Annotated in this window: 450 protein-coding genes, 2 tRNA genes and 4 pseudogenes (2 of these 456 only partly in view); 236 read left to right on the top strand and 220 right to left on the bottom strand. The window is 64.1% G+C overall.

Annotation, left to right across the window (positions count from 1 at the left end):
• The 3 genes from AABD04_RS20575 to AABD04_RS20585 form a co-directional block, all read right to left on the bottom strand.
• On the bottom strand, positions 1-643 hold the 5' end (the start) of the coding sequence (locus AABD04_RS20575) for a heavy metal translocating P-type ATPase (protein WP_341442301.1). 1,526 nt of this gene lie to the left of the window's left edge; 643 of the gene's 2,169 nt are visible here — the first part of the coding sequence; the start codon lies at positions 641-643; its stop codon lies off the left edge, out of view.
• Positions 640-882: a heavy-metal-associated domain-containing protein gene (locus AABD04_RS20580; RefSeq protein ID WP_341442302.1), complete on the bottom strand. Its 243-nt coding sequence runs from the start codon at positions 880-882 to the stop codon at positions 640-642. Before AABD04_RS20580 ends, AABD04_RS20575 begins: the two co-directional genes overlap by 4 nt.
• A 635-nt stretch (positions 883-1,517) precedes the next feature.
• The gene (locus tag AABD04_RS20585) at positions 1,518-1,769 is read right to left on the bottom strand and encodes an SHOCT domain-containing protein (protein WP_314145664.1); all 252 of its coding nucleotides are present in this window, start codon (positions 1,767-1,769) and stop codon (positions 1,518-1,520) included.
• Between the two features lie 600 nt (positions 1,770-2,369).
• Here AABD04_RS20585 and AABD04_RS20590 point away from each other — a divergent pair.
• The 3 genes from AABD04_RS20590 to AABD04_RS20600 all read left to right on the top strand — a co-directional run bounded on the left by AABD04_RS20590 (position 2,370) and on the right by AABD04_RS20600 (position 4,470).
• On the top strand, positions 2,370-3,362 hold the full coding sequence (locus AABD04_RS20590; protein ID WP_314145657.1) for a prolipoprotein diacylglyceryl transferase family protein: 993 nt from the start codon (positions 2,370-2,372) through the stop codon (positions 3,360-3,362).
• Between the two features lie 170 nt (positions 3,363-3,532).
• The gene (locus AABD04_RS20595; protein ID WP_314145658.1) at positions 3,533-3,859 is read left to right on the top strand and encodes a rhodanese-like domain-containing protein; all 327 of its coding nucleotides are present in this window, start codon (positions 3,533-3,535) and stop codon (positions 3,857-3,859) included.
• Between the two features lie 347 nt (positions 3,860-4,206).
• Positions 4,207-4,470 carry a hypothetical protein gene (locus AABD04_RS20600; RefSeq protein WP_314145659.1) on the top strand — a complete coding sequence of 88 codons (264 nt, stop codon included), beginning with the start codon at positions 4,207-4,209 and terminating at the stop codon, positions 4,468-4,470.
• Positions 4,471-4,524: 54 nt separating this feature from the next.
• Here the strand turns inward: AABD04_RS20600 and AABD04_RS20605 are convergent, their stop codons facing one another.
• The 4 genes from AABD04_RS20605 to AABD04_RS20620 form a co-directional block, all read right to left on the bottom strand.
• A complete protein-coding gene (locus AABD04_RS20605) occupies positions 4,525-5,487 on the bottom strand; it encodes a M56 family metallopeptidase (protein ID WP_243597147.1) in 963 nt (320 codons plus the stop codon).
• The gene (locus tag AABD04_RS20610) at positions 5,484-5,840 is read right to left on the bottom strand and encodes a BlaI/MecI/CopY family transcriptional regulator (protein ID WP_032375711.1); all 357 of its coding nucleotides are present in this window, start codon (positions 5,838-5,840) and stop codon (positions 5,484-5,486) included. Before AABD04_RS20610 ends, AABD04_RS20605 begins: the two co-directional genes overlap by 4 nt.
• Before the next feature lie 121 nt (positions 5,841-5,961).
• Positions 5,962-7,461, bottom strand: coding sequence for a multicopper oxidase family protein (locus AABD04_RS20615; protein WP_094662170.1), 1,500 nt, complete (start codon positions 7,459-7,461; stop codon positions 5,962-5,964).
• 97 nt (positions 7,462-7,558) lie between these two features.
• Positions 7,559-8,185 (bottom strand): TlpA family protein disulfide reductase, encoded by a 627-nt coding sequence (locus AABD04_RS20620; RefSeq protein ID WP_032375710.1) that lies wholly within the window; start codon positions 8,183-8,185, stop codon positions 7,559-7,561.
• Positions 8,186-8,643: 458 nt separating this feature from the next.
• On the opposite strand from AABD04_RS20620, the gene AABD04_RS20625 reads away from it, so the two are divergent.
• Positions 8,644-8,967, top strand: a complete 324-nt coding sequence (locus AABD04_RS20625) for a hypothetical protein (RefSeq protein WP_149408140.1) — start codon at positions 8,644-8,646, stop codon at positions 8,965-8,967.
• Between the two features lie 91 nt (positions 8,968-9,058).
• Positions 9,059-9,823: a M23 family metallopeptidase gene (locus tag AABD04_RS20630; protein ID WP_094648452.1), complete on the top strand. Its 765-nt coding sequence runs from the start codon at positions 9,059-9,061 to the stop codon at positions 9,821-9,823.
• A 201-nt stretch (positions 9,824-10,024) separates the two neighbouring features.
• Here AABD04_RS20630 and AABD04_RS20635 read toward each other — a convergent pair whose 3' ends face one another.
• A complete protein-coding gene (locus AABD04_RS20635; protein ID WP_243597146.1) occupies positions 10,025-10,810 on the bottom strand; it encodes a M23 family metallopeptidase in 786 nt (261 codons plus the stop codon).
• Positions 10,811-10,973: 163 nt separating this feature from the next.
• Positions 10,974-12,569 (bottom strand): apolipoprotein N-acyltransferase, encoded by a 1,596-nt coding sequence (gene lnt, locus AABD04_RS20640; protein WP_373454000.1) that lies wholly within the window; start codon positions 12,567-12,569, stop codon positions 10,974-10,976.
• Between the two features lie 242 nt (positions 12,570-12,811).
• On the opposite strand from lnt (AABD04_RS20640), the gene AABD04_RS20645 reads away from it, so the two are divergent.
• The 4 genes from AABD04_RS20645 to AABD04_RS20660 all read left to right on the top strand — a co-directional run bounded on the left by AABD04_RS20645 (position 12,812) and on the right by AABD04_RS20660 (position 15,999).
• On the top strand, positions 12,812-13,012 hold the full coding sequence (locus tag AABD04_RS20645; protein ID WP_141215005.1) for a hypothetical protein: 201 nt from the start codon (positions 12,812-12,814) through the stop codon (positions 13,010-13,012).
• 46 nt (positions 13,013-13,058) lie between these two features.
• Positions 13,059-13,478: a putative copper homeostasis (lipo)protein LpqS gene (gene lpqS / locus AABD04_RS20650; RefSeq protein WP_255182256.1), complete on the top strand. Its 420-nt coding sequence runs from the start codon at positions 13,059-13,061 to the stop codon at positions 13,476-13,478.
• A 104-nt stretch (positions 13,479-13,582) separates the two neighbouring features.
• Complete coding sequence (locus tag AABD04_RS20655; protein ID WP_094642698.1) at positions 13,583-14,713, top strand: PLP-dependent cysteine synthase family protein; 1,131 nt, start codon at positions 13,583-13,585, stop codon at positions 14,711-14,713.
• On the top strand, positions 14,710-15,999 hold the full coding sequence (locus AABD04_RS20660; protein WP_032375707.1) for an MFS transporter: 1,290 nt from the start codon (positions 14,710-14,712) through the stop codon (positions 15,997-15,999). The genes AABD04_RS20655 and AABD04_RS20660 overlap by 4 nt, the downstream gene beginning before the upstream one ends.
• 145 nt (positions 16,000-16,144) lie before the next feature.
• Here AABD04_RS20660 and AABD04_RS20665 read toward each other — a convergent pair whose 3' ends face one another.
• Positions 16,145-16,369 carry a DUF4396 domain-containing protein gene (locus tag AABD04_RS20665; protein ID WP_094648397.1) on the bottom strand — a complete coding sequence of 75 codons (225 nt, stop codon included), beginning with the start codon at positions 16,367-16,369 and terminating at the stop codon, positions 16,145-16,147.
• A 418-nt stretch (positions 16,370-16,787) separates the two neighbouring features.
• Between AABD04_RS20665 and AABD04_RS20670 the strand changes: the two genes are divergently transcribed.
• The 6 genes from AABD04_RS20670 (at position 16,788) to AABD04_RS20695 (ending at position 21,034) form a co-directional block, all read left to right on the top strand.
• Positions 16,788-16,991: a heavy-metal-associated domain-containing protein gene (locus tag AABD04_RS20670; protein WP_032375705.1), complete on the top strand. Its 204-nt coding sequence runs from the start codon at positions 16,788-16,790 to the stop codon at positions 16,989-16,991.
• A 32-nt stretch (positions 16,992-17,023) separates the two neighbouring features.
• Positions 17,024-17,287, top strand: coding sequence for a hypothetical protein (locus tag AABD04_RS20675; protein ID WP_032375704.1), 264 nt, complete (start codon positions 17,024-17,026; stop codon positions 17,285-17,287).
• Between the two features lie 29 nt (positions 17,288-17,316).
• Complete coding sequence (locus AABD04_RS20680) at positions 17,317-19,581, top strand: heavy metal translocating P-type ATPase (RefSeq protein ID WP_341442305.1); 2,265 nt, start codon at positions 17,317-17,319, stop codon at positions 19,579-19,581.
• A 108-nt stretch (positions 19,582-19,689) separates the two neighbouring features.
• On the top strand, positions 19,690-19,857 hold the full coding sequence (locus AABD04_RS20685) for a hypothetical protein (protein ID WP_155288777.1): 168 nt from the start codon (positions 19,690-19,692) through the stop codon (positions 19,855-19,857).
• A gap of 23 nt (positions 19,858-19,880) precedes the next feature.
• Positions 19,881-20,219 (top strand): metal-sensitive transcriptional regulator, encoded by a 339-nt coding sequence (locus AABD04_RS20690; protein WP_032375786.1) that lies wholly within the window; start codon positions 19,881-19,883, stop codon positions 20,217-20,219.
• Between the two features lie 86 nt (positions 20,220-20,305).
• Positions 20,306-21,034, top strand: a complete 729-nt coding sequence (locus AABD04_RS20695; protein ID WP_045841173.1) for a TVP38/TMEM64 family protein — start codon at positions 20,306-20,308, stop codon at positions 21,032-21,034.
• A 16-nt stretch (positions 21,035-21,050) separates the two neighbouring features.
• On the opposite strand, the gene AABD04_RS20700 is transcribed toward AABD04_RS20695, so the two are convergent.
• A complete protein-coding gene (locus tag AABD04_RS20700) occupies positions 21,051-21,554 on the bottom strand; it encodes a hypothetical protein (RefSeq protein ID WP_176457804.1) in 504 nt (167 codons plus the stop codon).
• Between the two features lie 401 nt (positions 21,555-21,955).
• Here AABD04_RS20700 and AABD04_RS20705 point away from each other — a divergent pair, with 401 nt between their 5' ends.
• From AABD04_RS20705 to AABD04_RS20710, 3 genes are all read left to right on the top strand, one after another.
• On the top strand, positions 21,956-22,903 hold the full coding sequence (locus tag AABD04_RS20705) for an NlpC/P60 family protein (RefSeq protein ID WP_032375702.1): 948 nt from the start codon (positions 21,956-21,958) through the stop codon (positions 22,901-22,903).
• A 100-nt stretch (positions 22,904-23,003) separates the two neighbouring features.
• On the top strand, positions 23,004-23,426 hold the full coding sequence (locus tag AABD04_RS25180; RefSeq protein ID WP_353806439.1) for a DUF6153 family protein: 423 nt from the start codon (positions 23,004-23,006) through the stop codon (positions 23,424-23,426).
• Positions 23,427-23,616: 190 nt separating this feature from the next.
• Positions 23,617-24,189, top strand: coding sequence for a DUF305 domain-containing protein (locus tag AABD04_RS20710; RefSeq protein ID WP_306303528.1), 573 nt, complete (start codon positions 23,617-23,619; stop codon positions 24,187-24,189).
• A gap of 316 nt (positions 24,190-24,505) precedes the next feature.
• Here AABD04_RS20710 and AABD04_RS20715 read toward each other — a convergent pair whose 3' ends face one another.
• Complete coding sequence (locus tag AABD04_RS20715; protein ID WP_032375700.1) at positions 24,506-25,327, bottom strand: cytochrome c biogenesis CcdA family protein; 822 nt, start codon at positions 25,325-25,327, stop codon at positions 24,506-24,508.
• Positions 25,324-25,956: a TlpA disulfide reductase family protein gene (locus AABD04_RS20720; RefSeq protein ID WP_080736598.1), complete on the bottom strand. Its 633-nt coding sequence runs from the start codon at positions 25,954-25,956 to the stop codon at positions 25,324-25,326. Before AABD04_RS20720 ends, AABD04_RS20715 begins: the two co-directional genes overlap by 4 nt.
• Before the next feature lie 154 nt (positions 25,957-26,110).
• Between AABD04_RS20720 and AABD04_RS20725 the strand changes: the two genes are divergently transcribed.
• Positions 26,111-26,242: a DUF3703 domain-containing protein gene (locus tag AABD04_RS20725; protein ID WP_080733457.1), complete on the top strand. Its 132-nt coding sequence runs from the start codon at positions 26,111-26,113 to the stop codon at positions 26,240-26,242.
• A gap of 9 nt (positions 26,243-26,251) precedes the next feature.
• On the opposite strand, the gene ccsB (AABD04_RS20730) is transcribed toward AABD04_RS20725, so the two are convergent.
• From ccsB (AABD04_RS20730) to AABD04_RS20745, 3 genes are all read right to left on the bottom strand, one after another.
• The gene (ccsB, locus tag AABD04_RS20730; protein ID WP_032375699.1) at positions 26,252-27,223 is read right to left on the bottom strand and encodes a c-type cytochrome biogenesis protein CcsB; all 972 of its coding nucleotides are present in this window, start codon (positions 27,221-27,223) and stop codon (positions 26,252-26,254) included.
• Between the two features lie 4 nt (positions 27,224-27,227).
• Positions 27,228-28,880, bottom strand: a complete 1,653-nt coding sequence (gene resB, locus AABD04_RS20735; protein WP_052061714.1) for a cytochrome c biogenesis protein ResB — start codon at positions 28,878-28,880, stop codon at positions 27,228-27,230.
• 342 nt (positions 28,881-29,222) lie between these two features.
• On the bottom strand, positions 29,223-29,390 hold the full coding sequence (locus AABD04_RS20745; RefSeq protein WP_155288775.1) for a hypothetical protein: 168 nt from the start codon (positions 29,388-29,390) through the stop codon (positions 29,223-29,225).
• 76 nt (positions 29,391-29,466) lie between these two features.
• Here AABD04_RS20745 and AABD04_RS20750 point away from each other — a divergent pair, with 76 nt between their 5' ends.
• The 6 genes and pseudogenes from AABD04_RS20750 (at position 29,467) to AABD04_RS20775 (ending at position 36,048) form a co-directional block, all read left to right on the top strand.
• A complete protein-coding gene (locus AABD04_RS20750) occupies positions 29,467-29,883 on the top strand; it encodes a hypothetical protein (protein ID WP_341443142.1) in 417 nt (138 codons plus the stop codon).
• Between the two features lie 91 nt (positions 29,884-29,974).
• A complete protein-coding gene (locus AABD04_RS20755) occupies positions 29,975-30,805 on the top strand; it encodes a GNAT family N-acetyltransferase (RefSeq protein ID WP_128645572.1) in 831 nt (276 codons plus the stop codon).
• A pseudogene (locus AABD04_RS20760) lies at positions 30,805-33,147 on the top strand (transglycosylase domain-containing protein). The gene AABD04_RS20755 and the pseudogene AABD04_RS20760 overlap by 1 nt, the downstream one beginning before the upstream one ends.
• 238 nt (positions 33,148-33,385) lie before the next feature.
• Positions 33,386-34,225: a hypothetical protein gene (locus AABD04_RS20765; protein WP_032401331.1), complete on the top strand. Its 840-nt coding sequence runs from the start codon at positions 33,386-33,388 to the stop codon at positions 34,223-34,225.
• Between the two features lie 383 nt (positions 34,226-34,608).
• Positions 34,609-35,418, top strand: a complete 810-nt coding sequence (locus tag AABD04_RS20770; protein WP_032401329.1) for a F510_1955 family glycosylhydrolase — start codon at positions 34,609-34,611, stop codon at positions 35,416-35,418.
• 402 nt (positions 35,419-35,820) lie between these two features.
• Positions 35,821-36,048: a heavy-metal-associated domain-containing protein gene (locus AABD04_RS20775; RefSeq protein ID WP_094686187.1), complete on the top strand. Its 228-nt coding sequence runs from the start codon at positions 35,821-35,823 to the stop codon at positions 36,046-36,048.
• 129 nt (positions 36,049-36,177) lie between these two features.
• Here the strand turns inward: AABD04_RS20775 and AABD04_RS25185 are convergent.
• The 8 genes and pseudogenes from AABD04_RS25185 to istA all read right to left on the bottom strand — a co-directional run.
• Positions 36,178-36,392, bottom strand: a pseudogene (locus AABD04_RS25185) (transposase); the annotation flags it as partial.
• Positions 36,393-36,540: 148 nt separating this feature from the next.
• Entirely contained in the window at positions 36,541-37,659 is a 1,119-nt protein-coding gene (locus tag AABD04_RS20780) for a hypothetical protein (protein WP_237669161.1), read from the bottom strand.
• Positions 37,656-38,822, bottom strand: coding sequence for a site-specific integrase (locus AABD04_RS20785; protein WP_256980603.1), 1,167 nt, complete (start codon positions 38,820-38,822; stop codon positions 37,656-37,658). The genes AABD04_RS20780 and AABD04_RS20785 overlap by 4 nt, the downstream gene beginning before the upstream one ends.
• 189 nt (positions 38,823-39,011) lie before the next feature.
• Positions 39,012-40,250 (bottom strand): TniQ family protein, encoded by a 1,239-nt coding sequence (locus AABD04_RS20790; protein ID WP_241260065.1) that lies wholly within the window; start codon positions 40,248-40,250, stop codon positions 39,012-39,014.
• Positions 40,247-41,212, bottom strand: a complete 966-nt coding sequence (locus AABD04_RS20795; RefSeq protein WP_300398792.1) for a TniB family NTP-binding protein — start codon at positions 41,210-41,212, stop codon at positions 40,247-40,249. The genes AABD04_RS20790 and AABD04_RS20795 overlap by 4 nt, the downstream gene beginning before the upstream one ends.
• A 4-nt stretch (positions 41,213-41,216) precedes the next feature.
• Complete coding sequence (locus AABD04_RS20800; protein WP_314145805.1) at positions 41,217-42,899, bottom strand: Mu transposase C-terminal domain-containing protein; 1,683 nt, start codon at positions 42,897-42,899, stop codon at positions 41,217-41,219.
• 286 nt (positions 42,900-43,185) lie between these two features.
• On the bottom strand, positions 43,186-43,956 hold the full coding sequence (gene istB, locus AABD04_RS20805) for an IS21-like element helper ATPase IstB (protein ID WP_094665458.1): 771 nt from the start codon (positions 43,954-43,956) through the stop codon (positions 43,186-43,188).
• Complete coding sequence (istA, locus tag AABD04_RS20810; protein WP_094665460.1) at positions 43,953-45,485, bottom strand: IS21 family transposase; 1,533 nt, start codon at positions 45,483-45,485, stop codon at positions 43,953-43,955. Before istA ends, istB begins: the two co-directional genes overlap by 4 nt.
• 204 nt (positions 45,486-45,689) lie before the next feature.
• Here istA and AABD04_RS20815 point away from each other — a divergent pair, with 204 nt between their 5' ends.
• Positions 45,690-46,256 (top strand): bleomycin resistance protein, encoded by a 567-nt coding sequence (locus AABD04_RS20815; protein ID WP_341442306.1) that lies wholly within the window; start codon positions 45,690-45,692, stop codon positions 46,254-46,256.
• A gap of 95 nt (positions 46,257-46,351) precedes the next feature.
• Here AABD04_RS20815 and AABD04_RS20820 read toward each other — a convergent pair whose 3' ends face one another.
• The 6 genes from AABD04_RS20820 to AABD04_RS20845 form a co-directional block, all read right to left on the bottom strand.
• The gene (locus AABD04_RS20820; protein ID WP_094651183.1) at positions 46,352-47,593 is read right to left on the bottom strand and encodes an Nramp family divalent metal transporter; all 1,242 of its coding nucleotides are present in this window, start codon (positions 47,591-47,593) and stop codon (positions 46,352-46,354) included.
• 99 nt (positions 47,594-47,692) lie between these two features.
• Entirely contained in the window at positions 47,693-48,526 is an 834-nt protein-coding gene (locus tag AABD04_RS20825) for a cytochrome c biogenesis CcdA family protein (RefSeq protein WP_094650920.1), read from the bottom strand.
• A complete protein-coding gene (locus tag AABD04_RS20830) occupies positions 48,523-49,155 on the bottom strand; it encodes a TlpA disulfide reductase family protein (protein ID WP_128645990.1) in 633 nt (210 codons plus the stop codon). Before AABD04_RS20830 ends, AABD04_RS20825 begins: the two co-directional genes overlap by 4 nt.
• Positions 49,152-49,787, bottom strand: a complete 636-nt coding sequence (locus tag AABD04_RS20835) for a TlpA family protein disulfide reductase (protein WP_341442307.1) — start codon at positions 49,785-49,787, stop codon at positions 49,152-49,154. Before AABD04_RS20835 ends, AABD04_RS20830 begins: the two co-directional genes overlap by 4 nt.
• Positions 49,788-49,842: 55 nt before the next feature.
• Complete coding sequence (locus AABD04_RS20840) at positions 49,843-50,478, bottom strand: vitamin K epoxide reductase family protein (RefSeq protein ID WP_094650922.1); 636 nt, start codon at positions 50,476-50,478, stop codon at positions 49,843-49,845.
• Positions 50,453-51,112 carry a DsbA family protein gene (locus AABD04_RS20845; protein ID WP_094650923.1) on the bottom strand — a complete coding sequence of 220 codons (660 nt, stop codon included), beginning with the start codon at positions 51,110-51,112 and terminating at the stop codon, positions 50,453-50,455. The genes AABD04_RS20840 and AABD04_RS20845 overlap by 26 nt, the downstream gene beginning before the upstream one ends.
• Positions 51,113-51,247: 135 nt before the next feature.
• Between AABD04_RS20845 and AABD04_RS20850 the strand changes: the two genes are divergently transcribed.
• From AABD04_RS20850 to AABD04_RS20860, 3 genes are read left to right on the top strand one after another with little or no spacing between them, the layout of a single operon-like run.
• Positions 51,248-51,646: an ArsR/SmtB family transcription factor gene (locus tag AABD04_RS20850; RefSeq protein ID WP_094650924.1), complete on the top strand. Its 399-nt coding sequence runs from the start codon at positions 51,248-51,250 to the stop codon at positions 51,644-51,646.
• A complete protein-coding gene (locus tag AABD04_RS20855; RefSeq protein WP_094650925.1) occupies positions 51,639-53,846 on the top strand; it encodes a heavy metal translocating P-type ATPase in 2,208 nt (735 codons plus the stop codon). The genes AABD04_RS20850 and AABD04_RS20855 overlap by 8 nt, the downstream gene beginning before the upstream one ends.
• A 6-nt stretch (positions 53,847-53,852) precedes the next feature.
• Positions 53,853-54,194, top strand: coding sequence for a DUF3703 domain-containing protein (locus tag AABD04_RS20860; protein WP_256987778.1), 342 nt, complete (start codon positions 53,853-53,855; stop codon positions 54,192-54,194).
• A gap of 9 nt (positions 54,195-54,203) precedes the next feature.
• Here AABD04_RS20860 and ccsB (AABD04_RS20865) read toward each other — a convergent pair whose 3' ends face one another.
• The 3 genes from ccsB (AABD04_RS20865) to lnt (AABD04_RS20875) are packed head-to-tail and all read right to left on the bottom strand — an operon-like array spanning position 54,204 to position 58,302.
• Positions 54,204-55,166: a c-type cytochrome biogenesis protein CcsB gene (ccsB, locus tag AABD04_RS20865; RefSeq protein ID WP_094650926.1), complete on the bottom strand. Its 963-nt coding sequence runs from the start codon at positions 55,164-55,166 to the stop codon at positions 54,204-54,206.
• Positions 55,167-55,170: 4 nt separating this feature from the next.
• Complete coding sequence (resB, locus tag AABD04_RS20870) at positions 55,171-56,796, bottom strand: cytochrome c biogenesis protein ResB (protein WP_230074466.1); 1,626 nt, start codon at positions 56,794-56,796, stop codon at positions 55,171-55,173.
• Positions 56,797-56,823: 27 nt separating this feature from the next.
• On the bottom strand, positions 56,824-58,302 hold the full coding sequence (gene lnt, locus AABD04_RS20875) for an apolipoprotein N-acyltransferase (RefSeq protein ID WP_241260673.1): 1,479 nt from the start codon (positions 58,300-58,302) through the stop codon (positions 56,824-56,826).
• Positions 58,303-58,621: 319 nt separating this feature from the next.
• On the opposite strand from lnt (AABD04_RS20875), the gene lspA reads away from it, so the two are divergent.
• Positions 58,622-59,137, top strand: a complete 516-nt coding sequence (gene lspA, locus AABD04_RS20880; protein WP_052053813.1) for a signal peptidase II — start codon at positions 58,622-58,624, stop codon at positions 59,135-59,137.
• A 205-nt stretch (positions 59,138-59,342) separates the two neighbouring features.
• Positions 59,343-59,756 (top strand): Rieske (2Fe-2S) protein, encoded by a 414-nt coding sequence (locus AABD04_RS20885; protein ID WP_057479439.1) that lies wholly within the window; start codon positions 59,343-59,345, stop codon positions 59,754-59,756.
• 182 nt (positions 59,757-59,938) lie between these two features.
• Here AABD04_RS20885 and AABD04_RS20890 read toward each other — a convergent pair whose 3' ends face one another.
• The gene (locus AABD04_RS20890; RefSeq protein WP_032370892.1) at positions 59,939-60,862 is read right to left on the bottom strand and encodes a cation diffusion facilitator family transporter; all 924 of its coding nucleotides are present in this window, start codon (positions 60,860-60,862) and stop codon (positions 59,939-59,941) included.
• Between the two features lie 238 nt (positions 60,863-61,100).
• Between AABD04_RS20890 and AABD04_RS20895 the strand changes: the two genes are divergently transcribed.
• The 8 genes from AABD04_RS20895 to AABD04_RS20930 all read left to right on the top strand — a co-directional run bounded on the left by AABD04_RS20895 (position 61,101) and on the right by AABD04_RS20930 (position 69,663).
• A complete protein-coding gene (locus AABD04_RS20895) occupies positions 61,101-63,140 on the top strand; it encodes a cytochrome c oxidase assembly protein (protein WP_094650928.1) in 2,040 nt (679 codons plus the stop codon).
• 495 nt (positions 63,141-63,635) lie between these two features.
• Positions 63,636-64,433, top strand: coding sequence for a M23 family metallopeptidase (locus tag AABD04_RS20900; RefSeq protein WP_094651186.1), 798 nt, complete (start codon positions 63,636-63,638; stop codon positions 64,431-64,433).
• Positions 64,434-64,458: 25 nt separating this feature from the next.
• A complete protein-coding gene (locus tag AABD04_RS20905) occupies positions 64,459-64,812 on the top strand; it encodes a BlaI/MecI/CopY family transcriptional regulator (protein ID WP_032382574.1) in 354 nt (117 codons plus the stop codon).
• On the top strand, positions 64,809-65,765 hold the full coding sequence (locus AABD04_RS20910; protein WP_094650929.1) for a M56 family metallopeptidase: 957 nt from the start codon (positions 64,809-64,811) through the stop codon (positions 65,763-65,765). The genes AABD04_RS20905 and AABD04_RS20910 overlap by 4 nt, the downstream gene beginning before the upstream one ends.
• 84 nt (positions 65,766-65,849) lie before the next feature.
• Entirely contained in the window at positions 65,850-67,622 is a 1,773-nt protein-coding gene (gene ctaD, locus AABD04_RS20915; protein ID WP_094650930.1) for an aa3-type cytochrome oxidase subunit I, read from the top strand.
• A 94-nt stretch (positions 67,623-67,716) separates the two neighbouring features.
• On the top strand, positions 67,717-68,316 hold the full coding sequence (locus AABD04_RS20920) for a copper resistance CopC family protein (protein WP_037107040.1): 600 nt from the start codon (positions 67,717-67,719) through the stop codon (positions 68,314-68,316).
• Between the two features lie 10 nt (positions 68,317-68,326).
• Positions 68,327-69,289, top strand: a complete 963-nt coding sequence (locus AABD04_RS20925; RefSeq protein WP_094650931.1) for a cytochrome c oxidase assembly protein — start codon at positions 68,327-68,329, stop codon at positions 69,287-69,289.
• 65 nt (positions 69,290-69,354) lie between these two features.
• Positions 69,355-69,663 carry a DUF4229 domain-containing protein gene (locus tag AABD04_RS20930; protein WP_170945175.1) on the top strand — a complete coding sequence of 103 codons (309 nt, stop codon included), beginning with the start codon at positions 69,355-69,357 and terminating at the stop codon, positions 69,661-69,663.
• A 206-nt stretch (positions 69,664-69,869) separates the two neighbouring features.
• Here the strand turns inward: AABD04_RS20930 and AABD04_RS20935 are convergent, their stop codons facing one another.
• From AABD04_RS20935 to AABD04_RS20970, 8 genes are all read right to left on the bottom strand, one after another.
• Positions 69,870-70,205, bottom strand: coding sequence for a hypothetical protein (locus AABD04_RS20935; RefSeq protein ID WP_094650933.1), 336 nt, complete (start codon positions 70,203-70,205; stop codon positions 69,870-69,872).
• A 329-nt stretch (positions 70,206-70,534) separates the two neighbouring features.
• A complete protein-coding gene (locus AABD04_RS20940) occupies positions 70,535-71,068 on the bottom strand; it encodes a DnaB-like helicase N-terminal domain-containing protein (protein ID WP_037107051.1) in 534 nt (177 codons plus the stop codon).
• Between the two features lie 109 nt (positions 71,069-71,177).
• A complete protein-coding gene (locus tag AABD04_RS20945) occupies positions 71,178-71,483 on the bottom strand; it encodes a hypothetical protein (RefSeq protein ID WP_094650935.1) in 306 nt (101 codons plus the stop codon).
• 175 nt (positions 71,484-71,658) lie between these two features.
• The gene (locus AABD04_RS20950) at positions 71,659-72,225 is read right to left on the bottom strand and encodes a hypothetical protein (RefSeq protein ID WP_094650936.1); all 567 of its coding nucleotides are present in this window, start codon (positions 72,223-72,225) and stop codon (positions 71,659-71,661) included.
• A gap of 439 nt (positions 72,226-72,664) precedes the next feature.
• Entirely contained in the window at positions 72,665-73,540 is an 876-nt protein-coding gene (locus AABD04_RS20955) for a DUF2637 domain-containing protein (protein WP_094650937.1), read from the bottom strand.
• Positions 73,537-73,887: a hypothetical protein gene (locus AABD04_RS20960; protein WP_094650938.1), complete on the bottom strand. Its 351-nt coding sequence runs from the start codon at positions 73,885-73,887 to the stop codon at positions 73,537-73,539. The genes AABD04_RS20955 and AABD04_RS20960 overlap by 4 nt, the downstream gene beginning before the upstream one ends.
• Positions 73,887-74,675 (bottom strand): ParA family protein, encoded by a 789-nt coding sequence (locus AABD04_RS20965; RefSeq protein WP_094650939.1) that lies wholly within the window; start codon positions 74,673-74,675, stop codon positions 73,887-73,889. The genes AABD04_RS20960 and AABD04_RS20965 overlap by 1 nt, the downstream gene beginning before the upstream one ends.
• 1,131 nt (positions 74,676-75,806) lie before the next feature.
• Positions 75,807-76,019 (bottom strand): helix-turn-helix transcriptional regulator, encoded by a 213-nt coding sequence (locus AABD04_RS20970; protein ID WP_230074464.1) that lies wholly within the window; start codon positions 76,017-76,019, stop codon positions 75,807-75,809.
• Positions 76,020-76,143: 124 nt separating this feature from the next.
• On the opposite strand from AABD04_RS20970, the gene AABD04_RS20975 reads away from it, so the two are divergent.
• Positions 76,144-76,776 carry a helix-turn-helix domain-containing protein gene (locus tag AABD04_RS20975; protein ID WP_094650940.1) on the top strand — a complete coding sequence of 211 codons (633 nt, stop codon included), beginning with the start codon at positions 76,144-76,146 and terminating at the stop codon, positions 76,774-76,776.
• The gene (locus tag AABD04_RS20980; protein ID WP_094650941.1) at positions 76,769-77,983 is read left to right on the top strand and encodes a tyrosine-type recombinase/integrase; all 1,215 of its coding nucleotides are present in this window, start codon (positions 76,769-76,771) and stop codon (positions 77,981-77,983) included. Before AABD04_RS20975 ends, AABD04_RS20980 begins: the two co-directional genes overlap by 8 nt.
• A gap of 164 nt (positions 77,984-78,147) precedes the next feature.
• Here the strand turns inward: AABD04_RS20980 and AABD04_RS20985 are convergent.
• Positions 78,148-78,222: transfer RNA gene (locus tag AABD04_RS20985), tRNA-Thr, on the bottom strand.
• Positions 78,223-78,314: 92 nt separating this feature from the next.
• Here AABD04_RS20985 and AABD04_RS20990 point away from each other — a divergent pair.
• Positions 78,315-79,778, top strand: coding sequence for a threonine/serine exporter family protein (locus AABD04_RS20990; RefSeq protein WP_341442308.1), 1,464 nt, complete (start codon positions 78,315-78,317; stop codon positions 79,776-79,778).
• 10 nt (positions 79,779-79,788) lie between these two features.
• Here AABD04_RS20990 and AABD04_RS20995 read toward each other — a convergent pair whose 3' ends face one another.
• Together AABD04_RS20995 and AABD04_RS21000 are read right to left on the bottom strand one after the other, a co-directional pair.
• Positions 79,789-80,049 carry an MbtH family protein gene (locus tag AABD04_RS20995; RefSeq protein WP_341442309.1) on the bottom strand — a complete coding sequence of 87 codons (261 nt, stop codon included), beginning with the start codon at positions 80,047-80,049 and terminating at the stop codon, positions 79,789-79,791.
• Between the two features lie 90 nt (positions 80,050-80,139).
• A complete protein-coding gene (locus AABD04_RS21000) occupies positions 80,140-80,949 on the bottom strand; it encodes an alpha/beta fold hydrolase (protein ID WP_341442310.1) in 810 nt (269 codons plus the stop codon).
• A gap of 91 nt (positions 80,950-81,040) precedes the next feature.
• Here AABD04_RS21000 and AABD04_RS21005 point away from each other — a divergent pair, with 91 nt between their 5' ends.
• A complete protein-coding gene (locus AABD04_RS21005; RefSeq protein WP_341442311.1) occupies positions 81,041-81,568 on the top strand; it encodes a general stress protein CsbD in 528 nt (175 codons plus the stop codon).
• Positions 81,569-81,598: 30 nt separating this feature from the next.
• On the top strand, positions 81,599-82,252 hold the full coding sequence (locus tag AABD04_RS21010; protein WP_341442312.1) for a hypothetical protein: 654 nt from the start codon (positions 81,599-81,601) through the stop codon (positions 82,250-82,252).
• Between the two features lie 144 nt (positions 82,253-82,396).
• On the opposite strand, the gene AABD04_RS21015 is transcribed toward AABD04_RS21010, so the two are convergent.
• The 4 genes from AABD04_RS21015 to AABD04_RS21030 form a co-directional block, all read right to left on the bottom strand.
• Entirely contained in the window at positions 82,397-82,885 is a 489-nt protein-coding gene (locus AABD04_RS21015; protein WP_341442313.1) for an FBP domain-containing protein, read from the bottom strand.
• 1 nt (position 82,886) lies between these two features.
• A complete protein-coding gene (locus AABD04_RS21020) occupies positions 82,887-83,453 on the bottom strand; it encodes a TetR/AcrR family transcriptional regulator (protein ID WP_335740640.1) in 567 nt (188 codons plus the stop codon).
• Between the two features lie 66 nt (positions 83,454-83,519).
• On the bottom strand, positions 83,520-85,268 hold the full coding sequence (locus AABD04_RS21025) for an ABC transporter ATP-binding protein (RefSeq protein WP_341442314.1): 1,749 nt from the start codon (positions 85,266-85,268) through the stop codon (positions 83,520-83,522).
• Positions 85,265-87,013: an ABC transporter ATP-binding protein gene (locus tag AABD04_RS21030; RefSeq protein WP_341442315.1), complete on the bottom strand. Its 1,749-nt coding sequence runs from the start codon at positions 87,011-87,013 to the stop codon at positions 85,265-85,267. Before AABD04_RS21030 ends, AABD04_RS21025 begins: the two co-directional genes overlap by 4 nt.
• A gap of 105 nt (positions 87,014-87,118) precedes the next feature.
• Here AABD04_RS21030 and AABD04_RS21035 point away from each other — a divergent pair, with 105 nt between their 5' ends.
• From AABD04_RS21035 to rsgA, 3 genes are all read left to right on the top strand, one after another.
• On the top strand, positions 87,119-87,292 hold the full coding sequence (locus AABD04_RS21035; protein ID WP_008710019.1) for a hypothetical protein: 174 nt from the start codon (positions 87,119-87,121) through the stop codon (positions 87,290-87,292).
• A gap of 52 nt (positions 87,293-87,344) precedes the next feature.
• Positions 87,345-88,796, top strand: a complete 1,452-nt coding sequence (locus tag AABD04_RS21040) for an alpha,alpha-trehalose-phosphate synthase (UDP-forming) (RefSeq protein ID WP_341442316.1) — start codon at positions 87,345-87,347, stop codon at positions 88,794-88,796.
• Between the two features lie 144 nt (positions 88,797-88,940).
• On the top strand, positions 88,941-89,951 hold the full coding sequence (rsgA, locus tag AABD04_RS21045) for a ribosome small subunit-dependent GTPase A (protein ID WP_341442317.1): 1,011 nt from the start codon (positions 88,941-88,943) through the stop codon (positions 89,949-89,951).
• A gap of 1 nt (position 89,952) precedes the next feature.
• On the opposite strand, the gene AABD04_RS21050 is transcribed toward rsgA, so the two are convergent.
• Complete coding sequence (locus AABD04_RS21050; RefSeq protein ID WP_243596694.1) at positions 89,953-90,183, bottom strand: hypothetical protein; 231 nt, start codon at positions 90,181-90,183, stop codon at positions 89,953-89,955.
• A 159-nt stretch (positions 90,184-90,342) separates the two neighbouring features.
• On the opposite strand from AABD04_RS21050, the gene AABD04_RS21055 reads away from it, so the two are divergent.
• Together AABD04_RS21055 and AABD04_RS21060 are read left to right on the top strand one after the other, a co-directional pair.
• Positions 90,343-91,758, top strand: a complete 1,416-nt coding sequence (locus AABD04_RS21055; RefSeq protein ID WP_341442318.1) for an MFS transporter — start codon at positions 90,343-90,345, stop codon at positions 91,756-91,758.
• On the top strand, positions 91,755-92,159 hold the full coding sequence (locus AABD04_RS21060) for a MarR family winged helix-turn-helix transcriptional regulator (protein ID WP_341442319.1): 405 nt from the start codon (positions 91,755-91,757) through the stop codon (positions 92,157-92,159). The genes AABD04_RS21055 and AABD04_RS21060 overlap by 4 nt, the downstream gene beginning before the upstream one ends.
• Positions 92,160-92,177: 18 nt before the next feature.
• On the opposite strand, the gene AABD04_RS21065 is transcribed toward AABD04_RS21060, so the two are convergent.
• The 8 genes from AABD04_RS21065 to AABD04_RS21100 all read right to left on the bottom strand — a co-directional run bounded on the left by AABD04_RS21065 (position 92,178) and on the right by AABD04_RS21100 (position 99,972).
• The gene (locus AABD04_RS21065; RefSeq protein ID WP_341442320.1) at positions 92,178-92,924 is read right to left on the bottom strand and encodes an FAD-binding oxidoreductase; all 747 of its coding nucleotides are present in this window, start codon (positions 92,922-92,924) and stop codon (positions 92,178-92,180) included.
• Positions 92,925-93,286: 362 nt separating this feature from the next.
• Positions 93,287-93,703 (bottom strand): heat shock protein transcriptional repressor HspR, encoded by a 417-nt coding sequence (locus AABD04_RS21070; RefSeq protein WP_243596697.1) that lies wholly within the window; start codon positions 93,701-93,703, stop codon positions 93,287-93,289.
• On the bottom strand, positions 93,703-94,878 hold the full coding sequence (gene dnaJ, locus AABD04_RS21075) for a molecular chaperone DnaJ (RefSeq protein WP_341442321.1): 1,176 nt from the start codon (positions 94,876-94,878) through the stop codon (positions 93,703-93,705). Before dnaJ ends, AABD04_RS21070 begins: the two co-directional genes overlap by 1 nt.
• 31 nt (positions 94,879-94,909) lie before the next feature.
• Positions 94,910-95,542: a nucleotide exchange factor GrpE gene (gene grpE / locus AABD04_RS21080; RefSeq protein ID WP_341442322.1), complete on the bottom strand. Its 633-nt coding sequence runs from the start codon at positions 95,540-95,542 to the stop codon at positions 94,910-94,912.
• Positions 95,539-97,383 (bottom strand): molecular chaperone DnaK, encoded by a 1,845-nt coding sequence (gene dnaK, locus AABD04_RS21085; RefSeq protein ID WP_341442323.1) that lies wholly within the window; start codon positions 97,381-97,383, stop codon positions 95,539-95,541. Before dnaK ends, grpE begins: the two co-directional genes overlap by 4 nt.
• A gap of 347 nt (positions 97,384-97,730) precedes the next feature.
• Positions 97,731-98,345, bottom strand: coding sequence for a TetR/AcrR family transcriptional regulator (locus tag AABD04_RS21090; protein ID WP_341442324.1), 615 nt, complete (start codon positions 98,343-98,345; stop codon positions 97,731-97,733).
• Between the two features lie 24 nt (positions 98,346-98,369).
• Complete coding sequence (locus tag AABD04_RS21095) at positions 98,370-99,221, bottom strand: oxidoreductase (RefSeq protein WP_341442325.1); 852 nt, start codon at positions 99,219-99,221, stop codon at positions 98,370-98,372.
• A gap of 250 nt (positions 99,222-99,471) precedes the next feature.
• Complete coding sequence (locus AABD04_RS21100; protein ID WP_341442326.1) at positions 99,472-99,972, bottom strand: Pro-kumamolisin, activation domain family protein; 501 nt, start codon at positions 99,970-99,972, stop codon at positions 99,472-99,474.
• 297 nt (positions 99,973-100,269) lie between these two features.
• On the opposite strand from AABD04_RS21100, the gene treS reads away from it, so the two are divergent.
• Both treS and AABD04_RS21110 read left to right on the top strand, forming a co-directional pair.
• A complete protein-coding gene (treS, locus tag AABD04_RS21105) occupies positions 100,270-102,450 on the top strand; it encodes a maltose alpha-D-glucosyltransferase (protein WP_341442327.1) in 2,181 nt (726 codons plus the stop codon).
• A 40-nt stretch (positions 102,451-102,490) separates the two neighbouring features.
• Positions 102,491-103,051, top strand: coding sequence for a hypothetical protein (locus tag AABD04_RS21110; RefSeq protein ID WP_341442328.1), 561 nt, complete (start codon positions 102,491-102,493; stop codon positions 103,049-103,051).
• Here the strand turns inward: AABD04_RS21110 and AABD04_RS21115 are convergent.
• The 3 genes from AABD04_RS21115 to AABD04_RS21125 form a co-directional block, all read right to left on the bottom strand.
• On the bottom strand, positions 103,040-104,500 hold the full coding sequence (locus AABD04_RS21115; RefSeq protein WP_341442329.1) for a dynamin family protein: 1,461 nt from the start codon (positions 104,498-104,500) through the stop codon (positions 103,040-103,042). The two genes, AABD04_RS21110 and AABD04_RS21115, sit on opposite strands and share 12 nt — an antisense overlap.
• A complete protein-coding gene (locus AABD04_RS21120; protein WP_243596704.1) occupies positions 104,497-106,305 on the bottom strand; it encodes a dynamin family protein in 1,809 nt (602 codons plus the stop codon). Before AABD04_RS21120 ends, AABD04_RS21115 begins: the two co-directional genes overlap by 4 nt.
• A 149-nt stretch (positions 106,306-106,454) precedes the next feature.
• Positions 106,455-109,064 carry an IniB N-terminal domain-containing protein gene (locus tag AABD04_RS21125; RefSeq protein WP_341442330.1) on the bottom strand — a complete coding sequence of 870 codons (2,610 nt, stop codon included), beginning with the start codon at positions 109,062-109,064 and terminating at the stop codon, positions 106,455-106,457.
• A gap of 210 nt (positions 109,065-109,274) precedes the next feature.
• On the opposite strand from AABD04_RS21125, the gene AABD04_RS21130 reads away from it, so the two are divergent.
• The 6 genes from AABD04_RS21130 (at position 109,275) to AABD04_RS21155 (ending at position 119,078) form a co-directional block, all read left to right on the top strand.
• The gene (locus AABD04_RS21130; RefSeq protein WP_341442331.1) at positions 109,275-111,101 is read left to right on the top strand and encodes an Hsp70 family protein; all 1,827 of its coding nucleotides are present in this window, start codon (positions 109,275-109,277) and stop codon (positions 111,099-111,101) included.
• A gap of 7 nt (positions 111,102-111,108) precedes the next feature.
• Complete coding sequence (locus tag AABD04_RS21135) at positions 111,109-113,619, top strand: helix-turn-helix transcriptional regulator (protein WP_341442332.1); 2,511 nt, start codon at positions 111,109-111,111, stop codon at positions 113,617-113,619.
• 41 nt (positions 113,620-113,660) lie between these two features.
• Positions 113,661-114,842: a hypothetical protein gene (locus AABD04_RS21140; RefSeq protein WP_341442333.1), complete on the top strand. Its 1,182-nt coding sequence runs from the start codon at positions 113,661-113,663 to the stop codon at positions 114,840-114,842.
• Entirely contained in the window at positions 114,839-116,494 is a 1,656-nt protein-coding gene (locus AABD04_RS21145) for an Hsp70 family protein (RefSeq protein ID WP_341442334.1), read from the top strand. The genes AABD04_RS21140 and AABD04_RS21145 overlap by 4 nt, the downstream gene beginning before the upstream one ends.
• A gap of 75 nt (positions 116,495-116,569) precedes the next feature.
• Positions 116,570-117,868, top strand: coding sequence for a S1 family peptidase (locus AABD04_RS21150; protein ID WP_341442335.1), 1,299 nt, complete (start codon positions 116,570-116,572; stop codon positions 117,866-117,868).
• A gap of 88 nt (positions 117,869-117,956) precedes the next feature.
• Positions 117,957-119,078: a S1 family peptidase gene (locus AABD04_RS21155; RefSeq protein WP_341442336.1), complete on the top strand. Its 1,122-nt coding sequence runs from the start codon at positions 117,957-117,959 to the stop codon at positions 119,076-119,078.
• Here the strand turns inward: AABD04_RS21155 and AABD04_RS21160 are convergent.
• The gene (locus AABD04_RS21160; protein WP_341442337.1) at positions 119,075-120,193 is read right to left on the bottom strand and encodes a GNAT family N-acetyltransferase; all 1,119 of its coding nucleotides are present in this window, start codon (positions 120,191-120,193) and stop codon (positions 119,075-119,077) included. The genes AABD04_RS21155 and AABD04_RS21160 overlap by 4 nt on opposite strands.
• Before the next feature lie 168 nt (positions 120,194-120,361).
• A complete protein-coding gene (locus AABD04_RS21165; RefSeq protein ID WP_341442338.1) occupies positions 120,362-121,021 on the bottom strand; it encodes an ammonium transporter in 660 nt (219 codons plus the stop codon).
• Positions 121,022-121,588: 567 nt separating this feature from the next.
• Between AABD04_RS21165 and AABD04_RS21170 the strand changes: the two genes are divergently transcribed.
• The 3 genes from AABD04_RS21170 (at position 121,589) to AABD04_RS21180 (ending at position 126,387) form a co-directional block, all read left to right on the top strand.
• The gene (locus tag AABD04_RS21170; RefSeq protein WP_341442339.1) at positions 121,589-124,867 is read left to right on the top strand and encodes a (Fe-S)-binding protein; all 3,279 of its coding nucleotides are present in this window, start codon (positions 121,589-121,591) and stop codon (positions 124,865-124,867) included.
• A gap of 168 nt (positions 124,868-125,035) precedes the next feature.
• A complete protein-coding gene (locus AABD04_RS21175) occupies positions 125,036-126,028 on the top strand; it encodes a type IV toxin-antitoxin system AbiEi family antitoxin domain-containing protein (protein WP_341442340.1) in 993 nt (330 codons plus the stop codon).
• An 89-nt stretch (positions 126,029-126,117) separates the two neighbouring features.
• Positions 126,118-126,387 (top strand): hypothetical protein, encoded by a 270-nt coding sequence (locus AABD04_RS21180; RefSeq protein WP_341442341.1) that lies wholly within the window; start codon positions 126,118-126,120, stop codon positions 126,385-126,387.
• Here the strand turns inward: AABD04_RS21180 and AABD04_RS21185 are convergent.
• Positions 126,380-128,293 carry a dipeptidyl-peptidase 5 gene (locus tag AABD04_RS21185; RefSeq protein ID WP_341442342.1) on the bottom strand — a complete coding sequence of 638 codons (1,914 nt, stop codon included), beginning with the start codon at positions 128,291-128,293 and terminating at the stop codon, positions 126,380-126,382. The two genes, AABD04_RS21180 and AABD04_RS21185, sit on opposite strands and share 8 nt — an antisense overlap.
• Before the next feature lie 100 nt (positions 128,294-128,393).
• On the opposite strand from AABD04_RS21185, the gene AABD04_RS21190 reads away from it, so the two are divergent.
• On the top strand, positions 128,394-128,621 hold the full coding sequence (locus AABD04_RS21190) for a DUF3263 domain-containing protein (RefSeq protein ID WP_341442343.1): 228 nt from the start codon (positions 128,394-128,396) through the stop codon (positions 128,619-128,621).
• A 7-nt stretch (positions 128,622-128,628) separates the two neighbouring features.
• Here AABD04_RS21190 and AABD04_RS21195 read toward each other — a convergent pair whose 3' ends face one another.
• On the bottom strand, positions 128,629-129,336 hold the full coding sequence (locus AABD04_RS21195; RefSeq protein WP_341442344.1) for an SOS response-associated peptidase: 708 nt from the start codon (positions 129,334-129,336) through the stop codon (positions 128,629-128,631).
• An 87-nt stretch (positions 129,337-129,423) separates the two neighbouring features.
• Here AABD04_RS21195 and AABD04_RS21200 point away from each other — a divergent pair, with 87 nt between their 5' ends.
• Together AABD04_RS21200 and AABD04_RS21205 are read left to right on the top strand one after the other, a co-directional pair.
• Positions 129,424-130,674, top strand: coding sequence for a pyridoxal phosphate-dependent aminotransferase (locus AABD04_RS21200; protein ID WP_032396087.1), 1,251 nt, complete (start codon positions 129,424-129,426; stop codon positions 130,672-130,674).
• A gap of 229 nt (positions 130,675-130,903) precedes the next feature.
• Positions 130,904-132,262: a YibE/F family protein gene (locus AABD04_RS21205; protein WP_341442345.1), complete on the top strand. Its 1,359-nt coding sequence runs from the start codon at positions 130,904-130,906 to the stop codon at positions 132,260-132,262.
• 71 nt (positions 132,263-132,333) lie between these two features.
• On the opposite strand, the gene ald is transcribed toward AABD04_RS21205, so the two are convergent.
• On the bottom strand, positions 132,334-133,416 hold the full coding sequence (gene ald / locus AABD04_RS21210; protein ID WP_341442346.1) for an alanine dehydrogenase: 1,083 nt from the start codon (positions 133,414-133,416) through the stop codon (positions 132,334-132,336).
• 116 nt (positions 133,417-133,532) lie between these two features.
• Here ald and AABD04_RS21215 point away from each other — a divergent pair, with 116 nt between their 5' ends.
• Complete coding sequence (locus AABD04_RS21215) at positions 133,533-134,057, top strand: Lrp/AsnC family transcriptional regulator (protein ID WP_243608978.1); 525 nt, start codon at positions 133,533-133,535, stop codon at positions 134,055-134,057.
• A 6-nt stretch (positions 134,058-134,063) separates the two neighbouring features.
• Here AABD04_RS21215 and AABD04_RS21220 read toward each other — a convergent pair whose 3' ends face one another.
• Positions 134,064-135,974, bottom strand: a complete 1,911-nt coding sequence (locus AABD04_RS21220) for an Hsp70 family protein (protein ID WP_341442347.1) — start codon at positions 135,972-135,974, stop codon at positions 134,064-134,066.
• Positions 135,975-136,149: 175 nt separating this feature from the next.
• The gene (locus AABD04_RS21225; protein WP_341442348.1) at positions 136,150-137,601 is read right to left on the bottom strand and encodes a hypothetical protein; all 1,452 of its coding nucleotides are present in this window, start codon (positions 137,599-137,601) and stop codon (positions 136,150-136,152) included.
• 252 nt (positions 137,602-137,853) lie between these two features.
• Between AABD04_RS21225 and AABD04_RS21230 the strand changes: the two genes are divergently transcribed.
• The 12 genes from AABD04_RS21230 to AABD04_RS21285 all read left to right on the top strand — a co-directional run bounded on the left by AABD04_RS21230 (position 137,854) and on the right by AABD04_RS21285 (position 152,255).
• Positions 137,854-138,111, top strand: coding sequence for an acyl carrier protein (locus AABD04_RS21230; protein WP_243608981.1), 258 nt, complete (start codon positions 137,854-137,856; stop codon positions 138,109-138,111).
• 4 nt (positions 138,112-138,115) lie between these two features.
• A complete protein-coding gene (locus tag AABD04_RS21235) occupies positions 138,116-139,270 on the top strand; it encodes an acyl-CoA dehydrogenase family protein (RefSeq protein WP_243596725.1) in 1,155 nt (384 codons plus the stop codon).
• Positions 139,270-140,217, top strand: coding sequence for an amino acid--[acyl-carrier-protein] ligase (locus AABD04_RS21240; RefSeq protein ID WP_243596726.1), 948 nt, complete (start codon positions 139,270-139,272; stop codon positions 140,215-140,217). The genes AABD04_RS21235 and AABD04_RS21240 overlap by 1 nt, the downstream gene beginning before the upstream one ends.
• A 43-nt stretch (positions 140,218-140,260) precedes the next feature.
• Positions 140,261-142,033 (top strand): alpha/beta fold hydrolase, encoded by a 1,773-nt coding sequence (locus AABD04_RS21245; RefSeq protein WP_341442349.1) that lies wholly within the window; start codon positions 140,261-140,263, stop codon positions 142,031-142,033.
• A gap of 95 nt (positions 142,034-142,128) precedes the next feature.
• Positions 142,129-143,682 carry a lipopolysaccharide biosynthesis protein gene (locus tag AABD04_RS21250; RefSeq protein WP_341442350.1) on the top strand — a complete coding sequence of 518 codons (1,554 nt, stop codon included), beginning with the start codon at positions 142,129-142,131 and terminating at the stop codon, positions 143,680-143,682.
• The gene (locus tag AABD04_RS21255; protein WP_341442351.1) at positions 143,679-144,959 is read left to right on the top strand and encodes a hypothetical protein; all 1,281 of its coding nucleotides are present in this window, start codon (positions 143,679-143,681) and stop codon (positions 144,957-144,959) included. Before AABD04_RS21250 ends, AABD04_RS21255 begins: the two co-directional genes overlap by 4 nt.
• Positions 144,956-145,669 carry a DUF998 domain-containing protein gene (locus tag AABD04_RS21260; protein ID WP_243596730.1) on the top strand — a complete coding sequence of 238 codons (714 nt, stop codon included), beginning with the start codon at positions 144,956-144,958 and terminating at the stop codon, positions 145,667-145,669. The genes AABD04_RS21255 and AABD04_RS21260 overlap by 4 nt, the downstream gene beginning before the upstream one ends.
• Positions 145,666-146,643, top strand: a complete 978-nt coding sequence (locus AABD04_RS21265; protein ID WP_341442352.1) for a glycoside hydrolase family 16 protein — start codon at positions 145,666-145,668, stop codon at positions 146,641-146,643. The genes AABD04_RS21260 and AABD04_RS21265 overlap by 4 nt, the downstream gene beginning before the upstream one ends.
• A 62-nt stretch (positions 146,644-146,705) precedes the next feature.
• Positions 146,706-147,992, top strand: a complete 1,287-nt coding sequence (locus AABD04_RS21270; RefSeq protein WP_243608988.1) for a glycosyltransferase family 2 protein — start codon at positions 146,706-146,708, stop codon at positions 147,990-147,992.
• Between the two features lie 16 nt (positions 147,993-148,008).
• The gene (locus tag AABD04_RS21275) at positions 148,009-150,225 is read left to right on the top strand and encodes a hypothetical protein (RefSeq protein ID WP_243596733.1); all 2,217 of its coding nucleotides are present in this window, start codon (positions 148,009-148,011) and stop codon (positions 150,223-150,225) included.
• A gap of 213 nt (positions 150,226-150,438) precedes the next feature.
• Positions 150,439-151,296, top strand: coding sequence for a glycosyltransferase family 2 protein (locus tag AABD04_RS21280; RefSeq protein WP_243596734.1), 858 nt, complete (start codon positions 150,439-150,441; stop codon positions 151,294-151,296).
• Positions 151,293-152,255 carry a glycosyltransferase family 2 protein gene (locus tag AABD04_RS21285; RefSeq protein ID WP_243596735.1) on the top strand — a complete coding sequence of 321 codons (963 nt, stop codon included), beginning with the start codon at positions 151,293-151,295 and terminating at the stop codon, positions 152,253-152,255. Before AABD04_RS21280 ends, AABD04_RS21285 begins: the two co-directional genes overlap by 4 nt.
• A gap of 28 nt (positions 152,256-152,283) precedes the next feature.
• On the opposite strand, the gene AABD04_RS21290 is transcribed toward AABD04_RS21285, so the two are convergent.
• Complete coding sequence (locus AABD04_RS21290; RefSeq protein ID WP_341442353.1) at positions 152,284-154,704, bottom strand: glycosyl hydrolase 2 galactose-binding domain-containing protein; 2,421 nt, start codon at positions 154,702-154,704, stop codon at positions 152,284-152,286.
• Positions 154,701-155,705 (bottom strand): DUF1839 family protein, encoded by a 1,005-nt coding sequence (locus AABD04_RS21295; RefSeq protein WP_243596737.1) that lies wholly within the window; start codon positions 155,703-155,705, stop codon positions 154,701-154,703. Before AABD04_RS21295 ends, AABD04_RS21290 begins: the two co-directional genes overlap by 4 nt.
• 359 nt (positions 155,706-156,064) lie before the next feature.
• On the opposite strand from AABD04_RS21295, the gene AABD04_RS21300 reads away from it, so the two are divergent.
• Positions 156,065-157,003, top strand: coding sequence for an endonuclease/exonuclease/phosphatase family protein (locus AABD04_RS21300; protein WP_341442354.1), 939 nt, complete (start codon positions 156,065-156,067; stop codon positions 157,001-157,003).
• 12 nt (positions 157,004-157,015) lie between these two features.
• Here the strand turns inward: AABD04_RS21300 and AABD04_RS21305 are convergent, their stop codons facing one another.
• On the bottom strand, positions 157,016-158,371 hold the full coding sequence (locus tag AABD04_RS21305) for an Hsp70 family protein (RefSeq protein ID WP_341442355.1): 1,356 nt from the start codon (positions 158,369-158,371) through the stop codon (positions 157,016-157,018).
• A 144-nt stretch (positions 158,372-158,515) separates the two neighbouring features.
• On the opposite strand from AABD04_RS21305, the gene AABD04_RS21310 reads away from it, so the two are divergent.
• Complete coding sequence (locus AABD04_RS21310; protein WP_341442356.1) at positions 158,516-159,025, top strand: arsenate reductase/protein-tyrosine-phosphatase family protein; 510 nt, start codon at positions 158,516-158,518, stop codon at positions 159,023-159,025.
• 90 nt (positions 159,026-159,115) lie between these two features.
• On the top strand, positions 159,116-159,499 hold the full coding sequence (locus tag AABD04_RS21315; protein WP_243596741.1) for a hypothetical protein: 384 nt from the start codon (positions 159,116-159,118) through the stop codon (positions 159,497-159,499).
• Between the two features lie 13 nt (positions 159,500-159,512).
• Here AABD04_RS21315 and AABD04_RS21320 read toward each other — a convergent pair whose 3' ends face one another.
• The 3 genes from AABD04_RS21320 to AABD04_RS21330 are packed head-to-tail and all read right to left on the bottom strand — an operon-like array spanning position 159,513 to position 162,197.
• Positions 159,513-161,300 (bottom strand): ABC transporter ATP-binding protein, encoded by a 1,788-nt coding sequence (locus AABD04_RS21320; RefSeq protein WP_341442357.1) that lies wholly within the window; start codon positions 161,298-161,300, stop codon positions 159,513-159,515.
• A gap of 39 nt (positions 161,301-161,339) precedes the next feature.
• Complete coding sequence (locus AABD04_RS21325) at positions 161,340-161,795, bottom strand: ATP-binding protein (protein ID WP_243596743.1); 456 nt, start codon at positions 161,793-161,795, stop codon at positions 161,340-161,342.
• A 21-nt stretch (positions 161,796-161,816) separates the two neighbouring features.
• A complete protein-coding gene (locus AABD04_RS21330; protein WP_374230340.1) occupies positions 161,817-162,197 on the bottom strand; it encodes an STAS domain-containing protein in 381 nt (126 codons plus the stop codon).
• Between the two features lie 80 nt (positions 162,198-162,277).
• Here AABD04_RS21330 and AABD04_RS21335 point away from each other — a divergent pair, with 80 nt between their 5' ends.
• Both AABD04_RS21335 and AABD04_RS21340 read left to right on the top strand, forming a co-directional pair.
• Positions 162,278-162,682, top strand: a complete 405-nt coding sequence (locus tag AABD04_RS21335) for a fluoride efflux transporter FluC (protein WP_243596744.1) — start codon at positions 162,278-162,280, stop codon at positions 162,680-162,682.
• The gene (locus AABD04_RS21340) at positions 162,679-163,044 is read left to right on the top strand and encodes a CrcB family protein (protein ID WP_243596745.1); all 366 of its coding nucleotides are present in this window, start codon (positions 162,679-162,681) and stop codon (positions 163,042-163,044) included. Before AABD04_RS21335 ends, AABD04_RS21340 begins: the two co-directional genes overlap by 4 nt.
• A 10-nt stretch (positions 163,045-163,054) precedes the next feature.
• On the opposite strand, the gene AABD04_RS21345 is transcribed toward AABD04_RS21340, so the two are convergent.
• The 8 genes from AABD04_RS21345 to AABD04_RS21380 form a co-directional block, all read right to left on the bottom strand.
• Entirely contained in the window at positions 163,055-163,630 is a 576-nt protein-coding gene (locus AABD04_RS21345) for a YdcF family protein (RefSeq protein ID WP_341442358.1), read from the bottom strand.
• A gap of 50 nt (positions 163,631-163,680) precedes the next feature.
• Complete coding sequence (locus AABD04_RS21350) at positions 163,681-163,887, bottom strand: hypothetical protein (RefSeq protein WP_243596747.1); 207 nt, start codon at positions 163,885-163,887, stop codon at positions 163,681-163,683.
• 79 nt (positions 163,888-163,966) lie between these two features.
• The gene (locus AABD04_RS21355) at positions 163,967-164,701 is read right to left on the bottom strand and encodes a MerR family transcriptional regulator (protein ID WP_341442359.1); all 735 of its coding nucleotides are present in this window, start codon (positions 164,699-164,701) and stop codon (positions 163,967-163,969) included.
• 80 nt (positions 164,702-164,781) lie between these two features.
• Positions 164,782-165,018 (bottom strand): hypothetical protein, encoded by a 237-nt coding sequence (locus AABD04_RS21360; protein ID WP_335740602.1) that lies wholly within the window; start codon positions 165,016-165,018, stop codon positions 164,782-164,784.
• A 20-nt stretch (positions 165,019-165,038) separates the two neighbouring features.
• Positions 165,039-166,562, bottom strand: coding sequence for a flavin-containing monooxygenase (locus AABD04_RS21365; RefSeq protein ID WP_341442360.1), 1,524 nt, complete (start codon positions 166,560-166,562; stop codon positions 165,039-165,041).
• Positions 166,559-167,479 carry a ferritin-like domain-containing protein gene (locus AABD04_RS21370; protein ID WP_341442361.1) on the bottom strand — a complete coding sequence of 307 codons (921 nt, stop codon included), beginning with the start codon at positions 167,477-167,479 and terminating at the stop codon, positions 166,559-166,561. The genes AABD04_RS21365 and AABD04_RS21370 overlap by 4 nt, the downstream gene beginning before the upstream one ends.
• A gap of 1 nt (position 167,480) precedes the next feature.
• Entirely contained in the window at positions 167,481-168,359 is an 879-nt protein-coding gene (locus AABD04_RS21375; protein ID WP_341442362.1) for an SDR family NAD(P)-dependent oxidoreductase, read from the bottom strand.
• The gene (locus tag AABD04_RS21380) at positions 168,356-169,363 is read right to left on the bottom strand and encodes an alpha/beta hydrolase (protein ID WP_341442364.1); all 1,008 of its coding nucleotides are present in this window, start codon (positions 169,361-169,363) and stop codon (positions 168,356-168,358) included. The genes AABD04_RS21375 and AABD04_RS21380 overlap by 4 nt, the downstream gene beginning before the upstream one ends.
• A gap of 115 nt (positions 169,364-169,478) precedes the next feature.
• On the opposite strand from AABD04_RS21380, the gene AABD04_RS21385 reads away from it, so the two are divergent.
• From AABD04_RS21385 to AABD04_RS21435, 11 genes are all read left to right on the top strand, one after another.
• Complete coding sequence (locus AABD04_RS21385) at positions 169,479-170,567, top strand: ferredoxin--NADP reductase (RefSeq protein ID WP_341443106.1); 1,089 nt, start codon at positions 169,479-169,481, stop codon at positions 170,565-170,567.
• Complete coding sequence (locus AABD04_RS21390; protein WP_423228172.1) at positions 170,567-171,388, top strand: MlaE family ABC transporter permease; 822 nt, start codon at positions 170,567-170,569, stop codon at positions 171,386-171,388. Before AABD04_RS21385 ends, AABD04_RS21390 begins: the two co-directional genes overlap by 1 nt.
• Position 171,389: 1 nt before the next feature.
• On the top strand, positions 171,390-172,256 hold the full coding sequence (locus AABD04_RS21395) for an MlaE family ABC transporter permease (protein ID WP_341442365.1): 867 nt from the start codon (positions 171,390-171,392) through the stop codon (positions 172,254-172,256).
• Between the two features lie 37 nt (positions 172,257-172,293).
• Positions 172,294-173,541 (top strand): MCE family protein, encoded by a 1,248-nt coding sequence (locus tag AABD04_RS21400; RefSeq protein WP_341442366.1) that lies wholly within the window; start codon positions 172,294-172,296, stop codon positions 173,539-173,541.
• Positions 173,538-174,563, top strand: coding sequence for an MlaD family protein (locus tag AABD04_RS21405; RefSeq protein ID WP_341442367.1), 1,026 nt, complete (start codon positions 173,538-173,540; stop codon positions 174,561-174,563). The genes AABD04_RS21400 and AABD04_RS21405 overlap by 4 nt, the downstream gene beginning before the upstream one ends.
• Positions 174,560-175,570 (top strand): MCE family protein, encoded by a 1,011-nt coding sequence (locus AABD04_RS21410; RefSeq protein WP_341442368.1) that lies wholly within the window; start codon positions 174,560-174,562, stop codon positions 175,568-175,570. The genes AABD04_RS21405 and AABD04_RS21410 overlap by 4 nt, the downstream gene beginning before the upstream one ends.
• The gene (locus AABD04_RS21415) at positions 175,567-176,664 is read left to right on the top strand and encodes an MCE family protein (RefSeq protein ID WP_341442369.1); all 1,098 of its coding nucleotides are present in this window, start codon (positions 175,567-175,569) and stop codon (positions 176,662-176,664) included. The genes AABD04_RS21410 and AABD04_RS21415 overlap by 4 nt, the downstream gene beginning before the upstream one ends.
• A gap of 11 nt (positions 176,665-176,675) precedes the next feature.
• Positions 176,676-177,803 carry an MCE family protein gene (locus tag AABD04_RS21420; RefSeq protein ID WP_341442370.1) on the top strand — a complete coding sequence of 376 codons (1,128 nt, stop codon included), beginning with the start codon at positions 176,676-176,678 and terminating at the stop codon, positions 177,801-177,803.
• A gap of 14 nt (positions 177,804-177,817) precedes the next feature.
• The gene (locus tag AABD04_RS21425; RefSeq protein WP_341442371.1) at positions 177,818-178,957 is read left to right on the top strand and encodes an MCE family protein; all 1,140 of its coding nucleotides are present in this window, start codon (positions 177,818-177,820) and stop codon (positions 178,955-178,957) included.
• A 44-nt stretch (positions 178,958-179,001) separates the two neighbouring features.
• Positions 179,002-179,580 (top strand): hypothetical protein, encoded by a 579-nt coding sequence (locus AABD04_RS21430; RefSeq protein ID WP_341442372.1) that lies wholly within the window; start codon positions 179,002-179,004, stop codon positions 179,578-179,580.
• A 61-nt stretch (positions 179,581-179,641) separates the two neighbouring features.
• Positions 179,642-180,991 carry an ABC1 kinase family protein gene (locus AABD04_RS21435; RefSeq protein WP_423228243.1) on the top strand — a complete coding sequence of 450 codons (1,350 nt, stop codon included), beginning with the start codon at positions 179,642-179,644 and terminating at the stop codon, positions 180,989-180,991.
• On the opposite strand, the gene AABD04_RS21440 is transcribed toward AABD04_RS21435, so the two are convergent.
• From AABD04_RS21440 to AABD04_RS21450, 3 genes are read right to left on the bottom strand one after another with little or no spacing between them, the layout of a single operon-like run.
• Positions 180,975-181,673, bottom strand: a complete 699-nt coding sequence (locus AABD04_RS21440; protein ID WP_341442374.1) for a TetR/AcrR family transcriptional regulator — start codon at positions 181,671-181,673, stop codon at positions 180,975-180,977. The two genes, AABD04_RS21435 and AABD04_RS21440, sit on opposite strands and share 17 nt — an antisense overlap.
• Positions 181,670-182,491, bottom strand: coding sequence for an alpha/beta fold hydrolase (locus AABD04_RS21445; protein ID WP_423228173.1), 822 nt, complete (start codon positions 182,489-182,491; stop codon positions 181,670-181,672). The genes AABD04_RS21440 and AABD04_RS21445 overlap by 4 nt, the downstream gene beginning before the upstream one ends.
• Complete coding sequence (locus tag AABD04_RS21450) at positions 182,488-184,119, bottom strand: flavin-containing monooxygenase (RefSeq protein WP_341442375.1); 1,632 nt, start codon at positions 184,117-184,119, stop codon at positions 182,488-182,490. The genes AABD04_RS21445 and AABD04_RS21450 overlap by 4 nt, the downstream gene beginning before the upstream one ends.
• A gap of 188 nt (positions 184,120-184,307) precedes the next feature.
• Here AABD04_RS21450 and AABD04_RS21455 point away from each other — a divergent pair, with 188 nt between their 5' ends.
• Positions 184,308-184,607 (top strand): hypothetical protein, encoded by a 300-nt coding sequence (locus AABD04_RS21455; RefSeq protein WP_341442376.1) that lies wholly within the window; start codon positions 184,308-184,310, stop codon positions 184,605-184,607.
• A 155-nt stretch (positions 184,608-184,762) separates the two neighbouring features.
• Positions 184,763-186,112, top strand: coding sequence for a lipase family protein (locus AABD04_RS21460; protein ID WP_341442377.1), 1,350 nt, complete (start codon positions 184,763-184,765; stop codon positions 186,110-186,112).
• A gap of 437 nt (positions 186,113-186,549) precedes the next feature.
• On the opposite strand, the gene AABD04_RS21465 is transcribed toward AABD04_RS21460, so the two are convergent.
• A complete protein-coding gene (locus tag AABD04_RS21465) occupies positions 186,550-187,431 on the bottom strand; it encodes a helix-turn-helix transcriptional regulator (protein ID WP_341442378.1) in 882 nt (293 codons plus the stop codon).
• Positions 187,432-187,763: 332 nt separating this feature from the next.
• Between AABD04_RS21465 and AABD04_RS21470 the strand changes: the two genes are divergently transcribed.
• Together AABD04_RS21470 and AABD04_RS21475 are read left to right on the top strand one after the other, a co-directional pair.
• Complete coding sequence (locus AABD04_RS21470) at positions 187,764-188,606, top strand: oxidoreductase (protein ID WP_341442379.1); 843 nt, start codon at positions 187,764-187,766, stop codon at positions 188,604-188,606.
• 128 nt (positions 188,607-188,734) lie between these two features.
• Positions 188,735-189,583: an SDR family oxidoreductase gene (locus AABD04_RS21475; protein ID WP_341442380.1), complete on the top strand. Its 849-nt coding sequence runs from the start codon at positions 188,735-188,737 to the stop codon at positions 189,581-189,583.
• A gap of 138 nt (positions 189,584-189,721) precedes the next feature.
• Here AABD04_RS21475 and AABD04_RS21480 read toward each other — a convergent pair whose 3' ends face one another.
• The gene (locus AABD04_RS21480; protein WP_341442381.1) at positions 189,722-191,707 is read right to left on the bottom strand and encodes an SDR family oxidoreductase; all 1,986 of its coding nucleotides are present in this window, start codon (positions 191,705-191,707) and stop codon (positions 189,722-189,724) included.
• Between the two features lie 260 nt (positions 191,708-191,967).
• Between AABD04_RS21480 and AABD04_RS21485 the strand changes: the two genes are divergently transcribed.
• The 10 genes from AABD04_RS21485 (at position 191,968) to AABD04_RS21530 (ending at position 201,306) form a co-directional block, all read left to right on the top strand.
• Positions 191,968-192,768, top strand: coding sequence for an MlaE family ABC transporter permease (locus AABD04_RS21485; RefSeq protein ID WP_341442382.1), 801 nt, complete (start codon positions 191,968-191,970; stop codon positions 192,766-192,768).
• The gene (locus tag AABD04_RS21490) at positions 192,768-193,613 is read left to right on the top strand and encodes an ABC transporter permease (protein WP_341442383.1); all 846 of its coding nucleotides are present in this window, start codon (positions 192,768-192,770) and stop codon (positions 193,611-193,613) included. Before AABD04_RS21485 ends, AABD04_RS21490 begins: the two co-directional genes overlap by 1 nt.
• Positions 193,610-194,734, top strand: coding sequence for an MCE family protein (locus AABD04_RS21495; RefSeq protein ID WP_341442384.1), 1,125 nt, complete (start codon positions 193,610-193,612; stop codon positions 194,732-194,734). The genes AABD04_RS21490 and AABD04_RS21495 overlap by 4 nt, the downstream gene beginning before the upstream one ends.
• The gene (locus AABD04_RS21500; RefSeq protein WP_341442385.1) at positions 194,731-195,735 is read left to right on the top strand and encodes an MlaD family protein; all 1,005 of its coding nucleotides are present in this window, start codon (positions 194,731-194,733) and stop codon (positions 195,733-195,735) included. The genes AABD04_RS21495 and AABD04_RS21500 overlap by 4 nt, the downstream gene beginning before the upstream one ends.
• Positions 195,732-196,721, top strand: coding sequence for an MCE family protein (locus AABD04_RS21505; RefSeq protein ID WP_341442386.1), 990 nt, complete (start codon positions 195,732-195,734; stop codon positions 196,719-196,721). The genes AABD04_RS21500 and AABD04_RS21505 overlap by 4 nt, the downstream gene beginning before the upstream one ends.
• An 8-nt stretch (positions 196,722-196,729) precedes the next feature.
• A complete protein-coding gene (locus AABD04_RS21510) occupies positions 196,730-197,794 on the top strand; it encodes an MCE family protein (RefSeq protein WP_341442387.1) in 1,065 nt (354 codons plus the stop codon).
• Positions 197,791-198,819 carry an MCE family protein gene (locus AABD04_RS21515; RefSeq protein ID WP_341442388.1) on the top strand — a complete coding sequence of 343 codons (1,029 nt, stop codon included), beginning with the start codon at positions 197,791-197,793 and terminating at the stop codon, positions 198,817-198,819. Before AABD04_RS21510 ends, AABD04_RS21515 begins: the two co-directional genes overlap by 4 nt.
• A complete protein-coding gene (locus AABD04_RS21520) occupies positions 198,816-199,937 on the top strand; it encodes an MlaD family protein (protein ID WP_341442389.1) in 1,122 nt (373 codons plus the stop codon). Before AABD04_RS21515 ends, AABD04_RS21520 begins: the two co-directional genes overlap by 4 nt.
• Before the next feature lie 38 nt (positions 199,938-199,975).
• Positions 199,976-200,569, top strand: a complete 594-nt coding sequence (locus AABD04_RS21525) for a hypothetical protein (RefSeq protein ID WP_341442390.1) — start codon at positions 199,976-199,978, stop codon at positions 200,567-200,569.
• A 92-nt stretch (positions 200,570-200,661) separates the two neighbouring features.
• Positions 200,662-201,306: a TetR/AcrR family transcriptional regulator gene (locus tag AABD04_RS21530; protein ID WP_341442391.1), complete on the top strand. Its 645-nt coding sequence runs from the start codon at positions 200,662-200,664 to the stop codon at positions 201,304-201,306.
• Between the two features lie 54 nt (positions 201,307-201,360).
• Here the strand turns inward: AABD04_RS21530 and AABD04_RS21535 are convergent, their stop codons facing one another.
• From AABD04_RS21535 to AABD04_RS21560, 6 genes are all read right to left on the bottom strand, one after another.
• Complete coding sequence (locus tag AABD04_RS21535) at positions 201,361-201,834, bottom strand: hypothetical protein (RefSeq protein WP_341442392.1); 474 nt, start codon at positions 201,832-201,834, stop codon at positions 201,361-201,363.
• A gap of 14 nt (positions 201,835-201,848) precedes the next feature.
• Positions 201,849-202,514, bottom strand: a complete 666-nt coding sequence (locus AABD04_RS21540; RefSeq protein ID WP_341442393.1) for a TetR/AcrR family transcriptional regulator — start codon at positions 202,512-202,514, stop codon at positions 201,849-201,851.
• A gap of 157 nt (positions 202,515-202,671) precedes the next feature.
• Positions 202,672-204,468 carry an N-acyl-D-amino-acid deacylase family protein gene (locus AABD04_RS21545; RefSeq protein WP_341442394.1) on the bottom strand — a complete coding sequence of 599 codons (1,797 nt, stop codon included), beginning with the start codon at positions 204,466-204,468 and terminating at the stop codon, positions 202,672-202,674.
• A 51-nt stretch (positions 204,469-204,519) separates the two neighbouring features.
• Positions 204,520-205,626 carry a PDR/VanB family oxidoreductase gene (locus tag AABD04_RS21550; protein ID WP_341442395.1) on the bottom strand — a complete coding sequence of 369 codons (1,107 nt, stop codon included), beginning with the start codon at positions 205,624-205,626 and terminating at the stop codon, positions 204,520-204,522.
• The gene (locus AABD04_RS21555; protein ID WP_341442396.1) at positions 205,623-206,501 is read right to left on the bottom strand and encodes a metal-dependent hydrolase; all 879 of its coding nucleotides are present in this window, start codon (positions 206,499-206,501) and stop codon (positions 205,623-205,625) included. Before AABD04_RS21555 ends, AABD04_RS21550 begins: the two co-directional genes overlap by 4 nt.
• A gap of 2 nt (positions 206,502-206,503) precedes the next feature.
• Complete coding sequence (locus AABD04_RS21560; protein ID WP_341442397.1) at positions 206,504-207,427, bottom strand: alpha/beta fold hydrolase; 924 nt, start codon at positions 207,425-207,427, stop codon at positions 206,504-206,506.
• 68 nt (positions 207,428-207,495) lie between these two features.
• On the opposite strand from AABD04_RS21560, the gene AABD04_RS21565 reads away from it, so the two are divergent.
• Entirely contained in the window at positions 207,496-208,245 is a 750-nt protein-coding gene (locus AABD04_RS21565) for a TetR/AcrR family transcriptional regulator (RefSeq protein WP_341442398.1), read from the top strand.
• Between the two features lie 59 nt (positions 208,246-208,304).
• On the opposite strand, the gene AABD04_RS21570 is transcribed toward AABD04_RS21565, so the two are convergent.
• The 5 genes from AABD04_RS21570 to AABD04_RS21590 form a co-directional block, all read right to left on the bottom strand.
• On the bottom strand, positions 208,305-209,144 hold the full coding sequence (locus tag AABD04_RS21570; RefSeq protein ID WP_341442399.1) for a GAF and ANTAR domain-containing protein: 840 nt from the start codon (positions 209,142-209,144) through the stop codon (positions 208,305-208,307).
• 5 nt (positions 209,145-209,149) lie between these two features.
• The gene (locus tag AABD04_RS21575) at positions 209,150-209,335 is read right to left on the bottom strand and encodes a hypothetical protein (RefSeq protein WP_341442400.1); all 186 of its coding nucleotides are present in this window, start codon (positions 209,333-209,335) and stop codon (positions 209,150-209,152) included.
• Positions 209,336-210,033: 698 nt separating this feature from the next.
• The gene (locus AABD04_RS21580; protein WP_341442401.1) at positions 210,034-210,798 is read right to left on the bottom strand and encodes an SDR family NAD(P)-dependent oxidoreductase; all 765 of its coding nucleotides are present in this window, start codon (positions 210,796-210,798) and stop codon (positions 210,034-210,036) included.
• Positions 210,799-210,835: 37 nt separating this feature from the next.
• Positions 210,836-212,596 carry a hypothetical protein gene (locus tag AABD04_RS21585; protein WP_341442402.1) on the bottom strand — a complete coding sequence of 587 codons (1,761 nt, stop codon included), beginning with the start codon at positions 212,594-212,596 and terminating at the stop codon, positions 210,836-210,838.
• A 183-nt stretch (positions 212,597-212,779) separates the two neighbouring features.
• Positions 212,780-213,931: a PucR family transcriptional regulator gene (locus AABD04_RS21590; RefSeq protein ID WP_341442403.1), complete on the bottom strand. Its 1,152-nt coding sequence runs from the start codon at positions 213,929-213,931 to the stop codon at positions 212,780-212,782.
• A 155-nt stretch (positions 213,932-214,086) separates the two neighbouring features.
• On the opposite strand from AABD04_RS21590, the gene AABD04_RS21595 reads away from it, so the two are divergent.
• The 4 genes from AABD04_RS21595 to AABD04_RS21610 all read left to right on the top strand — a co-directional run bounded on the left by AABD04_RS21595 (position 214,087) and on the right by AABD04_RS21610 (position 218,171).
• Complete coding sequence (locus AABD04_RS21595) at positions 214,087-215,682, top strand: AMP-binding protein (RefSeq protein ID WP_341442404.1); 1,596 nt, start codon at positions 214,087-214,089, stop codon at positions 215,680-215,682.
• 23 nt (positions 215,683-215,705) lie between these two features.
• On the top strand, positions 215,706-217,520 hold the full coding sequence (locus AABD04_RS21600; RefSeq protein ID WP_341442405.1) for a hypothetical protein: 1,815 nt from the start codon (positions 215,706-215,708) through the stop codon (positions 217,518-217,520).
• A 31-nt stretch (positions 217,521-217,551) separates the two neighbouring features.
• On the top strand, positions 217,552-217,827 hold the full coding sequence (locus AABD04_RS21605) for a hypothetical protein (protein WP_341442406.1): 276 nt from the start codon (positions 217,552-217,554) through the stop codon (positions 217,825-217,827).
• A gap of 182 nt (positions 217,828-218,009) precedes the next feature.
• Entirely contained in the window at positions 218,010-218,171 is a 162-nt protein-coding gene (locus tag AABD04_RS21610; protein WP_341442407.1) for a hypothetical protein, read from the top strand.
• 10 nt (positions 218,172-218,181) lie between these two features.
• Here the strand turns inward: AABD04_RS21610 and AABD04_RS25190 are convergent, their stop codons facing one another.
• The gene (locus AABD04_RS25190) at positions 218,182-218,475 is read right to left on the bottom strand and encodes a hypothetical protein (RefSeq protein WP_423228174.1); all 294 of its coding nucleotides are present in this window, start codon (positions 218,473-218,475) and stop codon (positions 218,182-218,184) included.
• A gap of 304 nt (positions 218,476-218,779) precedes the next feature.
• Here AABD04_RS25190 and AABD04_RS25195 point away from each other — a divergent pair, with 304 nt between their 5' ends.
• On the top strand, positions 218,780-219,370 hold the full coding sequence (locus AABD04_RS25195) for a CsbD family protein (RefSeq protein ID WP_423228175.1): 591 nt from the start codon (positions 218,780-218,782) through the stop codon (positions 219,368-219,370).
• Positions 219,371-219,421: 51 nt separating this feature from the next.
• Here AABD04_RS25195 and AABD04_RS21625 read toward each other — a convergent pair whose 3' ends face one another.
• The 6 genes from AABD04_RS21625 to AABD04_RS21650 form a co-directional block, all read right to left on the bottom strand.
• Positions 219,422-219,718, bottom strand: coding sequence for a hypothetical protein (locus tag AABD04_RS21625; RefSeq protein WP_032376174.1), 297 nt, complete (start codon positions 219,716-219,718; stop codon positions 219,422-219,424).
• Between the two features lie 105 nt (positions 219,719-219,823).
• Complete coding sequence (locus tag AABD04_RS21630) at positions 219,824-220,789, bottom strand: alpha/beta hydrolase (RefSeq protein ID WP_423228244.1); 966 nt, start codon at positions 220,787-220,789, stop codon at positions 219,824-219,826.
• Between the two features lie 177 nt (positions 220,790-220,966).
• Positions 220,967-222,244, bottom strand: coding sequence for a hypothetical protein (locus AABD04_RS21635; RefSeq protein ID WP_341442409.1), 1,278 nt, complete (start codon positions 222,242-222,244; stop codon positions 220,967-220,969).
• Between the two features lie 150 nt (positions 222,245-222,394).
• Positions 222,395-223,717, bottom strand: a complete 1,323-nt coding sequence (locus AABD04_RS21640; RefSeq protein ID WP_341442410.1) for an NAD(P)/FAD-dependent oxidoreductase — start codon at positions 223,715-223,717, stop codon at positions 222,395-222,397.
• Between the two features lie 108 nt (positions 223,718-223,825).
• Positions 223,826-224,449, bottom strand: coding sequence for a DUF305 domain-containing protein (locus AABD04_RS21645; RefSeq protein ID WP_341442411.1), 624 nt, complete (start codon positions 224,447-224,449; stop codon positions 223,826-223,828).
• 82 nt (positions 224,450-224,531) lie between these two features.
• A complete protein-coding gene (locus AABD04_RS21650; RefSeq protein ID WP_341442412.1) occupies positions 224,532-224,930 on the bottom strand; it encodes a DUF6153 family protein in 399 nt (132 codons plus the stop codon).
• 150 nt (positions 224,931-225,080) lie between these two features.
• Between AABD04_RS21650 and AABD04_RS21655 the strand changes: the two genes are divergently transcribed.
• Together AABD04_RS21655 and AABD04_RS21660 are read left to right on the top strand one after the other, a co-directional pair.
• Entirely contained in the window at positions 225,081-225,959 is an 879-nt protein-coding gene (locus AABD04_RS21655; protein ID WP_243596760.1) for a universal stress protein, read from the top strand.
• Positions 225,956-228,346 (top strand): phosphoketolase family protein, encoded by a 2,391-nt coding sequence (locus AABD04_RS21660; protein WP_341442413.1) that lies wholly within the window; start codon positions 225,956-225,958, stop codon positions 228,344-228,346. The genes AABD04_RS21655 and AABD04_RS21660 overlap by 4 nt, the downstream gene beginning before the upstream one ends.
• Positions 228,347-228,365: 19 nt before the next feature.
• Here the strand turns inward: AABD04_RS21660 and AABD04_RS21665 are convergent, their stop codons facing one another.
• The 4 genes from AABD04_RS21665 to AABD04_RS21680 form a co-directional block, all read right to left on the bottom strand.
• Positions 228,366-229,250: a universal stress protein gene (locus AABD04_RS21665; protein WP_341442414.1), complete on the bottom strand. Its 885-nt coding sequence runs from the start codon at positions 229,248-229,250 to the stop codon at positions 228,366-228,368.
• On the bottom strand, positions 229,247-230,089 hold the full coding sequence (locus AABD04_RS21670) for a universal stress protein (RefSeq protein ID WP_341442415.1): 843 nt from the start codon (positions 230,087-230,089) through the stop codon (positions 229,247-229,249). The genes AABD04_RS21665 and AABD04_RS21670 overlap by 4 nt, the downstream gene beginning before the upstream one ends.
• Positions 230,090-230,196: 107 nt before the next feature.
• Positions 230,197-231,903, bottom strand: a complete 1,707-nt coding sequence (locus AABD04_RS21675; protein WP_341442416.1) for a sensor histidine kinase — start codon at positions 231,901-231,903, stop codon at positions 230,197-230,199.
• On the bottom strand, positions 231,896-232,567 hold the full coding sequence (locus AABD04_RS21680) for a response regulator transcription factor (protein ID WP_341442417.1): 672 nt from the start codon (positions 232,565-232,567) through the stop codon (positions 231,896-231,898). The genes AABD04_RS21675 and AABD04_RS21680 overlap by 8 nt, the downstream gene beginning before the upstream one ends.
• A gap of 196 nt (positions 232,568-232,763) precedes the next feature.
• Here AABD04_RS21680 and AABD04_RS21685 point away from each other — a divergent pair, with 196 nt between their 5' ends.
• The 5 genes from AABD04_RS21685 to AABD04_RS21705 all read left to right on the top strand — a co-directional run bounded on the left by AABD04_RS21685 (position 232,764) and on the right by AABD04_RS21705 (position 236,341).
• Positions 232,764-233,675 (top strand): universal stress protein, encoded by a 912-nt coding sequence (locus AABD04_RS21685; RefSeq protein ID WP_341442418.1) that lies wholly within the window; start codon positions 232,764-232,766, stop codon positions 233,673-233,675.
• 87 nt (positions 233,676-233,762) lie between these two features.
• Positions 233,763-233,930 (top strand): hypothetical protein, encoded by a 168-nt coding sequence (locus tag AABD04_RS21690; protein WP_341442419.1) that lies wholly within the window; start codon positions 233,763-233,765, stop codon positions 233,928-233,930.
• Positions 233,927-234,874, top strand: a complete 948-nt coding sequence (locus AABD04_RS21695) for an ABC transporter ATP-binding protein (protein WP_341442420.1) — start codon at positions 233,927-233,929, stop codon at positions 234,872-234,874. Before AABD04_RS21690 ends, AABD04_RS21695 begins: the two co-directional genes overlap by 4 nt.
• Positions 234,871-235,698, top strand: a complete 828-nt coding sequence (locus tag AABD04_RS21700) for a hypothetical protein (protein WP_341442421.1) — start codon at positions 234,871-234,873, stop codon at positions 235,696-235,698. Before AABD04_RS21695 ends, AABD04_RS21700 begins: the two co-directional genes overlap by 4 nt.
• Complete coding sequence (locus AABD04_RS21705) at positions 235,664-236,341, top strand: SRPBCC family protein (protein ID WP_341442422.1); 678 nt, start codon at positions 235,664-235,666, stop codon at positions 236,339-236,341. Before AABD04_RS21700 ends, AABD04_RS21705 begins: the two co-directional genes overlap by 35 nt.
• On the opposite strand, the gene AABD04_RS21710 is transcribed toward AABD04_RS21705, so the two are convergent.
• Positions 236,338-237,234 carry an alpha/beta fold hydrolase gene (locus tag AABD04_RS21710; RefSeq protein ID WP_341442423.1) on the bottom strand — a complete coding sequence of 299 codons (897 nt, stop codon included), beginning with the start codon at positions 237,232-237,234 and terminating at the stop codon, positions 236,338-236,340. The genes AABD04_RS21705 and AABD04_RS21710 overlap by 4 nt on opposite strands.
• 17 nt (positions 237,235-237,251) lie before the next feature.
• Positions 237,252-238,196, bottom strand: coding sequence for an amino acid kinase family protein (locus AABD04_RS21715; RefSeq protein ID WP_341442424.1), 945 nt, complete (start codon positions 238,194-238,196; stop codon positions 237,252-237,254).
• A gap of 338 nt (positions 238,197-238,534) precedes the next feature.
• Between AABD04_RS21715 and AABD04_RS21720 the strand changes: the two genes are divergently transcribed.
• The 3 genes from AABD04_RS21720 to AABD04_RS21730 are packed head-to-tail and all read left to right on the top strand — an operon-like array spanning position 238,535 to position 239,750.
• Positions 238,535-238,714 carry a hypothetical protein gene (locus AABD04_RS21720; RefSeq protein ID WP_341442425.1) on the top strand — a complete coding sequence of 60 codons (180 nt, stop codon included), beginning with the start codon at positions 238,535-238,537 and terminating at the stop codon, positions 238,712-238,714.
• Entirely contained in the window at positions 238,702-239,259 is a 558-nt protein-coding gene (locus AABD04_RS21725; protein WP_341442426.1) for a flavodoxin domain-containing protein, read from the top strand. Before AABD04_RS21720 ends, AABD04_RS21725 begins: the two co-directional genes overlap by 13 nt.
• A complete protein-coding gene (locus tag AABD04_RS21730) occupies positions 239,256-239,750 on the top strand; it encodes a universal stress protein (protein WP_341442427.1) in 495 nt (164 codons plus the stop codon). Before AABD04_RS21725 ends, AABD04_RS21730 begins: the two co-directional genes overlap by 4 nt.
• Before the next feature lie 15 nt (positions 239,751-239,765).
• On the opposite strand, the gene AABD04_RS21735 is transcribed toward AABD04_RS21730, so the two are convergent.
• The 5 genes and pseudogenes from AABD04_RS21735 to AABD04_RS21755 all read right to left on the bottom strand — a co-directional run bounded on the left by AABD04_RS21735 (position 239,766) and on the right by AABD04_RS21755 (position 241,871).
• On the bottom strand, positions 239,766-240,005 hold the full coding sequence (locus AABD04_RS21735) for a hypothetical protein (protein WP_341442428.1): 240 nt from the start codon (positions 240,003-240,005) through the stop codon (positions 239,766-239,768).
• A 173-nt stretch (positions 240,006-240,178) separates the two neighbouring features.
• Positions 240,179-240,364: a hypothetical protein gene (locus tag AABD04_RS21740; protein WP_341442429.1), complete on the bottom strand. Its 186-nt coding sequence runs from the start codon at positions 240,362-240,364 to the stop codon at positions 240,179-240,181.
• 137 nt (positions 240,365-240,501) lie between these two features.
• Positions 240,502-240,831 (bottom strand): ANTAR domain-containing protein, encoded by a 330-nt coding sequence (locus AABD04_RS21745; RefSeq protein ID WP_341442430.1) that lies wholly within the window; start codon positions 240,829-240,831, stop codon positions 240,502-240,504.
• Positions 240,803-241,261, bottom strand: a pseudogene (locus tag AABD04_RS21750) (GAF domain-containing protein); the annotation flags it as partial. The pseudogene AABD04_RS21750 and the gene AABD04_RS21745, both read right to left, overlap by 29 nt.
• 109 nt (positions 241,262-241,370) lie before the next feature.
• The gene (locus AABD04_RS21755; protein ID WP_341442431.1) at positions 241,371-241,871 is read right to left on the bottom strand and encodes a zinc-binding dehydrogenase; all 501 of its coding nucleotides are present in this window, start codon (positions 241,869-241,871) and stop codon (positions 241,371-241,373) included.
• A 44-nt stretch (positions 241,872-241,915) separates the two neighbouring features.
• On the opposite strand from AABD04_RS21755, the gene AABD04_RS21760 reads away from it, so the two are divergent.
• Positions 241,916-242,053: a hypothetical protein gene (locus tag AABD04_RS21760; protein ID WP_341442432.1), complete on the top strand. Its 138-nt coding sequence runs from the start codon at positions 241,916-241,918 to the stop codon at positions 242,051-242,053.
• 56 nt (positions 242,054-242,109) lie between these two features.
• Here AABD04_RS21760 and AABD04_RS21765 read toward each other — a convergent pair whose 3' ends face one another.
• From AABD04_RS21765 to adhP, 3 genes are all read right to left on the bottom strand, one after another.
• Positions 242,110-242,691, bottom strand: coding sequence for a hypothetical protein (locus AABD04_RS21765; RefSeq protein ID WP_341442433.1), 582 nt, complete (start codon positions 242,689-242,691; stop codon positions 242,110-242,112).
• A gap of 147 nt (positions 242,692-242,838) precedes the next feature.
• Positions 242,839-243,135: an ANTAR domain-containing protein gene (locus AABD04_RS25200; RefSeq protein ID WP_423228176.1), complete on the bottom strand. Its 297-nt coding sequence runs from the start codon at positions 243,133-243,135 to the stop codon at positions 242,839-242,841.
• A 128-nt stretch (positions 243,136-243,263) separates the two neighbouring features.
• Positions 243,264-244,274, bottom strand: coding sequence for an alcohol dehydrogenase AdhP (gene adhP, locus AABD04_RS21770; protein WP_341442434.1), 1,011 nt, complete (start codon positions 244,272-244,274; stop codon positions 243,264-243,266).
• 256 nt (positions 244,275-244,530) lie between these two features.
• On the opposite strand from adhP, the gene AABD04_RS21775 reads away from it, so the two are divergent.
• Positions 244,531-244,983: a DUF1003 domain-containing protein gene (locus tag AABD04_RS21775; RefSeq protein WP_341442435.1), complete on the top strand. Its 453-nt coding sequence runs from the start codon at positions 244,531-244,533 to the stop codon at positions 244,981-244,983.
• On the opposite strand, the gene AABD04_RS21780 is transcribed toward AABD04_RS21775, so the two are convergent.
• The 3 genes from AABD04_RS21780 to AABD04_RS21790 form a co-directional block, all read right to left on the bottom strand.
• Entirely contained in the window at positions 244,958-245,458 is a 501-nt protein-coding gene (locus AABD04_RS21780) for a flavodoxin domain-containing protein (RefSeq protein WP_341442436.1), read from the bottom strand. The genes AABD04_RS21775 and AABD04_RS21780 overlap by 26 nt on opposite strands.
• Complete coding sequence (locus tag AABD04_RS21785; RefSeq protein ID WP_341442437.1) at positions 245,455-245,874, bottom strand: hypothetical protein; 420 nt, start codon at positions 245,872-245,874, stop codon at positions 245,455-245,457. Before AABD04_RS21785 ends, AABD04_RS21780 begins: the two co-directional genes overlap by 4 nt.
• A 284-nt stretch (positions 245,875-246,158) precedes the next feature.
• Positions 246,159-247,538, bottom strand: coding sequence for an MBL fold metallo-hydrolase (locus AABD04_RS21790; protein WP_341443109.1), 1,380 nt, complete (start codon positions 247,536-247,538; stop codon positions 246,159-246,161).
• Positions 247,539-247,664: 126 nt separating this feature from the next.
• Between AABD04_RS21790 and AABD04_RS21795 the strand changes: the two genes are divergently transcribed.
• Positions 247,665-248,438, top strand: a complete 774-nt coding sequence (locus AABD04_RS21795; RefSeq protein ID WP_341442438.1) for a sulfite exporter TauE/SafE family protein — start codon at positions 247,665-247,667, stop codon at positions 248,436-248,438.
• Here AABD04_RS21795 and AABD04_RS21800 read toward each other — a convergent pair.
• Positions 248,364-249,833 (bottom strand): DUF4389 domain-containing protein, encoded by a 1,470-nt coding sequence (locus AABD04_RS21800; protein WP_341442439.1) that lies wholly within the window; start codon positions 249,831-249,833, stop codon positions 248,364-248,366. The genes AABD04_RS21795 and AABD04_RS21800 overlap by 75 nt on opposite strands.
• A 192-nt stretch (positions 249,834-250,025) precedes the next feature.
• On the opposite strand from AABD04_RS21800, the gene AABD04_RS21805 reads away from it, so the two are divergent.
• From AABD04_RS21805 to AABD04_RS21850, 10 genes are all read left to right on the top strand, one after another.
• Positions 250,026-250,664 (top strand): hypothetical protein, encoded by a 639-nt coding sequence (locus tag AABD04_RS21805; protein ID WP_341442440.1) that lies wholly within the window; start codon positions 250,026-250,028, stop codon positions 250,662-250,664.
• Positions 250,661-250,966, top strand: coding sequence for a three-helix bundle dimerization domain-containing protein (locus tag AABD04_RS21810; protein ID WP_335740573.1), 306 nt, complete (start codon positions 250,661-250,663; stop codon positions 250,964-250,966). Before AABD04_RS21805 ends, AABD04_RS21810 begins: the two co-directional genes overlap by 4 nt.
• Positions 250,960-251,862: a universal stress protein gene (locus tag AABD04_RS21815; RefSeq protein WP_341442441.1), complete on the top strand. Its 903-nt coding sequence runs from the start codon at positions 250,960-250,962 to the stop codon at positions 251,860-251,862. Before AABD04_RS21810 ends, AABD04_RS21815 begins: the two co-directional genes overlap by 7 nt.
• 131 nt (positions 251,863-251,993) lie before the next feature.
• The gene (locus AABD04_RS21820) at positions 251,994-252,590 is read left to right on the top strand and encodes an Rv1733c family protein (protein ID WP_459112819.1); all 597 of its coding nucleotides are present in this window, start codon (positions 251,994-251,996) and stop codon (positions 252,588-252,590) included.
• A 75-nt stretch (positions 252,591-252,665) separates the two neighbouring features.
• A complete protein-coding gene (locus tag AABD04_RS21825) occupies positions 252,666-254,129 on the top strand; it encodes a bifunctional aminoglycoside phosphotransferase/ATP-binding protein (protein ID WP_341442443.1) in 1,464 nt (487 codons plus the stop codon).
• Complete coding sequence (locus AABD04_RS21830; protein ID WP_341442444.1) at positions 254,126-255,160, top strand: zinc-binding alcohol dehydrogenase family protein; 1,035 nt, start codon at positions 254,126-254,128, stop codon at positions 255,158-255,160. The genes AABD04_RS21825 and AABD04_RS21830 overlap by 4 nt, the downstream gene beginning before the upstream one ends.
• A 155-nt stretch (positions 255,161-255,315) precedes the next feature.
• A complete protein-coding gene (locus tag AABD04_RS21835) occupies positions 255,316-255,516 on the top strand; it encodes a hypothetical protein (protein WP_243596791.1) in 201 nt (66 codons plus the stop codon).
• Between the two features lie 15 nt (positions 255,517-255,531).
• Positions 255,532-256,659, top strand: a complete 1,128-nt coding sequence (locus AABD04_RS21840; RefSeq protein WP_341442445.1) for a cation:proton antiporter — start codon at positions 255,532-255,534, stop codon at positions 256,657-256,659.
• A gap of 106 nt (positions 256,660-256,765) precedes the next feature.
• Positions 256,766-257,074, top strand: a complete 309-nt coding sequence (locus AABD04_RS21845; RefSeq protein ID WP_243596793.1) for a WhiB family transcriptional regulator — start codon at positions 256,766-256,768, stop codon at positions 257,072-257,074.
• 120 nt (positions 257,075-257,194) lie between these two features.
• Positions 257,195-257,416, top strand: a complete 222-nt coding sequence (locus AABD04_RS21850) for an ANTAR domain-containing protein (protein ID WP_341442446.1) — start codon at positions 257,195-257,197, stop codon at positions 257,414-257,416.
• A gap of 141 nt (positions 257,417-257,557) precedes the next feature.
• On the opposite strand, the gene AABD04_RS21855 is transcribed toward AABD04_RS21850, so the two are convergent.
• On the bottom strand, positions 257,558-258,772 hold the full coding sequence (locus AABD04_RS21855; RefSeq protein ID WP_341442447.1) for an EAL domain-containing protein: 1,215 nt from the start codon (positions 258,770-258,772) through the stop codon (positions 257,558-257,560).
• Positions 258,773-259,216: 444 nt separating this feature from the next.
• Between AABD04_RS21855 and praA the strand changes: the two genes are divergently transcribed.
• Both praA and AABD04_RS21865 read left to right on the top strand, forming a co-directional pair.
• A complete protein-coding gene (praA, locus tag AABD04_RS21860) occupies positions 259,217-259,726 on the top strand; it encodes an alkane oxidation protein activator PraA (protein ID WP_243609016.1) in 510 nt (169 codons plus the stop codon).
• 40 nt (positions 259,727-259,766) lie between these two features.
• Positions 259,767-260,483, top strand: a complete 717-nt coding sequence (locus tag AABD04_RS21865) for a hypothetical protein (protein WP_243596797.1) — start codon at positions 259,767-259,769, stop codon at positions 260,481-260,483.
• Between the two features lie 67 nt (positions 260,484-260,550).
• Here the strand turns inward: AABD04_RS21865 and AABD04_RS21870 are convergent, their stop codons facing one another.
• The 3 genes from AABD04_RS21870 to AABD04_RS21880 all read right to left on the bottom strand — a co-directional run bounded on the left by AABD04_RS21870 (position 260,551) and on the right by AABD04_RS21880 (position 263,214).
• Complete coding sequence (locus AABD04_RS21870; RefSeq protein WP_341442448.1) at positions 260,551-261,654, bottom strand: GGDEF domain-containing protein; 1,104 nt, start codon at positions 261,652-261,654, stop codon at positions 260,551-260,553.
• A 91-nt stretch (positions 261,655-261,745) separates the two neighbouring features.
• Complete coding sequence (locus tag AABD04_RS21875) at positions 261,746-261,964, bottom strand: hypothetical protein (protein ID WP_243609018.1); 219 nt, start codon at positions 261,962-261,964, stop codon at positions 261,746-261,748.
• Between the two features lie 386 nt (positions 261,965-262,350).
• Positions 262,351-263,214: a DUF559 domain-containing protein gene (locus tag AABD04_RS21880; RefSeq protein ID WP_341442449.1), complete on the bottom strand. Its 864-nt coding sequence runs from the start codon at positions 263,212-263,214 to the stop codon at positions 262,351-262,353.
• A 565-nt stretch (positions 263,215-263,779) separates the two neighbouring features.
• On the opposite strand from AABD04_RS21880, the gene AABD04_RS21885 reads away from it, so the two are divergent.
• Genes AABD04_RS21885 through AABD04_RS21905 form a run of 5 tightly spaced genes read left to right on the top strand, consistent with a single transcriptional unit; the run spans position 263,780 to position 267,176 of the window.
• Positions 263,780-265,003, top strand: a complete 1,224-nt coding sequence (locus tag AABD04_RS21885) for an alkane 1-monooxygenase (protein WP_243609020.1) — start codon at positions 263,780-263,782, stop codon at positions 265,001-265,003.
• Entirely contained in the window at positions 265,003-265,167 is a 165-nt protein-coding gene (locus AABD04_RS21890; RefSeq protein WP_243596800.1) for a rubredoxin, read from the top strand. Before AABD04_RS21885 ends, AABD04_RS21890 begins: the two co-directional genes overlap by 1 nt.
• The gene (locus AABD04_RS21895) at positions 265,164-265,337 is read left to right on the top strand and encodes a rubredoxin (RefSeq protein WP_027495558.1); all 174 of its coding nucleotides are present in this window, start codon (positions 265,164-265,166) and stop codon (positions 265,335-265,337) included. The genes AABD04_RS21890 and AABD04_RS21895 overlap by 4 nt, the downstream gene beginning before the upstream one ends.
• On the top strand, positions 265,334-266,542 hold the full coding sequence (locus tag AABD04_RS21900; protein ID WP_341442450.1) for an NAD(P)/FAD-dependent oxidoreductase: 1,209 nt from the start codon (positions 265,334-265,336) through the stop codon (positions 266,540-266,542). Before AABD04_RS21895 ends, AABD04_RS21900 begins: the two co-directional genes overlap by 4 nt.
• A gap of 10 nt (positions 266,543-266,552) precedes the next feature.
• The gene (locus tag AABD04_RS21905; protein ID WP_341442451.1) at positions 266,553-267,176 is read left to right on the top strand and encodes a TetR/AcrR family transcriptional regulator; all 624 of its coding nucleotides are present in this window, start codon (positions 266,553-266,555) and stop codon (positions 267,174-267,176) included.
• 175 nt (positions 267,177-267,351) lie between these two features.
• Here the strand turns inward: AABD04_RS21905 and AABD04_RS21910 are convergent, their stop codons facing one another.
• The 4 genes from AABD04_RS21910 to AABD04_RS21925 are packed head-to-tail and all read right to left on the bottom strand — an operon-like array spanning position 267,352 to position 270,511.
• Positions 267,352-267,732 carry a VOC family protein gene (locus AABD04_RS21910; protein ID WP_341442452.1) on the bottom strand — a complete coding sequence of 127 codons (381 nt, stop codon included), beginning with the start codon at positions 267,730-267,732 and terminating at the stop codon, positions 267,352-267,354.
• 27 nt (positions 267,733-267,759) lie between these two features.
• Positions 267,760-269,094 (bottom strand): acetyl-CoA hydrolase/transferase family protein, encoded by a 1,335-nt coding sequence (locus AABD04_RS21915; RefSeq protein ID WP_341442453.1) that lies wholly within the window; start codon positions 269,092-269,094, stop codon positions 267,760-267,762.
• Positions 269,094-269,621, bottom strand: a complete 528-nt coding sequence (locus AABD04_RS21920; RefSeq protein WP_341442454.1) for a MaoC/PaaZ C-terminal domain-containing protein — start codon at positions 269,619-269,621, stop codon at positions 269,094-269,096. Before AABD04_RS21920 ends, AABD04_RS21915 begins: the two co-directional genes overlap by 1 nt.
• Positions 269,622-269,659: 38 nt before the next feature.
• A complete protein-coding gene (locus tag AABD04_RS21925) occupies positions 269,660-270,511 on the bottom strand; it encodes an HpcH/HpaI aldolase/citrate lyase family protein (protein ID WP_341442455.1) in 852 nt (283 codons plus the stop codon).
• Between the two features lie 89 nt (positions 270,512-270,600).
• On the opposite strand from AABD04_RS21925, the gene AABD04_RS21930 reads away from it, so the two are divergent.
• Both AABD04_RS21930 and AABD04_RS21935 read left to right on the top strand, forming a co-directional pair.
• Positions 270,601-271,485: a LysR family transcriptional regulator gene (locus AABD04_RS21930; RefSeq protein WP_341442456.1), complete on the top strand. Its 885-nt coding sequence runs from the start codon at positions 270,601-270,603 to the stop codon at positions 271,483-271,485.
• A gap of 197 nt (positions 271,486-271,682) precedes the next feature.
• The gene (locus AABD04_RS21935) at positions 271,683-273,146 is read left to right on the top strand and encodes an aminotransferase-like domain-containing protein (protein WP_341442457.1); all 1,464 of its coding nucleotides are present in this window, start codon (positions 271,683-271,685) and stop codon (positions 273,144-273,146) included.
• Positions 273,147-273,261: 115 nt separating this feature from the next.
• Here AABD04_RS21935 and AABD04_RS21940 read toward each other — a convergent pair whose 3' ends face one another.
• Positions 273,262-273,711 (bottom strand): YdeI/OmpD-associated family protein, encoded by a 450-nt coding sequence (locus tag AABD04_RS21940; protein WP_341442458.1) that lies wholly within the window; start codon positions 273,709-273,711, stop codon positions 273,262-273,264.
• A gap of 112 nt (positions 273,712-273,823) precedes the next feature.
• Positions 273,824-274,291, bottom strand: a complete 468-nt coding sequence (locus tag AABD04_RS21945; RefSeq protein ID WP_341442459.1) for an SRPBCC family protein — start codon at positions 274,289-274,291, stop codon at positions 273,824-273,826.
• A 99-nt stretch (positions 274,292-274,390) separates the two neighbouring features.
• Here AABD04_RS21945 and AABD04_RS21950 point away from each other — a divergent pair, with 99 nt between their 5' ends.
• Positions 274,391-274,999, top strand: a complete 609-nt coding sequence (locus AABD04_RS21950; RefSeq protein WP_341442460.1) for a ClpP family protease — start codon at positions 274,391-274,393, stop codon at positions 274,997-274,999.
• A complete protein-coding gene (locus tag AABD04_RS21955) occupies positions 274,996-275,622 on the top strand; it encodes a ClpP family protease (protein ID WP_341442461.1) in 627 nt (208 codons plus the stop codon). The genes AABD04_RS21950 and AABD04_RS21955 overlap by 4 nt, the downstream gene beginning before the upstream one ends.
• Here the strand turns inward: AABD04_RS21955 and AABD04_RS21960 are convergent.
• The 4 genes from AABD04_RS21960 to AABD04_RS21975 all read right to left on the bottom strand — a co-directional run bounded on the left by AABD04_RS21960 (position 275,580) and on the right by AABD04_RS21975 (position 277,985).
• Positions 275,580-275,882 carry a helix-turn-helix domain-containing protein gene (locus AABD04_RS21960; RefSeq protein ID WP_341442463.1) on the bottom strand — a complete coding sequence of 101 codons (303 nt, stop codon included), beginning with the start codon at positions 275,880-275,882 and terminating at the stop codon, positions 275,580-275,582. The genes AABD04_RS21955 and AABD04_RS21960 overlap by 43 nt on opposite strands.
• A gap of 45 nt (positions 275,883-275,927) precedes the next feature.
• Positions 275,928-276,365: a protein-tyrosine phosphatase family protein gene (locus AABD04_RS21965; protein WP_341442464.1), complete on the bottom strand. Its 438-nt coding sequence runs from the start codon at positions 276,363-276,365 to the stop codon at positions 275,928-275,930.
• A gap of 506 nt (positions 276,366-276,871) precedes the next feature.
• Positions 276,872-277,534 (bottom strand): class I SAM-dependent methyltransferase, encoded by a 663-nt coding sequence (locus AABD04_RS21970; protein WP_341442465.1) that lies wholly within the window; start codon positions 277,532-277,534, stop codon positions 276,872-276,874.
• 40 nt (positions 277,535-277,574) lie between these two features.
• Positions 277,575-277,985, bottom strand: a complete 411-nt coding sequence (locus AABD04_RS21975) for an SRPBCC family protein (RefSeq protein WP_423228177.1) — start codon at positions 277,983-277,985, stop codon at positions 277,575-277,577.
• 124 nt (positions 277,986-278,109) lie between these two features.
• On the opposite strand from AABD04_RS21975, the gene AABD04_RS21980 reads away from it, so the two are divergent.
• Complete coding sequence (locus tag AABD04_RS21980) at positions 278,110-278,781, top strand: TetR/AcrR family transcriptional regulator (RefSeq protein ID WP_341442466.1); 672 nt, start codon at positions 278,110-278,112, stop codon at positions 278,779-278,781.
• Complete coding sequence (locus tag AABD04_RS21985; protein WP_341442467.1) at positions 278,778-279,710, top strand: TIGR01777 family oxidoreductase; 933 nt, start codon at positions 278,778-278,780, stop codon at positions 279,708-279,710. The genes AABD04_RS21980 and AABD04_RS21985 overlap by 4 nt, the downstream gene beginning before the upstream one ends.
• Positions 279,711-279,728: 18 nt before the next feature.
• On the opposite strand, the gene AABD04_RS21990 is transcribed toward AABD04_RS21985, so the two are convergent.
• From AABD04_RS21990 to AABD04_RS22000, 3 genes are read right to left on the bottom strand one after another with little or no spacing between them, the layout of a single operon-like run.
• Positions 279,729-280,484, bottom strand: coding sequence for an SDR family NAD(P)-dependent oxidoreductase (locus tag AABD04_RS21990; RefSeq protein WP_341442468.1), 756 nt, complete (start codon positions 280,482-280,484; stop codon positions 279,729-279,731).
• On the bottom strand, positions 280,481-282,037 hold the full coding sequence (locus tag AABD04_RS21995; protein ID WP_341442469.1) for an AMP-binding protein: 1,557 nt from the start codon (positions 282,035-282,037) through the stop codon (positions 280,481-280,483). Before AABD04_RS21995 ends, AABD04_RS21990 begins: the two co-directional genes overlap by 4 nt.
• Positions 282,038-282,048: 11 nt before the next feature.
• On the bottom strand, positions 282,049-283,173 hold the full coding sequence (locus AABD04_RS22000) for a DUF5938 domain-containing protein (RefSeq protein WP_341442470.1): 1,125 nt from the start codon (positions 283,171-283,173) through the stop codon (positions 282,049-282,051).
• Positions 283,174-283,417: 244 nt separating this feature from the next.
• On the opposite strand from AABD04_RS22000, the gene AABD04_RS22005 reads away from it, so the two are divergent.
• The gene (locus AABD04_RS22005) at positions 283,418-284,056 is read left to right on the top strand and encodes a TetR/AcrR family transcriptional regulator (protein ID WP_243596812.1); all 639 of its coding nucleotides are present in this window, start codon (positions 283,418-283,420) and stop codon (positions 284,054-284,056) included.
• On the opposite strand, the gene AABD04_RS22010 is transcribed toward AABD04_RS22005, so the two are convergent.
• Positions 284,050-285,258 (bottom strand): citrate/2-methylcitrate synthase, encoded by a 1,209-nt coding sequence (locus tag AABD04_RS22010; protein WP_341442471.1) that lies wholly within the window; start codon positions 285,256-285,258, stop codon positions 284,050-284,052. The genes AABD04_RS22005 and AABD04_RS22010 overlap by 7 nt on opposite strands.
• A gap of 89 nt (positions 285,259-285,347) precedes the next feature.
• Here AABD04_RS22010 and AABD04_RS22015 point away from each other — a divergent pair, with 89 nt between their 5' ends.
• Positions 285,348-286,493, top strand: coding sequence for a citrate/2-methylcitrate synthase (locus tag AABD04_RS22015; protein ID WP_341442472.1), 1,146 nt, complete (start codon positions 285,348-285,350; stop codon positions 286,491-286,493).
• 138 nt (positions 286,494-286,631) lie between these two features.
• On the opposite strand, the pseudogene AABD04_RS25205 reads toward AABD04_RS22015, so the two are convergent.
• Positions 286,632-286,727, bottom strand: a pseudogene (locus tag AABD04_RS25205) (hypothetical protein); the annotation flags it as partial.
• Between AABD04_RS25205 and AABD04_RS22020 the strand changes: the two are divergent.
• Both AABD04_RS22020 and crcB read left to right on the top strand, forming a co-directional pair.
• Entirely contained in the window at positions 286,705-287,154 is a 450-nt protein-coding gene (locus tag AABD04_RS22020; RefSeq protein ID WP_423228245.1) for a fluoride efflux transporter FluC, read from the top strand. The pseudogene AABD04_RS25205 and the gene AABD04_RS22020 sit on opposite strands and share 23 nt — an antisense overlap.
• Positions 287,151-287,519, top strand: a complete 369-nt coding sequence (gene crcB, locus AABD04_RS22025) for a fluoride efflux transporter CrcB (RefSeq protein WP_341442474.1) — start codon at positions 287,151-287,153, stop codon at positions 287,517-287,519. Before AABD04_RS22020 ends, crcB begins: the two co-directional genes overlap by 4 nt.
• A 3-nt stretch (positions 287,520-287,522) precedes the next feature.
• Here the strand turns inward: crcB and AABD04_RS22030 are convergent, their stop codons facing one another.
• The 4 genes from AABD04_RS22030 to AABD04_RS22045 all read right to left on the bottom strand — a co-directional run bounded on the left by AABD04_RS22030 (position 287,523) and on the right by AABD04_RS22045 (position 290,048).
• A complete protein-coding gene (locus AABD04_RS22030) occupies positions 287,523-287,990 on the bottom strand; it encodes a GNAT family N-acetyltransferase (protein ID WP_341442475.1) in 468 nt (155 codons plus the stop codon).
• 214 nt (positions 287,991-288,204) lie between these two features.
• Entirely contained in the window at positions 288,205-288,540 is a 336-nt protein-coding gene (locus AABD04_RS22035; protein ID WP_341442476.1) for a hypothetical protein, read from the bottom strand.
• Between the two features lie 408 nt (positions 288,541-288,948).
• Entirely contained in the window at positions 288,949-289,425 is a 477-nt protein-coding gene (locus AABD04_RS22040; RefSeq protein WP_341442477.1) for a DIP1984 family protein, read from the bottom strand.
• A 149-nt stretch (positions 289,426-289,574) separates the two neighbouring features.
• The gene (locus tag AABD04_RS22045) at positions 289,575-290,048 is read right to left on the bottom strand and encodes a MarR family winged helix-turn-helix transcriptional regulator (RefSeq protein ID WP_341442478.1); all 474 of its coding nucleotides are present in this window, start codon (positions 290,046-290,048) and stop codon (positions 289,575-289,577) included.
• Between the two features lie 128 nt (positions 290,049-290,176).
• Here AABD04_RS22045 and AABD04_RS22050 point away from each other — a divergent pair, with 128 nt between their 5' ends.
• The 5 genes from AABD04_RS22050 (at position 290,177) to AABD04_RS22070 (ending at position 295,485) form a co-directional block, all read left to right on the top strand.
• On the top strand, positions 290,177-291,103 hold the full coding sequence (locus tag AABD04_RS22050) for an EamA family transporter (protein WP_341442479.1): 927 nt from the start codon (positions 290,177-290,179) through the stop codon (positions 291,101-291,103).
• Positions 291,104-291,488: 385 nt separating this feature from the next.
• Positions 291,489-291,860 (top strand): PLD nuclease N-terminal domain-containing protein, encoded by a 372-nt coding sequence (locus AABD04_RS22055; RefSeq protein ID WP_243597371.1) that lies wholly within the window; start codon positions 291,489-291,491, stop codon positions 291,858-291,860.
• A 303-nt stretch (positions 291,861-292,163) separates the two neighbouring features.
• The gene (locus AABD04_RS22060) at positions 292,164-293,423 is read left to right on the top strand and encodes an IS256 family transposase (RefSeq protein ID WP_068052702.1); all 1,260 of its coding nucleotides are present in this window, start codon (positions 292,164-292,166) and stop codon (positions 293,421-293,423) included.
• A 571-nt stretch (positions 293,424-293,994) separates the two neighbouring features.
• Complete coding sequence (locus AABD04_RS22065; protein WP_341442480.1) at positions 293,995-294,474, top strand: hypothetical protein; 480 nt, start codon at positions 293,995-293,997, stop codon at positions 294,472-294,474.
• Between the two features lie 141 nt (positions 294,475-294,615).
• A complete protein-coding gene (locus AABD04_RS22070; protein WP_341442481.1) occupies positions 294,616-295,485 on the top strand; it encodes a type IV toxin-antitoxin system AbiEi family antitoxin domain-containing protein in 870 nt (289 codons plus the stop codon).
• Between the two features lie 6 nt (positions 295,486-295,491).
• Here the strand turns inward: AABD04_RS22070 and AABD04_RS22075 are convergent, their stop codons facing one another.
• Positions 295,492-295,695, bottom strand: a complete 204-nt coding sequence (locus AABD04_RS22075) for a hypothetical protein (RefSeq protein WP_341442482.1) — start codon at positions 295,693-295,695, stop codon at positions 295,492-295,494.
• Positions 295,696-295,788: 93 nt separating this feature from the next.
• Here AABD04_RS22075 and AABD04_RS22080 point away from each other — a divergent pair, with 93 nt between their 5' ends.
• On the top strand, positions 295,789-296,082 hold the full coding sequence (locus tag AABD04_RS22080; protein ID WP_243597332.1) for a hypothetical protein: 294 nt from the start codon (positions 295,789-295,791) through the stop codon (positions 296,080-296,082).
• Here AABD04_RS22080 and AABD04_RS22085 read toward each other — a convergent pair.
• From AABD04_RS22085 to AABD04_RS22110, 6 genes are read right to left on the bottom strand one after another with little or no spacing between them, the layout of a single operon-like run.
• Complete coding sequence (locus tag AABD04_RS22085) at positions 296,039-296,800, bottom strand: HpcH/HpaI aldolase family protein (protein ID WP_243609045.1); 762 nt, start codon at positions 296,798-296,800, stop codon at positions 296,039-296,041. The genes AABD04_RS22080 and AABD04_RS22085 overlap by 44 nt on opposite strands.
• An 11-nt stretch (positions 296,801-296,811) precedes the next feature.
• On the bottom strand, positions 296,812-297,768 hold the full coding sequence (locus AABD04_RS22090) for an aldo/keto reductase (protein WP_243597334.1): 957 nt from the start codon (positions 297,766-297,768) through the stop codon (positions 296,812-296,814).
• Positions 297,765-298,604 (bottom strand): ATP-binding cassette domain-containing protein, encoded by an 840-nt coding sequence (locus AABD04_RS22095; protein WP_341442483.1) that lies wholly within the window; start codon positions 298,602-298,604, stop codon positions 297,765-297,767. Before AABD04_RS22095 ends, AABD04_RS22090 begins: the two co-directional genes overlap by 4 nt.
• A complete protein-coding gene (locus AABD04_RS22100; protein ID WP_341442484.1) occupies positions 298,601-299,425 on the bottom strand; it encodes an ABC transporter ATP-binding protein in 825 nt (274 codons plus the stop codon). Before AABD04_RS22100 ends, AABD04_RS22095 begins: the two co-directional genes overlap by 4 nt.
• 3 nt (positions 299,426-299,428) lie before the next feature.
• The gene (locus AABD04_RS22105; RefSeq protein ID WP_243597337.1) at positions 299,429-300,367 is read right to left on the bottom strand and encodes an ABC transporter permease; all 939 of its coding nucleotides are present in this window, start codon (positions 300,365-300,367) and stop codon (positions 299,429-299,431) included.
• Entirely contained in the window at positions 300,367-301,299 is a 933-nt protein-coding gene (locus tag AABD04_RS22110; RefSeq protein WP_341443111.1) for an ABC transporter permease, read from the bottom strand. Before AABD04_RS22110 ends, AABD04_RS22105 begins: the two co-directional genes overlap by 1 nt.
• Before the next feature lie 328 nt (positions 301,300-301,627).
• Here AABD04_RS22110 and AABD04_RS22115 point away from each other — a divergent pair, with 328 nt between their 5' ends.
• From AABD04_RS22115 to AABD04_RS22140, 6 genes are all read left to right on the top strand, one after another.
• A complete protein-coding gene (locus AABD04_RS22115; protein WP_341442485.1) occupies positions 301,628-303,205 on the top strand; it encodes an ABC transporter substrate-binding protein in 1,578 nt (525 codons plus the stop codon).
• Between the two features lie 19 nt (positions 303,206-303,224).
• Positions 303,225-304,436: a sialidase family protein gene (locus tag AABD04_RS22120; protein ID WP_341442486.1), complete on the top strand. Its 1,212-nt coding sequence runs from the start codon at positions 303,225-303,227 to the stop codon at positions 304,434-304,436.
• Positions 304,433-305,125 (top strand): SDR family NAD(P)-dependent oxidoreductase, encoded by a 693-nt coding sequence (locus tag AABD04_RS22125; protein ID WP_341442487.1) that lies wholly within the window; start codon positions 304,433-304,435, stop codon positions 305,123-305,125. Before AABD04_RS22120 ends, AABD04_RS22125 begins: the two co-directional genes overlap by 4 nt.
• 74 nt (positions 305,126-305,199) lie before the next feature.
• A complete protein-coding gene (locus tag AABD04_RS22130; protein ID WP_341442488.1) occupies positions 305,200-306,381 on the top strand; it encodes a four-carbon acid sugar kinase family protein in 1,182 nt (393 codons plus the stop codon).
• The gene (pdxA, locus tag AABD04_RS22135; RefSeq protein ID WP_341442489.1) at positions 306,378-307,391 is read left to right on the top strand and encodes a 4-hydroxythreonine-4-phosphate dehydrogenase PdxA; all 1,014 of its coding nucleotides are present in this window, start codon (positions 306,378-306,380) and stop codon (positions 307,389-307,391) included. The genes AABD04_RS22130 and pdxA overlap by 4 nt, the downstream gene beginning before the upstream one ends.
• Positions 307,392-307,404: 13 nt before the next feature.
• Positions 307,405-308,166 (top strand): DeoR/GlpR family DNA-binding transcription regulator, encoded by a 762-nt coding sequence (locus AABD04_RS22140; protein ID WP_341442490.1) that lies wholly within the window; start codon positions 307,405-307,407, stop codon positions 308,164-308,166.
• Between the two features lie 89 nt (positions 308,167-308,255).
• On the opposite strand, the gene AABD04_RS22145 is transcribed toward AABD04_RS22140, so the two are convergent.
• The gene (locus tag AABD04_RS22145) at positions 308,256-309,482 is read right to left on the bottom strand and encodes a PAS domain S-box protein (protein ID WP_341442491.1); all 1,227 of its coding nucleotides are present in this window, start codon (positions 309,480-309,482) and stop codon (positions 308,256-308,258) included.
• 125 nt (positions 309,483-309,607) lie between these two features.
• Here AABD04_RS22145 and AABD04_RS22150 point away from each other — a divergent pair, with 125 nt between their 5' ends.
• The 3 genes from AABD04_RS22150 to AABD04_RS22160 are packed head-to-tail and all read left to right on the top strand — an operon-like array spanning position 309,608 to position 311,732.
• On the top strand, positions 309,608-310,813 hold the full coding sequence (locus tag AABD04_RS22150) for an MFS transporter (protein WP_341442492.1): 1,206 nt from the start codon (positions 309,608-309,610) through the stop codon (positions 310,811-310,813).
• A 14-nt stretch (positions 310,814-310,827) separates the two neighbouring features.
• On the top strand, positions 310,828-311,184 hold the full coding sequence (locus tag AABD04_RS22155; protein ID WP_032396178.1) for an ArsR/SmtB family transcription factor: 357 nt from the start codon (positions 310,828-310,830) through the stop codon (positions 311,182-311,184).
• A 20-nt stretch (positions 311,185-311,204) separates the two neighbouring features.
• Entirely contained in the window at positions 311,205-311,732 is a 528-nt protein-coding gene (locus AABD04_RS22160; RefSeq protein WP_341442493.1) for a copper resistance CopC family protein, read from the top strand.
• 6 nt (positions 311,733-311,738) lie between these two features.
• Here AABD04_RS22160 and AABD04_RS22165 read toward each other — a convergent pair whose 3' ends face one another.
• Complete coding sequence (locus AABD04_RS22165) at positions 311,739-312,626, bottom strand: SDR family NAD(P)-dependent oxidoreductase (RefSeq protein WP_341442494.1); 888 nt, start codon at positions 312,624-312,626, stop codon at positions 311,739-311,741.
• Between the two features lie 49 nt (positions 312,627-312,675).
• Between AABD04_RS22165 and AABD04_RS22170 the strand changes: the two genes are divergently transcribed.
• The 3 genes from AABD04_RS22170 to AABD04_RS22180 all read left to right on the top strand — a co-directional run bounded on the left by AABD04_RS22170 (position 312,676) and on the right by AABD04_RS22180 (position 315,339).
• Positions 312,676-313,251, top strand: a complete 576-nt coding sequence (locus AABD04_RS22170; RefSeq protein ID WP_341442495.1) for a TetR/AcrR family transcriptional regulator — start codon at positions 312,676-312,678, stop codon at positions 313,249-313,251.
• Between the two features lie 25 nt (positions 313,252-313,276).
• Positions 313,277-314,008 carry a TetR/AcrR family transcriptional regulator gene (locus AABD04_RS22175; RefSeq protein WP_335740528.1) on the top strand — a complete coding sequence of 244 codons (732 nt, stop codon included), beginning with the start codon at positions 313,277-313,279 and terminating at the stop codon, positions 314,006-314,008.
• A 110-nt stretch (positions 314,009-314,118) separates the two neighbouring features.
• Positions 314,119-315,339 carry a Fic family protein gene (locus tag AABD04_RS22180; protein ID WP_341442496.1) on the top strand — a complete coding sequence of 407 codons (1,221 nt, stop codon included), beginning with the start codon at positions 314,119-314,121 and terminating at the stop codon, positions 315,337-315,339.
• Here AABD04_RS22180 and AABD04_RS22185 read toward each other — a convergent pair.
• The 3 genes from AABD04_RS22185 to AABD04_RS22195 all read right to left on the bottom strand — a co-directional run bounded on the left by AABD04_RS22185 (position 315,312) and on the right by AABD04_RS22195 (position 317,323).
• A complete protein-coding gene (locus AABD04_RS22185) occupies positions 315,312-316,280 on the bottom strand; it encodes an AurF N-oxygenase family protein (RefSeq protein ID WP_243597350.1) in 969 nt (322 codons plus the stop codon). The two genes, AABD04_RS22180 and AABD04_RS22185, sit on opposite strands and share 28 nt — an antisense overlap.
• Before the next feature lie 241 nt (positions 316,281-316,521).
• Positions 316,522-316,839, bottom strand: coding sequence for a hypothetical protein (locus AABD04_RS22190; RefSeq protein WP_341442497.1), 318 nt, complete (start codon positions 316,837-316,839; stop codon positions 316,522-316,524).
• Between the two features lie 100 nt (positions 316,840-316,939).
• On the bottom strand, positions 316,940-317,323 hold the full coding sequence (locus tag AABD04_RS22195; RefSeq protein ID WP_341442498.1) for a hypothetical protein: 384 nt from the start codon (positions 317,321-317,323) through the stop codon (positions 316,940-316,942).
• A gap of 42 nt (positions 317,324-317,365) precedes the next feature.
• Here AABD04_RS22195 and AABD04_RS22200 point away from each other — a divergent pair, with 42 nt between their 5' ends.
• Entirely contained in the window at positions 317,366-318,247 is an 882-nt protein-coding gene (locus tag AABD04_RS22200) for a GGDEF domain-containing protein (protein WP_341442499.1), read from the top strand.
• A 95-nt stretch (positions 318,248-318,342) separates the two neighbouring features.
• On the top strand, positions 318,343-318,990 hold the full coding sequence (locus tag AABD04_RS22205) for a class I SAM-dependent methyltransferase (RefSeq protein ID WP_341442500.1): 648 nt from the start codon (positions 318,343-318,345) through the stop codon (positions 318,988-318,990).
• A gap of 3 nt (positions 318,991-318,993) precedes the next feature.
• Here the strand turns inward: AABD04_RS22205 and AABD04_RS22210 are convergent, their stop codons facing one another.
• A complete protein-coding gene (locus AABD04_RS22210; RefSeq protein ID WP_341442501.1) occupies positions 318,994-320,022 on the bottom strand; it encodes an ABC transporter substrate-binding protein in 1,029 nt (342 codons plus the stop codon).
• 177 nt (positions 320,023-320,199) lie between these two features.
• On the opposite strand from AABD04_RS22210, the gene AABD04_RS22215 reads away from it, so the two are divergent.
• The 5 genes from AABD04_RS22215 (at position 320,200) to AABD04_RS22235 (ending at position 323,963) form a co-directional block, all read left to right on the top strand.
• Positions 320,200-321,162, top strand: a complete 963-nt coding sequence (locus AABD04_RS22215) for an intradiol ring-cleavage dioxygenase (RefSeq protein ID WP_341442502.1) — start codon at positions 320,200-320,202, stop codon at positions 321,160-321,162.
• 32 nt (positions 321,163-321,194) lie between these two features.
• Positions 321,195-321,389 (top strand): twin-arginine translocase TatA/TatE family subunit, encoded by a 195-nt coding sequence (locus tag AABD04_RS22220; protein WP_341442503.1) that lies wholly within the window; start codon positions 321,195-321,197, stop codon positions 321,387-321,389.
• Positions 321,386-322,162 carry a twin-arginine translocase subunit TatC gene (gene tatC / locus AABD04_RS22225; RefSeq protein WP_335740519.1) on the top strand — a complete coding sequence of 259 codons (777 nt, stop codon included), beginning with the start codon at positions 321,386-321,388 and terminating at the stop codon, positions 322,160-322,162. Before AABD04_RS22220 ends, tatC begins: the two co-directional genes overlap by 4 nt.
• Complete coding sequence (locus AABD04_RS22230; protein ID WP_341442504.1) at positions 322,150-322,566, top strand: Sec-independent protein translocase subunit TatA/TatB; 417 nt, start codon at positions 322,150-322,152, stop codon at positions 322,564-322,566. Before tatC ends, AABD04_RS22230 begins: the two co-directional genes overlap by 13 nt.
• A 104-nt stretch (positions 322,567-322,670) precedes the next feature.
• A complete protein-coding gene (locus tag AABD04_RS22235; RefSeq protein ID WP_341442505.1) occupies positions 322,671-323,963 on the top strand; it encodes an SMI1/KNR4 family protein in 1,293 nt (430 codons plus the stop codon).
• A 59-nt stretch (positions 323,964-324,022) separates the two neighbouring features.
• Here the strand turns inward: AABD04_RS22235 and AABD04_RS22240 are convergent, their stop codons facing one another.
• Positions 324,023-324,526 (bottom strand): LppA family lipoprotein, encoded by a 504-nt coding sequence (locus AABD04_RS22240; RefSeq protein ID WP_341442506.1) that lies wholly within the window; start codon positions 324,524-324,526, stop codon positions 324,023-324,025.
• 56 nt (positions 324,527-324,582) lie between these two features.
• Positions 324,583-326,307 carry an alpha/beta hydrolase gene (locus AABD04_RS22245; RefSeq protein ID WP_341442507.1) on the bottom strand — a complete coding sequence of 575 codons (1,725 nt, stop codon included), beginning with the start codon at positions 326,305-326,307 and terminating at the stop codon, positions 324,583-324,585.
• An 88-nt stretch (positions 326,308-326,395) separates the two neighbouring features.
• Here AABD04_RS22245 and AABD04_RS22250 point away from each other — a divergent pair, with 88 nt between their 5' ends.
• On the top strand, positions 326,396-326,695 hold the full coding sequence (locus tag AABD04_RS22250; protein ID WP_341442508.1) for a WXG100 family type VII secretion target: 300 nt from the start codon (positions 326,396-326,398) through the stop codon (positions 326,693-326,695).
• On the opposite strand, the gene AABD04_RS22255 is transcribed toward AABD04_RS22250, so the two are convergent.
• Genes AABD04_RS22255 through AABD04_RS22265 form a run of 3 tightly spaced genes read right to left on the bottom strand, consistent with a single transcriptional unit; the run spans position 326,696 to position 338,061 of the window.
• Entirely contained in the window at positions 326,696-327,364 is a 669-nt protein-coding gene (locus AABD04_RS22255) for a chymotrypsin family serine protease (RefSeq protein ID WP_341442509.1), read from the bottom strand.
• Between the two features lie 15 nt (positions 327,365-327,379).
• On the bottom strand, positions 327,380-328,258 hold the full coding sequence (locus AABD04_RS22260; protein WP_341442510.1) for a cyclopropane mycolic acid synthase family methyltransferase: 879 nt from the start codon (positions 328,256-328,258) through the stop codon (positions 327,380-327,382).
• Positions 328,258-338,061, bottom strand: a complete 9,804-nt coding sequence (locus AABD04_RS22265) for an amino acid adenylation domain-containing protein (protein WP_341442511.1) — start codon at positions 338,059-338,061, stop codon at positions 328,258-328,260. Before AABD04_RS22265 ends, AABD04_RS22260 begins: the two co-directional genes overlap by 1 nt.
• Positions 338,062-338,325: 264 nt before the next feature.
• On the opposite strand from AABD04_RS22265, the gene AABD04_RS22270 reads away from it, so the two are divergent.
• Positions 338,326-340,101 carry a DUF4012 domain-containing protein gene (locus tag AABD04_RS22270; RefSeq protein ID WP_423228178.1) on the top strand — a complete coding sequence of 592 codons (1,776 nt, stop codon included), beginning with the start codon at positions 338,326-338,328 and terminating at the stop codon, positions 340,099-340,101.
• 403 nt (positions 340,102-340,504) lie between these two features.
• On the opposite strand, the gene AABD04_RS22275 is transcribed toward AABD04_RS22270, so the two are convergent.
• The 3 genes from AABD04_RS22275 to rfbA form a co-directional block, all read right to left on the bottom strand.
• On the bottom strand, positions 340,505-342,127 hold the full coding sequence (locus AABD04_RS22275) for a tyrosine-protein kinase domain-containing protein (RefSeq protein WP_341442513.1): 1,623 nt from the start codon (positions 342,125-342,127) through the stop codon (positions 340,505-340,507).
• Between the two features lie 339 nt (positions 342,128-342,466).
• Complete coding sequence (locus AABD04_RS22280) at positions 342,467-343,051, bottom strand: dTDP-4-dehydrorhamnose 3,5-epimerase family protein (RefSeq protein WP_341442514.1); 585 nt, start codon at positions 343,049-343,051, stop codon at positions 342,467-342,469.
• Complete coding sequence (rfbA, locus tag AABD04_RS22285) at positions 343,048-343,920, bottom strand: glucose-1-phosphate thymidylyltransferase RfbA (protein ID WP_341442515.1); 873 nt, start codon at positions 343,918-343,920, stop codon at positions 343,048-343,050. The genes AABD04_RS22280 and rfbA overlap by 4 nt, the downstream gene beginning before the upstream one ends.
• 501 nt (positions 343,921-344,421) lie before the next feature.
• Between rfbA and AABD04_RS22290 the strand changes: the two genes are divergently transcribed.
• The gene (locus AABD04_RS22290) at positions 344,422-345,453 is read left to right on the top strand and encodes a Coenzyme F420 hydrogenase/dehydrogenase, beta subunit C-terminal domain (RefSeq protein ID WP_341442516.1); all 1,032 of its coding nucleotides are present in this window, start codon (positions 344,422-344,424) and stop codon (positions 345,451-345,453) included.
• Positions 345,454-345,461: 8 nt separating this feature from the next.
• Here AABD04_RS22290 and AABD04_RS22295 read toward each other — a convergent pair whose 3' ends face one another.
• The 17 genes from AABD04_RS22295 to AABD04_RS22375 all read right to left on the bottom strand — a co-directional run bounded on the left by AABD04_RS22295 (position 345,462) and on the right by AABD04_RS22375 (position 367,662).
• Positions 345,462-346,757 carry a lipopolysaccharide biosynthesis protein gene (locus tag AABD04_RS22295; RefSeq protein WP_341442517.1) on the bottom strand — a complete coding sequence of 432 codons (1,296 nt, stop codon included), beginning with the start codon at positions 346,755-346,757 and terminating at the stop codon, positions 345,462-345,464.
• A gap of 660 nt (positions 346,758-347,417) precedes the next feature.
• A complete protein-coding gene (locus tag AABD04_RS22300; protein WP_341443112.1) occupies positions 347,418-348,515 on the bottom strand; it encodes a polysaccharide pyruvyl transferase family protein in 1,098 nt (365 codons plus the stop codon).
• A 22-nt stretch (positions 348,516-348,537) separates the two neighbouring features.
• Positions 348,538-349,947: a hypothetical protein gene (locus AABD04_RS22305; protein WP_341442518.1), complete on the bottom strand. Its 1,410-nt coding sequence runs from the start codon at positions 349,945-349,947 to the stop codon at positions 348,538-348,540.
• Positions 349,944-350,939, bottom strand: a complete 996-nt coding sequence (locus tag AABD04_RS22310) for a glycosyltransferase family 2 protein (RefSeq protein WP_341442519.1) — start codon at positions 350,937-350,939, stop codon at positions 349,944-349,946. Before AABD04_RS22310 ends, AABD04_RS22305 begins: the two co-directional genes overlap by 4 nt.
• Positions 350,936-352,135 (bottom strand): glycosyltransferase family 4 protein, encoded by a 1,200-nt coding sequence (locus tag AABD04_RS22315; protein WP_341442520.1) that lies wholly within the window; start codon positions 352,133-352,135, stop codon positions 350,936-350,938. Before AABD04_RS22315 ends, AABD04_RS22310 begins: the two co-directional genes overlap by 4 nt.
• Positions 352,132-352,830, bottom strand: a complete 699-nt coding sequence (locus AABD04_RS22320) for an acyltransferase (protein ID WP_341442521.1) — start codon at positions 352,828-352,830, stop codon at positions 352,132-352,134. Before AABD04_RS22320 ends, AABD04_RS22315 begins: the two co-directional genes overlap by 4 nt.
• Entirely contained in the window at positions 352,827-353,951 is a 1,125-nt protein-coding gene (locus AABD04_RS22325; RefSeq protein ID WP_341442522.1) for a glycosyltransferase, read from the bottom strand. The genes AABD04_RS22320 and AABD04_RS22325 overlap by 4 nt, the downstream gene beginning before the upstream one ends.
• Before the next feature lie 57 nt (positions 353,952-354,008).
• Positions 354,009-355,490, bottom strand: coding sequence for a sugar transferase (locus AABD04_RS22330; RefSeq protein WP_423228246.1), 1,482 nt, complete (start codon positions 355,488-355,490; stop codon positions 354,009-354,011).
• A 521-nt stretch (positions 355,491-356,011) separates the two neighbouring features.
• Positions 356,012-357,331 carry a UDP-glucose dehydrogenase family protein gene (locus AABD04_RS22335; RefSeq protein WP_341442523.1) on the bottom strand — a complete coding sequence of 440 codons (1,320 nt, stop codon included), beginning with the start codon at positions 357,329-357,331 and terminating at the stop codon, positions 356,012-356,014.
• Positions 357,332-357,881: 550 nt separating this feature from the next.
• Complete coding sequence (locus AABD04_RS22340) at positions 357,882-359,327, bottom strand: sugar transferase (protein WP_341442524.1); 1,446 nt, start codon at positions 359,325-359,327, stop codon at positions 357,882-357,884.
• Between the two features lie 312 nt (positions 359,328-359,639).
• Positions 359,640-360,491: a sialate O-acetylesterase gene (locus AABD04_RS22345; protein WP_341442525.1), complete on the bottom strand. Its 852-nt coding sequence runs from the start codon at positions 360,489-360,491 to the stop codon at positions 359,640-359,642.
• Positions 360,492-360,505: 14 nt separating this feature from the next.
• Complete coding sequence (locus tag AABD04_RS22350; RefSeq protein WP_341442526.1) at positions 360,506-361,723, bottom strand: lipase family protein; 1,218 nt, start codon at positions 361,721-361,723, stop codon at positions 360,506-360,508.
• Positions 361,724-361,727: 4 nt separating this feature from the next.
• Complete coding sequence (locus tag AABD04_RS22355) at positions 361,728-362,990, bottom strand: acyltransferase family protein (RefSeq protein ID WP_341442527.1); 1,263 nt, start codon at positions 362,988-362,990, stop codon at positions 361,728-361,730.
• A gap of 16 nt (positions 362,991-363,006) precedes the next feature.
• Positions 363,007-364,251, bottom strand: coding sequence for a lipase family protein (locus tag AABD04_RS22360; RefSeq protein WP_341442528.1), 1,245 nt, complete (start codon positions 364,249-364,251; stop codon positions 363,007-363,009).
• Complete coding sequence (locus AABD04_RS22365; protein ID WP_341442529.1) at positions 364,248-364,949, bottom strand: YveK family protein; 702 nt, start codon at positions 364,947-364,949, stop codon at positions 364,248-364,250. Before AABD04_RS22365 ends, AABD04_RS22360 begins: the two co-directional genes overlap by 4 nt.
• Complete coding sequence (locus tag AABD04_RS22370) at positions 364,946-366,190, bottom strand: lipase family protein (RefSeq protein ID WP_341442530.1); 1,245 nt, start codon at positions 366,188-366,190, stop codon at positions 364,946-364,948. The genes AABD04_RS22365 and AABD04_RS22370 overlap by 4 nt, the downstream gene beginning before the upstream one ends.
• A 5-nt stretch (positions 366,191-366,195) precedes the next feature.
• Positions 366,196-367,662: a tyrosine-protein kinase domain-containing protein gene (locus AABD04_RS22375; protein ID WP_341442531.1), complete on the bottom strand. Its 1,467-nt coding sequence runs from the start codon at positions 367,660-367,662 to the stop codon at positions 366,196-366,198.
• Between the two features lie 92 nt (positions 367,663-367,754).
• Here AABD04_RS22375 and AABD04_RS22380 point away from each other — a divergent pair, with 92 nt between their 5' ends.
• The 12 genes from AABD04_RS22380 (at position 367,755) to AABD04_RS22435 (ending at position 381,609) form a co-directional block, all read left to right on the top strand.
• Positions 367,755-369,194, top strand: a complete 1,440-nt coding sequence (locus tag AABD04_RS22380; protein WP_341442532.1) for an O-antigen ligase family protein — start codon at positions 367,755-367,757, stop codon at positions 369,192-369,194.
• 142 nt (positions 369,195-369,336) lie between these two features.
• Positions 369,337-370,827: a cellulase family glycosylhydrolase gene (locus AABD04_RS22385; protein WP_341442533.1), complete on the top strand. Its 1,491-nt coding sequence runs from the start codon at positions 369,337-369,339 to the stop codon at positions 370,825-370,827.
• Positions 370,828-371,263: 436 nt separating this feature from the next.
• Positions 371,264-372,394: a glycosyltransferase gene (locus tag AABD04_RS22390; protein ID WP_341442534.1), complete on the top strand. Its 1,131-nt coding sequence runs from the start codon at positions 371,264-371,266 to the stop codon at positions 372,392-372,394.
• Complete coding sequence (locus AABD04_RS22395; RefSeq protein WP_341443114.1) at positions 372,394-373,389, top strand: GDP-mannose 4,6-dehydratase; 996 nt, start codon at positions 372,394-372,396, stop codon at positions 373,387-373,389. The genes AABD04_RS22390 and AABD04_RS22395 overlap by 1 nt, the downstream gene beginning before the upstream one ends.
• Positions 373,386-374,360, top strand: a complete 975-nt coding sequence (locus AABD04_RS22400; protein ID WP_341442535.1) for a GDP-mannose 4,6-dehydratase — start codon at positions 373,386-373,388, stop codon at positions 374,358-374,360. Before AABD04_RS22395 ends, AABD04_RS22400 begins: the two co-directional genes overlap by 4 nt.
• The gene (locus AABD04_RS22405; protein WP_341442536.1) at positions 374,357-374,974 is read left to right on the top strand and encodes an acyltransferase; all 618 of its coding nucleotides are present in this window, start codon (positions 374,357-374,359) and stop codon (positions 374,972-374,974) included. The genes AABD04_RS22400 and AABD04_RS22405 overlap by 4 nt, the downstream gene beginning before the upstream one ends.
• 102 nt (positions 374,975-375,076) lie before the next feature.
• Positions 375,077-376,147, top strand: coding sequence for a glycosyltransferase (locus tag AABD04_RS22410; protein ID WP_341442537.1), 1,071 nt, complete (start codon positions 375,077-375,079; stop codon positions 376,145-376,147).
• Positions 376,144-377,289 carry a polysaccharide biosynthesis protein gene (locus AABD04_RS22415; RefSeq protein WP_341442538.1) on the top strand — a complete coding sequence of 382 codons (1,146 nt, stop codon included), beginning with the start codon at positions 376,144-376,146 and terminating at the stop codon, positions 377,287-377,289. Before AABD04_RS22410 ends, AABD04_RS22415 begins: the two co-directional genes overlap by 4 nt.
• On the top strand, positions 377,286-378,401 hold the full coding sequence (locus AABD04_RS22420; RefSeq protein ID WP_341442539.1) for a glycosyltransferase: 1,116 nt from the start codon (positions 377,286-377,288) through the stop codon (positions 378,399-378,401). Before AABD04_RS22415 ends, AABD04_RS22420 begins: the two co-directional genes overlap by 4 nt.
• Positions 378,402-378,406: 5 nt before the next feature.
• Positions 378,407-379,432 carry a hypothetical protein gene (locus AABD04_RS22425; RefSeq protein ID WP_341442540.1) on the top strand — a complete coding sequence of 342 codons (1,026 nt, stop codon included), beginning with the start codon at positions 378,407-378,409 and terminating at the stop codon, positions 379,430-379,432.
• Between the two features lie 277 nt (positions 379,433-379,709).
• Positions 379,710-380,372, top strand: a complete 663-nt coding sequence (locus AABD04_RS22430; protein WP_341442541.1) for a TetR/AcrR family transcriptional regulator — start codon at positions 379,710-379,712, stop codon at positions 380,370-380,372.
• Between the two features lie 91 nt (positions 380,373-380,463).
• Positions 380,464-381,609, top strand: coding sequence for an FAD-dependent oxidoreductase (locus tag AABD04_RS22435; RefSeq protein ID WP_341442542.1), 1,146 nt, complete (start codon positions 380,464-380,466; stop codon positions 381,607-381,609).
• Here AABD04_RS22435 and AABD04_RS22440 read toward each other — a convergent pair.
• Positions 381,581-382,435 carry a helix-turn-helix transcriptional regulator gene (locus AABD04_RS22440; protein WP_341442543.1) on the bottom strand — a complete coding sequence of 285 codons (855 nt, stop codon included), beginning with the start codon at positions 382,433-382,435 and terminating at the stop codon, positions 381,581-381,583. The two genes, AABD04_RS22435 and AABD04_RS22440, sit on opposite strands and share 29 nt — an antisense overlap.
• A gap of 137 nt (positions 382,436-382,572) precedes the next feature.
• On the opposite strand from AABD04_RS22440, the gene AABD04_RS22445 reads away from it, so the two are divergent.
• Positions 382,573-383,382, top strand: a complete 810-nt coding sequence (locus AABD04_RS22445) for an NAD(P)H-dependent oxidoreductase (RefSeq protein ID WP_341442544.1) — start codon at positions 382,573-382,575, stop codon at positions 383,380-383,382.
• On the opposite strand, the gene AABD04_RS22450 is transcribed toward AABD04_RS22445, so the two are convergent.
• Positions 383,354-383,830: a mycothiol transferase gene (locus tag AABD04_RS22450; protein ID WP_341442545.1), complete on the bottom strand. Its 477-nt coding sequence runs from the start codon at positions 383,828-383,830 to the stop codon at positions 383,354-383,356. The two genes, AABD04_RS22445 and AABD04_RS22450, sit on opposite strands and share 29 nt — an antisense overlap.
• A gap of 133 nt (positions 383,831-383,963) precedes the next feature.
• Here AABD04_RS22450 and AABD04_RS22455 point away from each other — a divergent pair, with 133 nt between their 5' ends.
• From AABD04_RS22455 to AABD04_RS22465, 3 genes are read left to right on the top strand one after another with little or no spacing between them, the layout of a single operon-like run.
• Entirely contained in the window at positions 383,964-384,386 is a 423-nt protein-coding gene (locus AABD04_RS22455) for a hypothetical protein (protein WP_341442546.1), read from the top strand.
• Between the two features lie 36 nt (positions 384,387-384,422).
• Positions 384,423-385,685 carry a transposase gene (locus tag AABD04_RS22460; RefSeq protein ID WP_341442547.1) on the top strand — a complete coding sequence of 421 codons (1,263 nt, stop codon included), beginning with the start codon at positions 384,423-384,425 and terminating at the stop codon, positions 385,683-385,685.
• 27 nt (positions 385,686-385,712) lie between these two features.
• Positions 385,713-385,997, top strand: coding sequence for a hypothetical protein (locus tag AABD04_RS22465; RefSeq protein WP_341442548.1), 285 nt, complete (start codon positions 385,713-385,715; stop codon positions 385,995-385,997).
• Between the two features lie 107 nt (positions 385,998-386,104).
• Here AABD04_RS22465 and AABD04_RS22470 read toward each other — a convergent pair whose 3' ends face one another.
• From AABD04_RS22470 to AABD04_RS22480, 3 genes are read right to left on the bottom strand one after another with little or no spacing between them, the layout of a single operon-like run.
• Entirely contained in the window at positions 386,105-386,725 is a 621-nt protein-coding gene (locus tag AABD04_RS22470; RefSeq protein WP_243609099.1) for a GntR family transcriptional regulator, read from the bottom strand.
• 21 nt (positions 386,726-386,746) lie between these two features.
• Entirely contained in the window at positions 386,747-387,691 is a 945-nt protein-coding gene (locus AABD04_RS22475) for a beta/alpha barrel domain-containing protein (protein WP_341442549.1), read from the bottom strand.
• Positions 387,691-388,896 (bottom strand): CaiB/BaiF CoA transferase family protein, encoded by a 1,206-nt coding sequence (locus tag AABD04_RS22480; RefSeq protein WP_243609101.1) that lies wholly within the window; start codon positions 388,894-388,896, stop codon positions 387,691-387,693. Before AABD04_RS22480 ends, AABD04_RS22475 begins: the two co-directional genes overlap by 1 nt.
• A gap of 208 nt (positions 388,897-389,104) precedes the next feature.
• Between AABD04_RS22480 and AABD04_RS22485 the strand changes: the two genes are divergently transcribed.
• The gene (locus AABD04_RS22485) at positions 389,105-390,451 is read left to right on the top strand and encodes a 2-hydroxycarboxylate transporter family protein (RefSeq protein ID WP_341442550.1); all 1,347 of its coding nucleotides are present in this window, start codon (positions 389,105-389,107) and stop codon (positions 390,449-390,451) included.
• Between the two features lie 102 nt (positions 390,452-390,553).
• On the opposite strand, the gene AABD04_RS22490 is transcribed toward AABD04_RS22485, so the two are convergent.
• A complete protein-coding gene (locus tag AABD04_RS22490) occupies positions 390,554-390,961 on the bottom strand; it encodes a hypothetical protein (RefSeq protein WP_341442551.1) in 408 nt (135 codons plus the stop codon).
• 192 nt (positions 390,962-391,153) lie between these two features.
• Between AABD04_RS22490 and AABD04_RS22495 the strand changes: the two genes are divergently transcribed.
• From AABD04_RS22495 to AABD04_RS22510, 4 genes are all read left to right on the top strand, one after another.
• The gene (locus AABD04_RS22495) at positions 391,154-392,125 is read left to right on the top strand and encodes a bile acid:sodium symporter family protein (protein ID WP_341442552.1); all 972 of its coding nucleotides are present in this window, start codon (positions 391,154-391,156) and stop codon (positions 392,123-392,125) included.
• 262 nt (positions 392,126-392,387) lie between these two features.
• Complete coding sequence (locus AABD04_RS22500; RefSeq protein ID WP_341442553.1) at positions 392,388-393,440, top strand: YihY/virulence factor BrkB family protein; 1,053 nt, start codon at positions 392,388-392,390, stop codon at positions 393,438-393,440.
• 130 nt (positions 393,441-393,570) lie between these two features.
• Positions 393,571-393,960 (top strand): DUF4234 domain-containing protein, encoded by a 390-nt coding sequence (locus tag AABD04_RS22505; protein ID WP_335740478.1) that lies wholly within the window; start codon positions 393,571-393,573, stop codon positions 393,958-393,960.
• Positions 393,961-393,990: 30 nt separating this feature from the next.
• Complete coding sequence (locus AABD04_RS22510; RefSeq protein WP_341442554.1) at positions 393,991-394,425, top strand: GNAT family N-acetyltransferase; 435 nt, start codon at positions 393,991-393,993, stop codon at positions 394,423-394,425.
• 97 nt (positions 394,426-394,522) lie between these two features.
• On the opposite strand, the gene AABD04_RS22515 is transcribed toward AABD04_RS22510, so the two are convergent.
• The 10 genes from AABD04_RS22515 to AABD04_RS22560 form a co-directional block, all read right to left on the bottom strand.
• A complete protein-coding gene (locus AABD04_RS22515; protein WP_341442555.1) occupies positions 394,523-395,692 on the bottom strand; it encodes an MFS transporter in 1,170 nt (389 codons plus the stop codon).
• 9 nt (positions 395,693-395,701) lie between these two features.
• Positions 395,702-396,382: an EAL domain-containing protein gene (locus tag AABD04_RS22520; protein ID WP_341442556.1), complete on the bottom strand. Its 681-nt coding sequence runs from the start codon at positions 396,380-396,382 to the stop codon at positions 395,702-395,704.
• Positions 396,383-396,469: 87 nt separating this feature from the next.
• Positions 396,470-397,762 (bottom strand): lipase family protein, encoded by a 1,293-nt coding sequence (locus AABD04_RS22525; RefSeq protein WP_341442557.1) that lies wholly within the window; start codon positions 397,760-397,762, stop codon positions 396,470-396,472.
• A gap of 22 nt (positions 397,763-397,784) precedes the next feature.
• Positions 397,785-399,374 carry a GMC oxidoreductase gene (locus AABD04_RS22530; protein WP_341442558.1) on the bottom strand — a complete coding sequence of 530 codons (1,590 nt, stop codon included), beginning with the start codon at positions 399,372-399,374 and terminating at the stop codon, positions 397,785-397,787.
• A 103-nt stretch (positions 399,375-399,477) separates the two neighbouring features.
• The gene (locus tag AABD04_RS22535; RefSeq protein ID WP_243609113.1) at positions 399,478-400,029 is read right to left on the bottom strand and encodes a TetR/AcrR family transcriptional regulator; all 552 of its coding nucleotides are present in this window, start codon (positions 400,027-400,029) and stop codon (positions 399,478-399,480) included.
• 35 nt (positions 400,030-400,064) lie between these two features.
• Positions 400,065-400,823: a lysophospholipid acyltransferase family protein gene (locus tag AABD04_RS22540; protein ID WP_341442559.1), complete on the bottom strand. Its 759-nt coding sequence runs from the start codon at positions 400,821-400,823 to the stop codon at positions 400,065-400,067.
• Positions 400,823-401,215 (bottom strand): hypothetical protein, encoded by a 393-nt coding sequence (locus AABD04_RS22545; RefSeq protein ID WP_335740468.1) that lies wholly within the window; start codon positions 401,213-401,215, stop codon positions 400,823-400,825. The genes AABD04_RS22540 and AABD04_RS22545 overlap by 1 nt, the downstream gene beginning before the upstream one ends.
• Positions 401,216-401,223: 8 nt before the next feature.
• Positions 401,224-402,366, bottom strand: coding sequence for an NAD(P)/FAD-dependent oxidoreductase (locus AABD04_RS22550; RefSeq protein WP_341442560.1), 1,143 nt, complete (start codon positions 402,364-402,366; stop codon positions 401,224-401,226).
• Positions 402,363-402,560 carry a ferredoxin gene (locus AABD04_RS22555; RefSeq protein WP_037147192.1) on the bottom strand — a complete coding sequence of 66 codons (198 nt, stop codon included), beginning with the start codon at positions 402,558-402,560 and terminating at the stop codon, positions 402,363-402,365. The genes AABD04_RS22550 and AABD04_RS22555 overlap by 4 nt, the downstream gene beginning before the upstream one ends.
• Positions 402,557-403,759, bottom strand: coding sequence for a cytochrome P450 (locus AABD04_RS22560; protein ID WP_341442561.1), 1,203 nt, complete (start codon positions 403,757-403,759; stop codon positions 402,557-402,559). The genes AABD04_RS22555 and AABD04_RS22560 overlap by 4 nt, the downstream gene beginning before the upstream one ends.
• Positions 403,760-403,923: 164 nt before the next feature.
• On the opposite strand from AABD04_RS22560, the gene AABD04_RS22565 reads away from it, so the two are divergent.
• Positions 403,924-404,592, top strand: coding sequence for a TetR/AcrR family transcriptional regulator (locus AABD04_RS22565; protein ID WP_341442562.1), 669 nt, complete (start codon positions 403,924-403,926; stop codon positions 404,590-404,592).
• A gap of 28 nt (positions 404,593-404,620) precedes the next feature.
• Here the strand turns inward: AABD04_RS22565 and AABD04_RS22570 are convergent, their stop codons facing one another.
• Both AABD04_RS22570 and AABD04_RS22575 read right to left on the bottom strand, forming a co-directional pair.
• The gene (locus AABD04_RS22570) at positions 404,621-404,833 is read right to left on the bottom strand and encodes a hypothetical protein (protein WP_335740463.1); all 213 of its coding nucleotides are present in this window, start codon (positions 404,831-404,833) and stop codon (positions 404,621-404,623) included.
• 225 nt (positions 404,834-405,058) lie between these two features.
• The gene (locus AABD04_RS22575) at positions 405,059-405,652 is read right to left on the bottom strand and encodes an ANTAR domain-containing response regulator (protein WP_374230289.1); all 594 of its coding nucleotides are present in this window, start codon (positions 405,650-405,652) and stop codon (positions 405,059-405,061) included.
• Here AABD04_RS22575 and AABD04_RS22580 point away from each other — a divergent pair.
• Positions 405,626-405,970: a hypothetical protein gene (locus tag AABD04_RS22580; RefSeq protein ID WP_341443143.1), complete on the top strand. Its 345-nt coding sequence runs from the start codon at positions 405,626-405,628 to the stop codon at positions 405,968-405,970. The two genes, AABD04_RS22575 and AABD04_RS22580, sit on opposite strands and share 27 nt — an antisense overlap.
• Before the next feature lie 67 nt (positions 405,971-406,037).
• Here AABD04_RS22580 and AABD04_RS22585 read toward each other — a convergent pair whose 3' ends face one another.
• Together AABD04_RS22585 and AABD04_RS22590 are read right to left on the bottom strand one after the other, a co-directional pair.
• On the bottom strand, positions 406,038-408,380 hold the full coding sequence (locus AABD04_RS22585; protein ID WP_335740461.1) for a transketolase-like TK C-terminal-containing protein: 2,343 nt from the start codon (positions 408,378-408,380) through the stop codon (positions 406,038-406,040).
• A gap of 240 nt (positions 408,381-408,620) precedes the next feature.
• Positions 408,621-409,241, bottom strand: a complete 621-nt coding sequence (locus AABD04_RS22590; RefSeq protein ID WP_335740460.1) for a TetR/AcrR family transcriptional regulator — start codon at positions 409,239-409,241, stop codon at positions 408,621-408,623.
• A 121-nt stretch (positions 409,242-409,362) separates the two neighbouring features.
• Here AABD04_RS22590 and AABD04_RS22595 point away from each other — a divergent pair, with 121 nt between their 5' ends.
• The 6 genes from AABD04_RS22595 (at position 409,363) to AABD04_RS22620 (ending at position 415,348) form a co-directional block, all read left to right on the top strand.
• A complete protein-coding gene (locus AABD04_RS22595) occupies positions 409,363-410,343 on the top strand; it encodes an SDR family oxidoreductase (RefSeq protein ID WP_341442563.1) in 981 nt (326 codons plus the stop codon).
• Positions 410,340-411,125 (top strand): SDR family NAD(P)-dependent oxidoreductase, encoded by a 786-nt coding sequence (locus AABD04_RS22600; RefSeq protein WP_341442564.1) that lies wholly within the window; start codon positions 410,340-410,342, stop codon positions 411,123-411,125. Before AABD04_RS22595 ends, AABD04_RS22600 begins: the two co-directional genes overlap by 4 nt.
• 12 nt (positions 411,126-411,137) lie before the next feature.
• Complete coding sequence (locus tag AABD04_RS22605) at positions 411,138-411,854, top strand: TetR family transcriptional regulator (RefSeq protein ID WP_341442565.1); 717 nt, start codon at positions 411,138-411,140, stop codon at positions 411,852-411,854.
• 130 nt (positions 411,855-411,984) lie between these two features.
• The gene (locus AABD04_RS22610; protein ID WP_341442566.1) at positions 411,985-412,620 is read left to right on the top strand and encodes a VOC family protein; all 636 of its coding nucleotides are present in this window, start codon (positions 411,985-411,987) and stop codon (positions 412,618-412,620) included.
• Between the two features lie 29 nt (positions 412,621-412,649).
• Positions 412,650-413,576, top strand: coding sequence for a fumarylacetoacetate hydrolase family protein (locus AABD04_RS22615; RefSeq protein WP_341442567.1), 927 nt, complete (start codon positions 412,650-412,652; stop codon positions 413,574-413,576).
• Positions 413,573-415,348, top strand: a complete 1,776-nt coding sequence (locus AABD04_RS22620; protein WP_341442568.1) for an FAD-dependent monooxygenase — start codon at positions 413,573-413,575, stop codon at positions 415,346-415,348. The genes AABD04_RS22615 and AABD04_RS22620 overlap by 4 nt, the downstream gene beginning before the upstream one ends.
• Here AABD04_RS22620 and AABD04_RS22625 read toward each other — a convergent pair.
• Positions 415,330-416,097 carry a tryptophan-rich sensory protein gene (locus tag AABD04_RS22625; protein ID WP_341442569.1) on the bottom strand — a complete coding sequence of 256 codons (768 nt, stop codon included), beginning with the start codon at positions 416,095-416,097 and terminating at the stop codon, positions 415,330-415,332. The two genes, AABD04_RS22620 and AABD04_RS22625, sit on opposite strands and share 19 nt — an antisense overlap.
• Positions 416,098-416,210: 113 nt before the next feature.
• On the opposite strand from AABD04_RS22625, the gene AABD04_RS22630 reads away from it, so the two are divergent.
• From AABD04_RS22630 to AABD04_RS25210, 3 genes are read left to right on the top strand one after another with little or no spacing between them, the layout of a single operon-like run.
• Positions 416,211-417,419 (top strand): alpha/beta hydrolase family protein, encoded by a 1,209-nt coding sequence (locus AABD04_RS22630; protein ID WP_341442570.1) that lies wholly within the window; start codon positions 416,211-416,213, stop codon positions 417,417-417,419.
• The gene (locus AABD04_RS22635) at positions 417,413-418,303 is read left to right on the top strand and encodes an alpha/beta fold hydrolase (protein WP_341442571.1); all 891 of its coding nucleotides are present in this window, start codon (positions 417,413-417,415) and stop codon (positions 418,301-418,303) included. Before AABD04_RS22630 ends, AABD04_RS22635 begins: the two co-directional genes overlap by 7 nt.
• Entirely contained in the window at positions 418,304-418,492 is a 189-nt protein-coding gene (locus AABD04_RS25210) for a VOC family protein (protein ID WP_423228247.1), read from the top strand.
• A 194-nt stretch (positions 418,493-418,686) separates the two neighbouring features.
• On the opposite strand, the gene AABD04_RS22640 is transcribed toward AABD04_RS25210, so the two are convergent.
• The 7 genes from AABD04_RS22640 to dcd form a co-directional block, all read right to left on the bottom strand.
• The gene (locus AABD04_RS22640; RefSeq protein WP_341442572.1) at positions 418,687-419,802 is read right to left on the bottom strand and encodes a fused (3R)-hydroxyacyl-ACP dehydratase subunits HadA/HadB; all 1,116 of its coding nucleotides are present in this window, start codon (positions 419,800-419,802) and stop codon (positions 418,687-418,689) included.
• A gap of 50 nt (positions 419,803-419,852) precedes the next feature.
• Positions 419,853-420,821: an Hsp70 family protein gene (locus AABD04_RS22645; RefSeq protein ID WP_341442573.1), complete on the bottom strand. Its 969-nt coding sequence runs from the start codon at positions 420,819-420,821 to the stop codon at positions 419,853-419,855.
• Between the two features lie 136 nt (positions 420,822-420,957).
• The gene (locus AABD04_RS22650) at positions 420,958-421,245 is read right to left on the bottom strand and encodes an ANTAR domain-containing protein (protein WP_243595174.1); all 288 of its coding nucleotides are present in this window, start codon (positions 421,243-421,245) and stop codon (positions 420,958-420,960) included.
• Positions 421,246-421,395: 150 nt separating this feature from the next.
• Positions 421,396-422,505 carry a hypothetical protein gene (locus AABD04_RS22655; RefSeq protein ID WP_341442574.1) on the bottom strand — a complete coding sequence of 370 codons (1,110 nt, stop codon included), beginning with the start codon at positions 422,503-422,505 and terminating at the stop codon, positions 421,396-421,398.
• A gap of 81 nt (positions 422,506-422,586) precedes the next feature.
• The gene (locus AABD04_RS22660; RefSeq protein WP_341442575.1) at positions 422,587-424,029 is read right to left on the bottom strand and encodes a CYTH and CHAD domain-containing protein; all 1,443 of its coding nucleotides are present in this window, start codon (positions 424,027-424,029) and stop codon (positions 422,587-422,589) included.
• A gap of 55 nt (positions 424,030-424,084) precedes the next feature.
• The gene (locus tag AABD04_RS22665) at positions 424,085-425,620 is read right to left on the bottom strand and encodes an Hsp70 family protein (protein ID WP_341442576.1); all 1,536 of its coding nucleotides are present in this window, start codon (positions 425,618-425,620) and stop codon (positions 424,085-424,087) included.
• Positions 425,621-425,774: 154 nt separating this feature from the next.
• Positions 425,775-426,353 (bottom strand): dCTP deaminase, encoded by a 579-nt coding sequence (gene dcd, locus AABD04_RS22670; protein ID WP_243595178.1) that lies wholly within the window; start codon positions 426,351-426,353, stop codon positions 425,775-425,777.
• Positions 426,354-426,493: 140 nt separating this feature from the next.
• On the opposite strand from dcd, the gene AABD04_RS22675 reads away from it, so the two are divergent.
• The 6 genes from AABD04_RS22675 (at position 426,494) to AABD04_RS22700 (ending at position 433,585) form a co-directional block, all read left to right on the top strand.
• A complete protein-coding gene (locus AABD04_RS22675; RefSeq protein ID WP_243609137.1) occupies positions 426,494-427,207 on the top strand; it encodes a hypothetical protein in 714 nt (237 codons plus the stop codon).
• Positions 427,204-429,318, top strand: coding sequence for an Rv1355c family protein (locus tag AABD04_RS22680; protein ID WP_341442577.1), 2,115 nt, complete (start codon positions 427,204-427,206; stop codon positions 429,316-429,318). Before AABD04_RS22675 ends, AABD04_RS22680 begins: the two co-directional genes overlap by 4 nt.
• A gap of 118 nt (positions 429,319-429,436) precedes the next feature.
• Entirely contained in the window at positions 429,437-431,218 is a 1,782-nt protein-coding gene (locus tag AABD04_RS22685; protein WP_341442578.1) for a putative bifunctional diguanylate cyclase/phosphodiesterase, read from the top strand.
• A 32-nt stretch (positions 431,219-431,250) separates the two neighbouring features.
• Positions 431,251-431,324: transfer RNA gene (locus AABD04_RS22690), tRNA-Gly, on the top strand.
• Positions 431,325-431,608: 284 nt separating this feature from the next.
• Positions 431,609-432,460 (top strand): glycoside hydrolase family 16 protein, encoded by an 852-nt coding sequence (locus tag AABD04_RS22695; RefSeq protein ID WP_341442579.1) that lies wholly within the window; start codon positions 431,609-431,611, stop codon positions 432,458-432,460.
• 168 nt (positions 432,461-432,628) lie between these two features.
• Positions 432,629-433,585, top strand: a complete 957-nt coding sequence (locus tag AABD04_RS22700) for an esterase/lipase family protein (protein ID WP_335740433.1) — start codon at positions 432,629-432,631, stop codon at positions 433,583-433,585.
• 5 nt (positions 433,586-433,590) lie between these two features.
• Here AABD04_RS22700 and AABD04_RS22705 read toward each other — a convergent pair whose 3' ends face one another.
• Positions 433,591-434,778: a PucR family transcriptional regulator gene (locus AABD04_RS22705; protein ID WP_243609142.1), complete on the bottom strand. Its 1,188-nt coding sequence runs from the start codon at positions 434,776-434,778 to the stop codon at positions 433,591-433,593.
• 189 nt (positions 434,779-434,967) lie between these two features.
• Between AABD04_RS22705 and AABD04_RS22710 the strand changes: the two genes are divergently transcribed.
• The 5 genes from AABD04_RS22710 (at position 434,968) to AABD04_RS22730 (ending at position 440,395) form a co-directional block, all read left to right on the top strand.
• A complete protein-coding gene (locus tag AABD04_RS22710) occupies positions 434,968-436,692 on the top strand; it encodes an aldehyde dehydrogenase family protein (protein ID WP_341443115.1) in 1,725 nt (574 codons plus the stop codon).
• 33 nt (positions 436,693-436,725) lie between these two features.
• Positions 436,726-438,312, top strand: a complete 1,587-nt coding sequence (locus tag AABD04_RS22715) for a GMC family oxidoreductase (RefSeq protein WP_335740431.1) — start codon at positions 436,726-436,728, stop codon at positions 438,310-438,312.
• Positions 438,313-438,474: 162 nt separating this feature from the next.
• Positions 438,475-439,170 (top strand): ABC transporter substrate-binding protein, encoded by a 696-nt coding sequence (locus tag AABD04_RS22720; RefSeq protein WP_341442580.1) that lies wholly within the window; start codon positions 438,475-438,477, stop codon positions 439,168-439,170.
• Positions 439,171-439,262: 92 nt separating this feature from the next.
• The gene (locus AABD04_RS22725; RefSeq protein ID WP_341442581.1) at positions 439,263-439,733 is read left to right on the top strand and encodes a hypothetical protein; all 471 of its coding nucleotides are present in this window, start codon (positions 439,263-439,265) and stop codon (positions 439,731-439,733) included.
• Positions 439,730-440,395 carry a methyltransferase domain-containing protein gene (locus tag AABD04_RS22730; RefSeq protein ID WP_243595188.1) on the top strand — a complete coding sequence of 222 codons (666 nt, stop codon included), beginning with the start codon at positions 439,730-439,732 and terminating at the stop codon, positions 440,393-440,395. The genes AABD04_RS22725 and AABD04_RS22730 overlap by 4 nt, the downstream gene beginning before the upstream one ends.
• Here AABD04_RS22730 and AABD04_RS22735 read toward each other — a convergent pair.
• Positions 440,382-441,665, bottom strand: a complete 1,284-nt coding sequence (locus AABD04_RS22735; RefSeq protein WP_243595189.1) for a hypothetical protein — start codon at positions 441,663-441,665, stop codon at positions 440,382-440,384. The two genes, AABD04_RS22730 and AABD04_RS22735, sit on opposite strands and share 14 nt — an antisense overlap.
• 112 nt (positions 441,666-441,777) lie before the next feature.
• On the opposite strand from AABD04_RS22735, the gene AABD04_RS22740 reads away from it, so the two are divergent.
• The 5 genes from AABD04_RS22740 to AABD04_RS22760 all read left to right on the top strand — a co-directional run bounded on the left by AABD04_RS22740 (position 441,778) and on the right by AABD04_RS22760 (position 445,281).
• Entirely contained in the window at positions 441,778-442,575 is a 798-nt protein-coding gene (locus tag AABD04_RS22740) for an S-methyl-5'-thioadenosine phosphorylase (RefSeq protein WP_341442582.1), read from the top strand.
• Complete coding sequence (locus AABD04_RS22745; RefSeq protein ID WP_341442583.1) at positions 442,572-443,630, top strand: NAD-dependent epimerase/dehydratase family protein; 1,059 nt, start codon at positions 442,572-442,574, stop codon at positions 443,628-443,630. Before AABD04_RS22740 ends, AABD04_RS22745 begins: the two co-directional genes overlap by 4 nt.
• Complete coding sequence (locus tag AABD04_RS22750) at positions 443,623-444,276, top strand: glycosyltransferase family 2 protein (protein WP_341442584.1); 654 nt, start codon at positions 443,623-443,625, stop codon at positions 444,274-444,276. The genes AABD04_RS22745 and AABD04_RS22750 overlap by 8 nt, the downstream gene beginning before the upstream one ends.
• Positions 444,273-444,926 carry a TIGR04282 family arsenosugar biosynthesis glycosyltransferase gene (locus tag AABD04_RS22755; RefSeq protein WP_341442585.1) on the top strand — a complete coding sequence of 218 codons (654 nt, stop codon included), beginning with the start codon at positions 444,273-444,275 and terminating at the stop codon, positions 444,924-444,926. The genes AABD04_RS22750 and AABD04_RS22755 overlap by 4 nt, the downstream gene beginning before the upstream one ends.
• Before the next feature lie 193 nt (positions 444,927-445,119).
• On the top strand, positions 445,120-445,281 hold the full coding sequence (locus AABD04_RS22760) for a hypothetical protein (protein WP_243595193.1): 162 nt from the start codon (positions 445,120-445,122) through the stop codon (positions 445,279-445,281).
• A 6-nt stretch (positions 445,282-445,287) separates the two neighbouring features.
• On the opposite strand, the gene AABD04_RS22765 is transcribed toward AABD04_RS22760, so the two are convergent.
• A complete protein-coding gene (locus AABD04_RS22765; RefSeq protein WP_335740423.1) occupies positions 445,288-445,722 on the bottom strand; it encodes a MarR family winged helix-turn-helix transcriptional regulator in 435 nt (144 codons plus the stop codon).
• A 148-nt stretch (positions 445,723-445,870) separates the two neighbouring features.
• On the opposite strand from AABD04_RS22765, the gene AABD04_RS22770 reads away from it, so the two are divergent.
• The 3 genes from AABD04_RS22770 (at position 445,871) to AABD04_RS22780 (ending at position 449,533) form a co-directional block, all read left to right on the top strand.
• On the top strand, positions 445,871-446,971 hold the full coding sequence (locus AABD04_RS22770; RefSeq protein WP_423228248.1) for a DUF4185 domain-containing protein: 1,101 nt from the start codon (positions 445,871-445,873) through the stop codon (positions 446,969-446,971).
• A 23-nt stretch (positions 446,972-446,994) separates the two neighbouring features.
• Complete coding sequence (locus AABD04_RS22775) at positions 446,995-447,618, top strand: class I SAM-dependent methyltransferase (protein ID WP_341442587.1); 624 nt, start codon at positions 446,995-446,997, stop codon at positions 447,616-447,618.
• 79 nt (positions 447,619-447,697) lie between these two features.
• Complete coding sequence (locus tag AABD04_RS22780; RefSeq protein WP_243595197.1) at positions 447,698-449,533, top strand: acyl-CoA dehydrogenase; 1,836 nt, start codon at positions 447,698-447,700, stop codon at positions 449,531-449,533.
• Between the two features lie 282 nt (positions 449,534-449,815).
• Here the strand turns inward: AABD04_RS22780 and AABD04_RS22785 are convergent, their stop codons facing one another.
• The 4 genes from AABD04_RS22785 to AABD04_RS22800 all read right to left on the bottom strand — a co-directional run bounded on the left by AABD04_RS22785 (position 449,816) and on the right by AABD04_RS22800 (position 455,635).
• Positions 449,816-450,802 (bottom strand): hypothetical protein, encoded by a 987-nt coding sequence (locus AABD04_RS22785; protein WP_341442589.1) that lies wholly within the window; start codon positions 450,800-450,802, stop codon positions 449,816-449,818.
• A 366-nt stretch (positions 450,803-451,168) separates the two neighbouring features.
• Complete coding sequence (locus AABD04_RS22790; RefSeq protein WP_341442590.1) at positions 451,169-451,660, bottom strand: flavin reductase family protein; 492 nt, start codon at positions 451,658-451,660, stop codon at positions 451,169-451,171.
• A gap of 146 nt (positions 451,661-451,806) precedes the next feature.
• Positions 451,807-454,101, bottom strand: a complete 2,295-nt coding sequence (locus tag AABD04_RS22795) for a VanW family protein (RefSeq protein WP_341442591.1) — start codon at positions 454,099-454,101, stop codon at positions 451,807-451,809.
• 229 nt (positions 454,102-454,330) lie between these two features.
• Positions 454,331-455,635, bottom strand: coding sequence for a PucR family transcriptional regulator (locus tag AABD04_RS22800; RefSeq protein ID WP_341442592.1), 1,305 nt, complete (start codon positions 455,633-455,635; stop codon positions 454,331-454,333).
• Positions 455,636-455,783: 148 nt separating this feature from the next.
• Here AABD04_RS22800 and AABD04_RS22805 point away from each other — a divergent pair, with 148 nt between their 5' ends.
• From AABD04_RS22805 to AABD04_RS22825, 5 genes are read left to right on the top strand one after another with little or no spacing between them, the layout of a single operon-like run.
• Positions 455,784-456,605, top strand: coding sequence for an ABC transporter ATP-binding protein (locus tag AABD04_RS22805; RefSeq protein ID WP_341442593.1), 822 nt, complete (start codon positions 455,784-455,786; stop codon positions 456,603-456,605).
• Complete coding sequence (locus AABD04_RS22810) at positions 456,595-457,317, top strand: ABC transporter ATP-binding protein (RefSeq protein WP_341442594.1); 723 nt, start codon at positions 456,595-456,597, stop codon at positions 457,315-457,317. Before AABD04_RS22805 ends, AABD04_RS22810 begins: the two co-directional genes overlap by 11 nt.
• 26 nt (positions 457,318-457,343) lie before the next feature.
• Entirely contained in the window at positions 457,344-458,222 is an 879-nt protein-coding gene (locus AABD04_RS22815; RefSeq protein ID WP_243595204.1) for a branched-chain amino acid ABC transporter permease, read from the top strand.
• 1 nt (position 458,223) lies between these two features.
• The gene (locus AABD04_RS22820) at positions 458,224-459,267 is read left to right on the top strand and encodes a branched-chain amino acid ABC transporter permease (RefSeq protein WP_341442595.1); all 1,044 of its coding nucleotides are present in this window, start codon (positions 458,224-458,226) and stop codon (positions 459,265-459,267) included.
• Positions 459,264-460,583, top strand: a complete 1,320-nt coding sequence (locus tag AABD04_RS22825; protein ID WP_243595206.1) for an ABC transporter substrate-binding protein — start codon at positions 459,264-459,266, stop codon at positions 460,581-460,583. The genes AABD04_RS22820 and AABD04_RS22825 overlap by 4 nt, the downstream gene beginning before the upstream one ends.
• Positions 460,584-460,733: 150 nt before the next feature.
• Here AABD04_RS22825 and AABD04_RS22830 read toward each other — a convergent pair whose 3' ends face one another.
• On the bottom strand, positions 460,734-461,373 hold the 3' end of the coding sequence (locus AABD04_RS22830; protein WP_423228179.1) for an acetyl-CoA C-acetyltransferase. The gene runs 704 nt beyond the window's last position; only the last 640 of its 1,344 coding nucleotides appear in the window; its start codon lies off the right edge, out of view; the stop codon is at positions 460,734-460,736.

Below are 461,373 nucleotides of genomic sequence, written 5' to 3' on the forward strand. Positions count from 1 at the left end.
CGAGCTGCAGCTCGGCCGGGGACACCTGCACCACATCGTCGCCGTCGACGCGTTCGGCGGTGTCCGGGAGCAGCGCCGCCAACGAGTCCAGAGCGGAGGTGGTCTGCGCGAGGGACCGCATTTCGATCCAGTGCCCGAGCAACATGATCACGATCAGCAGCGCCAGTTCCCACCAGAAGTCGAGCTGATGATCGAGCAGACCGAGGCTCGCTCCCATCGACGCGACGAATGCGACGGTGATCGCCAGGGCGATGAGCAGCATCATTCCCGGTGCACGTGAACGGATTTCGCCGATTGCGCCGGTGAGGAACGGGGAACCGCCCCAGGCATACATCACGGTGCCCAGCACCGGGGAGACCCAGGCGATCCACGACGAGTCGGGCAGTGAGTATCCGAGAAGCATCGCGAACATGTTCGAGGCAACGATCACCGGAACGGCGAGGACCAGCATGATCCAGAACAGGCGACGGAACATGCCGACGTGATCCCCATGACCGGCATGACCACCGTGCCCGGCATGACCTCCGTGTTCAGTGTGCTCGCCGCGGCCGGAGCGGGCTGCGCCGTGGTCGGACATATCGTGGCCCGGCAGCGTGCCCGCTGTCTCGACTCCGCCAGCGTCGGCATGTGTGTGGTTGTTCATCGTGTGATCCTTCTCTTTACCGAGTTCGATGGGTTACCCAGTGCGCGGGTCTGAGGGTTGCGGTTCGGCGGTGATGATCCGGCCTGGTCGAGGTGGGCTGCGCGTGTCACTGTCAGCGCTCCCGCCGACGCCGATACGTCGACTGTGTCGACCCCGGCGACAGCGTCGACTTCGTCGCGGACCGATGCCGTGCAGTGCCTACGGGTCGTGCCTGTGACGCGATAATCGGTGGTGCTCATGCGGCGCTCCCTTCGTACCCGATTCACCATACCCCATAGGGGTATGTCTGCCAGTGGGTTCGCAACCTCGCCTGAACCTCTCGGTAAAGAAGTCGATGCTGTTCGCGGCCCTGGACGGTGCGAGGCGGCTGACATTGGGGTGCGTCGACGCGCAGGCCACTGTCATGTGAGACGGGCAGAGCGGGAGTGCTATCGACCCCGGGTGTAGGCAATCGGTCGGCCCAGCTGGGCTCGCAGCGGTGGACGCGCCCAGCTGGGCACGACATCGTCACATCCGCGGTGACGATTCCGATTCAGGTGTGCTCACCGTCCGCAGGCGGAGTGGGCATCTACGCCGGGTAGCGGCGCGCGTGGCGGGCCCATGTGCCGATACCCGATGGGGGGACACCTGCTTGTTCGGCCGCCCGGAGACGTCGAAGACCAGACGGCGGAGAGCTCAGCTCTCGCCCATCATGGGGCGGCTCGAACATAGCGCTGAGCGTGTCGTAGATGGGCGTGTCGCTCACTTTCGGCTTCCTGTCCCAATTCTATTCATGGTCGGCTGCGTCGACGTTCTTACAGTCGGCGCACCTAGGCGGCGGGCCCGGTCTGCGGGTTGAGTCAATTACTGTCCAACACTGCGCAACTACATCTGCTCACTGTCGGTTGGCGGCACGCTTACGCAGCTCGGCGGTCGCCAACTCCGTGACTGCGGCACGATATAGGTCTCGATCTATTTCCCCGGCGGCGAATCGACGATCGAGGATTTCCTGCGCATCCTCCCCCGATTGTGGACGAGCGCCGACAAGCCGAATCACACCCCAGGCCAGCAGGGCGATCACGAACAGCCAGAACACGGCCATCCCCGTCATCATCGCCCATCCTCCACCCATGTCGCCCATATTCATCACTGTCGGCTCCTTCTCTTTCGGCGGCTACTCGCTGACCTGCGAAATACGACCATCCGCGCACCTACTATACCGCTTAGTAGTTCAGCTACTATCGGTGATAGTAGTTGGATGCTGTCGAAACGCCATCGCGCCGACCGGCGATAATGGAGGTCACCTGTGGGAAACAAGTCCAACAAGTCACGATCGAAAGCGCCGAAGCGCCGAAGCGCGGTCGAACGATCCGAGCGGTTTGCGTCGAATTCTCGCTCCGATAGCACGTCGGCCGAGCCTCGGTCCGGGCATCCCCTCTTCACGGTGACCCCACCCTCTGCGGTCAGCGTTGCCGTCGCCGACCACCTTCGGAGCAGGGGCCTATCGCCCCAGACCAGCACTGTGCACCCCACTGTCTCCCACCGATTCGTGTCGCCCTCCACCGCCGCAGCGCGACCGACGGCCCCGACAGTAGGACCGGCGATCGATTCCGCAGCGCCACCGGAACGCCCACGTGAAAGCATATCCGAGGATGCTGCGCCCGCACCGCGGAGATATGCACCCAAGCGCTCACCAGCCAACAGTTGTGCCGATGAGCTTTCGCAGGTCGAGCCACTGGGGCTCGCGGTGACCTACTGGGGTGTCGGCGATGCCGATTCCGAGCCCCACCAGGACGTGGCGATTCGCTTCACCGGATCGCGGGTGAAGGCCGAGGGCCACCCGCCGACCGACAAGGACAGTTTCGATCGAACACTGGTTCTGAAATCACGTCCAGCTGTCGAGGGCCGGTTCGCCGCCACCACCCGCATTCAGGGCATTGCCAGCGGAGAGTGGGAGGTGAGCGCGCGACGTATCGACGGGGGCGCAGACAGTGCCGAACGGCAGCAGAACTCCGTGCTCACCGCTCGCACTGCGCTACTGACGTACGGACCCGCTGTGCGGGTGTGGAGTTGGCCGGCGTTGGTAGCGGCGGGCGCGGTGGTTGCACTGATACTTCAGGGACTCCTCCTCTCGCGTACGGACACCAATGTTGCTGCCGCTGTTGCAATGTCAGCTCTGAGCTGCGTTCTGGGATATATCGGAGCCAAGGTGTGGTACTTGGTCTTGCACCGTCGACCCGTTGCTACCTTCATCCGCGCTGGAGCGTGCATACAGGGCTTTCTCCTCGTGTCGCTCGGCACCTTGGTCATCGGCGGAGCACTCGGGGGTATGGACGTCGGCGCAGTCCTGGATGCAACCACCCCGGGATTGTTTCTCGGCATGGCGATCGGTCGCCCCGGATGTTTCTTGGCGGGCTGCTGTTCGGGACGCCCGACCGGATCTCGATGGGGCCTGGTCTCCTCCGATCGCACCCTGGCGACGAGGAGGATCCCCGTTCAGCTCTACGAGGCCGCCGCAGCCCTGCTGATCGCAGGCGTGACGCTCGCCGTTGTACTTTCGGTCGACCTTCCCGTCGCAGGGCTGGTCTTCCTCGGCAGTATCGCCGCATACACCTTGATCCGGCAAGGCCTGTTTCTGTTCCGGGTGGACGCGCACACTCGCCGAGGCCGACTCGCTGTCTCCATCATCTGCGTCGCGATCCTCGCCGGCGTAGTTGCAGGGTCGCAGGTGCTCTCGTGATTACTGAACGTGCCCTGATACGGGCGCCTTTCGATGATCATCTCGAAGCGATAGCACCGCATTCGGTGGCCCGGTCGACGCGCCGGAGGAGTCCGGCATCGGCACTGGCTGTCCTCGTCCTTGCACTCGCTGGATGTACCGGCAGCGAGGCAACTGAGCCCAGTGCGTCAATGCCCGTCGCTACGCGGGCAGAACTGCTCAATCCCGCTGACTTCGCCGCCGCGATCGCCGACCCCAGCCGAGTCACGATCAACGTCCATACCCCCAACGAGGGCCAGCTCCCTGGAACCGACTCAAGTCTTCCCTTCGACCAGATCCAACAACAGGCCGCGACGTTGCCGCCCGACCGGACCACACCGCTGGCGATCTACTGCCGTACCGGGACAATGAGCGCCACCGCGGCGAAAGACCTGGCCGCTCTCGGCTACACCGATGTCATCGAACTACAAGGCGGCATGCTCGCGTGGCGACACACCGGACGAACCATCGAAGAATGATCAATCACCTTCCGCAGCGCCGACCCCAGAGGTTGATCACCAGAACGTGTCCAACGAAATCGGATGCCGAGATCGTCTTGTTCGGGGTTCACCAGGTCGGGACCGGACAATTCGCCGATGGTTCCCGCTGCTGCCGGGAAGTAGACGATATCGGTTTGCCACCGGGCGCAACGAAGTCGAACGAGCCCCCGCCCTGTGCCGCCGAATCAGAACCTCTCGCGCATGCTGTCCCGCTCAGCGCTACCGGCGCAGGGATGCTGCCGCTCGCGGGAAGCCCTTCTCGGCGGTGCTTTGGCTCCGCCAGCCAACGTGCACACGAGCAGTAGCGTGTGGACGCGCACGGTGCGATGACAGGCGAGCAACGAGACGGCGGGCGGCGGAGATCGCGGGCGCTCTACACCGAGGCGTACAAGCGTGAACGCCGCCGTCAAGGTCGGGGCTGGGTGGTACTGACAGCGGGTGTAGTGATCGGGTCGACCCACGTCATCACCCATCTCGGGCAGCTTCGATTTCTTCCGAGCACCGGATGGCAGGATCTCGCGGTCGGCTATCCGATGGCGATGATCCTCGCACTCATCGGTTTCATGATGATCGCTACCCGCACCGGATAGCAGAGGGCGAGTACGGCGGGCAAGCGAACGTGATCGCCAGTGCCGCAGTTCGTCTCATCCCACCGCGCAGGACGCCAACGTCATGGCCGCCAGCAGGGCCACTACTGGTAACGCAGGCAGGGCGACGGCGGTGCACGCGGCGAACGCACGCGCCCACCGGAAGGAAGCACGTGGGGTCGTTCGCTCGACCGCGAGACGCTCGAGCCGTACAGCGGTCGCGTCCGACACCATACCGAGGGCGGGCAGGGGAACAGGGTGCGGGCGAAGAGAAGTCAGAGCGCGCCGCACCGGGTCTCGCCCGTGCGAGCGTGCTGCCCGAGCGTCCGCGTCGAGTTCGACGAGAGCTCGCACGAGTGCAGGGGACTGCCGCATGATCGGCAGCCACGGAAACGCATAGGCCACCGACTCGGCAATGCCTACGAGCAGATGATGCCGGCCATCGATGTGTGCACGTTCGTGTGCGAGGACCGCCTCGACTTCAGCAGGCGTCAACTGCGTACGCAGCCCCTCGCTGGCCACGACCATCGCCGGTCGTCCCGCGACGCTGTACGCGAGAGGACTGTCCAACGGAAGCCACAAGGTCGACGCGGGTTGATTCGAACCGGAAAACCCGACGCCTCCAGCGATGATGCGCAGCAGATCGATGTGCCGCTCGTACACTCGCCGTCGCTCACACACTGCGCGCCTCAGGTGGACGATCCAGCGGACTGCGCCGCAGCCCAACATCGCAATCCCGACAACCCCGACGATGGCCTCGACGCGGGCAGGTATGTCGCCCTGAAGGGCGAGCCAGCATTGGTGTGCGATGTCGACCAGGGTCGTCACGCCCCCATGACTGGGGATCGCACTGAGCACGACCGGTACCGCAATGCTGACCAAGGTGCCCACAACGAGCGCCGACCACGTCAAGAGCGTGACGTGCGCATCGATACCTCTGTCGATCATCGACCTCATCAGCAATGGCGCGGCAGCCGCAACCAACAGCCCACCGAGGGCCCACAGGAGTACGGCAGTCACCTCTGACGCTCTTTCAGACCGCGGGTGAGCACCTTCGATTCGTCATCGGAAGCGCCGCGGGCGAAGTGCAGCAGCACGCTCGTCGGGTCGCCGGTCGATTCGAGAAGTATTCGCAAGGCGTCGGAGGCGGCTTCTTCCCTGCTTCGGGTGGCTTCGTACCAATATGCCCGTCCGTTGCGTTGTCGGTGTACCCAGCCTTTACGGTGCAAATTGTCGAGCACCGTCTGAATCGTGGTGTACGCCGGTTCTCGACCGTCCTCGAGTTGATCGATGACATCACGAACCCGGACTGCGGCGCTGGTATTCCACACCACGTCCATCACCAGAGCTTCGAGCTCTCCCAAACCCTGCATGAGTGCCTCCTAGGCGCGTGTTCACTCTATCCCGTCGAACGAGCCAGCTACGTGATCCTTCGGTAGCGAGCACCCTGGTCCGAGAGGTTTGCATGCCTCGAATACGAATGCGGCCGTAGGCTCACGCCAGGTAGGACACCGATGTCATCATTCCCGCTTCCCCGTGATAGAGGTTGTGGCAGTGCAGAAGCCACTGGCCGGGATTGTCGGTGTCGAAGTCGACTTCGACAGTTTGGTTCGGCAAGACCAGCGAGGTGTCCTTCCGGGGGCCTGATCCGGCACCGTTGACAACCTCGAAGGTGTGTCCGTGCAGATGCATGGGATGAAACATCGTGGTGGCGTTGACGAAGCGAAGTCGTACTCTTTCGCCTTCGCGAACGTCGAGGGGGGTGTGCTGCTCGTACGTCTCACCGTTGAGCGTCCAGGTGTACCCGCCCATCTCCATCCCGAGAGCGATGTCGTACGTGCGATCCGGCTCGCGTGCGGACAAGCGGACCGTATCGAGCGACCTCAGTCGATCAGCCATCACCGGGGCTGCAGAGAGTTCGGCAGGCCGGACTGAGGACTGCGGCGCGGCGCCTGGCCCGGTACGCAACACAGCGAACCCGCTCCCGTCCTTACCTTCCGCGGCGGCGACAATCGGAAACGCCCCGTCCTGCAAGGTGATGATTGCGTCGTAACGCTCTCCCATCCCTATCAACAAGCATTGCGCCTGCTCGGGCTGAACCGGAAATCCGTCGCTGTGAGTAACAGTGAGAGGATGCCCCCCCACTGCGAAACGGAAGGCCGTGTCGGCAGCTGCGTTGATGATGCGCAGGCGCAGCCGCTGGCCCGGCCGTCCGCCGAGCACGATGGGATCGGCCCCGATCTTGCCGTTGATCAGGTAGTACGGGTAGCTCACGTCGCCGGTGTCGCCACCGAGAGGCGACTGGGCGGTGGGCGCGCTCATCGACATGCCGCCCATCGACATGCCCTCGCTGCGCAGCCGTTCGAGTTCTCGATCGGGGTCGCCGGCTACCCCGTCGAGCCAGTCGTCGAGGACCAGGACGGCTTCGAGGTCGTAGTCCGAGCCGTCGGCGGGGTCCTCGACGATCAGCGGTGCATACAGTCCTCTGTCGAGTTGGGTACCGACGTGAGGGTGAAAGAAGTACGTGCCCGCGTCGGGCACGGTGAAGTCGTAGCCGAACGAGTCACCGGAAGCCACAGCCGGCTGAGTCAGGCCCGGCACTCCGTCCATGTCGTTGCGCAAGGCGATTCCGTGCCAATGGATCGTCGTCTCCTGCTCGAGGCGGTTGTCGAGCTGTGCGCGCAACACATCACCTCGGCTCAGGCGAATCTCGGCACCGGGGAGTCTGTCGCCGAAAGTCCAGGTCTGTACCTGCACTCCGCCGAGGTCGATCGTGCTGGGCTGAGCACTCAAGGAAATATCGACTTGTCTGCCGGTAGCCGAGCGGCGCGCGTCCTCGGCCTGTCCCACCACATCGGAGTCCGGTCCGACGACTGCTGTTGCGGACGAGCCATTGCCGCATGCCCCCAACACGACGGCACTCGTTCCGGCCGCGCTCAGCGCGAGAAAGTTGCGGCGCGTGAGCGAGAACGCACCTGCCCGCTGCCCGGTCATACACATCTCCCAATTCTGTAGAAGTCCGTCCGCCGGCGGGCGTTCGATCCTCGCCGCGTTGCTGGTGCTGGTGCTCGTGCTCGTGCTCGTGCTGAGATCAGCGCACAAGCGCTGTTACCGCCTCCCGCACCTGACTCGGGTCGTAGAACACCGGCGTCGAGGTGATGCGCTCGATCGTTCCATCGCTCTGGACCAAGAAACTCAGGGGCAGGACAGGGGGCGCGTCAAGTGTCTGCAACGCCGCGTCGGCCTGATCGAACGAGGGATAGTGCACTCCCAGCTCGGTGAGCAGGCTCAATGCCGCATCGGCATCGTCTTGGACGTTGAGACCGACGACCCGAACCGCATCCGGTTCTGCGGCGTACTGGGCCAGAACCGGAATCTCCTGTCTACACGGACCGCACCACGACGCCCAGACATTGAGCAATGTGGGTTGCCCAGCCAGGGAGGTCCCCAGATCGGATAAGTCCGACGTTCCCAAGCATCGTGCGGACGTACCGACGAGCTCGCCAGTTACGGGGGACGGAACCGGCGACGAGGTCGGGCACGGCTCGAGGGCAGCACGGGTAGCGATCACTGCCGACGGGAGATCCTCGTCCTCGACGTGAGGTGCCGATCCTGCGGACCCCACCGACTGGGTCGAGGGATCTCGAGACCACAATGCCAGCGCTCCAACAACTGTCACGATGACGATGATCGCAAGTAGGGACCAGCGTGTCGTCACCCGCTGCACCCTGCACCTCTGTCTCGTTCACCTCGACGATGTCTTCCGGTCTGTCAGCGTCATACTACACGATCTACTATCTTCGATAGTAGCAACGTGGATCCTGCACGCCGTCAACGCTTTCGCGGCCCCCTTCACCCTCGGGCCTCACAGTGCCAGCACACAGCTCTCCGGCCGTTCGCCGAAGACGACCGCCCCCATCGAGGCGCACGATGAAGGCCGTCCAGCGACGCCGAGTCCTTCTGGCGCAGAAGATATTACGTACATGAACCCCGGCTCCCGAGAAACAACCCGACGATCGAAATGGGTCGCAGGGTGCGAATGTTACCGATGTAATTCACTGTGACTGATGGTGCTTGTGCGGAAAGAGTGTAATAGTGATGCGGCGTGTCGCCTTGACTCGAAGGCGACCTGAATTACTGCCAGGTATGCAGTTGCCGTCCAGGAGGACCACCGACATGAGACCTCTACCCTCGTCCTCGTACATGGCGCACCGAACTCGGTGGGGTACTCGCATCCTCGTCGGTACCGCGTTCGTGGGAGGCATCCTCGCGCTGGCACCCACGGCGTCTGCAGCCCCGGACGCCGATCCGGCTGCGCCGCCGCCTGCCTTCCCCGCGCAGGCCCAATCGGACCCGCACGTCCAACAGGAGGTCCTCGATCTCGTCGTCGGCGCACTACGCGAGATTCGCGCCAACGGTGCTCTCGACGACCTGGCCGGCCCACAGAGCCGCATCGTCTCCTGCCTCGTGGGCACGATCGGAGCCAACCGATACAGCTGACGGACCAACGGGAGCCCTTTCGCGACTGATCCCCTGTCTCGCGCCGATCGACGACATCGACCCCACAGTTCTCCCCCGACTGGTGTCGTCGATGGACGTCGCCACACTTGCATCCACACTCGCGGCCGCCGAGACTCCCCACGATCCGGCCACCCCGCACACCTCGTCGCGCGCACATGCGGCGGTCCCACCCGGCAGGTCGAACGCCGAGCCCTCGACCGAACAACCGACCGCCCAAGGCACCCAGGACACTCAGGACCCCGAGTCGGCCGCCGAGTCGGCCGACTCGGCGACGCCCGAACTGCCCGCGCTCGAACCCGACGCCACTGTGCCTGAAACGTCGGCACCCGGCACGTCATCTGAAACAACGACACCCGAAACCACGACACCCGAGGCGGGCGATCATTCGTCGGCCGCCCCGCAATCCCCTACCGGCACAACAGGGTCGAGCAACGGAAAGTATCGTGCGCCGACAACAGGAACGTTGACCTCGACCTTCGGCGACGGCCGCGCCCATCAAGGAATCGACATCGCCAACTCCACCGGTACACCGATCGTCGCCGTTGCGGACGGCGAGGTGATCAGCGCGGGACCGGCCCAGGGCTTCGGACTCTGGGTGCGTATACGCCACGATGACGGCACCGTAACGACCTACGGGCACAACAACGACAACCTCGTGACCGTAGGTCAACGCGTCACTGCTGGTGAAGAAATTGCGACGGTAGGAAACCGGGGTATCTCCACCGGTCCACATCTGCACTTCGAGGTCGACACACCCGCCGGCAACAAGGTCGACCCCAGACCCTGGCTCGCGGAACGCGGAGCCACCATCACCGGTTCGGATCGTGACTCGTAGCCGAGCCTCGACCGCACGGCCCGCCGATGGGAACGAATTCCGCACTGTTGCACTGACTTCGGATGCGTCTCTGCGGTCTCGTTTTCACCATCAGACCTGAACCCTCGGTGCCTCGACATGTTCAGCGGGAGCGCAGTACGATCGCCCGCATTCCGGTAAGTTCGCCGTACCTACTGCGAGCCCGAGAGGTGAAACGGGGGCCTACGACCGAACAGCCGCGTCGGACAGCGCGACACCCCGAGAGGCGAGCCACTCCTGAGGATCGACCTTGCTCCCCGCCGCGTCGACGACCTCGAAATGCAGGTGAGGCCCGGTCGATTGGCCACGATTGCCGACGGTGGCGATCTGCTCACCGGCTTGTACTCGTTGCCCCACTGTCACCAAGGTTTGATCGATGTGCCCGTAGACCGTTGTCGTTCCATCGTCATGTTGAAGACGTACCCAGAGGCCGAATCCGTCTGCAGGACCGGAGTCGAGCACGGTAGCGTCGGCTGCCGCGTAGACGGGAGTTCCGATAGCGTTGGCGATGTCGAGCCCGGTGTGCGTAGTCCCCCATCGTGGACCGAAATCCGAGGTCAGGGTCCCGGCGACCGGACGAACGACGAGTGGTCGCAGCGCCGCTGCATCACGCGCAGCGCTCTCCTCTGCCCTTCGTTGCCCCTTCGCCAACTGCTCGATCGCATCGTTGATATTGGAGATCTCCGGTATGGCGAGGATCTGAGGCAAGTATTCGGCCACCGGGTCCTGCATCGGTGTCGCTTCGTGCACGGGGACTGCCTGCGCCTGTGCGGGACTCGCATATTGGGCACCCGCCGTGACCAGAGCGCCCGCTGCCACCGCAATACCGACAGCGACACTGCCGCGGCGCTCGGTGGCGCGCGCCCGAGCGCGATGCCGCCCTCTCGGCGTCACCGCCACTCCCTGCACGTCACAGTCCATCAACTGTCGACGTCGGTCGGTCATGCGGGTCATACGGTGTTGTGCCACAGCAGAGTCCTCGGAAATCGAATGGAGCGAGGCGTAATCATCGACGTGCGCACCTCACTGATGTATCGAACGGATCACGACGCGATAACGAAAAGATACACGACGAGTGGGGTAATTACTATCATGGTTAGTAGTTCGATGTCCCCCGCAGTGGTTTCGTGCCTCACAGCGCGGTAGCACCGGACGTCGACGGTCGGAGACCATCGGCCGGCGAACGCTGCCTTCTCCATGCGAGAGCACACCCCACGACAGCAAGAACGACCGCGGCGTACTCCGGAAGCGGTCCCAGCTTTGTCGCCCACGTCGATCTCGTTTCCAGGGCAACATCAGCGACCAACGTCTGCGCAGTGAACAAGCCCGAACGATCTGCGACCTTCCCCTGTGGGTCGATGACGGCACTGACCCCACTGGTCGCCGCAACGAGAACAGTCCTGTTGTGCTCGACCGCCCGCAGCCGCGACATCGCCAACTGCTGGTAGGTCATGTCGGTGCGCCCGAACGTCGCATTGTTGGTGGGGACCGTGATCAGCTGCGCCCCCGCACGCACGGACTCAGTGACCAGGTCATCGAACGCGACCTCGTAACACGTGGCGACGGCCGTCGGAATTCCGGCGATATCGACGACACCGTCGCCCGACCCGGGAACGAAGTTACCGGCCTGCGAGGCGTACGAGGACAACGCCGTCATCACAGATCGCATCGGGAGATACTCTCCGAAAGGAACAAGTTTGCGTTTGTCGTGTCGCTCCCCCGGTCCGAGTACCGGATCCCACACGATCGAGGTATTCGTCGAGGTGCCGTCGTCGTTGCCAAGGACCGCACCGACCAGAATCGGCACCCCGACCGACCGCGCTGCAGCGTCGATCCCGGCAGTGGCGTCGGCATTGCGCAGCGGATCGATATCGGATGCATTCTCCGGCCAGATCACCAGGTCGGGAGCGGGCACACTGCCGACGGTGATGTCGTCCCCGAGTTGCCTTGTTCGCTCGATGTGATTGTCGAGAACTGCTCGACGTTGCGAGTTGAAGTCCAGACCCAACCGCGGAACGTTGCCTTGCACAACGGCGACCGTCGCACGCGCTGCGCCTGCGTCGCCAGCGGGAGTGAGCGCGAAAGCCAGAGCTGGCACGATCACTACAGTGGCCACCGATCCGACTGCGAATCGCGACGTCGGCGAGCGTACCTGGCGGACCACACTTGCCAGTGCCGCGCCGATCACTGCGACTGCGAAAGATACACCGGGCGCACCGGCGAACGCGGCAAGCGAGAGCAGAGGGCCGTCTGCTTGGGCGAAAGCTAATCTCCCCCACGGAAATCCCCCGAACGGAATCCGTGCGCGCAGACCTTCGGTGGCGGTCCAGATCGCGGCGATCCACAGCGCTTCGAAGCGCAACCCGGACACTGCGGCCGCTGCAGCGCAGAACAGTGCCACTGCTATCGCTTGGATCGCCGCGAGCGCCAGCCACGGCGGGGCGCCGACGTAGACGCCCACCCAGGGCAGAAGGGGCAGAAAGAACGCAAGCCCCGACAGATACCCATAGAAGAATGCCGCCCGGATAGAACGGCCGCGGATGACGAGAACAAGAACCCCGATACCCAGCGGCGCGAGGAACCACAGCGACCGAGGTGGAAAGCCCGCGTACAACAGCACACCAGCAGATACCGCGGACGATGACCTGCCTGCTATCGCGGTGAACGCACGACGTCGGGTTCGTCGGTGACGGTTCATTGTTGTTGCGCTGGACTCGATATCGAGCATGCCTGCATGGCTCTTTTCTCATGTACGGCATAGCGCCACCTGACCACCCTCGGTTACTACTATGCACGATAGTAGTAACAGCGGTGAGCCCGGACCGGCTCCCCCGCCGACACCGCGCCTCTGCGACGTCGATGCATACCCCGGGATATCGACCGCGCACCTTCGCTGTGCCCTTTCTTCTTCGCGGTGCCCTTCGTGGCCGGGCATCGACCGGTGCACGGACCACCCTCGGCTCGCACAAGATGCGTGCTGGACCCCGGGATGGAGACTGGCTTCTACCGCGCCGCAGCACGCCGACATATGCGGGTGCATCTGCTCTGGCGGCCATCATGATCACCGCCCCGATCGTCCTGGCCGTGTTCGACGTGACCAGAAACATGTGGTGCCTGCGGGCGGGCGGTGTGACCGCCCGATTCGGCGGCGGCACATCAGGGGCACCCTGAATGGGTTTGGGCCAACCCAGTTTCCGGCTGCTACCGTCGAGGCGTTGTGAGAATCTCTGTGCTGGGCCCGCCGCGCCTGCGGACGGTTATCGCAGTCGCCGCTGTCCTGTATTTGTTGGCTCACACCATCGCTCAATGCGGCATCGCCTGGGAACAGGACCATCACAGCGACGGCGTACACATCGTTTCGTCCTCGTCTCAGGCCGCCGCGGAACTCTCCCCGAACCACGCGCACATCGACGTCGGATCGCCCCACATGGCGCACGATACGAACACCGTCATCGCAATGCCCCGATCCGACAACCCGCCCCGCCCATCGACCATCGCCGCGGTCGCCGCGATGGCCTTCGATGTGGTGTTGGTGGCGATGTCTGCCCCGCGCATTTCGCGAGCCCCACCGGATCTACCCATTCCGATCCGGCACGGCCGAACCGTCTTGAACGAACTCTGTATCAACAGGTGCTGATCAGCAGCCCGCGGGCCATCCGAGGACTCCTCTTCTCATGGCCCAGTTCGTGCTGCCCATCACTCACTTACTGCGCCCTCGCAGGTCACATACAGGGATTACTCATGAACAGTGCTGTTCGCTCCACACTCGTGCCACCGTCCTCCGCCGGCCACATGTTGGCGACCGCCAAGAACTGCCCGGAACCGAGCACGATGGTCGGCAACACTCCTGTTCTGTGGATCGGTGAACCGTTCGCGGACTCCGGCCGCGGTTTCTGGGCGAAACTCGAAGGCAGCAATCCCGGCGGGATGAAAGACCGCCCCGCGCTGCACATGGTCGAGAAAGCAAAGGCCCGCGGCGACCTCGCTCCCGGTTCGATGATCATCGAATCCACCAGCGGCACCCTCGGCCTGGGTTTGGCCCTGGCCGGGATCACCCATCACCACCCCGTCACCCTCGTCACCGACCCGGGACTGGAACCGATCGTGCACCGGATGCTCGCCGCGTACGGTGCCCGCGTCGAACTGGTCACCACACCGCACCCCGACGGCGGCTGGCAGCAGGCCCGGCGTGAGAAGGTCCGTGAGCTCCTCGATACACATCCAGGGTCGTGGTGCCCGGATCAGTACACCAACCCGGACAATGTCGAGGCGTACGAGTCGCTCGCTCACGAACTCATCGCCCAGCTCGGACGCGTCGACACCTTGGTTTGCTCGGTGGGCACCGGAGGGCACTCCGCCGGGGTGGCCCGGGTGCTCCGGCAGTTCTGCCCCGACCTGAAACTGGTCGGTGTCGACACCATCGGATCGACGATCTTCGGGCAACCCGCCAGCACTCGGCTCATGCGCGGGTTGGGTTCGAGCATCTATCCCGACAACATCGACTATCCCGCCTTCGACGAGGTGCACTGGGTGGCCCCGCACGAAGCGGTGTGGTCGTGCCGCACCCTGGCGGCGACGCACCACGCCAGCGGCGGCTGGAGCGTCGGGGCCGTCGCCCTCGCGGCCGGCTGGATCGCTCGCACCAGCCCGCCGGAGACCCGGGTCGCGGCCGTCTTCCCCGACGGACCGCAGCGCTACTTCGACACCATCTACAACGACGACTACTGCACCGAGCACGGCCTGCTCGACGTTGACCCGCCGACCGAGCCGACGACCATCGCCCACCCCACCGATGAGACTGTGACGTCGTGGACGCGGTGCGCCACCGTCGTCGATCCCACCGTCGTCGATCCCACCGAGAGCGTTCGATGAAAACTTTTCTGACCAAGTTCCGTAGCTTCGACCGGCCCAGCCAGGTGTTGATGGTCAACCAGTTCTCCATCAACGTCGGTTTCTACATGCTGATGCCGTACCTGGCCGGGTATCTGGCCGGTTCCCTGGGCCTGGCGGCGTGGGCGGTCGGGCTGGTGCTGGGGATGCGGAACTTCTCCCAGCAAGGGATGTTCCTGCTCGGCGGCACCCTCGCCGACCGCCTCGGATACAAACCCCTGATCGTCGCCGGCTGCCTGCTGCGAGTTGCCGGTTTCGTACTGCTCGCGGCCGTGGAATCGCTGCCGGCGATCCTGCTCGCCTCGGCCGCGACCGGGTTCGCCGGTGCGCTGTTCAACCCGGCCGTGCGGGCGTATCTGGCCGCCGACGCAGGGCCACGGCGGGTCGAGGCGTTCGCGGTGTTCAACGTGTTCTATCAGGCCGGGATTCTGCTGGGCCCGTTGATCGGTCTCGCTCTGACCACCCTCGACTTCCGAGTCACCTCACTGGCAGCGGCCGCGATTTTTGCTGTTCTGACGATCGTGCAGATTTGGACGCTCCCCGCGCACCGGGCCGAGACGACCGGGGCCACGACATCGGTACTCGAGGACTGGCGGGTGGTGATGGCCAACCGACCCTTCGTGCTGTTCGCGCTGGCGATGATCGGATCCTACGTGCTTTCGTTCCAGATCTATCTTGCGCTGCCGCTGCAGGCTGCGGTGGTAGTCGGTAACGGCAGGTCCGACACCGCTCTGGTGACCTCGTTGTTCGTGGTCTCCGGCGTGGTCGCGATCGCCGGGCAGTTCCGGATCACGTCCTGGTTGTCCCGCAGGTGGGGTTCGGGGCGAAGCGTGGTGGTCGGTATGGCAATCATGGCGCTGGCGTTCCTCCCGCTGATCGTGCTGCCGAGCCCGGCCGCGCTGGGCGGGTGGGCCGCCGCCGGTGCCCTGGTGTTCACCGCTGCACTGTTGGCGGTCGGCACCGCCGCGGTGTTTCCGTTCGAGATGGACACGGTGGTGACCCTGTCGGGCGGGAAGCTGGTGGCCACCCATTACGGGTTCTACAACACCATCGTCGGGGTCGGCATCCTGCTCGGCAACCTGGGTACAGGAGCCGTCTTCGGGCTTCTCAGCGACGCGCATCTGGGTGCACTGATCTGGGCGATACTGACCCTGGTCGGGGCGGCATCTGTGGCCGCTCTCTATGCGCTCGATCGATCCGACCGGCTCACCCCACCCCCCACCGAGACCACGGTGACCGAAAGCGGCGAGGTACCGGCCACCGGCTAGCGGCAGTGCACGCCGAGAAGTGGCCTGCATTGCCCACACCCGAGACCTCGACGATGGTTGCCGAACAGAGGGTGTGACGCGGCACCGTTCACGACTATCCACCGACCGGTGGCCCGCATTCACACGAATGCGGGCCACCCACGCCTCAGGCGGGGGTGTTGCGGTGACGTTGGAGGCGACGGACGACGGGGTAACCCGTGACCACCCCGAGGACGATACCGATTTGCATGAGCATCCAGAACGCAGCGTCGGTGGCCGGTGGCATGGTCTCGGTGTAGTACAGCAGCAGCATCCAGCCACCCATCCCGAGGTCGAACGCCAGTACGGTCAGTGCAGCGACGCCGAGCGCAGCCACGACAGAACGCCGAATGGATTGCCTGCGTACCGACTACCGGTGTGATGGCCGAACGCTCGTATACGAAGAGCATGATCGTGGCCAGTATGGCGATGACGATGATCATCACCCAAAGAACACTCTGTCCGCACGAGATTCGACGTCGGCAAGGACGGAAGCGACATCATCGAGAAGATTGTGGGCATCTCTGCGCGCGCGTAATCCGCGTTCGTAGTAGCCGGAGTCGAGGACGCCCGCCGATGCAGGCTCTGGTGCGACGTTCGATTCTGGGTGCCGCTCCCGCATCCGAGGGCGGTGTTCCGGTCAGTGCCCAGGGTCATGCCGTAGCACCGGTGCGGCACATCTCGTTGCATACCGTAGGGGGGTATGGTAAATCTGTAAGTGGGTCGCGACGACCTCGATCACATTCCGAATCGAAGAAAGAAGGGCATCGATGAACACCACCGTCACCGTCACCGGAATGACCTGCGGGCACTGCGTCTCCTCGGTCCGAGAGGAGATCAGCGGCATCCCCGGTGTGACCGCCGTGAATGTCGACCTCGCGAGCGGCCGAGTCGATATCGACTCGGACACCCCGATCGAGCAGACGGCCATCGCCCACGCAGTCGACGAGGCCGGCTACCAGCTCGCCTCCTGATCGACACCAGACCCGGACAGGAGATTCGCACGATGAACGCATCATCGAAGTTCGTCGGATTCACCATCGCCCTAGCCGCGGTCTTCGGGCTCGCCTTCGGAGCCGGGGACGCCTTCGGCCCCGAAGGTGCCGCACCACCCGACACACACGACACCTCGACTCACGACGCCGCCGCGGTGTCCACTGCGGGCGGGCCCGTCGCCAATCAGAGACCTGGAGGATTGATGGTCACCGACAGCAGATACGCCGCGGTGCCCGCCGCCTCGGAGCCGATGCCCGCCGGGCACGGACACTGACACACCACCACACCCCGAGAGGAGCGACGATGAATCCCGTCACGCACCACCCCACCGCCGACGGCCGGGTCGAACTCGACATCAGTGGTATGACCTGCGCCTCCTGCGCGAACCGGATCGAGAAAAAGCTCAACAAGCTCGACGGTGTCACCGCGACGGTGAACTACGCCACCGAAAAAGCACGCGTCGACTACGTCGGTGATGTCTCGACCGAGGATCTCGTGGGCACCGTCGAGCAGGCCGGCTACACCGCCACGGTCCCCGCGCCCGCCGCCTCCTCCACCGACCCCGACGCGGCCGGGCCAGCCGAGATCGACCCCACCGCCTCGCTGCGCCAACGCCTGCTCATATCGCTGGTGCTCAGCGTGCCGGTGATCGCGATGGCCATGGTTCCGGTACTGCAGTTCACCAACTGGCAGTGGCTTTCCCTGACCCTCGCCGCACCCGTGGTGGTGTGGGGGGCATGGCCGTTCCACAAGGCCGCCTTCACCAATCTGCGGCACGCCACCTCAACGATGGACACCCTGATCTCGATGGGCACCATCGCAGCACTGGGGTGGTCGTTGTATGCCCTGTTCTGGGGCACCGCCGGAACGGCCGGCATGACACACCCGTTCGAGCTGACCATCTCCCGCTCCGACGGGGCCGGCAACATCTACCTCGAGGCCGCAGCCGGAGTCACCACCTTCATCCTCGCCGGCCGCTACTTCGAAGCACGCTCCAAGCGACGCGCCGGTGCCGCCCTGCGTGCCCTGCTCGAGCTCGGTGCCAAGGAAGTCTCCGTCCTGCGCGAGGGTGTCGAACAGCGCATCCCCACCGATCAACTCATCGTCGGTGACGAGTTCGTCGTCCGCCCCGGGGAGAAGATCGCCACCGACGGCGTGGTCGCCGACGGCTCTTCCGCGGTCGACAATTCGATGTTGACCGGCGAATCCGTGCCCGTCGAGGTAGGACCCGATGATCTGGTCGTCGGCGCGACGGTCAATGTCGGTGGCCGAATCGTGGTCCGGGCGACCCGCATCGGCTCGGACACCCAGCTCGCACAGATGGCGAAACTCGTCGAAGACGCTCAGACCGGTAAAGCCCAAGCTCAGCGTCTGGCCGACAAGATCTCCGGAGTCTTCGTCCCGATCGTGATCGCCCTTGCCGCGGCGACACTCGGCTTCTGGATCGGCACCGGCGGTGGGATCGCGGCCGCGTTCACCGCAGCCGTCGCCGTCCTGATCATCGCCTGCCCGTGTGCCCTCGGCCTGGCCACCCCGACCGCGCTGATGGTCGGCACCGGCCGCGGCGCTCAGCTCGGCATCCTGATCAAGGGTTCCGAAGTGCTCGAATCGACCCGCCGTGTCGACACCGTGGTACTCGACAAGACCGGCACCGTCACCACCGGCAAGATGACTCTGCTCGACGTGATCACCGCCGACGGCGAGGACACCGCGCAGGTGCTGCGCCTGGCCGGTGCACTCGAAGATTCGTCCGAGCACCCCATCGCCCAGGCCATCGCCAAAGGTGCCCGCGAGAAGGTCGGAGCCCTGCCACCGGTGGAGCAGTTTATAAATATCGAAGGCCTCGGGGTGCAGGGCATAGTCGACGACCACGCAATGATCGTCGGACGGGCCCGCCTCCTCGCCGACCGGGCGCAGCAGCTGCCGGACGAACTCGAAAGTGCGATGCGTGCAGCCGAATCCGAGGGCAAGACCGCCGTCGCAGTCGGTTGGGACGGTCGGGCTCGCGGAGTACTGGTCGTCGCCGACGCGGTCAAACCCACCTCCGCCGAGGCGATCGAGCAGCTGCGGGGCCTGGGTTTGACGCCGATCATGCTCACCGGCGACAACGCAGCCGCCGCGCGTGCCATCGCCGACCAGGTCGGCATCCACGAAGTGATCGCGGAGGTGCTGCCCGCAGACAAGGTGGACGTCGTCAAAAGGCTGCAGGAGCAGGGCAAGGTAGTGGCGATGGTCGGCGACGGCGTGAACGACGCCGCCGCGTTGGCGCAGGCCGACCTCGGTCTGGCGATGGGCACCGGTACCGACGTTGCGATCGAAGCCAGCGATCTGACGTTGGTGCGCGGTGATCTGCGCGCAGCAGCGGATGCTATCCGCCTGTCCCGCCGAACGTTGGGCACCATCAAGGGCAACTTGTTCTGGGCGTTCGCCTACAACGTGGCCGCCCTCCCCTTGGCTGCGGCCGGGCTGCTCAATCCGATGCTGGCCGGTGCAGCGATGGCGTTCTCGTCGGTGTTCGTGGTCAGCAACAGCTTGCGGTTGCGCCGGTTCAAGTCCCTCACCGGATAACCGCGCGGGTAGAACAAGCACCCAAAAGGCTGGGGTGGGCGTGGCATGCAGGCGCGCCACCCCACCCCACCGCTACAACCCCGATGCAGCCTACGAAAGGAGAGGGCCATGTCCTTCGTGACAACGACCTTGGTGCAGATCACCCGGCACCCGGCGACCCGAGCGGTGGCCCGCTGCGCGGTGATGTGCGCTGCGGCGGCGGCCCAGCGACGACTCGACGGACCGACCCTCTCGCGCCATACCCCGGGCGGGCATAATCGAGGATGCTCGGCATGACACTCGGATTCCAGGAGGACACCATGGCCACTCCCGCGGCCGCGCAGGCACCCGCCGAGACCGACGGCCATGATCACGCCGCGCACGGCTACATCACCGAAAAGGACGCCTACCTCAAACGCCTCAAGCGCATCGAAGGCCAGGCCCGAGGACTGCAGCGCATGGTCGAGGAAGACAAGTACTGCATCGACATCCTCACCCAGGTCTCGGCGATGACCAAAGCCTTGCAGGCGGTGGCCATGGGCCTGCTCGAAGCTCACATCAGCCACTGCGTGGTCGACGCCGCCATCGCCGGCGGTCCCCAAGCCGACGCGAAGATCAAAGAGGCCACCGACGCGATCTCACGGCTCGTCCGCTCCTGAGCACCGGCAGTGCGAAGCCATTCCTCGCCGTCCACTCCCGCGTGCTTGTCGGAAACCTCGGCGAGGCGGCGCAGGCAGAGACCGTCATGACCGAAACCGTATCGGCGATTCTGCGCGATCGCCGAGTCCTCGCCACCGTGGCAGCGCTGGCAATACTGGCAGTGGCTGCCGCCCTCGTACCCCGCCCGTCGATCATTGTGGTGCGCGAGTGGGCGGAGTCGATGGGCCCGTCGTTCGTGGTGGTGTTCTTTCTGACCCAGGCGGTGTTGACGATTGCCCCGGTACCGCGCACGGTGTTCACCCTCAGCGCCGGACTGTTGTTCGGTCCCGCCACCGGGGTCGCCGTCACGATCGCCGCCACAACTGTCAGCGCTGTGCTGGCGTTGCTGCTGGTGCGCGCGCTCGGGCGCACCGCGGTGCAGGAGCGGCTGACGAATCCTGCGGTCAAGTCCATCGATGCCCGGTTGGCTCGGCGGGGGTGGCTGGCCGTCGGGTCCTTGCGGCTCATTGCCCCGGCACCGTTCGCCCTGGTCAACTACTGCTCCGGACTCTCCGCGGTGCGCCTGCTGCCCTACACGACGGCCACTGTCGTGGGGATTCTGCCCGGTACGATCGCCGCGGTGCTGTTCGGGGACGCTTTGACCGGGCGAACGAATCCGGCATTGATAGTGGTGACGTCGGCCTGCGTGGCCGCCGGGGTGGCAGGATTGCTGGCCGACGCCCGCCTGCCGGTGTCGCAGGCACAGCCCAACACCGCAGATGGCGCATCGAGAAGCGGTCGCCTTCGTCGTCTGTTGCTGCCGGACCGCGGATAGGACGTGGCGAGAAATCCTACAATTTTGCTGCGCCTGCACCGCCAAAGCCAGCGGAGTTGCCGAACTCCTGACCTACGCGAGAAGTAGGGCACGCGCGTTCCCCGCGGATTCGCAGTCGAAGAGCCCACACCATCACCCCCACCGACATCACTCCGATTACGGGCTGCACGGGTGCCCATAGATCCAGAGCACCGCTCACCCCGACCGCCACCACTACCAGTTTGTTGCATATCGGACATCCGACTGCCAACAACGACAACGCATTCGCACTGACCCCTACACGGGAAGAAACCGACGACGCCAGCCCAGTGCTCACGTATGTCGCAAGAATGAGGCCACTGAGAACTGCGGTGGCAATCCACACCGGATAGTTCCACCACAACACCGGGGTCATTCGAACGTAGAACGCAGTGTGGATGATCCCGGTGGGGATCGCCACGACCAGCGCGGCCACCGTCGCGCCCAGTAACGCGGCCACCCAACGCCGCGCCGGCCAGTCACGCATCGTCACAGTCGTCATCCCTCTCCCGGTCAGCGGATACCACCCCACCATCTACTATGAATGATAGTAGTTTGCAGGTGCGGTGAGTCGGCGTCAATCGACGCCGACTCGCCGCCCATACGGCACAGGCGTCGAGCGTCGACGCGAGCCTCAGCCGACCGTGAGGAACCGTCTACGACTGCCGATACCCGACAATGGTGACCGGCGAGGCCGGACACAGTCCCATGCGGCTCTCGCCGCGCTCCGTTTCCTTCGCTGGTGACGCAGGGAACCCACACCGACCCCAGAGGATTTCTTCTGTGCATTCTTTTTCAGGCCCGACGCGGCGTGTCCGCGCTACCCTGATCGCCTCGATCATCGTTGTTGCCGCGGCATTTTCGGTAAATGCTCCAGCTTCGGCGGACCCTGCTGCACCCCCGGTGAACGCATCCGAAGCCGTACGACAACTCGCTGAACTCAATGCGACCGCCTTCACTCTCACCGAGAGCATGTACGCCGCGCAGGACACCCTCGATCGTCGCCGCGGCGAACTGAGTACCGCAGTTCAATTCGCCCACGAGACCTCGGCGGCGGCTCGGGAAGCCGAAGTGGCCGCATCTGCCAACCGTCGAGCACTGGCCACAGCTGTCGACGCCGCGTACAAAGGTGTACCGCAATCCCCTCTCGGGGCCGTTCTGGTCGCGGACAGCCCACAGCAACTACTCGATCAGATGGTGTTGTTGGACCGGATCCTCGCCGATCGAGCCGCTGCACTCGCCGACTCGACACAGATCGACGACGAAGCGCGAGACCAGCTCGAACAAGCCCGGCAAGCACAGGCGTCCGCTGCGGTAGCCGAGGCGGACGCCGCACGTACACAACGCGACCTCGAGCAACGCCAGACCGACCTGGCCGATCAGATCGCCAAAATCACCGACCAATTCGCCGCCCTCACCGATGCGGATCGAGCTGCCATCGTCAGCCCCGGCACCACGAATCCTTCCGAGCTACCCGCCGCCGTCTCGGCTGCGAGTGGAACATCAGCGGAGGCGATGCGCATCGCCCTCGACCAACTCGGCAAACCCTATTCCTGGGGAGCTACCGGGCCGGGGTCCTTCGATTGCTCCGGACTGATCTACTTCGCCTACAAACAACTGGGACTGACCGTTCCACGCGTGGCCGCAGACCAAGCACGAGCGGGCACACCTGTCTCCCGCGAATCAGTGCAACCGGGTGACTTCATCTCTCTCTACTCACCGATCGGACACATCGGGATCTACATCGGCGACGGGAAATACGTCAACGCCCCCACCGGCGGCGACGTCGTCAAAGTCGCGCCCGTTCCCTGGGATGAAGTGACCGCAATCAACCGGCCCATCGCCACCTGATTCGATGTCCACGGTCCGGACGCCGCGACTGCGAGGAGACCGGATGCCCGTGTGGCAGACCGGTAAGATCGAACCGGTGAGGACTTCAGCCACGGAACCTATGAACCAGAAGTGGCTCCTAGGTGCTGTTTGCGCTTCGATAGTGCTGTTCGGAGTCCTTCTCATGCATTCTGCGCCGATGTCGTTCGCAACGGCGACGAGTATCGGCGAACACTCGATGACCTCGACGGTGAGCGCTCCACCTGCCGTCGACGAGCATTCGGGAGCATCATCTGCGACAGCATCGGAGAGTGGTTCCGCAGCACACTGCGGGAACGGCTGTGGCGATCACAGCTCGGTCATGCATCTGTGTCTGGCTATCATCGGTGCTGTCGCGGCGTTGGCCGTCTTACGGGCAATCGTTGTGGGCTTCGCCGGTTCTCTCGTCCACGCTGCGCGGCTGTCGGCAGTTCGTCGTCGAACCGGGCACCCGCCGCCCTGGACCATTTTCACTCTCTCCGAATTGTCTGTGCTTCGGATCTGACAGGTGACTCACCGTTGTGTGAGACACAGATGTCGACGGGTCAGTGTGCCTGTCGATCCGAACCACCCCACCATAATTTCAGGAGTTTGTTATGCGTTCGAATCGATCTACCCGTTTCACGATCGCGATAACGGCGGCTTCCGCTGTCGCCGCCGCAGTTCTCGCTGGCTGCAGCAGTAACGACGGCGAAATGAACATGCCCGGCATGTCGAGCAGCGATACACCGGCCTCGTCGTCCTCCGAGAATTCCGCCGAAGCATCGGCCGAATTCAACGATGCCGATGTCACGTTCGTCGAAGGGATGTACCCCCACCATGCACAAGCGGTGGAGATGGCTTCACTTGTCGACGGCCGAACCGAGAATGCTCAGGTCATCGAGCTGGCCCAGGCCATCGAAGCAGCTCAAGCACCGGAGATGGAGCAGATGAATGCCCTGCTCACCGCATGGGGACAGCCCGCAGCGTCCGCCGACATGGGCGGAATGGACATGGGCGGAATGGACATGGGCGGTATGGACATGGGGAGCGGTGGCATGACCGGCATGATGAGCCAGGAAGACATGGACATGTTGTCGGCCGCTAACGGAGCGGAGTTCGACTCCATGTGGCTCACCATGATGATCGAGCACCACAAGGGGGCAATCGAGATGGCTCAGATCGAGTTGGCCGACGGCTCCAATGCTGATGCCAAGGAGCTTGCCTCCACAATCATCGATGCGCAGCAGAGCGAAATCTCCACAATGGAAAGTTTGCTCGCCCAGTAACTCTCAATTCTGGGAACTATCAACCGTAGGGCGGGGCTCGGCTAATACCGAGCCCCGCCCTTCGGTTTCGAAGGACCTGGCCCTTTTAGCTGCCACACCGATCAACACGGCCCCGGAAACATGCCCTCCCCTGCTGATGCACCCGCCTGCGGGGTCCTTGGGACACGCAGATCCGCGGTAGGGACAGGGGGCGGCTCTCGGATCGGGTCATCGCGGCCCGGCGGGGGCGCGCCGTCGACAGAGAGTGGGTTCGATACCACCGGCACTGGCAGTTGGGGAGGCGTGGTCTTGCACGTGCGGCTGCTCGGTTTCCTTCTCAGATGGGTAATACAACCGAACTGACGAATTCATTGCGTATCCAGGCAATGAACAGACCCCACACCCCCGTCAGCAGGGCGACACCGACGGCGATCATGATCACTCCGCCTGCCACTTTGATTCTCTGCGAGTTCCGCCGTAGCCAGCCGACACCGCGCATCGCCGAACTCGAGCCGAACGCGAGGACCACGAACGGTAGACCGAGTCCCAGACAGTAGGCGACGATGAGAGTGACGCCGCGCGCTGCGGTTGCGCCTTCAGTGCCAGCGGCAACGGACAACACCCCGGCGAGCGTGGGGCCAAGGCACGGCGTCCAGCCGAGCGCGAACACGCCACCGAGCAGCGGCGCTCCAGCAAGAGACGAGATGGTTTGCGGCGCGAATCGAGTGTCGCGTTGGAATGCGGGAATGAACCCGATGAACGTCAAGCCCATGATGATCGTGATGGCACCGCCGACCTGCTGAAGCACCTGTTCGTTGATGCGCAGGGTGCCGATGACCCCGAAAATCGAGGCGGTGGCGAGGACGAAGACGATGGTGAAGCCGGCGACGAACAACCCCGCTGCACCTGCCACGCGCCAGCGGCTTGCCAGCTTCGGCGGTGCTTCACCAGTCGAGGCGGCGGCGAGCGACGGCACGTCGGCACCTGCGATGCCCGCCAGGTACGACAGGTAGCCCGGCACCAGGGGCACCACGCACGGTGACGCGAACGAGACCAGCCCGGCGAGCATACATGCGGCGATCGCCAGTACCAGAGGTCCGCTCGATGCCAGATTTTGGAACGTCGAGCCAACGCCGCCTTGGGCAAGAAGAACAGTCATTCGTCTGCTATCCGTTCGACGACAGGGAGCAGGTCTTCGGCGAGGAGGGCACGCATGAACACTGCCGCCACCCGGTGCTCTCGATCGAGTACCAGCGTCGAGGGAATCACGCTGGTCGGGTAGTTCCCGCCGAGGGCGATCAGCGTCCGCATCGAGGGGTCGTAGATCGAGGCGTAGGAGACATTGTTGTCGACAACGAAGTCCTGCGCTTTGTCCTTCTGCGGATCTCGAACATTGATACCGAGGAACTGCACACCGCGCTCGCGGGTTGCTTCGTAGACCTCTTCGAGGTCGTCGGCTTCGCCGCGGCAGGGGCCGCACCACTGACCCCAGAGATTGATCACGACCACCTCGCCGTCATAGTCCGACAGAGCGGTGTTCTTACCTTCCTCCATCAGATCGGGTCCGGCGAGTTCACCGATGGTTCCGCGCGTTTCGGGGGGATCGTAGACGATGTCGGTTTGACCACCGGGTGCAACGAAATCGAAGCTACCTCCGGAGGGCACGGCGTCGGCGCCTGCGGAACATCCGGAGACCAGGAGTACAACGGCAAGGATGGATGCCGTTGCCGTGGCGGGCAGACTGCTCTGTTCGCGTGTGCGAGCCCCCGTAGGGCGGCCGAGTCTCATGAAGTCGACGCCTTTGCTGCAGTACGGATCTGCGCCGATGTCTCGAACATCGTGGGATCGGTGACGCGGTCGATGCCCCAGTCTTGGCCGGTGACGAAGCTCGGGGCACTGTGACTTCCCTCTCCGGAATGCACTACGGACACGAGGCAGTCAGTTGATTCGGATCGTGGTCGTGGCTCCTGGATCCTGGTCCGGTCGATACCCGGTCGGCAACACCGGCCGGGTCGACGCGGGATTGACGCGACCGGTGCCGCATGACCTCGCCGAAGCACAGGGCGGCGGCTAGCAGGCGACATCAGTTCAAACCCGCGTACGAATGCAGTCCGGAGACCACCATGTTGATGATGAACAGGTTGAACAGCATGGCCACGAATCCGGCGATGTTGATCCACGCGGCCCGGGTGTCACGCCACCCGCTGGTGGCCCGGGCGTGCAGGTACGCGGCGTAGATGATCCACGCGATGAATGAGACCGTCTCTTTCGGGTCCCAGCCCCAGAACCGACCCCACGCGGCCTCGGCCCAGATCGCGCCGAGGATGACACCGATTCCGAACAGGGGAAACGCGAAGATGGTGGTCTTGTACGCCAGCACGTCGAGCGAGTGCGCCGAGGGGAGACGAGCGACGATCCGGCCCACTCTGCTGTCGGGGACGGCGTTGTTGTTGGGATATCGGATCCGGATCAGGAACAATGTGCTGGCTGCACCGGAGATCAGGAACACCCCGCTGCCGAGCGAGACGACGGAGACGTGCACGGGGAGCCAATACGACTGCAAGGCTGGTACGACGGGCGCCGCGTTGGCATAGAGCACAGTTCCGGCAATGAAGAGCAGGATCAAGGTCGGCACGAGGACGAACAACCATAGTGTGCGCAGTTGCTCCGAGCGCAGCACGATCAGTCCGGCAAGTATGCCGGCCGCGCATGTGACGGAGACGAATTCGTACATGTTTCCCCACGGCGGGCGGCCAGTGGCGATCCCGCGCAGGACGATCGACCCGATATGCAAAGTGAGTGCGAGCATTACCAGGGCGAGTCCCGTGCGGCCCAGGCGTTCGGACGGGGCTCTTCGCTCGGGGACCGGCACGTATCCCGGTGTCGATGATGTCGCTGCGATCAGTTGCGGATGCAGACTCGAGGCCCGGCTCAGAGTCGCTGTTCGTGTCGTTGCGAGTTGTGCGATGAACAGGATCGCGGCGAGAAGGTAGACCACGAAGGCGGTCTCGAAACTGATGTCGCTCCAGCGGGCGAGGTTGTCGTCGATCGGCATGGCGCTACACCGTTTCTGTATCGAGGGTCTCGGAGTGGTTCTTTGTCCGCGGCGTCCAGATTTCGGTGCGGAGGGTCTCGAATTCGGGTCCCCATCCGGCGTGATCGGTACGGGCGAGCCCGCCCATCTCCACGCTCGATCGGCCTGTTTCGGCCGGGAGTACACGGAACCAGACTCGACGTCGCTTGATCACCAGCGAGACCAACAGTCCGGTCATCATCGTGATCGCGAACACGAGCACCCACAACTGTGCGGGGTCGTATCCGACCTGCAGGTTGGCGAACTCCTTGGCGCCGTTGAATCGAATGTTGGTGCCGTCGGTGAGGGTCGTCGATTCACCGGGACGCAGGTTCACCCGATCCTGCTTGACAAGTCGGCCCTGGTTGATCATCTCCTGGTCCAGGGAGAAGATCGACTGGGGTATGCCGGTGTCGAGGCCGGTATCTCCTTTGTAGATATCCACTGCCACAGCAGGATCGACCAAGTCCGGGAAGCGGGAGGAGAGCAGGGTTCCGTTGAATTGCGCAGTGGGAGCGAAGAGGCCTTCGATGGCGATCTGGCCGCGGCGTCGCTCATCGGCGGTGGCATAGGTCCCGCCGGGTGGATCGAAACGCAACGCCCCGCTACTCAGGAACGTGGTGGCGTCGTCGGGCCGGAACTGCAGGGCCTCGGTTCGACTCTGACCGTCGGGGAAGGTCACGGTGAATTCCGGGGCGTATCCGTGGCCGGTGAGGTAGATGCGTTCATCTCCGAGCCGGAGGGGTTCGTTGACTTTGAGTTGATAGTCGCGCCAGGTGTCTGCGGCGATGTCGTCGGCGGACTGGTAGGAGATGTTCGAGGTGAACATCTCTGCCTGGCCGTTCTCAAGGTAGTCGGCGTTGAAGTCCTTGACTCTGATGCAGAACGGCTCCAGCCCGGTTCCGTCGGTGCTGTTGCCGGCCCGGAAGGAGTCGTAGATGGCGGGCGAGGTGTTGCAGAAACCGGGCCCGTTGTCGGCGATGACGATGACCGATCCTTCGTAACCGAAGAGCTTGCCGATGGCGATGGCCGCGAGCAGACCGATCAGCGAGAAATGAAAAAGTAGGTTTCCCGCTTCGCGGGTATAGCCCTTCTCGGCGGAGAGGGTGAGCGCCCCATCGGGCTCGGGCCTAACGGCAGTACGCCACCCTCTCAAGTGGGGCGCGATGTCGTCGATGACGGTTTTCGGGCTACCGGCGAGAGCGCCCGAATGATGAAGCGGTAGTCGCGAAAGGTTTCGGGGTACGCGAACTGGCTGTGCGCGAAGGGCTTTACCGTGTTCGATCATTCGGGGAGTCAGGCAGCCGATCAACGACACAAACAGTAGGACGTAGATGGCGGTGAACCAGAAGCTTCCGAATACGTCGAACAATTCCAGCGTGTCCATGACGGCCCCGAGAGCCGGGCGCGCTGCGATGTAGGAATCAACCGCCTGGGTGTTGAGATTGCGCTGTGGCAGCAGGGCGCCTGGGATTGCTGCGATAGCGAGCAAAAACAGCAGCACCAGTGCCGTTCGCATCGAGGTCAGTTGCCGCCACCTGTTGCGCACCGCAGCGATTGCTCTGCGTAACCGTCCCTGCGATGTGAGCGCCGGGGTTTGATCAGCTGTCACACCGCCACACCCTTTCGACGATTGCATCTCAATTACTATGCAACATAGTAGTTGATGGGCCGTGTGCAGTTGTGCGCGGTAGTCGCCTGGGCGAGAGGGTAAGTGCTGCAACCACAAACGTGGTACTTGGTCCATCCGGAACGCTGCCGGGCTGCGGTTCGGTTTAGGCCGCTTTCGGCCCCACGGTAGGCGCGGATCGGTTCTTCTACTCATGCCGTCCAAACGCGTTTCATCCCGCGGAGTAATACCTGTGCGGTGAGATCAGGCACACTTGCACTAGCTGTTTTGCGTGCCGAGTACGAAGCGGCGCGGTTCCCTCTGCAGTTGATCGAGGATGTCGCGATGTCCCAACTCGATGAGCGAGCGCCACTACGACTGGCCTACGAGGATGTACTGGTCACCGTGGATCGCGCCGCCGCGCACCTGCTCGATGACGGGCCCGCCGCCCTCTGGGTCACCACGGCCCTGCGCCAACGTCGAACCCAACAATGCCTGGCAGTTGAGGGTGCGGCCCGCATGGAACGCTGGAGGCGTCACCGCACACGGTATTCGTCGCTAGCGCGGGTAGACGGCGACATGGATCTGCTATTTTCGTCGTGTGTGTCCGATTCGGTTGAGCGAGTGTATTCGCCGAATTCTGCTCTGGTCCATCATGGCGGCCACGGCAGTGGCGGTGCTGATGATGTCGCAGGTCGCACACACCACCGCAGAGCCCGGCCACGCTCCGCTGGCTGCGGTCATCGAGAGCGTCCCGGAAATCGAGCACACGTCGGCGCCGGAGCAGGACGAGGGGATCGGCGGTAGCGCGTCCAGTCATCACGACAATCACGGATCCCTGATCGGGTCCGTCCACATAGCGGTGGCGATCCTTGCGCTAGGGCTGGCAATGTTGCTGCGCCGGACCGGATGGACAGTGCTACTGCACCAGCTTCGAGGTCTACAGGCATCGAGATCGTCGCCAACTGAGAGGTCGGTCTCTCCCCCTGCGCCGATGTCCGTGCTCGACGCGGCATGCCTTCTGAGGGTGTGAGAGGTCTGCGTTTGCGCAGATCGGTCCACCTTTCTTCTCGCGCGCCGCCTCCGCGGTGAGGGCGCGAGCCTGCCTCGTCGAGGACAACGCCATGCATATCTTCTTCAACGTTTCATCGTCTACGCCGCACCTTTGTTTCCCTCATCCCAACCCCGCCGCGCCTCCTCCCGGAGTCGCGATCGTCCTTCGCGAGGCCGGGCCGCACGATCTACCGCAGAGCGCGCAGTTGCACCTCGACGAGCTACCGATTGGCCTGTTCCCCGAGCTGGGAGCACGGTTCCTGCGCCGGTGGCACCGCAGCTTCGTCAACCGACGACACGCCATCGCTCTTGTCGCAACCGATAGCGAAGGCGCCGTCGTCGGATTCCTCCTCGGCACCCTCGATCACCATGCCCATATCGGTGATCTACTGCGCGAGAAGATGACCGTGCTGCCGTTGGCTGCACACGCCGGTGCGGCGATGGCAGTCCGCCCGCGCACCGCCATGCGGTTCGTTCGTACGCGTCTTCGCCCCTGGTGCAGAGCGGTGGCGCGCGCTCGGCCCATCCCACTGCCGAACGGCGAACCCGAGACTCCCCCGGCCGACAGTGTCGCCGTCGTCGTTGCGATAGCGGTGAGCCCACGGGTGCGAGGGATCGGAGTGGGTGCACAGTTGCTCGACTGGTTCGAATCCGACTCTGCGCGGGCAGGTGCACGTTGCGCCGAGCTGTCCACCGATCTCGGGGTGGCCGACAATGCAGGCGGCTTCTACGAGCGCCTCGGATGGCAGAAAAGCGGAAACCGTCTCGATCGAGATGGCCGGACCATGCAGACCTACCGGCGAGAGCTAGACGGCCGCTGCGGCCGTGCTCCGCTCCCCTTGTCGGTCCCACCAACCCGGACGACCGCGAGCACTGCCCCGTCGACAGAAACGAGACGATGATGTCAAGCACCCGACGAACGGTGTTCGAACTCGTGGGATGCACTGCGCTCGCAGGCGTGCTGCTTGCAGGAGTGTTGTTCCCCATCGTCGGTGGCCTGGGATACGTCTCGAACCGCGCCGCTGACACCGACGACAACGTTTCCGGCGAACTCGCCGAGGGCGTAGTTCCTGCCATCTCGACGATGACGGACGTGGCAGGCAACCCGATCGCGTGGCTATACGAGCAACGCCGTTCCGAAGTGCCGAGCGCGAAGATCTCCAACGAGATGAAGCTTGCGATCGTCTCCGTCGAGGACCGGCGCTTCGCAGAACACCAGGGCGTGGACTGGCAGGGAACGTTGCGAGCGTTCTTGACCAACACCACCAGCGGGCAGGTCGAGCAGGGCGCATCGACACTCGATCAGCAGTACGTGAAGAACTATCAATTACTGGTCGTCGCTGACACCGACGCCGAGCGGCGTGCCGCGATCGAGACCACGCCGGCTCGCAAGATCCGCGAGATCCGAATGGCGTTGTCCTTGGACAGAGAATTGACCAAAGACGAGACATTGACCCGCTATCTGAACCTGGTTCCGTTCGGCAATGCCTCGTTCGGCATCCAAGACGCCGCGCAAACCTACTTCGGTGTCGATGCCAGCGAGTTAACGGCGACGCAATCAGCGATGCTGGCAGGGATGGTTCAGTCCAGTTCGGCACTGAACCCGTACACCAACGTCGAGGGAGTCACAAGCCGCCGAAACCTTGTCTTGGACAACATGATCGAAACCATCCCGAACCGAGCCGCAGAATTCGAGGCCGCCAAATCCGAGCCATTGGGGGTGCTGGCCGAGCCCAACACCCTCCCACGTGGATGCATCGCCGCCGGTGATCGAGGGTTCTTCTGCGACTACGCACTCCAATATCTTGAGGACGCCGGTATCAGCCGCGAGCAGATCGACGAGGGCGGTTATCTGATCAAAACGACTCTCGACCCGGCGGTGCAGAACTCGACCCAGGCCGCACTGACCGCGAACACAGATCCCGACCTCGACGGTGTCGCCACCGTGATGAATGTCGTCGCACCCGGACAGGACGAACACCGCATCCTCGCCATGGGCAGTAGTCGCACCTACGGACTCGATGCCGACGCCGACGAAACGGTTCAGCCGCAACCGTATTCACTCGTAGGCAACGGCGCCGGGTCGATCTTCAAGATATTCACCACTGCCGCCGCGATGGAACGCGGACTCGGCACCAACGCCACACTGCAGGTTCCCCGGCGCGTCGAGGTCAGGGGGTTGGGCGACGGCGGCGCGCGTAACTGCCCGGCGGGCGCTTACTGCGTGGAGAACGTCGGAAACTACCCACCGGCGCTGACGGTCACCGACGCACTGGCGCAATCACCGAACACGGCGTTCGTGAAGTTGCTCGAGTCCGTCGGTGTCACACCGACAGTCGACATGGCAGTGCGGCTAGGGCTTCGCTCCTACACCCTCCCCGGCTCGTCTGGATTCGACGAGCAGAGCATGGCCGACCTCCAGAAAGAGCAAAGCCTCGGCTCGTTCACACTCGGACCTACCTGGGTCAACCCGCTCGAGCTGTCCAACGTCGCAGCTACCCTCGCCTCGGGAGGTACTTGGTGCCCGCCGAACCCGATCGACTCCATCTCCGACCGCGAGGGTGTAGCTGTACCGGTCACACAACAAGCGTGCGAGCAGGTCGTCGAACCCGGCCTGGCCAACACACTCGCCAACGCGATGAGCAAGGACGACCAACCCGGAGGAACCTCGGCATCGGCGGCCGGGTCCGTGGGCTGGACGCTGCCGATGTCCGGGAAAACCGGCACTACCGAATCCAACCGATCCTCGGGCTTCCTCGGCTTCACCAACCGCTACGCCGCCGCCGTCTACACCTACGGTGACTCACCGACACCGGGCCAGATCTGCTCCTTCCCACTGCGGCCCTGCAGCTCCGGGAACCTCTACGGCGGTAACGAACCCGCACGAACCTGGTACGACGCGATGGACCCAATCGCCACGAACTTCGGCCCCATCGAGCTGCCACCGGTCGACGACAAATACGTCCGCGGCTCCGCCAACGGCCAAGTACCTGAGGTCAGCGGCATGAGCCAGTCGTCGGCCACATCGAGATTGGAAGCAGCAGGATTCTAGGTGACCGTCGTCACCACCACCGGTCAGGGCGCTCGCGGTACCGCTACCGGCACATCCCCATCCGGCGCGGCGATCCCGGGATCGCTGATCACGCTGTACATCAGTGACGGCTCCCCCGCCCCCGACCGCACGCCCACGCCAGCGCCGCCCAGTATCGACATTCCCGGCCTGCCGCTACCGCCGCCGCGGTGATCACCCACGACACTCACCCTTGAGACCCCCGCGCACGAAAGGAAACGCCATCACAGTCAGCCGTCGACAACTGCTCACAGCCGCAGCGGTTTTGCCGCTCACAGTCAGCTGCACCATCAACACCGCCGACAGACAATCCCCCAGCCTCGCACCGAGCAGTAACGCATCTCCTGCACGGTCCCCGGCCGTGAGCGCACCGAGCAGTCGATCATCGGCCCCGGTGAATCCGGGGCGGTGGATGCCGACAGCTGGCGAAGTGATGCCCGAGATCAAACGCGCAGCGACGAGCTTCCTCGAAGCAGGTGGCAGCTGGAGCGAGGGAGGAGGAGTACTCGACAGCTTGCGCACCGCAGGGGTATCGCTCGAAGTCGCGGCGACGGCAGCACTGCTTCAACCCGACGAGGCCCTCGCCAGCACCCTGCGAGTGGTGTATCCGCAGTACGCCGGAATCGGTCCAGAGAGTGCTGCAGTGATCGTGCTGTTCGACCAACTCCTACAACGCCCCACGCTCGCGCAGCCGGCTGAGACGACCCGGCAGATGGCACTCGATATCCGGCTCAAGCGCGACATCGCCGCTGGCGCGGCCTGGACGGTGGAAAAGATCAACCCTTTGACCTCTCTTGGGTCCCCAGTACCACTGACCGCCGCTGCGTCGTCGGTGCTGAGCAACCCTCGCATCACGCTCTCCGAGCCTGCACGACTCGACATCGGAACCGGACGCATCAACAACAATGTGCTCCAGATCATGCTCGGACTTGCCGATCGATTCACCTACGCAGTGCAGGTGATGCACACCGGTCACATCCAGACCGTCTTCCCGCACCCGCGCTTGTCCAACCACGCAGTGGGACGAGCGGTGGACATCCGAGAAATCAACGGTCGGCGCGTTGTCGACGATCCCTTCAACAACCCAACGATCTCCGAATTCGTCACTGCGGCAGCCCTACTGGGCGCAACCGAGGTCGGAGGTCCGACCGACCTCAACGGTGACCGTCCAGGATTCTTCACCGACGACGTGCACAGCGACCACGTCCACGTCGGCATCACCCCGGGCGACGCACCGGCGCATCTGCGATGACACCGAACCGGATGGGCACTTCGGCCTGACCTGCCCGAAATACTATGCTGGTTAGTAGTTGAGTGCTCGCCACGGCGAGGCGGGTGAAGGTGTCGGAATTGTTCGCACTCAGCCGATACCGATCGTCGGTGCGATGTCGCTGCCACGGCTGTTCGCCGCCGAACGATCCGCGCTCGTACATCGCCTCAGTGATTGGAGATTAAGTGAATGGAGATGAAGGTCGATGCGTCTACGTCGTCCCGCACATACCGCCCGAGCAGTCACGTCCACCTCAGCCGCCGTATCCGGTCATGTTCACCGCGCCTGACCGGGAGATCACTTGGCGTTGACGCTCAAGCGATTACATCACCGAGCCCTCATCGACAGAACGAGAACCGCACTTTATGTCCATCTCGCTTTCCCGCATCCTGCTGCCGTCTCTGATCGCAGCTCTGTCCCTCGTTGGATGTTCCGCTCCGGCAGCGACTGACGGCGCGGCCGATCCGGCAGTGGTCGACTTCACCTCCTCACTGGCTCATGTGCACGGATTGCACGTCAACGCCGATGGCACCGTCCTCGCTGGTAGCCACACAGGACTCTTCGCCATCGGTTCGTCCGGAAACCTGACCAGGGTCGGCTCTTCCGACGATGACTTCATGGGTTTGTCGGGTGTACCGGCCACCGATACCCTCTTCACCTCCGGTCATCCCGGCGAATCCAGCACGGCGGCGAACCCACTGGGACTGCGTAGCAGCAATGACGGCGGAATGTCGTGGTCGGATCGGTCACTGGAGGGACAAGTCGACTTCCACGCGCTGGCTGCCGATGGACGCATCCTCGTCGGATTCGATGGCAGTACCGGTCTACTCGTCTCCGCCGACAGCGGCTCCACCTGGACTCCCGGCGCCGCTGCGCCCGCGGCGTCGTTGGCGATTACGAGCTCCGGAGTATGGGCGGTGACACCTGATGGACTTCAGCACAGCACCGACACGGCCCGAACATTCTCTCCTGTCCTCGACGCACCGAACTTGGTATTGCTCGCCGGTGCCGGCGATGCACTGTGGGGGATCGACACCGACGGATACGCCTGGCGTAGTCGCAACGGCGCCGATTGGCAGAAGCGTTCCGCAACCGGGTCCGTCGAGGCATTGACCGCGGTCGACTACGACACCGCCTACGCAGCCAGCCCCCAGGCGTTGTACACACTGACGTAACTCGGCCCGGTCGAGACCAGCCCGACAACAGATAGCGACATTTCGACGCGACCGCAGGCGGTCACCCGCGCGGCTGATGCGGGCGCTTGCCGCTGTTGAGCGGCTTACTCCCTCTTCCTCCCCTGGGGTTCGGCCCGCCACGAGATCCCGCGATGACACCGGGGTCCGACTCCGAGATATCCAGGAATGAGGACAACCGAAATACTTGGCGTAGACATACCCATAGGGGGTATAGTTTGCCTTGTCTAGATACCCCCTTAGGGTACTACAGAGCCCATGAACAATGAACGGAACCCGATGAACAACGTGTCAGATTTGTCGTTGACCGACCTTTCACCGAGCAGTGGCTGCGGCTGCAGTTCACCGCAGTCCACGACGACCACAGAATCGAAGGAGGCTCCCATGAGTACGACCAGCACGCAATACACCGTTACCGGCCTCACCTGCGGTCACTGCGCCGACGCAGTCACCACCGAACTCGAAGCGATCGACGGTGTCCACCACGTCAGGGTCGATCTCGTCGCAGGCGGTGAGTCGACGGTATCGGTCGACTCCGAGACGACACTCACTCGAGAACAAGTCACGGCCGCGCTCGACGAAGCGGGCGACTATCACTTGATTGCCGACTGATTCACTCGGTCAGTCCGGACACCGGAAACAGAGAGGTTCTTGGAGCTGTCGGCATCCTCGGCAATTCGGGAGCTCCGAGAAGGAAGGAGCGCGGCCGCATCGTGGTCGTTGACAAGTCGGCGTGGTCCTCTACGACAGAGGGAACGCCTGCCGCCGATTATGCCAGTCGAGAGTCTTCGGGTCGGTTGTTCAGGAGGTCGGCGACCTCGTCGAGCCGCTCGACGCTGCATTGGAAAAAGTCGGTGCCCTGGGGAAAATACTGACGTAGCAATCCATTGGTGTTCTCGCTGGCGCGCCCCGCAGCCACGGGAGTGCGGGTCGCAGAAGTAGGCCTGCACTCCCGTGCCAACGGTGAACTTGCCGTGTCCGGCCACCTTACAACTTTGATCCCGCGCATCGAACGACGCACCGCTGCAGTCAGTTCCAATATCTTGCGCGTCATCGTCCTCCGACACCGTCGACGCCGTAGATCGAGGAAAAGGTGCAGCAACGTCACCAACCTGAACGATCGCCGACCTCGAGCAGCTCCGCGGTGCGTTGCAGCAGATGCTCGATCCGGTCCTCGAGATCGTCGGTGATGCCGGGCACATCGGCCAAAGCGAAATGCGCGCGACGCCGGGCGTCGAGACCGATGCGATAGTAATCCGAATTCAGTACTGCTGAAACGGGTTCCGATACTGGGACAGTCACCTTCGAGTCCATCTCGCCGCGCCCCCGCGGGTGCGGAAGTGCACACCGTAGAACGTGTCGGGGCGGCTCCCCGGAGCGGTGGGCATCGATCACCGTCCCGACCGCAGCTGGCGTCATCGGATCGGCCGGTAACGGCATGTGGCCCCACCGGTCGATCGGTACAGCGACCGGACCCACACTCCGCGGCCACCCAGACATATCGGGAAAAGCGTTCGCCTGCAGATGCTCTGCGAGCAATGTAGTCGAGGGGTATCGATCCGAAAATCGCAGTACGGTGCGCCACCGTTCCCAGATCTCGGCCGGGCGAAACTGTGTCGACTGATTTGCTGCAATCCGGATACCGTGCCGGCCACCGATGCGCACGTCGGGGCCCGCGCTGGTGACGTCCGACCGATCGAGCGCCGATATTGCTCGGTGCGAGAGCCCGGCTCCCGACAACACAAGCAGAACCGCGTCCCTACGACCGAACAACGCCTGCATCGATCCCGCCGAGGGTAGCGCCGAGGCCAGTCCCCAGTAGTGTTCGGCGCGGCGTGCCGTTCGTGCGGACCGCCCGGAATCGAGCGCCATTCGCAGTGCTGTCGTACGCCCGGGCGGAGTATGTCCAGAATCGAGATGTCGGCGGTTGATCGCGGCGACCCTGCGGAGCTGCACAGCGTCACTCGCGGGGTTCGCAGCCAGAAAGTTCACCAGTGTGATCGGCGAGGCAGGCAGTGGCTCGACCTCGGTTGCAATGCACCAGTCCTCGAACAGCGCCCACTCGTAGCGGTAACCGCTCGGCGAAGCAGCTATGGGTCGGGTCGCTCCGGCACCGACTCCGCCCTTCTGCACCGACGAAGCACCGGAGTCATCGCGTCGAGCGCCTTCGCCGCGTTCCGCGCGGCCGCTGTGACTCGGATCGACGCCGAATGGACTGGTCACAGCCCGAGGTCGTTCACGGCGTTACCGATCAACGGCGCGTTCTCGCGGGCGTAGATTTCGACCATCCCCGGCGTGCTGTGTCCGGTCTGACGCATGATCGCGTGCGCGTCGGACCCATTACGGAACGCTTGGGTGACGAAGCCGGACCGCAACGAGTGCCCGCCCAACTGAGTAACGAGATCCGCGGCGTATCCAGCCTGACCGGCCCTGCGGCGAATCGCGGCGTGCACCGCAGCACCGGACAGTGCCGTCTCGGACAGGTTGCCGTTCTTCCGGATCGCCCGAAACAACGGCATCCGATGTGCCGCAACTGGAACCGGTCCGCGGCAGACGTGCTGATCGAACGGCACGGAACGGGCAAGTGTACGGATCACGGCGACCCGGCCTCCGCTGTCGAACGCAGCGACCACCTGGATCCATCGGATCCACGCGCAGACTGGGCATGAATCGTGATTGGCGGTGTACGGCAACGCTTTCACTGCCCCGGTACCGTCCTGGTCGGTCTTGGATTGTCGCAGGTGCACGTGCGCACCGTCGAGCCGGTCGCGGCGCACGTCCCGACATTCGAGCCCCACGAGCTCGCTGCGCCGAAACGCCCCGGCGTACCCCATCAGCAGCAACGCGGTGTCGCGGCGTTCGAGTACTTCGCTGGCCCACCCGGCTACACCGGCGCGAGCGAGAGCGACGATCGTGGTAATATCGGACGTCAGCAGCGGGGCACGGGGATTGCGTGGCCGATCCCCCGCCGCGGCATAGTCGCGACGAATACCGGCTAGCGTGGCGCGCACCATCTCGTGACCGCAGGGGTTGTCGTGGCCGACCTGGCGATGCCGGTCGGCGATCGCCGCAATCCACTTGCCGAACGTCGCGGCCGCGTACGCCCGCGTCCCGTCGACGGTGAGCGTGTCCGCCGCAGCGACGAGGTAGGCCGCCACTGTCGCGGGATGCGCCGGCAACGCGTGGTGCCCGGCGACGGTGCACCAGGTCTCGAAGCGTCGCCACGCCGAGGAGTAAGCCCTACGGGTACCGGTCGAGCGCGATGCCGCCACCGACCGCTCGATCCGAGCAGCAACCTCAGGCGACAGGTCTGGAAACACCGCCGCGGCACCCGGCAAAACGACCGGAACAATGTTCGAGCCGTCTACGAGCTGGCGTTTCATCATGGGCAGGACTGTATCGGGCACCTCCGACACGGTTCTCGGACTGGAAACACGCTCACCAGGTGTTTCGTTCGAGACGGTGCGGGAAGGAAAATTCTCGTCGGTCACCGCACACAAACCGTGGGTGACTACAGGAGGCGATTGATTTCCGCGTAAGTCGGCGTAGAGAAACGTGTGGTGATCTAGCGCGCTTCAGTCCCAGTCCAATCGAATGCCGAGCTCGACGAAGGCATAGGCCAGCTCGTCGACGTCTTCTTCGGTGCGGCACCCCGTTCGAGCGAATCCGAACAGAGATCGGGCGGCGTCGCTGTCGACGCGGGCGGCGGCGACAGCGGCATCGATCGCCGCAATCACACCGTCCCAAGCGCTGCGGGTGGGTACCGGACTGCGAGACCCCGTCGGAGGGGTCCCCGGATCGACCGGCTCGTACCGTCGCGGGCGCAGCAGGCAGGCGTCAGCTCCGCTCGCGGTTATCTCATCGTTCTCCACCGCGATGATCGCGGTCGCGGCAGCAAACAAAACGTTCGCTTGCTCGTCCCACGGCAGTTGCTCGAACGGAACCCACGATGTCCGCAGCGGGCGGGAACAACCGGTGGACTTCCAGATCGCGCTCAGTGGCTTCGCCCACCATCCGGTGCGAACCAGCGGTGTCGATACCTCATCGACGACGGTGCGCAGCAGCCTGAACCACACTGCTGCCTGAACACGGCCCGCGACGAGCTCGACCGACCCGCTCGTCATGGCGGCGGCTGTGCGCCGGTCGATTTCTGCGACGACTGCTGGTACCGGTATCGGTGGTGCGTGTTCGTCCGAGCCTGCTGGTGTTCTGTCCCAGAACACCAGTCTCCCGGGTATCACAGCGCAGAATTCGAGCCGGCAGAGATGCTTGGTGCAGCTGGTCAGCATCGGGTACTGATGAGCCATCATGACCGCGATATCGGCGTCGGTGTCGAGGGCGTCGATGCACAAGGGGCATGCCCGCGTATCGAGCTTGCTCACCCAGGGAAGCCATGTGCCGGCTGCCGGTGTGCGTCGACGCCGATCTGCCATTGCCAGACCCGGTGGCAGTAGGACAGAGAACTGATGGACGTAGGTGTCGAAGTCGCATTCACTGGGGTCGGTGCTGTCGAGCAGCCAGGGCGTATAGCCCGCCAACGTCATCTCCCGCAGCCGTTCCGCGGTACTGCCGCCTCTCTGGGCAAGTGCGGTCAACACCGGCTCGCGTGTGTAGCGGTCCAGGTCCACGCCCGAGGTGTCGACACCGAGCCCGTCGAGAAGGTCCGCTGTATTGATCAACGAATACAGTGCGGTGGTCCGGGCCAGCCACGACATCAGAGTCTCGCCAGGTAGTGGTTGCGGGTGCAGCGGCCACGGCGGATGCGCACTGTGGTCGAGCGCTGTGCGTGCTGCGGGGGCATCGGCTGGTGTCATGCCAGGTGCCGTTCGAAGTGGCGGCGGCGTTCGGTGGGCCCGGAGTAGGCGGTTTGGGTCAACACCTGTGAGGTGATCGATTCCTTCCCGGCTTCTATTGCGGTCACTGCGGCCGCGGTCAACAGCGTGGCCAGTTCGCCGATGGTGCCCTCACACCGGGTGAGGAGGTAGTCGGTCATCTCCGCCGATGTCAGGTGCGAGGGCGCACGCAACGGGAAGCTGGCGGTGAAGCTCGCCAGCAGGGAGCGGGTGTCGGTGTCGTTGGTCCAGATCGGCAGCGTCATGGGGTGAAAACGGTTCTCCAGCTGTGCATCGCTGCGGATCGCGAGGTACGCCTCTCGGGTGCCGACTCCGACGAGAGGGATCCGCAGTTCGTTGCCCAGAAACCGCAACAGGTTCAGGAATTCTCGGCGTACGTTGTCGCGGCCGGCGAGGACGTTGTGGAGCTCGTCGATGATCAGCATCCGAACTCCTGTCGCTCGCAGCAGCGTGATCGCTTGCTGTTCGAGTTCGTGGACTCGGTTCCGTGGGCGGATCGGCGTTCCGAGTGCGGCGAGCATCGCCAGGTAGAACCGTGCGGGTGCTGAGTCCGGAGGCATCTGCATACACAACACCGGTATCTGTTCGCGATCGGGCAAGCTGACAGTGGGGTGTGCACGGCGGAACTTCTCAACGATCATCGACTTGCCGTTGTTCGTCGGTCCGATCAGAAGCAGGTTCGGCATGCGTTGTCGATCCGGCCACCCCAGCAGCGTCTCGAGGTGCTCGATCACCGACCGTGCACGCGGATACCCGATCCACCTCTCGGTGCGAATGTGCCTGATGCGTTGCGCTGCAGGCAGAACCGCGATCGATCTGACCGAACTTCGCAGGTGGGTGAGGTCTGCACTACCGGGGTCGATGTCTTTGCCGATACGGTCGGTGCCGTGGCCTGCGGGAGCGCTTCGGGGGTCGTTGTTCACCGTTTCACCACTCTTCGATGTCGTCGAATAGTGGAACCGACACGTCGTCGGTGCCTTGGCAGGGCTCGGGCGGGCTCTGCGCGGCCGGTGGTGTGGTGACGCTGCTCAGATGAGCACGGCGAGTGCGATTACGGCGGGCTCGCTTGGTGTCCCTCTGTGCAGAGGTGGCTATCTGACGCATCTTCTCGATCATCGCGAACAGAGCGTGTTCGTCGATAGTTGCTCGGCCGTGCTCTCGAAGACGCACCACCGCTGCCCGGTGTTCCCACGATGTCACCGCCGGATGTGACATCGTCCGGTACGGCACCTCGACATACCCGCCGCCGCTGTCGGGGTCCAGGACCCACACCCTGCTCAGATCTCGTGGATCACGGCGGATCACAAACTGGCCCAACTTCTCTCGCCTAGCGATCCACGGTTTCAGAGCGTTCGAGAAGTACTGGATGTGGTCGATGACGAACCCTGTCCGGGTCAGGCGACGCCGGATGACGGGAAGGAAGTCCACCAGGAATGCGGTCTCGCCCACCACTGTCGACGTCGATCGAGCAGTGTCGGCGTCGGTGCTGCTGGCCCACTGCGCAGCCGGGCTCCGGCTCAGGCCGGTGTGCACGTCCGCGTGATAGGCCGCGACCGCGAGGATCAGCCAGCGTTCCAATTCTCGTAAGGTCAGTGCTGCTGTGCCCTCTGAGTCGTAGCTGCCCCGCTGCGTTGGGTTCGAGAACGTGGTGCCGGGGAGTTCGTGGACCTGGGTCATGACGGTGCCGATGATGCGTTCGACGATCCCGCCGTAATGCGGCCGGCCGGGTGGTCGGTAGCCGAGGTCGATGCCGTGTTGCGCGCAACCACGCTGGAGCGCTTCACTTTTGAACTCGGCGGCGTTGTCGACATACAAGGCGCGCGGCTTTCCGGCCATCGGCCACCGCACATCCGCGCCGAGGCCCAGTGCGTCGATCCATACGCTCTTGTCCGAGCACACCCTGCCCAGACACAATCCGACCGACACTGCGGACGGCGGATCGAGTGTGACGACGAAGCCCGGCACGCAGCGGCTGAAGACATCGATAGCAATCGTGAGATATGGACGTCCGATCGGCACCCGGTCGTATTCATCGACGATCATCAGATCGACCACGGTGTGATCAATCTGGACTTGCTGGAGAACCGCCGTCACCGGCGGCGGGACATCGCCCGCGGACTGCCGCGATCGGGCGGCGTCCGGTCCGCCACGTGACCGTGCGACGCGGCCCGGGTGCATCGCTGCGATCCGCGCGGTGACTGTGTTGCGGGCTGGGATAGGGAATCCCGCACGGTGACAGGCGAGCGCGATACGTCGATGCAGTGCTGCGACACTGAGCTTCTGGCGAGCCAGAAACTCGCGGTTGATGTGCTCGGCGATCACTTCTTCCACCTCGGTCGGCATCCGAGAGCGGCCGCGCCCGCCTACAGGAGCGGAGACCAACAGATCTGTGACCGACCCTCCCCCATTCCGGAGCCTGGACAGCAGCACGTACACACGCCGCGGCGAGACCCCCAACTGCTGCGCTGCATCCTCCACCACTGCGGTACCGATCGAGGATCGATCCACTAGTTCGCTGAGCACTGCGAACCGTGACCGTGCCTGCTCCCACTGCTCCGCCGACGCGGTCAGCACACCAGTCTCGGCGACATCGAACTTGTCCGCGTCCATCGCAGCCTCCGAACGCCCGGCCTGCGTGACCGACCGATTGTGCAGTCCACTTCTGCACTCAGAATGTCAGAAGACGACTGCAATCGGAGGTAAAACCCCAGGAATTTATGACGCCCACTTCTGAAACTGACATGGGTAATCCTGTCAGTTTCAGGAGTGTCAATGGACATCGGGAAGTGACCACAGGCGGTCACGAGAACTGCCCATGGGTGGCCAACAAGAACTGACCGGTGGCGGACACGAATCTGCCCATGTCGGGTTTGTCCGCCACCGGTCGAGCATCATGTCAGGTCAAGGGTTTGACCCCCTGACCGTGCAGGGCTTGGGCGAGGCGGACCGAATCGCCGCTGGTTTGGCATAGGTGCGCGTGGTGCAGCAGCCGATCGACCGTTGCAGTGGCGAGGGTCTTGGGCATCAGTTCGTCGAACCCGCTCGGGTGAAGGTTCGAGGAGATCGCGACGGACTTGCGTTCGTAGGCTGCTTCGACGATTCGGTACAGCCCTTCGGCGGCATCGGTCCCGACGGGCAACAGCCCGACATCGTCGATCACGACGAGTTCGGCGCGCACGATCTTCGCGATCGCTTTGCCGAGTGAGTCGTCGGATCGGTGCGCGCGTACGAGGACCCCGATCTGCTCGAGGGTGAACCACGCGACCGGCATCCCCGCTTGGATCACGTTCTGTCCCAACGCTTCGAGGAAGAATGTCTTGCCTGTCCCGGCCGGCCCGCAGACCACCAGATTCTCGCGGCGATGCACCCATTCGAGGGTCTGCAGGGCATGCTGGGTGGGAAGCGGGATCGATGATGCGTTCTCGTCCCAGACCTCGAAGGTCTTCCCGGTGGGGAATCCCGCTGCTTTGCGGCGGGCGGTCAGCATCGATCGTGCCCGGCCGGCGGATTCCTCTGAGAGAAGCGCTTTGACGACCTCGGCGGGGTCCCAGCGTTGTGCTCGTGCGGTGGCGAGGACTTCGGCGGCGATGGACCTGGCATGCGGCAGGCGGAGTTGCCGCAGCAGCGTTTCGAGGTCGGTGGGGAGTTCCGCTGTGACGGTGTTCATCGCTGACCTTCGTTCGTCTCGTCGGCGGTTTTGTGTTCGATAGCGTTGCTGCCCAACAAGTTCCATCCTGATGTGCCTTGCGTGAGGGAGGTGGATTCGGATGCGCCGCGGCGGGTGAGGTCCATTCCCTTCGATGCGAGGATCGAGTCGAGGTCGCCGGTGGCGAAGCGGCCGTGCACCGCTGCGTGCCCGAGTGCCCAATCGACATCGCCCCGAACTCCGAGTCGCGCGAGATCGACCGCGTGCGACATTTTCAGGTATATCCGTTCGGTGCCGACCGCGGCGGCTTCCTTGAGCCATGTCGCGGCACCTTCCCCGATCGCGAGGAATTGCTGTTCGGATACTGTTCGCGCGCGGACGCTGTAGTCGCCGGGGATCCTCGGGTGATGTCCGGGGAAGTGGGCGTCGTCGATGGCGGGGCTGCCGGGTGTGGTGCGGGCGTGCCGGGCCACTTCGATCGGGCCACCGTCATCGAGAGCGCAGATGACGACCTCATCTGTCCCGTCGTGCAGTCTGACCCACACGCTCTGACCCAATAGTGTTGCTGGTGTCGAGTATTGGCAGTGATCAAAGGTGACCATCGGTGTGTTGTCGGGGACTCGGCGAGCGACTCCGAGGACTGCGGTGTGCGGCATGTCGGGGATACCGTGCAACTCGGGTCGTTCCTCGGCGAGCATCTCGTTCGGGACGCGGCGGGTGGCCCGATGTACTCGGGCGTTGATCTCGGTCATGAACGCCGTGCACGCGATTTCGACGTCGGCGAAGGTGGCGTACTGCTCGAGCAGGTTCGTCTCGGTGGGCACGATGTCGGCTTTGGCGAGTTTGACAGCGTTCTCCACTCCGCCTTTCGATGCAGGGTCCGCCGGTTGGCAGGTCAGCACGGTGATTCCGTAGTACCGACCGAAGGTGACCGCGGTGCGATTGCGGATCGGGACGCCGGCGACGTGGCCGGCGGTAACGGTCTTTTCGTTGTCGGTGAGCAGGTAGGTCGGTGCGCCGCCGATGATGCGGAAGACCCGGTCCAGGCCAGCGAAGACGCTCGCTGCGGTGCGGTCGCGTAGTGGGACCACGATGCGGTAGCGGCACCAGGCCAGCCAGGCGACGAGGAGCACGATCTTGCGGCCGTCGACGACCGGGCCGTCTCCGAAGTCGTACTGCAGCCACAGTCCTGGTTCGGTGATCCATGGCCGGTGCACTCTCGTATTGCCCAGTCTCCATTGGGTTTTGATTTCGGCGAGGGCGCGTCGAGTGGTGCGGTCGGCACCGGTGTAGCCGAGTGCGAGAAGTTTCTCGTGGGCTTTGTCGCCGCGGATCTTGCCCTTGGATTTGGAGACCCACTCTTCGAGGTATTCGAGCCAGTCGTCGGTGATTTTGGTTCGGTGGGTGGCCGGTGGCAGGCCGGCGTCTCGGTCTTCGACGGCCTTTTTCACGGTGTTGTGGGAGCAGCCGCACAAGTCTGCGGCGGCCCGCAATGATCCGGTCAGGTCGTATGCATTGAGTATGTCCATCAGTTCTCCGTCAGACTTCACGTGGTCTCTCCTGCGGTGGATTCGATACGGACTAGGCATCGGTATCGAAACCGCAGGAGAGGCCTCCTCGGCGCTGACGCGCCGAGAGGATGGGTGTGGTCTGGGCAGATTCGTGGCCACAGGCGGTCACATTCGTGGCCGCGAGTGGTCAGTTCTTATCGGCCGTCAGTGGGCATATTCATGGCCGCCTGTGGTCAGTTTTTCATGGCCGCCGACACAGGAGTCGCGTTCACTGTGTCAGAAGTCGAATGCACTGAGCGCCAGCAATTGAGGTGGGTTCGGCTCCTCTCCTCCGGCCCGTCGGCGTTAGTGTTGCCTATGAGCATGTCGAAAGTGGTACCTGCGCTGCCGGTACGAGACATCGACACCGCTGTAGAGATATACGTCCGCGCGTTCGGCTTCACGACCCGGTACACCGACCCGACTTTCGCGAGGCTTACCCGCGACGACGTCGAGATCCACTTGTGGGCCGCCGACGACGACAGCTGGAATACCCGTTCAGACCCTGCGGCATGGCCGGTATGCAGCGGAGCCGAGACGTTCCTTGCCGGCACAGCCAGCTGCCGCATCGCCGTGGACGAGATCAACGACCTTTACGCCGAGATGTCCCGCGCGGGAGTTCTCCATCCCGCAGACGCGGGTCGTCCCGTCTCGACGGACTGGGGAACGACGGAGTTCGCAACTGTCGACACCGACGGCAATCTGATCACTTTCCATACCAATGAAAAAAGCCAACACGAGCCCGCCACGGCAAGCAACGGCGCACCCTGACCCCACCCTCGAGCAGAAACTCGATGACCCGGACGCCCGTCGATGCGCTACGCGTGTGAAATAAGCGCATGCTCGACACGTCCACCCGCGCGCAGTCAGGCCACGGTCAGATAGATCAGTGCAATGTTGAGTGCGACGACGATTCCCGCGATGAGCCATGCCGCGTATGCCGTGATCCGGTGATTGACATCGCCGCCCATCAGGATGCGGTCCGAGGTGAACCGCACCAAGGGAATCAACGCAAACGGAATACCGAACGACAGCACGACCTGCGAGACGACCAGTGCCCGACTGGGGTCGACTCCTGCTGCCAGAATTGCCAGTGCGGGAACAAGTGTCACCAGTCGTCGCACCAGAATCGGAATGCGCTTACGTAGTAGCCCATCCATGATCATCGCGCCGGCGTACGCCCCGACCGATGTCGATGCAAGGCCCGAGGCCAGCAGGCCCACCGCGAACAGCAGTGCTACCACCGGCCCCAGAGTGTCCCCTACTGCTGCGTGGGCTCCTTCGATGGAATCGACGCCCTCGCGGCCCCCCAATGTCGATGCCGCCAACAGCAGCATCGACATGTTCACTGCACCGGCCAGCAGCATCGCCAACCCGACATCGATCCGGGTGATCCGCAACAACCGCTGACGGACAGGCCCTGCCTCGGGGTGTCCGTGCCGGTCACGTGCTAAACCGGAGTGCAGGTACACCGCGTGCGGCATGATCGTCGCACCGAGCATCGCGGCGGCGATCAACACGCTTTCCGCGCCGTCGAACCGCGGAATCAGACCGGCCGCGGCCTCGGTGAACGATGGCGGTTCCACGACGACGCTGGCAAGAAATCCGACGGCGATGACACCGAGTAGCCCGAGAATCACGAACTCGAAGGGCCGTTGGCCCCGGCGATCCTGGACCATCAGCAAGATCATCGATACGGCCCCGGTGATGAGGCCGCCGATCAGGAGCGGCAGGTCGAAGAGCAGGTAGAGGGCGATCGCACCGCCGACGATTTCGGCGAGGTCGGTCGCCATGGCGACCACTTCTGCTTGCCCCCAATATGCCAGTCGCACAGTCCTGCTCGACTTCTCGCGAACGACTTCGGGCAGTGTCATTCCGGTGACGATGCCGAGTTTGGCGGAGAGGAACTGGACGAGACCGGCCATCACGTTCGCGGCAACGATCACCCAGACCAGCAGGTATCCGAACTGCGCCCCGGCGCTGACGTTGGAGGCGACATTGCCGGGGTCGACGTAGGCGATCGCTGCGACGAAAGCGGGTCCGAGCAGAACGAGGCCCGACCGAAACCTCGAGGGCGGCCGAGACGATCGGCGCTGCAGCACAGACATGACCACACCCTCCGGCACCAACAGTATGTCAGGACCCTGAAAATATAGTTCGGCTACCCGAACAATGCAATGCGGCGTGGTGGTTCGGCGACATCTCGATCAGATGGGCAGGATCACTGCACTGACGAATTCGTTGCGGATCCAGGCGATGAACAATCCCCATACTCCGGTCAGCAGAGCGATGCCGACGGCGATCATGATGACACCGCCCGCGACCTTGATCTTCTGTGAGTTCCTCCGAAGCCACCCCACCCCGCGCATCGCCGAACTCGAACCGAACGCGAGGACGACGAACGGTAGGCCGAGCCCCATGCAGTACGCGACGATGAGAGTGACCCCGCGAGCTGCGGTTGCACCTTCGGTTCCTGCCGCAACAGACAGAACGCCGGCGAGGGTGGGACCCAGACACGGTGTCCAGCCGAGCGCGAACACACCGCCGAGCAGCGGCGCTCCAGCGAGGGACGAGATCTGCTGAGGTGCGAATCGGGTGTCGCGTTGCAGAACGGGTATCAATCCGATGAACGCCGCACCCATGATGATCGTGATGACGCCGCCGACTCGTTGGAGTACTTGCTCGTTGATGCGCAAGGTGCCGATGACTCCGAAGATCGAGGCTGTGGCGAGGACGAAGACGATCGTGAACCCGGCAACGAACAACGACGCTGCGCCGGCCACACGCCAGCGATTCGCCAGCTCCGTCGACGAGGTGCCGATGGTCGAGGTGCCGGGCGATCGGGTATCGGCTGATTGGGCGTCGGCACCGGCGATTCCTGCCAGGTAGGACAGGTATCCCGGCACCAGCGGCACCACGCAGGGTGAGGCGAACGAGACCAACCCGGCGAGCGTGCATGCCGCGATCGCGAGCAGCAGTGGCCCGCTCGATGCCGCGTTCTGGAAGGCCGACCCGATGTCCTGGGCGAGAAGAGTCGTCATTCCGCGGCTATCCGTTCGACGACGGGAAGGAGATCGTCGGTGAGCAGGGCGCGCATGAAGACCGCGGCCACGCGGTGCTGACGGTCGAGTACCAGCGTCGAGGGGATCACGCTGGTCGGGTAGTTCCCGCCGAGGGCGACCAGTGTCCGCATCGAAGGGTCGTAGATCGAGGGGTAGGAGACGTCGTTGTCGACGACGAAGTCCTGCGCTTTGTCCTTCTGTGGATCTCTGACGTTGAGACCGAGGAACTGCACGCCGCGCTCGCGGGTGGTCTCGTAGACCTCTTCGAGGTCGTCGGCTTCGCCGCGGCAGGGGCCACACCACTGACCCCAGAGATTGATCACCACCACCTTGCCGTCGTAGTCCGACAGAGCGGTCGTCTTGCCTTCCTCCATCAGATCGGGGCCGGCGAGTTCGCCTATGGTACCGCGTGTTTCGGGGGGATCGTAGACGATGTCGGTTCGACCGCCGGGGGCGACGAAGTCGAAGCTACCTCCCGTGGATGCAGCCTGTGCGCCGTCGGAGCATCCGGAGATCAGTAGTACGACGGCAAGAATCGATCCGATTGCCGCGGTGGGCGTGGTGCCTTGACGGCGCGCACCGACCCACACTGGTGGGAGACGTGTCATGAGGTGAAATCCTTTACTGCAGTGCGGATCTGGTCTGTCATCTCGAACACCGTCGGGTCGGTGACGCGCTCGATCGTTCCGTCCGGGCGGAGGAGAAAGCTCAAGGGAAGGACCGGCGGTGCCGAGAGCGCGTCCAGGACGCTGCCGCCGTCGATGTAGTTCGGATAGCGGACGCCCAGTTGCGTGACCAGCGCGGCCGCGTCCGCGGGCCGGTCCTCGACGTCGATTCCGATGACTGGGATCGCGTCGGGTTCTGCGGCGTAGGCATCGACTACCGGCATCTCGGTGCGGCACGGGCCGCACCAGGATGCCCACAGGTTGATCAACGTCACCTCACTGCCGAGAACGTCGGCGAGATCGGCATCGCTGTCGCTGTCGCTGCCGATGCAGCGCGCTATCACTCCCGCCAGCGGACCGCCTTCGCGCGGTACCGGCGGCGGACACAGCGGTAGCGCTGTTGCTCGTGCCGCGTCACCTGGTGGGCGGGACCGTGCGGGTTCGGATACGACCGGCGCGGCATTGTCGGCGATGGCCTCTGACGGGCCGCGCTCGATGCCACCGGATCGTGGCCACAGTGCCGCGATCATTGCGACCATAAGCACGAGCATCACCACCGTTCCGCTGCCTCTCATCGCTTCGACTGTCCGCACCGCGGGCACCGCGCACGAGGCGAACACATGTCGCCGGTCATAGCAGTGTCGACCAATACGACCAGAAGCGCTGTGCGATAAGAGCAATCACCGTCAGGTACCACACGGTCAGTGGAATCGAGTGATTGCGCATCAACACTCCCACCCACTGCCGCCGGCCCGCACTCGGAGCCCCGCGGTCGAGGTTGCGCAGCGTGACGTACCAGAAGATCGGTACGGTGACCGCCCACACCGCCATGCAGTACGGGCACAGGGCGCCGATGTCGTACAGGCTCTGCGCGATCAGCCAGTGCACGAAGACTGCGGCAGCAGTGACACCGACCTGCATCGCACCCCAGAACCACTGTGCGAACACCGCACCGGCGAGAAGGCCGGCACCCACTGCCGCCACGACGGCGAAGCCTGCGATCCCGAGAAGGGAATTGGGAAATCCGAACGCAGACGCCTGCGGGGTGTCCATCACCGATCCGCAGTTGAGCACCGGGTTGATGCTGCAGGTCGGGGCGTAGGCGGGATCGAGCGCCAGAGCGAACTTCTCCACTGTGAGCACGAACGCGGCGGTCAGTCCGATCAGGCCGCCCACCAACAGCAGCCAGGGCAGGCTTCGAGCGAACGGTCCGCTGCGTCGGGTGAGAGCGGCTGCGGGGTCAGCCGAGTGCAGCGTCGAGGGCATCGGCGAGGTCTCCGTACGTGGTGGGTTCGATCTTGGTGCCGTTGAGGAAGAACGTCGGTGTGCCCTGCACGCCGAGCGCGATCCCGTCCGCGACGTCGGCCTCGATGCGCGCGAGCGTCGCAGGGTCGGTGTAGGCGGCATCGAAGGCGCTCATGTCGAGCCCTTGCTCGACGGCGAAGCTGCGGAACAACTCGTCCTGCGGAACCTGCTGTTCGCCCCACTGCGCCTGCGTTTCGTACATGCGTTGATACATGGCCTCGAATCCGCCCTGCTGGGCCGCGGCTTCGACTGCGCGTGCGGCTCGTTCGGCATTGAAGTGGGAGGCGATGGGAAAGTAGCGGGCCACGAAGCTCACCCGGTCGCCGTACTCTTCACGCAATTGCTCGATCGCCGGGTAGGCCGATCGGCAGGCCTCGCACTCGAAGTCGAGGAACTCCACGAACGTGACCCGGCCGTCGGGCACCGAGTTCAACCGATGACTGTTCTCGCGCACCGCAATCGAGGCAGGGTCGGTCGCGGCCTGCTCGGCGGCGGCAGCATCGGGGGACCCCGATCGATCCACCATCAGAAATACAGCCAACGCGGCGGCGAACACGATCACCAGGGACAAGGAAATCTTCAACGCTCGGCTCATACAACTACCTTCTCGATTCGTTCGGACTGATCAATGGGCCCGATATGGGCGTTTCGACTCGTTATGACACTAACAATCGTACGAACGTTGACCAAAGCCCTTCCCTAACGATCGCATGATTGTTAGATTGTGACCATGGCCTTGGAACCTCTGGACTCGTGCGATCTGTTGTGTATGGACCTCCCTCACGCCGAGAGGGTTCGCGCTACTCTGCCCGCGCTCGGCGATATCGAACCCGTCGCCGACGCTGCCCGAGCATTCGGCGACCCCACCCGACTGACCATCGCGCTCGCGTTGAACGCCGGCGGGCAGATGTGCGGCTGCGACATCGCGTGGATCGTGGGACAGAGCCAGAAGCTGGTCTCCCACCATCTCCGCAAACTCAAAGCCGCGGACGCCGTCACATCGAACAGAGAGGGAAAGTTGGTCATGTATGCGCTCACCGACCGCGGCACCCGACTGCTCGCGACACTGACCGAGGTACTGCCCACCGCCTCGACCGCCACTGATCTCACCGGGGTAGATCATGGTTGACGCGTGCTGCGGACCTACCCCGGCAGCGCCGACCACCGAATCCACTGCTGACGGTGCGGGCACGGGAGGTCCGGCTCCGACCGATGCACTCCCGAGGTTGTGGCAGGTCCGCGAGCTGCAACTCGCGTCGGCCGCCGCGATCATCCTGGGCGCATCGTGGTTGCTCGGTCGAACGGGTGCCGATGCGGTTGCGACCGTCGGCGCTCTGATCGCTGCCGCGATCGCCGCCGTCACCTTCGTTCCCGCGACGGTGAGAAATCTGCGACACGGACGCATCGGTGTCGGCACGCTGATGACGATCGCGCTCCTCGGTGCCATCGCATTGGGCCAGATCCCCGAGGCCGCGATGCTCGGTATCTTGTTCTCCGTCGCCGAGGGACTCGAGGAATACGCGGTCACCAAGACCCGCCGCGGACTGCGCGCACTCCTGTCGTTGGTGCCGCCGACGGTATCTGTCCTGCGCGGTGGAACCGAGCAGGCCCTGTCCCCCGACGAGGTCGTGATCGGGGACATCATGGTGCTGCGGCCGGGTGAGCGAGCTGCCACGGACGGCACCATCGCTCGCGGTTCGACGAATCTGGACGTGTCTGCGATCACCGGCGAGTCCGTGCCCATCGAAGCCGGTGTCGGTGACGAGGTGCATGCCGGTGCCATCAACGGCGGCGGGGCCATCGAGGTCACCGTCACCGCGCCGGCATCGGAGAGTTCGCTTGCTCGCATCGTCCGCATCGTCGAACAGGCCCAGGACCGCAAAGGGGCCGGCCAACGGCTGGCGGACCGTATCGCACGTCCGCTCGTGCCCTCGATCATGATTCTCGCCGTACTCGTCGCTGGCGTCGGTGCGGTGCTCGGTGACCCCATGTTGTGGCTCGAACGCGCACTGGTGGTCCTGGTCGCGGCATCACCGTGCGCGTTGGCCATCTCGGTGCCGCTGTCGGTGGTGGCGGCGATCGGGGCTGCGAGCCGCAACGGGGCATTGATCAAAGGCGGTGCAGCAGTGGAAGAGCTGGGCCGCATTCGCGTCGTCGCCTTGGACAAGACCGGCACCCTCACCGCAGGACGACCGGAGGTCGTCGACGTCGTCACCGCTGCGGGAATCAGCCGCGACGACGCGCTGGCCGTTGCTGCTGCGCTCGAAGCGCGCAGCGAGCATCCACTCGCCCGCGCCGTACTGGCCTCCGTATCAACCGTCGCGGCAGCCGATGATGTCACTGCCATCGCCGGGCACGGCCTGACCGGCACCCTCGACGGAGCCCCGATCAGGCTCGGGAAACCGAGCTGGTTCGACACACACCCCAGCTCCGAGGAGTTCCACGCCGACGTCGCTCGTCTCCAAAGCAGCGGTGCCACAGTCGTTCTCGTCGAACGCGCCGGAGTTCTGATCGCTGCGATCGCCGTCCGCGACGAACTGCGGCCCGAGGCCGCCGAGGCTGTCCGCCAACTCACCGCGCTCGGTATCGACACTGCGATGCTCACCGGCGACAACGCGCTCACTGCGCAGGCCCTGGCGACCCAGGCGGGCATCACCGCCGTCCACGCCGAACTACTGCCCGAGGACAAAGCGGCCCTGCTGACCGACATCGCGGCCGGACGCAAGATTGCCATGGTCGGCGACGGCATCAACGACGCTCCTGCCTTGGCGACCGCAGATGTCGGGATCGCCATGGGCGCGATGGGAACCGACGTTGCCATCGAGACCGCCGATGTTGCCCTCATGGGTGAGGACCTCCGGCATCTACCGCAGGTGCTGGCCCACGCTCGACGCGCCCGGCGCATCATGATCGAGAACATCGCCTTGTCGATTGCCATCATCGGCGTGCTCGTCCCACTGGCTGCTACCGGTGTCCTGGGCTTGGCCACCGTGGTGCTCGTCCACGAACTCGCCGAAGTCCTGGTCATAGCCAATGCGATTCGCGCCGCCCGCACCACCCCCTTGGACGGTTTCGTGCCCCCGCCCGCGGCGTCCGGTGCCCTCAACGTCACGATCGCACCCGCAGCGGCCTTCGAGGATGCCTGCTGCGCTCCGGCTCCGACGCCGAGGAACACCGCACCTCTCGCATCTGGGAACCCACTGGCCTCCACCACCACAACGTCACCATCGGCGATCGGAGCAGACGATGGCAGCTCCGGGTGCTCGGATGGATGTACCTGCTGCACATCGACCCCCGCGCACGGCGAACTCTTCCGCGGACAGCGGTAGAGACCTGTGAGAGGTGATCGAACTGCACGCAGGCTCTACGAGATCGAAATGACCGCAGCAGCAGGGGCATCGACAACAGAGGTGCGCTGGTACCACCTCGAACGAGCACACATCCTCTCGCAGCCCTATCCGTGGTTGCATACTCGCAACCACGCCGCGATGTTGAAAGCTGCGGTGACAGAACATGATCGGCGCGAATCCTGGGGCCAGTTGATTCGGATCGTGGTCGCTGCTCCAGGATCGTGGTCGGGGCGATACCCGGCCGGTAACACCGGCCGGGTCGAGGCGGGACTGATGTCGCCGATGCCCATTCCGCAGGACCTTGCGGACGCGCTGGGGGGCACGTAGCGGGAGTCATCAGTTCAGGCCTGCGTAGGAGTGCAGGCCGGAGACGACCATGTTGATGATGAACAGGTTGAACAGCATCGCCACGAATCCGGCGATGTTGATCCATGCTGCGCGGGTGTTGCGCCATCCGCTGGTGGCGCGGGCGTGCAGGTAGGAGGCGTAGACGATCCAGGTGATGAAGGAGACCGTTTCTTTCGGGTCCCAGCCCCAGAATCGGCCCCATGCGGCTTCGGCCCAAATGGCACCGAGGATGACGCCGACGCCGAAGAGTGGAAATGCGAAGATCGTGGTCTTGTACGCCAGGATGTCCAGTGTCTGCGCGGAAGGCAGACGGGCGACGATTCGGCTCATTCTGCTCCCCGAGGCCTCGGGATGCTTCATGCGGATCAGGAACAGCGCGCTCGCAACCCCGGAGATCAAGAACACCCCGCTGCCGAGCGAGACGATCGAGACGTGCACCGGCAGCCAGTACGACTGCAGTGCCGGTACCACCGGTGCTGCGTCGGCGTACAGCACGGTGCCGGCGACGAACAGGAGGATCAACGTCGGCACCAGGACGAACAACCACAGGGTGCGCAGTTGCTTGGAGCGCAGCACCACCAGTGCAGCCAGTACACCGGCCGCGCAGGTGACCGAGACGAATTCGTACATGTTGCCCCACGGCGGCCTGCTGGCGGCGATCCCGCGAAGAACGATCGACCCGACATGCAACGTCAGCGCCACCATCACCAGCCCGAGTCCGGTACGGCCCATGCGTTCGGACGGAACCCGCCGGGGTGCGTCGGGAATGCGTCCGGGCGTCGTCGATGTCACTGCGATCACCCGCGTGCGCAGTCGCTCCATATTGTGCAGCTCCGCGCTACGGGTCGACGCGAGCTGGCCGAGGAATGCGATTGCTGCGAGGAGATAGACCACGAAGGCGGTCTCGAAGCTGATGTCGCTCCAACGAGCGAGGGTGTCGTCGATCGGCATGGTGCTACACCGTTTCTCTGTCGTGGGTCTCGGAGTCGCTCGGGGTTGTCTGCGGCCAGATCTGTGACCGGAGGGTCTGGAATTCGGGTCCCCAGCCGGCGTGATCGGTGCGAGCCAGGCCGCCCATGTCCACTCGCGAGAGTCCGTGTTCGCCAAGGTGGGCCCGGAACCAGACGCGCCGGCGTGTGATGACCAGGGACACCAGCAGTCCGGTCATCATCGTGACCGCGAACACGAGGACCCACCGCTGCGCGGGGTCGTATCCGACCTGGAGATTCGCGAATTCCTTGGCACCGTCGAACCGGACGAGGGTGCCGTCGGAGAGGGTTGTCGATTCTCCGGGCCGCAGGTTGACCCGGTCCTGCTTGACCAGCCGGCCCTGGTTGATCATCTCCTGGTCCAGGGAGAAGATCGACTGCGGGATGCCGGTGTCGAGACCGGTGTCGCCCTTGTAGATGTCCACTGCCACAGCGGGATCGACCAATTCCGGGAAGCGGGAGGAGAGCAGATTTCCGTTGAATTGCGCGGTGGGCGCGAAGAGTCCTTCGATGGCGATCTGGCCTCGGCGGCGTTCGTCGGCGGTGGCGTAGGTCCCCCCGGGTGGGTCGAATCGCAGCGCGCCGCTGCTGAGGAACGTGGTGGCGTCGTCGGGGCGGAACTGCAGGGCTTCGGTGCGGGTCTGGCCGTCGGGGAAGGTGACGGTGAATTCGGGGGCGTAGCCGTGTCCGGTGAGGTATATGCGTTCGTCGCCGAGCCGGAGGGGTTCGTTGACTTTGAGTTGATAGTCGCGCCAGGTGTCGGCGGCGATGTCGTCGGCGCTCTGGTAGGAGATGTTCGAGGTGAACATCTCGGCCTGACCGTTCTCGAGGTAGTCGGCGGTGAAGTCCTTGACCCGGATACAGAACGGCTCGAGTCCGGTGCCGTCGGTGCTGTTGCCGGCGCGGAAGGAGTCGTAGACGGCGGGAGAGGTGTTGCAGAAACCGGGTCCGTTGTCGGCGATGACGATGACCGAGCCTTCGTAGCCGAACAGTTTGCCGATGGCGATAGCGGCGAGCAGGCCGATCAGCGAGAAGTGGAAGAGCAAGTTCCCGGCTTCGCGGGTGTAGCCCTTCTCGGCCGAGAGAGTCAGTGCGCCATCGGGCTCGGGTCGAACGACGGTGCGCCACCCTTTCAAGTGCGGCGCGATGTCGGCGATCACCTTCTCGGGGTCGCCGGCGAGGGTGCCCGAATGATGCAACGGTAGTCGGGTGAGGTTTCGAGGCACTCGAACAGGTTGTGCGCGAAGAGCTTTGCCGTGCTCGATCAACCGGGGAGTCAGACAGCCGATCAGGGACACGAACAGCAGGACGTAGATCGCGGTGAACCAGGAACTTGCGAACACGTCGAACAGTTCCAGCGTGTCCATCACCGGCCCGAGAGCCGGGCGCGCGGCGATGTAGGCATCGACGGCCTGGGTATTGAGATTGCGCTGCGGCAGCAAAGCGCCGGGGATTGCTGCGGCGGCGAGGAGGAACAGCAGCACCAGCGCTGTACGCATCGACGTCAGTTGTCGCCACCGGTTGCGCAGCATCGCCACTGTTCTGCGCACCAGTCCCGGCGAGTGGGCACGGGGGTGTTCGTCGATCGTCATCTCCGCACGCCCTTCACCGACCACCATCTAAATACTACGCGACATAGTAGTTTGGGGGTTCGGTGTGGTGGAGCGTGGTCGGCGCAGCAGCGAGAACGCCAGTGCCGCAACAACGCCGGTGGCGGCAATCCATTCCGGAACGCTGCCGGTGATCGTCGCCGGGGTGAGCGTGGTACTCAGCGAGACCTCGGTGACGACAGCTGCGGGGGTGAACAGCTCCGTGCGCTCGACGACCTCCCCGCGTGCATCGATGACGGCGCTGACTCCGCTGGTGGCCGAAACGACGACGCTGCGCCCGTGTTCGACCGCTCGTACCCGCGACATGGCGAGTTGTTGATAGGTCATGTTCGTCCGACCGAAGGTGGCGTTGTTGGTGGGCACTGCGATCAGCTGGGCACCGGCGCGAACGGAGTCGGTGAGCAACGAGTCGAAGGCGACCTCGTAGCAGGTGGCCACCGCCACGGGCACTCCGGCGACGTCGACGACACCGTCACCCTGACCCGGAACGAAGCGTCCTGCTTGGGCGGCGTAGGGAGAGAGTGCGGTGACGATCGTGCGGAGCGGCAGGTACTCCCCGAACGGCACCAGTTGCCGCTTGTCGTGCATCTGTCCGGGCCCGGTGGCGGGATCCCACACGATCGAGGTGTTGCTCGTGGTGCCGTCGCCCTGGCGTAGTACTGTGCCGACGAGAATGGGCACACCGACGGCGCGGGCTGCGGCGTCGATTCGTGCGGCGGCATCGGGGTTGCGCAGGGGATCGATGTCGGAGGAGTTCTCCGGCCAGATGACCAGATCGGGTGCGCGTACGCGGCCGGAGTCGATGTCGTCGGCGAGCTCGATGGTGCGCTGAACGTGGTTGTCGAGCACTGCTCGTCGTTGGGCGTTGAAGTCGAGACCGAGCCGCGGCACGTTGCCTTGCACCAAGGCGACGGTGACCCTGTCCTGCGGCGGCGGAGCGAACAGTGGGGCCACCACCGTGAGCGCCCCTACAGCAGTGGCCGCACCGATGCACGACGCTGCTGCAGTTCTGCGGGTGATGCGATCGGAAGCGATGGCACCGGCCAGAGCGGACCCGATCAGCACCACGACGAACGACAACCCCGGCGCGCCGATCAACGCAGCCAGAGGCAGCAGCGGACCGTCGGATTGACCGAATGCGATGCGGCCCCAGGGGAATCCGCCGAACGGGATCCGAGATCGTGCCGCTTCAATCGCCACCCAGGCGCTCGCCACCCAGACCGGCCCCCACGGCAGTCGCGACATCCGATCCGCCACTGCGCCGAACATCGCCACGAAGAGGGCTTGAACGACAGCCAGCGCCAGCCACGGCACCGATCCGACATACTCCCCCACCCACGGCAGCAGAGGCACGAAGAACGCCGAGCCGGCAACGAAGCCGTAGCCGGCCCCCGCACGCGCCCCTCGCCCGCACACAGCCAACAGCAGCATTGCAATTGCTACCGGAGCGAGAAACCACAGATCTAGGGGCGGGAACGTGGCGTACATCGCCAGCCCCGAAGTTGCCGCTGCGGTCAGACGTGCCCAGGTTCGGGGCCCTTCACCTCGACTTGTCCGATACAGCCGCCACACTCGACCTCGGTCGACGCAGGACGGTCCGGGCCCGGGTTCGGCATCGGGCATCGCCCTCATGACGAGGGTGCCGCCGCCCTCACGGCGACACGACGCATCGGGTGGCGGAGAAATCGACGGTATTCATCAACTACTATGGTGCATAGTATTTCAAGTGTTGGCAAATCCGGGGTCACCTGCACCGTCTGCGGTGCACCCGGACGCACGCACGGTGTACACCCGAGAACGAGGACCAGTGACCCGCTCCCCCATCGCCACCGCTCGGCTCCGCGCCGCCGCAACCGCCCTTGTCCTGGCTCTGGTCGCTGCCGCTCTACTGGTCGACTACTGGGCGCAGGCGGCGTTGCCCGGCTCGACGATTCCGCTGCGGATACTCGAGCTGCGACTGGCCTTCAATCGCGGAATGGCGTTCAGCCTGGGTGATTCTCTGCCCGTGTGGGTCGTCGTCGCCGTGACGGCGTCGATCACCACCGGGTTGGCGATCTACGGGTGGCGTACCGCGCCTCACGCGGGTCCGGTCACCACGGCAGCGCTGTCGTTGGTCCTCGCCGGTGCACTCTCGAATGTCCTCGACCGGCTCCTCGACGGCGCGGTCACCGATTACTTTCACACCGGTTGGTGGCCGACATTCAACCTCGCCGACATCTACATCACCTGCGGGGTGGTGCTGATGATCGGGGCGGCACTGTTCACGCGAGAGGCCACAAAGATTACCCCTCGGCCCGCAGTGCCCGACAGCGCCGAATCGTGAACTTGCATGAGATACCTCGGTGCTCGAATCGAATGCCCTGCAGTGCAGACACATTCGCGACAGGACAATCATGCTGATTCGCTCGAACAGTGAGAGTGATCGACACCGGAACGGCTCGAAACATATTCGACCACAACCACCGACAAGCGATCGTCGCCTCTCGCTCACCGAGGCGCACCGAGGCGCACCGAGGGGAACCTGCTGCATGAGCGACAACATCCCGGCGCTACCGCGCCGTATTTTTCTCGCTACGAGCTGCGCTACAGCGTGCCTGGCTGCCGCCGGATGCAGCGTCGGCGAAGCCCCGTCCGGTGAGGACACCGCTTCCGACGGTCCCATCACCTTGTCGGTGAACGATGTTCCTGTCGGCGGTGGAATCGTGCTCGCCGACCGGCAGGTCGTCGTCACCCAACCGGAACCCGGTACCTTCCGGGCCTTCTCGGCTATCTGTTCTCACCAAGGGTGCACAGTGAACCGAGTCCGCAACGGCACGATCGAGTGCCCCTGCCACAACAGTGCCTTCTCGATCACCGACGGGGTGGTCGTGCGCAGCCCCGCTACCGAGCCACTGCCGAACCGCGCCGTGACCAGAACCGTAGATACCCTCACAGTCGACTGATCCATCACCGGGCGGCCGAACATGCGAGGTGGACGGGTTCGGGGTGAACGGTGTCGACCGGGCCGATGTGCGGCAATCGAGGACCCACTCTGTGCCCCCACCCGACTGGTGCCGGTTCCGGTACATCGCTGCCGTGTCGACGACAGCACGGCGTGCCGATCTCGCACCGGGTCGAGACCTGCCTACCAATTGACCTCTCGGCAACGGCCTTCGCCTTCCTGGGGTTCGACCTGCACAGTGGCGTGCTCGAGACCGAACTCGTCGCGGAGAACCTGCTGCGCTGCAGCGAGCACCCGGGGTGTCTCGGCCTCCGGGGCGACCGTCAGATGCGCCGAAGCGACCTCCATCCCCGACGTCAGTGTCCAGATGTGCAGATCGTGTACCTCTTCGACATCGTCGACACCGGTCAGGGCCTTTTCCACGGCGGCGACATCGATGCCCGACGGAGCGTGTTGCAGCAGAATTCGTACGGCATGACGCCCCAGAGTGAATGCACGCGGCAAAACGAACAACCCGATGGCGACCGCGATGACCGGGTCGGCGTACCGCCACCCGAACACGACGGTGACCAGTCCGCTGACGAGCACTCCGATCGAGCCGAGCATGTCCGCCATCACCTCCAGATACGCACCCCGAACATTGAGGCTCTCTTTCGCACCACTACGCAGAAGGAGGAACGCGATGAGGTTCATGGCCAGACCGAGCAGTGCCACCAACATGACCGGAATCCCGGGCACCTCCGGTGGGTTCGTGATGCGTTGCGCGGCTTCGTAGAGAATCCACCCAGCGACACCGAAGAGCAGCACTGCATTGAACAGAGCCGCGAACACTTCGGCTCGATACAGTCCGAACGTGCGGCCGGTCTTGCGAGACTGCCGCTGTGCGAGTGTGATTGCCACGATCGCCATCAAGACCCCGAACACGTCGGTGAACACGTGCGCGGAATCGGACAACAACGCCAGCGACGAGGTGGACAGACCCACTACCACCTGCGTCACCAACGTAACCGCCCCGAGACCGACAGCGATCCACAGTCGCCCGAGGTGCTTACCGGATGCGCTCGCCGGCGATCCCGGCTCTATCCCGTGGCCATGTCCGTGTCCCATCGTGGGTACCCCTTCTCGGCGTGGTTCGATAGCAGGAACACAACATATTGCGATATGCGCATATATGCAAGTGTCGTGTTCGCTGGAAGCTGCTGCCCGCGCGGCCGCACTGCGTCGGCGCAGAACTATGATTCGTAGTAGTTCGATCTCGGTTGCGCGACTTGGTGGCGCAGCCGTGCCGATATTGCCGGCCGACAGTTTTCCCGCCACACATCATCCACGTAAGGGGTGCCGCGTCATGGCCACCGACGACATGGCCACCGAAGCCGCACTCTCGACCCGCGGTCCGGTGAATCGACGCTCCGGTTCGCAGGTGATGCTGCTGTGGGCCGCGATCGCGGCAGTGGTGGCCGCTGTGCTCGCGGCGTTGTCGACGTCGCAGGCGCTGATTCTGCTCGGGCTTCCCGATCCGGGACCGATCACGACCTACGGTATTCCGGCGCTGACCGCGCTCGGAGAGGTAGCCGCGGTCGTGGCGGTGGGGTCGTTGCTTCTCGCAGCGTTCCTCGTTCCTCCCCAAATGTCGGGTGTGCTCGCCATCGACGGGTACATCGCCGTCCGCACCGCGGCGAAGGCCTCCGCAGTGTGGGCGGTGTGCGCGGCGGCGTTGGTGCCGCTGACGCTCTCGGACGCGTCGGGTCAACCTGTCGGATCCGTTGCGGCGCAACCGGTGCAGTTCCTCGGTGCGATCGGCGATGTCGAGGCCTCCACTGCATGGGCCATCACCTCTGCGGTCGCGGCGATCACCGCCGCAGCATGCGCGGCGGTGTTGCGGCATCGGTGGACCCCCGCCTTGTTCGCCCTGTCGATGCTCGCGTTGATCCCGCGCGCGGTCACCGGCCACTCCTCGACCGGCGGCAATCACGACATCGCGACGAACTCGTTGATTCTGCACATCCTCGCTGCCGCTCTGTGGGTGGGCGGACTCCTCGCACTTCTCGCTCATGCGCTGCGCGGGGGTGGACACCTTGCCGTCGCGACCCGCCGCTATTCGACGCTCGCTCTGGTTGCGTTCGTGATCATGGCGGTCTCCGGAGTGGTCAACGCTGCCGTGCGTGTACCCGTGACGTCGCTGTGGGATTCGACGTACGGCGCTCTGATACTGGCGAAGATCGCAGCCCTGGCGATCGTGGGGACCCTCGGGTGGATACAGCGACGACGAACGGTCGGCGCTCTGGCTCACAATCCCGAGAACCGCAGATCCCTGATCACGTTGTCGATGATCGAGACCCTCGTTCTCGTCACCACAGTGGGCCTGGCGGTTGCACTCGGTCGCACTCCCCCGCCCCCGCCGCAGGACGCCTCGCTACCTCAGGCGCACGAAGAGGCCTTGGGCTACGTGTTGGACGGCCCGCCCACCGCTGCGCGGTTGGCGTTCGAGTGGCGTTTCGACCTGGTGTTCGGCTCCGCTGCGGTGATCGCGGCCGTCCTGTACCTGGTGGCCGTGCGGCGCCGCCGGCGGGTAGGCCTGCCATGGCAGAGGCGGTGGACAGCGAGCTGGTTGATGGGCACTGCGGTGCTGCTCGTGGCGACCTCGTCCGGGGTCGGGCTCTACAGCCCGGCGATGTTCAGCGTGCACATGGCGGGACTGACCGCGGTCGCCATCGCCGTGCCGTTGCTGTTGGTCCTCGGCCGACCGGCCACCTTGTTCGCCTCGGTCCTGCCGACCGCGCCGGCAGCCGACGCACCGGGCTCGCGCGAATGGCTCCGGGCTGCATGGCACAGCCGAGCAGCCCGGATCGCGATCCACCCGTGGGTCAGCACCACGGTGTTCCTGAGCAGCTTCTACCTGATCTACCCCGGCGGAGTGTTCGACACCGTCGCCGACTCGCATGTGGCACACATGGTGATGAAGGGCTGGTTCCTGACCGTCGGGATGGTGATGTTCTGGGGCACGGTCGGCGAAGACCCGGTACCGAGACCGATCGCGGGACTGACGAAGTTGCTCGCGAGTATCACCGCGTTGGCCGGGTTCGCATTCTTCCTCGTCGTGACGATCGATCTCGAGACCGCGCTCGGAGCGAGCTTCTACAGCGGACTGCGTCTGGATTGGAACGCAGACCTGCTGGCCGACCAGCGGCGCGGCGGCACTCTTGCGTGGGGCATCGGCGAGTTGCCGTTGCTCGCTGCCGCGGTTCTCGCCGCGGTCCGGTGGTCGGCGGCCGACGAGAGCGCGGCACGGCAACGAGATCGCCGAATCGACGATCAAGGTGATACCGAACTCGAGGCGTACAACACCATGCTCGGTGGCCTGTCCTCTCGGCGCGATCACCCCTGATACCCGAAGAATCCGTTCTCGGTCAGGGACGCCGTAGCCCGCGGGATGTCCTCCGAGGACCGTGACCAGCGGTATGGGCGAATCCGGGTCGAGTGGGATGGAAAAACTATGCTCGATAGTAGTAACCTGTGGCCTGACCGTCACCATTTCGTTATCTCGAGCGAGGCCTCGGCCTCGTAGCCACCAAGGATTGTGATCTTGGCCCGACACCGCACACCCGATCCGATCGACGACGACTGCGCAGCGCCGGCGCGCGGCGGCGTGATCTCGATGCCCGTCGGCACCAGGCCGACGGCGCTCACCGATCGCCCCCGTCATCGACGGGCCGAGTTCGCACCCTCACGTTTTGTGACCGAGTCGCCCGCCGATGCCGGGTACTCCGACACTCTGCCGGAGGACGAGCACACGCCCTCGGCGCTGACGCCCGCACCGGATGGAACCGTTCACGCGGTCAGCGACGCCTGGGACACCGCGGCCGCGGACACTACCGCGTCGATGTGGGCGGCGCACGTGGCCGGTCCGGACGAGACGACACACGGCGAGGTCGACCGCGGCGTAGTCCAGCCCGTGTCGCGAAGTGCTCGCCGCGGACTTCATCGCCGCCGGGTGCCGAAGCCGGGTGGCCGCGCCATCGCTGCGTCGGTCGCGGTCGGTGCCTTTCTTTCCGCGGCAGCGACGGCTCCGAACACCGGGTCGCAGGACAGTGTGGCGCTCAGCGCCGCGAGTATCGATCGACCTCCCGCCGGCGTCCTGCCGCCGAGCCCGGTCGTTGCCTCACCCCCGCAGGTGTTGCAGTTGCCCGATCTCGATGTCGGCCGACTCGCGCAGCGCATGACCGAGCAACTCGCCGAGGGGGGAGTTCGGGCGGCGGAGCGCGCTGCACGCGATGCCGAGGCGCGCCGCCCGCTCTCGGTGGTGCCGGTGTCTGGCACATTGACCTCCGGTTCTGGGCCACGTTGGGGGACAACGCATTACGGACTCGACATCGCCAACACGATCGGGACGCCGATCGTATCGGTGACCGACGGCGAGGTCATCGAATCAGGGCCGGCGCAAGGGTTCGGCCTGTGGGTGCGAATTCGTCAGGACGACGGCACGATCGGGGTGTACGGGCACATAGACCAGGCGCTCGTCACCGCCGGTCAACGTGTGAAAGCCGGCGAGCTCATTGCTACGGTAGGCAACCGAGGCCAATCCACCGGACCCCACCTGCATTACGAAGTGTGGCAACCCGACGGTGCCAAGTCCGACCCGACGGCGTGGCTGTCGGCACGCGGAGTCGATATCAGCTGACACGACAAGGAAAGAAGAACTGGCGATGAAAAGGCTCGGTGATCTCGAAGCGGAGGTGATGAACGTGCTCTGGGAATGCGATCGACCGCAGTCGGTCCACGACCTGCGTGAACTCATGGCCGACAGAAACCCCGCCTACACCACGATCCTGACCGTCGTGACCCATCTCCACGAGAAGGGGTGGGTCGAGCGGACCAAGCAGTCACGCGCGTACCTGTACTCCCCGGTGCAGTCGCGCGCGGAGGCCACCTCGCAAGCTCTGCGCGAAATCCTCGACACCAGCACCGACTCGGCCGCCGTCCTGATGCATTTCGCGAAAACCGTCACCGACGACGAGCTCGACGCTCTGCGGGGGAACCTGCCGGACGTGAACCGGTGATCGTCGCGCTGGTGTTGCTCCTCGCGGCGATCATCGCGGCCGTCGCCCTGCCGCGGCCGCTGACCTCTCTCACCCGCACCGTGAGCCCCACTCTCGCCTTGACCGCATGGATCGGCAGCATCGCCGGGGTGCTGTTTCTCGTGGGATCCGCGGTGACCGTGTTGCTCTGGCCCGGCCATGCGCCCGCCGAGGGCATGGTCGAACTCGCCGTCCGCTGTCTGGGCTCACTGCAACACGCGGCCCAGCCGTGGATCGGCGAAGCGGTCGCCGGAGCATCGGTCGTCCTCGCGGCGTCGGCGTCGGCGCGCGTCCTGCGCTCGACTCGCCGTCAACTTCGAGCCCGGTCCAAAGTCCGCGACTATCACCGCGATGTCATCGCCGTCGTCGCTCGCACGGACCCCGGACCAGAACCGATCATGTGGCTCGACCACCCGCTCCCGCTGGCCTACAGCATCGACGGTCGCCCCGGCTACGTCGTGGCCACCGAAGGCCTGCTCGCCCATCTCGATCCCGATCAACAGCGAGCTGTGATCGCACACGAACGAGCCCACCTGCGCGGGCGCCACCACCGCATCGTCAACATCTGCGAGATCCTGGCAGCGGCGTTCCCTCGCGTTCCCCTGTTCGCCGCAGCACCTGCAGCGGTGCGGGTTCTGGTCGAGGTCGCCGCGGACCGGTCCGCGGCCGCGGTCACCAGCGCCGACACTGTACGTTCGGCACTGTCGACGGTCTCGCAGGCGCATTCTGCACGTCCACTGTGGGCACTGGGCCTGATCGGCGAATCGACCACCGAACGACTCCGCCACCTCGATACGAGCGCGCAGATGCCGACCCGGACAGTGCCCGGCGCATACGCTGCCGCCGCCGTACTGCCGCTCGTGGTGCCGGCCGCCATGGCAATCCTCACCCTCAGTGCGATCTCCGCCGCAGCGTGTGCGGCCGTACTGACCTGACCCACCCAAATACTATGCAGCATAGTATTTGAGTTAGGCTGTCGGACGCGTCCTGTAATTCGCGTGCGATTCGAAGGTGGTTCCATGACAGCGCTGACATCTCCTCCGGCTGCGCCGGCGGTTCGCCCCTATCCACCCCGCGGGGCCCGCAAGGGGTCGTTCCTGCACACGATGGTCACCACCACCGATCCGAAGGTCATCGGACTGATGTACCTGGTGACCTCGTTCGGATTCTTCCTCGTCGGCGGCCTCATGGCCTTGATCATGCGCTCCGAACTTGCCGTTCCGGGAATGCAGTTCCTCTCCAACGAGCAGTACAACCAGCTCTTCACCATGCACGGCACGATCATGCTGCTGCTCTACGCCACCCCGATCGTCTTCGGCTTCGGCAACTACATCCTGCCGCTGCAGATCGGCGCACCCGATGTCGCCTTCCCCCGGCTCAATGCCTTCTCCTACTGGCTCTATCTGTTCGGCGCACTGGTCACCACCGCCGGGTTCATCAGCCCCGGCGGTGCCGCCGACTTCGGCTGGACCGCATACACCCCGTTGAGCAGCGCCGTCTACTCCCCCGGTATCGGATCCGACCTGTGGATCGTGGGCCTGCTCATCGCAGGCCTGGGCACCATCCTGGGCGGGGTCAACATGGTCACCACCGTGGTGTGCCTGCGCGCACCGGGAATGACGATGTTCCGCATGCCGATCTTCACCTGGAACATCCTGGTGACCTCGATCCTGATCTTGCTGGCGTTCCCACTGCTGACCGCAGCGCTGATGGGCCTGCTCGCCGACCGGAAACTCGGCACCCACATCTTCGATCCCGCCAACGGCGGGGCGTTGCTCTGGCAGCACCTGTTCTGGTTCTTCGGTCACCCCGAGGTCTACATCATCGCGCTACCGTTCTTCGGAATCGTCTCGGAGATCTTCCCGGTCTTCTCCCGCAAACCCATCTTCGGGTACAAAGGTCTGATCTACGCCACCGTCGGCATCGCAGCCCTGTCCATCGCGGTGTGGGCGCACCACATGTATGCCACCGGCGCCGTGCTGCTGCCGTTCTTCTCGTTCATGACCTTCCTCATCGCTGTGCCGACCGGGGTGAAGATCTTCAACTGGATCGGCACCATGTGGCGCGGCCAGGTCACCCTCGAATCCCCCATGCTCTTCTCCATCGGATTCCTCGTCACGTTCGTCTTCGGCGGGCTGTCCGGAGTGCTCCTGGCGAGCCCGCCCATCGATTTCAACGTCACCGACACCTACTTCGTCGTCGCGCACTTCCACTACGTCGTGTTCGGAACGGTCGTCTTCGCGACCTATGCGGGGATCTACTTCTGGTTTCCGAAGATGACCGGCCGCATGCTCGACGAACGACTGGGCAAGTGGCACTTCTGGATGACGTTCCTCGGATTCCACGCCACCTTCCTCGTCCAGCACTGGCTCGGAGCGCAAGGAATGCCGCGCCGGTACGCCGACTATCTTCCGTCCGACGGGTTCACCACCCTCAACCAGGTCTCGACCGTGGGATCGTTCGTTCTCGGAGCCTCGACGCTGCCGTTCATCTGGAACGTCTTCAAGAGCTACCGCTACGGCGAAGTGGTCACTGTCGACGACCCGTGGGGGTTCGGTAACTCCCTCGAGTGGGCGACCAGTTGCCCACCGCCGCGGCACAACTTCACCGAGATGCCCCGAATCCGCTCCGAGCGGCCGGCGTTCGAGCTTCACTATCCGCACATGGTCGAACGCATCCGCGCCGAGCAGCACGTCGGTGGCCCGCACTCGGATTCGATCGCGCCCTCGGAAGTGATCACCGAAGCCATCGCCGGCCATGAACGATCCGATCCTCCGGACCCGGTGAAATAACCATCGCCGCAGAAGTGACCCACCGCTAAACCGCCCTCCCTACTACTATGACCCGTAGTTGTTGGGTCGGGCTCGATACAGAGGAGTACCCCACGTGAAACGTCTGATGCTGATTGCCGTGATGATCTGCGGGACAGCATTGTTCGCTGCGGCGCCGGCGTCGGCGCACAGCGAACTGGTCAGCTCCGACCCGCCCGCCGATGCCACACTCGACTTCGCGCCGATCGGTGTCGGTCTGGTGTTCAACCAGGACATCAACGAATCGTTCGCGACCATCAGCGTCGTGGGTCCTGGCGACACTCAGTGGGCACAGGGAACGGCCACGGTCGAGGGCCCCGACGTATCGGTCCTGCTCGAGGACGGACTCCCCAACGGGGAGTACACCGTCGGCTACCGGGTCACCTCCGCGGACGGGCACCCGATCACCGGATCGTACGGTTTCTCCGTCGACGTTGCGGCGACCGCCACCCCTCAGGACGCCGCTGCACAGCAGTCGCAGAGCGGTGCGACCTCGACCTCGCCGACTCCTGCTACCACGGCAACGCAGCCCTACGATCCCAATAATCCGTCCGCCAGCGAAGACCGGCCACCGAAACAGAACACCATGATGCTGCTCTCGATCGTGGGCCTGGCTGTGCTCGGTCTCGGTGCCATCGCCCTGACCCTGGTGATCCGAGGCAAGAACAAGCAATGACAGGGTGCCGATGATCATCGCTGCCGTTGCTCCCCCGGAAGGGCCGCCGACGCTGGCAGCGTTGTTGAGCTGGGATCTTCCTCCCCTACCGATCCTGCCGATCGCCGGTGTCGTCATGGCCGGGCTGTACTGCTGGGGGCTCTACCGGGTCCGCGGTCGAGGTATCGCATGGTCGCGGTGGCGGAGTGCGAGTTTTCTGCTCGGTTGCGCGGCGCTGGTCCTGGTGACCGGACTGCAGATCGAACGCTACGGCTACAGCCTGTTCAGCGTCTTCATGTTCCAGCATCTGACGTTGTCGATGACCATCCCACCGTTGTTGGTGGTGGGTTCGCCCGGACGACTTCTCCTGCGAGCCACCGCGCATCACGGAGCCGGTAGGTGGGTACTGATCGCGGCGCTGACGGGGTTGCGTAGCCGCGCCGGACGCATCGCTCTCCATCCCGGGCTGACGATCCCGTTGTTCCTTTTCAGCTATTACGGGCTGTATCTGTCGTCGATCTTCGATGTTCTCGCCATCACAGTCATCGGGCACGTATCGATGGAGATCTTCTTCTTCGCCAGCGGGCTGCTGTTCATCATCCCTGTGCTCGCCGTCGGCCCCCTCCCCGTTCGGCAGAGCAATCTGGGCCGGTTGTTCGACCTGTTCGTCGAGATGCCGCTGCACGTGTTCTTCGGTGTCATCTTGATGATGTCGAGCACCCCAATGCTGGCGACCTTCGCCTTCCCACCCCCGGAATGGGGCATCGATCCGGTATCCGATCAGAAGCTCGCCGGAGCGTTGGCGTGGTCCTACGGCGAACCGGTCGCCCTACTGGTCGTGCTCATCTTCTGCATTCAATGGAACCGGGACGAAAAAGAGGAATCGGCCGTCGCGGATCGCCAAGCCGAAGAGGACGGATACAGCGAACTGAACGCTTACAACGACTTCCTCAAACAGATCGGCACCGAAACCCGGTCCCGCACCGGACGATGACGCCAGACACTCTTACCGGCCTGAATGGAAAGCACGATGAGCCACGACGCACGACAGGACAGCAGATGCCACTGATCCGCACACCCTCAACTGCTCGAGGACGGCTTGCCCTACATGTGCTGGCTTACAACGTCGTGCGCCTGCTCCTCGTGTGCGTGGCCGCAGGAGTGCTTTTGGCCGTCGACGCGCTGACCAGTCTCGACATCCCCTTCGTGTTGGTTCTTCTCATCGCACTCGCAGCAAGCCTGCCGCTGTCGGCACTGACCCTCAGGAAACTTCGCCGAACCATCAACGAAGACATCGATGCAGTGGATCGGAAGCGCACCACGAGACGAGGACCAGCGACACGACCACCCCGTACCAAGAGACCGTGAAGCCGCGTGCGAACTTTCGACACAAACCCGGTCGTCGTTCGGTGCGATGTTCGCTGACTCATTCACAATGGGAAGTCGCTTCTGCGGGGTGACCCTCTTGGGATCGTCGCGCGCTGAAAACTATTGGTCGCACTCCGGCATTTCTGCATCTACGAACTCGAGAAGTTCTTCGCTTTCGATCTGTACCAGTCGACCTATACCGTGAATTAGACCAGCAGGTCATACGCCCACTCGTACACCCAGCGAGGTAACGCAGGTGCGTCGAACGGTGCGGCGGCGAAATTCGATTCGACGCGAACTACGCAGTCGGGGATCGCGTCGACGGTGCGGGAGCCGAAGGATCGAGCAGCGACGATCCACTGTCCGCGGTGATGCACTCGGATCGCGGTCGACACGGTGCACCGCCCATCAGAGTATCCGGCGGTGAGCTGGTGGAATTCCCACTCGACGTGCTGGTTCTGTCCGAAGAAGTGTGTCAGCGTCTCGGCGAAGGATGGCCCGTAGAGGGTCCCTCGGTCGGTGTCGATGCGGATGAAATTCATGGCTTCGGCCTCTTCGAGTCATAGCGGCAATGCGAGGTGTGCGTGGAAAGTTGCTCAGAACAGGGGAATTTGGCTGCGCGCCGCGAGACTGTCGCGGAACTCTTGGAACTTGCTTAGAAGGTCTGAGGCGACTGCCTCGGTGTAACAGATGGACCGCGCAACTTCGTTCAGTGTGTTGCCGGCGGCCAGGGCTTCATCTATCTCATGCCCGGCAGCGAGGTTTTCAACTTCGTCCGTATCTCGATGTGCGACGTCTGCGGCGGCCAACCGGACAGAAGCGAGGGCAGCTCGACGCCGCTCACGGCCCGGCTCTGTCTCTTCCCGCGCCGTCACAGTGTGCTACCGCTGCGGAAGGCGTTCAGGCGGTTTGTCGCTTCACGTTGCGCCCTTCCGATTTCGACGAGCTGGTCGAAGAGGAATTCTTCCGGCGCTTCCTCGGCGATCTGCTGAATTCTGATCCCTGCCTCGAAGAAGCTGCGTCGGTAACTTTCCGACAGGACCATGCCGGCGTAGTCGGTTGCCGATGCTCCGCATGCGTTCGCTGCGGTGACGTCGGTCAGTGTTCGACGCAGCCGTGCACCGCGGTGTCCACTGGCACCTGACCGGACAAGAACGCCCAGAACACTCGCGGGGTCGTGTGGGAGGTTGTCGATGATCAGCCCCTGCACGATGCCATACAGCTCGCGATAAACGGGATCGTGGAAATCGTTGGCCTGCAATGACGCTGCAATGCGGGCGGCCTCGTCGGTGTCCTGCAACCACATCAGTGCGCAGATGACCAGTGCTTCCGATGCCGTCTCCGGATGGTCCGTCAGATCAGCGTGATCGTCGTCGGTGGGTTCGACTGCTCTCAACGGGGTCATCTGTTCGCCTCGTTTCTCTTTGCGGGTCTGTTGCGGGAGAACTGGATTCGGTACTCCGGTGGCGCTGTGCTTGGTTATGCCGCGTTGGTCGTCATTGCGGAGGTGTGGGTCAGATGTAGAGAAGGTTCGGTGGTGCGGTGCCGTCGAACTGCTCGAGGCTGTCGAGGACGGCGTTGTAGTTCTCGGGCCTGCAGCTTCCGAGTCCGATGATGAGGGCACAGGTTCCGTCGAGTGTGACGAGGTAGGACGGCGGCGTTCCGTTGTCGGACGATGCGTGCTCGCGTGCGTCGAGGAGGGCGACACGGACGGCATCGGCGGCGGCGCGTTTCGCACCTTGGAGATTGGGTTCTGCTCCGGTTGCGGTAAGAATTTCGGGGTTGTCCTCGGGGTGTGTGGTGACGGTCCAGGTGATCATCGTTTGGTTCCTCGTCGCTCGTGCCGGCCAGCTGCTTCTAATCGAGCGTCACACGAGGTCCGTAACAAAGCGTTCGCTGCGGAGGCGGTCAGGCGAGGGTGTGGATAACTGTGGTGTCGAGTCAGCCTGTGGATAAACGACGTTCGGCCCCGGGGTTGGGGCCGAACGTGTGGTACTAGACGTCGTCGAAGACATCGAGGAGTTTGGCGGGGTCGCGACGGTAGCGGCTGCCGTCGAGAAATACTCCGACGGCAGCACGGTGAACGCGTCGGAGTTCGGCCATCAGGGTGTCGTACCCGATGCGGTCGGTGATGCGCCACGTGACAGGTCCCATGTGCAGGTCTACCCAGTGGATGGTGCGACGTTGTTCGGAGCTGTAGCGGTGGTGCGGCACTGCTGTGTGTTCGGGGCTGTCGAGCCACAAGACGGAGATCGCAGCGGCCCCGAATTCTGCGCCTGGTTGGGCGGGGTGGGGGGCTTGTCCATCGGCTCCGGCAAGTGCGGCCCGGACGGTGGCAAATCCGGTGATGACTGCGGATACTGTTTCGGCGCTGCGGAAGGTCATCATGACGTGACCTAGTGCGACGATCATCTGCGCTTCGTCGGTTGCTGCGGAGGTGGCGGTGATAGTGGCCTGTTGGGGTCCTGTGACCAGGACGGTTGTGTGGGTGACAATTCCGGTGGTTCGGGCGTTGTGTGCGGCGGTGGTCCGTCGTCCTGTGCTGGAAGTACTCTGCGGCATGTCGGGCTCTCTTTCTGTTGCGGGACCGGCTCCCCCGGCCCTTTCGCTCTGCCAATTTCTTTTGCCGTCATCTGGCTCGAAGAAGAGAAGGCGGCGCACTGGACCGGCGTCCTGGCCCTGATCCGGAAAGTTTTCAGCCGCAGGCGCTTTGAAAAGTTTTCGGAGCCCATCGGGCCGGAGCAAGGCGGAGTCAGGATTAGGTAAGACGGGTCAGGGTGTTGCATGCTCGACCGGAGCCAGATGTGCGAAGGAAATTGTTCTTTCGCAGTGCGAAGCGCAGCGGAGCTCTATCCGGAGACCGCCGGAGGTGGTCCCGGGGCAGCACACGTTTCGACGCAGACTGAGCCACCCGAGGCGACCACCTCCCAGCCATCGACAGCCTGGGGCGATTGCGCGGGAGCGACGGAGAGCAACAAAGCTCGATATCGCGGCAGCCCTTCTATTCTGCGGACATGCGGTCACGCTCGCTGGCTGGCGTGTCATCGAATTCGGCTTGCCCATCCGGGTGGCCCTCGCGGATCCCCGCGGTGACTTCTTCCCACTTCCGATATCGGCGCATCGCGGTCGATGCAACGGAGCCGTCCGTTTCTTTACCGATTCGTGCCCACGACCATTCGCGGTGTGCGTGTCGGAGCCGCGCTGTTTCCGCAACTTCCGGTGTGAGGTCGTCTACTTGCAGTCGAGGCGAGTCCGCCGTGTCGACGTGTTCTCCCCACGTGCCGTCTTCGCCCTCTGAGTGATCCCGGCTTGGGCTGGGGCCTTCGTGGCTGAAGTCGGTGTCTGTCCAGTCCCGCTCCGCTGTGGCAGCACTTGGAGCGAATTCCACTCTGACGGCTCCGCGAGGCGCACGAAGTATGACGGCCAGCACTTCGGTCATCGCAAGGAGCGCAATAGGTGCGATGGTGGCAATACCCGCCGAGACGACGGCCGGAAGCAAGGTCGCACTCAACACTGCGTGGTACGGGTTACCCGCAATCGACGCCGATGCGGCAACACGCAAGATCGTGACGACGAAGCGACGGCCCTTGATCGTGCGGTTGTCCGTGTGGTTGGACAGCGCTATGGCTGTCACGGTTGTCGAGACGATCGCCCCGTCCAACACGACTGGAATCACCCACGCTTCGCCGGGACCTATCCCAGCCCTCACCGCGAGATCCCGCAACACAGCGAAACTGAGCCAGAAGGACGCCCCGGCGATGCCAACTGTCAACGCAATGGCTGTTGCCAGGGCCCACTGCAAAATCGCTGGATGCAGCGCAACGACATCCGACGGCTTCGTTGTCAACGGGATTGCCGCTGAATGTGATCGGCTCATCGGATTCTCGGTCCTCGTGCGAGAGGGCCGGTTCGTTGCGGGAAGGGCGCACCGTCGTTGAATCTGTGGCGCAACAACTCCAAATACTCTTCGATCGCCGCATTGACGAGATCCGACGGGCCCCGCGGCGCGCCGGGTGTTGCGGACAGTGCTTCGGCTGCGTTGAGAAGATCGTCGACGGTGGACTGGTAGAGGTAGTACGAACGCTTCTGTTTTGCGTTGTCCGGTGACGGTTGCGCACCGGTCTCGGCCGCCGAAACGGTGTCGGGTGCGTGCTGCGTGTGCTCCGGCGGGTCGACCGGGCTCGACCCGGCGAGTGCGCTCTTCATACGTTCGGGGCGGCCCATCACAGGTGTCCCCTCGTGAGCAGCGAAAGTGTGTCGCGGTAGATCGTCGACAGGCTGCGAGATTGTGTTGTCCCCCAGTCGATCAGGCTGGTTTGGGCCTCCATCGAGTCCTTGATGACAACACGTTTGGGTACGGCATCGCCGAGAACGTTGATGCTCGCGGCGATCTCGATCAGTTGTTCTCGACCGCTGATTGTCGCGATCTCGTGAAGGTTGACGATCGCCCCGAGCATGTCGAGGTCCGGGTTGTAGCTGCGCTTGACTGCGTCGATGGTGCGCAGTAGCCGCGCGAGTCCATTCGCTGAGAACAGCGCGGACTGAGTCACGACGACGGCGGCGCGCGCTGCCACAAGGGCGTTGATGGTCAGCAGATCGAGGCTAGGTGGGCAGTCGATCAGGACCACGTCGTAGACGCCTCGCACGACGTCGATTGCGTCGCGAAGCCGCCGCTCTCGGCCGGCACCGGCGACGACCAATTGATCGCGGACATAGGCCAGGGACTCGTTTCCCGGCGACGTGGGTACCAGGTCTACGCCAGGCCAGATGGTGGGGACAACAGCATCGGCGATGGTCGCGTTCGACGACTCGGCGAGTACGTCGGCAACACCGACATCGTCGCTCTCGAGCTCGGTCCTGGTCAGGACTGTGCTGGCGTTGCCTTGCGGATCCACGTCGATAACGAGTGCTCGCTTCCCCGCTTGGGCAACGGCGTAGGCGAGGTGAAAGACGGTGGTGGTCTTACCCACGCCGCCCTTCTGGTTGCAGAACGCAAAGATGTCAGCGGGCATGGTGGGTCTCACTTTCCATGGATGAATGGGACGAACTGGCGGTATTGCGGGTATGGGACGTCATGCACGCCTTGGAACCGAGGGATGAGTCGCACCCTGTAAAAGGGTCGGGTGAATTACAGGTGAGGGGCGCGATGCGTGAGTCGCGTGCCATAGGCGAAAGACGCGCCATAGTGGCATGAGAAGCATTTACCAACAACACATCCCGAGCTTGACTCTCTACCTTTGCAGGCATTGGAGGTATGGCCACTGCGGGATGTATGACGCCCGTCGCCAGCGAGTCATCTGAGGCACTCTTTGCGGGTAATTCAGGTACGTCAGTTTTGCGGAACGCCGCCGCACCGCTAGCGGGAGCGGCCTGCACCGGCGAACTGCCGCGCTCGAGCTGAAGCAGCCAAATATGTTGCTCTGCTTGGATCTTCACGGAATCGACGTTCACAACGGATATGAGTAAGCGAGCGGCGTGGACTGAAAGATCGAGGCCTGCATGACGGTTCGTCATGCAGGATAACTTGGTCATGTCAGCATTGCAGATGGGTCGAGAACTCAATTGGTACCTCCATAGTGGTGACGTATGAAAGACAAGGGACTTCGTTCGTTCCCTCCGGACCCCCCATGGCCCCTGAGCCAATTTCCGCACCCACGTTGTCCGCTCCACGCCCGATAGCCCCGCGCCTCAGTGGGCGCGCGGCTAATCGGTATCGCCACCGGTTCGATGATCAGTCGAGCTGGTGGTGCCTCGGGGCCGGTCTCCGAGGATTTACAAAGGGTGCACAGGCCGGCGGCAGGCTGGTGTTACGTCGGGCTCTGCCAGAAAACGACGCTGCTGCGGCACATCAGGCCTTGCTAGGAAGTCCCGTAGCCAAGGCTTGTGCGGCACGAGCAGAAGAACTCGACCGCGCTGTCGCGGGTCAAAACATGCGTCATCGCCCGCTCGGCCCCTGACCTAAATCGAGGGCGGAGAACGGTGACTCGGCGAAATGTCTTGAATGACTTATCAAGACGCTCTATGATCGGTGGCGAAGCTCCTTCCTCACGGGTTGTGGTTTCGACGCCCTCGGCCTCGGTGCTGGTAACACTGAGATTTTCCGGGGGCGTTTCAGTTTCCTGAGGGACAGTTGGCTCTCGGCCTCACGCGACGCCTGAGCTGGCGTCGGATTGCGCCTCGAGACCTTCGATGTACTCATCGATGGCCGTATCCGGGATCAGCCGGCGCTTGCCGACCTTCACGCTCCGGATTTCTCCGGACGCGATCTTGTTGAAGAAGTTGGAACGTCCAAGTCCCGTGCAAGCCATAGCCTCCGGGACAGACAACAACCGTCTGGGCATCTTCAGCACCTCCACTGAATTGTGTAGTAGAGCCACATTCTGCAGGACATTTCTGGTCAGTCCACGTGGTTCCACCACAGAGTACCAAGTACGTAGCCATCCCACAACGGGGAGACATTCTCCGCTAGACTGCGTAACCATGACGCAGTCGTGGGCGGAATCGATCGTTGCCCGGGTCGCCTCGGAAGTGCGCCGACTTCGAGGTAAAGACCACTCCGCTCTGTCCGCAGCAAAGCTTGCCGACAGGACGGTTGACTTCGGGTGGGGGATCTCGCGATCTGTAGTCGCGGACTTGGAGACCGGACGAAAGAAGAGCTTGGACGTCTCGGAACTCTTGATTTTGGCTGCGGCACTGGGAGTCTCACCAGCACAACTGGTCTATCCGGACCTCCCCAAGGGAAGAGTCGAAGTACTCCCAGGGCTCCAGCAGGAGTCTCACGATGCCCTCCGCTGGTTCAGCGGGGAGGCTGGGCTGATGCGGCCGAGCTCCGAGTGGACCGAGGAGGAATCCGACGCTCCTTTCGAAATGTGGGTACGTGACACCTTCGACCCGAAGAACGATCGCGTTGGGATCACTCGTGAATGGCTTGATGCGTTGAAGGCGATGCGGCGTGCTCGGGTGCAGCTCCGAAGCGGCCTTTCCAAGAATGAATCAGCTGAGCACATCGAGTCGATGCAATATCTGTACGAGGATGCTCGACGGCGTTCGGAAGAGCTCTTTAGACGGATGACCGAACTGGGCATGAACACGCAGGACGAAGAGGATGGCTAGGCAGCAACTGCCGCCACAGATCAAGAAGATCTACGTCACCAATCGGTCTACAGGCAGTACCGAGTTGCGGTATCAAATGACCGTCGACGCTGGTGGTGCCGACGCCACCGGCACCCGGGCGTCGAAGCGAACGCAGTTGCGTCGTCGATTTCTTACGGAGAAGGACGCTCGCGCAGCCCTATCCAAGGTGCTCGAGGAAGTCTCGAAGGGGACATTCGTTCCCTCCTCGACCACCACGGTCGAGGAGGCTTGCGCTGAGTGGCTTGCCGGACGACGCGTACGAGAGTCCACTAAAGCCGCGTACACCCATGCCATTCAACCGCTGCGCGATACTTACGGCGCGCTAGCGGTGCAGAAGTTGACCAAAGGTCACTTGGACGCTCTGGTGAACGATCTGTTGGCCGGCCGCTCGGTCAAGCCCGATGGCCAACTGCGACGTCCGTGGAAGGCCACTTCGATCAATCCGATGCTCAACCTTGTAAGCGCAGTCCTCACCGGGCTGATGCGAGAAGGGCGATTGGTACGAGACGTTGCCGCGCTCGTCGACCGCGCGCCCCGTGTGCACGTCGAGATGCAGACATTCACGGAGGACGAAGTGCAACGCCTCCTGGAAGCATCGACGTGCGATCGGAACGGCCACGCTTGGCTGCTTGCTCTGAGCGGCCTCCGACGCGGTGAGCTGTGCGGGCTTCGATGGAACGATGTCGATCTTCACGCCGGCAGCCTGACAATCAACAACACGCGAGTCTCGGTCAATGGACGTGTCGTAGAGGGCCCTCCGAAGACAGAAAAGTCCAAGCGCACGCTTCCCCTCACACCAGCCCTAAAATCCGCACTCGAAACTGCACACCGCTTGCAGGGTGTGGAACGAAAGAGCTCGACCTACGTCGGCCCTGGCACCTACGTCGTGTCCGACGCTGTTGGGCGACCTTTCCATCCCGATACGGTCAGCGACTATTGGCGCAGGCTATGCACCAACAGCAAGGTGTCCGACATCCGCCTCCACGACGCCCGCCACACGTGTGGGACTCTGCTGCACCTTCAGGGTGTGCCGATTGCCGTCATCTCGGCATGGCTTGGGCACTCGGACAACGCATTCACAATGCGCACCTACGTCCATTCCCAGAACCATGCGCTACTGGGCGCAGCCGACACTTTGCAGTCACTCGTCCAGCGTCGCGACGAGCCATCCGACGATGCGCGTTGACCGGCGTTTGTCCGCAACCGTCCACATAGGAGCAGGCGGTCTCACCAGGCGCTGTTCCGGCGAGTTCTGCGGCACTTGTGACATTCTGTGACACTGAGCTCGCCTAATCGGCAATGAATCTCATTACTAGTAGCTCAAAAAGCCAGTTCAGAACCCTTTTTCAGTGGAGCCTCCTAACGGGATTGAACCGTTGACCGCTCGCTTACAAGGCGAGTGCTCTACCGCTGAGCTAAGGAGGCAGTGAAGCCAAGCCAGCATATCCGTTCATCGGACGCTCAGTGTCAACAGGTACCTTGTCGGTGGATCACCCCAGCTACGTGTAAAGACGGTCATGACTTTCCTGCAAGACCTGACGGCTTCGCTGAGCCGTCTCACCGGTGAGCGTCGGGCCACCATCGATACGCCGACCGCAGCGCCGTCGCCCCTTCGTCCGATCGATCTGACCGACGATGCGACGGTCGCGGAGGTCCTGGACCTCGCGGTTCGCGTCGGCGAGGTTCTGTTGGCCTCGGGGACGTCCGCGGTGGACACGGCGACACAGGTGCAATACATCGCCGCTACCTACGGCCTCGCGCGCTGTGATGTCGACGTCACGTACAACTCGATCACCCTCAGCGCGCACCGCGGCCCGACGCGTCCTCCGGCGTCGACGATGCGCATAGTCAATTACCGATCGATGGACTTCACACGTCTGGCCGAGGTAGACCGTCTCATCCGCGCAGTACGCGTCAAGATGTTGCAGCCGAGCGCTGCACTCGACCGGCTCGAGGAGATCACCAAAGCTTCGCACCCCTACAACCGGTGGATCGCGACCCTCGCCTGGGCCGGTATGGCCGCAGCCATCAGTGTCCTGCTCGGTGGTGGCCCGCTGGTGGCCATCATCAGCTTCCTGACCACGATGGTGATCGATCGCATCGGGCGCGTGCTCAACCGCGCGGGTCTGCCGTTCTTCTTCCAGCAGGTCGTCGGTGGCTTCGTGGCGGCAACACCGGCGATCACCCTCTACAACTTTCAGGACCAGCTGAACATCAACATCTCGCCGTCGCAGATCATCGCGGCCGGAGTTGTCGTGTTGCTGTCGGGCCTTTCGCTCGTCGGTACGTTTCAAGACGCGATCACCGGTGCGCCCATCACCGCGTCGGCCAGGTTCTTCGAGGTGTTGATGATGACGGCTGGAATCATCGCCGGCGTCGCGACATCGCTGCGATTGGCCGCCCTCATCGGCAGCGACCTTCCGCAGATCAGCAACCTGGCCCCTCCGGACATCTTGGAGGTACCGACGAAGGTGCTGGCGGGTGCGGCGGCGTCGTTGTTCTACGCACTGGCCAGCTACGCCGAGCGGCGTGCGTTGCCGGCAGCGTTCATGGGCGGTTTCGCGGGCTCACTCGTGTACTTGCTGTCTCAAACCTTGACCGTCGGACCGATCATCGCCTCGGCTATCGCGGCGACCGTCGTCGGGCTTGCCGGCGGCCTGTTGGCCCGTCGCGCACTGATTCCGCCGTTGATCGTCGCCGTGGCGGGCATTACGCCACTGCTACCCGGCCTGTCGCTGTACCGCGGTCTGTACGCGATCCTCAACGACCAACTGTTGCTCGGAATCAGCTCGCTGTTCGCGGCGTTGGGTGTCAGCTGTGGGCTGGCCGCGGGCGTGACCCTGGGCGAATGGGGTGCCCGCACACTGCGTCGACCACGCATCCTCGCGCGCACCGAGGAACTACTGCGCCCGACGCTTCGCCGCACAGAAGAACCGCGCCGACCGACAGTTCGTCGGCGGCGCGGTACGAGTCCTTCGTAGGAGGCGGAACTCAAGCCTCTGTGCTGGGTGATCCCTCAGCGGATGCGCGTGCAGCCGCGTCGGCCTCCATGGCCTCACGCAGGCTGCGCGGACGCATGTCGGTCCAGTTCTTCTCGACATACTCCAAGCACGCGGCGCGGGTGTCTTCACCGAAGACGACACGCCATCCCTTGGGGACCTCGGAGAACGTCGGCCACAGCGAATGCTGGTCTTCGTCGTTGACCAGCACGAAGAAGCGTCCGTCTTCGTCATCGAACGGGTTGGTACTCATCTCGCCTCACTCGTCGCGAACGTTTGGTTGGTAAGTCTGCACCGTGAAGTGCACCACGACCCTAGCAACGCAGGTCGGGCCGTGGTGCCGTCAGGCCTTCAAGAAGCCGAGCAGTTCCGCGTTGACGGCCTCGGGGCGCTCGAGATATCCGTAGTGTCCCGCGTCGGCTATCTCCACGTACCGGGCACCGGGAATGGCGTCGGCCAGCTCCTTGCCCAGGTAGGGCGGGATCATCCGATCGTCGGCGAACCCGACCGACAGGCATGGCACCGACACACCACGGTAGGCCGCAGTTCGATCGAAATCGTCCTCCATCCCCAGCTGAGCACGCACGCCCGCGGACGGCGAGGAAGCCGAGAACTCGAACAGGTCCAGCCAGTCGCGTGCCCCGCGAGCATCACGCAATGTTGCGGGCGACAGATTCATCACCGCCGTGACCGCCGCCGAGTAGGTGCCGGGGAGCTCGACGCGCTTGTCGTACAGTGCTCGCTCGCCGTGGGCGAGAGTCTTCTGGAATTCGTCGACGCGAGCATGACCGGCGAGGAACACGGCCTTGCGCACCAAGTCGGGCCTACTCAGAGCCAATTCCTGCGCGACGCGTGAGCCCATCGACGTTCCGACCACGTAGGCCTTCTCGTCGCCGTTGCGGACGAGCTCGATCAGGCCGGCTGTGTCGGCAACCATGTCCTCCATGGTGATGCCGTGCGAGCTCTCCGACGAGGGAGCAATGCCGCGGTTGTCGAACGTGCACACCCGGAAACCCGCTGCTGTGAGCGCGGGCACCTGATGCAGTTCCCACACGCGGCCCGGGCTGCCGGTGCCCATGATCAGAATTACCAGGTCGCCACTGCCCTTGACCTGGTAATTCACGTCGATGCCGTTGATCTTGGCGATAGGCATACCTCTCCTCACTGCTGATGCGTTCGTCGGCGATCGTATCGTTCGGCACCGACGCGGGGTTACTCGAACAGCCAGTGGGTACCTGGGTTACATGACTGACGAGAACGTAGCGGGCGAAGCACGCAAGGGATTGCTCGACGGAATCAAGGGCAAAGCCAAAGAGGTCGTGGGCGCGGTCACCGGCAACGACTCGTTGACAGCCGAGGGCCAGTTACAGGCCGCCCAAGCGCGCGAGCACAAAGAGGCGCACGCCACCGACCGGGTAGCGGAGGCGCAGGCCACCGAAGCCGGCGAGGAGCTGGCCGACGTGCGCACGGCTGCGGAAAGTCGACGTGAGGCCGCGGAAGAAAACGCCGCGGTGACCGAGGCGCAGGCAGACCGGGTGCGCGAGACGCAGGTAGCTGCGGCCGAGCAGAACAAGCGTGAGGCCGTGGCGCAGGAACGAGAGGCCGCCGAGGTCGACGCAACGGCCGAGCAGATCGAAGCCGCGGAGGAGCGACGCATCGAGCAGGCCGCCGCGGACTCGGACGAAATGGTCGCCGCGCAGAAGCACCAGGAAGCTCTTCTACAGGCCGAAGCCGATCGCAAGAAGGCCGAAGAGCTCCGCAACCAAGCCTGAACCACTACTGCATTACAGGAGTTTCGCTTCATGAGCGTTCTAGCCATACCACTGACCATTCTTCGTATTCAGTACAAGATTGCTCGAATTCCGTTGCAGCTCATCGAGACCAACGTCGTCGAGAAGATGAACGCGGAAGCACCCGCGCGCCTGGTGTACGAGCACACCCTCGGCTCGCTCGACCGCGCCGTCGGAAACCTGTTGGGAGACAGAAGCCTCGCAGACCGCGGTGAGACCCTCGTCGACAGCACCGAGAACCGTGCCGAGGCCGCGCGCCTCGACGCCGAGGCTCGGGCCAAGAAGGCCGCTGCGAACGACGACCTGAAGGCGGCTCGCGAGACTGCCGAGAAGGATCGTCGTGCAGCCGACGCTGCCGCCCAGGAAGCCGCACGTGACGCGCGCCAGGAGGCCGAGCAGCGCAAGCGGGAGGCCGCTGAGGAAGCCGAGCGGGAAGCGGCTGCCAAGAAGAAGAAGGCCGACGAGCAGGCCGCTGCCACCGCAAAGGCCGCCGAGGATCGCAAGAAGGCTCAGCAGGCTCAGGTCGACAAGCAGGAGAAGCTGGCCGCAGCGCCGTCCGAGGCCGAATTGGCCGAGGCTGCAGAGCGTTCCGACGAAGCCGCCGCCAAGAAGGACGAGGCGGAGCGCATCGAGAAGCTGTTCATCGCGGAGAAGAACAAGGACTGACTTCAGACTTATCGGCGAGTGACCTCGACTGGTCTGATCTCCGGGCAGGACCTCACACCATCTTTACCGACTGCGCGCCCCTACTCGCATCAGAGTATGGGCGCGCAGTCGTCGATCGGGGCGCGCGGTCCCCGCCCATGGTGATCAGCCCTCGATGCGCGCGAGGAACGCGGCAATGTTGTCTTCGACTGCCGCGGTTCGGGTCTCGACATCGAAGTCTTCCTTGAATTGCCGACCCAGCGCCGGGGTCTTCTTCTTTCGTGCGTAGAGCGAGCACGCGAGGTCCGAGCAGATGTAGGTGCCCACCGTGTTGCCACGCCTGCCGGATTCGCCGGCCTTCGCGGCAGCCATCAGCGACACTCCGCCGTTGGCGTGCGTGGTGAGGCAGATACTGCACATCTGAGCCTTGCGTGGCCCACCCGGTGTGTAGCGCAACGAGATTCCGCACAGGCGATCTCCCGAAGGGACGACGATGTAGCAGCGCCCTGCCATCTTGGGGTCGACCCAACCGAGAAAGTCGAGATCGTCCCACGGCACGGCGTCGAACATCTCGGGAAGGGAGAGCCTGCCGGCGTCGCCCTTGGACGAGTTGACGAACGACGACCTGATGTCGCGTTCGGAGATCGGTTCCATGTCACTGCCTCCAGTGCTGTAGGAGTGTGTCGATTCCGTCGAGGATGCGAGCCCAGGACTGCTGCGAGTCGGGTGCACTGTGAGCGAACGAGCCCGACGCATCGAGGCTGGCGTAGCCGTGAAAGACACTGCCGAGCAATCGAACTGCGTGTACCTGATCCTCTTCGCCGAGCTCGTACCCGCGGAGAATCGCCTTCATCATCGCCGAGTGACGCACTCCCGCACTCGCAAGAGCGGTCTCGTGATCGAGCGGAAACTGCGTCGCCGCATAGCGACCGGGGTGTTCGCGCGAATAGTCGAGATACGCGTTGGCGACGGCAACCAAGGCATCCTTGCCTGCTCGGCCCGCCAGGGCCTCGGACACCCGATCGGCCAGTTCCTCCAACGCCAACAGTGCGATCCCGACGTTCAACTCGTGCGCGTTCTTCAGGTGCGAATACAGGCTCGCCACCTTGACGTCGAAGCGCCTGGCTATCTCACTGGCCGTGACGCGATCGAAGCCGACCTCATCGGCCAGATCCGCTCCTGCTGCCACGATGCGCTGCGCGGTCAATCCTGCGCGTGCCATGTCGACCTCCTCTGTACGAGAAGACGGTAGCCGAAACTAACACCTATAGGCAAATAGCTAAACCGATCAGCGGCCCTGCCACGCCTCCCACAGCTGTGCGTATCGGCCACCGGCAGCGACCAGCTCGTCGTGCGGACCCTGCTCCAGAATTCTGCCGTGTTCGAGCACCACCACGCGGTCGGCAGCAGCAGCCTGAGTGAGACGATGCGCGACGATCAACGTGCTGCGCCCCCTGGTCGCTGCCTCGGCCGCCGCTTCGAGGTCTCGCGCGCCGGAACTGCCCGCTTCCGCGGTGGCCTCGTCCAGCACGGCGACGGCCGGATCGGCGAGAACCAGTCGCGCCAAGGCCAATTGCTGCGACTGAGCAGCTGTCAATTGGTGCCCGCCCTCGCCGACGACAGTGTCGAGGCCGCTCTCGAGCGCCTCGGCCCACCCCCACGCTCCCACGGTGCGCAGTGCGGCCTCGACGTCGCCACGACCGGCGTCCGGGGCGGCGAGTAGCACGTCGTCGATCAATCGGCCGGCGAACACGTGCACTTCCTGGCTGACGATCGCCACGTGCCGACGTAGTCCGTCGCTGCCCAGTGCATCCAGCGGTGCGCCACCGACTCGAACCGTTCCCGACGTCGACGCCATCGAGCCGGCCGCGATCGCCGCGATCGTGGATTTGCCTGCGCCGGTGGATCCGACGAGTGCGACGGTCTCACCGGCGTCGACCCGCAGGTTCACTCCGTGCAGCACCTCGTGGCCGGACTCGTACTCGTGCCGCAGATCGGTGACGTCCAAGGTGGCGTCGGCAGGCACGGAACCGTCACCCACGGGTCGCTCGTCGGGGATGTCGATGACACCGACCAGCCGGGCCAGAGAAGCTCCGGCGGACTGGATGTCGTCGAATGTGAACAGCAGCGTGCCGATCGGATTGAACAGCCGGTGGAACAGCAGTGCAGCGGCCGTCGTCTCGCCGACGGTGACGTAATCGCCGCGCACGAGCAGGAATCCGGCCAACAGGATCACCGACAGCCCGACGCATTCGGCACGATTGTTCCGAGATGCGAATCGGGTGAGCAGGCGGAACACGTCGACACCGATGTCGCGGGCCTTTGCCGACGCCCGATCGATCTCTTTCAGATGCGCCGACTCGAGTCCGTACGCGCGAACGGTTTTCGCGCCCTGCATGCTGCTGACGAACGACTGCGCCCGCTCGCCCATCGCCACTCGTTCGGCCGCGTACTTCGGGGCCGAGCGCGGCAGATACCAGCGCAGCGCGAGGACATACATCGGCAACGCGACCAGCCCGGCCAGGCCGAGCCGCCAGTCGATGCCGAGCATCGTGATCATGCTCAGGCACACGAGCAGGAAGGCCCCGACGAGCTGTGGGATCACCTCACCGATCGATTTCGCCATCACCGCGACGTCGTCGCCCACCCGGGAAAGCAAGTCGCCCTTGCCGACTCGCTCGAGCGTGGCCACGGGCAGATGGAGTGCGCGCCGCACGACGGCCTCGCGCAGCGACGCCAGAATGCCCTCACCGAGAGAGCTGATGAGATAGCCGCTGAACCCGGTGACGATGCCGCCGATCACCGCAGCCACCGAGATCACCACCACGACACCGATGATCGCCGACGGGTCTGCACCGTCGCGGACGCGGTCGACCAAGACCCCGAAGACATAGACCGGCACCAGCGACATCGCCGCCGCAATTGCGCCGAGCAGCAGCGTCACCGCCGTGCGCGCCCGTCGTAGTTTCAGCTGTTCCAGTAGCCACTTCCCGGAGCGCGCGCCGGTGGCGATGGGAAGCAGTTCGGGGGCGGTCATCGCAGCACCGTGTCCTTGTAGTGCGCGTCCGAGGATGCGAGATCGTGGTGCGTTCCCTCGGCGACGACGCGGCCGCCGTCGACGACGAGAACACGATGGGTCACCGACAGCAGTGCAGGGCTCGTGGTGATGAGGATGGTTGTCTGCGAGGCGTTTCCGGTGTGCCTGAGTTCGGCGATACCGCGCGCGATGGCGTGCTCGGTGACGGCGTCGACGGCGGTGGTGGGGTCGTGCAGCACCAGGACCGGGGCGTCGACCGACAATGCTCGCGCCAGTGCGACTCGCTGGCGTTGCCCACCGGACAGGCTGGCTCCACGGTCGGTGACGGCATGATCGAGACCGGCATCGTGCAGTTCGACGACGTCGGTGGCCGCGGAGGCCTGCAGCACGACATCGAGTTCGGCGTCGGGCCGCTCGCGGCCGGCGGTGACGTTGCTGCGGACGGTGCCCGCGAACAGATCAGTGATGTGGGGCTCGACGAGAACGGTCTCGCGGGCGCATCGAAGATCGATCTCTTCTGCCGGAATCCCGCCGATACGAACCGATCCGGTGTAGTCGGCGTCGGAGATCTGACCGGACAGCAGCGTAGCGAGCGCTTCCCCGTCCTGCGGCCGGTAGGCCACCACACCGAGCATCTCACCCGGTTCTGCGCGGAAGCTCAGGCCATCGAGCGATCGGAACCGAACGCCGTCGACACCGAGATCGGAGCCTGCGGGCACCACGGACTCCGACTGCGGCAGAACGTGTTCTGCACCGAGCACCAGGGCCAACCGGTCGGCCGATCCGCGCACCATTGCCACGACGCCGGGGATCCTCGCCAATCCGGTCAGGGGTTCGATGACGAACTGCGCAAGGCCGATGACGGTGATCAACTCACCGACCGAAATGCGGCCCTGCAGCGCGAACCACCCTGCGGTACCGGCGATCCCGACGGCAAGCAACGCGTTGACCGTCGCCGACAGGCCCTGATAGACGTTGTTCGCGCGAGCCAGCTTCAGAGTCGCCGCCAATGCGGTTCGACTCGACGTCACGAATCGCTGCGTCGCGGCATTCTCGGCACCGATTCCGCGCAGCGGCCGTACCCCGCTCACCAGGTCGGTGGCCATACCCGACACACCGGCCACCTCGGCCTGCTGCGCGGTTGCGGCGCGGGTGAGCAACGGAGCGAGACGTTGCAGCGCGATCAGGATGACCGGGGTCCCGATGATGACGGCGAGGCCGAGCGGAACGTCGATGACGATCAGCGCCACCGCGGACGCGACGACCGCCACCGCCGACGCGAAGACCCGGGCGATCAAATCGAGGATCCAGGATTCCTTCTCGGCGTCGGACGTCGAGACCGTCAGCAGCTCCCCCGCCGACAGGGCGGTACGCACACCCCGCGGATCGAGGACGCGACCAGCGACCTCCACGCGCACCAGATGCGCCTCCCGCTCGATGGCGACGACGATGATGCGGGCACCGATGCGCCACGCGTACGACAGAGTGACGAACAAGGCCGCCAGACCGACCAGCGAGACGATCATCGCGGTCACGTCGCCGGTGTCGATGGCCCGCGAGACGATCAGTCCGATGGCCACCGGGACCATCGTTTCGCACAGTTGATGCACCCCGAACAGCAGTGACGAGACGATCAGGCGGGTGCGATGCCGTCGCACGGTGCGGCGCAGAATCGCGGAGCCGGTGGCCGGAGGAGGCACTTCCACCACTGTCCGAGCATGGCGGAGCGGCACAGAATCGGTCATTTGCTGCAGCCTATGGCATCGGGAACTGGCGAGGGGACGCCACATTTACATAGAGTCGGGTCCAACGAACACCGTGTAAGCCCAGCAGAGAGTACGGAGAACACCATGCCTGCCAAGACCTCCACCGACAACGACATCGCCGACGAAGACATCGTCCCACTCGAGTACGAGACGGCCAGCCAGGCTCAGCGCGTCGTCGCCGCCTACGCAACCGATGCCGACGAATGCCGCATGTTGCTGTCGATGTTGGGTATAGATCCAGTAGCGAAGACCGACTGACAGGTTTTCGCAGGGCTGTTTCCCCAGGGATCTACAAGCGGATTGGACAGTTGTGGCTGACGCCTCGCAGGGTTCGGATTTTGTCGTCGTAGCCAACCGGTTGCCGGTCGATATGGAAACGCTTCCCGATGGAAGCACCCGATGGAAGCGAAGCCCTGGCGGGTTGGTCACCGCTCTCGAACCGATTCTGCGTGCCAACAAGGGTGCGTGGGTGGGGTGGGTCGGCGTTTCCGACGTCGACGTCGAGCCCTTCGTCGAGGACGGCCTACAGCTGCGCCCGGTGACGATCAGCGAGAAGGAATACACCCAGTACTACGAGGGCTTCTCCAACGCGACGCTGTGGCCGCTCTACCACGACGTCATCGTCAAGCCGGAGTACGACCGCGACTGGTGGAACGCCTACGTCGAGGTCAACCGCCGCTTCGCCGAGAAGACCTCCGAGGCCGCAGCACAGGGCGCGACGGTCTGGATCCAGGACTACCAGCTCCAGCTCGTCCCGAAGATGCTGCGGATGCTGCGCCCCGACCTGACCATCGGGTTCTTCCTGCACATCCCGTTCCCGCCGATCGAGCTGTTCATGCAGATGCCGTGGCGCACCGAGATCGTCGAGGGACTGCTCGGTGCCGACCTCATCGGTTTCCACCTGTCCGGCGGTGCGCAGAACTTCCTCTACCTTGCCCGACGCCTCGCCGGGGGAACCACGTCCCGCGGAACCGTCGGCGTGCGGTCCAAGTTGGGCGTCGTGCAGGTCGGCTTCAGGACCGTGCGAGTGGGCGCGTTCCCGATCTCCATCGACTCCGGTGACCTCGACACCAAGTCGCGCTCCAAGGCCGTCCGCGATCGCGCGAAGCAACTGCGCAAGGACCTGGGCAACCCCAAGCGCATCATGCTCGGCGTCGATCGCCTCGACTACACCAAGGGAATCGACGTTCGACTCAACGCGTTTCGCGAACTGCTCGAAGAGGGTCGCGTCGATCCAGCCGAGAACGTCATCGTGCAATTGGCGACGCCCAGCCGTGAACGCGTCGAGAGCTACGTCGCAATGCGCGGCGAGATCGAGCAACAGGTGGGCCGCATCAACGGTGAATACGGCCAGGTGGGCCACCCCGTGGTGCACTACCTGCATCGGCCGATCCCCCGCGACGACCTGCTGGCCTATTTCGTCGCCGCCGACGTCATGCTGGTCACGCCGCTGCGCGACGGCATGAACCTCGTCGCCAAGGAGTACGTGGCCTGCCGCAGCGATCTCGGCGGCTCTCTGGTGCTCAGCGAATTCACCGGTGCCGCAGCCGAACTGCGCCAGGCATACCTGTGTAATCCACACGACCTGGACAGCGTGAAGGACGCGATCATCGGAGCCTTGGAGCAGGAACCCGAGGCAGGAAAGCGCCACATGCGTGCCATGCGTCGGCAGGTGCTCGCGCACGACGTCGACCGCTGGGCCCGCTCCTTCCTGACCGCACTCGCAGCGCCGGCGGAGGGCACGAACCTCACGCAGCGATAAATCGCTTTCCTTCCCACCGTCGACGGCTGTAACTTTGCCGTCGACGGTTTCTTTTCATGCGTTTTCACGTGAGGAGGTGGGCATCGTGGCCACCTGGACGATTGCACCCCCGAGCCCTCGTTCCTCCTCCCCCAAGGATCTCGCATGTCTCCACTCGACCATTACGGTCTCGATCAGCATTGGCTGACCGAATTCGAAAAGCTCTCTCGGAAAACAATTCTCGCCCGAGTCGTTCGCGTCGACCGCGGTGAGTTCGACGCCATCACCGATAGCGGCATCGTCCGCGCCACTGGTACCGGCATCTGCACCGGCGATTGGGTGACACTGGACTCGTTCAGGCTCGTTGCCACACTTCCCCGCCAGACGGCCATCGAACGCGCCTCCGCCGGAACCACCTCCGACACACAGGTTCTCGGAGCCAACGTCGACACCGTCGTCGTCACGGTCGCGTCGGACACCGCCCTCGACCTCGGTCGCGTCGAGCGCTACATCACCCTCGCCTGGGGCAGCGGCGCAGTTCCGGTTGTCGCGATCACCAAGGCCGACAGCGGCAGCGTTAACGAAGAACTGGTGCTAGAAGCTGCACCGGGCGTCACCGTATGCAGCACGAGCGCGCTGTCGGACGGCGGAATCGACTCACTGACAGCACATCTGCACGGAACGATCGCATTGATCGGGCCGTCGGGATCCGGAAAGTCGACACTCGGGAACGCCCTGTTGGGCGGTTCGGTGTTCGCCACCGGTGCCACCCGGTCGGCTGACAGCAAGGGCAGGCACACGACGGCGCATCGGGAATTGGTACCGACCCCTTCCTCGGGCCTGGTGCTGTTGGACACCCCGGGTTTGCGTTCCGTTGGCGTCCAGGGATCGGAAGATGCTGTGGCGAGCGCCTTTTCCGACATCGACGAACTGGCCGCGACGTGTCGATTCGGTGACTGCGCGCACGAACGCGAACCGGGGTGCGCAGTGCTCGCCGCCGTCGATGCGGGCGAGCTCACCGAGAGACGCTTGGGCAACTACCGAAAACTGTTGCGGGAGAATGCCTGGGCAACTTCGAGGCACGACGCGAGAGCGCGAAGAGAGAAGTTGCGGGAGTACAAGCAGATCTCGAAGTCGCTACGTCAGAAATACGCCGCCGACGGCAGAACTCGGTAGGTCAACTCTCGTCGAATAGTGAGGGGCTGTCGACATCCGCCTCGGTCTGCCGGGCCGCACTCTCACTGCTCGACGCCTTCCGCACCACCTGGACCGTGGTGGTGCGTACCGACAAGCGGTGCCCGTCGTGATGCTCGAGCAACGCCAGACCCTGACGAATCTCGAGCACCTTCCACGGGCCGGCATGCCCGGACGCCTGAACCAGGTCGCCTGGGGCGATCTCGGAAGCCACTGTTGTTCTCCATTCACCGAGCGAGCATTTCGGGGTCGAGCAAGTCTGTGACACACACCCTATCGGGCGCGCCCTGCCTGCAGCTCACTTGCTCGTCGAACAATTTAGGAGTACTCATGTAATAGTTATAGAAATACAAGCATTAACGCGGAGGCGAACGTGGCCGAGCTGACTCGACGACACCGGTATCTCGTGCTCGGCATCTGCTGCCTGAGCCTGTTTCTCGTCAGCACCGACAACACGATCGTCAACGTCGCACTGCCGTCGATGCGCGCAGATCTGAATGCATCGGTCTCTGGCCTGCAGTGGATCATCGATGCATACACACTGGTCGTGGCGTCACTGCTGATGCTCGGCGGCTCGATGGCCGACAAGTACGGCCGCAAGCGCTTCTTCCTCATCGGCACCGGAACGTTCGTCCTCGGCTCCCTGCTGTGCAGCGTCGCGCCGTCGCTCGGCTGGCTCGTCGCCTTCCGCATGCTCCAGGCGGTCGGTGGCTCGATGATGAATCCCGTCGCGATGTCGATCATCACCAACACCTTCACCGATCCGAAAGAACGCGCCGGAGCCATCGGCATGTGGGGTGCCGTCGTCGGCATCTCGATGTCGGCGGGCCCTGCCCTCGGCGGCGTGCTCGTCACCGGTGCCGGCTGGCAGTCGATCTTCTGGATCAACGTTCCCGTCGGTATCTTCGCGCTGGCGATGACCCTCAAATTCGTCCCGGAATCCAAGGCCGAGCACGCGCGGAAGTTCGATCCGGTCGGCCAATTCCTCATCTTCGCGTTCCTCGCGTCTCTGGTGTTCACCATCATCGAGGGGCCTGCGAAGGGCTGGGGATCACCGCTGATCGTGCTCACCGGTGCCGTCGCCGTCGGCTCTCTCGTCGGGCTACTGGTGGTCGAGTCGCGGATCGAGGAACCACTGATCCAACTGAAGTTCTTCCGGAGCGCGCCGTTCAGCGGAGCCACCGTGATCGCGGTGTGCGCATTCGCGTCCCTCGGCGGATTCCTCTTCCTCAACACCCTCTACCTGCAGGACGTGCGTGGTTACTCGCCGCTGCATGCCGGTCTCTACACTCTGCCGATGGCCTTGATGACGCTGATCTTCGCGCCGATCTCGGGCCGCATCGTCGGCACCATGGGCGCGCGCGTACCACTGCTCGTCGCGGGAATCGGCTTCGTGACCTCCGCGCTGATGCTCACCCGACTGACACCGACGACGTCGTTCGCGTGGCTTGCCGTCGCGTACGTGATCTTCGGAATATCCTTCGGCATGGTCAACGCCCCGATCACCAACACCGCCGTGTCCGGGATGCCGCGCAGCCAGGCCGGGGTGGCATCCGCCATCGCGTCGACCAGCAGGCAGGTGGGCCAGTCGCTGGGCGTGGCCGTCGTCGGTGCCATCGTCACCGCCGGCATCGTCGGTGAGATCTCCGACGGCTTCACCGCTGCCGCAGTTCCTGCGTGGTTCGTCATCGCGGGCGCAGGCGTGGTGGTCACCGTTCTTGCCGTGGTCACCACCGGACGGTGGGCTAGGGCGACCGCCGATCGAATCGACCAGCCGGTGCTCGTATGACCGCCTCGGAGGCGGCCCTCGTCTGGCGCGAGATGCGCACGCTGATGCTCGAGAAGCACGACACCCGACGAGCCGTCGCCGACGCCACCGGCATGAGCTTTCTGCGCGCCAAATTGCTCACCAAATTGCTGGCGGGTGATCGGACGGTCACCGAGCTGGCCGAGATTCTTGCGTCCGATGCGCCGTACGTTTCCCTCAACGTTCGCGAGCTCGAGAAGCGCGAATTGGTAGTGCGCACCGAAGATCCCACCGATCGCCGACGCCGCATCATCGGACTCACCGACACCGGCCGCCGCCTTGCCGAGAAGGCAAGAACGATCGCCGACGCCCCTCCGCCGGAATTCACGACGGTATCTGCGGCGGATCTGGCGCATCTGCGACGAATTCTGCAGCTGCCCTGATTTCTCGATTGGGGTGCGTCAGCGGCGGATGGCGTCGAGCGGTGTGCCGATCTCGACGAGCGCGCGCACGGTCGCCGCTTCCATTCCCGGTGAGCCACAGACCAGAATCTGGCGATCCGTAAACGGCCCCTGCGTGGCGACGACGTCTGCCACACTGCCTTCCCAGCAATGCTCGGGCTCGAAGAACGATGCGCTGGAACCGATCTCGGCATGAATGCGGTCGTTCCATCGATCCGACGCCCATGGCTCGTGCAATTGGTCCACGACGGGTACGACGGTCAACCACGGCAGTTCGGACGCCATCAACCACAGCATGTCCCCGGCATACAGGTCGCGAGGCGACTTGCCGCCGACGAACAGCGTCACGTTCGGTGGCCGCTCCCATCGCGTGAGGTCCAGCAGAATCGCGCGCAACGGAGCGAGGCCGGTGCCGCCCGCGATCATGACGACGTCGCGCCCCGAGTCGTCGACATGCAGTCCGCCCTGCGGATCGCTGATCTGCCACACATGACCGGGCCGCGTCTCGTTGACGATCGATCCGCTCACCCATCCGGCCGGAACGGCTCGGACATGGAACTCCAGTTTGCCGTCTCGCGAAGGCGGCAGCGCGGGTGAGTATCGCCGGGTCAGAGCAGCATTCTGCGGAACCGTGACCGACACCGACTGACCGGCGGTGAACGGCACCGCGTCGCCTTCGAGTCTGATGACGGCGAGATCGTTCCGAAGGCGATGATATTGAACGACCGTCGAACTCCACGCCTGCATGCCGACCAGGATAGGGGTCGGGGGCGGGTGTCTCGCAAACTCAGCGCTGGTGGCCACCGCTGTGCCCGCTCGACTCCGCAAACGCGAGCGCGTTTGCCAAATTTCACCCGAACAGCGAACGAGAATGCGCGCACCTGACAAATGCGCGCGCGTTTGCGGGGATGTGCGCGGCAGAGACCCGCCGCCAGCTCCCGCGGACCCGCTCGACTCCGGTGGGCCCACCCTGCCCGAGGTTCGCCGTCGCCGACCCGCTCGACTCCGCAAACGCGAGCGCGTTTGCCAAATTTCACCCGAATAGCGAACGAGAATGCGCGCACCTGACAAATGCGCGCGCGTTTGCGAGAACTCTGCGCGAGGCGAACCTAGCGCTGGTGTTTCGGCTTCCAGACCACCAGGGCATTGCGTTGGATCGGCACCAGGTCGCGGCGATAGCTGGCGTGCACGTTGGCCAACTCCTGAGCCAACTCGGACACTCGAGACTGCAGTGCCTCGACCTGGTTGGTGAGTTCGATGATGCGCTTGATGCCGGCGAGGTTGACGCCCTCGTCCTGCGAGAGTCGCTGCACTTCGCGAAGCAGCGCGACGTCACGTGGCGAGTAGCGTCGACCGCCACCCGTGGTGCGAAGCGGAGTGACCAATCCGAGTCGATCGTAGGTCCGCAGTGTCTGGGCGTGCATGCCTGCCAACTGCGCCGCGACGGAAATCACGAAGACCTGCGCGTCGGGGTCAGCTTGTCCACCACGGGATTTCGCAGATCCGCCCTCGGGAGGGACCGACATCACACACCTGCCCACCCGGCCCGCGGGTCGAATCCGCTGGCCTTCTCGGCTTCCAGATAGTTCTTCAGAGCGTCGGTAGCAGCATCGTCCAGTTTCTGCGGGACGGCAACTTTGACGGTCACCATCAGATCACCGGTGCCGGATTTCTTCGGGATGCCGCGTCCGCGCACTCGCAGCACCCGGCCGTCGACGGTCCCCGGAGGAACCTTCACGCCGACGCGCCCCTCGAGGGTGGGCACCGACAACGTGGTACCGAGCACCAGTTCGCCGTAACTCACCGGGACGGTGACCGTGAGGTCGTCGCCGGTGCGGCCGAACACCTTGTCGGGCTTGACCCGAACGGTGACGAACAGGTCGCCGGACGGTGCTCCGCGAAGCCCCGCCTCGCCTTGACCGGCGAGCCGAACCTTCTGCCCGTCACTGATGCCTGCCGGGACGCGCACGGTGATGGTGCGGGTGCGGTTCTGCACTCCGGTTCCACGGCAGTCGGCGCATGGGTCGTCGATGATGGACCCGCTGCCACGGCAGTCGTCACACGGCTCACTGAAGCCGAATGCGCCTTGGTTCCTGTTGACGACGCCTTGGCCGTTGCATCTGGGGCACACCCGCGGGCTGGTGCCGGGCTTCGCACCGCTGCCGTGGCAGGTGGTGCACGAGGACGGGCTCGTCAACTTCAGTGGGACCGTAACGCCCTGTGCCGCTTCACGAAACTGCAACGAGGTCTCGGTCTCGACGTCGCTGCCGCGTCGGGGCCGGTTGCTCTGGGTGCGCTGCTGCGCGCCACCGCGGTTGAACAAGCCACCGAACAGGTCGCCGATTCCGCCGTCGCCGCCGCCTTGACCGAAGATGTCTCCAACGTCGAAGGTCTGGCCACCGCCGCCGAATCCGCCTGCGCCGGGCGAGAATCCACCGCTACCGCGGCTACCGAAACCGCCCGAGGCGAACAGTCGTCGCGCTTCGTCGTATTCCTTGCGCTTGGCCGGGTCGGCGAGAACGGCATGCGCCTCGCTGACCGCCTTGAACTTGTTCTCGGCCGAGGTGTTGCCAGGATTGGCGTCGGGATGGTTGTCCCGAGCCAACTTTCGGTACGCCTTCTTGATTTCTTCTGCAGACGCGCTGGAGGAAACGCCCAGCTCCTTGTAGAAGTCCTTCTCGATCCACTCCCGCTGGCTCACCGGGCGTTTCCTCCTCTCGCGCTATGTCTGTTTACTGCTCGTCGGACGCAGGTGCATCCGATTCTTCTGTTGCACTGTCGACCACGCCGACCATTGCGGTCCGCAGCACGCGTTCGCCGAGCTTGTAGCCCGGACGCATCAGCGTTCCGACGACCGGACTGCTGCCGTCGCCCTCATGGGAGACGGCCTCGTGAATGGCCGGGTCGAAGGCGTCGCCCTCGGCTCCGAAGGTGGACAGGCCGATGTTCGAGAACACCCCTGCCAGCTTGTCTGCCACCGACTTGAGTGGTCCGGTTTCGAGGTCGCCGTGCTGGCGAGCTCGCTCGAGGTCGTCGAGAACCGGAAGAAGCTGCGAGACGACGGACGCCTTCGCGTTCTCCGCTCCGGTCTGCTTCTCACGGTCGGTACGACGCCGGTAGTTGGCGTACTCCGCCGACACGCGCTGCAGATCTGCGGTGAGCTCGGCGACCTGCGTGTCACGCGGGTCCTCGACCACCTCTGCTTCGATTCCCTCTTCGTCCACCGAGCCGGGCTGGGGCGCAGTACCGGCACCCACGAGGGTCTCCGGCACTGCGTCACCTTCCCGTACTTCACCGGTCTCGGGATCGATCTTCCGCTTGTCCACGAAAGTGACCGGTTCTTGCTCGGTGTTACCCGACGTCACTTCTTGTCCGTGTCGTCGGCGGGCTCGTCGACAACCTCTGCGTCGACGACACCGTCGTCAGCGGCCTGAGCGCCACCCTCTGCGCCGCCCTGCTCCTTGGCCTGAGCCTCGTAGATGGCGGTGCCGAGAGCCTGCGACTCGGTCGAGAGCTTCTCCACGGCGGCCTTGACTGCCGAGATGTCGCTGCCCGCGAGAGCCGTCTTGGCGTCGGCGATAGCGGTTTCGACGCGTCCCTTGAGCTCGGCGTCAACCTTGTCCTCGTTGTCCTTGACGAACTTCTCCGTCTGGTGGACCAACGACTCTGCCTGGTTGCGAACCTCGGCCTCTTCGCGACGAGCCTTGTCTTCGTCTGCGTGAGCTTCCGCGTCGGCGACCATGCGGTCGATCTCTTCCTTGGACAAGCCGGAGCCGTCCTGGATCTTGATCGTGTTTTCCTTGCCGGTGCCCTTGTCCTTGGCCGTGACGTGCACGATGCCGTTCGCGTCGATGTCGAAGGTGACCTCGATCTGCGGGACGCCGCGAGGAGCCGGGGGCAGCTCGGTCAGCTCGAAGGAGCCGAGGAGCTTGTTGTGCGAGGCGATCTCGCGCTCACCCTGGAAGACCTGGATCTGCACCGAGGGCTGATTGTCGTCAGCGGTGGTGAAGGTCTCGGAACGCTTCGTCGGGATGGTGGTGTTGCGCTCGATGAGCTTGGTCATCACGCCACCCTTGGTCTCGATGCCGAGGGACAGCGGCGTGACGTCGAGGAGCAGAACGTCCTTGACCTCACCCTTGAGGACACCGGCCTGCAGTGCAGCGCCGACGGCCACGACCTCGTCCGGGTTGACGCCCTTGTTGGGCTCGCGTCCACCGGAGAGTTCCTTGACCAGCTCGGACACTGCCGGCATACGCGTCGAACCACCGACGAGCACGACGTGGTCGATGTCCTTGACGGCGATGCCGGAGTCCTTGACCACTGCCTGGAACGGCGCACGGGTGCGGTCGAGCAGGTCGGAGGTGATCTTCTGGAACTCGGAGCGGCTGAGCTGCTCGTCGAGGAACAGCGGGTTCTTGTCGCCGTCGACCGTGATGTACGGGAGGTTGATCGAGGTGCTCTGCCCGGAGGACAGTTCGATCTTCGCCTTCTCGGCAGCCTCACGCAGACGCTGCAGCGCCATCTTGTCCTTGGTCAGATCGATGCCGTTCTGAGCCTTGAACTTGTCGACGAGCCAGGTCACGATGCGCTCGTCCCAGTCGTCGCCACCGAGGTGGTTGTCGCCGGACGTCGCGCGGACCTCGACGACGCCGTCGCCGATTTCCAGCAGCGAGACGTCGAACGTGCCGCCGCCGAGGTCGAACACGAGAATGGTCTGCTCGCTGTCGCCCTTGTCCAGGCCGTATGCGAGAGCTGCCGCGGTGGGCTCGTTGACGATGCGCAGGACGTTGAGTCCGGCGATCTGGCCGGCTTCCTTCGTGGCCTGGCGCTGTGCGTCCTCGAAGTAGGCGGGAACGGTGATGACCGCGTCGGTGATTTCCTCACCCAGGTAGGCCTCGGCATCGCGCTTGAGCTTCTGCAGCGTGCGCGCGGAGATCTCCTGAGGGGTGTACTTCTTGTCGTCGATCTCCACGGTCCAGTCCGTGCCGACGTGGCGCTTCACGGAACGAATCGTGCGATCGACGTTGGTGACCGCCTGGTTCTTCGCGGACTGGCCGACCAGCACTTCACCGTTCTTGGCGAAAGCGACGATCGACGGGGTGGTGCGTGATCCCTCGGAGTTGGCGACGACAACCGGTTCGCCGCCCTCGAGGACGGACACGACCGAGTTGGTGGTCCCGAGGTCGATACCGACCGCACGAGCCATAATGTTTCCTCCTGTTATTGCTGGGGTTCAGTCCCTGGGTGAGCGAACTCCGCTCAAGTTTGCACAACGCGGTCTATCGCGTCAACTTCCAACTTGAGCCTCATCCACTCAAGGCTGCTGACCTGCACAACGGAGGGTGTGGCGAATTTGTTCCCCAGCGCCGACGCGTCGAAGTTCTTCCTCGCCGCGCGGCGGCTACGTAGACGGCACCCGAGGGATCACAACCATCTCGCGTGGAAGTCGTGTCCAGGAATGTGGTGCACGAAGCCGTCGTGTGATTCTTCTTCGATAAACGCTCGGCGAAGAGCCGGCCGAATCGAGCCTCTGGGACCGAGTAGCGCTGCGGCTCAACGGGATTCCACCATACGCAGCCACACTGCCTGGCACGTCTTGGCGGCATCGTCCAAACCGTCGACCGAATTCCTGGACGCCTGATAGAAGCTGCGCTCGATCATCCAGCACAGGGCGCGCCCCAGCGCTGGAGCATCATCGGGTCGATCCCCGGACGGGACGCCGCCTCGGCTGAGGACTGCAGTGATGGCTGCGGCGAAGACATCGGCGGTGCCCGTCCAGAGCTCATCGATCTCGGGCACGGTGGAACCGAGATCGACCGCCGCGCGCATCACCAGGCCGTGCTCCCTCCACAGCTGCGCAGTGCGCTCGAGCGCTGTGGTGATCACCTCGTGCACGGGCGCGGTGTCGGTCAATGCCGCACCCGACTTCTCCTGCAGGGCTTGCACGGTCCGCGCCACCAAGGCGATCAGTACGTCCTGCTTGGAGGCGAAATAGAAGTACAGCGCTCCCCGGGTGATCCCTGCCGCCGCGGCGATGTCGCCGACCGTCATCTCCACATAGCCGCGCGTCGCCAACAGTTCCTCGGCCGCATCGAGGATCTGCCGTTCTCGGAGGTCGCCCTTGCGCACGGCAGGTGTTGTTCGACGTGAGGGCCAAGTCTTGGTCACCGTCGCCACCCTAACTCAGTGCCATCACTTCGCTGCCAATTGTGCGCCGTCGGCGAAATCGGTACTGCGCGAGAGGCTTTCCCACCGCTTGATGTCGTCGTCAACCGCCGTCCTGGCGGCGGCGATCAGTCTCAGCGCATCCGAGCCCAGGACGAGGTGCGCCGGCGGATCGGCTTCGTCCAGTATTGCCAGGACTGCCTCGGCTGCCTTGACCGGGTTGCCCAGCTGATTGCCGCTGGCCTCGACTCGTGCGGCACGAATCGGGTCGAACAACTCGTCGTAATCGGAGATGGAGCGCTCGGCGCGCGTCATCGAGCGCCCGGCCCAATCGGTGCGGAACGAGCCCGGCTCGATAGCGGTGACGTGAACGCCGAACGCGGCGACCTCCTTGCGAATGCTCTCCAACAGACCCTCCACGGCGAACTTGCTCGCGCAATACGCCGACATTCCGGGAACCGCCATCAGCCCTCCCATCGACGTCACCGCCATCAGATGACCGGCGCGGCGCTTCCGCATGTAGGGCAGCGCGGCCTGCAATGTCGCCGCAACACCGAAGACGTTGGTCGCAAATTGCGCTCGCAAATCCGACAACGGCGTTTCTTCGAAGGTGCCCTCGACGCCGTAGCCAGCGTTGGCGATGACGACATCGATGGGGCCGACGGTGGACTCGATGTCGCCCACCGTGCGCACGACCGCCGCATCGTCGGTCACGTCGAGTCGGCGGGCATGGGCACGCCCCGGAGACAGTGACTCGAACGTGTCGACATCCTCGGGTCTGCGCACTGTGCCGACCACCTGATGCCCGGCTTCCAATGCCCCTGCAGCGAACGCACGGCCCAAACCACTACTCACGCCGGTGATGAAAAACGTCTTCACGAGTGCCTCCATTCAGTGGAGCCGCGATGATGCGCGGCGTTACTCGACACAGTGTCGAATAAAATCGATGCAGCGTCAAGTTCATACTGCCGTGACGAAGCGCCGAATCCTGCGGAACGACCCAGGTGAGTGGAAACTCGACCCCTGCTACGAACTTCTGTGCACATGGGGCGAAGCCCCTCCACAGCAGTACGCCGCGACGATCAGCGGGGATCGTCGCGGCGCAGCGGGGAGAAAGCGTGGAGAGGAACTACTCGGCAGGCTCCTCGACGGGTGCCGGGATGCAGCTGTAGCTGAGCAGGCCGGCGGTGATGTTGTTCATGAAATCGGCATCGAGTGCGCTGGCGAAGGCCGCAGCGCCCGCGGGGCGAGCGACCCACTCGCGGTCGACGGAGGGCACGGTGTAAGTCATTGCCTCGCCTGCCTTGATGGTCGTCTCGGTGTTCTGACCCTGGACGCCCGGCAGCGCGCCGTAGTTGACGTTGACGTTCGACGCGTCGTCCGCGCCGATGTTGTCGACCTTGACCTGCAGTGCCACGACGCCGCCCTCGGGCGCGTCCTCGACATCGGTGTCGCAGACGGTAGCCATGGTGACCACCAGGTCGGGGCTTTCGAGGACTGCGGAGCCGAGTGGCATCGCGGGCTCGGTCTCGGGCTCGGCGGAGGCGATGGGTGCGATGGCAACCGCACCGATGGCGGCGGCCAGAGCGGCCGTCGAGGCCAGGATCGATGTGCGGGCAAGACGTCGCATGAACAACTCCTGTAGCTGAAGGGGATGTGACCCATGAGTCTGATGTGACTGAAGGGACAGTTGGTACCTGACTCACTATGGCCTATCCGAATCAGACATTCCACACCAGGCGGTCTCGATTCGATGACGTTCGCATATCGAAGGAAAACGGCACCGACGAATCACATCCGTGTAGTTCGGCGTAGGTTTCACCGGTCGGCGAGTGAGGTTTCACCGCTCGACGATCAGGGGAACCACAACCCTGCGGATCGGCCGCGCCCTACGTAGGGTTGAGGAAAAGCGAGGCTACGGAGGCACATGGATCCCGAAGTGCAGCACGAACCGAGCGAGATCACCTACGACGAGAAGTTCTACCCGGCTCGCCCGAAACCACTTCGACCTTCGGTGCGTCGCGCCAACCGCAGCAACAGCCCTACGCCCGACAGCGAGCCGGTTGCCTCCAATCCCGATTACGTGGATTGGCTCACCGAACAGTCGATGCTGCGGGACGCCAAGCTCATTGCCGAGCAACTCTCGGGCAAGGGCAGCATGTGGCAGAACCCGTACGCGGACCCCGACCCTCGCGCCGCCGTGGAGCGAGCTCCGGTGTGGTTCACCGCGTACCCCATCTCCGTGATCAACGCCCCACAGACGAGCTTCCTGAGCACTCTGGGCGACGAGAAACTGTGGCAGGCATTCTCCGAAATCGGTGTCACCGCAGTGCATACCGGCCCGGTGAAGGTCGCGGGCGGCATCCACGGCTGGCGACCGACCCCCTCGGTCGACGGCCACTTCGACCGCATCGGCATGCAGATCGACCCCGCGTTCGGATCCGAGGAGGAGTTCCGACGCCTCTGCGTGGTGGCGTCGGCGTACGACGGGATCGTCATCGACGACATCGTGCCCGGCCACACCGGCAAGGGTGCAGACTTCCGCCTCGCCGAGATGGCCGTGGCCGACTATCCCGGCATCTATCACATGGTCGAGATCGAACCGCAGGACTGGCATCTGCTGCCACGAGTGCGCGCCGGTGCCGATTCGCAGAACATCGACGCCGAGGCCGAGGCCAATCTCGCCCGCGCCGGCTACATCATCGGCCAGTTGCAACGAGTGATCTTCTACGAGCTCGGCGTGAAGGAAACCAACTGGAGCGCAACACCTCCCGTCGTCGGCATCGACGGCGTCGAACGTCGCTGGGTGTACCTGCACTACTTCAAGGCCGGTCAGCCGTCGATCAACTGGCTCGATCCCTCTTTCGCCGGCATGCGTTTGGTGATCGGCGACGCGTGCCACTCCATCGCCGATCTGGGTGCAGGCGCTCTGCGATTGGACGCCAACGGATTTCTCGGCGTCGAGCGTCGAGCCGAGGGGCCGGGTTGGTCCGAGGGCCACCCCTTGTCCGAGGCCGCGAACCACCTGATCGCCAGCGTGGTGCGCAAGATGGGTGGGTTCACCTTCCAGGAGTTGAACCTGACGATCGACGACATCAAGGCCATGGGCGAAAACGGTGCCGACCTGTCGTACGACTTCATCAATCGTCCGGCCTATCAGCATGCGCTCGTCATGGGCAACACCGAGTTCCTCAGGCTCACCATGACTCTGGCGCGCGCTCACGGCGTCGACACGGCGTCTCTGGTGCACGCACTGCAGAATCACGACGAGATGACGTTCGAGCTCATCCACTTCGCCACCCTGCACGCCGAGGACGAGTTCACCTACGGCGGCGAGGCCGTCAAGGGTTGCGACCTGGGCGACCGCATCCGCGGCGAACTGACCGATCGCCTCACCGGGCGCTGGGCACCGTACAATCGAACCTTCACGACCAACGGAATCGCCTGCACCACAGCAAGTGTCATCACTGCATCCCTCGGTATTCGCGATCTCGATCGAATGGACGAGCGCGACATCGAGACGGTCAAGCGAGCCCACTTGCTGCTCGCGATGTACAACGCGTTGCAGCCCGGCGTGTTCGCTCTGTCCGGCTGGGATCTGCTGGGCATCCTGCCTATCGACGCCGACGAGGTCGAGGATCTCATCCACGAAGGTGACACTCGGTGGCTCAACCGCGGCGCACACGATCTGATGGGGTACTTCCCCGAGGCCGTCCGCTCGGAGTCCGGCATCCCCCGCGGGCGCAGCCTTTACGGCTCGCTTCCCGAGCAACTGGCGGATCCGCACTCGTTCGCTCGTCAGTTGGCGCGAATCATCGAGCTGCGCAACAAGTTCGGCATCGCCACCGCACAGCAGATCGACATTCCGACGGTCTCGCACAAGGGACTGTTGGTGATGGTGCACGAACTCAGCCAGGGAACCATTCAGGCGACGGTGCTGAACTTCTCGTCCGAGGAGATCAGCGCGACCATTCAGTCCAAGCACCTGGTCCCCGGCACGTGCGCCATCGACGTGTTCGACGACAACGAGATCGCCACCGTGGACGAACTGAACAGCTTCCCGATGACCCTGCAGCCGTACGAGGGTGTGGCGGTGGTGCTGCGCTGACACCGCAGTCGACCATCACCGCCCGATAGACTCCTGCATCGTGGCCGAAGAACAGAACGACCCGACATCGCGGAGGCCCGTCCCGCCGCGTCCGCAACCCCCGCGGCCGGATGTTTCCGTCGAGCCTCTTCGGCCACGTCAGGAGCCAACCCGCTCGGTCCGGCCGAAGGTCGCGAGCGCTCTGTGGGTTCTGACGGCGGTGTTGGTGCTCGCATTGGCCGGCATCGTCGCACTGAGTTGGGAGTCCGTGCTTTCCGGTGTCGAAACCGCAGTGTCACAGCAGGATTCGACGGCCAGTGCCGCCGATGTCCGCAACACCGCCTCGGCCACATTACTGTCCAGCGGGGCCGCAGCGGCGGTGCTCGTGTTGCTCGGCTTCGTCGCACTGAATCTGTTGCGCAATGCAGCGATGTCGTCGAAGGTTCTGATGGCCGCGGTCGGAATCCTCACCATCGGAGCGGCAGTGACGTTCTCGACCTTCGTGTCCGACGCCTCCGCACTACTCGGCGGCGTCCTTCAGTGGGGACCCTTCGTCGTGGCGGGCACCGCGGCCGCCGCGACGATCGTCGCTCTCCTGCCCCGGGCATCCTCAGGCCAGTGAGGCGAGTATCCCTTCGGCACTGCGGGCAGCCAGGGCACACGAGGTCGAGGTGAACCGATCCAACAGTGGATGCTCGGACAGTGCTCGCCACTTGTGCACGGCTGCCAGGGCGGTATCGCGCTGCTGCACGCGCCCGGCGTCGGGCGGCAGATCGAGGCGCTCGGTGGCAGCGATACCGAAACCGCCGATGATGCGCTGCAGCTCGAGCAGTCCGCCGTCCGGGAGTTTCGGTGTGGTGGAACGCAATCGACCCAACAAACGTAGTTCGGCGAATCCGTGCACGTCGGCCAGCATCCGCCCGGCCTCGGTGCGCAGGGCGTGCGATTCCGGCCTGAACTCCAGGATTCGTTGCAGCGCAACCAGTGCCGAGTGCAACTTCAACTGATCGGCACGTTGACCGAACTGCACGTCGATCACCGAGCGAAGTTCGCTCAAGCCACTGCGCTCGACCAGATCGGCAGCCAGCGTGGGCGAATCGCGCACACCCAGCCGAATCAACGTCACTGCCATCCGAATACCGAACAACCCGAAACGGTCGACGATGCTTGCCCGCAGCGATGCATCGACCGGCAGCGTGCTCTCCGGTCGCACGAAGCGGTCGGCCGAGAGCATCGCCAACTGCAGGTCCTCGGTAGGCACGGTAGCCAGCGTCTCGAACGCCGCGAACTCGTTCTGCCGCAACGTTTCCGCACCGAGTGCCAGCAGCCCCGCAACCGGAACCACCGCCTGACACAGGCCGGTGGCCTCGAGTTCGGAGGCGAAACGCGCGGCGACCTCTTTGGCCGACATCATCGCGTCCATCCGGCCCGAGCCCACCTCGTCGGCCCGCGAGACGACGCCGATCACCCCGAGTGGGCCCGAGTCACCGCCCACATGCGCGCCGATCTGCCCGAGAAACGACACGTCCGTCGCATTGAGGGTGCGCAGCAGATAGACGACGGCGTCGGCACCCGAGGACGAGTTCTCGGGGGTGAGCATCGCCAACGTGCGCGCCGAGACGTCTCGCGACAGTGAGGAAGTACCGGGGGTGTCGATGATCGTCGTCTGCGCCAACGCGCTCGCCGGCCATTCGACATCGAGTCGGTCGACCTGCGCGGCCGTCAGGGACCCGAGGTCGAACGTCAATCGGCCTTCCCGTCGCTGGACCGGGACGTTCGCGGCTCGATCGCCGTCGTACCAGGCCGTGACGGCAGGAGTGACGCCGTTGCGGTACCACGTGACGACCTTGGTGCACTCGGTCGCGTCGGTAGGGGCAATGTCCTGCCCCACAAGAGAATTGAGCAGCGTGGACTTGCCGGCCTTCAGGGATCCCGCGAGAGCCACCCGCAGCGGCTCGTCCAGGCGATACAGGCATTCGTCGAGCATCCACGACGCCTCGGCGTCACCGGAGTACGTCGAGCGTGCCGCCGAGACCAGTTCTCGTGCCCGAGCGAGAGCCGCTACGCTCATACGGCGATGTCCTTGACGAGAGCTGCTGCCCGAGAATTCAATTCGGCCACCACGCGCATCTCGTTCTCGAGCGCAGCGATGCGAGCGGTGCGGTCGGTGTTGTCTGCCGCGGCCGCCTCCTGCGCCGAGCGCAGTGACTCGTTGAGCGAACGCAGCGTCTGCTCGGCGATCGAGGTGAAGTGATCACGCAACACGCGCTGGATCTGCCGCAGTCGGTCCTTGGACTCCTTGCCCACCTGAAAACTGACGTCGTCGGTGAAACGGCGGATCGCCATCTTGGCCTCGGATCGGCGCGCCTTGATCCGATTTTCCTTGTCCTCCTTGTACGCCTTGGTACCGAGCAACACTCCCGCGCCGATGGAGATCGGATTGAGCAGGCTCAACCCGACGAACGTGGTGATCAGACCGAACATCAGTACACCGCCGTAGGACCCACGCATTCCCACGAGAACCTTCTGGGTGATCCCGACACGACCCGATTCCAGATCGGCCAACGACGACACGGGGTCGAGGACGTTCTCCAGATCGCCGAGATCGAGATCGGGCAGCGCTGCCGCTCCGGAGGAGGCGAAGTGCTCGGCCACCAATTCCGAAAGCCACAGTGCCCGTTCGTGAGCCCACACGAAATTGTCGCCCACCGACGCGGCGATCTGCTCCTCGAGCCATTCGCCGAGTTGCGGCCAATCCTTGCCGGGGTCGCCTTCGTCGACGGTTTCTTCCGCTTCACGGGTGACGCGACGCAACCGGTCGCGCAGATCGTGATCGATGTCCGACGCGAGATCGGCGATACCGTCACCGAGCGTCTGCTGCCACTGCGACGAACGCTTGTGCAGATCCTCGGCAGCGGACTTGGCGCGCTGCAGCCCGGCCACTGCTGCTGCCGCCCGCTCCGGATCCTTCAGTGCCGCAAGCTCACTGCCCAACGACAGTGTCAGATGTTCGGTGACCGATCGGACATCGAGCGAGACCGACGAGCGCGCCAGGACATCCGCCCGCGCCACCACGTCGTCGCGCAAGAACGCGTAGAGCTGCTGAAAACCGGACTCGGCATTGAGCTCCTCGTCGTTCAAACGCAGTGCGTGCGAACGCAACAGGGACGACACCGGCAGCATCTGCACGTCGATGCCCGCGCGGTCGAGGTGACCACGGTTGGCCTCCACGATCTGCCGCCAGTGCGGATACAGATCGATCTTGGTGATCAGTACCGCCACGGCCGGGCACAATCCCTGCACCTGTCGAAGAAACGACAGCTCCGGCTCGGTGAATTCGCGCGAGGCATCGGACACCACGAGCACGGCGTCGGCCGACGGAATCAGACCCAGAGTGCCTGCCGCGTGTGGATTCGAGTGGCCGCCGACCCCGGGGGTATCGACCAACACCAGACCGTCCGCGAGCAGCGGACTCGCTACCCCGATGTCCAGGCGCAGCACTTCTCGGCCCTGGGCGCGTGGGCTCGCCGGGGTGATCGTCGTGATCTCCTCGGGCGGAACGTCCACTCGGATGGGCTCGTTGCCCGGATCCGCGAGTACGAGCTGCGCGGAGAGACTCTCGGAGTTGGAGACCACTGTCGGAATTGCGGTGGTCTCGTCGTCGCCGACCGAGCACACCGTCAGATTGAGCAGTGAATTGACGAACTGGCTCTTGCCCTGCTTGAGCGGTCCGACCACGATGATGCGTCGACGTGGATCCAGGACTCGCGACCGCGCGGCCTCGGCTCGATCCACCAGGTCGGATCTTCCCGCTGTTGTCGCCGCCGCCGCAGTACGGCTCAGCAGCTCGGCCAGCTCCGTAGATTGCCCGTCCATACGCTTGTGTTCACAACCATTCTCGTCGACTTCCGCAGTACCAGGCTCCACTCTCGCGCCCAGGAACGAACTCTAGCGACGACTCGGCCCCGAGTGCCGGTGAACACTCGGGGCCGAGTCGCATCGATGCCCGCCCTCAGGCGAGAGGATCAGGGCTGCGTGGGGTCGAAGTCGTGATCGACGGTGACGTTGCCGAGCGAGTCCGCTGCCGAATCCACCGAACCGTGCAGGCTCGACTCGCTGAACAGGCTCGAGTCGGTCTCGCCCTGACCGAAGACGTCCGAGTCGACGCTCGACCAGCCGCTACCGGCCGCCGTCGCCGAGGAATCGAACGAGCTCGACTGCTCGAACGATCCCGACGCAGCGCTGGACAGGCTGCCGCCGGCGTCGATCAGCCCTTCGGCACCCGACTGCAGACCACCGGTGAGGCTGCCCGCGGCCTGGCCGCCGATCTCTGCGGCGGAGTCAAACTCGCCGCCCGCGGAAGCCGCAGCGTCGACACCAGCATCCAAACCCGCACCCACAGTGGACGCGACGCCGCCTCCGAGCGAGGCACCGGCGTCCAGCCCGGCACCGACGTTCGAGGCGATCTCCCCACCGACGGAGGTTCCCGCATCGACGACTCCGCCAGCGGTACCTTCGAGGCCGCCGGCCACCGAACCTGCAGTGTCTGCGACACCTTCGAGTCCTGCGCCTGCCGACGCTGCTGCGTCGATTCCGCCGCTCACAGCGCCGGTGACGGCTCCTTCGAGTCCGGCCCCGGCCGACGCCGCTGCATCGACGCCGCCGGCGACTCCGCCGGCCACTCCGCCTGCGATACCGCCGCCGAGGCTGCCGAGTCCGGCCAGCCCACCGGTCAGACCGGCACCTGCCTCACCCACACCGGCGAGTCCGCCGGTGACGCCTGCACCGACGTTGCCGACAGCCTCCAGGCCACCGGTCAGATCAGCACCCACATTTTCGACAGCCGCGAGACCACCGGTCAGATCAGCGCCCACATTTCCGACAGCCGCGAGACCACCGGTCAGATCAGCACCCACATTTCCGACTGCCGCGAGACCACCGGTCAGATCAGCGCCCACATTTCCGACAGCCGCGAGACCACCGGTCAGATCAGCACCCACATTTCCGACAGCCGCGAGACCACCGGTCAGATCGGCACCGACGTTTCCGAGTCCGGCCAGTCCTCCGGTGAGGCCTGCACCCGCTCCGCCGAGTCCGGCCAGGCCACCCGACAGATCCGCGCCCACTCCGCCGACTCCGCCGAGTGCTGCTTCGACGGTTCCCGAGAGGTCGGCTCCGGCGGCAACCGCGGTGTCGATCGCTCCGACGAGTCCTGCGCTGAGGTCGGCTCCGGCACCGAGGGCGGCTCCGAGATCGAGGGCTGCGCTGGTGTCGAGTACAGATTCGAGGGCGGTACCGAGCTGGGCTCCCGCGGTGCCGCCGACGCCGAAGGCAGTTCCGAGGAGGCCTTCGAGGCCGCCCGCAACTCCGCCTTCGAGACCGCCGACAAGTCCGCCGCCGATTCCTGCGCCGATGCCTGCGCCCGCTCCGATCGCACCGTCGAGTGCGGTATCGAGCGCCGCGGTGAGGCTGCCGATCGCGCTGGTGTCGAGGTCGAGTGCAGTTCCCAGTGCACCGCCGACGACGGCGCCGATGTTGCCGCCTGCGGCCAGCAGGGCGTCGACGTCGAGGTCGGCGAGCGCACCGGCGTCCAGGACGGCTCCGAGTGCGGTTCCGATGGATCCCGCGATGGCACCGTCTGCCGCGAAGAGTCCGCCGAGGCTGGCTCCGACGCCACCGGCGATGTCGCCGACCAGCGCGCCACCGGCACCGAGTGCTCCGTCCAGTGCTGCACCGACATCGGTGGTGAGATCTGCTCCGACGGTGCCGAGGCCGGCAAGTGCGCCGCCGATGCCCGCGGTCAGAGCGGCACCCAGGTCACCTGCGAGGTCGAGTCCGGCTCCGGCACCGAGGACGGCGTCGAAGGCTCCGCCGAGAGCGGTGCCGAGCTCGGCTCCGACCGTTCCGCCGACGCCGAAGATCGCGCCGAGTGCACCGGACAGGCCACCCTGGATGTCGGCCAACGCGCCGAGGTCGACGGCACCGGTCGCACCGAGTGCTGCGTCGAGGGCTGCCTGAAGCTGTGCCGCGATGTCTCCACTGATCTCGCCGCCGATGCCTGCGCCTGCACCGATCAGTCCGGTCAGCGCAGCGCCGAGTCCGACGGTGCCGCCGAGCAGACCGTCGAGATCGAGATCCAGGCCGCCGCCGACGCCCGCGCCTGCACCGATGAGAGCGTCCAGTGCGCCGCCGAATGCGGTGCCGAGCTCGAGGCCGATCTGACCGCCGACGGCCAACGCCGCAGCGAGTGCAGCCTGCAGGGATGCAGCGATCTCACCCGTGACGTCGATTCCACCGGTCAGGCTGCCGCCTGCAGCGAGTCCGCCGCCGGCGACGGCGCCTGCAGCCAGTCCGAGTCCGGCCGACAATCCGCCGCCGAGGCTCGCTCCACCGGCGAGTGCGCCGTCGAGGCCTGCCGATCCGCCTGCGCCCAGGATGGCCGAGAGCTGGCTGCCGGCTCCGGCGAACAGTCCCGATTCGGCGACCAGCGGTGCCACGGCGACGATGTCGGCATGGGTGACGTCGCCGAGGCCGGCAGCGGCCAACGTCATCTCGGGGTTGGCGCAGTACGCAGCGGCGGCCTGGTCGTCGCGCAGCAGGCTGAGGATGAAATCGAGTACGGCGTTGGTAGCCATCGTGGGTCTCCTTGACGAGTGGTACTTCGTGGTTGATCACAAAGCTATGCATCGTGGAGCCCCCGCCCAACGGGGCCGATCCCCCCAGTCCCCCGGGGGTTGCCAGGGAACTTCGGTTAGGGGATATGGGCCCTTTAGGGGATTTCACTCGTTATGCGCTCTAACCTGCTGTGAGACGTAACGAACAGATAGCTTCTGTCGACAGTGCCAGTGACGGCAGTACGACGGACGGCAGAGCGAGACGAAGGCGGCGACACGACCATGAACGCAGGGCTCGGCATACGTATCGGCTCGGTGACCGCAGTGGCGGCATTGGACACCGATCCCGTCACCTCGGTGGCCAAGCGTTCTGCGCTCGACCTGCGTCCAGGTGCCGCCCCGAGCTTGGCCGAGCTGTGGGACCGTTCGACGCGGCATCTGATCAGCGGGTTCGCCGATCGGGTGGGCGATCCGGTGGAACTGATCGACGATGACGGCCGCAGTCATCGCGCCGAGGACCTCTACGCCACCGCCACTCGCGCACTGGTTGCCGAGGCGTCCGCCGGAACCGAGTCGGCTCCCACCGTCGTCGTCACGCACCCCACTCGCTGGAACGCGTACACAGCCGGGGTTCTCGGTGAGGCATTGGACCGCGCCGGGCTCACCGACGTCACTCTGGTTCCCGAGTCCGTCGCCACGATGCGGTGGCTCGAGGTCACACGCGGACCGCAGGCCGACGGCCTCGCCGTGATCTACGACCTCGGTGCGAGCGCTCTGGATGTCACGCTGATGCGTACCGGCTCCGACGCAGGCGTCATCGGCACCGGTGTCCACTCCCAGGAGTTCGGCGGAGCGCAGTTCGATCACGCGATCATGCAGTACGTCCTCGACACCGTCTCGGGTAGCCAGTCGTTCGAGTTCGATCCTTTCGACCCCGATACCGTCGGCGCACTCGTGGAACTACGGGCTCGCTGCGGCGAGGCGAAGGAGCAGCTCTCCTACGACACGTCGACGTCGCTGACGGTCGACCTGCCGGGCCTGCACACCGAGGTCCGTCTGGTGCGCTCCGAGCTCGAAGAACTGGTGCGCGCATCGCTGCTGGGGTCCATCGGAACGGTGCGCGACGCCGTCACGGCCGCGGGCCTCGACGTCACCGATATCGATCAGGTGGTACTGGTCGGCGGTAGCTCTGCCATTCCGCTCGTCGCCGAGCTCATGTCGTCCGAACTGCGGGCACCCGTGGTGGCCGGACCACGCCCCGAACTGACAGTCGCGGTCGGTGCCGCAATTCTCGGCAGCGATATCGCCGACGCGACGGCCGCCGACAACGCCGCCGCGTTGGCCGCGGTGCCCACCATGGCAGTGGCGTCCGCCGCGGCAGCCGCCCCGACGCCTCGCCCCACTCCCCGCCCCGCACCGACGCCCACCGCCGTCGATTCGGACTCGGGCATGTCCGGTCGCAAGAAGGCAGGCATCGTGGCCGGGTCCGTCGTCGCTCTCGCACTGCTCGCCGGCGGCGGCCTGTCGGTGGGGACGGCGTTGACCTCCGACAACACCGCACCCGCCGAAACCAATGCGGAGACCTCGATCTCGAGCACCGAGACACCGGGAACCACTGCGACGGTGGCGGACGTCGGAGCGACGACGGCGACCACCGGCGAGAACGGCGCTGCGGCAACCGGATCCGAGGGTGCCCCCACCACGGTCGTCAACTCCGATGGCTCCGTGACACAGATCGACCCGGTGACCGGCGCACCGGTTGCGGGAGCCCCCGCCCCGGCCCCGGCACCGGCAGGCAACGGCGCGGCCACCGTGCCGACGATCCCGCCCGCCAACGTCCCGACGGTTCCCAATTACCAGCCACCGGCCGTGCAGGTTCCGCAGGCTCCGAGCGTGCAGGTGCCGAGTTACCAGGGCCCCACCATCGGCGACGTCGGTCAGGGCGTCGGCCAAGGCCTCGGCGGAGTGGTCGGCGGCGTGGGTGACGGGCTCGGCGGCGTCGTCGGCGGCGTGGGTGACGGGCTCGGCGGTGCCCTCGGCGGCCTGACCGGCCGATAGGTCGCCCGTGACCAGCACCTGCTCCTGGCTCGTCGGCGTCGAGCGCGCCGATCGCTTCGTCCGTGATGCGCTGACCACCAACGGGTTGCACGTGGTCGTCGGAGTGAACGGCTCCGGTCGATCCGCCGTGCTCGACGCGATTGCGGCGTCGGTGGAGGCGTACACGGGCACCATCGCCGACGCGCCGGCTGGCTCGACGGTTCTCGTCGACGACGCGCACCTGTCGCCGGAGCAGCGGCTCGACGAGATTGCCGCGGCTGCAACACGATCGGACATCACCCTGATCGTCGCCACCGCTCCACGCAGTTTCGATTCACGCATCGAGAAGCTGGTCTCCTCTGCCGGTTCCAATCGTCTGACGCTGGTTCCGCTGGACAAGGCGGCCGTATCGGTGCGGGCGGCGGCCACGGCCCGGCCTGTATCGGCGTCCCTCGCCGGTGCCATCGTCAAGGCGACCGGCGGTATTCTCGCCGCCGTCGACGCGGCCCTCGGCGCGCTCGGCGGCGATCGATCCGATCCGGCACCGCTGCGTGCCGTCGCGGAATCCGTTGCCGAACAGCACCGTCGGATGCTGGTCGAGGCCACCGACGACACCCGGGCACTGCTGCTCGCGGCACGATTCGGCATCACCCCGGACCCCGCGTCGGCCACGCAGATCGTCGCCCGCGCGAGCGACGTCGAATCCGTCGTCGACCTGGCCCGCAGCTCCGGCATGCTCGACACCGCGGGCACGTTGATCCCGTCCGCCGAGGCCCCTCTGACCGAGGCGATGGGCGAGGGGCGTTGCCGCGTCCTGCTCTCGACCATCACCGACGTCGCCGTCCGATCCCGCCTGCTCGACGCCACCGCCGCACGTGCGTTGGCAGAGCGCGGCGTCGTTCACGCCGGGCTCGCCGATCTCCTTGTTCAGCATGCCGATTCGGCTCCGGTCGATACCGCCGGTGCCCTGTACGACGCGGCCGTCGAGGCGGGCTTCGACGCGGCAGAATTGGCTGCCCGCAGGTCCGAGGTCGCTGCGGCCACCGGGGATCTGGACGGGGCCGGTCGCTACGCCGATGTGGTTCTCGACAGCGCCGCCGGGTGCGAGGCGACGCATCTACGGACAGCGGTTCGGGTTTCGGCGTCGATTGCCGCACAACGCGGAATGGCCTCGCGCAGTGCACAGTTGTTCTCCTGGCTCGGCGAGGATCGACTCGGCCCCGACGCGGTGTGGGCCGCCCTGTCCGCCGCGGCCGCCGGTGATCGCAGCGCCGCCGACCGGTCCATGGCTGCCGTGTCCGCTCTCGCACCGACGTCGAGCACCGCCTCGGGCACTCTGCTCGTAACCGGGGTCATCGGGTCGATCGATTCGCGGAGTCCGGCCGCATCCGGTGCCGCTGCGAATTCATTGATGCGCGCAATAGCGTTGACGGGCACCGTGTCCGATCGCGCGTGCACCCCGGACACTCCCGCTGCGATCGCTGCCCTGCACGCGATGCACTGCGGAGACCTGTCTCGGGGCGATTCCATCGTGGCCAGAGCATTGCCCGAGCACCGTCCAGGATCCGAGGCGCACACCAGGCTGAGCCTCGTCGGAGCCTGGGCGTCGATGCTTCGGGGAGATACGGCCGATGCCGGGGCAGTGATCGAGGCGTTGCGGATTCCGGTGTCGCACGTACGCAATCAGCTGTTCCTGCAGGCGATTCGGGTGGGGCTGGCCCGTCGCTCCGGTGACGCAGGTTCGCTGATCACGGCGTGGACCCAGGCGCAGAACGTGATCGCCGAGTACTCCACCGACCTGTTCGCGCTGCTGCCCCTGGGCGAATTGCTCTTGGCTGCAACCCGTCTCGGCCAGGTCGACCGCGTCGAACATCTGGTGGCACAGGCCACCGACCTGCTCGCGGCGCTCGGCGAACCGCCCGTCTGGGCATCGGCGCTGCACTGGTATCAGGTTCAGGCGGCCATCGTGGCGCAGACTCCCGACGCGCTGGTGCCGCATGCCAAGGCTCTTGCCACGGCCGCTCCCACCCACCCGTACAGCGCCGCACTCGCCGCGGCCGGGCGGGCCTGGCTCGGGGTGTTGCAGGGCAGACCCGACGCCACCGACGTGGAGAATTCGGCGCGCACGCTCACCGCATTCGGTTTGCCCTGGGATGGAGCTCGGCTGGCCAGCGAGGCCGCACTGACCGTCACCGACACCGCAACGGCCACCTCGCTGCTGCACATCGCCAGGTCGTTGCGCCAGCCCAGCTCGAGTCAACGCGACGCTCAGGGATCGACGCCGCAGCCGACGGGTTCGCTGAGCGATCGCGAGGCCGAGGTCGCCGAACTGCTCGTCCTCGGAGTCACCTATCGCGAGGTCGGCAGTCGGCTCTACATCTCGCCGAAGACCGTCGAACATCATGTGGCCCGCATCAGGCGCAGGCTCGGTGCCGAGTCGAGGTCCGAGCTGATCTCGATGCTGCGCGCCATGGGGTACGGGGCCTCGACCAGCGCAGCCGTCGGCGGTGTAACTGCGCACGGCCCCGGAGCGACATAACGACCGAGCACCACTCCCGATCCGAGAACAGGTAATTTCCCATGACCGAGCAGCCCGGCAGTGCGAAGATCGGCACCCCGGATGTCGGCCTCTACCTGGACGACGACCGCGCCGTCGCCGCCGTGTCCCATCCGATAGCGCCCGGGCCGTCTCTGCACCTGGCGTCGCTGCACTCGACCGTGCTCAACACACATCCCGACGGCACGGTCTCGCTCGGCGATGCACCCGATGCCGACTCCGAGGCGTACACACACTTCCTCGACTCCCTCGCCGACGGCGTGGGAGTCACCGGCAGCAAGGGCACCGTCTTCCCCGCCGAGCAACTGACATCGATGGCGCTGCTGTGCCTGCTCACCGAGGTCGCGTCGTCGATCGATCTGCGGCCGTCCGATCTCGCCGCGGCCGCGACCTATCCGGCCCGGTGGACCGCCGAGCAGGTGTTCGCTCTGCGTTCCGCGATGAACGCGCACGGGCTCGCCCACGTCTCGCTGGTAGCCGAGGCGGAGGCGCTGGCCGCCTGGAACGCGTCGGTGCGGGCGACACTGGAGAAGAAGGACATTGCTGTCGCCGCAGCGCGCGGCGCTGCCATTCTGGCCGCCGAGTTCCCCGTCGATGCCGTCACCGAACGCTTTGCGGTGGTGAAACCGGCGAGATCCGACCGCCGCCCTCTGTTCGCGGCGGCGGCCTTCGCCGCGGCGTTGACCGTCGGTGCCGCGCTCGTCGCACTGCAACTCGGCACGCCGACCGACACCACCGTCCCCACCGTCGACAACGCTCAGGTGGTGCCGCCCACCTCGTCGATCGGCTCCGGGTCGGGTGGCCCGATCGACTTCCCCACCGTCGTCGTCGAGCCGGCCGCCGAGATCGCTCCCGTCGCACCGCTGCCCGCGCCCACCACCACCGAAGAGCCGACCCCGTCCGAAACGTCCGAAACATCCGATCGCCCGCGGAGCGAGCCGACCGAGACCGAGATCGACACGCGCCCCGCGATCGAGGCCCCCGAGGACACCGACGCCGCGGAGCCGCCGGTCATCGCCGAACCAGCCGAACCGGTCGAACCGGACACGGATCCTCCGTCCGAGGAGCCTGCCGACGAGTCCGGCGAGACTCCCGAGTCCGATCCGGCCGGCGAGGAGCCCCCATCCGAACAGGAGTCGGCGGCCCGTAACGGCACACCCTCCGACTCGGCGTCGAACGACCGATCGACAGGGGACACTCCATGAGCGGTGCCGGTCATCTCGGAATCACCGTGGGCAACACCAGGTCCGTCGCGGCCTACCGCGCCTCCGACGGGGACGAACCGACGATCGTCGTTCTACCGACGACCCTGCGATTCGACGAGAACGGCCGCGCTCACCTCGGTGAACCCGCCGACACCGCCCCGTTCACCCGGTTCGTGAATCTCGTGGGCCGACAGGAGGACCTCGAGCCCGACGCCGACGCCTACCGCGCCGAGGACCTCATGGCCAACGCCGCCAACTGCCTCGTCACGATGGCGTCTGCGAAGGCTGGGATCTCGGCCGAGTCGGGCGACACTCCCGTCACGACCATGACCTACCCGACGCGGTGGCCGCGGGAGAGCGTCGCCCTGCTGCGTGACGCCCTCGATCATGCGGGCCTCACCGAGGTCGCGCTGGTGCCCGACGCCAAAGCCGCCAGCGCATTCGCGCAGCCGAGCTCGGCAGCGACGGTCACGGTGGTCGACATCGGCGCTACCGGCACCGACATCTCCACCTACCCGGGAGGTGGGACGGTGCGCACCACCGCCGTCGGTGGAGACGTGTTCACCGATGCACTCTTCGATCACGTGGTGACCGATCGCGAGCACATCGACCTGTCCGACGCGACAGTCCTGGCCGCACTCGAAGGCGTCGTCGCCTCGTGCGAGGCCGCCAAACAGACCCTGAGTACGGACGAGACCGCCACGATCTCGGTCGATCTCCCCGGTGTCTCGCACTCCACGACGGTCACGCGAGACGAGTTCGCCGCCCTGATCGCGCCGGCGTTCCGTGAGCTCGACGTGCCGCAGACCGGCACCGTGGTGCTCGCGGGCGGTAGCGCGGCACTCCCGTCGGTGGCAACCGAGATCGCCGAACGCTCGTCCGGCCTGCTCCTCGTCCAACCGCTGGCTGCCACTCGCGGCGCGCTGCTGCTCGCCGAGATCGACGACGTCGACGGCAACTCTCTCGTGACCGGTGCTGCGCCGGCGGTCACTCGCAACGACGGCACGGAGTCCCTCGACACCGACGCCATCCCGGTCGTCGCGCCGATGCCGTCCCTCGCCTTCTCCGAGGCGATCCCGGCGGTCACTCCGATGTTCGCCCCCTCCGAACTGCGCTCCCAGCCGATCGAACCGGTCGACGACACCGCGTCGAGCACCGGTTACATGCCCGTTGCCCCGGCAGCAGCCGCATCGGTCGGTGCGAAGAAAGAACGCAGCGAGCGTTCCCGAACCATCGCCACCATCGTGGCAGGCGCAGCGGCAGGCGTGGTGATCGTGCTTGCGATCGCGGCAGTGAGTGGAGTGTTCGGCACTGCTCCCGCCTCGACGCCTCCGACCGTCACCGATGCCGGCTCAGTGGTCGTCACCTCCACTCGCGCGCCGTCCACCACGACCGCCACTCCCGTCGAGCCGGTCGTCGTGCCGGAGGTGGTCGACGAACCGACGAACGCGCCGTACGTCCCGCCCGCACCCCTTCCCGCTCCGCCACCCGCGCCGGTTCCTCCTCCGCCGCCCGTGGTACCCACCACCACGCCTGTGGTCACCACGCCTCCGGTGACGACCACCCCGGTCGAGACGACGACGACCACGGCTGTCACCACGACGACCGCGGCTACGACCACCACCCCGCCCGAAGAGTCCGATGAGCCCTGAGCTGCGCGAACACTGATTCTGTGCCTCATGCCCTAAGGTGGGTCGCTGATGCCGAGCACCCGATGAAGGGATTTCATGCGTAACACCGGGGCCCTGCGCACCGCAGTACTGTGTTCGACGGCTTTCGTTCTTCTTGCTTCGTTCTCCGGAACAGCGGCAGCGGATCCTGTCGTCCAGTCAGCCGCCGATCAGCTTCCCCGAGAGCTCGTCGAGGCCGTGCAACGAGATCTGAAGATCTCCCCGCAGGAGTATCTCGATCGTGCTGCCCGCGCTCAGGAACTGTCCGCGTACGCATCGGACTTCCGGGCCAGCCGTCCCGCAGATTTCGCCGGTGCCTGGATCGGACCCGACGGCAATGCCGTTGTCGCCGTCACCTCGCCTGCCGCCGCGCAGGCCGTCGCCAAGGACGGATACGCCACTGCGCAGTCGCCGGTCTCGGCCGACGGACTCGAGAAGTCGCTGGCAGATCTCAACAGTTGGATCGCCGGTCTCCCTCGCGAGATCTCGGAGCAGATCAACGGAACCGCCATCGACTTCATCGACAACCAGATCGTCATCGATCTGGTGAACAGCCCGATCGGCAGCGCGCTGAATCTGCCGACCCTGCTGGCGAACATCAAGGTCATTCTGTCGCCCGGGGGAAACAAGCCGGTCGACCCGGCTCCGATGGGCGGCGACACATACGTCACCACCACCGGACCGATCGCCGACGCTCCGGCCACCGACATCAGCATCTGCTCGTTCGGCTTCAATGCCGTCGACTCCGCCGGTGCAGGCGTCAATCTCACTGCCGGCCACTGCAATCCCAACAAGGCCACCGGGTCCGGCGGCGCACCGGTCTACCTTCCCGATGCGGCCGACATCGCGCGCAGCACACAGATCGGGACATTCGACCGATCGAGTCTGGGCGCGGAGGACGGACTGGACTGGTCGGTCATCGCGCTCAACGACACCGGATTGGCGTCGGGACTGGACCGTCCCACCGTCCGTGGAGCCAACGGCAGCACGGTCACCGTCACCGGAACCGCCGCTCCCGTGATCGGAGCACCGGTCTGCAAGTCCGGGCAGTCCTCGTCGTTCACCTGCGGAGTGGTTGCGGCCGATCGCGTCGAGACTCAGCTCTACATGGAGGACGGCACCTCCCGCACCGTTCGCGGATTCGCCAGCACCGCATGCACTCTCGCGGGCGACAGCGGCGGGGCCATCGTGACCGGAACACTCGCACTCGGCATCACCAGCGGATCCAACAGCGGCGGCGCACCCGATTGCAACGAGGCGAACCTCGCGCTTGCGCAGTACGGCGGCACCGCCAGCCTGGGCATTCCCATCGACCAGGTCATCCGCGCGACCGGAGCAACGCTGCGAACCGAGTGAGCCTGGTACGCCGGGATCCACCCACCCCCTATAGTCGTACGACAGGGGTGAAGGGCATCACATCTCGATGCCCAGGGGAGAGGTTTCTATGCGTCGCCGAGCGTGCCGGCTGTCGATCGTCGCTGTTCCGTTTCTACTGACGATGGCCGTATCCGCGCCCACCGCGGTGGCCGATCCGGCTCCCGACTCGGTGCTGCCTGCGGCCCTGGCCGACGCTGTGGCCCGCGACCTCGGGCTCGATCCGCAGCAGTTTCTCGACCGAGCGGATGCGGCTCGGCGACTGGCCGAATTCATCGCCACCACCGGTTCCGACGCCGTCACGAACGCGTGGCTCGACGAGAACGGGCGTCCGGTGATCGCGGTGGCCGAGGGACCGACCCACGCCGATGTGGCCGACGCGGCCTCGGCCGGCGGTTTCGAGGTCGAAACCGCTCCCATCGAGATCCCGGGCACGGTTCTCGACGTCGTCCAACCTCTGGTGGACCTGCTCCCGTTCGACCCATCACCGATCGCAGGCCCGATTCGCCCGAGTTCGTATCTGGGCGGAGACAGCTTCCTCGCGGGCACGCCTGCCGGCCTCGGTCAGCGATGCTCACTGGGATTCAATGCCGTCGATCCAACCCACGGTTCGGTCAACATCACTGCGGGACACTGTAATCCGAACACCGCCGATACCGGTTCCGCAGCTCTGACGGGCGCATACCCGATGTACGGCAGTCTCGTCGGATCCAAGTTCGGCTCGTTCTACCGAACCAGCCAGTCGCACAACGACTATGCGTTGATCGATGTCGACGACGCCAACGTCGGCGAATTCGAGAGCAACGCCGTGCGAGTACCCGGGGCGGCACCCCTGCACGTCACCGGAACAGTGGATCCGATCGTCGGAGCACCGGTCTGCAAGTCCGGGTCCAGGACCGGTTTCAGTTGCGGCACAATTCTTTCCACGGGTCAGAACGTAACCCTGGGCGAGAACGTCTTCGATCGCAGCTTCTCCACCTCCATCTGCGCATTACGCGGAGACAGCGGTGGACCCATCGTCAGCGGCACCCTCGCCGTGGGCATCGCCAGCGCCTCGAATGTGGGCGATCAGCCATCGTGCGAAATCGCGATGGTGTTCAGCATGCTCCAGGGCCAGCGACCCGAACTGTTCGCCACCCCCATCAACGACGTCCTCGCCGACAACCCCGGTCTGACGATCCGGACCTCTTAGTTCGTGGACTGTCGTAGACGTGACAGCACCGCGTAGCCCACCTTCCGGGCATGCGCGAACCCGGGCGACAGCTCCCATCGACGCAGCAAGCCGACCAGAATCCGGGAACCCCTCGTGCGCGCGGGTACGCCCACCACGGCCAATACGTCGTAGGACGAGGTGGACCAGGACCTCTTGATGTCGTTGACACCGACGCCCAGGTCCAGCACGGTCACGTCGAGTTCGTCGTGCGTCTGCACGAACCATTCCATCATCTGATGCCCGGGTTGATACTTCGCAACCTCGGGATCGTAGTGCGTCAACCACGCTTCGAGCCGCGCCCCTGTACGAACGCAGATTTGCTGTGCCCGCCATTGCCCCTGGACGCTCACCCCGGAGAGAGCCAATCTCCCGGCCGCTGCCTCACGAGCCAGGAAGTCCTTGGCCGATGCCGAGGCGTCGGCGGGCGATTGCTCCGCAAGGTAGTCGGTACGGTCGGTCCGGTGGGTCGACGCGGCCGCCAGGCGAGAAATGTCTTCCCACCGTCGCTCGAAGTGCTCCGCGTCGCGGACGGTCTCGATCGTGAGGGGAGTTCCGGCCCGCTCGGCCTGACGTCTGTACTTCGCGAGCCGCTTCAGCGAATTTCGCCCCCGCACATGTCCAGCGATACTTCCCACCGGCACCTCGATCACCGGAACTCGCTCCCGCACGATCGACTCGGACCGCCACCGCGAGTGCGTACCGAGCGCCGCGACGGCAGTCCTGTCGTCGATCATCGAATCCGCGTAGAACAGCAGACCGCTGTCTTCGACGGCATCCCACAGGGCGTGAGACGACGCGTCGTCCTCGCTCAGCAATTCCGTCGGGACGCCTTGTCCGGCCCCCAGAATTTTCGCCACCTTCAGCGGACCCAGTCTCGTCACGAACATCGGGGCCAGAGCCACCAGACGCCCGCCCCGACGTATCTGCACGAAGACGAGCTCACTCCCCGCCGGTCGAGGAGCGTTCATCGCATAACTCGGACGGGAAGAGAAGACCGTGCCGACCCGCTCCGCCAGAGCATCCCACTCATCACGGAGCTCGTCGGTCAGCTTTCCGTCCATCACCCCGCAAACGGATGCACAGTCGGTTTTCATGACTTCCACGGTACGGAAAGTTCAGTAGGTGCGTGTAAACAAGCGTTCGACCTCTTTGTGCCGTAGACGTCCACGCTCGCCTCGACGGACCGAACTCGGTCGGTCACCCACACACAACGCACAGAGCCCGCACTCTCGACGAGTGCGGGCTCTGCGGGTTGCTGAAGGCTACTTGGCCCAGACCGTGGTGCCCGGTGCCGCGTTCAGCGTGTTGATCAAGTCGATTCCGGCAACCACGAGAGTGGGTCCGCCGGCGATGATGGTGCCGACGATGCCGCCGATGCCTGCACCGGTCACCACAGCCGGGATGACAGCGGGGCCGCCGATAATGCCGATGAGTCCCAAGCCAGCTCCGATGATGGTGCCGGTGAGTCCGCCGATCGCCGTCGCGATGCCGAGCTGCGACGAGAAGTTCTGCTGCGCCTTGAGGTTCTCCTCGGGCGAGGCGACGGTGGTTGCGCCTATGCTGCGTGAGTTGGCCGATGCCTTGGTGAAGTCGAGGTTCGGAACCAGACGCAGTGTCTTGCCGTCGTCGTCGACGTTCTGCTCGTACGGGAAGTTCAGTCCGCCGAGGTTGAACGACAGCGGAAGCGTCACGAGGGTGTTGTCGGCGGCGTCGAGGACGTCGACCGTCTTGCCGTCGTCGGCGACCTTGAAGACGCCTGCATCGATCGTGGTGACGATCGTGCGATCTTCGAGGTCGACGGTGTAGTTGGTGTCGCCGGGGGTCGCCTGCTCAGAAGGGGCCTGCGCGTAAGCGGTTCCGCTGGCCAGGCCCATCGCGACTGCGACGAGGGCCGATGTGACGACCAGTTTGCTGAGTTTCATGTAGAGCTGTTCCGTTTCTGTGATGTGCACGCTCGACGGTCCACCCAGACCCGTGAGCTCAAAGTCACCCCGATGACCCTTTTGCGACGTTCGATGCGACCGAAGTGTAGCGCACGAATCGGACCGTTCGTTGTCCTTTTGACACTGTCTCGAAACCCATTCGTTGTCAGCAGTCACAATATTACGATTCATGCAGCGCAGGGGGCATGAATCGCCATCCGACCGGCATCGCAGTTCGTTCGTCCGAATGACAGGCAGATGCACCGCGAAAAGCCGGCGCGGCACCTCACGGCCAGAGCTGCATTTCGGCTAAGTAAGGACTGCCTTCTCGACAACCCCCGAAGGCCCTACGCCTAACGTGATCCGGGAGACAACCTACTGACGAGTTCAGCCCACCCGTCGGACGGCCTCATTTCGACGCCCACCAGCGCCGCTCCACGCGATCGGTGTTAAGTTACCCACCAGTACAGAAGAATTGCTACTGGCGAGTAACATGGACCGTCATATGCTCGACGGGCTGAACCCGCGGCAGCCCTTCCAGCTGCCACCTGAACGAAAGGCCGCGACATGAACGCCCTGACGATCACGTTGGGCACAGTCGGTGCTCTGCTCAGCCTCGTATGTTGGTACGTCTTCATTCGCGGAGGCCTGCGGATGTTCAACATCGTGCGCCTCGGCCAGCCGGCACCCGACCGCTGGCGACCGATAGTCCCTCGCTTCAAGCAGATGGTCGTCGAGTTCCTGGCCCACACCAAGATGGTCAAGTTCCGCACCGTCGGCTGGGCGCACTGGCTGGTCATGATCGGTTTCATGCTCGGTGCCATTGTCTGGTTCGAGGCCTACGGTCAGACGTTCAACCCGGAGTTCCACTGGCCCATCGTCGGTGACACCGCGGCGTACCACCTCATCGACGAGCTGCTCGGACTCGGCACCGTCATCGGCATCACCACGCTGATCATCATTCGCCAGCTCAACCACCCGCGGAAGCCCGAGCGTCAGTCGCGCTTCGCCGGCTCCGGGTTCAAGGCCGCCTACTTCGTCGAGGCCGTCGTGCTCATCGAGGGCTTGGGCATGGTGTTCGTCAAGGCGGGCAAGATCGCCACCTACGGGCATGGAAACCCGTACACGGACTTCTTCACGATCCGCTTGGCCGAGCTGCTGCCCGCCAACTCGAACATGGTCGCGGTGTTCGCGTTCGTCAAGCTGATGTCCGGCATGATCTGGCTCTACATCGTCGGTTCGCGCATCAACTGGGGTATCGCGTGGCACCGCTTCACCGCGTTCCCCAACATCTACTTCAAGCGTATGGACGACGGCACCGTCGCTCTCGGCCCGGCCAAGCCCATGATGTCCGGCGGCAAGGTCCTCGAGATGGAAGAGGCCGACCCCGACGTCGATGCGTTCGGCGCAGGCAAGATCGAGGACTTCAGCTGGAAGGGCTGGCTCGACTTCACCACCTGCACCGAGTGTGGCCGCTGCCAGTCGCAGTGCCCCGCCTGGAACACCGGCAAGCCCCTCTCCCCCAAGCTGCTGATCATGTCGCTGCGCGACCACAGCCACGCCAAGGCCCCGTACCTGCTGGCCGGCGGCAAGAAGGACATGGCAGGCGACGAGGTCGGACTCGTCGACGCCGAGGGCAACGTCGACCAGAAGGCGCTCGACGCCATCCCGCAGAACGCTCGCGACGAGGCCGATCGCAAGCTCGTCGCCGACGCCATCGAGGGCGGCATCATCGATCCTGAGGTGCTGTGGAGCTGCACCACCTGTGGTGCCTGCGTCGAGCAGTGCCCGGTGGACATCGAGCACGTCGACCACATCATCGACATGCGCCGCTACCAGGTGCTCATCGAATCGGAGTTCCCGTCCGAGCTCGCAGGTCTGTTCAAGAACCTGGAGAACAAGGGCAACCCCTGGGGCCAGAACTCCAAGGACCGGCTCAACTGGATCAACGAGATGGACTTCGACATCCCGGTCTTCGGCCAGGACGCCGATTCGTTCCAGGACTACGAATACCTCTTCTGGGTCGGCTGTGCCGGTGCCTACGAGGACCGCGCGAAGAAGACCACCAAGGCCGTCGCCGAGCTGCTCGCCACCGCAGGCGTGAAGTTCATGGTGCTGGGCGCGGACGAGACCTGCACCGGTGACTCCGCTCGCCGCGCAGGCAACGAGTTCCTGTTCCAGCAGCTCGCGATGCAGAACATCGAAACGCTGAACAACGTGTTCGACGGCGTCGAGCAGACCAAGCGCAAGATCGTCGTCACCTGTGCCCACTGCTTCAACGCACTCGGCAACGAGTACCCGCAGGTCGGCGGTGATTACGACGTGGTGCACCACACGCAGCTGCTCAACCGCCTCGTGCGCCAGAAGAAGCTGATCCCGGTGGCCACCGTCGGCCAGGACATCACCTACCACGATCCGTGCTACCTCGGCCGGCACAACAAGGTGTACGACGCACCGCGTGAGCTCATGGCCGCGTCGGGCTCCAACCTCAAGGAGATGCCGCGTCACGGTGAGCGGTCCATGTGCTGTGGTGCCGGTGGCGCTCGCATGTGGATGGAAGAGAACATCGGCAAGCGCATCAACATCGACCGGGTCGACGAGGCGCTGGCCACCAACCCGAAGAAGATCGCAACCGGCTGCCCGTTCTGCCGCGTGATGCTCACCGATGGTGTCACCGCACGTCAGGAAGGCGGCGCACACGAGGGCGTCGAGGTCGTCGATGTCGCGCAGCTGATGCTCGAGTCGATCACCCGTGTCGAGTCCTCGGTACTCGGCGAGAACATCAAGGTCATCCCCCGTGAGCGCACTCCCGAGGAGAAGCTGGCCACCGAGAACGCTGCCGAGGTCGAAGAGGCCGAGCGCATCGCACCCGTCGAAGAGCCTGCCGAGGCGAAGTCCGCTCCGGCAGCTCCGGCTCCGAAGGCCGGCGGCGGACTGAAGATGAAGGGTCTGGCCAAGGCTCCGGGAGCCAAGGCACCCGGTTCGGCTGGAGCCACCGCCCAGCCCGACACTGCCGAGGCCGAGGCAGCCCCGAAACCCAAGGGACTCGGAATGGCCGGCGGCAAGGCACCCGGCGGCAAGGGTCTGCAGATGAAGGGGAAGGCACCCGGCGCGAAGGCGGCTGCACCTGCACCTGCCGACACTCCCGCCGAAGCTCCGTCTGCCGAGACCGCCGAGGCCTCGGAATCGACTCCGTCCGTCAAGCCCAAGGGTCTGGCAGTGAAGTCGGGCTTCAAGAAGCCGGGAGCCAAGGCACCGGGTAAGCCTGCCGAGGCCGATGCGGCTCCGGCATCTGCCCCGGAGACGAGCCAGTCTGCCGAATCGAGTGCTGCGGCAAGCGAATCCAAGCCGACCGTTCAGCCCAAGGGCCTGGCCGTGAAGTCCGGATTCAAGAAGCCGGGAGCCAAGGCGCCGGGTAAGCCTGCTGCCGAAGCGCCTGCGTCCGAGGCTCCTGCTGCTGAGGCACCGGCCGCCGAGGCACCGGTATCGGAAGAGCCCACCACCGAGGCTGCAGCGGAATCCAAGCCGACCGTCCAGCCGAAGGGTCTGGCCGTCAAGTCCGGATTCAAGAAGCCGGGTGCACGCACTCCCGGTGCTGCATCTACGGCGACACCGGCCGAGCCGAAGAACGCAGAGCCCGAGAAGGCCGAGCCGACTCCGGAAGCCGATGCATCTGCCGAGGCCCCGAAGTCCGAGGCACCGAAGGCTGAGGCGTCGGACACTGCAGCACCAGCGGCTGAGGCGTCGGACACTGCGGGTGAAGCCGACGATCGCACTCCACCCAAGCCGAAGGCCGGTGGACTCGGATTCGCTCCGGGAGCCAAGGTTCCGGGTCGCCGGAAGTAACCTCACACCCTTTTTACCGACTGCGCGCCCATGCTCACGTCAGAGCAGGGGCGCGCAGTCGTCAGTAGGGGTGTGCGGTCCCGGCACGAGTTATCCACAGGCAGCGAGTTATCCACAATCGGGCACGTGGGGCTTGTCGAAAGCGATTGCGCCCGAGAGCATTTCTCCATGACCCGCATCGTCTCGCGATCCGACGCACTCTCCCGCGGAATTTCCGACGCAGAGTTGCAGCGCTACTGCCGAACGCGAGCGTGGCGTCGACTCCGCCCCGGAAGGTTCGTCAGCAAAGACGAATTCGACGCACTGCCGAGGGAAGACAAGCATCGGGTCATCGCAGAGGCTGTGCTCGACGCAACCACCTCACCCGACGCAGTCGTCAGCCATGTGAGTGCGGCGGTCTTCCACGGTCTCGATGTGTGGAATGCCGACCTGAGCCGAGTGCACATCACGCGCAATCGTGCCCGCGGCGGCGGTCGTAGCAGCGCCGTTCGAGCGGTGCACACCTCGCCGTACACCGACGAAGAAGTTGTGGACTTCGACGGCGTGCGAGTCACGGCTCTCGCGCGCACCGTTGCCGATTGTGCCCGCTCACTCCCGTTCGAGACAGCCGTCTGTATCGCGGACTTCGCTGCCAGAACCCGTGGACTCACCACCGAAGATGTTCTCGCGGAACTGGATTCCTGCCCGAACCACCCGGGCAATCGGATGGCCCGTCGAGTCGCGGACTTCATGGACGGCCGGTCCGAGAGTGTCGGGGAATCCCGCGCCCGAGTAGTGCTGCACAGCCTGGGCTACACCCCACAGCTGCAGGTACCGATCACAGATTCCCGTGGGCTCGCCGGGCGCGTGGATTTCGATCTGCCCGACATAGAGACCGTGCTGGAATTCGACGGCAAGGTGAAGTACGGACGCTACGTGCCCGAGGGGAAGTCTGCGGCCGATGTGTTGTGGGACGAGAAGCGTCGTGAGGATCGCATTCGCGCCACCGGACGCCAGGTGGTGCGAATCGCCTGGTCTGACCTCGATCATCCTGCACTCGTCGATCGAATAATCCGCGATGCTGCCGACAGAGCCATGCGGCGCAACCGCGCGACCTTTCTACCGACTGCGTGCCCGTCGTCGCGTCGAAAGACAGGCGCGCACCCTGCACGAGCCGTGTGAGGTTGCCTCCGACCCCCTCGGAAGTAGCGGAATCGGACATCGTGAGTATGGTCGGAATCGCACGGCGTACCCGAGAAGTAGGAGCAGGCATGACCGACGACGCGGACAAGCTCTTTCGCCGCTACGACGAGTGGTGGACGGCTCTGTCACCGGACGACCGAGCGCACGTCGAACAGTGTTGCGAGTCCGGCCGCACCGACGAGCGCCTCTGCGCACTCATCCGCGAACACAACGGCCCGTCGAAGGCAGCGTTCGAGGCGGGCAGCAAATTGTCGGAGGGCAACAGCAAGTACTGCGCTATCCCCAGCGCGCTACTCGAGTTTCTCGAAGCGAAACGGGCGCATCCACCGCTCAGCTAGCGGGACGCCACAGCTGCAGCTCGGGGATTCCTGGCGGCGTGAATCCCATGACCTGGCCATAGAAGGACAGCTCGGCTTCTCGCGCGTTCACCTGCGTCTCCAGTTTGCGGAATCCGTGCGACTCGCCAGCGTAAGCCAGGTAGGCATGTGGTATTCCCTTCTCCACCATCGCATCTCGAAACCGCTCGGCCTGTGACGGCGGCACGATCGGATCGTCCAGCCCCTGCAACAACAGCACCGGGCAGGAGAGCCCATCCACGTTGTTGACCGGAGCGCGGGTGCGGTACAGGTCGATGGCCTCGGGCAGCGGTCCGATGAGCCCGTCGATGTAGCGGGACTCGAAGTCGTGGGTCTCGGCAACGAACAGCTCCAGCTCGGCAACGCCGAAGTACGAAGCGCCGCAAGCGAACACGTCGGAGGATGTCAGCGCAGCCAACACCGTCCACCCACCTGCGGATCCGCCTTCGATGGCCAACCGGTGCGGGTCGGCGAGTCCGCTGTCCGCCAACCCTTGCACCGCGGCAATGGTGTCTTCGACGTCGACCACTCCCCACTGCCCGCGCAGCCGGTTGCGGTATTCGCGGCCGTATCCACTGGACCCGCCGTAGTTCACATCTACGACGCCGATGCCGCGGCTGGTGAAGTAGGCGAACAACGGGTTCAGCGCGGGTGCGACGTGCGCAGTCGGACCGCCGTGGACGAACGCGACATACGGTGGGAGTTCGCCGTCGAGCCCTTCGTAGGATGGGTTGCGCGGCGCATAGGCGATGGCGTGCACCTCACGACTCGGTCCATGGAACGTCACCTGACGCCCCTCCGGCAAGTACGCAGCGTCGGGAACGGACTCGAAACCCGAACGCACAGCCGTCAATTCGCGAGATTCGAGGTCGAGGGTGAACAACCCGGCTGCAACGTGCGCTCCGCCGCACTTGATCAACACTGTCGAGCCGGAACGCCCACCGAGGCCCACCGATGTCACCCCGTCGAGCGCGATGTCGTCCAGTTCCCCGGACACTGGATCGAGAATCGCCAATGTGTCGGTGCCGACGGTCCGCACCGTGAGCAGCGTCCCGTCGTCGAGCACGGAATACCAGCTCGATCCCAGCCGCCACAGCGGAGCCCCGAAGTCGGCGTCGAGCTCCCGAAGCGGTGTGACCGACCCGTCGAGCGTGACCGAATACAGGTTCCACCAACCACTTCGGTCGCTGATGGCGTACAGCGATTCGTTGTCGATCCATTCCGGCTGCAACACCGATTCCTCGGTCGAACCGAGCAGCACCGTCCATGCGCCGGGATCGGCGAGCGACGCTACGCGCAGTTCCGTTCCGTCCCAGGGCATCTGCGGGTGGTTCCAGGCAATCCAGGCGATGCGGGCGCCGTCGGGTGACAGTCTCGGGAACGCAAGGAAGTCCGAGCCCGTCACCAACGAGCGCACTCCGCCGCCGCCGAGATCGATGGCCACGATGTCTCGGGACACCGCGCCCGCGTCGTGCATCTCGCGAACTGCGATGACGTCGGTGCCGACCACCGAGAGATCGGCGTACCGGATGCTCGACGCCACAGCCGGTTTCGGAGTCAGCGGCACGGGTGCGCCGCCGGGGGTGAGTCGGTAGACGCGTTGATCGGAGAACTCGGCGAACACCAGGTCGCCGTCTGCCGTCGCGGTCCAGGCTCCCCCGCCGTATTCGTGTACGCGGGTGCGGGCGTTGAACGGTGCGGGCAGGATGGGCTGCACTTCTCCGTCGGCATGGCGGCAGATGGCCGTCCGACCCTGTTCGGTGGGCCGCAGTTCCGACCACCAGATCTCGCTGCCGACGAAGCAACCACCCTCGACGGGGTGGCCCGCCGACGACAGATCTGCTGCGGTGATGGGCGAGGGCCAGGATCCGTAGGCGAGAGCAGTCACGGGTTCCACCCTAGTGAACTGACGTGCACGTAACGCGGTGTTCACCGCACCTTCAACCACGACCCGGATGATGGGTGACAAGCAGCACTAGGGGGACACCATGCGCCGGACCACTACCCACTCGGTGGACCACGAGATTCTGACATTCGGCCGAACCTGGCGTGGGTACGGCGGTGGTAGCGACGAGGACATCTACGTGGCGTTCGGCGTCGACGCGCGCACCTACTTCCAGCGACTGCGTCGCATTCTCGATTCACCGGTCGCCGAGGAACTGACCCCGGACGAGCGGGCCGCGATTGCCGACATCTGCCGAGCGCGACTCGCCTGAGACATCGCTACACCGGTGTCAGCAGCTCCGGGCTGTTGTTCTTCACGCTGTTCACCGCGGTGCTGACCTCGTAGGGCTCGAGCCGTGGTTCGGGGATCGCGGCCAGCAGGTCTCGAACGTCGCCGAGGTCCGTCACCGCGGGGTCGAGCCAGCTCGAACGGAGATCCGGCGGAAGCACGACCGGTGAGCGATCGTGAATGTGGCCGAGCGCATCGGCAGCCGGGGACGTGAGCACGGTGACCGACCAGACCCAGCGGTTCTCGTCGTCGTCGGCCTTGGTGGGATCTCGCCACAGCTCGTACAGGCCGGCCATCGCGAGCACGCCGTCACCGTCGTGCAGGAAGTAGGGCACCTTCGCGCCGTCGCGCTTCTCCCACTCGTAGTAGCCGTCGGCGGGGACGATGCATCGCCGACGGCTCGCTGCCTTCTTGAACGACGGTTTCTCGGTGATGGTCTCGGACCTGGCGTTGATCAGCCGGGAACCGATTTTTGCGTCCTTCGCCCACGACGGGATCAGGCCCCAGCGCACCGATCGCAGTTGCCGCACGGCGTCGGCCCCGGGTTCGTCCTTCGGTGCGCGCTCGAGCACCGTCCGGACCGTCTGGGTGGGGGCCACGTTGTACGAGGCCGGCACCTCCGCTCCGACGGTCTCGGCGATGTCGAACACCGCCTGCAGGTCGCTGTCACTCCGGGTACTGGCATACCGTCCGCACATGGAAGCAGATTGTTCCACCAACCACTGACATCCCGGGCGAAACAACCTCGTGGAATTACGTGGCACCCACCTGGCACGATGTGACGGGTGACCACTCCGCAGATCCACTCCCAGCCGCGTTACCGCACGTTGCAGCAGTCCACCAAGCTGCAGAACGTGCTGTACGAGATCCGCGGACCGGTACACGCCCACGCCGCCCGTCTCGAGGCCGAGGGGCACCGCATCCTCAAGCTCAACATCGGTAACCCGGCACCCTTCGGGTTCGAGGCCCCCGACGTGATCGTGCGCGACATGATCGCGGCGCTGCCGGTGGCCCAGGGGTACTCCGAGTCCAAGGGCATCCTGTCGGCCAGGCGAGCCATCGTCACGCGCTACGAACTCGAGCCGGGCTTCCCCGAGCTCGACGTCGACGACATCTACCTCGGCAACGGGGTGTCCGAGCTCATCACGATGACGATGCAGGCATTGCTCGACGACGGTGACGAAGTACTGATCCCGGCGCCGGACTACCCGCTCTGGACGGCGATGACGACGCTGTCCGGCGGCAAGGCCGTGCACTACATGTGCGACGAGGAGAACGGGTGGAATCCCGATCTGGCCGACATCGAGTCCAAGATCACCCCGAAGACCGTCGCGCTGCTGGTGATCAACCCCAACAATCCGACGGGTGCGGTGTACTCGAAGGAGGTGCTACAGGGCATCGTCGATCTGGCGCGCAAGCACCAGCTGCTGCTGCTCGCGGACGAGATCTACGACCGGATTCTCTACGACGACGCAGAGCACACCTCGCTGGCGAGCCTGGCTCCCGACCTGCTCTGCCTGACGTACAACGGACTCTCCAAGGCGTATCGAGTGGCCGGCTACCGCGCCGGATGGCTCGCGATCACCGGACCGAAGGCGCACGCCGCAGGTTTCATCGAGGGCATCGACCTTCTCGCGTCGACCCGACTGTGCCCCAATGTGCCTGCGCAACATGCCATTCAGGTCGCACTCGGCGGGTATCAGAGCATCGAGGATCTGATCCTGCCCGGCGGCCGTCTGCTCGAGCAGCGTGACGTCGCGTGGGAGAAGCTCAACGCGATTCACGGCGTCTCGTGCGTCAAACCGCGGGGTGCGCTGTATGCGTTTCCGCGGCTCGATCCCGAGGTGCACGAGATCTACGACGACGAGAAGCTCGTCCAGGATCTGCTGCTGCAGGAGAAGATCCTGGTGGTTCAGGGGACCGGCTTCAACTGGCCGGGCCACGACCACGTGCGCATCGTGACGCTGCCGTGGGCACGAGACCTGGCCGTGGCGATCGAGAGGTTCGGAAACTTCCTCGCGTCGTACAAGCAATGAGCCGCGAAGTTACCGTCAAGTAGTTGAAAGTGACGCACAAAACATCGGGGCGGTCCCGCCTGAACGACGAATGATCTGTACATTGGCGGACGGCACTTCGGTGCCCGCGAGCCCTGGTCGTACCCCTCCCCCCCGGGTCGGTCAGGTGGTGGCGGGGGACGCCCCCCCTGCTCCCCGCCACCGAGCTCCTCGCATCGGCCACCATCCCGGCCCGTACTAGCCTTGCACCGTGGAACCACACGGCACGTCTCCCGATGGCAACAGGCCAAGCCTCGACGCTTACGCGGGTCATGGACACGGGCACGGCCACAGCGATACTCCGGCTCCGTTGGGACCGGTGGCGGCCAAGGTCGTCGTCGGACTGTTGGTTGCCATCGCCATTGCCGTGATCGGCGGTGCCATCGCCTTGTGGCCCAGCCAGCAGAGTGTCGACATCCCACTGCCGTTCCAGACCTCAGGCGGCGGTGCGGTGTCCACCGAGGCCGGCACCATCACCTCGCAGAGCATCGGGACCTGCGGAAGTCCCGACGCAGGCAGAGCGTTCACCGGAGAACCGACACCTCCGGTCAACGACTCGTACGAATGCCAGCGCAGCATCGTAGACATCACCACCGGCGAGGACGCAGGCAAGAGGACGGTACTCGAGATCGCGCCGGGCCCCGGCCAACCGACGCTGAGCGCAGGCGAGGACATCCGGCTCGTTGTCCAGACCGACCCGTCGGGAGGAGTCCGCTACTCCTTCAACGACTACTCCCGAGGGCTGCCGCTGGCGCTGATCGTCGGCGTGTTTGCCGTGGTCATCTGCGTCGTCGCCCGTTGGCGGGGGTTCCGCGCACTGGTCGGCCTGCTTCTCGCGTTCGCGGTGCTGGTGGTGTTCATGCTGCCCGCCCTGCTCGACGGCGCACCCGCCATTCCCGTCGCCCTCGTCGCCGGTGCGGTGATCCTCTATGCCGTGCTGTATCTGGCGCACGGGGTGAATCTACGCACCAGCTCGGCGCTGCTGGGCACGCTCACGTCGATGGCCCTGGCGGCAGTGCTGTCCTACGTCGCGATCCGCATGACCCATCTCACCGGGTTGTCCGAAGAGCAGAACACCGCCGTGCAGACGTACATCGGCAATGTCAGTGTCACCGGCCTGCTGCTGGCCGGGTTCATCATCGGTTCGCTCGGAGTGCTCAACGACGTGACGATCACGCAGGCGTCGGCGGCCTTCGAGCTCGCCTCGGTGGACGAGACGGCGACGCGGCGCGAGATCTTCACCGCCACGATGCGGGTGGGACGTGACCACATCGCCAGTACCGTCTACACCCTCGTGCTCGCCTACGCCGGTGGCGCGCTACCGCTGCTGTTGCTGTTCAGCGTCGCCGACCGGTCCATCCAGGACGTGCTCACCGGCGATTCGGTGGCCATCGAGATCGTCCGCTCCGCGGTGGGCGGCGTCGCGCTGGCTCTCTCGGTCCCGCTGACCACGGCCATCGCCGTGCTGCTCGCGCGTCCCATCACCGTGGGTGGGCCCTCCAACCGAGCACAGCGCCGGGCCGCGGCACCGGCCCGCAAGACCCGGGGCTCGGGCCGGCACAGCGCGTAGTGCGGCTTCGCCGCATGTGAGCAGAACTTCGTAGCAGGGGCCGAACTTCCGTGCACATGCGGCGAAGCCGCTCAGGCGAATGCAGCGGCGACGGTCTCCGAGAGCAGAGCGCCGTTGTGGGTGCTCAGTCCCGCCTTCAGTCCCGGGTCGGCCTCGCAGGCAGCTTCCCAACCCTTGTCGGCCAGTGCGACGACGTACGGCAAGGTTGCGTTGGTGAGCGCGTAGGTGGAGGTCCGCGGCACGGCACCGGGCATGTTGGCGACGCAGTAGAACACCGACTCGTGCACCTTGTACGTGGGGTCTGCGTGCGTGGTGGCATGCGAATCCTCGAAGCAGCCCCCCTGATCGATGGCGATGTCGACCAGAACCGAACCCGGCTTCATCCGCTGAACCAGACTGTTGGACACCAGCTTCGGCGCTTTGGCTCCGGGCACCAGCACGGCACCGATGACCAGATCCGCTGCGAGAACCGCCTGTTCGAGTTCGTATGCGTTCGACACCAGCGTCTTGACGGCACCGCGGTACTGATCGTCGATGGCGCGTAGCGCTTTCACATCGAGATCGAGCACGGTGACGTCGGCGTGCATGCCGAAAGCGATTGCGGTGGCATTCCTTCCGGACACGCCGGCTCCGATCACCACGACGTTGGCGGGGCGCACTCCGGGAACTCCACCCATGAGAACTCCGCGACCGCCTTCACTGGACATCAGGTGGTAGGCACCGGCCTGGGGCGCGAGGCGTCCGGCAACTTCGCTCATCGGCGCGAGCAGCGGCAGCGAACCGTCTGCAGCAGTGACGGTTTCGTATGCAATGGCAGTGGTGCCCGACTCCAGCAGCGCATCGGTGCACGCTTTCGAGGCGGCGAGATGCAGGTACGTGAACAGCACCTGCCCCTTGCGCAGGCGTGAATACTCTTCGGCGATGGGCTCTTTGACCTTGAGCAGCAGATCAGCGGTCTCCCAGACCTCGGCGACGTCGGTGAGGATCTGCGCGCCGGCGGCCTTGTAGTCGGTGTCGGTGAACGACGATCCGGCCCCTGCCTCGGTTTCGATGATCACTTCGTGTCCTCGCGAGACCAGTTCGTGCACGCCCGCCGGGGTGATGGCCACCCGGTATTCGTGGTTCTTGATCTCGCGTGGAATTCCGATCTTCATGACGGCCTCCTCGATGCTGGGCGATGGGAGCCGTGGCCCCACCGGTTGTAGGCCAACTATGAATTATCTACGAAATACCCGCAACGGATGTGAACATAATTCTGTAGACTCCCGGAATGGTCAGCAATAGTTCATTCGAGACGGGCGACACGGGGCACCAGCCGAACGATGTTCGGCCCATCCCCCTGGATCGCATCGACCACATCCTGCTCGACGAGCTACGCCGCGACGCTCGAACACCCAACAACGCTCTCGCTGCGGCTGCCGGGATTGCGCCGTCCACTGCCCTGGGGCGGGTGCGCGCCCTCGTCGAACGCGGGGTCATTCGCGGCTTTCACGCCGATATCGACCCCGAGGCTCTCGGCCAGGGCATCCAGGCCATGATCTCGGTCCGGCTGCAAGCAGATGCTCGACGACGCATCAGCGAATTCGGATCCAAGATCGCCTCACGGAAAGAGACGTTGAACATCTACTTCATTGCCGGTGCCGACGATTTCCTGGTGCACGTCGCCACCGTCGACACCGCCACGCTGCGTGACTTCGTCGTCGAGAACCTCAGCGCCGACCCGGCCGTCGCCGCCACCGAGACCATCCTCATCTTCGAGCACATACGACCGCGAAATACGCACGCGGACAAGTAGATTCGATCAGGGAGCGGGTGGAATGAGCGGAGGGAACACCGGCAACGTGAAGTCGGGAAGGCCCGGGATCAGCGGCGGTGGCTGCTGCGTCGTCGGAGGAACGGACTCGACGGGTGGCGGCGGCGGTGCCGGTTCGGCCGTGGTCGTCGTCGGCTCCGGCGTCCACGGCTCCTGGTAGACCTCAGTCTCCGGTGGCACCGTGGTCGGCTCGACGGCGGTCTCCGGTGCGGGCGGCGGCAGGACCGGCGCAGGGATCACCGGCGTCGGCGGCGCGGTGGTGACGGCCGGAGCGTCGGTCTGGGTGCGACTGACCGAGGTGTCGACCACCTGCGGTGCGTTCTGCTGGGTGAGCATGAAGCCGGATACGCCGACCACTGCAGCCAGACCGAGCGCTAGGACACCGCCGGTTCGGAGCCTCCGTCGCGCCCGCGTGCGATCGTCTTCGCCGTCGTCGTCGTCGTAATCGGCATCGAGCCAATAGACGTTCTTCAGCTGGAACGGCACGGGCTTGCCGTCGTCTGCAGCAGAATCGGTGCCGATCGTCGATGTGGGTGTCTGCGTAACAGTCTCTGCTACAACAGGATCGGATGCAGCAGACCCTGATGCAACGGTGGCGGCCACCTCGGGCACCGTGGCCGAGTTCTCCGCAGACCGCTCCCCCGTGTTCGAGCTCAACGCAACGACCTCCCCGTCGACCCGCGCCCCCTGCACATGGTCGTCGAGAACATCATCCACTACCGGCAGCGGCGATTCCGAATCGACGGAGACAGAATCGGAAGATTCGACAGGATCGGTGAATCTCGAGGACTCGAAACCGCCCGCCGCGGTCTCGGCCGGGGCGTCAGCACCCGCCGGGGCCGACGCGATCCAGGGACGAGCCGGAACCGGTCGGCCGGGGGCAGACGGCGGAGAAGGCAACGGGGCCGGCGGACGCACCCGCGAGCCGGGTTCGGCCACGATCGCCGCGGCAGGGTTCACGGTGTCCGCGAACGGGCGATTCGCACGGGGACTTCCCTGCGCTCCGGTTCGCGTCCGCGAGTGCGGCCGAGCCGCAAGCGCTGCTCCACGTGCCGCAACGGTCTCGGGTTCGGTCGGAACGAGAGCCGGGAGCTCGAGCAGCGGGCCGACGCGATTCTGCACGATCGGCATGCGCGCTCCACCGCCGATCAGGACGACCGCATCGATGGGTACGTGTGCGCCGATCATCACTCCGCGCGCGAACTCGATGGCTTCGTCCACCAGGTCGGTGATGAGCAACTCGAAGTTCTCACGCGAGAGCAGGATCATGCCGCTCGCATCCGGCAAGCACACCGCGTCCTGGGTGGACAGGCGTTCCTTGGCGATGCGGCAACGCTTCTCGAACAGCGGCATGTCGGGGTCGGTCGGGTTCTTCCCGAGGCGGCGGAGCTGGTTGTTGCGCACGTAGGCGTCGAGCAGATCTCCGCTGTACTCGCCCGAACGCTGCGAGGCGACGACGGTTCGCTGCACCAGGTCCACGACGCTGACGGTCAACCCGGAGCTGCCGAGGTCGAACAGGGCGACAGAACTGCAGTTGCGGGCCTCGCCCGTCGCCGCGAGGTACTCGACGACAGCTTCGACCTCATGCACGAGGTGGTAGTTGTGCAGGTGCGCACCGGCGAGGGCCGCCTGCAGCGCGTCGGCCTGGCGCGGGTCGCGGTACGCGACACCGGTGGCGAGCTCGGGCTCGGTTTCGGCCGCGGCACCGATCGATTCGACAGCCAGGTGCGGGAGGTCTCCCCCGACGCTGTCGATGACTTCGTTGCGGAAGAACAGCGGCCGTTCGATGTCGCTGACCAGGCCGGAGGGGTCGGCGGCCGGTGCCCCGAACTGTTCGGCCCTGGGCTGCGCCGTGCGCACGGCTCGGGTCCCCATGGACACCCCAAGCAGCACAGTCACGGTGGTCGGCCTCACTTCGATCGGCAAATGTTTTCGGACGCGATACACCTCGTCCAGTGCGCCAGGCTACCGCCTCGGATCGATCGACGGGTCGCGCGCCCCGAAGGTGCACGCCCTCGCATTCGTCGAAACCTGTCCGACTCCCCGCCCGGCCGGCCCGATCCGAACCTGCGGTCTACTCCGGAACCACCGAATCGACGGACGGTCGGTACAACTCACCGCTGTACTCGAAGGTCCGCTCGTACAGGTCGGCATCGGACAAGCGGGCCGGCCCGAGGACCGGAAGCTCGACGGGACCGGGAGCAGCCGCGTCGGTGGACTCTGCCGCAGCAGAGAGCGCGGCGGCGAACGTGGAATCGATGGGTATCTGCTCGTCGATCAGCGGCGTGGGCGGCGGAGTGTTGCCTCGGGTGTAGACCAGCCCCACCACTGCCACGATCATCAGAACCACGGTGGCGAGCACGGATGCGTCGCGCACCCGCCAGGTCCGCGAGCCACGGCGAATCGGTTCGGCGACGACACCCGGCTCGGGCACCTCGGGTGCGAGAACTTCCGGTGCAAGCACCTGGGGTTCGAGCACCGTGGGCCGCGCAGACACTTCGTCGTCGAAATCGTGTTCCGCGAGATCGGGTTCCGCAAGATCGACGTCCGAGACGGCCGGGTGGATCGCGAGATCCTCGACCGCGAGTTGGTCGACGGTCAGGCCGTCGACCATCCACTCCTCGACCGTGCCGAAGCCTGTTGCGTCGGGTGCGACATACGTCTCGGGCGCATCGAGCAGTTCCGACGCATCGTCGGGGACGGTGATGATTCCCACATCCGCGTCGAGCGCGGCCACGGGTGGCCTTTCGTCGAGCGCAGCACCTGTGGCGACGGCCATTGCGGGTGCGTCGGGCACGTGGACGGCAACGTTCCACTTGTCTTCGATGATGGTGCGCACTGCGGGGATGGCGGCGCCGCCGCCGATCAGCAGCACCGCGTCGGGTGCCTGCTTGGAGGCCCAGTCCAGAGCGTCGGAGACGAGCGGGGTGATCTCGCGCTCGAATTCCTTGCGGCTGAGCAGCATCGGGCCGCGGTTCGGTGCCCTGACGCCGACCGACGAGCTCACCAGCTCCTTGAGTTCACGGAAGAACGCCTGGTATTCCTCGTCGCCCTCGGGCCCTATCGGTGCAGGCAGAATGCCCTTGGCCATCACGATGCCTCGGACCACCTCGTCGAAGCGGTCACCGCTGATGTCCACGGTGCGCGCAGTCCACTCGACGTACTCGCCCGCAACATCGAGTGCGGTCGCCGAAAGCCCCTTCTTGCCCAGGTCCACGACCAGGACGTAGTCCTTGTCTTCCAGTTCCGGAACCGTCCGGGCGTACGCGAGCAGGGCGTGGGACTCCTCGACCATCCGAGCCCTCGGCACGGTGCCGTCACCGAGGGTCTCCAGCAACGCCGTGACGGCTGCGGTATCCCATCCGGCCAGGACGATGTCCTCGAACGGCCCGAGGTCGACGAGCTTGCCGGGCAGCAGGTCGTGTGCCCCCTCGGCGTCTATGGAGTCCTCGACACGGCGGCCGTCTGCGACGTACGCGATGCGCACTGCACCGGTACCCACGGACACCCCGCAGATTCCACCCATCGACCAGACAGTCCTTCGCAACATTGTGTTTCGACGCCCGATCCGGCGTCCGTACGAGCCCCCGCTCCACTCGAAGTGTACGGCGACCGAAATACCGACAAAGGCATCGGAGGTAACGCTACTAAACAATCTGCGATATTGTTTAGAAGGGTCTGGGGAGACTTAGGGTCGAGTAGGCGCGCTGTCGGCCGACCCTGAGTCGACGACGAGGCCGTCCGGTCTCGTGGTTAACGCGATCGGTGGAGGTTTTCGATGCAGACGCTCAATGCGCACGACGTGGTCAGAGTGCGAACCGTTCTGGAGAAATTCGGAAAGCTGCCGGTCCCCGTGGAGGGCATCGACGAAGCTGCCGATCTCTACGACAGCGGCCTCACCTCGCACGCCAGCGTCAACGTCATGATCGCGCTCGAGGACGAGTTCGACGTCGAGTTCCCCGACACCATGCTGCAGAAGTCGACGTTCGGCTCCATCAACGCGATCTCCGCGGCCATCGCCCAGCTGACGGATTGAAGCCATGACCACCGTCTACGAGAGCTCGATCGACCAGTCGATGACCGACGTGCTGGCCGTACTGCGGACCTATGCCGACGAGGTCGACCGCGACGCCCGTTTCCCCACCGAATCGGTGGAGGCGCTACGCGACGCCGGCCTGCTCGGGGTCGGAATTCCGCGGGAGTTCGGCGGGGGTGGCGCGACACTGACCGACATAGCCAGGATCTCGCGCGCCCTCGGTGCCGAGTGCGCGTCGACGGCGATGATCTTCGTGATGCACCAGTCGCAGGTGCTGAGCATCGTCCGCCACGGCAAGTCCGACGCCATGGCCGACCTGCAACGGCGCATCGTGACCGATCGCATTCTGGTGGCGTCGGCCACCACCGAGATCAACATCGGCGGCGACGTTCGCTCGAGCAGTTGTGCGGTGGAGTACGACGGCGAGCAGATCACGCTGAGCAAGAACGCACCGGTCATCTCCTACGGCGAGTACGCGCAGATCGTGTTGGCGACCGCGCGGCGAAGTGTCGACAGCCCACCGAGCGATCAGGTGCTCGTGGTGTGCGAGAAGCCCGATGTGACGTTGGAGAAGACCGGCACCTGGGACACCCTCGGTTTCCGCGGCACCTGCAGCCCCGGCTTCATGCTGGCCGCTCGCACGACGACGTCGAACATTCTGGGCGACAACTACGGCGACATCTCCGCGCAGACCATGCTGCCGGTGGCGCACGTGTTGTGGGGATCGGCGTGGCTCGGCATCGCGGACGCGGCCGTCACCAAGGCGCGCAAGTCCGTACAGAAGGCCGCGCGGAAGACACCGGGAACGCCGCCGCCGAGCGCATTGCGTCTGGCGGAGTTGACGGTGGTGCACGAGCAGCTCGTGGACACAGTGTTCGGTGCCGCTGCCAAGTTCGAGGCCGTCGCAGACAGTCCGGCCGAGCTCGGAGCCATCGGCTTCGCGCTCAAGATCAACAACGTCAAGGTCACCGCCTCGACGCTCGTCATCGACATCGTCGGCAAGGCACTGCAGATCTGCGGCATCTCCGGCTACCGACAGGACGGCGAGATGAGCATCGGCCGTCATCTCCGCGACGCGCACGGGTCCGCGATCATGGTCAGCAACGAACGCATCCTGGGACACAACGCCCAGCTCTCCCTCGTCTACAAGGGCAAGTGATGACTACCACCCACTCCGCACCGGAGACCGAACTCAGCGAACTCGATTCCGCCCGAGCGGCTTTCCGCGCCGAGCTCATCGACGCCGGTCTGTTGGTACCCAGCTCGATTCCCGGGTTGTACGGGCGCAGCGGTGAATTCGAGGACATCATCGAGTTCGTCGATGCCCGTGTCACCGAGGCCGGGCTGGCCGAACACGGCCGTCAGGCAACGCGGTTCCGGTTCGCTCCCGTATTTCCACGGGAAGCGTTCGAGCGCACCGACTACATCGCGTCGTTCCCCAACCTCACCGGTGCCATCAACACCTTCGAGGGCGACAACAAGGAACACGCGGCGTTGTTGGCAGAGAGATCCGACGGCAAGGACTGGGATCACTTCCTCCACTCCGCAGGCACCATGCTGGTCTCGGCCGCCTGCCACCCGTCGTACTCGATGCTCACCGGCACACTGCCTGCCGAGGGCACGCTGATGGACATCTACGGCTACTGCTTCCGGCACGAGCCCGCGGTGGATCCGGCTCGGATGCAAGCGTTTCGGATGCACGAGTTCGTACGGGTCGGCACCCCCGACGAGGCGATCGCGCACCGCGAACGCTGGGTGCCGCGCGGCCTGCAGGTACTGGCCGATCTGGGATTGGAAGCCGAGGCGGTCATCGCCAACGATCCGTTCTTCGGTCGCGCCGGACGCATGCTGGCGGCGAACCAGCGCAACGAGAACCTCAAGACCGAACTGGTCGTCAAACTCTACGGAGATCTCGACGACGGCACCGCGGTGGTCTCGTGCAACTGCCACCGCGATCACTTCGGGCACACCTTCGACATCTCCACCGTCGACGGCGAGCCCGCCCACAGCGCGTGTGTCGGGTTCGGCATGGAACGCATCGCCCTGGCACTGCTCCGCACCCACGGACTCGATCGTTCGGCCTGGCCGGCTGCACTGCGCCACTGATCGTTGCCGCTTCACCCGTGTACACACACGAAGGACCAAATCTGTGAACAGCCCCCGCACCGCTTCCCTACGCAACGGATCGGTTCCCGCCGAGTCCTCTTCGCGTACTGCGGGCGGCAAGTACCCGATGTGGTTCGGGCCGTCGGACGCGCCGCTGTTCGGTACCGTCCACGTGCCGTCGGGCGGGCGGGCGCGCGGCGGCGTCGTCCTGTGCCCGCCCCTGGGCAAGGAGCAGGTCGATTCGTATCGCGGCATGACGCTGCTCGCGCAGAAGCTCTGTGCAGAGGGACTTCTGGTGCTGCGGTTCGACTACAGCGGCACCGGCGATTCGTGGGGTGATCAGGATCGGCCCGACGCGGTCGCACGCTGGCAGCGCAGCATCGTCGAGGCCGTCGACTACGTTCGCGGATGCGGGCCCAGCGAGGTCGGTCTGGTCGGGTTGCGTGCCGGTGCTCTGCTGGCATGTTCGGTGGCCGCCGAGTGCGGGCCGCTCACCGCGTTGACGCTGTGGGATCCGGTCGTCAAGGGCCGGTCGTATCTGCACGAGCAGCGCGCTCTGTATTCGGTCAGCGTCACCACCGACTCCGATGCCGACTCCCGGGTGTCGATCATCGGCGCTGTGCTGCATCCGGATTCGGCCGCGAACCTCTCCGCACTCGATGCCGCGAAGACGAGAATCGACGCACCGGTGCTGGTCGCCACGCGTCCGGAGCGAAGCGACTCGAAGCCGGTTCGCAAGCTCGTCGAGACTCTCTCGGCTCAGGTACACACCCTGACCGCGCACGACGACTTTCTCGAGCCCAGTGATTTCGAGGTCATCATCCCGACGTCGGACATCGGTCATCTCTCGACGTGGACGGCGTCGAAGTTCCCCGTCGCACCGACCCACGATGTGGAGGTGACGCATCGGTCGCGGTTCGTGGTCGACGGAATCCACGAGAGCATCGAACACCTCGGCCCACAGGAGCTTTTCGCGATTCGTTCCACCTCGGATCGGTGCCTGCCCGGAGGCCCGACCGTGGTGTTGTACCCCACCGCCAACGAGCACCGCGTCGGCCCGGTGCGCATGTGGGTCGAACTGGCTCGGCTGCTGCCTCGGTTCGGGATATCGACGGTGCGCTTCGATCGACGCGGAACGGGCGAAAGCGGAACCGTGCCCGACGGGGAGTTGACCCGCCTCTACAGCGACGAGGGAAACGAGGACGCGCTCACCGCCGTCCGACAGTCGGGAACCTCTCCGGAAAACGTTCTGGTAGCCGGAATGTGTTCGGGCTCATGGTATTCGAGCTTCGCTGCCCGTGAGCTGGGGGTGCGTGCTGCCGTGCTGCTCAACACCCTGGACTGGACCACCCGTCGCCTCGAATTCGTCAAACGCTCCTCGATGCACATCGAGGAGGCGGGGTTGCGTGCTCGCACACTCGATCGTCTGCACCACCGTGGTGTGCGGATCAAGGATGCACTGCAGCCGCGGATGCCGTATGCCCTGTGGATCTGGCTGGGGCGACGCGGGCTCATCCAGGTTCCCGAGATCTCGCTGCGCATCCTGGCCGACCGGCACGTGCAGACGCGAGTGCTGCTCTCCCCCAGCGACGCCGCCTGGTTCGAGGCCAATCGTGGTCCGGAGGGAATGCGCCGGCTGCAGCGTCGATCGTCCGTCCCCACCGTCACCTCCTTCGAGTCCGGCGATCACTCGCTCTACGGTCGCGATCTGCGCGAGAACGTGAAAGCGGAACTCGTGGCGGCCATCTCTGCGACCTTCGATATCGAGATCGCCGCTCCGTCTCCGCCCGTGCCGGTAGGGCGGGTTCGGTTGTGAAGCACCGCGCTCCCAGGATTGCGCCACCCAGACACGAGCAGCTCGAACAGCTTCGGTGGTACCCGGTCGAACCGGCGCGATTCGACCTGGGTCTGATGAACAGCCCGACGATGCCGGTGCCGACCGAGCCTCGGCACAATCCCGTCCACTCGGTCGATGTTCCTGCCGACGTCGTCGAACAGGCGGCACCCGAGACGGGACCGGGATCGAAGGCCTCCGATCGCAACCTCGCGCTCAACTCGATGGCCCTGATGCTCTCCACTGTCATCACCGGCGCGTTGGGATTGTTGTTCTGGGCTGCGGCCGGACGGCTCTACCCCGTTGCCGAGGTCGGCAGCGCGTCGGCGGTCATCACGTCCGCGGTGATGCTCTCGACACTGTCCAACCTGAGCCTCGGTTCGATGTACGAGCGGTTTCTCCCGATCTCGGGTCGGCTCGCGAAGTCCTTCATCGTGCGCGGATACATCACGGTCACCGCGTTCGCGTTCGTACTCGGTGGCGGGTTCCTGCTGGTTGCTCCGGTGGACGAGATGTTCACCAACACTGCAGAAATCGTCTCGTTCCCGTTCTTCGTCGCGGTACTCGCCGTGTTCGCACTCCAGGATCAGACCTCGTCCGGTCTCGGCGTCGCACGCTGGGCGGCGGGCAAGAACGTCTTCCATGCCGTCGTCAAATTCGTGTTGCTGTTGGCGCTCTTCTCCACCGAGCGCAGTACCTCGATCATTTCCGCCTGGGCAGTCCCCGCCGTCGTGGCGTCGATCTTCGTGCTGCGTGCGATCTTCAAGAACCTTCGTACCGAGCAGCGGTACGCAGGCAAGCCGGATCTGCCGCCCAGGCGCGAGATGTGGTCCTACTTCGGCTCGGCGTACGGCATCACCGCACTCGGCTCGCTCGCTCCGCTGCTCGTACCGATGATCGTCGTCGCCACCCTCGGTGCCGAACAGAACGCGTACTTCTCCCTCACCTGGTCGATCGTCAGCGCCCTCTACATCCTGATCAGCGTGCTGATCGGCCCGTACGTGGCCGAGGTCGCGGCTCACCCCGCGCAGTTCCATCGCCTGACCAAACGATTCATGACACTCGTGTGCATCGTCGCGGTGGGAGGGTCGATCTTCCTGGCGTTCGTCGCACCGTTCGGTCTCGGATTGATCGGCCAGGGCTACCGCGATCAGGGCACCATCATCGTGCAGCTGGCCGCGCTGACCATCCCGCTCTCCGTCGTCGGTTCCCTGTACGACGGTTTGGCTCGTGTGCGTCGACGCATGCGTCTGGCCGTGATCGTGCAGGTGGTGGCCACCTCGATCATCATCGGCGGGTCGGTGGCACTGTCGTCGTCGATGGGCATCGCGGCCGTCGGCTGGGCCTACCTCGCTGCCGAGGCGTTCGGTGCCGTCGTGTTGATCGTGCCGCTCGTCCGCTGGATTCGTGAGTTGTCCGCGGGCAGCGACGGCGAATCCGACGACGATCCAGGACCGGCGGGCTCACCCGGACCGCACGGGCCGATCGAGGATCACGACGCCGGTTCGCGGCCCCGAGAACCCCGACAGGGCGAATCTCCTCGTCGCGAGCGTCAGGACGGTCCGCCGCAGCACGACCAACCGTCACCGCGTCGCATTCCGGTCCACGCTCAACACAGGACGGCACCATGACCGAGACCTATCGCGCCAGTTCGTTGGACATGCTGCGGTCCGATTCTCGAATCGTGACCGTGTTGGGGCCTGCGGATTTCGGCGATCTCGCACGGGTGCAGAACCGCGTGCTCGCGTTGGCATCCCTCGGTCCTGCGACTCGGCTGGGACTGCGGGCCGACCATTCTTCGGCAGGCTGGAGCTACGAGCCCGGACGGGTCCTCGAGCACATCACCGAGGGGCCCGCCGTCGACCGGCAGCAGTTGACCAAGGAACTCACCGAGTTCTCACACACGTCGAGGCCCGAGATTCCCCTCCGGATTCGGCTGGCCGGACGCTATTTGTTCCTCGATCTCAACCACGGTCTCGGCGACGCTCTGCTGCCGGTCGACCTGTTCGCGTACCTGGCCGACGCAACTCCCGATGCACCGTTCCCGGCCTGGGCCAGTAGCGCAGTCGACGGTCATCCGCTTCGAAAGGCACTGCTGCGCTGGATCGTTCGCAACCCGAGGAAGGTAGTCGACACGATCTACGGCCGCGTTCGTCCCGGCACCGTTCCCGAAGCCGCCGACCGGTTCGGCATATCCGACGCCGCATCGCCGACGGCATTTCGGCCCTGGGCACCGTCCGCCGCGGTGGCCACGGCGGTGACCCGGCAGGGGACCACCGACGCGATCCGCCGGTGGCGAGAAACCCATCTGCCCGGCGCGAGCGTCAGTGCGGTGATGTGCGCCGCCGTGGCCACAGCGTTCGCACGCACGTCTTTTCCCGTCGATCGGTCAGCAGCATTTCTGTTCGACTGCCGCCGTTATCTTCCGCCGTCGACCGTCGTTCTCGGGAATTTTGCTGCCGGGATCGGGTTCTCCGACATCGATCCCACCTCGGCCAGGGAAGTACACGACGCGTTGTCCGGGGCCATCGCCAAGGGCCGTCCGATCGCCTCGGCGACGATCAGCACCATCAAGTACAAGCGCGAACAGAAGGCCGTGTCCGGGGTGTTCGACGACCGCGTGCCGGTGCAGCCGAAGGTCAGACTCATGTACTCCGATGTCGGTCGAGTCCGGCAGCTGGAGCAGGTCTCCTGGTGTGCCGAGCCTGCCGACCGTGCCTTCTTCGTGATCGCCGATCCGGGCCGACCGGAGTCGGTGATGATCACGATGGAAACCATCGGTTCGGTCGTGTTCGTCTCGGCGTCGTTCCACGACAACGTTTTCGACAGCCACATGGTGCATGCCGCACTCGGTCTCGTCGCAGCCGACCCCCTCGCATTGCTCGCCCCTCAGGAGAAGACCGCATGACCACCGCAGCGAAGCGCCCCACGAAACCCGAAGCCAAGCGCCCCACGTCGAACACCATCGCACGGTCGGCTCCGTCGAGATCGGGCTTCGTCGCCCATGTCGCTCGCTGGGCGGGCCTGTCGGTGGTGCAGTTCGTCCTCGTCGAGTACATCGTGTCGGCCACGTGGCGCGGGCTCTACAGCTACCGGAACAACTACATCAGCGAGCTCGGCATTCCGTTCTGCGGGCCCACCGGCAACTGGCCGTGCAGCGAGCTCTACGTTCTCCTCAACGCCTCGATGGTGCTGTTCGGTCTGGCGATCGCGGCAGTGGGCGGATCCTGGTACATCGTCCGCCGGATCGATGGCAGAGCTGCGTCGTTCTTCGTCGTCGCAGGTGTCGGCGCCATCACCGCGGGCGTGGTCAATCAGGGCGTGAACTACCCGATCCACTCGTTCGGCGCCACCGTCTTCTTCATCTTCGGCAACTTCGGCCTCGTCATCGCCGGTGGGCACCCGAGCCTGCGACGCAGCATCCGCGTCGCGGTCACCGCGCTCGGTGCCGTCGGCCTGGCCGGCTACTTCGCCTACATGAGCGGTCACGAATTCGGACTCGGCATCGGTTCCATGGAACGCATCGCCACCTATGCCCTGCTCGTGGGCGTAGTCGTACTGTCGGTCTCGCAGTTCAACGCGACGCGGGCACCGAAGACCGTCGACGAGACCGCGTGAATCGTCACGCCGCATCGAGCCGAGAGTCCGGAACGAGGACAGTCGAGGTATCGCGGCTACCCGGAACCGGGCTCATCGTCGAGCGTCCGCGACGTCGCCTACCGTCTGTGCTGGCGTTCCTGATCGTGCTCGGCTTGGTCGCCACCGGCACCGTGTACGGGCTCTCCCAACGCTCGGACGGAGCAGACATCGAGAGCGAGTCCATCGCCAACGGCACCGGGTCGACGACGTCACAGTCCGACACCGCTGCGGCCAAGCCCGGATACACCGTCTACGACGACTTCTCGGGGACGGCCGGCGATGCGGTGGCGGACGACCGATGGAGTCACGACGTCGGACAGACCGGTTGGGGCAACAACGAGAAGCAGAACTACACCGATTCGACCGAGAACTCGTCTCTCGACGGAGACGGCCACATGGTCGTCAACGCGTTGCGCAACGGTGACGGCTATACCTCGGCCCGGGTGACCACCAAGGACAAGTTCGAGTTCACCTACGGCCGCATCGAAGCTCGGATCGAGATGCCGGCCGGAGCAGGCCTGCATCCGGCATTCTGGATGCTCGGTACCGACCTGGACTCCGTCGGCTGGCCCCTGTCCGGCGAGATCGACATCATGGAGACCCTGAACCAGGCCGATCAGTACCACACCGGAATCCATGCGCCCCAGCCGGATTCGTTGACCAGCCAGAAGGTGGATGCAGGCGGGATTCCGCCGGAGCCGCTGTCGGAGAACTTCCACACCTACTGGGTCGAGCGATCACCGGGCCGGGTGACCACCGGAATCGACGACACCACCTTGGCCACCATCACCCCGGCCGACCTGATCGGCGGTGCCGACTACTGGGTCTTCGACAAGCCGTTCTTCCTGCTGTTCAACGTCGCCGTCGCCGGCGACTGGCCCGGCCCCACCGACGACTCGACGCCGTTCCCGGCGACCATGATGGTCGACTGGGTTCGGTATCGCGCCGACTGAGACCTCGCTGACTGAGACCTCGCTGAATCCGACCCGACGTGTCACCCGAAAGGACCCCCTCCGTGTTACCTCCCGCGCTCCCCAGACTCCAGTCTCCCGAGTGGGACGGTGCTGTGTGGATCGGTGACATCGACCTGGAGCAGGATCTTCCCCTCTCCCTCGCTCTCGACGATTCCGACGGTTATCGCCGTGCCCGGCTGTTGATCCGACGCGGCCTCGATCCACTCGGCTTCGTCGAACTCGATGTCGTCGACGGCGCGGTCACGGCGGCAGATGTGCGACGAGCGGCGATGTCGCTCGCCCAGGTTCCGATGCCCGACGCTCTGCCCGACCCCGACCGGGCGCTACCGCCGATCACCGTGGTGATCTGCACCCGCGACCGAGTCGATCATCTGAAGGGCGCGCTGGCATCGGTGTCGGGCCTGGACTACCCCGACTTCGAGGTGGTCGTCGTCGACAATGCGTCCCCGACCGATGCCACGCAGCAGTACGTTCGCGGGCTGGGCGACCCGCGCGTTCGCGTCGTGTCCGAGCCGACGCCAGGCCTGTCGAGGGCCAGGAACACGGGGTTGCGGGCCGCGCAGCACGACATCGTGGCATTCACCGACGACGACGTCGCCGTCGACGCCAAATGGTTGCGCAGCATCGCGCGCGGCTTCGGGCGGACCGATGGGGTCACGTGCGTGTCCGGCATCGTGCCGAGCGGCGAGATCAGGACTCAGGCACAGGCGTACTTCGATCGCCGCGTCGGGTGGGCGAGTTCGGTCACGCCTCGGGTGTACGACCTGAAGAATCCGCCTGCCGATGTACCGCTGTTCCCGTTCCAGGTGGGGATGTACGGAACCGGAGCCAATTTTGCGGTCGCCCGAGAGCGGATGTTCGATCTGGGCGGATTCGACGAGTCACTGGGAGTCGGCTCCCCGACCAACGGCGGAGAAGACCTCGACATGTTCTTCCGGGTTCTGATGGCCGGCGACAAGCTGGTCTACGAGCCGGCCGCCATCGTGTGGCACCGGCACCGCGCCGACTCCGAGGCATTGGCGGTGCAAGCCCGCGGTTACGGTCTCGGCCTCGGTGCGTGGCTGTACACCGTCGCGACGAACCGCAGATCAGCGACGCTGGCCGCCACGGTCGCCGTCCGCCGACTCGGCAGCGCCATTCGCCTGTCCGCCAAGATGAGCAAGGTCGCCTCACCTCCCGACGATCTCGCTGCCGATCTGCCCGACGGCATCGGCCGGATGGAATTGCTGTCCATCGCCAAGGGTCCTGCGGCCATTCGCCGCAGCAGGCGCGAAGGTCGCGAACGCACTCCTCTGGCGGGGGTGAGCCGTGAGCCGGTCCTCGACTGATTCCGGATTCCGGTCCATGGCGGATCTACGGCACACACTGTTCGTCCCGTCCGAGTGGACCTTCGACTGGCCCGTCGGCACCACCGACTCCGCTGCAGGCACACGTCGGCGTGCGGGCAGCCGACTGCGCTACTCCGACATCAGCGTGCTCGCCGCACTGTCCGGCCTGACCTCGATGATCGCACTGCCGACGCTCGTTCGCGTCGTCCTGCTCGCGGTCCTGCTGTTCTTCGGTCCAGGTGCCGCGATCCTGTCGTGGGTCCGCATTCCTCGCACTGCGGTCCCTGCGGCACTGCCGATTCTGAGCATCTCGGTGGTGACGCTGATGGTGTCGGTGGCGATGTGGGGATACCGCTGGTCGCCCCGGATGTGGACGTTGTTGCTGTGCGTGGCCCTGATCGGCTCGTCGGTGCTGTGGTACCGCAAGCACGGCCGCCCCGACCTGTCGTGGTGGATCGCGCGGGCACGTGAGGTGGCCGCACCGTCGTCGCGAACGGCAGCGATCACCTCGGTCCGGTTCGCGCTGACCGACCGAGAGACGCTGCGACGCAATGTGGCCGGCCTGATGCTGGCACTGGCGTTCTTCCTGTGGCTACCGCTGCTGCCGGGTCTCGAGCGCGCGACGTACTCGCAGTTCGGGTTGCTGACCGCCGGCACCGGCCCAGGGCTCGTACTGTGCATGATGCTGATCATGGCGGCGTTCCTGATCGCGCTGCGACGTCGTCAGCTGCGCACCATGCTGGCCGCGATCGGCCTGGCCATCGTGGTTCAGCGATTCACGGTCACCCTCGTCACCTCCGCTCCGATCTACGACTGGACGTACAAGCACGTCGCGGTCACCGAGTTCGTCCTGGACATGAACCGGCTGACTCCGACCGGTGTCGACATCTACAGCGAGTGGCCCAGCTTCTTCCTCGTATCCGCCTGGTTCCAACACGTCACCGGATACGACACGCTCTCCCTGGCGCACGTGTTCGCGCCGATGGTCCACGTGGTTCTCGCGGCGGCCGTCTACGGACTGGCACGGGTGATGAAGTTCGACAAACGCGCGGCGATCACGGCGGCGATGCTCGCCGAGGTCATAAACTGGGTGGGTCAGGACTACTACTCACCGCAGGCGTGGGCCGTACTGCTCGCCGTGGGCTTCCTGGCGCTGCTGATGTCCTCGACGCTCACCAGGTCCGCGGCATTCTTGTCGATCGTTCCGTTCGCCGCGCTGGTGCCCACGCACCAGCTGACTCCGTACTGGTTGATGGCCGTGACCGGCGTTCTGCTGGTGACCCGACGCGCCAAGCCGTGGTGGCTGATGATTCCGCTCGGCATCATCCTGTTGGGATACCTGTATCCGCGATTGCCGATCGTGGCACCGTACGGACTGTTCCAGGGGTTCGATCCCGTGCAGAACGCAGCGAGCAACGTCAAGGAAGAAGGGGTGCTCGGCAAGCAGATCACGTCTCTGGTCTGCCGCGCCCTGTCCGGCGGGGTGTTCGCGCTGGCGTTCGTCTCGGCGATCTACGCCTGGCGTACGAAGAAGACGTTCTGGGCACCGATGGTGATGGCATTCGGATCGATCATGTTGCTCGCCGGGCAGAGTTACGGCGGCGAGGCGATCTTCCGGGTGTACCTCTACGCGATTCCCGGCTGCGTTCTGTTGATCACTCCACTGTTCCTGGCGCTGTTCGACCGTGAGCCGCCCCAGGATCGACCGTCCAGGGCCCGCAGGATCACTGCCCGGACCTCTGTCGCAGTTGCCGTGGCCGGAGCGCTCGGATCAGCCGTGCTGGGTTTGCAGAGCTACTTCGGTCTGTGGCCGATCGTGCTCGAGCATCGCGAACAGATCGACGACGCTCGCGCGGTGGCAGCACAGGCACCGCCGGGTACCTCGGTGACGATGTTGTACTCCACGGGCTACCCGGCCAGGTCCACGTCGGACTACGGCCGCCTGACCGAGGCCGACGACTACTGGGACGTTCCCCTCTATGCGCTGGGCCCGGAGTACATGGAGGGCTTTCCGACACCCGCGAAGCTCGGCGATCTCGACTACAAGGCGTCGAGCAGCGACACCCCCACATACATGGTGCTGACCCGTCAGTCGCTCGAAGCGATGCAGTACTACGGATTCGTCGCCGACGATTCGGTCGCGCGTTTCCGACAGTGGCTCGCCACCAACTCGGCGTGGTCGGTTCGGTACGCGGACACCAACACGATCGTCTACCAGTACCGATCCAGCTGATCGAATCACAAACTATGACGTGCATCTCCAAACAATCTTTCAGATTGTTTGATTGCAGCTTGACAATCTCCTAGCTTCTTTTAAGCTTGCTTTCAGTCAATGGAAACAGGTTCTTACGCTTCGGACCGAACGCGAAGACACTGTCTGTGGATGCGGCGGGGGTCGATTCACGGAGTTCGGAGACATCTGCCCACCGCACTCGACCCATGTGGAATGGATATGTTGAATCGTAAGAATCCCCGCGTCAGTGTCGTCATCCCGACGCTCAACGAGGCCGCAAACCTTCGTCACGTCCTCCCACTGCTCTCCCACGACTACGAGCTCGTGCTGGTCGACGGTGGGTCCGTCGACGGCACCATCGATGCCGCTCGCGAGATTCGTGGCGACATTCGGATCATCAAGCAGACCCGCAAGGGTAAGGGCAACGCGCTCGCCTGCGGCTTCGAGGCTGCCACCGGCGACATCATCGTCATGTTCGACGCCGACGGCTCCGCCGATGCGGCCGAGATCCCGCGCTTCGTCGACGCCTTGATCGCCGGTGCCGACTTCGCCAAGGGCAGCCGGTTCTGCGAGGGTGGCGGAAGCCACGACATCACCCCGTTGCGACGCGCCGGAAACGGTGGCCTGCATCTGGTGGCCAACACACTCTTCGGAACGCGCTTCTCGGATCTCTGCTACGGCTACAACGCCTTCTGGCGAGATCTGGTGCCGGTCCTCGACCTGCCCGTCGTCGATCAGCCGGGTGCCGAAGGCATGATGCTGTGGGGCGACGGTTTCGAGATCGAGACCATCATCAACTGCCGCTTCGCCGAGGCGTCCGTGCGGATCGAGGAAGTCCCGAGTGTCGAGCTGGCCCGCATCTACGGCCAGAGCAACCTGCGCACCTTCTCCGACGGCTTCCGGGTGCTGCGCACCCTGATGACCGAGCGCATGCGCGCACGCAAGATCTCTCGCAAGTCCATCGTCCGCCCGTCGCGAGAGTCGATCGATGCGCGTACCGACATGGACCTCGAGTTCGAGGCTCTGCAGTCCTACAACGAGGTTCTCGAGCTTCGCGAGAAAACGGCGTGAGTCTGCCGACTTCGTCGGTTGTCATCTGCGCGTACACGTTGGCTCGGTGGACCGAACTCCGGGCCGCCGTGCTGGCCGTCCTCGATCAGGATGTGCCTGCCGAAGAACTGATCATCGTCATCGATCACAATGCGCAGCTGGCCGAGCGCGCACGCACCGAATTCTTGCCGCTGCACCGAACCGTGAACGTGGTGGACAACAACCACCCTCGCGGCCTCTCGGGAGCGCGCAACACCTCGCTCGACCTTGCCAGCGGTGAGATCGTCGTGTTCCTGGACGATGATGCATCACCGCGCACCACAGAGTGGCTCGGAGCCATTCTGTCCCATTACTCGGACGATGCCGTGTACGCCGTTGGGGGCTCTGCATACCCGGTATGGCCGGACAAACGTCCGGCCTTCCTACCGGCCGAGGTAGTGGGTGAACCCGGCGAACTCGATTGGGTCGTCGGGTGCACCTACCGCGGGCAGCCAACGGAAACCGCTCAGGTCCGCAATCTCATGGGCGCGAACATGTCGTTCCGCCGTGAGCCCGTCGTCGCGCTCGGGGGATTCGTCTCCGGCATCGGCCGGATCGGGCGTGTCCCGCTCGGCTGCGAGGAGACGGAATTGTGCATCCGGCTGCGGCAGACGCATCCCGATGCACAGATCGTGTTCGATCCCTCGATCGTCGTCGACCACACGGTCAGTGCAGACCGCACTCGTCCGCGCTATCTCATCACGCGCAGTTACGCCGAGGGCGTCTCAAAGGCCGCCATCGCCCGATTGATCGGTGCCGAGGACGCACTGTCGTCGGAGCGTGCGTACACCGCCAAGATCCTGCCTCGCGCAGTCGGTCGCGAAACCAGTGCTGCCGCCCGTGGCAATCCGGTGCGCGCCTGGGGTGCGATGGCCGTGGTAGCCAGTGTCGGCGCAGCCGGAATCGGCTATGCGCGTGGAAAGCTCAGCACGAGCCGCTAGCGGCAGGTGCACAAAAGTTCGTAGCCCACTACGAATTTCCGCTCACGACCTTCGGCACCACCGAGGCCCGCTCCACGGAGTTGAGGGCGCGTACATGTCCGCGGGGCGCACTCGCGCCACGTCCGACCAGAGTCAGCGTACGAGGTTCGTTCGGTGCCAGATGGAACCACGAGTCGGACGCCTCGAATCCGTCGATGTCGACGCAGACGTACTGCGCCGGCCAGCGGGACAGGACAGTCAATTCCCATGTTCCAGAATCTATTTCGACGACCTCTGCGCTCAATCCCACCGTGTTCTGACGGCTCTGCGCACCGACCAGGGCGGTGGTTCGGGTCACCTCGACGCCATCGTCGTTCAGAAACAGCACGGTGACGGCGGAGTAGGTTCGACTGCCGAAACGGTACACATGGTTGGCGTCGGTGAAGGTGCCGACGATGGAGTCCACCGTCAGCGCGATCGACGCGTTCGCCTGCACGGTCACCGCCTGCTCGAACTCGTGACTGCCGCGGGAGGCGTGCAGCACCACTCGGATACTGCCCGAGCATGCCGGTCCGTCGTTGACCAGTTCCACGGAGTAGCCGTCGAGCCCGTTGTCGGACAACAGCAGTGCCAGCGGGGCACTGGCCCGTGCCAACGCATAGAAGGGGGCCTTCGGCACACCGGCGGTATCCACGATGCCCCAGCCGGCACCGGGAACCGAATCCCGCAACGTGAGCACCAAGGCTCCGGCGCACCCGGAGGATGCCCGACGCCAGTGGCCGAGCGCCTCGGTGAACGCTTCCACGATCGCCGCTCTGCCGTAGTCGAGGTACAGCTCGGCGTCGTCACGGCGAATCAGATGCGGGTCGACGCCGAAGATCGTGCGTACGTAATGATCTCGCACGTCCTCGAAGTCCCAGGACGAGCCGCGATCACGTGGAACTGCCGCCTTCCAGTCCGGGTGGTGACCGGCGACGGCCGCGGACCCGAAGAACTTCTCCACCTGCCCTCGTTCCGGAGGAACCGAGAAGGCGAGGCATTCTGCCGCGAAACGCAGTCCTGCAGTGCGGATATCGGATAACGGTCGCAGATAGCCGCCCACCCCGAAGTAGTGCGCGATGCCGTCGCCCACGTGGGTGTGCAGTTCATCGCTCACCCCGGACGGGCTCGACGTCACGTAGGCGACTCCGGGCAAACGAAGGGTGATGAAGTCTGGAACTATTTTGTCCAGCAGCACCATTCGCTGATCCTCGGCCGCGAGGCCCAGCATCGTGGGCTGCTGCTGCGTCTCGCTTCCACCGCTGACGACCATCAGAGCCGGGTTCGCCGAGACGGTAGCGGCGAACGCGTCGAGCTCGCCGTCCACCAGCGCCATGTACGTCTCGTCCGTAGGCGGGTCAAGGGTGCCGAACATGATGTCCTGCCACACCATGATGCCCAGTTCGGCGCACAGAGACCAGAATTCGGGCTGCTCGTAGACAAGGGTTCCCACCACCCGCACCATGTTCACCCCCGCCGAACGGAGCTGCTCCAGCGCTGCCCGCAGATCTTCTTCCGGCGACCACAGCCGCACCGGATCCAGCGGCGTCCACGTGCCACCGCGGCAGAAGATGGGCTCGCCATCGACCGTCAGTACGGCGCCGCCCTCCGTCCGGTCCAGGTGCGCCGTGCGAAACCCCACGACGGCCTGGTGGCGGACGGTGCCGTCGACCTCGAGCGCGACGCGATACGTCCGCGGTCTGCCGTGCGTGTGCGGCCACCAGAGTTCGACGTCGAGCAGCGTCACCGAGCGGTCGATGCGCTCGACCGTTCCGAAGTCGAAGCCCTTGTCGTCGATCAGGATTCGGGCCACGCCCGGAGCATCCAGCTCGGCGCGGACTGTGAGGATGCCGTCCGCATCGGACACCGCGGTCGACAGTTCGACTCGACGAACGTCGGGCACCACTGTCATCGACACCGGACGCCACGGTCCGACGGGCACCGGAAGGGGCCCGTACACCGGTGCGCGACCGAGCATCGTGGTCCGCTCGTGTCGCAGCCCCTGCGCGGCGACCAGCGAGGATCGCCACCGACCACGGGGGCGTCGAGACTTCAGACTTGCAGCCAACGATTCGACGTGGATCGCGATCGCGACGGTGCCTCCACAATCCGTCAGATCCAGAATCTCGGGAACGAACATCGACGTCACGCTCGCGCGGTGGATGCCATCGATCCAGATCTGGGCACGGGTGGCGATGCCGCCGAACGTCAGCTGCACCCGGCGATGGTCACCGGTGAAGACGTCGGCGACGAACCACCAGTCGTGATCGTCCGGATTCACCGCGAGTGAGTCTCCGAGCGCGGCGGCAACCGTGCCGGGCACCACGGCGTCGAACCACTCGAGATCGTGCTGCAGGTCGCGGGGGTCGAGAACGGAGCCGGCATCGGTTCGGGCCAGCCGCCACGGAGCGCCGTCGAGCAGATCGATCACGTGCCCAATGCACCTGCAACGATGTCCATGGCTGCAGACCAGTTCTTGCTCATCTCGATGAGCGGCTCGTCGAGCACCACATCCCGGCCACGAGCTGCGCGCGCCATTCGGAACTGAACGGCCTTGGCCCCGGACGCGGCGTCGAGGAAGTGTTGTGCGGCATCGGCAACACCCGTCACTCCTCGACCTTCGAGGTACTGCACGTAGTTGGCCGCGAGCTCTGCAGTGGCACCGAACTGACGAAGCAGACCGAACGACCAGAGATGAAATGCGTCGGGCCCCGCGGTCTGCACGAGCGGGATGTCGGCGATGATGCGTCCGGCCAGCGCCTCGACCGGGTTACCGGGAGCTCGGCGAGCAAGGTGAGCGCGGGCGACGTCGAGGTCGCGGTCACCGAACCCGGCGTCGAGCACTGCGGGGTCCACCCGGATCTGCTCGACGTACGGCAGCAACACCTCGGCGTGCGGTTCGGGCGCGAGGTTGAAGATCCCGTCGAAGTCGGCCCCGGTGAGCTCGAAGTAGCCGCGGTTGTGGAAGTACCCCATCACCTTGCCGTCGCGATCGACGAGGTTGGGGACGATGGTGGTCTTGGTGTGCTGATTGCGATAGCTGGTCCCTGCGGTATCAGGCAGCCAGAAGCCGTCGACCTCCACGGTGACGTGGATGCCGTCTTCCAGACCCTCGACGACGTGTTCGAGGACAGGACGCCACACGTTCATCTCGGCCACACCGATGCCGTACAGGGTCCGCAGGTCCTCCGGTGCGATTTTCACGAAATCCCACTGCCGCCCGTCGCATCCCGCGCTCAGCACGAAGGCGAGGGCAGGAGTGGGATCGGTGCCGAGAGAATGCAGCACTTCGATCCACAGATCGACATAGCAATTGGTTTCGGTCCAGATGCGGTCGTGATTGTGAATCGGGTGTGGTCGGTAACCGATGGGGTCGAGTTCGAGGACTCGTAGGCTGGTACCCAGCCGGTCCAGCACTGCATCGTTCGACATGAGGTCTCTCCTACCGGATCGAATGTCGGACGGTCCCCGAGCCGCATTTGTCCGTATTGCCTGTATCCAGGTTCCAATCCTAGCGAATCGGTTTGTTCTTCGCACTGGATCGGACGGTAAGATTGTTTTTGCCCGAGGAAACTACTTCCGAGGCCACCACTTCAGCAGCTGCGACATCCGACCCCGGAATCGCGGGCAATCACAGAGCGAGCAGTCGGTTCCACGCCGGTAATGCCGGTGCGCAGCTTGGTCGTGATTGCACTTACACAGAGGCTCTGAGCTGGGCACATGCCGAGTGTAGACAACACCCGCCACACGTATGCCCAACTCGGGAGCACGCAACAGGAGGCACGAGCGCAATGCGCCGTTTCGTCAGCAGCGCAGCGCTGGTCATCGGCTGGACCCTGGTCGCGGTCACTCTCGGAATGTTTGCCGTCCGCCAGTTCGGTGTGACCGAGATCACTTTTGTCGCGTTGGTCGTCGGAGCGCCGTACCTCGGCGTCGCCTCGATCCTCGCCGTGATCCTGTTCGCCGCAGCACGCTCCCGTCTCGGATCTGCCGTCGCCGTGGTGGTCACTGTCGCCGTCGTCGGCGTTCAGGTCCCGATGTTCCTCGCCGACGGCCCGGACAACACCGGACCGGAACTGTCGGTCCTGACGATCAATGTCGCGCACGGCGACGCCGACGCAGCATCCATCGTCGACGCAGTGCGCAGCAATGACGTCGACATTCTCGCCGTCCAGGAACTGACGCCCGAGGAAGTGACCGAGCTGCAGGCAGCGGGCATCGACGAGCTACTCCCGTTCTCCTTCACCGCCGCGCTCCCGGTGGCCGACGGCACCGGGCTGTGGAGCCGTACCCCGCTGACCGACGGCACCCGACTCGACAACTTCGGGTTCGTACCGGTGCAGGCCGGCACCACCGTCGACGGACAGGACCTGACCCTCGTCTCGTTCCATGCCATGTCGCCTGCCACGCCGCGACACACCACCGAATGGGACGCCGACCTGGCCAGGATGCGATCGATCATGGAGAGCTACCAGGGCACCGTCATCGTGGCGGGCGATTTCAACGCCACCAACGATCACCGGCAGTTCCGCACCCTGGCCTCGTCGCCGTTCTCCGACGCGGCCGACGCAGCAGGCGCGGGCCTGTTCCGCACGTTCCCTTCGGAGCGCCCGCTCGCACGCCTGGATCATGTGGTGACGAGCGAGAACGTCAGTGCCCTGTCGGTCCAGCCACTCGCAATCCCCGAGAGCGATCACCTGGCGGTTCTCGCCGAGGTCCAGCTGCCCTGAGCCGAAAGCGGGCTAGAAACGCGGCAACTGGATGACCGGTGGCGGCGGCAACTGGATCTGCGGCAGCTGAATCTGCGGAAGGCCGGGGATCAGCGGCGGCGGCGGAGCAGGTGCGGGCGCAGCGGGCGGAACGTACTCGGGCTCGGAGTAGGTGCGCGCCGGAGCCTGCGCGGCCTCGGTTGTGGGCGGCACGGTGGTGGTCGGCGGCGCAGTGGTGGGCGGGACCGTCGTTCTCGGCGTGGTGGGCACCGCCGTGATCGGAGCAGTCGTTTCCGCTGGAGCGCTCGTCGGTTCGGTCGAACCACCGCCGTACCCGAGAGACAATCCCAGAGCCGCGACGGCAACGAGACCACCCGCGACGAGTACCGCTCCACGCACTTTGCGCTTGGAGTCGGCGGGCTTGTCGGCAGCCGGCTCGGGACTCAACCAATCCGGAGCTCCGGTCAGAGACGCTGGATCGGAGGAAGACTGCCGAATCCCGGACTGCGGTGCCGGTCGACGCGGTGCGTCGGCCACGGGAGTCGCCAGAAGTGCCGCCCCGCGGGCAGCCACCGATTCCGGGTCTGCCGGCGTGACGACCGGGAGACCGATCCACGCACCGAGAATCGATTCCACCAGCGGAATGCGTGCGCCGCCGCCGATGAGGAATAGCGCGTCGACGTGCTTGGGTGAACGCCCGATCACGTCACGCACCAACCGCGCCGAGTACTCGATCGGAACGGTCACCAGAGATTCGAATGCCTCGCGCGAGATCAGGATCACGCCGCCGTCGCCGGGCAGGCACACGGCACCGCTGGTCGAGAGCTGCTCCTTGGCCACGCGGCACCGCGCGGTGAATGCACTCAGTTCTTGGTTGTCGGCAATGTCGACGCCCTGCTTGGCGAGCTGGTTGTCCGAGATGAGCCGATCGAAGTCGTCACCGCTGATGTCGATGGTGCGTTCGGCGAGCAGAACCTGCCCGGTGCCGCGGTCGATCACGCTGATCGTCAGCCCGGAGCTGCCGAGATCGTAGAGAGCAATGGTGCCGAAATGTCCCAGCTCACCCGAGGCCTCCAGGTATTGCAATGCCGCACGCGCCTCGGGAACCAGTCGATAGTTGTAGAGCCGCTGGCTCGCCATCGCCTGCTGAATCTCACCGAACTGCTGCTGGTCTCGGTACGCAACGCCGGTCGCCTGCACCGGCCCACCGTCACCGGGCTGCGAGAGCACGACCCCGATCGACTCGGCGGCCAATTCCTCGGCGCGATCCCAGTAGGCATCGACGGTGTCGTGGTGAAAATCGAGGCGACCCGAATTCTGAGGGCGCGCGTCGGGACGGGCCATGCGCACTGCGCTGGCCCCCACCGACACACCGAGAACTTCGGTCATTACCCGCCTTCGGTCGACTTCCCCGTGAACACACGCCGAGACTCGATGTCACGAACCGGTCTCGATCCCCCCTGCCAATGGCTCACTGTAGCGCGTCCCTCGGAGCACGGTGCGGCACCCGACCACACCACTACAGTTGCGATCATGCGCGTTCTGTTCGTCTGCACCGGGAACATCTGCCGATCGCCCACAGCGGAGCGCCTCGCGGCCGCGTTCGCTCACGAGGGCGGATTCGAGCTGACCGCGTCCAGCGCGGGAACGCAGGGCTTGACCGGACACCCCATGGACCCGACGGCAGCGACGGTGCTGATGCAGCTCGGCGGCGATCCCGACGGTTTCGTCGCCCGACGCCTCACGCCTGCCATCGCTACCGACGCCGACCTGGTGCTGACGATGACCGCGGCACACCGTGACGCCGTTCTGGCACTCGCACCGCGGCAGATGCGTCGCACCTTCACACTGCTCGAGGCATCCGGCCTGGCCGCCGCGTCCGGTGCGCACTCCGTTGCGGCACTCGCCGACGCGCGGGCCGTACATCGAATCGACACACTCGACATCGGCGATCCGTACCGCCGCGATCCGTCGGTCTACGAGCATGCCGGGGAGCTGATCGCGGAGACGCTGCCCGCTGTTCTGCGGTTGTCACCGCAGTGAACGCCCATCCCTCACCGCGTCCCTCGCTGAGGTAACGTTCTCGCATCATTGCCGACCATCCGGGTTCGGCCACGGCGTTAGGGTCTGTGCATGCGCGACAAGGTCATCGCGTTGGCAGCAGTAGCGAGCGCTGGGGTGGCCGTCGCTGTCGGACTGACCATCGGCGCGCTCGGTGGCGCGTTCGACGACACGAGTGAGACGGTGCGTCCACCGGCTCTGAGATCGGACGAGCTCAGTTCGGTAGAGATGACGCCGAGTTCGACGATCGTCATCGTGCCGCCCTCCCCCACCTGGCAGGTGGCACCACCCACCACCGCTCGCCCAACCACGACCACGCCGGATCGATCCGAGACGACGACGAGAAGCCCGCGCCGCACCCCGTCCTCGGACCGGACGACCACCACGTCCGAGGACGAGTCCGACGAGGAGAGCACCACCACCGAGTCCGAGGACGAGTCCGACTCGGGGCGGTAGGCTCCGGGCCTGCTCAGCTGGGTGTGCTCAACGCTGTGTTGTCGCCGATTCTCAACGCGGCCACCAGCTCTCGGTAGAGCGAGTCGGTCTCGATGAGTTCCTCGTGGGTGCCCCTGGCGCGGACCACTCCGTCCTCCATCACGAGGATGGTGTCGGCGTCGAGCACGGTGGACAACCGGTGCGCGATGGTCACGACGGCGGCGTCGGACGCGATCGATCGGATCACCTCGTGGATGGCCGCCTCCGTACGGCCGTCGACCTGAGCTGTCGCCTCGTCCAGCAGCAGAATCTGAGGGCGTCGAACGATGGCTCTGGCCAACGCAATTCGTTGCCGTTGCCCACCGGATATGGTCGATCCGATCAGGTCGGTGTCGAGTCCCTCGTCGAGCGCACGGATGGTCGAATCGAGTCGAACGGACTCGAGCGCCGCCCAGATGTCGGCCTCGCTGGCCTCGGGGTGGCTGAAGAGCAGGTTCTCACGGACCGAGCCGGGGATCACCGGCGTCTCCTGCTCCACGTACGACAACCGGGCTCGAACCTCGTCGATCGTCAGCTCGTCGTACGGGGTTCCGCCGAGCCTGATCTCGCCGGCCTCCGGCGTCAGGAAACGCAGGATCAGCGAGAAGACACTGGTCTTGCCTGCGCCCGACGGCCCGACGATCGCGGTGTGCCCACGCGCAGGCACCTGGAAATCGATACCGCGCACGGCCGGCTCCCTACCCGGTGCGTATCGGGCTGTGACGCTGCGGAATTCGAGAGCCGGGGCAGGCGCGTCGGTCCTCACCGACTGCGCAGAACCCGTCTCACCCTTTTCGGTGACCAGGTCGTCGATCTGGCGGATACGAGCGGCTGCGGCCATTCCGGCCTGCAACGCGGTGATGTTCGTGGCCAGCGTGGACACCGGCCCCATCACCTGGAATGCGTACAGCAGAAAAGCGATCAGACTCGACACGGCCAGCGCCCCGGTGCTGACGCGGTATCCGCCGAGACCGAGGATTCCGATGATCGCCAGCTGCACTCCACCCCCGGCGAACGTCCATGCCAGCGCGGAGATCTTGACCGCCCGCACGCTGTGCTGGGCGGAGATGCGCGCCTCAGCGATGACTCGCTCCGATTCGCGGGCCTCGGCTCTGCTGGACTTGACAGTACGGATCGCCCGCAGAGTGCCGTCGAGAATTCCGCCGAGGCGGCCCACCGCTTCCTGGGATTGCCGCTGGGCGACGGCGATAGGAGGCATCAGACGCGCGAACAACACCGCGATCGCAATGATCGCCGAGGCGATCGCGCCGAGCAGCACCAGATCGAGCACGGCCATGAGAATCAGTGCACCGACGAGGCCGACGACACTGTTGACGATCGCCACCAACGCATTCGACGTGGCCTCGCGCAGCAGAACGGTGTCGGAGGTGACCCGAGTGACGAGTTCTCCGGTGGGACGAGTGCCCAGACTTCCCACCGTGGCACCGAAGTACTTGCGCACGATGGTTTTGCGGGCGTCCAGCACCACGCGTTCGGCCAACACTCCCAGCACGATCCACTGCAGATACAGAACCAGCGATCCCACCACCAGCAGACCCACCAGAATCAGCACCGGCTGTATCAGGGACGCGTCGGTGCCGAGGCCGTCGAGCACTCCTTTGGCGACCATCGGCGTCGCCAGAGCGGCTCCGGTTCCGATCAGGCCGAGAGTCAGGCCCAGCGACAGTGTCCTACGATGCGGCCGAACGAACTGCCACAGCACCCGCAGATTCGGGACAGTTATCTTCTTCTTCTCCGCCGTAGCGAGCTGCACGTCGACCATGGCACCAGTGTGCCGGAAAGGGAGGTCAGGGCGGTCGGCCTAGACCGCGTCCCAGATCATGTGCACGGTCGTACCGTTCTGGTCCGAGGTGACTGCGGCGCTGTCGGCAAGCGCCCGCATCAGCGGCACACCACGCCCGCGATTGGGATCGGAGTTGTGCGATGCCCAATCCCCGCGATCGGTCACACGCACGTCGATTCGCCCCTCCGCGGCACACGACACCCGAATGTCGAGAGTTCCGCGGTCGGTGTGATCGCGATATGCGTGCTCGACGCTGTTCGCTATGGCCTCGTAGGTGGCCAGCACCACGTCGTACGCACGATCGGCGTCGATGCCCACCCCGTTCAGCCAATCACCGAGCTCACGACGAAGCTCCGACGCTCGATCCGCGTCGGCGGGCTCGTCGGTGAACAGCAGTTCTTCCATTCGCGCACCTGCCGTCGAGATCGAACTGTCGGTACGTGAGTCGTCACCCCCGGAGAGAGTCGCCATCATGAATCCCGTCTACCCAAAAGTTCAGGATCTACCCGCATGAAGCGCAACGAATGCTTCGTCTACCGAAGCATAGATCCCGAAGACCTCGTCCAGACCGACGAGAGTGAGGGGACGACCGGTCGCCGGACCGTCCGCGACCACCGCAAACCCGGCCGATCCACCCAGTTGCTGATGCGTCGACGCCAACAGAGACATTCCGGCGGACGCGAGAAATCCCACATCACTGAGATCGATCACCACCGCCGTCGGCGACTTCTCGAGCACGAGCGCAACGGACTCGGACAGATCAGGAGCCGTCACGAGATCCAATTCACCGGACACGGCCAGAACTACGTCCTGATCACGCCATTCCACCATCACATCGAAGTGCTGGGGCCCAGGGCCCATATCGTCCGCAGTCACACGAAGACTTTACCCCGGCCCACCTTGGCCGACTTTCTTCCGCTCAGCCGAGTTGCCGCACTCCCATTAGGCTCGCTTCGATGATCGAAGGACTGCAAGACGCGGACCGCCGTCGTTCGGTCGGCGAGTACGTCGCGGTCACGGTCGGCGGCGCGGTCGGTGCGGCGCTGCGATACGAGGTCTGGACGTGGCGGGCGACGCCGAGGTGGCAGTTGATGAGCACGTTCGGAGTCAACGTGTTCGGATGTCTCGTCGTCGGGGCGGCGCTCGGCTACCTCTGGAGCCGACCCGCTCCGGTTGCTCGTGCAGGAGTATTCGGCCTGGCGTGCGGTTTCACCACGTTCGGCCTGTACGCGTTTCAGGCGGTGACGCATCGCGGGGCGTGGAATTCGGTGCTGTATCTGCTGGGGACTCCGGTCGTGGCCCTGATCGCGATGGCGCTCGGAGCCGCGATCACCAAGCCGAGGCCGAGCAGCATCCGATGACGACCATGCTCCTGGTGGCCGCCGGAGGCGGGCTCGCTGCGCTCGGGCAGTTCGTGTTCTCGTACGCGATCAGGTCCAGGCGACGGTTGTCCGCACTCAATCTCGTGGCGTGCGCGGCGTTGGGGTTGGTGTTCGCTCTCGATCCACCGGACCGGTTTCGTTCGCTCGTGGGCATCGGATTTCTGGCGTCGGTGGCTCCGTTGGCCACGGTGGTACTGGCTACGCTTCGGCTCACCCGCAAGCAGCAGTACCGCAGCGCTGCAACGTTCTTCACTGCGAACATGGTGGGTGGTATCGCTGCGGTGATGTTCGGATTCCTGGCGTGGAAGTCCGGCATCACGCTCTATCACAAGATTTTCTGACTCGGCTCCGTCAGTCGCTCGCCGAGTCCTCGCACGGCCCCTGCACTCCGGCCTTGACGAATCCCGCGATTTGATAGAGATACGTGAATTCCCATTCGACGAGGGAGAAGTCGTAGGCCCGTGGCGTCGGACGCATGGTGACGGTGCCGTCGAAGCATTGATCGAAGATGTAGCGGGCGCGAGGTAAGTGGTAGCGCCACGTGACGACGATGACGTGGTTCCATCCGCGTTCGCGGGCGAGTTCCTGGGTGAAGATCGCCTCTCCCCGTGTGGTCGAGGGCACCGGCGGAATGCAGAGAACCTCGAACTGCGGCGAGGACGTCGCGCACGCTTTCTTCATCGTCGGATCGGCGGATCCGTAGGGATCGGAGAGCACAACCGTGTTTGCGAGACCTTGCTCGGCGAGCGAGATTCCGTACGCCTCGCGGCCGTCGTGCTCACCACCCAGTACGACGATGGCGTCGGCCGAGGTCAGAGGATCGACGCGAGCCTTGGTGAACGCGACGTAGCCGCCGACGCCGATGAGCGAGACCAGGACAACAGGGATCGCGAAGGCGAGAAACAGCAACAAGCGTCCACGGAACACCTCACCAGGTTAGGGAAGGTGCACTGCGGGCGCGCGGTCAGAGACTCGTATCACTCACTCGGCTGAGGCACGTTGACGTTGCAGTCCGTGACCTCGGGGTTGACGCCGAAGTAGTTGAGCGGTCCTGCGACGACAGTGAGAGCGATGGTGCCCGCTCCGCCGCAGTTCTCCGGAGCGCTCTCGAAATATCCACGCTGGTACGACGCGAATGCGCCGACGATCAGCCAGACGAGAACGATCAGTGTTACGAACCTCATGGTGCCCCCTTAGGCGGTCAGCCGCCGTTCGGCTGTCGAGAGTCAGGTATGTCCGATTGTCGCAGTCTTCAAACCGCGACTACTCGTTCTGCCTCGACAACGTCTGTGACAGATAGTCACTCAGTGCCTGTTCCTGGACCCGATCGAGGGCGCGGGCCAGCTCTGCCTGCGCAGATTTCATCGCCAGGCTGCGCATCTTCTCGAACATCTCGGTTGTTTCGGCCACCTCTCCCGACTTGGGGAGCCAACCCGGACCGTGTTGCGCGATCAGGTGGTCGGTCACGCTCCCCACCATCGACTCGGCGATCGCGTTCATCTTCGACGCGGTCCTCTCGTGCTGGTCGAGCAGCTGCTCCAACGTGAAGCCGTACTGGCTCAGATCGAGAAAGACCTCGAGAAGTGTCGGATCGAGAATCTCGCACTGGTCACCGTCGATCCTGATCAGTTTTGCTTCGATGAGTCGGGCAACGATGGCGTCGTTGTCCTCACCGAGAAATTGAGCGATCAGTTCGACGGGAATGACCGTGGTCTCGGCCGACGACCACTTGCGGGTCACGATTTCCTGCAGGCCCAGGATTTCTTCCAGGTCCTTGCCCTGCTCCCAGCCCGAGAGGAAATCCGCGATGTGTGCCGAGGTGAACCCTCGTTGCAACAGCGAGTCGATCACCTTGAGTCGAGTCAGGTGATCGTCGTCGTAGATACCGACGCGCCCGCGGAGAGTGGGCGGCGGCAGCAGTCCGCGTTCCTGGTACGCCCGCACGTTGCGGGTGGTCGTCTTGGCCTCTCGGGCCAAGTCGTCGATTCGATACTCCACCGAGCTCCCTACCTCCGCCGCGCGTCGACCCTCAGGATATACGTCGACCACGCGGCGGAAGGGGGACCCGGACACGAACGTCATCGCAACGGAAGCGTGCTCTCGTGCAATGCGTTCACTTGGTGCGCCATCGTCTCGACCAGATCGAGCGCACTCAGTTTGGCGTCGAGCATGGTCAGGACTTCCTGCACTCTCGCCAACGTCACGGCCACCTCGTCGAGAGTTCCGTCGACACGGCCGAGCACGTCGTCGACATTGCCGAGCGCCTTGTCTGCGCGGCCGATCAGATCGGCCGGGTTCTTGGGGAGAAATCCCATGGTCGCTTCTTTCGTGTAATTCAGGAGTGGGCGACGGCCCGTGCGGGTTCCCGCGGCAGGTCGACGCGACGCGGAACCATGGTGAAGTCGCCCTGTTCGACACCTCTGAGTTGGTTGACGTACTGGGTGGCGAAACCGGGGAACATGGTGGCGTTGAAGCCATCCTCGGTGAGATACCAACTGCTGCAACCGGAATTCCAGGTCGTCTTGGCCAGTTTGCGCTGCATGTCCTCGTTGTAGGCATCCTGGACGTCCTGGCGCACGTCGGCGCTGTGCAGATTTCCCTCGAGCACCAGGGAGATCGCCTCGACGATGTAGTCGATCTGCGCCTCCATGTACACCAGCGCCGAACTGTGTCCAGGGCCGGAGTTCGGACCGAACGTGAAGTACATGTTCGGGTAACCCGACACCGCAATACTCTTGTACGCCTTGGCCCCTGCGCTCCATTCGTCGGCCAGCACGCGGCTGTCACGTCCGGTGATCGGTATGGGGGTCCCGGTGTTGGACACGTCGAACCCGGTGGCGAACACGATGGCGTCGAACTGATGCTCGATGCCTTCCACGGTTCGAATGCCCTTGGGCGAGAGCGTCGCGATCGGCCAGGTCACCAACGTGCAGTTGGGCTTCTGCAAGGCCGGGTAGTAGTCGCTGGTCATCAACAGTCGCTTGCAGCCGGCCCGAAAGCGGGGGGTCAACTGACGGCGCAGCCACGGATCGCGAACCTGAGAACGCAGGTGGGCGCGTCCGACCAGTTCGACGATGCGCGTCAACGGCGTCTTCCACACTACGCCGAGGGCCACGGACTCGTGGCCCCAGAACCACAACGAACGCGCCAGTGTCTGCGTCTTGGGGTATCGCGCATAACGACGCTTGGTGCCGGCCTGCGTCTTTCGATTGACTCGGGGCAGCGTCCAACCCGGGGTACGTTGGAAGACCTTGACCGTATCGGCGATCTTCACCAGTTCGGGAACGATCTGCACAGCGCTCGCTCCGGTTCCGACGACGGCGACCTTCTTACCCTCGAAGTCGTAGTCGTGGTCCCACCGAGCACTGTGGATCTTGTGCCCCTCGTAGGTGTCGATGCCGCGAATGTTCGGCAGGCTCGCATTGGCAAGTGGACCCGACGCCATCACCACAGTGCGCGCCCGAACATCGGCGTGCCCGTCGATGCTCAGGTGCCAATGCCCGGACGCCTCGTTCCAGATGATGTCGACGACGTTGTGCCCGAATCGAATACGAGATTCGATGTCGAACTCGCCGACCATCGTGTGGATGTAGTCGAGAATCTCACCGCTACCGGAGTAGGTGTGCGACCAGTTGGGATTGGGCGCGAAACTGTACGAGTACAACCTCGACGGTATGTCGCAGGCTGCGCCCGGATAGGTGTTGTCGCGCCAGGTTCCACCGACCGCGCTGCCGCGTTCGAGAATGACGAAGTTGTCGATTCCGCTGTTGCGCAGTCGGATAGCGGTACCGATTCCGGCGAATCCCGCACCGACGATCACCGCGTCGAGTACCCCTTCGCGCACATCGAACTCGCTCATGCGACGGGCTCGTAGGTCAGTTCCTTGGCCCAGGTGGGCTCGGAATTGAGAGTCTTGCTCGGGTACCGGCGAGTGAGCTTCACCAGGCCGTCCGCAAGAATGTGGTACGGGTGCTTACGGTTGATCACGATGCTGCCGTGCCACTGCACGATTCGATACATCGGCACTCGTAGCGCCTCGGGACTGCGCTGCCCCACGCTGCGGAATCTTTTCATCGCGGTGTAGAGGCGTTCTTCGTCGACACCCATCTCGACGATGTTGTCGCGCATCTTGTTCAGCAGCGGGATGTACCGCAGCGTGCCGACGATCAGTGCCGGATTCATCCACGCCCCGACGGTATCGACCAGAATCTTGCGCATCCGCGAATGCCCGAGAAGCTCGATCACGGCGAAATCGACTGCCAGATGCCGTGATTCGTCGGAGTTGATCTTCTTGAAGACTGCCTGACACACCGGATCGTCGATCTCGTCCATGATGAACTTGACCAATGCACCGTCCAGCGCGACCTCGAGCATGGGAATCACGGTTCCCAGCACGGCCAGGGACAGCCCGTCCGAGTGCTTGTCGAGCCAGTCGATGACGAGCTTGACGTTGATGTTGGGCTCGGGCATCTGGTCGCCGTCGAGCATGCCCCAGCGTCGCATGAGAGCGAGCTCGGCATTGGCGTGCTTCTGTTCTTCGGCGTGGAAGTAGCGGTAGATCTCTGCCAGCGTCTCGTTCGGGGCCTTGAGCGCCATGGCCGCGAAGCCCCGAGCGCCGACGTTCTCGATCCACATCAGATCGGACATGAAGGGCTTGAGCTTGGCGTGCAGTTCCGGGCTGATCGTCTCCGCACCCGGACCGTCCCAGTCGATATCGGCCAGGGCCCATTGACGGTCCTTGATCTTGGTCAACATGTCTTCGAAATCCATTGCCATGTCAGGCTCCTGTAGTTGTCGAGGTGAGGGATTCGTTCTTCGCCGGCTCCTGCTCGGCGGGCATCACACGATTGAGCAACCCGAGAAAACGCACGTACACCGCGGGCAGCAGTCTCTTGAATCGCCAGACGGCCTTGGCGTCGAACTGGGGAACGACGTAGAGCCGACCCTTGTCGAATGCATCGAGTGTTCGGGCAGCGATCTTGTCCGGTGAGCGTCCGGTCCAGCGCATCGCGAACTCCGCCAGCCGTGACGAACTCGCGGTGATCCGGCCATCGACGGCAACGTTGGTCTTGACGAACGTGGGGCACAGAACCGATATCCGCACACCGGTACCCGACAATTCCGCCGCCATCGTTTCCGACAGGCTCATCACTGCGGCCTTGCCGACGTTGTACGGACCCATCAGCGGGGCTGCGGCAAAGCCTGCGGCGGATGCAACATTGATTATTCCGCCCTCACCGGCGGCTCGAAGCGCAGGAGTGAACGCCTCACAGCCGTGGATCACGCCCCACAGGTTGATCCCCAAGGCCCAGTTCCAGTCCTCGAAGCCGATGTCTCCGACCGGCTTTCCACCGATTCCGACGCCTGCGTTGTTGATGAGTACCGTGGTGGGTCCGTCGAATTCGATGCCCGCACGAAGCGCCAGTTCCTCGACGTTCTCGCGTACCGACACATCGCACTCGACGGCGTATCCGGTGGCACCCAGTGCCTGCACCATCGCTACCGTCTCCTGTGCGCGCGGCAACGAGATATCGGCGCACATGACGACTCCTCCGCGTCGAGCCAGCTCGAGGGCGAAGGCCCGGCCGATACCACTGCCTGCGCCGGTCACTACCGCTCTCGACCCGTACGAGGGTTTTCCGGTCTTGCTTCTCATCGACCTACCTGTTCCTTCGAATCATATTGCACTACTTGGCTATCGAGCGCGTGGGTGATGAACTCGGCGGCGTGTCCGAGCGCGTGAGCGGCCTCAGGGATCAGCCGCGGGAGAGCCTGGAACACGTGCATCTGATCGGGCCAGATCTCGAGTTCGCTTCGTCCGCCTGCCGCCTCGATCATCGTGTGCAGGTGTCGCGCATCGCCTCGCAGCATCTCGGTTCCGCCCACCTGGATGAGCGTGGGTGGCAGATCGCGCATGCGGGCGAGATCGAGCCGCAACCGCGGAAGGCTCGAGTCGTGACCGTCCGTGTAGAGCGCCACGAGTCCTCGCGCTGCCTTCGCCGAGATCATCGGATCCTTGCGCGTGCGCTCCATCCGCGCCGAGAGCTCGAAGTCGAGATCCACCAGCGGCGAGAACAACACCATCGCGCCGGGCTGCGGCGTTCCGGTCCGGTCGTTCTCGATGAGCAGGTCGGCGGCGAGATGACCGCCGGCGGAGTCCCCGGCGATGACGATGTTCGCCGCGTCGTACCCCTGGCCGAGTAGCCAGCGGTAGGCGGCTTCGAGGTCGTCGGCGGCAGCGGGAAACGGGTGTTCCGGGGCCAACCGGTAGTCGACCGTGAACACGGGCAGGCCGGTAGAGCCGGACAATCGCGCGGTCAGGCCACGATGGGTCCGTGCCGAACAGATGACGTATGCACTGCCGTGGATGTAGAGAATCACCCGAGGCCCCGGGGCCAGTCCGTGCGCGCGCACCCATTCCCCGCGCACCGGGCCGTCGGCGACGAGGTCCACTCTCGTCCCCTTCGGAACGGGACCGAAGAGGTTCATCGAGGTGGCGACGAGGCGTCGGGAGAACTCGATGCCGCCTCGAGACGTCGGAAGCAGGTTGGTGATCGGACGCAGAGTCAGTCGAGTCATCAAGGCAGCCAGCCGAGTTCGTCGGGAACCCGCTGCGAAGACACCGCGAGGCAGGTAGTCGTGGTTTGTGCTGGAAGTCACCTCGTCACCTTCACTCGCTATTCGCCATTTGTCAATGGCCTATTAATTAGTGGTCCAGTGTGCAAGAGTGACGACCGACACAACGAAGCCAGACGGAAGGAGGGAGTACGTGACGATGTTCGGGAACGCAGCACCGGCAGACCTCGATGCGTCTGCCGTCGATCATGAGGACAGAATCTTCGAGTTGGAGATCGCCGAGGTGACCCACGAAACCGACGATGCGATCTCCCTCGGCTTTGCGGTTCCCGAGCACCGGGAACCGCACTTTCGGTACGAGCCCGGGCAATTTCTCACTCTCGAGATCCCCTGCACCGACGGCGGATCGGTTGCCCGCTGCTACTCCTTCTCGAGCTCCCCGGTCCGCGACCCGTACCCCACCGTGACCGTGAAGCGACTCCAGGATGGGGTCGCGTCACACTGGTTGCACGACAATGCTGTTCGCGGGATGAGGCTCAAGGCATTGAGGCCGTCGGGCATGTTCGGACCCGAGAGCTGGGACGCCGACTTCGTCCTTCTGGCCGCAGGCAGTGGAATTACCCCGATGATGTCGATCATCAAAACTGCTCTGTTGCGGCACGAGAACCGGATCACTCTGGTCTACGCCAACCAGAACCGCGACTCGGTGATTTTCGCGGAGCAACTGACCGAACTGCAGTCCCGTTTTCCCGATCGTCTCGACGTTCACCACTGGTACACCTCGGACTCGGGGCTACCCACCGCTGCCGGACTGGCCTCGCTGGATGCACCAGTTCCGACCGAGTGCGAGGCCTTCCTGTGCGGCCCTCCGCAGTACATGAACGTTGCCGAGGAGTGGCTCGCCCGCACCGGTACGACGGCGCACAGAACACATCGAGAGGTGTTCTCCTCCTTCGACGCCAATCCGTTCCGGGCCGGCGACGCGCAGGCGTCCGAGGAACCGGATGCGAACTCCGTCACCGCTCAGGTCGAGATCGACGGAATCGATACCGAGTTCACCTGGAATGCGAACACGAAGCTGCTCGACCGGCTCCTCGAACTCGGTCTCGACGCGCCGTACGTCTGCCGCGAAGGAACCTGCGGCGGATGCGCCTACACGCTCACCGAAGGCACCGTGACGATGCTCGCGAACGAGACGCTCGACGAGCACGAGATGGAACACGGGGTCCGCCTGGCATGTCAGTCGGTGCCCGAGTCCCAGACGGTCCGAGCGGTGTTCGACCGCTGATGCCCAACGTGATGGGCCGGATGGCCTCGAATTACCTTCGGCAGCACCCCGTTGTCGCGGTCTCCACTTTCGGTCGCCAGATGGGGATGGGTGTCAGGGCCGGGAGATCACTGACCTCGGACATCGTCCACCGGACGTTTCCCTTCGCCGAGTTCATCCGCCAATGTGCGTTCATGGCAAGCACATCGGTCATCCCGACCTTGCTGGTCGCGATCCCCTTCGGAGTCATCGTGTCGGTTCAGGTCGGTGCCATCGCAGGCCAGGTCGGTGCCACCTCGTTCGCCGGTGCCGCGAACGGTCTCGGCATCATTCGTCAGGGTGCGCCGTTGGTGACCGCGCTGTTGATGGCCGGGGCGGTCGGGTCGGCGGTGTGCGCCGACTTGGGTTCTCGTACGATCCGAGACGAGATCGACGCGATGAAGGTCATGGCGATCTCGCCGTTGCAACGGCTGGTGGTGCCACGGTTTGCCGCAGCGATGTTGGTCAGTGTATTGCTCTGCGGCAGTGTGTGCTTCGTAGGATTCATCACCGGCTACATGTTCAACGTCTTCGTCCAATCCGGTACACCGGGTAGCTATCTGGGTACGTTCGCGGCCTTCGCCACCATCGGCGATCTGGTGCTGGCTCTGATCAAGTCCGTCGTGTTCGGCGCGATCGTGGCAATAGTGGCCTGCGACAAGGGATTGACCACTCGCGGTGGGCCCGGCGGTGTGGCCAACTCGGTCAACGCGGCAGTAGTCAGTTCGGTGATCCTGCTCTTCGCGGTCAACGTCCTGTTCACCCAGCTCTACACCATCGTGTTTCCGGCTCGGTTGGTCTGACATGGCCACTCGCTACACACCGCCGCTGCTACGCCCCCTCGTCGGCGCGGCAAACGCCGTCGTCGCTGCACCCACCCGCTCCCTGGCCACACTGGGCCACCAAGCTACGTTCCTCAGCCGATCCGTGGGCTCGATGCCGTACACGCTGCGTCGACATCGACCCGAGCTGTGGCGTCTGCTATCAGATGTGAGCTGGGGAAACGGTGCCATTGTCGTCGGCGGCGGCACTATCGGCGTGATCGTTCTCCTCGGTGCTTTTGCCGGAGCCACCGTCGGCATCGAGGGCTACACCGCATTGAACCTTCTCGGCATGGGCCCGTTGACCGGAGCAGTGTCCGCGTTCGGCACCACTCGCGAACTGGCACCCCTGATCGCCGCGATCGGCTTCGCCGCTCAGGCCGGCTGTCGATTCACCGCGCAGCTCGGTTCGATGCGCATCGGTGAGGAGATCGACGCGCTCGAGTCACTCGCGATCGACCCTCTGGCCTATCTGGTCAGTACCCGCATGATGGCTGCGGTGATCGCGATTCTGCCGCTCTACGTCCTCGGCCTCAGCGCGAGTTACCTGACCGCCCAGATCGTGGTCGGAGTGCAGAGCGGTCAATCCGCGGGTACGTACCTGCACTACTTCCATTCGTTCCTCTCGGTCCAGGACGTCCTGTACTCGGTGACCAAAGCTGTTGTCTTCGTTCTTCTCACGACGATCATCCAGTGCTACTACGGGTACTACGCGACCGGAGGCCCCGAGGGTGTCGGGGTGGCGGCAGGCAAGGCCATTCGCACCAGCATCATCGTCGTCATCTTCGTCAATACCTTGATGACCCTTGCGATGTGGGGATCCGATCCCGGCATCAGGATCTCGGGATAGGGGCGGCATGTTCGACGTGGGAGGACGGGCACCATCGATGTCCACGCTGGTTTTTCGGGGCGTGTGTGTGTTCCTGGTGTTCAGCGTGATCGCGGGGCTTCTGCTGGCGCGCTACACGGGCATCTGGCGCAACACCGTCGACGTCGTCGCGTCGATGCCCTCGCTCGGTGACGGTCTGCCGCAGAATGCGGACGTCAAGTTCCGCGGAGTTCTGGTCGGCGCGGTCGGCGGGGTGGACAGTGATCCCGGAGGCTCGAGCACAGTGGAGATTCGATTGAATCCCGCACGCGCCGAGACGATCCCGAACACCGTCACCGCGAGGGTGGTGCCCAGCAACATCTTCGCCGTTTCCTCGATCGAGTTGGTGGACACCGGCGGCGCAAGCAGCATCCAGGCGGGCGCAACCATTCCGGGCGACTCCTCACGAGAAACACTGGAGCTGCAGACCGCGATGACGAGTCTGCGCAACGTGCTGACCGCCATCGATCCCGAGAAGTCGAGTTCGGTGCTGTCCACGCTCGCCGACGCTCTGGACGGCCGCGGTGCATCGATCGGCTCCACCATCTCGACAGCCAGTGAGTACCTGACCACACTCCGAGCCGAGATGCCGGATCTCACGTCCGATATCGACCTGCTCGACACCTCGATCGGCAGCCTGAGCAGAACGGCACCACAGTTGTTGGACACCTTGGAAAGTTCACTGATTCCCGCCGCGACCATCGCGGAGAAGCGGGATCAGCTGACGCAGTTTCTGACCAGCGCAGCGGGTGCGACGACCAGTCTCGACGCAGCTCTGGCCCCCAACCTGTCCGGGGCCATCACGTTGGTTCGAGACCTGAATCCCGTGCTGGGCGCTCTGGCCGTCAATGGAGACGATCTTCCTGCCGGTGTGCGGGCGTTCGGAAAGACTCTGGAGGGCTTCAACCGCGCGTTCACCGGACCCAACGGCCGCTTGATCTGGTCGATCGACATCACGGCGACTCCTTTCACTCCGTACTCCAGGGACGACTGCCCCCGATACGGCGACATGGCCGGGGCAAGTTGCACCACAGCACCGTCGTCTCGAGCCTCGGACTACGACGCACTGAGCGGTACGGGTGTTTCGGCGGAGGGTATCTCGTACTCGCCGGGCAACATCGGATCCGTCGGCAGCGACGACGAGAGGGCCGCGATCGGCGACGTGATGGGTAGACCTGCCGACGCCACCTCGGTCATCCTGCTCGGACCATTGCTGCGCGGGCAGACCATCGCGATCGACAACGCCGATCAGGTCGGTGCACCATGAAGTCGATTCGCAGGCCACTCATCGGGTTCAGCATCTTCATGGTTCTGGCCATCGCGGTGACCACGTTGATCTGGACCACTCTCGGCCGTGCGGTCGCAGGCGACACCGACACCTATTCGGCTCTGTTCGAGGACGCATCCGGACTGCAGAGCGGCGACGACGTCCGGATCGCCGGCGTGCGGGTGGGGAAGGTAGAAGTCGTATCGCTCGACGGCCGTATGGCTCGAGCGCGGTTCGTCCTCGAGCGAGGCCAGACGGTGTACGAGAACACGACAGTCTCGATCAAGTACCAGAACTTGATCGGCCAGCGTTACCTGGCACTCGACACCGCCGGGCAATCCACCGGGTCGGTCCAGCCCGGTTCGACCATCGGGACCGATCGCACCGAGCCGTCGTTCGATGTCTCTGCTCTCCTCAACGGCTTTCAGCCGCTGTTCAGCGTGCTCGATCCCCAGCAGGTCAACTCTCTGTCCGAGTCCATCGTGCACACCCTGCAGGGCGACGGTGTCTCGATCAGCGCTCTGGTGGTTCAAAGCACCTCGTTGGCAGCGGAATTCGCAGAGAAGGACGACATAATCGGTCTCATCGTGGCCAACCTCGGCACGGTGTTGGCCGACGTTGCCGACCGAGGTGACGAGACCGCGGCCCTGCTCGAGTCCACACAGAGATTGATGACCGATCTCAACGCACAAGCAGGACCTCTTTCCGCCGCCGTGCGCACGATCGGAGACACCGCCGGTCCTGTCGCCGAGATGGTGGACGATGTGCGGCCCACGCTGGCGGGCACGATCGACCAGCTCGGTGCGACCACCGATCTCGTGAACGGCGACGGCGCCCAGCTGCGCACCTCGATCGGGCTACTCCCCTCCGTACTCGCCTCGTTCGCGCGAATCACCGAGAACGGCAGCTTCATCAACATGTACGTCTGCAATCTGGATGTCAGCTTCGCCGGATTACTTTTTCCACCAGGTGTTTTCAGCCAGGTCGGCGGTAACGCACAGTCGGAGGTCTGCCTCGAATGACATCACTACCGGCCCGTATCCGGGCCTCCGTACCGACGATGTCCCGCGACTTCTGGCGCGGCACCGCCGGCTGCGTGGCGCTCGTTCTGCTGTTCGTTGCGGTGATCGGTTACCAGCATGCAGGTGTCGGCAATCGCACGGTCGACGTCCTCTTCGCCCAGTCCGCCGGACTCAGGGTGGGTGACGATGTACGCGTCGCCGGAGTATCCGCCGGAAAGGTCGATTCCCTCGAGCTGACAGGCGACCACGTCACGGTCGTACTCGAGGTGGACGACAACGTGGGGCTGGGGGCCGACACCGAAGCCGAAATCAAGCTGTCCACCATTCTTGGGTCGCGCTATGTCTCACTCATCCCCGATGGTGACACTCCGTTGGGCGAGCGCCCGATCGATCTGTCGCACAGCACAGTTCCCTTCGATCTGCAGAAGGCGATCCAGACCGGCACACCGGAGATCGAACAGATCGACGCGGCAACAGTGCGCGAATCACTGACCACTGTCGCCGATCAACTCGAAGGAACTCCGGAACTGACCGGGCAGGCATTGGACAGCATCTCTGCCCTGTCCGAAGTGATCGCCGACCGTCGCGACCAGATAGCGGCACTGCTCGACGACGCCGACCGGGTGACGGCGCGATTGTCCGAGAACAGCGCGTCCCTGATGTCACTGCTGGGCCAGGGTGCCGCACTCGCGGGATCGATTGTGGCGCAACGAGGTGCAGTGGCCAATCTGATATCGGCTACCGATGCCCTCACCGCCGAGCTCGACAGCGCGTTGTCCGAGAATCACGCTGCCATAGATCCATTGATCGGTGAATTGACCGCGCTGAGTCAGGGATTGGCCAACAACGACGACACGCTGCGGCGAGTCTACGAGGGGCTCCCCGTGACGGTCCGGCAGATGACGAATGCATTCGGCAACGGTCCCTATGCCGATATCGCGACTCCGTGGTCGCTGCTGCCGGACAACTGGTTGTGCTCCGCCCAGGTTGTACAGGGGTGCCGATGAGCACCCGAACTCGTGTGGTCGCCGTGTTCGTGTCGGCAGTGTTGGTGTCGAGCGCCGGCTGCGGTGTGCCCGGATCTCTCTCGTCCGTCACTGGTTCGACCATCACGATCACTGCCGATCTGGACAACGCAGCCGGACTCTACGAGGGAAACGAGGTTGCGGTGTTGGGCATGTCGGTAGGAACGGTCGACAGCATCGAGGCGCAGGGTTCACACGTACGCATCAGCATGACAGTCGACGGGTCGGTGCCACTGCCTGCCGATCTCGACGTCGCGACCATCTCGACGTCGGTGGTGACCGATCGCCACGTCGAATTGACCCCGCCCTACACGGGAACCGGGCCGCTACTCGAAGACGGCGCGCACGTACCGTTGGCCCGCACTCACGTACCGGTCGAGATCGACAGGGTGCTGGCCGCGGTAACCGAACTGTCGACCACTCTCGCGGACAGCAGCGACCGCAACCGGCCGATAGCGGACCTGTTGGCGGTGACGAACGATGGTTTGACGGGCAACGGTGCCAAGATCCGGTCCACGCTCGACGATCTGTCCGCGGCGTTGGCGGTCGGGGTGGACAACGAGGATTCGTTGACTCGCCTGATCACCTCGGTCAGCGAACTGACTCGTGTTGCCGCAGAGAACGATACGCAGATTCGTGACTTCTCGACGAATATGGCGCAGTTGATCGGCGAAGCCGGAGATCAGTCGGCCGCTCTCGGAGACACTGTCGCACAGGTCAATCGGCTCACCAGTCAGCTGACGGGACTGATCGATACGAATCGGGACTCTTTCCCGGCGCTGTTCGCCAACTTGCAGACTGCGGTCTCGGGGCTGACCGATCACGGTCGTGAACTGTCCGAGACGATCGATACGGCACCGACTCTGTTCCGCAATCTGGAGAACGCCACCGACCCGGTCTCGAAAGCCCTGCGGGTGCACTTCCTCACCGACAGAACGATATTCGACACCGAACTGGTCAACCAATTCTGCCAGCGGATCCAACTGAAGTCGGAGGGCTGCAGAACCGGTCGCGTCTACGACTTCGGACCGGATTTCGGGATCTCGGCCGCGCTACTGGGGTTGAGTCAGCCGTGAAGTACTGGACGATGCCCATTGTCGCCGTTTCGGCTGCCACGCTTCTCGTAGGCTGCAGCACCACACTCGAGGATCTACCGCTCCCGACTCCGGGAGTCGGTGCCGACTCGTATCGCATCGACGCGGTGTTCACCGATGCGTTGAACCTTCCGCAGCAGGCGAAGGTCAAACTCGGCGGCGTCGACATCGGCCAGGTGCAGGAGATCGCCGCCGAGAACTACACGGCGCGAGTGCAGATGGCCATCCGCGCCGGCGTGAACCTTCCGGTCGACGTGCGGGCCGAATTGCGACAGGCGACGCCACTGGGCGATGTATTCGTCTCGCTGTCGTCGCCCAGCTCGGGCTCCGATACCTCTCGGTTGCAACCGGATTCGACCATCGCTGTCGCCTCCACCTCAGCGGGCGCGAGTGTCGAGGAACTGCTTGCCTCGGCGTCTCTCGTCGTCAACGGCGGCGGTGTGAGCAGACTGCAGACCATCATCACAGAACTGGACACCGCGATGGCCGGTCGCAGCGCCGATGCGTCGAACATTCTCACCCAGTTGACGGCCACGGTGACCGAGCTGAACGAGCGCACCGATCGGATCGATTCGATGCTGAACCGGACGCAGGAGCTCAGTTCGATCCTGGGTGCCAGAACCGAGGCGATCGATGCGATCGCGCAGCAGTTACCTGAACTCACCCGTACCCTCGCCGACAACAGCAAAGGCATCACCGACGTCATCACGGCCGCGGGCGGTGCCGCCGACAAACTCGGAACCTTCACCGATGAAACAGGTCCGGCGTTGCGCGAGCTGCTGGTCGGTGCCGAGCAGACGTTCTCGTCCGTTGCGGCGATCGGCGACGACCTCGACGTGGCCATGAAGCAACTCGAGCAGCTCGCACCGAAGCTGACCTCGAACACCAAGGGGAATTCCGTCGCGATCTACGTTCGGCTCTCGTGGCTGAGCCTCGCGGCACTGAACGATCCGGCGAGCCATTGGCCGGGAACCAAGGATGGCGAGGACTTCGTCGGCAGCCTCACCGACACCTTGAATCGTGTGTACGGTCGCGTGACCGGACAGGGGCTCACGCCGGCCCCGACCGTCGAGCTGCCCACTCCCACCGGTACGCCGAACAGCGGCGAGGCCGGCCGATGATCCTGCGACGCTGGGTGAATCGACATCGTGTGTTCGTCTCGAACACAGCACTCGCGCTCGTCCTTCTCGTGGGGGCGGCGTACCTGACCATCGGAGCGTTGCGCATCGACCCGTTCGCGAACGACTATCGCGTCACCGTGCGACTCGACGCATCCGGAGGGGTGCAGGCCAACGGAGACGTCTCGGTGCGTGGTCAACGAATCGGAAGCGTCGCTTCCGTCGACATCACCACCAGTGGTGTCGAAGCGCAGCTGGACATCTCGGCGGGCCACCTCGTTCCGGCCGACGGCACCGTCGTGGTGGCGGCGTTGTCCGCTGCGGGCGAGCAATACATCGACTTCCGCCCCGATTCCGACGAGGGTCCGTATCTGCTCGACGGCGACGTGGTCGACCAGGATCGGACAACCACTCCGGTTCCGTTCGCGACGATGTTGGTGAGCGTCACCGATCTGGTGAGCCAGATCGATCCTGCACAGTTGTCGTCGATCATCGACGAGCTCGATGCGGCGACTGCGGGTGGCCCCGCGCAGCTGCAGGCGATCATCGACGGCGGCGGCGCACTACTCGCCGGTCTGGATTCCGTTCTACCCGAGACGATCACGCTGATTCGCACCGGCCGGACGTTTCTGCAGACCGTCGGCGACATCGAGCCCGATCTGACTCGACTCGCTCTCGGCGGCACGGCGCTCGCCGATCAGTTGGCAGCGTCCGACGCCGAGATCCGCGCTCTCCTCGACGACACACCTGCCCGGCTCGATTCCGCCAGGGCGGTCATCGGCGAGAACCGCAACGCCGGTGGGGATCTGCTGAAGAACCTGGCCCGCATTGCCAGGACTGCTCGCCTGCACACACCCGCGATCGAGGCGCTGTTCCCGGCGATGTCGGCGGGCGCAGGCGTATTCGGTCTCGCCAGCCACGACAACCAGCTCAACGTCGTCGCCGACCCCTATCCGAGACCCACCTGCGACTACCTCAACCCCACTGTCTCGCCGTCCATCGCTGCGATGGCTCCGCCGCTGAAGTACATGTACTGCAACAGCACCGACCCGGAGATACAGGTTCGCGGCGCGCAGAACGTTCCTCGTCCGCCCGGTGACAACACCGGCGGTCCCCCCGCCGGGGCTACCGGGCAGGAGCGGACGTCCGGCGGCTGACCGGTCCCCCGAATCATCCCAGTCTTCGCAACGAAGGAGTTCACATGACCGACCTGAAAACCGACGACCCGATACCGGACGAAAAAGTGGACGAGATCCCCGCGGAGCCCGCGGTGCGGGCCGGCGCACGCCGGCGGCCGTCGGCAGTGGTGTCGGCGCTGGCGCTGGGGCTGATCGCCGCGATCGCCTGTGCGGGCGTCTTCGCGTACCAACTCGAACACCGACGCTCGCTCGACACCTCCCGCGCCGAGGCCGTCGATACCGCTCGAACCTTCGCGATCACCTTGTTCACCTACAGTGCAGATACGTTCGACACCTACGTCGACGACGTATTATCTGGTGCCACTGGTGCATTGGCTGATACGTTTACCGAGACCAGCAGCGATTTGCAGGCGACTCTGGTGGAGGCCGGTGCCACATCGACGGCGCAGGTCCTCGACATCGCTGCGAAGTCCACCGCGGTCGACCGGGTGGAAGTGTTGGTGATCATCGATCAGACGGCCTCGAATGCCACGGTCACCGAACCGCGTCAGGCGGTGAATGCAGTGGTCATGACGCTCGAAAAGCAGGAAGACGGTAGGTGGTTGACCAGTGACGTCGCCAATCCCAACTCCGGGCAGTAATTCGGGCGACGCGTTCTCCCCTGGCCCGTACTCGGACGGCCCGCCTCCCGAAGCCCTCGAAATCGAGTACCCGGACCTCACACATTTCGGACTCGAGGAGTTGGGCCGCGCCGCCTGGATCACCGTCGTTCTCGTTGCGGCCGCAGCTATTGCCGTCATCCGGTGGCCGGTGTCCTGGCTCGCCAAACGCCGTCGCTTCACGGTGGCTCTCGCCGAGGGTGTGGTGAAGGGGTTCGAGGCGCTGGGGCCGACGTTCGTCAAACTGGGCCAGTTCATGGCGTCGTCGCCCGGCGTGTTTCCCCCGGTTCTGGCCGATGCATGTCTACGACTGCTCGACGGTGTCCCACCCGTCCCGGCGCACAAGGCTCGCCGCACGGTCGAGCGCGACCTCGGTGGCAGCATTGCAGAGCTGTTTCGATCGTTCGACGACGTGCCTCTCTCGGCTGCATCTGTGGCGCAGGTACACGCCTGCGTGCTACCCGACGGCCGCGAAGCGGTGGTGAAGGTGCAACGGCCGGAGATTCGCCGTCGCATGCGGGTCGATCTCCGGGTCGCCTACACCGGAGCCGCGTTGCTGGAGAGATTCTTCGAGTTCTTCCGTATAGCGAATGCGACGGCTGTCGTCCGCGATCTCAACGACCTGACGGCCCAGGAACTCAACAGCGCAGCAGAAGCGCTGCGCCAGGAACATTTTCGCGACAATCTGTACGTGTTCGGGGACAATCCCCACGTGATGGTTCCGGAGATCTTCTGGAGCCATTGCGGACCTCGGGTGATCTGCATGGAGCGAGTTCGCGGCACTCCGGTCGGCCGGATCATGTCGAACGGTCTGGCCACGGTCGACTCGGAGCTACAGCTTCGTCGGGGCGTGAAGGTATGGCTGGAAGCCGTTGTGCTGCACGGTCCGTTCCACGGAGATGTGCACGCGGGCAATCTGTGGGAGCTGGACGACGGACGGGTCGGATTCCTCGACTTCGGGATCGTCGGTGAATTGCCCGAAGAGTGGCGCGACGTGTTGCGCGAAATGTTCCGTGCATCCCTGTTCGACGGTGATTACACCGAGGCCGCGCGACGCATCCGCATGCTGGGCATCACCGAGGGAACCACATTGGGCGACAAACTGATCGGCCTCCAGTTGCGAAAGCTGTTCGAGCCGGTTCTCGGCCGAGGGGCCGGCCGACTGGATCTGAGCAGGCTGGTCGCGTCGCTCGTGGAGACCGGCAGGCGCTGGGGCGTCGCGACGCCGGAAGAGTTGGTCCTGTTCGGCAAGCAACTGGGCTACTTCGAAAGATACTCGGCCACACTGGCTCCCGACTGGATACTGGGTCGAGACCTCTTCCTTTTCCGAAACATCCTGCCGGACGAGGTCGCTGGCGCGGCCCTTGCTCGAAACATCACGCTTCCCGACTGAAGCCTCGAGGTTCGGCAACCAACGAGTGAGGTGACGACGTGAACGTTGCGGCGGATCCCGCGGCGCGTGCTATCCCCGCGATACCACCCCACACCATCATGGTGAGGTAGTCGATGAGCTCATCGGCCGACATGGTCCGATCGAACATCCACCAGTGCGAAGCCAACCGGACCGCGCCGATCATGGCGAAAGCGATCGGCATGGAGCCGGCCGTCGAGAACTCTCGCTCTCGAAATCTGTCGGCGATGACGGTGGACAGCAACTCTGCGATCAGTTCTTCAGACGCGGTGACGATGTCCTGATTGCCGCCCACGGCGTTGTTGGCATGGACGTAGATATAGATCTCGGGATCGGTGGCGACGGTCGTGACGTAAGCAGCGATCACTGCGCGGGTGAGGTGATATTCGTCGAGGTCCTCGGAGATCGTGTCCCGGATCCGCGGCACCAGTGCGGTCTCGACGTATCGCGCCATGGCAGCGTCGGCGAGACCCTTCTTGTCGGCGAAGTGCTTGTACAGAACGGTCTTCGAAACGCTGTTCGCAGCGGCGATGTCGTCCATCCCGATGTCGTGCCCATGCCGACGAATCGCGGCGAGGGTGCAATCGAGTAATTCCCGCCGCCGCGTGATCCGGTGGTCGCGCCACCGGTGGCTTCGCCCGTCGACCTTCTCCGGCACGCTCACCCCGACTGCGAGACGGTTCGTGATCCCCTCAACAGAATCGACGCCACCAGTTCCGGATCGTCCGACATCGGCACGTGTCCGAGCCCGGGATACGTCGTCACGTCTGCTTGCGGAAATGTTCGACGCACGAGGGGTGCCTGATACACCGGCAGGACCCAGTCGCGACGGCCCCACGCGACCGTGACGGGAACACCCTCGTCTACTGGAACGCTGAAGCGCGGCACTGCGTTTCCGGCCGCGTCTATCGCGCGGTTGGTGGTGATGCTGAGTGCGTCGATCGTGGCCGCTTCCACGGGAACTCGCCACGGCTTGGCGTAGAACACACCGTTGGCAATCGTGCGTCCGACGACCGAACGCATGACGGTGGGGGCGATCGGGGCGATGACTCGCGACAACGTTCGCAGTAGTCGGAAGACGAGCAACGCGCGGGTCTGATCCCAGTGTCCGCGAAAGAATCCGGCCGGCGAGAGCGCGGTCGCCGAGGCGACCGACCCGCGGGCGGCGAGCTCCATCGCGAAGTATCCCCCCAACGAATTACCAGCCACGTGCGGCTTCTCACCATCCACTGCAACGTACTCGAGGAAGCGCTCGAGCTCGGCCACGATCCACGGCCCCAGATCGAATTCATCGGTGGGCAAGTCCGGTGACGCGCCGTGGCCGGGCAGATCCACCGTCACCACTCGTCGATGCCGTGCCAATGTCTCGACGACACTGTCCCACGCATGTTGCCGGTGGACGATGCCGTGGATGAGTACGAGCGTAGGCCCCTCACCCCGGATCGTGTGCGCGAGGGTCAGTCCATCGATGTCCGAAGTCACTGCATACCAATCTTTCTCGGCCGGATGCTGTGCACGTTTGTGACATCGGATCCCACAAGACCTGTGTCCGCCGCTCGGCCGAAGGTCATCGATTCCGTCAGATCGTCGAAACGTGCGTCGATTCTGTCCAGAATATAGTTCTGGCGCACCGACCAGGGACGTTCGGTCCCCGATTTGGGTAGCTCGTTCAAGGATCGCGTGACGTAACCGGAGGCGAGGTCGACAACCGGACGAGAGTCCACATCCTTACCCTGCCGATCCGGGATCGCATGGGTGTATCCGTGTGATCGCATGTACACCAAAAGTTTTGCTACTGCCTGCGCCGTCATGTCGGCTTTGAGCGTCCACGATGCGTTGGTGTACCCGATGGACCAGGCAACGTTGGGTACGTCCTCGAGCATGTGACCCTTGTAGACGAACTTGTCGTGCACCTCGAGCCGCTCACCGTCCAGTGAGAGCTCGATACCTCCGAACGCTTGCAGCTTCAATCCCGTAGCGGTGACGATGATGTCGGCCGGGATCTCGTCACCTGATTCCAACTTGATCCCGTCGGCGGTGATCTCTGCGATCTTGTCGGTCACCACGGTGGCTCGACCGGAGCGAATCGCCTTGAAGAGATCGCCGTCGGGTACGACGCACAGCCGCTGGTCCCACGGGGCATAGGCCGGCTTGAAGTGCTTGTCGACGTCGTATCCGCGCGGCAGCTGAGCCTTCGTCATCGCACGGAACACCCTGCGGGCCGTCTTCGGCGCGCGTCGACACAGCTGATACGAGCCGACCATCAACAGTGCATTGCGCCACCGCAGTGCACTGTGCGCCAGGGAGTCCGGCAGTACACGCTGGGTGAGTGTGGTGAACGGATCGGTCATCGGCAGTGACGCAATGTAGGTGGGTGAACGCTGCAGCATCGTCACCGACGCGGCGTCTGCCGCCAGCGAGGGCACCAATGTGATTGCGGTTGCTCCGCTCCCGATCACGACGACCTTCTTGCCGGTGTGGTCGAGACCTTCCGGCCACTGCTGGGGGTGTACCACCTGCCCGCTGAACTCCTCGAGCCCGGGAAGATCGGGGGTGTACCCACCCGAGTAGTCGAAGTAGCCGGTGCACAGGAACACGAATCGACTGCGGTAGGTCGTGGGAACACCGTTCGTCAGGGCGTCTACCGTCCACAGGTCCGTCGAGGAGTCCCAGTTCGCGGCCGTGACCATGGTCGAGAAATGTGTGTGCTCGTCGATACCGTTGGCGGAGGCGGTATCGACGATGTAGTTGCGAATGTCTTCGCCATGAGCCAGCAGAGTGTCCCCCTGCCACGGCGTGTGTGGGAACGAGAACGTGAAGATGTCACTGTCCGAACGAATTCCGGGGTACCGGAACAGATCCCAGGTACCACCTGCTCGCTCCCGGCCTTCGAGGATCGAGTAGCTCAGGCCCGGGGCCATCTGCTGCAGGCGAAACGCTGCTCCGATTCCCGATATACCGGCACCGATGATGAGAACGTCCTTGAAATTGTCTCCGATACCGTCGAACTCGGGCCATCGACCTGGGCTTTTCGTCACGCCAACCCTCACTGTCTCGCCGAACACCATCGCCTTCTCGCCGACGAGCAGCGACACCGCGACTATCACCATTTAATGTGCCATTGGCGAATGGCTATGTCAATTGGGTAGGACCGCCCGGTCCTGCGTCTTCGACGGAGTACCTCCTCGCCGCGCTACACGCTGCACACACGTCGATAACCTGGTACCGTGCCATCAATCTATGAACCATCGGAAAATGGTTCATATGCAGAATTCGCATTGGCGAAAGCAGGTGCACGATGTGGCTCATCGTTTACATCGCTTTTCTTCTGTGGTTGGTCGCGTCGACCGTGCTCGCCGTGCGCATGGGGACTGCCATCTCCCGCAGCAGCCTCGAGGACGAGGCCGCCGAGCTGCGTCGACTCTTCGGGAAAGCCCCGAAAGAGCAGCACAAGACCGACGTTTCGGAGACCGCAGCCGATCCGACGATCGTCGCACCGAGACTCTCGTCGAGCGACCCCCTCGGGAAAGATCGGCCCACCCGCGCCATTCGCCGACACGATGGGCAGGCTGCACCAGGTGCACCGAACGGCCATTGAGCCGCGGACGCCGGACCCTACAATCGACGCACCTCGAGGGCGGCGAACACCGCGAAATCTAGGCAACGCAACAAAATTCCTGTGCTATCTTACCCAGCGGTAACAAACACGTGACGCGCCTCACAATTCGAGGCGTGCGAGTCGGGGGAGATCGAATGGTTGGTTCAACACTGCGGAGACTGTTGGCGATTGCCTGCGTCGGGGCGATAGGAGCTGTCGCGGCACCGACGGCAACAGCTGCGCCCGTTCAGGATTCGTTCTTCGAGTACTCCGGTGCGGCTGCGCTCGCGGACCTGGAGCCCGGAGCCGTGCTGGCGACTCGGACCGTCCCGTATCACGTCGTGAACGTGCCGACGCCCCTGCAGGCGATCCAGATTCTGTACCGCTCGACGGACTCACAGGGTCGTCCAGCCGCCAACGTCACCTCGGTTCTGCGGCCACCGAATGCGCAGCCCGACAAGGTGGTTGCCTACCAATCCGCCTACGACTCCCTCAATCCCGACGACAGCCCCTCGCGAGCCATCGCCGGTGACACACCGTTGCTCGAACTGACGCCGAGCGGCCGGAACGTTGCGGTCGGCGGTGTGGTCGCCTCGGCAGAGGCGGCCGTTCTGGCACCACTCCTCCTGCTCGGGTACACCGTTGTCGTTGCCGATACCCAAGGGCCCACAGCGAATTTCGCAGCTGGTCCCGAATACGGGCAGATGACTCTCGACTCGTTGCGGGCATCCCAACGAGTGCCGGAAACGGGTATCGGCCAGAACGCAGAGATCGGACTGATCGGGTATTCGGGCGGTGCGATCGCGACGAACTGGGCATCGATTCTCGCCCCCAGCTACGCGCCCGACATCAACGACAACCTGATCGGTGCAGCCCAGGGCGGACTGCTGGTCGATCCGGCCAAGAACCTGCGCTACATCGAAGGAAGTATCGGGTGGGCAGGCGTCGCAGGAATGGCCATCATCGGTCTCGGCCGTGCCTACGACATCGACTTCACTCCCTATTACAACGACCGCGGACGCGATCTGTTCGCGCACGTGGACGACGCCTCGATCCTGAACGTCCTGTTTCAGTATCCCGGCCTGAGGTGGTCGGACGTGGTCGTACCGGAGTACGCCGACCCCAACTCGGTCCCCGAGTTCGTCGACGTGGTCAACAAGATCAACATGGGACAAGCTCCGATTCCCACGATCCCGATGTTCGTAGCGCAGGCATCGAACGGCATTCTCGAGGGCACCCTGCCCGGGCCGATGGGGACCGGACCCGGTGACGGTGTCATGGTGGCCGGTGACGTCCGCACTCTGATGAACAAGTACTGCGACGCAGGTCTGTCCATTCAGTACGACGAGTACAACACCATCAGCCACACCGTCGGCGCGGCTCTGTGGCTTCCAGGCGCGTTGGCATGGTTGACGGATCGATTCGCAGATCGGCCCGCTCCGAGCAACTGCGGCCGAATCGCTCCGGGTAACTCACTTGCACCGCAGGAGCATTCGCCTCGCTGACACAACCACCGCGGGCGGCCGTCGGCCGAGGCGTGACACCGAAACACGCTCGACGCGATCGTGCGCGTAATGCCATCCCGCCAATCCGGGATGGCATTACGCCTCCTACAGCGGCACGGCGTCCCGATGCTCGATCGCCCATTCGCGGAACGTTCTCGGCCGGAGGCCCCATTGTGCGGCCAGTTCACGCGACCTTCGGATCGCTAGGTCGACAATAGAGTCGATCGAATACTCTGCAATACAGTCTATTGGGCGAGTATTCGACCAATATCTGTTGTTGCGCATGGCCGTTCCTCACTTCAAGCTGATTACAAGACGTCATGGCTCGTCGACATATCCGGCTGGAAAGGCAACACACGAACTGACTGTCAGGGTAGACAATGTTGCGATCTATCGTGCGATCGCAGCCTGTTACGACAGCCGGGGTGGTAATACCTTCAGAGGTCGCGGGTGCTGATCCAGTCCATGTCGATCGATGTCGATCGGTTCTCGCCTGCCACTCTCGCCTGACTGGCTCGGAAGAGCTTGTCGAATGCCGCCTCGGTGGTGCTCTCTGGTTCAGCGTGGTAGACGACGAGAAGTTGTCCGGGTGCGCTGTTGATGGTCAATGTTTCGTAACTGACAGTGAGGTCACCAACTCGACTGTGGCGCAATTGTTTTGATGCCATTGCCGGTTCTGGGACTTCTCGACGTGCCCACCACCGCCGGAATTCGGCGCATTTGATCGACAGCTCGCCGATCAGGGCCGAGCCCTGAGGGTTGTCGGGGTCGATGGCGACAGCGGTCTGCAGGGCGCTCGCTACCAAGCGGGCGTTCGATTCCCAGTCGACGAAGAAGTCGCGTGCGGCTGGGTCGAGCAGGATCATGCGCGCGTAGTTGCTGGTGGGGGCGAATTCTGCGAACATTTCGCGGGCGAGTGAGTTGGATGCGACGACATCGCTCCACGGGGTGGTGATGTAGGCAGGTGTTCGAGACCAGCTGTGCATCATCCGGAGCAGGTGCGGGCTGATTTCGGCAGCATTGTGCGCAGGGTTGTTGGGTGGTCGCAGCCCGGCCAACGTGTAGAGGTGGGCTGTCGCTCGAGGTGAGAGTGCGAACGCTCCGCTCAACGCTCGAAGTACCTGACGGGAGGGAGCGCTTTCTCGCCCCTGCTCGAGACGGGTGTAGTAATCGATGCTGATGCCGGCACGAAAGGCGACTTCTTCTCGGCGAAGTCCAGGAGTTCGTCGACGCCCCAAGGGCGCAACGTGATCCATGCTCTCAGCGGGCGTTGCGTCTCGGCGGGCCCGGAGAAACTCGCCCAGCTCGTTTGCTCCCATGGCGTCATCGTATTCCTGTTCGAGGCCATGAGCCTGGCCGTATGACACCTAGGTAAGGCAGACCCCGTACAGCCGGTAACCAAGAACTGACGCAGCTGTGAAGCCCGCAAATCCGTTGCGAGGGGGTGTCCGACACCTAGGTAGAGCAGCCCCTTCCAGGCACTGCCGGGCGGGTGGACAGTGAACAGACGCGACGGGACGAGGTCCGGTGTGCAACACAACGAGTTGTGAAGCGATGCCGCTCGCCAACCGATCACAAGCTTTCGGCGGCCGGCCGGAGAGACCAGTTCGTCGGACTACCTCATGAACTCACAACGATCAGGAGAACTCTCATGTCTGCAAGCAAAATTGCTCTCGTCACCGGTGCTTCGTCAGGAATCGGTGAAGCAACCGCCATCAAGCTCCACGAGGCAGGCATGGTCGTCTACGCTGCCGCCCGCCGCGTGGAACGCATGAACGGGCTCGAACTCCTGGGTATCGTGCCGATAGCGATGGACGTGACGGACGAGGACTCGATGAAGGCAGGCATCGAGCGCATCATCGCCGATCGCGGACGAATCGACATTCTGGTCAACAACGCCGGATACGGCTCGTACGGGGCGCTCGAGGACGTTCCGATCGCCGAGGCGCGCGAGCAGTTCGATGTCAATGTGTTCGGAGCAGCTCGTCTCATACAGCTTGTACTGCCACACATGCGATCTCGACGTTCGGGCTCGATCGTCAATATCACCTCGATGGGTGGGAAGATCTATTCCCCGCTGGGTGGCTGGTACCACGCGACCAAATTCGCACTCGAGGCGCTCAGCGACTGCTTGCGCATGGAAGTCAGTCCTTTCGGTATCGACGTCATCGTGATCGAACCGGGAGGAGTCAAATCCGAATGGAGCGGCATCGCTGCGGAAAAGCTTCGTACTGTGTCCAGCCAGGGCCCGTACAAGTCTCAGTCCGACGCTGTAGTTGGAACGCTGAGTTCCGAGAGCACGCAGAAGCGCAGCTCACCACCGGAATTGATCGGCAAGACGATACTCGAGGCTGTCACCTCGAAACGCCCGAAGACTCGCTACGCAGTCGGGTTCGGGGCCAAGCCGTTGATCTTCATGAAGAATCGCCTGTCCGATCGGGCGTTCGATTCACTGATGAAGCGAGCTGCCGGCGTCTCCAACGCGGCGAACTGACGCCCAACCTTCGCTCGGCGGCAGCCGTGCTCCGAACGCGGAACCGAACGAGCCCATGATGACAGCAACCGCACTGCTGGTGCTGGCACATCCCACCATCCTCGCTCCACACCACGAAAGGCATGCATATGACCACCCCCAGCCCGAAGACATGGTTCATCACCGGCACGTCGAGCGGCTTCGGACGTCAGTTGACCGAACAGCTCCTCGCCAGGGGTGACCGGGTCGCCGCGACGCTGCGCAAACCCGAATCATTGGCGGCACTCGCCGAGCGGTACCCGGCCACGCTGTGGGTGCGTCAGCTCGACGTGACGAACACCGCCCAGATCCGCGAGGTCGTCGGTGCCGCGTTCGCCCAGCTCGGCAGCATCGACGTCGTCGTCTCGAACGCCGGTTACGCAGTCTTCGGTGCCGCCGAGGAGCTGAGCGACGCGCAGATCCAACGCCAGATCGACACCAATGTCATCGGGTCGGTCCAGCTCGTACGAGCGGTAACCCCGCATCTCCGAGCTCAGGGCGGAGGCAAGATACTGCAACTGTCGAGCATGGGTGGGCAGATCGCGTTCCCGAGCCTGTCGGTCTACCACCTCAGCAAATGGGCGATCGAAGGCTTCTTCGAGGGATACGCGCCCGAAGTTGCACCGTTCGGTATCAGCACCTGCCTGGTGGAACCAGGAGCAGCCACCACCGAATTCGGTGGTTCGTCCGCATCATGGGCACCAGCGCTGAGCGAATACGCGGACACTCCCGCCGGCCACATGCGGTCGTTGATCTTGTCGCCGTCCGAAGGCCAGGAGCAGCCGACCGGCGATCCTGCGCGGTTCGCCGAGGTGATGATCGACGCTGCAGATGGTGACGAGCTGCCGACGCGACTGCTGCTGGGTGCCGACGCGTACCAGATGGTGAGCGCCGCGCTCCGCTCTCGACTCGACGCAGTGGAGAACCAGAAGCCTCTCACTGTCTCTGCATCCAGCTGACCAGCTGGCAGATGTGGCCGTGCCGTCCAACGGACTGCACGGCCACATGTGTCGTTCCAGGGCAGGAGGGTCAGACGGCGCGGCTGTAGAAAGACTTCGGTCCCGGTCGAGCTGCGCAGCCAGTCGTGTGCGGCGACATCACCATTGGGTGCCAGGTACCAGCGCCGCCAGACGACGAATCGGCTTGGGCGCGTACCTGTCACGCCGACCTGGCATAGATGAGATCTCGATCTGTTCGATCTTTGCAGTGGCGGGTACGGCACCTCTGGCTGCGGGCGAGTCCCCCATGGCCTGATGCATCACGCTCGAGATGCGTAGCTTCAAGCGGGGTGTGAACGTGTGTCCCCATTCGCCGATCGTGCCGAGGGGGACGTCGATTCTCCGGGGTCGCTTGACCAGAGCCCGAACCACCATGGCGGCCGCTGTCTCGGGGCTCGTTATCGGTCCGGCGTGATAACCGTCGGACGGGGAGATCATCGGGGTGTCGACCAGCGGAAGGTGGATGGTGGTGAACGTGATTCCGTCGTGCAACAGCTCGGCCGCTGCGACCTCGCTGAATCCATCGAGCGCTGACTTGCTCGCTACGTATGCGGCAAATCTCGGTACGTGATTCTGCACCGCCGCACTGGAGATGTTGACGACATGCCCGAATCTGCGTGCCCGCATCTGCGGAAGCAGACCCATGGTCATTCTGACGGCACCGAAGTAGTTCACGGCCATGGTTCGCTCGAAGTCGTGGAACCGATCCATGGACCGAGTGAGAGAACGACGAATGGATCGGCCGGCATTGTTGATCAGCATGTCGACGTGATCGTGCTCGGCGAGAATGCGAGTGATGGTGGTGTCCGCTGCGTTCGAGTCCGTCACGTCGCACACGTAACCGAATGCACATCCACCGTTGCTGCGGATCTCGTTCACCGTCGCCATCAACTGTTCTTCGTTTCTGGCCAGCAGTATGACGAGGGCACCCATGTCGGCCACCCTGATCGCGGTTGCGCGGCCGATGCCCGACGACGCCCCGGTGATGACGATGTGGCGGCCCGCCAGTGGTCCCCTCGCGGACTGCCTGCGGGCGCGAGTGGGGTCGAGGTGGTTGTACCAGTACGTCCACAAACCGGTGGCGTAGTCGGCGAGCGGGGGGTATTCGACGCCACTGTCCCGCAGGGCCAACGACGTTATCGCGGAGGAGAATTCGGTGGGGATGGCGAAATGTTCGAGTACGACGCTCGGTATCTCCAGACGACGAAGCGCCGCCGCCCGCAGCAGTCGTAGCTGTCGTTGGCGTGGCTTTCTCAACGCTATTCGACCGAGAGATCCGGGCAGCGACGCGACCGGATGCGGGGCCCCGGCGGCGGCAGCCAATGCCTGATACACCTCGCGGACGGGCTGGGGTGTGGGGTTGACGAGATGGAACACTCGCTCCGTCCCGGTGTCGGTCAGCATCAGATGCACCAGCGCCCGGGTGACCACATCGACCGGAACCAGGTTGGTCGCGCCGATAGCGGGCACAGCCACCGGAAGGCCGGCGGGCAGCGCGGCGAGCATCTTCAGTGCGCCGAACAAGTAGTACGGACCGTCGATCTTGTCCATCTCGCCGGTTCGCGAGTCCCCTATCACCGCCGCCGGGCGGTAGACCTTCCAGTCGAGGCCATCGATGCTGCGTACGAGCTTTTCCGCCTCGAATTTGGTGCGGTGGTAAGCAGTGGGAAAGCCCTGCCCCAGATCGAAGTCGTGTTCGGTGAATCGCCCTTGAAAGTCGCCTGCCACTGCGATGGACGACACATGGTGCATGACGGCACCGGTACGCAGCGCGAGAAGCGCCACCTCGCGTGTTCCCTGCACGTTCGTCGCCGCCTGATCGTCTCCGGCGGTCAGGTCGTAAATCGCACCGAGGTGCACGACATGATCGAGACGGTCCGGCAGCATGCCGTCGTCGATACCGAGGCCCGGTTCGGTGAGATCCCCGATGACCGGCAGCACTCGATGGTGGGACGGGACGCGATGCAGCGATCCCGTGCGCACCAGTACGTGGATGGTTGCCGATGAATCGCGGTCGAGGATTTCTTGAATCACTCGTCTGCCGAGAAATCCGGTTCCGCCGGTGATGAAGAAGGTGACGCTCACAGTGCACTCCTGATCAAGTGGTCCGGTCGGGTTCGTACGGTCGCCGGGTATCGGGACGAGGCCGATGCGCATGCCCCGCTCTGCATGAGACTACGACAATACATTCTCACCTGATCGTAACCATGACCAAGCTCACCCAAAACAGGCCGAAGATACCCTGGTTCACACCGGACACTGCCCCCTTGCCACTTGCTTACGTTCATCGTGGTATGTTTTTTGTGATCGACAACTCACCGATGTACGCCAGAAGGATGTCAGCAATGGGAGTAGGGCAGACGTCGGCGGCACAGTCGGTCGTCGCCGAGGCCGCGCAGATGGTCCGCTTCTCGGTCGCCGTGACCGCTGCCGTGTGGTCGAGCATTCGTCGACGTCGGCTGCACTGGCGGGAATGCGTGAGCCAGATGTGGTTTCTTGCCAATGTCACCACGGTTTCCGCCGCGCTGGTGATGATCCCCCTGGGGGTGGCCGTCGCCTTGCAGGTCGGTTCGTTGGCCGGCCGGATCGGGGCCGGGTCCTACAGCGGTGCCGTGGTCGCCTTTCTCATCATCGGGCAGGCCGCACCGTTGGTATGTGCCTTGATCATCGCCGGTGTCGGTGGTTCGGCGATCTGCGCCGATCTGGGGGCCAGGGCCATCCGTGAGGAGATCGACGCCCTGGAGGTTTTGGGAATCGACGTGCTCGAGCGGCTGGTGATTCCCCGCATCATCGCAGCGGTCGTCGTCACCGCTCTTCTCAACTCCATTGTCATGGTGGTCGGTATCGGTGCGTGCCTGCTCGTCCACGTCTATGTCCAGCAGGGGAACGCCGAGAGCTTTCTCCGCAATCTCGTCACGTTCTCACAGCCGAGCGATCTCGTTCTCGCCGCGCTCAAAGCGATTGCGTTCGCGGTGATCTCCGCGGTGGTCGCCTCCTACAAGGGGCTGTTGACCGCGAAGGGCGCGCAAGGCGTCGGCAATGCCGTCAACGAGGCGGTGGTGATGTCGTTCGTACTCGTCTTCCTGGCCAACCTCGCCCTGAGCCAATTCGCGGCAACGTTGTTCCCCGGCAAGGGATCCTACTGATGCATCATCCCACTGTGGTCCGCGCCCGGACTCGGGCACTGCGCGCCGGACGATCGATATCCGGCGTCGGGGCCGGAGCAGTCTTCGTCGTACGCTCGGTCGCCGCAATCCCCTCGGCGCTGACCCGATACGGCAAAGAAATATTGCGCCTGATCTCGGAGATCGGATTCGGCAGCGGGAGCATCCTGGCCGGCGGCGGAAGTGTCGGCGTCATCGTCGCCATCGCATTCTTCGTCGGCACACAGACCGGCCTCGAGGGCTATCGCGGTCTGGAATTGGTCGGTCTCGCACCGCTGTCCGGTGCACTGTCCGCAGTGGCGAACACCCGCGAAGTGGCTCCTATCGTTGCCGCGATCACCCTGGCAGCAAAGGTCGGAACCGGCTTCACCGCCCAATTGGGTGCCATGCGAATCTCGGAGGAGATCTCCGCACTCGAAGTGATGGGGATCGAGTCCCGGCGCTACCTGGTGTCCACCCGCATGGCTGCCGCGATCGCGGCGATCATTCCGCTCTACCTCGTCGGACTGTTCGGTGCATTCGTCTCCACCGCGGTCGCTGTCCAATTCGTCAACGGCCAGTCCAGCGGCACCTACGACTACTACTTCTCCCTCTTCATCGCCCCCGGCGACGTAGCACTGTCCATCGTGAAAACAGTCATCTTCGCACTCGGTGTCACCGCGGTGCACTGCTACTACGGCTACACCGCAACCGGCGGCCCCGAGGGAGTCGGCCGAGCGGCCGGCCGAGCGCTCCGAACATCGATCGTGTTCATCGCGTTCACCGACGTGGTGCTCTCGATCGGTATATGGGGCCTGAGCCCACAGTTACCCGGGTTGTCGACATGATCAGCTACCCACGCCGGCCGGCATGGCATCAACGGGAGAGCGGCCATATCGTCATCGGGTTGCTGACCGCGGTGATCCTCGCTGCTGCGTACGCCGGCTTCGGCTTGCGGGGAGGGAGCGGATACGACAGGACTGCCGCGGTGACCGTGGTCGTCCCCTCCAGCGCCGGCGCACTGGAAACGGGTTCGTCGGTCCGGTATCGCGGCGTCCGGATCGGCTCGGTCGAGGGCATCGACGCCGAACCGAACACCGCCACCATCACGTTGGCGATGGACCCGGCACTCCTGAACACCGTCCCCGCCGACGTACGGGTACGGCTGGTTCCCAGCACCGTGTTCGGCAGCGTCATCGTCGAACTCGTGCCCATCGATGGGCACACCACCGAACACCTGGCCTCGGGCGCAGTTCTCCAACACGACGACTCGCCGGAAAATGCCCAGCTCTACACGGCACTCGACAAAATCGACGACACTCTCACCGCTGTCGATCCCGGTGCCGTCAACGCATCGCTCGACACCCTCGCGCAGGCCCTCGCAGGCCGCGGCGACCAACTGGGCCGCACCCTGGAAGGGATATCCGAACTGATCGGCGACGCGCCGACCGAATCCGGCCTCGGTGCCGGTATCGACCGCGCTGCCGACACCAGCTCGGCCCTGGCCGCTCTCGCTCCCGACGCCTCGGCCACCGTGCGCAACGCGGCCATGGCAGGGAGCGCACTGAGCGGAAACCGGGACTCGTTGAGTCGCCTACTCAGCGGTGCCGCAACCACTTCCGACGCCATTGCCGCTCTGCTGGATGACAATCGAGACCGAATCATCACCGTCATCGACACCGCGGCCGCAACGCTCGGCGTAGTCGACAACCGACCGGCTCGGCTCACCGCATTCTTCGGCGGCGTCGAGGCTCTGACTATCGGGCTCCCCCCCGTGCTCGAATCCGGGCACTTCGCCATCGATGCCGGCATCACCCTGAACTCCCCGTTTCCCTATTCCGGCACAGTGGGACCGGTCGGCAGCGATCAGGAATCCCAGACCCTCGGGTCGCTGTTCGGTCTCCCCGGCGACGCGGCCGATCTGCTGGTCGGTCCGATCCTGCGGGGTACCTCGGTGGTTGCAGAATGAGCACCCGATCCGACGCCGCCAAACTCGCCGTATTCGTCCTGGTCGCCGGCGTCAGCACACTGACCGTGGCCAACACGATCACCGACCCGATAGCGGGGCGGACGGTGAGCTACCACGCCCAGTTCAGCGACGTCACCGGTCTGGTCACCGGAAGCGATGTCCGCATTGCTGGAGTACGCACCGGAAAAGTCACCGACATCGATGTCACCGATCACCACACTGCTCTCGTCACATTCGAGGTCTCGGACGACCAGCAACTCCCGGCAGACTCCTCTGCAGCGATCCGCTACGCAGATCTACTCGGGGCCCGAAACCTCACCTTGATCCCAGCCGGTAACCCCGGCCCACCGCTGCCCGGCGGAGCACTCATCCCACTCGACCGAACCACACCCTCGGTCGATCTCACCGCCGTGCTGGGAGGGTTCCGGCCACTGTTCGACGCCCTGGACCCCGCCGTCGTCAACAGAGTCGCAGACGCGATCATCGACGTCTTCGAGGGACAGAACACCTCCCTCGACTCTGTGCTGGTGTCCACGATCTCGATCGCAGACAGCGTGGGACAACGGTCGCAGATCGTCGACCAGCTCATCACCGACCTGTCCGCGGTGCTCGGCGACATCGCAGCCGAACGCCCGCGAACAACACACATCGTCGACACCCTCGCCGGTGTGATGGACGGCCTCGAACGCAATCGCGACCTGCTGACCACTGGAGTCGACTCGATCGAGGGAGTGTCGTCGTCGACGAACTCCCTGATCCAGGGGCTCACGCCCGATCTCGCGGAGACCACACGATCGCTCGACGACGCCACCGGTGCCGTCGTCGACAAGCAGGACGCCCTGGTCGGCCTCGTCGATCACTTCGATCAGGTCCTGGTCAAGTTCGGCTCGCTGACAAGCTACGGCGGATGGCTCAATGTCTACTTCTGCAACCTCTCCCTGTCCGCAGGGGACGTCGAGTTCGCGCCGACCACCTCCACCAGATCGCAGGTATGCCGATGAGATGGAAAGAACCCGGCAGCCGGTGGGTCGGCCCGACCGCGATCGCCGCCGCTCTGCTGATGCTGGTTGGGGCACTGGGCATTCCGAGAGTGATCGACGAGGTCCGCTCCGACACGCTCTACGCCGAAGTGGCCAATGTAGGCGGAATGCAGATCGGCGACCCGGTACTGGTGGCCGGCGTCCCCCGAGGCACCGTGACCGGCCTGTCGTTGGACGAAACACACGTCGACGTCGCTTTTCGGCTCGACGACGACATCGTGGCGGGAGTCGATACTCGTGCGACGGTGGAGATACTGACCTTGCTCGGACGGCGAGCGCTGAGCATCGAGCCCTCCGGAACGGGACGATTGCAGTCAGGGGACATCATCCCTCTGGCCAACACCACTACGGCGTTCACGCTCGACGACATCAGCAGATCCGTCGCGAGTACCGCAACCGACGTCGACCTCGATCGAATCCGAACCATGGTCGACACGCTGGCATCCGCCGCCCCGCAGGACCCCGAGCTTCTCGGCAGCGCATTGACCGGACTCACCGATGTCGCCGACATGGTCAACCGCAATGCCGACGATGTCGATCGTCTGCTCGAGAGTGCACAACAGACCACCTCCACCCTGGTCGAGCAGAGCGACCTACTCGTGGCACTGGTCGGCGATGCCGACATCGTGGCAGCCACGGTCGCCGAGCGCCGCGACGCGATCTCGTCGATCATCGACGACATCGCCGCCCTGACGACCACCCTCTCGCGGTATCTCGCCGACAACCGCGAGACCATCGACTCGCTACTGCCCCGTCTCAGAGCGGTGTCCGCGCTGCTCGAGAATTCCCGTGACTCGTTGACTCGCCTGGTGGACGACTTCGGACCCACTGTTCGTTACCTTGCGAACGCAACGGGAAACGGGCAGTTCCTCGATTTGAATTCGCCCACCGCGCTGGTCCCGGACAACTGGTTGTGTCTGCTCGGCCTCGGATCGGGATGCGCATGAGCCGGGGAATGTCAGCATTCATCGTCGCCACGATCGTGGCCGCAGGTGTCGCGGGGACTGTGCTCCTGTGGCCCGAACCGGTCACACGAATTCACGCGGAATTTCACAGCGCGGAAGGAATTGTGCCCGGAACTCATGTGACGGTCCTCGGTGTTCCCGTCGGATCCGTCGAATCGATCGACCAGGAAACCGAGTACATCGACGTCACGATGAGCGTTTCTGCCGGAACGCAGATCGACGCCGACACCCACGCCTGGGTGGTCAGCCCCTCGGTCATCAGCGACCGATATCTCGAACTCGAACCCGCGACCGGAGACCGAGTTCTCGACACGGGTGCCACGATTCCGTTGGAGAGGACCCATTCCCCCATGTCCTGGGACGCTGTGCTCACCGCAGTCGACGACCTGGTCGGGGCACTCGCTCCCCCGCCGGGTTCGACGCAATCCTCGGCGGGCGTTCTGGCCGAATCCCTCGCTCGCTCGACCGAAGGCAACGGCGCTGCGGTCGCACAGGCCATCGCCAGCTTGTCCACGGCCACGACCGTTGTCGGGAACGGGTCGGACGACATCGCCGGCATCGTCGACGGGTTACACGTCCTGCTCGACGCGGTCACCGCCAACCGAACCCAGCTCGATTCGCTCGCTCGGTCGGTCGAATCGACGGCGTCCGTCCTCGATCGACAACGCGACACCGTCACAGCAGCGCTCTCCGGATTGAACGAGGTGATGTCGTCGGTGTCGTCGATTCTGGCCGATCACGGCGCCGAGGTGACCGGAACGGTAGCCGACCTGCGGGGGCTCGCGGCCGATCTGGACGCGCGCGGTCCGCAACTGGCCGAACTTCTGGAGGTCTCACCGGTGGCGCTCGGCAATGTCTCCGATGCGGTCGGAGCGGACAATCGTCTCCGGGTCCGTCTGGACTTCTCGACCACGCTGTCCCAATTCCCTGCGGCTCGAGATCTGTGCAGCAGAACACCGCTGCCCTTGTGCTCGGCTCCCGGGCTCTACAACCCGGTCACCATTCCCGGCGAAGCCCCCCTACTGGCCGACATCTGGGGAAAGGCCATCGGATGAGCACCGGTTTGCGGACGCTGACCGCCGCGGTAGCAGCAGCGATGCTCGTGCTCTGCACTACCGCGTGCGGAGTCAGTTTGCAGGCCCTGTCACCGATCGCACACGAGAACACCTCGACGTACCCGGTCACGATGCGGTTCACCGATGTCTCCCTGCTCCCGCTCGGCGGCGAAGTGCGGATCGGTCAGGCAGTGATCGGTTACGTCCGCGCGCTGGAGGTCGATAACGCAATCGCCGTCGCGCGCACAGAATTACACACCGACGTCGCATTGAAGGTGGGGTCCACGGCACGAATCGAGTTGTCCTCCCCCATTTCCGACGCGTTCATCGAAATCACACCGGGCGCGGACACCGCTGCCCAAACCCTCGCCGGGGGCGACACGATCGATACCGATCGCACCGGCCGTGGACCGGACGTCGAGAAATTGTTGCTCTCGATCGGGTCGCTGGTCGGCGGTGCCGGTCTCGGTCAGTTGGGCACGATTCTCGAGGAAACAGACGCCGCGCTGAACGGTCGGGGGGAAGTAACTCGGGGCCTTCTGGTTCGCCTGAACTCGGCACTGTCCGTCGTTGCGGCTCATCGTGACTCGATCGGCCGCGCGATCGACGGGCTCGGACAGTTCGCCGCGACCATGGCGCAGGAGAACACCGACCTACGGCTGAGTCTGACCGAGATGGACGAGGGTCTGTCGCTGTTGTCGGACCAACGTGGATCGTTTGCCGAGCTGGTACCCAGAATCGAACATCTCAGTGCATCGACACGAGCGGTCATCGATACCTCCGAGGGTGAGCTGGTCGACATCGCATCACATCTGGGCCCGATCGCGGACCAGCTGACCGCGTTCCGCGACGACGTCGAGGGACTCGATCAGCGTCTCGAGAGAACCGCGGAGTTACTGTCGGCGGCGTCGCCGGGCGACTACCTCAACACCGACCTCAACGCCGACCTCGCCGAGATCATCGGTGGACCGGTCCAGGATCTGGTGCCACCGCCCGCCCCGCCTGCTCAGGAGATGCCGCGGTGAGCACGCGTCGCATGGTGGTGCACATGGCACTGTTCCTGGCGATCGCCCTCGGGTGTGCGGGGTACATCGTCGACGCCACCGGTGGGCTCCGCGTTCTCGGCAAAGACCGCACCTTCAGTGTCGAGGTCGCCGATGCCGGCGGTCTCGCAGTCCGTTCGGAGGTGGACTACCGAGGCGTACCGATCGGTCAGGTGACCTCGGTCGTTCCGGACCCGGGTGGACAACTCGTCCGGATCGAAGTCTCCGCCGCGCCCGACACCCGAATACCCGCCGCGGCGACAGCAGCCGTGGGGCAGGACACCGCCGCTCCGGTGCTCAAACTGCGCCTGTTCTCCGAATCGCACACTGCACCGTTTCTCCCCGACGGTGGTGTCATTCCGATCTCCCAGACCGGCACACCGGTGGCGATCTCCTCGGTCCTGAGCCGGCTGGTAACGCTGGTCGACAGCGTGAATCCCACGGACCTCGACACGCTCACGCAGGAGCTGGGCATCGCCCGTCCCGGACGGAGCTCAGACCTGGGTGAGTTGCTCGACAGCATCGACGATCTGACCGACACGATCGCCCCACGCGCCGACGCGATCGGCGACATCGCCGACGATGCCTCGGCTCTTCTGGTCGACAGCAACGACGGTCCTGCAGCAATCCCGGACATCATCTCCGCTGCACGAACGCTCACCGCCCTCGCTGCAGACAACGACACGCAGATCCGGGCGAGCCTGATCACGATCCCCGACACGCTGCTGGATCGACTGCTCCCCCTCGTGGACGAGAACAGTGTGGGCGTCGCCGCGCTGCTGACATCCGCCGTCGGGCCCGCACAGGTCGTCGGCGCGCGGACCGACGCCATCGATCGCTTCCTGACCACCGTGCCGGACGGGCTGGCGAAGTTGGCGTCACCGGTGAAGAACAACCGCCTCCAGGTCGACCTCGTCCCGAACATCGGAGTTCCGTGCTTCTACGACACCGTCCGGCGAACCCCGTACGAGACGGCACCGACACCGTTCGACCGCGATCTCCGGTGCGTAGCGCCGGGTGGTTTACCGCCGAAGGGCGCGGACAGCGCGCCGAGAATCTCCGGCGACCTCGCGGACCTCTACGCGAACGGTGCCGGGTGATCCCGCTGCCGCCCTTTCGATCGGAAAGAGAGAACACGATGCTGACCACAGGCAACGACGACGTATCCGGACCGGACACCGAACCGGCCACACCGCACGAGACGGCCACCGACCAGGCACCGTCGCAGGACACGACTGCTCCGGTCTCGCGGTCTCGGGTCCGCCCGAAGCTGAAGGCGGTGGCCGCTGTACTGGTCTGCGCGCTGATTGCGGGATGCGCCTATCTCGGTTACCAGGTTCTTCAGTCGGCACGGCAGCTCGACGCTCGCGACAGTGCGATGACGACCGGTCGGCAATACGCGCTCGATCTGACCTCGTACGATTACCGAACGTTCGATGAGACAATTGCCACGGTGACCGCGAACTCGACCGAGAAGTTCGCGGACGAGTACACGAAAGTCGGTGAGGTGCTCCGCGATGCAGTCACACAGGCAAAGGCGTCTGCGGCAGCGTCGATCATGCAGGCCGGTGTGGTCGAGGCCGACGAGGATTCCGCTGTTCTGCTCTACTTCGTCGATCAATCGGTCACCAACACTGCAACACCGGAACCGCGCGTGGACCGCAATCGACTGCAGATCGGATTGGTACGGGGCAATGACGGCTGGCTGCTCGACGATGTTCAACTGCTATGACCGATAACGGGTCCGCCGGGACCTCCACGGACTCAGCATCACCGCCGACGACACCGGCGAGGCCTCGAACGCAGGCCCAGCGAAGCTCGGCGATGCGCGCGAAACTACTCGACGCCACCATCGAATGTCTCGACGAATTCGGCTACGCCGGGATGAGCACGGCGCGGATCGCGGAAAAAGCAGGTGCCACACGCGGCGCGCAGATTCATCACTTCGGGTCCAAGGCCGACCTGGTCGCGGCTGCAGTCGAGCATCTGGTTGCTCGGCGCGCCCAGGACGCCCTCGTCCAGGTAAGTCATTTCGACATGTCGAAGGACTTGATCGGTCAAATGCTCGATCTTCTCTGGGACTTGCACAAAGGCCCGGTGTTCGTCGCCACGGTCGAACTGTGGGTGGCGGCCCGGACCGATCCCGAACTGGCCCCGCTGCTCGATGATCTGGGCCCGGCCATGATGGAGAGTGTGATCGGCGCGTTCAGCGTCCGCGACCCCAACGGCAGCGGCGCTCAATGGCGGGTCCTGCGCAACATCGTCTACCTCGCTATGGACGCCATCCGCGGCATAGTGTTGGCCACCTTCGCCGACCGCGACCACCTCAAGCGAGACCGCTTGTGGGCCCGGGCGCGTGGACAGCTGAGAGCGTTCGCGCAGATCGAGCTCGCGAACGCAGCGATGGCTGCCGACGTGTCGGCCTTGTTCAAATCGATTCGCCCCCCGGGGGCAACCCGGTCTGTGTAGGGCACCAAGAGGCGGGGAGTTACCTCTCTGGGACTCTCGCGCAACGATGTCCGGTCAGGCAGGTCCCCGGATCACGCGCGAACCTACGGTCCTGCCCCGCAGCCCAGGGACACGACCTACGGCTGCGCTCAACTGAGCGGAGGATTCGGCGATGGCGGCCATGCTCGGAGCCAACTCGGCGAGGTGTGGGCCCAGGGCGGCCACGGCCACGTTCAGTTCCGAGATCTGTTCGAGCGTTCCGCCCGTCGCACCGAGCCGCTCCAGAACCCCGTCCCGACCCAGCAACATGTCGATCGCATCTGCTGATTCGCTGATCCGGTCGAGAACACCACCCTCGGCAACGAGTGTGTCGATCGAGCCACCCGGTGACAACGCTCGGCCGAGCGGTCTGTGCGGTGCCAGAGACAGCGCGATGTGCACCGCATTCAGACCGTAGGCAACGAGCGCCCGCGGCCGTTCCGAGACAACGCTGTCGAGGGCGGTACCCGCTGCACGACCGAGCACACATACGCTGGTCTTCAAATTCACGAGGTCAGCCGCTTTCAGGTAATGATATGCGGTTCAACAGATTTCAACGGCGGTGTCATCCCGCGTATGCCGCCTCCCAACATCGTCGTCACACAATCGACGAGTTCGTCCGCGGTAACGAGTTCTTGTGTCGTCCACCAGTGAACGCAGAGCCTCACGGTTCCGAGGATGGCAAACGCCATCGGAGTGGTGCCCTCGGTGCAGACTTTCTGCGGGCCGAGGGAGGTGCCCAGCGCTGCGGTGAGCAGCCGCGCAATGCGGTAGTCGGCATCGGCGATGAGCTCGCCACCCGACGCCGCCGAGTGCGCGGTGACATACAGATATGCAGGAAGGTCGTGCGAAAATACATCGACGTATGCCTCGGTCACCGCTCGGATCAGCGTGTGACCGGTCGACCTCGGCGACAATGCCGATCGAATTCTCGGTTCGATTTCCACCGACATGTATCGCGACAGGGTCGCGTCGGCCAGATCGGCACTGTCGGTGAAGTTCCTTCGGAGCAACGTTTTCGATACTCCCAGCTCGTCGACGATGACATCGAGACCTGGGTCGTGGCCGTGAGATCGGACGATGGACAGTATGTCGTCGATCAGGGAATGTCTGCGATCGATCTTCGACTTCCGCCAGCGCTCCACGGTGTCGTCGAGCTCTGTGGTGCTCAGCGGTTCGTCGATGTTCATCCATCTCCCCTTCGGCTACACGTCTCACCCGTCCCGCTGGGCCACACGCCGGGCGCGCCCGCGTCGGCGGGCCCGGCCGGTACTGCCGAAATCAGTTCGACAGTCGAACTTTTCGTGGAACGTCGTGGTGCGTTCCAGGGTGTGTGGTGATGGTGTTCTAGCCGGCGGACACGGACCGAAGAGGCCGATTTCGCAGATCGCCGTCCGTGGTGTCGACCGTCGGTGCACCAGCTTTGAGGAACCGTCCGGTACCGCTGCCATCGGCGTTCGAGGTGAACCGCCCCTGGCGGAACACCACTCTTCCGGCGATGACGGTGGCGTCGACCGCGTCATCGTTACGGTTGACCATGCGCGAGATTCCACCGAATTGTTCGATCGGTGCCTCGTACACCCCGTCGACGCTGGCGTTCAGTCCCGACGGGTCGATGATCACCAGATCGGCACGATCACCGAGCCGTAGATGACCGGCATCGATCCCGTACCACTGCGCGAGTTCACCGGTCAGTCTGTGCGCGGCGTGCTCGACCGTCATGAAGCCGGTGTCGTGGACTCTCTTGAGCAGTCGGATGGGGAAGTTGTAGAACGCCATGTTGCGCAGATGCGCTCCGGCATCCCCGAAACCCATCTGCACACCCGAGCTACGCGCGAGCCTGTCCGCAAATTTCGGCCGGTCGTTGGCGATGGTCGTCCGCCAGCGGAGCTTCTTTCCGTATTGCACAACCAGATCGAGGTAGGCATCGACGGGGTGGATTCCGCGTTCGTCGGCGAGTTGCCCGAATGTCTTGCCGACAATGGCCGCATCAGGGCTCGCCACGATCACTGCGTCGTAGAAATTCCGGTGCCAGATGCGAGGGCTGAGTTTGTCGTCGTAGTTCTTGCGGAACCAGCGGCGGTACTTCTCGTCTTGGAGCAGTTCGTTTCGTTCGACTTCGTCCTGCAGATGCAGCGCGGCGGCACCGGCACCGAACTCCTCGAACACCACGAGGTCGATACCGTCGGCGTACACGGTGAACGGGACCGGCAGGTGCTGCCAGCGGAAGTCGGTCCTGGCGAACTTGTTCAGCAGTGGAGCTGCGGCCAGCATGAAGTAGACGATCGGTGGATACGCCTTGGAATCCGCCGCCGAGAGCAACGACGTCTTCAGCTTGGGGCGGCCGCCGAGACCGGAGCTCTCGGCGAAGAAGCCGGCAATGTTGGGATGCAGATTGATGGTCGGTGCGCTCTGCAGGATTCGTCCGCGATCGCGCAGAATTCGATTGAGGAAACGCATCTCACGCCACCGCGAGTAGGTCGAGGGCAGCGACCTGGACCGGAATTCCGTGCCGTCGATCTTGTCGAGCTTGTTGGTCATCGACGACAGGCCCAGGAACCCGGCATCGAGGCTCTTCGTCAGCATCTCACCCATGGCATCGAGTTCGATCGACGAGGGGCGATAGCTGTTCGAGGTGGCCTTGGACATTCCCAAGACCGTGGTACGGATATCGGAATGACCGATGAACGCCGCAACGTTCGGACCGAGTGGCAGTGATTCGAGGACCGATACGTACGTGGAAGGGCTTGTCCAACTGCGGTGATCGTCGAGGATGTCGAGCATGGACTGGCGCGGGATGGCCTCGACGCGGCTGAACAGGTCCGCACATTCTTCCGGGCTGGAGAAGACGGTCGAGAGTGAGCAGTTTCCGATGACGACGGTCGTCACGCCGTGTCGAACGGACTCGGGCAAGGACGGGTTGACGAGCACCTCGGCGTCGTAATGCGTGTGTACGTCGACGAATCCTGGCATCACCCACTTTCCCCGGGCATCGAGAACCTCGGTGAGAGGACCCACGGGGAGTTTGTCGGCGGACACTTCGGCGACGTGTCCGTTGCGAATGCCGAGGTTGCGCATCCGCCCTTCGGCTCCGGTGCCGTCGAACCACAGACCGTTCTCTACGACGAGATCGAAGTCGTGCATCGTTGCTGCTCCTTCTGGGTCGGGCGTTGGTAGATCCGTCGACGGACGCGGTCAGAGGTCGAGCACGAGCCGTTCGCCCTGCGCGCGGGATACGCAGATCAGCATGTGATCTGCTCGCTCGACGTCGGTCAGAGTGCCGTCTCGATGATCCGGTGTGCCACCGAGTACTCCGACGATGCAGGTGCGGCAGAATCCCTGTTTGCAGGAGTAGGTGGTGTTCGGCAGTACCGACGTGATCGCGTCGAGTGCCGAGACGTCGGCGGGCACGTCGACGACTCGACCGGATCGGGCGAGTTCGACGGTGAACGCTCTCCCGTCCACAATCGTTGGTGCAGAGAATCTCTCGAAATGAAACTCGCAGTCGGCGAGGGCGTCGGCACCGGTCCGCAATGTATTGATCATCGGCGCGGGTCCGCAGGCATAGATAGCTGCGAACGGGCGGATGCCGGTGAGAAGTTCGGCGGAGGTCGGTAGGCCGTCGACGTCATCGGTGCGGATGGTGACCTTGTCACCGAAGGCGATCACCTCCGGTACGAACGGCAACGAGTCGGTGCTGCGACCGGTGTACACCATCGACCAGCTGATGCCGAGGCTGTCGGCGAGGCGCAGCATCGGCAGGATGGGGGTTATCCCGATACCGCCCGCGACGAAATGCAGATGCCGGGCCGGTGATCCGTACCCCGGCACGGCGAAGGCGAATGCATTTCGGGGTTCCGACACGACGAGCTCGGTTCCCAAGGGCAGGGCGTCGTGTACCTCGATCGAGCCGCCGCCGCCGTCGGGGATTCGCCGGACCGCGATCCGGTAGCGGTCGGTGACGGCGGGGTCTCCGCACAGCGAGTACTGACGCCGGATTCCCGAGGGGAGCGTGAGATCGATGTGTGCGCCGGGTCGCCAGGGCGGAAGTACGCCCCCGGATGGTCGGGTGAGCGTCAGGGCGACGACGTTGTCGTCGTGTGCTTCGACGCTGCGGCCGCTGACGACGACGACGAGGGATCTGTCCACCGGCTGTCCTGTCGGAGTCGATCTGCGCAGTACTCGAACCGCAGCCATGTGACCGTTCATCAGTGCGGAAATGGCACCGAGGAACAGGTCCCGGCGGGGACGTCCGTACAGATCGGGCGGCATGGCAACGGGGGCTGTCAGAGCGCGTCTCATCGCGCGGCCGCGCGTGCGGCCGGAGACCATGCCAGGTAGGCGATCGCCTGCGCGGTGTTGCCTTCGTGTTCCGGCGAGTAAGAGGGTTTGAGGTACCGTGCCACCCCCCATGTCATGTGGGCGAGCGAGGGTAATGCGTCTCGGCGCATCGCTGCCATCCAGGCGACGAAGATGCGCAGGTATCCCTTGTTCTTCAAGGCTGGGTCCTGTCGAACGATGTACTTCGTGCCGCGGAGCATCAGCGCCAAGAAGCCGACGAACGCGATGATCATGGCAATGTTTCGGCGGAAATATCCGACACCGAAATACTGGGCGACATCGTGTGCGACATTCCGGTGCTCGACCTCCTCGGCACCGTGCCATCGATAGAGATCGATCATGGTGGGGTCGCCGCCCAGGTTGTCCCACTGCGAATTCAGTGCGTAGTCACCGAGAAATGCCGTCAGGTGTTCGATGGCACCGATCATCGCAATACGTTCGACGAGTTGCTGGCGTTGACCTTTCGGCGAACTGGCAGGTCGCGGGCCGAGAACCCGACGCATCAGGAACTCTGCCTGCGCAGCAAAGGGTCGAGGGTCTATTCCGTGCGTGTCGAGAAAGTCGTACAGCACCACATTGTGGGTCTCGGCGTGCATCGTTTCCTGTCCGATGAAGCCACGGACATCTTCTCGTAGCCGCTCGTCCTCGATCAGGGGTAGGGCTTCGGCGTATGTGTCACAGAACCACCGCTCCCCCTCCGGAAGCAGGAGATTGAGAGCGCTGATGGTGTGCGAGGCCACGGGCTCGCCCGGGAGCCAGTGCAGAGGTGTGTCCGTCCAGTCGAACTCGACGTTGCGTGCGGTGAGCGAGACGACGCCTGGATCGAGGGGGTCCATGGTTACTCCTTTGCTGAGTGCTTGTCGATGAACGCAGTTGCGGCCGAGGCCACCAGCGCGGGATATTTGAAGGGGAGCCAGTGCCCGGACTTCACTCGATGGATGTCGACGTCTGCGGTCCACCGGTCGATGTCCGAGAACGAGGCCGGGCGAACGGCCGGGTCGCGCGTGGGTATCAGCAGCTGGATCGGCACCGAGGTGAAACGGTCGTGCGGAAACAACACGGTGCGGAAGATGTTGGCTCGGTAGATCCGTAGACCCGACACCATGTCGTCGGTGAACGTTTCGGATAGATGTATGTCTTCACGGTCGATCCGTTCGACGATGCGCAGGAACAACGACCACAGATACCGCCTCCCGAAGACCCGAAAGAAGGTCCTCGACAGAATCCCCGACATGAAGAAGAGCGTGTACATGCCGGAGATGACTTGAGTGAACCACTGCCACAACGCTGTCGGTGTGCGCGCGGCAAGCCGTGAGTTCATCCATCGACCCATGTGATGGAGACTCGGTCCCGAGATCGACGTGAACGATGCGATGGTCCGGTCCGCACCGGGCCTGCACACGGCGTCCCACACCTGCACCGATCCCCAATCGTGCGCGAGAACATGGACGGGTCGATCGGCTCGAACACTGTCGACGACAACGAGGAAGTCGTCCGCCAACTGCTCGATCCGCATCTCGGCGACAGTTCCGCGAGACGTGGACTGTCCGTGACCGCGGGTATCGTAGGTGATCACCCTGAACGACTCCAGCAGACTCGGCACGACGCCGTCCCACAGGTGGTGGGTGTCCGGCCAGCCGTGCACGAGGATGACCACCGGGCCGTCTGGATTCCCCTGCTCGAAGACCGCCAGCTGCGCACCGTCCACGTCGACGGTCCATTCTCGGTACTGCTGCCTCGGTTGGCCGCAGGGCAATGGCATCGACACAGGACTCCTTGCTGAGATGAACCGCCGGTACGCTAATCGTTACTGCGGGTTACGCTGCAACCATGACGCAGATCGGGGAGGAATGTCAAGCATGGATCCTCGACGACAAGAACCATGGGCGTCCTACACTGGCCGTCGTGCCCGATTCTCGGATGTCTGCATCCACCCGACACGCGCGTGCCCGTGAGGAGTTCATCGACGCGGCGATTCGAGTCATCGATGCCGATGGCCCGAACCCGAGTATGAACGCCATCGCCCACGAAGCGGGTTCGACCAAACCACGTCTGTATCGCCAGTTTTCGGACAAGTCCGACCTGTTGGCCGCCCTCGGCAAGCGTATGTCCGACGAGGTCTACGACAGTGCCGTGTCGGACTTCAACTTCCTTCTGGATGCACCGTCGTCCTCGCTCCGCCACGCACTGCTCGGCTATTCGAAAGTCGTTGCCCGACATCCCAATATCTTTCGCGTCCTGGCTCAATCACGGTCGATGACCGACGGAGATGCGTCCGCGGCGTTCGACATCGGCCGAGACGTCGCACGCCGCTTCGCCGCAGTGGCCACCTCGGTATTGACATCGATCGGGCTCGACAACCACGGAGTCGAATTCACCAGTCGTGCCGCGGTGGGAGCAATCGTTGCCACCACCGACCTGTGGCTCGAGGAAGAAGCCGGCGTCACCGACGTAGATCAGTTCGTCGATCAGCTCACCGACTTGATCGGCGGGCTTCTGCAGGCCTTCTTGAGGCGCAACGGCGTCGAGATAGACCCCGACCAGCCTGCATTCATGATCCTGGCGGAGCTGAAGAAGTAGCCTCACACGGAACAAACATGAATCAGCCGCCCTATCCCCGGTTTCGAGGCCCTCGGGCATCAGCGCTCTTTGCGTTGACAGTGCACCACGGTGTCCACGATTCTGGCGGCAAGCAGTGCCAGCGGCAGTTTCTCGAGTTGCGATTGCTCGACCAGGGCCTCGAATGCAATCCCGGGTGACACAGCGCGGACGGCCATCAGGATCCCTGTGGCCTGCTCTATGGTTCCCTGGGCGATCATCGCCTGCCGCAGTCCGTCGATCTCGGCCAGCGCCTCGGCGTTACGACGCGAACTCCCTACCGCGGCCTCGACGGATGTGACGAACAGGGTGACGAGCACCTCGTCTATGACGTCGAATCCGTTCTCGTCGTAGCTGTAGAGATTCAGCGACCCCCCGTCTGTGCTGTCCACCGTCAGGGGTGCCGAAAGATAGCTTCGCACCCCGATGTCGACCGCACGGCCGGCAAATCGGGGCCAACGCACGGTGATGTCGTTCATCCCGGCGCATATGGTCCGCTCGCCTCGCGCTGCATCCAGGCAGGGTCCTTCACCGGCGCCGTATTGATCCGAGTCGATGTCGAGAACCCGAGAATCGGAGCATGCCAGGGTCTTCGGTGTCCGATGCTCATGGTGAAGCAGAGCCACTCCCGCAAAGTCGGCCCCCGGAATCACCGCGACGACCTGCTCGCACAGTCCTTGCACTACGCGCTCGACCGGGTTTCGCGCGAGCAGCACTGCCCGAATGGTCTCGAGCGCATCGAAGACGTCTCCGAAGTGCTGATCCAAGGACCCAACGCTCGGAGGTGATCTGTGCCGAGTAGGCAAGGACATCGCCGCCGAGACTTCCGCGTCGAGATCGTCGGCCGCTGCCTGTTCGGCCGCATGCAAGTTCTCGTTCACCTCCGTCACCTCTCGTCCGAGAGTCTTTGGGCCGGTGCCGAAGCACCGATCCACGGCAGCGACGACATCGCATACGCCGGTGTGGCAGCGTCGCGGTTGGCCCGACTCGGCCTTCGATGAGTGACGGGAATCGTCGCCGGGTCGAGTGACAGGTACACGGTGCGCGTGATCGTGTGCAGTATCTCCGTCACCTGGCCTGCTGATCCGGCGCTACTCTCAGCCTGCGTATGGACCCTTTTTCGCTCGATGCTCACTCGGGAAGTAGCCCGCCCAACTACGACGCCAGCACCGCGAGCAGCCACCCGATGGCCTGGATCGGAGCGATTCTCGTGGGCCGTCACCGAGGCCACCCCTCCACCAATGCCGTTGTACGACGGTGCAAGTCGTTGAACCGAGAGACAAGATATCTCAGCCACGCCAGCTCGCTCGGCGGGTTGGGAATCAGTGTCGAGGGCAGAGCGGCAACCACTTCAGGGGACAGCGAGCGAACGTCCGCTGGAAATCGGGTGGTGTCACCCGACAGAACCGGGGGTGCCGACCTTATGTCATACACGATCGAGAACTCGAGCTCGTGCTGATTCGGGTGCGAGAAGACGGCCACGAATTCGAGTCGGCGCCATTTCTCGACGTCCCAGGTAACGACGCCGGTATTGATCGCAGCGCGAAATAACCAGTGCTGCAGATGTGTTCGCGCTAGACCGCCCTCGTCCCAACGTTCGACATCATAGAAGCCGTCCAGGCGACGAACGCGATCCCGGTGCAACGTCAACAGGTCCGGCACACGATCCCCTCGCCTGCCGCTCGACCCGCTCGCCATCGTCTGATATCCCCTCATCGTCGAGACCACCGTGACAGACCCCCATCGTGCGTTCGCACCGGACCGGGCACTTTATCGGGGAGCCATTCGCACCGCACCGTCCATTCGGGTGGTCTCGCCGTTGATGTAGTCGTGCTCGACCAACATCTGCACCAGTTGCGCGAACTCGTCCGGCCGCCCCAGACGCGCCGGAAACGGCACACTGGAAGCCAACGCAGCCCGATATCCCGCATCCATCGCCGCCAGCATCGGAGTGTCGACGGTGCCCGGAGCAATGGTGTTGACCCGAATTCCGTACTGCGCCAGGTCTCGTGCCGCGGTGATGGTCATCGCATGAATTCCACCCTTGGACGCAGCGTAGGCCGCCTGCCCCACTTGGCCCTCGAAGGCCGCCACCGAAGCGGTGTTGACGATCAACCCGCGTTGGCCGTTCTCGTCGAGCGGATCGAGCACTCGCATCCTATCGGCCGCCAATCGCATGACGTTGAACGTGCCGAGGAGGTTCACGGTCATCACCGTGCGAAAGATCTCCAGATCGTGCGGCCCGTGCTTGGACACGATGCGACCCGCCCATCCGACACCTGCGCAGTTGACCGCAATTCTGATCGGATGAATCGGATCGACGAGATCGAGAGCGGTCACGACCTCCGACTCGCTCGTGACATCGGCGGCAACCAAGTGCACACCGGCCGGAACTCCGGTACCCGCCCGGTCGATCGAATGCGGCACATCGAGGCCGAGGACATGCGCATTGTGCTGGGCGAGTCTGCGCGCCACCGCAGCACCCAAACCCGATGCCGCACCTGTCACCACTGCTGTCGTTCCTGACATGTCCATGTCGGCTTCTCTCTTCGTTGTTGTGGGACAGCTGCTTTCAGTTCGCGTCGATCTGACGAGAGACGAATTCGGCAAGATAATGGCCGCTGTAGTCACGCTTACCGTCGTTCTGGATTTCTGCTGCCCCGATGGTGTCGGCATGCGTGTAACCGGGCAGCAGCCGCTCGACCGCGAGCGATGGGGCAGGAAAGAACGTGCCAGCAGACTTGCGGACGGGGCTGTCACCGGCGAATACGACCAGATTGGGCTTGGTGCGGCTCATTCCGGCGGTGGCCAGGTGCGACAACTCGCCCATCCGCGAACCGCCGTACGCCCCGCCGAGGTCCTTGAGGAGCTCGAGCGGAAAGTACGTCTCCCAGTACCCGTTCGGGCTACCGGTCGAGAGCACCTCGGCCAGCTTCGTGATGTCGGTGACCTCGTGGTCGGGCGATGTGTAGGGCACGTCCCGAACGTCGCGGTAGTCCCGCCACGTGTAGAGCGCATTCGGGTCGGTCGGGGCGACGCGGGTTTGCTTTCCCGCGGCCAATTCCAGGAACGAGCCCAGTATCGGGACTTGCGTGGCCGACCCGGATATCGGGAACGTCTTTTCCTCCACCGGACCGCCGCCGAGTGCGCCCAGGCTCATCTGGAACAACGAGAAGTTGACCGAATTGTTGTCGAGAAGCATGCCCAGCATGGCTTCGTTGGTGAATCGGTAGTCACGGATTCCGGCGGGGCCGACGATATCGGAGGCGAACTCAACCGCGGAACGCGCGAACAGAAAGTTCAGCGACAGTTCCAAGCCGGCGTCCAGCGGAATATGTTGCAGAAGTTGACTTTCCCCGTCCGGGTCCAAGTGGGCGGCCAGGCCGGCCAGTCTGAGCAACAGGAAGGTCTTGGTGCCGAGCACCGGGGCTTCACCGAACGTTCGCGGTATGACGCCGTTGCTCAGGCCGGCGTCGAGAACAGCTGCGGCACTACCGGTGACGAGGTTCGTCAGTCCGGCGAGCACGGGTGTGTTCTGCAGCGCGGCCGGGTCGGAGCTGATCATCGAGTCCTGTGCGGCGAACGATTGGCACTGGTTGTACCCGGCGTCAGCCGTCGTGGCGGGATTACCGTCGAAGTCCCAGTCGGAGAACAGTCCGGTCATGAGTCCGCCGAGCGAGATTCCGGTACAGATCGCTTTGCTCTGCCGAACCTTCTGATCGGGTAGCTCGTGCAGCATCACCTCGTACTGGTCGCGGACCACCCGCGGCAGTCCCATGGCATCGAGCACACGCAGATTCTCGCCGGTACGGAGCCCGGGAAATCCTCGGCCGTCGATCTGCTTGTCACCGAAGTAGTAGTCCACTGCGTCGAGGTAATTTCCGGTTCGCAATGCCTCGTCGAACCCGACAGTCTCGTCCAGACACGACGCTCGGCGGGCGAGCGACCAGAACTCGATGTGATTCCCCTGGTTCAGTGCGGACAGAACGGTGTTGCGGGCCACGGGTTCGGAGTGCACAGCTCCTGCGCCGAGTCCCTGCTGCTGGACCACCACGGCGTCGGCGTCCGAGGAGTTCTCGGCCCCGTCGGCCGGACGGTATCTCCAGTACCCGACGCGGTCGCACGAGGCGGGATAGGCGACGCCCGGAACCGAGAGTGGAAGCGCCAACGACACGTACGACACCTCGATTCCGCCGCTCGAGCGAACGAGCGTTTCCTGCCGATCGAATGCCGTGGTGGCCGGAGCCGGATCGGCCTGCGCGACCGGGGCTGTACCGAGCGCGAGAGCGGCCGCCACCACGGAGATCGTGGCGGCGCGAATCAAGTGAGACATCGTTCCCCTGAGTGCTGATGAGTGTGTCGGGAACGCGATGCACACTCCTGCCAGACTGCGCGATCCGATTGCGGATGGCCCGACGCGCCCCGATGTGACCAGTGCAACACGGGCCGATCGAGGGGTCCAGTGGCAAATCGCTCGCAGGGGGAGATGCCAATTTGTGCACTTCGACAACGAACGTCAGGACAGGTCTCGCGCGATCAAGGCCGCGTGAAGCGATGCAGCCTGGGCAAAAATCAACGGATTGAGCCCGGTCAACGCGTGGACCTTGCCCAACCGGTAGGTGACGGAATTCCGATGGACGTGCATTCGACGGGCGGTCGCCAGTTGATTGCAGTTCTCTTCGAGGAAGATTCGCAGCGTCTGCTCGAAGATCGGATCGGCCGCCGACACGCCTGCGACGAGTTCGGCTACCGCGGGGAGATCGGGTCCTGATGCGGCGCTGAGGTATTCGACCGTCAGATTGCCCAGATCGGCGAGAAATTCGGACCGATCCAACGCGTGGGCCGTCGCCGCGAGCCCGCGGGCGGTTCGGTAGGCGTCGGGGACGCCGGCCGCAGTGGACGACGAGGCGATACCGGCCCAACAACGGACGGCTGTCTCGTCGTGTGCGCGATCGAGGGTGGCGCGGAAGTCGGCAACCGCATCCTGCCTGCTGCGGCTCGACCAGTGCACCGCCACCCACCCGTTGAGGTCGAGCCGCAGGTGCACGTCAACGATGGCCTCCACGCGGGACTTGAGTGCCGACACCGAGGAGCCGGCACCCGGGGCACCGGAGAGTTGGAACACGGCGACGACGAAACACGGACGCCCGACGTCGAAGGGTCCCGCGGCCACGCCCGTGGCCAGCAGTGCGTCGAGCGCAGCACGGTCTCGATCTCGCGCTTCCGACCTCGGATCGGCCGACCGGTGCGCAGCCTCGGTCGCGATGAGGGTGACGACGTTGAAGATGTATTCGGTGACTTTGGGCATCAGATCCAGCACATCGTCGCGGTCGACGGGCTCCGATTCCGAGACGAACCGTCGCCACAGATCGGCCGAGACTTGCTGATACGAACCGATCACTTCCTGCAATCCGGCACCGTTGGCCAGCCGAGCCATGGCGAGTTCGGTGACCGGGCGCAGTTCGTGCGCGGTCGGCATCTTGCCGGTGTCGATGAAACGCAGCAGTGCTCGAGCGTTCAACTCGATACCGTCGAAGAAGTCTTGCACCACCAGCTCGCTGGGAACGTGCTGATAGGACGGCCCGCCCTCGGCTGCGTACGAGCCGATCGCAGCAGCCAGGCGCTCACTCACCGAGTGGCCGGGTTCGCGTGGTGCCTCGGGGTCCATTCGCTCACCCTGACAGGCGTTGGCGATGTGCACAACAGTGCGCGATCAACATCGTTCTATTGCCACTGGGCCGACGACCGGCGGTGCTGTGTCATCGGTACCACATAGTCGCACGACCATCAGGTCGCACCGATCGGCCACAGAAGGGCTCCAGCTTGACCTCCACACGCTCCCCGTTCACGGCCACAGCGCTCCGCGCGCGGCAGATCGCTGTTATGCAACGCAGCGGAATCATCGATCTCAGGCGGCCACTTCGCGTCCGGCAGAAGTCGAGGGCTGTGCGCACGCTCGGCCCGATCGCCAGCGGAATCACCACCGGCGCAAAGTGGTACGGCGATCGAGTGGCGCTGATCGACGGCAACGGCTCCATGACCTATCGCGACCTCGACCTCGCCAGCAATACCGTCGCCCATCGGTGGCTGATGCAGGGTGTCGGTGAGGAATCGACCATCGCCGTGTTGTGTCGAGATCACCGAGGGCTGGTCATCACCATGATCGCCGCAGCTAAGCTCGGCACCAGGCTGGTCCTGATGAACACCGGCTTCAGCGCCCCGCAGTTCGCTGATGTTGCACTGCGCGAGCGCGTTACGGCGGTCGCGTACGACACCGAGTTCGACCCAATCATGGCCGAACTGCCCCAACACATCGAGCAACTCGGCGATCCGTCCCACACCGTCTCGGCCGGCGGTGCCGACACCGCGATCCCGCTGCCGTCACGGCAAGGGCAGTTCGTCCTCCTGACCGGAGGTACGACGGGTACCCCCAAAGGAGCACCTCGATCGGTGGATTCCGCCTTCGCCTCGGCCCAGTTTCTCGATCGGGTGCCTCTGGAAGCGGGCCAGACCGTCCTGCTCTGTGCACCACTTTTTCATGGAACTGCACTGTCGCAGTTCATACTTGCTGTCAACTTGGGGTGTACCGTCGCCATCCACGGGCGCTTCGACGCCGACCGAGCGCTGGCGCAGATCGAATCGCTTCGTTGCGACGCAGTGGTACTGGTCCCCACGATGCTGCACAGGCTACTGAACAGCCCTGACATCGACGTTCGCGATACCGCGAGTGTCCGCATCATCTTCACCGCCGGAGCAGCCCTTGCACCGAGCCTGGGCAACCGAGCAATAGAACGATTCGGACCGGTCGTCTACAACTATTACGGCTGCACCGAAACCGGGACGGCCACGATCGCTACGCCGGCGGACTGGCTGGCCGGCCCGGGTACCGTCGGCCGGCCACCGCTCGGCGTACTGGTGAAGTTGGTGGACGTCGAGGGAAACATCGTCAGCGAATCCGAGCGCCAGGGCACGATCCACGTCGGAAATTCCATCTCGTTCCACGGATACTCGTCCGGGGGCGGTAAAGCTATCTCGCACGGTCTGATGTCCACCGGCGATGTGGGACATTGGGATTCGGACGGGCTGTTGTTCGTCGACGGCCGGGACGACGACATGATCGTCTCGGGTGGCGAGAACGTCTTCCCCGGCGAAATCGAGGCGACGCTCTACGCACATCCTGATGTAGACGAGGCCGCCGTAGCCGGGGTTTCCGACGACGAGTTCGGCCAGCGCCTCTCGGCTGTGATAGTCCGACGCAACCCCACACTGACCGAAGACGCAGTGCGCCAGTACATCCGTACCGAATTGGCTCGTTTCAAGGTACCGCGTGACGTGTTGTTCGTGAACGAACTGCCACGAACAACCACCGGCAAGATCGATCGCAAGGCCATGACATCACTGACATCCAACGGCCGATGACGCGCACACCGAGGAGCCGCACCATGCACACCCAGTCCTGGATTTGTTCGACAATGGTCGTCGGGTTGGTGATGACGAGTTCGGCTGTGGCATATGCACAACCGGCTCCCCCGCGCGCATCGACTGTGACCGAAGTCGTGACCGAACCTGTGGTGGGAGATCCTGCACTCGGCGCGGATATCGAGGAGACACACGTCCGTATCCGGTATGCCAGCCCCTATCTCGCGGGAGTGCCGGTACCACCGGAGTGCGAATGGTTGAGTTATTTGCGATATCGACACAAGGGCGGCCCGCAGAACAGTGCCGATGCCGATGCCGTCATCAGTGTTCAGCCCGGTACTTATTCCGGCGCAACGAATTTGGCTCCGCAGGCACCCCAAGTCGTACGAAAGGCTGCCGCGCAGGGCAAGTTCGTCGAATACATTGCCCTTGACCGCCGCGCCAATTGCGCCGAGGACAACTCTGGTTGGGATGCCGCTGCACGCGAGGGCGACTACCACCGAGCTGCCGAATACTACTTTCAAGGCAGAGAGGTCGACGGTAAGCGCTACGCGCCGCCCACGCCGCAATCACTGTCTTACCTGGGCGAGTTCGGGCTGGCTCTGGCCATGGACGATTGGCGTGCGGTGATCGAGCAGGTGCTTCCCGACCCCGTCGATCGCGGTACATCATTCTGCGGCGGGCATTCTCTCGGTGCATTTTTGGTCGGCCCAATGTTGGCGTGGGACTTCGACACAGATCCCGCCACGATCGACGACGCCGGCTTCTCGCTTTGCGGCGGTGGCGGTATCGCGCTGGACGGGTTGGCCATCACCGACCCTGTTGGATTTGCTGGCACCGGTCTGGTCGACGAGCTGCTCTCCGACGCACTCGGTGGCGTGCGCAATGTTGCGGGTGCTGTGACCGACCTTCTGCCGGTTGCGGAGACTCCGATCTTGAGCGCGGGCAACATCATGAACACCTACAGCCTGGCCGCAATGGCAGCGCACCAGAACCCGGACGCCGAAAGCGACCTGCCGCAGGCCGCGCCGCGCGACCTGACCACCGAAGCATGGATGCGCACCTTCTACGGGGCCGACTACCTCGACCTCATTGTGCCGCAGAAGCTCCCGGATCAGCAGCGGCTGACCAACCAGGCCGCACTGGGAATGTACTTCGATCAGAACTCCTCGGAGTACGTGCTGCAGGCCGGCACCGGGTTCTACGACTGCGCGGTAACAGGCAAGACCTACCCCGTTCCCAACGGCCTGACATCGATCCCGATCATCGGACAACTCTTGGTCATTCCCCACCGCGTCGGATATGGCCAGAACTACACTCCATCCGATCCGAACACGCTGTGCGGCTGGCGTAACTACGACCAGGTGTGGCCCTCGCAGGTCGAACTGCCAGGTTCACCCAACGGCACACCGACCGACGCCGATCATGAAGTCACCGACATCGACCAACTCGCCCGGGCCATGACACCGGGACTTGCGCCGGTCGACTTCTTCGAGCGATTCACCCCGCTGCGCCTGATCACCGACACGGCATTCGCGCTCGGCGGCATCCGCAATGACGAGCTCGCCGGTCTGCAGAATCGCGAGGGTGGAATTCTCGAGCATCTCCTGCACGGAAAGCGTTGGCAAAGCACACCTACCACGGTTCCAGTTCTGACACTACTGTCCGGCGATAGCCCGGTGCAGAACCTGAAGTACGGCGCGTTGGTTCCCGCGAACGCGATCTACCTGCCGGGTTATCGGCACTATGACGTCGTCACTGCAGCCGAAAAGCAGAACAGCGGGCTACCTGAGCCCGCGAGTGCCGCCGTCGCCGCGTTCATGACCCGCAGCCGGTGAACAGGCAGCCGGACAGAGAACAGGAGCCCCGATGCCAGTCCGAAAGAAGCCCGACAAGGTCGCCGAACAACCGGACCGCCCGCGTGAGCCGACCCTGGGCGACAGGGTCCGAATTGTGGGCCCGGATGGTCCGGACGACATCGGGACCCTTATCGAGGACTACGCCGAGTTCACTGTCGAAGGGAAAGAAATGAACAGGACGTGGGCACCGATGCGCCGGTGGGCGATTGCACTCAACTCCGGAACGCTGGCCTTCGCAGACGACGTCGAGATTCATGTCGCCGAGGAATCTCCTGGATCGACGTAGGAATCTGCGTTCGATCGGCTCTACACCGGGAAACTATCGACCGCGACTAACATCACACAATGTGCCATTGACTAGTGGCTGCTTTGATGACACCGTTTCGACGTACGGACGACGGAAGGATTGCTCGTGAACCACATTCGCTCCGGTACGTATAGCTCGCCCGCAACGGGAGAGAACAGCCGATGACTCTTGTGGCGGTCGGGGTCGCAGGAGTCATCGCGCTGATTCTTCTCACGTCGAGTGGATCCGGCCTGGACTTCGATCGTCGCGCTCTGGCCGGCGCGTACAGGCCTGCACGATCGCGTCCGATCAATCGATTCCGTTCCACGCTGTTTCGGCGCTGAGACGTCGGGTTCAGGACACCGTACGAAAAGCCGTGACCACGGCGGTACCGCCCAATCCGATGTTGTGCTGCAGAGCAATTCGTGCAACTCGTCCCTGACGGTCCCGCGCAACGCGTTGCCCGGACGTCGAATGTCCGTAGACGTACCCCACTTGCGCCTGTTCGAGGTCCGTGTAGGTGATGCCCGCGTCGACGAGGGCCGCGGTACTGGATTCCCTGGCCATGTCCGGATAGTCCCACCCCGGTTTGCTGCCGGGCTTCTCGAACTTCGTCATTCCGACGCCGATCACGAACAGTGTTGCCACTCACGATTCTGGGCATCCCCTCCGCACGGAATCGACCGTGGTGGCGGTCGGCACATCCGTGCGGACACTCGTCGACCGTGGCTCAGAACCGACCCTTTCGACAGGGTGCAATTCTCCGACATTTCGACCGTCTGGATGCACACAGTGCACAACGTCGAGTCCGCCCCTGAGATAGTGACCCGAAACACGCCTCATCGGACGTATGTTTCGGAGCAGTTGATTCGACTCATACTTATCGGCGTCGTCCGCGACGCCCCCAGCTCCGGATGTCCGGAGACGACCTACACGAAAGAGGTACGCACCGATGGCCGACTTCATCGACAAGGCTCAGCACAAGGCAGAGGAACTGGCCGGGACTGCGAAGGAGAAGGCAGGCGAGGCCACCGGTGACGACAGCCTTCGCGCGGAGGGTGCCACCGATCAGGCCAAGGCCAACACCCATCAGGCCGCCGACAAGGCCTCCGACGCCGCAGAGAGCGTCGCCGACTCCGCGTCCGGTGCCGCCAAGGAAGCAAAGCATGCCGCCGCCGACGTTGCCGACAAGGCCGCCGACGTTGCCGAGGATGTGAAGAACACCGTCAAGGACCAGGTCAAGAGCGTCGATGCTGACGAGGTGAAGGAGAAGGCCTCTCAGGTCGCGGACAAGGCAGCCGACAAAGCCTCCGCCGTCGCCGACGACGTGAAGAACACGGTTCGCAACATCGACAGCGACGACGTTGCGCAGGCCGCGAAGGTGGGCACTCCGGTCATCGCAGCCATCGCAGCCGCAGCCGGAGCCGTCGCGTTCGTCCTGATCCGTCGACGCAACCGTCGCCGCAGCGCCGCGCACCTGTTCGTCCCGTCGAAGCGCACCACTCGCAAGCTCGCCAAGAAGGCCCGCAAGCACAGCTTCTGAAGGTAGTCATGCAGACAGCCCCGCCTTTACCGAGGCGGGGCTTTCGCGTATCTAGAGCGGCTTCAGCGCCCGACTGGGCACCCAGTGCGTGACAGTTTCGCTGCGATCGCGTGACATCAACTCGTAGGTGACGCGGCCCAGCCAATCCCCGTCCACGGTGATGGACCATTCGACCAGATCTCCCGGCACCACGCGTCGCACATCGAAACCCTCGGGGTTGAACTTCGACGCGTGGTGCGGTGGCAGTGGGTACAGGATGTTCAGGTCGATCCATACCTTCAGCGGCGGTCGGAGCAGCTTGAAGGGGCGCACGGCAGACGCCGGTCGAGGTTGCGCGCGCCGTGCCATCGTTCGATCATACGTTCGATTCAGGTGCTGATCCACCGCCCTGGACAACGAAGAACGGCCACCCGCACGCGAGGTGCAGGTGGCCGTTGTTCGGTGCTACGAGAATCAGAGGCCGAGCGATCCCGCCAGGAACGGCCAGGACTTGTGCAGGTCGTCCTGCCAGTAGCCCCACGAGTGGTTGCCGACCGGGCGGAAGTCGACGGTGGCCGGAATGCCGAGCTGGTCGAGGCGCTTGGCCAGGTTCGAGGTGCAGAAGTTGGTGGCCACCTCGATGCCGCCGCCGACGATGACCTGGTTGGCGAGCGTGGCCGGGTCGTTGTCCAGGCGAGGGTTGGCGAAGGTGTCGTTCGGTGCGCCGGGCAAGCCGCTACCGGTGCTCATGTAGATCTGCGTGCCGCGGAGCTTCTCGGCGTTGAGCAGAGGATCGTTCTCGCGCCACACCGGGCCGTCGAGCGGTCCCCACATGTTCTCGACGTTGCCGCCGCCGTAGGTCTCGACGACGAGCTTAACGAACTGCTGACCGATGGGGTCGGAGGTCTGCGCACAGCCGCTGTACGCCGCGACGCCGGTGAACTTACCCGGGTACTTGATCGCGATGTTGAGGACCGAGGTGCCCGTCATGGACAGCGCCGCGAGCGACTGGCGGCCGTTGGTGTCGAACTGAGCGTCGATCAACGGGGGCAGTTCTTCACCGAGGAAGGTGCTCCACTTGTTGCTGCCGAGCTTCGGATCGTCCTGCAGCCAGTCGGTGTAGTAGGACCACTTGCCCTTCTGCGGAGTCACGATGTACGCGTTCTTGTCCGCGAAGAATGCCTCGGCGTCGGTCTGTGACTGCCACGATGCGGCATCCTCGCCGCCACCTGCACCGTTGAGCAGGTACAGAACCGGACGCGACACGCTCTCGTCGGCGGGGCGCTGCACCGTCACCGGGATGGTGCGGTTCATCGACGCGGAGTAGACCTGAAGCTGAACCTGCTTGTTGTCGAGGGTGTTCACCGACTCGATGCGCGATCCGTTGCTCGACTGAGTCGTCGCGGCGGACAGTTCGTCTGCGGACGCGACGGGCGTCATCAGCGCGGTCGGGAGAATCGCCACTGCGAGGGCGACGGCCGTAGCCGAACCGATTCGCCGGAAGCCGTGTCGTCGAGATCGTGGCACGCTGTTTCACCTTTTCGTCGAGTTACACCGGTCGAGTTTCTACATCGGCCGAAGATGAGGTGACGTTACCTCGAGCAAACGTCCCGAGCGTTATGGACCGGACGAATCCGAGACGCGATCGTGATGCTCGTGGTCATGGTGTCGAATGACGACGAGGCAACCCACTACGACGATCACCGCGACCACCACACCCACGGGCAGCGGCGAATACAACCAGACGACCGGCCGCACATAGTCCTCGGGCGTCCCGTCCGTCCAACCGAATACCCGCGGCGGCACCGGTGCAGACACCGAGAACAGCGTCAGCGCGAACGGAATCAGCGGACCGATGGCCGACGCCACCGTGCGGGTGGGTTGCATCGACCCGACGGCCAGGCCGATGGCGACGGGAGACAGGGTGCAATAGGCAACGCTTCCAACGACATTGACCGCACTGTCGCCGATCGGAAGCAGACCCGTGGCCGTCACCCCGGCCAGCACCACGAGCGCGGCCGTGGTGAGATCGCGTCGCAGGCCTACTCCCACCGCACCGACGAACAACACAGCGGCCACGACGAGTACCCACCACGACGCGTCGGACCACCCGAGTGCATTGACGCCCGATGCCGCTATCGCCAACCCCAGCATCAGGTATCGGCCGTCGCGGCCACCGAGGTCGAACGCGACGGCGTAGGTAAGGAGGACCACGATCGCGACGGCGAACATCCACATGGTCACCGTCGACGTCGTGTTGCCGAGGTAGGTGTAGGCCGTCAGACAGACGAATCCCAGCACGAGAGCGGCCGCCGCGTCGGAGGATTCGAATCGGCCGACGGATGAGCGCCGAACGGCCACGAGCAGCAGGACAGTGGTTGCGAGAAGGAGGAGTAGAGGGACGGTCGATTCGACGTGCTGCGGTCCCAAACCATCCATCCACCGTCCCTCACGCGGTCCGCGTAGTGGCGAGATCGCGTTGTAGAACAGCATCGAGCCCAGAAGCCCTACTGCGATGCCGGCAGACGGAAGTCTGCGTCCACCGGCGACGAATCCGCACACGCCGACCAGAACGCCGGCACCGAGGGCGTTGGTCGTCACCGCTTGATTGGACGCGATCGGTACGAAAGACGGCAGTGCCATCAACAGAACGCCGAAAACGGTTGCTCCGGCAGCCGACAACCGGGGGCGTCGGCGATGAACCAACGCGAGCACGAGTATCGCGGCCAGGACGGCCAGCGAGCCTGCCCATTGCGCAGTGACGAATGCCCCGTACCACTTACCCGAGGACTCGATGTGGAACAAATCCTGGCCGAGCGATTCGCGAATCGAGTATCCGGCAACGAATCCGCCGCATACCGTTGCCACAACCGGCCCATAGCGATCCACGATCATGTCTTCAACTTAGAGGTCCCCGCCTTCCTCCCCGACCTCGGCTGATCCGCACCTGACCGGATTCGGCACCAACGCGAACTGACCTCAGCGCCCACTATTCGCCCTCGAAAGCGGAAATCCGTGCGACGGACCGAATAGTGGACACTCAGGTCAGTTGTACGGCTTACGCGCGGTTTCCGGATCGCCGTAGGTGATGGCCCGTTCGCGTCGGGTTCCGGTGGCCAAGGTTGCGGCCCAGTTGATCAGCGTCCCGACGCGATTGCGGTTGCCGGCCAGGAACGCGATGTGGATGACGCCCCACGAGACCCAGCCGAGGAATCCGGACATGCGCAGCGGCCCGGCCTGCACCAGTGCATGTCCGCGCGCAATGTACGCCGCGGTGCCGAGGTCTCGGTACTTGAAATCCGAACGCGCAGAACCGGACAAGTCTGCTGCGATCGCCGCACCCGCCGCTCGGCCGCCCTGCATCGCCACTTCGGCTACTCCCGCAAGCTTGTTCAACGACATGATGTCTCCGACGACGAAGACGTTGCGGTGCCCCGGGATCGACAGATCGGGCTGCACGGCGATACGCCCGGATCGGTCCTGTTCGACGCCCATCGCGTCGGCGAGCTTCGCAACGAACGGAACGGCTTCGACGCCTGCGGTCCACAGCACGGTGTGGGTGTCGTAGCGAATGACAGTCTTGGGTTCGGCCTTGGCCGTCACCTCGACGTCGGTTGCCGTGACGTCGGTGACGTGAACTCCGAGATGGGTTTCCACGCCGACCGCGTCGAGGGTGCGCTGCGCCTTCTTCGTCAGAGAGTCGGGAAACGATTCGAGTACGCGGTCGCCACCGTGGAACAGCAACACTCGCGCTTCCGACGGATGGATCGCGTCGAACTCCTTCGCCAACGCCCTGGTGGCGAGTTCTCTTATCTGCCCTGCCAATTCGACTCCGGTCGGGCCTCCCCCGGCGACGGCGAACGTGAGCCAGGGTCGGCGTTCGTCGGCGGTGGGCAGGGATTCGGCCATCTCGAAGGCGGAGATCAGCTTTCGTCTGATCGCGAGGGCATCGTCGAGGGTCTTCATGCCCGGTGCCCACTGCACGTATTCGTCGTGGCCGTGATAGGCCTGCTGCATTCCGACGGCGACGACCAGGTAGTCGTAGGGCAGCTCGAACGTCGAGCCGTCGAATCGGCTCGCCGTCACCACACCGCCGTCGCTCGCCAAGGGGTCCACAGCAGCGGTCACAGACGTGGCTTCACCCAGTGCCACATGCACGTTCTTCTGCTTGCGCAGCAGGTGACGCAGTGGACTGGCGATCGAGCCCTCGGATACCAGACCGGTAGCGCACTGATAGAGCAGCGGCTGGAAGACGTGGGAGGTGCCGCGTTCGAGCACGGTGACGTCGACGTCCTCACCGCGTAGGCGTCGAGCCGCGTGCAGCCCGCCGAATCCTCCGCCGATGACCAACACCCGTGGACGTGCCATACGAACGTTCTCCCTCGGACCGACCTGAGGAGAGGGACTCTCCGATGTTGCAGCCTACTCGAGTGCCGCACCCCAGTCAGGGGGTGCAGCACTCGACTTCGATCCGGATCAGCCGAGCAACGCCTCCATGGTGTCGATTTCCTCCTGCTGTGTGGCCACGATCGTCCGCGCCATCTCCTGTGCATCGGGGTTCGAGCCGTCGGCGATCTCGTTGTTCGCCATGTCGATCGCGCCCTCGTGGTGCTCGATCATCATCGTCAGCCACTGGCGGTCGAATTCCGCACCCGACAGAGCAGCCAACGCGTCCATGTCCTGCTGAGACATCATGCCCATGCCCGAGCTGTGGTCCATTCCGCTCATCTCACCCATGTCGGACGAAGGTGCGGGCTGACCCCATTCGGCGAGCCAGGCGGTCATCCGGTCCATTTCCGGTTGCTGCGCGGCTGCGATCGCCGACGCCAACGCCACGACGTCCGAATTGTCGGTGCGGCCCTCGACCATTGCCGCCATCTCGACCGCCTGCGCATGATGCGGGTACATCATCCGAGCGAACATCACGTCCGCATCGTTGAATTCTGCCGACGCGTCGACCTGGGTCGATGATGCCGACGAGTTCGGCGAGCCCATCGAATGGCCGTCCATCGGCATGTCGGAGCTGTCGCTGCTGCAGCCGGCGACGAGGAATACGCTCACGGTGGCGGCAGCCAGCGAAGCGACGAGTGTTGTACGCATGTGAATCTCCTTGAACAAGTGCGAAATACAGGGATCTGGGTACAGCGATCCGCCGGTGGTCGTGCGTCCACCGGGCTTCCTGTCACACTCGCAAGGTCACCGATCTGTCCAGCTCCCAGAGGGTCCACGGCGGCGGCGCACGCTCCGAGATGGAGTCGGTGCGCCCACCGATACCGTCCTCCGACATGAACGGGTGGACGCCATCGACGCCCGTCGACGGGACCGACAGCGCGGCCCACGACACCGTGGTTCCCGCGCACGGATGCATCATCTGATGTGCCGACGGGCAGTCGTGTTCACCGGCCGCCACCTGCACCGGACCCTCGTGATGGGTCACCGAAGCCATGGCAGCGTGTTCGTTGCTCGCCGACGCGGTCGGTGTCACCGAGTGCATCAGCAGCACGCCGAAAATCGACAGTGCGATCAGCAATCCGGTCGCCGAGGCAAAGCCCGGGCGACGGCGACGGATCACTGAGTGCATGTCACCGACGATAGCAAGACATACCCCCTAGGGGTAGCCACCAGGGACTTCGGCCCCGCTCCGAAGGACTTCCGCCTCTATCGAAGAGGAATGATCCGGGCCAAGCTCGAGCCGTATCTGCACACGTGAGTCAATGGACGGGAATTCGCCATGAATGCATCGAGCCGAGTAGTCGTCGGAGTCGACGGGTCTGCCACATCACTCGACGCGGTCCGCTGGGCAACGCGCGAGGCTGTCCGACGCCACGCCCCACTCGAGCTGGTCACGTCCTCGCTGTTCGCGCCGGGAACCTACGGTGACGCCATCAGCCTCCGGATGGGCGCATTCACCGACCCGGACGTCGAGGCCAAGCGGGTGCTGACCGCCGCGGTCGATGTTGCGCACAAGGCCGCAGCAGGCAATTCGCTGATTCTGGACACTCGTCTCGAACACGGCTCTGCTGCACAGAACCTGACGCATTTCGACGTCGCGCCCGCCATGATAGTCGTCGGGTCGAGGGGTCTCGGCGAGTTCACCGGTGGGCTGATCGGGTCGGTCAGTACCGCAGTTGCAACGCATGCGAAATGCCCTGTCGCAGTGATCAAATCCAACAAGTCCAGCGACGGTCCGGTCGTCGTCGGGGTGGATTGCACCCCCAACAGTCAACCCGCCATCGGCTTCGCCCTGAAGGAAGCGTCACTGCGAGGTGTCGACCTCGTCGCGGTGCACGCCTGGAGCGACCTCGAGCTCGGCAGTGTGTTGACCCGCGACGGCGTGGGTCCGTGGGTCGATTCCGAACTCGCGGAGAAGACGTCGTTGGCCGAAAGTTTGGCCGGGTGGTCCGAGGACTACCCCGACGTATCCATTCGTCGAGTGGTGTTCCAGGACAGGCCGGTTCGGGCGATGGTCCGTGAGTCCGAGACCGCCCAATTGGTGGTGGTGGGAAGCCGTGGTCGAGGTGGATTCGCGTCGATGCTTCTCGGTTCCACCTCGCGTGCGGTGCTGCACTCGGTGGATGTTCCCGTCGTCGTCGTACCGACGAACCGATGACGGCACCCAGCACCGAAACCGGTTACAGCTCCGACGATCTCGACGCCGACCTGCAATATTGGGCTGCGGCGAACTATCTGACGGTGGCGCAGATCTATCTGCAGGACAACGTGCTGCTGCGTCGGCCACTGACGGCAGAGCACATCAAACCCCGGTTGCTCGGCCATTGGGGCACCAGCCCCGGACTGTCGATGATCTACACCCTCCTCAACCGTGTGATTCGGCGAACCCACTCGGACTGGCTGTACGTCACCGGTCCGGGCCACGGCGGCCCAGCATTGGTGGCGAACACCTACCTCGAAGGGACCTACAGCGAGATCTACCCGGACATCTCGCTCGACAACGACGGCGTCCAGCGGCTGTGTCGTCAATTCTCCACTCCTGGAGGTATTCCGAGCCACGTCAGCGTCCAGACGCCCGGCAGCATTCACGAGGGCGGCGAGCTGGGGTACGCCCTCGTCCACGCCGCCGGTGCAGCGTTCGACAATCCCGATCTGATCGTCGCCTGCGTCGTTGGGGACGGTGAGGCCGAAACCGGCCCCCTGTCCGGTTCGTGGAAGATCCCGGCTTTTCTGAATCCGATTCGCGACGGGGCCGTGTTGCCCATCCTGCATCTGAACGACGGAAAGATTTCCGGACCGACGGTTCTCGGACGCAGCACCGATCAATCGATAGCGGACTACCTGTGCGGCCAGGGGTGGGCACCACTGTTCGTCGAAGGCGACGATCCACGAGAAGTGTTCCCGGCTCTCGAAAGAGCCCTCACCCGCGCCCACGATGCAATCGAGCAAATCCAGCACGCCGCCCGGAACGGCGAACCACACCACGACATCGGATGGCCCGCCATCGTTCTGCGTACTCCCAAAGGCTGGACCGGACCCCACGAGGTGGACGGCAAGCTCATCGAGGGCACTCACTGGGCGCATCAGGTTCCGCTCTCCGGTGTCCGCGAGAACCCCGCGCATCTGGCTCTGCTCGAGAAGTGGCTGCTCTCCTACGACCCGAGATCGCTCTTCGACGACGAGGGCGCCCCTGTGGCAGCCGTTCGCGAGCTGGCTCCGTCCGGCGACGAACGGCTCGGTGCCACTCCGCACGCCAACGGCGGACTGCTTCTGCAGCCCTTGGTCATTCGCGACCTCGAGAACTACGCGCTCACCATCGAATCCCCGGGTCGCACGTCGCACGAGACGACGACCGTGCTCGGGGAGATGATGCGCGATATCTACCTCGACAACGCCGAGCCCCACGGCGGCGGCAACTTCCGTCTGTTCTGCCCCGACGAGACCGCGAGCAACCGCCTGCAGGCCGTGTTCGAGGCCACCGACAGATGCTGGCAGCTGCCGACCACCGAGTTCGACGACAACCTCGGCCCCGACGGCCGCGTGATGGAGGTGCTCAGCGAGCATCTGTGCGAGGGCTGGCTGGAGGCGTATCTCCTGTCGGGTCGACACGGTCTGTTCGCGAGCTACGAGGCCTTCGCAATGGTGAGCGTGTCGATGCTGATCCAGCACACCAAGTGGCTTCAGCACGCGGCAACACTCGCATGGCGGGCGCCGGTGGCATCTCTCAACGTGCTGCTCACGAGCACGTGTTGGCGCAACGACCACAACGGGTTCAGCCATCAGGGTCCCGGACTGATCGATGCGGTGATTCCGCTGGCACCGGACGTGGTGCGCGTGTGGCTGCCACCGGACTCCAATACTCTGCTCGCCGTTGCCGATCATTGCTTCCGCAGCCGAGGTCACGTCAACGTTCTGGTGGTGGACAAGCAGAGTCACCCGCAGTACCTGACGCTGCCCGAGGCACGCGCGCATGCAGCGGCGGGTGCGTCCCGTTGGGAGTGGGCCGGCACCGAAGAGGTCGATACCGAGGAGGATCCCCAGATCCTGCTGGCATGCGCCGGCGACGTACCGACCGAGGAAACCCTCGCTGCCGCAGAGTTGTTGCGTACGTGGACTCCCGAACTCAGGGTTCGCGTCGTCAACGTCATCGATCTGATGGCGCTGCTCCCCGTCGTCGATCATCCGCACGGATTCTCCGACGAGCAGTTCGTGGATCTGTTCACCGCCTCGGTCGATGTGGTCTTCGCGTTCCACGGTTATCCCCGTGCGGTACACCAATTGGTGCACGGCCGACCGGACGCCCAGCGGTTCCACGTTCGCGGATTCATCGAACAAGGCACTACGACAACACCGTTCGACATGGTGGTGCTCAACAAGATCAGCCGCTACCACCTCGCGGTCGCAGCACTGGACCGAGCGCAGAACGCGACCGCCGGTGCCGAGCAACTGCGGCAGCACTGCCAGGACCAACTCGCACGCCACGACGCCTACATCCGAGAGCATTTCGAGGACCTCCCGGAGATTCGGCAGTGGCGGTGGTCGTGACTGCCGAATCCCTGGTGAGCTACCCGCGGGCGATGATCAACGGGCAGTCGACGCGGTGGGCCAGCGAACGGACGGTGGATCCGAGAAGTCGGTCGCTGAAACCGTTGCGACCGCTCGAACCGACGACGACGGCCTGCGCGCGCGATGCCACCTCCAGAATCTTCTCGACGACGTTGCCGCGCAACACTGTTTGCTGCACCTCTACATCCGGGTATTGCTCGCTCCAGCCGGACATGCTCTCTGCCAGAATCGTTCGGCCGTTCGATACGATCGCGTCGGATCTGTCGGTCACGGAAGCGTCGGGCGACGGGACGAGTTCGTCCGTCGACACGTGGACTGCAACCAATCCTGTTCCCCGGAGTGAGGCTTCCTCGAATGCCAACCGAACGGCATTCTGGTTGTGCGCCGACACGTCGACTCCGAGGACGACCGGGCCTCGCGAAGAATGCACCTCGACGCTTCCCGGCACGATGACCACCGGGCAGTGCGCTTGGACAGCCACTGCTGTGCTGACCGAGCCGAGCAGTTCGGCGAAGTATTCGCCGTTACCGCGCGAGCCCACCACCATCATCGAGGCACTGTAGGACTGCTCCAGCATGGCCTGAATCGTCGGACCCACAATCGGTTCGGCGATGATCGGCAATGCATCCGGGTTTTCGACCGATCGGCGGGCAACCAGCGCCGCCGAGGCCAGAATGGACTCTGCGGCCGCATGCTCTTCCGAGCCGATGTGGGACGGAAGTGCGACGAAGCTGGTGTACAGGGCCTTGACTTGATACGCGGACACCAGCTTCAGGGGTACGCTGCGCAACTCCGCCGCGCGCGCGGCCCAGCCGACTGCGTCGAGCGACGAGCCGGAGCCGTCGACACCGACGACGATCGGAGACCGCCTCGAGGTACTCATGCGTGCGGGACGACGAGGACGGGGCACTCGGCGTGCCGTAGGACGGTTGTCAACGTCCGTCCCGGCACGCGATCACGCTCATGACCGAGCACCAGCAACTGTGCGCTGTCGGACACCGCGATCAGTTCCGATCCGGAGTCTGCCTCCGCGTAGACCGACGCCACCCGCACCGAAGGATAGTCTGCACTGATGGGTTCCAACCGGACATCCATTGCCGACTCCGGATGCAGATGATCGACGGGACCGCTGATGGCGCTCGCCAGAATGGACGAGACCGCCTGGGTGTGAATGGCCAGCACACTCGCCCCGCGCATCGACGCTTCGTGGAACGCCTGCGCCACAACGAGGTCCGATCCCGAATTCTTCATGTCTCCCAGAGCGGCGACGACCGCGCCGTCGCGCTCGGAATCGAAGGTGTGCACAACGGCCACGGGGTTCGGTGAGCATTCGACCACCGTGCGCACCATGGATCCCAGAACCCATGCAGCGATCGAATTCTCGGTCGTGGCACCCACTACCATCAGGCACGCAGACGCTGCTTCGGACAGCATCACCGTCTCCGGGACGCCCTGTAAGACAACAGATTCCACGATGACGGTCGGGTCGATGGCCCTCGCTATGATCGCGGCCTGCTCCAACACGGTGCGTGCGTAATCACCGTCCACATCGGGAGCGCCATAGACTGTTTCGGGCTGAAGATGGGCCTGGATCACGTGCACCAGACGCAGCGACGTTCCACGGCTGCGCGCCTCGCGGACGGCGAAACGGACTGCATCGAGTGCAGCCGTCGATCCGTCGATTCCGACCACGACGGGTCCGGTAGAAAATGAAGTGTTCATGAGAGGCCTTTCGTTGGTGCGCGTCTACGACGAGAACGCTACGAGCGCAGGCACACCTGACACAGCAGTCCGAGGTCATCGGAACAAGTGACCAAGGTCGTCGGTCGTCAGGGAAGAGGAACCGCCCACGTCACATCGGTGCCGCTGCCGGATGAGCCGGGGCAGACGGTCATGGTTCCGCCACACTCGGCCGCACGTACTCCCAGATTGGACAGCCCGCTCTTCGTGGTGTTGTGCGGCATGCCGATTCCGTTGTCCGACACCACTATTTCGAGCTCGTTGCCGACCGACAGGGTAACGGTCACCGTGTCGCCCTGCGCGTGATGGACCACGTTGCTGACCGTCTCACGCACGACGGCAACGGCATGGTCGGCGAGCTTGGTGTCGATGACCGACAGCGGCCCGAACATACGCACGACGGCACGAATATCGACGTTCTCGGTGAGTTCGAGTACTGCGCTGTTGATACGTTGACGCAACCGTGTTGCGGAGTGGGATGTGCTCTGCAGGTCGAAAATGGTTGTTCTGATGTCCTGCACCGTGTCCTGTAGGTCGTCGATCGTTCTGGACAGACGCTGCCGTATGTCTGGAGACTCGGTGCGCTGCAAGGTGCTCTGCAATGCCAATCCTGCAGCGAAGATCCTCTGAATCACATGATCGTGCAGGTCACGGGCAATACGATCCCGGTCGGACAACACTTCGAGTTGATGCATCCGACGGCTGGCGTCCGCGATCTGCATCACCAACGCGGCCTGGTTGGCGAAGTTCGAGACGAGTTCGAGTTGGCTGTCGTCGAACGGTCCGCGACCTGCAGCGCGAAGAACTACCAAGACTCCACTGACTCGCTCGGCCACGCGGAAGGGTGAAATCAATGCTGGTCCGAAAGCAGAGCCCAGTTCCTCGACCCCGTAGTCGAGTCGATCCTTCCGCAGCGGTGTTCGACGCCGAAAGGCGACACCCGAGCTCGAGCCTTCGATCGGAACGACTGCTCCGATGATTCGATCGGACGCGAGTCCCTCGCAGACCGTGACAACGAGTCGCGTGACGTCCTCGAAATCTTGGTCTGCGTCCTCGGGAACCGCGATGAACGCCGCATCGGACCCGGTCAGGTGCATCGACTTACGCGCCACCATCTGCAGCACGTCGTCGATGTCCGTCCCGGACAGAAGCTCGGTGCCGATGTCCCGCGTTGCCTCCATCCATGCCTGACGCAGCCGCGAGTCCTCGTACAGTCTCGAGTTGTCGATGGCGATGCCGGCGGCGGACGCCAACGCCTTGGTGACGACCTCGTCGTCCTCGGTGAACTGCTTGCCGCCGTTCTTCTCGGTGAGATAGAGATTGCCGAAAATCTCGTCGCGAACCCGAATCGGCACTCCGAGGAAGGTCTTCATCGGGGGATGATTGGGCGGAAACCCCACCGATTCCGGATGCGAGGTCAGATCTTCCAGACGCAGCACTTCGGGTTGGTCGATCAACAGTCCCAGTACCCCGCGGCCGGTGGGCAACGGGCCGATGGCGACTCTGGTGTTCTCGTCCATGCCGTAGTCGATGAACGCACTCAACTCATGGCCCTCGCCCCGAACACCGAGGGCACCGTACCGAGCGTCGACGAGCTTGGCGGCCGATTCCACGATCGACCTCAACGTCACTTCCAGATCGAGGCCGGAGGTGATGACGAGCATGGCGTCGAGCAGGCCGTCTGCTTGGACTCTGGCATCGGAAATTCGGCCGATTCGGTCCTGAACCTCGGCCAGTAGCTCACCGAGTCTCAGCTGCGGCAACCATGATCCGGAGTCACGGTGACGATCATCCATCCCGCGACCCCGGGTGACGCCCATTCGGTGGAGCGGTGTCGGCGAGTTTCGACGCGTACACCGCAGCCTGAGTGCGCCGCTCCATCCCGAGCTTGGCGAGCAGCCGGGACACATAGTTCTTCACCGTCTTCTCCGCCAAGAACATCCGGGCAGCGATCTGCCGGTTGGTCAGGCCCTCACCCAGCAGCTCGAGCAAGGTGTACTCCTGGCTGGTCAGGTGATCGATCGGCCCGGGTGCCGCCGTCCCGGATCGCAGTTTGTCCATCAGCGCCGCGGCCGCACGATTGTCGAGCAGCGACCGACCGGAACCGACGTCCTTGATCGCTCGGGTGAGCTCCATGCCGGTGATGTCCTTGACGACGTAGCCGCGCGCGCCCGCGAGTATCGCGTCGAGCATGGCCTGGTCCTCGGTGAAGGAGGTGAGCATCATGGTCTTGAGGTCGGGTAAGCGATCGAGAAGTTCGCGGCACAGTTCGATGCCGTTACCGTCGGGCAGTCTGACGTCGAGCACGGCCACGTCCGGTCGCAGCGCAGGGATACGGGCGAGGGCCTGAGCGCAACTACCTGCCTCGCCGATGACCTCGAGATCTGGATCGGAGTCGATGAGGTCGATCAGGCCGCGTCGGACGATCTCATGATCGTCGACCAAGAACACCGTGACCACGGCGGCACTCCTCAACTGCGTCCACGCTGGGCGCCTCGACTTCCGAGCCTACGGGTCGTCGGTCCGCGCAGCGGGACCTTTCGTAATCGAAACAGGTGACCGAAGTCCTCTGTGTCGGTGTTGTTGTCCCGGCGCGCCCGGGGCCGTGCGTGGAGTTCCATGAATGTTCCGACACCATGACCGAGGAGGTCGCTCGATGGGTCCACTTCCGACCGTCGTTGGGGTCGACGGTTCAGCTATGGCTCTGGATGCGGTGCGCTGGGCCGCTCTCGACGCGCGATTGCATTTGTCCGATCTGCTTGTCGTCTCGGCGATGTCGCTGCCCAAGGTCCTGACCGGGCCGGGTGTCCTTCCCGACACCGTGGCGCACCAGGCCAGATCTGAAACCGGCAGAATTCTGAACGAGGCTCTGGCAATCGCGACTCGAGAGAGTACGACGGTCACCGTCGATACCCTCTCGTCCGAAGAGTCGGCAGTGTCCACATTGCTCGAACTGTCGGAGACGGCCCGGATGGTGGTCATTGCCACGCGGGGGCTCGGTGCCACCGAGCAACGGTCACTGGGCTCGATCGGGTTCGCTGTCACCACTCATGCACGATGCCCGGTCACAGTGGTGCGTGGCTGGTCCCACGGCGGCCTCGAACTGGCCATCCATCCGGTGGTCGTCGGTGTCGACGGCACCAAGGCGAGTGCTGCCGCAACGCAGTCGGCATTCGAGGAGGCCGATGTTCGATCCGCACCACTGACTGCGGTGCACTCCTGGTCGGACACGGATCTGTCGATCGGTGTCCCGATTCGAGGACTGGCGTGGCCGGACAATCGACGCGCTGCTGCAGATCACTTGGCGCGGCTGCTCGAGCCGCACATTCGACGCCATCCGACGGTGCCGGTACGGCCCGTGGTGGTCAAGGACAGACCGGTGCAGGCACTCCTCGACCACGCTCAAGGTGCTCAACTGGTGGTGATCGGTAGTCACGGGCGCGGCGGCTACGCGGGGATGATGCTCGGCTCGACCAGCCGGTCGGTGCTGACGCGAGCGCATTGCCCGGTCACCGTCGTACCGTCGCCGGGCCGAATCGCCGCTGTCACCAACCGGGCCACCACGTGACGGTGCCCGACCGGAGAATGCCGTTCGTCCACCCACGAAGGTCCTAATGCCCTACGACGGCCGAGCCGAGCCGAGCACGCTGTGTGCATGAGCCGTTCGGATACCACCGTCTCTGTTCGCGCGCACCACTCGACACCCGAGGACATGATGGATACAACGACGCCGACCACACTGGTCGGAAAGTTCGACCGATCGAGCCTGTCGTGGTTCGAGTGGATCGTCTATCGACTCGTTCGCGCGGGCTGGTCACGATGAGCCACTCGATCGAAGTGCGGGCACTGAGAAAATTCTACGGGGACAAGCTGGTCATCGACGACCTGTCGTTCGTCGTCGAACCCGGCACGGTCACAGGGTTTCTCGGTCCGAACGGATCGGGTAAGTCCACCACGATGCGCTTGATCGTCGGCCTGGATCACCCCAGCAGTGGAACTGCACTGATCGGCGGTGTCGAGTACACGCAGCTGCATCGCCCACTACTGACGGTCGGCACCCTGCTGGATTCCGAGGCCGTCCACCCGGGCCGGTCGGCATACAATCATTTGCTGTATCTGGCGCAGACACAACGCATTCCGTCGTCACGCGTCACCGAGGTGTTGGAACTGGTCGGCCTGCTCGACGTCAGTGGCGAACGAACGGGGTCGTTCTCGCTCGGCATGAGAAAGCGACTCGGGATCGCCGCGGCCCTGCTGGGCGATCCGTCGGTATTGATCTTGGACGAGCCGATCAACGGGTTGGATCCGGACGGTATCTACTGGATGCGCAACCTGATGAAGCATCTTGCCCGCGAGGGCAGGACCGTGTTCGTGTCGAGCCATCTCATGGGTGAGATGGCTCGGACCGCAGACCATCTCGTCGTCATCGATCACGGCAGGCTGATTGCAGAATGCACTCCCGACGAGCTGATCGCCCGCAGCAGTCGAGCGTCGGTGCTGGTGTCGTCGTCCGATTCTGCGCGGCTCGCCACCGTCATTCAGGCAACCGGGGGTACCGCCGATGCCCTCGACCACGATCGACTCACCGTTCGTGACCTCTCGGCGCATCGAGTCGGAGAACTCGCTCAGCAACAGAACATCGCGATCTATCAGCTGACCCCGCAGGAGGCATCGCTGGAAGAGGCGTTCATGACCCTCACCCACCTCGACGACGTCGAGCACGACCGGCCCCTCGTCACCCACTCTCGCGGACAGGCGACACCATGAGTATCACCGCACCGGCTCCCCTCGCGCGTGAGGTCCACCGCGTGGACGTTGTCGCAGTGGTGACCTCGGAGTGGACGAAGCTGAGATCACTGAGATCGACGGTCTGGTCCCTGGCCGCATTGGTGACCGTCACGGTGGGCTTCACCGGTTTCTTCACCTGGTTCACGGTCGCCTACTGGGACAACGTCGATCCCGCGGCCCAGCTCCAAATCGTCACCGATCCCGCCCGTCAGATCCTCGGTGCAGGGTTCCAGCTCGGTCAACTGGCGGTCTGCGTACTCGGCGTCCTGGTGGTCACCAGTGAATATGCAAGCGGGACAATAAGAGCCAGCCTGCTGGCGGTTCCCGCACGGATCCCGATGTTGGCCGCCAAGACAGGCGTGTTCATGGCCGTCGTGTTGGTGGTCGGTGAGATCACGGCCTTTCCGACGTTCTTCCTCGGTTCGGCCATCATGGACTCGAAGGCATCTGTATCGCTGGGCGATCCGGGTGTGCTCCGAGCGGTGATCGGTGCCGGCCTGTACCTGGCGTTGCTCGGTGCCATGGCGGTGGCCATCGGTACCATCGTCCGGCACACGGCAGGTGCCATCACCGGCATCATCGGATTTGTCCTCGTACTGGCCCCGCTGACCCAGCTGATCCCCGGCACCGTCGGCCGACACATCGCGGCGTACTTGCCCTCGCAGGCCGGCAGTCTGATCGCCTCACCCAGGCAAGCCCCTTCCGACTTGCTCACTCCCTGGCAAGGTTTCGGAGTCGCAGCACTGTGGACGGTGGCGCTACTCGCCCTTGCGGCCTACCTCCTGCGCCGACGCGATGCGTGAGGCCGGGGCGGCAGTTGCCGATTCTGCCGGCGGCGCAGCCCTCATCGCGTTCCACGTCCTGGCCTCGATCCCTCTGCGTCGATGGCGCACGACGTGGGGCGCGACGCCGGCCGAGGTCGGCGAAACTCTGCCCGGTGACGAGAGCGTGCCGCATCCGGCCTGGCAATACACCCACGCGATCGATATCGACACGACACCGGATCACGTGTGGCCATGGCTGATTCAGCTCGGTCAGCAGAGGGCGGGCTTTTACAGCTATCGCGGCCTGGAGAACATGGTCGGCTGCAACATCACATCGGCGACGGGACTCGACCCTCGGTTCCAGACCCTCGCGGTCGGCGACTCCGTGCTCCTGCATCCGCAGTCACCACCGCTGACGGTGACCATGGTCGACGACGGGAGGGCCTTCGTGTTACTGGGCGCAGACCCCGACTCGGCCGACCGAGCACTGTGGTCGTTTCACTTGCGCGCCCTGCCCGGTGGAAGAACTCGACTGATCGAACGCGGAAGGTACTCGCACTCGACGTCGCTGAAGAGCCGCCTCATCTTCGGTCGCTACTTCATCGAGCCCATCGGGTTTGTCATGAGCAGAAAGATGTTGCGCACCATCGCGGCGAACGCGTCTGCTGCGCAACATATCTAGCCCCGCGGCAACACCGCACCCAGACTCCGTAGGTCGTCCAGAATGGCGGAAACCCGACTCATCAGGGAAATGTGTCCCTCGCCGTCGATCAGGTGCGCCTGCGCTCCTGCGACGTTGGCCGCAAGCCACCTCGCGTGCGCGAACGGCACCATCGTGTCCAGGCTCCCCTGCCAGATCGACACCGGCGTAGTGATGGCACGCAAGTCGAAACCCCATGGGCGCGTGTGGGTCAGGTCGTCGTCGCGCCAGCCTACGATGCCTTGACGACCGGCCGCGTTGACCGACGCGGCGAGGTAGTCGGTGAGCTCCTCCGTCAGCGCGGCGCGGTCGACAGGCGGAGCCAATGCTCCCAATCCTGCCGCCACTTGATCCGGGGTGACACCGAAGAAGCCCTTTCTGACGTCGAGGAACGACTCCAATGCCTCGACCCCGGCGAAGACGGCCGTGTATTCGTCGATGTTCTCCTCGGCCATTCCGTCGCGAATGTCACCGTCGTACTCGGCGGCGGGAGCAATCCCGACGCAGCACGCAGCAGCCAGGCATCGCCCGGGCAGCAGTGCCGCACAGGCCAATGCGCGCGGTCCGCCACCCGACCAGCCGATTGTGAGAAATTCTCCGATACCCAAGTGGTCCAACACTGTTGCGGTATCGGCGGCGTCGTCGGCAACCTGAGCCGTGGTGGCACCGTCCTGGCGCGGCGTCGACGCTCCGTACCCCGGCCGTGAATAGGAGACGACCCTCAATCCCTGTGCCGCCGCGGCACGTTCGAGGGTCGGGAACGGCACTGCGCCCTGCGGGGTGCCATGGTGATAGACCAGCGCGAGCGCATCGGACGGCCCGGTATCGAGCACTTCGAGACTGCGGCCGTCTGCCGTCTGGACGAGGACGGCCATCTGTGTTCCCTTGTGGCTCATATTGCCCGCCGCCCAGCTGCGATGTCGTCTGCTCGGCGGTCGAGAATCCTTGTGCCCGAAATCCCGTCGAGCACGTTCTGCGCATCGTCGAGCGCACCGACGGATGCCGAATGCCCACTCGCCCAGGCGAAGGTGCTGCAGGCCTGTACTTTCGGGCTCATCGACCCGGCCGCGAACGCGGCGGGATCGAGTTCGTCGACATAAACGGTGCCGAGCGGCTCCGCCTGCGCGGTGCCGAAGTGGTCGACGACAGCGGGCACATCGGTGAGAATCAGCAGCCGATCGGCGGCGCAATCGAGGGCGATCAGCGCTGCAGTCAGGTCCTTGTCGATGACCGCATCGACCCCGTCGAGTTGACCACTCGCTGCCTCGACGACAGGTACACCGCCTCCGCCGGCACAGAGCACGATGGAGCCGGCCTGGACCAAACGCGTGATCGAGTCCTGCTCGATCACGCGAATCGGGCTGGGCGACGGTACTGTTCGACGCCACCCGGTGCCGTCGGGAGCGATGGACCAACCGTGCTGGTCCACTGCGGAGCGGGCGTCGGACTCGGTGCAGACGGCCCCGACGAACGTGGTCGGATCGGAGAACGCAACATCGTCCGGATCCACGAGTACCTGCGTGGTCAGGTTGACGATCGGTTTCACGATACCCGCATTGCGCAATGCCTGCGACAGCCAGTAACCGATCATGCCCTGACTCTGAGCTCCGACTGCATCCAGCGGGTAAGGGCTCACCAGTGCCGCGTGCGAGCTGCTCTCCCGCTCGAGGGGCCCCACCTGAGGTCCGTTACCGAAGCAGATGACGACCTCGTGTTCGCGAACGATAGGTGCGAGCGCAATTGCCGCCGAACGAACATGCGCGAGTAGTCCGGCGGTGTCGGAGCGCTCGTCGCAACCGAGCAACGCATTTCCGCCGACGGCAATGACGATACGCATGTCAGCTACCCACTGCCGCGACGAGATCTATGCGAGTGATGTGCATCAGGTCCATGGTCAACAGGTCTCCTCGTAGCCGGGTGCGGCAGACTTTCGAACCTGCGCACCTCACCAGCGTGCGTGTTGCGACTGACCCCGAGACACGGTCGGATGCCCCCGCACCACTGCCGAAGGTCCTTTTCTACGAATTCGAGTGGAGGGCGTTCGGAGTCGATGCCGTCGACCCGACATGTCGACCACCTTCGGCCGTTCCTGTGGGTCGTAAGTCCCTACTCGGCGGCGGTCCCGCGGCGCAGAGTGATCATCGAGCAGTCTCCCTCCACGACAAGGACCCCGGCATGATTCTCGTTCCTTCGCTCGGCAGTGCCGGACCCAACACGTTGGAAGAGCTGTTCGCCGCGCGATATGCACGCGGCGACATGGATCGAGTGCAGTACCTGACCCGGATGGATGGTCTTGCATTGCGATTCAACCGAACCCGGACCAACACTGACAGGACGTCGACATGCGAATCCTGATCGCAACAGCAAGCCGCCACGGTGCCACCCGAGAGATCGGACAGTGGCTGGGCGCATCGATTCTGCGCGAAATGTCCACCCACGACAGCACGACGACAGTGGACGTGCGTGATGCCCGCGACGTGGACAGCATTGCCGAGTACGACGCTGCGATCATCGGCAGCGGCGTCTACATGGGCCGATGGCTTCGAGACGCACGTTCGCTGATCGCCAGGGAACAGGCCGAACTGGAGAGCATGCCGGTGTGGCTGTTCTCGAGCGGTCCGGTGGACGGCAGTACTCCGGCCGAGGCTCAACCGAAGGAGACGAAGGCCGACTGGGCGATCGAGCATCGCGTGTTCGGAGGCAAACTGGAACGCTCAGGGCTGTCACGCTTCGAGCGTGCGGTCGTTCGGCTGATCAATGTCTCCGATGGTGACAGCAGGTCACGAGCAGGGGTTTTGGCATGGGCGGTAGTCATTTCCTCTCGGCTCACAGCTTCGGCTCCCAATGCACCCGAGACATCTCGACTGGATTCGACACCGAGGACGAGTGAGCGTTCATGATGGACACGAACTCGACCGGCCGCCCTATCGTGGTGGGAGTCGACGGATCGCCCTCGTCGATCCTTGCCCTGCAACGTGCGCAGCAATTGGCCACTGCATTGTCGACCACAGTGGATGCAATCCATGTCTGGCAGTACCAGCCGTACATGGACACCGGTTATGTCGTCGAGGTCGAGCCTGCGAAAAAAGCAGAGAAGGTACTCGCCGAGGCTACGGCTGCTGCATTCGGCACCGACCTCCCCGCAGGTCTGAAACAGGTTGTGAGACAGGGTTCTGCGGCGAAGGTCCTGCGCGACGCCAGCCAGAACGCCGAGATTCTCGTCGTCGGAAGTCGCGGTCACGGCGGCTTCGTCGGACTGCTCCTCGGTTCTGTCAGCTCGCAATGCGCCGAACATGCCCACTGCCCGGTGCTCGTGGTTCATTCGAGGGATCATCTCCAGCGCGGGCACCACCGGGGCGATTCCATCGCATCGAGTCTCTCGACGACATGAGCGGGCCCGAAAAACTCACGGTAGCCGAGGCGGGAACCAGCCGCGGGCGTCCCGCAGGGTGCGTCCGGCCTCGTCGACGGTCGACCGGTTCGAGCGCTCGGCGAGTCTGCCCAATTCGGAACGCGCTTCGGTAACCGTGCGGCCACTCGCGACGAGAACTCCGATTGCTTGATTGACCTCGCTGATATCGGCGAGAGTAGGCGCGTCGGACGGCTGGAGGGCCGTTCCACCGCCGCGGACCAGATGTCGATCCAATACAGTCGCGCCCTCGTCCAGCCCCAATGCGGAGCCGACGTCGGCTGCGAAGTCGACGAGCGCACCGGAGGTACCGGAGAGAATGAGCAGCTGCTTGGCTGTGCGGGAACCAGCAGGGCCGGCGAGGGTGACTTCGAGCGAGGAGGCAACGGCTCCCGGTGTGGAGAGCTCGTCTATGCCGAGACTTCGAAGCGTTCACCGTCAACGGTCACTGTCAGGCTGATCGAAACCACTGACTGGACAGCCACATCGATGTCGGCCGCCAACTGCCCGGCCGAACGCGCGAGATCGACGGTCGAGCAATCCAGCGATTCGGTCAGCGTAGCAAGATCTTTAATCAATCGAGGCTGAAGTTTCATCGATAATCCAGGTGCGGCCCGACCGCCGATTCGATTCTTCCGGTACACCCGCAGCGTAGCGCTGGGGTCGAAGTGCAGGCGCGAGGAAAAGTCGGACTCGATGCCTCTGACGCACCCGCATGCTCAACGCTACGCCTCTACGTACGCCGGCGGGTTCGCGCGGTCTTCTTCGCTTCTCCCACCATGGCCTCCGCGACCACGGCCACCTTCTTGTGCTCGGCCTGGCTCAGCGATCGGAGCTTGTCGTATCCCTCGGCGCCGGTGCACCCGGTTCGACTGATCAGCACGCCGATTGCCTGGTCGATCACCGCGCGACTGTTCAGCGCCTTCTCCAGTTGCTCGGTGAGCCGGGCAGCACCGGCCAACGCGCGCGCGTTTCTGCACCGCGATAGCAGCCGGTACCGAGAAGAGTTCGCCCAACTCCGCAGCGCGAGCATCGAACGCATCGCGCCTGTGCGCGTAGACATTCATCGCACCGAGCACGTCTCCTGCGGTGATGAGCGGTAGGGACAACACGCTGTGCACGCCCAACCGGCCGACCTTGGGACCGAATTCCGGCCATCGCGGGTCGGTTTCGAGCGAACCGGATCGAACGGTGATGCCCTGCGCAGTCGCGGTGATGCAGGGCCCTCGCCCAGCGTGTATCGGATATCGTCGACGACACGAACGAAATCTGCACTCGCGACAATCGTGTCTGGCCGCCCCGGATGCAGCAGCGTCAACCCGGCACCATCCGCGCCGGGAATCGCCCTGACCGCAAATTCCGCCACGTGTGAGAGAGTGTCGGACAGCGACAGATCGGTCATCGCCAATGTGCCGAGATCGGCGAGGCTCGACCTGAGGTGGTCTTCGTGCTCCTCGGAGTCCATCACTGCTCACTTCGTTGCGGGCATACATACCTTTCGGGTACGCGCCTGCCCACGACGAACCCTACTGCCTCCCCACAGGCACGTGGTTCGATCGAGTGAACATCGACGTCAGCGCACAGTTGCCGAGAATGTCCACATCAGAACTCGAAGACCTGACGTGCGGTGACGCGGCCACCCATCAGGTCGTCGAAGCACTCGTTCACCTCATCCAACTTGCGCGACACGGCAGATACCGTCGTCCGCCCGGCCTCGTGCAGTGCGAACACCTCGCGCAGATCCTTCCTGGTCCCGACGATCGAGCCGAGTACCGAGATTCCCCCGACCACCGTCTCGAAGATCGGTAGCGACAACTCCCCGTGTGCAGGCATCGACACGCACACCAGCCGTCCTCCGCGACGCAGCGACCGGAAGGCCTGATCGAAGACGCTGGGGATGACGGCCAACACGATGGCGACGTCGGCACCGCCGAGCTCCTGGATGGCCGCTACCGGATCGGTCGTTGCCGAATTGACGGTGTGGTCTGCGCCGAGTTCCCGAGCGAGATCGAGCTTTTCGTCCTCGATTGTGGTTGTTCTCCAGTGGGCCGATCGGGGACAGTGCCTCGTCCGAGAAGAATTCGAAGTGGAACAAAGCTCCATGGGCGATCGAACACAAGGTGTTCGGCGGAAGGCTGGATCGCTCGATGCTGTCGGGCTTCGAGCGAGCCGTGGTACGGATGGTCAACGCCGACTACGGGGACGACAGGTCACGCGCCGCGATCGACGAATGGGCCGGCACCATCTGCCGCGCGCTGACCGCAACCGCGCCGCGGTCGGCCTGACCCGTATCACGGCGAATCCGATTCCGTGAGAACTCATCACGATCTCGAGTAATCGATCAGGGCCCTCGCGGGGGAAACCATCCGCGCGCGTCACGCAGAGTGCGCCGGGCGACTTCGCTTGTCGACCTTCCCGACTGGGCGGTCAACCGGTGTAGTTCGGCTCGACCTTCCGCCGCGCTGCGCCCTCCCGCGATGAGCACACCGATCGCCTGATTCACTTCGCTCGACGCTTCGAGATCACGAGCAGACGGTTCGGGCAAACCCGACTCACCGGCCTGGTCGAGGTGCCGGTCGACGACTGCCGAGTCACCGGCCAGCCCCAGTGTGCGGCCCGCGTCGGCGGCGAAGTTCACCAACGCACCTGCTGCTCCGGACCGGATCAGTAGGAACTGTTCGGTGTCGGTGTTGCGCGCGTCCGAGAGGGTCAGTCTGAGCGAGGACAGGGGCACGTGATCGCAGCTGCTTTCGTGGGACACCGAGACCTCGAAACAGTCGCCGTCGACGACGACGGTGAGGGCCATCGAGACCATGGCCGCTACGGCCGAATCGAGATCGGAGTACAGCCGTCCGACCAGAGAAGCGAGATCGACCCCGGAGCTGTCGAGCGCCGTGGTCAGTCGCCCCAGATCAGACCGCAAACGACAATGTAGTTCCACGCGAAATCCCGTGCGGCCCGACCGCCTGTTCGGTACTTCCTTGTCACTGACGGTGGGTTTCCGCCGTCAGGCGCAGGTGCGGCGGGTCGATAACGGATCTCGAGCCTCGCATGCACCAGCCTGTTGACGCTACTCGTTTGCACCGGGTCTGTGTACCCGGTTGCGATACCGGTTCCCGTCGTCGACCGCCTCGCGAATCAACGATCGTGCAACCTCGGTCAATTTCTTGTGCTCGGCCCCACTGAGCCATCGAAGCGTTTCGTATCCCTCGGTGCCGCTGCATCCAGTTTGGCTGATCAAAATCCCGACGGCCTGGTCGATCGAGGCCTGGCCGGCCACTGCTCTCCCCAGCTGCTCCGACACATGCAGCGCGCTGTTCAGTGCACGCTCACTTGAAACTGAACCGCCGCCGTCGTCTGTCTTCATCGCTGCTCGATTCGTTGCGGCCACACGCGCTGAATGGAACCCGCGCCTGCCCTCTACAACCCTACTGCTCGGGTAGCCGCGCAGAAACCATCTCTACTCGAGTCGTGGTGATCACGAGCTCGAACGTGCTAGAACTCGAAGACCTGACGTGCGGTGACGCGTCCGGCCATCAGGTCCTCGAAGCAGTCGTTGACCTCGTCGAGTTTGCGCGAGACTGCCGATACCGTCGTCCGCCCGGCCTCGTGCAGTGCGAACACCTCGCGCAGATCCTTCCTGGTCCCGACGATCGAGCCGAGTACCGAGATTCCCCCGACGACCGTCTCGAAGATCGGTAGGGACAACTCCCCATGCGCGGGCATCGACACGCACACCAGCCGTCCTCCGCGACGCAGCGACCGGAAGGCCTGATCGAAGACGCTGGGGATGACGGCCAACACGATGGCGACGTCGGCACCGCCGAGCTCCTGGATGGCCGCTACCGGATCGGTCGTTGCCGAATTGACGGTGTGGTCTGCGCCGAGTTCCCGAGCGAGATCGAGCTTTTCGTCCTCGATGTCGACCGCGGTGACGAATCCGCCCGCGATCTTGGCGTACTGCACGGCCAAGTGCCCCAGTCCGCCGACGCCGAAGATGGCCACGCGTTGTGCAGGGGTGACGCCGCCGACCTTGACGGCCTTGTACGTGGCCACGCCGGCACAGGTCAGTGGAGCAGCGTCGAACGAAGAGATCCCGTCGGGAACCCGGACGACGTACTTCGCATGCGCAACTGCGTATTCGGCGTAGGCCCCGTCGATCGAGTATCCGCTGTTCTGCTGCGCCTCGCACAGCGTCTCCCAACCCGACACGCAATGATCGCATTCGCCGCACGCCGAACCGAGCCACGCGATGGCGACCCGCTCACCGATTCTGTCCTTGGACACCTGCGTCCCGACCGCCTCGATCACTCCGACGCCTTCGTGGCCGGGAACGAACGGCAGGGTCGGCTTGGCCGGCCAATCCCCCTGCGCAGCATGGATATCGGTGTGACATACCCCGCACGTCTCCATCTTCACCAGCACCTGCTCGGGTGCGGGTTCCGGAATCGGGATGTCCTTGACGACCAGGGGTCCGCCGAACTCGGTGACAACAGCTGCCTTCATCGTGGATTTCCTCCAACTATCGAAATCGATGCCGTTCTCGACCATCGAGCAATGCACACCGTCGATGATCGACGCTGCGTCGGTGGGCACGTAGGGCCGGAAGTCACCGCCCGGTCGGGACGTCTTCCGAGATTGTGGTTGGGGAGGCAAAAGGCACTGCAGTGATGGCCTTTCGCCCCTGGCGGCTCCCGCGATCAGGGGCCACACTCGCCACCATGGACACTTCTGCACCCTCCGACTCGAAGACCTGCGAGCGATGAACCTGTGGAGAAAGCACCCGGGCGTCCGAACCGGTGAGGCACTGACCACCGGTGAGCGAGCGGCGGATTACGTCCGAAACGGCATGGGCTCCTGGCCGTTCGTCTTCCTGTTTCTGGGCGTGATGGCGCTGTGGGCCGCCTACAACCAGAGCGACGGATTCGACCCCTACCCGTTCATCTTGCTCAACCTGTTCCTGTCGATGATCGCGGGACTCCAGGGGGCAATTCTGCTGATCTCGGCGAAGCGCGCGGACTCGGTGAGCAGTGAGGTTGCCGTACACACACTTTCGAACACCGCACTACTCCAGGACATGATAGAGGCCAATACCGTACTGACGGAATCGGTGGCACAGTTGGCGGCAGAGATTCACGAGCACGTCTGTCCGTCCGCTCACTGTGTCGGCGCAGGCACGTCCATGAAGGTCACGAACCAGGTTTCTCGGCAGTGAGACAGGCAAGGATCTCTCGGGCCCAGTTGCACACACGGACCCAGTCGCGGAAGTCTCCGGCAACCGCGCCGGAGTTGTCGAAGATCTGGCGTTCGCCCACCGAGAGCCGGTCCGCGTCGAGCCGACCGGGAAATGTTCGATGCGAGGATGCATCCAAGATTGCTACCGCGCGTGCGGCGTCGGTGGTGTCGTTGACCGGTCGATCGCTCGAATGCAATGGCCCGCAGGAGAACAGCCATACGGGCGGGTGCGCAGACCTGGAGACCCGCTCGACGAGCCGCTTGGCGGCCGGGACCCACCGGTCGGAATAGACGGCACTTCCGATGACCAGGGCGTCGTAACCACTGACGTCGGCGACGGAATCCGGGGCAAAGATGTCGACATCGGCTCCCCCGTGCCGAAACACTCGAGCCATCTCCTGCCCGAGCGAGTCCGTCGCCCCGTGACGCCCAGCGGTCGAGACGAGTATCTTCATGCGCTGCGATTCGAGTGCGCCGTAATGCGCCACCCGCGGAGGGCGACGAGAACTCCCAGTACGCCGAACATGCCTTGCAACCAACTCGTTTCGCCGATCACAGCCGGCTGAACCACGATCCAGGCGGCGAGCAGCACGCCCGCCGTATGGGCGATGGGGCCGGTCTTGCCGCCACCCGCCAGAGCCGATGCCGCCGCCAGTCCCATCGGCACGCCGACGACCAGAACCAACGCGAGACCGGCGAGCGCCGGGTTCGACATCGGCAGGCGTGCCTGCGCTTCGGCACCGAGATCGATAGCACCCGAGGCCAAACCGATCGCGCCACCGAACGCGTTGATGGAAATTCCCGCGCACACCGCACCCAGCCACGGCCATCGTCGGTCCTTCACGGTGAGCGCTCGTGTTGTGGACATCATGGATTCAGCGTGGCTGCCGAACAACTCGGGAGCTAGGGCACAAGGTCCGCCGCCTCGATGACTTCTCTCCACTTCGCGATTCAGCGGCGAAAGAACGACCGCCCAGTTCGACGTTCCTCGCGCGGTGGCGTCGAGTTCTCACCGCAGGTGCAGCGGTCCGACGACGGCACCGATCGCATGACGGCGTCGACATGTCGACCACAGCCACCCCATCCGGTCTTGCGACACGTCGCACAGGTAACGGGATAACACATGAACTTCTCCTCTACGAGTCGTACGAATATTCAGGCCGAGACGTGGGCGTCGACCCAGGCGTCGTATCCACCGGCCAGGTCCGAGACGTTCTCGAAACCGTGTGCGCGCAGTAGTGACGCAGCCACGCTCGAGCGCCACCCGCCTGCGCAATACACCACGATCGGCTTACCTGTCGGAACAGATGCAAGTCGAGTTCGTAGCTGCGCCAACGGTATCGGCGTCGCCCCCGGTATCGCGCCGAGGTCGCGTTCACCGGGGTTACGAATGTCCACCAATGTCACCTCGCCTGCCGCGAGCATGGCGTCGAGTTGCTCGACCGTGGTGCGTGGGGCGGTCTCGACCAATCCGGTCAGCTCCACGGGGAATGCTCCGTCTCGGTCGACCACCAGGTAGCCGATTGCATTGTCCGATCCGATTCTGGCCAAACGCAGCGCGGCTTCCTGTTCCTCTCCCGGGTACGCGATGAGGACGATTCGTCCGCCGATCTCCGCAACCATGCCCCCGGTCTCGGCGAAACGACCGTCGAAACCCACATTGACCGATCCCCGAAGATGGCCGGCAGCGAAGTCGTCCACACTCCGCGCGTCGAGCACTCGGGTGCCGGCGGCAAGCTCGCCTCGGACCTGCTCCGGCGTCAGCGCAGGGATCGTGCGGCTCGGAGACAGCAACGGGTGGATCTGCTTGTTCATCGCAGCGTCGGCGGCGAAGTACGACGGTGCCGCCGGTTGGCCTTCGGTGACCAGCGCGACGAACGCGTCTTCGGTCATCGGCTGCACCGACGGGTTGGTCGCTCGCTGCTCACCGATAGTCGAGGTCAGCTCGGTGGACAGGTTCTTGCCGCAGGACGAGCCGGCTCCGTGGGCAGGCATGACGACGACGTCGTCCGGCAACGCCAGCAGCGTGTTGTGCACTGTCCGGTACATCGCTCGGGCGAGGTCGGCGGTGGATCCGTCCCCCAGGTTCACCAGATCGGGTCGCCCGACATCGCCGATGAACAGGGAATCCCCGGTGAGCACGGCCGTGGGCGTGGCCCCGGGGTGCTCGCGAACCAACACCGAGATCGACTCCCACGTGTGGCCGGGCGTCGAGAGGATTTCGAGTTCGACGTCGCCCAGGGACAATCGCTCGCCGTCCCGCAGTCGCCGGATCGGGTAGTCGGTCTCGGCGGCCTCGCCGAAACCGATCCAGGCACCGGTAGCGTCGACCAGTTCGAGGTGGCCCGAGACGAAGTCGGCATGGAAGTGAGTGTTGACGACACCTTCGATCGTGAGGCCGTATTTCGCCGCATCGTCCAGATACTCGGCGATGTCGCGGCGAGGGTCGACGACGATCGCACGTCCGGTGCCCTCGTCACCGATCAGATACGAAGCGTGGGACAGGCATTCGAGGTAGTACTGCTCGAGGATCACGGTTTCCTCCGTCCGGACGTCGCCGAGCGAGTTTCGCTGGGCGGTAGACACAGTGTGCAATACCCCCTAGGGTATGTCAAGTACCCCCTGGGGTATACAGGCACCTTCGATGGGAGTGAACACGCGATGACAGTGGCTCTGGCGCTCGGGTTCGGCACCGTGATCGGAATTCTGCTCGGTCTGCTCGGCGGAGGCGGATCCATCCTTGCTGTTCCGGTGCTGGTGTTCGCCCTCGGCCTGGGCGTCGAGGAAGCGATACCCGTCTCGCTGATAGTCGTCGGCACCGCCGCGGCCGTGGGGGTGATCCCGAAGCTGCGCGCCCGACGCGTCGAATGGCGACTGGCGGCGGTCTTCGCTGCGACCGGCATTCCCGCGACCTTTGCGGGCAGCGCCATCGGCCGGCTGCTTCCGGACAGGATTCTGTTGCTCGGTTTCGCCGCAGTAATGGTGGCCGCAGGAGCACGGATGCTCGCTGAGCGGGGCGATATCGGAACAGCCTGCACCACTTCGGCATCGGGCATCAATTGGAGACACTGCGCACCGCGCGCGGTCCCGGCCGGCCTTGCGGTGGGATTCATGACCGGGTTGTTCGGGGTCGGAGGTGGATTCCTCATCATTCCGGTGCTCGTGCTGATGCTCGGCATCGAGATGTCCGTCGCGGTCGGCACTTCACTTGTGATCATCGTCGCCAACTCCGTCGCCGGTCTGTTCTCACATCTGAGCGGCACGACCATCGACTGGTCGATCACCCTCGCGTTCGCAGGCACCGCCATCGTCGGTTCTCTCCTGGCCGCCCACTTCGGATCTCGGGTCGATACCGCACGGCTACAACGCTTGTTTGCCTACCTGGTGTTCGCGGTGGCCGGATACGTCGTCGTCGACGCGGTCTTTCTGAGCTAGCTCGGCCTCGTCCGGCCCCATGTCGAGCCGGAACGGCGGGTACTCGTCGGTCATCAGAGCCGCGTAGGCCGCGACGCGAAACACCCAACGATTGATACCGAGCACCAGGTCGAACAGGCCTCTCGGATAGCGACCGGTGAACAGCAGCGATACTGCGGCGATCAGGACCAACACACCGAGGACCGAGCCGAACAGATACGGCTGGCCCGTGGGCCCGGCGTCCCCGCTTCCGGCCAACCGGAAGCCGGCATACCAACCGCCGGCCAGCAGGGAAAGCACCAGGTAATGCGGTATCGCCAGCAGCCACCACTTGATCAATACCTTTCCGCGCGAGAGCTTTTCGGGGTACTCCACCGTCAGGTCGGCGGGGTAGTTCGCGTGGTGCAGGGTGAACGGTGGGTATCGATCGGTCCCCAGCGCCGAGTACGAATAGAACTGCACACGCCACATCCATCGGAGAACGCCGACGTTGAAGTGAAACAGCCCGCGCGGATACCGTCCGGTGAACAGGATCGCCACCCCGGCAACGAACGTCGTGACGACAAACCCTGCCGCGAGGAACACCAGGACGACGTAATGCGGGACGGCCAGAAGCCATTTGACGATCCACAATCCACGGGACAGTGACTCGGGACGTTCACCGGTCAGCGTGACCGGATATCGAGACCGTTCGATGCTGCCGGACACCGGGATGGGTTCGGCGAGTGGTTCCGAGACGTGGTCGGAGTCGGATCTCCTCCCGAGCCCGGAAGCGCCGAACACGATGGACACGACACCGAACACCAGAAGGATTGCCGAGCCCGCGAGAACGAATGCAGCCACCGGTCCGAGCGACTGCACCCGAACGCCTGCGCTCACGTCCACGTCGATGCCCGCGCTACCGTCGGCGTTCATGACGACCAAAGTCCACGAGCCGCCCTGTGGCGTCCATTCCACCTGTGTTGTCCCGATGCCGCTCGAGCGGGCCGACCACCACTGCTGATCCAGCGGCGGACCGGACGGTTCGCCGCCGGCGACGGTGTCGTATCGAGCCCGGAAGGGCGAGAACTCGACGTCGGTGACCACGGTGTGCGCCACACCGCGAAGGTAGTCGTCGACCTCCGCGGTGGGCGCGACGCCGATCAGTACTTCGCGCGCAGGGTCGGACGAGGTGACCCGGGCCGAGACTGTCACCTCGTCCTCCACCTGCGAGTCGATCGCACCGACCAGCGAGACGTTCTCGGACACAAGCGCATGCGACGCCGTCGTCAACGGTGCAGTCGGCAAGCTGATTCGCCCCTCGTCGTCCTGCGCGAGGTAACCGGCGAACAGGAGTAGGCCGACACCGAGCATGGCGAAGGACACGAATGCCACCACACATCCGACGACGAGCGCGAGAATTCTGTTGATTCCCATCACAAATCCTTCTGTCGATACAGCTCGTACCGCCTTGGGCATCGGGCAGCCCGGACGACGCTACGAGGCCGGCAAGGACGACAGAGGGGCCTTCGGTAACCGGCCTGCCGACGAAAGGCCCTACATCGCGTGACACGCGTCGGCCACCCTCGGGGTAGAAGCTCTTCCTGCCCGAGCGATCGTGAGGTCACAGTGCACACACCATCGACTGCAGCGAATCACCCGCGCGGCACGATTGGCCTCGACCTGTACTGGCTACCGCTCGGAGCAGGCGGACGGTCGGTGCGATGGAACGGCCGGATCCTCGAAGGTGCCAGTGCGTTGATCGACCACCGCACCGCCCACGACCTGTATCACTCTGCGCTCGTGATTCATCTACCGCCGAACCGGTACGTGGTCGAGATGACTCCGGTCTGGAACGAACCCGCGGTCGATCGCGGAGTCGTCGTCGAAGGACCGGTCGGGATGCGGTTCGCCCAGCGATACGGAATCGGTCGCTACGAGGTGCACTGCTGGAAGAACGGCACCATCGCCGACATCGGTGAGGCGGTGGAGAGCCCACGCCGCCTTGCAACCGATGCATCATCGTGCCGACGCGCCATCGACGCGGCCGAGTCGGTGCCCGGATTGATCTGGGGCCGTGACGAGCGCCGGACAGGCGAGAGGTGGAACTCCAACTCCGTTGTGGCGTGGGTCCTGATGCGCAGTGGAGTCGACGCCTCCTCGATCCACCCACCGGTGAACGGTGCCGCCCCGGGCTGGAATGCCGGAGTGGTTGCCGGAGCTTTCGACGCCCTCGACTGCAAGACGACCGTTCGGAGACATTCATGACCCTGATCGATTCGGCACCATCGACGTTGCCGTTGACCGGTGAATTGGCATCGATTGCCGCGATGCTCGCCGAGAGGTACCCCGATCTGACTCGCGCGCGCATCGACGATGCGGTCCTTGCCACGTACGAGAGATTGAACTCGACGGCACGCCTTCGTGGTCACCTGTTTCCTCTGACCGCCAATCGAGCTCGGGTGCTCCTCGAACAACTCGACGCCGAGCGTGCGATCGACGACGATCTCGCTGACGTCTCGGTCGACATCTGTCACGCCCTGGCACCGATGGTCGATCGATCATGGTGAGCACCGTGCCGCAGAACGATCCGGCGAGCTCCGCTCCTGGGTTCTGGGCGAAACCTGAGTGGGGTGACATCGTCGTCGCACTCGACGGAACGCAGGAATCGCGCGGCGCACTGATCTGGGCGGCGGGCCTGGCATCGATCACCGGATCGCGAATTCGCCTTGTGCACGCGCTGATCTCGCGGCACTCACCGGCGTTGGGTAACCAGGAATCCATACGATCGAGGTTGCAAGTGCAGGGTCGCCGGCTCCTCCGATCGGCTCGCAGTGAGCTCTTCGGCATCGACCCCGGTATCGTCGTCGATTCGATTCTGACGGACGACCCGATCGCCTCAGCGCTCGGCGCACTGTCGCACACTGCAGATCTGGTCGTCATCGGCGGTCGTGCGTCAGGTCCGATCAGAGACATAGTGTTCGGCCGCAACGCGACTCGGATCGTGACGGCATCAACGTGCCCGGTTCTGGTGTGGCGCGCCCAGCCCCGAGACGCCGCGCCGAACTCACCGGTCGTCGTCGGAGTGGATCGATCCGAATCCTGTACTCGTGCGATCGACGCCGCCTTCTGGTACGCGGACGCACTCGATGTCCCGCTCACTGCTCTGCACGTCCGCTCTCCCCACGAACGTCCTGCTCCGGAAGAGTCTGCACCGGAACAGATGCGAACCCTGCACTGGCTGGGTGGACGTGTCGCAGCTGCCGCGTCCGCGCATCCAGCCGTCGTCGTCCACCTACACGTACTCGAGGCCTCGGCCGAGCACGAGCTTCGACTCGCATCGGCCTCCGCACACCTTCTCGTGGTCGGCAGCCGCGGGCACGGACCATGGGCCGCTCCGATTCTCGGCTCGATCGGACGATCTCTGGTGCATGCCTCGGGCGGTCCGATCCTCGTGGTGCGTTGAGTCTTCGATCGATCGAATTCACGGTCCACCGCCCTCGGTGTATCGGGACCTTGTGCCCTTACCCACCAGTGCACAGCGTCGGAAACTCGTAAGCGACGCCGAACACACGGCGGTGAGGGGTAGGTGACGGCATGCTCGCAGAACTCGCGCATCGGTGGTGGCACCGAAGTCCTTGGTCTTCCAATCCGCTGATGCGACTGCCCGACAGGATCGAACGAACGGCCTTCGTCGTCGGATTCGCTGTCCTTTTGTTACTGATACCCGTCGCAGCGACGATCGGCTCGGTGACCTACAGCGACCTGTCGTCGCGGTCGCAACAGCAACGGGCAGAATACGTTCGGGTCGACGCCCGAGTGATCGACACCGTGCAGTCCGCGCCCACCGGCAGCGACCGCACCTTGCTTACCACCGGTATCGCAACGGTGCAGTGGAGTGCATCGGACGGGTCCGTTCGTTCGGCATCGACCGAGGTTTCCTCGGACGTGCAGATCGGTGAGACCACTCCGATCTGGTGCGACGCGAACGGAACCCTCGTGCACGCGCCCCTCAGTGCGGTCGGAGCCGTCATCAACGGTGCGTCCACGGCCATGTTCGTGTGGGTTCTCGGCGCGGTCTTCGTCGGATTCTCGATCTATCTCACCACCGTCGCCGGTGACCGAAGCCGCATGCGGCACTGGGACACTGACTGGGAGGACTTTCTACAGGCGCGAAACCACCCGTCGCGGTAGTGCCGTGGAGCATCCACCTCGACGACAAAACCCGACCTCGTGCTCGCTCTCCCATCACCATTCGAAGGATGCACCATGCCTGGAGTCGTCGATTGCGATCCGTCCGCCGACAGTGCCGCAATGGTCCACGAAACCCACAGTGCCTACGTTTTCTTGTTCGGCGACTTCGCCTACAAGATGAAGAAACCGATCCGAACGGACTTTCTCGACTTTCGGACCGTCGACTCTCGACGGACAGCGTGCGACCGCGAGTTCTCGTTGAATTCGCGATTCGCACCCGATGTCTACCTGGGCATTGCCGAGCTCACCGACCCGGAAGGCGGTCCAGCCGAACCAGTGCTGAAAATGCGTCGTCTTCCCGACTCCACTCGACTGTCCGCTCGTGCCGCGGCCGGCGACGATATCGGCAATACGGTCGATCTGGTCGCGCGGGCGCTCGGGATCGCCCACAAGAACAGCCCTCGAAGTAGTCGCATCGACAACGAGGGACGACAATGCGCTGTGGAAGAGCGGTGGCGCAACAACATCGACGAATTGCGTGATCTGGCGGTCGGTGTGTTCGACCCGGCGCTCGTCGAGCGACTGGACACTCTGTCGTCACGTTACGTCAGCGGACGTGCTGCTCTGTTCGATCAGCGAATTTCGCAGGGTCACATAGTCGACGGGCACGGCGACCTTCTCTCGGACGACATCTTCTGTCTGCCCGACGGCCCCCGAATACTCGACTGCCTCGACTTCGACGACCGACTCCGCTTTCTCGACGGGATCGACGACGTCGCCTGCTTGGCAATGGATCTCGAGTTTCAGGGTCGCCCCGACGCGGCGCGACGATTCGTGGCGTCGTACCTCGAAGCGACCGAAGACAATCCCCCGTGCTCTCTGATCGATCACTACATTGCCTACCGCGCAACCGTTCGCGCGAAGGTGGCCTGCCTGCGCTTCCATCAGGGTCATCCGGCTTCGCAGACCGACGCACGTGCCCACCTCGAGCTGGCGCTCGCCCATCTGGCGTCGTCGGTGGTCACCATCACGTTGGTGGGAGGCCTGCCCGGCACCGGCAAGAGCACGATGGCGGCAGCGCTGGCAGAACGTACCGGAGCGGTGGTGTTGTCGAGCGATGTGGTGCGCAAGGAGAGCGCTGGTTTCGACCCGCAGTCTCCGCATCCGTCGCCTGTCGGATGCGGGCTCTACACCGCCGAGAGAACAGCTGCCACCTATCTCGAGCTGATGCACCGAGTGCACGAGCAGGTCACGACGGGCCATTCGGTCATCATCGATGCATCATGGAACGACGAGCACACCCGCGAGCAGGCGCGGAGGCTCGCCGCCGACACCCACAGCGACCTCGTAGAGCTCGAATGCCGAGCGCCGAGATGCACCGCGCTCGAACGTATCGCGACCCGTCCGCGGGGCGCATCGGACGCATCCTCGGCCGTGTACGACGCCATGGCCGGTGCCCGACGCCCGTGGCCGAATGCAACCCTCATCGACACCTCCGGAACAATTGCCGACGCGCTCGCCGCTGCGGGCACCCCGTGACCCAGTCGATCGCGGGCACGGACGAATACGGAAAGGTCTGGCGCACTACGGTTCCGGGCTCTGTCGACGGCAGTCCACTGAGTCTCTGCAAAGAACGCCGTCCGGTTCCTGCACCGGGAGAATTGTTGATCTCGGTGCAGGCCTGCGGGGTGTGCCGGACGGACCTTCACGTCGTCGAGGGCGATCTCCCGGTGCACGTCCCTCACGTCGTCCCCGGGCACGAGATCGTGGGGGTCGTGTCTGCCGTCGGGGTGGATACCCTCACCTCGTTCCAGGTCGGCGACCGAGTGGGAATTCCCTGGCTTCGACACACCTGTGGGATCTGCTCGTTCTGCACCGCAGGCAAGGAGAACTTGTGTGCCGAATCCCGTTACACCGGTTGGGATCACGACGGAGGGTTCGCAGAGTGGGCGGTTGTTCCGGCCGACTATGCTCTCGCGTTGCCGGACGGATACCGCACAGCCGAACTCGCGCCCCTGTTGTGCGCAGGAATCATCGGCTACCGAGCACTGATGCTCGCCGAGCTCCCCGTGCACGGCGTACTCGGGCTCTACGGGTTCGGTGGCAGCGCGCATATCGTCGCGCAGCTCGCTCGCTCGGCCGGTGCCACAGTGCACGTGATGACCAGGGATCCCGTCGCTCGCGAGTTCGCCTTGTCGCTCGGTCTCGACTCGGCTCAGGACACGTTCACCGCTCCTCCGCAGCAACTGGATGCAGCCATCGTGTTCGCGCCGATCGGTGAGATCGTGCCGGCGGCGCTCGACGCACTCGTACCGGGCGGGACCGTCGTGCTGGCCGGGATCCACATGACCGATATCCCTGCCCTGAATTACCAGCGACACCTGTTCCACGAAAAGCGTTTGCGCAGTGTCGAAGCGAACACCAGAGAGAATGCACGGGCATTTCTCGAGATCTGCGGTCGAATCCGCTTGAAGGTCGAGGCCACGGAGTACTCGTTCGCCCACGTGCCGGATGCCCTAAGAGATCTGCGGCACGGCCGGTTCGCGGGTGCCGCGGTCATCGTGATGTGAAATCGGGCGACGCGGCGGACACCGCGAGAAGGGCCGAGTGTCCTCGAAAGGAGGGCACTAGGACCGATGGCACAGCCCGCTGGTCGTCGTACGCTCAGGACTGTCGTCCTGGCAGTCGTCGACACGAAGGTAGCCCCGTTCGAGGAGACGATGACATGAGCGATCTCGACACCGAATTCCGCTCCGCCGGCATCGACTACGAGCTCGCGCTCATGCGCAGCCCACTTGCTGCGCAACTGCATGTGGTTCATTGTCGAATCCAGGCGATGATGACCGAACAGGGGGCGCTGCACCCTCGCGATCTCGTTGCGTCGGCACTGCCGTCGAGTCGGCGACCGACGCTGAACTCTGCCTGACGTCGGCGGGGTCGTATGACCTTCGAGACGCTCGCCCTGTGTGCCGCGGTGGGTTTGTTCGGCCCACTTCTGGTACTTCCACACAGTCTTCGGATACCCGTCGTCATCGGAGAACTGGTGGCTGGAATTGTCATCGGCCACACGGGCTTCGGCGTTCTCGATCCGAGTGAGCAGACACTGAGCTTTCTCGCCCAGGTAGGGTTTGCCCTTGTCATGTTCGTGGCCGGCAGTCAAGTACCGATTCGCGACCCGCGCCTGCGTATCGGCCTCGGTGTCGGTGCTGCGCGGGCAGTGGCCGTCGGGCTGCTGGCAACTGCGCTCGGGTGGGCCGTTTCCGCCGCGTTCGATTCGCCACACCTCGGTCTGTACGCGGTGTTGATGGCGTCGTCCTCTGCCGCTGTCATCATGCCGATCGTCGAGTCCACCGCGATGACCGCACCGGGCTTGATGGCCCTCCTGCCTCAGATCGCGCTCGCCGATGCGGTCTGTATCGTCGCGCTACCCCTCGTGATAGATCCAGAGCGGGCCGGTCCAGCCGCACTCGGATCTGCGACTGTTCTGATCGCAGCCGCGGTGATCTTCGTCGTCCTGCGACACTTCGACATCTCGGGACTGCGCCGTCGCGTGCATCATGTGTCTGCCCAGCGCAAACTCGCGCTGGAACTGCGACTGAACCTGGTTCTACTGTTCGGACTCGCTGCCTTGGCCGTCCACACCCACGCATCGGTGATGTTGGCCGGTTTCGGCTTCGGCCTGGCGATTGCCGCCATCGGAGAACCGCGACGCCTGGCAAAGCAACTGTTCGCCATCACCGAAGGATTTCTGGGACCACTGTATTTCGTCTGGCTCGGCGCATCGCTCGATCTGCGTGCCCTCGGCAGCGACCCGAACATGATCGTGTTGGGCCTCGCGTTGGGATTCGGTGCCATTGCAGTGCACGGCACCATGCGTGTGACAGGACAGCCCGCTGGACTCGGGATACTCGCAGCAGCCCAGCTCGGCGTTCCGGTCTCGGCGGTGACACTCGGCGCGCAGAGTGGCGTCCTGGCTCCCGGAGAGGGACCTGCGATCGTGCTCGGCGCACTGGTGACCATCGCTGCGGCGGCCGCGGCATCGAGGGTCGGTAGTCTTCGCCCTTCCTGACCCCGGCGGGCCTGAGGCGGCGCAAGGCTTTTGGGTGTTTCGAGTTCAGCGAGACGGGGAACAAGGGTCGTGGAACGATCGGCACGACGCGAAACGGATCACGACGATGACGGATGACCAGGTCTGGCGCCTCAAGGGTGCGTGCATCGACGATATGGATGCCTACGACTCGCAGCAACTCCCCCGCCACGGACGTAAGCGCGCAGAAAAAGCATGGCGCCTGTGCGCCGATTGCCCGGTGTTGCGTGACTGCGCCGAGCAGACGGCGCGCGATATCGAGTCGGGTCGCATTCCGGTGGGAGTGGTCGTCGCCGGTGCCGCGTACCACGACAATGCGAGCAACGGCCGTCGCACGGACGCGTACCGAACACTCGAATTTCTCATCGGGCGCCCGCTGTCCAACCCTGCCGCCTGATCACGGTCCGGTAACGGACCGCCACTGATCAAGTAACGTCGACAACTCTGTTCGACGCGTTTTCGGCGCGTCTTGCGGTGTCCGACCTGCGGCATCCCGGCTCGGGTGACAATTGAGCGCATGAATGCAGGTCGGGCTCTTCGCGTCGACTGGCCGTGTGATGTGCAGAAGGTTCTGGACGACCGAGCACCCATCGAGCAGGCCAAGGGGATCTTGATGTCCGTGCATCGGATCGGCCCACAGGCCGCATTCGAAATGCTTGTCGAGCAATCGCAGAAGACCAACCGCAAGCTTCGCGAGGTGGCGCTCGACCACGTCAGGCAGGCATCGGCGGGGTGGTGAAAGAAGTTCGGCCTCGCACGCTGTTGTTTCAACGTGCGAAGCCTGGGCGATGGGGTAGTCCGGACTACACAATCACTTGAGTGCCGTATGCCCTCACGCTGCCACCCGAAACATAGCCGGTCGACAGCTACGTGCGAGAGCTCAGAAGCGCGCCAGAATAGCTCGGGCACAACGCACTACGGTCGCGCGATCGTACGACATCACGTAGTCGAACTCCCGGTCGGCGTCGACCTCCCCGCGGTGCAGATCGATCGCGGCGAGCACACCACAGAAGTGCGGGCCGAGGACCACCACGTTCCACTCCTCGACCAGTGGATCCACCGGGTCGAGAGGCGCATGCATGATGCCACCCTCTTGCACGTAGCCCATGCCGACGCCGTAGACGCCGGCATACGAGATCTGCTCGGCCATCGACACCCAGCGCCCGCGGGTGGTCGGGGTGAAGTGCTCGGCTCGCTGAAAAGTACCGAGTACCAACGTTTCCGGCCCTGCGGCTGCGGCCTGCATCTCGAGCGATGTGCTCATCGCCACCAGTAGACGCTTGGTGCTGCGGGTCGCAGTCTTGCCTGCGGAGGCAATGCCGTACGGCGACGCAGCGGCGATGGCAGGGGTGCTCCAGGTCGGGAACGGAGGCATCACCTCGGCCGCATCGGCAGGCAGCTCCTCCGTCGTTTCCGCGGCCGGATACAGCTCGCCCACCCCGTAAGTCGCTCCGAGTCCGAGTGCGCGGCTGCGATGCACGGCAGTATCGACCCCGCTCGCCACCACTACGGCACCGGTTCGTTCGACCTGAGCCGAGACGGCATGAGCAGTGCGCGCAGTTGCGAGATCAGGGCGACGGGAGACCATGGATCCGGCGAGGATGATCACGTCCGGTTCGATGAGTGGGAGAAGAGTCATCGACTGTGGCCGACGACCGACGTCGTCGACGGCCACCACCTTGCCGTCACGTCGAGCCTTGTCGATGGCAGCGAGGGTGCGGGCCGGGCTGTCGATCAGTGCGGCTTCGGTGACGACCACGATGTCGCGTCGCAGCTGTTCTTCGGTGGCCGGATCCAGAGCAGCGAGCGAGTCGACGTCCATGGAGACGAGCATCGGCAGTCGTACCGACTGATTGATTCGAGCCACTCCCCAGGCGAGGGCGTCGAGCTCACGCTTGGCATCCATGGCCCTGGCTGCGCGCTTGAGGGCGTCGGCCGAAGCCAGGGGACCGTTCTCGGGGCCGCGCAATTGAACTTCGATTGCCGCGAGCGCACCGTTGTCCAGTCGACAGACCGGGGCGAAATACGGCTGCACCGTCAACTCTCCCGTGTCCGTATCGACTGCAGATCCTGCTTCGGCCAGCGCGAACGTCACACCTCAGTTTGACACGAAAAAACCACCCCCGTCACGCGGGGGCGTCTCCGTTTTCAAACCTGTCGGTCGCACTTTCTTTCGCTCGACCAATCTTCGGCGTCGGAAGTGTCATCGACACAGCCACAACCATCTCGTTTCGGTAACTTTGTATAACGCAACGGTAACGGCAGAAGCATCCGGGCCGCCGTGAATCCAGAAGCTCATCTTCGTGCCGGAATCGGGGTGAAAGCCGATGTTGCACTGGTCTTTCGAGGCATGCGCCGGATTCCGTTACCACTGCATACAACAAACATACCGACCGGATTGTGACTTCTCACAGAGTTGCAGCAAAGCATTTTCGATGGGTGTTTTGTCCCCCTAACGTCCCTCCCGGTTGCCGGAACACCGGCACCACCGGGCCCCGGCAGGGGGTCCGGAGCCGTTCTGGACTTGGAGGATCGATCGATGACGCTCAACCCGCCGACCCGCTCTCGTACACTCGCAGCCGCCGTTTCCGCTCTCGCCATCGCCGGAGCAACAGTCGGTGCCGCCAGCGCCGGTGCCGCTACCATCTCCCCCGCCGGTACCGCCTTCACAGCACCCGGAACCATCGTCGTGAGCACACCGGCCTCGTTCGGAGTCCCCGTCAGTTGCTCCATCGAACTCATCGGCTCCACCAGCGCCGACGGCTCCTCGGCATCGATCACCGACGCCCAGATCAGCGGTTCCAATCGTCTGTGCAACCTGCCGCAGTTGAAGAACCTGCCCTGGACCCTCACCCCCACCAGCGCGACCACCGGCGAAGTGTCCAACGTCGGCTTCTCGCTGGTCGGCTACAACTGCGGCCCGGCCACCCTCGCGGGTTCGTTCGACAACATGACCAACACCCTCACCTCGACCAACCAGCCCATGTCCGGTAACTGCACGGTCAACAGCCTGTCGGTCCAGCCCGACCCCGCCTTCACCCTGTCCTGATTCCTCCAGTCCCAACTCCCATTCTCTAGAAGGAGAACGCGTGAAGATCCGCAACAAGACCGTCGTCACGATGACGGCACTGGCATCGAGCATCGCTCTCGGCACGCTCGTCGCCGCCCCGGCCAATGCTGCCGACACCCTTCCCATCACGTTCCAGGCAGACACGACGACGATCATCGCCAAGACCGGTCAGCCGGTGGTGTTCCCGACCACGGACCTGGTGACCGATGTCGACCTGGTCGGTGGAACCGTGACCGGTTCGCTCGCCCTCCCGCAGGCGTCGGCCGATCTGAAGCTCGGACCCGCAACGCTGGCCAACTTCACCATCTCGATCATCGACGCGACCCCGGTCTCCGGCACCCTCGTCCAGGGTGGACCCGCCGAGGCACCCACGTTGGATCTCGACGTCGAGCAGAGCTTCAAGATTCGGATCGACTCGGTGAAGCCCCTCGGTATCGACACCGGATCCGCAGGATCGGCCTCGGCCGATCTGATCCCCGCGGGTGCCGATTGTGTCACCGCCGAAACCACCGCCAACCTCACCGGTTCGCTGGATGCGATCGACCTGATCCAGAACAACCAGACCGACTCACATGTCACGGGCACCTACACGATTCCGCAGTTCGAGGACTGTGGCGCGTTCACCTCGGTGCTCAACGCGATCATCGCCGGCCCGGGGAACACCCTCGACGTGCACCTGACCAACCCGGTCTTCGACGTCGGCACCCGGTCCGCGATTGCGGCAGAGGTGGCATAAGCAGTTTGCGCTTCGATCGGCGGCGTCGACCGGTTCCATCGCGGAACACGGTCGGCGCCGTCGTTCGTCACCGTTCGTCGGCGGGCCTGGCCGGTACCGGATCCGAACACTGCGCGACGCGATCTCCGCCCAACCTCTTGGCCCGGTACATCGCCTTGTCCGCCCGGCCGAGCAGTTCGTCGATGCCGGCCTCGACGCCCCTGGCTTCGACAACCGCATGGGCGACGCCTATCGACGCTGTCAATGGGGACCGATCGGTCGCGTCGCACAGGCGGATTCGCAGTTGCTCGGATCGTTCGATCACCGAGTCGAGGCCACCGAGGCAGACGACTGCGAATTCCTCGCCGCCGAGCCGAACCGTGACAGCCGGTGCCGGGAAGACGTCGAGAATGCGGCTCGCGGTCAATCGGATGGCCGTGTCTCCGTGCTCGTGGCCGAACCGATCGTTGACGGCTTTGAAGTTGTCGATGTCGATCACCACCGCGGTTACCACCGCGTCCGTCCCGGGTCGACGGTCGAGGTTGCCGATCGCCGCGTCGAATCCCCGTCGATTCTGCATTCCGGTGAGCGGGTCGTAGAACGCGCCGGTGGCATCGCGGCGCAACAGCATCAGGAAGGAGTGGCAGATCAGCGGCGCCGAGAACATCACCAGAATCAGCATCACGAGATAAAGAGTGGTCCGTAGACGCTGTGCGGGGTCGTCGACCATGGCCGAGGCATAGAGAACCGCAACGGTGACGAAAGCGAACAGGTGATGGGCGGTGAACAACTTGGGGCCGTGAAATCCCACGACGTAGCTGCCCATCACCGTGAAGAGCGCCGCCATCGGCAGCATCTCGGACGGCTCGTCGACGGTGAGAAGTACTGCGGCGAGGACGAAATCGGCGTACAGCACGAACGCGATCGACATTCGCCAGCTCGGCCAGCCGCCGATCAACCAGGCCAATCCGATCGGCAGCGTCGTCACGACGGTCCACCACAGCGCCAATCGCCCCAGGCTGCTGTCTCCGAGGCCGGGGATGGTCAAGGCGATCGCTGCAGCGGCCCCGTAGAACCAGCAGAAGATCCCGATGAGAATCCTGGTGACGTGCAGCGCCTGTTGAGACCGCGCGTACGCAACATTCCACCCGTAGTCGACCGGAAGCGACCACCACTGACGCACACTGTTCACAGGTATCGAGCGGCTTTCCTGGTGTCCCGACATGGAGAGACAAGTCAACCACAGACGAAACCACCTGGTCCGCAAAGTGGGAAACTCGCGACTATCCCCGCATACCGTCGGCCAACTCGAACACTCGGCCCGCGTAGGTCACCATGAACGCATCGAGCGCTTGCTGTGACAGTTCGGGGCACCCGGCTCTCCGAAAGAAGTGCTCGAGATCCACCAGTCGATCCCCCAGTCCGACGCGTTGTCGATCGAGGGCCTCGAGCTCGACGACCAACGCCTTCAATTCCTCGACCTTGCGCAGCACGTCGTTCACCGGATCACCGTCCACTTCACTGGGCCCACCACCGTCTATCGATTCGGCGGCGGAGCCGGGCTTCCCTTCCCAACCCCGCCGAACTCGACCCTACGCCCTATCGAACATTTGTGCGAACATCGATCTCGTTTGTACCATTCATCTTGTGCACAATCCGAGGAAGTGACCTACAGTCTGTGACATGCTCCAGAAAAGGGGTCCGAACGGGGTGCGCCCACCGGGTTCGACCGATCCAATCCAGTTGGCGCTCTTAGCAATCCTCACGATTGCTGTGATCGCTCTCGTTGTTGTCGCCGTACAGCAGGGCCGCCTCTGACCGCGCACCTCAACGTTCACTATCGACCCCGATCGGCGACATTTCGCGTTCGGCACACGGTTCCGAACGCTCAGGTCCGGGGTAGCGACCGGCCGACTGCATCGATCGAACGTCGACGAAGCCTGACCACCTCGATGATCTCGTCCACCACGCGCCGCGTATCGCCCATTGCCTGGACGGCCGAATAGCGCAGCACCAACCATCCCTCCAGAACCATCTTGTTCTGCCGTCGACGATCGTTGTCGAAAGCCTGGCCCGAGATGTGGAACTCCCGGCCGTCGATTTCTACGATCACCCGCGCCCGGAAGTCCACCAAATCGCCGAAGTAGGGCCCCACCTGTGCGTTGATCTCCATGAAGAAATGTCGAGCGGACATCGCTCGCGCCACGACACGCTCCGCTTCCGATCGTGTCCCGAGGCAGCACAGACGTAATTGTCTCCGTACGGCTTTCATGCCGTTCATGCCGCGAGATGATTCGCAGACCGTAGCGATTCGACGCCGAAGGCCCGGCCGCGCAATGGCCGTATCGAAGAATCGCTCCAACTCCTCACCCGTCAGAGTCGCCGCGACGTCCACGAACACCTGAGCCAACGTCACCACTGGAAGCCCTCGGTGCCGGTCCGATTCGGGGAGGCGTCGGCGATGAATCTTCACCCAGTCCGGTGCCTGGTGCCGTGTCGACGGCGGCACCGTTGCCGTGACGTGCAGTGGCTCCTCCTCCACCAACCCCCACACCCACGCCGCGGTCAGATGGCTGAGGACGGCGTCGGGCTTCCACAGAGTCACCGCAGTGCACAGGTCCAGATAGTCGGGCTTTCCTGTCGCATAGATCCCGGGCAGCACTCGAATCAACTGCCCGGACGCAGTTCTACGTGTGATGGTGCTGCGACTCGTCCCCCGAGCCATCAGGTCGACCGCGGTATGTACCCCCATGCGAATACCGTGAACGATCCACGGTGCTTGCGCCAGTGGCGCTTTCGAAACCTGTGGATGGATCCGAGTTATCCACAGGCTGCCGCACCTCAACGTTCACTATCGACCCCGATCGGCGACATTCCGCGTCCGGTGCACGGTTCTGAACGCTCACGTTCGCGCTACCGGCACCGTCGCCCCCAGGTTGCGCCGGTGCTGCACCGGCGCAACCGTTCGATCTCAGGATCCGAGGAGTGCACTCACTGCAGTGCTGCCGCTCTCGGCGCTTCCGCTGCCGATGAGGCCGAGGATGACATCGATGATGATCTTGGCGATGAATGCGTCCATAACTACTCCTGTTGTGTAGTACCCCCGACGGGATACAGACGGACCTACGAGCGCCGTGGCCGCATAGGACCGGCCACAACGGATCGGAAGGTAGCAGCTGAATCTGTCCGAAGGGTGACGCTGTGGGCGCAACCACAGTCCACACCACGGTTTTACAAATCTGCCCATTTGTCCAACAAGATGACAAATTTAGTGTATTGTCCATTCCACAGTGATCGGCCTTACACGAGGAGTGACGATGACCGCATCGAATGTCGACGATCAGGCGCAGGCGCCGGTCGACGAATGGCACGACCGCAAGCGATACCTCTGGTTGATGGGCTTGATCCCACCCACGGCGGTGTTCATGGCCACCGGACTGGTGTGGGCTTTCAACCAACTCGGCTGGAATGCGGTGTCACCGGTCTGGTGGTGGATCGGTGCCCTGCTCGTCTACGGATTGCTCCCGATCCTCGACCGGTTCTTCGGTCCCGACGGCGACAACCCTCCCGACGAGGCGATGAAGGCACTCGAGGAAGACAAGTACTACCGCTACTGCACCTACGCCTACATTCCGTTCCAGCTCGCCAGCCTGGTGTTCGCCTGCTACCTGTGGTCGGCCGACAACCTGTCGTGGCTCGGGATCGACGGTGGGCTGGGGCTGATCTCCAAGATCGGACTGGCCATCAGCATCGGCGTGATGGGCGGCGTCGGCATCAACACCGCACACGAACTCGGCCACAAGAAGGACAGCCTGGAACGCTGGTTGTCGAAAATCACTCTGGCACAGACGTTCTACGGCCACTTCTACATCGAGCACAATCGCGGACACCATGTCCGCGTCGCCACCCCCGAGGATCCGGCGAGCTCGAAGTACGGCGAGAGCTTCTGGGCCTTCTTGCCTCGCAGCGTCTGGGGCAGCCTCAAGTCGTCGTGGGAGCTCGAGAAGACTCGCATGGAGCGATTGGGCAAGAGCACGTGGAGCATTCAGAACGACGTGCTGAACGCGTGGCTGATGTCCGTCGTTCTCTACGCGGTGCTTGTCGCGGTGTTCGGTCCGATCATTCTGCCGTTCCTGGTGATTCAGGCCATCTACGGTTTCTCGCTGCTCGAGACGGTCAACTACCTCGAGCACTACGGCCTGCAGCGCCAGAAGAAGGAGAACGGCCGCTACGAGCGCTGCACCCCCGAGCACAGCTGGAACTCCGATCACATCGTGACCAACATCTTCTTGTATCACCTTCAGCGACACAGTGATCACCACGCCAACCCCACCCGTCGCTACCAGACCCTGCGCAGCATGGACGGGGCGCCGAATCTACCGAGCGGATACGCGAGCATGATCTCGTTGGCGTACTTCCCACCGGTGTGGCGCAAAGTGATGGACCACCGAGTTCTCGACCATTACGACGGTGACATCACGAAGGTCAACATTCAGCCGTCCAAGCGGGAGAAGATCCTCGCCCAGCACGGAGCCAAGTGATGGCTGCCTACGAGTGCCCGGTGTGCGAATTCGTCTACGACGAGACCAACGGCGCTCCGCGCGAGGGCTTTCCAGCCGGCACTGCATGGTCCGAGGTACCCGAGGACTGGCCGTGCCCCGACTGCGGTGTCCGCGAGAAAATCGACTTCAGGAGTAAGGCATGAAGCTCTACCGCTGCGTTCAGTGTGGATTCGAGTACGACGAGGAACTCGGCTGGCCCGAGGACGGCATCGAGCCCGGCACCCGCTGGGACGACATTCCCGACGACTGGTCGTGCCCCGACTGCGGCGCAGCCAAGGCCGATTTCGAGATGGTCGAGGTCGAGCGCGGGTGAGCACGTCCACGCCGCGCTCGATCGCAATCATCGGATCGGGTGCGACCGGGTACACCGCGGCCAAAGTACTACGCGCAGAGGGGTTCACCGGCTCCATCACAATGGTCGGGAGTGAACAGGCCGCGCCGTACCGTCGGCCGACGGTGTCCAAGGAGTTGCTGACGGGAACCAAGTCGATCGACCAAGTTCAGCTGGGCAACCCGATCGACGGCGTCGACGTGCGCTCGGGCGTCACGGCAGTCGGCGTCACCGATTCGGCTGTGCTGCTCGACGACGGCGACCCGGTTCAGTACGACGCGCTACTCCTGGCAACCGGTTCTCGGGCACGGCAACTCGATCTTCCGGGGCACGTGTTCACGCTCCGCGGTGTGGCCGATGTCGAGCCCTTGCACGCCGACATTCTGCGCACCGGATCACTGCTGGTGATCGGCGGCGGACTGATCGGGTGCGAGGCGGCGGCGGCAGCCCGATCGCTCGGAGCCGAGGTGACGGTGCTCGAGGCAGCGTCCGCTCCGCTGAACCGGATCGCACCGACTGCAGTGTCGCAGATGTATCGAGACTTACACGCAGACAACGGTATTGAGCTGCACACCGATGTCGCCGTGACCAGTCTGGAGACACTGTCCGACGGCACCCTTCGTGCGACCGCGCAGGACGGACGCAGTTGGTCGGCGGGCACCGTACTGGTTTCCGTCGGGTCGGTACCGAACGTCGAACTCGGAGTGGACATGGGGCTCGAGGTCGGCTCCGGAATTCTGGTCGACGCAGAAATGCGCACGTCCACGCCGAACGTCTACGCCGCGGGCGACGTGGCAGAGGTACCCAACCGAATCCTCGGCGGCACGTATCGCAGCGAGCATTGGAACGGTGCGGTGGATCAGGCCACCCGGGCTGCCCGCTCGATGCTGGGGATTCCGCCCGGTGATCTCGATGTCCCGTGGGGCTGGTCCACTCAGCACGGCATCAACCTGCAGTTCGCAGGGTGGACCGGCCCCGACGACGAGTACGTCCTCGCCCGCGGCAGCGTTGCAGACCGCCGCTTCACCGCATGTGCGTTGCGTGACGGCCGGCTCGTCGGGGCCATCGGGGTGGGTTACCCCAAGGACATCCGGCAGATCAGATTGCTCATCGCGAGCGGAGACCGCGTCGATCGGAGTCTCCTCGGAGAAGATTGGCTGGATCAGCCGCATGCGGTCGTTCGATAGAGTCGTGTTCATGCCCGCAGCCGAACAGACGTCGACCCCCGGTCGATACCGTGAAGCAGCGTCGACTCTTGCGCGCGATACCGCGCTCGATGCGCTGCGCGAGTTGTTGCACCAACGCAACTGGCGCAACGTGACGATGAGTCACATCGCCAAGGCTGCGGGTCTGAGCAGGCAGAGCCTGTACAACGAGTTCGGTTCGCGGCGCGGCGTCGCACAGGGCTACGCCATCAGATTGACGGACGCGTTCGTCGCGATGTGCGAAACGGCGCTGTACCAACACGAGAACGATGCGTCGGCCGCTCTGCGACAGGGTTTCTCGTCGTTCTTCCAGCTGAGCGCGCTCGACCCCCTCGTACGATCACTGCACGGCGGCGACGCACCGGAGGATCTTCTGCGCCTGATCACCACCGACAGCGAGGTGCTCATCGACCGCGCGGGCGAGCGGCTGTCCGGGACATTCCAACGCGGGTGGGTGGGCGCAACCCCACGCCAGGCCGACGTGGTCAGCAAGGCCATCGTTCGATTGGCCTTGAGCTACATCCCCGAGCCGCCCGACGACATCGACGCGGCAGCCGATGACCTGGCGCTGCTGCTCACGCCGTTCATCGATTCGATCACCGCCGAGCGGACCTGAGCGTTCACGATCGCACTCGATCAGCGGAAAGCCGCGCATCATCGTCGATAGTGAACACTCAGGTCCGCGAACACCCGCGGCCGAGTCGGCCAGACCCGGGGATCTCAGACGCCGAAATTGCGGCACGATGGCGGAATTCCGTCGTCGGGGCCCGAATAGTGGACACCCAGATGGGTTACGCCGGGTTCGACAGCTCGATCAGGTTGCCGTCCGGGTCTCGCACGTAGACGCTCAGGATCGGGCCCGTGGCACCGGTCCGCGTCACCGGTCCCTCGACGATCGCAACCTCGGCAGCGTGCAGCTGTTCGACGACATCGGCTATCGGCGTGGAGACCAGAAAGCACAGGTCGGCACTGCCCGGTGTGGGTACGTCCGCCTTGGGCTCGAACTCGTGACCGGCCTGGTGCACATTGATCTTGCTGCTCCCGAACAGCAGCGCAGTCCGGCCGGAGCCGAAGGTGTGTTCGGTCATGCCGAGTACGCGTGTGTGGAAGCGGACGGTCGCGGCCGGGTCCAAGGCGGTGATGACGAGGTGGTCGAGGGATTCGATCTTCATGGCGGGCTCCGGTTCGGTGTCGTTGCGTCAGATGAGGTGTTGTGCGCGTGCGGCTTCGGTGAGTTCGGCCCGGTGATCGGGATGAGCCAGGTCGATGAGCGACTGTGCACGTTGCGTGGACGACAACCCCTTGAGGTTCACGGTTCCGTACTCGGTGGCGACCCAGTGGACGTCGTTGCGCGCTGTGGTGACCGGGCCCGAGAGCTTCGGGACGATCTTGCTCACCGTGCCATCTCGTGCAGTCGACGCGAATGCGATGACCGACACGCCGCCCTTCGAGTTGTATGCCCCTCGCACGAAGTCGACCTGGCCGCCCGATGCGCTGTATTGGTGACCGTTGAGCCATTCGGAGTTGCAGGCACCGGTCAGATCCATCTCGACCGTCGAGTTCACCGACACCACATTGTCGTTGCGGGCGATCACCGCGGGGTCGTTGACGTAGTCGACGGGGTGGCTTTCGACTCCACGATTGTCGTCGAGGAAGTCGTAGAACTCTTTGTCTCCCATCGCAAAGGTGAACACCGATGCGCCGCGGTCGATGCTTTTGTACCGGTTGGTCACCGCGCCGGATTCGATCAACCGCACGAGTGCAGGGGTGAGAACCTCGGTGTGGATACCGAGGTCGGTGCGGTCGGCCAGCATCTCGCACACTGCTTGTGGGAGTCCGCCGACCCCGATCTGCAGACACGCATGCTCGGGAACCAGATCGGCGACGCGGCGCGCGATCGCGCGGTCGATCTCACCCGTCGGACGCTGCGGCAGCTCGGGAAGTTCCTCGGTGTGCTCCACGATGGCGTCGATCTCGGACACGTGCAGCGCCGACGCGCCGAACACCCGCGGCATGCGGTCGTTCACCTCCACGACGAGCCTCTTGGCTTGCCGCGCAACCGAACTGGTGTAGTCGTTGTTGGTCCCGAAGGTGAAGTAGCCGTTGCTGTCCATCGGCGAGACTGTGACGAGAAAGGTATCGACCGGGATTCGCTCGGCGAACAGTCGGATGGACTGGCTGAACGAATTCGGCACGAAAGACACCACTTTTCGTCCGTCCCGGTCTCCGCGCACGATGAGCTCACGCTCCGCTCGCTGAAGAAACATGGAGTGGGGCTCGAGAGCACCCATCAATTCGTACTGCAGCAGACTCTCCTGCATCGGCTGCTCGGCATGGAAGTAATAGAGCTTCACCTCGTCGATCTCGGCCCGCCGGGCTCGATCGGCCAAGGCGCGCATCAGTGCCGGAGGTTGCCCGGCTGCCTGTCCGAGAGCGACGGTGGAACCGCTCCGAACATCGGCGACGGCCGTTCGGGCGTCGGTGAGCTTGGCCGCGTATTCGGCGGCGGCTCGGTTGGTTGCTGTGGTTGTCATCAGTAGTTCACCTCCTGCTCGGGCGCGTGTCCGCGCTTGTAGATCAACATGGTTCGCTCGAAGGTCATCACCACATCGGCGTCTTGATTGGTGCCGGTGGTCTCCACCGTCACGATTCCCTGAGTGGGTCGGCTCGCGGATTCCCGGGTGGAGAGGATGCGGCTCGCTGCGTACAGGGTGTCACCGGCGAAGACGGGATGCGTCGCGCGTACTTTGTCCCACCCGAGATTGGCGACCACCTTGGCACTGACCGTGCGTACGCTCATCCCGGTCAGCATCGACATCGTCAGGGTCGAATCGACGAGCATCTTCTTCCATTCGGTACCCGCAGCGTATGCGGCGTCGAAGTGCACGGGCTGAGTGTTCATGGTCAACAACGTCATCCAGATGTTGTCGGTGTCGGTGATGGTGCGCCCGGGACGGTGCTCGAAGGTATCGCCGACGACGAAGTCCTCGAAGTAGAGACCTGAGGTCTCGCGGTACGTGTTGGGTGCCAACTCCCGGTACGCGGGAAGAATCGGTTCCATGTTCGCTCCTGTTCTCTTTCTTGATGAGTATTGGCGTTTCAGCGCCGCGCGCGTGCGAGTATTCGACGCGCTCGGCGAGCGATGGCCTCGTCGACCATCTGTCCGTCCACCGTTCCGACACCTCCTGTTGCTGTGTCGACAACATTTGTCGCCCAGTCGATCTGGTCAGCCGAAGGCGTGAATCGCTCGACGATGGGTGCGATCTGTGCGGGGTGAACGGCGGCTTTGGCACTGAATCCGCTGCGAACTGCGTCCGCGATATCGATGCCGAGTCCGGCCGCGTCTCCGATGTCGAAGAAGGGTGTGTCGATGACGGGGATTCGCGCCGCTGCTGCGGCCAGCAGGCAGGCCGACCGTGCCTGCGCGAGAACAGCAGTGCCCGTTTCGGCACCGAGATCTCCCGCCATGTCGGCGGCGCCGTACATCAGTGCCGCGATCGGCGATCTGGCGTCTTGGATTATCGTGTGCAGAGTTGTTGCAGCGAAGGCTGTTTCGATCATCGCAACAACGCCGGTAACCAGGCCGGCATCCGCGAGTACCTCCGCGACAATATCGACGGTTGCCGCCGCGTCGACTTTCGGCACGACCACATAATCGGGTGCCACGCCGGAGTCGGCCAGTGCCAGGAGGTCTCGCAGGCCTGTGACCGTGTTCGGTGGATTGATCCGAACGGCACAACGGACGTCGCCGACATCGCGTGTCTTCAGGTGCTCTATGACCGAGTCGCGGGCGCGGTCCTTGTGGTCTTTCGCGACGGCGTCTTCCAGGTCGAGGATCGCGACTCCGGCACCGCATCGGGCAGCGACGTCGAAATGCTCGGGGTCGGTGCCGGGGGTGAACAGCCACGCGGTCGGGATGGCTGTGGTGTCGTCGTCTTCGGTCGGTGTCATGTTCTCGACGCTACGACGGCTGAACTGCCGCGTCTATCGATAGTTTTGCGGCTTATAGTTGCGTATATCGCAAGTGAAGGGACGTGTCGATGGAGCTGTACCAGCTACGGTATTTCCATGCCGTGGCCGATTTCGGGGGCTTACGGCCGGCTGCCGAACACCTGGTCGTGTCGCAGTCCGCAGTGAGCCGTGCGATTGCATCACTGGAGGCCGAAATCGGTGTCCCCTTGTTCACCCGTGAGGGACGGGTGAACGTGCTGAACCGCTACGGCACTACGTTTCGCGAATCGACATCGGATGTAGCCCGCAGCATCGACGTCGGTATCGCTGCGGTACGCGAGTTGGCCGGTACGTCTGCAGGCACCGTCTCGCTCGGATTCCTGCATTCATTGGGAGCGGCGTTGGTCCCGAGGGCAATTCGCGAACACCGCACCATTTTCGACGGTGTGAGCTTCGAGCTACACCAACGTTCCGGCCGCGACGTGATCGCGGATCTAGCCTCGGGCGTCACCGATCTCTGCCTCAGCGTGCCGGGGCTGTTCGTCGACTCGCTCGAGGTGACCTGGGAGCCGCTCTACGTCGAGAAGCTTCTCCTCGTCCTACCTCGCGGTCACCGGTTCTCGCGACGACGACGGCTTCGCTTCTCCGAACTGGCGGAGGAACCTTTCGTCGCACTGGACGCCGAGCACACCCTGCGTCGTGTGTTCGACGAAGCATGTCTGCGGTTCGGCACCACACCCCGTATCGCGTTCGAGGGAACCGACATAGAAACCCTGCGCGGCCTGGTGGGCGGCGGGCTCGGTATCGCGCTGCTGCCGTCGGCGGCGGTACCTCGTGATGACCTGGTCGAGGTCGATCTCGCCGAGGACGTCTCGCGCGTCATCGGAGTCGGCTGGGTCACCGATCGCTATCTACCGCCCGCCGCGGTCGCCTTCAGGCAATCCCTGCGCAGGATGTACACCGAGCCCGGGTAGACGGCACCCGTCAATCCGCCTGCACCCGACTGCGCGGGGGGCCGGTGGGCGCACTTCTCCCGCCGTCGCGCAGTGCAACCACAGTCCATCCCGCTCCGACTACAGACAAGGCCAATACAGCTCCAATTGCGATCATGTGTCCACAATGGACTGCTTTGACGGTGAATAGTGCAGTCCAGTGTGCAACAGTGGACTGCATGGACTCGTTCGACGCCACCGCGATCTCGGCCCCGGAGCTGGCAGCACGTATCGACCCGTCGTCGCTGCGGAACAGATCCGGTGGTCCGCTCTACCTCGGCATAGCCGACGAGTTGCGGCGGTTGATCGAGAACGGTGAGGTGACGGCTCAGACGCGGTTGCCCGCCGAGCGGGCCCTGTCGATCAGTCTCGACGTCAGTCGGGTCACGGTGGCGTCGGCCTATCGCCATCTCCGTGAGGGTGGCTGGATCAGCGCTCAACGCGGCTCTGGCACATACGTTTCCCCGACGAGTTCGCTGCCGTCGTGGGGAACCCTCGGCGGCGATCGCGAGACTGCAGATCTCGGATTCGTCAACGCATCACCGTCGGCCTCGCCCTTGCTCGCCGACGCATACAGCGTTGCGGCCGAGAAGATTACGGGCCGATTCGCATCGGGCGGCTACGCTCCGTCGGGTCTGCTCGAACTCCGTGAATCCGTTGCCGCGTATTACCGAGGGCGCGGAATACCGACCACCGCAGACAACATTCTCGTCACCTCGGGGGCCACCGACGCCATCCACGCGGTGTTGGCGACGTTCACCGAGCCGGGTGCCCGGGTATTGATCGAGCACCCGACGTATCCGGTTGTCGTCGAACTCGTTCACACGTTCGGCGGTCGTTGCATCCCGGTGCCGATCGATCCTGAGAAACCCGAGGAGTTCGTGGCGTCCGCAGACAGGGCCGCGCGTCAGAGTGCCCCCACGTTGGCGTATTTCATGCCGGACTTCTCCAATCCCTCCGGTGCGCGGCTCCCTCTCCAGACACGACGCCAACTGTCCGCGACCATGCACCGACATGCGATACTGACCATCGTCGACGAGGTTGCGGCCGATCTTTCGATGGACGACTCACCCGACATCGAACCCTTCGGAGCGGCGACCCCGGACATCGCGACGGTGACGATCGGGTCGATCAGCAAGACTGTGTGGGGCGGCATGCGAGTGGGCTGGGTGCGCGCCGAAGCAGGCCTTCTGGCGAGAGTCACCGCAACCTATGCGCGACGCCAACTTTCGGCGTCCATTTTCGATCAACTCGCCGCGGTCGAGTTGATGGGCAAGTACGACGAGGTGCGCCGGGTGCGCGCCGACACGTCGAGAGTCGCACGTGATCACACCGTTGCTCTGATGCGAGACCGGTTGCCGGATTGGCAGTTCCGCGTTCCGGAAGGAGGCCTGGCCTTGTGGTGCTCCCTGCCCGACGGCATCCGATCCAGTGCACTGGTCGCCGAGGCTCACTCTCACGGCTTACTGCTGGCACCGGGACTGCGATTCGGCACGGGATACGCGTTCGACGATCATCAGCGCATTCCCTTCACCCGTTCACTGCCCGACATCACCTCAGCGATCGAGATCCTTGCTCGCCTGAGTTCGGCGGGTATGCCGACACCGGTCGTCGGGTCGAGCACGCCTGCCGCTGTGGTCTGAGCCCTCGGCCTCCGCAAACGCGAGCGCGTTTGCCGAACGCACTCGGACTCGCTGGCCAATCTGCGCGCGTCTGACGAATGCGCGCGCGTTTGCGACGTCGTACGGCCAACAGCAGTCAGGACCGAAGAGCCTGCACGATAGCCGCGATCCGACGCTCGCGTGTGTCGTTCCGCTTGGCGTCCGCGACGGAGCGGGCGTGCTCTTTACGCGTCGACGGTGCCAGCGCATCGAACGCAGCGCGCACAGCGGGATCCGCGTCCAGAGCTGCCGCCAACGCCGGCGGCAGCTCGATCACCTGCGGTTGGTCGTCCAACTCGATGGTCACGTCGACGGTGTCGCCGGCTTCGACGCCCAATGTGGCGCGAACGCTCTTGTTGAGCCCGAGCAGGTTTTCGCCGCCCATGCGCCCGATACGACCGCGCACGGTCTGTCCACCGATCGTGAACCGAACCGGCGGCGCCTTGGTGGAACCGAGTGACGCGACCTGCTCGTCACTGAGCACAATCGCTGCCGCAGGGCCCCGTGATTCGAGGACCGTGGACACCCGCAGAACCGTTGCTGCCATGCGATCAGGCTAACCGTCGGTGGTGCTCTGAGTGTCCACAATTCTCCTCGCTAGACGGAATCCCGCCACGGAAGTCGAATAGTGGACAGTCAGCGCACCTGGCCGACTGCACTCAGGCTTCGGCTTCCACGATTCGTTTGATTGCCGCCAGGGTCCGCGGGATGCCGTCAAGTGCCGCTTGGCTGCGAGTGTCGATTTCCTGCTGCGCGTCGTCGCCGAACTTGCGGTGGAAGTAAGCGATGCCGTCGGGTAGGAAGTTCCAGTTCTCGGTCAGGCGTGTGCCACCGTCCACCGACTCGAGGGTGTAGCCCCAACGAACGAAGTTGTCGCCCACCACCCAGGCGAATTCACGACCGGGCTCGGCTGCTGCCACTGTGGAGACCGTTTCCCACGTACGCCCCGGCACCACGTTGCGGCCGGTGAACGTCGATCCCACGCCGCCGCCATCGGGTTCGTTCCACCAGCACTCCTGGCAGATCGGGCTCCATTCGCCTGTTCTGGTGATGTCGGAGACAACGGCATACACGTCGTCGGCAGACGCAGCGACGACGACGGATTCGGAGAACTCGAGTGCAGTCATCTCACCATTGTCCCTCTGCACCCAACGAAGCTGTGAGCAGACTCGCTGCCCACAGCAGAACAATTGGCGTGCAACAGGATTGGCACTCACACTCGAACCATGAGCGAATCACCCCGAATGTTTCCGCCCGAACTCCGCAACCAACTCCTACGGCACCGAGTTCTGGTGCTCGACGGCGCACTCGACGACGACAACGGCACCGTCCTCACCACTCACCTGCTGACGTTGGCGGCAGAGAATTCCTCCGCCGACATCGCCCTGTGGATCCACTCCCCGGGCGGATCGGTACCCGCCATGCTCGCCATCCGCGATGTGATGAAACTCGTCCCCTGCGACGTTTCGACGCTAGCACTCGGATTGGCTTGCAGCGCTGGTCAATTCCTGCTGTCGTCCGGCGCGCGCGGAAAGCGCTACGCGCTGCCGCATTCACGGATTCTGATGCACCAGGGCTCGGCGGGCATCGGTGGATCGGCTGTCGAAGTGGAGGTGCAGGCCAACGATCTGCGGCATACCCGAGATACGGTGCTCGGTCTCATCGCCGACGACACAGGACAGACACGGGAGCAGATCTTCGACGACTCCCTGCACGATCGCTGGTTCACCGCGGAGGCCGCCCGCGACTACGGGTTCGTCGACGCCATCGTCGATTCGTTCGATCAGGTCATGCCCGCGAGACGGGTGTCGTTCGGAATGGAGTTGGCACGATGAGCACGTACACGATCCCCAATGTCATCACCCGAGATTCGCGCGGCGAACGCGTCATCGACGTCTATTCGCACTTGCTCAGTGAGCGCATCGTCTACCTTGGGACCGGGATAGACGCCGGTGTGGCGAATGCAATGATCGCGCAGTTGCTGCACCTCGAGGCCGACTCCCCCGACCAGGAGATTTCGATGTACATCAACTGCGAGGGCGGAGACACGGCCGCCATGCTGGCCGTGTACGACACCATGCAGTTCATCGGATCACCCGTCGCCACAACATGTGTGGGCCAAGCCGTTGCAGCGGGTGCTGTACTGCTCGCGGCGGGTGCACCGGGGCGACGCTCGACACTGACCCACAGCAGGGTGGTGTTGCATCAGCCTGCGGCGCAGGGACGCGGGACCATCCCCGATCTGATTCTGGCTGCCGATGAGGTCGTGCGAGTCCGGGCCGAGATGGAAGCAATTCTCGCGAAACACACAGGACGCGACGCGGCGAGGCTTCGCCACGACACCGACCGGGACCTGGTGCTGACGGCCACCGCCGCCCGCGAGTACGGCGTCGTCGACCAGGTTCTCGAGGGGCGTCAGGCTGCCATCAATGTCGCATCGCCTCGCGACAGGTCGTGATGCGCCAGGCCTGAGATGTCCGCCATCGACGTGCCCAGCGCACCGACAACGGCCGCGAGGATTTCACTCGACGGATCCTTGCGGCCGCGTTCGAGCTCCGACAAGTACTGCGGCGCAATGCCTGCGCGGGCAGCGGTGTCGGCCAGAGTGTCACCGCGGGCGTGCCGGCGCTCGCGCAATCGTCGGCCGACTACCTCTCGCCACAACGGTTCCACTGCGCGCGCTGCTCGACGCTCATCCATTCGTATGACCTCGCCCATGATCGGAGCCTAAGCCTCGATTTCGTGACGGGTCGGCGATTCTGCTCAGAGCAGAGAACCTGGCCTGACGAACGTCTTCGCAAAGCGCTTCTGCCAGGGGGTCTCCATAGCCCGGTGTGAGTAGTTGCGCCGAACGTAGTCGACGGCGGCACTGCCGGGCATACCGTCGAGCACCACGAGACACGCCAGCGCTGTGCCAGTACGTCCCACACCGCCGGTACACGCGATCTCGACCCGCTCGGTTGCGCAGCGACGCAGTGCTTCTCGTAGTACGGTCCCGAGTTTTTCCGTGTCGGACGGGAGCCAGAAGTCGGGCCATCGAACCCATCGGCTGTCCCAGTCGAAGTCGCCGGGATCCTTGCCCTGCAGGTAGACCCCGAAGTCCGGCAGTGGGCCGTCCGGCATCGAATCACGCAAGGCGCGTCCACGAACGAGATTGCCCGACGGCAACCGCAGCACGCCCGGGTTGTGTTGATCCCACATAGGGCTCCTCCTTCCCCTGCGTCGACTTCTGGAAGTATCGATGCTGCGGTATCGTTCGCTTCACCAACCCGAAGCACGCACCGGCCCGCCTCCGATATGGCGTACATGATGACAATTCTGCACGAGAGGGCAATGCCCCCGTCCGTCCGATGAACCCCCACAGGCCGCGTAAGACGCGAACCGATGGGTGGGCACTCCACTATCTGGCGCAGTGGCGTCGACGAGTCGAGTTTGTCGAAGATCGCGTCAATCGAAAGCACAGAGCGGTGTTCGACAATCGAGTGCCGATTCTGGCCGGATTCACGGGATGTCCCGCATGCGACGGCCACTTCTCCGGCGACGGACCGCGCGATGCATTGGAACGACTCATGCGCCGCGATGGGCGTCGTGCCCACCGATTACGCGTCGCAGTCGCTCGATTGGATCAGCGGTATCGTGACGTGACAGTCGAGATCGATCGGTCCAGGTCGATGCCGTGGTGGGAGCGCCGAGCACCGTGGGTGTGACTACCGCGGCGGCTTCGTCCACTCGATGGTGTGTCGAAACCCTATGCGGTGTCGCATCTTCACGCCCGGTAGCCGCTTTTCGACGATGTCTCGGATTTCGTCGAAGCTCAGCACTGGATCTTCGACCGGGAACGGTTCTGGTGCTGTCGCTGGGCTCGGCCACGGGCGGTGAATGAATCCGATCAATGGGTTGGTCACGATGGAGACCGAATCCCACAGCAGATCTCGTGCGCTCCGGGGTGGCGCAAGCCCGACGATGAGCGCACGCCCGCCCGGCGCCAGAATTCGCCCGACATGGTGCACGGCATCGTCGACATCGAGGTGATGCAGGACGGCGACCATCGTCACCAGATCGATCGAATCGTCTGGCCAGGAGTCGAGTTGGCGATCGGTGATGGACACGTTGCCCACAGCGGCAGAAGTCGCCTGTGCGATTCGACGCATCTCCGAATCGGAGTCTGCCCCAGCTACCTGATCGAAATGAGGAGCCAACGCACGCACCAAACCACCTCGACCACAGCCCATGTCGACCGCACGGCCACGCCGGTTCGGCAGATTCGCCAGAATCCAGCTGTGAAAATAGTCGTTGTGACTCCACGGGTGTCGCTCGTTCAGCTCCCGAACCCACTGGGCACCTACGCCTCCGATAAGGGACGTACCCATTCGTCTCAGCATCACGGAACCCCGTATCCACTCGGCGTGGTCACTGAGCTTCCAACAACTCTTTGAGTCTTCTCAGATCTTCGGCGACCATGTCGAGATCGCGTTCGAATTCGTCGGCGCTGAGTTCGATCTGGCGGACCGTGAACAGAATCTCCGCGCCATTCGGATGACTCAGCACCCGTACGGGATTGTTCACTACGGTCCCTGAAGGCAACGTGACGTCATGATCGAGGACGCCGAGGTCGTTGTGAGGCACGAAACGGACTGTCACCTGCCCCATCGGCGATTCAGCGAGAAGTCGATCTCCGTCGACGGTCACTGCGCTGTTGGCCAATCCTGCTGCCCACCTGGGTAAGTTCGCGGGATCCGCCGCGAATTCGTACACGTCGCCGGGTGTACACCCGATTACTTGGCTCACATGCCGACTTGCCACCACGAGTTCTCGATTCATAGCAGCGACCCTACGTACGGCGGGCCGCGCCGTCTCAGATCTCCCAACGATCGAACACCACTTGAACATGTTCAACAGAGGGTCTACCGTCAATTTTGAACACGTTCAGAAACGAGGCGGATCGATGGCACGCACGTCCGACACGCGAGGCAAGGTGGTCGAGGTAGCCCTACGTCTCTTTCGCGACGAAGGGTTTCAAGCGACCACCATGCGTCGCATTGCCGACGAAGCAGGCGTCTCACTCGGGAATGCCTATTACTACTTCGCCGGCAAGGACGAACTGGTCAGTGAGTTGCACAGGGTGATCCAGCGAGACCATCGCGAGCGCGCCCTCGACGTTCTCGTCGACGGCGCGTCGCTCTCCGACAACCTCGCTGCCGTCCTGCATTCCGGTCTGGACGTGATGGAGCCGTATCACGCGTTCGGCGGCTCCTTCTTGCACTTGGCACTGCCGACGAGCACAAGTTCCAGCCCGTTCTCGGAGGAGTCCTCCGACGCCAGATCCATGGCCATCGACCTCATGCGAACCACCCTGGAGGCGTCGAAACAGAAGGTCCCGGCACCACTGAAAGACACTCTTCCGCAACTACTCTGGATGCTCTACATGGGAGTCACCCTCCATTGGGTCACCGATTCCTCGGACAACCAGAGACGAACACGCACCTTGGTCGACGGGCTCGTACCCGTCGTATCCAAAGCAGTGCGCCTCGCCCGCCTCCCGGTGGCACGAGGGTTGGTCACCGACGTGGCCGGCCTGCTGAAACGAGTGACATCCCCAGAAGGGCTCGAACAATGAGTGATTCACCCTCGACCGTCGTCCTGTGCGGTGCCTCGGGCTACATCGGCGGGTACCTGCGTCGCTCCTACGAAGATCGCGGCATTCGCGTCAGGACCATCGGCCGCGGAACATCCAGCGACGCAACGTGGTCCGACCACCGCAGTGTCGTCGAGGTCCTCGACGGTTCCGATGTCGTCGTCAACCTGGCCGGCCGCTCGGTGAGCTGTCGCTACAACAAGAAGAACGCGGACGAGATCATGTCGTCGCGAATTCAGACGACGGCCCAACTCGGCCGCGCCATTGCCGACGTAGAGAACACACCTCGATTGTGGGTCAACGCCAGCACCGGCACCATCTATCGCGACTCGCGCGACAGGCCGATGGACGAACGATCCGGCGACATGGGATCGGGATTCTCGGTCGAGGTGGCTCGTGCCTGGGAGCGTGAGCTCTTCGACGCCGATGTAGCCATCCGCAAGGTGGCGCTTCGCATGTCGATCGTCTTGGGCGCAGGCGGCGGGGCCATCAATCCGATTATCGATCTGGCCAGAGTGGGGCTCGGCGGCACGATGGGCGACGGCGGCCAGATCTTCAGTTGGGTGCACGTCGCCGATGTCGCACGCGTCCTCGATCACCTCTACGACAACACCGATCTCTCCGGCCCGGTCAACGTTGCTACTCCGTTCCCCGTCACCAACGAGGAGATGATGCAGCAGGTCAGAAGTACCCTGGGCCGCAATCATGGGCTGCCGACACCTGCGTGGCTACTCCAGTTCGGTGCACGGGTGATCCGGACGGAGGCCGAACTGGTTCTGAAGAGTCGCTGGGTCGACCCGAAAGTGCTGATAGACAGCGGTTTCGAGTTCCACTATCCGAAGCTGAGCAGTGCACTGGCAAATATCGCATCCGAGACACCACGAGGGTTACTCCCCGTCGCCCTGGGATGACGACGGGGAATCTCGAATCTAGACGAGCGACGCCGACAATCCTCCGTCCAGGATGTAGTGGCTTCCGGTGATCCACGACGCCCGGTCCGACGCGAGGAACAATGTCACTTCCGCGATGTCCTCCGGCGTTCCCAGCCGTCCCTGCTTGGCAGCCACGAGATCGCCGAACGGGATCTGGGTCGCCGCCTCGAAGTCCGGGACGAGTCGATCGACCATCGCGGTATCTGCGAATCCGGGGCAGACGGCGTTCACTCGCACTCCCGATGCGCGCATCTCGATGGACGCGACGCGAGTGAGCTGGATGACGGCAGCCTTTGTGGCACAGTAGGACCCGAGTAGTGCGGTGCCGCCCACCCCGGCGAGCGATGCGATGTTGACGATGTTCCCCTTGGACTCGACCAGTGCACCGATCGCGGCCTTCATCACCAGGAAAGTGCCCTTGACGTTGACGGAGTAGATCTTGTCGAAACTCTCCGTCGACTGCTGGAGCAATGGCGAGGACACTTCGATTCCCGCGTTGTTGACGACGATGTCGAGGCCACCCAGGATGTCGACGGCCTGTGCCACCGCACTCTGCACCTGGCTCTCGTCGGACACATCGCAGTTCGCGATACCGGCGGCACCGATCTCCTCGGCCGTCTTGGCGGCTGCGTCTTCATCGATGTCACTGACAACGACACGCGCGCCGCGCTCGATGAACATCCGGGAGATGGCCTTTCCGATGCCGGCTCCCGAACCGGTGACGAATACTCGCTTGCCCTCGAACTCGGTCATGGTGTGCTTCCCTTCGATGATGAGTGAGACATGGCGCTGCGTACTTCGGTCTTGAGAATCTTTCCCACTTTCGAGCGGGGAAGGTCGGTCCAGATCTGAATCTGTTTGGGTGCCTTGACGCTTCCGATTCGCGTTTTCACGTGGGAGATGAGATCCGCATCGGAAGCATCGCGGCCTGGTCGTAGGAGGACCGCGGCGGTGACGCGTTCGCCCCATTTGTTGTCGGGTAGCCCGACAACGGCGCATTCCTTCACCGCGGGATGCGACAGCAGCGCCTGTTCGACTTCCGCCGAGTAGACGTTGAATCCGCCCGTGATGATCATGTCCTTGGCACGGTCGACGACGAACAGGTAACCGTCGTCGTCGAGGTACCCGATGTCACCGGTGTGATGCCAGCCGTATGCACCGACTTCAGCTGTGGCGTCTAGATTCTCGTGATATCCCTGCATCACGAGGGGGCCACGAACGACGATCTCGCCGCGTTCGCCGCGCACCAGCAGTCCACCGTCGTCGTCCATGATCGCCACCGTTGTCAGGGGAGTCGGCTTGCCCGCCGAACTCAACCGCTCGGTGGCGATCGATCCGTCGCTGCGGAAGTGATCGGCCGGAGCGAGCGTGGCGATCATGTTCGGTGCCTCGGTTTGTCCGAACAGCTGTCCGAGTACCGGCCCGATACGGTTCAGCGCCTCTTCCAGTCGTGTCGGCGACATCGGTGCGGCTCCGTACCAAAGGCACCGCAACGACGACAGATCCGTGATGTCGAGATCGGGATGATCGAGCACACCGTAGATCACCGTGGGTGGGAGGAACGCGTGGGTGATTCCATGCTGCTCGATGAGGGACAGGAACTTTCCGATGTCGGGCGCACCCATCACAACCACGTGGCCGCCGACACTGAGGATGGGGAACGTCAGCACGCCCGCAGAGTGGGTCAGTGGAGCGAGCGCCAGGTACCGAGGCCGATCCCCGAACGGGTAACTCATCAATGCCGTTGCGGTGGAGGTCATCATGTTCGCCTCGGTCAACCTCACCCCCTTGGGTTTTCCGGTCGTACCGCCCGTGCCTGCGATCATGCACAGGCCGTCCGCCGGCCGTCTGTCGGCAACCGATTCGGAGCTGTGTTCGACGAGCCATTGCTCGTAGGACACTGCCCCTGGCACGTCGCCGTCCAGACAGACGAGCCAGTCCAGCCGCGGAAGCTGATCGCGAATACGACCGACAAGATCCGCAAAAGCTTTTTGAAAGAACAAGAATCGGCACCCGAACAGGTCGAACAGTTGCCGGTTCTCATCTGCTTCGTTGCGTGGATTGATCGGGCACCACACCGCCCCCGCTCGCGAGATCGCGAACACGCAGGTCAGCGCGAGCGGATCGTTGGCAGAGAGCACCGCAACTCGATCGCCGGCCTCGATTCCGTTGTGCTGCAGAGCACCTGCGATCGCAACGGTATCGTCGTACACCTGGCCGTAGCTTCGCGTGGTGTCACCGATGGTGAGACAGGGTGCGTCTCGGCCCAGTGACACCCCCTTGTCGAGGTAGTCGGACAGCCGCATCGGCCCTGACCTCAGCTGTGCGTGGTGACGATGGGTTCGAGCACCAGCCCGAATGCGCGGAGCACGCCGAGCAGTTCACGATGTCCGAATGCCTGACAGCTAGAGGCAAATCCCACCTTCTTCGGCGGACCTTGCAGTAATTGGGCTGCTGCATAGGCGTTGAGCAACGCGGTCTGCTTGTAGTTGCAGTTGCCGTGGATCACTGTGTGCACGCGGCCGAGCGGGCCCGACGCATAGACCGAGTCGAGTGAGGTGTTGATGCGCGGGTTCTCCCGTGGAGGTGTTTCGCTGCGCACCGAGGACGACACCGTGTCGATGATCTGGTACTTCTCGGCGTCGGACTTCCCCTCCATCTGAGCCAGTGCGGACGAGATGATTTGAGGTACCGCGAGCATCAGCGGCTTGTTGATCACGCCGCCGAGGGCGCGAGCATTCGCCACGCGAGGATCGTTCTTGAACCACACCGGATGGGATGTCCCACCCCAGGGCAGGGCCAGGCCCAGGTCGTGCTGTCCGGGCACCACAACCTGCATGACTCCGTCGTCCGGCCACTCGACGTACTGGTTCTGTTCGAGGTAGTAGGCCTTGGAAAACGCGGCGTTGGTCAGGATCGTGTTCGTCGACGCGACCGTCGGATGCCCCTTCCAGAAGACCTCGATGTCCAGTGTGTCCAGCCCCGGCGTCTCCAGGCAGATGTTGGCCGCGATCTCCCCGATGCTGTACATCTGGGCCAAACCGGGTGTGAGAACCAAGTTTCGGGATGCGAACTCGGATCCGTACTTCGCCTCGGCGTCGATCATCCAGTCCTGCTCGCCGGTGGTGTCGGTGTAGTGCGCACCGATCTCGATGCACGCCTGCGCAACCTCGTGTCCGAATCGCGAGAACGGTCCCACTGTGTTGAGAACGATCTCGGCACCCCGAAACGCCTCGGCCAGGGCCTGCGAGGTGTGTTCGACCTCGACGACGTCGTACTCGACGGTCTCGACACCCGGAACCGCGTCGACGATGCCCTTGACTCGGGCTTCGTCGCGACCGGCGGCCAAGAACGGAATGTTGTACTCGCGCAGGTACTCACAGATCAATCGGCCGGTGTAACCCGACGCTCCGTAGACGACGACGCGCTTGTCGGTTGGCATGAGATGTCCTCTCGTGATCGGTCCGCCCGCACAGTGGACCTAGATTGGTCGAGACTTCGAGCACCGGAGGGGACGTGCGAACATCCGGCCTTCTGACGTGTGCTGCGGATCACACTAGGATAGAATTTGTACACCCGTCAAGCCTTTTCTTGACGACTGCCCAGATTTTGAGTGGCCGAAGTTCGCCACACGACCGCCGGGCATACACTGACGTGACGATCTACGCGCGGAGAGGACACGGACCATGCCCCAGACAGCTGATCCGCGCGCACGTATCGAAGAGCGCGCACGCAACAAGTTCGAGGCCAAGCGGACCGAACTGGCTCAGGCGACACTGCACACGCTGGCCGAATTGGGCTATGCGCGCACATCACTGCGAGAGATCGCGCAGAATTCCGAATACTCGCACGGCGTGCTCCACTATTACTTCACCGACAAACTCGACCTCATCACGCACGCGGTTCGTCAGTACGAGGCCATCTGCGTCACTCGTTACGACGAGGTGGTGGCCAACGCAGTCGACGCCACCGGCCTGTACGCGGACTTCGAGGCGAAGTACTTCGCCACTCTGGCGGCGGACGCCGGCATCCATCGGCTGTGGTACGACCTGCGGAATCAGGCATTGTTCGACGGTTCGTTCCGCGACGACGTTCTCGAGATCGAGGAACGTCGCGAATACATGATTTGGCGTGTGGTCGCTCGGTACTGCGAACTTCGCGGCACCACTTCTTCACTCGACAAGCCCTCCGCCTACATCCTTCTCGATGGCATCTTTCAGCGCGCCCTCCTACATCACCTGGCCGGCAACACAACCGAGGTCGACGCCGCGCATCGGCAGCTACATGCTGCGTTCGCTCTGCTCGATTGCCCGACGCCTCAGTAGGTTTCCGGCCGAGTCCCCGTGTAGATGCCCGGCACGCGAAAGCGCAGGGGCGCTTCGTCGTATTCCTCGAGGGCGTGTGCCGCCCATCCCACGATCCGGGCCAGTGCGAACAGCATCTCCGGCGTGTCTGCCCTGAGTCCGTAGGCGAGGGTGAACGCGGCGAGAGCGAAGTCCGAGTTGGGGAAGGTATCGAATCTGCTGCTCACCTCCTCGACTATCGTGTCCGCAGCAGCGACCACTGCAGGGTCCGCACCGTGAGCGGGGTCCCGAAGCAATCGCAGTATTTCCTCGGCGCGAGGGTCTCGGTCGGTGTAGATGACGTGCCCGAAGCCGGGCACCCGCTCCCCCGACCTCAATCGTGTTGCGAGAGCATCTACCGGATCGTCGATCGCTGTGGACAGGAACCGGTACACCGGATCGGCGGCGGAGCCGTGCAGGGGGCCGTCGATGCACCCCAGTCCCGCGGCAACAACCGAATACAGATTTGCCCGGGTGCTCGCCGCCACCCGGACTCCGAGGGTCGAGGCGGCCAGGCCGTGATCGGCCATCAGCACCAACGCAGCCTGTAGCGGCACCGACCCGCGCGGATCGGATGCACCGGTCTTCAGAGAGTCCCAGATCGATTCTGCCACCGACAGTTCCAACGATGCGTCACCGAGTGCCGCCGCCACCGTGGCCAACAGATGGCCTGCCTCCTGCACCACCGAGGTGGATCCGATGTCGAATCGCAACGGGCGGTAGGTGGACGCCACGTCGACAACAATGCGTATCCGGTCGATCGAGCGGCAGTCCGGTGCGATCGACCCCAAGGCTGCTCGACATCGTTGCACTACAGTGGAATCGGCACTGAATCGCACATCGTCCAGCAGCTCACCCGTCCAGACGAAGTGTGCAACCGACTCGAACGGGAGAGAGCTCAGCTCGACGGCATCACGACCTCGGTAGTACAGATGCCCGTTCTCGATCAGCGTGGTCTGTGTCCGAATTCGTTCCACCGCGCCGATATCGGTTCGGCGGGCCGAGTCACGGCCCGCAAGCGATTCCACCTCGTCGACGTCGAACACGCTCCCCCGCACACCGGGTAGGCGCGTACTGGTCAGCAGTCCGCGGCTGACGTAGGCGTACACCGTTTCCGGCTTGACGCCCAGCCGTGATGCCGCTTGGGCTGTGGTGAGGAGATTTCGGCCGTCCGCGTGGTTCATGGGCGTCTTTCATATTGATGCAATCAACATTGACAAGAATCAACGTTAGCGCGGATCGTGGTGCTTGACCAGCGCGAAGGAGTGCAACCATGACCGTGATCGAGGCCCCCAGGGGGCTCCACAATGTCGTCGTCACCACCACGTCGATCGGGGACGTGCGTGGCGACGAAGGTTTCTACCATTACCGCCAGTACTCGGCCATCGACCTGGCTCTGACAGGCACGTTCGAGGACGCCTGGTTTTTGATGGTCGAGGGCCGGTTGCCGGAAGGCACCCAGCGCGCGGAATTCCTGCGCACGGTGGCACCCTTGCGAATACTGCCCGACGACGTCGCCGCAGCCGTGCGGACGGTCGCGCGATCAGGTCCCGAACAGCCTCTCCTCGCGTTGCGGACGGTGTTGTCGGGGTTGGCCGGCGCGGTACCGCTGTACGAGTCGTCGGAGTCGGACAAGCGGACGACTGCCCTGCGGCTGTGCGCGATGACGCCCACCATTCTGGCTGCGGTGCACAGGATTCGGTCCGGCAAGGAACCCGTCGAACCGCGGCAAGATCTGACGACGGCTCAGAACTGGTTGTACATGATCACCGGAGATGCGCCCGACGCGGCCAGCGCCCGGGCCGTCGACCGCTACCTCACCGCCACGATCGATCACGGGTTCAACGCGTCGACTTTCACTGCGCGAGTCGTGGCGTCGACGGGGTCGGACATCGCATCCGCAGTGTGCGCCGCGATCGGCGCCTTCGCGGGCCCGTTGCACGGAGGTGCCCCGGATCGCGCTCTCGACGGGTTGGACGAGATTGCCGACATCGACTCCGCCGATGCGTGGGCACGTTCCAAAATCACGGCAGGCGAGCGCATCATGGGATTCGGTCATCCGGTGTATCGCACCGACGATCCCCGATCGGTGATGCTGCGCGAGACGGCGCAGGAGATGGGCGGGGACCTCATCGACAAGGCCGTACAGGTCGAGAAGATCATCGCTGCTGCGCTCGAAGATCTCAAGCCCGACCGCAAGTTGTACGCCAATGTGGAGTACTACGCCGGCGTCGTGATGGAACTGTGCGGAATTCCGCGATCCATGTTCACTCCGACCTTCGCGTGCAGCCGGATGGTGGGGTGGTGCGCAAACATCGTCGAGCAGTCTCACGACAGCAAGATCATCCGGCCGATCGCCCGCTACGACGGCCCTGTGCCTTCGGCAGTGGCACGAACGAGTGCCGCCCAGGGCACTTAGCCGCTCCACTGCGGCGAAGCCGCACCGCGGTGTGTCATGATGGAAACGCACCTCGGTGTGCAGCGGCGGTGGGGCTCGCCGTAACCGAACCTCGGTCTTCGCGCCGACAACAGTCCCTGTCTCGGCACTCGTATGTCCGCAGATAGGGAGCAGGTTGATGAACGATTTCGACGACGAACAGAGCGATACCGCGGCCGATCGGGCCCTGCCTGTGGACCCGGACGGCGTCGACACGGCGCGTCCTCTACACGTACAGCCGGCGGCAATTGCCGCAGTTGCTCTCGGCGGTCTGGTGGGCACCGGCATTCGCTACGGCGCGGAGTCGGCCTTCCCGTTCGTATCCGGTTCGTTCCCTTTCACCACTCTCGTCATCAACATCACCGGCGCGTTCATCCTCGGAATGTTTCTCGAACGGCTCGCGCTGTCCGGACCAGACAGTGGCCGGCAACGACGGATACGGCTGTGTATCGGCACCGGGGTACTCGGCTCGTACACCACCTACAGTTCGTTCGCCCTCGAGACCGTGGAGCTGTTGCGAGATCATCGCGTCGTGGCTGCCGCGGTGTACATGACCGTCAGCGTGGTCATCGGTACGTTGGCGGCCGGGGCGGGCATCGTCTGCGCGCAACGGTTCGGCACCCGCGCGGAGGAGAAGCGATGATCGCCCTGTGGGTCGTGCTCGCCGGAAGTGCCGGTGCAGTCAGCAGATTCGTCCTCGACGGCGTCATTCGGTCACGACTGAAAACCGAGTTTCCCTACGCCACAGTGCTGATCAACGTCACCGGATCGGCCGTACTCGGTGTCGTAGCAGGGTTGGTGGCGTTCCGCTCGGCACCGGAACAGGTGCAGGCCATCGTCGGCGTCGGATTCTGCGGCGGCTACACCACTTTCAGCACCGCGAGTGTGGAGACCGTTCGCCTGCTCGAACGGCGTCGCTACGGTCTCGCTGCGTACAACGCGATCGGCACGGCGCTCTGTACTACCGCGGTTGTCGGTGTCGCGATGGTCGCGACGGCGTACATCTGATCGTCACAACTGCGCCCGCATAGCAGGAAAGGCGCTGGCAGCGAAACCGTTTCGCTCGTACATGCCCAGTCCTGAGGGCGTCGCCATCAGCTCCGCTCGTGCAATGCCGGTTTCCCGAGCCCAGTCCATCACCGCAGCGAACGCTCTGCCGCCGAACCCCTGACCTCGAGCTTCGGGTGCGGTGCAGACATTGCTGATCAGGACATCACGTCCATCCGGTGAGAGAGGCGAGGGTGCAGCGTCTCGAACGGCACCCATGGCGCAGGCCAAGACCACGCCGTTGTGTTCGACGACGACAATGGCGTAGTTCGCATCGTCCAATCGGTCGACGAACCAGTCGAATGCATGTGTGCACCAGAGCTCGTCACCGGTGACACTGCCCATCGATCGAAACATTTCGGCGCGTAATTCGACGAGTGCGTTCACGTCGCCCATACATGCCCGCCGAACCGTCACACCGACCTCACCCATGATGCTCACCTCATCCCATCGTCACCCCTGGCCTCAACCTGGTGTACACGGGCTCATCTGATCAATACGCCCGATCACTTGATATCACCGTGAACGCTTCTGACACGCGTGGCGAGATCCGAATATTCGACGATGAGTCCTGACGCGTCGTAACGTACTTTCGAAACAGGCAACTTCGGTCGACCATTTCCACCCTGCGCTCCGTAGCGCAGGTTCACAAGGTCTTGATCTTGGCGAACGGGTATCCACCGATAACCACAGCGACGAACACATAAGCTGCCAGCCCTGCCAACTCCCACGTTGTTCTCTCTCGCTGGAAGTCGGAGAATATCCACAACAACGGAGCCAGTAGCAGAATGGCTGCAGCGACGCCGCAGACAACGAACAGCCTGTTCGCCCGTGCCCGTAGGTGCGGCGTGGTCTTCACCCGGTCCGGTACGTCATCGCCGTAGTAGTCCGGATAGAGAGCTTTGCCGCGTAGCCCCACTGACGAACCGAAGCCGAACGCGACGATTCCCACGATCAGCCCCAGGGCGAGTGCAGTGTTCACGACGGTGCCGCTCTCATGTCGGTGACATCGGAACCGAAACGTATGAACCCAGATACAGCAAGACACCCAAGCTCATCCGATCGTCCATACCGCACGGTATCAAATCGACGTCGATCAAGTGCGCCACGACTACTGCGCCGTTCGATCGGTTCGAACGATGCAGGCTATCCGCCAACCTTCATCCTGACCATATCGCCGGGTGGCCCCTTACCCACCCTCGTTCCCGTTCGATCAGCACACGGTAGTGCGATGTGCGCGGTGCACCGTCCTGCGTGAGTTGTACTGAGCTGCACTATGACCGGGCGAATACCCGAAACGCTGCTCACCGCGCGGGAGAGAGGCCGGAAGACCGCCGGCCACGGTACGTGCTCGCCTCGAACGAAAACTACCTACAACCCGGCGTCCGGCTCACTCGTCGATCAGGTCGAATTCCCAATTGACGCGTTGAATTTCCAAGTCCACGAGCCGAATACGCTTGGCGATATCATCGGCAGTAGAACGCAATTCGGCAACTGGAAGAGCTGCCACGTGCACCAACTCCGATCGCAGTTGGCGCGGTCCGTATCGACGCTCCTGATCGCGCCCCGACGCCGCATCCGCCGCGGCGGAGATCGCCTTGTGGCGCATACGTAGTACGTCACGCGATGCGAGCGCGTCCGTGATGGTTCCGTCTCGCACTGTCGCGGCGCTGTTCGTCCGGTTTATCCGACGGATGAGAACTTCGAGGCGGTCGAGAGCAATCATGTACTCCGACAACAGACCGACCGCATTCTCTGCCGGTGATTCACCATCCTGGTGGCGGGCATTCGCCAGAATTCGAGCTTTCACATGCTCGGCGCGCTTGATCAGTTCGCCTCGTTCTGCGAGGGCCTCGGCAAGCTTCATGATCTGCACCTCGGGCCAATAGCACCGAAGGTGGAATGACTGGGGGCGCTCATGCGCCTTTCGACGTGTCGAATCTGTTCATGGTTCAACAAGTACCACAGTTCACCGACATTCGGAAGGGCCTGTGCGAGTAACCGATCGACACACCTCTACCGAAGATCGGAGAGAAGTCGCTTCAACAGGCCGGCGAGTTGGCTTCGCTCATCCGGATTCAGCGCCCCCAGCAAAGCCTCTTCGTTGGCCACGTGCGCGGGTAGCGCAGCATCCACAACGTCGAGTCCGGCCGGTGTCAACTGCACGATGATCACCCGACGATTCGTCGGGTCGATTTCTCGTTCGATCAGTCCTTTGTCGGTCAGTCGGTTCAAACGATGCGTGATAGCGCCGGACGTCACCATTGCACTGTCCAACAACTGTCCGACAGTGAGTCGATGCGGGGCCCCGGTACGCCGGAGCGTCGCAATCAGATCGAATTCTCCTGGCTGCAAACCGAATTCGGCCAACACCGCGTGAATGCGCTTGTCCAGAACCGATGCCGCTCGGCCGATACGCCCGATGACCGCCATAGGGCTGACATCCACATCGGGACGCTCGACCTTCCACTGTTGCAGGATCCTATCCACTGCATCGTGCGCCTCCTCCGACACCGACGAACCCCTCACTGCCGAACCGTTGACTTCCGACCAGCATACGCCTACGTTTCAACACTAGATAGTTCAACGTTAAGAGATCAACCCATTCGGGAGTCGAGATGTGGGCGTCACGCACCAGGACACGGTCGAGCCACCCTGGCGAGCTCCAGGGCGCGTCTCCGCCCCTCGGAATCACAGCCGCGGCCGCTCTGGCTCCGATTGTTTGGGGCACAACATATGTGGTGACTTCCGAGCTTCTTCCGCCGGACCGACCCATGACCGCCAGCGTCCTTCGCGCTGTTCCCGCCGGGCTACTGCTACTACTCATCGCACCGGGCATTCCCGGCCGAGGTTGGCGACTGAAGACCACGATCCTCGGCGTGTTGAACATCGGATTGTTCTTTCCGATGTTGTTCGTGGCGGCCTACCGACTACCCGGCGGGGTCGCTGCAGTAGTCGGTTCTGCGCAACCCCTCGTCATCATCGCGATGTCCACTGCGCTCGGGTGGGGACGCACGCGTCCCGTGCAGATCGGATGCGCCCTCGTCGCGGTCGCCGGGGTCGCGCTGACGACGGTGACGAGCGCCGTTCGTCTCGACGCGATCGGACTCGCCGCCGCTGCCATAGGTACCGCCAGCATGGCGACCGGCATCGTCCTCACCAAGCGCTGGGGCGTGCAGCAGAACACGAGTCCGCTCAATTCCACTGCCTGGCAACTACTTATCGGTGGGATGGTGATCTGCCCGTTGATTCCGATCGTCGACGACGGTCCGTGGGCCATCGATGCGAAGGCTGCACTCGGCTACACATGGTTGTCGGTGATCGGCGGCGCGATGGCGTACGCGCTCTGGTTCCGAGGTGCCCGCGCGCTGCCCTCTGCGAGCATCTCCCTTCTCGGCATCCTCAGTCCACTGACCGCGGCCGCGGTCGGCTGGATCGTGTTGGGACAGAACATGACAGCACTGCAATGCGCGGGCTTCGTCGTCGCACTCATCGGTTCGATAGCCGGGCAGTTCATCCCGACGCGTCCGCCGCGACCGACGTAGTCGGGCTGAGTAATCGAACACCACGGCCCGCAACAACAACCCCGACTCGAGACTGTGGACGGTGTCGGCGAACGAAATGATCTGCTCGTCGAGTTCTCCATCGAACCAGCACATTCGATACGGAGACGGCACGCGCTGTCATCGGCGGATAGAGACGATTGTTCCGTTGACCCAATCGGAATCTTCATGTTCGAGGATCGTCCGCGTTCGAGGCAGCGGTCCAATTCACCTACCCGGCAGTGCTTCCTGGAACAGAGCCCCCTGGACCCGTCGAAACTGTCGGCACCGAAACGACCACAGCACTGAATCGGTCTGTCGGATTCTCGACAACCCCGCTACGATGCTCGGTACATCAGACCGAACGGTCTTGAACATGGAGGATCACATGCCGTATTTCGGTCTGCTGGTGATGTTGCTGTGGGTGTTCTGCTTGATCGACGTGATCACGGCCGACGACGGCGGAGTGCGATTTCTCCCGAAGATCGTGTGGCTCTTGCTGGTGGTGTTTCTCCCGCTCGCCGGCTCGCTGGCATGGCTTTTCGCCGGACGTCCGATAGGTGGCGGAATCTGGGGAGGTGCCGGCGGCGGCACCCGGCGGGTGAGCACTTCTGCGTTTCCGGAGTACGAGACGCGCCCTGGTCGTCAGGCCGCACAGAATCCTGATGCCGACGCGGAATTCCTTCGGCAGTGCCGAGAGCGTGCTGAGGAGCAACGTCGACTCGAGCGCGAGCGCCGCAAGCGAGATCTCGAATTCTGATCATGATCACCCGGGCAGCGTCGGCTCCGTGGACTGGGACGGTATGCAGTACACGCGGCCGACGAACGTTTGCAGAGCAACGCTCGATACCCGCGTCTGGCCGCCTCGCATGATCAGGACGGAGCTGTGTGGCGCTACGAATCGCGTGCCTCAGTCATCCGGGGGGTAAGTCCCGTGGGGTGGTGGACATTCGGTGAGGCGGCGTAGCCGCAGCTCGGGCGTGTCGTACCCGTGTTGTGGGTGGGCCATCGCGTAGTGATGAACGAGTTACCTCTCACAGTGACTCGACCAAAGGACCACGCGATGACCCACGACCATTCTGCCCTGATCACCCAGCTCGATGCACTCAAGGGTGCAGACCCGGCGTCGGTGTTCGCCGAGCTGATCCGCGCCGGCCTGCAGGCGCTGATCGACGCCGAAGCGACCGAGGTCCTCGGTGCCGGCCGCTACGAGCGGACGGCCGAGCGCACGAACTACCGGAACGGCACCCGCTCGAAGACGGTGTCGACGACCAGCGGAGACGTCGAGATCCAGATCCCGAAGCTGCGCACAGGGTCGTTCTTCCCCAGCCTGCTCGAGCGTCGCCGACGCATCGATCAGGCGTTGTACGCGGTGATCATGGAGGCCTACGTGCACGGAGTGTCGACCCGCAACGTCGACGACCTCGTCGCAGCGTTGGGTGTTGACTCGGGCGTCTCGAAGTCGACTGTGTCGAGAATTTGCCAAGGGCTCGATACGGAGATCGCGCGGTTTCGTGAGCGAACGTTGACCCACACCACGTTTCCGTACGTCTTCCTCGACGCGACGTATTGCAAGGTGCGGATCGGGGCGCATGTGGTCTCGCATGCGCTCGTCGTCGCGACCGGGGTGTCGATCGACGGCACCCGTGAAGTGTTGGGCACCGCGGTCGGGGACAGTGAGTCGTTCGATTTCTGGCGGGAGTTCCTGATCGGGCTCAAGGCGCGGGGGCTGTCGGGGGTGCATCTGGTGATCTCCGATGCGCATGCCGGTTTGAAAGCTGCTGTGGCGCAGCAGTTCACCGGGGCGTCGTGGCAGCGTTGCCGGGTGCATTTCATGCGGAACGTCACTTCCGCGGTGTCGTCGAAGCAGGTGCCTCCGGTGATGGCGGCGATCAAGACGATCTTCGCGCACACCGAGCCGGATGCTGTTGCAGCGCAGTGGGATCAGGTCGCGCAGACGCTCGCCGGGTCGTTTCCGAAGGTGTCGGCGATGATGGACGGTGCGAAGGAAGATGTGCTCGCGTTCCGTGCGTTCCCGAAGTCGCATTGGCAGAAAATCTGGTCGAACAATCCGATCGAACGACTCAACAAGGAGATCAAACGCCGCGCCGATGTCGTGGAGATCTTCCCCAACCCGGCGGCGTTCCTGCGCCTGGCGACCGCGGTGGTGATCGAAGCGCACGACGAGTGGCAAGTGACCCGCCGCTACGTCTCCGACGTGTCGATGGACGAGCTGAGGGTCGTCATCGCCAGGAAGGAACGCGCTGCAGTATCAACCGACACGACCGCTGAGTCGTTGACACCTCAGCTCGAAAGCGCCTAACATACAACACAACTCGTTGATCATGAACCGGATGGTTCACCGATCCGAATTACACCACCCCATGGGGCACTATCCATCCGGGCAGCTCAGAACCCTCGGTCGCGTATCGTACCGAGCATGTTGTTTGTCGGTTTTGTGATCGCCGCGCTCGGTGCGTGGATGATGACCGTCGCGACGAAACAACTGTCGCGCGTCAACGAAGGCCACCGTCTACCCATGATCATCGGAAGGTTTGCGGTCCGCCCCCCGTTCGCGGCCACAGCGCTTCGAGTGGGAGCTCAGACTGCAGCCCTACTCGCAACGCTGATTGTCTTGAACGCGACGTGGAACTACACCGCACCCTGGCCTTCGACCATTGCCGCTGCTACGACACTGATTGCACCAGTTGCCATTCCAGTCATCGCCATAACCTTGGCCCACAATCGACGCCTGCCGGCCCCGGGACGGTGAGTCTCCTGCACCTCGCTCCCATCACTGAAGAAAGGTCAGCCGCTCGATTCGATCGAAACGAGCATGTTTCGGCGACTGTCGAAAGCACCTTGCCACGCGCGCATCGGGCAATACTGTCCCGGTGAGAAGAGTCGGATTGGGAGCAATTATCTCGATTGTCTTCGGCTGCGCTTGCGCACCTGTCGACGAACCCCAGCTACCGACCGCATCGGTTCGATCGACGCAGTTCGCTACTCCCCCGCCGCCGGTAACCGATCCGGTTCCCAGCGGCGAGCAGTTGACCGCGCTGTTCGCCGCCAGCGTGAACTACTCCGTGCGGGAGGAGGATCGGGCCCGACTGTTCGACGGACCCACCGAACGCAACGTATCGCTCGCGCGCGCATGGGGTGCGCAGCCGGACCCGCAACACATCGAGTTCACGTCGGTCGAGGTCACCGGCCCGGACACCGTCGATGCGAGCGGCAAGGGGTCGTTCGGCGGCCTCGACTCCTATTCGGTCGGTCCCATCCCCTTCGTGCGGTTCGAGAACGAGTGGAAGGTCTCTCGCGCCTTCGCCTGCAGAGTGGTCGGCGCATTCGATGGACCCGACGCCTGCGCGTGAAGGGCCTCACCTGCAACTGCCACCACGCCTACCACGCCTACCACCGACCATCGACAGAATCCGGTGCAGCCAGCCGCGCTGAGCGCGGTCAGCTGCACCCGATTTTGTTCGTGGAACCGCTTCGACGCAGTGAACGTCCAAATGGACATGCTCGATCATTGGTTGTCGCAGCACGACGGCGTGATCACCCGTGCCCAGGCGGCGATCTGTGGCCTGAGCGGTGATGCCGTCGACCGTTTGGTACGCAGAGGCACATGGCAAACGATTCACCGCGGGGTGTATTTCGTTGCAGACCGCCCCTTCACCGCAGATGCGCGTATTCGATGCGCCGTGTGGGGTGCGGGAACGAACGCCGTGCTCAGCGGGGAAGCCGCAGCGTTCTGGCATCGTGTGATTTCCGAGGCACCGAGCATCATCGAGGTCACCACCCCGCGCAAGGGGCGAAGCCGCGCGGAGGGATGTCGGCTTCGCCGACGCGACATTCACAGCAAGGACATCGTCGAACGCCGCGGGATGCGGGTCACGTCGCTCGACCTCACTGTTCTCGAAGCGTCGATCGGCAAGGCTCACATCATGGATCGCGCACTTCAGCGACACACGAATCTGGAGGGACTGCGGCAGGCAGATGCCCGAAACCCAGGCCGCGCCGGAGCCTCCGAAGCGAAGCGTCTGCTGAAGGTCGCGGCGCATGGCGCACGCTCGGAGGGTGAGCGCCTGCTGATCGGCGAATTCCGGTCCCGCGATATCCGCGGCTGGGTGGCCAACTTTCGATGGGGCGGATACGAACTCGAGATCGCGTTCGCTGCAGAGATGGTCGCCATCGAAATCGACGGTTGGGCGTATCACTCCGATCACGACGCATTTCAACGGGATCGAAGCCGACAGAACGACATCACTCCGAATTGGACGATCCTCCGCTACACGTGGTTCGACCTCACCGAGCGGATGGACCACGTGATCGCGGAAATTATCTCGACGGTTGATCGAATCCGGTGCAGCCAACCGCGCTGAGCGCGGTCAGTTGCACCCGATTTCACCGACGCGATCGAGTCGACCTCTGATGCGTCGGATCGACTTCCATCCCCCGGGCGTGACCAGGGTGCTGATGATCGCGCCGAGCATGACGCCCTGCGACAGGGCCGACCACTGGCCGGGGCTGTCGCCGAACAACGGCCACTTGTACACGAGCGCAAGGACCGCGAGAAACACCAGAGCACGCATACTTGCACCCTCCCATGACATAGTCAGCGCCGCGAACTATCCGGTACCGTGGTGAGAACGGGCACAGCGGACCACACGAGGTCGGAGGCCGAGATGCAGAAGCCGTTCCGTGAGTGGGTCATGACCGGGGCCCTGAGCAAGAGATGCGGTGCAACCCGAGCGGACTACATCAATGCGCTGGCACTCGCCCCGGCAGTCGGTGTCGGTTTCCTGTTGGTGCACTTGATGATCGACTCGGGCTCCACAGCACTCGATACTGCAGCCGGGTGCGTGGGCGGTGCCATCACAGGCTTGCTGTATCTCTACCTCGCGTACCGGGTCGATGTGCGCAAGAAACGCGGGCCTACCCCTGCGCCGCCGCTAGGTGCTCGGCCGACACGGCTTTGAGGTGCGTCAGATCCGATGCCACAGTCGCCAGGGTGAATCCCTCGGACAGTCGCTGCGCAGCAATACTTCCCGAAGCAGTGTGAATTCCCGCAGTGATGCCCGCTGCGGCAGCGGCCTTCTGCACTCGCACCAGGGCCGCGTCGAATTCGGCGTCGACGGACGGATCGGTGGGCGAGGATCCGCCGACGGCCAATCGCAGGTCCGAGGGCCCTACGTAGACGCCGTCGAGTCCGGGCACAGCGCAGATCTCTTCGACGTTGGCCAAACCTTGTGGAGTTTCGATCATCGCCAGCACGACGGTATCGCGGTTGGCGGCGGCGGGATCGGGCCCGATGCGTAGTTGTGAGCGCATCGGTCCATAGGAGCGGATGCCTGCCGGCGGGTAGGTCGCTGCGGATACCGCGGCGGCGGCATCGGCAGCGGTGTCGACGAGTGGAACGATGACACCGGCCGCACCGGCGTCGAGTGCGCGGCCGATGACGGTGGCGTTGTTGGCCTCGACGCGAACGAGGGCGGCGGGTCCGTGGGCGGCGTCGATGGCCGTGATCCCGGCGAGCATGCCGGAGTATCCGATCAGGCCGTGCTGGAGGTCGAGGGCGATGTAGTCCCAACCCACGTGCGCGAGCCATTCGGTGGAGACCGGACTGTCGATCACCGACCAGTAGCCGAGGATGCGCTCGCGGTTACGAACACGGGCCGCGAATTCCTGTGCAGACATTGAAAACCCCTTCAGCGGTTGTAGTTCGGCATCGGTCCACGGAGCGCGGCACCGACTTCGTCGCACGAGGCGACGACGTCCGCGTCCAGTGGCCCGCGGCCGAGAGCAGCGATGTTCGACTCGAGGTGCTCCACCTTGGAGCCACCCAGCAGCACCGGCCCGGTGGCGGGCTTGGATACCAGCCATCGTAGGGCGAGCTCGGTGAGCGGCATCCCGGCACCGTCGGCAACGGTGCCCAGCTGGGTGATGGCGTCGAATATCGCCGTGTTCCAGTATCGTTCGCGGTACATCGTGGCCAGGCGCGAGTCGCCGAACCGGCCGTCGGTGGGTTCGATTCCCGCCGAATGCTTTCCGGTGAGCAGTCCGCCGCCGAGTGGGTTGTAGACCATGGTGGTCAGTCCCGTCGACGCCGCGAACTCGACGTACTCCTCCTCGATCCTGCGGGCGAGCAGGTTGTAGAGCTGCTGCGCGACGATCGGCCGCGGGGCACCCACCTCGTCTGCGACGCGGTTGACCTCCCCGATTTGCCAGGCCGCGAAGTTCGAGACGCCGAGGGCCCTGATCTTTCCTTCCGCCACCAACTCGCCCACTACTGCGAGAGTGTCGACCAGAGGAGTCGCGCGATCGGGTTGGTGCAGGTAGAACAGGTCGACGTAGTCGGTGTTCAACCGCGTGAGGCTGGCATCGACGCTGAGCCGCAACCCTTTCGGAGACAGAGGACTGTTGTCGCCTGCGTCGGGATGAGGCATGCCCGCTTTGGTTGCCAGGGTCACTCGGTCGCGACGGGTTGCGAGCAGGGCGGCGAGGATCCGCTCGGATTCCCCGCCTGCGTAGCCGTTGGCCGTGTCGATGTGGGTGATTCCCGCGTCGAGCGCGGCGTCGAGCATCTTGGCGGCACCGGATTCGTCGACGGTGTCACCGAACGTCATGGTCCCGAGAACGAGGGGAGAAATGTCGAGCGAGGTCATGCGGAGACTCCTGCCGGGCTTTTCGTGAGCCGCGAAACGACATGTCGCGGTTTGATTCCTGTCATGGCTGCGGGGTCGAGAGCCGCTGCGCGCAGTGCCCGAGTGTACGGCTCCTTGGGTCGCGCGAGCACTTCCTCGGTCTCGCCGCCTTCGACCACGCGGCCCTTCGACATCACGATGACCGTCTCGCTGATCTCGCGGACGACACCGAGGTTGTGCGAGATGAAGACGTAGGTCAATCCGGTCTGCTGTTGAATTTCGCGCAGCAGCTCGAGCACCTGCGCCTGCACCGACACATCCAGTGCGCTGGTGGCCTCGTCGCACACCAGGATCTCCGGTCCCGACGCGAGAGCACGGGCGATGCCGATTCGTTGGCGCTGTCCACCGGAGAACTCCGCCGGTCTACGCCCGAGGGCTGTGGTCGGCAGACCGACCCGGTCGATGAGTTCGGCGGCCTTCCTCGCACGCTCGGACTTGCTGCGAATACCTCTGAGCCGCAGCGGCTCTCCGACGATGTCGACAGCCGTCAGGTGCGGATCGAGTGATCCGTAGGGATCCTGGAACACCATCTGCACACGAGAACGGAACGGGCGCAGCGCTTTCTCGGACATCTGCGCGATGTCGGTGCCGTCGACGACGATGCGTCCCGAGGTGGGGGTGAGCAGCCGCACGATGGACTTGGCGATGGTGGATTTGCCGCAACCGGATTCACCGACGATGGCGATGGTCTTGCCCTTGTCCACCGAGAAGCTCACCGTATCGACCGCGCGGAATGTGCCGGCAGCAACCGGGTATTCGACGACGAGGTTCTCGACCGACAGAAGTGGTGCACTCATACCGTGGCCTCGACCTTCTCGACTGCTTCGTTCCACGGTCCCAGTTGCGGGATCGCGTCGAGCAAGTTCTTCGTGTACGGATTCTTCGGAGCATTGACGAGCTCTTCGGCACCACCGTTCTCGACGAACACGCCACTCTTCATCACGTAGATGCGATCGGACATCAAGCGTGCGACGCCGAGGTCGTGGGTGATGACGAGCAGTCCGATTCCGGTGCGCTCCTGCAGTTCCAGAAGCAGGTCGAGGATGCTGGCCTGCACGGTGACATCGAGGGCACTGGTCGGCTCGTCGGCGACGATCAGTTCGGGGCTTGCCGCGAGTGCGCCAGCGATGAGAACGCGTTGGAGCATGCCGCCCGAGAGCTGATGCGGGTACTTGTTCAACTGGCCCGCGGGATCGGGGATGCGGACCTGCTCCAGCAGTTCGATGCATCGCGCGGTCTGCGCGGATCGGCCGGTGACGCCGCTGTGCCGGACGGCTTCTCGCAGCTGGCTACCGATGGTGTGCACCGGACTCAGTGCCGTCATGGGATCCTGCGGGATGAGCGCGATGTGCTTACCGCGAATGCCGCACAGCTCCTTGTCGTTTCCGAGTATCTCGGTGTCCTTGAATGTCACGGACCCGGAGAGCACCGCCAGATCGGCGGGGAGCAGGCCGAGGATGCCCATCGCTGTCGTGGACTTGCCGGATCCGGATTCACCGATGATGGTGACGGTTTCACCTGCCTCGATGCAGAAGGACACGCCGTCGACGGCCCTGATGAGGCCCTTGTCGGTGACCAACTCGATCTGCAGTTCATCGACCTTCAGTAGGTTGCCCATGACTCAGGCACGCCCTTTCTCTGTGGAGCGGGAGAACATTCGTCGCAGACTCGATCCGGCCGGACGGTCGCGCAGGCCGTCACCGAGAAGGTTGACACCGACCACCAGCAGCACGATGACCAGGCCGGGCAGGGTGACGAGCCACCACGAGGTGGTGATGTAGTCCTGGCCGTCGGAGATGATGCGTCCCCAAGTGGCGAACGGACGTTGCGGTCCGGCACCGAGGTAGCTCAGTGCACTTTCGAGCAGCACGGCCTGTGCGAGGAGCAGCAACACGACCAGTGATGCCTGCTTGATGATGTTGGGGACCACGTGGCGCAGCAGGATCGCGATGCGTCCGAGCCCGAGCACCCGGGCAGCGGCGATGTACGGCTTCTCGCGTTCGACCAGGACGAGTGATCTTGTCAGACGGGCGATCTCGGGCCACTGGGCGATGGCGATGACGAACGTGATGACCGGGATCGACGGGCCGAACAGTGCGACGACCAGCAGCAACATCATCAGCAGAGGCAGGGACAGTTGCGCTTCGAGCAGACGGGAGACGACGGCGTCGACCCAGCCGCCGAAGAAGCCGGCGAGCGATCCGAGGGTGAGTCCGATGAGGCCCGAGACGATGACGGCGAGGATTCCGACGGTGAGCGAGACCTGCCCGCCGTAAAGCACGCGGGCCAGGAGGTCGCGGCCGAGCTGATCGGTTCCGAAGAGATGCCCGTCGGTCAACGGTGCGAGTCGCCGTTGGGCGAGATCGGTGGCGTCGGGCGAGGCGAGTGGCAGGACGCGAGCGAAGGCGACCGGAATGATCACGGCCAGCGCGCACACGGTGCCGATCCAGATCTTGACGCGGCTGTCTCGTCTCCTGCGCGTGGCTCCGGCCGAGGCGAAGTCCTTGGTGGTGACGGCGCTGGGACGTGCTGTGTCCGAGGGCTTGTCGACGACTGTCATCAGCTTGCTGCCTTCCCGAGGCGGACGCGGGGGTCGAGGAGTGGGTAGCAGAGGTCGACGGCCAATTGCACGAGGACGGCGAGCACTGCGGTGACCAGAACCGTTGCTTGGATCAACGGGTAGTCGCGGGTTTCGAGGGCGCGTACCACCAGCGAGCCGACGCCGGGCCAGGCGAAGACCACCTCGACCACCACGACCCCGTTGAGCATCGAGGCGAATCGAGTGCCGAGCGCGGTGACGACCGGGATCGAGGAGTTACGCAGCGCATAACGCCAGGTGATCTCTCGTTCGGTGACGCCCCTCGAACGAGCGACGGTGACGTAGGGCGAGGCGTACGCGTTGACCATCTCGCGTCGCACCATGCGGGAGATGAGGGCGATCTGCAGGATGGCCACGGTGACCGCGGGCAGGATGAGCGACGACCAACTGGTGAAGCCGGCGGCCGGGAGCACCGGAACCAGAACGGCGAAGAAGGTCAACAGCATCAAGCCGGTCCAGAAGTCCGGCATCGACTGGCCTGCGATGGTGACGACGTTCGCACCGAGCTCACGGCGGGTGTCGGCGCGACGGGCCATCCAGATGCCGAGGGGAATCGACACCACGGTCGTCAGCAGGATTGCCGCGAAGGCCAGCGTGACCGTGTACGGAATGCGTTGCAGGACGACGTCGAGCGCGGGTGCCTGGAACGAGTACGAGGTACCGAGGTCCAGGGTGAACAGGCCCTTCAGATACAGCGCGTACTGAGTGAAGATCGACTGGTCGAGGCCCAGGTTGGTGCGGATCTGCGCCAGGTCCTCGGTGCTGGCCAGCGGGCCCGCCATCGAGTAGGCCGGGTCACCCGGGGCCATCCGAATCAACACGAAGACCGTGGTGAGCGTCAAGAAGATGGTGAGCACGCTCTGCCCGAGCCGACGCACCACGTAGCGAGCCATCGGCGCGGTGAGGAACGCGGGCAGCTTGGAGCTGGTGGCGGACGTGGCCGCGGGCACGCTGGGTGGACTGGCGGTGAGCTGGGTCATCGCCCCACCTGCGCTGCTGATATTGCCTGGGTCATCGTCGACCTTTCGATAACACTGCCTCGTTGTAACTCAGCTCACAATGGCACCGATGCGCGGTTTGCGCAACCTTGAATATTTTTCTGCGCACTTCATGCATTTCGTAGTACAGTCACCCTGTGTCCACGATCACTTTCGTCGACGGAGGTCCGCGAGACCTGAACCGACATCCACATTTCGATGTGTCAGTCACGAGAGGTCAATGATGACCGAAAGCTTTGTCAACCAGCGCTTTTCACGGCGTTCACTGTTCCGGTCGAGTCTGATTCTCGGCGCGGGACTGACCGTCGGTGGCGCGATGACTGCATGCGCGACGCCCACCGGCCGGCCCGGACCGGACACCGTCAGCCTGGCGATGAATCGATCGATGGTGAGCCTGGACAACAAGCTCCTCCAGTTCGACGCGGCCTTGACCGTGCAGCGCGCAGTCCGCGAGGCGCTGACCACAATCACTCCGTCACTGAAGGTACAGCTCGTCCTGGCCGACAGCTTCGAGCTCGTCGCGCCGACGCGGTGGCTGGTCCATCTGCGCCCCGGTGTCACCTACTCCGACGGCAGGCCGGTTCGGGTCGAGGACGTCGACACCGCACTGCGCATGTACAGCCAGGTCACCGGTTCGTTCGTCGGCACGTTCTTCCCCGAGTGGCCCACGGTCGGCAAGATCGACGACTCGACGTTCACGCTCGACACCGAGCGGCCCATCCCCGTGCTCGACTACTTGATGTCGAACATCCTGATCACCCCCGCCGAGGACAATGTTCCCGAGGATCTGCAGGATGGCGTCGGCACCGGCCCGTTCGTGGTGACCTCGTCCGATCGCGGCACCGGTAACTATTCGCTGGCGAGAAATCAAAGCTATTGGGGAACTGCGGCATCGGCCGAGTCGGTCAGCGTTCGGTTCGTACCCGACGAATCCAACCGCGTCGTCTCCCTGCGCAGCGGCGAGGTCGACGTCATCGATGCCATCACTCCCGATGCGGCGGATCAGCTCGCCGGCCTGGCCGGTGTCACCGTCGAACGCACCGACGGAGTCCGGCTCAATCAGCTCTTCTACAACTTCCGCAAGCCGGCCGGGCATCCCCTGGCCGATCCTCGCGTCCGAAGAGCACTGAGCTATGCCATCAACGGCAATGCACTGATCGACCAGGTGATGCAGGGCGCGGCAACTCCGTCACGCGGTGTCGTACCGGGCATTCTGGCCGGAGCCATCGAGACCGGCGAGTACGTCTACGACCCACAGCGGGCCAGGCAGGAACTCGAGGCGCTCGGTGTTCGCGATCTGGAAGTCAAGATCATCTGGGAGACCGGTGAATTCGCGGCCGATACCGACATCATGGAGTCGGTGCTGCAGATGCTCTCGGCCGTCGGTGTTCGGGCGACGCTGCAGCAGTTCGAGCCGGGCGGCGACATCGCGACCTGGCGTCAGGGCAAGGCAGGCGACTGGGACATCCTCGGCAACGGTTACCCCAGCCCCACCGGCCTGGCCGTGACCATCATGCAGGGCATGTACGCGGGCACCGCCGCCAAGGAAGAGACCCGAGACACCTACCACGGGTACATCTTTCCCGAGATCGCCTCCCTCATCGCCACAGCATCCGAGGACGCCGACGCCACCACTCGAAACGAGACACTCGCCCAGGCCCAGCGTCAGATCTGGGAGACCTGGCCGTGCCTGTGGTCGTTCGTGCCCAAGACCGTCATCGCTCGACGCAACCGCATCGCCGGAATCGACCTGCGCCCCACGAACTCCTACGACATGGCTGCGGTCACGCTCTCCTCCTGAGCAGAAAAGAAGGTAGAACATGAGCAACACCAGCTTCCTCACACCGGGCGATCTTCTCGCCGACGGTGCTGTGCGAGAGACCGCCGAGCCGGGGCGCTCCGACGCATTCCTGCCTGCCCCTCAGGTGCAGAACCACGCTGCTAACCTGGCGATCCTGCCCGACGGCGCGTTGGCGTGCGTGTGGTTCGCGGGCACGCAGGAGGGCGTTCCCGACATCAGCGTGTGGTTCTCCCGCCTCGAGGCCGGGGAACAGCAGTGGAGTACTCCCGTCCAGCTGTCCGACGATCCGACGCGCTCGGAGCAGAATCCTGTTCTGTTCGTCCGCGATTCGGGCGAGGTGTGGTTGCTGTGGACCTCGCAGCATGCCGGCAACCAGGACACCGCGCGGGTGCTGCGTCGCATCTCCCCCGACGGTGGGCTCACGTGGGGCGAGGCGCACGTGTTGCTTCCCGAGACCGATGCGGGCGGCGTCTTCGTGCGTCAGCCCGTGATTCGACTCGGCTCGGGGCGGCTATTACTCCCGGTGTTCCACTGCGTCAAGATCGACGGCCGCAAATGGGTCGGCGATCGCGACTACAGCGGTGCCATGATCTCCGACGACGACGGCACGACGTGGCGCGAGGTGGTGGTGCCGAACAGCGTCGGCTGCGTTCATATGAACATTGTTGTGCAGCAGGACGGTTCGCTCATCGCTCTGTACCGCAGTCGGTGGGCGGATCACATCTACCGCAGTGTCTCCACCGACGACGGAGACTCCTGGAGCGCCCCGGTCCCCACCGAACTCCCGAACAACAACTCGTCCGTTCAGGTCGTCGCCCGCGCCGACGGAACACTGGCCGTGGTCTACAACCAGTCGTCGGCGCTGGACGCCACCGCACGACGCGTCTCGCTGTACGACGAGATCGACGACGACGGCTTGGCCGACGGCACCGATGCCGCCGAGTCTCCCCTCGACGACGGTGACGCCCGCGCGGCATTCTGGGGAGCGCCCAGAGCGCCGATGACACTGGCCATCTCGTCCGACGGCGGGCTGACGTGGCCCGTCCGTCGGGATCTCGATGCCGGCGACGGATACTGCCTGACCAACAATTCTCGGGACGGCTCCAACCGCGAGTTCTCGTACCCGTCGATAGTCGAGGGTTCCGACGGTCGACTTCATATCGCGTACACCTACTTTCGGCAGGCGATCAAGTACGTCCAACTCGACTCGGACCGGGTCGTCGGCGCATGAGTTCGACGCCGCATGCCGTGGTCACCGGAGTCAGCAGCGGAATCGGGGCATCGATCGCGCGGACGCTGTCCGGTCGTGGCTGGCACGTCACCGGATTGAGTCGGACCCGTCCCGAGCACGGTTTCGAAGACGGCGGACCGCATCGCTGGATCGGCGTCGATCTCGCCGATACCCAGGCCGTCTCCGATCTCGTCGACGATCTCCCCGATCCGCACTCGATCGTCCATGCTGCAGGAGTGCAGCGGTCGGGCCGGCTCGGGACTCTCGATCCTGCCCACAGTGAGCAGATGTGGCGGATACATGTCGCGGCCGCCGAGGTTCTGGTCGACGGGTTGGCCTCGCGCATGGACGACGGCGGTCGGGTGGTGTTGATCGGTAGCAGGACGATGACCGGAGTGGCGGGCAAGAGTCAGTACGTGGCCACCAAGTCCGCGTTGGTGGGCATGGCGCGGTCGTGGGCCATGGAATTGGTGACCCGCGGAATCACCGTCAACGTGGTTGCTCCCGGTCCGACGGACACTCCGATGCTGCACGATCCGGGGCGGGTCGCGACCCCGCCGATCACCCCTCCGCTCGGGCACTTCATCGATCCCGACGAGGTTGCCGAGACCGTCGCGTTCCTACTGTCCCCGCACGGACGCAGCATCACCGGCCAGACCATCGTCCAGTGCGGCGGCACATCTTTATGACAATAGTGCGCGAAACACGCAAAAATGCTACCGTCAGATGCGCATATGGCGCAGATCCGAAGGGGTGAGGCACGATGACCGACGCGCAGCGCCCCAATATCCTGATACTCGCGGACGATCTGTCGGGAGCCGCCGAAACTGCAGCACTGTTTCTCGATCGTGACGTCACCCTCGGCATCGACATCGGCGCGGTTCACGGCGACAGCGACGTGCGTGTGATCGATCTCGGTACCCGTGCCAAGTCCGGCCCCGAGGCCGCCGACCGAGTGCACACTGCGGTGCGTGATCTCCCACCCCAGGTTCGGGTGATCAAGAAGATCGATTCGATGTTGCGCGGCAACATCGCTGCTGAGGTCGAGAGCCTGCTGGGCACCGGACCGATCGTCTTCGCCGCCGGCCTTCCTGCCCTCGGCCGCACCGTCGAGAACGGTGTGCCACACATCGACGGGGTGCCCCTCGATCGGAGCGGCCGATGGGCACTGGAGACAACCGAGGCCCCAGCCTCGATAGCGGACCTGTTCGGCCACGTTCGCACGATCTCCGTCGCGCTCGAGGACGGCATCGACGGGCTCACGGCTGCAGTCGATTCCGGCGCGGTGGCGGTGTTCGATGTGCGATCGGACGCGGACCTCGACGCCATCGTCGATCTGTCGGCACTCCTTCCCGGCGTCCGCCTCGTCGGCACCGCGGCGCTGGCCGCCGCGGTCGCCAGAACCCTGCGGCCGAACGAGCTCGGCACCCTGCCCATCGAACCCGTACCCACTCTCGTCGTGGTCGGCACCGCAGAAGCCGTTGCTGCACAGCAGGTATCGGAGCTGGAGCGCTCCGGTGCCACGCACGTCCGGATCCATGTGGACCACTTGCTGGCCGGCACAGATCCCACTCCGGTGCGCAACGCCGTCGACGGTGGCGCGGCGATCCTGACGGTGACCGGCCCGGTCGATCCCGCTCGCTCGAACGCGATCGCGACCGCGTTGGCCGAGTTGGTCGCCCTGGCAATCAGCGACAAGACCGTGGGACTCGTCCTCACCGGAGGCGAAACCGCACGCCGCGTGCTCGACGCCCTGGGCGTCAACACTCTTCATCCGATCACCGAAATCCATCACGGCGCAGTCGTGTCCCGCACGGCTGCAGGCGGATACGTCGCCACTCGGCCCGGCAGCTTCGGTGGACCGGACAGTCTCGTCGCGATGACCGCGTACCTGCGAGGCGTCGAAAGCACACCTTCTTTCTCTAACAGTGAGGCATTGGCATGACTACAACAGTTCAGCCCTACATCGCGGTCACCATGGGCGACGGCGCCGGGATCGGTCCCGAGGTGATCGTGCCCGCCATGATCGACCCCGCCACCCTCGAGCGGTGCAGGCCGGTCGTGATCGGCGACGCGTCACGGCTGCGACTGGCAGCGCAGGTGCTCGGCACCGACGTGGAGATTGTCACCGTCGAGCGTGTCGAGGACGCCGAGTTCACACCGGGTCGGATCAACGTCATCGACCTCGATCTGCTCCCTGCGGACCTCCAGTGGGGTGAGCTGTCCGCTGCTGCGGGCGATGCCGCATTCCATTACATCCGTGTCGCAAGCGAACTCGCCGTGCGCGGTGAGGTTCAGGCGATCTGCACCGCACCGCTGAACAAGGAAGCGCTGCACGCGGCCGGTCATATCTTTCCCGGACACACCGAGCTGTTGGCACACCTGACCGGCACCGAAGAGGTCTCGATGATGCTCTCGACGCCCAAGCTCAAGGTCATTCACGTGACGACCCACATCGGATTGCTCGACGCGGTGGCGAAGATCGAACCGGGGTTGGTCGAGCGCACCATTCGGCGCGGACACGAAGCGTTGGTGCGCTCCGGCACCGCGAACCCGAAAATCGGTGTCTGCGGCATCAACCCTCATGCGGGCGAGAACGGCTTGTTCGGCTACGGCGAGGAGGATCTCAAGATCGTGCCTGCCGTCGAGAAGTTGAAGGCCGATGGCATCGACGCAGTGGGCCCGTTGCCCGCCGATACCGCCTTCTTCCTGGCCGGTCGCGGAGATTACGACCTCATCGTGGCCATGTACCACGACCAGGGCCACGGACCGGTCAAAGTGCTCGGAATCGAGGCGGGAGTCAACATCACGGTCGGCCTGCCGGTGATCCGCACGTCCGTCGATCACGGCACCGCATTCGATATCGCAGGCAAGGGCATTGCCGAGGCCGGTAGCATGATCGAAGCTCTGCGGCAGGCTGCCGAATTGGCCACCAGCCCAGCGCTACTGAGCTGACAGGGGTTGGGTGGTGCGAGTATCGGAGGCCCGACGCGGTGAGATAGTGCGCCTGGCGAAGTCCGGCGGTCTGACCAGCGTCGAGGAGTTGTCGGCGTTGTTCAAGGTGACCGCCTCGACCATCCGACGCGATCTCGACCACCTCACCAAACAGGGGCTGCTGGCCCGTACCTACGGTGGTGCCATTGCCATCGGCGGCCGACACGAGGCGTCGGTGAAGCAGCGGTCCCTCGAGGGATACGACGCCAAGCGGCTCATCGCAGCAAAGGCCGCCGAGTACATCCAGCCCGGTGAGACGGTTCTGTTGGACGCCGGCACCACAGTCGGCGCAATGGCTGAGTTCCTGCGCGAAGCGGTGGATCTCACCGTCATCGCCGCGGGGTTGACTGCGCTCGAAGCACTCGTCGACGCCGACGAGGTACACGTGGAATGCATAGGCGGGACCTTGCGCCACGTGAGCCAGGGATTCGTCGGTCCACTTGCCGAGGCATCCCTGCGGCGGGTCTCGTTCGATCGAGCGTTCCTAGGAGCCGATGCCGTCACCGCCGACTTCGGTATCTGCGAGGCGGGTTACGAGCAAACCCAGCTCAAAGAGTTGATGATAGAGCGCGCAGTGCAGACCTACATCCTGGCGCACTCGGCCAAACTCGGCCAGAAGCCCTTCCACGCCTGGGCTCCCATCCCGCCGGGCACCACTCTCATCACCGATTCCGAAGCAACTCGGGCCCAGATCGACGCCTTCGAGGGTAAAGGCATCGAGGTCGTCATCGCGTAGCCGATCGCCCCATGACCACCCGCACCCCCCGGCGAATCAATGCGACTCTCTTGCACTCCGACCGACTGAATCCCACATTGATCCGGATCTCAGGCCCGCTTGGACGAATACATTCGCTCGTCTGCGATACGTAACATCTGGTCCGGGTCAGTGGTCGGCTCCCAACTCCATCCGACGCTGACCGATACCGGGACGTCGGTGCCGTCGATGTCGTAGGGGCCGGCAAGGAAGCCTCGTACTCGGTCTGCGAGGCGCTCGACTCCCTCGGCCGATCTGGCCGACAGCAGTAGAGCGACAGATTCGTCCCCTCCGATGCGGCAGGCAACATCGGCTGCGCGCACGTTGTCGAGAACGCGACGTCCGATGGCGGCGAGTACGCGATCGCCCACTGCATGACCGAAGCGATCGTTGATGGATTTGAAGTCGTCGACGTCGACGAACAACATTCCTACCGGCCGATCGCTGGACTTTTCCTTGAGACTGTTCAGCTCGGCCATCAAGCGTCGACGATTTCCCAGCAAGGTGAGGTCGTCGATCAGCGCCTGGCGTTCGAGTGTCATCTCGGCGTCTTTGCGCGCGGTGATGTCCTGGATCTGCGCGATGACCACGTCACCGGCCTCGGCGTCGCGCACCAGGGTGGCGTTGCGCTGCACCCAGATGGTGGCACCGTCCTTGCGGAGATATCGCTTCTCCGACGCGATGTTGGTCAGAGTTCCATCGGCCAACGCTCGTAGGTGCTCGTCCGCGAGGGGGATGTCGTCGGGGTGGGTGAGATCGCGAAATGTCTTCTGCTGCAGCTCTTCCGAGGTGTACCCCAACAGCTCGCACAGCGCCTTGTTCACCTGCAACCAGCGGCCGTCCACGGTCAGGACGGCTTTGCCGATCGGGGCGTTCTCCATGGCGATCTGAAACAACCGCACTGCGCGGTCACGCTGTCGTTCCGCTTCGGCGCGGGCACTGACATCGACCACCAACGCGGTGAACCCGAGGACGGCAGCGTCGACGACATCGGGGACGTAGGTGGTCTGAGTGACGCGCACAGCACCGTTGACATCGATGAGCGTGCGATCGAACTGCTGCTGCTCGCCGGCGAGGACGCCTGTGATGTACGGCAGGTTCAACTGATACAGCGCCTCGCCGAGCAGTTCACTGATGTGCTTACCGACCAGATCCTGCGGTTCGATTCCGAAGTAGTCCGCATACACCCGGTTGGCGAAGACGTTCCGGAGCGAGGTGTCCCAGTACCCGATCATCGACGGCAATCGATCGACAGCTCGATGCATCACCTCGTTGGACGTGTTGCGAGTTACCGCCATGAATCACCCCACTTGCAATGCCGACTGCTGAACGATACCGAAGTATTTCGCATTTCAATGGCGTGAGGCTCAAATCGATCTAGATTATAAGTGCGCACTTGCGCACACGTGTGTATGTTGAAGTCATGCTGCTCGCCAATCCCGCTTTTCGACGACTCTTCACCGCACAGGTCGTCGCGTTGCTGGGCACCGGACTGTTGACGGTGGCGCTGGGGTTGCTTGCCTACGACATCGCCGGCAGCGCCGCCGGGGCCGTGCTCGGCACCGCCCTCGCGATCAAGATGATCGCGTATGTGTTTGTCGCTCCTATTGTTTCGTCGTTGACGAGCATGCTCCCCCGCAAGCTCGTTCTCGTCACCGCTGACGTCGTGCGGGCACTCACCGCACTGGCGCTGCCCTTCGTCGATCAGGTGTGGCAGGTCTACGTCCTGGTATTCGTTCTGCAGGCAGCATCGGCCACCTTCACTCCCACCTTCCAAGCCGTCATCCCGACGATCGTCCCGGACACACAGCAGTACACCCGCGCACTGACGCTGTCCAGGCTCGCCTACGACCTCGAATCCCTGGTCAGCCCTCTGATCGCCGCAGCGCTGTTGACGGTCATCGGCTTCCACACGTTGTTCGTCGGAACAGCTCTGGGTTTCGTCGTGTCCGCGGTGATGGTGGTCGGCACCGCCCTGCCGCGACACGTCGCGACCAAAATCCAGAGACCGACAACAGGTATCGCGACGTTCGTCAGAAATCCCGAACTGCAGGGATTGCTCGCGCTGAACACGGTGGTCGCCGCAGCGACGGCGCTCGTGGTGGTCAACACCGTGGTCTACGTCCGCGATCTGTTCGGCGGATCGAGCAGCCAGCTGGCCATCGCTCTCGGTTTCTACGGCTGCGGTTCCATGGTCGCAGCACTGTTCATCCCGCGCGTACTCAGAGCTACGACCGATCACATCCTCATGCTCACCGGAGCCGTCGTGGCCGTGACAGGCACGGCCGCAGCAACATTGGTGGCAACCCTGCACGGAGGATCGGCCGCGTGGGTTGCGCTGGCCACCACGTGGGCGGTCCTGGGCATCGGGACGTCGATGATCAACACACCGTCGGCGAGAATCCTGCGTCGTGAATCCGACGAGAGCACCCGGAACTCGATCTTCACCGCGCAGTTCTCGCTGTCGCACGCGGCATTTCTGCTCACCTATCCGGTAGCGGGATGGGTCGGCGCACAGTTCGGACTGTTCACCGCGGCGCTGGTGCTCACGGGCTTGGCTACACTTGCGGCACTGTCCGCAGCACGCCTGTGGAGTCGCACCCGAATGTCGGTGGTCGCCTCCGCGTAGGGAGACGACGTTCGATGCCACCGAAGAAGGAACCGCGCATCAGTCTCGACCATGCCGTCGAACCGGACTCCGCACGCCTGGCCACTGCAAGCGACACCTTTCGGATGCTGTCCGATCCCACCCGGCTCCACATCCTCTGGCTGCTCGACCGCGGCCCAGCGGACGTCAGCGCACTCACCACGGCCACCGGAACCTCGCGCACCGCCGTCAGTCAGCATCTGGCCAAGCTCCGCTTCACCGGACTCGTCGAGACCCGACGCGACGGCCGCAACGTCATCTACCGCCTGGCCGACGGTCACCTCGCCCGACTCGTGCGTGAGGGTCTGAACTTCGCCGACCACAAGGTCACCGGCGAACCCCCGCACGAATAACCCAACCGAGAAAGCATTCGATGAAACGCCTGGCCCTGATCGCCGCTACCATCCTCACCGCGACGGCACTGTCGATCGCCCCGGCATCGGCGCATGCAACCCTGCAGTCCAGCAACCCTGCCGAAAATGCCGTGCTCGACGCCGCGCCGGACGCGGTGACCTTGACGTTCAATCAGAACGTGCAGTCGAACTTCGCCACCGTCACCGTCGTCGGGTCCGACCAAAGCCAATGGGCGGCATCGGAACCCGTCGTCGACGGCAGCACGGTGACCGTCGATCTCGACGGACTCGGCGCGGCAGGCGAGTACACCATCGGCTATCGAGTGGTCTCGGCCGACGGGCATCCGATCACCGGCAGCATTCCGTTCCAGCTGACCCAGGGCACACCCACCCCGCCGGCGACAGACCTCGACTTCACCAACGAGGCCCTACCGCCCGCTCCCCAGCCAGAAGAAGACAACGGCTTCCCACTCTGGCCCATCGGGGCGGTCGTGGCCGTGGTCGGAGCAGCGGGCGTACTGTTCGCGCTGCGTAAACGCACCCCCTGACGGGGGTCACATCACCGCGAGCACACCTGCGTCCTTGGGATAATGCCGCGTCAATGCCGAAGCGAAGATGCGGTCGAGTACCCGGTCCGGCATCAGGCGTGTCCACTTGATCAAGGCAGCTTCGCGGCCGACCGTGTAGCGCGTGCGCGGCTTCCGAGCCGTCACTGCGGTGGCGATCACTCGAGCTGCAGCAGATGCCGGTTGTCCTGTAGCAGTCGATGATTCGGCTTGACTGTTGACGGCCTTGATCAAACGTCCGTAGCGTCGGGCCTGCTCGGGCGTCATACCCGAGAGCACCTGGTCGGCGGATGCGATGGCTCGTCCGAGCATCTCGGTCTGGACGGCCCCCGGCTGGATGACGACGACGTCCACGCCACTCGGGGCCAGCTCTCGCCGCAAGGAATCGCTGACGGCTTCGAGCGCGAACTTCGTTGCCGCGTAGGGTCCGTAGGTCGCCATCGCCACCGTGCCACCTACAGAGCTGATGTTGATCACTCGGCCTTTGCTGCGCAGCAGCGCGGGGAGGAGCGCCTGCGTCATTGCGACATGGCCGAAGAGGTTGACCTCGAACATGTTTCGCCACTTCGGCAGCGCAAACGCCTCGATGGGGATATTGGCCTGCACCGCCGCGTTGTTCACCAGCGCCCGTACCGCCCTGCCCTGTGAATCTTCGTTCACCCGCACCACGAGTGCTTCGATATCGCTCGGGACGGTGACGTCGAGGATCAGGGGTTCGATTCCCGGCCCACGGAGAGCGTCGGCATCGACCTCCCGTCGGACTCCGGCAAGAACATGAAAACCCAGTCGAGCGAGTTCGCGGGCGGTGGCGGCTCCGATTCCGGTGGATGCTCCGGTGACGATCACGAGGTCCTGCATTTGAGTTGACGTTGTCATCTGAGCAACGCTACCGCTCCAGATGACATTGTCAACATAGACTGGGTCCATGACAGGGACGAACCGCACCGAGTCAGCCGCTGTGACGCGTCGAGCGTTGTTGGACGAGGCTGCCGCGCTACTCGACGACGGCGGACCCGAGGCCGTGACCCTGCGCGACGTCGGTGCCAGGGCAGGGGTCAGTCGTGGAGCTCCGTATCGACACTTCGCGGACAAGAAGACCCTGTTGACGGCGGTGGCAGCGAAGGGCTGGGACAGCCTCGGTGAGCGTATGGCCGGGGCGCAGGAGCGGGCGGGTTCTCCGTCCGAGGCGCTGCGTGCCGCGCTCGGCGACGTCATCTCGCTCAACCGCACGCGACCGCATCTGTATCGACTGATGTTCACCACACCTGCATCCGATCCCGGCGCTGTCGCACGCGCAGCAGAACGCACATGCGACGAGTTCCTCACCATCGTCAACGCCGTCGTCGGCGATCCCGACGCGCAACGCTGCGCGGCTCTGCTCCTGACGGGAGTGCACGGTGCCGCCGGGCTCGAGTCGAGTGGTTTGCTTCGCACCGACAAATGGCAGACCTCAGCAGAAGAACTCACCGAATCGCTCATCGCTGCTATCACGGGCAGCTGAGGCGTCGGACGTGAGACCATGCAGCATGAGCGACGGTGGGTCACGCCCCAAGGCCGATGGCCGTAAGCGGCGTTGGGAACAGCACAACACCGATCGTCGACGTCATATCATCGACGCCGCCATGACTGTGCTGGCTCGCGATATCGCTCCCGGTGAGCGACTCACCACTGCTCAAATTTCCGCAGAAGCCGGCGTGCATCGCACTGGTCTGTATCGGCATTTCAACGATCGCACCGATCTCGACACCACCATTCAGCGGGCCATCTGCTCGGAGTTGACGGCCACATTGGTCACCTCGTTCGAGTTGACCGGCACTCCCCGCGATGTGGTGCATCGGGTGGTGAGCACCTATGTGCGCTGGGTGGCCGAGCATTCCGCGTGGACGCGGTTCGTCGAGCAGGACGTCAGCGCTCAATCGCCGACGCCACTCGAAGAGACCAATGCTCTACTCGCCGAACAACTCGAAGTCAGCGTCGCCGGATTCCTCGCTCTGGTGCACGCGGACCTCACGGCAGACGACTGGTCGCTGGTGCGGCCGTGGGTAGCCGGGTTGGTCTCGTATTGCATGGGCGCGGTGCGCAGTTGGAGCGGGCAGACCGAATCACGCACCGGCCTCGATCATTTCGCCACGTTCCTTGCCGACACCATCTGGCTGCAAGTCAAAGGCCTCGGCGCATCCCGTGGGATTGCGATCCCGCAGGTGCCCCTGGAGAGCGTCGTCGACGAGACCAAGCCGATCGACGGCTCACTGCAGTAGCCCCGAAAGCGTCGGAAAACGCGACCATTCGGCCACATAGAATACTTTCGGAGTACCAAAGTATACTTGAGTCCGAACTAGTCACGTTTTCTGGCGATCGGAAGGCAGCAATGATCTGGTCGCCACACCGCGTCGAGTCGCGGGCATGGAGGCCCAGTCGGCGTCAAGGTTCGCGGGCCGATCGCACGCTGCAACACATCGAAGTGTCCATTCCGCCCATGATCGGCGAAGCGCACTGCGATGTGTCCGGCTCGGTTGCCATGGCTCACGAAGAGGCGATCATTGCTGTCGCACGACTGGAGGCGGGTTTCGGCGAGCACCTCGCTCCTCTGTCCGACTTTCTACTCCGAAGCGAGTCTGTCGCCTCGGCGAAGATCGAGCACATCGACGCCGGCTGGCGAGCGTTCGGCAAGGCGTTCGCGGGAGGTAAATCCAACGCGGAGGCCAAATCTCAACTTGCGGCCGTGCATGCGTTGGCGGCGATGGTCGACGCCGCCGGCAAAGGTCCGATTACAGGCGACAGTCTTGCAACCGCGCACAGATTGTTGATGGCACCGGATTTCTACACCGCGCGCGATTCGGGCACCGTTCGCGACGTGCAGAACTGGATCGGGGGCAGCGATTACACCCCGATCGACGCCCTGTACGTGCCACCTCCGCCGGAATTCGTCCCCGAATTGATGACGGATCTGCTCATATTTGCGAATCGAACAGACTTGCCCATACTCGCTCAGGCCGCGATCGCGCACGCCCAGTTCGAGTCCATCCACCCGTTCACCGACGGCAACGGCCGCATCGGCCGAGCTCTGATCAGCGCGATCCTGCGTCGACGCGGGTTGACCGGACGGGTGACAGTCCCTCTGGCGTCGGTGATGCTCGCGGACACAGGCCGCTACTTCGACAGACTGACCGACTACCGCGCCGGCGACGCAGATGGATTCGTGGAGTACGTCGCGCACGCGGCAACAGTGTCCAGCTACGCCGCCCAGGACTCGGCCAAGGCCTTGGCCGACCTTCCCGAACACTGGCGCGTCACTGCGCGACCTCGGGCCAGTTCGGCGGACGCAAAGATAATCGACGCTCTGCTCGACATCCCGATCCTGAACGCGGACACGGCCGGCCAGATCACCGGCACTACCGATGCGAGCACCTATCGCGCCCTTGCTCGGCTGACCGAGGCAGGCGTGCTCGAGGTACTGACAGCCAGCAAGCGCAATCAGATCTGGGCTGCCACTGCTGTGCTGGCCGAACTCGATGCGCTCAGCCTCACCATCGGAAAACGCTCGATCCCCCAACGATCAGCTCAGCCGAACGACGGCTCACTGCGGTAGCGCGAAGGCCGTCCGTCGATACCGAGAGCACGCCACACTCGCTTCGAGACTCGGTTCATCAGTCCCAGTTCACCGGCGAGCATGCGAACGTCACCGAAGGTGTCGCGCAATGCCTTTCGTGAGGAGTCACTGTCCCACCAGACGGCGTCCACCACCTCGTCGGGAATGTCGAGCTCGCGTCGCATCTGCTTGCTCGGCTTCATGATCACATCGCACAGCAATCGCATGATGACGGGCGTCAGGATCGAGATCGACGCCTTCTCGAAGGGGCCGAGCCGCGGGGCCTTGTGCTCGAGATACTGGTGCGCGAAGCCGATGTGACGGGCTTCCTCGGCGATGTGGATCTGCATCACGCGCTGGACCAAGGGGTGGCCGACACTACCGGCGCGCAGCACGCCCTTCTGCATGTGGTCGATCGGCTCTTCTCCTGCGAGGACGCCGACGAAGAATCCGAACGGTGCCGATCGGGCGGCGAACACCGTGAGCACGGGCACGATCTTGCGGAACCATGCGGGCCCACCCGGCACGTCGATGCCGATGCGGTTCACCAGTTCCTGGAACATCTGGGTGTGGTGGCACTCTTCGGTTGCCTCGTGCGTCGAGTACCGGAATTCGGGTGAATCGTTCGGGAGCGTGAGGGCGTACTGCATGAGGCCACTGATGAGGATCTGCTCGAACTGCAGTCCGACCTTGACCATGCTGGCCTGGCGATACATACCGATATGGATCTGCCGGTCCAGGGGAAGTGACTTGTACCAGTCGGTGTGGCCGAGCGGGTCCGCATCCGGGAGCACCCAGCGCGGATCGTTGGGAACGATCGCGTATTCGGGTTCGTCCCAGGGGATGTCGAGGAATGCGTCGAAGTGCTGATGCACCGAAGCCGTCGACAGTGCATGCAGCCTGTCTCGGTAGAGCGATCGTGCGTCGTCGACTGCAGTCATGATGGTCCTTCCGCCCGCGTCCGAACTGTATGTACGAAGAATGTGTACGCAACACAGCGTCACACATAAAACCGGTTAGTGCAACGGACCGTCGCAGATATCTGAGAAATCTGCTTCGAAACGACGAAACCGGTCGACCGCAGTGCGGTCGACCGGCCTCGCGAACCCAGGTCAGCGCTGTCGTCGTGAACAGAAATTCGTAGCAGACTACGAAGTTCCGCTCACGTGCGACGAAGTCGCTCTACAGCACCATCGCCAGGAAACCCACGCCGATGACGATGCCGACCACTCCGGTGCCGATGGCCAGCGCCGCGTCCGAGCGTTCGGCTCGCTCCCCGGCGAGGTCGGGGGTGCGATCGGCCCACAGTGCAGAGGCGACGGCGATCAGACCTGCCGCGATACCGAGGCCCGCGGCCCAGAACGAGACGATCGACAGCGCACCGAACATCACGGCGTATTCGGTCACCTGAGCTCGGGTGCGAATGTGCCGATTCCACCACTTCGGTGGCATGTCGTCGTCCGAGTCACGTGCATCGAAGCGGGGAGAGGTGACGGTCACGGTGGGCTCCTTTCGGCGAAGAGTGTGCCTCCATTTTGGCACTCGCCGGTCGAGAGTGCCAATCCCCTGGACGAGGGCGATGGGCGCGTGTGCGGAAGAATCAGCCCCACAGAAGGCGCTGCCCCACAGACGCTTTCATCGGACCCAGATCGAAGGTCGCAGCGTCGGGAATCAAGTACGGGGCGAGTATCCGCATCGCGTAGTCACGGCGTTCGAGCAGAACCTCGAGATATGTGTCCGACGCCTCCTCGCCGGTCACGTCGGACACGATGGCATAGGACCGCACATCCCCGGAGACGGCGCGCAGTTCGTGAACGAGTCGCTCGTGTATCGACCTGTTCGTCGACCCGTCTACCTCCGATTGCTGCCCCGCGAGCACCCGCTCCCTGCCAGAGATGTCGTTGACGACGGCCACCGGCTGAACTCCCCAGTTCTCGCTGATTCGCTCGGCCGCGATGTCGACACACACGTCTGCCGGCGACACTTCCCGCAACGGTCGGCAGGACCGACCTGGACTAGACTCTCGATGCGGGAAGGGGAGAGAGCGGGTCGTTGCGTCGTGGAGGAACACCGGTACCGGCGCATGTTCGCCTCCAGCCCCGTGGCGCAGGCTCTCTCCGACGCCGAAGGATTGTTCGTCGAAGTCAATGCCGCCTACTGCGAACTCGTGGGCTTGCCTTCCTCTGAACTGATAGGTCGATCCGCGACGGTGCACACTCACCCGGACGACCTCGCGCTCCACGGCAGCGTCGAGGATCTGATGGCCGCGGGAGTGGCTGCGGAAAGATCCGTGAAGGTCGAGGTGCGGGTCGTTCGACCGGACGACGAGATTCGCTGGGTTCTGCTGACTCTGGTTCCTTTCACCGGTCCGGCCGATGCCGAATGGACGCTCGCCGCCGCTCTCGACATCACCGAACGAAAGGAAGTCGAGGACGGCATCCTGCTCGCGTCTCGAACCGATCAACTGACCGGAGCGCTCAATCGCCGCGGCTGGTCGGACTACGCGGTGTCCGTCGTCGACGACAATTCGGTCGACACAGTCGTCGCGGTTCTCGATCTGGACCATTTCAAACAGTTCAACGACACCTTCGGCCACGCTGCCGGCGACAAGTTGCTCCGCGACTTCGTGTCGACCGCCCGCGAGTGCATCGGCGTCGATGGACTCCTCGCACGATGGGGCGGAGAGGAATTCGTGATCACTCTGCGCAACTGCGATCGCCGTGGGGCTCTGGGATCACTCGAGGCCCTGGCAGCCGCCACCACGCCATCGGGTGTCACGTTCTCGGCCGGATACACACTCCAGCGACCGAACGAAGGTCTTCGCCACACACTCGACAGAGCCGACGCACTGATGTTCCAGGCTAAGCGCGCCGGCCGCAATCGAATGATCACCGACGCCCCGCGCTGACACAGCTCAAATTTGCCGATCCTGCAAAAAAGCTTGCCATATCCATGTCGCGCTGCCACTCTGGCATCCGTAACGCCACCGCGAAAGGCCATGGAATGACGCATACATTCGACAAGGATTATTGGGAGCACCATTGGGATGACAGAACATCCCATACCGTCGCAGCGAATCCGTATCTCGTCGAAGAGACAGCCGGATCGACGCCCGGTACCGCGCTGGACGCAGGCTGCGGTGCGGGAGCGGAAGCGATTTGGCTCGCCGAACAGGGTTGGCGGGTCACCGGTGCCGACATCTCGGCCGCAGCCCTCACCACCGCCGCACAGCAGGCACAACATGCAGGAGCCGACGTCACCTGGATCGAAGCCGACCTGACGTCATGGGATCCAGCAGAACAATGGGATCTGGTCATGACCCACTACGCGCATCCGTCGATTCCGCAACTGGACTTCTACCGACACATCGCGCAGTGGGTGGTGCCGGGCGGTTCGTTGCTCATCGTCGGGCACCTGCACGATGGCGCGCATCATCATTCGCACGGTGACGGCGAGCAGCCGCCGCACGAGGCCACCGTCACCGCGAAAGACATCACCGCCCTGTTCGACGCCTCCTCGTGGCGCATCGACACCGCAATCGAGCGTTCCAGGACCGTCGGCGGTGTGGGTGTGCACTCGAAGACGCTGCGCGACGCGGTGGTTCGCGTCACCCGGGTGGCACCCGCCGGGACAAAGCCCGCTCCTCGGTAGCCCTCAGCCGGCGGTGTTCACAGCGGCCGCGAGACCGTCGACCAGAGTCGGCAGGAAGTACGGAATCGACAGTGCGGTCGGGCCCACTGCCGCTCCGGCTTCCTGCCCGACGAATCCGGCCACTGCACCCGCGGCCACCGCCGGAATCTGGCGCGAGACAGGCGAATCGAGGAACTGCTGCAGGGCTTCCTCGGTATCGACTTGAGTGAACACCACATCGGCGTCGATCTTCGAGATGTTCTCCGCCGAGACCGTCGTCGAGTAGGTGGCATCGTCGGTCGCGAGGTCGGTCACCGAGGCAGGCGAGACGAAGCCGAGATTCTCCAGCAGCTCCACGCGCGGGTCCGACGGCAACAGCAGGTAGTAGACATCCGCAGCCTCGGACACGTAAGCAATTGTGCGGCCCTCGAATTCGGGGTGTTGCGCTCCCGCGTCCTGAACCTGACGATCGAGATCGGCAACAAGATCACGTGCCCTGTCCTGCACGCCCAGAACGTCACCTGCGGTGGTGATGACATCGCGCCACGGCGTCGACCACAGCTCCTCGGGCGGGGCGATGACAGGGACTCCGGCGGCGGTCACCGCGTCGTATTCGGCCTGAGTCAGGCCGGAGTGCGGGGCCAGCAGTACATCGGGGTCGGCGGCGAGCACCTTCTCGACCGTCAGTGCATTCGTGACGTTGTCGAGCAGAACCGGTGCCGGCTCGCCGCTCGCGTCGATCGCATCGGAGATCCACGGGTAGGTCAGATCGTCACCTCCGCCGTATTCGGCCGAGGGCATGGCCACGGGTACGACGCCGAGCGCGAGGACCGCGTCGGTGGTGCCGAACCCCCAGGTCGCAACCCGTTCGGGCACGGCGTCGAGGGTGGTCTCACCGTACATGTGTTGCACGGTCAGCGGGAACGAGCCGGTGGACGACTCTGCGGCCGGAGTCTCGGCACTGTCGGACGTGCTGCAGCCGACCACTGCGATGGATGCGGCGGCCATAGCGGTGAACACTGCAGCGAAGCGGGTGGTTACACGAAGAGTCATCACGGTCCTGTGGGTCGGCGGCATTGCCACTGAGGTTAGCCTTAGCTACACCCTCATGGAAATCCAGCCCCACCGCTCACAGCAACCTCGCAGCGAGGGTTCAGCGTCCTCACCGGAACACCCCAGAGTATTGGCACTACCGAAACGAACCGATGCCATCTCAGAGGAGATCCGACGATGACCCCAATCCCAGAGCCCACCAACACTTCTGCCGGACCCACGTATGAAGGACGACTGCTCGATCGACCCACCGAGGAGGTCGTCGATCAGGGTGCCGGGTTCGACATCACCACCCTGATCACTCGCCGCCGCGTGCTGAGCATCGTCGGCGCAGGGGCCGGAGCGGTGGCACTGGCCGCCTGCTCCTCCACATCGAGTTCCGGAAGCGTCACCAGCACAACAGCTTCCATGACGGCGAGTGCAACGACCGAAATTCCACAGGAGACCAACGGCCCCTACCCGGCCGACGGCTCCAACGGCGTCAATGTTCTCGAAGAGTCGGGGATCGTGCGCAGCGACATCACGTCCAGCCTCGACGGCGGCACCACGGTCAGCGGAGTGCCCCTCTCGTTCACCTTCAGTCTCACCGACATGGCGAACGACAATCGACCGTTCGAGGGTGCGGCCGTATACCTGTGGCAGTGCGATGCGGACGGCCAGTATTCGATGTACTCCGAGGGCGTCGAGGACGAGACGTACCTGCGTGGCATCCAGGCTGCCGGTGCCGACGGCACGGTCACGTTCGAGACCATCGTTCCCGGCTGCTATTCCGGTCGCTGGACCCACATGCACTTCGAGGTCCACCCCGACGCGGGGTCGGCGACCAACGCGGACAACGCCATTGCCACCTCGCAGGTCGCGTTCCCTCAGGACATACTCGACGCGATCTATCAGCTCGACACCTACCCGAACTCGGCGCAGAACCTCGCCCAGCTCGGCAGCCTCGACAACGACAACGTATTCGGCGACGGCTACGACCTCGAGATGGGGACGTTCTCGGGCGACCCCACATCCGGCTACGTCGGATCGCTGGCCGTGTCCATCGACACCGCCACCGAACCCGCTGCAGGAGGCGGCGGAGCACCCGGCGGAGGTGGCGGTCAGCCTCCGATGGGCGGCGGCACTCCCCCCACCAACTGATCCCTCTCACCCCAACCACCGAAGGAAACACCATGTTGCACAACCTCACCGGATGGCATGCCCTCATCGTTCTCGCCATCCTGCTGCTCGTGTTCGGCTCGACCAAGCTGCCGTCGCTCGCCAAGGGCGTCGGTCAATCGATGCGCATCCTGAAAGACGAAGTGCGCGAGGACAAGGCAGCATCTACGCCGGACGACGCCACCGTTCCGTACCGACACGCGTCATGACCACGGCCACCGCCGCGCGAGGTGTGATGCCCCTCGCTGGGCACATACGCGAGGCCCGACGCCGCGCTGTCCGCGCGGCGGTGTCCCTGCTCGTCGGCATTGCCATCGGATTCGCCCTCTCCGATCAGATCCTCGACATCCTCCGAGCACCCGTCGAAGAACTGGCTCTCACCCGTCAGGCCAGTCTTAATTTCGAGACCGTCACCGGCGCTTTCGATCTCGAACTGAAGATCGCCCTGTTCACCGGCGTGATCGTGTCGTCTCCGGTGTGGCTGCGTGAGCTGTTCGCCTACCTGACCCCCGGCATGACGCGTCGGGAAAAGAAGTACGTCTACGGATTCTCCGCGGCCGCCGCGCCACTCTTCGTCGCCGGCTGTCTGTTCGGGTTCGCCATCTTCCCTCGCATGGTCAGTGTGCTCGCCGGGTTCTCCTCCGACCAGGACAGCACCATCCTCAACGCCTCGTACTACGTCGATTTCGTCATGAAGATCGTGCTGGCCACCGGTATCGCCTTCGTCCTTCCGGCATTGCTGGTGATGCTCAATTGCCTCGGCATCCTCTCCGCACGCAGGCTCCGCAGCAGCTGGCGCATCAGCATCGTCGCCATCGCCCTGTTCAGTGCACTGGTCACGCCCGCCGCCGATGTCCTGTCCATGTTCCTCGTCGCGCTACCGATGGCAACGCTGTTCGGCGCAGCGATCGCGATCACCGAAGTACACGACAGACGCGCCCTCACCCCACCGAAACCGGAGCTCTCATCATGTTCGGCTTGACCTTCGAGAAACTGTTCCTGGTCGCGATCATCGCAGGGTTCGTCCTCGGCCCCGCACGCCTCCCCGGATACGCCCATCAACTCGGACGGGCCGTGCGTGCCGTACGCCATTTCGTCGAATCGACCCGCAGCGCAGCGGAAGACGAGATGGGTGTTCCGCTGCGCCGCAGCGAATGGGAGACGATGGACCTACGGCAGTACGACCCCCGCCGCATCGTCAGCGACGCTTTACGTGACGCCGACGCTCTGCGTGAGACCGACTCCCCATCGGAACAGGTGCGCGCCGAGGCTGCCCGAGTGCGGCCCGGTCAGAAGTACCTGATCACCGGGACGGCGTCGCATCCGCACCGGATTCTCCTCGACTCACTTTCCGAGGACGACCCGCGACGCGTCGCCGCGCAGTAGATTCGGAGATTGTGAACACGGCGAACATTGCGGTCCCCGATGGTTGGTACTCGTTGGTATCGACTGGGCACGAAGCACACGGGATTCCGAGTCCGACATCGGTTGTGGCCGAGTCGGATTTCGGCGTCAACGTCAGTGCTGCGCGTCCCGGTGAGGTCTCGGTGACCATCGAAGTCGCGTATCGCCCTCCGACCGACCATGTTCCGAAGGGGTGGACGCTCGAAGCATCCGGGACGTTCGTTGCCGCAACGCTGTTGCGCGTCGAGACCCCGGACGGCATCGTTCACGACGAGTTCCCCGACTTCGCGCAGATCATCCTTCCCTCCGAGATGACGTATCGAATGTTCCGAAAATTTCGGGACGACACCGGCCTCGAACAGCACCTCTTCGAACTCACACCCGCGATGATTCTCGACGCGCAAGGACGACCCGCGCGCTTCGAGACAATCCAGCGCGCTCAACCGGACCCCGACGCCGTCACAAGGTGGGAAGTCGCATGCCCCACGTCGACACCCGGAACGTCCGTCATGGTCAACGGAAGCGGGGCCGATCGAGCCGAGGCGTTGCGCGCGGTCGTCGACAACGGCCTGAACCTGTTGCACAGCGAGACACCCGACGCTGGGCCTCGCTCGCCGATCTTCGTGGCTTTGGGTGGGGAGTTCGCCTGGGTCAGGGGTTTCGGCGATCCAGAGTTGTCGACATCGGACCTCGCGCAGGTGGTTCTCGACGGCATCGAGGGTGAGCGGCGCTCTGCCGTCGAGCGCGCCGCTGCTTTTTCTACCCGTTCGTCACGCCCGCCTGTCAAATATTCGACGCAATCATCGAGTGTCACGCAGCAATGGAATCGGATCGTCGCGTGGCTCGAGAACACTATTCCGAACTACGTCGTGACCGGTGCCGACGAGACGCGCATCGCCGATGCCCAGAGGCGAACCGGAGTGGAGTGGCCCAGCGAGCTCATCGAACTCTTCCGGTGCGTCGACGGCCTTCCTCGTGAGCCATGGATGGTCCTGTTTCCGAAGTACGAGCTGTTCGGTCTCGACGCGATGCTCGAGGACCGTGCGATGATGACCGACATCTGGCAGACCGGCGATGCCGAGAACGATCCCGACCGGGTGATCTCCACGACCGCAGGCGAAGCCGCGTGGACCTTCCTCGACGAATTCATCCCGATCGCGGGGATGGACGGCTACTTCCTGTTCGTCGACACCCGCCCGGGCGAGTTGAACGGCTGCGTGACCGTTTTCGACAAGGTGAATTCCGACGATGCTGGGCCGCAATGGCTTTCCATCAGCGCTCTGCTCGACGACCTTGCAACCAGTCTCGAAACAGGAACGCCGTTCGACGGAGGGTGGCGTCACGCAATCGTCGACGGGCGTCTGGAGTGGGGCATCTGAGGTCGAGGGGTGACAATCCTATGGCCCGACCCTGGCGCCGAGGGTGTAACGCGGGCGACTCACCGCAGGTAGCAGCCCGTGGTGATCATCAGCGCGGTGCGTCCGCCTGCACCCAACAGTATTCGTCCGCCGTCGGCGTCACGCATACTCACCGAACGCCGTTGCTCATCTTCACGATTGAGATCGACTCCGTCGAAACCGTTGGCCACAGCGATGCTATCCACAGCCTCGAGCACGGCCGCCCACCGATCGGGCGGAATGGGCGTATCGGAACTGTACGGCAGCAGTTTCACTTCGATCCCCGGCGTGTTGGAATACGGAGCGCTGCAGGGTGATTCGCTGCGAGTGCGGGTGGTGGACCATTCCAGGCCCGGCACGAGTGCCGAAATAGCCGCCTTGATGTCCTCCTGCATTTGCTCGAACTTCGGTTCGACCACGCTTTGCCGCCCCGGCCGTTGCTTCAACTCCTCGGTCAGTGCGGCGGTCTCCTCGGCCCTGATTTCCGAATCGGCCTTCCCACGCGGACGCTGGTCCCCCTCGTACGGCTCCGCTGTATTGCTCATGCACCCTCCCAGGAATACGGCAGCGAGTACGGCTGCGCACGCACGTCGCGGTCTCGTCATCGGGCCACCGCCACATCCGGAATGCCGGCGACCACGGCAGCTTGATTGAACTGACTGGTGGTGTCCAGCTTGTAATAATCACTGTGACTTCCCATCCGGTCGATGAGGGGGCCGGTGAATCGATCGGTGGACATCAGCGTGACGTCGGTACCGTCGGGCATCACGATGTCGGCGGCGCGGGTCGACAGATCGTGTACTCCGGCGATCTCGCGTGGGTCACCGTCGAACCGGGCCAATGCAGCGACACCGTCTCCGCCGGACGCGAGGGTGTACGCGTCACCGTTGATGTGCAGTGCGCCGAGGTTGTCGGTACCCACACCGGGCGAGCCCATGAACACAGCGTCGTCCACACCGGTACCGTCCTGCAGTGCGAATCCTGTTGTGAGAGAACCATAGGAGTGCCCGACGGCCGTCAGATGGGGATCGTCCGAGCGCGAGGCGTCGATGCCGTCGAGGAAGGACGCCAGTCGGTCACCTCCCGTCCGTGCCATGCCGTCGGACAGCACCCCCACGTTCTGCGGTGCCTCGTATCCCATGAAGGCCACTGACGCGACGCTCTGCCCGGCAGTGTCGGGACTGTAGTGGTCGAGTTGCCACTCGGACAGGTCTCGCACGGACGCTGCGTCGCGAACCAGGTTGGCCAAGCCGCCGTCGACGGTACTGGTGAAGCCCGGCGTGTGTACGGACACGTGATCGGCGGTGTCCACGTCGCCCACCGCGACCACTGCGGTGGCCAGCGTCTGGCCGGGCGAGGCGTCGAAGGACAGCAATTGCCTGTCCGGGAACGGGATTCGATTGCCTTCCGAATCCAGCGCCACGTTTCCGTCCTGCCCCACCTCGAACATAGCGCGTTCGACGGCATCCAGAGATGCCCGCTTGTCCAGTGCGAGTTGCAGTCTCTTCTCGTCCATCGCGTTCTGTGTCTGCTCGAAACGAGCCCGCGCTTCGTTGATCTGCCCGTCGATGGTGCTGCGATCGATCTCGAGTTGCGCCAGGTTGGCCGTCGACCGCTCGGCGGCGGGGATGCCGTCGAGGTCCCCGATCCAGTAGGGGCGCTCCGCGCGGACGTAGGCACGCTGATCGTCGGTGAGCGAATCCCACCACTGGTTGTTCTCGGCGGGCTTGCCGTCTTCCGGCGGCATCGGGGTCTTCAACGATCCCTGATCACTACCGAAATCGACTGCCTCGCGTACGTCGGTGCTGCCGTGGTCGGTGATCGAACTCTGCGCCGCGGCACTCATGACTGCGGCCGCGTTCTCTTCGATCTCCGTTCCGCGACGCACGATTTCGCCGACGCGGTCGAGAAGGTCGGCTTCGAGTCGCTGACGGTCCGCGGCTTCGGCATCGGTCTGATTCGGCGGTCGCTCGAAAGCCCATCTGTCCCAGAGCGTGTTGTCGTTGCACACGGCGAAGTCGTTCGCGAAAGCCAGCGACGAGACGTCGGCGAGCGCCCGTTTCAGTGCGGTGACGGCATCTTCGGTGTCGTCGGTGAGCTTCTTGACGGCCCCGACCTGCGCCGCCGAGTCGGTCAAGTGGTCTACGACGGCATCGAACGCGCGGCGTGCCTCCTCGCTGGTCTCCCCTGCCCAGCCGTCGACGACCCCGAGACGATCGAGCTGATCACCCAGTTCGATCAGGGTGCTGATTCTGCTGGCGAGCGAGCTGCTGAGCCGCTCGAGCCCCGCCGTGTCCCAGTCGTTGATTCCCCCGATGTCAACCACGCGGTCAAGGTACCAGCCCACTGCCCGCCCCACCGGGTGTTACGTTCACCGTAGTGACAGGCACCAACAGCCTCGGGGGAGGAATGTGATGGGGGATCGTCTGGACGTCGACGTGGCGTTGCTTCTCGACGCGGCGGGCAGAACCGACCTTGCGATCGAGATGGCGTCCGAAGATCTGGCCGTAGTGGCACGCGATATGTCGACGGGTGCAGCGTGTTGGCCGGGAGCAGCAGGCACGGCGTACTCCGCCCTTACGGCTGCGTGGGACACAGCCGACTCGACGCTGTCCACCGAGGTGAAAGATCTTGCTCGAAAACTGCAGGCAGCTGCACGAGACTACGCAGAGGCCGAGGCTCGAACAGAAGCGCAGATTCGCGGTACCGGCTGACTACACCGGGCGGAAGCCCGCACCCGGAGCCCCCGACTCACTCAGCAAGCGCACCGATTCCGACGCCGACGCGTAGGCGGTGGGACTGAGCAACGGAGCGCCCGAGGCATGGCTGGCGATTCCGACGAGCGTGGTGCCGGCCATGAGCGGGGCACCGGAGTCGGCCCATACGGTGACGGCATCGGACATCAGGTCGCTACCTCGAGTGTCGACGATGGTGCCGCACGTCAGTCCGCTGCCGAGCCCGGTCTTGCAGACCGGCTGCCCCACCGATCCGATGCCGATGTCCGTGACGGTGATTCCGCCCAGACTCGCCACCGGCGTGACCTTGGTGGGATCGAGGACGATGACGCCGTAATCGGGTCCCCAATGCCCGACGGCCGTAGTGCCGACCGGGGCCGCGGGCGATCCGACGAGAGTGACGGGCAGACCGGTGCTCAGAATGCAGTGGCCTGCGGTCAGGGCAACGAGTCGGCCGGCGTCGTCGTATCCGACGGCCGCGATGGAGCAGGCGGTGAGGTCGTCTACGCCGCCGGTGGTGACGAAACCAGTGCCGGGTCCGACGACCGGAAGGGGTGCTGCAGCAGCGGTTCCGGGAGCCATCGCGCTGACGGCCAGCACCGCGGCAGCGAACAGTCCACTGACACAACCGAGTCGGGCACTCTTCATGGTGGGCATTCCTTTTCAGTTCACAGGGATGTCTGCAGCGGCCAGCGTGAATTGCACAACGTCGATGCGTGAACTCTTGAATCGAGCCGACGAACCGGTGAGGTACTGGACGTATTTGTCGTACGTCGCCTCCGAGGACACGGCAATGGCCTCATCACGGGAAGCAATCAGTTTCTCGGCCCAGGTATCGAGTGTCCTCGCGTAGTGCAGCCTCAGGGGATGCTCCCGAAGCAACTCGAACCCGGCTTCGGCAGCCTTGGACTTGATCACCTTGACGAGCGTCAACTGTCCGCCAGGGAAGATGTCGCGCAGGATGAAGCGGGAGAAATGCGCATCTTCGCGCGTGAGTCCACCCGCCCCGGAAGCCGGATCGGGCGGCGTGATAACGATGGTGTGCAACAACATTCGCCCCTCGGACGACAGTAGCGAGCGGCATTTCGCGAAGAATGCGGAGTATCGATTGCGCCTGAAATGCTCGAACGCGCCGATGCTGACGATTCGGTCGACGGGCTCGTCGAATTCTTCCCACCCCTGCAGCCGAATGTCGACGGTGCGGTCACTCGACAGGTCGGCGACGACCGCACGACCGTGCTCGTACTGATTGCGGCTCAACGTCAGACCGATGACGTTGACGTCGTACTTCTCGACCGCCCGTTTGGCGAGAGCTCCCCAACCGCAACCGATGTCGAGCAACGTCATGCCCGGCTTCAGATCCAGCTTGCCGAGGGCGAGGTCGATCTTGGCCGTCTGCGCCTCCTCCAGCGTCATGTCGTCACGCTCGAAGTAGGCGCAGCTGTACGTCATACTCGGATCGAGGAACAGAGCGAAGAACTCGTCCGACAGGTCGTAATGCGCTCGCACGTCATCGACGTACGGCTCCAGTTGTTCGCTCATCACGCCACACCTTTCCCCACCGCATCGGTGCCGATCACTCGGCCTAGTGCACGGGCACCGAGCTCGCCCAGCATGTCTTCGTGTTCCACGTCCACCCGGTGCACCGACATCCGACCGTCGACGAATTCCGTCCAATGCTCCGCCCCGTGCGAGCCACGAGCGGCGAAGTAGTGCACCGGACCCGCGAACACAGCGGGCGCGTACGACGCCACCCAGGTGGGAGACATCGCGACGGGACGATACATTCGCTCCAGGTGATCCTCGGTGAGAAACGCCAGTTCACTTCTGTTCTCGCGCAATCGATCCACGATGTCCTCGAACGAGTCACCGTCGACCCCGAGCTGACGAGCGAGATCGTCGATGCCGAACTCCGAAGCCCCCTCGGGTGCCGAGAGCTGAGCGTCGACGAGCGCCAGCAGGGCGACGTCGCCACCCTCCGACTGCAGTTGCGCGGCAACAGCATGCGCGATCACACCGCCGAGCGACCACCCGACCAGATGATAGGGGCCGTGCGGCTGAACACCTCGGATCTCACGCACGTACCTCTCGGCGAACTCCTCGATCGAGTTCGGTGCGGCGTCTCCGTCGGCGATACCGGGCACCTGCAGCCCGTACAGCGGACGTTCGGTCTCCCCGAGCAACGAGAAGTAACTCCAGGCAATGCCGATGGCCGGGTGCACGCAGAACAGCGGTGCGCCCACACCCTCGGTTCGCAGCGGAAGCAGCACCTCGAAGGCACTGTCGGCCCCCTGCTCGCCCGCATCGAGTTGCGCGGCCAGGGCCGAGATCGTCGGATGCACCAGCAGCAGGCTGATGGGCAGTCGACGGCCCAGCCGGTCCCCCAGCGCATCCATCACCTGCACCACCGAGAGTGAGTGCCCGCCCAGATCGAAGAAGTTGTCGTCCACACCGATGTCCTCGCCTGCTACCTGCAGTACGTCGGAGAACACCGCGTGCACCACCACCTCGTGAGCGGAGACCGGGGCGCGTCGTTCGGTCGACATCACCGAGGGCTCGGGCAGTCTGCTCGCATCGACTTTGCCGGACAACGTCATCGGCAGTGCCTCGACGACGGTCACGGTGTTGGGCACCATGTACGCCGGGAGCGTCCGCGCCAGGAACTCGCGAGCCTCCCTCGGTTCGACGCCACCCACCACGTAGGCAGCCAGAGAATGCGCACGACCGATCACACTGGCCTGACGCACATCCCGATGACGGAGCAACGCTGCCTCCACCTCGGACAACTCGACGCGATGGCCGCGAATCTTGACCTGCGAATCCACCCGGCCCAGATATTCGAGTTCGCGATCGCTGCCCCGCACCACCCAGCGCACGAGATCACCGGTTCGGTAGAGCCGTCCCTCGCCGAAGGCATCGGCAACAAAGCTGCTTGCCGTCGTTCCGCTCTGCCCCACGTATCCTTCGGCAAGACCGGCCCCACCGAGGTAGAGCTCCCCGACGACGTTGTTCGCCACCGGGCGCAACCGGGCGTCGAGGACCACGGCGTCGAAGCCGCGAACCGGTCCGCCGATGGTCACCGGGCTTGCCGGGCCCCACTCACGCTGGTCACTGGTGCAGGTACTCATGACGGTCCCCTCGGTGGGGCCGTAGGCGTTGAACACCGATCGATCACGGGACCATCGCTGCAGCAGAGCAGAATTGGCGGCTTCACCCGCCATGACGATCACCCGAAGCGACGGCACGGCCTCCGCGTCGGTCACCTGCAGCACGGTCGGGGTGAGGCAGGCGTGGGTCACCTGATGTCGATCGATGAGCGCTTCGAGTTCGCGTCCTCCGTGCACCTCGGACGGAACGATCACCACGGCGGCTCCCGCGCCGACGGCCATCAGGGTCTCGAAGATCGACGCGTCGAAACTCGGCGATGCGAACTGCAGTACCCGCGATCCCGGCTCGACGTCGAACAAGTCTCGTTGGCTCTGCACCAGATTCGCGATGCCGCGGTGCGTCACCCGCACGCCTTTGGGCACCCCCGTCGAACCGGAGGTGTAGACGACGTAGGCCACGCTGTCCAGCGGTGCGTCCCGCACGTCGACGCGGTCCCGTTCGTCGCCGGTGACGCTCACCCAGTCGCTGCCGAGCGAATGAAATTCTGCAGCAGCAACTCCCGTGACCGGGGCTGCGCGATCAAGGATCTCCTGTACCCGAGCCACGGGTTGAGACGGGTCGATGGACAGGAAGCCGGCACCGGTCTTGGCCACCGCCCAGATCGCGATGAGGTACTCGACGGAGCGAGGGTAGGCGATCGCCACCAGCGCACCGGGTCGAGCGCCCGCACGTATCAGACTGTCTGCCAGGGCATTCGACTGTCGGTCCACCTCGCGGTAGGTCAACGACCGCGAGTCGTCGATCACGGCGGTATTGTCCGGCCAGCTCGTCACCGCTTGCTCGAACACCGCCGCCAGTGTGCAGCGTTCGGGTGCGCTGTCTCGGTGGGAGGCGACGGCTGACGGGGCGTGCCCGAAGTCTGCGCTGCCGAGCCGGGTGTCCGGCTGCGCCCCGACCAGGGCCAACACCTCGGTCAGACGCTCGGCGAGTCCGAGAATCACCGAGCGCGAGAACCGGGCGGGCGAGTACCCGAGATGGCCGATCAGTCCGGACTCGGACTCCTCGACCACGACCTCCAGGTCGAACTGCGTGGCCGTGATGTCCACGCGACGCGGCGCGATCTGCGAAGACCCGAGTTCGATTGTCGGAGTAGCCATATCCCCGAAGGCGAGGAGCACCTGGAACAGCGGATGGGTATCGACGGCGCGGGTGGGTTGCACGGCGTCCACCACCCACTCGAACGGTACGTCCGAGTTCGCAAATGCGTCGAGATCGCGGTCTCGCACGGCGGTCACGAAGTCCGCGAACGTCATCGACGGATCGACCTGCGTCCTGAGGACGACGGTACCGACGAACATGCCGACGAGGTGGTCCAGCGCCGGGTCGGATCGGCCCGCCACCGGGGTGCCGATGGCGATGTCCTGGGTGCCACTGGCTTCGGCGAGCACGGCGGCCAGCGCTGCGTGGACCACGACGAACACCGTCGCGCCCAGTCCATGGGCGAGCGTGCGCAGACGAGTGAGGGTCTCCGAGTCGACGGCGAACTCCACCGGACTCGCATCGACCGACGCGTCGGGAGTCCCCGTCGGCAGGTCGAGAAACTCCGGTACGCCGGCCAGGGTGCGACGCCAGAATTCGAGCTGATCCGACGCCACCGTGTCGAGCACATCGCGCTGCCACACTCGGTAGTCCGAGTAGTCGACGGCCAGCGATCCGAATTCCGGTGTGGATCCGGACAGTCGGGCCAGTAGAGCGATCTCGATGTCTCGGGCCAGTGGACGGAGCGAGAGGCCGTCGATCGCGATGTGGTGTGCAACGGCAGACAGCACCCGCTCGCCGCCTCGGTTCACCAGGGCCAGACGCAGCGGTGCCTCGAGGGTCAGGTCGAAGCCGTGCAGAGCCGGAATGTCGTAGGCGGCATGAGCATCGTCCAGCGTCGACAGCACGATCTGCGGGTCGAGAACCACGGTGACGGGACCATCGCCGGCCGACGGGTACACCGTGCGGAGCGGTGTATGCCGTTCCAGTACATCCACTATCGCGGCGCGCAGAACGTCGAGGTCGACATCCGCCGGGAGCGGCACCTCGACGGCGATGTTGTACGCGGCCGATGTCGGGTCGTAGCGATTCTGCAGCCAGATTCGCCGCTCGGCCGGGGCAAGACCGGGGTACGACCGCGCGCCGGAATCGTGGACCAGAGCGGGCAGTGGAGTGTAGTTCTCGGACAGCAACTCGATCGCGGCCGCGAGCCGTGCCGCGGTGGGCGACTCGAAGATGGTCCGAACCGGAACGTGGGTGCCGAGCGCCGCGCTGATGCGAGTCGCCGCACGCGTCGCGATCAGAGAGTCCCCGCCGAGGACGAAGAAATTGTCGTCGACGGCAGGATCGTCGATTCCCAGCAGGTCGGCGAAGATTCCGAGAACGACCTCCTGCGCCAAGGTGCGTACCGCCGCCGGATCGCCGCCGGGCAGCATCTCCGAGTGCAGGGCGGCGAGATCCACCTTGCCGTTGCCGGTCAGCGGAATACCGTCGATCCGGGTGATGGCGGCCGGCTGCGTCGACAACGGCAGCCTGTCCAGAAGCCACGCGGCTGCGTCCTGCGCATCGAGTCCCACCACCCACGCGTGAATTCTGTTCTCGCGCATCGTCGCCACTGCAGCAGTGACGTCCGGGTGCGCCGTCAGGGCACTCTCGATCTCGCCCAGTTCGATACGCACACCGTTGATCTGGACCTGGTCGTCTCGGCGACCGCGGTAGTCGAGCACGCCCGACGGCTGCTGCCGAACGAGGTCGCCGGTCCGATACATCCGTGTGCCGCCGGAGGCCGCGATAAAGCGCGCGGCGGTCGACGCCGGGTCCGCGCGGTAGCCGCGAGCCACACCCGACCCTGCGAGATACAGCTCACCGATGCCCCCGAGTGGCACCGGCTGCAACCGGTCGTCGAGCACGAGAGCTCCCACATGCGGCAACGGTCGACCGATGGTGACCGGCTCTCCGGCGCGCAGCGACTCGGCCAGTGTGGCCACCACCGTCGCCTCGCTGGGACCGTAGGCGTTCAGCATCGACCGTCCCGCTGACCAATCGTCGACGACGCCCTGGCCCAACACGTCTCCGCCGACGGCGACGGTCTCGATCCCCGGCGTCGGCGGCACGGTGGCGAGCACCGCGGGCGTGGACAGGTAGTGGGTGACGCGATGCGCGGTGAGGAAGGCTGCCATCTCGTCCCCACCGAGCAGGTCGGGTGGCGCGATCACCATGGTCGCCCCGGCCCCGAACGCAAGGACAAGCTCGAGTACTGCGGCATCGAAGTTCACCGAATATCCATGCAGCACCTGCGAACTCGATGTCACGCCGTAGCGCTGAACTACCTGCTGCGCGAGCGAATAAACACCCTGATGCGTCACGACGACGGGCTTGGGTGTTCCCGTCGAACCCGACGTGTGGATCACGTAGGCGGGGTGCGCAGGGGTCAGCGCTGCCAGGCGGTCCGCATCGGTCAGGGGCAGGTCGCTGAAGTCCTGGGCCTGGTGCTCGTCGAGCCAGGTCACTGTCGGCTCGAGTCCGCCGAAGCCGATCTCGATGTGCCCCAGCATCTGTTCCCGGCGAACGGCCGGGTACCGCGGGTCCACGGGGACGAATGCGCCGCCTGCCTTGACCACGGCCCACAACGCCACGATGTAGTCGGCCGAGCGTTCGAGGGACAGGGCGACAAGAGTTTCCGGTCCGACGCCGTGTGCGATCAGCAGCCGCGCGATTCGGTTCGAACGAGAATCGAGCTCGGCGTACGTCACCGAGTCCAGGCCGTCGATGGCGACAGCATCACCGGAAATGGCTGTGCAGCTAGCCAACACGTCGAGTAGCGTTCCGCCCGCCGTCGCCGACGGCAGTGCTGGTGTCTCGGCAAGCGCCAGGTCACCGATCACAACAGCGGGGTCGGCGACCGCCGCGTTCAGGAAGGCCAGGATCACCGAGGCGAACTCTTCGACGGTGGCTCGCTTGTACAGGTCGAGCGAGTACTCGATCTGGCCGGTGATGACCGCCGAATCACCCGGTTCTTCCGCCAGCACGAGGGTGAGATCGAACTCGGAGGTGCGGGTGGGTATCTCCAGCACCGAGACGGGCAGGTCCTCGACCGATCGGTGCGGCGCATTGTCGAAGGCCAGCATCACCTGGAACAGCGGATGCCGGTCGAGGGATCGGTCGGTCGCCAGGGCGTCGACGATGCGCTCGAACGGGACATCGGAATGCGAGAAGGCATCGAGGTCCGCGGTGCGGACTGCATCGAGCAACGACGCGAAACTCTCCGACGGGTCCACAGTGACTGCGAGAGGCAGGGTTCCGACGAACATGCCCACCATCTCGTCGAGCGCTTCGTGACCTCGCCCTGCAGTCGGAGACCCGACCACCACCCGGTTCGACGTGCCGAAGCGACTCAGGGCCGCAGCCACGGCGGCATGGACGACCATGAACGTCGTCGAGTTCGTCGATCGGGCCAGCTCACGAATACCCGCGTGCAGCGTCGACCCGATCTCGAAGGGAACTGCGTCCGTGATCATCGATTGCACTGTGGGCCTGGGGAAGTCCGCAGGCAGCTCCGCCGACGCGGTGCCGGCATCACCCAGAACCGAAGCCCAGAACGAGAGTTGTTGATCGGCAACCGAATCCACCACTGCACGGTTCCACACCGCGTACTGGCCGTACTGCGCGCGTAGGCGTGGCCAGGTGGGCGCGTGACCTGCGCCGCGTGAGGCGTGGGCGAACGCGAAGTCGCGTACGAGTGGGTCGACCGACCACCCGTCCATCGAGATGTGGTGCACCACGACCACGACCACGGTGTCGCCGGATTCTTCCACTCTCAGAAGCGTTGCGCGGATGGGTACTTCGGCCGTCACATCGAATCCCTGGGCCGCGGCAGCTGCGACAGCAGAGTCCAGATCGCGCTCGGAAACAGTGCGCTCGGGCACCTCGACGGGGACGGTATCGGTGGGCCGCACCACCTGCCGCGGGCCGTCGTCGTCGGCCGGGTAGTACGTACGCAAGGCTTCGTGTCGCTCGATGACGTCGCGGAGAGCGGTCAGAACCAGCGAGTGGTCGTCACCCGCTCCGACGCGTGCTCGGATTACCACGGGCATGTTGTACGCGGGCGATGCGGGATCGAACTGGTTGAGGAACCACAGCCGCTGCTGCGCGTAGGACACCGGGATGCGTGACGGTAGAACGGTATCGAGTAGCTCGAGCGAGACTTCTCGCCCTGAGGACGAGTCGATGGCCTCGGCGACTGCGCGGACTGTGGGGTCGGCGAACAGCGCGGTCAACGAGATCGAGGAACCGAGGCGTGCGAGAACTCGGGTAGCGCTGAGCGAGTCACCGCCGAGCTCGAAGAACGAGTGCTCGCGCCCCACCTTCTCGACGCCGAGGACGTCGGCGAATGCCTTCGCCACGGTACGTTCGGTATCGGTCTGCGGCGCAACGTATTCAGTGGTGACGAGTGCAACGGGGGCCGGCAACACACGACGGTCGACCTTGCCGCTCGCCGTCATCGGCAGGGCGTCGAGAACCACGACGGTGCTGGGAACCATCCAGGTGGGCAGGCGGTTCCGGAGATGACCGTCCAACGCCGCCGGTTCTCCGGTGACGTACAGGACGAGTCGGTCGTCGCGCAGGACGGCCACTGCGGCGGTCACTCCCCCACACGTCGTGGCCGCTGACTCCACTTCGCCGAGTTCGAGACGACGCCCGTGCAGCTGGATCTGCTGATCGCTGCGGCCGAGGTATTCGAGCGAAGAACCGTCGAACGACCGGCGGACGATGTCTCCGGTGCGGTACACCCGAGCCCCGGAAACCCCGGGGTCGGCGACGAACCGCGTCGACGTCACCCCCGGCTGGCCGCTGTACCCGCGGGCGAGTCCGTCGCCGCCGAGATAGAGCTCGCCGACGCCGCCGCACGGCGTCGGCCGCAGGTGCGCGTCGAGCACCAGGGCGCGCACGCCCGGTAACGCAGCGCCGATGGTCACGCGTTCGCCGGCATGCATCGGGTCGGACAACGTGGCCAACACCGTCGCCTCGGTCGGCCCATACGCGTTGCGCATCGCCGCATCGGCGGAGACGAACCGGTCACGCAAAGCGGGCGGGCACTCCTCTCCCCCGACGTCGAAGACCTCGATGGAGCCGAGGTCGTCGGGGTCGAGGGTGGCCAGCACCGTCGGCGAGGTGATCAGATGCGTGATCTTCTCGCGGTCCAACACCTGGGCGAGGGCAGGGCCTGCGTAGACGTCGGCCGGGGCGATCACCAGGGTGGCACCCGCAGCGAATGCGGCAAGGATTTCCTGGAGGGACGCGTCGAATACTGGCGAGGCCGCGTGCAGCACGCGTGAGTCGGGGGTGACGGCATACCGTTCGACCACGTTGGCCGCGAGCTGTGCGAGTCCGCGGTGAGTGACGCTGACCGCCTTGGGTTTACCGGTCGACCCCGAGGTGTGGATGACGTAGGCCTCGTTGTCCACGTGCACGGTCGGCGGAGTGAACGGCCGTGCGTCCGCGTCGAGTAGGTCTTCGATGTCGAACCATTCGATCGTGCTCGGAAGTTGTTCCAGCACATCCCTGGTGGTGACACCGAAAGCGACGTTCGCGTCGGCGAGTACTGCGGCCAGACGCTCGGCGGGCTCGGTGGGGTCCAGCGGAACGAACGATGCGCCGGCAGTGGAGACAGACCATGCTGCAAGCACGGACTCGTAGGAGCGTTCGATGGCAACGGCGATGCGCGTCTCGTTCGCCGCGCCCAACGAGAGAAGCTGCGCAGCAATGTGTTCGACGACCAAGAGGAAGTCTTCACTGGACTGATCGACTCCGGTGGCACGCACCACGGTGCCGCTTCTCAGGAGCGAGGGCAGCGGTGCGGGGGTTGCGGTCGCCGTCGCAGATGCGCCGAGCAGCGCTTCCTTCTCGTCGACGTCGAGCACCTCCAGCTCGGACACGGCGAGCCCCTCGGGTGCATGAACCACCTCGCGCAGGAGTGCCAGGAAGCGTCGATGGTGGGCTGCGAGCTCGTCGGTGCTGTAGAGAGCCGGGTTACCGAGGAAGTCGACGCGGGTGCTGGTGCCGGCGACACCGGGGTAGACGTTGACCATCATGTCGTCGATGGGGCCACTGGAGAGCACGCGATATTCGCCGACGACGTCGCCGAGCCGAATTGTGCTGTTGTACATCATGATGTTGACCGTGGGACCGAACACTCCGCGTCCCGCGGCCGCGCTGCCGGTACCGTCGCCGGTTGCCCGTTGCATGTCCTCGACACGGAACCGCTGATGACGAAGTGCGCCAGTGAGTTCCACCTGAATCCGTCGAAGAAGTTCCTCGACGGTGACTCCCGGCTCGACACCGATGCGCAGCGGCACGACGTTGGACATCATGCCGGACGATTCGCGCAGTTTGGTGGTCGCTCGGCCCGATACCGGCAAGCTGAGCATGACGTCTTCGGTGTCGGTCATGCGCGCGAGGTAGAGCGCGAACGTGGCGAGCACGACGGGGACGTCGGAGGAGTTGTACCGATGTGCCACTGCGGCAACCGCTTCGGTGAGGTCTGCGTCCAGCACCGCACCGACACTCACCGTCACTCCGCTGGGAGCGGCGGGTTCACTCGGGCTACCGGCCAACCGGGGAGCCTCGAGGTGGCCGTCGAGTCGACCGAGCCAGTACTGGCGATCGGTCTCGTAGCGGGAGGAGTCGGGGTACGCAGCCTCGTAGTCGTAGATCTCCCGCACTCCGATGGCGCGGGTCTTGGGGATCTCGGTGCCCTCGATCAACGCGGTGTACACCGCAGCAGTGCGCTCCTGCACCGAGATTGCGCCGAGTCCGTCCATCACGATGTGGTGCGCCCGGCTGTACCAGTAGTAGTGGCACGGGCCCACCTGGATGATCTCGGAGGCGATCAGTTGGTCGCGAACCAGATCGACGGGTTGCCGGTACTGCTCGTCCATGTACCGCTGAGCATCCTCGATGGGATGCTCGAGGTCGGTGAAGTCGCGGTAGATCATCGCGTAGGGCACCCGGAGGTCCGACCACTGGTACGGGTGACCGTCGTCCACACCGATTCGCACTGCGGGCGATTCGAGCCGTCGGCAGGCGATATCCGTCGCACGAATCAGCACGGCCGGATCGATATCGCCGTGGATTTCGACGTATTGAGCGATGGTGAACGGCACATCGGGGGCCAGCTGCTGAGCGAGGTAGATATTCATCTGAGCAGCCGACAGAGGGAAGCGGCCATCCTCGAACCGCTCATCCGCCTCTGGCGACACTCCCCGACCTCCTCAACGCACGCGCCCTGACGGCTTCGATTCGGCCGGCGCGCCACCATCGACGTAGATCTTTCATCGCCCATTACAAACTAGTCGACACGGGGTGAATGCTCTACCTGGATCGCACTACAGGTACGCCAGATCGACTACTCCCCCTTAGGCTGTGCACTCGAATACATTTCCTCGACCGAGAGGCCACCGACGATGGCAATCAGTTCCACCGATACCCGTGGTCGGAAATCGGGCAGAAAGCGGCCGATTCTCATCACGGTGGGGGTATTTCTGGTCATTGTCATAGCTTTTGCGGTGTGGCTTGGTTACGAAGCCTATTCCGCGCAGTCGAGTTTGACGGCCACTCGCGATTCGGCCACGCAGGCCAAGGACGCGTTGCTCGACGGCGATTCGGCGGGAGCCGAGGCAGCAGCGGCGCGCGCCTCCGAATCCGCAAACGATGCGGTCTCGGCGACGACGTCGATCCCGTTCTCCATCGCCACAGCCGTTCCCTATCTCGGTAGCCCCTTGAAATCGGTAGCGCAGATCAGCGATGTGGTGCAGGGATTGGCCGTTGACGTGCTCGCCCCCGCGTCGGCCGCGGGTGCCAGCCTGAATCCGAGCAGCCTCGTCGAGGGCGGTGGCAAGGTGGACACTGCGGCCCTGCGGGATGCGCAACCGGTACTGCAGCAGACCTCCGCAGCAGCCGACGAGCTCAGTGAGCGCGCCCAGCAGGTGGACGAGCCCGCCTTCCTCGGCGTGGTGGACGAGGCCCGGACGTCGCTGATCGATCAGACGCACGAGCTCGCGACTCTGCTCACCAACACCCGCATCGCCAGCGAACTGCTGCCGTCGATGCTCGGCGACAACGGCCCGCGCAGTTACTTCCTCGCGTTCCAGACCAATGCGGAAGCTCGTGGCACCGGCGGGTTGCTCGGCGGCTACGGCATCATTCGAGCCGAGAACGGCACGGCCCGCGTCGACACTCTCGGTGCCAACAACGAACTCGAGTTCGCGGAGCAGCCCATCGATCTGGGGCCCGAGTACAACGCGCTGTGGGCTCCGCGAAACACCACCACCGATTTCCGCAACTCGAATGCAAGCCCGCACTTTCCGTATGCCGGGCAGATTTGGTCGTCCATGTGGACGGAGCAGACGGGTGAGGTGCTCGACGGTGCCATCGCCACCGACCCGATTGCGTTGAGCTACATCCTCGGTGCCACCGGCCCGGTCACGTTGGCCGACGGCGAGCAGATCACCGCCGACAACGTCGTCGAGATCACCCTCAGTACTGCCTATTCCAGGTTCGGCGACGACCAGTTGGCCCGCAAGGCGTATCTGCAGGAGATCGCTGCCGCCGTGGTGCAGAAGATGACCACGGGAGCGGCACCCACCAGACCCCTGCTCGACGCAGTGGGCCGCGCCGGCAGCGAGGGCCGCATCGCGGTGTGGAGTGCGGACCCGGCCGAGCAGGCAATTCTGGCCGGTACCAAGGTGGGTCACGTGTTGCCGGACAGCCCCGCGCCGTACGCCAACGTGGTGGTCAACAACGCCGGCGGCAACAAGCTCGATTACTACCTCACTCGCGACATCACGTATTCGGCGGAGTCCTGCACCGCAGGAACCCGTAAGTCGACGGTCACGGCCACGCTGACCAACAACGTGGATCCCGCGGGCCTGACGCCTTACGTGGCAAGCACGTTCCAGTCCAACGTTCCGTACGGCACCAACGAGTCGATCGTCTATCTGTACGGCACTCAGGGCGCGAAGATCACGTCCATGAAGGTCAACGGCATCACCGGCTTCTCCATCCAGGCCGGCACCGAGCTGGGTCGGCCGGTGCAGGCCGCGTACCTCACCATTCCGCCGGGTGAATCGCAGACAGTCACGTGGGAGCTGGAAGAGCCGTCCGCTCCGGGAGAGGCGACGGTGCCCGTGCAGCCTCTAGTGGATCAGCCCACGGTCAGCATCGACGTTCCGCAGTGCTGATCGCACCGTAAGTCGCATATCCAATTTCTTCGGCCGAGCAAACGGACTGTCGAAAATGAGCCGACGAGTTCATCCATGTGAATGAACTTGTCGGCGAATACGGTCGCAATTCCGTGCGCCGGTAGGGCCACAATTGCTGGTGTTATGTACCTGTTCTCGGGCACGAATCTCGGAGCATCAGGACGTTTCGGTGCCAATACGTCTAGCGGTACAGATAGGTCAACGGCTGAATTGTCCGGCGCGAATCGGGCATCGACGCAGGGCCATTTCAGTACCGGTTCCGGACGTCTCGACGCCGATGACGATTCCTGCGTCGAAGACCCTCGCGGGAATCGTCATCGGGGCAAGTAGACGGTCGACGCCGGACTCCTCACGATCGAAGTGAGTCCGGCCCTCTCGCAAACTACTTCCGCAGCCTTGGGTTCTCCGTACCGTTTCGATGCGGAGTCTCCGACCGACGGGGTCGAGGGTGGGACTCAGTTTCCTGCGTCGCCTCTGCCGTACGCGGGCCGGCAGCAGGCGACGCGGAAGCAGACCAAGGGGCGGACTGCCGCGTCGGCGGAGCGTGTACCGGTGCGGGACTGGGCGGGGACACCGGTGCCAATGAGGCCGCGGGTGCCTGAGATGCAGGCGCTGGAACCGGTGGTGTCACCTGTGCGGGCAGGTTGGTGTCGGCGGTGTAGTTGTACGAGTAGCTGTACATGTCGCCCTTCTTCGAGGGCGTCAATGCCAACACCACGCCGAGGACGTGCGCGCCGATTGTCTGCAAATTGCCGATTGCCCTGGACAATTCATTGCTCTTGGTATGCCCGTAGCGGGTGACCAGGAGCGCACCGTCGGCATGGGTGGTCAGGACAGCTGAGTCGGTCACCGGCAGCAACGGCGCGCCATCGACGATCACGTAATCGAACTTCGAGCGCAGTTCCACCAGCATGGCGCGAGACGCTTCCGAGCCCAACAGCTCGGACGGGTTCGGCGGAATCGGACCGGAGGCCATGGCTTGCAGACCCTCGTACTTCGTCGGTTGAAGCACCTCGTCCACTTTCGCCTGACCCGCAAGCACGGTACTCACACCGACCGAACCGATGAGGCCCATGTACTTCGAGACGCGGGGACGACGCAGATCGCCCTCGACGAGAACGACGTGGTGCCCGGCCTCGGCAAGCGAGATCGCCAAGTTCACCGCTGTGGTCGTTTTTCCCTCGCTCGGGATCGCGCTGGTGACGACGATGACGCGCGGAGGATGATCGACTTCGAGGAACTGAAGGTTGGTGCGGAGTTCGCGGAATGCCTCGGCGCTGGACGACTGGGCAAGGTCCTGGAAATCGACGGCCGGATGCACCTTACGTTCCTTGTCGAACGGAATCGTGCCGACGAGCGCCTTGCCGGAGATTGCTTCGATCTCCCGACGACCCTTGATGGTGTTGTCGAGGCGGTCGCGCAAAACCGCTAGCGCGATTCCGAGCAGCAGGCCCACGGCCGCACCCAGTGCGAGATTGCGCTTGGTCTTCGGACTGACCGGAGCGGACGACGCCTCGGCCTGCTGGAACGTTTTGACACCTGCTGCTGGGTCCCCGCCATTGGCTGGTGTCTCCAGTTCCCGGACCTGCTCGGTCAGTTCGGTAGCCAAAGCATTGGCGATGTCACGAGCCCGTTCAGGCGACGGATCTGTCACCGTCAAATTGAACAGAACGGTGTCGGGAGTCGATGACGCCGTCACCTTCGACGCTAATTGAGACGCGCTCATTCCCCCGAGTGGAAGGACATTCAAGACACGAGCCGCCAGTGCCTCGCTGGTTGCCAACTCCGAGTACGAAGCCACGAGCTGCTGTGAGGTCAGGTTGCCCTGGTAAGTCTCACTCACCGATGCACCACCAGAGGTGGACACGAACATCCTTGCGCTCGACTCGTAGAGCGGAGTCGTCAACAAAGACGCGCCCAGGGCTCCCAAAATGGCAACGATCACGGTGACGGCGATGATGATCCACCTCGCCTTCAGGATTCGCAGATAATCCTGTATCTCCATGCTTCGTGCTCCTCGTTCGTTTCGTATCCGTCGTAGCGTCTCACCGCGTGGCTCAATCGTTACATAGCTGGATGCTTTCCGTGCACTGGATGAGCCCGGGCCTAACGCGATTCAATTCATCCGTTCGATATACGGGCTCAATTAAGTCAATTGCCGGTTGTGATGTGTCACCAATGCGACGAGCCCAATTCATGAACGGGAACTCCGCTGTGAGGCATGGTTTTTCTGCTATGGACACGCTCACATGTGAAGCGACGACGAACAAAGACCAGTTGCCCACGTCATCTCTGGTAACCGCTGACACTCGCTGATCCCGAGCTGCTGTCAGCTATGGACAAACTACTGAAGCAATGGGAGGTTCCCTGCTTCGAGGGCTTCGGCGAGGGTGGGGGCGGCTGTGTCCTTGTCGGAGAGCTCGTAGGTCAGAGGTGAGCCGTCGCGGCCGGTGGTGGGCCAGTCGATGCCCAGCGCCGGGTCGAGTGGGTTGATGTCGCGGTCCAAGGCCGGGGTGTACTCCAGGCTGCACAGGTACATGACGGTGGAGTTGTCTTCCAGGGACAGGATGGCGTGGCCGAGTCCTTCGGAGAGAAATACTGCTTTGCGGTCGATGTCGTCGATGAGCACGCTGTCCCACTGCCCGAACGTCGGGGATCCGACCCGCAGATCGACGATGACATCGAGGAACGCTCCGCGGGCGCAGGTGACGTATTTCGCCTGACCGGGCGGGTTGGTGGTGAAGTGGATCCCGCGAAGGACCCCGGCGGCGGAGACCGAGCAGTTCGCCTGCAGCAGATCCAACGACCGCCCGGTTGCCTCCTCGAACGCCGATGCTTTGAACCATTCGAAGAACACACCGCGATCGTCACCGAACTGACGTGGGGTGTACTCGTAGGCACCGGCAATGCTCAACTCGCGAAAGGTCATCGGTTCCCTCGGTCGATCAGATCCAGCAGGTAGCGGCCGTAGCCGGACTTGACGAGCTTCTCCGCTCGGGCGCGCAGTCCGTCGTCGGTGATGAACCCTCGCCGCCAGGCGACTTCTTCGGGGGACCCGATCTTGAGTCCTTGGCGTTGCTCGATGGTCCGCACGTAGTTCGATGCGTCGAGGAGGGAGTCGAAGGTGCCGGTGTCGAGCCAGGCGGTGCCGCGGGGCAGGACCTCGACCTGCAGGCGGCCGGCATCGAGATAGTGGCGGTTGACGTCGGTGATCTCGTACTCCCCACGGGCGGAGGGCTGCAGGTCGCGGGCGATGGCAATGACGTCGTTGTCGTAGAAGTACAGGCCCGGGACGGCGTAGTTCGATTTCGGGGCGGCGGGCTTCTCCTCGAGGGAGATCGCTTTGCGGTTGGCGTCGAATTCGATGACGCCGTAGGCGGTGGGGTCGGAGACCTCGTAGGCGAAGACGGCTCCGCCGTCGATGGTGTCGAAGCGCGAGAGTTGGGTGCCCAGGCCGGGGCCGTAGAAGATGTTGTCGCCCAACACCAGTGCTGCACTGTCGGTGCCGATGTGCTCGGCACCGAGGACGAACGCCTGGGCGAGGCCGTTCGGCTCGTGTTGGACCTTATAGGTCAGTGAGATGCCGAACTGGGAGCCGTCACCGAGCAGCCGGGTGAACTGATCGGCGTCCTGAGGTGTGGTGATGATGAGGATCTCGCGGATACCGGCGAGGATCAGGGTCGAGAGTGGATAGTAGATCATCGGTTTGTCGTAGACCGGGACCAGCTGCTTGCTCACGCCCATCGTGATCGGATGAAGCCGCGAGCCCGTGCCGCCCGCCAGAATGATTCCCCGCATGAACCCGCAGTCTTCCAGAAGTAGGCCAAATCCGCGCAACATCTGAGCGGACAAATAGAAGAGGGCAGTCCTTAAAATTACAGGCCTCATAGGCCGCGGATAACTAGACCGTTGGCCGCTGAGGCAAGCTACCATTCACGTGTGCCCCCTTAAGAGTTAACGAACCCGAATCGGGTTCGAAGCAGACACAGAGTCTCGTTTACTTCCGCGCCTGGGAAATCTGCCCACAACGAACTACACTTCGTCGAACTGCAGTGCTGACGCGCACGAGCAGTGTTACCCATACAAGGAGCTTGAGTCTTGCGAACTGATCCACTCCAACAGGCAGTCATGCAAGTTCTCAGGAACGACAATTGCAGCGGATGCGGAGGGTGCGCACTTGTCTCCGATCGAATAACGATCGGGTTGGCCGAGGACAGTTACATGCGCCCAGCCCTAGCCGCACGCAGCCCAACGGAAACGAGAGCGAAATCTAAAATCGAGGCCGACAGGTTCAAAGCGATGTGCCCTGGCATCCGAGTGACGGCACCGACCAAGCATCCAAACCAGCATTCTGACGATACATTTGGTTCCTACTCATCCGCATGGGTTGGTTGGGCGACGGATCCGGAGATTCGCTTGGCAGGTAGCAGTGCAGGCGTGATAACCGCCTTCACGAATTGGCTCGTTGAAACAAAACGAGTGGGTGCCGTGGTGGCAAGCCAAGAGGACCCGAATAACCCTAGGAATACCGTCCCTTTGAAAATACTTTCGCGAGATGACGCAATAAAGGCTGCGGGGTCACGTTACGCTCCGGTAGCGAACCTACCCATGGTTGCGCCATCGGACTTCGACCGTCACGCACTCGTAGGAAAACCATGTGAAGCTACTGCCTTGGCACAACTATCGAACGCGCTAAAGATACCCGAAGAAAATCGCCCGATTACGATTTCATTCTTTTGCGCTGGCACACCACGTCAATCGGCCACCGACGGACTCGCAGATCTTTTGGATGCGTCATCTGACGAAATTAAGTCGCTAAGATACAGGGGCGACGGATGGCCCGGAACCTTTAGGATCACACTCAAAACAGGTGAATCTCGAACGATGTCTTACGACGAGTCATGGGGAACGCACCTAGGTCGGACAGTCCAATGGCGCTGCAAGTTGTGTGTCGATGGCACTGGAGGACACGCCGATATCGCTGTTGGTGATTATTGGGAAGTGGACAGCAAGGGATACCCCGCATTCGAGAACGCAGACGGTAGGTCGGTAGTAATAGCGAGGACTCGGCGAGGAGAAAAACTCCTAGCGGAGGCAACCCGCGACGGAGCTCTATCCCTCTCTCCACTCGACCTAAAGCTAGTGGCCGCAGTTCAGCCGCTGCAGGTCGACAGAAAATTCACTCTGGCTGCGCGACTTCTAGGACGAACACTGGCAGGGAAGTGCACACCCCGGTACTCCGGCTACGGCCTCGCGCGCCTGAGCATAACCACCAAGAGCAGCCTCAAAGCAGCGGCGGGAACATTCGTTCGAACAAGGCAGGGCCGTTAATGGTCGGACTAACTCGTCAATATAAACTTTCCCCGCATGCACAGATCAAAACAGGCCTTTAAATCTGCAGGGCGAATAACCAAAACAGAAGGTCCGACCCGCAACGCGCGTAAGCAACCGGCAGACGTCACCAACCACCCCGCCGCCATCGACAGAGCAGCCCCAAAAGCGCCCAAATCTCCAGATAAACAGAGAAGTCCGACGACTGCGACCACTAAACCAGCAACTTGCCACAATGCCATCGCGGCGCCACGCCCCTCTGCGCCGAGCACCTGCGTTGCGACATAATTTACGACCAGCAACAACGAACTAGCGACCAGAACGACAGCAGCCGGAACCGCAGGCGAAAACGCGTTGCCGAACAACAACGGCAAACCGTAGGGTGTAACAATCAGTAGAGTGGCCGCGCCCAAAATGCCAACAACAAATGCTGCCCGAATCGCTGATGCCCTCGCTCTGGGCAAGTCGGTCGGACTAGCAGACGCGACACCTCCGAACACTGCAGATCCTATTGCATATCCGAGCGCTAGGGGGAGAGTGGCGAGTGTAACCGAGACAGCCAGTAAACCAGCCTCATACGAGCCCATGGTGGTTACCGCTAGGAGCAAGACGACAGTGCTCGCAGCGGTCTCAGCGATTTGACTACCCGCGTACTTGATGCCCTGCCGACCTAAATACTCAAAAGACATGCGCGGACCGCGCACGCTGACTCTCAATAAGACAACCGCGGTCAAAGCCGCAAGCGACGTGCCGGCTACGTATCCCCACAAAAGAGTCTCAAGCGTGAGATCTGAGAAAGCCCAAAATACGAAAACAACGATCGCTGTGACAGAAGGCTGAATAAAATGCAGCACTGCAATCGCAGAGTAGCGATGGGCCGCAATGAGCACACTCTGCGCACAGAGCACCAACACGAAGAACGCAGTAGTTGACATTGCTACCAAGAACCAGTTCCGCTGCGAATACGTCAAGCTTGGAACCAACAGTATCGAGACTACGACACCCAGCCCAAATGCTGGCGAGAGCAACAGAAACGCTATGCGGTAAGCGCTTCGGACCACTGGGCGATGGTCGATAATTGAGGCCAGACGTCGAATTGCCATCGGAATACCGAGCCCTATTATCACGGGTGCCAGACCGAGAGCCGCCAGACATGTCGCGTAAAGGCCTCTGCCTGACGGACCCAGCTCGCGCGATATAATAGGTGCTGTACCAAGTGCAACCATCATAATCGCCACACGACTGAGCGATATCAGCAAAGGTGAATTAAATTTGCCCATCTTAGAACAGGGGGGTAGCGCCATGATTTCAGCCGCGAGTCGATTTGGTGTTACGGAAAGAAGCGAGTAGGTCCTTGACACGCGCGGGCTCAAGCTCCCAGTAGCGGGACTCCAGAATTCGCTGGGCGTCTGCCGGTTCAAACCGCTGGCGGATTACCCTGGCTGGATTTCCCACTGCAATGGCAAAGTCTGGGATGTCACGAGTAACCACAGACCCAGCGCCGATCACGGACCCAACACCGATACGTCGACAACCAGGTAGGATGAGAGTGTTTGCGCCTATCCAACAGTCATGCTCAATGACGCACGCAGTTCGCTCGACGTCGGAATTTTTATCTACAAAACCTAGCGCAGGGTTGTACCAGAACGGATGCATGCTGAAATCGGTTAGCGGATGAGCTGCACCAATCCGTCGGACTCCAGGCCCAATCGATACGTATCGTCCGATTACAGTATGAATATCTGCATATCCTGGTTGCATCAAAGAACCATAGCTATACGAACCGGCTACCACGCCGTAGTCGCGTTGCAAAACCTCTCTTAACGTCAGCGAAAACATTTGGCCACCTTCAAATTTTGCCGCTAGCCCGACTGCCCGCCCACCGAAGGGGAACCGTCTGTAGTAACGTGCAATAATTCGACTTATGGCGGTGCGATTCATAAGTTCATCATGTCGTATTTGACTCATGCCATCCGATCCCCGCTAAACGAGACAAACAGGCCGTGCGAGCTTAATACAGCGACCATCTTCTCGATCTTTTCTTCCGCAGAACCTGCTACACCAGGTGCTGCATCCTTCAGAATCTGGAACGAGTCGGCCGTGATCAGCTGTAAGGTTTCTGGAACTGGATCGTCGCCGGTAGTGAGGTCGATCGTGTGCTGCCAACCTAAGGCATCCATAAGTGGTCCAAATTTCCTGGAGTACGACCACGAGATCGCAGGAACCCCCACAGATAACGCGTTAATAGCAGAATGCATTCTAGAACCTACTAGAACACGGCTGCCGGCTAGGACCCTGCGGGCTTCCTCAAGATCTTTAGGGATGACAATCTCAACTTCGCCGCTTATTGCATCGGCGGCTTCATATACAGCTGGAACGTCGTTGTCAGGAACCGGAGAATCCAACACGTGTGCGAGCAACGTGACGCGCCGGTCTGCGGCAAGCAACCGATCGACCAGATCGACAACATTCGCTTTATATCTAACAGAATCTACATGCGGATTCGACTGCCACAACAACCCCGACACGTTCAAAACAACGTCGCGCTGCTCTACTGCTGTTGGTCGCGGTAAGGAAAAAGCCATATCAGTTGCCAGAAGATCCGGCGTGCGGCCAAGACCCGTTGCCACTTGGGAGCTTATCGGGTCGCGGGTACACAACACGTCCACGTTGGTCAGCAAACGAGAAGCAACCACGCGTCCAAGGTAGGTCCGAAAAGGGCCAATTGTTTGGGGTGTCATAACCAACGACACTTTAGCTTTCCTACACGCTCGCTGAACGTAGGCCATCAAGAGAAGCCGCTGAATGCCGTAGATATCAGTGAAACTATCTCCACCGCCAGTGTCCATTACTACATCGAATTGACGAAGATACCCCACAATTGGGCCTCTTCGTCGACCAATGTCCTGCAATGCCAATTTTCTTCGCAGCGGGGTTGCAAGGGTGTTGTGCGAATGAAACGTGACCTCGCATTCACCCCAAGTCCGCCCCGCAACAGCACGCACACCAGCAGCGAGCGCTTGAAGTCCTAGATTTTCTGCAGCTGGGTCCGCCCACAGCACCAAGACTTTTGGTCTCTTTTGACTAGACATCTTTGACCGAACCTATCTTGTTGCTTATTGCCGTGGACTTGGTCTCGGTCAGCCTGGCGTCCACAAGTGAGGAGTCACCCTGCCCCTCAGCATTGACCCTCCGGTCTGGGTTCAATCTGTCATGCAAGGACAAAATTCCGAGAAAGAACCAGAATATAGAGCCAAACTGCGTTATCAGAGCCACTGTAAACAGCGCCGGCACCACGGCCAAGACGCTGATCGCGGGAGCAGATGATGTGCGACGCACAACGCGCCACGTAAGCCATCCAACGCCCCCCAGCGCTAGTAGGGCGACAATGAATCCGAAGCTAACGCCTAGAAGAACAAACGTGCTATCAATAGACTTAAAGCCTTGAAAGTAGAACTCTCCTCGATTGGGCTCGGTGTAGCCGTTCGCTAATCCCAGAGGATTCATGGATGGAATTAGATCAATCAAAGTAAGGCGATAGTCCGCCGAAATTGTCGCCCGTCGACCCTCTTCAGCAAAAACGGACAGAATTTTTGGAATTGCGAACCAAGCTATAGCACCGAGTGTGAAAACCACGGCCAACCTACCCCGAGTCTTCTCCTTGTCAGAAAAGAACAAAAGTGAGAGCAGAAGAGCGAAGACGGCACTGATCATGCCTGATCGACTGAACGAAACAACCGCACCTCCGAGCAGTACGGCGATCAAACTTGCACGAATCACGGACTTAAAGTTGCAGTTGAAAACGATGGGAATTGCCATGGCCAGGGCGCAGCCTAGTGCAATCGAATGACCAAATGCCCATTCCGCCCGGACGATCCCTCCTCGATCTTGTTCGTGCCCCCACGCGAGGTACTGTGTGTTGTCGACTACCCACCCATAGTATGGATTCCAGTCGAAAAAGAATTCGACCATCGAACAGAGTGCGGCAGCGCTAAATATGTAGGCTATCGCACGGTAGGTAAAAGGAAGCCCGGCCCTTTGAACGAGCAGACGGCCTACAACAAAGGAAAGTAGCCACTGCGTCATGACGTTGGTGACGTCGCCCGGCCTTGAGAGTCCCACGACGCCGCACACGAGGCATAAGGCGCAGAACAAGAGGACTGCTGTATCAACTCGTCCGATCCGCCAAGGATTCCTCACAAAGGCACCGCAGAGAACAAGAAGCCCTGCGAGAGAACTCGCTGGCAAGTAGAACGGGTTCTCGACACCAACCCAAAACGGTAAGAAACAAGCAGAGAGCAGCCACAAAAGAACTGCAAACTTCGGATGAGCGGCGGAGGCAAGGATCAAGAGAACACCAACGATAGCTGCGATCACGTACTCGCCTCCTACCGCCGCTGGCGCTATCACCGCGCCGATACCGATCGCTAGCGCAATCGCTATACCAGAAACGACCCTATCGTTTTGACGTAGCGTGAATGGCATGGCAATCATTTCGTTCCTCGCAAACTGTCTTGTTTTGAAAGTTCGCGAATATAGAATTTGAATCTTCTAAAGTCAGCACTTCGGCTTGGCGCTTGGCCTTTCGCAAGCATCTTTGCCGCAAGCACCAGTGCTCTCACAGCTAGACCACCACCGAAGATTGTTTTCCACAGAAAGTTGTGCAAGCGAGTCGGCGAGATCTCCATTTTATAAAGATCGAACAAGTTCGTAAGCCAAAGCGCATTGGTTGGGTCTGGTGAATGATTGCCGCTACTTTCTCCGAGCCCGTGTGTCCCTTCTATTTGTCCGGAAATTACCACCCGCATGCCTCCATCCCTGACGCGCAAGCAGAATTCTACGTCCTCCGCATACATGAACCACCGTTCCGACAGTCCGCCATGCGACTCCCAGACTTCGGAAGGTACTGCCATACACGCTCCCGACACCCAATCAACATCAATGCTGTCGAAACTCTGAGATCTTAGAATGTACATCCCACGAAAGGCTTCGCGCTTCGAGAATAGTCGCGACAAGCCATAGTAGTGACAGAAGACGTGCCAGATGGTTGGGGACATCCCGGCTTCACGTACGGACAGGCCTCGCCCTGGATGGTCCAGCAAAGGTGCCACAACCCCGACATCGGGATTCTCGGCTAGCACTCGGCGAAGGGACAGCAGGTTTGTGTGACTCACCGAAGCGTCGGGGTTCAGTAGTACAAGTGCATCACCAGTTGCATAGGTGGCACCTAGATTGACCCCCTTGGCGAATCCTAAATTCCCACCACTATCTACGACTTTCGCTGCCGGGTATCGCTCGCGGACGAAATCAGCAGTTCCATCGGTCGACGCGTTATCAACGACAATGATTTCGATAGCGGTCTCATTCTGAAGTGGATCAATGCAAGAACTGACTACTGCCTTGCTGTTGTACGTAACGACGATGACGGACAACAGCCCTGTTACCGGAACCTGCTTTCGGCTCACTTCGCGACTAAGTTCGCTCATCGGCGGCGGCCTCTCAGTCGGTCAAAAAGACGGTAATGTGCGTTTCGAGCAACAATCGATTCTTTCACTTCGCTGACGATGGACTCGCGGTAACGCTCCACACTGAATCGCTGGACCGCTGAATCGTGCCCAGCTTGCGCAATTTTTGCGGCCCAACTCGGGTCGTTCACAAGCAACATGACTGCCTCGGCGATCTTGACATGGTCACCAGCAGGACACAACAACCCGGTCCGACCGTCATCAATGATCTCTGCAAGGCCTTGAACGTTCGACGCGACTACAGGTCTCGACGCAAGCTGCGCCTCGACTGCCACGTTACCAAAAGGCTCAGCTATCGATGGAACAAGAACAATGTCGGCCTTCTCAAGAAAATACGACACGTTCTCGACGTAGCCACAAAAATGCACTCGACCATTTAAGTCGTCTTTAGCCGCCCGGCGTCGTAATCTATCTTCGAACCACTCGTATCCTGGGTACGTGTCACCGCAGAGCGCTATAGAAGCGTCAAGCCCTTGCTCAACCAGGCGGGCTAACGCCTCCAAAGCGACATCTGTTCCTTTTCGGGGTGACAACCGCCCAACCAGTACGATGCGTATGCCCTCGACCCTAGGGAGTTGAAAAGCGGTGGGCGTTGTACGGCTTTGAGGAATACCGTTGTAAATAAGCCTGATTCGACCGTTAAGCCTCGGCCATGATTCATAAATGACTTTCCGCGATGCCAGGCTATTTACGACGACTGTTCTGCAGAGCAGCATCGGCGATGCGAGCAACAGTTGCAGTACACGGCTTCCTGTCTCCTCCGCTTCGTGGACATGGCAGAGCGTTGGAGTGCCAGTCAGCCAACCTGCCAATATCCACACAGGTGCCGTTATTGTGTTCGCATAAATCAGGTCCGGTCGCATACGCCTCAACAGGCGCACACTACGGGCAGTGGCGACGAGGCTTGCAATAATAAATCCGGGCAGCGCCTTTGGGGTCAGTACCGACTTTCTACTTACCGGAAAGGGAATAACTTCCGTCGTCGCACCGCGGTTGACGAGAAGTTTTTCGAGGGGGCCCTCGCGGGGAATTACTACGTGCACTGGAAACCCCGATCCAGCTAGGGCGGTTACTGATTCCAACAGCTGGAGATCTGAGCCGTAAAGGTCCGTAGAGGGGTGTGACACCAAAATAGAGCGCGCATCTTCGTGGGTCATTTCCGTTCCTTTAAAAAGCGGGCTGGCACTCCCCCATATATAGCATTGGATGCATATTCGCCAGCAGTCACCACGGCGCCTGCTGCGATAATGCATCCGTCACCAATCGTCGCTCCGTCGAGCACGGTTACCCGAGACCCAATCCAGCAGTTCGCACCAATAGATATCCCCTGATGTGTTACGCCCTGATCGCGTATCGGAAGCAGTAGGTCGGCGGAGATGTGATTTTCGGAATGAAATGAACAGTAGTTCCCGACTATAGTGCTGTTTCCAACTTTTATCCCACCCGCACATCCGTACAACGAGTCAGTCCCGAGGCCGACATTGTCACCGACCACCAATCCTCTTCCTAGATGCTTCAGGCTACCGACGCATTCGATTCTGGTGTTTTTTCCTACCGTACTGTTCTGTCCGATACTGACACCACCCGAAGACATCGCATCAATGTAGCTGCCGTCGTCGAAAGTGACTCCAGGACCCAATGCGATGTGACGCTTGGCCTTGATTCTGACACCTCGACCCACAAATGGACTATTTTTAAGCGTCCTGAATCGAACTGCTCCAGCGGCTTTCATTATTCCCCGCTTTGCCATAATTGAAAAGATATAATGCGCGTCGATTTGCGGGTCCACTTGATAGTCTGATTTTTTGATGGTGCCGATTAGCTTATTTGCCAGCTTCGCTGTCCGACTCATCTCAAGTCACTCTTACTCTCGCACGTACGAACCAACCGACTTATTGAGCGATCGTATCTTGCGCAGATATCGTCCCACGAGTACTCGGATCTGGCGCGTTCGATAGCTTTCTGGCTGATTTGGTCTCGAAGGTCGGGATTAGCCATGAGTCCGAGCACACCGTGCGAAATGCTTGTCGATGTCGGCTCACAGAATATTCCGGCCCCGCCGAGCACCTCCCGGTTATAGACAGTGTCCCGGGCAATGGTGGGAGCACCACAAGCCATCGCCTGGACCAACGCCGGATTTGTTCCCCCAACGCTGTGACCGTGAAAGTAGGCACCTGCATGCTGCCAAAGCGAGAACAGCTTTTGGTCGTTGCTCACATGTCCCAGCCACTGCACACGAGGTGATTGTTCAGCCAACTTCTTTGCCGCGACGTCAAGCTCTCCGCCGTAACCGGAAGAGCCCACGATCACGACGTCCCACTTCTCACTGAGTTCCCTAGCGGCTTGGAGGAACTCGGGAACGGTGTTTTCGGGAACGAATCGAGCCACGATCAATACGTATTCTCTGGACTTCAGGCCTTCGACGACCGGAAGTCGATCAGGCGCGTCGCCGCCGTAGGGAATGAACACTCCATCGCGGCCGAAGTCGCGCTGCCATCGCCGTCGAATCTCATGCGAGTCGCATACCAGCTCCGATGCATACTTCGCTGTCAGTCGAGCTCCGCCGCGGAATACCCGCTTGGCGTTGGTGCCCCATTTGGCTCGCTCCCACTCGATACCGTCGACATTGACCACCGTCGGAATGCCGCGAGAACGGAGAAGTGGAAGCCAATACCCGTTCGCAACATTCATAATCAAAGCTACGTCTGGCTTGCGACGGGCAGCACTAAGTGAAGACGTCATCCCGTAGCTGAGAGTGCTGAGGGACTTTGTTTCGAGGCCCTTCGTCATCACAGATGTCACCTGCGGGTCCAGCAGCGGGTCGTCCGTCTTGACTGCACCTGGGCGTCCGTACACAGTTACGTCCCAGCCTGCCTCCACAAGGTACGGCCCGAGTCGCCTGATCAGTGTCTCGAACCCGCCGTAGTAGCTCGGGTATCCCCGTGTACCGATAATGGCAACTGACTTACTCATTGAGCAACTAACCTTCCCGACAGGTGAGTAGACGACGAAACCCGACATTGGGCGAACTCAATACGCCCCATCGCTTCCAGCGACGGCCTTCATCGTCTTAGCGATGATGAGTAGATCTCCCACCATCGACCAGTTCTCGACATAGGAAAGATCAAGCCGGACAGTCTCTTCCCACGACAGATCAGATCTACCGCTCACCTGCCACAGGCCGGTGACTCCAGGCTTCACCAACAGCCGCCGACGAACCTCACCGTTGTAGGTTTCGACCTCACGGCGCAGCGGAGGCCTCGGCCCCACCACACTCATCTCGCGCTTGAGAACGTTGATGAACTGTGGAAGCTCGTCGAGGCTGTAACGGCGCATCACCTTGCCCACGGGTGTCACGCGCGGGTCGTCACGCATCTTGAACAGAACTCCGCCGGCACCCTCGTTTCGGTCGAGCAGATGCGCAACCTGCTTGTCCGCGTCGGCAGTCATGCTGCGGAACTTGATCATCGAGAACGGCGTGCCGTCGATGCCCATTCGCTCGGACTTGTAGAACACGGGACCGCGGCTGGTTGTCTTCACTGCGATAGCGACTGCCACCAGGATCGGCGAGATCAGCACCAGTACCAGGGCGGCGAACGTGAGGTCGAAGGCTGTCTTGCTGAACCGGGTAGCGCCGTTGTACTGAGGCTTCTCGACGTGGATCAGCGGAAAGCCGGCCACAGGACGCATCACCAGGCGCGGCCCGGCAACGTCGACCACACCCGGAGCGACGACCAGGTCGACGTCCTTCTTCTCGAGATCCCAGATCATCTTGCGAATGCCCTTGTGCCCGAGGTGCTCGGTGGCCGTCACTGCAACGGTGTCGGCACCGCACTCTTCGATCGCAGCGAGGACGTCGTGCTCGTCTCCCAGAACCGGGATGTCGGATCCTTCGACATTGAGCACTCCGTCACGCGGAGCCTCGTAGCCGGGCATGCAGATTCCGACCACCGCGTAGCCGGCGGAGGGCGACTTCTCGAACGACTGCGCCATGGATACGGCGGCAGATCGACTACCCACGATCAGCACCGAAGTTTTGTACTCGCCATTGTCCCGTGAGCGGGCAACCACCTTGCGCCACACCCATCGACTCAGCAGTAGCGCGATCAGTCCGACCGGCAGAGCAATAGCCAGGTAGAGCCGTGCGATGTCGACGCGGAACAGTAGCGACACGATTGCGATGACACCGAACAGGCGGAAGGTGGCCGAGACGATCCGTCGGTACTCTTCAGCACCGTTACCAATGACTCGTGGTGATCGCGTGCGGAAGATGGCGAGGAAGGCGATCCACACAGCCGCCATGACGATGGACACTCCCGTGTACGTAAGCGCCGACATCAGACCGGTGGACTCCACACCACCGAAGCGCACGATCTGGGCCAGGCCTACGGACAGAACGACAACAACAACGTCGGTCACCCGAAGCCGCCGGACGTATTGGTCCTCCCACACGTGCCGCGACGTGAGCCGTCGAGCCACCACGGTGCCGGACCGACGCGGAGATCCCCACAGAGAGCGTTGTGCAGCCCCGACAGATGCCACGTGCTCCCCTCCTCTGCACTACTGCGCGCACCGGGAGGTGAACGCGAGTTCGGTTCGAACCAATCCAGATTGCGACTGGTATCGAATTGGAATAGTCCCACGCTGCTATCCGATGCACCACGCGAGCGGCGCAGATCACAAACAAATAACAGCAGGTATTCGGTTTACCACACCATCGCTGACTAGGCGATATGAGTGACCGAAGCCCACCGGATGTAACCGCACCAGGGCCCAAAAACGTTACAACTGAATACAATCGGCGCGGTAATGTGACCCTTCACAGGTTGAAGCGCTTGTTATTGTGCGATCGACAGGCTCGCGCCCACCAGATTGGTGCCGAACAAACCCGTCAGCAGCCTGAACTGCGAAAAACAAGATTTTCGCTTACATCGGCGAGCGCGAGAAATCGAATCGGTGAGAATCGATAGCCAAAGGAATGAGCGCAACCAATTCATTCCAACGAGCGACTTAGCTCGGCTTGTTAGTCCGGATCAGGGACGGCCCAGCCCGCGGTAGTTCCATCCCGCCGCCCGCCACTGCTCCGGGTCCAGACAGTTGCGTCCATCGATCAGGGTCTTGCTGCGCACTGCGCCCTCCAGATCTTCAGGAGCGAGCGCCTTGAACTCTTTCCATTCCGTCAGTACCAACACCACGTCAGCGCCCTCACACGCTTCGAGCGCGGAATTGCTGTAGGTCAAAGTGGGGAACAGTGCCCGCGAGTTCTCCATGGCCTTGGGGTCGTACACGTTGACCGCGGCACCCTGGAGCTGGATCTGCCCAGCAACATTGAGGGCCGGTGAGTCGCGCACGTCGTCGGAATCGGGCTTGAAGGCCGCACCGAGCACGGCAACCCGAGCACCGAGGAGAGACCCACATGCCTCGCGGGCCAGCTCGACCATCCGGGTACGGCGACGCATGTTGATGTTGTCGACCTCGCGCAGGAACGTCAGAGCCTGGTCGGCACCCAGTTCACCTGCCCTGGCCATGAACGCCCGGATGTCCTTGGGCAGGCAGCCACCACCGAAACCGATGCCGGCGTTCAGGAACTTGCGGCCGATCCGCTCGTCGTGGCCGATGGCGTCGGCAAGCACGGTGACGTCTGCACCCGAAGCCTCACACACCTCGGCAATGGCATTGATGAACGAGATCTTGGTGGCCAGGAACGCGTTGGCGGATGCCTTGACCAGCTCGGCGGTAGCCAGATCGGTCACCAGAAAGGGGATCTTCTCGTCGAGCAGCTGCGCGTAGACCTCGCGAGCAAGTGCCTCGGCGCGGCCCGGGCGGGCACGGTCCACACCCAGCACCAAGCGATCGGGATGGAGAGTGTCCTTGACGGCGTAACCCTCGCGCAGGAATTCCGGGTTCCAGGCGACCTCGACGCCGTCACCCGCGGGTGCGAGCTCGCGGGCCATACGGCCGAGCCGCTCGGCTGTACCCACCGGCACGGTCGACTTACCGAAGATGACCGCCGGCTTCGTCAGCAGTGGGGCCAGCGTCTCGATGACCGAGTCGACGAACTTCATGTCGGCCGCGAACTCCCCCTTCTTCTGAGGAGTACCGACGCCGAGGAAGTGCACCTCCGCGAAGTCTGCGGCTGCCTGGTACGACGCGGTGAAGCGGAGACGGCCGGCCGCGATGTTGCGCTGCAGCACCTCTTCGAGACCGGGCTCCCAGAACGGGACCTCACCGGCTTCGAGCTTCGCGAGCTTGGCCGGGTCCACGTCGACACCGAGCACCTCGTGGCCGAGTTCGGCCATGCACGCGGTATGAGTGGCACCGAGATAGCCGGTACCGAAGACTGTGATTCGCATACTGTTCGTTCCCCGTCGGTTGTGCTGTTGAGCCAAGTGTTCGGTCGAGACATTGCCCCGACTGATGCTGGGCTCTCGCGTGGACTACACCCGCGTCTGCGAATAGTAAACGCAGTCCCGTCATCTCCGATACTCCAGGCACGGGGTTCACAACACGGTGGACGGCCGGTAACTCAGGGGCCAATTCTCAGCGGCGAACCGGAAACTGCGGGTTCTCGGGCTCTTCGACGGCCTCGGCGCAGCGGTGGATGAAATCGCTCAGCTCGGTACGAACCTCAGGGGCAAGTAAGTCCAGCGGGGCCTCGGTGCCGTGATATTCGGCGAATGCCGATGTGTACGCGTCGTACGCTGTCCGAGATCACCGCGTGCAGCGAGGTCGACCGGTTCAGATGCACCCGTGCGATCTGGTCCACTCGATCGGACAAGAAATCGTGAAAAGAACTCTGCGCCATGGTGGTACCGGACCCATTCTCCGAAATAGTCGACATCACAGCATGATACGAACAAAACCGACCAGCTGCACGGTGAACGACATCGGAAGGGACTGGCGTCAGTACGCACCTTCGCTCTTGAACACGGCCACAGCGGTTTTGGCGATGATGAGCAGATCACCCGTCATGGACCAGTTCTCGACGTACGAGAGATCGAGGCGAACGCTCTCCTCCCACGACAGATCAGATCGACCACTCACCTGCCACAGCCCGGTGACACCCGGCTTGACGAGCAGGCGGCGTCGCACCTCGCCGTCGTAGGTTTCCACTTCGCGGCGCAGTGGCGGTCGAGGACCGACCACGCTCATCTCGCGCTTGAGTACGTTGACGAACTGGGGCAGCTCGTCGAGGCTGAACTTGCGCATCACCTTGCCCACGCGGGTGACACGCGGGTCGTCGCGCATCTTGAACAACACCCCGCCCGCACCTTCGTTGAGACCGGCCAATTCCTGCACGCGCTTGTCGGCGTCCTGGACCATGCTGCGAAACTTGATCATCTGAAAAGGCTTGCCGTCGATGCCCATTCGTTCAGAATTGTAGAAGACCGGTCCCTTGCTGGTGAGCTTGATGATCACGGCCAGGGCGACGAGGATGGGCGAGATGAACAGCAGAATCGACGCGGCGAACACGAAGTCGAAGGCCGTCTTGCTGAAGCGTTTCGCGCCGTTGTACTGAGGCTTCTCGACGTGGATCAACGGAAAGTTCGCCACCGGCCGCATCACCAGCCGCGGGCCCGCCACGTCCATCACGCCCGGCGAGACGACGAGGTCCACCTTCTTCTTCTCCAAGTCCCACACCATCTTTCGCAGACCATGATGGCCGATGTGCTCGGTGGCCGTCACCGCAACGGTGTCGGCTCCGGACGCCTCGATGGCCTCGACAACGCTGTGCTCGTCTCCCAGCACGGGGATCTCGACGCCGTCGACGGTGAGGGAGGTGTCGTTGCCGGGTTCGTAGTTGGGCAGGCAGATGCCGACCACGCTGTAGCCGGCTTCCGGTGAACGCTCGAAGGACGCGGCCATCGACAGTGCCGAACTACGGCTGCCGACAATGAGTACCGACGTCTGGTATCCGCCGCGAGCGCGCTTGTGCGCGACCACCTTGCGCCAACCCCACCGACTCAGCAACAAGCCGATCATGCCGACGGGTAGCGCGATGGCCAGATACAGCCGAGCGATGTCGAACCGGAACAGCAGCGACAGAATGGCGATGGTGCCGAACAAGCGGAACGTGGCCGAGACGATGCGTCGGTATTCCTCCGAGCCATTGCCGATCACCCGAGGCGAACGAGTACGGAAGATGGCGAGGAACGCCAACCACAGGACGGCGAGCACCCCCGAGACCCCGAAATAGCTCACGATGGACCACGGCTCACGGAAGTCGATGTCGCCGAATCGGATTATCTGTGCCACCGTCACGGCAGCGAGAACGACAACAGTGTCGGTGACACGAAGGCCCTCGGTGTAATGCGTCTCCCATTCACGACGCGACGTCGTCTTACGCATCCTCCTGGCGTCGCGCCGCGAAACAATCGGATTCTGCGTATTCAGATCACTGACTGACACTGATTCCCCCTCGGTACGTGCGCCCTGTCGAACTCTCGTGATCGACACAGCACCGTGCCACCCCGTCCTACTATCTACCTTCATCGTGCTGAACGTGACTCGTGATAACGATATGCTGATCGACGCTGAGCCGCAGGTCGTTACACGTTTCGAGTGCATTAACCACAAGCGTCCGCGGTGTTTCCGGCCGCGCCGAATTCCCCATTTCGCCCCATCCCCGGGGACTACTAAGCAACAGATCGTCACTCGATGTCAAGCCGTGTCGGTCGATTGCACGACGCGCGGCGACATACCCGCGAAGGCCGTCCACATTCGGTGCCCCAATTCCCGTTGCCCTGCACCGCTGTAGTGAATCTTCTCGGTCTCGCTGTTGTAGAGCCCCTTCGGGCCCGGCACGTACGCAACATTGGTCCTTCGACGCGGAGTATCGGCATGTACCGCGTCGATGACGGCGTGGTTGGGCTCCCCCGATTCGATTTCGTCCGGCACCATCTGGCCCAGAACAAAGGGCACATCACCGAATTCGGTACGCAGGGCATCGATGACACTGTCGAGCTTCTCGGCGTACACCGGCCCGGTCAGCAACGGCACATCGCTCTCCCCCTGATGCCACAGCACCGCCGCGAGCTCGTTGCCGGGCTTCGTCGCCAGGCCGGTTCGGATGCGCTGCATCGCAGCCCAGAACAGATTGACGCGCGCTCCGGAGTCGGCCGGATCCCAGGAGATGCCGTGAATGCGCGCGAAGCCCGAGTCTCCCCGCGCGTAGGGAACGAGCAACACCGGCCTGCCCGTCATATCGGCGAGGTGCGCGGCGAACGTCGGGCCGAATCCGACTGCCTTGGAGGGCACCTCGTGAAACAGCGGATTGCTGCCCGCCACGATGGCGTTCTTCGACCGACCCGAGGCAGCCCACTGATGTACCCGAGGATGCGGCGCATCCAGGCCGGACCTGTCCAATCCGACGCCGGCACCGTGCGCATTGGACTGCCCCAGCACCGCCACCACCAGATACGGCTCGTCGATCGCGTCCACCGCAATGCCGCGTCCCAGACGCTTCTTCACGACGTCCTTGGCCCGGACTGTCAGATCCTGACGTAACCCCACGAAGATCCCCCTGTTCAACTGCAATCGTTCTGCGCAGGTACCCCGGCAAAACGATCCGCTATCCACTGATTGACGGCGTCACCGTTCACGTCCCCGTGCCCCCGCCCGGCCTGACGATCGATGGTGATGACATCTCCGAACGCACACGCCTGCTCGAGAGCCGCGTCGGTCCACGCCGCGTCGATGTAGGTGTCGGCGTCGCCGTAGGCCACCAGCATCGGTTCCGAGGCGGGGCCCTGCGGCACGACCATCCGAGCCAGAGCCTGTCGAAGGGCATCCGCAGCCGCATCGGACTTCGGTGCAAAGTCTTTGTCGCCGAGCCTCTTCACCGCGTCCTCACGTGCACCGGCCTTGTCCGGCGTACATCCGGTGAGTGCCGCCCAATCCTGCGCGGCATCGCCTCGGCGATAGTCGTCGAGGTTCAGAGACGGATCGCGTCGCGCCAACGACTCCAGCACCCACTGCAGCAACGGGCCCTGGTCGTCGGTCAGTGTTCCCGCAATGGCCTTGTCCACCAGACCGACCATGTTCGCTGCAGGTGCCAGAGCGACGGCACCGACCAGATCCAGCTCGGGCGCATAGGAATCGGCGAGTTCGTTCGCCGCCCACGCAGCACCACCGCCCTGCGAACCACCGAACGCAGCCCACTCGGTACCGACGTCGGGGAAGACGTTGCGCAGAGCACGAACGGCATCGATGACGTCGTAGCCGGCGGTGATGTTGTCCAGGTACGCGTGGCTTCCCTCATGTCCGAGACCCTCGTAGTCGGTGATGGCGACCGCGAATCCCGCTGTGGTGTAACCCTGTACGAGCGCCGATGCGCCCAGCAGCGACGCGGACCTCGATGGCGCGCATGCCTGCTCGATTCCCGTGGTGCCATGGGCGTAGGAGATGACGGGCCATCCACCCTCGGGCGCATCGCCGGAGGGGGTGAACACCGTGCCTGATACCTCGCGCTCGCCCACACCCGGCTGCACCGAGCGGTACACCAACCGTGCCGATTCGACACCCGACATCCGCACCGGCAGTGGCAGATTCGGCATGGTCTCGGCACTCACGATCGAGCCGCTGCCGGTACCAGGGTTTTCGATGTCCATCGGCTCAGGATCTGCACCACGAATCACCGATGCGAGTGCGCCCTGCGCCTGGCCGCCGAGCGGCACCACCACGGCGCATCCCGCGAGAACATGGAGCAGCAGCAGCGGCGCGGCGAGCCTACGGACGGAGTGCATGAATCTATTTGCTCGCCTTGAACCTACGCGCGTACGTCAACGATGGCTTCTCGATGAATCGGTACGTCACCGCTCCGAATGCGATGCTCACGGCGCTCACCAGCACGAAGTTTCGCAGTAGACCCAACGGGCTGTCTCCTGCCATCCAGCCGAAGCGTCCCACCATGATCAGGATGGGGAAGTGCCACAGGTAGACGCTGAGCGAGATCATGCCCACGTAGCTCAGTGGTGCCCAATCGGCTCGTTCGGCCAACTTCGAGCGCTCACCGCGCGCCAGCGGCACGACGATGAACAGAATCAGCAAGGCGGATCCGAGGGACACGGTGGACGTCTGCCAGCGAGAGTTGTTGTCGATCAGCATCAGCGAGATCACTGCGGTGGGAATCATCGCGATGCCCGCCCACCACCGCATTCTGTCGACGATCGCGCCTTTGAGCATTCCGTTGTCGATCGCGACGAACACCACCGCTGCCAGCATGCCGTACGTGAAATTGTCTGCCAGCGACCAGAAGCTACGGCTGAGCACCGCGATCTCGTTGGGACCCCATTCCAGCAGTTTCGGATCGGTGATGCCCGACGGCCCCACGCGCGATGCGGTGTAAAGCTTTCCGGTGATTCCGATGACGAACATGCTCACCACCGGGATCAATGCCAGCACCGGTGCCGAGAGGGACGTGCGCTTGCGCAGGAAGAACGCGATGCTCGTCAGCAACGGCAGTGCGATGTAGAACGCGAACTCCAGCGACAGCGACCACGACGGGTTGATGCCGGTCTGGATCATGCTCGGAATGTAGGTGTGCACCAGCGTCAGATTGGCCAACAGTGTCAACGGGTCGGTGAGGATGCCCAGACCGTTGTCGGTGAAATGCTGTTCGGCGACAGCAGCGTTCTCCACGAACACCGCACGCATCACGTAGTTCGCGAACAGGAAGATGAACAGGTACGCCGGAAACACTCGCAGCAGCCGATGCATCGCGTAGCTGACATTGTTCGGCATCGGCTTGCCTGCGAACAGCTTTCGGACCATCGGCAGGAAGATCAGAAAGCCCGACAGAGCGAAGAAGAAGATCAACCCCTGACCAAGCACTCCGAGCTTGTAGGTCAGGACCGTCTGCGGCGAGTAGTGACCGCCGACGTGCACGGCGAGCACGCACAGGCAGGCGAATCCGCGGGGGCCGTCGAGCCCGACGAGGCGGGCTGGTCGTTTGATTCCGGTATCGGAGACCGCGGTGGCGGCGGTCGCGGTGCTGTCGGGTGTGGCGGTCATGGTTACCCTCTGAAGGTCATGGCGCAGGAGGCGGGCAGAAGCTGATGGCGTCGATACCGGCGAACCGGTCGCCGAGCCATCCGAACGCAGCAGCACCGTCGATGTCTGCGTGACCGGAATTCGGTTGTAGCACAGATTGAATCGTGTCCCCGTTGGCGCAGCCGGCCGCGATGGCGGCCTCGGTCCACGGCTGCGAGATCAATGTGTCCTGGCCACCGTAGAGAACCAGCATCGGCGCGGCGGCCGGTGACGTGGGCAAGCTCATCTCACGCAGGTAGTCCGCGAGCTTCGCCGTCGCCTCGGGGGTTGCCGGACGCAGATCGTCGTCGCTGATCTGCGCCGCCAGGGATGTGCGGTCGGCAGCGAGAACGCCGCCGCACGCCGAGAGCTCGTCCCACTTCTCTTCGACGATGCCCCGACGGTAGTCATCCAGGTCGATCTCGGGATGAGACTGGGCCAGGCCGACCAAAACCCACTGCAGCAGGGGCTTCTGATCGTCGGTGAGCGTACCGTTCGCTGCCGCGGCCGCCAACCCGGTGATATCCGCTGCCGGGACGAGGCTGACCGACCCGACCATGTCGAGACCCTCGCCGTAGGTCCCCGCGAGTTCGTTTGCGGCCCACGATGCCTGACCGCCCTGGGACCCGCCGAACGCAGCCCACTTCGTGGACGCATCGGGAATGAGCTTGCGGGCAGCGCGCACCGAGTCGATGAGGTTGTTCCCGACGGTACGAGCGTCGAGATAGGGATGGTACGAACCCTCGAGGCCCAGTCCCTGGTAGTCCGACACCGTGACGACGTTCCCGGACCGCACCAGCGCCGCGACGATCTGCGAGCTGCCGAGCAGTTCGGGATCGGTGGACGGTGCGCAGTCCTCGAGCACGCCGGTGGTGCCGTGGCCGTAGGCGATGATGGGCCAACCACCCTCGGGCGGTGTGCCGTCCGGTGCGAAGATCGTGCCCGAGACACGCTGCGGTGAGCCGTCGACCCCGGAGGTGGACGAGTAGATCACCCGCGCGGCAACGGACGATACGGCGCTGACCCGGCGATCGATGGTCAGCAGTTGCTGCGCACTCTCGAGCGAACCGGGTCCTGCTTCACCGTAATCGGCGTCGAGCGTGGCACCGAACGCTGCGGATTGCGACACCGAGTACGGATCGGCAGGCGGTTCGTCGGAGGAACACCCCGACGTCACCAGGATCAAGGCCAGCGCGCAGGCACCGCTCGCTCGGTTTACTCGACGCGTTCGCGACAATGTCATCGGACCCCCTCTGCAGCAGGCGTCCGCTGGGCAGCGGTCGCCTGCTTCACGATGTTCTCCACTTGATCGCGATGGTCGATCGAGTCGCGTGCGATTCCGAATGCCAGCACCAGCACACTGCTCAGGATCGCGCCCATCACTCCCCCCAGAATCATGTTGCTCATCGGCGTCGGTGTAGTGACCTGATCAGGGGTGATGGCCGCATCGACGAGCGTCACCTCCGACACCGCTCCGTCGGCCCCCAGGTCGATCTCCCCGACCAGCTTGATCAGCTGCACTGCAACGGCATTGGCGACGTCTCGCGCCTGCTCGGCATCGGCGTTCACCACCGAGATGTCGATCAACGCCGAGCCCGGAGTGGGCACCACCGTGATGTCGTTCTTCAGCACGTCGGGCTCGACCGGCAACCCCTCCGACGCGATGACGCGCCGCAACACCTGTTCCCCGGTGGCCAACTGAACGTACGTCTCGACGCGGACCAACGACCCGCGATTGCCGTCGAGCGAATTCTTGGGCGACGTGGGACCGGGAGCCGTGACGAACACGCGGGAAGACGCGGTGAATGTCGGCTCGACCAACTGCGTCGCCAACCACCCGGCACCCGCCGACAGTATCGCGGCGGCGAGAATCAATGCCCAGCCGGACAACAGAATACGGCCGTAGTCCTTGAGGGTGGGCACACCCGTGGGTGCGATCATCGATTCAGCTCGCACGTGTCGACGGGACGTTGGCCGGCGAACATGCCTTTGACCCACGGCAGCGACCGGCTGCTGTCCAGATCACCGTGCCCCTCACCTTGATGCAGCTCGTACTCGACGAGGTCTCCGGAATCGCACGCCCGCTGCAATGCCTTCTCGGTCCACGGTTCGAGAATCAGATCGTCCTCGCTGCCGTACATCACCAGCAGTGGCGTCGTCGAACGCTGCTGCGGCAGAGCCATATCCGACAGGTAACCGCGCAGACGATCCGTTGCTTCGGCGCTGACCGGCGTCAGGTCCGCGGCCTGTAGACGCGCCAGGAGCCCGGGCACGTCGTCCGACTTCGGCGGCACGCATTCCATGAAGTCGTCCCACCGCTCCCGCGCCAACCCCGACCGGTAATCGTCGAGGTTCATCTCGGGATGACTGATCGCCAAGGTGTGCAGCGCGTACATCAACAGGGGGTACTGAGCCCGCGTCAGAGTCCCGTTCGCGGCAGCATCGGCCAAGCCGGACATGTCCGACACCGGCACCATCGCGGCGGTCCCCACCAGCTCGAGCCCGCCCCCGTACTCGGCATTACGGTCGCTTGCCGCCCACGCTGCCATGCCGCCGAGCGAGACTCCGTAGGCGGCCCACCGCGAGCTGAGGGTGGGCATGAAGTTCCTGGCTGCACGGACGGCATCGATCATGTTGTAGCCGAACGTCTTCGAATCGAGGTACGGGTGATACGACCCACCGAGTCCGAGCCCCTGATAGTCGGTAATCGCCACCGCGAAGCCGTTGAGCACCAACGCTGCCACGATGGGGGCACTGCCGAGAAGGTTGGCGTACCGCGACGGACCGCACGCCTCCAGCACTCCCGTCGTGCCGTGCCCGTAGGACACCACCGGCCAACCCCCCTGGGGCGCAGTGCCACCCGGGATGACAACGGTGCCCGAGACATCCGTCGGCTCCCCCGTCACGCCCGACGTCGATCGATACACCACGCGAGTCGCAGTAGCCCCCAACTCGGTGATGTCTGCTGCGATGTCCTCGATCGGCTCGGCCGAGATCAACGAACCCGGTACGGCACCACCGAAAGTGGACGGTGGCGGCGGCTCCGACGCCGCCGGAGCGGCCGTGACAGGAGCCGTCTGCGCGCCCGGCGGCAGTGTGATCGGAGCTTGCTGCGAGCAGGAGATCGACACCACGGCGGCCGTCGCCAGGACGCCGACTCGGACCGCCCACCTACCGGACATCGAGGCTATCCTCTGCTCGCCGACGAGGTCGCAGTGTCGTTCAGCGCCGGCTTCGGCCTGACCACCGCAGACGCAGGGGACGAAGCCGACGCGGACGGAACAGTGTATGTCTCTGCGTTCGAGGGTGATTCGCGGACGTTCTCGGAGGATGCGGAAGTGCCGCCGAGGAGGCGTCGACCCGAGGGTTCGAAGGTGGTCACGACGCCCAGAACGGTTCCGCCGACACCGTCGAGCACCTTGATCGCACGTCGCAGCTTGTCGCGCGTGGTGCGGCCGGTGCGCGCGAGAACCACTGTGCCGTCGGCCAATGCGGTGAGGATCGCACCGTCGGTGACCTGGAGCAGAGGCGGGGTGTCGATGATGACGTAGCGGTATCGCTCGCGCAGCGATTCGAGCAGCTCCTGGGCGCGATCCGATCCGAGCAGTTCGCTCGGATTCGGCGGCACGGGCCCCGAGGGCAGTACCGAGACGCCGTCGAACACATCGTTCTGGATCGCGTCATCGATGTCGTGCTCGCCCGAGAGGACGGTCGACAGACCGCTGTGCTGGTCGACACCCAACCGGGTGCCCAATGTGGCGCTGCGCAGGTCGCCGCCGACGAGAAGCACCGTGTGTCCCGCCTCGGCGAGCACGGCCGCGAGATCGATGGCCGTGCTGGTGCGTCCCTCGCCGCCAGCCGGACCGGTGATGGTGATGACGCGCGGCGGAGATCCGCCGCCGAGGAAGCGAATATTGGTGCGCAGGGCGCGGAGCGGCTCGCCCATCGTCTTCATCGACGCCACCGCGACCGTGGGGCGCGTCCCGTCTGCAGGGAGACCGCCGAGCACGACGCGGCCCGAGACGTCCTCCGCGCGCGGCCTGTCCCGGATCGAGCGATCCAGCAGACCGCGAAGCAGCGCGAGCGCGAGTCCGAGAACGAAGCCCATCGCACCGCCGAGACCGAGCGTCGTGGTCAGGCCCATGCCGATCGGCGCCGTCGGAACGTCGCCCTGATCGACGATGGTGGCCCCGGCCGCGGGATCGCCGCCGCGCTGAGATGTTTCGAGTTCCTGCACCACCTGCGTCAGCTGCCCGGCTACCGCGTTGGTCAGTGCCTGCGCGACCTCGGGATCGGGATCGGTGGCGCACAGATCGAGCAGAACGGTCTTTTCGATCGGCGTCGCGGTGATCCGGGAACGCAGGTCCGCCGCCGACCCCTGCAGTTGCAACTGATCGACGGCTCGCTGCGCAACCTGTGTGCTGGTGGCCAACCCGGCGTAGGAGGACACGCGTTCCTGCGAGAACAGATTGTTCTGGTACGCCTCACCGACGGAACTGCCGCCTTCGGTGGTGACGAACAAACGAGCACACGCTTGGTACTGAGGCGTCGTGAAGAACGTGTAGGCATAGCCGCCGGCGATGCCGATGACCGTCGCGAGAGCGACGATCCACCAACCCGCGCGAAGGATCCGCCAATACTCTCGAATCTCCACGAGTGCTCCTATCGAATGACGTCGGTCAAGGGGAAACAATAAAGCGCAGCGAAGGATTCGGCACGGCGTACATGTTGCGAGTGGATGAAAGCGTGACAACATCAGAGCCTATGAGCATCGCGCAGCGGGTCGGATGGGTCGCCATCGTGGCAATCCCCGTTCTCGTTACATTCGCCGTGATCGTCGGCGGAACTCCAGCGAAACTGGCGGCATTCGCCCTCGTCGCGCTGACCGTGGGAGCGTACGTCGGCCTACGTCATCCACTGTATTTGACTCGCGCTCTTGCATTTTCATTGGGCGCACTTCCGTTCGGCTACGTACCGGGCACACCGGCACCGCTGATCTTCACACTGACTGTCGCGACGATTCTGGCCACTGTGATTCACCGCACAGCGGTGAGCCGCATCACATGGCCGGAAACGACCGTCATCGCACTCATCGCCTTGTCCGCACTGTCGGTCGTCGTCACCGCCACGGGACCGGGCGATTTCTTCGAGTTCGGTAAATGGCTCATCTCGACCCTCGTGGTGGTGTGCCTGTTGCGTATGCCCCGGGACGAAATGGCGATGTTCGGCAGGATCTACGTCTACGCCGCCTCCGGCGCAGCCGCATTCGCGTTGCTGATCTTCGTCGGCGATCCCGCGGGAAAGCTCATTCGCTACCTGTCGATCCTCGGGTACGGCTCCGAGGAGGAAAGCACTCGCTTCGTCTACAGCCCCACCGGAGCCACGTCGGTTCGCCTGGCCGGGACCTACATCGACCCCAACGCGGCCGGAATCGGCTTCGTCCTCGCACTCATGCTGTGCATACTGTTGCTGCGTGGATACCTGCGTACCGCTCTCGCTACTCTGCTGTTCCTGTCGATCGTGCTCACCCTGTCGCGAGCGGCCCTGTTCTCGGTGGTGCTCGGGGTACTGCTGATGTTCGCCTTCCAACAACTGCGGGCCAGAGAACGTTTCGCCATCGTCGGCGCATTCCTGGCGGCCTTCGTCGGAGCCCTCGCAGTACCCAGCGTGCGCAGCCGAGTTTTCTCGTCCTTCGGCAACGAGGACGCAGGCTCGAGCGCACGCGGCGATGCGCTTGCCGAATTCCCCGGCCACATGCAAGGCCACTGGCTGTTCGGCCTCGGTTGGGGGCGGCCGGAATTCGTCGATCCCGCCACCGCATTCGAGGTGAATTTCGTCGCCAACTCGCCACTGTTGACCATCTACCGCGGCGGTATCTTCACCGGCCTGGCCTTCACCGCAATTCTCGTTGCCGGTGCCGTCGTGGGCTACCGGATGCTGCGCTCGGGACGCTGGGAGCTCGGCTTCTACGGCGGCACCTTCATCGGTTTCTCGGTGATCGCGCTGCAACTCGACTTTCCCGTCGTCAGCACGCCGGCCACCACCACAGCATTTTCCGTCATGCTCGCTTTCGTCGTCTACGCGTGGGAAAAGGCGACCCAAAACAATCAGAATGGCGACAACGTAGAGAGTACGAAAACGAAAAGCTTGCTTTCACCCGAAGCAGCTCGACCAGCAGTTTCATAATTATCGGTCGGCTTCTTTTGATTTGTACAATAACGCGCCTGAGGTGCAATGATTCACCGCACCGGCCCGTCGAATGTTGGTACGGACCCCCTGGTGGAAAGAATTGAAGATGGTTCCCTTTCGCGGTGGCTTTCGCGCAATAATGTCAGCGGCAACCGTTTTGATCGTCGCTGCCGGGCTCACCTTCGGAGTCTCGTCCGTCCTCATTTCACCTGATCACCTCGTCGGCGCATCACGCGCCGACGCGGCCCCCAACCCACCCGGCGTCGGCATTTCCGACGGCGGCGGATTGCTCTGGGCCTCGGACGCCGAGTTGGACACCACCGTGCAATTCCTGACCGGCATGGGCGTCAAATCGATGCGCATCGCCATACCGTGGTCGACCGTCGAATACACCCGGAACCAGCTGGACTGGACGGCCGTCGATCGCGTCGTGAACAAGCTTCGAGCAGCGAACGTCTCGATGCTGGGCATCATCGCGTACACCCCGCCGTGGGCGACCGCTCCGGCCAATCAACCCATCAACACCCGCCCCGCGTCACCTGCGGCATTCGGCGACTTCGCCGGCAAGGTCGCCGCCCGCTACAAGGGGAAAGTTGCCGACTACGAGATCTGGAACGAGCCCAACGGGTCGATGTTCTACGGGCCGCAACCCGACGCGGCCGGCTACACCGCCCTCCTGAAGGCCGCGTACCCCAAGATCAAGGCAGCCGACTCGGCCGCTACCGTCGTCGGCGGTGTCCTCGGTGCAGCAGAACAGGCTTGGGGCATCGTCAATCCCGTCGACTTCACCAATCAGATGTACGCGGCAGGTGCCGCCGGCTCTTTCGACGCCCTCTCCTACCATCCGTACCAATACTCATTGAAGTTCTCCGAGGGCCCGTACGTCGATCATTCACCGGCCCGTCAGGTCATGGACATGCGCGCGGCCATGGTCGCCAACGGAGACGGCAGCAAGAAGATCTGGGCCACCGAGTACGGCGTCCCCACGTCCGCGGTGTCGGGAGATCAGCAGAACGCGATGATCACCGACTTCATCCAGAAGTGGCGCGAGCTGCCGTACACCGGGCCGATCTTCCTGTACACGATGCGAGACAAGGCGACCGGCAGCAATGACCCGGAAGATACGTTCGGCCTGCTCGAGAGCAACTGGGGTGCCAAACCGGCTCTATGGGGCGTAATGGGCCTACTGCAGCAGGGCATTCCGCGCACTCCCGAGTACAACCGATTCGCTGCTGCTCCGAACACCTCCGGAGCGGTACTGGGACCGGTGTTTCCCGTACGCGATAGGTGGGCGCAGTACCGCCAGGACGCGGTTCTCTACGAGATGCCGAACGGCTTCGTCGCCGTTCCGCGCGCTGTGGCCGAATCGATCCGGGCCACCGGCTTTCTGCCCACGACGCCGTTCAACGGCACCTACCAGGACTTCGACAGCCCCTTCGGCCTTCGTGTGTTCTCCACCGCCATCGGCGGTACCCGCAACATCGGTGGCGGCATCTACAGCGCCTGGGATCCCACTCTCGGGCCCGCAACGAGCGACGAGATGCCGCAGTACGGCGGCGGCGTACGGGTGACGTTCCAGTACGGCGCGATCACCTGGACACCGTATGTGGGAGCGACCGTCACCCGCTGAATTCATTCGATCAATCGATCGATAATTCACAAACCGCACGCCCCTTTTTATCGGGTCCACCATGCCCATTTCTCGGCGCAATCATTGCGGCCGCGTTAACTCTGCGCAAAGGTGCGGTTTCAATTCAACGATCAAGTATTTTGCTTTGTGAACCACCTCACTTAGTGCTATCTATTTCTTCCCGAAGCGGATATTCATATAGCGCGAACGAATGACTCTTCGTGGCAGGATTACGTCCAGTGTTCGCACGTCTCGTCGGGGGACACCCTAATTTCGACGCTCTTGTTCTGCACCGTCGCAGAACCGGAAGCGTCAACAGGCGTTTCGAGATCCCCCCTTGGCTCCACTCGAGTACGGACCGACACGATGGGTAGCTCATGAAGACGGACAGCGTTGTGTCTCAATCGGGTTCACACACCTGCCTTCGGGCGGAGATATGATCGACGGCCTGCGCGTGGCCATCGCACACGACTACCTCACCCAGCGCGGTGGTGCCGAGAAGGTCGTGCTCGCCATGGCCCGCGCCTTCCCCGACGCACCGATCTACACGACGCTGTTCGAGCCGTCGACGACGTTTCCCGAATTCTCTCGACTCGACGTGCGACCATCCTCGCTGAACCGCGTCGGCTTCCTTCGCAAGAATCACCGAGCCGCACTTCCCCTGCTGCCGTTCGCATCCTCGTCCGTCAAGATCGACGCCGACGTGGTCCTGACGAGCACCAGCGGCTGGGCCCACGGCTTCCACACCACCGGGCGCAAGCTGGTCTACTGCTACTCGCCGGCGCGCTGGCTGTACGAATCGCAGATGTACCTGGGTGAATCTCGAAGCCCGGTCAAACGTGTTGCGCTGAATGCTCTCTCGTCGCCGCTACGCCGTTGGGACCGACGCGCTGCACTCTCGGCCGACCGCTACCTCGCCATCTCCACCGTGGTCCGCCAGCGCATCACCGATGCGTACGGCATTCCCTCGACGGTGGTGCCCGCACCGTTCACGGTCGAAGCCGCCCCCGCGGAAGCCATCCCCGAGGCCACCGCCTGGCTCGACGGCGGCGGCTACTACCTGTGTATCTCACGGCTGCTGCCGTACAAGAACGTTGACAAGGTGATGGCCGCGTTCGCCGACACCGACCGCAAACTGATCGTCGTCGGTCGAGGTCCCGAGGCCGATCGCCTACGAAAGCTCAAGTCCGACAACGTGCTCATGCTCAGCGATCTGACGTCGGGACAGATGACCTGGCTCTATCGGGGTTGTAACGGTTTGATCGCCGCAAGCTATGAAGATTACGGATTGACCCCCATCGAAGCGGGTTACCACGGCAAGCCGAGCGCAGTGCTCCGCTGGGGAGGTTTTCTCGATACCGTCGAGGAGGGCGTCTCCGGGGTGTACTTCGATCAGCCCCAACCGGATTCGATCCGCGACGCGGTCGCGCATCTCGAGCGAACAGCCTGGGAACCACTGAAGATTCAGGCACACATGGAGCAGTTCAGCGAAGAACGCTTCGCCGCCGAACTCGTCTCCGCAGTATCCGACATTCGTGCAGAACAAATCGAGAGGACGGCGTCGTGATGAGCAAGCGCGCGTTGATCACCGGCATCACCGGGCAGGACGGTCTCTATCTCGCAGAGCTGCTGCTGAGCAAGGGCTACAAAGTGTTCGGTCTGCTTCGCGGACAGAGCAACCCGAAGGCACCGATGCTGGAGCGAGTACTGCCCCAGGTCGAGATTCTTCACGGCGACCTCCTGGACCTGTCCGCGCTGATGCGCGCGTTCGCGGTGGCCGACCCCGACGAGGTCTACAACCTCGGAGCCGTCTCGTTCGTCGCGTACTCCTGGGAGAACGCCCGCCTCACCACCGACGTCACGGGCGGCGGCGTGCTGAACATGCTCGAGTCGACCCGGCTGTACGAGCAGGTCGCGGGCAAGCAGGTTCGCTTCTACCAGGCGTCCAGCTCGGAGATGTTCGGCAAGGTGCAGCAGGTGCCGCAGCGCGAGGAAACTCTGCTCTGGCCGCGATCGCCGTACGGCGTCGCCAAGGTCTACGGGCACTACATGACCATCAACTACCGCGAGTCCTACGGCATGCACGCCAGCTCCGGCATTCTCTTCAACCACGAATCACCCCGTCGTGGGCCGGAATTCGTGACTCGGAAAGTGTCCCAGGCCGTCGCCCGTATCGCCCTCGGGTTGCAGAGCGAGATTTCGCTGGGCAATCTCGACGCCAAACGCGACTGGGGTTTCGCCGGCGACTATGTCGAAGCCATGTACCTGATGCTGCAGCAGGACGAGGCCGACGACTACGTGATCTCCACCGGCGAGACCCACTCGATTCGCGAACTCCTCGACCACGCGTTCGCCGCCGTCGACATCCACGACTGGGAGCCCTACGTGAAGATCGATCCGCGCTTCTTCCGGCCCGCCGAGGTCGATCTACTCGTCGGCGATTCGTCGAAAGCGCATGCAGCTCTTGGATGGAAGCCCAAGGTTGCCTTCCCCGAACTGGTGGCCATGATGGTGCGCAACGACCTCGCCGAACAGGCCCCCGACACCGTCAAGATCGCGTGAACACCAGGCTCCACCCGACCGCTCTGATCACCGGAGTGGCCGGCCAGGACGGCAGCTACCTCGCCGAACTTCTGCGCGATCGTGGATGGACGATTCACGGTGTATCCAAACCCGGCGTCGAGGGCGACTCGATCGACGCTCATGTCGTACGACACGAGGTGGATCTGAGCGATGCCGGTACGGCACAGGGTCTGGTCCGGGAGGTCGAGCCGGACTACGTCTTTCACCTCGCCGGCATCTCCTCGGTGTGGCGGTCGTGGAACGACCCGGTCCTCACCACCCAGGTCAACGGAATTTCGGCAACTGCACTGCTCGACGCCTGCTTCACCCAGCAGGAGGCGTCGGGAAAGCGGGTCGTGCTGATCAACGCATCCAGTGCCGAGATCTTCGCCGGTTCCGGGGTGTCACTGCAGAACGAGGAGACCCGCATCGCCCCGACGTCGCCTTACGGAGTCTCGAAAGCTCTGGCTCACAATATGGTTCAGATCTATCGATCACGTGGGCTCGAAGCCACCAACGCGATTCTGTTCAACCACGAATCGCCGAGGAGACCCGACACCTTCGTGACCCGAAAGATCACCAAGGCTGCCGCCGCGATCGCCCGTGGCACCCTCGACACCCTCGAACTCGGGAACCTCACTGCGGTGCGTGATTGGGGCTGGGCTCCGGACTACGTCGACGCGATGGCGGCAATGGCCGAGTACGGCAAGGGTGACGACTTCGTGATCGCCACCGGGCAGGCCCACAGCGTTGCGGACTTCGTGTCCACCGCCTTCGAGGCCGTCGGCATAGACGACTGGCGGGCCTACGTGCGGAGCGATTCCGAGATGCTGCGACCGATCGATTCGGCAAGGATGGTGGGCGACGCCGCCAAAGCCCGTGACCTGTTGGGCTGGGCACCGACCAAGGACTTCGACGAGATCGTCAAGTCGATGGTCCAATTCGACATGACCGAGGAGATGGCAGCATGACAGCGGTGGAACGGCCTGTGAGCAGCTCCGAGCCCGAGATCTACGACGTGTCGAACTACAAGATGCAGGACATCACGTTCAAGCGGAAGCTGCGCAATCGCATCGGCACCCTCGGCTTCAACATGATCGTCACCTACGTTCCGTCACACTGGATTCGGCAGAACTTCCTGCGTGCCTTCGGAGCGACGATCGGCAAGGACACCTCGATCTTCCGCGGCACCACCATCCTCGATCCCGAGGGCCTCACCATCGGGGATGCCTGCGCCATCGGGTTTCGGTGCATGCTCGACGCCCGCGGCGGCATCACCATCGGGAACAACGTCGTCATCGCCAGCGACACCCACATCATCGGTGGGTACCACGATCACAACTCCCCGGAATTCACACCGATCCTCGAACCCTGTGTCATCGGCGACTACGTGTGGATCGCCAGTCGCAGCACCATTCTCAGCGGAGTGACTCTCGGCCGCGGTGCCGTCGTCGGTGGTTGCTCGATGGTGCGCGCAGATGTCGGCGACCTCGAAGTGGTTGCCGGTGTGCCCGCGAAGGTGCGCGCGATGCGCGATCCCGAGGCACTCGCCTACCGCCCCAAGTATCGGCCGTTGTTCTACTGACCCCCATGTGCACGGAACTTCGTAGTCCACTACGAGGCTCGAGTGGAGCCTGCGGAACGAGCATGAAGCCAGCCGTGCACGACGGAAGGGAGCCACCGGAAGGTGATCCTGCGTGACTGCCGACTCGTCTACGTCGCCCCCCGATCCGGGGTGGGCGGCGTGGGCGACTATGCCGACGACTTCGCCGACGCCGTGCGGCCGCATTTCGGCGAGGTGATCGAGTATCGCCACGAGGGACCCGGATCGCATTCGGTGCGCGATATTCTGCGCCACCGCAGGGCAATTCAAGAACTGGTCGACGCCGATCCCGGTCGCGTCATCGTGCACTGCGAACTCAGCGGCGGTTCGGTGATGCCGTTCTGGGCGACCGCCGGACTCACCGGCGACCCAGTGGTGACCGCTACGGTGCACGACCCTCCCGGCCTGGTCTGGTGGCCTGCGCGCACCAAGTTCCTCGCGGGCAAGAAGGTACTCAATCACAGCCTGCACTACCCACTTCGATCGGGATGGCGGGCACTCGAACGCCGGGTGGCCGGTAGCCGAACGTTCTTCGCACTGACCCGCTCCGGTGCCGATTCACTCGCCCGCGAATATCCCCGCGCCACCGCCAAGGCAAGTGCCCTCTTCGTTCCCGCACGCCCCGACATCGCGCCCGCCGAGGAGCGACCGCTGGCCGTCGGACTCTTCGGATTGGTCTATCGCGGCAAAGGTTTCGACCAGATTCAGCAGCTTCGACACAGTCTTCCCCGCGACATCGCGATCCGCATCGCCGGCCGGGGAACCGAACTACTCGATCCCGTCGACGGCGTGGAGATTCTCGGTGAGGTGAACGGACCGGACGAGGATGCCTTCTTCGCCTCCATCCGGGCACTCGTCCTGCCCTACGGCAAACGGAGTGTGTACGGAGATGCGTTCCCCGCGTCCTCTGTCGTGACGCGAGCAATCGCCTATCAGACCCCGGTGGCCTGCCTGAAGGTCGGCGCTCTCGCCGAGTCCGACAGCGGTGCACTGGTGGTCGACGGCGATGTCGAGGAACTCGCCGAGGCCACCGCAGACCTCATCACCGATCCGATTGCGCTGGGCAAACTTCGGCGCGAGGTCGAAGCGCTTCGTATCTCCCACACCGCAGAACTCGTCGTGGACGACTTCGTCTCCGTCTGGGCGGCGCGATGAACGGCAATCTGTTGAAAGCCGGGGTCGCTGCCCTGTGGACGTACGGCGGCCGCGGTATCGGCCTGTTGTGGACCATCGCACTGATCGCCCAGCTGGGGATCTCCGACTACGGCCAGTACGCGATGGCGTTCGCCCTGGCCGCGATCGTGGCAGCGCCGCTGGATCATCCGTTCACCGTGCGCTCGATTCGCGTTGGCGAACGAGAGTTCCTGGGTGAGCGCACCACTCGCGTGCTGACCGGCGTCGTTCTGATCGTCGGTGGCCTGTGCTTGGTGGAGGTGAACTACATCGCGTGGTTCGCCCTCGTCATCGGCGGCGGCGAGTTGGTCTTCAACGCCTACAAGAGCAGAGCGCTGCGCGACGGCCGTCCCGACCTGACCCAGCGCCTCGATACCACTCGGCAAGCTACCTCCATCGCGCTCGCGACGGCGTACCTGTTCGCCGTGCCCGATCCGTCGCTGACGGTGGCCAGCCTGCTCTACGCCGCACCGTATTTCGTCATCGCGCTGCTCGCCGCACTGCAAACCCGACTGGCCGCGCCCCGCCTGCCCGGATCGTGGCGCGAGATGTCGATGCTGTTCTCGGAGAACCTCGCCAACGCGGTCTACATCCAGGGAGACGTGCTGCTGCTCGGCTTCCTCACCGACTCCACCATCGCCGGCTACTACTCCGTCGCTGCCGTGACGGCCTGGGCGGTGGCCTTCATCGGTCAGGCGTTCGGCAACACTTTCCACGAAAAGCTCCGCGCAGCAGACGGACTCGTCAGCGCCGGACCGGCCCTGAAGCACACCGCAGTTCTCGGCTGCGCTGCCGGCTCACTGCTGCTGGTCGCCGGTCTCCTGCTCTTCGTCACCCCGGCCTCCCCGCAGATCGCGGGTGCACTCGTCGTGATGTCTCTGTTCGTGGTGATGCGAGTGATGAACCACGTGTTCACCACCGTGCTCTACCTCCAGCACCGCGACCGCACACGAGTGATGGCGGCAGCAACGCTGGCACCGCTGAAGATGGTTCTCGTCCTGTGCCTGTTCCCCTTCGGTGCCGTCGGTGCCGCAGTGGCGTCGGTGGTCACCGATGCCGTACTGCTCGTCTGGTTCATGCGCGCCCTGTATCGCGATCCGATCAAAGAAGAGGTGACGCAATGAGACGCGCAACCTTCCTGTTGTCGAAAGACCCCGTCACCGAGCACGGCGGAGACATCGCACTCTCTCGCCTGATGATGCAGCTTGCCCGCGAAGCGTTCGAGGTTCGTTCGATCTGCCTGTCGAAAGAACTAGGCCTGGCACCCGACGTGGTGCGCGTACCCAAGCCGAAGGTCGACCTGGGGTTGTTGATGAAGTCCGTACGGCCGACCCGCTCGGTGGTACACGGACGCTACGACGTCGACGCTCTCCGGGACGCGATCGATGCATCCACCTCCGATGTGTATGTGGCCGAACACAGTTACATGGCCGAGTCGTTCCTGCGCTCCGCCAAGCTGGGGACGCCCTTCGCGATCAACACCGTCAACACCGAGTCGCAGGTGTGGAAGGTGACCCGCGGGTGGATCGGCCGCGTCGAGGCACCCCGCATCCTGCGTGACGAGATTCGCGTCGCCCGCGCGGCGGATGCCGTCGGGACCTACGATGCCGATGAAGCCCAGATGTATCGAGACAAGGGTGTGCGCGACGCTCGGTGGATCGACCTCACCCTCGAACCCGCACCCCAGCTCGACCTGTCCGAGACCGCAAAGCGTCTGGTATTCATGGGAACTCGCGATTGGCCGCCGAACCAGGAAGCCTTCAAGATCGCGCTGGAATACTGGCCCGCGATCTCCGCAGGTATCGACGGTGCCGAGCTGTGCATCATCGGCGCCAAGGCCCCCGGTGCCAAGGATCCCGTCTACCCTCGCGGAGTTCGCGATCTCGGCTTCGTCGACGACCTGCAGGAGTTCCTCGGCACCTGCCGAGCCCTGATCGCACCGGTCGCCACCGGCGGTGGTGTGCGCGTCAAGATCCTCGACGCCGCCAGCAAAGGACTGCCCGTCGTCGGAACCTCCGCGGCCGTCGGATCACTGGATTCGATCTTCGAGCTACCCACGTTCGACGACACCGAGCAGTTCGTCGCCGAATGTCGTCGCTACCTGCTCGATCGCACCGCCGCCGTCAAAGCGGGTGAGCGCATCTATGAGCTGAACACCGCACGCTGGAACGATCGCGTGCCCCATTCCACCGTCGAAGCACTGATCAGCGCACCACTGACAACCACCTTAGGATGATCGCCATGACCCTCCGCTCCCGTCTGCTCGCCGTTGCCGCAGCTGCCGCGATCGCCGTCGGCCTCTCGACACCGGTCGCACACGCGGCACCGGCCGACCTGGGCTTCACCGGTGGCGCGCCGTTTCTGACGCTCGACGACGCCACGCTGAACAATGAGCTCGGTGCCGGACGCGATGTCGGTGCCTCGTGGGTACGGGTGGTGGTGAATTGGGCGGCCATCGAGACAGCGCCGGGAGTGTTCGACTGGGGTAACACCGATCGCGTGATCAATGCTGCGACGGCACAGGGCTATTCGGTACTGGCTGTGCTGGGCGGGACGCCCGGATGGGCGCAAGGCGGCATCGCCTCGCCGCTGCCCGGTGCAGTTCCGTTGGATCCCAATGCCTTCGGCGCATTCGCCGGCGCAGCAGCCGCCCATCTGGGCAATCGCGTCGACCACTACGAGGTGTGGAACGAGCCCAACATCCCCACCTTCTTCGCGCCCGTCGACGCCGCCCGCTACACCGGCATGCTGCGCGCCGCCTACCCCGCGATCCACAACGCCGATGCCGGAGCCACCGTCCTGAGCGCCGGGTTGGCTACAACCGTGAATTTGGGAGCCTGGACCGTAGCGCCGGTGACCTTCCTGCAGCAGATGTACGCCGCGGGTGCCGCCGGATTCATGGACGCCGTTGCGCTGCATCCGTACACGTTCCCCTTCACCGTCGAGAACGATCCCAACGGCCAATGGGTACAGGTGGATCAGGCCTACGGCACCATGGCGGCCAACGGCGACGGTGGCAAGAAGATCTGGATCACCGAACTCGGCGCACCCACCGGAACCGGCCCGGGTGCTGTGCCCGAGGATCTGCAGGCTGCCATCATCGGCTCGAGCCTGGCGAATGCGTCGTCGCTTCCGTACGTCGGGCCGGTCTTCGTGCACTCCCTCCGTGACTCGGGAACCAACCTCGCCGACACCGAGCAGAACTACGGACTGCTGCGCTCGGACTTCAGCGCCAAGCCGGCATTCGATGTGGTGCGGGGTTCGTAGGCTCTGAAGGGTTCGGGTTCGGGACCTCACACCCTTTTTCCCGACCGCGCTTCCGAGTTCAACTCATAGAATGGGCGCGCACCGTGCAGCAGGGGTGTGAGGTTGCTCAGCCGCAGGGGCGGTCCGGCGTGCGCACCTCACGGTTCACGATCGCTCTCCGGATGCGGCATCCCGCACATTCGACTCGATACTGAACCCTCGGGTCCGGGGTCGTCTCGCCTCGGAATCAATCGCAGCCAGGCCTGGAACGACGTTCCAGTTGTGGCAGGATCTGCGCATGCCAGAGAAGAAGCCGACACCCGCTCGACGTTCCGATGCCCTGTCCAAAGTGCGCATCGTGCAGGCAGCGATTGAGATGCTCGACGAGGGTGGCACCGATGCTCTGACGTTCCGCACCCTGGCCGCACACCTGTCCACAGGCGCCGGAGCGCTGTATCACCACGTCGGCAACAGGGATGATCTGCTCGCGGCAGCGGCCAAAGCCGTCATGGAGTCGGTCTTGGAATCGTCGTCCGAGAACGAGGCGACAGAGCAGGGCGTTCGCGGCGTGATGATGGGGGTGTTCGACATGATCACCACGCGGCCATGGGTGGCAACGCAACTCGCCGGCGCGCCGTGGCAGCCGGCCGTCATGCATCTCTTCGATCGCATCGGAACGGAACTGGACGTACGCGGAGTTCCGGAGAATGCGCAGTTCGACGCCGCTTCCGTGCTCATGTACCACGCTCTCGGGGCTGCGAGTCAGCGCGATGCCGGGAGGCAACTAGCCGCCACGGTGACGGACCGCGCGGCGTTTCTCGACTCCACCCGCTCGGCGGTGACGGATACCGGCGATTACCCGTTCCTGACCCGAATCGCGTCGCAATTCGCCGAACATGACGACCGAGAGCAGTTCCAGGCCGGTGTCGACATCATCTTGGCCGGTATCGACCGCGGCTGAACCGACCACTAGCCCACACCCCGCTTGACAGAATTGGAACAGTGTTCCAATCTTAGTTGGAACACCGTTCCAATTACTGGCGGAGGCCTTCATGGGTACAACCATCTCGATCATCGGTGCAGGACTCGGCGGCCTGGTGCTGGCACGAGTACTGAACGTTCACGGAATCGCCGCCACGGTGTACGAGGCCGATGCCGCGGCTGACGCTCGGACACAAGGCGGGCAGCTCGACATCCATGAGAACGACGGACAGGTCGCCCTCGCCGCGGCCGGGCTCACGGAGCAGTTCCGCGCCATCATCCATGAGGGAGGCGAAGCGACTCGCGTCCTACGCCCCGACGGCGAGGCGTTGTTCGACGAACCCGACGACGGCACCGGGGGTCGACCGGAGGTACTGCGCGGCGACCTTCGACGCATTCTGCTCGAGTCACTGCCGGCCGACACCGTTCAGTGGGCGCACAAGCTCACCTCCGTCCGCCCACTGGGCAACGGACAACATGCACTCGAGTTTGCGAACGGAACCACCACAGTCTGCGATTTGCTCGTCGGTGCCGACGGCGCGTGGTCACGAGTCCGATCCCTGCTGTCTGCCGCCGTACCCGAGTACGTGGGTACCGTCTTCATCGAGACCTACCTGCACGACGTGGACGCACGTCACCCCGCGACGGCTCGCGCAGTCGGCGGTGGAGCGATGTTCGCCCTCACACCGGGTAAGGGAATCTCCGTGCATCGCGAGGCCGGCGACATCCTGCATACGTATGTTCAGCTCAACCGCGGCGTCGAGTGGATCGATGCGATCGACTTCACCGACTCACACTCCGCAAAAGTAGCGGTTGCAGCCGAATTCGATGGGTGGGCACCGGAGTTGACGGCGTTGATCACCGGCGGGGACACTGCGCTGGTTCCCCGCAAGATCTTCACGCTGCCCAACGACCACCGCTGGGATCCCACGCCGGGAGTAACTCTCGTGGGCGATGCCGCACACCTGATGCCTCCATCGGGAGACGGCGCGAATCTCTCGATGTTCGACGGTGCCGAACTCGCTCGCGCGATCTCCGATCACCGCGGCAACATCGATGCAGCCCTGTCCGTCTACGAGCAGGCCATGTTCACCCGAAGTGAAGCGGTGGCCGTCCAGTCACATGAAACGCTCGACCTGTGCCTCGGAGAACGCTCCCCGTACGGGATGATCGATCTGATCTCGGGCGTCAGCTCGGGTGATCGTCTCTCGCAGTAGTAGTTTCACTGTCCGACGCCGCATCGAGCGCGAGGGCGGCAAGTAGTCGCAGTCCGTCTTCGCTGGCACTACCGGCCGCGGCGTTCAGGACGATCATCTCCATCCCCGGTTCTCCCGGCAGCGCGAAGTTCTCCTGATGAAGCTCCAACAGACCTACCAACGGATGACGGAACGCCTTCCGCCCGTGCGTACGAGCGCACACATCGGCCCGTGCCCACAGTCGACGGAATCGGTCACTGCCCATGGACAATTCACCGATCAGCGACGCCAGCTGCGCGTCGTCCGGATACTGCCCCGCCGCGAGACGCAGGTGACCGACGGCATCCAAGGTGCAGGTGTTCCAGTCTTCGTACAGCCCACGATCGGCCTCTTCGAGGAAGATGTGCCGCGCAGTGTTCAACCCCGGGATGGGTTGGCCGTAGAGCACACGCGCAAGCCGATTGGCGGCAAGGACATTCATGCGGTGATCCATGATGAACGCGGGCGCAGCCTCCATCAGATCCAGGACGCGCAGAAGTTCCGGTCGCACGCGCCCTTTCGGGGTCTTGGCCGGTCGACGACGTCGACGGGCGAGCCGATCCAGATGCGCCCGTTCGGTGTCGTCCAGATCGAACACGCGCGCCAGAGCGTCGAGAATTTGCTCGGACGGTTGTGTGGCGCGGCCCTGTTCGAGACGAACGTAGTAGTCGATACTGACGCCCGACAGGTGAGCGACCTCCTCGCGGCGCAGCCCGTCGACGCGGCGATACCGGTCGACGGGAATTCCGACCGACGCCGGATCGACGCGAGACCGCCGAATTCTCAGGAAGTTCGCCAAATCGTCCACACCTGCAGTATCCCCCGAATCCGTCGGTCGAGAGTGGTACCGCCGATACCAGGAACACCCACCACAGGACATCGCGCCCCTGAACGAACCGTGCCGGACAAGAGAACCTGGAGGCACCCGAAACACAAGGAGCCACAGTGAAGACCCTCATCGTCTACGCCCATCCAGAACCGAAGTCGCTCAACCACTCACTCGCAGAACTAGCCGTCACCACGTTGGAAGCCGCAGGCCACGAGGTGCAGGTGACCGATCTTTATGCCTCGAATTGGAAAGCCGCCCTGGATGCGTCGGACTACGGACCCGCCGCATCGTCGCCGCTGCGGGTGGCCGCAGATTCCGGACGGGCTTTCGACACGGGCACCCTCACCGCCGACGTCAGTATCGAGCAGGAAAAGCTACTGTGGGCCGACACCATCATCTTCCAGTTCCCGCTGTGGTGGTACTCGATGCCCGCGATCCTGAAGGGGTGGGTCGATCGAGTGTTCACCTACCACTTCGCTTATGGCGTCGGCGAACACAGCGACACCAAGTACGGTGAGCGCTACGGCGAAGGAACCCTCGCCGGCAAGAGAGCACTACTGTCGGTCACCGTGGGTGGCCCGGAAGCTCACTACTCCGATCGGGGCATCAACGGACCGATCGACGACCTGTTGTTCCCCATCCACCACGGGATACTCTACTACCCGGGGATCGACGTTCTGCCTCCATTCGTCGTCCACGGATCCGATCGATTGACGGCCGAGGAGTACGCGGTTGCCGCGAAGAACTGGGAGCGGCGACTACTCGAACTCGAGACAACGGAACCAATAGCGTTCAGGAAACAGAACTTCGGCGATTACGAGATGCCATCCCTTCGCCTCAAAGAGGGCCTCGAAGAACGCGGGCAGTCGAGTTTCGCATTGCACGTGCGGCCACCATTCACGCCCGACGAAGGACCTCGCGTGTGAGCTCGAGCCGGCCGAGGTGCTGGGACAGCTCACGCACCAAGTGTGTCAACACCCATTCCGGGGTGGCGGTTGCCAGCTCTGGACGCGTGGAACCCATGACGGTCCGATCGCGAATGCCCTCGCGTAATGCCATATCCACCCACTCGGGCAGACGCGCACGAACATCGTCGACCCGTGCGATCAGGTCATCGACCCGGCCGGTGGCAGTGAACTCCGTGGCGCGGTCCCGCGGGATTTTCAGGCCGGCGATCACCGAGCCTCCCCAGTGCTCGATCACGGCGACGCAATGGAACACGATGGCGTACGGACTGTTGGCGCCGGGCAGATCCGGTGTGGCGTTGGCCAGCTCGCCGCCCAGGCCCTCGAGGATTTCCGTCATCGACGACAGACTTTCGCCGATGATCACGAGAGTGGCGTCAGCTACGCGTCTTTCGATGTCGTCCTGCATCACCGGACCGTACACCCGGTCATCTCGCGAACCCGGGGCCGATGGCGTCTCGATAGCTCGTTTGCCACCACCTCGCCTCGAATCGGAGAGAGGATAGGGCAATCGCCGGATTCCGAAACCAGTGGAGGTTGTCATGGCAAGACTTGTTCAGCGGTTGGCAGTGTGCGGTGCCGTGATGGTCGGCGCGGCGTTCGCATCGGCTGCGGTGGCCTCCGCGGAGGTGACGATTCCGTTTCAGTTCAACCCAGCGCCCTACGGAAACCCGAGAGGCAGTGTCGATTCACCCCCGAGCAATTGCGCTGTGGTGGTCGGCGAGCAACCCGGAATCGCCAAGGTCACCGACACCCCGAATGCGAACACCGGCTGCTACCTCATCTCCGAGGTGCGCTGGGTGAATCTCACTACCGGGGCCAGTGGTACCGCCCGATTGTCGGACGCCCTCTTCGGATCCCCGCACGAGGCAATTGTGTACAGCGGGCCGGGCCAAGTGGCACTCATCGGACTACCGACTTCTGCGACCACGGTGCCGGGGTTCGCGACGTTCTACGTTCCGTAGATCTTTGTCGATCTCGTAGGCTCTGATGATGGAATCGTGCGTGGGCAGCTGGGACCATCGTGGCAGCGCAAATCCTCGGAGGATCTGGATGTCCACTCCCGGCGAGCTGGTTTCGTGACGTACTCCGGGATTGTCGACACCGACCATCACCAGTTCGTCGTCGGGTCACAATCCGCAGAGACCTACGAACCTGCTGTGACCGGCAGCGTCATGGAAGTCGGACGGAATTTCGTCACCGTCATGACAGGTGCCGCATACGGCCCGGTCTCGGTAACAGTCGAACTACTCACCACCGCTCCCGGCGACCCTGGCGCTGAGGTCGAGTGGGAGGTCATCGAAGAAGCCACGATCAAGGTGAGCAAACCGTTCCGGGTCATCACCCTCGATGGTGAAATTGCACAGGATTTTCCAGCGTTACCGATAACCAAGGGTCTCAACACATTTCGTGTCAGCGCACGAGGTCGCGATGCGAACCCGGGCATGATCGTCGCCGAGCCCACCGAGTTGTACCTCGTCCAGGTCTGGAAGGTCAACCAGCCTGCCGCTCTGCGACGACTCCACAAGACCGACTCGGTGTGGAACGACGACATCGTCGTCCACAAGGTCAGAAGCTGGTGGGACCCGGATCCTGTCGCAGACGCGACCCTGTACATCAAGTACGGCTACGAGCACATGGCCAACCAGGTGAAACAGGACGCGATCAATTGGGGTGGGCGACCCCCCACCGAGAAGCTGTACCGCGCCACTACTTCCAAACAGTTCGCATTTCACGATCGAATGCTCGTCGACGCTCTGGCGCGCGCCCGCGCACCGAAACTTCGCAAGATCGCGGCGTGGGCTGCGCGTCGGTCGTACACGTTGGCCGGTATCGCGGATATCGACTGGATTCGGGCCGGACTCGAGGCGTTCGAGAACGAGACCCCGCTCCCGGCACCGTTCGACGACCGGCACACCACGAAAGTGTGGGACGCATTCAACACCGACACTCGAATTCAGCTGTGGGCCACATCGGACAGCGGCGAACAGACCCCGACGCCGGCGTTGGTAGCGGTCAATTCTCTGACCGCCGCCAGCGGGGACGAGCCATTCGCCGACCTGTTTCACGCCCTGCACACCTTGCTCAAGGTGCAACACCAGGTCGACCACCCGGACCAGTTGCTGTTCTCGAGGCCGGACTACGACCACTTGAGGCTCATCTCCGATGTGCGTCGACAGTTCTTTCCGAAATTGGCCCCGGCCGACCAGTACGAACGTTGGATCGGACACACGGTCGATGATGTGCTGCAAGCAGGGACCTGATCGTCTGCATTCGGTCATGATGAGTCCGTGCCGACTACCGATCCGTTCCACGCACTCGTTCTGATGAACGCAGTGTTCGCCTCTGCAGCATGGTCTCTGGCTAAGCCGTCGTGGCCCGCAGCGATCTCGCTGGGTGTTGCCTCAGTTCTGTGGCTTTTCTTCAACGCCCCCATCGAGGGTGCGGTGCTGTACGTGGTTGATGCGGATCGAGGGTTGACCGAATCGGACTTCCTCACGGTTGCGGGGTTGATCCTGGCGGCCTCGACTATCGCCCGAGTCCGGCGCATCCAGCGATCGGACGTCGATTCCTGAAGCAACTCACGCTCCACTCCTCGAAGTAAGTCAGTGAATGCCCCTGATCGAGGCGTCGAGTGGAGTGTCCTGTGCAGCTGCCGCGTCCCTCCGGGACATCGCCGTCGTCAGCTGCCCTGCAGCGCACTGTGACAGCCTGCCCGGATGTGCGCGCGCATGATGGCCTCGACCCATTCGCCGTCGCCACTTTCCAGCGCGTCGACGATCTCGAGGTGATGAGAGGCACTCCGGATCAGTTCGGCCGGGGTGTACCGGCGAAAGGTTCGAGCTGCGACAACGGGTTTGAGCATTCCTATCGCCATGTCGGCCATGCGACCGTTGGGGCACCTCAGCAGAATCGCAGTGTGAAAGGCATTGTTCAGCACCGCTATCTCGGACAGGTCCGCGGAGTCGAGAATCTTGTCGTGCATGCGCTGAGCCATCTCTCGAAGCTCGGCGAGATCCGACTGGGTCACGTGACCGGTAGCAAGCTTGGCGGCCTCGGGTTCGAGAAGGGACCGAGCCGCGTAGATCGCTTCGACGGAGTCTCGGGTGTACTCACTGACGCGGGCACCCTTGTTCTTCTCGATCGTGACGACTCCGGTGCCGGCAAGAGTGACCAACGCTTCCCGGATGGGGGTACGACTGACACCCAGCCGCGCAGCCAACTCGGCCTCGTTCAACTTCTCGCCTGGGCCGTAATGACCGGCGACGAAGAGGTCGAAGATCTTGTCACCGATCTCGGACAACAGATTCCCCTGTCGACATGTTCACACGGGCCATTGTGCATCAACGAGCTGTTGCCTGGTGCCACCTCTGCAGACGAACGAGTACGACGGAGTACCGGTGTAGCCGACGCTGGTCCGCACCATCGCCAAGTAGGCCTCGAGGTCTATCCCGGTCTCGATTCCCAGCGAATCCAGTAGTGCCACCACGTCCTCCATGGGCGCGTTGCCGAGAACGGAGGGGTCGCCTGGGAACCACATGTCTCCGCCGAGGCCGCCGAAGGAGGCCTCGATCCAATCCGCTCCCGCGGCCAGGCTCGCCAACGCGTTGACGGTGCCGAAGCCGTTGCGGTTGTGCAGATGCACCCCCACCGGGATGGTGGAATAGCGGCCCTTGACGCGTCGAACACCGTCGTAGAACTCTGTCGGCGTCTCGACACCGCTGGTGCCCGCCAGATACAACGAGTCGGCTCCGGCGTCGACCACTTGCTCGACCACCGCGTCGAGCTCGGTGGCATCGATCGGGCCGTGACACGGAGCGAAGAACGCGGTGGCCACTGCGGCGCTGACCTTCTTGCCGGACAGGTGCCCCTGGGCGACGATCGCGGAGAAGTCGTGGAGCAACTGCTCGGGCGTCGAATTCTGATTCTTCGCGGCCATGTCCCGATCGACCGGGATGATCGCGACGATTTCTTCGATCTCGGTGGCGCAGGCCCGTTGTGCGCCGCGAACATTGGGCACCAACGCCTTGTAGTGAACACCCTCTCGTCGCGGCGCCTCTGCGATGAGTCGCTCGGCATCGCCGAACTGCGGCAACACTTTCGGATGCGCGAAGGAGGTGATCTCCACAGTGGTCACACCGGAGTCGAGAATGCCGTGCAGCAGTTCGAGCTTCTGGTCGGTGCTGACGAACTCCGATACCGCCTGCAAACCGTCCCGTAGACCGACCTCGACCAACTTCGCGCTCCGGGGCAACCCGTCGAACACCATCAGATGGTCCCGTCGGCGCGGAAGGCGTCGATCGTGTCGCGCGTGAATTCGCCGACGGTGGTGAGTATCTCTTCGGTGTGTTCGCTGAGCTTGGGTCCGGGCCAACGGACGGCTCCGTCTGTGCGACTCAACCGCGGGAACGTGTTCTGCATCGGCACTTCTCCCAGGGTGGGATGCGGGGTGGTGATGATGCTCTTACGGGCAATGAAGTGCTCGTCGCTCAACATGTCCTCTGGTCGATAGATCTTGCCGACCGGTACCGAATGCGCCAGCAACAGTTCCTCGAGTGCGCGCGCGTCGTGCTGGACGGTGAACTCTCCCACCAGAGCGTCGAGTTGTTCCTGACGTTCACCGCGCGCTCCGTGCGTGCTGAACCGTGGATCGGTGGCCAACTCCGGCGTACCCATCGCTTCGGCGAGACGCGCGAAAACCGTGTTCTGATTCGCTGCGATCAATACCCATCCGCCGTCCGCGGTGGGATAGACGTTGCTGGGCGCGACATTCGGCAGAATGGCACCACTGCGTTCACGCTGATATCCCGAGATGACCCACTCGGGAACGATCGACTCCATGATGCCCAGCACCGCCTCGTAGATGGCCGAATCCACCACTTGTCCACGGCCACTGCGAGTTCGCTCGTACACCGCGCCGAGCGTCCCGATGGCGGCGAACACTGCGGCCAGCGTGTCGCCGATCGAGATTCCCACGCGTGAGGGCGGAGTCGAGGGATCGCCGACGACGTAGCGCAGTCCGCCCATCGCCTCACCGATCGAGCCGTAGCCGGCACGGGATGAATACGGTCCGCTCTGACCGAATCCCGAGACCCTGGCCAGAATCAAGCCCGGGTTGTCGGCAGAGAGACGGTCGTATCCCATCCCCCACCGCTCCAACGTCCCCGGCCGAAAATTTTCCACGACGATGTCGGAGCGGGAGATCAACGTTCGCGCGATGGCCTGCCCTTCGGGGGTGCGAAGATTCACCGTCACCGATTTCTTGTTGCGGCCGACGACCGACCACCACAGCGACTCGCCCTGGGGACGCGTCCGGCCCCACTCACGTAGTGGATCCCCGGTTCCCGGCTGCTCGAGTTTGATCACCTCGGCACCGAGATCTCCGAGGATCTGCCCGCAGAACGGTCCGGCGATCAGTTGACCCATCTCGATGACGCGCAGACCCTCCAGCGGTCCGGCACTCGTCGATCTCATTGGGCTCGGTTCGTCGATTACGCGGTCTTCGACAGTCACTACAGCTCCCCTGATTGCATGCACTTTGGTTCCAGAACTCGATATATAGAACGTTCTACCACTTTCTACGCGGATTGTGCATACAATCTGTCTTGACCGAGTGACCAGCGCCACATAACGTATTGCTGACTCCATCAGCTCATCGCGTACCGAAAATTCAGGAGAGACCGTGACGTCAGCCCGCCCGAGCGAATCCGAACTCGTCACCGAGGACAGCGAACGCACGTCGGATATGAACTCGACCCTCGGCTTGCCGATGCGCTGGTTCGTTCCGATGGCACTGGTCGTCGTAATTCTGGCGTACCTGTTCACGCCGGCGGAGGGGATGACGGCGGGCTTCGCCACCACGATGGCCCTCGGCGGACTGCTGATGGTGGCCGGCAACGCCATCCCCGGCCTCAACCGAATCGGCGGCGGCGTCATCTTCGCCATTCTGATTCCGGCCGTTCTGTACAGCTACAACCTCATGCCCGAGAGCACCGCGACAGCTATCGACGACTTCTACACCCTGTCTGCGTTCGGCGAATTCGTGGTCGCCGCGTTGATCGTCGGCAGCATCCTCGGCATGGACCGCAGCCTGCTGATCAAGGCGGGCTCTCGGATCATCGTGCCGATCGTCGCCACCATCACCGTGTGCTTCGCACTGTTCGGCCTCATCGGATATCTCACCGGATACGGTCTCGGCAAGATGTTGTTCTACGTCGTCGGGCCGGTTCTCGGCGGAGGTGTTGCAGCCGGAGCCATTCCGATCTCGGAGATTATCGCGCAGAACAGTGGCGGAGCATCGACCGATTACCTGTCGATGCTCGTCCCCGCAGTCGTGGTCGCCAATACCGTCTGCATCATCGTGGCGGGCGGACTCGCGTGGCTCGGTCGGCGCAAGCCGAACCTGTTCCCCCGCTTCAACGGCAACGGTGAACTCGCCGTCAACAAGTCCAGCTTGACCGTTCCGGTGGGCAAGGCCATCTCCTCGGCCGACGCCGTGCGCAGTTCGATCATCGGATTGTTCACCGCCGGAATGCTGTTCATGATCGCGGACGCGATGTCCTTCTACGTACCCTCGCTCCACACCTACGTCTTCTTGATCGTGCTGTGCGCAGTCGCCAAGATCTTCCTGCCCGTACCCGACTTCCTCGTTCAGGGTGCAGACATCTGGTACAAACTCGTCGCCAACGCGTTCATCCCGGCCATCCTGGTGGCGGTGAGCATCGTCGCGATCGACTTCAAGCAGGTGTTGACCCTCCTCAACGATCCCGTCTACATGCTGTCCACCATCGCAGTGGTTTTCGTCGCTCTCTTCGCCGCCGGATTCGTGGGTTGGCTGGTGCACCTGCACTTCATCGAATCGGCGATCTCGGGCGGACTGGGCCTGGCCGATTTCGGCTCGAGTGGTGACCTGGCCGTACTCGGTGCCGCCAACCGACTCGAACTGCTTCCCTTCCTGTCGATCTCCTCGCGCATCGGCGGCGGACTGGTGGTCTTGGCTCTGTCGATTCTGGGGCCCATCGTGTTGTAAGGCGGGACTACGCGACGCGCACCTCACGGTTCACGATCGCACTCTGCACGCGGCATCCCGCGTCTTGGACTCGATACTGAACCCTCAGGTCCAGGCAGCGATCTATTGCCGGCGGCGATCGCGGGCACGCGCGCGGAGTTGGCCGACTGCAAGGAGGATCAGCGCGACCCCCAGAAGAGTGAGCGGAATTTGGGCGAGGGGGGCATCGATGTCGAGTACGAGAATTTGCCACACCACCCACCCGATGGTCACCAACCCGGCGCACGCGACGTACACCGCAGCCTCGGAGGCGTCGACGAGTACAGCAGCCACGCAGATCAACGGTCCGAGGCCGAGAAAGAACAGCACGAACAACCCGGAAATTCGGTAGTCCCAGGTATGCCACGAGGGGAGCAACCCGACATCCAAGCCCAGTGACCGCCCGCTGGGGTCGGAGGTCAAGGACACCCCGTTGAACGTCCCGGCTGCACCCAACAGGATCAGCAGCGCCACCGTCGAGAACTTGTTCACGGTGACGTCATGTTCGTCGTCCTTCGGTTGTGACGGTGGTTCATCGCTGACGATACTGCCAGAATCAGTCCGATTGGTCTTGTTCTATTCGAATGTCCTGTCAAGTGGGGACTTGCCTGTCGAGGCTGCGGCTAGGCTCGGTGGGTTGCGCGTCCGCCCTGGACGGCGCCCCGACCACACAGGAGACTCCGCATGCCCGAGCTGAAATCCGTCAGCGAGTTCACCGGCAAGTGGTTCGCTCTGATCGTCGTGGCAGCGGGAGCGCTGGCGCTGATCACCCCCGACACATTCAGCGGCGGCACGCCTGCCGTTCCGTGGTTGTTGTCGATCATCATGCTCGGCATGGGAATGACGTTGCGGCTCTCCGACTTCGCCGTCGTGGCGCGTCGCCCGTGGGCACTGCTGCTCGGCGTGGCGGCTCAGTTTCTCGCGATGCCGTTGCTCGGTCTGGGAATTGCCAACGCGCTCGGCCTCTCTGCCGCGCTCACTGCCGGAATGGTGTTGGTCGGCTCGGCCCCGGGCGGTACCGCATCCAACGTGATGGTCTACCTGGCCAAGGGCGACACCGCACTGTCGGTCGCGATGACGTCGGTGTCGACCCTGCTCGCTCCGATTCTCACGCCACTGTTGGTGCTGTGGCTCGCCGGTGAGTACCTACCGGTCGACGCCAGTGGACTGTTCGTCTCGATCCTTCAGATCGTGCTGGTTCCCGTCGTGCTGGGAGTTGTTCTGCGCTTGCTGTTCCCGTCGATCGTCGACCGCGTGCTCGATGCCCTGCCGTTGATCTCGGTTGCCGGAATCACCGCGGTCGTCGTCATCGTGGTGGCCGCCAGCGCGCCGACGCTGCTGTCCATCGGTGCCCTTATCGTCGTCGCCGTCGTGCTGCACAACTCGCTCGGACTCGCCGTGGGCTACGGCATCGGCAAGGCGTGCGGACTCGATGTCGCCAGCCGCCGCGCCGTCAGTATCGAAGTGGGAATGCAGAATTCGGGACTGGCTGCGGCACTGGCATCGGTGCATTTCAGCCCTGCAGCAGCTCTACCCGCGGCCATCTTCTCTGTGTGGCACAACGTATCGGGATCACTTCTCGCCGGCTACTGGTCTCGGCGTTCGATCGAATCGCAGTCGGCCGAACGCGCGCAGGAGTCGACACCGACCGAATAGCTCGAAGCCAGCCACATGGCGATCAGAATCGGGTGCAGTTGACCGCGCTGAGCGCGGTCAGCTGCACCCGATTTGAAGCACCCGACGCGCAGCAGAGCATCTTCACGGCCGCTTCGCGTGGGAGATGGAGCCTCGCCGCCCGAACGCTCGAGTTCGACCGCACCGCACCGCACCGCATCGCGTCGATCGAAACCCGCGCCGATCGCGCAGCCTCGGTGTCGATGCGCTGTTTCCAGCGAAAAACCCCGGGTATGCGACCGCCATGGCCGATTCAGCAACATCACCCGCACCCACCGAGGCAGATCCGGATGATCCACGCAAAGCGGATTCACCTGCCGATCTGACCAAGCCGTCGTGGATCTACGTGCTGAAGAAGACCATCCGTGAGTTCTCCCGGGATCAGTGCACCGACCTCGCAGCCGCGTTGACCTACTACGCCGTACTCTCGCTCTTCCCTGCAATTCTGGCCATCGTGTCGTTGCTGGGCGTGTTCGGCCAAGGACAGGCCACGGTCGACGGCGTACTGCAGGTCGTCGGCGATCTCGGCCCGCAATCCGCTGTCGACACGTTGCGTCCAACCATCGAACAACTTGTCCAAGCCCCCACTGCCGGATTCGCGTTGATCATCGGTATCGCCGGTGCACTGTGGTCTGCGTCGGGCTATGTCGGCGCCTTCGGCCGGGCGATGAACCGCATGTACGAGGTGGACGAGGGTCGCCCCATCTGGAAACTGCGACCGGTGATGCTCCTGGTCACGCTCGTCGCTCTCGTACTCATCGCGCTCGCCGCCGTCATGCTGGCCATCAGCGGCCCCGTGGCCAAAACCGTGGGCGACGCCGTCGGACTGGGCGACACCGCACTGACGATCTGGAACATCGCACGCTGGCCGCTGGTGCTGATCGTGGTGGTGCTCGCCGTCGCGATTCTGTACTACGCAACGCCGAACGTGCAGCAGCCCAAGTTCAAATGGATCAGTTCCGGCGCTGCGGTCGGCATCATCGTATGGATTCTCGCCACCGTCGCATTCGGCTTCTACGTCGCGAACTTCTCCAGTTACAACAAGACCTACGGCTCCCTCGCCGGAGCCATCGTGTTCCTGCTGTGGCTGTGGATCACCAACTTGGCCTTGCTGTTCGGAGCCGAGCTGGACTCCGAACTCGAACGTGGTCGGCAACTCCAGGCCGGAATCGTCGCCGAAGAACGCCTGCAACTGCCGCCCCGAGACACCCGGGTATCGGACAAGAACGACGAAAAAGATGCACAGGCCGTCGAGCAGGGTCGACAATTGCGCGAGGAACACAACCCGGAGCAGTGACACGTGTCGACATCGAGGCGTACCCCCGACGTGGGAGAATCGAGTGGTCCACGGACATGCGACGCCTGTCGCGTCCGACAAGGTTGGGGGGGGGAGCACCATGACCGGTCCGGTTGCCCAAGGTAGTGCGATGAAGCGGCGAAACCCCGTTGTCGTGTGGATTCTGTTGCCGCTCATCACTCTCGGCATCTACCACTTCGTCTGGTACTACCTCATTCACCGTGAGATGGCCGACTTCGACCGACGCAAGGTCGATCCGCCGGTCGCCGGCCCACTGCTGGTTCTGCTCCTCCTCGGCTGGACCATCATCGCGCCGCTGATCAGCTACTACAACACCGGAAACCGCATCGCCGACGCCCAGCGCGCGGCCGGCCTGCAGCCGACGTGCAGCTCGGTCGTCGGACTTCTGCTCACGTTCGTCTTCGGCCTGCAGTCCCTGTACTACCAGCTGGAACTGAACAAGATCACGGCCCGATACAACGACGTCACGCCGGGAACCGTTGTGCCTCTTGCGGTGTGAAGACCGATACCTTTCGACGAAACGGACCCGATGACCACCGTCCAGCACGCACCGCTCTCGCGCGTCGACCCGAGCACCCTGTACCGCATCATGGCGCTTCGGGTCGAGGTCTTCGTGCACGAACAGAAGATTGTCGACGAAGCCGAACTCGATGGTGCGGACCTACTTCCAACGACAGAACTGTTCTGGATCCAGGACGAGAATGGCGAGGTGTTGGCCACTCTCCGAGTGCTCGTCGACGATTCGGTCCACATCGGCCGCGTTGCGACTGCGGCTGCGGGGCGTGGGCGCGGTTATGCCGGACAGCTCGTCGAGGCCGCGCTGAAGGCGTACCCCGGGGTGGTCGAGATGTCCGCGCAAGCGCACCTAGAAAAATGGTACGGACGATTCGGATTCACTCGAGTGGGAGAGGAATACCTGGAAGCGGGAATCCCGCACGTCAAGATGTCCACCCATCCCAGCTGAATCAGCCCAGTGTCGGTGCGTGTGCAACTTGTGCTCCACTCCGCGCCCCGAGTCGGAGAATCCCCGCGACCGAGGCGTCGAGTGGAGCGTCAAGTGCTCAGCCCCGACTCCGCGGGTGCGAGGCCGCGGCGATCGATCCCCCGAGCACCAGTGCATTACCGAGCAGGATGCCCGCGACCCCGAAGGGCCCAGCGAGTGCGCCGACCGTCAGCGGGATGAGAATCTGCGCAGTTCTGTTGGCCGACATCCGCAATCCCAACGCCTCTCCCTGCGCGGATTTCGGCACGATCGACACCACCCACGACATGGTCAGTGGCTGCGGAATGCCGAGCGCGATTCCGAGTGCGATCATGACTCCGATAGCCCCCACGGCCTGGACGAACGGCAATACGGCCAATGCCAGCGCCCCCGCGGCCAGCGAAACATTCAGCAGCACAGTGCGACCGAACTTCGCGTCGAGTCTGCCCAGCCCGATCCGGCTGACCACCGATACCCCGGCACGCAGCGCCAGCAACCACCCCACCGTCGTCACCGATACCCCGCGCTCGACGGCCCACGCCGGCACGAACGCATAGAGCAGATCGACGGTCACCAGCACTGCACCGCTGACCGTCAACGACTGCCACATGCCCGGCAGCTTCAGCAACCGCAGTCCCGACGCCTCGCCCTCCGCGGGCTTCTGCGCACGGATGTGGTTGCGGCCGAACATCAAGAACAGTGCGGTCGGGAGCGCGACCACGGTGAAGGCACCGGCGGTGAGGATGCCGGCCGTCGTGTTGGGGCTCTCCACGCTCGCACCGCCGAACCTCGACGCGACGGCCGTCACGGCGAGCGGCCCGACCAGTTGCCCCATGGAGGCGGCGGCAGTGAGTGCGCCGAAGGCACCTTCGTTCTTACCGTCGACGTGGACATGTGCGACGAACGCCTGCTGCCCGATCATGATGAGCAGATTCCCCAGACCGAACGCAGCGGTGCACGCGAGTAACGCCCACATCGCCGAGAAGCTGACCAGGACAGCAGTCGCTATCGAGCACAACACAATTCCCGATGCGATCACCACCGGCCCTCCGAACCGATCCGCGATGCGCCCGATCGGCAATGCTGTCACCACCGCGGGCGCAGCGAACAGCGCCGCGATCACCGCCAATGTTCGTGTGTCGGCACCCTCGGCGATCGCCCGATAACCGATCATCAGCCGGACCCCGACCCAACCGGCCTGCGCGGCCGTCGCCTGCACTGTCAGAGCAACGGAATCACGAGAGGCCACAGGCGCAAGCTACACCGCTGTGGGGCGACCGATTCGGAAGCCCTGCAACAGGTCGGCCCCGATCGACCTAGCCGCCTCGAGGTCCTCGTCGGTCTCGATGCCCTCGAACACACACCTCGAGTCCGTCTTTCGCGCGAACTCCAGCACCAGTTCGGCCAAGGCCGACTTCACTCGATTGCCTTTCATGCCGTGGACGACGAAGGCGTCGAGCTTGATGACCTCCGGCTCGAGCACGACTAGCTGCCGCATTCCCGCGTAGCCCGAACCCACATCGTCGACCGCTACGGCTACCCCACCGTCTCGAAGTTCGCCCAAGACGGCTACCACCGCGTCCTCGTCGTCGAGGACGGCATGCTCGGTGAGCTCGACAATCAGTGGCCGTCGTCCGCCGTACTCGCGCAGCATGTCCACCAGCGCAGCATCGGCCAATAGTGTTGCTGCGCTGAGATTGACCGCAACGAAGGGCCCGTGCGGCAGACGAGTCGACTCCTCCAGGGCCTTGACGGCCGCCGATCTGTCCAGAGCCGGACCGAGGCCGCACTGCGCTGCATCGGCGAACCACGCCTCGGTGTCACCCCCGCCCGCCGGGAAGCGAGACAGGGCCTCGTATCCCTCGATCACTCCATCGCGTGCACGGACGATCGGTTGAAAGACGATGTCCGGGCCACCGCCGGCAATCACAGCCTCCACCCGACGCCGCGACCGCAACAGGGTCGAGCGAAGCGGTGTCGAGGCGGCCCTAGCCGACGGCACGGATGGATACCCGAACCACTGGGCTCAGTCGACGGAGCATGATGCCATGGGTACGTCGGCGAACCGGTCCATCAGGAACGCTGCGGCGGCACCGCCGTACCCGTCGATCAGCTGCGGCCCGAAGTGGTTGGGCAACACCGCACCCTGCAGGATCGGCGGCAACGGATTGGTACGGAACTCGACAGTGGCACCTCGGCCACACCAATCCTGGGCCAACTGCCGGGCCTGACCGTACGGCACCGTGTCGTCGTTGAGTCCGCTGGTGATCATCACCGGCGCGTTCGGGGTACTACGACCGATCCGCTGAGCCTCGAGGATACGGCCCGCCTGTGGAATGGTGCCCAGATTCGCGAGCATCGACTTGCCGTCCGCGGTCAACGATTCGGTTCGCAGGAACGGGTACTTCAGGATGGTGTCGCCGATGCACTGCGTCGGCAGATCACTCAACACTGCCTTGCCGTGATCGGTGAGTCTTTCTTCTACGAGGGGCAGCAAACTCGGGTCGCGCTCGACGAAACCGTTGAGCGCATAACCGATCACGCCTCCGATCAGCGTGCCGTCGACGGTCTTCAGTACCTCGAGTAGATCCGCGGTGGGCGCTCCGGCCCACGTGCCCTTCAGATCGACCTCCGGCGCGTATTCCGCGGCGAGTTCGGCCGCCGCGGCCGCCGCTCCACCACCCTGGGAGTAGCCCCAGATACCAACAGGCGCATCGGCATCACCGAGCAGCTCGTTCGCCGCGCGGGCACCGTCGAGAACCGCATGAGCCTGCTCGACCCGGTTGACGTAGGTGTGCACGCCGGGCGTTCCCAACCCGATGTAGTCGGTGACGAAGACGTTCGCACCCATCGACCCCCACAGCGTGGAGGACAACAGTTCCTGATTGAACGAGATCGACAGTGGTTGCGTCACAGCATTGACCGTCGTCGGAAACGCACGGGAAGGAGCGCACTGATCGGCCTGACCCACCGTGCCGGGCGCGACGACGATGGTCGGCCGAGGACCGGCCCCACGCCACGGCACCTCGGTCTCGATGAACGTCCCCGATACCACCACCGGCGAATCGTCCTGCGTCCGTGACGTATAGAGCACCCGCTCGGCCTGAACGGGGTAGGCACCGTCCGCACCGGGCAGCGCAGCGAACAACGACATAGGCTGCGTCCGCAATACAGCACCGGGGTCGTCGACGACCTGGGCAGGCGGGACGTAGAAGTCGTCCACGGGATCCGCCTGCGCTGCAGCGGTTCCGAGCACGGTCACCGAGGACGCAAGCAGGGCGGTGACAGCGACGCCGATCATGGTGCGGTACGGATGCATCGGTCTCTTTCTGAGGAGGGGGTCAAACAACGGTGCCGACATCGCCGGCGACGATGTTGTCCAACGCACGTTCGGCCAATGCTGCGATGGTCATGGACGGGTTGCACGCTGCGGTGGTGCCGGGCATGAGCGCCCCGTCGAGCACGTACAGTCCCCGCTGGCCGTGTACGCGTCCGTCGAGATCGCACACCGGGCCCATGTTGGCTCCACCCAATGGATGCCAGGTGGACGGGAACACCGCGTTGGTATCGGTGAGAATGCTGCCCGATCCGGCGATGCGACGCACCGTCGGATCGATCGACCCGTTCTGAATGACGTTGTCGCCATTGGCGGGCCAGTGCAATCGCACCTGGTCTGCGCCGGAGTCGTAGCCGAAATGCCCACGGCCGCTGCTGACTCCGTAGCCGACGAGCATGGTGCTGTGGGCATCGAACGACAACGGCGGTATGGATGCCTGGATGACCGTGTGCGCAGTGTTCGGGTCGTCCCAGTTCAGGCTGCCGAACACCACCGGACCGCCCTGCGGGGTCCCGAACTGCTGCTCGATGCTGGACCACACGTAGATACGATCGGCGTTGGTGCCCCAGCCCTGGCCGAGTTGGTCCGGCAGATCGGGAATGGCACCGGTGGCTCCCGCGCGAACCAACAGCTTGGTGGTGTTGAGACTACCGGCGGCCATGATCAGCGTGCCGGTGGTGAGGATCTTGTTCTCGAGAACCCCTCCGTCGGAGTCGATTCGGTCCACATGGACCGTCCAGCGGCCGTCGGCGGCACGTTCTATCCGGGAGACATCGTGCTGGGTGGCCACGGTGGCCAGCCCCGTCGTCTCGGCGGCGGCGATGTAGGTGACATCCACGGAGTGCTTGCCGCCGTTGTTGACGCCGAACGCACCGGACCCATCGGTGTACGACGGCTTCATCACGCCACGCGTCTCGTCGAGCGCGAAGTTCCAATCGATCGGCATCGGGATCTTCGACACCGGCAGGCCCGCTCTACGAGCACTGGCCGCGAACACCCGCGCCGCTTGATAATTGGGCGTATCGATCAACTCGTCGGGAGCCTGCTCGAGCTGCAACATCCGCGCCACGCGTGGGTAGTGCACCCGATTCAGAGTCGACCAATCCAGTCCGGCCGGAAAGTACTTCTCGAACACCGACTGCGAGGGCTGCAGTGTCATTCCCTGGTAGATCAGGGATCCGCCTCCGACACCGGCCGCGCACAGCGCCGTCATGTTGTCTCCGGGTACCGCCTCCAGCAGGCCGACGTATGGATCGAACGGAACCGGCCTACCGAACAGGTTGGGACTCGAACCGTGCCACAGCATGCGCTTGTCCGGTGCCGTCGCGTTGGGGAAAGTGTCGCCATTCGGTCCTGTGTTCCAACGCCTTCCGCGCTCGAGCACCAGAACCGGCACCCCGGCCTCGGCCAGGCGCAATGCGGCGACGCCACCGCCGAACCCCGATCCGATGATCACCACACGGTGGTCCTCGCGGGTCAGTGGGATCTGGACGCGTCGGCCGCCGGCCGCTCGCGCCACCCCCGCGCCCGACACTGCGGCCAACCCCGCAACCGCAGTTGCGCCGAGAAACGACCGGCGGTTCAAATTCGACACGTACCCCCCAATGGTGTGCAGCAGCGCGCATCGAGACCTGTGTCACGTGCCCGTGCGAAGTAAAACTAGACAGAAGTGGGCAATAGTGTCAAGTTCCACCGGGTCAGCTGAAGGTAAGAAGCGGCACCAACCAGCGTCGGAGGTATGCCCGTAGACCGTCGTCGTCGTGAATTGTCGGATCGTCGAACAGAATGACCGACAGCGCGTTGCGCGTGAACACCGCCTCGACACCGTCGAACTGCGTCGGATCGAATTCGGGATGTCGTTCGATGTAGCCGTCGAGGAACTGGCGCACCACCGGCTCGGCTCGATCCATCACGTCCGGATCGAACAGCGGATTCGCAGTGCCCGAACGGAGCAACGTATTCAGAACCGGTTGTCGGCGAAGGAGATCTCGAGCGGCCACAATGGTTTCGACGACGAAGTCCGATGCCGTTTCGGCCCGATCGGCCTTCTCCCCTATCTCGCCCATGAAGCCGACAACGAGGCCGACCATCGCCTCGGAGATCATGTCCTCGCGCGTGCTGAAGATCGAATACACCGTCTGCCTCGTCACGCCCGCAGCGCGCGCCGCCGCGGCAATGGTGACGTCCTCGAACCCACCCTCGGCAATGAGCCCGAGGGTGGCGTCGAGAATCTTCTGCTTCGAGCGCATGGCTCCGAGTATGACTGCATCCCCCGCTCGGCGAGTCATCCGATGACGGGACGCCGGTCTTTCGTCAGTTCGTCGAGCTCGGCTTGCATCGCGGAATGCACCCGGCCCGCGAATTCCTCGGCCGTCTCGTCGGTATCGGGTCGCATGGGTGCCAGCACCGACGTGTCGAGCTTGGTGGGCAACGGCAGATACGGAAGGAGTCCGACCACACCGAGATTGACGCCCCAGGGAATGGACACCGACAGTGGCAGCGTCTTGAGCCGCAGCGCCTTGTCCAACCTCAGAGCCTTCGCCAATCGCTTGCCGCTCCCGAGTACGAGCAGCGACTCCCCGGCACCGGCGGTCACCACGGGGACAATCGGCACCCCCGCCTCCATCGCCAACCGGGCGTACCCGGAGCGCCCGTCGAACAGGATCTCGTTCCGGTGTTTCCAGGTCTTGAGCGCATCGACATCACCGCCCGGGAACACCAGGACGTTGTGGCCGTCCGCGAAAGCGTCCAGGGCCGTCTGCCGACCGGCGGGCCTGGCACCGAACGGCTCGATCAGCTTCTCGGCATGCAGTGTCCAGGCGATCTGGTGCGTCAGCGTGATCAGTTCTCGGTCGACACCCAGTTCGTCGTAGGCGGCTGCGAACGCGAACACGTTGAGGTCGACGACTCCGCCGAACCCGTGGTTGGCGACGAACAATACCGGAGTGTCCGGAACTGGCTGCGCCACCGTCACTTCGAGTCGGTTGTAGAAGCGCACGGCTTCGATGCTCGCGGCTCGCAGAGTGCGCGCGATATTGTCCACTACCGGTCCAGCTGCAGATCGGCGAGCGCGCCGGCGATCACGAAGCCTCCTGCGATGGCACAGCCGGCCGTTCTCGTTCGTTGTGGCAGGTGAGCGGTGAGCGCGAACGCCGCGGTGTCCCAGACGTCGACGGCCACGCCTGCGCGCAGCAGTGTGCGCACCGCGTTGGGTGCGTACCGCGTTGCCGCGTACAGGCCGCCGCCGATGTAGATCTCCCGAATACCGAAGGTGCGAGCGGCAGCTCGTGTGGTCGCTACCGCAGCGTCGGGGCCGGCGAGGAGTTCGTTGGCACGAGTGGGCGCAATCATATGCGCGATGCCGATCGCCGCGCGGGCCAGCCCGACTGCCTCGGGAAGACGACGAACCAGACCTGACGCAGAGCCGAGAGCCATGAAATTCCTTACGTAGTGGGAACACCGTTGTTGCGGGCGAGTTTTCGGAGCAGTCCGACGGCCTTCTTCATGCCGTAGGCAACGATGGTGGCGCGGCCGTCCTCGTGGTTCCACTGCAACAGCGCCGATCCGTCGTCGACCGAACCTTCGAGGACGGTGGGTTCTCCCTGTAGTGGGAGTGGACCGACGACTTTGATGGACAGTCCCAGAATCTCGGTCCAGAAATAGTCGTCGGTGGGGGCGCACGTCGGTTCGAGGCCGAGCGCCGAGGCGGCGGCAACTTTGCCCTGCGCGACGGCATTGGACCAGAACGGGGCTCGACGGGACGCAGCACGCGCGTAGGCGACGTCCCCGGCAGCAAATACTCCGGGAATCGCTGTAGCGCAGAGATAGTCGACGCCGACCCCGATACGGTCCGCGATACCGGCACCGTCCAGCCAGTCCGTCTGCGGCACATCACCGGCGCAGGTGACGACGACATCGGCAGCCAGCTTCGTGTCTGCGAACTCGATACCCGTGACGGGCTCACCGACCAAAGCGACGGGAGCATTCGTCCGAACGAACTGCACCGAGGAGGCCTCGGCTCGCGCCACTATCGCGTCGGACAGGAAAGAACCCAGGAGCCGTTGCAGCGGAGGATCCACATCGACGACGGTCACTGCGATACCGCGTGCAGCACAGGCACTCGCGACCTCCATGCCGAGGAATCCGGCACCGACGACGATTGCCGTCTGTGCCGCATCGAGTCTCGGACGCAGTGACCGAACATCGTCGAACGTCCGCAGCACCGTCTCGCCCGCCTGATCCGGAGCGGCGATGCGACGTGCGGCAGCTCCGGTGGCGACGATCAAGCGATCGTAGGGAACATCGGTACCGGCGGCGGTGGTGACGATCCGATTCTCGGTATCCGTCGATACAGCACGATCAACGATCGTGGTGATGTCGAGATCGCACAGGTCCCACGTTTCCGCCTCCACTGCTTCACCTTTCAGAACATGCTTGGACAGCGGCGGCCGCGCGTAGCAACCGTCCGCGTCGGCACCGATCATCGTGAGCGAACCCTTGTGTCCGCGGGCGCGTAGTTCCCGTGCAGCGGTGCACGCGGCTATGGAGTCGCCGACAATGACGATCCTTCGGCCCGAGGAGCTCACGCCTGCTCTCGCAGTGCCGCCACCGGGCACACGCCGATCGCAGACCGGGCCGAGGCTGCAAGGTCGTCGGGAATGTCGTTGTCGTCGAACGCGTAATGCAGTTCGCCCTCGTCATCGAGGCTGAACACCTTGGGTGCTTGCTCGGCGCAGATGCCATGCCCCTCGCACCGATCCCAGTCGACGTCGACTCTCATTGCTGTGTCCCTTCTGCTGCCACCAATTTCAGTGGCAACTGTTCGTATCGATGAATGACGTTGTTGACGGCCCTTTTCGGCGCACCGGTGGCCACGATTCGATCGACTCGCCGCGCGAGTACTCGCAGCATGGTCTGGGCTTCCAGTCGCGCGAGCCCTTGGCCGGCGCACCCGTGCACCCCGGAACCGAAGCCGAGTTGGCGCGCGGCGTCCCGGGTGATGTCGAACTCGTCGGGGCGGTCCCATTCGCGCTCGTCACGGTTCGCCGACGCGTAGACCACCAGTACGCGAGCACCTTTCGGGATGCGTGATCCGTCGATCTCGACGTCACGCACGGCTCGACGCGAGAACGCTCTGATCGGCGACTCGTATCGAACGACCTCGTTGATCGCATTGGGGATGAGGTCAGGGTCCTGCCGAAGTGCCTGCCATTGCTCGGGATGCCGAGCGAACAGATCGAGAGCACCGGAAATCGCCCCGATGGTGGTGTCGAGTGAGGGACCGAGGTAGTCAATCATGAGCGCAGGGCACGCGGACTGTTCGATCTTGTTCTCGTCGGCGGCTTTCAGAACGTCGTCGCCCATGCTCCCGGGCAGCACCGATCGTTCTCGCACCACCTTCCTGGAGAAAGCGAACATTTCGGCGGCACCCTTCGCGGCCGAGATCGAGTGCCGATTGACGGGACCGAGGGAGTCGAATGTTGCTCCTGCCCAACGAAGTAGATCTTCGCGGCCGTCCTCCGGCCACCCGACCAGATCAGGCACGATCGACATCGGTAGCGCCGTGGCAAGGTCATCGACGCCGTCGACAGACTTCTGGCGCAGGGCCGCGTCGACGATGCTTTCGGCCTTGTCCTCCACCGCCGCCTTCATCTTGCGTACGGCCTTCGGGGTGAGCCGGTGCGCCAGCACCGAGCGCTTGGTTGCATGGTCCTCGCCATCACTGTTGAGCGTCGTCCCACGGCCCAACCGGTTCGCAACGGGATTGAGCGCGACACCGTCCCCGGAAACGAAGGTCTCGTCGTCGAGCAGCACTGCCTTGCACCCGGCATAGCGCGAGACGGCGAACACCTGCTGGCGCGGCAGCCACACCACCGGGCCGAGCTCACGCAACCTCGCGTAGTGCGGGTACGGATCGAGGAGCGCCTCGGTGGAATAGATATCGGCGCGGTACTGCGGGATCGTCGCGTTGGTCGTCATGAGGTCCTTCGGTGCCGCCGGAAGAGTCGATGCACCCCGCATTCACAGGGTATTGACGATATCGTCACCCATGGCACTGCCGTCCGTCAAGGCTTTTTGACGAATTCGTCATCATTGAGACGCGATAGGCTGCCCTCACTCACACCGCAGAGCAGGAGCAGACCGTGACCGAAGGCAACCGCGTCGAGCGCCGCAAGGCGCGCACCAGAGCCGCCCTCGTCAAGGCCGCGCAGGGATTCCTGGCGAGCGGCAACACCAACGCACCCGTTCTCGAGATCACGCAGGCCGCCGACGTCAGCAACGGATCGTTCTACAACTACTTCGAGACCAAAGAAGAACTGTGGCAGGCAGCCATCGACTCGGCCCTCGAATCCGCCGGCGACTACCTCGACTCGCTCACCGTCGGCCTGGACGACCCGGTCGAGAAATTCACCCAGTCGTTTCGCTTGTCCGGACGCCTCTTCCGCCTCGAGCCGCAACTGAGCCGCGTCCTGCTCAACTCCGAGGCCTCGGCCTTCGCCGCAGCGGGGGGCCTGGCACCACGTTCACGCCGCGATATCGAATCGGCTGCCGCACGAGGAAGATTCGATGTGGACGACCCGGATGTGGCCCTCGCCCTGGTGGCAGGCACTCTCCTGTCCATGGGTCGACTGCTGCTGGCGCAGCCCGATCGCGACGAGGCGGCGACGGTCGACGGCACCACCGAGCGGGTCCTGCGCGCGCTGGGCATCTCCCCGGACGAAGCCCGAACGCTGTGCAGCAGCGAACTACCGGCGTCCTACGGCGTCGACGTGCATGCCGTCGTCGACCCCACGGCAGGCCCCCGCAGCTGACGACCGTGACCTGGTACTGAGCCGAGGCTCAGTCGTCATCTGCGCGCAGCGCCGCACTGAGTGCCTCTTGCGCTGACACGTCGGCCTCGACTGCACCACGCAGTTCGGCGTCGTCGGAGGCGACGACCAGCGGAACATCGCTGTCCGTCTGACCACGCTCCCCGGCCAATCCCTGCTCGCGCTCCTTGGCCCGGCGGTAGTCGGCGAGAGCGACGTCTTGCTTCTCTCGTGCTGTGGCCACGCCGTCACGCCCTCTGGTGCCGGGCCGGCGCGTGCGTGGGCACCGGGGCCGGGGCCGGTCGGCCGACGGGCTCGTTCTTCCGATTCCCCCCACCGGTGTCGATATCGAGATAATGCTGAAGTTCGTCGTGAATCGGAGTGTCCGTCATGGGCCTTGACCTTCTCGACCTTCGATAACGCAGATCGTTCGGCTTCGCTGAACCATTGTGGGACCGAGCTGTCGGCGTCAATGCGACCCTACGGCCTTCGAGACCGCCGAGTTCACCACCCGCGCTGCCAGTACGGCAACACGGACGTTCTCGCGCTGCGACTGCTCGGCCAGAACCGCGAATGCCACTTCGGGTGAGATGCCGCGCACGGCTATCAAAATTCCTTTGGCCTGCTCGATCGTTCCACGTGTCTTCATCGCCTCTCGAAGACCGTCCGCTTCCGTTCTTGCTTCTGCCGCATGGCGCGAATTCCACACCGCAGCTTCGACCGAGGTGACGAACATCTTGACGAGAACCTCGTCGACATCGCTGAATCCCTCGCAGTCGAATCCATAAAGATTCAGCGAACCGGCATGTCCCGAGTCGACAGCCAACGGAGCAGACAGATAACTTGTCACTCCGATCGCGGCGGCTGCAGACGCGAAATTCGGCCAGCGAGTGGCGACCTCGTCGATCCGAACACTGACGATCTGGTTGGTTCTCGCAGCTTCGAGACACGGGCCCTCGTCTGCCGCGTACTGATCGGCGTCGATATCGATCACACGCGCATTCGAGCATGCCGCCGTCGCGGGATTGTCGGAATCATGACGGAGCAAAGTCACTCCCGCCATGTCAGCCCACGGGATGGCAGCGACCACCTGGTCACACAGGCCCTGCAAGAGAGTTTCGAAACGCTTGTGCTCGAGCAATATTCCGCGAAAAATGTCGAGAGCATCGAAGGTGTCTTCGGCAAAATAGTCTTCGCCTGCAAGCCGACGTCGCCGGGCAGGCAGAGCAGCCGAGATTTCTTCGTCGAATGCGGCTGCAGCCGTGGCTTTGGTAGCGGCATCACGAATGCGGCCGTTGGATGTCGAATCGGTCAAGTAGATCGCGTCCCAGATGGTGCAGTCATTACACCTGTTGACGTGCACGAGGCCTGTCAGCGGTGATGACCTTCACCGAATGACCCAACCGTACGCTCGCTGTCAATGGGTGTCCGAGCGAACACCCGCGTAGCTACTGGCCGGTGACGTCCAAAGCGGCACCGACGATCGAATCGGTATCGATGTGATGGTGCTTGTACACCTCGTCCAGCGACCCGACCTGACCGAAGTTGCTGACGCCCAACGACGTCGATGCGACGCGGTTCACGTTCGCGAGGAAGGCCAGGGTGTGCGGATGGCCGTCGAGCACGGTCACCATCGGTGTCGCCCGATCGGCCGGCAGCAGCTGATCGAGAATCCACGATTCGGCATCTCCATGCCCCTGCCGCGCCTGCACGGCACGGTAGAGCTGGCCGGGGCTGGTGATGCACAGGACGTCCGCGAGAATACCGATCTGCTCCAAACGTGCTGCGGCATCGAGAGCCTCGGGCATGAGCGCACCCATCGCCGCGATCGTAACGGTGGCACCGTCTCGTCGAACGAGAGGATAACCGCCGGCCACCACCTGCTTGCGCCTGCGTTCGCGGGCCGCCGGATCGCTCGGCACGTCGGCCAACGTCTGATCGACCGGACGGGTCGACAGACGCAGGTACGCCGAGGTGCCGTCGGGACGACCGAGCTTGGCGATACTGGCGAGCAACGTCCACTCCACGTCGATGGCGAACGCCGGCTCGTACGAGATGCAGCCGGGCTGTTCGAGACCGATCGACGGAGTCTTGATCGACTGGTGCGCGCCACCTTCCGCGGCCAGCGTGACACCCGACGGAGTGCCGACCAGAATCGACTGGCCGCCCGCGTAGATGCCGTACGACCACGGCTCGAGGGCGCGCTCGACGAACGGGTCGTACATCACTCCGATGGGGAACAGGGGCTCTCCCCACCGACTCCACGTTGCACCCAGCTCGCCCATCAATCCGACCAGATTGGTCTCTGCGATACCGAGTTCCATGTGTTGACCGGTGGGACCTTCACGCCAGTGCATGATGGTTTCGGCGTCGTCGCCGAACCAGTCGTGCCGCTCCGAGGACGACCAGACACCGACCTTGTTGACCCAACCGCCGAGATTGGTGGTGGAGCTGACATCGGGACTGACCGTGACGACGCGTCGAGCCGCATCGGGTGCCTCACGGGTGAGGTCGATCAGGGTGCGGCCGAGTGCGGCCTGCGTCGTGGCAGTGCCTTTCGGCGTACGTCCGATGTCGGTGGGCACGCTCGGTGGTTCCGCATACGAGAACTGTTCGCGCTGTCGACGTTCGGCGACCTCGGCGCACAACCGGCCGGCTGCGCTCTCGGCGTCGAACCGGTCCCAGGGCGAGCCGGCGTCCGTGCCGAGAGTCTCTGCGAGAGCTGCATACTCGTCGACCGTCAGCAGCGACGAGTGATTCTGTGGATGCCCCTGAGTGGGGAGCCCGAAGCCCTTGACGGTGTAGGCGATGATCACTGTGGGACGGGTGTCGTCGATCTGCGCGTATGCCTCACGCAGCGCGTCCAGATCGTGTCCGCCGAGGTTGCGAATCGACTCGGTGAGCATCAGGTCGTCGAGATCGGCGATCAGCTCGACGATCGCGGCCGCGTCGGAACCCTTGCCGGGCAGCCGATCACGCAGATCCGACGCCGAGCAACGCAGCAGCCGCTGATACTCGGGATTGGGCATGTCGAGAATGCGTCGACGAAGAGCATCACCGCCGGTGCGGGCGAACAGATTCTCGAGCAACCGCCCGAAGCGGACCGTGATGACCTGCCAGCCTGCGGCGTCGAACATCTTCTCGAGACGCCCCGCGGCGATGTTCGGCACCACCCGGTCGAGCGACTGACGATTGAGGTCGACGATCCAGACGATCTCGCCCAACTCTCCGATGCCGGGGTCGATGACGGCCTCCCACACGGCACCTTCGTCGAGCTCGGCGTCTCCGACGAGCGAGTACTGCCGACCCCGAAACGGGACCGCCGCATCTGCCGAGAATGCCGAGTCGACGAAGCGGCGAGACATCGCGCCCCAGATAGGCGCTGTCGCACCGATTCCGACAGAGCCGGTGGAGTAGTCGACGGTGTCGGGATCCTTCGCGCGTGACGGGTAGGACTGCAGGCCACCGTACGAGCGAAGGGTCGTCAGATACTTCTCGTCCAAGTCACCGAGAAGGTAGTTGATGGCATGCAACACCGGCGAGGCATGCGGCTTGACCGACACCCGGTCTGCTGCGGTCAACTGCTCGAACCACAGCGATGTCATGATCGTGACCATCGACGCGCAGGAAGCCTGATGCCCGCCGACCTTGAGTCCCGTCGGATTGGGCCGGATTCGGTTGGCGTGGTGGATCATCGATGTCGAGAGCCACAGCACGCGTTCGGAGATGTCGTGCAGAGTTTCGCGCCCACCGGTGGCCGAATCGTCTGTGGTCGAGCTGAGGCTGGTCATGGCCGGAGACTCCTGAAGTTGGCGACGAAAGAGTGCATCGAGTGGAAGAGACGGGACCGGATGTGGCCCCGTCTTTCCCTGAGGCAAGCGTTCGGATTGCGAAGCGCCGAGTCAGTCGCGTCGGTGATGCAACCGGCGTCAGTCGACCAGAGGTTCACCGGCTGCGCAATAGCGGTGTACTCGATTGTGCAATCTGCGCAATTTTACGGGTGGTTCGGTGGCCGTTTCTTGTCGTCCTGATCATTCGCTTCGACGCGTCGCGGATTCGACGACGGCCTCGAAGGCGTCGACGATCAACGCGACCAAGGCGTCCAGTTCGATGTCCGGGGTGTCGAAGAAGGCCTCCGCGGTCCGGTCGAGAAAGCCCGTCCACCCCGAGATCGCGGCCACGACGAGCGGCGGCAGCGGATCCGGAAGTTCGGCCAGGGCCGCAACCTGCCGCTCCCCCTCGGCGCGAGCCTGCCGAAGCGCGCTCTCGACCCCGGCCTCGCCGAATTCTTCCTCGCGGACGACGCGCAAGTACAACGCGCGATGATCCCGCAAGAATTCGATGTGCCGTCGGACGAAGCCCTCCAACCGAGTCCGGACGGTCTGCTCCTCGGGCTGCGGCCCTTGCGCATCGGCCAATCTGCCGAGAACGTCGGCCAGCGCGGCCTCGACCAGGCCCTGCTTGTCGGTGAAGTAGTAGAAGAGCAGCCCATGTGCCACACCGGCTCTGCGCGAGATCGCAGCCGCACTGATGTCTGCACTGGCACCTTCGGAGATGAGCTCGATCGCGGCGTCGATCAGCGCCTGGCGGCGATCGCGGCGTGGGCGAGCGCGCCGTGACTGCTCTGCATCGTCGACGTCGTTCGAGGGCACGGCCCGAGACTAATGCAGATCGCGCCACGCTCGCGTGTCACCCTCTTGCGTTATCTGCATGAGCTATGCAATATTCGCAAAAGGGCCGGAGTTCGCCGGGCCCACCCGTCAAGGAGGTCCGATGATCACGGTTACCAGCGCTGCAGGCGGAGTCGGACGACTACTCGTCCGACGACTGGCCACACGGAATGTGCCCATTCGCGCGGTCGTCAAGAACGAGAGTCAGGCTGCGACCACCCGCCGGGACGGAGCGACCGAGGTCGTCGTGGGCGATCTACGGTCGGCCGAGACGCTCGACAACGCACTGGCCGGGACCGACGTCATCTACCACGCGGCACCGACCCAGGTCATCGACGAAAGACCGATCATCGAGCACCTGATCGCCTCGGCACCGGCACAGGGATTGCAGCACATCGTTTTTCACTCAGTGATCCATCCGGACCTGCATCAGCTGACGCATCATCACCAGAAAGACATCGCCGAGGGACTGTTGCGTGAGAGCGGAATCCCCACCACTGTGTTCAGACCCTCGCACTACATGCAGAACTACCTGGAAGTGTGGGAGTTCCTGCAGGCCGGGGTCATGCCGTATCCGGTGTCACCGAACAGCGTCATGGGCGTCGTCGACCTCGCCGACGTTGCCGAGGCCGCAGCGAACATTCTGATCGACCCGTCGCCGCACACCGGTCACACGTACGACCTGTCCACCGTCGAACTCACCCGCCACGAGATGGCCGAGATCTGGTCTCGAGTACTGGGCCACCGGGTCACCGCCGTTCGGATCCCACCGTCGTCGCTGACGAACTCGCTGAACGTACTGCCGTCGATGGCCTCGGTCGTCGGACATGCACTGCAGTCGACGAAACTGAACTCTGTCGGTCACCTCGTTCGCGGTGCGCAGGCCGCATCGAACCCTCGCGACATGAAGAATTGGCCGGCCGACGCACGTGAGGCGTACCGCACGATGATGGCCCACTACGACCGCCAGGGCCTCGCGGCGGGAGATCTGACGGTTCTGCCGACACTGCTCGGACACGCACCCACGTCTTACGAAGAGTTCGCGCGGCGCTCCTGCAGCGAATTCGGACGCTCGGACCGATGAGCCGCAGAGCTTTTCGATACAGTCCGGGTCGCTCGCTGGTCACCGGCGCGAGTTCGGGAATCGGAGCCGAATTCGCGCGAGCTCTGGCCGCCCGCGGCTCCGACCTGGTACTCGTCGCGCGGCGAGAGGACCGACTGTCAGCACTGGCAGAGGAGCTCGAATCGGCCTACGACGTGCGCTGCCGAACCGTGCCCTGGGACCTGTCCGAGTCCGCGAGTGGCCGCCGGCTACGCGAGATCGTGCCGGAGCGCATCGATCTCGTCGTCAACAACGCGGGATTCGCCGTGCAGGGACCGTTCGCCGACGGCGACGCCGACGACTTCGAGCGCCTCGTAGCCGTCGACATCCGTGCTGTGGTGGACATCTGCTCGGCCTTCCTCCCCGACATGATCGCCCGAGGAGAGGGCACCATCGTCAATGTCGCCAGTACGACTGCGTTCCAACCCGTCCCGACTCTCGCGGTGTATGCGGCCGCAAAAGCGTTCGTGCTGAGCTTCAGCCAGTCCCTCTGGTTCGAGTCGGAACAGCACGGCGTCCGAGTGCTCGCACTCAACCCTGGCCCCACCCATACCGAATTCTTCGACGTCATCGGTGACTCGGCCACCGCCACCGGCACCTACCAGACACCGGCCGACGTGGTCGCCACCGCCATGATGGCGCTCGACTCCAAACGATCTCGGCCGCATGTTGTTTCGGGACGTCGCAATTCACTACAAGCGGCGATGGTGGGTATCGTCCCCGCACGAGTTCTGCTACCCGCCCTCGCGCGCATGCTCCACTAGACTGTCACGATCATGGCCAGGGTCTCCAGATTCACACTCGACGATCGCAAGGAAGCGGTGGCGCGCGCATTCGGCGGTTCAGAGAGCCCAGCGGCCGTCGCGTCGTCCCTGGGCATTCACACCACCACGCTGTACCGCTGGGCCGGGTCGTCCGCAACGGAGGAACCCGGGCCCGCACCGGCACGACTGATCGAGGCCACCCAAGAACTACTGCGGCACGCCGACTACGCGGACATCACGATCGAAAGTGTCGCTGCCCGATGCGGTCTCGCGCCGAGAACGGCCTTCCACCACTTTCCCAGCAAACGCGACCTGTTCCAGGCTGCAGTCGACGACGCCGCTACCGTGCTGATCGAGCGCATCGGTGAACGGTCTGCGGATGCCGGCTGGCCGAACACCCCACTCGAGCAGTTGCAGACATTTCTGCGAATAGCTGCCGAAAGCATCTACGAGACGCCGCGCACGCACGTGCTGTTCCGCAATCTCGGCGTACCGAAATCCGAGGGAACCGCCGAACACTGGCACGACAGCTTCGTGAACGCGATCGTCGAATTGCTCCGCGCCGCAGCCGAGGCGGGGCAGATCGACCGCAACACCGACCTGCTCGCAGCAGCGCGCCTCCTCACCGGGGCCATGCGCGGCATACACACGGCAGTGTTCGACGGTGCCGATACCGACACCGCCCTGACGCTCGTTGGGCGTGTTCACCTGCTGATCCCACCCGCCTGATTGCCACTCCACCCGACCTCGGGCACCGGTCGACGGCAAGATTCGACTGACTGTCAGTCAAATTATTGACTGACAGTCAAAGTAGACATAACCTGGATCACACTTCGCGATCACGACGAAAGGTCGATTCATGAGCGCACAGCAGGATGCACCGGCAACCACGACACCCCGGGTCGCGCCCGACTACATCGCGCACTGGGTCGTCAAGTCGGCTCGCACCGAGGAGATGGTGCGCTGGTACGGCACAGTGTTCGGTGCAGAGATCGCGTACCAGGACGACGAGATCACGTTCTTGACCTGGGACGACGAGTCACACCGACTGGCGATCATCGCCGTACCGAAGCCCGTCAAGTTCCTGTTCCCCTTCGCCAAGCTGCGACGCAAGGCCTACGGCATCGACCACATCGCCCTGACGTTCGTCTCGCTCGAACGGCTGCTGGAGAACTACGTGCGGCTCAAGCGCCTGGGCATTGTTCCGGTGTGGTCCATCAATCACGGACCCACGATCTCGCTGTACTACGAGGATCCCGACGGCGTTCGGCTCGAGTTCCAGGTGGAGAACTTCGACCCGGACAACACCGCGGCCTTCTTCTTCACCGAGGAATTCGCGCGCAATCCCATCGGAGTCAACATCGACCCCGACTACCTCCTGAGCAGGCTGCGCAACGGAGCCACTCACGAGGAGCTGCGGCAGCGTGAGGCGGGCACGAGGCCCGGCCGGCCGGTGGTCGCCAACAAGAAGACCATCACTCCGAAAACTTTGTGACCGAACTTCTAGGGGGGAGATCGAACATCATGCCTATCAACATCATTCGGACCGAGGACAGCTGGTGGCGTCTCGACGGCGATCAGGCCGTTCGGATCGACACCGATGCCCGGACCACCCGTGAGCTTCTGGCCGACCGCACGGCCGTCGATGCCGCTTCGGGAGCAGGGACGAACATCACCGAGCTCGAGCTCGTCTCGCCCATCACCGCACCGTGCCGAGTGGTGGCGCAGTTGCTCAACTACCGTTCGCATGCGATCGACGCCGGATCGGACCCGAAGACGCTGCAGCCGACGTTCTTTCGCAAGTCGTCCGCGTCGATCAGTGGCCCGAACGATCCCATTCGACAGCCACCGGAGGTCGGGCTGCTCGACTACGAGATCGAGCTGGGCGTGGTGGTCGGTGCCGATATTCCCATCGGGACGACGGTCACCGACGACGACCTCGGTTCCTATGTCGCCGGCTTCGTCGTCGCCAACGACGTCTCGGCTCGGGAGATACAGCTGACGAAAGTGCAGGTGTACGAGAGCAAGTCGTATCCTACCTTCACCCCACTCGGTCCCCGATTGGTTCTGCTCGACAACGACGAGTTGCGTCGACTGCCCGAGCTACGCATGACATTGGCGGTCAACGGCGAAACTCGACAGGACCAGACGATCGGCAACGATCTCATCACTCCTCCCGCCGACGCCTTCACCCGACTGGCCCGTTTTCAGAACATGACCGCAGGCGACGTTCTGCTGACCGGAACGCCGATCGGCACCGCGATCTCGGCCCCACCGAAAGCGATTCAGAAGATCGGCGAGCTCATTCCGCCTGCACTGAAGTGGAAGTTCTTCTTCGCGCGACAGGCCAAGAACCCGAAGTATCTTTCGGTGGACGACGTCGTCACGGCCACCATCCGTACCCCGGACGGCTCGATCGATCTGGGCACCCAGGAAACCATCGTCCGATGAGCAGCCCGGTCGTCATCATCGGTGCGGGGCCTGCGGGTACCACCGCAGCGCTTCTGTTGGCACGCAGAGGTATTCGCACCGTGCTGCTCGAGCGTCGAAGGAGTCCGCTGTTCCATCCGGCGGCACACGTCATCAATGCTCGAACGCTGGAGATCTGGAACGAGTACAGCCCCGAACTGGCCAAGTCGATAGCGGCGATGTCGCCTCCGCACGACCAGGTGAACTTGATCAGCTGGTACGGCGACCTGGCCGGTGACGCCATCGGGTCCATCGATCTGCTGTCCGATCCCGAACGCAAAGCCGTCGTGGAGAGCCAGAGCCCCTACATGGTTTCGCACATCGGCCAGCACATCCTGATGCCGGCGCTGTGGGACGCAGTCGACGCAGAACCGCTGATCGAATTTCGACGCGGAGTCACCGTGGACTCGGTCGAATCGTCTCCCGGTGACGCCCGTGTCGCCCTCCGAACAGCGATGGGCGACAACACCGAGGTGCGTGCCCCGTACGTGCTGGCCTGCGACGGTGCCAACAGCGCAACCCGGGATGCCGCAAGGATCTCGCTGACCGGGCCGGTACTGGCCAACATGGGCAGTGCCTTCTTCACCTCCACCACACTGTTTCCCGACGACGCGCGTCCGTTGTTGAGTTGGATCTACACCCCGGACCTGTGTGGGGTGCTCATCTCGCATGCGGATCATCGCTACATCCTGATGACGGCCTACCTGCATCCCGATCAGGAGATAGCGAGAAACGGCCGACGATTCTGGGAGAAGACACTTCCGAAGGTGTTGGGATCCCACGACTTCGAGCTGGAGTCGACCGGAACCTGGGTGATGACCTCGCAGACGGCGGACAGCTTTCGACGCGATCGCCTGCTCCTGCTCGGCGACGCCGCCCATCGTTTTCCGCACACCGGCGGCTTCGGTCTCAATTCGGGTGTGCAGGATGCACACAACCTCGCGTGGAAGCTCGACGCCGTGCTCTCGGGCACGGCGGCTCCGGAGCTGCTCGACACCTACGACACGGAGCGCCGCCCCGTGGTGGAGAAATTTGCCGAGCAGAGCGTCGCCAACCACTTCCGGATGGACGACATCGGCAAGCGGGTGGGCATCACCAACGCCATGCTGGCCAAGGCAACTCAGGCCATGGGGCGGGCTCCACTGAACAAGATCCCGGGCCGACTGATCGCGCCCCTCGCGGCCGCAGCAACACGCAAGCAGATGAGCCGGTCACGGAACCTGCGCCCGGATACCCCCGGGTCCGCGAAACTCCGCGCCGAAATCGCCGACGCGATCCCCCTACAGGTGGAGCACTTCGTCTCCACCGGACTGCAATTCGGCTACCTCTACGACAGTCCGCTCGTCGCGCAGGACGCGTCGGCGAAACCCACCGAGGACGTGGTCGATTACGTGCCCACCACGTACCCGGGCGCACGGATGCCGCACGCCCTTGTGTCGGTCGACGGTCAGCTCGTGTCGCCGCACGACGTACTGGACCCGAACATGCTGACACTCTTCACTTTCGACGGTTCCGCGTGGGCACCAGCGGTGCAGGAACTCGGTGACACGCGGCCCGGTATCGCACTCGTCGTCATGGACCCACCGGTCGGCGTCGATCGAGAGGAGTTGATATCGCTGTACGAGGTAGGTGAGACCGGAGCCGTTCTCGTCCGTCCCGACGGTCATGTCGCATGGCGCACAACCGATTCCTCGGCTCTGCTGTCCGACTTCCTGAACACGCGTTGGGGAAGCTACTACGCCGCGACGCTCTGACGGCCGGTGGCCCGCTGCGATCGAAGCCTGATCCCCACGGTCGCCAGCGCGACGACAGAGGCGGCGAGCACCGCGGTCCATCCGACCGTCGTGTTCGTCACCTCTCCCGCCAGCCGACCCTGCGCCAGCCACGCCAGGCCCCACACGATGGCGAGCATCGGCGCGATCGCCCCGCCTGAATACCGGGCCAGCAGTATCCCGACGGCAGCGGCGACGACGAGCACGGCAATCGCCCATGCCGGTGCGGCACCGGTGAATCCGAGACTCACCAGCCATGCGGAGATGTTGGCGATCGTGGCCACGCACACCCACCCGAGGTAGAGGCCCATGGTGCCGTCGGTGATCACCGCGTCGGCGACTCCCTCCGCTCGATGCTGCTGCATCAGCACGAACACGCGGACGAGCACCGCCAGCAACGCAACGATGACCACGACGCTCAGCCATACCTGGCCGAACTGAATCGCGAGAATCCACGCCGGGTTGAGCAACATCGACGCGACGATCGGTGCCCGCAGGGCGTCGTGACGTGCAGTGCGCCCGGGAAGGAACTGCCAGACGGCGTACACGATCAGCCCGGTGTAGATCACCGACCAGATGGAGAACGCAGGCCCAGCGGGTGCCACCAGCGTCGACGTGGCACTGAGCGCTCCGCCGGCCGCCTCGGCGATGGGCGTACCGATCCATGCGCCGGAGCCGAGAAACGACACGACAACCGCTACGACCGCACTGACGACGACACCGATCTTCATGGCTGGGATAGTCCCCCGAAAGCAGAAGAGGCAAACACGGCTGTTGGGCGGGGCGGGGGCTGCGCAGCTCCAGCAGTCGGCCACCGGTGACCTCGTTCTGGTAGACACGCGTTGTGCTTTCCTACTCCCGATCGATGTCCGCTGCCGCCTGCTGCCTCGCAGTGGCCGTGACTGTGGGTTGCAGTTCGACGCCCTCGCAGCCCGTCGCCTCGTCGACCACTGCCTCGACCACCGCACCGGCCCCCGAATACGACCTGACGGGTGTGCCGGGCACCGTTCTCGATTCCGAGGACTTCGGTGAGCGATCCGCCGAACTCTCCGACACGGGTGCCACGCTGTACCGGTTCGTCTACGAGTCCACGTCGGGCGTGGACAACTCCCCGACAGCGGTCTCCGGAGTTGCAGCCGTTCCGGCAGGAACCCCGCCCGAGGGCGGGTGGCCGATCGTCGTCTACGGACACGGCACCACCGGCGTGCAGGCCGATTGCGGACCCACCCTGTATCCGGATCTGCTCGGATATCAGTTCGTGGTGCAGGATTTCACCGCACTCGGGTACGTCACCGTGCTCCCCGACTACCAGGGCCTGGGCACCGGCGGCGGCACCCATCCGTACCTGGAACCTCGGACCGCCGGAAACAACATGATCGACGCGGCTCGCGCAGCGCACACCGCATTGCCCGACGTGTCCACTCGCTGGGCCGCGGTCGGCCTGTCGCAGGGTGGCCAAGCAGCGTGGGCCGCAAACGAACTCGCTGCTTCCTACGGTCAGGGCCTGGACCTGGTGGGGTCGGTGTCACTGTCGCCGCCGACCGACCTGACGCCTCTGGTGCGGTCCGCTGAGGACGGAACCTTGACCAGGCCGCAGAAGGAACTGATGCCGTACTTGCTCTACGGCGCGCAGCACGTGGACCCCGCGATCGATCCGAAGGACTACAGCGGCAGCGTCGCCGAGGCCAACAACGAGCTGCTGCTCACCTGCCAGGGCGGAGACACCGAGGGCAAGGAACGAGCAGTCCAGGCAATGGCACCCGACGAGTTCGCAGCCGATACAACGGAATCCGAGCAACGACTGTTCGACGTGGTGGGCCGCTACACACTCCCGCAAGTGCGGACCGAGGTGCCGATGTTCGTGGCGTACGGAGCGAAGGACGACGTCGTGCTGCCGCAGTGGACTGCCGACGGCGTCGAGAAGGCATGTGCCTTGGGTGATTCGGTCGTCGCCCAGGAACAGCCCGAACAAGGTCACGACGTCAGCGACGAAGCGGCCATGCAGTTCCTCGCCGCCGTGTTCGCCGGCCAGTCGGTGCCCAGCACATGCTGACGAGCGGCTCCGAAACGGAGCGAATCACCGAGTACACCCACGACGGCCTGGTGTTCGATGTCCTCGACCAGGGACCGCTGGACGGCCCGGTCGTGTTGCTGCTGCACGGATTTCCCGAGCGGGCATCGTCGTGGTCCGCAGTGATGGCGATACTCAACGACGCAGGCATGCGGACGATTGCTCCGGATCAACGAGGGTACTCACCGCGCGCCCGGCCGAGGCGGCGTCGGGACTATCGCGTCGGTGCACTGGTGGGCGATGTAATCGCTTTGATCGACCGCATCGGACGGCCGGTTCACGTGGTCGGACACGACTGGGGCGCGAACATCGCGTGGGTCACCGCGGGCCGCCGACCCGACCTGGCGTTGTCGCTGACGGCATTCTCGGTTCCCCATCCCGGCGCGTTCATGACCGGCCTGCTCAGCTCGAAGCAAATACTGCACTCCTGGTACTTCGCGTTCTTCCAACTGCCGATACTGCCCGAGAAATGGATGGCGCGCCCAGGCCAGAGGGCCGAAAAGTGGTACGGGAGAAGCGGTATGACTGCGGACGACCTGGAGCGCACGCGCACGGAGATCGTCGAGTACGGCGCGCTTCCCTTCGCTGTCACCTGGTATCGCGGACTGCCGTTCTCGAACCCGGGCATCGGTCGCCTGCGCATCACCGTCCCGACCTCGATGGTGTGGAGTGACGGCGACACCTTCATCACCCGTTCCGCCATCGAGAATGCCCAGCGATACGTCGATGCGGCGTACACACTGACAGTCCTGCCCGGCATCTCGCACTGGATTCCGACGCAGGCATCGAGAGCGGCCGCCGCCGCAATCCTGACCAACGCCGAACTCGCAGTTATGCAGGGATTCGACACCGATTCGTCTGCATAACTGCGAGTTCGATACGCGGTTGCCGCAGACTTTCGCGTCGACACCGTCGAACAACTCGACGAAGAGCACTCGCGCGCAATCGAATTGGGGGCGCGGCTGTTGCGGGATCTGCGAGACGATCCAGAAGAGCCGATCCGAATCTATGCCGACCCGGCCGGGCACCCCTTCTGCATCTTCGTAGGGGCGTGAACGTCACACATCTACGCCCCTCGTCGGAATCCGCACCCCCTGCAGGGGGTGTGGATTACAACGAAGGGCGTCAATGCCGCTACACCGTGCCGATCAGCTCCCCATATATGGATACCCGACGCCGATCGGAGTCAGAAATCCAAAACCGAGGAGCCGATCCGCGGCAAAGGCGACCACACCACGGCCGCAGGCACTCAGCCCAGTTGCACTGTCGCGGTAGCGCGGTGACCGAAGATTCGCTTGCCCTCGAAGGTCGCTCCCAATGAGATGACCGCTGTACGCGTCGCCTCGTCCTTGGACTTGATCTTGCCGGTGAAGACGATCTCGGCGGCCTTGTGGGTGTCCACGGGAATGGGGGTGGTGAAGCGAACGGTGTAGTCCTTCACAGCACCCGGATCGCCGAGCCACTCGCTGATGTAACCGCCGCCGACGCCCATCGTGAGCATTCCGTGCGCCAGCACGTTCTCGAGATCGATCATCTTGGCGAACTTCTCGCTCCAGTGAATCGGGTTCGCGTCGCCGGCAACGCCCGCGTAGTTGACCAGGTCACCACGAGTGAGACTCACTGTGCGCGAAGGAATCTCGTCGCCGACGTTCACCTCGTCGAACTTCTGCGTCGGCTGTCCCCGGTACTCCTCGACGATCAGCGGCTCGTGCTCCTGCGGAGTCGACAGAGTGTCGTGCTCACTCGAATCGGCACCGCTGGTATCGGTCGTCGCACCGAACATCACGATATTGCGAGCTGCCTCGGCGATAGCCGGATCGATCTCACCGGACCGGCCGACGAGCAAGGTGGTGTACGTGGTCTGCACCAGTTCGTTCTTCTGGTTGGACACGACGTTCTTGGTGACCATCATGTCGCGACCCATGACCGTCTTGAACGAGTCGAGCGAAACATCGCACGTCAGTTGGTCGCCGGCGAGGATCGGCTTCTGGAACACCAGCACCTGATCGGTCTGCAGGATCTGACTCAGGTCGTACCCCTCCGCGATGGACTGGAGAAGCTTCTTCTGCGCGAGAGTGCCGACGAGCGACATGAACGTCAGAGGTGCAACGAGAGCACTGTGACCCAGCGCGGCCGCGGCGTCGCCGTCCCAGTGCGCGGGGTGGAAGTCCTGGACGGCCCGGGCGTATTCACGAACCTTCTCCCGACCCACCTCGTAGTAGTCCTCGGTGCGGTAGTGATAGCCGACCATGCTCCGAGCATGTTCCGCCGGATCGAATGCTTCCGCGCCGGGTGCTGCCGTACCGGACTCCGCTACCTGCTCTGCCACTGTTGTCCCACCGTCTCGTCCCCTGCTGTTCATCATTACCCGAGAAACCTACCCAACAACGGCGTTCGTTGGCCAGGCCGGCGGGTTCAAGCCGAACGGTGTCGCGGAGCGTCGTGGTATCCCACCATTCCCACCATCGTGGCCTGTCGGTACGGCACTGCGTCGGCGATCGTGGCTCCGCGCGGGCGGTGCCGACGCGAGGCGACGGCGTCGACCGCCATCAGAGCGGCACCGTGCGCGGTGAGGGACTCGGGATTCGCGGGTGCAACGACCGGCAGCATGAGATCGCGGCGGAACAGGCGTCGAAGCGACGGGATGTTGGCGCAGCCGCCGACCATCACCAGCGCGTTCACGGCACAGGGCGCGTCGACGATGACGCTGGCGACCCAGTCCTCCAACGACCCGATGCTGCGCTCGAGCACATCGTCGAAAGTATTGCGCCACAACCTCACCGGACCACCGATGAACGGCCCGGCGACCTCCGCCACGCGCAGTCGGGAGAGCTGTTCGCGTGCCGTACGGGTGGAGACCATCAACTGCGCTCGGGCGTGCTCGGACGCCAGCTCGTCCGCACCGTACGTCGAGAGCAAGTAGCGCGAGATCTGCTCGTCGCAGCTGTTGCCACCGAACAGGGTGGTGCGCACCGAAGTGAAGACCGTTCCGGTTGCCGGGTCCGCGACGGACATCGTGGTCCCGGATGCGCCGACGTCACAGATCGCCACGGTACGAGCGCCCTCGAGCTGGCCGGTGCCGCGCAGATACCGCAACTGAGCACCGAGTTCCGATGCGACCAGCAGGCGGTCGGCCTCGTAGGTGGAGTATGCGGACGTGCGCGCGCGAGCACCGGGATCGTCGGGCACAGCCAACACGATGTCGGTTCTCTCGACCATCTGATCGCGCGACATGGACTCCAACAGATCGAGGGCGACCTGCAGGTGGTCGTCGGGATCGAAGGAGTGCACGATGTGGGCCGACCGTACCGACTCGTCGACCGCATCGACGGCGACCCCTCGGGCAGTGGCGGAACCCACCGAAACACCAAGGACTGTTCTCATGTTCCCTCGCCTCGACTGGCTACTCCGACCTGCCGATACTAGCCGTCGAACCGTCTCGTGGACAGTATTTATGGCATCTTGGTGAACTTTTGGTTTGTTTTGGGAGAGGTAACAAGAAAGAGCAGCGACTTCTGCGTCAGGCGACGTGATCGAAGGGGTCGCGACGGTCGGCAAGCAGCGAACCCCACTCCTCCTGCGCCGACGTCATCGCAGCACAGGCGACACCGTTGGCCGAGTCCATTCCACGCGCGGCCGCGACGATGGAACGAGCCGACTGCACCAGCGACACATCGAAACGAAAGCTGTGGGCCGCCAATTCGGCGAACGCTTCGTCCGGACTGCAGCCACGCAGCGCGATGAGAACACCCACCGCCCTGTCGATGGTCGTGCGGGTCACCGGTTCTGCTGCGGGATTGTCGGTCATCGGATACTCACCGTCTACTGGTCGATCACTCGATGGTAGCGACGCGTGAGCAGAAGTTCAGGTGTCCGAGTCGAATTCACATACCCGTCACGAGAAGGACTTGTCGAAGTATCAAAACCACTCGCTCACAATGGAATCAGCGAATCGATGTCACTCGACCGAATCCTCCGACGGGCCTGAGTCAGCAATGAGGTCGGCGGTGGTGGGATCAGTGGTGGTGGGATCGGTGGTGGTGGGCTCGGTGGTGGGGGGATCGGTGGTGACGGGATCGGTGGTCACCGGAACTTCGGTGGTCGGCTCGGACGGGTCCGTCGACGGAACCTCGGGGTCGGGGTCGGGCTCGACGGTCGGCGATTCTTCACCGCCCGAATCGCCGCCATCGGTGTCACCGCCGGTACCCCCTTCCGGTCTTCCGCCGGCCGGATCTCCCTTCCCCGAATTGCCGCCGCTACCCGAATCACCGCCGCTCGACGGCACCTCGCTGCCCGGAGTGACGACCGGACCCGTCGGCAGTACTTCGCTCCAGGTACCGACTGGGAGCGGCCCGTACACGGGTGACTCGAAGAGCGCCGTCTCGGCCGGTGGACTCGACACTGCACCGACAGAATCGGCGACCACCACCAGCGGCGGAGACCCGGTTGCATTGCTTCTGCTCGACGGCCTCTCGGCAACAGCGGTGACGTCAGCGGTGTCGACCACGCTGTTCTGCGTTTGACCGACAGCCGTCAAGGCCCAGACCGTGGCTCCGCTCAGCGCGGCGAGAACCGCGACGCCCAGAGCGATCATCGTCAGTCGCGCGCTGCGTGGGGTGTCGGACGCGTCTGCCTCGGCACGACTTCCGTCACCATCGCCCGGCGCGGGGCCGTCGGATACCGTGTCGCCCCTCCAGACGGCGGGGCCGGTCGCGATACCGATCAGCGCCGCTGCGATTCCCAACGGAACCTCGTCGTTCAACCGCGGATCTCCAGCGTCCACGACCCCGACATCGCCGACCTGGTGGGCAGCCAAGGCGGCGCGAACTATCCCGCAGAGCGCGATGCTGTCGCAGACCACCGCAGATCCGGCGATGAGCAGGTCGTTCTGGGCCGCCTGCACCCTCATGATTCCGAGCATCGTGGTGACGGCGTCACCGACACCGCCGGGAGCCGCGGCGACGGACACAGTGCGAGCGGAGATGGGCCCGAGTTCGGGCAGGTCGGCCTCGACCAGAACAGCCGACACTTCTTCGACACCGACGTGTACGCCGAGCGCTATGGACATGGTCGTCGACTCCCCCGAATTCGATTCGGGCTCAGAGTACACTTCGAGCCCCTAATCGGGGAAACATACCGTTTTCGTCGATCAGAACTCCATCGCGCTCGCCTCGCTTCGGGCCGCCTCTGCAGCGCGACGCTCGCGCTCGAACAGCAGCCCGAACGTGAATCCGTTCTCTCCCGTGGTCGTCCCCGCCCTCGCACCGAGTGTTCGCAGAATGTCCGCAGCGATCACCGCGTCCTGATGCTCGCCGAGTACTTCCTGAATCGTCTTGAACCGCTTGATGTTCGTCTTCGAGGATTTCTTGTCCATCACCGGTGCGACCAACTCGGCCGCATATCGAGCTCGCTTCGACGCCTTCCGTGCGCGATGCAACGCCTCGTCGTCGGTGCCGCGCACAGCGCTCCTGGTGCGATCGATGGCCTTCTTCCCGGCCTTGCGCGCAAGCTTGACCAGCAGGCGGTCGCTGACCTCGCCGTCTAACGGCAACCCACGCGACCATGCCGACACCGTCGTGAGCAGTTCGCGGTAGCGTTCGCCGTCGAGTTCGGTCATCGCCGCCTCGCGATACCTGATCTGCTCGGCCAGCAGGTCGTTCTCGATGCGCGACGCCACCGGGCCCAACACGAGTTCGGGCGGCAGTTCACGCAGCGCCGCCGCGAACCGAGCACGCTGCACCTGCCGATCTCGCACCTCACCGAGAATGCTTGCATACCAGGCCAATTCGGCCTCCAGGTGCGCCGCTGGCTCGTCCTCGAACACGCTCCCGAACACCCGAAGAGTACTGCGGTATCGCCGAATCGCCACCCTCGTGGAGTGGATCGGATCCAACCCTCGGCGCAGGTACACATCTCCCGCAACGATTGCCTGTGCCTGATCGTCGAGGTAGTTCATCAACAGCTGGACCCCGGGTTCGGCGGGTGCCTCACGCACCACCGACAACGCCCGATCCAGCTTCGACGGATGTGCCGACGGCCGCGCTCCGGCAGCGCGGAGCGCCTTGCCTGCCTTCTTCAGGAAGGACTCCGAGCCGGCGGGCCCGAGCTCCACCTCGACCTCCCGCCAGCGCGGACCGGTCGCGCCGCCGATGAGAACCACGGACACCTCGTCGTCGGCGATCTCCGCGACCACGGACCCTTCGGCGTCGGACACCGTGTGGATGGTGCGATGGGTGGTCAGTGTCGCGACCGCGGACAGCTCCCCACCCATCACCGCGCCCCGAAGCACGTCGCTCAGCTCGTCCGGGATTGCATCGTGCGCGCCGCTGCCGAGCGGGAGCCGAATCTCCGTCCGGGCCTTCTCTGCCGGGACCTTCGCATGCCAGCCGTTGTCGGAATCACCGGTGCGACGCCGCACGGTGATTCCGCGGCGCAACAGATCGTGTCCGACGGTATCGAAGTACTCGCTGCTCAGATCGGTCTCACTCGGAATCAGTGCGCCTCCGTCCGGCACCAGTGAAGCGAGAGTGGGCAACTGGAAATCTGCGTCGACGTCGAACTTGTCTTCGCGCTCGGTCTGAATCGACTCCATATCGCCCATCCTGCCTCGAGTGCCGGGGCCGGTGTCGTCGGAAACTACAGACCGGTCAGCGCCGCGGTATGCCGAAGTCCGGGAACGGAAGATCGAACGGCCGAGTCGATCGCGTCGTGGTCGTCGCGCGGGTGGTCGTGGTCGCACGCGTCGTGGTCGGCTGCGCGGTGGTGGGACGAGTGGTCGTTGCGGGAGGCACCGCCGTCGTCGGGGCCACGGTCGCCTGGTCGCGGGTGGACCGCTCGGGGGCCGTCGACTCCTGGGCCGCGGACGGGGTACCGGTCGTGACCACCGCTCGACGGGCCGTAGTGCTGGTCGCCGGATCCGTCGTGGTCGGCACCTCGGACGACGACGTTGCCGACGCACCGATCGGCGCGGAGGTCGTCGTCGTCGTCGCGAGCGGCAGCGAGGATGCAGTGGACGCGGCGGGCGAACCGTCGGCCGCCGGCACCACCGACTGCGAGCGAGCGATCTGCGAGGAGTCCTGCGAGGAATCGACGGACGACACCGGATCGTCACCGCTGGTTCGCGCCGCCGCAGCGACCATGGTTCCGGCTACGGACACCGCAACCAGCGCCGCGAGCGCTCCACCGAGATGCCGTGACTTGTTGGCCCTGGTGGTTCGCCTGGACGAGGTGTCGCTGTGTCTGGGGCGTTTCGAGACCACCGCGCCGGGGGCAACAGCGGCGACTTCGAACTCGTCGGAGCTACGCTCGACGGCGGGGAACCGATCGGTGAGTGCGTCGCGCGGCGTCGGCGCAGGCCGCAGACCCGAGGTTCGGGCGATTCCAGCGGCACCGTGCGCCGCCAACAGTTCCGGCTGCTCGGGGACGTAGACCGGCATCGACACCGCGTCGAACAGGACCTGCTGGACGATCTGCATGTTGGCTCCGCCACCGACCGCGACGACCGCGTCGATGTGAAAGCCCTGCGCGCCGACGGCGTCGAGCACGTCGACGGCCATCGAGACGGCTCGGTGTACGGAATCTCGGACGAGCTCGTCGAGATTGCCACGCCACAGCGATACACGTCCGCCGACGAACGGTCCCAGGATCGACACGCTGCGGAGTAGGGAGAGTTCGTGTTTTCCGTTGCGGACATCGTGAACGAGTTGTCTGCGAGCCTCGACCGTCAACGCCTCAGCTGCCCCGAACGTCGAGATGAGCTGCTCGCACAGCACACGATCGCAGTCGTCGCCGCTCAATTCGTCCGTTCGACGCGCTGCGAGAACCCGCCCGCTGTCGATGTCCACGACGGACACCGAGGTACCGGACGCGCCGACGTCGAACAGAGCGACACAACGCTCACCTGCCAGTACACCCGTCTCGCGCAGCGCGCCCAGCTGGGCACCGAGTTCCGACACGAGCATGACGCCGTCGGAGAAGTCCTGGTCGTACGCCGTTCTGGGGTCGCTCTCGCGCAGCGCGAGCACCGGAAAGTGGTGGCCGGACGCGTACTCGGTCGCCAGATCGTGCACCGAGGTGATGACGGTGTCCCAGGGATCGGGGGCGAGGCCGTTGGGTGCGGGTTGCGACGCGACCGGCTCGTGCACTTCCAGCACGACACCGGGGTGGCCGTCGTCAGTGATCACACTGCGGAGACCACTCGACCCCAACGAAGCACCGGTAACCGCGGACACTCGAAACCTCGCTCTGGTAGGCCCCAACCCACGTGAGGTCTCCAGAGTAGCGTCACAACCGCACGTTCACCACGTTTCGGTGCGGCGAAACAGACTACACGATCGTCTAGTCGACGCTCGACCGAACGAAATTCAGGTACGCCTTCGATGGCGTCGGCCCGCGCTGACCCTGATACTTCGACCCCACGGCGGCACTGCCGTACGGATTCTCGGACGGCGACGACAGCCGGAACAGACACAGCTGCCCGATCTTCATGCCCGGCCACAGCGTGATCGGCAGATTGGCGACGTTGGACAATTCCAACGTGATGTGGCCGCTGAAGCCCGGATCGATGAAGCCTGCGGTCGAATGCGTCAGTAGACCCAGCCGCCCGAGCGAGCTCTTTCCTTCGAGCCGGCCTGCCAGGTAGTCCGGCAGCGTCGTCAGTTCCAGCGTCGAGCCGAGTACGAACTCACCCGGGTGGAGAACGAACGGCTCGCCGGCCGCGGGCTCGACCAACGTCGTCAGCTCGTCCTGCTGCAGCGACGGATCGATATGGGTGTAGCGAGTGTTGTTGAACACCCGAAAGAGCTTGTCCAGCCGCACATCGACACTCGACGGCTGAACCATCGACGGGTCGAAGGGTTCGATCGCCAAGTTGCCCAGGGTCACTTCGGCACGGATGTCACGGTCGGAGAGCAGCACCTCTGCAGGCTACTGGTCCCCGACGGTCTCCCGCGACACACCCGAGCCCCGATCTCGACGTGTAGCTCGGCAAAAGAAAAGCCGGACAATCTGAAGGCGCAACCTTTCGCATTCGGGCAACTCCTATCAGGAAGACTGACATGACAATTCCGTTCGACGTCCCCTCGTACTGGGATCACCGATCCCAATGCCTCGTTCTGGCCACCACTCCTGCTGAGAATCCAGCTTTGTGGGCACAATTCCTGGACGGCGCAGAAGAAAGCTACATGCGACACGGTGTTACCACCGCACTCGAAATGTCGACCATTCGTGACGGCGGCACCACTGCACTGTTCTTCGCCGCACTCGACCGAACCGGACACATAGTCGGCGGGGTACGGGTGCAAGGGCCGTATTCCTCGGTCGACCAATCGCACGCACTGATCGAATTCGCCGAATACCCCGAAGGCCGTCGCCACGTGCACACCATGCTCGACGAACGCATCGGCTACGGAGTCGTCGAACTCAAGTCTGCGTGGGTCGCTCAGGACGCACCCCGTGGCCGTGCCGTCACGGCAATGATCGCGGAGTCCCCCGCCTACAGCGCGGCGCTGCTCGGCGCGCGCTACGCCCTGGCCACTGCGGCCTCCCACGTCCGAACCGCATGGCTCGGCACCGGAGCGGTCATCGCCACCCAGATCGCGCCGATCCCCTACCCGGACGATCGCTACCGAACCGAGGTGTTCTGGTGGGACAGAACAACAATCGCCTTCAATGCCGACCTGGCCACCTGGCGCCGGATGCGGCGCAACACGGTCACCCTGCTCGCACACCGCCGCGCAGCAGTCGCACTCCCGGAAGCAGTCGCATCATGAACGATCGAACCACACCCGACCACAGTTGGAAGCCTGTGATATTCGACGAGACGGACGCCACACAGCGCGCCGCCCTCGACGAACTCAGACGCGACCCGACCCTCACATTCCTCGATGAGCGACCGACGCAGAGAGTGGGGTTGCAGTCACTTCTACCCAGCCCTGAGCAGAGCCTTCTCGACGAAAGTGACAGGTGGGTTTTCTTTCCGTGGCGCAAAACGGTGGTTGCGGTTCTCGGACCGAACTCGTTTCGACACCTCAGACTCGACAGAAACAGGAACAAGATAACCCTGGCCGAACAGAATTCCTTGGGAGATCTCACGATAGGAATCATCGGTCTCAGCGTCGGGCACTCCATTGCCCACGCCCTCGCACTCGAAGGGATATGCGGGACGCTTCGCCTCGCCGATTTCGACGAGATCGAACTGTCCAACCTCAACAGAATTCCGGCCTCCATCCTCGATCTCGGTATCAACAAAGCAGTCGTCGCTGCCCGACGCATTGCCGAAATCGACCCGTATCTACGCGTCGACATCACCCAGGACGGAATCACCGACGACACCATCGACGAGTTCTTCGACGGACTGGACGTGCTCGTCGAGGAATGCGACTCCCTCGACGTCAAGGTCCGCGCCCGCGAAGCAGCCAGGTCACGGGGCATCCCGGTGCTGATGGAGACCTCCGACCGCGGATTGCTCGACGTCGAACGGTTCGACCTCGAACCCGACCGCCCGGTGTTCCACGGCGTCCTCGGCGAGATCGACTCGACGAGCCTGCGGGGGCTGAGCACCCGCGACAAGATCCCGATCGTGCTCGATCAGCTCGACGCCTCCCTGCTCTCCGCCCGGATGGCCGCCTCGATGGTGGAAGTGGGTGAAACGATCGAGACCTGGCCACAATTGGGCGGCGACGTACAACTCGGCGGTGCGACCATCGCCGCCGCTGTTCGACGCCTCGGCACCGGAGCACCACTGCCGTCCGGGCGCATCCGCATCGATCTGGACACCCATCTCGACGCCCTCGCGCCACCGACACCGACGCGTCCAGCGCGGTCGACGATCGACACTCACCACACCTCCGTCGATGCCGACGCACTGATACTCGACGCGGCCGGCCGGGCACCGTCCGGTGGGAACAGTCAGCCGTGGACGTTCACGCGCGACGGACACACCGTGCGGATCGGCGTGGACAGAACGCGAACCTCGACCCTCGACATCGACTTCCGCGGCAGCTGCGTGGCAGTGGGTGCCGCGGCCTTCAATGCGCGGGTGGTGGCCACCGCACAGGGCAGGCTCGCCGGTACGGACATCACCGAGTACGGAGTCGCGATCGCGCTGCGCGAGGGCGACCCGCACCCCGTCACCGATCGACGCCTGCTCGACGGGGTTCTGACGCGGTGCACCAATCGGAACATGGGCACCGGCGCACCCCTGGACGCGGATATCGCCGACGACATCGCCGCTGCGGCGGAAGCAGAAGGTGGACGGGCCGTACTGCTGACGGCACCCGAATCCATCGCCGCGGCCGCGGATATTCTCGCCGCTGCCGACCGAATCCGGTATCTCACACCGCACCTGCACCGAGACATGTTCTCCGAGTTGCGCTGGCCTGGAGATCTCGATCCCGATCGGGGAATCGAGGTCTCCACGCTGGGAATCGACGACGCGGACCTGTCCAAGCTCGAGATCGTCAAGCGACCGGACGTGATGGAGCTCGTGCATGCCTGGGGCGCAGGCGCGGCTCTGGAGAGCGACATACGTGATCGAGTGCGGTCGAGTTCGGCGCTGGCAGTCGTCGTCGTGCCCGGATCGACGGCCGAGCATTACATCAGAGGAGGATGTGCAATGGAGAACGTATGGGTAACTGCACATTTGCGCGGACTTGCGGTGCAACCCGTTTCCCCCGCGTTCCTCTACGCGCACACCGCGGCCGAGCATCGGCAACTGTCTCCGCATCACGCAGAAGTGTTGCAGCAGTTGAATTCTAGGTTCCGGATGCTCTTCGACCTCGCCAGCGCCGACTCCATGGCACTGGTGTTGCGGCTGAGTTGCGCCCCAAAATCCACGATTCACAGCCGCAGACTTCCTGTTTCGGCGTCCGTCTCGGGGTAGAGTCCGCCCGAAGACCAGGGGGAACAGTCCTGCACTGCGTCTACTCAGAGGCGGGAGTGGAGTCCTGGAGAGCACACAGACGCTCGAGGTCCTCGTCACCGGCGTCGCAACCGAACTCATGGGAGTCGATGCGGCGACGGTGCGCGAGGCCTACGACTCCGTTCTGCGGCAACTCGTGGACTACCTCGGTATCGACTTCAGCTTCCTTCGGCACAACGATTTCGAGGCCAGAGCCACCAGGCTCACTGCGGAGTGGCCACCACGATTGAGCGTGCCCGATCCCGATCCGTTGGCAGTGGTCTACTTCGACGACGCCGACTCGGTGTTCCGACTGGCAGAAACACTGACCGAACCGGCAGTGTTTCGGCCGGATCCGGGGCAGGAGGACTACCGCCGACGCGTCGAGCAAGGGTCAGGATTCTCCGCGACGTCGATGGCCGTGGTCCCGCTGCTGCACTCCGGCCGCACCACCGGCATCCTCGGCTTCATCAAGATCGGCGATCGAAGTTGGTCCGAGGCGGAACTCAACGCGCTCAAAGCAATTGCTGCACTGCTCTCCCAACTGCAGGCGCGAGTGAGCGCCGAGGAGCAACTTCGATTCTCGGCGTTACACGACGACCTGACGAAACTGCCGAACCGCACGGCCTTCGCACAGCATCTCCGAGAGCGACTCTACCCGTCCATGCCGGGCCCCGTCGCGGTGATGCACATCGATCTCGATCGACTGAAGGCATTGAACGACTTTCTCGGGCACCTTGCCGGAGACCACTACCTCGTGACCATCGCCCAGCGACTACAGAGTTTCGTCGGTGGAACGGCAGGCCTCGTCGCGCGGCTGGGCGGAGACGAATTCGTCGTCGCGCTCGCCGGGCCGTGCTCGGCGCGCGTCGCGACACACCACGCCGAGGTGATCGCCGATGCCATGAACGCACCCGTCACCCTCGGAGTCGAACGGATCAGCAGAAGCGCGAGCATCGGAATCGCCTTCGGGCTCCCGGGCAAGCACACCGCGGAGTCACTTCTGCGGCAGGCAGATCAAGCCGCCCTGGTGGCCAAACGCGCAGGCGGCCACGACATCGCCCTGTTCACCGAGGAAATGCGCGCCGAGTCCGAGCTTCGCAACGACGTCGAGATCCACCTGCGCGACGCCATCGCGGGCGACTCGTTGACCCTGCACTTCCAGCCCGAGGTGGACCTCGTCACCGGACGCATCACCGCTTTCGAAGCACTGGTTCGATGGCAGCATCCCACCCGAGGGCTGCTCCCTCCGTCCGCCTTCATCCCGGTCGCAGAGGAGACCAACCTCGCCGGTGAACTCGGTCGCTGGGTCCTCGACCGCGCCTGCCGCACCCTCGCCGACTGGCGCCGCGAGATCCCCGACCTCGATATCGCGATGCGCGTGAACATATCCCCCGTCCAACTGGTCACCAACGGCTTCGTCGGTACCGTCGCACGAGCCCTCAACGAGTTCTCCATAGCCGGGCCCGATCTCTGCCTCGAGATCACCGAAGTGGCAGTGGTGCAGGACCTTTCCCGCACCCGCGTGACACTGCGCGAACTCCGTGAACTCGGCGTGCAAGTGGCCATCGACGACTTCGGCACCGGCTACAGCTCGCTGTCTCACCTCAAGGAACTCCCCGTCGATGCACTCAAGATCGACCGCGCCTTCGTCACGGACCTCGGCGACGACGACAGCGGCGACCTCGCGATCGTCCGGTCCATCCTCGGGCTCGCCCGGGCATTCGGACTGAGCATCATCGCCGAAGGCGTCGAAACGGAGAGCGCAAGGAAGACCTTGGTCGAACTGGGATGCACCCGCGCGCAGGGCTACCTGTTCTCCGAGCCGGTAGCAGCCGACGACGCCCTCGCCCTGCTGCACTGCGTGCGCATCGACATCTGAGCGCCCTGCTAACCTGGACATCCGCACCACACGCCGGTGTAGTTCATTGGTAGAACGCGACCTTCCCAAGGTTGAGAGGCGGGTTCGATTCCCGTCACCGGCTCCACCGATCGCCCCGCCCGGGGCCGTCTCCGCAGACTCCGCTCCTGTCTGCTCACCCAGCACGACTCACCGACTGCATCGAGTCACTGCCACCACTCCTGAAACAAACCGACCACCGCTGAATATCGGTCACTACCTCGTTTTCGACCGTTAGCGCGGCGAATTCAATCATTGTATTCGCAAGAATTCCTGCATTTCAGAAGAGACTTCTGCCGCCCGCTTTGTCGTGCTAGAAATCGAATGTCGACATTTGTTCACCGACATATGACCTGACAGGAATCCCCCCTCATGAAATCACTATCGACAATTGTTGCGGTCGCGCTGACCACGATGGCCGTGGTCGTCTCGTCGGCGACCGCCGCCCCCGCACTCGCCGCACCTGCGAGAACCCAAGGCGGAGCAGGAACCCTGCTGTGGGAAGATCAGTTCAACGGATACGGCGGGCCCGACCCCGCCAAGTGGGGCTTTCAAACCGGCCGCTGGGGCGCGAGTTCCGGTGAGCAGCAGTACTATACAGATTCTTGGAACAACGCCAACCAGTCCAACGGTTCACTGAACATCACCGCACGGCGGGAGAATCCGCCCGACCGCAAGCAAGCACCGTACAACTTCACCAGCGCCCGCGTGGTCAGCATGTACAAGCAATCGGCGACGCCGCCGGTGCGCATCGAAGCATCGATCAAGATGCCGCGCGCCCAAGGCTTGTTGCCGGCATTCTGGACTCTCGGAATGCAACCCGGTGGCGAATATTCATGGCCGAGCCAAGGGGAAGTCGATATCGTCGAAATTCCCGGGATGTACGGGCCTTCATTCAATTTGCACGGCCCGGCCCGATCGAACCCCAATCAGGACGTGAAAGCCGGCGGCAGCATGAATCCCGTCGACAGTGGATTCCATACATACCGAATCGACTGGCTACCGACAAGCATTACCTGGTTCGTCGACGGAATCGCGCGATACTCCCTGAATCAAGCCCAGTACGAGGCGAAAGGCGGCAATTGGACCGCATTCTCGGGTACTTGGCCGCATTACATCCTGCTCAACGTCGCCGTGGGCAACAACTGGACCGGCAAGACACTGAACAGCACGCCGTACCCGCAGACGATGAGTGTCGATTGGCTACGCGTGAGTCGGCTCTGACCTGCACAGCAGCCTGTTTCACCCGCACGGGGCTCAGCCACCACGGCTGAGCTCCGTTCGGTGTGCGCATTCGACTCGGTTTCGGCACCAGAACAATTCTTGTGACTTTTCTCAGCAATGACGTTTACTCGTAGGGACATTCCACAGTTCGAGGAATATCGTCATGCCATGCGTGGACCGCGACGAAGTCTGATAGCCCTCGTCATCGTCGCTGCCGCGACTCTGCTCCCGCCGGCCGCACAGGCATCGCCCCTGATGCCCATCGCCGCTGCGCCCGAGCAACCCGATCACGCCGATGCCATCCGCTATGCAGGAGCCAATCGCGACGCAGCACCTCCCGGAGCCAACGACATGGACTGCAAGCCCACGGCAGCCCATCCGAATCCCGTTGTTCTCGTGCACGGAACCGACTCCACCGCGTACTCCGACTGGGCCGGTTTCGCGCCGATCCTGAAGGCAGCCGGCTTCTGCGTCTTCGCCATCAACTACGGCACGTCGCCGGACGGAGAGTCCAACGGCTACGGTGTCATCGAAGACAGTGCAGCACAGCTGAAGTCGATGACGGTCTCGATTCTTCGAGCGACCGGTGCCGCCGCGGTGGACCTGGTCGGCTACTCACAGGGTGCCGCAGTTGCCCGGTACTTCGTCAACAGGCTCGGCGGTGCCTACGCCGTCGACCGCTGGGTGGGAATAGCGAGCCCGACGTACGGCGGCACCATGTACGGAGTCGCGCCCGTCGTGCAGGCGGTGCCCGGTGCAACCACGGTGGTGGCCGGCGAATTCGGGCCGGGCCTGGCGCAGTTGATGGCCGGGTCCGACTTCCTCGACCGCCTCAATGCGGGCGGCGACACCGTCCCGGGAGTGGAATACACGTCCATCGCCACCCGAGTCGACGAGGTGATTCAGCCGTACACCAATGCGCTGCTTCGTGATCCGGGGGCGCACAACATCGTGGTGCAGGACGTGTGTCCCGACACCGAGGTCGCGCACTTCACGTTCACCTATGACCCCACCGCACTACGCTTGGCACTCAACGCCCTCGATCCGGCGAACGCCAGCCCTCCGAACTGCGTTCCCGTTCCACTCGGGGCAGGGATCCTCGACGTCGTCCTCGCCAGCCATTGATCCTGTCAGGACAGCAGCTGATGGGCTCTGAGTCCGACGTACAGTTCCGCAGCCTGCGCGGGGTCACGAAAGTCGCGGCCGGTGAGTTCGGCGATTCGACGCAGCCGATACAACACCGTGTTGCGGTGATAGTGCAGCGATTCGGCGGCATCGCGCGTGGAACCGCCGCACGAGAACCAGGCGTCCAGTGTCGCCAGCAAACTCTGCCGTTCCGCCCGCGGCAACCCCAGCAGATCACCGAGTATCTGACGCGAGGCAATGCGGCCCGAATTGGGATCACGCACCAGCAGTAGCGGCACCGGCACGGAGTCGTAGCGCACCGGAGCCGACGGCGCGATCTCGGCCGAGGTACACGACCGTGCCAACCGCGCCTGTCCCACGGCGTCACCGATGCCCGACGGCGACCGAAAGACAGAGCTGACCCCCACCCGTCCGGGACACAGCTCGCTCAGCGCAACCAGCGCGGCATCGATCGCTGATTCTGTTGCGGCACAGATCAGTCCGACGCTGCCGTCCACCTCCGCGTCCCACACCGATTCGGCTCCGGCGGTGCGCAGGCGGGCGATCAGCCCGTCGACCCCCACCGCCGCGGTCAACGGCTCCTGGGAGATCACCGCGAAGTAGCCATGGTCGGGAATTCGGAACGTCCGCAAGGCATCCGCCGCCGCGGTGGGATTGGCCGAATGATCGGCGAACAGTACGCGGATGAGACGTCCACGGGCTTCGGCACTTTCGCGCGCACGCATGTCGGCACTCTCCCGATAGGCCTCCGCAGCCTCGTCGGAATACACGTCGACCAGCGCCCAGACCTCAGCGGCCATGTCGAGCAGAGCGTGACTTGCCCGGCCGTCCGAACGCTCCATCAACTCGTCCCAGACCAACCTGCCGCCGAGCCGAAACGCGTGCAGCAGCGCTGCCAACGGCACCCCCTGCTCGGCCTTGAGTCGGCCCGCGTCCCGCGCCGCCTCGAGCCGCATGGGTGCCCGACCGGACAGCTTGCCCAACATCGACGCCAGATTGTTCCGCGCCGCGTCGTGGAGCTGCTCGGTGGTGAGCAGAGTCGACTCGAGGTAAGCGTGCTCGGCCCCCAGGATCCGTCGTACCAATTCGTTCGCGAGATCGTCGACGCCGTCGAGCATCGTCGCGGCCAGATCGGTCGGTGACGGATGCAGGTCGAACTCGGTCGCGGACATGACCGAACTCTAGCCCCACCCGTGTAAGCCACGCCACAACAGAACTGTGCGACGGCACAAACCGTCGTGCCCGATTGAGGCCCCTGGCCCATAGCGCCCCGAGCCGAGGTGAGACCACAATCACAATGGAACCCGTGTATCCGAACGACGAGTGGAGCCGAGAAGTTGACCAGCGACGTGACCCCACACCTGCAGCCCGTACCGACGAGCGGACCGAGCCCACTCGAGGCAGTCGACGCCGCACTCGCCGACCTCTCTCGCGGCGAGGAGACCTGGGGAGGCCTCACGCTGGCCGAACGGCGGGCGCTCCTCGAACGTGTGCACGCGCTGACCTCGACTCACGCGCAGGAGTGGGTCACGGCGGCAACGTCGATCAAGAAGCTCGACGCCTCCTCCAACCTCGTCGGAGAGGAATGGCTGTCCGGTCCCTACTCGTTCCTGAACGGGCTCGGCACCGTCGCGCACACGCTCACAGCGCTGGAGGCAGGCAACAGTCCACTGGCGGACGCGAAGTTCGGGACCGCACCCGGCGGGCGCACGACGGTGTCGGTGCTCCCGCTCAACATCTTCGAGCGACTGCTGCTCAACGGATTCACCGCCGAGGTGTGGATGAAGCCCGGAATCGACCGTGCGACCGCACAGCGCTCCGCAGGCCTCGGTCAACTCGACCCCACCCGCACCGCAGGCATCGGAGTGGTGCTCGGCGCAGGCAACATCACCTCGATCGCACCGCTGGATGCGCTGTACGAGCTGATGGCGTTCAACCGGGTGGTCGCACTCAAGCTGAACCCCATCATGGATCCGCTGCTACCGGTGTTCGAGAAGGTGCTCGCACCGCTCGTCGAGATCGGCGCACTGCGCTTGCTTACCGGCGGAGCCGACGTCGGCACGTACTTGGTGCAGCACGACCGAGTCGACCACGTCCACATGACCGGCAGTTCCATCACGCACGACGCCATCGTCTTCGGACCCGGCCCGGACGGCGCAGCCCGCAAGGCAGCCAACGAACCGATTCTCACCAAGGACATCTCCAGTGAACTCGGCGGTGTCTCGCCCACCATCGTGCTTCCCGGTGAGTGGAGCCGTGCCGACATCGAATTCCAGGCCGAGCACATCGCCACCCAGCGCCTGCACAACAGTGGATACAACTGTGTCGCTTCGCAGGTCGTCGTGCTGTCCTCGGAATGGAAGCAGCGCGACGAGTTCGTCGCCGCCCTGCGCGCCGCCCTCGACCGTGCCCCGGCACGAGCGCCCTACTACCCGGGCAGCGACAAGCGGGTGTCCGACGCCACCGCCACCTACCCGTCGGCCGAACGCCTGGGCGACCATGGTGGCCGCGTTCTCATCACCGATCTGAACCCCGGCGAATACGCACCGCTGCTGCAGACCGAGTACTTCGCACCGGTCATGGGTGTGATCGAATTGCCTTACAGCGGAGCAGCATTCGCGGCCAAGGCGACGCAGGCGGCGAACGAGGAGTTCACCGGCACGCTCGGCATCAACATCATCGGAACCCCCAGCACCATCAAGGAACTCGGCGTGAAGTTCGACGCCATGCTCGCCGACCTGCACTACGGCACCATCGCCGTCAACGCCTGGACGGCCATCGGATTCCTTACTGCAGCCGCCACCTGGGGCGCATTCCCCGGCCACACCATCGACGACGTGCAGAGCGGAATCGGCATCGTGCACAACGCCCTCCTGATAGATGGGGCGGAGCGAACAGTGGTGCGCGGGCCCTTCCGGCCACTACCGCGATCGCTGGTCAACGGTGAACTGTCCATCTCGCCGAAGCCGCCGTGGTTCGTCACCAACAAGACCGCAGCATCGACCGGCAAGCTGCTCACCGCATTTGCCGGTGCACCGTCCTGGTCCAAGCTGCCGGCGATCTTCGCCTCCGCCCTGCGCGGCTGACCCCTCTGCGACCACACCGACCGAAGGACAATGATGAGCTCTCAGCGCAAGACTGCCGACTACATCGTGGTGGGCGCAGGTTCGGCAGGCGCAGTGGTGGCCAACCGCCTCAGTGCAGACCCCCGCAACGAAGTGATCCTCCTCGAGGCCGGCCCCGAGGACAAGAACAAGTTCGCTCACATCCCCGCTGCTTTCTCGAAACTCTTTCGCAGCGAAGTCGATTGGGACTACCTCACCGAACCGCAGCCGGAATTGCGTGATCGCAGCATCTACTGGCCGCGCGGCAAGATGCTCGGTGGTTCGTCGTCGATGAACGCCATGATGTGGGTACGCGGCTTCGCCGCCGATTACGACGATTGGGCGGCTGTGTCCGACGACTCGTGGGCGTTCCGAAACCTCGTCGGATACTTCCGCAAGATCGAGAACATCGAGGGCACAACAGCACTCGACGCCGGAACCGACGGCCCACTCATCGTCTCTCACCAGCGCAGCCCCCGCGACCTGACGTCCTCGTTCCTCGACGGCGTCGAAGAAGCAGGCTATCCGCTGGAGACCGCCAACCTGCCCGAGCCCAAGGGCTTCACCCGCACGATGGTCAACCAGAAGCGCGGAGCACGGTGGAGCACCGCGGATGCCTACCTGCGACCGGCGAAGAAGCGCAAGAACCTCACCGTCCTCACCGAGGCACATGCCACTCGCGTTCTCTTCGAGGGCACTGCCGCAGTCGGTGTCGAATACACCTCCGGTGGCGAGGTACTCACCGTGCGCGCGCACAAGGAAGTGATCCTCTCCGGCGGTGCCATCAACACCCCGCAGCTGCTCATGCTCTCGGGCATCGGCGACCAGGAACAGCTGAAGTCGCACGGCATCACCGTGCAGCACCACTCACCGGGTGTCGGGCAGAACCTGCTCGATCACCTGGCCGCCCTCATCGGCTGGAAAACCGAGAGGGACTCTCTCTTCCACGCCGAGAAGATCCCCGAGCTGGTCAACTACCTCACGCGCCGTCGCGGCATGCTCACCTCGAACGTCGCCGAGGCGTACGGATTCATCAAGAGCCGAGAAGACCTCGCCCTGCCCGATGTGGAACTCATCTTCGGACCGGCACCGTTCTTCGACGAGGGACTCGTCGGCCAGGATTCGCACGCCGCCGTCATCGGCGCGGTACTCGTCAAACCCGAGAGCCGAGGCGAGATCACCCTCCGCTCGGCCGACCCCCTGGCCAAGCCCATCGTCGAACCCCGCTACCTCAGCGACCCCGGCGGACTCGACCGCCGCGCCATGATCGAAGGGCTACGGGCCTGCGTTGCAATCTCCGAAACCCCATCGATGAAGGGCGAGCTGGGCGACATCGTCCGCCCCAGGGTGGCGTCGAACATCTCCCCGGCGGACCTGCTCACCGAGGCCCTCGAACAGAATGCCCACACTCTCTATCACCCCGTGGGCACTGCCCGGATGGGCAACGACGCCCACAGTGTGGTCGACTCCGAACTACGGGTGCGGGGCGTCGACCGCCTTCGGGTCGCCGACGCATCGATCATGCCGAGCATCATCCGCGGGCACACTCACGCACCGTCGGTGGTGATCGGCGAACGGGCGGCGGACTTGATCCTTCGTTGACCTCGAGTGAACCTTCGGAAAATTTCCGGTTTGGTAGTCCGGTTTGTCGGGTAACAGGTGGACACGCTCCCTTGCAGGGGATCGAGATGAAACCCATCCGCTCGGCAAGCAGCGCCGAATGACCCACAACGCTCGAGAGACGAGCACGGAAGGTTGACCGACATGTTCACAGTTCGTAAAGCTTTGGCCGCCACCGCAATCGGTGCACTGACAATCGTCCCGCTTGCCGCATGCTCCAGCGAGGAAGCGTCCGAGACCACCGACGCAGCCACCTCCTCGGAGTCGTCGGCCATGGAGACCACCGAGAGCATGCCCGAGCCCGCAGCCGAGGTCCCCGACCTCAGCAACGGTGTCGACACCGCAGTTGCTCTCGATCCCGGCTTCACCGGCGCACTGACCACCCTGGGCCTCACGCCCGGCGTTGTCGGAACCGCGACTCTCGCAGACGGATCCATCCGCTTCCCGATCACCGGCGGAGACGTGAAGTACTGGGAGCCCGGCACCGTCGACCCCTACGTCCAGGGCGAGATCATGCACGAAGGCAGCGGCTTGTCGCTGACCGCAGGCGAGACCGTCGTCGAGCTCATCAACTTCGACATCGACCCCGGCACTTCGCTTCTCACCGGTGACGTCATGGTCAACGGAGAAGAAGCAGCAGCCGACGCAGTCCTGTTCGATCTCGACGGCCGCACCCTGCAGCCGCTCGCTACCGGACCCGACAACACCGCAATCCTGCAGGGCACCGAGGTGAAGATCTCGGAGACCGCTGCCGGACTGCTCAACAGCACCTTCAACACCGATGCTGTGACCCCGGGACTGCTCGTGGGCGTTGCGACCATCACGGTCAGCACTGCCTAATCACTTCCTGAACGCCCGTGCGCGAGTCGCCGCCGTCGAAGACGGTGGCCCTCGCGCACGGGTGTTTGCGTCGCACGGTCAGGAGCCTTCGGATGAGAGCGTTCACGAGGATCTACGGCGGGCACCCGCTGCACGCGGTCGGTCTGCTGTTGTCGTTCGCGCTGGTCGGCTATGTCGTCACTCTCGCCGGGCCGCAGAGTCTGTGGAACAGCGACATCTGGTGGAAGTCCATACTCGTGTGGTTCTTCGGATCGGTACTGCTGCACGACGCCGTACTGTTCCCGCTCTACTCGCTGGCCGATCGATTGATCACCGGTATCCCACGCCGAACCCTGGCCGTGTCACCGGTGAATTTCGTTCGTGTTCCCGCCCTCGGAACCGGGCTGACGTTTCTGATGTTCTTCCCCGGGATACTCTCGCAAGGTGCGGAGTCCTACCGCGCCGCAACCGGTTCGACGCAGGAGCCATTCCTCGGACGTTGGCTCGCGTTGACCGCTGCGTTGTTCATCGTGAGCGCAATCGCTTACTTCATTCGATTGATCCTCGTACGGAGCCGAGCATGAGCGTCACCGCAGACACACTCTTTCACCGCGCAGCAGCTGGACTACCCTGCTGGATAGGCGATTCCGACGGCAGCAGGCAGAAGCTCCCCACCGCCCGCTGGATGGGTGGCAGCGCCTCGTCCGCGGAGGATCGCCGCGCCGATCACGCCATGCTGAGCCGATGCACCGGCTCCACCATCGATCTCGGCTGCGGGCCCGGTCGCCTCACCGAAGCGCTTGCCCGACGCGGTGTCTCGGCACTCGGAGTCGACACCTCGAAAGCAGCTGTCGACCTGACCATCGGCCGCGGCGGCAATGCCGTGCTCCGCGACCTCTTCGAGCCGCTGCCCGACACCGGCAACTGGTCTTGTGTGCTGCTCGCGGACGGCAACATCGGCATCGGCGGCGACCCGGTGCGACTGCTCCGCCGTGCGGCGGATCTACTGGCACCGCACGGAGCGGTCATCGCCGAGGTGGATGCGCCGAGCGACACCGGAATCCGTCATCGCACCGTTCGCTGGGAAACCGACACCATGGTCGGCGACTGGTTCGCCTGGTCGAGCGTCAGCGCCGACGCCACCGCGGATCTCGCCAATGCCGCAGGCCTTCGCGTGGTGGACGTGGCACCGATCGACGGGCGCTGGTTCGCTCAGATGACGCTGGCTCCGCTCACCAGTTCGTGAACAGCAGATGATTGATCGCCAATGCGCCGATCACCTGCAGTGCCAACCAGAACCGATGCGTCCGGATCGGCAACACAGCAGGCGCGATCAGCATCCACATGGCGAAGGGCAACCAGATTCGTTCGGTCTCCGCTTTGCTCAGCTGGCTCAGGTCCGCCATCACCACCGCCGCGATAGCGCCGATCACCAGCAGGTTGATCGGCTCCACCCTGGTGAGGATCCGCGGAAACGCAGCGGGCACAGCAACACCCAACGCACAGAACAGAGCTGCGAAGTTCGCCCAACCCCAGTACTCGAAGGGGCGATCGGTTGCGATGCCCTGGTAGTAGCGCTCCTGCACCAGCAAGTAGCCGTCGTACCACCAGAATCCGTACGCGGTGAAGATGGCGGCGACGATCAGGGCTCCGATCAGCGCGCCGACGAACGGCAGAATCTTCCGCCCGGCAATCAGCACTGCGACGGCGGGCAGGCCCATCAACACCAGCCCGTAGTTGAGATAGACGCCGAACCCGAGCAACACTCCCGCGCCGATCGAGGCGGGCCACTGGTATCGCTTCGTGGAGATCGCCAACAACGCGATACCCCACGCAGCGACGCCGGCATAGAACGCATCGGCCGAGACGGCGATCCAGATCGCCGCGGGAGCGATCGCCACGAACGGCGCTGCCCGCCGGGCCATGGTCTCGTCGCCGAGCACCCGGAGCGTGAGGACCACCGCCACTGCGGCACTCGTACCGACCAGCACGCACAGCGTCGCCGCCCAGGCTCCGCCGCCGAGCCCCAGACGGTCGAGCCAAACGAACGTCAGCAACGCGCCGGGCGGATGTCCCGACACGTGTGTGGTCCACGAATCCGCCTGGTAGTCCAGGATTCGCTCGGAGAACCCGCGCAGTGTTGCCGGAATGTCGGTGATGCCGGGCACTTCGTGCAAGTACTCGTCCGTCGACGCCAGCCGGTCCACGAAACCGCGCTTCCAGCCGTCCACCATCGCCAGCGCCATCGTCCAGGCCGCCGACGCAGCCCACACGACGACGAGCAACCGTGTCCAGGACAGGCGTCGTGCCAGCGTCGGCCCCCACAGCACAGTCGCCACCGCGATGAGGACGGCGAACGGCGTTCCCCATCCCACATGAATCTCGCGGAAGCCGAACAGCGGTGCCGCATCGGCGAAGTCGCGCACCTGCTGCGGGGTTCGGTTGATGATGGGGGTGACGAGTTCGTTCCCCAGATACGGAACGATGAACGCGACCACGACCAGCGCGACGGCCAACGTGCCTGCGACGGCTTCTCTCCAGTAGCGGATAGTCTTTTCTCCCTGCGGACTTGAACGAAAACACGATCTCGGACCAGCATATCGACCGACGGTGATGGAGGATGAGCAGATGAACAACGACGCGACGGGGCGGGCCGAGATAGCCGTCATCGGCGGCAGCGGCTTCTATTCGTTCTTCGCCGACGACGCCGAGGAGATAGTGCTCGAGACCCCCTACGGTGCGCCGAGCGCTCCCATCACGTTGGGCGAAGTAGAAGGTCGCCGCGTGGCGTTTCTGCCCAGACACGGCCGACAGCACGAGTACTCCCCACACACGTTGCCCTATCGCGCCAACATGTGGGCGCTGCGGATGCTCGGAGTCGGCCGGGTGTTCGCACCGTGCGCGGTCGGATCATTGGTACCGGAGTACGGCCCGGGCACCGTCGTGATTCCCGATCAACTCGTCGACCGAACCTCCGGGCGCGCACAGACCTACTTCGACCAGGGCGGCGTTCACGTCGAATTCGCCGACCCGTACTGCCCGACGCTCCGGAAGTCCGCAGTCCAGGACACCGCTGTCGACGGCGGCGTCATGGTCGTCGTCGAAGGCCCCCGGTTCTCCACCCGCGCCGAAAGCCAGTGGTTCGCCCGCCAGGGTTGGACGCTGGTGAACATGACCGGCCATCCCGAAGCCGTCCTGGCTCGCGAACTCGAACTCTGCTACGCACCGATCGCGTTGGTGACCGACCTCGACGCCGGCATCGAATCCGGCCAGGGCGTCAAGGCGGTGGACGTGTTCGCCGAATTCCAGAAGAACATCGAGCCGCTCAAGGCGTTGGTGCGCGCGGCCATCTCCGACGCGCCCACCGGCGACTGTCCCACGTGCCGCGTCCACGCCGGGATCGACCTACCGATAGAGCTGCCATGACGCGGGTACTGCTCACCGGCGCAGCCGGATTCATCGGCGGCCACATTGTCGACGCGGCAGCCGGCTCCGGACACGAGTTCGTCGCCGTCGACGCCATGCTGGAATCTGCGCACGGCCCGGGAGCGCGAGCCGACGGGATCACCGATCTCGATGTGCGCGACAAGGATGCACTGGTCGAGATACTGCGCGGGATCGACGTCGTGTGCCATCAGGCAGCCGTCGTCGGAGCAGGCGTCGACGCCGCAGATGCTCCGGCCTACGCCAGCCACAACGACTACGGGACGGCAGTGCTGCTCGCGGCGATGTACGAGGCAGGCTGTTCCCGACTGGTTCTCGCGTCCTCGATGGTGGTCTACGGCGAGGGGCGGTACCTCAATTCCTCGGGCGAGACCGTGGTTCCGCCGCCCCGCACCCGCGCCGATCTCGATGCGGGCATGTTCGACAATCGCGATCCGAGGTCCGGTGAGCCCCTCGATTGGCTTCTGGTGGAGGAAGATTCGATACTCGAACCCAGGAGCATCTACGCGGCGAGCAAACTGGCACAGGAGAACTACGCCTCCGCGTGGGCTATCGCCACGGGTGGATCGGTGGTCGCACTGCGCTACCACAATGTGTACGGGCCACACATGCCGCGCAATACTCCGTATTCCGGTGTGGCGGCAATGTTTCGCTCGTCATTGGAACGCAGCCAGGCACCGACGGTGTACGAGGACGGCAAACAGGCCCGCGATTTCGTCCACGTGCACGACGTGGCAGCCGCCAACATCGCGTCGATCGAGGCCGAGCTCGACGGCTTCACCGCCCTCAATGTCTGCTCAGGACAACCGATCACCATCGGCGAGGTGGCGACCGTCCTGGCCGACGCGCGCGGCGGACCGACGCCCGAGATCACCGGGCAGTACCGAGCCGGCGACGTTCGGCACATCGTCGCCAGTTCCCGCCGGGCCGAAGAGACCCTGGGATTCCGCGCGAAGATCATGCCGATCGACGGACTCACCGCATTCGCCGACGCACCTCTGCGCGACGCCGAGGGAACCGGGCCGCCCCGTGTCTGACTCACCATCGGTCACCGTGATCGTGCCGTGCATGAACGAGGCCGAATCGCTGCCGGCCGTACTCGATTCGGTGCCGCCGGGCTATTCGATCATCGTGGTGGACAACAACTCCACCGATGCCACCGCCGCCGTGGCCGCTGCCCACGGAGCCACCGTGGTCTCCGAATCCGCGCCCGGATACGGGGCAGCCGTGCACGCAGGCGTCCTCGCAGCCCGTACCGACATCGTCTGTGTCCTCGACGGTGACGGCTCGATGGATCCGCGTGATCTGCCGACGCTCGTGGCGGCCCTGGAGCATGCGGACCTCGCGGTCGGCCGCCGCCGACCCGTGAAGGGAAGCTCTCCGCTGCACGCCAAGATCGGCAATGCCGTTCTGTCACTGCGACTTCGGACCAAGTACAAGTTGCCCGTACACGACCTCGGAGCCATCCGGGCAGTCCGACGTCAAGCACTGCTCGACCTGGATGTGACCGATCGGCGCTCGGGCTATCCGCTGCAGCTACTGGTCCTGGCAGCCGGTGCTGGATGGACGGTCGTCGAACACGACGTGGTCTACCGTCCACGGACCGCCGGCACGTCGAAGGTCTCGGGCTCGGTGAAGGGGACGATCGTCGCCGTTCGCGATTTCTGGAAGGTGCTCTCGTGATCGTCACTGCGCTCGTCGTGGCCAAAGCGCCCGTTCCCGGGCTCGCCAAGACGCGCCTCGCCGCCACGCTCGGTGACGCCGCCGCGGCCGAACTGGCCGCGGCCTCGCTGCTGGACACCCTCGATGCCGTGCGGGCCGCCGAGGTCGATCACCGCGTCGTGGCCCTCACCGGAAATCTCGCCGACGCGGCCCGTGCCGACGAACTGACCCGCGCTCTGGCGTCGTTCACGGTGATCGCGCAGCGCGGCGACGGTTTGGGAGAACGGCTGGCCAACGCACACGCCGACGCGGCGACCACCGGAGCCGTCCTTCAGATCGGCATGGACACCCCACAGGTCACGGCGCAACTGCTGACCGATGCGGCCGCGCAACTCGACAGCACCGACGTGCTGGGTTCGGCCGAGGACGGCGGCTGGTGGGCGCTGGGTCTGCGCGACCCTGCCCTGGCGCGGGCCCTGATCGACGTACCCATGTCCGCTCCGTCCACGGGTACCGCCACACTCGACGCCTTGTCCACCGCCGGTGCGTCGATCACGATGCTCTGCGAATTGCGTGATGTCGATTTCGAGGCCGATCTCGACGCTGTGTCGCAATTGTGCACACCGACCAGTCGATTCCGGGTTGCCGTCGGAGAATTGCACACACCTTAGGGCTTCTCAGTACGTTCCGTGAGGTCTGTTTTCCGCTGAAATCAATTCGGAACGAGAATCTCCACAACCGTTGTGGAACAGCACCTTCGACCCGCCTGAATTGTCGGACCGAAAACGACCATTATCGAATCGCAACAAAGCCGAATTACCGTTTCACGGCTATTTCACAGACACAGGTGCTAGAAAGTGTGACATGACCGGGTTGCTGATAGGCGTAGCCGTGTGGATGGTGTGCGCGGCAGTCGTCGCCACAACCCTCGGCCGCGTCGCGCGCCGAGGCGATTCCGAGGAGCTGGGATCGACCCTCGACTGGGATGTCGACGCCCTCGATCAGGCAGTCCACCACGAGAACTGACGGTGTTCAGTCGACCTTTTCGACGATCTCGGTCAGGATCCGTGCCGCCGAGGCCAGTGTTTCCCGCTGTTGCGGACTCAAGTCGTCCAGCTGCGCCGCGAGCGCGATCTCGCGGGCGGCAACCTCTTCCTTGGCGGCCGCCGTCCCCGCATCGGTCAGTTGCAGAACCACCTGCCTACCGTCCGTCGGATGCGCGAGCCTGTCCAGCAGACCCGACTCGACCAGAGCGTGCGTGGACCTCGAGACCGACGGCGGCTTGATTCGCTCCCGTGCGGCCAACTCGCCCGTCGTCATCGGTCCCTCGCGCAGCAGTGTCGTCAGAATCGACAGGTGAGCGACGGGCAGCCTGTCGCTGGAATGTCGCAGACGAAGCCTCCGATTCAGCCGCATCGCACTGACGGACAGATCCCTCGCCAGCCGGGAATCGGGTAGATCACTCACACCGTCCAGATTACGACACCGAGGTGCATTTGCCCGATTCCACAAAACAGCCGATGCTCCGATTTATGCCCCCTCGAACAAACTGCTGGTATGGTTCCATCGGTTACCGGGGAGTGGAATCGAAATCGGGGAGAACGTCGTGAGTCGCGTGGGTTCCAGAGCATTGACCGTTGCCACCGTGGCCGTTGCAGCATCCTTGCTGGTCACAGCACCCAACGCGCTCGCCAATCCCAATGCGGTCAATCCCATCGCCGGGCTGAACGGTACGTTCGGGCTGCCGCAGCTGCACGGTCGAGCCCAGGCCGTCGCGCAGGTGACCGGGATGTCGAGTCCCAACAACACGCAGAACGTCAACATGATCGGCACCGATCTCGGGATCATGTGGGACAACGGCCGCGGCGAAGTGTTGACGGCATTCGGCGACACCGCCGGACTCGGCGTACCCAACCTGCTGCAGGGCAGCCTCTGGTCGTGGCGAAGCAACGCCATCGTGCGCAGCAACGACCGCAACCTCGCCGACGGCATGAACTTCGACAGCGTCGTCCTCGACCCTCTCGGCCAGACCAAAGAGGTCGTCCCCAGCCCCAAGATCCCGTTCGTGGAGATCAGCCGGATTCCGACGGCCGGGGTGGCCGTCGGCGACAGTCAGTACCTGAACCTGATGTCGGTGAAGAACTGGGGCCCCGCCGGAACCTGGGAAACCAATTTCTCCGGCTTGGCGGTCTCCAACGACAACGGGGAGAACTGGGCAGCACTGCCCGACACTCAGCGCCCCAGCGTCGGCGGCGACCGCAACTTTCAGCAGAGCGCCTATCTGAAGGACGGCGGATACGTCTACCAGTACGGCACTCCGCCCGGCCGCTTCAACCTCGGCCACATCGCTCGCGTCAAGGAACAGGACATCGCGAAGCTCGGAGAATACGAGTACTGGACCGGCCAGGACTGGAAGAAGGGCGACCCGGCAGCGGCAGCGCCCATCGTCGACGGCGTCGGCGAGCTCTCCGTCGCGTACAACGCCACTCTCGGGCAGTACCTGATGGTGACCACCGACAACGCCAACTCGATCGTGCTGCGGCGCTCGCCCTCGCCGGTCGGGCCGTGGAGCCCGCCGGAGGTTCTGGTCGATACTCGCGAGGTCAGCTCGATCTACGCGCCGTACATCCACCCGTACTCGACCGGACGCGATCTGTACTTCCTGGCGACGGTGTATCAGAACTACAACGTGTTGCTGCTGCGCGCGACGCTGTAACAGCTCCCACTAGGCTTCCCGAGGTGGACGCCGCAGACTGGGATCGCAAGTACGAAGGCCGACAACTCGTCTACGGCGAGGCACCGAACGCGACGTTGGTCGAGGTCGCGACAACGCTGAAACGCGGTCGCGCACTGGATCTCGCGTCGGGCCAGGGTCGAAACGCCATCTGGTTGGCAACCCGTGGCTGGACCGTCGACGCGGTCGATTTCTCCTCGGTGGCCTTGACGAGGGCAAATGACGTGGCGGCTTCGGCACCGCGGTCGGTGCGCGAGCGCCTGACCTGGGTCCATGCGGATGTGACGCAGTTGTCACCATCGCCGAACTATGACCTGGTTCTCATGTTCTACCTCCATCTGCCGCCGGACGCGCGTCGCGCGGCGGTCACGACGGCGGTGTCAGCGTTGAAACCTGATGGAATCCTCATGATTCTCGGACACCACTCCGCGAACATCGAGTCCGGTACCGGGGGCCCACAGGAACCCGAAATCCTCTACACGCCAAAGGATTTGGCGTCGGACATCGGTTCTCGGCTGACCATCATCACCGCCGAGAACCGCTACCGCGACGTGACCGGCGGCACAGCCGTCGACGCTCTATTACTCGCGAGTAGGTCCGCCCTTGGCAGCGGAACCGATCGGGAGTAATATCCGTTAAGTTACCGACGAGTAGCTAACTTGGGCGGTACTCACGAGACCGCACCACCGACTGGAGAGCGAACGAGCAATGGGCCATTACAAGAGCAACCTCCGGGACCTCGAATTCAACCTCTTCGAGATGTTCGGACTCGACGAGACACTCGAGGGCGACAACTTCGGCGACATGGACGGTGAAGTAGCCCGTGACATGCTGCGCGAGGTAGTGCGCCTGGCCGAGGGCCCGCTGGCCGAGTCCTTCGCGGACGCCGACCGCAACCCCCCGGTCTTCGATCCCGAGACCCACAGCCTGAAGCTTCCCGAATCCTTCAAGAAGTCCTACAAGGCCCTTGCCGACGGTGAGTGGTGGCGCGTCGGCCTCGACGAGGAAATCGGCGGCATGCCTGCCCCGCGCAACCTCCTGTGGGGCATCAACGAGATGCTCCTCGGCTCGCAGCCCGCAGCGTTCATGTACTCCGCTGGCCCCGGCTTCGCGAACATCCTGTTCCACAACGGAACCGACGAGCAGAAGGAATGGGCCAAGGTCGCCGTCGAACGCAGCTGGGGTGCCACGATGGTCCTGACCGAGCCCGACGCCGGATCCGACGTCGGCGCAGGTCGCACCAAGGCGATCAAGCAGGACGACGGCTCCTGGCACATCGAGGGCGTCAAGCGCTTCATCACCTCGGCCGTCTCCGACGACCTGTTCGAGAACATCTTCCACCTCGTACTCGCCCGCCCCGAAGGTGCCGGACCGGGCACCAAGGGTCTGAGCCTGTTCTTCGTACCGTCCGTCCTCTTCGACTTCGAGAAGGGCGAGCTGGGCGAGCGCAACGGCGCATTCGTCACCGGCGTCGAGCACAAGATGGGCCTCAAGGCCTCCGCCACCTGCGAGCTCACCTTCGGTGGCCACGGCGTTCCCGCCAAGGGCTGGCTCGTCGGCGAGGTCCACAAGGGCATCGCGCAGATGTTCGACGTCATCGAGCATGCACGAATGATGGTCGGCACCAAGGCAATCGGCACACTCTCCACCGGCTACCTCAACGCACTCGAGTACGCCAAGGAGCGCGTCCAGGGCGCAGACCTGACGCAGATGACCGACAAGACCGCACCGCGTGTCACCATCACGCACCACCCCGACGTGCGTCGCAGCCTGATGATGCAGAAGGCGTACTCCGAGGGCCTGCGCGCGGTGTACCTCTACACCGCCGCACACCAGGACCCGATCACCGCCAAGCAGGTCTCGGACGCCGACGAAGACATCGCATACCGCGTCAACGATCTGCTGCTGCCCATCGTCAAGGGCGTCGGATCGGAGATCGCGTACCAGGTGCTGGCCGAATCGCTGCAGACCTTCGGCGGCTCCGGCTTCCTGCAGGACTACCCCGTCGAGCAGTACATCCGCGACGCCAAGATCGACTCGCTGTACGAAGGCACCACCGCCATCCAGGCGCAGGACTTCTTCTTCCGCAAGATCGCCCGCGACCGCGGCGTAGCGCTGGCTCACGTCGCCGGACAGATCAAGTCGTTCATCGACAGCGAAGCAGGAAACGGACGCCTCAAGGCCGAGCGTGCACTGCTCGCCACCGCACTCGAAGACGTGCAGGCCATCGTCACCTCGATGACTCAGCACCTCATGGGCGCACAGGACCAGCCCACCGAGCTGTACAAGGTCGGCCTGGCATCGGTGCGCTTCCTCATGGGCTTCGGCGACCTGCTCATCGGTTGGTTGCTGCTGCGTCAGTCCGAAATCGCCATCACTGCACTCGACAACGGTGCAGAAGGCAAGGAGAAGGCGTTCTACGAGGGCAAGATCGCCGTCGCATCGTTCTTCGCCAAGAACATCCTCCCGCAGCTCACCGCGACGCGAGCAATCCTCACCAACATCGACAACGACATCATGGAACTGGACGAAGCAGCATTCTGATTCCCTGACATTTCAACGGCCGCACTCGATTTCGAGTGCGGCCGTTGTTCTTTGTATGCCGGGTGTGGGTTGCCGGCCCCGGGTTGCCGCAAACGCGCGCGCATTTGTTGGGGGTGCGGCGTTGCTGGCCCCGGGTTGCCGCAAACGCGCGCGCATTTGTTGGGGGTGCGGCGTTGCTGGCCCCCGGGTTGCCGCAAACGCGCGCGCATTTGTTGGGGGTGCGGCGTTGCTGGCCCCCGGCCCTCGCAAACGCGCGCGCATTTGTCAGAATTGCGCGGATTCTCAAGCAATTTCGCTCGCGTTCGGCAAATGCGCGCGCGTTTGCGGCCTGCAGGACGTACTCCGCACACTCCCTCGCGGCATCGGGAGGGCCGCAGCCCGCTTCAACGCGCGGGATATCCTCGCCGACAGCTCCTCCGGACGGGCCAGATCCGCCCACGTCCAGCGCACCACTGGATAGCCGAGTTCGCGTATCTCGTCCTCCCGCAGCTTTTCCTTGAACACCACGTCGCCGGGACTCTCGTTCGGCTGCAGATAACCGGTGTACTTGAGCTTGCCATCGAATTCGGCGACGACGATGCCGTTGATCAGCCAGTCGATGCGTGCCACGAAGTTCCCGTCGTCGTCGTAGATCTCCACTTGGGGCTCTGGGTCGAAACCGGCCTCGCGCAGCATGATTCGGCTTTGGGACTCGCCCGGATTGTCGCTACGGCCGTCCATCAGTCGGACAGCCCGTCGCGCTCGAGCCACCCCCTTCCATCCTCGAGCGCCGCGCAGCTCGGCGTCGATCTCGTCTGGGTCACAACTTTTCAGGGCTGCATCACCGGCGATCACCGCCGACAACGTCGTCTCGGTACGGCCGAGATCGACCACTGTCCGCGCCAACGATGTCACCGCGATACCGTCGAGCATCACCCTCGGTCCCGATGGCGCACAGTGGACGACTATTGCCGAGTTCTTCCGACCTCCGCCATGGCGATTGCGAGTGACGTGAACTTTGTCGAATCCTCCTCTCGGCAAGGGCAACCCGTGCAGCAGGGCGGCCGAACGATGACTGACGACGTGGTCCCTGGAGATGGTCGGCAGGATCGCATCGATGAGAAGTCGGTGCCGCTCGTGCTCCGACAACTCGGCCAACCTCGACGACGGAACATAGACGCCGTTGACCAGCCGCACCCATCCCCCTCGCTCGTACAGGGCACGCAACTCGTGATCCGCGAACCCATTTGCCAACGCCTCCGTGCGTCGCACCATTCGGTCGTCTTTCATCCTTCGAGTCTCGGCCATACGCCGGCCGGTTCGAGCCCAGAAGCGGCCGTCTGTGCACTAATCGAGGCCTGTGGATGAATACAGGTACGGACGTACCAGTTGTCCGGCCTGGTTCTGGTCTCGATCCCGCAAACGCGCGCGCATTTGTCAGAATTGCGCGGATTCGCCAACTATTTCGCGCGCGTTCAGCAAGTGCGCGCGCGTTTGCGAAGACGGGGAGCCGCACGGGCAGGAGCCGAGCAGGGGCCGAACTGAAGCCGAGCAGGGGGCCGAACTGGAGCCGAGCCGAGCAGGGCAGGGCAGGGCAGGACGGGGCCGAGCAGGGGCCGAAAGGGGCCGAACCGGCGAAGCGTAGTCGAGCAGCCGCTATTGCTGAAGTTTGCGGAACTTGCTGCCGTGGAACACGATTGGATTCACTTCACTCTGCACATCCAGAGAATGTATGCGCAGCAGCACTATTGCGTGGTCACCCGCCGGGATTTGTTGCTCGATGGTGGTGTCCAACCACGCAGTGGCCCCGACGATGAAGGCTGCTCCCCCATCGGAGATGGTGAGATCGAGACCGGCGAAACGGTCGCCAGTTTTGGCCGCCAGCGTGCGGACGGCGTCGTTGTGCGCCTCGCCGAGAACGCTGACTCCGATGCTGGGTGCCAATTCGAGTTTCGGCCAGGTCGTCGACGTGTTCTGGATGCACACCGCGACGAGCGGCGGATCGATGGACACCGATACGAAGCTGCTGGCGGCCAGGCCGACCAGAACGCCGTCCATCTTCGCGGCGATCGCGACGACGCCGCTCGGGAACTGCGCGTACGCCTCACGAAGCGTCTGCTGATCGAGGACGGTACGTGTGAGCGTCATGGACGAAGCTCCCTTTCGATCTCGTGGTGCACCCCGCGGGGCACAGTTCTGCCGAGCGGACACTTACTGCAAGCAAACACCCGATCGGGCGGCGACGCCACAGTCCGAATCGACGTGATCGGAACGCCACCATCGCGGGTGCGGCGTCACTCGTCGTCGCTCGGCTCCGGATCCGGGTCCGGATCTGGCGCGCGGTCCGGAGCGGGATCCGGGCGATCGGGCTCGACGCACCTCACGATAGGAATCGGGTCGTACTTCACCGTCCTGGTGTTCCGCGAAATTTCCCGGCCCGACGCCGTGTCGCTGATCACTCTGGTATCGCTGGCGGTGAATCCCTGGCCTCCACCGGACGCGACGCAGCCGTCACCGGCGGGCAGTGTCACGGTGTTCGGTGACGTGAAATTGGTGCGCGAACCGGTGATCGATTCGACGTCCACCGTCTTCGTTCCCCACAGTCGGACAGTGACGCTGGAGGAATCGGCGAACGACTGGATCACCACGCCGGTGTCGTTCGGGTTGGTGAACTTCAGGTCGATGGCACCTTCGAAGACCGTCGCTTCACGCGCCTCGGGGTACCGGCTGATGTAGTAACTGTGCTCGGTATGGTCCGTGTCTTCCATGCCTGCGAAGTACGACGCGTTGTACAGCGTGGTCGCGAACTGGCTGATTCCGCCGCCGACGGCACGATCGGGTCGGCCGTTGTCGATGATCCCGGACTCCACGAAGCCCTGCGCAGTACCTCGCGGGCCGGTGTATCCGTTGAGCGAGAACGTTTCTTTCGGCTTCACGAGCGCACCGTTGACGATGTCTGCCGTGAGCCCGATGTTGATGCCCGACGCGTACTCGAACCCACCGGTCGTGTATTCGGCAATCACTTCTCGCACGCCGAGATTCTCCGCGTCCTCGGTGGTGAGAGCGGGCGGAGCCGGTTCGTAGATCGCCTCGGTGGTGCGAGGCCCGTCCGCAGACAGCAGCGCGGGGAGTTGCTCGAGGGTCTTGCGCCACTCCACCAACTCCCCCATTTCACCGGGGACGACGGTCGGCGCACCCCCGGAGAAGGTGAACGACGCGTCCTTCGGCGGCACTTCGGTGCGCACCAGTTGCGGCGCGAGAATGCCGGTGGCCACGTCGGTGTCGTAGATCGGCGTCAACCCGCCCTGGCCATCCGGGTCGAAACGCAGAACCTCGCCCACCCGATCCGTCGGCAGAGTCGCATCGACGTCCTGCCGACCGGAGACGATCACCGGTGCCTCGACCGCGGGAACGGCGATGTCGGCGAAGGCGCGATCCACCGCGTCCTGCGTGACCGTGACGGGCGTGGACTCGTAGACCACTTCCGTTGTGCCAGAGGCCCATTCGGTCTGCAGGTTTCGACGTGTCCCGTCGGCGTCCAGTTCGCGGCCGGACAATGGTGCGACGGCGATCGGGGTGCTGCCGTCGAACACGACGTCGCCTTCGACGGGCGCGCGATCGGTCTCGGCGCGCAGTCCGTCCACGGCAGCGGTGAGTGCTTGCTCGTCCGTGGTCGAGACGACACCGATCTCGCGGCTGCCGAACAACGACGTCAGCCGAGTGATCGGGTTGATCGGCTGCGACCCCGCACGGTCGAGCGTCGCATTCCAATCCACACCGAGACCGGCAGCGGCGGGGAGTACCTCGACCTGTCGATCGCCGACGTCGACCAGTACGGGCTGCTCGGCACGCGCACCCAACTCGGAGCGCAACAGCGCCTCGGCGTCGGAGTGGCTCTTACCGCCCACCTCGATTCCGGCGACGGTGACGCCGCGGGGCACGCGGTCGCTGGAGGTGATCCAATCCGCCGCGTACAGCAGGGCCAGAACGGCAACCACCGCGCCGGCCCCGATGGCGATCTTCCGCCACGGCGGCACAAATCCGGACCCATCGCTGGGCTGCGCCGGGTCGTCCTCCGGCGGAACCACGGGGGGCTGGACCGGCGACTCGGGTCGGGGAGAAACATCTGTCTCAGTAGGAGCATCGGTGTCAGCAGGAACTACAGACTGCGCGACGGTAGGCGATTCGTCGGCTGCGGGCGGCGGCTGCTGGTCCGTGATCGGATCGGTCTCGGCGTCCCCCGAGTCGACTGCAGCTGCGTGGGCCTCGGTGGCCGCGACATCGTCGACGACCGGGTGTGCGGTAACCGAATCTCCATCGACCGACCCGGCATCGACCGACCCGGGCTCGTCGACATCGGTTTCGGCGCCGGAAGGCTGCTCGGCCTCGGTTTCCACCTCGGCCTCGGCCCCGACCTCGGACTCGGCCTGCACCTCGGACGATTGCTCCGCCTCGGGTGCCTGCTTCGAGTCGTCGGCCCCGTCGCGGAGTGCCCCGAAGACCTCGGTGGGAGCGTCGTACGGCGGTACGTCGGGTTTCGGTTCGGCACCCTCGGGCGCATCACCCGACCTACTCTTGCCCTCGCTCACGTTCGACCCTTCCAGGACCACCGTTGGTTGTCGATCCGCCCTTCTGCTTGGCGTACCCCGCGCACGAGCTTACGCAAACCGAACGGTGGCGCTCATTCGGAGACCGTCGTCACCGGTAACGAGAAAGGCTCCGCGCTGCTGCCGGGTCGGGGGTCAGGCAGCAGTGCGGAGCCACTGGGAATATAAGCGGACCCCGGTCCTTCGTTACACCGACTCGAAATTTGTCTCGTCAATTCATTCGGTTGAATGACGCCCGAGGCGTCGAACTGTCCCCTTCGCCGACGGCCCGAGCCCAATGACCTGTCCTGACCAGCGCGAGAGTGAGCAGCAGCCGATCTCGTGGATCGGTCAGATCGTGGCCGGTCAACTCCTCGATTCGATGGACCCGGTAGATCACGGTGTTTCTGTGGCAGTACAACGCCTTGGCGGCATTGGTGGGCGAACCGTCGGACGCGAGCATGTGGGCCAGAGTGTCGAGCAGCGTTTCTCGATGCGGTTCGGGGTGCGTCCACAAATTGCCCAGCGCGTGGCGCACCAACAATTCCGAGGACTGATCGTCGGCCGCCATGATCACGCGCGGCAGTCGATCCGTGGCCAATGCCACGCCGCTGTCCTCGGTGATGGTCTCGGCCGTCAACGCTGCCAGGCGATACGCCGCCGCGAACGACGACACTCCCTCCGGCGAATGCGCGACCCCGACAGGCCCGACGGCCCGAGCAGCGAGGGCGTCGACGACGGAGTTCCACGATCCGGTTCCGAGTGCGACGAGCGCGAACTGGTGGCCGTCCCTGGTGTTCCAATGCGAGACTGCGCCGATCTGGTCCAACGCGTCCTCTGGTGCCGGGAGCGGAGGTGACCCCTGATCGTCGAGCGGACCGACCACGCACGCGATCTGCTGCGATGCCGAAAGGCCAAGGGTGGCACGTGCTTCGATGACGAACGCCGGGTCACCGCCACGGCCCGATCGAAGGCCGTCGAGGATCACCAGAACGTTGGCGAGGTCGCGCTGCTGCATGCGGGCGCTTTCCTGCCGGTACGCCTCGACCAGAGTCTCGTATTGACTGTCGAGCGCGCGCCACAACTGCCGACCCGCAACCAGCAACAGATGTTCGTCGATGCTGGTGCGACGCTGCTCGCGCTCGAGCATCAGCTCCTCCCACAGCGTCCGGCTACCGAGGGTGTACGCCTTGAGTACCAGCTCCATCGGAATCCCCTGGCGTGCGCGCTCCCGGCCGGTGCGACGCCACACCTCGCGCGCGTTGTCGCCTGCGGCGGACAACCCCGACAGCGTGCGCAGACCTTGATTGATGTGCTCGCGGGTGCTGCGGCGAATCTCGCCTGCGATGTCCGGCGTGGAACTGGCCAGGTACGCCGGCTCCTGCTCGATCAACGCCAGCGTGATCGAGTCGGCGATCGAATCCGCACGCGGCGTCAGGGCCGCCCATGCGTTTCGAATCTTCTCCTGATCGGAGTCGGTCACTGCTCCGCGGGCAGCCGACCGCGTCGATACACGTCGACCGTCGGGAGCACCCACCCGCACAGTTTTGCGCATTGAGCCCACATCCCAGGGTGATTTGACCGGTACTGGTGCCCTGGGACCCAAACATTCTGTGCGCAGCGCCCATATCGCCCGTTGTGCGGGACGCACCATAGTGAACGCAACAGATTGTGAGGTGCATCACTTGAACTCTCTCGACACGATGGATCCGGTTCTCAGCATGAAGGACGTCGAGGTGGCATTCGGCGGTATCGTCGCGCTCTCCGGAGTCAGCATCGACGTGCGACCCGGCGAAGTCCTCGGCGTCATCGGACCCAATGGGGCAGGCAAGACGACGTTGTTCAACGTTGCCTGCGGTCTCGTCCGTCCCCGCTCGGGAACTCTCGGCCGACACGGCGAAACGTTGACCCATCTACGTCCGCACGACCTGCCCCGCCTCGGTATGAGCCGAACGCTGCAGGGACTCGGACTGTTCGACCGGATGACCGTTCTGGACAACGTCATGGTCGGAGCCGACCGCACGGCTCGTACCGGCATCCTCGCCGGTCTCCTCGGCCTACCGTCGAGTGCCACCGACGATGCGGCGGTACGCGCCACCGCGATGGCCACTCTGCAGCGACTGCGAATCGACGACTACGCCCACCGCTTGCCGCCGAGCCTGCCGTATGCGGTGCGCAAACGCGTCGCGCTGGCACGCGCTCTGGTCAGCGAACCGACACTGCTCCTGCTCGACGAACCCGCATCGGGACTGTCCAGTGACGAGATGAGCGAACTCGGTGACGAGATTCGCTCTCTCGCAGCACATTCCACCGATTCTCATCCGGAGAGACCGGCGACGTCGGTCATGCTCGTCGAGCACCACATGGACCTCGTCATGAGTGTGTGCGATCGGATCTACGTACTGGACTTCGGCAAGGTCATCGCCCAGGGAACGCCCGATCAGATTCGCGAGGATCCCGCCGTGCTCGCGGCGTATCTCGGAAACGACGTGGCTCATGAGGACTGACGCTGCGCACCTGACCGTCACCGACCTGACCGTTCGATACGGACCGGTCACCGCCCTCGATTCGGTGTCGATGACCGTCACGGCCGGGGCGATCACTGCCGTTCTCGGCGCGAACGGAGCAGGAAAGACGACCTTGCTTCGCACGATCTCGGGACTGCTGAAACCGGTGTCGGGACGGATCGAACTCGCTGGAGCCGACATCGTCGGTGTGGCACCGGATCGCCTGTCTCGCAAAGGACTCGCGCACGTTCCGGAAGGCCGAGGGGTGATAGCCGAACTGACCGTCGACGAGAATCTTCGGCTCGGCGCTCTGGGCCGCAACCGAAGTCACGACGCTGTCAGCCTCGACCGGATCTACGACATGTTTCCGCCCCTGACCGGTCGTCGGGCGTCCTCCGCACACACCCTGTCCGGCGGCGAGCGGCAGATGCTCGTGATCGGTCGAGCACTGATGGCGACCCCGTCGGTTCTTCTGCTCGACGAGCCGTCCCTCGGGCTCGCACCGAAAGTCGCAGCGCAGATATTCGAGACACTGCGTGCGCTCGTCGACTCCGAATCGATGACCGTCGTGCTCGTCGAACAGAACGCCCGCAGCGCGCTGTCGATCGCCGAACACGCCGTCGTCCTGGATCTGGGCAAGGTCGCGGTCGAAGGTCCCGCCGACTCGTTGGCCGGCGACGACGCCCTCCGACACGCCTATCTCGGGTTCTAGAGCAAGCCGAAAGGACGCCTGCCACAGTGCAACAACTGCTCACCATCCTCATCAACGGCGTGACGACAGGCATGATCTATGCCGCCTTCGCGCTGGCCCTCGTACTCATCTGGCGATCGACACGCATCGTCAACTTCGCCCAGGCCCCGATGGCCATGATCACCACGTACGTGGCACTGGTCGTCATCGACGCCGGCTATTCGTACTGGATCGGATTCGGAGTCGCGCTCCTGTGCGGCCTGCTACTGGGAGCCTTGACGGAGCGACTCGTCATCAGATTCGTCGACAGCTCGTCGCACATCAACCCGGTCATTCTCACGCTCGGGCTGTTCATCATCATCCATGCGGTGGCCGCCATCGTCTTCGGCAACCAATTCCGTTCCTTCCCAGCACCGTTCGGCCTCACCGGCCAGCGGATCGGCGACGTGAACGTGGCGTTGACCGGGTACGACATCTTCAAGATCGTCGCCGTCCTGGTGGTCCTGGGCTTGCTGATTCTGCTCTTCCGATTCACCGACCTGGGATTGAAGATGCGGGCGAGCGCATTCGAGCAGGAAGTCGCCAAACTGCTCGGCGTACGGGTGAGCCGAATGCTCACCCTCGGTTGGGCTCTGGCCGCAGTGGTCGGATCGCTGGCCGGTCTGCTCATTGCGGGCGGCTCACTGGTGCATCCGGGCTACATGGACTCGATCGTCGTATTCGGTTTCGTCGCAGCTGTTCTCGGTGGTCTCGACAGTCCGGCGGGTGCAGTGGTCGGCGGCCTGTTGATGGGCATCGGGCTCAGTTTCGTCAGTGGCTACCTCGGCCAGGATCTGGTGTCCAGCGCGGCCTTGGTGATCCTGATCGTCGTCCTGCTGGTGCGACCGAGCGGGTTGTTCGCCAGCGCAGCGGCCAGGAGGGTGTGACATGAACGCAACTCTCACTCGCCTCGCCGCCACCCCGGTACGACGCCATTTCCTCTGTGCGGTCATCGGTCTCGTTGTCATCGTGCTGGCGCTCGAGTCGCTGAGCACCTTCCGTCAGAGCCAGCTCACCTCGGTCGCCTACCTGGCCATCGCGGCCGGCGGACTGACGGTGCTGACCGGGCTGAGCGGCCAGCTCTCGCTCGGGCACGGTGCGTTCATGGCGGTCGGTGCGTACACCGCGGCGTTGATGTTGCGGGCCAATGATTCCGGGTGGTCGGTGCCCCTCGTGCTGCTCGCCGCCATCGTCATCTCGGCCGTGGTGGGTGTCGTGGTCGGTGTTGCCGCCGCCCGACTGCACGGGCCGTACCTGGCCGGTGCGACGCTCGCGCTCGCGGTCGCCGTTCCTGGCCTGGCCCTCTACTTCTCGGACTACCTCGGCGGCGAACAGGGACTGGTCGTACCGGCACCGGAAGTGCCGCAGCTGATCGACGACATGATGTTCTTCGTCACCGGAAACGAGCTCAGTGGCACCAAATTCGTCGCCTACGTCAGCTGGATACTGCTCGTCCTCGTGTTCTTCCTGCTGGCGAACGTCTCGTCGAGTCGGATCGGCCGTCGCTGGCGGGCCGTTCGCGACGACGAAGTTGCCGCCGAGTTGTCCGGTATCGACCTCGGGCGTGCACGCATCCTCGCGTTCGTCGTCAGCGCGGCCTGCGCGGGCGCGGGCGGCGCGGTTCTTGCGATGTCGGCACGAATCGCGGCACCGAGCGGATTCACGCTGACCCTGTCACTGACGCTGCTCTCCGCCGTCGTCATCGGTGGGCTCGGCACCCTGTCCGGAGCACTGATCGGAGCACTGCTGCTGACGTACATCCCACCGGTGGTGACCAATCTCGGGCTCGATCTCGGGCTGAGCAGTCTGCAATCCGCCGAACTCGCACCACTGGTGACCGGAATCTTCACCGTCCTCGTCATCCTGTTCGCCCCACTGGGTTTGGTGGGCACGTATCGCAAGTTACGGACAACCAGAAAAGGAATGAAATGAAAAAGTTCGGATCGGTGGCGTTCAGAACGACCGCGCTCGTCGCCGTCGTCTCGTTGGCCGCAGCGTGCGGTGCAGGTGGCCGAGACGAGGCGACGGAATCATCGGAAGGGTCGACGGTCGGCATCACCGACACCTCGGTGAAGATCGGTGCCCACTTCCCGTTGACCGGGGTAGCAGCGCCCGGATACAGCGAAATCCCCACGGGCGCACAGGCCTACTTCGATTACGTCAATGCCGCGGGCGGCATCAACGGCAGGCAGATCGAGTACGTGGTTCGCGACGACTCCTACGATCCGACGACCACCACGCAGGTCGTCAACGAACTCGTCCTGCAGGACGAGGTGTTCGCCGTCGTCGGCGGACTCGGCACGGCGACCCACAGCGCGGTCATCGACTTCCTCAACGAGGAGGGCGTACCCGATCTCTTCGTCTCCTCCGGCGCGATCATGTGGGGCAACGATCCCGAGAAGTACCCCAACACCTTCGGTTGGCAGCCCGACTACCAGGTCGAGGGCAAGATCATCGGTGACTGGGTGACGAAGAACCGGCCCGACGCCAAGGTCGGACTGTTCCTCCAGGACGACGACCTCGGCCGCGACAGCGAAGAGGCGGTGCGCCAGTATCTCGACGATCAGATCGTCGAGGTCGTGCGGTACACCTCGGGCAACACCGACGTCGCACCTCAGATCGCGGCCCTGCAAGGTGCCGGAGCAGATCTGATCCTCGGCTTTAACGTTCCCTCGTACACCGCCCTGAGCCAGCTGACAGCCATGCGGCTCAACTACGACCCCGAGTGGTTCTACAGCTCGATCGGTTCCGACGTCGACCTGGTCGGCTCCCTGCTCGGACGGTTCTCCCAGGGTGCGGTCACCGACGGCGCGCAGTCCCTCGAAGGCATGATCTCACTGGAGTACATCCCCGGCGTCGACTCGCCGGAGAATCCGTGGACCCAACTGTGGCAGAAGGTCTGGGCCGAGAACGGAACCGGTGACCCACTGACCAACTACCGCATCTACGGCCTGAGCCAGGCATACGCATTCGTGCAAGCACTCGAAGCCGCGGGCGAGAACCCCACCCGTGAAGGCATCGTCGCAGCCATTCAGGACGGCGGAATGGACTTCGAGGGACCGCAGTTGGCCCCGTTCCGATACTCGGAAGAAAGCCATCTCGGAATCTCCGGAGCCAGTGTCTTCCAGATCCGCGAAGGCGTACCCGAGTACCTGACTCCGGTGCTGCAGACCGACATCGGTGATTCGGCCGTCGAGGAGTACACCGGCGAGGAATCGACGCCACCGGAAAGCGGCATACCGGGCTGATCGCACACAAAAAAGGGGCACGCAGCGAATGCGTGCCCCTTTTCACGTGGTGGTCGGCAGATCCGGAAACCCCTCGATTACCGGATCCGCCGACCCCTCTGTCCCCCGGATCGTGTCCCCCCGGATTGGGAGCAGCCGAAGCTGCAGTGGTCAGCGCTCGATGATGGCGGTGACGCCCTGGCCACCGGCCGCGCAGATCGAGATCAGGCCACGGCCCGAGCCCTTCTCGGCCAGCATCTTCGCCAGCGACGCCACGATGCGTCCGCCGGTGGCGGCGAACGGGTGACCGGCGGCGAGCGAGGAGCCGTTGACGTTGAGCTTGCTGCGGTCGATGGAACCGAGCGCCCCGTCGAGTCCCAGACGCTCCTTGCAGTACTCGTCGCTCTCGAAGGCCTGCAGAGTTGCGAGCACCACGGAGGCGAACGCCTCGTGGATCTCGTAGTAGTCGAAGTCCTGCAACGTGAGGCCGTTGCGAGCGAGCAGACGCGGAATCGCGTAGGTCGGAGCCATCAGCAGACCGTCCTTGAACGAGCCGTTGCCGTGCACGTAATCGACTGCCGCGGTCTCGGAATCGACCAGATGTGCCAGCACCGGCAGGTTGCGCTCGGCAGCCCACTCGTCGCTCGACAGCAGCGCGGCCGACGCACCGTCGGTGAGCGGCGTCGAGTTACCGGCCGTCATGGTGGCGTCGCCCAGCTTGGTTCCGAAGACCGGCTTGAGCGTCGCGAGCTTCTCGACGGTCGATCCCGGGCGCAGGTTGTCGTCGCGGGTCAGGCCGAGGAACGGCGTC

The organism is Rhodococcoides navarretei, assembly GCF_038069675.1.
Lineage (GTDB): Bacteria > Actinomycetota > Actinomycetes > Mycobacteriales > Mycobacteriaceae > Rhodococcoides > Rhodococcoides navarretei.

Coding starts and splice junctions, on each gene's coding strand:
- AABD04_RS21150 (WP_341442335.1), top strand. CDS start 116,570: ATGCGTAACACCGGGGCCCTGCGCACCGCAGTACTGTGTTCGACGGCT.
- AABD04_RS20765 (WP_032401331.1), top strand. CDS start 33,386: ATGCCGACAGCTGGCGAAGTGATGCCCGAGATCAAACGCGCAGCGACG.
- AABD04_RS21730 (WP_341442427.1), top strand. CDS start 239,256: ATGATGGACACGAACTCGACCGGCCGCCCTATCGTGGTGGGAGTCGAC.
- AABD04_RS21915 (WP_341442453.1), bottom strand. CDS start 269,094: ATGACAACCACAGCAACCAACCGAGCCGCCGCCGAATACGCGGCCAAG.
- AABD04_RS22220 (WP_341442503.1), top strand. CDS start 321,195: ATGTTGCACAACCTCACCGGATGGCATGCCCTCATCGTTCTCGCCATC.
- AABD04_RS20675 (WP_032375704.1), top strand. CDS start 17,024: ATGAACGCATCATCGAAGTTCGTCGGATTCACCATCGCCCTAGCCGCG.
- AABD04_RS20715 (WP_032375700.1), bottom strand. CDS start 25,327: ATGACTGTTCTTCTTGCCCAAGGCGGCGTTGGCTCGACGTTCCAAAAT.
- AABD04_RS21585 (WP_341442402.1), bottom strand. CDS start 212,596: ATGTCTCACTTGATTCGCGCCGCCACGATCTCCGTGGTGGCGGCCGCT.
- AABD04_RS21025 (WP_341442314.1), bottom strand. CDS start 85,268: ATGACCGCCCCCGAACTGCTTCCCATCGCCACCGGCGCGCGCTCCGGG.
- AABD04_RS21365 (WP_341442360.1), bottom strand. CDS start 166,562: ATGAGCGAGTTCGATGTGCGCGAAGGGGTACTCGACGCGGTGATCGTC.
- AABD04_RS21810 (WP_335740573.1), top strand. CDS start 250,661: ATGACCCTGATCGATTCGGCACCATCGACGTTGCCGTTGACCGGTGAA.
- AABD04_RS22545 (WP_335740468.1), bottom strand. CDS start 401,215: ATGGCTCTCGGCTCTGCGTCAGGTCTGGTTCGTCGTCTTCCCGAGGCA.
- AABD04_RS22525 (WP_341442557.1), bottom strand. CDS start 397,762: ATGCATCCGTACCGCACCATGATCGGCGTCGCTGTCACCGCCCTGCTT.
- AABD04_RS22695 (WP_341442579.1), top strand. CDS start 431,609: ATGAAATCACTATCGACAATTGTTGCGGTCGCGCTGACCACGATGGCC.
- resB (WP_230074466.1), bottom strand. CDS start 56,796: ATGACGATCGACGAACACCCCCGTGCCCACTCGCCGGGACTGGTGCGC.
- AABD04_RS21315 (WP_243596741.1), top strand. CDS start 159,116: ATGCGCGACAAGGTCATCGCGTTGGCAGCAGTAGCGAGCGCTGGGGTG.
- AABD04_RS21015 (WP_341442313.1), bottom strand. CDS start 82,885: ATGGAACCGATCTCCGAACGCGACATCAGGTCGTCGTTCGTCAACTCG.
- AABD04_RS22275 (WP_341442513.1), bottom strand. CDS start 342,127: ATGGAGATACAGGATTATCTGCGAATCCTGAAGGCGAGGTGGATCATC.
- AABD04_RS20930 (WP_170945175.1), top strand. CDS start 69,355: ATGCCACTGATCCGCACACCCTCAACTGCTCGAGGACGGCTTGCCCTA.
- AABD04_RS22335 (WP_341442523.1), bottom strand. CDS start 357,331: ATGCGAATCACAGTCTTCGGTACCGGCTATCTCGGTGCCACTCATACC.
- AABD04_RS22455 (WP_341442546.1), top strand. CDS start 383,964: ATGGCAAGACTTGTTCAGCGGTTGGCAGTGTGCGGTGCCGTGATGGTC.
- AABD04_RS20655 (WP_094642698.1), top strand. CDS start 13,583: ATGAACAGTGCTGTTCGCTCCACACTCGTGCCACCGTCCTCCGCCGGC.
- AABD04_RS20890 (WP_032370892.1), bottom strand. CDS start 60,862: ATGGGACACGGACATGGCCACGGGATAGAGCCGGGATCGCCGGCGAGC.
- AABD04_RS20905 (WP_032382574.1), top strand. CDS start 64,459: ATGAAAAGGCTCGGTGATCTCGAAGCGGAGGTGATGAACGTGCTCTGG.
- AABD04_RS22115 (WP_341442485.1), top strand. CDS start 301,628: ATGACCGAAAGCTTTGTCAACCAGCGCTTTTCACGGCGTTCACTGTTC.
- AABD04_RS21715 (WP_341442424.1), bottom strand. CDS start 238,196: ATGCGTATCGTCATTGCCGTCGGCGGAAATGCGTTGCTCGGTTGCGAC.
- AABD04_RS22640 (WP_341442572.1), bottom strand. CDS start 419,802: ATGATGAACAGCAGGGGACGAGACGGTGGGACAACAGTGGCAGAGCAG.
- AABD04_RS20815 (WP_341442306.1), top strand. CDS start 45,690: ATGGCCGCCGACACAGGAGTCGCGTTCACTGTGTCAGAAGTCGAATGC.
- AABD04_RS21470 (WP_341442379.1), top strand. CDS start 187,764: ATGTCTGCAAGCAAAATTGCTCTCGTCACCGGTGCTTCGTCAGGAATC.
- AABD04_RS22150 (WP_341442492.1), top strand. CDS start 309,608: ATGCTGCTCGCCAATCCCGCTTTTCGACGACTCTTCACCGCACAGGTC.
- AABD04_RS21885 (WP_243609020.1), top strand. CDS start 263,780: ATGACCGCATCGAATGTCGACGATCAGGCGCAGGCGCCGGTCGACGAA.
- AABD04_RS22055 (WP_243597371.1), top strand. CDS start 291,489: ATGCCGTATTTCGGTCTGCTGGTGATGTTGCTGTGGGTGTTCTGCTTG.
- AABD04_RS22310 (WP_341442519.1), bottom strand. CDS start 350,939: ATGAGCGAACTTAGTCGCGAAGTGAGCCGAAAGCAGGTTCCGGTAACA.
- AABD04_RS22130 (WP_341442488.1), top strand. CDS start 305,200: ATGACCGACGCGCAGCGCCCCAATATCCTGATACTCGCGGACGATCTG.
- AABD04_RS22780 (WP_243595197.1), top strand. CDS start 447,698: ATGGGCCATTACAAGAGCAACCTCCGGGACCTCGAATTCAACCTCTTC.
- AABD04_RS22015 (WP_341442472.1), top strand. CDS start 285,348: ATGACCGTGATCGAGGCCCCCAGGGGGCTCCACAATGTCGTCGTCACC.
- AABD04_RS21190 (WP_341442343.1), top strand. CDS start 128,394: ATGCGCCGGACCACTACCCACTCGGTGGACCACGAGATTCTGACATTC.
- AABD04_RS22205 (WP_341442500.1), top strand. CDS start 318,343: ATGACGCATACATTCGACAAGGATTATTGGGAGCACCATTGGGATGAC.
- AABD04_RS22265 (WP_341442511.1), bottom strand. CDS start 338,061: ATGAATATCTACCTCGCTCAGCAGCTGGCCCCCGATGTGCCGTTCACC.
- AABD04_RS22010 (WP_341442471.1), bottom strand. CDS start 285,258: ATGAACCACGCGGACGGCCGAAATCTCCTCACCACAGCCCAAGCGGCA.
- AABD04_RS21510 (WP_341442387.1), top strand. CDS start 196,730: ATGTCAGCATTCATCGTCGCCACGATCGTGGCCGCAGGTGTCGCGGGG.
- AABD04_RS21710 (WP_341442423.1), bottom strand. CDS start 237,234: ATGGCCGTCCTCGTCCAGACGGCAGACGGCCGCAGTCTCGAAGTGCTC.
- AABD04_RS21070 (WP_243596697.1), bottom strand. CDS start 93,703: ATGTCGGTCCCTCCCGAGGGCGGATCTGCGAAATCCCGTGGTGGACAA.
- AABD04_RS20710 (WP_306303528.1), top strand. CDS start 23,617: ATGAACATGCCCGGCATGTCGAGCAGCGATACACCGGCCTCGTCGTCC.
- AABD04_RS21155 (WP_341442336.1), top strand. CDS start 117,957: ATGCGTCGCCGAGCGTGCCGGCTGTCGATCGTCGCTGTTCCGTTTCTA.
- AABD04_RS22685 (WP_341442578.1), top strand. CDS start 429,437: ATGGGAGTCGATGCGGCGACGGTGCGCGAGGCCTACGACTCCGTTCTG.
- AABD04_RS21370 (WP_341442361.1), bottom strand. CDS start 167,479: ATGGCAATGGATTTCGAAGACATGTTGACCAAGATCAAGGACCGTCAA.
- AABD04_RS21990 (WP_341442468.1), bottom strand. CDS start 280,484: ATGACCGAGTTCGAGGGCAAGCGAGTATTCGTCACCGGTTCGGGAGCC.
- AABD04_RS22240 (WP_341442506.1), bottom strand. CDS start 324,526: ATGAGCAATACAGCGGAGCCGTACGAGGGGGACCAGCGTCCGCGTGGG.
- AABD04_RS22535 (WP_243609113.1), bottom strand. CDS start 400,029: ATGCGCTCGAAGCAGAAGATTCTCGACGCCACCCTCGGGCTCATTGCC.
- AABD04_RS21140 (WP_341442333.1), top strand. CDS start 113,661: ATGACCGAGCAGCCCGGCAGTGCGAAGATCGGCACCCCGGATGTCGGC.
- AABD04_RS20940 (WP_037107051.1), bottom strand. CDS start 71,068: ATGACCCCGTTGAGAGCAGTCGAACCCACCGACGACGATCACGCTGAT.
- AABD04_RS21940 (WP_341442458.1), bottom strand. CDS start 273,711: ATGGCAGCAACGGTTCTGCGGGTGTCCACGGTCCTCGAATCACGGGGC.
- AABD04_RS21035 (WP_008710019.1), top strand. CDS start 87,119: ATGCCTGCCAAGACCTCCACCGACAACGACATCGCCGACGAAGACATC.
- AABD04_RS21420 (WP_341442370.1), top strand. CDS start 176,676: ATGCCCATTGTCGCCGTTTCGGCTGCCACGCTTCTCGTAGGCTGCAGC.
- AABD04_RS20625 (WP_149408140.1), top strand. CDS start 8,644: ATGAGACCTCTACCCTCGTCCTCGTACATGGCGCACCGAACTCGGTGG.
- AABD04_RS21760 (WP_341442432.1), top strand. CDS start 241,916: ATGCTGTCGGGCTTCGAGCGAGCCGTGGTACGGATGGTCAACGCCGAC.
- AABD04_RS21530 (WP_341442391.1), top strand. CDS start 200,662: ATGCGCGCGAAACTACTCGACGCCACCATCGAATGTCTCGACGAATTC.
- AABD04_RS21485 (WP_341442382.1), top strand. CDS start 191,968: ATGGGAGTAGGGCAGACGTCGGCGGCACAGTCGGTCGTCGCCGAGGCC.
- AABD04_RS22745 (WP_341442583.1), top strand. CDS start 442,572: ATGACGCGGGTACTGCTCACCGGCGCAGCCGGATTCATCGGCGGCCAC.
- AABD04_RS22705 (WP_243609142.1), bottom strand. CDS start 434,778: ATGTCCGCGACCGAGTTCGACCTGCATCCGTCACCGACCGATCTGGCC.
- AABD04_RS22250 (WP_341442508.1), top strand. CDS start 326,396: ATGGGGGATCGTCTGGACGTCGACGTGGCGTTGCTTCTCGACGCGGCG.
- AABD04_RS21815 (WP_341442441.1), top strand. CDS start 250,960: ATGGTGAGCACCGTGCCGCAGAACGATCCGGCGAGCTCCGCTCCTGGG.
- AABD04_RS20720 (WP_080736598.1), bottom strand. CDS start 25,956: ATGAGACTCGGCCGCCCTACGGGGGCTCGCACACGCGAACAGAGCAGT.
- AABD04_RS21820 (WP_459112819.1), top strand. CDS start 251,994: ATGCTCGCAGAACTCGCGCATCGGTGGTGGCACCGAAGTCCTTGGTCT.
- AABD04_RS22505 (WP_335740478.1), top strand. CDS start 393,571: ATGAAGCGGCGAAACCCCGTTGTCGTGTGGATTCTGTTGCCGCTCATC.
- AABD04_RS21920 (WP_341442454.1), bottom strand. CDS start 269,621: ATGGAACCGATTCTTCCCGCGTACCGGGAGTTGGCACCCAACACGTAC.
- AABD04_RS21430 (WP_341442372.1), top strand. CDS start 179,002: ATGACCGACCTGAAAACCGACGACCCGATACCGGACGAAAAAGTGGAC.
- AABD04_RS20995 (WP_341442309.1), bottom strand. CDS start 80,049: ATGAGTACCAACCCGTTCGATGACGAAGACGGACGCTTCTTCGTGCTG.
- AABD04_RS22500 (WP_341442553.1), top strand. CDS start 392,388: ATGGCCGATTCAGCAACATCACCCGCACCCACCGAGGCAGATCCGGAT.
- AABD04_RS21005 (WP_341442311.1), top strand. CDS start 81,041: ATGACTGACGAGAACGTAGCGGGCGAAGCACGCAAGGGATTGCTCGAC.
- AABD04_RS22125 (WP_341442487.1), top strand. CDS start 304,433: ATGAGTTCGACGCCGCATGCCGTGGTCACCGGAGTCAGCAGCGGAATC.
- AABD04_RS20615 (WP_094662170.1), bottom strand. CDS start 7,461: ATGACCGGGCAGCGGGCAGGTGCGTTCTCGCTCACGCGCCGCAACTTT.
- AABD04_RS21635 (WP_341442409.1), bottom strand. CDS start 222,244: ATGATCGTGGATCGCTATGGGCCGGTTGTGGCAACGGTATGCGGCGGA.
- AABD04_RS22480 (WP_243609101.1), bottom strand. CDS start 388,896: ATGAGATCGACGAGTGCCGGACCGCTGGAGGGTCTGCGCGTCATCGAG.
- AABD04_RS21835 (WP_243596791.1), top strand. CDS start 255,316: ATGAGCGATCTCGACACCGAATTCCGCTCCGCCGGCATCGACTACGAG.
- AABD04_RS21610 (WP_341442407.1), top strand. CDS start 218,010: ATGACTCTTGTGGCGGTCGGGGTCGCAGGAGTCATCGCGCTGATTCTT.
- AABD04_RS21460 (WP_341442377.1), top strand. CDS start 184,763: ATGGTTGGTTCAACACTGCGGAGACTGTTGGCGATTGCCTGCGTCGGG.
- AABD04_RS22365 (WP_341442529.1), bottom strand. CDS start 364,949: ATGATCGCACCCACGGGTGTGCCCACCCTCAAGGACTACGGCCGTATT.
- AABD04_RS20980 (WP_094650941.1), top strand. CDS start 76,769: ATGGCTAGGCAGCAACTGCCGCCACAGATCAAGAAGATCTACGTCACC.
- AABD04_RS21605 (WP_341442406.1), top strand. CDS start 217,552: ATGCCAGTCCGAAAGAAGCCCGACAAGGTCGCCGAACAACCGGACCGC.
- AABD04_RS20670 (WP_032375705.1), top strand. CDS start 16,788: ATGAACACCACCGTCACCGTCACCGGAATGACCTGCGGGCACTGCGTC.
- AABD04_RS22170 (WP_341442495.1), top strand. CDS start 312,676: ATGACAGGGACGAACCGCACCGAGTCAGCCGCTGTGACGCGTCGAGCG.
- AABD04_RS22215 (WP_341442502.1), top strand. CDS start 320,200: ATGACCCCAATCCCAGAGCCCACCAACACTTCTGCCGGACCCACGTAT.
- AABD04_RS21905 (WP_341442451.1), top strand. CDS start 266,553: ATGCCCGCAGCCGAACAGACGTCGACCCCCGGTCGATACCGTGAAGCA.
- adhP (WP_341442434.1), bottom strand. CDS start 244,274: ATGAAGGCAGCTGTTGTCACCGAGTTCGGCGGACCCCTGGTCGTCAAG.
- AABD04_RS21375 (WP_341442362.1), bottom strand. CDS start 168,359: ATGAGAAGCAAGACCGGAAAACCCTCGTACGGGTCGAGAGCGGTAGTG.
- AABD04_RS21120 (WP_243596704.1), bottom strand. CDS start 106,305: ATGGACGGGCAATCTACGGAGCTGGCCGAGCTGCTGAGCCGTACTGCG.
- AABD04_RS20700 (WP_176457804.1), bottom strand. CDS start 21,554: ATGACGACTGTGACGATGCGTGACTGGCCGGCGCGGCGTTGGGTGGCC.
- AABD04_RS22050 (WP_341442479.1), top strand. CDS start 290,177: ATGTGGGCGTCACGCACCAGGACACGGTCGAGCCACCCTGGCGAGCTC.
- AABD04_RS21580 (WP_341442401.1), bottom strand. CDS start 210,798: ATGGACATGTCAGGAACGACAGCAGTGGTGACAGGTGCGGCATCGGGT.
- AABD04_RS21230 (WP_243608981.1), top strand. CDS start 137,854: ATGCAGACGCTCAATGCGCACGACGTGGTCAGAGTGCGAACCGTTCTG.
- AABD04_RS21395 (WP_341442365.1), top strand. CDS start 171,390: ATGGCCACTCGCTACACACCGCCGCTGCTACGCCCCCTCGTCGGCGCG.
- lnt (WP_241260673.1), bottom strand. CDS start 58,302: ATGTACGCCACGTTCCCGCCCCTAGATCTGTGGTTTCTCGCTCCGGTA.
- AABD04_RS21180 (WP_341442341.1), top strand. CDS start 126,118: ATGACCGACGACGCGGACAAGCTCTTTCGCCGCTACGACGAGTGGTGG.
- AABD04_RS21100 (WP_341442326.1), bottom strand. CDS start 99,972: ATGCGACGTCTTGCCCGCACATCGATCCTGGCCTCGACGGCCGCTCTG.
- AABD04_RS21985 (WP_341442467.1), top strand. CDS start 278,778: ATGAGTGATTCACCCTCGACCGTCGTCCTGTGCGGTGCCTCGGGCTAC.
- AABD04_RS20825 (WP_094650920.1), bottom strand. CDS start 48,526: ATGACGACTCTTCTCGCCCAGGACATCGGGTCGGCCTTCCAGAACGCG.
- AABD04_RS22175 (WP_335740528.1), top strand. CDS start 313,277: ATGAGCGACGGTGGGTCACGCCCCAAGGCCGATGGCCGTAAGCGGCGT.
- AABD04_RS21695 (WP_341442420.1), top strand. CDS start 233,927: ATGAGCCACTCGATCGAAGTGCGGGCACTGAGAAAATTCTACGGGGAC.
- AABD04_RS22315 (WP_341442520.1), bottom strand. CDS start 352,135: ATGACCCACGAAGATGCGCGCTCTATTTTGGTGTCACACCCCTCTACG.
- AABD04_RS22160 (WP_341442493.1), top strand. CDS start 311,205: ATGAAACGCCTGGCCCTGATCGCCGCTACCATCCTCACCGCGACGGCA.
- AABD04_RS21555 (WP_341442396.1), bottom strand. CDS start 206,501: ATGGACCCCCTCGATCCAGGCGTCGTCTCGCTCACCGCACGCAACGTC.
- AABD04_RS20695 (WP_045841173.1), top strand. CDS start 20,306: ATGACCGAAACCGTATCGGCGATTCTGCGCGATCGCCGAGTCCTCGCC.
- pdxA (WP_341442489.1), top strand. CDS start 306,378: ATGACTACAACAGTTCAGCCCTACATCGCGGTCACCATGGGCGACGGC.
- AABD04_RS21360 (WP_335740602.1), bottom strand. CDS start 165,018: ATGGGATTTCTCCCCAAGAACCCGGCCGATCTGATCGGCCGCGCAGAC.
- AABD04_RS22475 (WP_341442549.1), bottom strand. CDS start 387,691: ATGGTGTTCGACGGGTTGCCCCGGAGCGCGAAGTTGGTCGAGGTCGGT.
- AABD04_RS21400 (WP_341442366.1), top strand. CDS start 172,294: ATGTCCACGCTGGTTTTTCGGGGCGTGTGTGTGTTCCTGGTGTTCAGC.
- AABD04_RS20950 (WP_094650936.1), bottom strand. CDS start 72,225: ATGCCGCAGAGTACTTCCAGCACAGGACGACGGACCACCGCCGCACAC.
- AABD04_RS20680 (WP_341442305.1), top strand. CDS start 17,317: ATGAATCCCGTCACGCACCACCCCACCGCCGACGGCCGGGTCGAACTC.
- AABD04_RS22405 (WP_341442536.1), top strand. CDS start 374,357: ATGACAGCGGTGGAACGGCCTGTGAGCAGCTCCGAGCCCGAGATCTAC.
- AABD04_RS21895 (WP_027495558.1), top strand. CDS start 265,164: ATGAAGCTCTACCGCTGCGTTCAGTGTGGATTCGAGTACGACGAGGAA.
- AABD04_RS21995 (WP_341442469.1), bottom strand. CDS start 282,037: ATGCGGCTGTCCGACTACCTCGACAAGGGGGTGTCACTGGGCCGAGAC.
- AABD04_RS21195 (WP_341442344.1), bottom strand. CDS start 129,336: ATGTGCGGACGGTATGCCAGTACCCGGAGTGACAGCGACCTGCAGGCG.
- AABD04_RS21965 (WP_341442464.1), bottom strand. CDS start 276,365: ATGTGGGATCAACACAACCCGGGCGTGCTGCGGTTGCCGTCGGGCAAT.
- AABD04_RS22000 (WP_341442470.1), bottom strand. CDS start 283,173: ATGCCAACCGACAAGCGCGTCGTCGTCTACGGAGCGTCGGGTTACACC.
- AABD04_RS21455 (WP_341442376.1), top strand. CDS start 184,308: ATGTGGCTCATCGTTTACATCGCTTTTCTTCTGTGGTTGGTCGCGTCG.
- AABD04_RS21780 (WP_341442436.1), bottom strand. CDS start 245,458: ATGAAGATACTCGTCTCGACCGCTGGGCGTCACGGGGCGACGGACTCG.
- AABD04_RS22785 (WP_341442589.1), bottom strand. CDS start 450,802: ATGAAAGACGACCGAATGGTGCGACGCACGGAGGCGTTGGCAAATGGG.
- AABD04_RS21745 (WP_341442430.1), bottom strand. CDS start 240,831: ATGTCTACGCGCACAGGCGCGATGCGTTCGATGCTCGCGCTGCGGAGT.
- AABD04_RS22760 (WP_243595193.1), top strand. CDS start 445,120: ATGACCGGGTTGCTGATAGGCGTAGCCGTGTGGATGGTGTGCGCGGCA.
- AABD04_RS22090 (WP_243597334.1), bottom strand. CDS start 297,768: ATGACCTCGCTCGACATTTCTCCCCTCGTTCTCGGGACCATGACGTTC.
- ald (WP_341442346.1), bottom strand. CDS start 133,416: ATGAAGATCGGAATTCCACGCGAGATCAAGAACCACGAATACCGGGTG.
- AABD04_RS22595 (WP_341442563.1), top strand. CDS start 409,363: ATGATCACGGTTACCAGCGCTGCAGGCGGAGTCGGACGACTACTCGTC.
- AABD04_RS21975 (WP_423228177.1), bottom strand. CDS start 277,985: ATGAATCGAGAACTCGTGGTGGCAAGTCGGCATGTGAGCCAAGTAATC.
- AABD04_RS22450 (WP_341442545.1), bottom strand. CDS start 383,830: ATGCAGGACGACATCGAAAGACGCGTAGCTGACGCCACTCTCGTGATC.
- AABD04_RS21350 (WP_243596747.1), bottom strand. CDS start 163,887: ATGAGGTTCGTAACACTGATCGTTCTCGTCTGGCTGATCGTCGGCGCA.
- AABD04_RS22120 (WP_341442486.1), top strand. CDS start 303,225: ATGAGCAACACCAGCTTCCTCACACCGGGCGATCTTCTCGCCGACGGT.
- AABD04_RS21625 (WP_032376174.1), bottom strand. CDS start 219,718: ATGGCACGGCGCGCGCAACCTCGACCGGCGTCTGCCGTGCGCCCCTTC.
- AABD04_RS22095 (WP_341442483.1), bottom strand. CDS start 298,604: ATGAGTGCACCACTTCTGTCGGTCGAGAACCTCGTCGTCGAATACCCG.
- AABD04_RS21590 (WP_341442403.1), bottom strand. CDS start 213,931: ATGGACCCCGAGGCACCACGCGAACCCGGCCACTCGGTGAGTGAGCGC.
- AABD04_RS20585 (WP_314145664.1), bottom strand. CDS start 1,769: ATGAATATGGGCGACATGGGTGGAGGATGGGCGATGATGACGGGGATG.
- AABD04_RS21145 (WP_341442334.1), top strand. CDS start 114,839: ATGAGCGGTGCCGGTCATCTCGGAATCACCGTGGGCAACACCAGGTCC.
- AABD04_RS21775 (WP_341442435.1), top strand. CDS start 244,531: ATGAACCTGTGGAGAAAGCACCCGGGCGTCCGAACCGGTGAGGCACTG.
- AABD04_RS21450 (WP_341442375.1), bottom strand. CDS start 184,119: ATGGTGATAGTCGCGGTGTCGCTGCTCGTCGGCGAGAAGGCGATGGTG.
- tatC (WP_335740519.1), top strand. CDS start 321,386: ATGACCACGGCCACCGCCGCGCGAGGTGTGATGCCCCTCGCTGGGCAC.
- AABD04_RS21725 (WP_341442426.1), top strand. CDS start 238,702: ATGCGAATCCTGATCGCAACAGCAAGCCGCCACGGTGCCACCCGAGAG.
- AABD04_RS21660 (WP_341442413.1), top strand. CDS start 225,956: ATGACGGCACCCAGCACCGAAACCGGTTACAGCTCCGACGATCTCGAC.
- AABD04_RS22585 (WP_335740461.1), bottom strand. CDS start 408,380: ATGACCAGCCTCAGCTCGACCACAGACGATTCGGCCACCGGTGGGCGC.
- AABD04_RS22370 (WP_341442530.1), bottom strand. CDS start 366,190: ATGTCCGGTAGGTGGGCGGTCCGAGTCGGCGTCCTGGCGACGGCCGCC.
- AABD04_RS22615 (WP_341442567.1), top strand. CDS start 412,650: ATGCCTATCAACATCATTCGGACCGAGGACAGCTGGTGGCGTCTCGAC.
- AABD04_RS20600 (WP_314145659.1), top strand. CDS start 4,207: ATGACAGGCGAGCAACGAGACGGCGGGCGGCGGAGATCGCGGGCGCTC.
- AABD04_RS20800 (WP_314145805.1), bottom strand. CDS start 42,899: ATGGACGCGGACAAGTTCGATGTCGCCGAGACTGGTGTGCTGACCGCG.
- AABD04_RS21235 (WP_243596725.1), top strand. CDS start 138,116: ATGACCACCGTCTACGAGAGCTCGATCGACCAGTCGATGACCGACGTG.
- AABD04_RS22635 (WP_341442571.1), top strand. CDS start 417,413: ATGCTGACGAGCGGCTCCGAAACGGAGCGAATCACCGAGTACACCCAC.
- AABD04_RS21755 (WP_341442431.1), bottom strand. CDS start 241,871: ATGGAGCTTTGTTCCACTTCGAATTCTTCTCGGACGAGGCACTGTCCC.
- AABD04_RS21295 (WP_243596737.1), bottom strand. CDS start 155,705: ATGTCGAACGATGCAGTGCTGGACCGGCTGGGTACCAGCCTACGAGTC.
- AABD04_RS22260 (WP_341442510.1), bottom strand. CDS start 328,258: ATGAGCGAACAACTGGAGCCGTACGTCGATGACGTGCGAGCGCATTAC.
- AABD04_RS22040 (WP_341442477.1), bottom strand. CDS start 289,425: ATGAAGCTTGCCGAGGCCCTCGCAGAACGAGGCGAACTGATCAAGCGC.
- AABD04_RS20690 (WP_032375786.1), top strand. CDS start 19,881: ATGGCCACTCCCGCGGCCGCGCAGGCACCCGCCGAGACCGACGGCCAT.
- AABD04_RS22280 (WP_341442514.1), bottom strand. CDS start 343,051: ATGACCTTTCGCGAGTTGAGCATTGCCGGTGCCTACGAGTACACCCCA.
- AABD04_RS22425 (WP_341442540.1), top strand. CDS start 378,407: ATGACCCTCCGCTCCCGTCTGCTCGCCGTTGCCGCAGCTGCCGCGATC.
- AABD04_RS21850 (WP_341442446.1), top strand. CDS start 257,195: ATGAATGCAGGTCGGGCTCTTCGCGTCGACTGGCCGTGTGATGTGCAG.
- AABD04_RS22110 (WP_341443111.1), bottom strand. CDS start 301,299: ATGGCTCGCTACGTGGTGCGTCGGCTCGGGCAGAGCGTGCTCACCATC.
- AABD04_RS22085 (WP_243609045.1), bottom strand. CDS start 296,800: ATGTCTGCACAGGAATTCGCGGCCCGTGTTCGTAACCGCGAGCGCATC.
- AABD04_RS21255 (WP_341442351.1), top strand. CDS start 143,679: ATGACCGAGACCTATCGCGCCAGTTCGTTGGACATGCTGCGGTCCGAT.
- AABD04_RS22820 (WP_341442595.1), top strand. CDS start 458,224: ATGAACGCAACTCTCACTCGCCTCGCCGCCACCCCGGTACGACGCCAT.
- AABD04_RS21415 (WP_341442369.1), top strand. CDS start 175,567: ATGAGCACCCGAACTCGTGTGGTCGCCGTGTTCGTGTCGGCAGTGTTG.
- AABD04_RS22105 (WP_243597337.1), bottom strand. CDS start 300,367: ATGACAGTCGTCGACAAGCCCTCGGACACAGCACGTCCCAGCGCCGTC.
- AABD04_RS22100 (WP_341442484.1), bottom strand. CDS start 299,425: ATGGGCAACCTACTGAAGGTCGATGAACTGCAGATCGAGTTGGTCACC.
- AABD04_RS21795 (WP_341442438.1), top strand. CDS start 247,665: ATGACAGTGGCTCTGGCGCTCGGGTTCGGCACCGTGATCGGAATTCTG.
- AABD04_RS22305 (WP_341442518.1), bottom strand. CDS start 349,947: ATGATTGCCATGCCATTCACGCTACGTCAAAACGATAGGGTCGTTTCT.
- AABD04_RS25180 (WP_353806439.1), top strand. CDS start 23,004: ATGAACCAGAAGTGGCTCCTAGGTGCTGTTTGCGCTTCGATAGTGCTG.
- AABD04_RS21925 (WP_341442455.1), bottom strand. CDS start 270,511: ATGACACCGACCGAAGACGACGACACCACAGCCATCCCGACCGCGTGG.
- AABD04_RS22270 (WP_423228178.1), top strand. CDS start 338,326: ATGGCAATCAGTTCCACCGATACCCGTGGTCGGAAATCGGGCAGAAAG.
- AABD04_RS21175 (WP_341442340.1), top strand. CDS start 125,036: ATGACCCGCATCGTCTCGCGATCCGACGCACTCTCCCGCGGAATTTCC.
- AABD04_RS21840 (WP_341442445.1), top strand. CDS start 255,532: ATGACCTTCGAGACGCTCGCCCTGTGTGCCGCGGTGGGTTTGTTCGGC.
- AABD04_RS25200 (WP_423228176.1), bottom strand. CDS start 243,135: ATGAAGACAGACGACGGCGGCGGTTCAGTTTCAAGTGAGCGTGCACTG.
- AABD04_RS20645 (WP_141215005.1), top strand. CDS start 12,812: ATGCGTGCTGGACCCCGGGATGGAGACTGGCTTCTACCGCGCCGCAGC.
- AABD04_RS21980 (WP_341442466.1), top strand. CDS start 278,110: ATGGCACGCACGTCCGACACGCGAGGCAAGGTGGTCGAGGTAGCCCTA.
- AABD04_RS22720 (WP_341442580.1), top strand. CDS start 438,475: ATGTTCACAGTTCGTAAAGCTTTGGCCGCCACCGCAATCGGTGCACTG.
- AABD04_RS20595 (WP_314145658.1), top strand. CDS start 3,533: ATGCCCGTCGCTACGCGGGCAGAACTGCTCAATCCCGCTGACTTCGCC.
- AABD04_RS22555 (WP_037147192.1), bottom strand. CDS start 402,560: ATGAGAGTCGACGTCGACTGGGATCGGTGCGAGGGGCATGGCATCTGC.
- AABD04_RS21685 (WP_341442418.1), top strand. CDS start 232,764: ATGGGTCCACTTCCGACCGTCGTTGGGGTCGACGGTTCAGCTATGGCT.
- AABD04_RS21910 (WP_341442452.1), bottom strand. CDS start 267,732: ATGAAGATCGAATCCCTCGACCACCTCGTCATCACCGCCTTGGACCCG.
- AABD04_RS22790 (WP_341442590.1), bottom strand. CDS start 451,660: ATGACGCTCACACGTACCGTCCTCGATCAGCAGACGCTTCGTGAGGCG.
- AABD04_RS20755 (WP_128645572.1), top strand. CDS start 29,975: ATGCATATCTTCTTCAACGTTTCATCGTCTACGCCGCACCTTTGTTTC.
- AABD04_RS21945 (WP_341442459.1), bottom strand. CDS start 274,291: ATGACTGCACTCGAGTTCTCCGAATCCGTCGTCGTCGCTGCGTCTGCC.
- AABD04_RS20900 (WP_094651186.1), top strand. CDS start 63,636: ATGTGGGCGGCGCACGTGGCCGGTCCGGACGAGACGACACACGGCGAG.
- AABD04_RS21560 (WP_341442397.1), bottom strand. CDS start 207,427: ATGCCATTGCCCTGCGGCCAACCGAGGCAGCAGTACCGAGAATGGACC.
- AABD04_RS21240 (WP_243596726.1), top strand. CDS start 139,270: ATGACTACCACCCACTCCGCACCGGAGACCGAACTCAGCGAACTCGAT.
- AABD04_RS21165 (WP_341442338.1), bottom strand. CDS start 121,021: ATGAAACTCAGCAAACTGGTCGTCACATCGGCCCTCGTCGCAGTCGCG.
- AABD04_RS21930 (WP_341442456.1), top strand. CDS start 270,601: ATGGAGCTGTACCAGCTACGGTATTTCCATGCCGTGGCCGATTTCGGG.
- AABD04_RS20775 (WP_094686187.1), top strand. CDS start 35,821: ATGAGTACGACCAGCACGCAATACACCGTTACCGGCCTCACCTGCGGT.
- AABD04_RS21800 (WP_341442439.1), bottom strand. CDS start 249,833: ATGGGAATCAACAGAATTCTCGCGCTCGTCGTCGGATGTGTGGTGGCA.
- AABD04_RS22080 (WP_243597332.1), top strand. CDS start 295,789: ATGCAGAAGCCGTTCCGTGAGTGGGTCATGACCGGGGCCCTGAGCAAG.
- treS (WP_341442327.1), top strand. CDS start 100,270: ATGGATCCCGAAGTGCAGCACGAACCGAGCGAGATCACCTACGACGAG.
- AABD04_RS21935 (WP_341442457.1), top strand. CDS start 271,683: ATGGACTCGTTCGACGCCACCGCGATCTCGGCCCCGGAGCTGGCAGCA.
- AABD04_RS21275 (WP_243596733.1), top strand. CDS start 148,009: ATGGCGGATCTACGGCACACACTGTTCGTCCCGTCCGAGTGGACCTTC.
- AABD04_RS21495 (WP_341442384.1), top strand. CDS start 193,610: ATGATCAGCTACCCACGCCGGCCGGCATGGCATCAACGGGAGAGCGGC.
- AABD04_RS21310 (WP_341442356.1), top strand. CDS start 158,516: ATGCGCGTTCTGTTCGTCTGCACCGGGAACATCTGCCGATCGCCCACA.
- AABD04_RS20960 (WP_094650938.1), bottom strand. CDS start 73,887: ATGGGCCGCCCCGAACGTATGAAGAGCGCACTCGCCGGGTCGAGCCCG.
- AABD04_RS21065 (WP_341442320.1), bottom strand. CDS start 92,924: ATGCAGGCGTGGAGTTCGACGGTCGTTCAATATCATCGCCTTCGGAAC.
- AABD04_RS21565 (WP_341442398.1), top strand. CDS start 207,496: ATGACGCAGATCGGGGAGGAATGTCAAGCATGGATCCTCGACGACAAG.
- AABD04_RS20990 (WP_341442308.1), top strand. CDS start 78,315: ATGACTTTCCTGCAAGACCTGACGGCTTCGCTGAGCCGTCTCACCGGT.
- AABD04_RS22715 (WP_335740431.1), top strand. CDS start 436,726: ATGAGCTCTCAGCGCAAGACTGCCGACTACATCGTGGTGGGCGCAGGT.
- AABD04_RS21950 (WP_341442460.1), top strand. CDS start 274,391: ATGAGCGAATCACCCCGAATGTTTCCGCCCGAACTCCGCAACCAACTC.
- AABD04_RS20770 (WP_032401329.1), top strand. CDS start 34,609: ATGTCCATCTCGCTTTCCCGCATCCTGCTGCCGTCTCTGATCGCAGCT.
- AABD04_RS22600 (WP_341442564.1), top strand. CDS start 410,340: ATGAGCCGCAGAGCTTTTCGATACAGTCCGGGTCGCTCGCTGGTCACC.
- praA (WP_243609016.1), top strand. CDS start 259,217: ATGACGCTCAACCCGCCGACCCGCTCTCGTACACTCGCAGCCGCCGTT.
- AABD04_RS20840 (WP_094650922.1), bottom strand. CDS start 50,478: ATGCCCTCGACGCTGCACTCGGCTGACCCCGCAGCCGCTCTCACCCGA.
- AABD04_RS22645 (WP_341442573.1), bottom strand. CDS start 420,821: ATGAGAACAGTCCTTGGTGTTTCGGTGGGTTCCGCCACTGCCCGAGGG.
- AABD04_RS21540 (WP_341442393.1), bottom strand. CDS start 202,514: ATGAACATCGACGAACCGCTGAGCACCACAGAGCTCGACGACACCGTG.
- AABD04_RS21630 (WP_423228244.1), bottom strand. CDS start 220,789: ATGACGCCCGTCGCGTCCGCAGACGAACTGTCCGCCGCGACGACTCAG.
- istB (WP_094665458.1), bottom strand. CDS start 43,956: ATGAACACCGTCACAGCGGAACTCCCCACCGACCTCGAAACGCTGCTG.
- AABD04_RS21030 (WP_341442315.1), bottom strand. CDS start 87,013: ATGACCGATTCTGTGCCGCTCCGCCATGCTCGGACAGTGGTGGAAGTG.
- AABD04_RS22680 (WP_341442577.1), top strand. CDS start 427,204: ATGAACGATCGAACCACACCCGACCACAGTTGGAAGCCTGTGATATTC.
- AABD04_RS20945 (WP_094650935.1), bottom strand. CDS start 71,483: ATGATCACCTGGACCGTCACCACACACCCCGAGGACAACCCCGAAATT.
- AABD04_RS21410 (WP_341442368.1), top strand. CDS start 174,560: ATGACATCACTACCGGCCCGTATCCGGGCCTCCGTACCGACGATGTCC.
- AABD04_RS22605 (WP_341442565.1), top strand. CDS start 411,138: ATGGCCAGGGTCTCCAGATTCACACTCGACGATCGCAAGGAAGCGGTG.
- AABD04_RS21490 (WP_341442383.1), top strand. CDS start 192,768: ATGCATCATCCCACTGTGGTCCGCGCCCGGACTCGGGCACTGCGCGCC.
- AABD04_RS20935 (WP_094650933.1), bottom strand. CDS start 70,205: ATGAATTTCATCCGCATCGACACCGACCGAGGGACCCTCTACGGGCCA.
- AABD04_RS20580 (WP_341442302.1), bottom strand. CDS start 882: ATGAGCACCACCGATTATCGCGTCACAGGCACGACCCGTAGGCACTGC.
- AABD04_RS22575 (WP_374230289.1), bottom strand. CDS start 405,652: ATGGCGGGAGTGACTTTGCTCCGTCATGATTCCGACAATCCCGCGACG.
- AABD04_RS22430 (WP_341442541.1), top strand. CDS start 379,710: ATGCCAGAGAAGAAGCCGACACCCGCTCGACGTTCCGATGCCCTGTCC.
- AABD04_RS21405 (WP_341442367.1), top strand. CDS start 173,538: ATGAAGTCGATTCGCAGGCCACTCATCGGGTTCAGCATCTTCATGGTT.
- AABD04_RS21545 (WP_341442394.1), bottom strand. CDS start 204,468: ATGCACGACTTCGATCTCGTCGTAGAGAACGGTCTGTGGTTCGACGGC.
- AABD04_RS21505 (WP_341442386.1), top strand. CDS start 195,732: ATGAGATGGAAAGAACCCGGCAGCCGGTGGGTCGGCCCGACCGCGATC.
- lnt (WP_373454000.1), bottom strand. CDS start 12,569: ATGCTCGATATCGAGTCCAGCGCAACAACAATGAACCGTCACCGACGA.
- AABD04_RS22420 (WP_341442539.1), top strand. CDS start 377,286: ATGAGACGCGCAACCTTCCTGTTGTCGAAAGACCCCGTCACCGAGCAC.
- AABD04_RS21960 (WP_341442463.1), bottom strand. CDS start 275,882: ATGGGCGAGGTCATACGAATGGATGAGCGTCGAGCAGCGCGCGCAGTG.
- AABD04_RS22060 (WP_068052702.1), top strand. CDS start 292,164: ATGACCCACGACCATTCTGCCCTGATCACCCAGCTCGATGCACTCAAG.
- AABD04_RS22230 (WP_341442504.1), top strand. CDS start 322,150: ATGTTCGGCTTGACCTTCGAGAAACTGTTCCTGGTCGCGATCATCGCA.
- AABD04_RS21335 (WP_243596744.1), top strand. CDS start 162,278: ATGATCGAAGGACTGCAAGACGCGGACCGCCGTCGTTCGGTCGGCGAG.
- AABD04_RS20610 (WP_032375711.1), bottom strand. CDS start 5,840: ATGCAGGGTTTGGGAGAGCTCGAAGCTCTGGTGATGGACGTGGTGTGG.
- AABD04_RS22320 (WP_341442521.1), bottom strand. CDS start 352,830: ATGAGTCGGACAGCGAAGCTGGCAAATAAGCTAATCGGCACCATCAAA.
- resB (WP_052061714.1), bottom strand. CDS start 28,880: ATGCAATCGTCGAAAGGGTGTGGCGGTGTGACAGCTGATCAAACCCCG.
- AABD04_RS22005 (WP_243596812.1), top strand. CDS start 283,418: ATGCCCCAGACAGCTGATCCGCGCGCACGTATCGAAGAGCGCGCACGC.
- AABD04_RS22580 (WP_341443143.1), top strand. CDS start 405,626: ATGACGGAGCAAAGTCACTCCCGCCATGTCAGCCCACGGGATGGCAGC.
- AABD04_RS22810 (WP_341442594.1), top strand. CDS start 456,595: ATGAGGACTGACGCTGCGCACCTGACCGTCACCGACCTGACCGTTCGA.
- AABD04_RS22165 (WP_341442494.1), bottom strand. CDS start 312,626: ATGACAACGTCAACTCAAATGCAGGACCTCGTGATCGTCACCGGAGCA.
- AABD04_RS21385 (WP_341443106.1), top strand. CDS start 169,479: ATGTTCGGGAACGCAGCACCGGCAGACCTCGATGCGTCTGCCGTCGAT.
- AABD04_RS22360 (WP_341442528.1), bottom strand. CDS start 364,251: ATGACATTGTCGCGAACGCGTCGAGTAAACCGAGCGAGCGGTGCCTGC.
- AABD04_RS21645 (WP_341442411.1), bottom strand. CDS start 224,449: ATGCGTACAACACTCGTCGCTTCGCTGGCTGCCGCCACCGTGAGCGTA.
- AABD04_RS20955 (WP_094650937.1), bottom strand. CDS start 73,540: ATGAGCCGATCACATTCAGCGGCAATCCCGTTGACAACGAAGCCGTCG.
- AABD04_RS21845 (WP_243596793.1), top strand. CDS start 256,766: ATGACGGATGACCAGGTCTGGCGCCTCAAGGGTGCGTGCATCGACGAT.
- AABD04_RS20830 (WP_128645990.1), bottom strand. CDS start 49,155: ATGACACGTCTCCCACCAGTGTGGGTCGGTGCGCGCCGTCAAGGCACC.
- AABD04_RS21880 (WP_341442449.1), bottom strand. CDS start 263,214: ATGGGGGTACATACCGCGGTCGACCTGATGGCTCGGGGGACGAGTCGC.
- ccsB (WP_032375699.1), bottom strand. CDS start 27,223: ATGCCGATCGACGACAACCTCGCCCGCTGGAGCGACATCAGTTTCGAG.
- AABD04_RS21325 (WP_243596743.1), bottom strand. CDS start 161,795: ATGATGGCGACTCTCTCCGGGGGTGACGACTCACGTACCGACAGTTCG.
- AABD04_RS21020 (WP_335740640.1), bottom strand. CDS start 83,453: ATGGCACGCGCAGGATTGACCGCGCAGCGCATCGTGGCAGCAGGAGCG.
- AABD04_RS21305 (WP_341442355.1), bottom strand. CDS start 158,371: ATGACCGAAGTTCTCGGTGTGTCGGTGGGGGCCAGCGCAGTGCGCATG.
- AABD04_RS21260 (WP_243596730.1), top strand. CDS start 144,956: ATGACCACCGCAGCGAAGCGCCCCACGAAACCCGAAGCCAAGCGCCCC.
- AABD04_RS22740 (WP_341442582.1), top strand. CDS start 441,778: ATGAACAACGACGCGACGGGGCGGGCCGAGATAGCCGTCATCGGCGGC.
- dnaK (WP_341442323.1), bottom strand. CDS start 97,383: ATGGCTCGTGCGGTCGGTATCGACCTCGGGACCACCAACTCGGTCGTG.
- AABD04_RS22655 (WP_341442574.1), bottom strand. CDS start 422,505: ATGTCCATAGCGCTCGGCGTACACGTCGGTGTCGAAGAAGTGTCGGCT.
- AABD04_RS21825 (WP_341442443.1), top strand. CDS start 252,666: ATGCCTGGAGTCGTCGATTGCGATCCGTCCGCCGACAGTGCCGCAATG.
- AABD04_RS21650 (WP_341442412.1), bottom strand. CDS start 224,930: ATGCACTCAGTGATCCGTCGCCGTCGCCCGGGCTTTGCCTCGGCGACC.
- AABD04_RS22145 (WP_341442491.1), bottom strand. CDS start 309,482: ATGGCGGTAACTCGCAACACGTCCAACGAGGTGATGCATCGAGCTGTC.
- AABD04_RS22325 (WP_341442522.1), bottom strand. CDS start 353,951: ATGAGTAAGTCAGTTGCCATTATCGGTACACGGGGATACCCGAGCTAC.
- AABD04_RS22200 (WP_341442499.1), top strand. CDS start 317,366: ATGCGGGAAGGGGAGAGAGCGGGTCGTTGCGTCGTGGAGGAACACCGG.
- AABD04_RS20835 (WP_341442307.1), bottom strand. CDS start 49,787: ATGAGAGGCAGCGGAACGGTGGTGATGCTCGTGCTTATGGTCGCAATG.
- AABD04_RS21690 (WP_341442419.1), top strand. CDS start 233,763: ATGAGCCGTTCGGATACCACCGTCTCTGTTCGCGCGCACCACTCGACA.
- AABD04_RS22495 (WP_341442552.1), top strand. CDS start 391,154: ATGCCCGAGCTGAAATCCGTCAGCGAGTTCACCGGCAAGTGGTTCGCT.
- AABD04_RS25195 (WP_423228175.1), top strand. CDS start 218,780: ATGGCCGACTTCATCGACAAGGCTCAGCACAAGGCAGAGGAACTGGCC.
- AABD04_RS21170 (WP_341442339.1), top strand. CDS start 121,589: ATGAACGCCCTGACGATCACGTTGGGCACAGTCGGTGCTCTGCTCAGC.
- AABD04_RS21500 (WP_341442385.1), top strand. CDS start 194,731: ATGAGCACCCGATCCGACGCCGCCAAACTCGCCGTATTCGTCCTGGTC.
- AABD04_RS21700 (WP_341442421.1), top strand. CDS start 234,871: ATGAGTATCACCGCACCGGCTCCCCTCGCGCGTGAGGTCCACCGCGTG.
- AABD04_RS21280 (WP_243596734.1), top strand. CDS start 150,439: ATGGATATGTTGAATCGTAAGAATCCCCGCGTCAGTGTCGTCATCCCG.
- AABD04_RS22395 (WP_341443114.1), top strand. CDS start 372,394: ATGAGCAAGCGCGCGTTGATCACCGGCATCACCGGGCAGGACGGTCTC.
- AABD04_RS22825 (WP_243595206.1), top strand. CDS start 459,264: ATGAAAAAGTTCGGATCGGTGGCGTTCAGAACGACCGCGCTCGTCGCC.
- AABD04_RS22415 (WP_341442538.1), top strand. CDS start 376,144: ATGAACGGCAATCTGTTGAAAGCCGGGGTCGCTGCCCTGTGGACGTAC.
- AABD04_RS21655 (WP_243596760.1), top strand. CDS start 225,081: ATGAATGCATCGAGCCGAGTAGTCGTCGGAGTCGACGGGTCTGCCACA.
- rsgA (WP_341442317.1), top strand. CDS start 88,941: ATGTCTCCACTCGACCATTACGGTCTCGATCAGCATTGGCTGACCGAA.
- AABD04_RS21665 (WP_341442414.1), bottom strand. CDS start 229,250: ATGAGTACCTCGAGGCGGTCTCCGATCGTCGTCGGTGTCGACGGCTCC.
- AABD04_RS22180 (WP_341442496.1), top strand. CDS start 314,119: ATGATCTGGTCGCCACACCGCGTCGAGTCGCGGGCATGGAGGCCCAGT.
- AABD04_RS22620 (WP_341442568.1), top strand. CDS start 413,573: ATGAGCAGCCCGGTCGTCATCATCGGTGCGGGGCCTGCGGGTACCACC.
- AABD04_RS21740 (WP_341442429.1), bottom strand. CDS start 240,364: ATGAAACTTCAGCCTCGATTGATTAAAGATCTTGCTACGCTGACCGAA.
- AABD04_RS21215 (WP_243608978.1), top strand. CDS start 133,533: ATGGTCAGCAATAGTTCATTCGAGACGGGCGACACGGGGCACCAGCCG.
- AABD04_RS20845 (WP_094650923.1), bottom strand. CDS start 51,112: ATGAGCCGAGCGTTGAAGATTTCCTTGTCCCTGGTGATCGTGTTCGCC.
- AABD04_RS21525 (WP_341442390.1), top strand. CDS start 199,976: ATGCTGACCACAGGCAACGACGACGTATCCGGACCGGACACCGAACCG.
- AABD04_RS21465 (WP_341442378.1), bottom strand. CDS start 187,431: ATGGGAGCAAACGAGCTGGGCGAGTTTCTCCGGGCCCGCCGAGACGCA.
- AABD04_RS22030 (WP_341442475.1), bottom strand. CDS start 287,990: ATGGGTGAGGTCGGTGTGACGGTTCGGCGGGCATGTATGGGCGACGTG.
- AABD04_RS21115 (WP_341442329.1), bottom strand. CDS start 104,500: ATGAGCGTAGCGGCTCTCGCTCGGGCACGAGAACTGGTCTCGGCGGCA.
- AABD04_RS20925 (WP_094650931.1), top strand. CDS start 68,327: ATGATCATCGCTGCCGTTGCTCCCCCGGAAGGGCCGCCGACGCTGGCA.
- AABD04_RS22610 (WP_341442566.1), top strand. CDS start 411,985: ATGAGCGCACAGCAGGATGCACCGGCAACCACGACACCCCGGGTCGCG.
- AABD04_RS21390 (WP_423228172.1), top strand. CDS start 170,567: ATGCCCAACGTGATGGGCCGGATGGCCTCGAATTACCTTCGGCAGCAC.
- AABD04_RS21160 (WP_341442337.1), bottom strand. CDS start 120,193: ATGAAAACCGACTGTGCATCCGTTTGCGGGGTGATGGACGGAAAGCTG.
- AABD04_RS22390 (WP_341442534.1), top strand. CDS start 371,264: ATGATCGACGGCCTGCGCGTGGCCATCGCACACGACTACCTCACCCAG.
- AABD04_RS20885 (WP_057479439.1), top strand. CDS start 59,343: ATGAGCGACAACATCCCGGCGCTACCGCGCCGTATTTTTCTCGCTACG.
- AABD04_RS21785 (WP_341442437.1), bottom strand. CDS start 245,874: ATGATGTCCACAACACGAGCGCTCACCGTGAAGGACCGACGATGGCCG.
- AABD04_RS21515 (WP_341442388.1), top strand. CDS start 197,791: ATGAGCACCGGTTTGCGGACGCTGACCGCCGCGGTAGCAGCAGCGATG.
- AABD04_RS22385 (WP_341442533.1), top strand. CDS start 369,337: ATGTCAGCGGCAACCGTTTTGATCGTCGCTGCCGGGCTCACCTTCGGA.
- AABD04_RS20820 (WP_094651183.1), bottom strand. CDS start 47,593: ATGTCTGTGCTGCAGCGCCGATCGTCTCGGCCGCCCTCGAGGTTTCGG.
- AABD04_RS21125 (WP_341442330.1), bottom strand. CDS start 109,064: ATGGCTACCAACGCCGTACTCGATTTCATCCTCAGCCTGCTGCGCGAC.
- AABD04_RS20965 (WP_094650939.1), bottom strand. CDS start 74,675: ATGCCCGCTGACATCTTTGCGTTCTGCAACCAGAAGGGCGGCGTGGGT.
- AABD04_RS22290 (WP_341442516.1), top strand. CDS start 344,422: ATGTGCCCTGGCATCCGAGTGACGGCACCGACCAAGCATCCAAACCAG.
- AABD04_RS21670 (WP_341442415.1), bottom strand. CDS start 230,089: ATGAACACTTCATTTTCTACCGGACCCGTCGTGGTCGGAATCGACGGA.
- AABD04_RS21640 (WP_341442410.1), bottom strand. CDS start 223,717: ATGGCACGTCCACGGGTGTTGGTCATCGGCGGAGGATTCGGCGGGCTG.
- AABD04_RS22675 (WP_243609137.1), top strand. CDS start 426,494: ATGACAATTCCGTTCGACGTCCCCTCGTACTGGGATCACCGATCCCAA.
- crcB (WP_341442474.1), top strand. CDS start 287,151: ATGATCGCCCTGTGGGTCGTGCTCGCCGGAAGTGCCGGTGCAGTCAGC.
- AABD04_RS22660 (WP_341442575.1), bottom strand. CDS start 424,029: ATGGAGTCGATTCAGACCGAGCGCGAAGACAAGTTCGACGTCGACGCA.
- AABD04_RS22650 (WP_243595174.1), bottom strand. CDS start 421,245: ATGACCGACAATCCCGCAGCAGAACCGGTGACCCGCACGACCATCGAC.
- AABD04_RS22340 (WP_341442524.1), bottom strand. CDS start 359,327: ATGCGTAAGACGACGTCGCGTCGTGAATGGGAGACGCATTACACCGAG.
- AABD04_RS21675 (WP_341442416.1), bottom strand. CDS start 231,903: ATGGATGATCGTCACCGTGACTCCGGATCATGGTTGCCGCAGCTGAGA.
- AABD04_RS20630 (WP_094648452.1), top strand. CDS start 9,059: ATGGACGTCGCCACACTTGCATCCACACTCGCGGCCGCCGAGACTCCC.
- AABD04_RS22355 (WP_341442527.1), bottom strand. CDS start 362,990: ATGACCGCCACACCCGACAGCACCGCGACCGCCGCCACCGCGGTCTCC.
- AABD04_RS21720 (WP_341442425.1), top strand. CDS start 238,535: ATGATTCTCGTTCCTTCGCTCGGCAGTGCCGGACCCAACACGTTGGAA.
- AABD04_RS22700 (WP_335740433.1), top strand. CDS start 432,629: ATGCGTGGACCGCGACGAAGTCTGATAGCCCTCGTCATCGTCGCTGCC.
- ccsB (WP_094650926.1), bottom strand. CDS start 55,166: ATGCCGATCGACGACACCCTCGCTCGTTGGAGCGACATCAGCTTCGAG.
- AABD04_RS21320 (WP_341442357.1), bottom strand. CDS start 161,300: ATGGTCGACGTGCAGCTCGCTACGGCGGAGAAGAAGAAGATAACTGTC.
- AABD04_RS22560 (WP_341442561.1), bottom strand. CDS start 403,759: ATGACGACCAACGCGACGATCCCGCAGTACCGCGCCGATATCTATTCC.
- AABD04_RS20975 (WP_094650940.1), top strand. CDS start 76,144: ATGACGCAGTCGTGGGCGGAATCGATCGTTGCCCGGGTCGCCTCGGAA.
- AABD04_RS22730 (WP_243595188.1), top strand. CDS start 439,730: ATGAGCGTCACCGCAGACACACTCTTTCACCGCGCAGCAGCTGGACTA.
- AABD04_RS22725 (WP_341442581.1), top strand. CDS start 439,263: ATGAGAGCGTTCACGAGGATCTACGGCGGGCACCCGCTGCACGCGGTC.
- AABD04_RS21010 (WP_341442312.1), top strand. CDS start 81,599: ATGAGCGTTCTAGCCATACCACTGACCATTCTTCGTATTCAGTACAAG.
- rfbA (WP_341442515.1), bottom strand. CDS start 343,920: ATGCGGGGAATCATTCTGGCGGGCGGCACGGGCTCGCGGCTTCATCCG.
- AABD04_RS22435 (WP_341442542.1), top strand. CDS start 380,464: ATGGGTACAACCATCTCGATCATCGGTGCAGGACTCGGCGGCCTGGTG.
- AABD04_RS20790 (WP_241260065.1), bottom strand. CDS start 40,250: ATGACACCAGCCGATGCCCCCGCAGCACGCACAGCGCTCGACCACAGT.
- AABD04_RS21000 (WP_341442310.1), bottom strand. CDS start 80,949: ATGCCTATCGCCAAGATCAACGGCATCGACGTGAATTACCAGGTCAAG.
- AABD04_RS20685 (WP_155288777.1), top strand. CDS start 19,690: ATGTCCTTCGTGACAACGACCTTGGTGCAGATCACCCGGCACCCGGCG.
- AABD04_RS22625 (WP_341442569.1), bottom strand. CDS start 416,097: ATGAAGATCGGTGTCGTCGTCAGTGCGGTCGTAGCGGTTGTCGTGTCG.
- AABD04_RS21890 (WP_243596800.1), top strand. CDS start 265,003: ATGGCTGCCTACGAGTGCCCGGTGTGCGAATTCGTCTACGACGAGACC.
- AABD04_RS22070 (WP_341442481.1), top strand. CDS start 294,616: ATGGACATGCTCGATCATTGGTTGTCGCAGCACGACGGCGTGATCACC.
- AABD04_RS22510 (WP_341442554.1), top strand. CDS start 393,991: ATGACCACCGTCCAGCACGCACCGCTCTCGCGCGTCGACCCGAGCACC.
- AABD04_RS20785 (WP_256980603.1), bottom strand. CDS start 38,822: ATGATGAAACGCCAGCTCGTAGACGGCTCGAACATTGTTCCGGTCGTT.
- AABD04_RS21340 (WP_243596745.1), top strand. CDS start 162,679: ATGACGACCATGCTCCTGGTGGCCGCCGGAGGCGGGCTCGCTGCGCTC.
- AABD04_RS22075 (WP_341442482.1), bottom strand. CDS start 295,695: ATGCGTGCTCTGGTGTTTCTCGCGGTCCTTGCGCTCGTGTACAAGTGG.
- AABD04_RS20660 (WP_032375707.1), top strand. CDS start 14,710: ATGAAAACTTTTCTGACCAAGTTCCGTAGCTTCGACCGGCCCAGCCAG.
- AABD04_RS20895 (WP_094650928.1), top strand. CDS start 61,101: ATGGCCACCGACGACATGGCCACCGAAGCCGCACTCTCGACCCGCGGT.
- AABD04_RS21300 (WP_341442354.1), top strand. CDS start 156,065: ATGCGCCGTTTCGTCAGCAGCGCAGCGCTGGTCATCGGCTGGACCCTG.
- AABD04_RS21955 (WP_341442461.1), top strand. CDS start 274,996: ATGAGCACGTACACGATCCCCAATGTCATCACCCGAGATTCGCGCGGC.
- AABD04_RS21060 (WP_341442319.1), top strand. CDS start 91,755: ATGACCGCCTCGGAGGCGGCCCTCGTCTGGCGCGAGATGCGCACGCTG.
- AABD04_RS22255 (WP_341442509.1), bottom strand. CDS start 327,364: ATGAAGAGTGCCCGACTCGGTTGTGTCAGTGGACTGTTCGCTGCCGCG.
- AABD04_RS22350 (WP_341442526.1), bottom strand. CDS start 361,723: ATGCACTCCGTCCGTAGGCTCGCCGCGCCGCTGCTGCTGCTCCATGTT.
- AABD04_RS20850 (WP_094650924.1), top strand. CDS start 51,248: ATGGCCTTGGAACCTCTGGACTCGTGCGATCTGTTGTGTATGGACCTC.
- AABD04_RS20855 (WP_094650925.1), top strand. CDS start 51,639: ATGGTTGACGCGTGCTGCGGACCTACCCCGGCAGCGCCGACCACCGAA.
- AABD04_RS22295 (WP_341442517.1), bottom strand. CDS start 346,757: ATGGCGCTACCCCCCTGTTCTAAGATGGGCAAATTTAATTCACCTTTG.
- AABD04_RS21225 (WP_341442348.1), bottom strand. CDS start 137,601: ATGGGTGGAATCTGCGGGGTGTCCGTGGGTACCGGTGCAGTGCGCATC.
- AABD04_RS21600 (WP_341442405.1), top strand. CDS start 215,706: ATGCACACCCAGTCCTGGATTTGTTCGACAATGGTCGTCGGGTTGGTG.
- AABD04_RS21550 (WP_341442395.1), bottom strand. CDS start 205,626: ATGAGACGCGCTCTGACAGCCCCCGTTGCCATGCCGCCCGATCTGTAC.
- AABD04_RS22155 (WP_032396178.1), top strand. CDS start 310,828: ATGCCACCGAAGAAGGAACCGCGCATCAGTCTCGACCATGCCGTCGAA.
- AABD04_RS21250 (WP_341442350.1), top strand. CDS start 142,129: ATGAACAGCCCGACGATGCCGGTGCCGACCGAGCCTCGGCACAATCCC.
- AABD04_RS22210 (WP_341442501.1), bottom strand. CDS start 320,022: ATGACTCTTCGTGTAACCACCCGCTTCGCTGCAGTGTTCACCGCTATG.
- AABD04_RS21970 (WP_341442465.1), bottom strand. CDS start 277,534: ATGGGTACGTCCCTTATCGGAGGCGTAGGTGCCCAGTGGGTTCGGGAG.
- AABD04_RS22185 (WP_243597350.1), bottom strand. CDS start 316,280: ATGACTGCAGTCGACGACGCACGATCGCTCTACCGAGACAGGCTGCAT.
- AABD04_RS21475 (WP_341442380.1), top strand. CDS start 188,735: ATGACCACCCCCAGCCCGAAGACATGGTTCATCACCGGCACGTCGAGC.
- ctaD (WP_094650930.1), top strand. CDS start 65,850: ATGACAGCGCTGACATCTCCTCCGGCTGCGCCGGCGGTTCGCCCCTAT.